This window comes from Burkholderia sp. SR8 (genome assembly GCF_052851275.1).
The window spans coordinates 112,199-476,181 of record NZ_JAULUC010000001.1; the positions used below are offsets into that span (position 1 = coordinate 112,199).

At 66.5% G+C, this 363,983-nt stretch carries 335 protein-coding genes, 13 tRNA genes and 5 pseudogenes (1 of these 353 cut by a window edge); 124 read left to right on the forward strand and 229 right to left on the reverse strand.

The window, feature by feature from the left end:
• Together ygfZ and Q3A80_RS00525 are read left to right on the forward strand one after the other, a co-directional pair.
• Window positions 1–32, forward strand: partial view of a CAF17-like 4Fe-4S cluster assembly/insertion protein YgfZ gene (gene ygfZ / locus Q3A80_RS00520; protein WP_446327201.1) — the end only. Its footprint begins 1,003 nt before the window's first position; the window shows 32 of its 1,035 coding nt (coding positions 1,004–1,035); the start codon falls outside the window, past its left edge; the stop codon is at window positions 30–32.
• A gap of 80 nt (window positions 33–112) precedes the next feature.
• Window positions 113–958, forward strand: coding sequence for an NRDE family protein (locus Q3A80_RS00525; RefSeq protein WP_446327202.1), 846 nt, complete (start codon window positions 113–115; stop codon window positions 956–958).
• A gap of 25 nt (window positions 959–983) precedes the next feature.
• On the opposite strand, the gene Q3A80_RS00530 is transcribed toward Q3A80_RS00525, so the two are convergent.
• The 5 genes from Q3A80_RS00530 to Q3A80_RS00550 all read right to left on the reverse strand — a co-directional run bounded on the left by Q3A80_RS00530 (window position 984) and on the right by Q3A80_RS00550 (window position 4,377).
• Window positions 984–1,424: a GNAT family N-acetyltransferase gene (locus Q3A80_RS00530; protein ID WP_446327203.1), complete on the reverse strand. Its 441-nt coding sequence runs from the start codon at window positions 1,422–1,424 to the stop codon at window positions 984–986.
• Window positions 1,425–1,458: 34 nt separating this feature from the next.
• Window positions 1,459–2,418 (reverse strand): alpha/beta hydrolase, encoded by a 960-nt coding sequence (locus tag Q3A80_RS00535; protein ID WP_446327204.1) that lies wholly within the window; start codon window positions 2,416–2,418, stop codon window positions 1,459–1,461.
• A gap of 61 nt (window positions 2,419–2,479) precedes the next feature.
• The gene (locus tag Q3A80_RS00540) at window positions 2,480–3,478 is read right to left on the reverse strand and encodes an NADP-dependent oxidoreductase (RefSeq protein ID WP_446327205.1); all 999 of its coding nucleotides are present in this window, start codon (window positions 3,476–3,478) and stop codon (window positions 2,480–2,482) included.
• A 108-nt stretch (window positions 3,479–3,586) separates the two neighbouring features.
• Window positions 3,587–4,066: a PaaI family thioesterase gene (locus tag Q3A80_RS00545; RefSeq protein ID WP_446327206.1), complete on the reverse strand. Its 480-nt coding sequence runs from the start codon at window positions 4,064–4,066 to the stop codon at window positions 3,587–3,589.
• Window positions 4,063–4,377 carry a Dabb family protein gene (locus tag Q3A80_RS00550; RefSeq protein ID WP_151066650.1) on the reverse strand — a complete coding sequence of 105 codons (315 nt, stop codon included), beginning with the start codon at window positions 4,375–4,377 and terminating at the stop codon, window positions 4,063–4,065. Before Q3A80_RS00550 ends, Q3A80_RS00545 begins: the two co-directional genes overlap by 4 nt.
• A gap of 927 nt (window positions 4,378–5,304) precedes the next feature.
• Between Q3A80_RS00550 and Q3A80_RS00555 the strand changes: the two genes are divergently transcribed.
• Window positions 5,305–7,446 (forward strand): hypothetical protein, encoded by a 2,142-nt coding sequence (locus Q3A80_RS00555; RefSeq protein WP_446327471.1) that lies wholly within the window; start codon window positions 5,305–5,307, stop codon window positions 7,444–7,446.
• 144 nt (window positions 7,447–7,590) lie between these two features.
• On the opposite strand, the gene Q3A80_RS00560 is transcribed toward Q3A80_RS00555, so the two are convergent.
• The 5 genes from Q3A80_RS00560 to Q3A80_RS00580 form a co-directional block, all read right to left on the reverse strand.
• Window positions 7,591–8,991 (reverse strand): GGDEF domain-containing protein, encoded by a 1,401-nt coding sequence (locus Q3A80_RS00560; RefSeq protein ID WP_446327207.1) that lies wholly within the window; start codon window positions 8,989–8,991, stop codon window positions 7,591–7,593.
• 316 nt (window positions 8,992–9,307) lie between these two features.
• Window positions 9,308–10,486, reverse strand: a complete 1,179-nt coding sequence (locus Q3A80_RS00565; protein WP_446327208.1) for an acetyl-CoA C-acyltransferase — start codon at window positions 10,484–10,486, stop codon at window positions 9,308–9,310.
• 42 nt (window positions 10,487–10,528) lie between these two features.
• On the reverse strand, window positions 10,529–11,161 hold the full coding sequence (gene pncA, locus Q3A80_RS00570; RefSeq protein ID WP_446327209.1) for a bifunctional nicotinamidase/pyrazinamidase: 633 nt from the start codon (window positions 11,159–11,161) through the stop codon (window positions 10,529–10,531).
• Between the two features lie 43 nt (window positions 11,162–11,204).
• Window positions 11,205–13,289 (reverse strand): 3-hydroxyacyl-CoA dehydrogenase NAD-binding domain-containing protein, encoded by a 2,085-nt coding sequence (locus Q3A80_RS00575; RefSeq protein ID WP_446327210.1) that lies wholly within the window; start codon window positions 13,287–13,289, stop codon window positions 11,205–11,207.
• A 183-nt stretch (window positions 13,290–13,472) separates the two neighbouring features.
• A complete protein-coding gene (locus Q3A80_RS00580; RefSeq protein ID WP_446327211.1) occupies window positions 13,473–15,116 on the reverse strand; it encodes a 3-(methylthio)propionyl-CoA ligase in 1,644 nt (547 codons plus the stop codon).
• Between the two features lie 164 nt (window positions 15,117–15,280).
• Between Q3A80_RS00580 and Q3A80_RS00585 the strand changes: the two genes are divergently transcribed.
• From Q3A80_RS00585 to Q3A80_RS00605, 5 genes are all read left to right on the forward strand, one after another.
• Window positions 15,281–16,849, forward strand: a complete 1,569-nt coding sequence (locus tag Q3A80_RS00585) for a protein adenylyltransferase SelO (protein WP_446327212.1) — start codon at window positions 15,281–15,283, stop codon at window positions 16,847–16,849.
• Window positions 16,850–16,886: 37 nt separating this feature from the next.
• The gene (gene msrB, locus Q3A80_RS00590) at window positions 16,887–17,318 is read left to right on the forward strand and encodes a peptide-methionine (R)-S-oxide reductase MsrB (RefSeq protein WP_040144369.1); all 432 of its coding nucleotides are present in this window, start codon (window positions 16,887–16,889) and stop codon (window positions 17,316–17,318) included.
• Between the two features lie 123 nt (window positions 17,319–17,441).
• Window positions 17,442–17,972, forward strand: a complete 531-nt coding sequence (locus Q3A80_RS00595) for a septation protein A (protein WP_011352350.1) — start codon at window positions 17,442–17,444, stop codon at window positions 17,970–17,972.
• Between the two features lies 1 nt (window position 17,973).
• Complete coding sequence (locus tag Q3A80_RS00600; RefSeq protein ID WP_124661928.1) at window positions 17,974–18,282, forward strand: BolA family protein; 309 nt, start codon at window positions 17,974–17,976, stop codon at window positions 18,280–18,282.
• Between the two features lie 18 nt (window positions 18,283–18,300).
• The gene (locus Q3A80_RS00605) at window positions 18,301–19,083 is read left to right on the forward strand and encodes a peptidylprolyl isomerase (RefSeq protein WP_446327213.1); all 783 of its coding nucleotides are present in this window, start codon (window positions 18,301–18,303) and stop codon (window positions 19,081–19,083) included.
• A 211-nt stretch (window positions 19,084–19,294) separates the two neighbouring features.
• On the opposite strand, the gene Q3A80_RS00610 is transcribed toward Q3A80_RS00605, so the two are convergent.
• Both Q3A80_RS00610 and purL read right to left on the reverse strand, forming a co-directional pair.
• Entirely contained in the window at window positions 19,295–19,837 is a 543-nt protein-coding gene (locus Q3A80_RS00610; RefSeq protein ID WP_446327214.1) for a GNAT family N-acetyltransferase, read from the reverse strand.
• Window positions 19,837–23,901: a phosphoribosylformylglycinamidine synthase gene (gene purL / locus Q3A80_RS00615; RefSeq protein WP_446327215.1), complete on the reverse strand. Its 4,065-nt coding sequence runs from the start codon at window positions 23,899–23,901 to the stop codon at window positions 19,837–19,839. The genes Q3A80_RS00610 and purL overlap by 1 nt, the downstream gene beginning before the upstream one ends.
• Window positions 23,902–24,242: 341 nt before the next feature.
• Here purL and Q3A80_RS00620 point away from each other — a divergent pair, with 341 nt between their 5' ends.
• From Q3A80_RS00620 to pgi, 3 genes are all read left to right on the forward strand, one after another.
• Window positions 24,243–25,547: an FAD-dependent oxidoreductase gene (locus tag Q3A80_RS00620; RefSeq protein WP_446327216.1), complete on the forward strand. Its 1,305-nt coding sequence runs from the start codon at window positions 24,243–24,245 to the stop codon at window positions 25,545–25,547.
• 52 nt (window positions 25,548–25,599) lie between these two features.
• The gene (locus Q3A80_RS00625) at window positions 25,600–27,144 is read left to right on the forward strand and encodes an NAD(P)H-hydrate dehydratase (RefSeq protein WP_446327217.1); all 1,545 of its coding nucleotides are present in this window, start codon (window positions 25,600–25,602) and stop codon (window positions 27,142–27,144) included.
• A 111-nt stretch (window positions 27,145–27,255) separates the two neighbouring features.
• Window positions 27,256–28,878: a glucose-6-phosphate isomerase gene (gene pgi / locus Q3A80_RS00630; RefSeq protein WP_446327218.1), complete on the forward strand. Its 1,623-nt coding sequence runs from the start codon at window positions 27,256–27,258 to the stop codon at window positions 28,876–28,878.
• 79 nt (window positions 28,879–28,957) lie between these two features.
• Here pgi and Q3A80_RS00635 read toward each other — a convergent pair whose 3' ends face one another.
• On the reverse strand, window positions 28,958–29,659 hold the full coding sequence (locus tag Q3A80_RS00635; protein WP_446327219.1) for an ABC transporter ATP-binding protein: 702 nt from the start codon (window positions 29,657–29,659) through the stop codon (window positions 28,958–28,960).
• On the opposite strand from Q3A80_RS00635, the gene Q3A80_RS00640 reads away from it, so the two are divergent.
• Complete coding sequence (locus Q3A80_RS00640; RefSeq protein ID WP_446327220.1) at window positions 29,658–30,332, forward strand: arylesterase; 675 nt, start codon at window positions 29,658–29,660, stop codon at window positions 30,330–30,332. The two genes, Q3A80_RS00635 and Q3A80_RS00640, sit on opposite strands and share 2 nt — an antisense overlap.
• Before the next feature lie 91 nt (window positions 30,333–30,423).
• On the opposite strand, the gene Q3A80_RS00645 is transcribed toward Q3A80_RS00640, so the two are convergent.
• From Q3A80_RS00645 to tig, 7 genes are all read right to left on the reverse strand, one after another.
• Complete coding sequence (locus tag Q3A80_RS00645) at window positions 30,424–32,358, reverse strand: SurA N-terminal domain-containing protein (protein ID WP_446327221.1); 1,935 nt, start codon at window positions 32,356–32,358, stop codon at window positions 30,424–30,426.
• A gap of 308 nt (window positions 32,359–32,666) precedes the next feature.
• Window positions 32,667–32,743 (reverse strand) — tRNA-Asp (locus Q3A80_RS00650).
• 23 nt (window positions 32,744–32,766) lie between these two features.
• A tRNA-Val gene (locus Q3A80_RS00655) sits at window positions 32,767–32,842 on the reverse strand.
• Window positions 32,843–33,057: 215 nt separating this feature from the next.
• Window positions 33,058–35,481, reverse strand: coding sequence for an endopeptidase La (lon, locus tag Q3A80_RS00660; protein WP_044843675.1), 2,424 nt, complete (start codon window positions 35,479–35,481; stop codon window positions 33,058–33,060).
• Window positions 35,482–35,678: 197 nt separating this feature from the next.
• Window positions 35,679–36,950: an ATP-dependent Clp protease ATP-binding subunit ClpX gene (gene clpX, locus Q3A80_RS00665; protein ID WP_446327222.1), complete on the reverse strand. Its 1,272-nt coding sequence runs from the start codon at window positions 36,948–36,950 to the stop codon at window positions 35,679–35,681.
• A gap of 164 nt (window positions 36,951–37,114) precedes the next feature.
• The gene (clpP, locus tag Q3A80_RS00670) at window positions 37,115–37,768 is read right to left on the reverse strand and encodes an ATP-dependent Clp endopeptidase proteolytic subunit ClpP (RefSeq protein ID WP_006496351.1); all 654 of its coding nucleotides are present in this window, start codon (window positions 37,766–37,768) and stop codon (window positions 37,115–37,117) included.
• Window positions 37,769–37,908: 140 nt separating this feature from the next.
• Window positions 37,909–39,255: a trigger factor gene (gene tig / locus Q3A80_RS00675; RefSeq protein WP_059585179.1), complete on the reverse strand. Its 1,347-nt coding sequence runs from the start codon at window positions 39,253–39,255 to the stop codon at window positions 37,909–37,911.
• Window positions 39,256–39,647: 392 nt separating this feature from the next.
• On the opposite strand from tig, the gene Q3A80_RS00680 reads away from it, so the two are divergent.
• Entirely contained in the window at window positions 39,648–40,793 is a 1,146-nt protein-coding gene (locus Q3A80_RS00680) for a glycerate kinase (protein WP_446327223.1), read from the forward strand.
• A gap of 62 nt (window positions 40,794–40,855) precedes the next feature.
• Window positions 40,856–41,305, forward strand: a complete 450-nt coding sequence (locus Q3A80_RS00685) for a MarR family winged helix-turn-helix transcriptional regulator (protein ID WP_446327224.1) — start codon at window positions 40,856–40,858, stop codon at window positions 41,303–41,305.
• 272 nt (window positions 41,306–41,577) lie between these two features.
• Here the strand turns inward: Q3A80_RS00685 and Q3A80_RS00690 are convergent, their stop codons facing one another.
• Both Q3A80_RS00690 and Q3A80_RS00695 read right to left on the reverse strand, forming a co-directional pair.
• A complete protein-coding gene (locus tag Q3A80_RS00690; protein ID WP_446327225.1) occupies window positions 41,578–42,576 on the reverse strand; it encodes a 2-dehydropantoate 2-reductase in 999 nt (332 codons plus the stop codon).
• Window positions 42,577–42,676: 100 nt separating this feature from the next.
• Window positions 42,677–43,822: a response regulator transcription factor gene (locus tag Q3A80_RS00695; RefSeq protein ID WP_446327226.1), complete on the reverse strand. Its 1,146-nt coding sequence runs from the start codon at window positions 43,820–43,822 to the stop codon at window positions 42,677–42,679.
• Between the two features lie 301 nt (window positions 43,823–44,123).
• On the opposite strand from Q3A80_RS00695, the gene Q3A80_RS00700 reads away from it, so the two are divergent.
• The 4 genes from Q3A80_RS00700 (at window position 44,124) to Q3A80_RS00715 (ending at window position 47,872) form a co-directional block, all read left to right on the forward strand.
• Window positions 44,124–45,170, forward strand: coding sequence for a porin (locus Q3A80_RS00700; protein WP_446327227.1), 1,047 nt, complete (start codon window positions 44,124–44,126; stop codon window positions 45,168–45,170).
• Between the two features lie 22 nt (window positions 45,171–45,192).
• On the forward strand, window positions 45,193–46,410 hold the full coding sequence (locus tag Q3A80_RS00705) for an MFS transporter (protein WP_446327228.1): 1,218 nt from the start codon (window positions 45,193–45,195) through the stop codon (window positions 46,408–46,410).
• A 16-nt stretch (window positions 46,411–46,426) separates the two neighbouring features.
• Complete coding sequence (locus tag Q3A80_RS00710; RefSeq protein ID WP_446327229.1) at window positions 46,427–47,536, forward strand: class II histone deacetylase; 1,110 nt, start codon at window positions 46,427–46,429, stop codon at window positions 47,534–47,536.
• 105 nt (window positions 47,537–47,641) lie between these two features.
• Window positions 47,642–47,872, forward strand: a complete 231-nt coding sequence (locus Q3A80_RS00715) for a hypothetical protein (RefSeq protein WP_446327472.1) — start codon at window positions 47,642–47,644, stop codon at window positions 47,870–47,872.
• Between the two features lie 106 nt (window positions 47,873–47,978).
• Here the strand turns inward: Q3A80_RS00715 and Q3A80_RS00720 are convergent.
• Window positions 47,979–48,065, reverse strand: a tRNA-Leu gene (locus tag Q3A80_RS00720).
• A 235-nt stretch (window positions 48,066–48,300) separates the two neighbouring features.
• Here Q3A80_RS00720 and hpnD point away from each other — a divergent pair.
• Window positions 48,301–49,134, forward strand: coding sequence for a presqualene diphosphate synthase HpnD (gene hpnD, locus Q3A80_RS00725; RefSeq protein ID WP_446327230.1), 834 nt, complete (start codon window positions 48,301–48,303; stop codon window positions 49,132–49,134).
• Between the two features lie 30 nt (window positions 49,135–49,164).
• Here hpnD and Q3A80_RS00730 read toward each other — a convergent pair whose 3' ends face one another.
• The 3 genes from Q3A80_RS00730 to Q3A80_RS00740 form a co-directional block, all read right to left on the reverse strand.
• Window positions 49,165–50,388 carry a DUF1501 domain-containing protein gene (locus tag Q3A80_RS00730; RefSeq protein ID WP_446327231.1) on the reverse strand — a complete coding sequence of 408 codons (1,224 nt, stop codon included), beginning with the start codon at window positions 50,386–50,388 and terminating at the stop codon, window positions 49,165–49,167.
• A gap of 67 nt (window positions 50,389–50,455) precedes the next feature.
• Window positions 50,456–51,967: a DUF1800 domain-containing protein gene (locus Q3A80_RS00735; protein ID WP_446327232.1), complete on the reverse strand. Its 1,512-nt coding sequence runs from the start codon at window positions 51,965–51,967 to the stop codon at window positions 50,456–50,458.
• A 122-nt stretch (window positions 51,968–52,089) separates the two neighbouring features.
• A complete protein-coding gene (locus Q3A80_RS00740; protein ID WP_446327233.1) occupies window positions 52,090–52,368 on the reverse strand; it encodes a hypothetical protein in 279 nt (92 codons plus the stop codon).
• A 258-nt stretch (window positions 52,369–52,626) separates the two neighbouring features.
• On the opposite strand from Q3A80_RS00740, the gene ompR reads away from it, so the two are divergent.
• The 4 genes from ompR to Q3A80_RS00760 all read left to right on the forward strand — a co-directional run bounded on the left by ompR (window position 52,627) and on the right by Q3A80_RS00760 (window position 56,105).
• Window positions 52,627–53,361 carry an osmolarity response regulator transcription factor OmpR gene (gene ompR / locus Q3A80_RS00745; RefSeq protein WP_004192636.1) on the forward strand — a complete coding sequence of 245 codons (735 nt, stop codon included), beginning with the start codon at window positions 52,627–52,629 and terminating at the stop codon, window positions 53,359–53,361.
• A 40-nt stretch (window positions 53,362–53,401) separates the two neighbouring features.
• Entirely contained in the window at window positions 53,402–54,763 is a 1,362-nt protein-coding gene (locus Q3A80_RS00750) for an ATP-binding protein (protein WP_446327234.1), read from the forward strand.
• Between the two features lie 189 nt (window positions 54,764–54,952).
• Window positions 54,953–55,501, forward strand: a complete 549-nt coding sequence (locus tag Q3A80_RS00755; RefSeq protein WP_009691824.1) for a peroxiredoxin — start codon at window positions 54,953–54,955, stop codon at window positions 55,499–55,501.
• A gap of 76 nt (window positions 55,502–55,577) precedes the next feature.
• Window positions 55,578–56,105, forward strand: a complete 528-nt coding sequence (locus Q3A80_RS00760; protein ID WP_151064372.1) for a carboxymuconolactone decarboxylase family protein — start codon at window positions 55,578–55,580, stop codon at window positions 56,103–56,105.
• Window positions 56,106–56,232: 127 nt separating this feature from the next.
• Here Q3A80_RS00760 and ispF read toward each other — a convergent pair whose 3' ends face one another.
• Window positions 56,233–56,718 (reverse strand): 2-C-methyl-D-erythritol 2,4-cyclodiphosphate synthase, encoded by a 486-nt coding sequence (gene ispF / locus Q3A80_RS00765; protein ID WP_446327235.1) that lies wholly within the window; start codon window positions 56,716–56,718, stop codon window positions 56,233–56,235.
• A gap of 28 nt (window positions 56,719–56,746) precedes the next feature.
• A complete protein-coding gene (gene ispD / locus Q3A80_RS00770; protein ID WP_446327236.1) occupies window positions 56,747–57,457 on the reverse strand; it encodes a 2-C-methyl-D-erythritol 4-phosphate cytidylyltransferase in 711 nt (236 codons plus the stop codon).
• A 107-nt stretch (window positions 57,458–57,564) separates the two neighbouring features.
• Between ispD and mfd the strand changes: the two genes are divergently transcribed.
• From mfd to Q3A80_RS00790, 4 genes are all read left to right on the forward strand, one after another.
• Window positions 57,565–61,035 (forward strand): transcription-repair coupling factor, encoded by a 3,471-nt coding sequence (gene mfd, locus Q3A80_RS00775; protein ID WP_446327237.1) that lies wholly within the window; start codon window positions 57,565–57,567, stop codon window positions 61,033–61,035.
• A gap of 111 nt (window positions 61,036–61,146) precedes the next feature.
• A complete protein-coding gene (argE, locus tag Q3A80_RS00780; protein WP_446327238.1) occupies window positions 61,147–62,367 on the forward strand; it encodes an acetylornithine deacetylase in 1,221 nt (406 codons plus the stop codon).
• Between the two features lie 64 nt (window positions 62,368–62,431).
• Complete coding sequence (locus Q3A80_RS00785) at window positions 62,432–63,451, forward strand: threonine/serine dehydratase (protein WP_446327239.1); 1,020 nt, start codon at window positions 62,432–62,434, stop codon at window positions 63,449–63,451.
• 142 nt (window positions 63,452–63,593) lie between these two features.
• Window positions 63,594–64,070, forward strand: a complete 477-nt coding sequence (locus Q3A80_RS00790; RefSeq protein WP_446327240.1) for a DUF3574 domain-containing protein — start codon at window positions 63,594–63,596, stop codon at window positions 64,068–64,070.
• Between the two features lie 105 nt (window positions 64,071–64,175).
• Here Q3A80_RS00790 and Q3A80_RS00795 read toward each other — a convergent pair whose 3' ends face one another.
• Window positions 64,176–66,692 (reverse strand): penicillin-binding protein 1A, encoded by a 2,517-nt coding sequence (locus Q3A80_RS00795; RefSeq protein WP_446327241.1) that lies wholly within the window; start codon window positions 66,690–66,692, stop codon window positions 64,176–64,178.
• A gap of 435 nt (window positions 66,693–67,127) precedes the next feature.
• On the opposite strand from Q3A80_RS00795, the gene Q3A80_RS00800 reads away from it, so the two are divergent.
• From Q3A80_RS00800 to Q3A80_RS00815, 4 genes are all read left to right on the forward strand, one after another.
• Window positions 67,128–67,808 carry a PspA/IM30 family protein gene (locus Q3A80_RS00800; protein WP_446327242.1) on the forward strand — a complete coding sequence of 227 codons (681 nt, stop codon included), beginning with the start codon at window positions 67,128–67,130 and terminating at the stop codon, window positions 67,806–67,808.
• Window positions 67,809–67,886: 78 nt separating this feature from the next.
• Window positions 67,887–69,074, forward strand: coding sequence for a tetratricopeptide repeat protein (locus Q3A80_RS00805; protein ID WP_446327243.1), 1,188 nt, complete (start codon window positions 67,887–67,889; stop codon window positions 69,072–69,074).
• A 246-nt stretch (window positions 69,075–69,320) separates the two neighbouring features.
• Window positions 69,321–69,752 (forward strand): large conductance mechanosensitive channel protein MscL, encoded by a 432-nt coding sequence (gene mscL / locus Q3A80_RS00810; RefSeq protein WP_446327244.1) that lies wholly within the window; start codon window positions 69,321–69,323, stop codon window positions 69,750–69,752.
• 349 nt (window positions 69,753–70,101) lie between these two features.
• Entirely contained in the window at window positions 70,102–70,548 is a 447-nt protein-coding gene (locus Q3A80_RS00815; protein WP_027784713.1) for a hypothetical protein, read from the forward strand.
• A 73-nt stretch (window positions 70,549–70,621) separates the two neighbouring features.
• Here Q3A80_RS00815 and Q3A80_RS00820 read toward each other — a convergent pair whose 3' ends face one another.
• Entirely contained in the window at window positions 70,622–71,515 is an 894-nt protein-coding gene (locus tag Q3A80_RS00820) for an NAD(P)-dependent oxidoreductase (RefSeq protein ID WP_446327245.1), read from the reverse strand.
• A gap of 146 nt (window positions 71,516–71,661) precedes the next feature.
• Between Q3A80_RS00820 and Q3A80_RS00825 the strand changes: the two genes are divergently transcribed.
• Complete coding sequence (locus Q3A80_RS00825) at window positions 71,662–71,871, forward strand: dodecin (protein ID WP_006755984.1); 210 nt, start codon at window positions 71,662–71,664, stop codon at window positions 71,869–71,871.
• A 219-nt stretch (window positions 71,872–72,090) separates the two neighbouring features.
• Window positions 72,091–73,020: a LysR substrate-binding domain-containing protein gene (locus Q3A80_RS00830; RefSeq protein WP_006402708.1), complete on the forward strand. Its 930-nt coding sequence runs from the start codon at window positions 72,091–72,093 to the stop codon at window positions 73,018–73,020.
• Window positions 73,021–73,236: 216 nt separating this feature from the next.
• Here the strand turns inward: Q3A80_RS00830 and Q3A80_RS00835 are convergent, their stop codons facing one another.
• Window positions 73,237–74,649 (reverse strand): 8-oxoguanine deaminase, encoded by a 1,413-nt coding sequence (locus tag Q3A80_RS00835; RefSeq protein WP_446327246.1) that lies wholly within the window; start codon window positions 74,647–74,649, stop codon window positions 73,237–73,239.
• A 531-nt stretch (window positions 74,650–75,180) separates the two neighbouring features.
• Between Q3A80_RS00835 and uraH the strand changes: the two genes are divergently transcribed.
• Entirely contained in the window at window positions 75,181–75,534 is a 354-nt protein-coding gene (uraH, locus tag Q3A80_RS00840; protein WP_011657188.1) for a hydroxyisourate hydrolase, read from the forward strand.
• 53 nt (window positions 75,535–75,587) lie between these two features.
• Complete coding sequence (locus Q3A80_RS00845) at window positions 75,588–76,781, forward strand: urate hydroxylase PuuD (protein ID WP_446327247.1); 1,194 nt, start codon at window positions 75,588–75,590, stop codon at window positions 76,779–76,781.
• Window positions 76,782–76,885: 104 nt separating this feature from the next.
• Here Q3A80_RS00845 and Q3A80_RS00850 read toward each other — a convergent pair whose 3' ends face one another.
• From Q3A80_RS00850 to Q3A80_RS00915, 14 genes are all read right to left on the reverse strand, one after another.
• A complete protein-coding gene (locus Q3A80_RS00850; RefSeq protein ID WP_446327248.1) occupies window positions 76,886–77,296 on the reverse strand; it encodes an ACT domain-containing protein in 411 nt (136 codons plus the stop codon).
• The gene (locus Q3A80_RS00855) at window positions 77,283–77,537 is read right to left on the reverse strand and encodes a hypothetical protein (protein ID WP_446327249.1); all 255 of its coding nucleotides are present in this window, start codon (window positions 77,535–77,537) and stop codon (window positions 77,283–77,285) included. Before Q3A80_RS00855 ends, Q3A80_RS00850 begins: the two co-directional genes overlap by 14 nt.
• A 158-nt stretch (window positions 77,538–77,695) precedes the next feature.
• Window positions 77,696–78,208, reverse strand: coding sequence for an ureidoglycolate lyase (locus Q3A80_RS00860; protein WP_446327250.1), 513 nt, complete (start codon window positions 78,206–78,208; stop codon window positions 77,696–77,698).
• Window positions 78,205–79,218 carry an allantoicase gene (gene alc, locus Q3A80_RS00865; protein ID WP_446327251.1) on the reverse strand — a complete coding sequence of 338 codons (1,014 nt, stop codon included), beginning with the start codon at window positions 79,216–79,218 and terminating at the stop codon, window positions 78,205–78,207. The genes Q3A80_RS00860 and alc overlap by 4 nt, the downstream gene beginning before the upstream one ends.
• Before the next feature lie 62 nt (window positions 79,219–79,280).
• Window positions 79,281–79,802 (reverse strand): 2-oxo-4-hydroxy-4-carboxy-5-ureidoimidazoline decarboxylase, encoded by a 522-nt coding sequence (gene uraD, locus Q3A80_RS00870; RefSeq protein ID WP_446327252.1) that lies wholly within the window; start codon window positions 79,800–79,802, stop codon window positions 79,281–79,283.
• A complete protein-coding gene (gene puuE / locus Q3A80_RS00875; protein WP_446327253.1) occupies window positions 79,799–80,752 on the reverse strand; it encodes an allantoinase PuuE in 954 nt (317 codons plus the stop codon). Before puuE ends, uraD begins: the two co-directional genes overlap by 4 nt.
• A gap of 150 nt (window positions 80,753–80,902) precedes the next feature.
• Window positions 80,903–81,736 carry an aspartate/glutamate racemase family protein gene (locus Q3A80_RS00880; protein ID WP_446327254.1) on the reverse strand — a complete coding sequence of 278 codons (834 nt, stop codon included), beginning with the start codon at window positions 81,734–81,736 and terminating at the stop codon, window positions 80,903–80,905.
• Window positions 81,737–81,746: 10 nt separating this feature from the next.
• Window positions 81,747–83,231 (reverse strand): NCS1 family nucleobase:cation symporter-1, encoded by a 1,485-nt coding sequence (locus tag Q3A80_RS00885; RefSeq protein WP_446327255.1) that lies wholly within the window; start codon window positions 83,229–83,231, stop codon window positions 81,747–81,749.
• Between the two features lie 149 nt (window positions 83,232–83,380).
• Window positions 83,381–84,085 carry a GntR family transcriptional regulator gene (locus Q3A80_RS00890; protein WP_446327256.1) on the reverse strand — a complete coding sequence of 235 codons (705 nt, stop codon included), beginning with the start codon at window positions 84,083–84,085 and terminating at the stop codon, window positions 83,381–83,383.
• 314 nt (window positions 84,086–84,399) lie between these two features.
• Entirely contained in the window at window positions 84,400–85,338 is a 939-nt protein-coding gene (gene ldcA, locus Q3A80_RS00895) for a muramoyltetrapeptide carboxypeptidase (protein ID WP_446327257.1), read from the reverse strand.
• 109 nt (window positions 85,339–85,447) lie between these two features.
• On the reverse strand, window positions 85,448–86,029 hold the full coding sequence (tadA, locus tag Q3A80_RS00900; protein WP_446327258.1) for a tRNA adenosine(34) deaminase TadA: 582 nt from the start codon (window positions 86,027–86,029) through the stop codon (window positions 85,448–85,450).
• Window positions 86,026–86,427, reverse strand: a complete 402-nt coding sequence (locus Q3A80_RS00905; RefSeq protein WP_044843744.1) for a DnaJ family domain-containing protein — start codon at window positions 86,425–86,427, stop codon at window positions 86,026–86,028. Before Q3A80_RS00905 ends, tadA begins: the two co-directional genes overlap by 4 nt.
• A 32-nt stretch (window positions 86,428–86,459) precedes the next feature.
• Complete coding sequence (locus Q3A80_RS00910; RefSeq protein ID WP_446327259.1) at window positions 86,460–86,735, reverse strand: hypothetical protein; 276 nt, start codon at window positions 86,733–86,735, stop codon at window positions 86,460–86,462.
• Window positions 86,732–87,961: an MFS transporter gene (locus Q3A80_RS00915; protein ID WP_446327260.1), complete on the reverse strand. Its 1,230-nt coding sequence runs from the start codon at window positions 87,959–87,961 to the stop codon at window positions 86,732–86,734. Before Q3A80_RS00915 ends, Q3A80_RS00910 begins: the two co-directional genes overlap by 4 nt.
• Window positions 87,962–88,275: 314 nt before the next feature.
• Here Q3A80_RS00915 and Q3A80_RS00920 point away from each other — a divergent pair, with 314 nt between their 5' ends.
• The 8 genes from Q3A80_RS00920 to Q3A80_RS00955 are packed head-to-tail and all read left to right on the forward strand — an operon-like array spanning window position 88,276 to window position 95,595.
• Complete coding sequence (locus Q3A80_RS00920) at window positions 88,276–89,046, forward strand: GntR family transcriptional regulator (RefSeq protein ID WP_446327261.1); 771 nt, start codon at window positions 88,276–88,278, stop codon at window positions 89,044–89,046.
• On the forward strand, window positions 89,043–90,782 hold the full coding sequence (locus tag Q3A80_RS00925) for a fumarate reductase/succinate dehydrogenase flavoprotein subunit (protein WP_446327262.1): 1,740 nt from the start codon (window positions 89,043–89,045) through the stop codon (window positions 90,780–90,782). Before Q3A80_RS00920 ends, Q3A80_RS00925 begins: the two co-directional genes overlap by 4 nt.
• A gap of 17 nt (window positions 90,783–90,799) precedes the next feature.
• Window positions 90,800–91,045 (forward strand): 4Fe-4S dicluster domain-containing protein, encoded by a 246-nt coding sequence (locus tag Q3A80_RS00930; RefSeq protein ID WP_446327263.1) that lies wholly within the window; start codon window positions 90,800–90,802, stop codon window positions 91,043–91,045.
• A 49-nt stretch (window positions 91,046–91,094) separates the two neighbouring features.
• Window positions 91,095–92,519 carry an ABC transporter substrate-binding protein gene (locus Q3A80_RS00935; RefSeq protein WP_446327264.1) on the forward strand — a complete coding sequence of 475 codons (1,425 nt, stop codon included), beginning with the start codon at window positions 91,095–91,097 and terminating at the stop codon, window positions 92,517–92,519.
• A gap of 35 nt (window positions 92,520–92,554) precedes the next feature.
• Window positions 92,555–93,430, forward strand: a complete 876-nt coding sequence (locus Q3A80_RS00940; RefSeq protein WP_446327265.1) for an ABC transporter permease — start codon at window positions 92,555–92,557, stop codon at window positions 93,428–93,430.
• On the forward strand, window positions 93,427–94,218 hold the full coding sequence (locus tag Q3A80_RS00945; protein WP_446327266.1) for an ABC transporter ATP-binding protein: 792 nt from the start codon (window positions 93,427–93,429) through the stop codon (window positions 94,216–94,218). The genes Q3A80_RS00940 and Q3A80_RS00945 overlap by 4 nt, the downstream gene beginning before the upstream one ends.
• 34 nt (window positions 94,219–94,252) lie before the next feature.
• A complete protein-coding gene (locus Q3A80_RS00950; protein WP_446327267.1) occupies window positions 94,253–95,254 on the forward strand; it encodes a HEAT repeat domain-containing protein in 1,002 nt (333 codons plus the stop codon).
• Window positions 95,251–95,595, forward strand: a complete 345-nt coding sequence (locus Q3A80_RS00955; RefSeq protein ID WP_446327268.1) for a gamma-butyrobetaine hydroxylase-like domain-containing protein — start codon at window positions 95,251–95,253, stop codon at window positions 95,593–95,595. Before Q3A80_RS00950 ends, Q3A80_RS00955 begins: the two co-directional genes overlap by 4 nt.
• Before the next feature lie 96 nt (window positions 95,596–95,691).
• Here the strand turns inward: Q3A80_RS00955 and Q3A80_RS00960 are convergent, their stop codons facing one another.
• The 6 genes from Q3A80_RS00960 to Q3A80_RS00985 all read right to left on the reverse strand — a co-directional run bounded on the left by Q3A80_RS00960 (window position 95,692) and on the right by Q3A80_RS00985 (window position 102,213).
• On the reverse strand, window positions 95,692–96,288 hold the full coding sequence (locus Q3A80_RS00960) for a 2'-5' RNA ligase family protein (RefSeq protein ID WP_446327269.1): 597 nt from the start codon (window positions 96,286–96,288) through the stop codon (window positions 95,692–95,694).
• Between the two features lie 155 nt (window positions 96,289–96,443).
• A complete protein-coding gene (gene guaA / locus Q3A80_RS00965; RefSeq protein ID WP_446327270.1) occupies window positions 96,444–98,063 on the reverse strand; it encodes a glutamine-hydrolyzing GMP synthase in 1,620 nt (539 codons plus the stop codon).
• 107 nt (window positions 98,064–98,170) lie between these two features.
• Window positions 98,171–98,779 (reverse strand): hypothetical protein, encoded by a 609-nt coding sequence (locus tag Q3A80_RS00970; protein WP_446327271.1) that lies wholly within the window; start codon window positions 98,777–98,779, stop codon window positions 98,171–98,173.
• Between the two features lie 6 nt (window positions 98,780–98,785).
• The gene (gene guaB / locus Q3A80_RS00975) at window positions 98,786–100,246 is read right to left on the reverse strand and encodes an IMP dehydrogenase (protein WP_034207642.1); all 1,461 of its coding nucleotides are present in this window, start codon (window positions 100,244–100,246) and stop codon (window positions 98,786–98,788) included.
• A 308-nt stretch (window positions 100,247–100,554) separates the two neighbouring features.
• A complete protein-coding gene (locus Q3A80_RS00980; protein WP_446327272.1) occupies window positions 100,555–101,418 on the reverse strand; it encodes a copper chaperone in 864 nt (287 codons plus the stop codon).
• Window positions 101,419–101,448: 30 nt separating this feature from the next.
• Window positions 101,449–102,213 (reverse strand): DUF899 domain-containing protein, encoded by a 765-nt coding sequence (locus Q3A80_RS00985; protein ID WP_446327273.1) that lies wholly within the window; start codon window positions 102,211–102,213, stop codon window positions 101,449–101,451.
• 113 nt (window positions 102,214–102,326) lie between these two features.
• On the opposite strand from Q3A80_RS00985, the gene Q3A80_RS00990 reads away from it, so the two are divergent.
• The 3 genes from Q3A80_RS00990 to Q3A80_RS01000 all read left to right on the forward strand — a co-directional run bounded on the left by Q3A80_RS00990 (window position 102,327) and on the right by Q3A80_RS01000 (window position 105,394).
• Complete coding sequence (locus tag Q3A80_RS00990) at window positions 102,327–103,547, forward strand: helix-turn-helix domain-containing protein (protein ID WP_446327274.1); 1,221 nt, start codon at window positions 102,327–102,329, stop codon at window positions 103,545–103,547.
• Window positions 103,548–103,577: 30 nt separating this feature from the next.
• Entirely contained in the window at window positions 103,578–104,243 is a 666-nt protein-coding gene (locus Q3A80_RS00995) for a Vgb family protein (RefSeq protein WP_446327275.1), read from the forward strand.
• 191 nt (window positions 104,244–104,434) lie between these two features.
• Window positions 104,435–105,394: a DMT family transporter gene (locus Q3A80_RS01000; RefSeq protein WP_446327276.1), complete on the forward strand. Its 960-nt coding sequence runs from the start codon at window positions 104,435–104,437 to the stop codon at window positions 105,392–105,394.
• Between the two features lie 63 nt (window positions 105,395–105,457).
• On the opposite strand, the gene Q3A80_RS01005 is transcribed toward Q3A80_RS01000, so the two are convergent.
• Both Q3A80_RS01005 and Q3A80_RS01010 read right to left on the reverse strand, forming a co-directional pair.
• Window positions 105,458–105,781, reverse strand: a complete 324-nt coding sequence (locus Q3A80_RS01005) for an RnfH family protein (RefSeq protein ID WP_059450006.1) — start codon at window positions 105,779–105,781, stop codon at window positions 105,458–105,460.
• Window positions 105,782–105,785: 4 nt separating this feature from the next.
• A complete protein-coding gene (locus Q3A80_RS01010) occupies window positions 105,786–106,223 on the reverse strand; it encodes a type II toxin-antitoxin system RatA family toxin (protein WP_040144470.1) in 438 nt (145 codons plus the stop codon).
• A 99-nt stretch (window positions 106,224–106,322) separates the two neighbouring features.
• Here Q3A80_RS01010 and smpB point away from each other — a divergent pair, with 99 nt between their 5' ends.
• Window positions 106,323–106,769, forward strand: a complete 447-nt coding sequence (gene smpB, locus Q3A80_RS01015; RefSeq protein WP_006478511.1) for an SsrA-binding protein SmpB — start codon at window positions 106,323–106,325, stop codon at window positions 106,767–106,769.
• Between the two features lie 295 nt (window positions 106,770–107,064).
• Here the strand turns inward: smpB and Q3A80_RS01020 are convergent, their stop codons facing one another.
• From Q3A80_RS01020 to ppsA, 3 genes are all read right to left on the reverse strand, one after another.
• On the reverse strand, window positions 107,065–108,000 hold the full coding sequence (locus tag Q3A80_RS01020; RefSeq protein ID WP_446327277.1) for an SPFH domain-containing protein: 936 nt from the start codon (window positions 107,998–108,000) through the stop codon (window positions 107,065–107,067).
• Between the two features lie 33 nt (window positions 108,001–108,033).
• Window positions 108,034–108,468 (reverse strand): NfeD family protein, encoded by a 435-nt coding sequence (locus Q3A80_RS01025; RefSeq protein WP_446327278.1) that lies wholly within the window; start codon window positions 108,466–108,468, stop codon window positions 108,034–108,036.
• Window positions 108,469–108,677: 209 nt separating this feature from the next.
• Window positions 108,678–111,077 (reverse strand): phosphoenolpyruvate synthase, encoded by a 2,400-nt coding sequence (ppsA, locus tag Q3A80_RS01030; RefSeq protein ID WP_446327279.1) that lies wholly within the window; start codon window positions 111,075–111,077, stop codon window positions 108,678–108,680.
• Window positions 111,078–111,453: 376 nt separating this feature from the next.
• On the opposite strand from ppsA, the gene ppsR reads away from it, so the two are divergent.
• Window positions 111,454–112,269, forward strand: a complete 816-nt coding sequence (gene ppsR / locus Q3A80_RS01035; RefSeq protein ID WP_446327280.1) for a posphoenolpyruvate synthetase regulatory kinase/phosphorylase PpsR — start codon at window positions 111,454–111,456, stop codon at window positions 112,267–112,269.
• 118 nt (window positions 112,270–112,387) lie between these two features.
• Here the strand turns inward: ppsR and Q3A80_RS01040 are convergent, their stop codons facing one another.
• The 16 genes from Q3A80_RS01040 to rpsB all read right to left on the reverse strand — a co-directional run bounded on the left by Q3A80_RS01040 (window position 112,388) and on the right by rpsB (window position 128,040).
• Window positions 112,388–113,170 carry a TrmH family RNA methyltransferase gene (locus Q3A80_RS01040; protein ID WP_446327281.1) on the reverse strand — a complete coding sequence of 261 codons (783 nt, stop codon included), beginning with the start codon at window positions 113,168–113,170 and terminating at the stop codon, window positions 112,388–112,390.
• Window positions 113,167–113,811 carry a ribonuclease HII gene (gene rnhB / locus Q3A80_RS01045; protein WP_446327282.1) on the reverse strand — a complete coding sequence of 215 codons (645 nt, stop codon included), beginning with the start codon at window positions 113,809–113,811 and terminating at the stop codon, window positions 113,167–113,169. Before rnhB ends, Q3A80_RS01040 begins: the two co-directional genes overlap by 4 nt.
• Window positions 113,808–114,977: a lipid-A-disaccharide synthase gene (gene lpxB / locus Q3A80_RS01050; protein WP_446327283.1), complete on the reverse strand. Its 1,170-nt coding sequence runs from the start codon at window positions 114,975–114,977 to the stop codon at window positions 113,808–113,810. Before lpxB ends, rnhB begins: the two co-directional genes overlap by 4 nt.
• A gap of 3 nt (window positions 114,978–114,980) precedes the next feature.
• Complete coding sequence (lpxA, locus tag Q3A80_RS01055; protein WP_446327284.1) at window positions 114,981–115,769, reverse strand: acyl-ACP--UDP-N-acetylglucosamine O-acyltransferase; 789 nt, start codon at window positions 115,767–115,769, stop codon at window positions 114,981–114,983.
• 67 nt (window positions 115,770–115,836) lie between these two features.
• On the reverse strand, window positions 115,837–116,304 hold the full coding sequence (fabZ, locus tag Q3A80_RS01060; protein ID WP_006495559.1) for a 3-hydroxyacyl-ACP dehydratase FabZ: 468 nt from the start codon (window positions 116,302–116,304) through the stop codon (window positions 115,837–115,839).
• Window positions 116,305–116,434: 130 nt separating this feature from the next.
• A complete protein-coding gene (gene lpxD, locus Q3A80_RS01065; RefSeq protein WP_446327285.1) occupies window positions 116,435–117,529 on the reverse strand; it encodes a UDP-3-O-(3-hydroxymyristoyl)glucosamine N-acyltransferase in 1,095 nt (364 codons plus the stop codon).
• A gap of 16 nt (window positions 117,530–117,545) precedes the next feature.
• Complete coding sequence (locus tag Q3A80_RS01070; RefSeq protein WP_040144479.1) at window positions 117,546–118,043, reverse strand: OmpH family outer membrane protein; 498 nt, start codon at window positions 118,041–118,043, stop codon at window positions 117,546–117,548.
• Window positions 118,044–118,107: 64 nt separating this feature from the next.
• Window positions 118,108–120,414: an outer membrane protein assembly factor BamA gene (gene bamA / locus Q3A80_RS01075; protein ID WP_044843770.1), complete on the reverse strand. Its 2,307-nt coding sequence runs from the start codon at window positions 120,412–120,414 to the stop codon at window positions 118,108–118,110.
• A gap of 64 nt (window positions 120,415–120,478) precedes the next feature.
• Entirely contained in the window at window positions 120,479–121,852 is a 1,374-nt protein-coding gene (gene rseP, locus Q3A80_RS01080) for an RIP metalloprotease RseP (protein ID WP_446327286.1), read from the reverse strand.
• 11 nt (window positions 121,853–121,863) lie between these two features.
• Window positions 121,864–123,060, reverse strand: coding sequence for a 1-deoxy-D-xylulose-5-phosphate reductoisomerase (locus Q3A80_RS01085; RefSeq protein WP_446327287.1), 1,197 nt, complete (start codon window positions 123,058–123,060; stop codon window positions 121,864–121,866).
• 15 nt (window positions 123,061–123,075) lie between these two features.
• Complete coding sequence (locus Q3A80_RS01090) at window positions 123,076–123,897, reverse strand: phosphatidate cytidylyltransferase (protein WP_446327288.1); 822 nt, start codon at window positions 123,895–123,897, stop codon at window positions 123,076–123,078.
• Complete coding sequence (gene uppS, locus Q3A80_RS01095) at window positions 123,891–124,673, reverse strand: polyprenyl diphosphate synthase (protein WP_006758563.1); 783 nt, start codon at window positions 124,671–124,673, stop codon at window positions 123,891–123,893. The genes Q3A80_RS01090 and uppS overlap by 7 nt, the downstream gene beginning before the upstream one ends.
• Window positions 124,674–124,722: 49 nt before the next feature.
• Entirely contained in the window at window positions 124,723–125,283 is a 561-nt protein-coding gene (gene frr, locus Q3A80_RS01100) for a ribosome recycling factor (RefSeq protein ID WP_006752152.1), read from the reverse strand.
• 102 nt (window positions 125,284–125,385) lie between these two features.
• Window positions 125,386–126,099 carry a UMP kinase gene (gene pyrH / locus Q3A80_RS01105; RefSeq protein WP_124500030.1) on the reverse strand — a complete coding sequence of 238 codons (714 nt, stop codon included), beginning with the start codon at window positions 126,097–126,099 and terminating at the stop codon, window positions 125,386–125,388.
• A 156-nt stretch (window positions 126,100–126,255) separates the two neighbouring features.
• On the reverse strand, window positions 126,256–127,137 hold the full coding sequence (gene tsf / locus Q3A80_RS01110) for a translation elongation factor Ts (protein ID WP_034207664.1): 882 nt from the start codon (window positions 127,135–127,137) through the stop codon (window positions 126,256–126,258).
• Window positions 127,138–127,299: 162 nt separating this feature from the next.
• On the reverse strand, window positions 127,300–128,040 hold the full coding sequence (rpsB, locus tag Q3A80_RS01115) for a 30S ribosomal protein S2 (RefSeq protein ID WP_006483818.1): 741 nt from the start codon (window positions 128,038–128,040) through the stop codon (window positions 127,300–127,302).
• A gap of 389 nt (window positions 128,041–128,429) precedes the next feature.
• On the opposite strand from rpsB, the gene map reads away from it, so the two are divergent.
• From map to Q3A80_RS01130, 3 genes are read left to right on the forward strand one after another with little or no spacing between them, the layout of a single operon-like run.
• Window positions 128,430–129,245: a type I methionyl aminopeptidase gene (gene map, locus Q3A80_RS01120; protein WP_446327289.1), complete on the forward strand. Its 816-nt coding sequence runs from the start codon at window positions 128,430–128,432 to the stop codon at window positions 129,243–129,245.
• 50 nt (window positions 129,246–129,295) lie between these two features.
• Window positions 129,296–131,872, forward strand: coding sequence for a [protein-PII] uridylyltransferase (locus tag Q3A80_RS01125; protein ID WP_446327290.1), 2,577 nt, complete (start codon window positions 129,296–129,298; stop codon window positions 131,870–131,872).
• Between the two features lie 16 nt (window positions 131,873–131,888).
• Window positions 131,889–133,535, forward strand: coding sequence for a pseudouridine synthase (locus Q3A80_RS01130; RefSeq protein WP_446327291.1), 1,647 nt, complete (start codon window positions 131,889–131,891; stop codon window positions 133,533–133,535).
• A gap of 120 nt (window positions 133,536–133,655) precedes the next feature.
• Here Q3A80_RS01130 and def read toward each other — a convergent pair whose 3' ends face one another.
• From def to Q3A80_RS01155, 5 genes are all read right to left on the reverse strand, one after another.
• Window positions 133,656–134,189 carry a peptide deformylase gene (gene def / locus Q3A80_RS01135; protein ID WP_446327292.1) on the reverse strand — a complete coding sequence of 178 codons (534 nt, stop codon included), beginning with the start codon at window positions 134,187–134,189 and terminating at the stop codon, window positions 133,656–133,658.
• The gene (ligA, locus tag Q3A80_RS01140; protein ID WP_446327293.1) at window positions 134,186–136,261 is read right to left on the reverse strand and encodes an NAD-dependent DNA ligase LigA; all 2,076 of its coding nucleotides are present in this window, start codon (window positions 136,259–136,261) and stop codon (window positions 134,186–134,188) included. The genes def and ligA overlap by 4 nt, the downstream gene beginning before the upstream one ends.
• A gap of 171 nt (window positions 136,262–136,432) precedes the next feature.
• Complete coding sequence (locus Q3A80_RS01145) at window positions 136,433–137,740, reverse strand: cell division protein ZipA C-terminal FtsZ-binding domain-containing protein (protein WP_446327294.1); 1,308 nt, start codon at window positions 137,738–137,740, stop codon at window positions 136,433–136,435.
• Between the two features lie 85 nt (window positions 137,741–137,825).
• Window positions 137,826–141,338, reverse strand: coding sequence for a chromosome segregation protein SMC (gene smc, locus Q3A80_RS01150; RefSeq protein ID WP_446327295.1), 3,513 nt, complete (start codon window positions 141,336–141,338; stop codon window positions 137,826–137,828).
• A 141-nt stretch (window positions 141,339–141,479) separates the two neighbouring features.
• Window positions 141,480–142,421: a DMT family transporter gene (locus Q3A80_RS01155; RefSeq protein WP_446327296.1), complete on the reverse strand. Its 942-nt coding sequence runs from the start codon at window positions 142,419–142,421 to the stop codon at window positions 141,480–141,482.
• A gap of 92 nt (window positions 142,422–142,513) precedes the next feature.
• Between Q3A80_RS01155 and Q3A80_RS01160 the strand changes: the two are divergent.
• The 7 genes and pseudogenes from Q3A80_RS01160 to cls form a co-directional block, all read left to right on the forward strand.
• A pseudogene (locus Q3A80_RS01160) lies at window positions 142,514–143,563 on the forward strand (RNA-guided endonuclease InsQ/TnpB family protein); the annotation flags it as partial.
• A 179-nt stretch (window positions 143,564–143,742) separates the two neighbouring features.
• Window positions 143,743–144,975 (forward strand): succinyldiaminopimelate transaminase, encoded by a 1,233-nt coding sequence (gene dapC, locus Q3A80_RS01165; RefSeq protein ID WP_446327297.1) that lies wholly within the window; start codon window positions 143,743–143,745, stop codon window positions 144,973–144,975.
• A gap of 45 nt (window positions 144,976–145,020) precedes the next feature.
• Complete coding sequence (dapD, locus tag Q3A80_RS01170) at window positions 145,021–145,848, forward strand: 2,3,4,5-tetrahydropyridine-2,6-dicarboxylate N-succinyltransferase (RefSeq protein ID WP_069745057.1); 828 nt, start codon at window positions 145,021–145,023, stop codon at window positions 145,846–145,848.
• Window positions 145,848–146,216, forward strand: coding sequence for an ArsC family reductase (locus tag Q3A80_RS01175; RefSeq protein WP_040144494.1), 369 nt, complete (start codon window positions 145,848–145,850; stop codon window positions 146,214–146,216). Before dapD ends, Q3A80_RS01175 begins: the two co-directional genes overlap by 1 nt.
• Before the next feature lie 88 nt (window positions 146,217–146,304).
• On the forward strand, window positions 146,305–147,444 hold the full coding sequence (gene dapE, locus Q3A80_RS01180; RefSeq protein WP_446327298.1) for a succinyl-diaminopimelate desuccinylase: 1,140 nt from the start codon (window positions 146,305–146,307) through the stop codon (window positions 147,442–147,444).
• 11 nt (window positions 147,445–147,455) lie between these two features.
• On the forward strand, window positions 147,456–148,364 hold the full coding sequence (prmB, locus tag Q3A80_RS01185; RefSeq protein ID WP_446327299.1) for a 50S ribosomal protein L3 N(5)-glutamine methyltransferase: 909 nt from the start codon (window positions 147,456–147,458) through the stop codon (window positions 148,362–148,364).
• A gap of 114 nt (window positions 148,365–148,478) precedes the next feature.
• Window positions 148,479–149,918 (forward strand): cardiolipin synthase, encoded by a 1,440-nt coding sequence (cls, locus tag Q3A80_RS01190; protein WP_446327300.1) that lies wholly within the window; start codon window positions 148,479–148,481, stop codon window positions 149,916–149,918.
• Between the two features lie 120 nt (window positions 149,919–150,038).
• Here cls and Q3A80_RS01195 read toward each other — a convergent pair whose 3' ends face one another.
• Window positions 150,039–150,518, reverse strand: a complete 480-nt coding sequence (locus Q3A80_RS01195; RefSeq protein WP_446327301.1) for a glutathione peroxidase — start codon at window positions 150,516–150,518, stop codon at window positions 150,039–150,041.
• A 136-nt stretch (window positions 150,519–150,654) separates the two neighbouring features.
• Between Q3A80_RS01195 and Q3A80_RS01200 the strand changes: the two genes are divergently transcribed.
• Window positions 150,655–152,586, forward strand: a complete 1,932-nt coding sequence (locus tag Q3A80_RS01200) for an ATP-binding cassette domain-containing protein (protein ID WP_446327302.1) — start codon at window positions 150,655–150,657, stop codon at window positions 152,584–152,586.
• A 171-nt stretch (window positions 152,587–152,757) separates the two neighbouring features.
• Here Q3A80_RS01200 and Q3A80_RS01205 read toward each other — a convergent pair whose 3' ends face one another.
• From Q3A80_RS01205 to alr, 3 genes are all read right to left on the reverse strand, one after another.
• A complete protein-coding gene (locus Q3A80_RS01205) occupies window positions 152,758–153,024 on the reverse strand; it encodes a DUF2866 domain-containing protein (RefSeq protein WP_446327303.1) in 267 nt (88 codons plus the stop codon).
• 150 nt (window positions 153,025–153,174) lie between these two features.
• A complete protein-coding gene (radA, locus tag Q3A80_RS01210; protein ID WP_446327304.1) occupies window positions 153,175–154,551 on the reverse strand; it encodes a DNA repair protein RadA in 1,377 nt (458 codons plus the stop codon).
• A gap of 11 nt (window positions 154,552–154,562) precedes the next feature.
• Window positions 154,563–155,633 carry an alanine racemase gene (alr, locus tag Q3A80_RS01215; protein WP_446327305.1) on the reverse strand — a complete coding sequence of 357 codons (1,071 nt, stop codon included), beginning with the start codon at window positions 155,631–155,633 and terminating at the stop codon, window positions 154,563–154,565.
• A 218-nt stretch (window positions 155,634–155,851) separates the two neighbouring features.
• On the opposite strand from alr, the gene lplT reads away from it, so the two are divergent.
• Complete coding sequence (lplT, locus tag Q3A80_RS01220) at window positions 155,852–157,159, forward strand: lysophospholipid transporter LplT (RefSeq protein WP_446327306.1); 1,308 nt, start codon at window positions 155,852–155,854, stop codon at window positions 157,157–157,159.
• A 67-nt stretch (window positions 157,160–157,226) separates the two neighbouring features.
• Window positions 157,227–158,036 (forward strand): bifunctional hydroxymethylpyrimidine kinase/phosphomethylpyrimidine kinase, encoded by an 810-nt coding sequence (gene thiD / locus Q3A80_RS01225; protein ID WP_446327307.1) that lies wholly within the window; start codon window positions 157,227–157,229, stop codon window positions 158,034–158,036.
• A gap of 18 nt (window positions 158,037–158,054) precedes the next feature.
• Here thiD and Q3A80_RS01230 read toward each other — a convergent pair whose 3' ends face one another.
• From Q3A80_RS01230 to tsaB, 4 genes are read right to left on the reverse strand one after another with little or no spacing between them, the layout of a single operon-like run.
• Window positions 158,055–159,014, reverse strand: coding sequence for a DUF1853 family protein (locus Q3A80_RS01230; protein ID WP_446327308.1), 960 nt, complete (start codon window positions 159,012–159,014; stop codon window positions 158,055–158,057).
• Window positions 159,011–160,024 carry a uracil-DNA glycosylase gene (locus Q3A80_RS01235; protein ID WP_446327309.1) on the reverse strand — a complete coding sequence of 338 codons (1,014 nt, stop codon included), beginning with the start codon at window positions 160,022–160,024 and terminating at the stop codon, window positions 159,011–159,013. The genes Q3A80_RS01230 and Q3A80_RS01235 overlap by 4 nt, the downstream gene beginning before the upstream one ends.
• Window positions 160,011–160,511, reverse strand: coding sequence for a ribosomal protein S18-alanine N-acetyltransferase (rimI, locus tag Q3A80_RS01240; RefSeq protein WP_059529269.1), 501 nt, complete (start codon window positions 160,509–160,511; stop codon window positions 160,011–160,013). Before rimI ends, Q3A80_RS01235 begins: the two co-directional genes overlap by 14 nt.
• The gene (gene tsaB / locus Q3A80_RS01245; protein WP_446327310.1) at window positions 160,508–161,275 is read right to left on the reverse strand and encodes a tRNA (adenosine(37)-N6)-threonylcarbamoyltransferase complex dimerization subunit type 1 TsaB; all 768 of its coding nucleotides are present in this window, start codon (window positions 161,273–161,275) and stop codon (window positions 160,508–160,510) included. The genes rimI and tsaB overlap by 4 nt, the downstream gene beginning before the upstream one ends.
• Before the next feature lie 147 nt (window positions 161,276–161,422).
• Here tsaB and Q3A80_RS01250 point away from each other — a divergent pair, with 147 nt between their 5' ends.
• From Q3A80_RS01250 to aceA, 3 genes are all read left to right on the forward strand, one after another.
• Window positions 161,423–161,692 (forward strand): acyl-CoA-binding protein, encoded by a 270-nt coding sequence (locus Q3A80_RS01250; protein ID WP_446327311.1) that lies wholly within the window; start codon window positions 161,423–161,425, stop codon window positions 161,690–161,692.
• A 355-nt stretch (window positions 161,693–162,047) separates the two neighbouring features.
• Window positions 162,048–163,592, forward strand: a complete 1,545-nt coding sequence (locus tag Q3A80_RS01255) for a DEAD/DEAH box helicase (protein WP_446327312.1) — start codon at window positions 162,048–162,050, stop codon at window positions 163,590–163,592.
• A 378-nt stretch (window positions 163,593–163,970) separates the two neighbouring features.
• Complete coding sequence (gene aceA / locus Q3A80_RS01260) at window positions 163,971–165,278, forward strand: isocitrate lyase (protein ID WP_446327313.1); 1,308 nt, start codon at window positions 163,971–163,973, stop codon at window positions 165,276–165,278.
• Window positions 165,279–165,497: 219 nt separating this feature from the next.
• On the opposite strand, the gene Q3A80_RS01265 is transcribed toward aceA, so the two are convergent.
• Both Q3A80_RS01265 and Q3A80_RS01270 read right to left on the reverse strand, forming a co-directional pair.
• The gene (locus tag Q3A80_RS01265) at window positions 165,498–165,932 is read right to left on the reverse strand and encodes a universal stress protein (protein WP_446327314.1); all 435 of its coding nucleotides are present in this window, start codon (window positions 165,930–165,932) and stop codon (window positions 165,498–165,500) included.
• A gap of 159 nt (window positions 165,933–166,091) precedes the next feature.
• On the reverse strand, window positions 166,092–166,997 hold the full coding sequence (locus tag Q3A80_RS01270; RefSeq protein WP_446327315.1) for a LysR family transcriptional regulator: 906 nt from the start codon (window positions 166,995–166,997) through the stop codon (window positions 166,092–166,094).
• 156 nt (window positions 166,998–167,153) lie between these two features.
• Between Q3A80_RS01270 and Q3A80_RS01275 the strand changes: the two genes are divergently transcribed.
• Both Q3A80_RS01275 and aceB read left to right on the forward strand, forming a co-directional pair.
• Window positions 167,154–167,915: a haloacid dehalogenase type II gene (locus Q3A80_RS01275; protein ID WP_446327316.1), complete on the forward strand. Its 762-nt coding sequence runs from the start codon at window positions 167,154–167,156 to the stop codon at window positions 167,913–167,915.
• Between the two features lie 67 nt (window positions 167,916–167,982).
• Window positions 167,983–169,575: a malate synthase A gene (gene aceB, locus Q3A80_RS01280; RefSeq protein ID WP_446327317.1), complete on the forward strand. Its 1,593-nt coding sequence runs from the start codon at window positions 167,983–167,985 to the stop codon at window positions 169,573–169,575.
• 130 nt (window positions 169,576–169,705) lie between these two features.
• Here aceB and Q3A80_RS01285 read toward each other — a convergent pair whose 3' ends face one another.
• Window positions 169,706–170,119 (reverse strand): gamma-glutamylcyclotransferase family protein, encoded by a 414-nt coding sequence (locus tag Q3A80_RS01285; protein ID WP_446327318.1) that lies wholly within the window; start codon window positions 170,117–170,119, stop codon window positions 169,706–169,708.
• 305 nt (window positions 170,120–170,424) lie between these two features.
• Here Q3A80_RS01285 and Q3A80_RS01290 point away from each other — a divergent pair, with 305 nt between their 5' ends.
• Window positions 170,425–171,306, forward strand: a complete 882-nt coding sequence (locus Q3A80_RS01290; protein WP_446327319.1) for an AraC family transcriptional regulator — start codon at window positions 170,425–170,427, stop codon at window positions 171,304–171,306.
• A gap of 48 nt (window positions 171,307–171,354) precedes the next feature.
• Here the strand turns inward: Q3A80_RS01290 and Q3A80_RS01295 are convergent, their stop codons facing one another.
• The 9 genes from Q3A80_RS01295 to gltX form a co-directional block, all read right to left on the reverse strand.
• Window positions 171,355–171,819, reverse strand: a complete 465-nt coding sequence (locus Q3A80_RS01295; RefSeq protein WP_098555701.1) for a GNAT family N-acetyltransferase — start codon at window positions 171,817–171,819, stop codon at window positions 171,355–171,357.
• A gap of 351 nt (window positions 171,820–172,170) precedes the next feature.
• A tRNA-Asp gene (locus tag Q3A80_RS01300) sits at window positions 172,171–172,247 on the reverse strand.
• A 73-nt stretch (window positions 172,248–172,320) separates the two neighbouring features.
• Window positions 172,321–172,396 (reverse strand) — tRNA-Glu (locus Q3A80_RS01305).
• Window positions 172,397–172,461: 65 nt separating this feature from the next.
• Window positions 172,462–172,538: transfer RNA gene (locus Q3A80_RS01310), tRNA-Asp, on the reverse strand.
• A gap of 79 nt (window positions 172,539–172,617) precedes the next feature.
• Window positions 172,618–172,693 (reverse strand) — tRNA-Glu (locus Q3A80_RS01315).
• A 63-nt stretch (window positions 172,694–172,756) separates the two neighbouring features.
• Window positions 172,757–172,833, reverse strand: a tRNA-Asp gene (locus tag Q3A80_RS01320).
• 78 nt (window positions 172,834–172,911) lie between these two features.
• Window positions 172,912–172,987: transfer RNA gene (locus Q3A80_RS01325), tRNA-Glu, on the reverse strand.
• Between the two features lie 140 nt (window positions 172,988–173,127).
• Window positions 173,128–173,203 (reverse strand) — tRNA-Ala (locus Q3A80_RS01330).
• 126 nt (window positions 173,204–173,329) lie between these two features.
• Window positions 173,330–174,739 (reverse strand): glutamate--tRNA ligase, encoded by a 1,410-nt coding sequence (gene gltX, locus Q3A80_RS01335; RefSeq protein WP_446327320.1) that lies wholly within the window; start codon window positions 174,737–174,739, stop codon window positions 173,330–173,332.
• Between the two features lie 280 nt (window positions 174,740–175,019).
• Here gltX and Q3A80_RS01340 point away from each other — a divergent pair, with 280 nt between their 5' ends.
• Window positions 175,020–175,946: a patatin-like phospholipase family protein gene (locus Q3A80_RS01340; RefSeq protein ID WP_446327321.1), complete on the forward strand. Its 927-nt coding sequence runs from the start codon at window positions 175,020–175,022 to the stop codon at window positions 175,944–175,946.
• 132 nt (window positions 175,947–176,078) lie between these two features.
• Here Q3A80_RS01340 and Q3A80_RS01345 read toward each other — a convergent pair whose 3' ends face one another.
• From Q3A80_RS01345 to Q3A80_RS01410, 14 genes are all read right to left on the reverse strand, one after another.
• Complete coding sequence (locus Q3A80_RS01345; protein WP_446327322.1) at window positions 176,079–176,753, reverse strand: C40 family peptidase; 675 nt, start codon at window positions 176,751–176,753, stop codon at window positions 176,079–176,081.
• Between the two features lie 128 nt (window positions 176,754–176,881).
• Window positions 176,882–178,504 (reverse strand): ABC transporter ATP-binding protein, encoded by a 1,623-nt coding sequence (locus tag Q3A80_RS01350; protein ID WP_446327323.1) that lies wholly within the window; start codon window positions 178,502–178,504, stop codon window positions 176,882–176,884.
• The gene (locus Q3A80_RS01355) at window positions 178,501–179,598 is read right to left on the reverse strand and encodes an ABC transporter permease (protein WP_446327324.1); all 1,098 of its coding nucleotides are present in this window, start codon (window positions 179,596–179,598) and stop codon (window positions 178,501–178,503) included. Before Q3A80_RS01355 ends, Q3A80_RS01350 begins: the two co-directional genes overlap by 4 nt.
• A gap of 75 nt (window positions 179,599–179,673) precedes the next feature.
• Window positions 179,674–180,717 (reverse strand): microcin C ABC transporter permease YejB, encoded by a 1,044-nt coding sequence (locus Q3A80_RS01360; RefSeq protein ID WP_446327325.1) that lies wholly within the window; start codon window positions 180,715–180,717, stop codon window positions 179,674–179,676.
• A gap of 52 nt (window positions 180,718–180,769) precedes the next feature.
• Window positions 180,770–182,653, reverse strand: a complete 1,884-nt coding sequence (locus Q3A80_RS01365; RefSeq protein WP_446327326.1) for an extracellular solute-binding protein — start codon at window positions 182,651–182,653, stop codon at window positions 180,770–180,772.
• 204 nt (window positions 182,654–182,857) lie between these two features.
• Window positions 182,858–183,214 (reverse strand): hypothetical protein, encoded by a 357-nt coding sequence (locus Q3A80_RS01370; RefSeq protein ID WP_446327327.1) that lies wholly within the window; start codon window positions 183,212–183,214, stop codon window positions 182,858–182,860.
• 368 nt (window positions 183,215–183,582) lie between these two features.
• The gene (gene cyoD / locus Q3A80_RS01375; RefSeq protein WP_006759069.1) at window positions 183,583–183,915 is read right to left on the reverse strand and encodes a cytochrome o ubiquinol oxidase subunit IV; all 333 of its coding nucleotides are present in this window, start codon (window positions 183,913–183,915) and stop codon (window positions 183,583–183,585) included.
• Window positions 183,916–184,524 carry a cytochrome o ubiquinol oxidase subunit III gene (cyoC, locus tag Q3A80_RS01380; RefSeq protein WP_446327328.1) on the reverse strand — a complete coding sequence of 203 codons (609 nt, stop codon included), beginning with the start codon at window positions 184,522–184,524 and terminating at the stop codon, window positions 183,916–183,918.
• Window positions 184,524–186,530, reverse strand: coding sequence for a cytochrome o ubiquinol oxidase subunit I (gene cyoB / locus Q3A80_RS01385; RefSeq protein ID WP_446327329.1), 2,007 nt, complete (start codon window positions 186,528–186,530; stop codon window positions 184,524–184,526). Before cyoB ends, cyoC begins: the two co-directional genes overlap by 1 nt.
• Before the next feature lie 3 nt (window positions 186,531–186,533).
• Window positions 186,534–187,421 carry a ubiquinol oxidase subunit II gene (gene cyoA / locus Q3A80_RS01390; RefSeq protein ID WP_446327330.1) on the reverse strand — a complete coding sequence of 296 codons (888 nt, stop codon included), beginning with the start codon at window positions 187,419–187,421 and terminating at the stop codon, window positions 186,534–186,536.
• 303 nt (window positions 187,422–187,724) lie between these two features.
• Window positions 187,725–189,254 (reverse strand): complex I subunit 4 family protein, encoded by a 1,530-nt coding sequence (locus Q3A80_RS01395; RefSeq protein WP_446327331.1) that lies wholly within the window; start codon window positions 189,252–189,254, stop codon window positions 187,725–187,727.
• A gap of 461 nt (window positions 189,255–189,715) precedes the next feature.
• Window positions 189,716–191,089, reverse strand: coding sequence for a hypothetical protein (locus Q3A80_RS01400; RefSeq protein WP_446327332.1), 1,374 nt, complete (start codon window positions 191,087–191,089; stop codon window positions 189,716–189,718).
• Window positions 191,090–191,274: 185 nt separating this feature from the next.
• Window positions 191,275–191,368, reverse strand: a tRNA-Ser gene (locus Q3A80_RS01405).
• Between the two features lie 111 nt (window positions 191,369–191,479).
• Complete coding sequence (locus tag Q3A80_RS01410; RefSeq protein WP_446327333.1) at window positions 191,480–192,733, reverse strand: aspartate kinase; 1,254 nt, start codon at window positions 192,731–192,733, stop codon at window positions 191,480–191,482.
• Between Q3A80_RS01410 and Q3A80_RS01415 the strand changes: the two are divergent.
• A pseudogene (locus Q3A80_RS01415) lies at window positions 192,716–192,953 on the forward strand (hypothetical protein); the annotation flags it as partial. The gene Q3A80_RS01410 and the pseudogene Q3A80_RS01415 sit on opposite strands and share 18 nt — an antisense overlap.
• Window positions 192,954–193,075: 122 nt before the next feature.
• Here Q3A80_RS01415 and tilS read toward each other — a convergent pair.
• From tilS to cysS, 4 genes are all read right to left on the reverse strand, one after another.
• Window positions 193,076–194,512: a tRNA lysidine(34) synthetase TilS gene (tilS, locus tag Q3A80_RS01420; RefSeq protein ID WP_446327334.1), complete on the reverse strand. Its 1,437-nt coding sequence runs from the start codon at window positions 194,510–194,512 to the stop codon at window positions 193,076–193,078.
• 43 nt (window positions 194,513–194,555) lie between these two features.
• A complete protein-coding gene (locus tag Q3A80_RS01425) occupies window positions 194,556–195,527 on the reverse strand; it encodes an acetyl-CoA carboxylase carboxyltransferase subunit alpha (RefSeq protein ID WP_006478433.1) in 972 nt (323 codons plus the stop codon).
• Between the two features lie 99 nt (window positions 195,528–195,626).
• Complete coding sequence (locus tag Q3A80_RS01430; RefSeq protein ID WP_446327335.1) at window positions 195,627–196,496, reverse strand: DNA-3-methyladenine glycosylase family protein; 870 nt, start codon at window positions 196,494–196,496, stop codon at window positions 195,627–195,629.
• A 43-nt stretch (window positions 196,497–196,539) separates the two neighbouring features.
• Complete coding sequence (cysS, locus tag Q3A80_RS01435) at window positions 196,540–197,937, reverse strand: cysteine--tRNA ligase (protein WP_151065660.1); 1,398 nt, start codon at window positions 197,935–197,937, stop codon at window positions 196,540–196,542.
• 234 nt (window positions 197,938–198,171) lie between these two features.
• Between cysS and Q3A80_RS01440 the strand changes: the two genes are divergently transcribed.
• The 4 genes from Q3A80_RS01440 to Q3A80_RS01455 all read left to right on the forward strand — a co-directional run bounded on the left by Q3A80_RS01440 (window position 198,172) and on the right by Q3A80_RS01455 (window position 200,916).
• Window positions 198,172–198,894, forward strand: coding sequence for a tetratricopeptide repeat protein (locus Q3A80_RS01440; protein WP_446327336.1), 723 nt, complete (start codon window positions 198,172–198,174; stop codon window positions 198,892–198,894).
• A 39-nt stretch (window positions 198,895–198,933) separates the two neighbouring features.
• On the forward strand, window positions 198,934–199,509 hold the full coding sequence (locus Q3A80_RS01445) for a peptidylprolyl isomerase (protein WP_059457919.1): 576 nt from the start codon (window positions 198,934–198,936) through the stop codon (window positions 199,507–199,509).
• Window positions 199,510–199,597: 88 nt separating this feature from the next.
• Window positions 199,598–200,089: a peptidylprolyl isomerase gene (locus Q3A80_RS01450; RefSeq protein WP_446327337.1), complete on the forward strand. Its 492-nt coding sequence runs from the start codon at window positions 199,598–199,600 to the stop codon at window positions 200,087–200,089.
• A gap of 26 nt (window positions 200,090–200,115) precedes the next feature.
• On the forward strand, window positions 200,116–200,916 hold the full coding sequence (locus Q3A80_RS01455; protein ID WP_446327338.1) for a UDP-2,3-diacylglucosamine diphosphatase: 801 nt from the start codon (window positions 200,116–200,118) through the stop codon (window positions 200,914–200,916).
• A 51-nt stretch (window positions 200,917–200,967) separates the two neighbouring features.
• Here Q3A80_RS01455 and cysE read toward each other — a convergent pair whose 3' ends face one another.
• Complete coding sequence (gene cysE, locus Q3A80_RS01460) at window positions 200,968–201,741, reverse strand: serine O-acetyltransferase (RefSeq protein WP_446327339.1); 774 nt, start codon at window positions 201,739–201,741, stop codon at window positions 200,968–200,970.
• Between the two features lie 349 nt (window positions 201,742–202,090).
• A complete protein-coding gene (locus tag Q3A80_RS01465) occupies window positions 202,091–202,918 on the reverse strand; it encodes an RNA methyltransferase (protein WP_446327340.1) in 828 nt (275 codons plus the stop codon).
• A 280-nt stretch (window positions 202,919–203,198) separates the two neighbouring features.
• Here Q3A80_RS01465 and Q3A80_RS01470 point away from each other — a divergent pair, with 280 nt between their 5' ends.
• Together Q3A80_RS01470 and Q3A80_RS01475 are read left to right on the forward strand one after the other, a co-directional pair.
• Window positions 203,199–204,002: an inositol monophosphatase family protein gene (locus tag Q3A80_RS01470; RefSeq protein ID WP_446327341.1), complete on the forward strand. Its 804-nt coding sequence runs from the start codon at window positions 203,199–203,201 to the stop codon at window positions 204,000–204,002.
• A gap of 309 nt (window positions 204,003–204,311) precedes the next feature.
• Entirely contained in the window at window positions 204,312–205,934 is a 1,623-nt protein-coding gene (locus Q3A80_RS01475; RefSeq protein WP_446327342.1) for an NAD(P)/FAD-dependent oxidoreductase, read from the forward strand.
• 554 nt (window positions 205,935–206,488) lie between these two features.
• On the opposite strand, the gene Q3A80_RS01480 is transcribed toward Q3A80_RS01475, so the two are convergent.
• Both Q3A80_RS01480 and Q3A80_RS01485 read right to left on the reverse strand, forming a co-directional pair.
• Window positions 206,489–207,487, reverse strand: a complete 999-nt coding sequence (locus tag Q3A80_RS01480; protein WP_446327343.1) for a hypothetical protein — start codon at window positions 207,485–207,487, stop codon at window positions 206,489–206,491.
• On the reverse strand, window positions 207,484–208,518 hold the full coding sequence (locus Q3A80_RS01485) for a DUF262 domain-containing protein (protein WP_446327344.1): 1,035 nt from the start codon (window positions 208,516–208,518) through the stop codon (window positions 207,484–207,486). The genes Q3A80_RS01480 and Q3A80_RS01485 overlap by 4 nt, the downstream gene beginning before the upstream one ends.
• Before the next feature lie 612 nt (window positions 208,519–209,130).
• Between Q3A80_RS01485 and Q3A80_RS01490 the strand changes: the two genes are divergently transcribed.
• Window positions 209,131–210,969, forward strand: a complete 1,839-nt coding sequence (locus Q3A80_RS01490; protein ID WP_446327345.1) for a hypothetical protein — start codon at window positions 209,131–209,133, stop codon at window positions 210,967–210,969.
• A gap of 127 nt (window positions 210,970–211,096) precedes the next feature.
• A complete protein-coding gene (locus tag Q3A80_RS01495) occupies window positions 211,097–211,240 on the forward strand; it encodes a hypothetical protein (RefSeq protein ID WP_446327346.1) in 144 nt (47 codons plus the stop codon).
• 1 nt (window position 211,241) lies between these two features.
• Here the strand turns inward: Q3A80_RS01495 and Q3A80_RS01500 are convergent, their stop codons facing one another.
• From Q3A80_RS01500 to Q3A80_RS01515, 4 genes are all read right to left on the reverse strand, one after another.
• Window positions 211,242–211,508 (reverse strand): DUF6953 family protein, encoded by a 267-nt coding sequence (locus tag Q3A80_RS01500; RefSeq protein WP_446327347.1) that lies wholly within the window; start codon window positions 211,506–211,508, stop codon window positions 211,242–211,244.
• Window positions 211,508–211,690: a YodC family protein gene (locus tag Q3A80_RS01505; protein ID WP_446327348.1), complete on the reverse strand. Its 183-nt coding sequence runs from the start codon at window positions 211,688–211,690 to the stop codon at window positions 211,508–211,510. The genes Q3A80_RS01500 and Q3A80_RS01505 overlap by 1 nt, the downstream gene beginning before the upstream one ends.
• Window positions 211,691–211,881: 191 nt before the next feature.
• Window positions 211,882–212,235, reverse strand: coding sequence for a hypothetical protein (locus Q3A80_RS01510; protein WP_446327349.1), 354 nt, complete (start codon window positions 212,233–212,235; stop codon window positions 211,882–211,884).
• Window positions 212,236–212,316: 81 nt separating this feature from the next.
• Window positions 212,317–213,021 (reverse strand): SOS response-associated peptidase family protein, encoded by a 705-nt coding sequence (locus tag Q3A80_RS01515; RefSeq protein WP_446327350.1) that lies wholly within the window; start codon window positions 213,019–213,021, stop codon window positions 212,317–212,319.
• Between the two features lie 76 nt (window positions 213,022–213,097).
• Here Q3A80_RS01515 and Q3A80_RS01520 point away from each other — a divergent pair, with 76 nt between their 5' ends.
• From Q3A80_RS01520 to Q3A80_RS01545, 6 genes are all read left to right on the forward strand, one after another.
• A complete protein-coding gene (locus Q3A80_RS01520) occupies window positions 213,098–213,565 on the forward strand; it encodes a hypothetical protein (protein WP_446327351.1) in 468 nt (155 codons plus the stop codon).
• Window positions 213,566–213,664: 99 nt separating this feature from the next.
• On the forward strand, window positions 213,665–214,072 hold the full coding sequence (locus Q3A80_RS01525) for a PAAR domain-containing protein (RefSeq protein WP_446327352.1): 408 nt from the start codon (window positions 213,665–213,667) through the stop codon (window positions 214,070–214,072).
• Window positions 214,073–214,076: 4 nt separating this feature from the next.
• The gene (locus Q3A80_RS01530; RefSeq protein ID WP_446327353.1) at window positions 214,077–214,580 is read left to right on the forward strand and encodes a DUF4123 domain-containing protein; all 504 of its coding nucleotides are present in this window, start codon (window positions 214,077–214,079) and stop codon (window positions 214,578–214,580) included.
• Window positions 214,573–215,049 carry a hypothetical protein gene (locus Q3A80_RS01535; protein WP_446327354.1) on the forward strand — a complete coding sequence of 159 codons (477 nt, stop codon included), beginning with the start codon at window positions 214,573–214,575 and terminating at the stop codon, window positions 215,047–215,049. The genes Q3A80_RS01530 and Q3A80_RS01535 overlap by 8 nt, the downstream gene beginning before the upstream one ends.
• Before the next feature lie 121 nt (window positions 215,050–215,170).
• Complete coding sequence (locus Q3A80_RS01540) at window positions 215,171–215,542, forward strand: restriction endonuclease fold toxin 5 domain-containing protein (RefSeq protein WP_254215651.1); 372 nt, start codon at window positions 215,171–215,173, stop codon at window positions 215,540–215,542.
• Between the two features lie 12 nt (window positions 215,543–215,554).
• On the forward strand, window positions 215,555–216,265 hold the full coding sequence (locus Q3A80_RS01545; protein ID WP_446327355.1) for an immunity 52 family protein: 711 nt from the start codon (window positions 215,555–215,557) through the stop codon (window positions 216,263–216,265).
• Window positions 216,266–216,305: 40 nt separating this feature from the next.
• Here the strand turns inward: Q3A80_RS01545 and Q3A80_RS01550 are convergent, their stop codons facing one another.
• The 29 genes and pseudogenes from Q3A80_RS01550 to Q3A80_RS01690 all read right to left on the reverse strand — a co-directional run bounded on the left by Q3A80_RS01550 (window position 216,306) and on the right by Q3A80_RS01690 (window position 237,788).
• The gene (locus Q3A80_RS01550) at window positions 216,306–217,094 is read right to left on the reverse strand and encodes a DNA adenine methylase (protein ID WP_446327356.1); all 789 of its coding nucleotides are present in this window, start codon (window positions 217,092–217,094) and stop codon (window positions 216,306–216,308) included.
• Window positions 217,095–217,263: 169 nt separating this feature from the next.
• Window positions 217,264–217,758 carry a DUF2514 family protein gene (locus tag Q3A80_RS01555; RefSeq protein ID WP_446327357.1) on the reverse strand — a complete coding sequence of 165 codons (495 nt, stop codon included), beginning with the start codon at window positions 217,756–217,758 and terminating at the stop codon, window positions 217,264–217,266.
• The gene (locus tag Q3A80_RS01560) at window positions 217,755–218,249 is read right to left on the reverse strand and encodes a glycoside hydrolase family 24 protein (RefSeq protein ID WP_446327358.1); all 495 of its coding nucleotides are present in this window, start codon (window positions 218,247–218,249) and stop codon (window positions 217,755–217,757) included. The genes Q3A80_RS01555 and Q3A80_RS01560 overlap by 4 nt, the downstream gene beginning before the upstream one ends.
• Before the next feature lie 2 nt (window positions 218,250–218,251).
• The gene (locus Q3A80_RS01565; protein ID WP_006408930.1) at window positions 218,252–218,536 is read right to left on the reverse strand and encodes a holin; all 285 of its coding nucleotides are present in this window, start codon (window positions 218,534–218,536) and stop codon (window positions 218,252–218,254) included.
• Between the two features lie 74 nt (window positions 218,537–218,610).
• Window positions 218,611–219,663, reverse strand: coding sequence for a phage late control D family protein (locus Q3A80_RS01570; protein ID WP_446327359.1), 1,053 nt, complete (start codon window positions 219,661–219,663; stop codon window positions 218,611–218,613).
• Between the two features lie 10 nt (window positions 219,664–219,673).
• Window positions 219,674–219,880 carry a tail protein X gene (locus Q3A80_RS01575; RefSeq protein ID WP_446327360.1) on the reverse strand — a complete coding sequence of 69 codons (207 nt, stop codon included), beginning with the start codon at window positions 219,878–219,880 and terminating at the stop codon, window positions 219,674–219,676.
• A complete protein-coding gene (locus Q3A80_RS01580) occupies window positions 219,855–220,736 on the reverse strand; it encodes a phage tail protein (protein WP_446327361.1) in 882 nt (293 codons plus the stop codon). Before Q3A80_RS01580 ends, Q3A80_RS01575 begins: the two co-directional genes overlap by 26 nt.
• A 10-nt stretch (window positions 220,737–220,746) precedes the next feature.
• The gene (locus tag Q3A80_RS01585) at window positions 220,747–223,164 is read right to left on the reverse strand and encodes a phage tail tape measure protein (RefSeq protein ID WP_446327362.1); all 2,418 of its coding nucleotides are present in this window, start codon (window positions 223,162–223,164) and stop codon (window positions 220,747–220,749) included.
• 55 nt (window positions 223,165–223,219) lie between these two features.
• Window positions 223,220–223,549, reverse strand: a complete 330-nt coding sequence (locus Q3A80_RS01590; protein WP_446327363.1) for a phage tail assembly protein — start codon at window positions 223,547–223,549, stop codon at window positions 223,220–223,222.
• Between the two features lie 92 nt (window positions 223,550–223,641).
• Window positions 223,642–224,145: a phage major tail tube protein gene (locus Q3A80_RS01595; RefSeq protein ID WP_446327364.1), complete on the reverse strand. Its 504-nt coding sequence runs from the start codon at window positions 224,143–224,145 to the stop codon at window positions 223,642–223,644.
• A 10-nt stretch (window positions 224,146–224,155) separates the two neighbouring features.
• On the reverse strand, window positions 224,156–225,325 hold the full coding sequence (locus Q3A80_RS01600; RefSeq protein WP_446327365.1) for a phage tail sheath subtilisin-like domain-containing protein: 1,170 nt from the start codon (window positions 225,323–225,325) through the stop codon (window positions 224,156–224,158).
• 73 nt (window positions 225,326–225,398) lie between these two features.
• The gene (locus Q3A80_RS01605; protein ID WP_446327366.1) at window positions 225,399–225,854 is read right to left on the reverse strand and encodes a phage tail assembly chaperone; all 456 of its coding nucleotides are present in this window, start codon (window positions 225,852–225,854) and stop codon (window positions 225,399–225,401) included.
• A gap of 12 nt (window positions 225,855–225,866) precedes the next feature.
• The gene (locus Q3A80_RS01610) at window positions 225,867–226,277 is read right to left on the reverse strand and encodes a gp53-like domain-containing protein (protein ID WP_446327473.1); all 411 of its coding nucleotides are present in this window, start codon (window positions 226,275–226,277) and stop codon (window positions 225,867–225,869) included.
• Window positions 226,278–226,475: 198 nt separating this feature from the next.
• Window positions 226,476–226,952: pseudogene (locus Q3A80_RS01615) on the reverse strand (gp53-like domain-containing protein); the annotation flags it as partial.
• Window positions 226,949–227,518 carry a phage tail protein I gene (locus tag Q3A80_RS01620; protein WP_446327367.1) on the reverse strand — a complete coding sequence of 190 codons (570 nt, stop codon included), beginning with the start codon at window positions 227,516–227,518 and terminating at the stop codon, window positions 226,949–226,951. The gene Q3A80_RS01620 and the pseudogene Q3A80_RS01615, both read right to left, overlap by 4 nt.
• The gene (locus tag Q3A80_RS01625; protein ID WP_446327368.1) at window positions 227,508–228,401 is read right to left on the reverse strand and encodes a baseplate assembly protein; all 894 of its coding nucleotides are present in this window, start codon (window positions 228,399–228,401) and stop codon (window positions 227,508–227,510) included. Before Q3A80_RS01625 ends, Q3A80_RS01620 begins: the two co-directional genes overlap by 11 nt.
• A complete protein-coding gene (locus tag Q3A80_RS01630; RefSeq protein WP_446327369.1) occupies window positions 228,398–228,742 on the reverse strand; it encodes a GPW/gp25 family protein in 345 nt (114 codons plus the stop codon). The genes Q3A80_RS01625 and Q3A80_RS01630 overlap by 4 nt, the downstream gene beginning before the upstream one ends.
• Entirely contained in the window at window positions 228,739–228,945 is a 207-nt protein-coding gene (locus tag Q3A80_RS01635; RefSeq protein WP_446327370.1) for a hypothetical protein, read from the reverse strand. Before Q3A80_RS01635 ends, Q3A80_RS01630 begins: the two co-directional genes overlap by 4 nt.
• 63 nt (window positions 228,946–229,008) lie before the next feature.
• Complete coding sequence (locus Q3A80_RS01640; RefSeq protein ID WP_446327371.1) at window positions 229,009–229,689, reverse strand: phage baseplate assembly protein V; 681 nt, start codon at window positions 229,687–229,689, stop codon at window positions 229,009–229,011.
• Window positions 229,686–230,213 (reverse strand): hypothetical protein, encoded by a 528-nt coding sequence (locus Q3A80_RS01645; protein WP_446327372.1) that lies wholly within the window; start codon window positions 230,211–230,213, stop codon window positions 229,686–229,688. The genes Q3A80_RS01640 and Q3A80_RS01645 overlap by 4 nt, the downstream gene beginning before the upstream one ends.
• Window positions 230,206–230,733: a phage tail protein gene (locus tag Q3A80_RS01650; protein WP_446327373.1), complete on the reverse strand. Its 528-nt coding sequence runs from the start codon at window positions 230,731–230,733 to the stop codon at window positions 230,206–230,208. The genes Q3A80_RS01645 and Q3A80_RS01650 overlap by 8 nt, the downstream gene beginning before the upstream one ends.
• Window positions 230,734–230,737: 4 nt before the next feature.
• A complete protein-coding gene (locus Q3A80_RS01655) occupies window positions 230,738–231,028 on the reverse strand; it encodes a head-tail joining protein (protein WP_446327374.1) in 291 nt (96 codons plus the stop codon).
• A 1-nt stretch (window position 231,029) separates the two neighbouring features.
• Window positions 231,030–232,025 (reverse strand): major capsid protein, encoded by a 996-nt coding sequence (locus tag Q3A80_RS01660; RefSeq protein ID WP_446327375.1) that lies wholly within the window; start codon window positions 232,023–232,025, stop codon window positions 231,030–231,032.
• Between the two features lie 83 nt (window positions 232,026–232,108).
• On the reverse strand, window positions 232,109–232,453 hold the full coding sequence (locus Q3A80_RS01665; protein WP_446327376.1) for a head decoration protein: 345 nt from the start codon (window positions 232,451–232,453) through the stop codon (window positions 232,109–232,111).
• Between the two features lie 30 nt (window positions 232,454–232,483).
• Window positions 232,484–233,569, reverse strand: a complete 1,086-nt coding sequence (locus Q3A80_RS01670; protein ID WP_446327377.1) for a head maturation protease, ClpP-related — start codon at window positions 233,567–233,569, stop codon at window positions 232,484–232,486.
• Between the two features lies 1 nt (window position 233,570).
• Window positions 233,571–235,058 carry a phage portal protein gene (locus Q3A80_RS01675; RefSeq protein ID WP_446327378.1) on the reverse strand — a complete coding sequence of 496 codons (1,488 nt, stop codon included), beginning with the start codon at window positions 235,056–235,058 and terminating at the stop codon, window positions 233,571–233,573.
• Window positions 235,055–235,261, reverse strand: coding sequence for a phage head-tail joining protein (locus Q3A80_RS01680; protein WP_011657129.1), 207 nt, complete (start codon window positions 235,259–235,261; stop codon window positions 235,055–235,057). The genes Q3A80_RS01675 and Q3A80_RS01680 overlap by 4 nt, the downstream gene beginning before the upstream one ends.
• Window positions 235,262–235,270: 9 nt before the next feature.
• Entirely contained in the window at window positions 235,271–237,334 is a 2,064-nt protein-coding gene (locus Q3A80_RS01685) for a phage terminase large subunit family protein (protein WP_446327474.1), read from the reverse strand.
• On the reverse strand, window positions 237,234–237,788 hold the full coding sequence (locus tag Q3A80_RS01690) for a MarR family transcriptional regulator (RefSeq protein WP_446327379.1): 555 nt from the start codon (window positions 237,786–237,788) through the stop codon (window positions 237,234–237,236). The genes Q3A80_RS01685 and Q3A80_RS01690 overlap by 101 nt, the downstream gene beginning before the upstream one ends.
• 461 nt (window positions 237,789–238,249) lie before the next feature.
• Between Q3A80_RS01690 and Q3A80_RS01695 the strand changes: the two genes are divergently transcribed.
• A complete protein-coding gene (locus Q3A80_RS01695) occupies window positions 238,250–238,609 on the forward strand; it encodes a response regulator (protein ID WP_446327475.1) in 360 nt (119 codons plus the stop codon).
• A gap of 439 nt (window positions 238,610–239,048) precedes the next feature.
• Here the strand turns inward: Q3A80_RS01695 and Q3A80_RS01700 are convergent, their stop codons facing one another.
• From Q3A80_RS01700 to Q3A80_RS01715, 4 genes are all read right to left on the reverse strand, one after another.
• The gene (locus Q3A80_RS01700) at window positions 239,049–239,636 is read right to left on the reverse strand and encodes a hypothetical protein (RefSeq protein ID WP_446327380.1); all 588 of its coding nucleotides are present in this window, start codon (window positions 239,634–239,636) and stop codon (window positions 239,049–239,051) included.
• A 221-nt stretch (window positions 239,637–239,857) separates the two neighbouring features.
• A complete protein-coding gene (locus tag Q3A80_RS01705) occupies window positions 239,858–242,365 on the reverse strand; it encodes a VapE domain-containing protein (RefSeq protein WP_446327381.1) in 2,508 nt (835 codons plus the stop codon).
• 158 nt (window positions 242,366–242,523) lie between these two features.
• Window positions 242,524–242,907 carry a hypothetical protein gene (locus tag Q3A80_RS01710; RefSeq protein ID WP_446327382.1) on the reverse strand — a complete coding sequence of 128 codons (384 nt, stop codon included), beginning with the start codon at window positions 242,905–242,907 and terminating at the stop codon, window positions 242,524–242,526.
• Between the two features lies 1 nt (window position 242,908).
• Complete coding sequence (locus Q3A80_RS01715; protein ID WP_043281023.1) at window positions 242,909–243,436, reverse strand: phage regulatory CII family protein; 528 nt, start codon at window positions 243,434–243,436, stop codon at window positions 242,909–242,911.
• 141 nt (window positions 243,437–243,577) lie between these two features.
• On the opposite strand from Q3A80_RS01715, the gene Q3A80_RS01720 reads away from it, so the two are divergent.
• From Q3A80_RS01720 to Q3A80_RS01760, 9 genes and pseudogenes are all read left to right on the forward strand, one after another.
• Window positions 243,578–243,838, forward strand: a complete 261-nt coding sequence (locus Q3A80_RS01720; protein WP_196775705.1) for a hypothetical protein — start codon at window positions 243,578–243,580, stop codon at window positions 243,836–243,838.
• Between the two features lie 691 nt (window positions 243,839–244,529).
• Window positions 244,530–244,958: a transcriptional regulator gene (locus Q3A80_RS01725; RefSeq protein WP_446327383.1), complete on the forward strand. Its 429-nt coding sequence runs from the start codon at window positions 244,530–244,532 to the stop codon at window positions 244,956–244,958.
• Between the two features lie 443 nt (window positions 244,959–245,401).
• A complete protein-coding gene (locus Q3A80_RS01730) occupies window positions 245,402–245,620 on the forward strand; it encodes a hypothetical protein (RefSeq protein WP_006412176.1) in 219 nt (72 codons plus the stop codon).
• Between the two features lie 50 nt (window positions 245,621–245,670).
• A complete protein-coding gene (locus tag Q3A80_RS01735) occupies window positions 245,671–246,033 on the forward strand; it encodes a beta-hexosaminidase (protein WP_446327384.1) in 363 nt (120 codons plus the stop codon).
• Between the two features lie 47 nt (window positions 246,034–246,080).
• Window positions 246,081–246,629 carry a hypothetical protein gene (locus Q3A80_RS01740; RefSeq protein WP_446327476.1) on the forward strand — a complete coding sequence of 183 codons (549 nt, stop codon included), beginning with the start codon at window positions 246,081–246,083 and terminating at the stop codon, window positions 246,627–246,629.
• Window positions 246,629–247,579: pseudogene (locus Q3A80_RS01745) on the forward strand (ParB/RepB/Spo0J family partition protein); the annotation flags it as partial. The gene Q3A80_RS01740 and the pseudogene Q3A80_RS01745, both read left to right, overlap by 1 nt.
• Window positions 247,580–247,656: 77 nt before the next feature.
• Entirely contained in the window at window positions 247,657–248,076 is a 420-nt protein-coding gene (locus Q3A80_RS01750) for a hypothetical protein (protein ID WP_446327385.1), read from the forward strand.
• The gene (locus Q3A80_RS01755; protein ID WP_217255702.1) at window positions 248,076–248,360 is read left to right on the forward strand and encodes a hypothetical protein; all 285 of its coding nucleotides are present in this window, start codon (window positions 248,076–248,078) and stop codon (window positions 248,358–248,360) included. The genes Q3A80_RS01750 and Q3A80_RS01755 overlap by 1 nt, the downstream gene beginning before the upstream one ends.
• A 110-nt stretch (window positions 248,361–248,470) precedes the next feature.
• Window positions 248,471–248,713: a helix-turn-helix transcriptional regulator gene (locus Q3A80_RS01760; protein ID WP_080594108.1), complete on the forward strand. Its 243-nt coding sequence runs from the start codon at window positions 248,471–248,473 to the stop codon at window positions 248,711–248,713.
• Between the two features lie 247 nt (window positions 248,714–248,960).
• Here the strand turns inward: Q3A80_RS01760 and Q3A80_RS01765 are convergent, their stop codons facing one another.
• Window positions 248,961–249,848: an AraC family transcriptional regulator gene (locus Q3A80_RS01765; protein WP_175683425.1), complete on the reverse strand. Its 888-nt coding sequence runs from the start codon at window positions 249,846–249,848 to the stop codon at window positions 248,961–248,963.
• 184 nt (window positions 249,849–250,032) lie between these two features.
• Here Q3A80_RS01765 and Q3A80_RS01770 point away from each other — a divergent pair, with 184 nt between their 5' ends.
• Complete coding sequence (locus Q3A80_RS01770; protein WP_175683426.1) at window positions 250,033–251,031, forward strand: zinc-binding dehydrogenase; 999 nt, start codon at window positions 250,033–250,035, stop codon at window positions 251,029–251,031.
• Window positions 251,032–251,034: 3 nt separating this feature from the next.
• Window positions 251,035–251,664, forward strand: coding sequence for an MBL fold metallo-hydrolase (locus Q3A80_RS01775; protein WP_175923349.1), 630 nt, complete (start codon window positions 251,035–251,037; stop codon window positions 251,662–251,664).
• Window positions 251,665–251,875: 211 nt separating this feature from the next.
• Here the strand turns inward: Q3A80_RS01775 and Q3A80_RS01780 are convergent, their stop codons facing one another.
• Window positions 251,876–253,150, reverse strand: a complete 1,275-nt coding sequence (locus Q3A80_RS01780; protein ID WP_446327386.1) for a tyrosine-type recombinase/integrase — start codon at window positions 253,148–253,150, stop codon at window positions 251,876–251,878.
• A 159-nt stretch (window positions 253,151–253,309) separates the two neighbouring features.
• Here Q3A80_RS01780 and mutS point away from each other — a divergent pair, with 159 nt between their 5' ends.
• Both mutS and Q3A80_RS01790 read left to right on the forward strand, forming a co-directional pair.
• Window positions 253,310–256,003, forward strand: coding sequence for a DNA mismatch repair protein MutS (gene mutS, locus Q3A80_RS01785; RefSeq protein ID WP_446327387.1), 2,694 nt, complete (start codon window positions 253,310–253,312; stop codon window positions 256,001–256,003).
• On the forward strand, window positions 255,984–257,255 hold the full coding sequence (locus Q3A80_RS01790) for a hypothetical protein (protein WP_446327388.1): 1,272 nt from the start codon (window positions 255,984–255,986) through the stop codon (window positions 257,253–257,255). Before mutS ends, Q3A80_RS01790 begins: the two co-directional genes overlap by 20 nt.
• On the opposite strand, the gene Q3A80_RS01795 is transcribed toward Q3A80_RS01790, so the two are convergent.
• Window positions 257,235–257,789 carry an FKBP-type peptidyl-prolyl cis-trans isomerase gene (locus Q3A80_RS01795; RefSeq protein ID WP_446327389.1) on the reverse strand — a complete coding sequence of 185 codons (555 nt, stop codon included), beginning with the start codon at window positions 257,787–257,789 and terminating at the stop codon, window positions 257,235–257,237. The two genes, Q3A80_RS01790 and Q3A80_RS01795, sit on opposite strands and share 21 nt — an antisense overlap.
• Window positions 257,790–257,821: 32 nt before the next feature.
• Between Q3A80_RS01795 and Q3A80_RS01800 the strand changes: the two genes are divergently transcribed.
• Window positions 257,822–259,042: a JmjC domain-containing protein gene (locus Q3A80_RS01800; protein WP_446327390.1), complete on the forward strand. Its 1,221-nt coding sequence runs from the start codon at window positions 257,822–257,824 to the stop codon at window positions 259,040–259,042.
• A 54-nt stretch (window positions 259,043–259,096) separates the two neighbouring features.
• A complete protein-coding gene (locus Q3A80_RS01805; RefSeq protein WP_011657350.1) occupies window positions 259,097–259,342 on the forward strand; it encodes a hypothetical protein in 246 nt (81 codons plus the stop codon).
• A gap of 20 nt (window positions 259,343–259,362) precedes the next feature.
• Here the strand turns inward: Q3A80_RS01805 and Q3A80_RS01810 are convergent, their stop codons facing one another.
• The 11 genes from Q3A80_RS01810 to Q3A80_RS01860 form a co-directional block, all read right to left on the reverse strand.
• Window positions 259,363–259,545, reverse strand: coding sequence for a hypothetical protein (locus Q3A80_RS01810; protein WP_446327478.1), 183 nt, complete (start codon window positions 259,543–259,545; stop codon window positions 259,363–259,365).
• Between the two features lie 114 nt (window positions 259,546–259,659).
• Window positions 259,660–260,436, reverse strand: a complete 777-nt coding sequence (locus Q3A80_RS01815) for an MBL fold metallo-hydrolase (protein WP_446327391.1) — start codon at window positions 260,434–260,436, stop codon at window positions 259,660–259,662.
• Window positions 260,437–260,440: 4 nt separating this feature from the next.
• The gene (bamC, locus tag Q3A80_RS01820; protein WP_446327392.1) at window positions 260,441–261,586 is read right to left on the reverse strand and encodes an outer membrane protein assembly factor BamC; all 1,146 of its coding nucleotides are present in this window, start codon (window positions 261,584–261,586) and stop codon (window positions 260,441–260,443) included.
• A 111-nt stretch (window positions 261,587–261,697) separates the two neighbouring features.
• Window positions 261,698–262,603: a 4-hydroxy-tetrahydrodipicolinate synthase gene (gene dapA / locus Q3A80_RS01825; protein ID WP_446327393.1), complete on the reverse strand. Its 906-nt coding sequence runs from the start codon at window positions 262,601–262,603 to the stop codon at window positions 261,698–261,700.
• 47 nt (window positions 262,604–262,650) lie between these two features.
• The gene (locus Q3A80_RS01830) at window positions 262,651–263,253 is read right to left on the reverse strand and encodes a class I SAM-dependent methyltransferase (RefSeq protein ID WP_446327394.1); all 603 of its coding nucleotides are present in this window, start codon (window positions 263,251–263,253) and stop codon (window positions 262,651–262,653) included.
• A gap of 9 nt (window positions 263,254–263,262) precedes the next feature.
• Window positions 263,263–264,465, reverse strand: coding sequence for a tryptophan--tRNA ligase (locus tag Q3A80_RS01835; RefSeq protein ID WP_446327395.1), 1,203 nt, complete (start codon window positions 264,463–264,465; stop codon window positions 263,263–263,265).
• An 8-nt stretch (window positions 264,466–264,473) separates the two neighbouring features.
• Window positions 264,474–265,136, reverse strand: a complete 663-nt coding sequence (locus tag Q3A80_RS01840) for a site-2 protease family protein (RefSeq protein WP_446327396.1) — start codon at window positions 265,134–265,136, stop codon at window positions 264,474–264,476.
• Window positions 265,137–265,181: 45 nt separating this feature from the next.
• Entirely contained in the window at window positions 265,182–265,814 is a 633-nt protein-coding gene (locus tag Q3A80_RS01845; RefSeq protein ID WP_446327397.1) for an L-threonylcarbamoyladenylate synthase, read from the reverse strand.
• A 72-nt stretch (window positions 265,815–265,886) separates the two neighbouring features.
• Window positions 265,887–266,717, reverse strand: a complete 831-nt coding sequence (locus tag Q3A80_RS01850) for a 3',5'-nucleoside bisphosphate phosphatase (RefSeq protein ID WP_446327398.1) — start codon at window positions 266,715–266,717, stop codon at window positions 265,887–265,889.
• Between the two features lie 79 nt (window positions 266,718–266,796).
• Entirely contained in the window at window positions 266,797–267,687 is an 891-nt protein-coding gene (locus tag Q3A80_RS01855; RefSeq protein WP_446327399.1) for an alpha/beta fold hydrolase, read from the reverse strand.
• A 394-nt stretch (window positions 267,688–268,081) separates the two neighbouring features.
• Window positions 268,082–268,942 carry a ferritin-like domain-containing protein gene (locus tag Q3A80_RS01860; protein WP_446327400.1) on the reverse strand — a complete coding sequence of 287 codons (861 nt, stop codon included), beginning with the start codon at window positions 268,940–268,942 and terminating at the stop codon, window positions 268,082–268,084.
• Between the two features lie 142 nt (window positions 268,943–269,084).
• On the opposite strand from Q3A80_RS01860, the gene Q3A80_RS01865 reads away from it, so the two are divergent.
• From Q3A80_RS01865 to Q3A80_RS01875, 3 genes are all read left to right on the forward strand, one after another.
• On the forward strand, window positions 269,085–269,609 hold the full coding sequence (locus tag Q3A80_RS01865; protein ID WP_040144554.1) for a gamma carbonic anhydrase family protein: 525 nt from the start codon (window positions 269,085–269,087) through the stop codon (window positions 269,607–269,609).
• A gap of 25 nt (window positions 269,610–269,634) precedes the next feature.
• On the forward strand, window positions 269,635–270,585 hold the full coding sequence (gene hslO, locus Q3A80_RS01870) for an Hsp33 family molecular chaperone HslO (RefSeq protein WP_446327401.1): 951 nt from the start codon (window positions 269,635–269,637) through the stop codon (window positions 270,583–270,585).
• A gap of 137 nt (window positions 270,586–270,722) precedes the next feature.
• Entirely contained in the window at window positions 270,723–271,082 is a 360-nt protein-coding gene (locus Q3A80_RS01875) for a hypothetical protein (protein ID WP_446327402.1), read from the forward strand.
• A 93-nt stretch (window positions 271,083–271,175) separates the two neighbouring features.
• On the opposite strand, the gene ftsB is transcribed toward Q3A80_RS01875, so the two are convergent.
• The 9 genes from ftsB to Q3A80_RS01920 form a co-directional block, all read right to left on the reverse strand.
• Window positions 271,176–271,601: a cell division protein FtsB gene (gene ftsB / locus Q3A80_RS01880; RefSeq protein WP_446327403.1), complete on the reverse strand. Its 426-nt coding sequence runs from the start codon at window positions 271,599–271,601 to the stop codon at window positions 271,176–271,178.
• Between the two features lie 82 nt (window positions 271,602–271,683).
• Entirely contained in the window at window positions 271,684–272,967 is a 1,284-nt protein-coding gene (gene eno / locus Q3A80_RS01885; RefSeq protein ID WP_011885396.1) for a phosphopyruvate hydratase, read from the reverse strand.
• 106 nt (window positions 272,968–273,073) lie between these two features.
• Window positions 273,074–273,928, reverse strand: coding sequence for a 3-deoxy-8-phosphooctulonate synthase (kdsA, locus tag Q3A80_RS01890; protein ID WP_446327404.1), 855 nt, complete (start codon window positions 273,926–273,928; stop codon window positions 273,074–273,076).
• The gene (locus Q3A80_RS01895) at window positions 273,925–275,583 is read right to left on the reverse strand and encodes a CTP synthase (RefSeq protein WP_446327405.1); all 1,659 of its coding nucleotides are present in this window, start codon (window positions 275,581–275,583) and stop codon (window positions 273,925–273,927) included. Before Q3A80_RS01895 ends, kdsA begins: the two co-directional genes overlap by 4 nt.
• Before the next feature lie 186 nt (window positions 275,584–275,769).
• A complete protein-coding gene (locus tag Q3A80_RS01900; protein WP_446327406.1) occupies window positions 275,770–276,615 on the reverse strand; it encodes an alpha/beta fold hydrolase in 846 nt (281 codons plus the stop codon).
• Between the two features lie 135 nt (window positions 276,616–276,750).
• Window positions 276,751–279,279 (reverse strand): ComEC/Rec2 family competence protein, encoded by a 2,529-nt coding sequence (locus Q3A80_RS01905; protein WP_446327407.1) that lies wholly within the window; start codon window positions 279,277–279,279, stop codon window positions 276,751–276,753.
• 57 nt (window positions 279,280–279,336) lie between these two features.
• Window positions 279,337–280,125, reverse strand: a complete 789-nt coding sequence (locus tag Q3A80_RS01910; protein ID WP_446327408.1) for a TatD family hydrolase — start codon at window positions 280,123–280,125, stop codon at window positions 279,337–279,339.
• A 64-nt stretch (window positions 280,126–280,189) separates the two neighbouring features.
• On the reverse strand, window positions 280,190–280,948 hold the full coding sequence (gene lolD / locus Q3A80_RS01915) for a lipoprotein-releasing ABC transporter ATP-binding protein LolD (RefSeq protein ID WP_446327409.1): 759 nt from the start codon (window positions 280,946–280,948) through the stop codon (window positions 280,190–280,192).
• Window positions 280,941–282,194 (reverse strand): lipoprotein-releasing ABC transporter permease subunit, encoded by a 1,254-nt coding sequence (locus Q3A80_RS01920; RefSeq protein ID WP_446327410.1) that lies wholly within the window; start codon window positions 282,192–282,194, stop codon window positions 280,941–280,943. Before Q3A80_RS01920 ends, lolD begins: the two co-directional genes overlap by 8 nt.
• A gap of 150 nt (window positions 282,195–282,344) precedes the next feature.
• Here Q3A80_RS01920 and Q3A80_RS01925 point away from each other — a divergent pair, with 150 nt between their 5' ends.
• From Q3A80_RS01925 to Q3A80_RS01945, 5 genes are all read left to right on the forward strand, one after another.
• The gene (locus Q3A80_RS01925) at window positions 282,345–283,421 is read left to right on the forward strand and encodes a regulator (RefSeq protein WP_446327411.1); all 1,077 of its coding nucleotides are present in this window, start codon (window positions 282,345–282,347) and stop codon (window positions 283,419–283,421) included.
• A gap of 10 nt (window positions 283,422–283,431) precedes the next feature.
• Window positions 283,432–285,129, forward strand: coding sequence for a single-stranded-DNA-specific exonuclease RecJ (recJ, locus tag Q3A80_RS01930; RefSeq protein ID WP_446327412.1), 1,698 nt, complete (start codon window positions 283,432–283,434; stop codon window positions 285,127–285,129).
• Window positions 285,130–285,294: 165 nt separating this feature from the next.
• Window positions 285,295–286,399 (forward strand): peptide chain release factor 2 gene (gene prfB / locus Q3A80_RS01935; protein WP_446327413.1). Its coding sequence is split into 2 segments (ribosomal slippage): window positions 285,295–285,375 and window positions 285,377–286,399, totalling 1,104 coding nucleotides; the frame shifts between segments, so codons are not numbered across the junction.
• A gap of 75 nt (window positions 286,400–286,474) precedes the next feature.
• The gene (gene lysS, locus Q3A80_RS01940) at window positions 286,475–288,001 is read left to right on the forward strand and encodes a lysine--tRNA ligase (RefSeq protein WP_446327414.1); all 1,527 of its coding nucleotides are present in this window, start codon (window positions 286,475–286,477) and stop codon (window positions 287,999–288,001) included.
• A 342-nt stretch (window positions 288,002–288,343) separates the two neighbouring features.
• Window positions 288,344–289,069, forward strand: a complete 726-nt coding sequence (locus Q3A80_RS01945; protein WP_446327415.1) for a glycine zipper 2TM domain-containing protein — start codon at window positions 288,344–288,346, stop codon at window positions 289,067–289,069.
• Between the two features lie 134 nt (window positions 289,070–289,203).
• Here Q3A80_RS01945 and iscX read toward each other — a convergent pair whose 3' ends face one another.
• The 12 genes from iscX to Q3A80_RS02005 form a co-directional block, all read right to left on the reverse strand.
• Window positions 289,204–289,413, reverse strand: a complete 210-nt coding sequence (gene iscX / locus Q3A80_RS01950) for a Fe-S cluster assembly protein IscX (protein ID WP_446327416.1) — start codon at window positions 289,411–289,413, stop codon at window positions 289,204–289,206.
• 44 nt (window positions 289,414–289,457) lie between these two features.
• Window positions 289,458–289,799 carry an ISC system 2Fe-2S type ferredoxin gene (gene fdx / locus Q3A80_RS01955; protein ID WP_006754135.1) on the reverse strand — a complete coding sequence of 114 codons (342 nt, stop codon included), beginning with the start codon at window positions 289,797–289,799 and terminating at the stop codon, window positions 289,458–289,460.
• 88 nt (window positions 289,800–289,887) lie between these two features.
• Window positions 289,888–291,756 (reverse strand): Fe-S protein assembly chaperone HscA, encoded by a 1,869-nt coding sequence (gene hscA / locus Q3A80_RS01960; protein ID WP_446327417.1) that lies wholly within the window; start codon window positions 291,754–291,756, stop codon window positions 289,888–289,890.
• Window positions 291,757–291,810: 54 nt separating this feature from the next.
• Entirely contained in the window at window positions 291,811–292,338 is a 528-nt protein-coding gene (hscB, locus tag Q3A80_RS01965; RefSeq protein ID WP_446327418.1) for a Fe-S protein assembly co-chaperone HscB, read from the reverse strand.
• A gap of 94 nt (window positions 292,339–292,432) precedes the next feature.
• Window positions 292,433–292,756, reverse strand: a complete 324-nt coding sequence (iscA, locus tag Q3A80_RS01970) for an iron-sulfur cluster assembly protein IscA (RefSeq protein ID WP_012492710.1) — start codon at window positions 292,754–292,756, stop codon at window positions 292,433–292,435.
• 144 nt (window positions 292,757–292,900) lie between these two features.
• A complete protein-coding gene (iscU, locus tag Q3A80_RS01975) occupies window positions 292,901–293,308 on the reverse strand; it encodes a Fe-S cluster assembly scaffold IscU (protein ID WP_009691729.1) in 408 nt (135 codons plus the stop codon).
• Between the two features lie 68 nt (window positions 293,309–293,376).
• Window positions 293,377–294,600, reverse strand: coding sequence for an IscS subfamily cysteine desulfurase (locus tag Q3A80_RS01980; RefSeq protein ID WP_446327419.1), 1,224 nt, complete (start codon window positions 294,598–294,600; stop codon window positions 293,377–293,379).
• Window positions 294,601–294,663: 63 nt separating this feature from the next.
• On the reverse strand, window positions 294,664–295,203 hold the full coding sequence (gene iscR, locus Q3A80_RS01985; RefSeq protein ID WP_009691731.1) for a Fe-S cluster assembly transcriptional regulator IscR: 540 nt from the start codon (window positions 295,201–295,203) through the stop codon (window positions 294,664–294,666).
• Window positions 295,204–295,320: 117 nt separating this feature from the next.
• Window positions 295,321–295,803: a low molecular weight protein-tyrosine-phosphatase gene (locus Q3A80_RS01990; RefSeq protein WP_446327420.1), complete on the reverse strand. Its 483-nt coding sequence runs from the start codon at window positions 295,801–295,803 to the stop codon at window positions 295,321–295,323.
• Between the two features lie 101 nt (window positions 295,804–295,904).
• Entirely contained in the window at window positions 295,905–296,132 is a 228-nt protein-coding gene (locus tag Q3A80_RS01995) for a hypothetical protein (RefSeq protein ID WP_151067425.1), read from the reverse strand.
• Between the two features lie 126 nt (window positions 296,133–296,258).
• Complete coding sequence (locus Q3A80_RS02000) at window positions 296,259–297,671, reverse strand: lactate utilization protein B (protein WP_446327421.1); 1,413 nt, start codon at window positions 297,669–297,671, stop codon at window positions 296,259–296,261.
• Window positions 297,672–297,706: 35 nt separating this feature from the next.
• Window positions 297,707–298,429: a (Fe-S)-binding protein gene (locus Q3A80_RS02005; RefSeq protein ID WP_228904844.1), complete on the reverse strand. Its 723-nt coding sequence runs from the start codon at window positions 298,427–298,429 to the stop codon at window positions 297,707–297,709.
• Between the two features lie 182 nt (window positions 298,430–298,611).
• Between Q3A80_RS02005 and Q3A80_RS02010 the strand changes: the two genes are divergently transcribed.
• Window positions 298,612–299,421, forward strand: a complete 810-nt coding sequence (locus tag Q3A80_RS02010) for an IclR family transcriptional regulator (RefSeq protein WP_446327422.1) — start codon at window positions 298,612–298,614, stop codon at window positions 299,419–299,421.
• A 102-nt stretch (window positions 299,422–299,523) separates the two neighbouring features.
• On the opposite strand, the gene pbpG is transcribed toward Q3A80_RS02010, so the two are convergent.
• Both pbpG and Q3A80_RS02020 read right to left on the reverse strand, forming a co-directional pair.
• Window positions 299,524–300,678 carry a D-alanyl-D-alanine endopeptidase gene (pbpG, locus tag Q3A80_RS02015; protein ID WP_446327423.1) on the reverse strand — a complete coding sequence of 385 codons (1,155 nt, stop codon included), beginning with the start codon at window positions 300,676–300,678 and terminating at the stop codon, window positions 299,524–299,526.
• 216 nt (window positions 300,679–300,894) lie between these two features.
• Window positions 300,895–301,062: a hypothetical protein gene (locus Q3A80_RS02020; RefSeq protein ID WP_446327424.1), complete on the reverse strand. Its 168-nt coding sequence runs from the start codon at window positions 301,060–301,062 to the stop codon at window positions 300,895–300,897.
• 288 nt (window positions 301,063–301,350) lie between these two features.
• On the opposite strand from Q3A80_RS02020, the gene Q3A80_RS02025 reads away from it, so the two are divergent.
• Window positions 301,351–301,917, forward strand: a complete 567-nt coding sequence (locus tag Q3A80_RS02025) for a phasin family protein (protein ID WP_151067434.1) — start codon at window positions 301,351–301,353, stop codon at window positions 301,915–301,917.
• 194 nt (window positions 301,918–302,111) lie between these two features.
• On the opposite strand, the gene lpdA is transcribed toward Q3A80_RS02025, so the two are convergent.
• The 3 genes from lpdA to aceE form a co-directional block, all read right to left on the reverse strand.
• Window positions 302,112–303,878 carry a dihydrolipoyl dehydrogenase gene (gene lpdA / locus Q3A80_RS02030; RefSeq protein ID WP_446327425.1) on the reverse strand — a complete coding sequence of 589 codons (1,767 nt, stop codon included), beginning with the start codon at window positions 303,876–303,878 and terminating at the stop codon, window positions 302,112–302,114.
• Between the two features lie 280 nt (window positions 303,879–304,158).
• Window positions 304,159–305,790 carry a dihydrolipoyllysine-residue acetyltransferase gene (gene aceF / locus Q3A80_RS02035; RefSeq protein ID WP_446327426.1) on the reverse strand — a complete coding sequence of 544 codons (1,632 nt, stop codon included), beginning with the start codon at window positions 305,788–305,790 and terminating at the stop codon, window positions 304,159–304,161.
• A 69-nt stretch (window positions 305,791–305,859) separates the two neighbouring features.
• Window positions 305,860–308,556, reverse strand: a complete 2,697-nt coding sequence (gene aceE, locus Q3A80_RS02040) for a pyruvate dehydrogenase (acetyl-transferring), homodimeric type (RefSeq protein WP_446327427.1) — start codon at window positions 308,554–308,556, stop codon at window positions 305,860–305,862.
• Window positions 308,557–308,829: 273 nt separating this feature from the next.
• Between aceE and fixL the strand changes: the two genes are divergently transcribed.
• The 4 genes from fixL (at window position 308,830) to Q3A80_RS02060 (ending at window position 315,460) form a co-directional block, all read left to right on the forward strand.
• Window positions 308,830–311,346 carry an oxygen sensor histidine kinase FixL gene (fixL, locus tag Q3A80_RS02045; protein ID WP_322024907.1) on the forward strand — a complete coding sequence of 839 codons (2,517 nt, stop codon included), beginning with the start codon at window positions 308,830–308,832 and terminating at the stop codon, window positions 311,344–311,346.
• The gene (gene fixJ, locus Q3A80_RS02050) at window positions 311,343–311,981 is read left to right on the forward strand and encodes an oxygen response regulator transcription factor FixJ (RefSeq protein WP_006493245.1); all 639 of its coding nucleotides are present in this window, start codon (window positions 311,343–311,345) and stop codon (window positions 311,979–311,981) included. The genes fixL and fixJ overlap by 4 nt, the downstream gene beginning before the upstream one ends.
• Window positions 311,982–312,227: 246 nt before the next feature.
• Window positions 312,228–313,085, forward strand: coding sequence for a bifunctional methylenetetrahydrofolate dehydrogenase/methenyltetrahydrofolate cyclohydrolase FolD (gene folD / locus Q3A80_RS02055; RefSeq protein ID WP_446327428.1), 858 nt, complete (start codon window positions 312,228–312,230; stop codon window positions 313,083–313,085).
• A 287-nt stretch (window positions 313,086–313,372) separates the two neighbouring features.
• Window positions 313,373–315,460 (forward strand): M3 family metallopeptidase, encoded by a 2,088-nt coding sequence (locus tag Q3A80_RS02060; protein ID WP_446327429.1) that lies wholly within the window; start codon window positions 313,373–313,375, stop codon window positions 315,458–315,460.
• Window positions 315,461–315,544: 84 nt separating this feature from the next.
• Here the strand turns inward: Q3A80_RS02060 and dinB are convergent, their stop codons facing one another.
• Window positions 315,545–316,945, reverse strand: coding sequence for a DNA polymerase IV (gene dinB, locus Q3A80_RS02065; RefSeq protein WP_446327430.1), 1,401 nt, complete (start codon window positions 316,943–316,945; stop codon window positions 315,545–315,547).
• Between the two features lie 183 nt (window positions 316,946–317,128).
• Between dinB and Q3A80_RS02070 the strand changes: the two genes are divergently transcribed.
• The gene (locus Q3A80_RS02070) at window positions 317,129–317,821 is read left to right on the forward strand and encodes an aspartate/glutamate racemase family protein (RefSeq protein WP_446327431.1); all 693 of its coding nucleotides are present in this window, start codon (window positions 317,129–317,131) and stop codon (window positions 317,819–317,821) included.
• Window positions 317,822–317,903: 82 nt separating this feature from the next.
• Here Q3A80_RS02070 and Q3A80_RS02075 read toward each other — a convergent pair.
• Window positions 317,904–317,980 (reverse strand) — tRNA-Met (locus tag Q3A80_RS02075).
• A gap of 181 nt (window positions 317,981–318,161) precedes the next feature.
• On the opposite strand from Q3A80_RS02075, the gene xth reads away from it, so the two are divergent.
• Entirely contained in the window at window positions 318,162–318,938 is a 777-nt protein-coding gene (gene xth, locus Q3A80_RS02080) for an exodeoxyribonuclease III (protein ID WP_446327432.1), read from the forward strand.
• A 34-nt stretch (window positions 318,939–318,972) separates the two neighbouring features.
• Here the strand turns inward: xth and Q3A80_RS02085 are convergent, their stop codons facing one another.
• The 4 genes from Q3A80_RS02085 to glnA form a co-directional block, all read right to left on the reverse strand.
• A complete protein-coding gene (locus Q3A80_RS02085) occupies window positions 318,973–321,090 on the reverse strand; it encodes a prolyl oligopeptidase family serine peptidase (protein ID WP_446327433.1) in 2,118 nt (705 codons plus the stop codon).
• A gap of 80 nt (window positions 321,091–321,170) precedes the next feature.
• Window positions 321,171–322,685 carry a nitrogen regulation protein NR(I) gene (gene ntrC / locus Q3A80_RS02090; protein ID WP_446327434.1) on the reverse strand — a complete coding sequence of 505 codons (1,515 nt, stop codon included), beginning with the start codon at window positions 322,683–322,685 and terminating at the stop codon, window positions 321,171–321,173.
• Window positions 322,686–322,731: 46 nt separating this feature from the next.
• Complete coding sequence (gene glnL / locus Q3A80_RS02095) at window positions 322,732–323,874, reverse strand: nitrogen regulation protein NR(II) (protein ID WP_446327435.1); 1,143 nt, start codon at window positions 323,872–323,874, stop codon at window positions 322,732–322,734.
• A gap of 162 nt (window positions 323,875–324,036) precedes the next feature.
• Entirely contained in the window at window positions 324,037–325,452 is a 1,416-nt protein-coding gene (glnA, locus tag Q3A80_RS02100; RefSeq protein WP_446327436.1) for a type I glutamate--ammonia ligase, read from the reverse strand.
• Between the two features lie 404 nt (window positions 325,453–325,856).
• Between glnA and Q3A80_RS02105 the strand changes: the two genes are divergently transcribed.
• Window positions 325,857–326,321, forward strand: coding sequence for a rhodanese-like domain-containing protein (locus tag Q3A80_RS02105; protein ID WP_446327437.1), 465 nt, complete (start codon window positions 325,857–325,859; stop codon window positions 326,319–326,321).
• 146 nt (window positions 326,322–326,467) lie between these two features.
• On the opposite strand, the gene Q3A80_RS02110 is transcribed toward Q3A80_RS02105, so the two are convergent.
• The 5 genes from Q3A80_RS02110 to hrpA all read right to left on the reverse strand — a co-directional run bounded on the left by Q3A80_RS02110 (window position 326,468) and on the right by hrpA (window position 334,563).
• Window positions 326,468–327,283, reverse strand: coding sequence for a competence/damage-inducible protein A (locus Q3A80_RS02110; protein ID WP_446327438.1), 816 nt, complete (start codon window positions 327,281–327,283; stop codon window positions 326,468–326,470).
• Window positions 327,280–328,107 carry an EI24 domain-containing protein gene (locus tag Q3A80_RS02115; protein WP_446327439.1) on the reverse strand — a complete coding sequence of 276 codons (828 nt, stop codon included), beginning with the start codon at window positions 328,105–328,107 and terminating at the stop codon, window positions 327,280–327,282. The genes Q3A80_RS02110 and Q3A80_RS02115 overlap by 4 nt, the downstream gene beginning before the upstream one ends.
• Before the next feature lie 111 nt (window positions 328,108–328,218).
• Entirely contained in the window at window positions 328,219–329,193 is a 975-nt protein-coding gene (locus Q3A80_RS02120) for a sterol desaturase family protein (protein ID WP_446327440.1), read from the reverse strand.
• Window positions 329,194–329,209: 16 nt separating this feature from the next.
• The gene (locus Q3A80_RS02125; protein WP_446327441.1) at window positions 329,210–330,199 is read right to left on the reverse strand and encodes a YVTN family beta-propeller repeat protein; all 990 of its coding nucleotides are present in this window, start codon (window positions 330,197–330,199) and stop codon (window positions 329,210–329,212) included.
• A gap of 161 nt (window positions 330,200–330,360) precedes the next feature.
• On the reverse strand, window positions 330,361–334,563 hold the full coding sequence (gene hrpA / locus Q3A80_RS02130) for an ATP-dependent RNA helicase HrpA (protein ID WP_446327442.1): 4,203 nt from the start codon (window positions 334,561–334,563) through the stop codon (window positions 330,361–330,363).
• Window positions 334,564–334,586: 23 nt separating this feature from the next.
• Here hrpA and argA point away from each other — a divergent pair, with 23 nt between their 5' ends.
• Both argA and Q3A80_RS02140 read left to right on the forward strand, forming a co-directional pair.
• The gene (gene argA / locus Q3A80_RS02135) at window positions 334,587–335,966 is read left to right on the forward strand and encodes an amino-acid N-acetyltransferase (RefSeq protein WP_446327443.1); all 1,380 of its coding nucleotides are present in this window, start codon (window positions 334,587–334,589) and stop codon (window positions 335,964–335,966) included.
• A 49-nt stretch (window positions 335,967–336,015) separates the two neighbouring features.
• Window positions 336,016–336,291, forward strand: coding sequence for an oxidative damage protection protein (locus Q3A80_RS02140; protein WP_006478357.1), 276 nt, complete (start codon window positions 336,016–336,018; stop codon window positions 336,289–336,291).
• A 380-nt stretch (window positions 336,292–336,671) separates the two neighbouring features.
• On the opposite strand, the gene Q3A80_RS02145 is transcribed toward Q3A80_RS02140, so the two are convergent.
• The 3 genes from Q3A80_RS02145 to Q3A80_RS02155 all read right to left on the reverse strand — a co-directional run bounded on the left by Q3A80_RS02145 (window position 336,672) and on the right by Q3A80_RS02155 (window position 341,404).
• Window positions 336,672–338,084, reverse strand: coding sequence for an MFS transporter (locus Q3A80_RS02145; protein WP_446327444.1), 1,413 nt, complete (start codon window positions 338,082–338,084; stop codon window positions 336,672–336,674).
• Between the two features lie 333 nt (window positions 338,085–338,417).
• Window positions 338,418–339,653: a CaiB/BaiF CoA transferase family protein gene (locus tag Q3A80_RS02150; RefSeq protein ID WP_446327445.1), complete on the reverse strand. Its 1,236-nt coding sequence runs from the start codon at window positions 339,651–339,653 to the stop codon at window positions 338,418–338,420.
• Entirely contained in the window at window positions 339,650–341,404 is a 1,755-nt protein-coding gene (locus Q3A80_RS02155) for an acyl-CoA dehydrogenase family protein (protein WP_446327446.1), read from the reverse strand. Before Q3A80_RS02155 ends, Q3A80_RS02150 begins: the two co-directional genes overlap by 4 nt.
• 173 nt (window positions 341,405–341,577) lie before the next feature.
• Here Q3A80_RS02155 and Q3A80_RS02160 point away from each other — a divergent pair, with 173 nt between their 5' ends.
• The gene (locus tag Q3A80_RS02160) at window positions 341,578–342,480 is read left to right on the forward strand and encodes a LysR family transcriptional regulator (RefSeq protein ID WP_446327447.1); all 903 of its coding nucleotides are present in this window, start codon (window positions 341,578–341,580) and stop codon (window positions 342,478–342,480) included.
• 59 nt (window positions 342,481–342,539) lie between these two features.
• Here the strand turns inward: Q3A80_RS02160 and Q3A80_RS02165 are convergent, their stop codons facing one another.
• The 4 genes from Q3A80_RS02165 to Q3A80_RS02180 all read right to left on the reverse strand — a co-directional run bounded on the left by Q3A80_RS02165 (window position 342,540) and on the right by Q3A80_RS02180 (window position 346,828).
• Window positions 342,540–343,958 (reverse strand): amino acid permease, encoded by a 1,419-nt coding sequence (locus Q3A80_RS02165; protein WP_446327448.1) that lies wholly within the window; start codon window positions 343,956–343,958, stop codon window positions 342,540–342,542.
• 92 nt (window positions 343,959–344,050) lie between these two features.
• The gene (locus tag Q3A80_RS02170) at window positions 344,051–345,127 is read right to left on the reverse strand and encodes a porin (protein WP_446327477.1); all 1,077 of its coding nucleotides are present in this window, start codon (window positions 345,125–345,127) and stop codon (window positions 344,051–344,053) included.
• Window positions 345,128–345,190: 63 nt separating this feature from the next.
• Window positions 345,191–345,577, reverse strand: a complete 387-nt coding sequence (locus tag Q3A80_RS02175; protein ID WP_446327449.1) for a RidA family protein — start codon at window positions 345,575–345,577, stop codon at window positions 345,191–345,193.
• Between the two features lie 33 nt (window positions 345,578–345,610).
• Entirely contained in the window at window positions 345,611–346,828 is a 1,218-nt protein-coding gene (locus Q3A80_RS02180; RefSeq protein WP_446327450.1) for an amino acid aminotransferase, read from the reverse strand.
• Window positions 346,829–347,020: 192 nt separating this feature from the next.
• Between Q3A80_RS02180 and Q3A80_RS02185 the strand changes: the two genes are divergently transcribed.
• From Q3A80_RS02185 to Q3A80_RS02195, 3 genes are all read left to right on the forward strand, one after another.
• Window positions 347,021–347,503 carry an Lrp/AsnC family transcriptional regulator gene (locus Q3A80_RS02185; protein ID WP_446327451.1) on the forward strand — a complete coding sequence of 161 codons (483 nt, stop codon included), beginning with the start codon at window positions 347,021–347,023 and terminating at the stop codon, window positions 347,501–347,503.
• A gap of 83 nt (window positions 347,504–347,586) precedes the next feature.
• A tRNA-Val gene (locus Q3A80_RS02190) sits at window positions 347,587–347,661 on the forward strand.
• 172 nt (window positions 347,662–347,833) lie between these two features.
• Entirely contained in the window at window positions 347,834–349,087 is a 1,254-nt protein-coding gene (locus Q3A80_RS02195; RefSeq protein ID WP_446327452.1) for a tyrosine-type recombinase/integrase, read from the forward strand.
• A gap of 31 nt (window positions 349,088–349,118) precedes the next feature.
• Here the strand turns inward: Q3A80_RS02195 and Q3A80_RS02200 are convergent, their stop codons facing one another.
• Complete coding sequence (locus tag Q3A80_RS02200; RefSeq protein WP_446327453.1) at window positions 349,119–349,340, reverse strand: hypothetical protein; 222 nt, start codon at window positions 349,338–349,340, stop codon at window positions 349,119–349,121.
• Window positions 349,341–349,507: 167 nt separating this feature from the next.
• Between Q3A80_RS02200 and Q3A80_RS02205 the strand changes: the two genes are divergently transcribed.
• Entirely contained in the window at window positions 349,508–349,744 is a 237-nt protein-coding gene (locus Q3A80_RS02205; protein WP_446327454.1) for a DNA-binding protein, read from the forward strand.
• A gap of 14 nt (window positions 349,745–349,758) precedes the next feature.
• Here the strand turns inward: Q3A80_RS02205 and Q3A80_RS02210 are convergent, their stop codons facing one another.
• From Q3A80_RS02210 to Q3A80_RS02270, 13 genes are all read right to left on the reverse strand, one after another.
• Window positions 349,759–350,301 (reverse strand): hypothetical protein, encoded by a 543-nt coding sequence (locus tag Q3A80_RS02210; RefSeq protein WP_446327455.1) that lies wholly within the window; start codon window positions 350,299–350,301, stop codon window positions 349,759–349,761.
• An 86-nt stretch (window positions 350,302–350,387) separates the two neighbouring features.
• Window positions 350,388–352,493, reverse strand: coding sequence for a hypothetical protein (locus tag Q3A80_RS02215; protein WP_446327456.1), 2,106 nt, complete (start codon window positions 352,491–352,493; stop codon window positions 350,388–350,390).
• 57 nt (window positions 352,494–352,550) lie between these two features.
• Window positions 352,551–355,532, reverse strand: coding sequence for a phage tail tape measure protein (locus Q3A80_RS02220; RefSeq protein ID WP_446327457.1), 2,982 nt, complete (start codon window positions 355,530–355,532; stop codon window positions 352,551–352,553).
• A 28-nt stretch (window positions 355,533–355,560) separates the two neighbouring features.
• The gene (locus tag Q3A80_RS02225; protein WP_446327458.1) at window positions 355,561–356,766 is read right to left on the reverse strand and encodes a phage portal protein; all 1,206 of its coding nucleotides are present in this window, start codon (window positions 356,764–356,766) and stop codon (window positions 355,561–355,563) included.
• Window positions 356,766–356,960 (reverse strand): hypothetical protein, encoded by a 195-nt coding sequence (locus Q3A80_RS02230; protein ID WP_446327459.1) that lies wholly within the window; start codon window positions 356,958–356,960, stop codon window positions 356,766–356,768. Before Q3A80_RS02230 ends, Q3A80_RS02225 begins: the two co-directional genes overlap by 1 nt.
• Before the next feature lie 33 nt (window positions 356,961–356,993).
• Window positions 356,994–357,845 (reverse strand): hypothetical protein, encoded by an 852-nt coding sequence (locus Q3A80_RS02235; RefSeq protein ID WP_446327460.1) that lies wholly within the window; start codon window positions 357,843–357,845, stop codon window positions 356,994–356,996.
• Window positions 357,846–358,238: 393 nt separating this feature from the next.
• Window positions 358,239–358,634 carry a DUF1566 domain-containing protein gene (locus Q3A80_RS02240; protein ID WP_446327461.1) on the reverse strand — a complete coding sequence of 132 codons (396 nt, stop codon included), beginning with the start codon at window positions 358,632–358,634 and terminating at the stop codon, window positions 358,239–358,241.
• Window positions 358,635–358,723: 89 nt separating this feature from the next.
• Window positions 358,724–359,188, reverse strand: a complete 465-nt coding sequence (locus tag Q3A80_RS02245; RefSeq protein WP_446327462.1) for a hypothetical protein — start codon at window positions 359,186–359,188, stop codon at window positions 358,724–358,726.
• Window positions 359,189–359,471: 283 nt separating this feature from the next.
• The gene (locus Q3A80_RS02250; RefSeq protein WP_446327463.1) at window positions 359,472–360,527 is read right to left on the reverse strand and encodes a hypothetical protein; all 1,056 of its coding nucleotides are present in this window, start codon (window positions 360,525–360,527) and stop codon (window positions 359,472–359,474) included.
• A complete protein-coding gene (locus Q3A80_RS02255; protein ID WP_446327464.1) occupies window positions 360,527–361,060 on the reverse strand; it encodes a hypothetical protein in 534 nt (177 codons plus the stop codon). The genes Q3A80_RS02250 and Q3A80_RS02255 overlap by 1 nt, the downstream gene beginning before the upstream one ends.
• 260 nt (window positions 361,061–361,320) lie before the next feature.
• A complete protein-coding gene (locus tag Q3A80_RS02260; RefSeq protein WP_446327465.1) occupies window positions 361,321–361,560 on the reverse strand; it encodes a transcriptional coactivator p15/PC4 family protein in 240 nt (79 codons plus the stop codon).
• 3 nt (window positions 361,561–361,563) lie between these two features.
• Window positions 361,564–361,770: a helix-turn-helix transcriptional regulator gene (locus Q3A80_RS02265; RefSeq protein WP_446327466.1), complete on the reverse strand. Its 207-nt coding sequence runs from the start codon at window positions 361,768–361,770 to the stop codon at window positions 361,564–361,566.
• A 138-nt stretch (window positions 361,771–361,908) separates the two neighbouring features.
• Entirely contained in the window at window positions 361,909–362,502 is a 594-nt protein-coding gene (locus Q3A80_RS02270) for a hypothetical protein (RefSeq protein ID WP_446327467.1), read from the reverse strand.
• A 600-nt stretch (window positions 362,503–363,102) separates the two neighbouring features.
• Here Q3A80_RS02270 and cysC point away from each other — a divergent pair.
• On the forward strand, window positions 363,103–363,642 hold the full coding sequence (cysC, locus tag Q3A80_RS02275; protein WP_446327468.1) for an adenylyl-sulfate kinase: 540 nt from the start codon (window positions 363,103–363,105) through the stop codon (window positions 363,640–363,642).
• A gap of 19 nt (window positions 363,643–363,661) precedes the next feature.
• On the opposite strand, the pseudogene Q3A80_RS02280 reads toward cysC, so the two are convergent.
• Window positions 363,662–363,983 (reverse strand): annotated as a pseudogene (locus Q3A80_RS02280) (aspartate aminotransferase family protein); the annotation flags it as partial.

Genomic DNA, 363,983 nt, shown 5'->3' on the forward strand with positions numbered 1-363,983 from the left:
CGCTGCCGTACGCGTGGCCGACGGAAGCGTGACGCACTGACAACCCCGTTCGCACGCCGGTTCGCGGAGCACCGCAGCCGGCGCACGATGTTTCCTGCGAGAGATTCGCCCGATGTGTCTGATTGCCTTCGACTGGCAGCCTGATGCCGCCGCCGGTCCTGTCTTTACCCTGACCGCCAACCGCGACGAGTTCTTTCGCCGGACGAGTGCGCCGCTTTCGTGGTGGGAGGACGTGCCGGGCGTGCTGGCCGGCCGCGATCTCGAAGCCGGCGGCACCTGGCTCGGCGTGTCGCGCGACGGCCGCTTCGCGGCGCTGACGAACTACCGCGCGCCGTTCGACATCCGCGCCGGGGCGCCGACCCGCGGCAAGCTCGTGTCCGACTTTCTCGGCGGCCCGTCCGTCGCGCCGCTCGAATACCTCGGCGAACTCGCCGAGCACGCAGCCGTGTACAACGGCTTCAATCTGCTCGTCGGCGACTGGAAGCGGCGCGAGCTCGCGTGGTTCTGCAATCGCGCGGCCGAAGGCGAAACCGGCGTCGCCGCGCCGGTCGCGGTCAGCGCCGGCGTGCATGCACTGTCGAATGGGCGGCTCGATACGCCCTGGCCGAAAGTGGTGCGCAAGCGCGCCGAGCTCGGCACGCTGCTGACCGACAATCCGACGCCGTCGCTCGACGAACTGATCGAGCTGATGCGCGATCCGCACGTCGCGGACGACGCCGCGCTGCCGAATACGGGTATCCCGATCGAGCGCGAGCGCGCGCTGTCGGCCGCCTTCATCGAGACGCCGGAATACGGCACGCGCGGCACGACCGCGCTGCGTGTGACGATGAAGGAAGGCGTACGGCTGACCGTCGAGATCAAGGAGCGCTGCGACGACGACGGTTCGCACCGCACCGTCCGCCCCGGCACGTTCGAGCGCGCGTTCACGTTCGACATCGACGCGACGCGGCCGCGCTGAACCCGCGCAGAAGGCGGCGCCCGCGCTACGGCGCGCGCGCCATCTCGACGTGCGGCACGCCGATTTCGACGAACGGTTCGCCGATCGCCGCGAAGCCGTGCCGCACATAGAACGGCACCGCGGCCGCCTGCGCGTAGAGCCGCACGAGCGGCTCGCCGCGGTGCCGCGCGGCCGCCAGCAGCGCGTGCAGCACCGCCGATCCGGCGCCCTGCCCGCGCGCGTCGGCGAGCACCGCGACGCGGCCGATCGTGCCCGACGGCAGCAGCCGCCCGGTCGCGATCGCGCGGCGTGCGCCGGTTGCGGCGTCCACGCGGTAAGCCACCGCATGCAGCGACAACGGATCCTCGTCGTCGAGCTCCCATTCCGGCGGAATCCGCTGCTCGCGCACGAACACCGCGTCGCGAATGCGCGCGGCATCGCCGCCCAGCACCGTCCAGTCGCCCGTTTCCACGAAGCCGTCGGTCATCGCCTTCTCCGCGCGGCGCCGCGCGCCGCCGTCGTCAAACGCCGTCGAATGCCGCCTTCAGCGCCGCCACCGCGTCGGCATGCGCGGCCCGCACCTCGGGCACGTAGCCGCCCATCTTGAAGAACTCGTGAATCATCCCCGGATAGCGGACCAGCGTGACCGCATTGCCGGCCGCGCGCAGCTTGTCCGCGTACGCGGCGCCCTCGTCGCTCAGCGGATCGTACTCGGCCGTCGCGATCCAGGCCGGTGCGACGCCGGCGAACGACGGCGCACCGCGCGTGCCGTCGAGCGGCGCGAAACGCCAGTCGTCGCGATCCGAGCGATCGCGCACGTATTGCGCGAAGAACCACTGGATCGTGTCCTGCGTCAGCAGGTAGCCGTTCGCGAGCCGCGCGTGCGACTCGGTGTCCTGGCAGCCCGTGACGCCCGGATAGATCAGCAGCTGCAGCGCAAGATCGATGCCCGCGTCGCGTGCGAGCACCGCACAGACCGTCGCGAGCGTGCCGCCCGCGCTGTCGCCGCCGACCGCGAGCCGCGCGGCGTCGATGCCGAATGCGGGCGCCTCGCGATGCAGCCAGCGCAACGCATCGTCGGCGTCGTTCACCGCGGTCGGAAACTTGTGTTCGGGCGCGAGCCGGTAGTCGACCGACAGCACCGCGCACTGCGCGTCGCGCGCGAACATCCGGCACAGCGCGTCGTGCGTATCGACGCTGCCGACCGTGAAGCCGCCGCCGTGGAAATAGACGAGCGCGGGCAGCGGTTCGGCGAGGCTCGGCTCGACCGGCACGAAAAGCCGCGCGCCGATCGTGCGGCCGTCGCGGGTCGGCACGACGCAGGCCTCGACCGCGTGCATCGGCGCCGGTGCGACGTCGAGGATCGGCGCGCTCCTTTCGTAGGCGGCACGCGCCTGCTGCGGCGTCTGGTGATGATAGGACGGGCGTTTCGCGCGCTCGACCATGTCGAGCACCTGCGCGATCTTCGGATTCAGCGGCATCGTGAAGGACGGCGCGCGCGGCGCCGTGAGCGGACAAGCGTCACATGATGCCATGCGCGCGTCAGACGAGTTGCACGAGCTGCTTGCCGAAATTGTGGCCCTTCAACAGGCCGAGGAACGCGTCCGGCGCGCGCTCGAGGCCGTATGCGATCGTCTCGCGGTAATGCAGCTGCTTCGTCGCGACGAGTTCGCTCAGCTCGGCCAGCGCGGGCGGCCAAGCGTCGGGATGCTCGAACACGATGAAACCCTGCATCGTCAGCCGCGACCGCAGGATCAGGCCGGGGTTCGCGAGCGGCACGGGCACGCCGTCGTAGCCGGCGATCATTCCGCACACGGCGATCCGGCCGAACGCGTTCATCCGCGCCATCGTCGCGTCGAGCACCGCGCCGCCGACGTTCTCGAAACAGCCGTCGACGCCGTCGGGCGTCGCCGCGGCGAGGTCGTCGGCCAGCCGGCCGGCCTTGTAGTCGACGCACGCGTCGAAGCCGAGCGTGTCGACCACGTAGCGGCATTTGTCGGGGCCGCCCGCGATGCCGACCGCGCGGCAGCCGGCGCGCTTCGCGAGCTGGCCGACCACGCTGCCGACCGCGCCGCTCGCCGCACTGACGACGACGGTGTCGCCGGCCTTCGGTGCGATGATCCGGTTCAGCCCGACCCACGCGGTCACGCCCGGCATGCCGGTCACGCCGAGCCATGCGGACAGCGGCACCCGCGACGTGTCGACCTTGCGCAGACCGCTGCCGTCCGACGTGCCGTATTCCTGCCAGCCGAACTGGCCGATCACGTGTTCGCCGACCGCGAAATCCGGGTGCCGCGACTCGACCACCTCGCCGGCCGTGCCGCCGATCATCACTTCGTTCAACGGCTGCGGCACCGCATAGGATTTCGCGTCGTTCATGCGGCCGCGCATGTACGGATCGAGCGACAGGAAATGGTTACGGACGCGCAGCTCGCCGTCGGCGAGCGGAGCGAGCGGCGCTTCGACGAGCCGGAAATTGCCGGCGCTCGCGGCGCCCTGCGGGCGCGACACGAGCAGGATCTGACGGTTGACCGCGTTCATTGCTGGCTCCCAGGCTTCATTCGCACCGGCTCGCCGCGCCGCTGCGCATCCGTGCCGCAAAGCGAAACGGCCCTGCCCTCGATCGGGCAGGGCCGCGCGTTCCGGCGCCTACGCGTCGCTCGGGCCGGGCTGCGCATCCGGCGCGGTGCGCGTGCGCTGCCGCTTGATGTCGCGGCCCACCGCGAGCCGCCGCATGTACTTGAACGTGCCGAGCGCCTTCGCGACGAAATTGCCGTCGCTGTCGCGCACTTCGCCTTCGCAGTACGCCATCGTCGTCGAACGGTGCATCACGCGTCCGTACGCGCGCAGCTCGCCGCGCCCCGGCTGCATGAAGTTCACCTTCATCTCGACCGTGACGACGCCGACGCCGTCATCGGTCAGGCTGCGCGCGGCCATCGCGAGCGCGATGTCGGACAGCGTCATCGTCACGCCGCCGTGCGCGATGCTCCACGTGTTCATGTGCCGCTCGTCGAGCGGCAGCACGATCTCGCTTGCGCCGTCCTTCGCGAAAACCAGCTGCACGCCGAGCAGATCGACGAACGGGCTTTCGATCGACGGGCCGTCCGTCGGGGATGCCGCGTCGCTCATCGTGCGCTGTCGCAAACGTAGTCGACGCACTGGCGCGATTCGGCCACCGCGACGACGAATTTCTTCACTTCCTGGTGCACCGGGTGCACCTGGTACGCGTCGAGCGCGGCCTGGTCGGTGAAATCCGACACGAGCACGACGTCCGACGTCGCTTCGAGGCCCGGCGTCGCGACGCCGACGTCGATCTGCAGGATGCCCGGCACGAGATCGCGGCAGCCTTCGAGCTTTTCCTTCAGCTTCAGCGCGTTCTGCGCGCGCGTGCCGCCTTCGGCCGATTCCTTCAACTTCCACATGACGATATGTCTGATCACTTGCGTTGCTCCAGTTCGTTGCGGCGCGCGATGCCGCGCTCTGCCTTGCCGGCGGCCGACGCGCCCTTCCATTGTCGGTCTGCGCCGTTTGCCCGCGGTCGCGGGCGTGACGGGAACGAAACGGTTCGAGCATCGAGGGTCGGCCGGTCGTTCCGGCGACGATACGCGATTTTCCGCCGCGTCGATATGCATCGACGCGACCCGGCAAACGGCGGCAGGCCCCAAGCCTACCAAACTTGACCTTGCAGATGGGCCGATCGCGCGACCGGCGGGTCGGCATGGGGCAGGAATCGGCGTTGGCCGACGGCAATGGCGCAGCGGCCGCATGCGGATGGCAGGAACATCGCTTGCTCCGCGCAATCACGTACCGTCACGCGTACGATCGGGCCGCATTCCGCGTATTACCGAATGCCTCCAATTCCGGCCCGGTTTCGATCGCGGCCTTGAAATACCATTCGGCCTTTCTTTGATCCGCCTCTATGGCGATTGATTATCCATTTCCATCGATTTGCAGGTTTTACCGACTCCCCGAGTAATAATTACGATTTATCCTAGAATGAAATATCAAAAAAGCCATCAACCAATATTGACTTCGACTTTCATCGAAATCTAGAATCGCCTACAACACCTTTCGTCTGATTTTCCATCGCTGCATGAGCGGCGCGGTTCGCCCAGGCCGATTGCGCGGGCGGCGGCGTTCGCCACCGACTTCACCCGTATCGCACCGGGCGGCGTGTGCTTTTGCATTTATTTTCGGCATTTATCGCTTATCCGATTAATCGCCGCTCAATTCGCCCCCGCGCATCACCCCACGATCGATTCAGCGGCATTTCGATAATGCCCGCGATGCAGCATGAAGCGGAGCGCGTCTCCGCGAATTCGAACATTCCGATAAAAATCGCAGTCGTCAGGAGGGTCGTCATGAACGTGCACCGCTTCGCGAAATCGCTGTGTGTCGGATTCGTCTGCGCAGGCCTGCTTGCGGCTTGCAACGACGACGACGTCCAGTCGAACAGCCCGCCGTCGAACACGGCCGCGCTGTCGTTCCGGATGGATACCGGCGGGCAGATCAATGCGTTCTACCGGCGCGACCAGGTCGCCGCGCACCTGCTCGTGCGCTCGTCGGCGAAGCCGCGCCTGCTCGTGGTGTTTCCGGCCGGCAACAGCGGCACTGGCCTGTGGTTCGACGATACCGCGCAGCCGGTGAACTGGAGCCTCGATACGCCGCCGTCCGCGCTGTCGGCGCCCGACACGCACGGCCGCCCGCTGTACGGAATCGGTGCCGACGTGTCGGTCGACAGCGACACGCTCACCGTTCGCCAGGGCCTGCTCAGCAACGTGCGCTTCCTGCGCGACTTCAACGGCGGCGCGACGATTCCGCCGGAGATCGTCACCGCGCCGACGGTCCAGGGCAGTGCCGCGCAGTGGCAGCGCGACCGGATCGACGGCGCGCCCGGCTACGTGCTGCGCATCATGCTGCGCGACGGCGGCAGCATCGCGACGGCCGCGGGCGGCAAGCTCGTGCTGCGCGCGGCGCCCGGCTCGCACACGCTGAAATTGCACGTCGACGCGCTGTCGGGCGAGACGCCGTTGTCGCCGATCACGCGCGCCGACCTGTTCGCGCCGTCGGTGAACCCCGACCCGGTCAGCCAGAACGTGCTCGAATTCCTGAGCTTCCACGACAAGCTGCTGGCCGGCTCGTGGCAGTACGACACCTACTTCGGCCGAGACACGCTGATCTCGGTGCGCATGCTGATGCCGGTGCTCGAGCCCGCGGCGATCGAGGCCGGCCTGTCGTCGGTGCTGAGCCGTCTGTCGAACGACGGCAAGGTCGCGCACGAGGAAGGGATCGGCGAATTCGCGCTGGTCGACAACGCGAAGCACGGCCGGCCGAACGATGCGACGCCGACCTACGACTACAAGATGATCGACAGCGACTACCTGCTCGCGCCGATCGCGGCGGCCTGGCTGATCGACGACACGCGCGGCCAGGCGCGCGCGGCCGCCTATCTCGCGCAACGCGGCAGCGACGGCCAGACCAACGGCAGCCGGCTCGTCGTCAACCTGCTGCACGTCGCGGCCACCGCGCAGCCGTTCGCGCAGCAACCGACGGTCGCGAACCTGATCCGGCTGCGGCCCGGCGAGATCGTCGGCAACTGGCGCGACAGCACCGACGGGCTCGGCGGCGGCGTCTACCCGTACGACGTGAATGCGGTGCTCGTACCGGCCGCGCTGCGCGCCGCGAACGCGTTCCTCGCGCGCGGCCTGCTCGATCCGTACCTGGACGCCGCGCAACGCGCGACGCTCGCGAACACGGCGGCCCAGGCGGCCGTATGGGAGCAGCAGGCGCCGCCGCTGTTCCAGGTCAGCGTACCGGCCGCGCAGGCGGCAACCGACGTGTCGGCCTACGCGCCGTCCGCCGGTGTGCCGGCCGGCACCGCGCCGAGCGCGCCGCTGACGTTCTACGCGTTGTCGCTCGACCAGCAGGGCACGCCGATCCCGGTGATGCATTCCGACGGCGGCTTCGCGCTGTTGTTCGGCACGCCGCCGGACGATGAACTGCAGCGGATCGTGTCCGATGTCACGCGACCGTTCCCGACTGGGCTCGTCACCGACGTCGGAATGCTGATCGCGAACCCCGCGTACGCCAGCCAGACGCTGTGGCCAAAGTTCACGAGTTCCGCGTATCACGGCACGGTGATCTGGTCGTGGCAGCAGGCGATGTGGGTCGCCGGGCTCGACCGGCAGCTCGCGCGCCAGGACCTGTCGGACACGACGCGCACGCTGCTGACGCAGGCGCGGCAGACCATCTGGCAGGCGATCTCGAACGGACGCGACATGCGCACGTCGGAAATGTGGACGTGGTCGTACGTGAACGGCAAGTACCAGACCGATGCGTTCGGCACGCGCAGCGCGGATGCGACCGAGGCCAATGCGGCGCAGCTTTGGAGTACGACGTATCTGGCGATCCGCGACCCGCAACTGCGCACGGGCAAGTACTGGTGGCAGGCGTCGCAGCGGATGGAAGACGCGCAACCGCGCAGCGCCGCGGCCATCGCAGCGCGCTAGGTACACGCCGGTCAATAGAAAGCCCCGCGCGCGCATTCGGGCGCGGGGCTTCATTCGGATCGTCCGCGCAACGGCTCGATGCCGCGTCGCTCCCGCGCGCTCCGTGCGTACGCGCCACGCCGCAGAATCCGCGGCGCTCGTTCGTCAGTGCGCGACCACGCGATTGCGCCCGTCTCGTTTCGCCTGATACAAGCGCTCGTCCACCGCGCGCAGCAACGCATCGACGGTGCTGCCGTCGACGCCGTACTGCGCGACGCCGACGCTGACCGTCACCTGCACGCGCTTGAAATCCAGCCCGAACGGCGAACTCGCGATCGACGATCTCACGCGCTCGGCGGTCATCCGCGCACCTTCGAGCGGCATCTCCGGCAACAGCGCCATGAACTCCTCGCCGCCGACCCGTGCGAGCGCCCCCGCCGGCCGGAGCGCTTCGAGACACTGGCGCACGACGCCGCGCAATACCTCGTCGCCGATCTGATGCCCGTACGCATCGTTGATGTTCTTGAAGTTGTCGAGATCGAGCGCCAGCAGGCAGAACGGCGTGCCGTCGCGCTCCGCGCGCACGATCTCGCGCTCCACCTGCGCGATGAACTGGCGGCGGTTCGACGCGCCCGTCATCGGGTCGGTCGCGGCCATGTATTCGAGCTTCTGGTTCGTGCGCCGCAACTCCTGCAGCGCGCTCTCGGTGCGCGCCATCGATTCCGACAGCCGGCTCATCAGGTCTTGCTGGCTGTAGATCGCGGAGAACGAGCGTGTCGTCTGCAGCGCCTGCACGACGCCGAAGCTCAACAGGAAGAAGCCGCCCGCGAAGATCGCATGCGCGAGCCACCACATGTGATTCCACGGCTTGCCGAGCATGAACGCGAGCGACGACAGCGCGAACGCGGTGATCGACACGCCGTAGATCACCATCAGCGGCGAACGGATGCGGCGCGCGAGCAGCACGCCGACGTTCAGCAGCGAAAGCACGAGCGCGCCGCCTTCCATCGAGGTGCGCGTGCCGAATGCGCCCGCGATCGGCGAATACGCGATGTACGCGACCGCCGCGTCGACGATCAGGAACAGCACGACCCACGGCAGCCACGTTCGCACGCGCGTACGCCTGTCGACGCGATCGGGCGGCTGCGAATACGACAGCATGCCGGTGAGCAGCAGCATCGACATCACGAGCCGCGATGCAGGCCCGTACAGCAGGAACAGCCAGATGTTGTGATGCGCCATGCCCGTGAAGAGGCCGTGCAGCGCATAGATCATCGCGAAGCCGAGAAAGCCGAGCGTCAGCCAGCGCAGCAGCGGTTCGCCGGACGACCGGTAGCACACCCAGGTCACGTAGGTGACGAATGCGCCCTCGAGCGTGGCGGCCGCAATCGCGAGTTCATGGAATGCGTGGCTCTCGAACAGCACGTGCGGGTCGCTGAAGAACCACAGATAGGCAATCAGATAGGCCGGCAGCAATGCGAATCCGACCAGCAGGCATCTTGCGTAGAGCCTCGCGGCCGCGCTGACGATGCGCGGCGGTTCCCCGGCTGCATAGGCTGTGCTCAATTTGATCCCCGTTTCGGTCTGCTGCGTGGTTCGAACGTCCACGGTGCCGGAAACGCGCACTGCATCGTCTTCGCCGGCTACCGGAAACGCGTCGCGTGCGTCGGTGCGGCACGCGCGCTGACCCATCCCGCCGAAAGGCAAATGTCAGAGCAAGTATAGGTGCCGCAATTCGTTTGACAAGTAAGGGGAAACAGCATCCTCGGGCCGGCACCGTTTGCTTCAGGATCCTTACGAATCGCTGGCGGAGCGCGCCGGTTCGCCCGTCGTGGCGGCCGCTTTCCCGTCGCGGAAAATTGCGGCCGCCGGCGACCTCACGTCAGACGATTTCGAACAGTCCGGCGGCGCCCTGCCCGCCGCCGATGCACATCGTGACGACCACGTATTTCACGCCGCGCCGCTTGCCTTCGAGCAGCGCGTGGCCGGTCAGGCGCGCGCCCGACACGCCATACGGGTGGCCGACCGCGATCGCGCCGCCGTTCACGTTCAGGCGATCGTCAGGGATCCCGAGCGTATCGCGGCAGTACAGCACCTGCACCGCGAACGCTTCGTTCAACTCCCACAGACCGATGTCGTCGACCTTCAGTCCCGCCTGCTTCAGCAGCTTCGGCACCGCGAACACCGGGCCGATCCCCATTTCGTCCGGCTCGCAACCGGCAACCGCGAACCCGCGGAACACGCCGAGCGGTTGCAACCCTTCGCGCTGCGCGACATCGGCGTTCATCACGACGCAGGCCGACGCGCCGTCCGAGAACTGGCTCGCGTTGCCCGCGGTGATCACGCCGCCCGGCACGGCCGAGCGGATTTTCGACACGCCTTCGAGCGTCGTGTCGGGCCGGATGCCTTCGTCGGCCGACACCGTCACTTCCTGCGTGAACAGGCGCCCCGTGGCCTTGTCGGCGATGCCCGCGCGCACGGTGATCGGCACGATCTCGTCACGAAAGCGCCCGGCTTCCTGCGCGGCTGCGGCGCGCTGTTGCGACTGCACGCCGTACGCATCCTGACGCTCCTTCGCGATCCCGTAGCGCTTCGCGACGTTCTCGGCCGTCTGCAGCATGTTCCAGTAGATCTCCGGCTTGTGCTCGACGAGCCAGCCTTCCTGGATCATGTGCCGGTTCATTTCGTTCTGCACGCACGAGATCGATTCGACGCCGCCCGCGACGTACACGTCGCCCTCGCCCGCGATGATCCGCTGCGCGGCAAGCGCAATCGTCTGCAGCCCGGACGAACAGAAGCGGTTCACCGTCATCCCCGGCACACTGACCGGCAGCCCGGCGCGCAGCGCGATCTGCCGCGCGATGTTGGCGCCGGTCGCGCCCTCGGGGTTCGCGCAACCCATGATCACATCCTCGATGCGCGCCGGATCGAGCTTCGCGCGCTCGAGCGCGGCCGCGACCACGTGGCCGCCGAGCGTCGCGCCGTGCGTCATGTTGAAGGCGCCGCGCCACGATTTCGCGAGCGCGGTGCGTGCGGTCGATACGATTACGGCTTCGGTCATGCGAGTCTCCTTCGGTCCTGCTTCATGTCGGATGGGAATGCGCTACGCCGTCGGGCGCGCGCCCGCGGACGTCACATGCGCGACGCCCGCCGCCTGCATCTGTTGCCATGCGTGCGCGAGCGACCCGTTCAGGTCGATCGCCCGGCACGCATCGTTGATCACCGCGGCCTCGAAGCCCGCCGCGCGCGCATCGAGTGCCGACCACGCGACGCAGTAGTCGGTCGCGAGCCCGCAGCACCACACGCGCTTCGCCCCGAGCTCGCGCAGATAGCCGGCGAGCCCCGTACGCGTCGTGCGATCGGCCTCGACGAACGCGGAGTAGCTGTCGACCTGCGCGTCGCCGCCCTTGCGGATCACGAGCCGCGCGTGCGGGATGTCGAGGTCGCGATGCAGCGCCGCGCCTTCGGTGTCCTGCACGCAGTGCACGGGCCACAGCACCTGCTCGCCGTACGGCAGCGCGAGCGTCGAAAACGGTTCGCGCCCCGGATGGTTCGCCGCGAACGACACGTGCTCGCGCGGGTGCCAGTCCTGCGTCAGCACGACGTGGTCGAAGCGTTGCGCGAGCGCGTTGATCACGGGCACGACCGCGTCGCCGTCCGGCACCGCGAGTGCGCCGCCCGGCATGAAGTCGTACTGCACGTCGATCACGAGCAATACGTCGTCGGTGCGTTTCATTGCGTTTCTCCTTGCCGGCGCGGCCGTGCGGTCGCGCGGGTCGTCAGCCGTTGAACCCGCGCCCGGCCTTCGCCAGTTCCACGATCGACGGTGCGAGCTGCCACGCGTCGCCGTTCGGTGCAGCCGCGTAGCGGCGGATCGCCCGCTCGACGTTGTAGAGGCCCACCATGTCCGCGTACAGCATCGGGCCGCCGCGCCACAGCGGGAAGCCGTAGCCGGTCAGATAGACCATGTCGATATCGGACGCCTTCGACGCGATCTTCTCCTCGAGGATCTTCGCGCCTTCGTTGACGAGCGCATACACGAGCCGCTCGACGATCTCGTCGTCGCCGATCTTGCGCCGCTCGACGCCGCGCTCCTTCGAGTACGCGACGACCATCTCGTCGACGAGCGCCGACGGTTTCGCCTTGCGCTCGCCCGGCACGTAGTCGTACCAGCCGCCGCCCGTCTTCTGGCCGAAGCGGCCCTGCTCGCACAGGCGGTCGGCGATCTTGGAATAGTGCAGATCGGGCTGTTCCACATAGCGGCGCTTGCGGATCGCCCAGCCGATGTCGTTGCCGGCGAGGTCGCTCATCCGGAACGGCCCCATCGCGAAACCGAACTTCTCGATCGCGCGATCGACCTGCGCGGGCAGCGCGCCTTCCTCCAGCATGAAGAGCGCCTGGCGGATGTACTGCTCGATCATCCGGTTGCCGATGAAGCCGTCGCACACGCCCGACACGACCGCCGTCTTGCGGATCTTCTTGGCCACCGCCATCACGGTTGCGAGCACGTCCTTCGCGGTCTGCGCGCCGCGCACGACCTCGAGCAGCTTCATCACGTTCGCCGGGCTGAAGAAGTGCATGCCGACCACGTCCTGCGGACGCTTCGTGAACGCGGCGATCTTGTCGACGTCGAGCGTCGACGTGTTCGACGCGAGGATCGCGCCGGGCTTCGCCACCGCGTCGAGCCGGCCGAACACCTGCTCCTTCACACCCAGTTCCTCGAACACGGCCTCGACGATCAGGTCCGCGTCCTTCAGGTCGTCGTAGGACAGCGTCGGCGTGATCAGCGCCATGCGCGCGTCGAGCTTCTGCTGCGTGAGCTTGCCCTTCTTCACCTGCGCGTCGTAGTTCTTGCGGATCGTCGCGAGGCCGCGGTCGAGCGCTTCCTGCTTCGTCTCGAGCAGCGTGACGGGCAGCCCCGCGTTGACGAAGTTCATCGCGATCCCGCCGCCCATCGTGCCTGCGCCGATCACGCCGACGCGGCGGATCTCGCGCACCGGCGTATCGGCCGGCACGTCGGGAATCTTGCTCGCCGCGCGCTCGCCGAAGAACGCGTGCCGCAGCGCGCGGCTTTCCGGCGTCATCATCAGCGCGACGAAACCGTCGCGCTCCGCGATGCTGCCCCTGTCGAAACCGTTGAGCACGCCGGCCTCGATCGCGTCGATGCACTTGTGCGGCGCGGGGAAGTTCGGCGCGGCGGCCCGCACGGAATTGCGCGCGAACTGGATGAAGCCCGCGGCGTTCTCGTGGACGATCTTGCGGTCGCGCACGCGCGGATGCGGACCGCCCTGCGCGCCGGCCTTGCGCGCGAACGCGACGGCCGTCTCGAGCAGGTCGCCGTCGGCCATTGCGTCGAACAGCCCGCTCGTCGCGAGCTGCTCCGACGGCACCGGCGCGCCCGACACGATCATGTTCAGCGCGGTTTCGAGCCCGACCGCGCGCGGCAGCCGCTGCGTGCCGCCCGCACCCGGCAGCAGGCCGAGCTTCACTTCGGGCAGCGCGACCTGCGCACCGGGCGACGCGACGCGATAGTGCGCGCCGAGCGCGAGTTCGAGCCCGCCGCCCATCACGACGCTGTGCAACGCCGCGACGACCGGTTTCGCGCTCGCCTCCACCGCGCGGATCACGGTGTGCAGCGTCGGTTCCTGCAGCGCCTTCGGCGTATTGAATTCGGTGATGTCGGCGCCGCCCGAGAACGCGCGGCCGGCGCCCGTCAGCACGATCGCGGCGATCGCCGGATCCTGCGCGGCGCGATCGAGCGCGTCCATGACGCCCTGGCGCGTCGACAGGCCGAGCCCGTTGACGGGCGGATTGTTGAGCGTGATGACGGCCACGCCGTCGCGAGTCGAGTAATCCACTGCCATCTGCCTGCCTCCATGCATCGCGCGCCGGGGTGGCTGCGCTTCATTGTGCGCGGTCGAACGGCCGCATGTCCGGATCGAACGGAGGCAGCATACAACGAAAAAGCACGGTCGTTCAATTTGAATTTTGTGCCGATCCGGGGGCCGGACCGGGCGACCGTGCGGCCGGCCGGCGCCGGCCCGCGATTACGGCTCGCAGACCGCCGTCGGCAACACGTAGTCGCGGAACGTCTCGCGCAGCTTCAGCTTCTGCAGCTTGCCGGTCGCCGTGTGCGGCAGCGCTTCGACGAACACGACGTCGTCGGGCACCCACCACTTCGCGACCTTGCCTTCGTAGAACGCAAGCAGCGCATCGCGGGTCAGGTTCGCGCCCTCGCGCGGCACCACGACGAGCAGCGGCCGTTCGGTCCATTTCGGATGCGCGCATGCGATGCAGGCGGCTTCGGCGACACCCGGGTGCGCGATCGCGACGTTCTCGATGTCGATCGAGCTGATCCATTCGCCGCCCGACTTGATCACGTCCTTGCTGCGGTCGGTGATCTGCAGGAAGCCGTCCGGGTCGATCGTCGCGACGTCGCCGGTCGGGAACCAGCCGTCCGACAGCGGCGACGTATCGCTCCTGAAGTAGTGATCGATCACCCATGGCCCGCGCACCTGCAGCTCGCCGAACGCGACGCCGTCCCACGGCAGTTCGTGGCCGTCGTCGCCGACGATCCGCATGTCGACGCCGCAGATCACGCGCCCCTGCTTCTCCAGCAGCCGGCGCTGCGCGTCGAGCGGCCGCTGCGACTGTGCCCAGTTCAGCTTCGCGAGCGTGCCGAGCGGCGACAGCTCGGTCATTCCCCATGCATGGATCACGCGCACGCCGTATTCGTCCTCGAACGTGCGCAGCATCGCGGGCGGGCACGCGGACCCGCCGATCACCGTGCGGTTCAGCGTAGAAAAGCGCACGCCGGCCTCGCGCATGTAGTTCAGCAGGCCGAGCCATACGGTCGGCACGCCCGCCGAGAACGTCACGCGCTCGGCCTCCATCAGCTCGTACAGCGACTTGCCGTCGAGATCCTTGCCGGGCAGCACGAGCTTGCCGCCGGTGAGCGGCACCGCGTACGGCAGCCCCCATGCGTTCACATGGAACATCGGCACGACGGGCAGCACCGCATCGAGCGCCGACAGGTTCATCGCATCGGGCAGCGCGGCGCCGTATGCGTGCAGCACCGTCGAGCGATGCGAATACAGCACGCCCTTCGGATTGCCGGTCGTGCCCGACGTGTAGCAGAGGCCCGACGCCTGCCGCTCGTCGAGGCGCGGCCAGTCGTAGCGGCCGTCCTCGGCGCCGACCAGCGTTTCGTAGCACAGGTACGGCGTCGCGCCGGACGGCAGGTGCGCGGCGTCGGTCATCGCGATCCACCCCTTCACGTGCGGGCACTGCGGCGCGATCGCATCGACGAGCGGCGCGAAATTGAGGTCGAAGAAGACGTAGCGGTCTTCCGCGTGATTGACGATGTACGCGATCTGCTCGGGAAAGAGGCGCGGGTTGATCGTGTGGCACACGGCGCCCATTCCGCCGATCCCGTAATACGCCTCCAGATGCCGGTAGCCGTTCCACGCCAGCGTGCCGACGCGATCGCCCGTTTCGACGCCGAGCCGCGCGAGCGCCTGCGCGAGGCGTTTCGCGCGCTGCTCGCAGTCGCGGTACGTGTAGCGATGCAGGTCGCCTTCCACGCGCTTCGACACGATCTCCGTGTCGCCGGCGTAACGCGCGGCATGCGCGATCAGCGACGACACCAGCAACGGCATGTCCATCATCTGGCCCAGCAACGGCTTACCCATCGTCTTGTTCTCCCTGAAGGAAGCGAATCGGTGACCGGCCTCGAAGCGGTGCGCCGGCTTGCGGCCCGTCCACGGCCCGGACAGGCGCTGCGCGGCGCGTGCGGGCCGCCATGCGGGCGGCGCAGCGCCGCCTTACAATATCGGCTTACCCAGAGGCGCTCAACATGTCGTTTTCCCGAAGCGCAGCCGATGCGGCTGACACCCTCCCCGACCTCGCCGCGACGCTCGGCGCGCCGGCCGCCGGCGCGTTCGTCGCGCTCGGCGACGCGTTTCATACGCGGCTGCCGGCCGCGCCGCTGCCCGCGCCGTACGTGGTCGGATTTTCCGACGAAGTCGCGCAACTGCTCGGCCTGCCGGCTTCGGTCGCGGCACGGCCGGACTTCGCCGAGTTGTTCGCCGGCAACCCGACGCGCGACTGGCCCGCGAACGCGCTGCCGTATGCGTCGGTGTATTCCGGCCACCAGTTCGGCGTGTGGGCCGGCCAGCTCGGCGACGGCCGCGCGCTCACGATCGGCGAACTGCCGGGCACCGACGGGCAGCGCTACGAACTGCAGATCAAGGGCGGCGGCCGCACGCCGTATTCGCGCATGGGCGACGGCCGCGCGGTGCTGCGTTCGTCGATCCGCGAATTCCTGTGTTCGGAAGCGATGCATCACCTCGGCATTCCGACCACGCGCGCGCTCGCGGTGATCGGCTCCGACCAGCCGGTCGTGCGCGAGGAGATCGAAACGTCGGCCGTCGTCACGCGCGTGTCGGAGAGCTTCGTGCGCTTCGGCCACTTCGAGCATTTCTTCTCGAACGATCGCCCCGACCTGCTGCGCCAGCTCGCCGACCACGTGATCGATCGCTTCTATCCGGCCTGCCGCGACGCGGACGATCCATACCTCGCGCTGCTCGAAGCGGCGATGCTGCGCACGGCCGATGTCGTCGCGCAGTGGCAGGCGGTCGGCTTCTGCCACGGCGTGATGAACACCGACAACATGTCGATCCTCGGCCTGACGATCGACTACGGCCCGTTCGGCTTCGTCGACGCTTTCGACGCGAACCACATCTGCAACCACTCCGACACGAGCGGCCGCTACGCGTACCGGATGCAGCCGCGCATCGCGCACTGGAACTGCTACTGCCTCGCGCAGGCGCTGCTGCCGCTGATCGGGCTGCAGCACGGGATCGCCGACGACGACGCGCGCGCCGAGCGCGCGGTGGAAGACGCACAGGCCGTGCTCGCGAAGTTTCCGGAGCGCTTCGGCCCCGCGCTCGAACGCGCGATGCGCGCGAAGCTCGGCCTCGAGCTCGAACGCGAGACCGATGCGGAGCTCGCGAACAAGCTGCTCGAAACGATGCACGCGAGCCGCGCGGATTTCACGCTGACGTTCCGCCGGCTCGCACATATCTCGAAGCACGACGCGAGCCGCGATGCGCCGGTGCGCGACCTGTTCATCGATCGCGACGCGTTCGATGCGTGGGCGAACCTCTACCGCACCCGGCTGTCCGAGGAAACGCGCGACGACGCGGCCCGCGCAGCCGCAATGAATCGCGTGAACCCGAAATACGTGCTGCGCAACCATCTGGCCGAAGTCGCGATCCGGCGCGCGAAGGAGAAGGATTTTTCCGAGGTCGAACGGCTCGCGCAGGTGCTGCGCCGGCCGTTCGACGAACAACCGGAACATGAAGCGTATGCGGCATTGCCGCCCGACTGGGCCGGGTCGCTCGAAGTGAGCTGCTCGTCGTAGCGCGACGACCCGACCGACCGATCAGGAGAACCCTCACATGTCACACGATTCCGACGACAAGACCTATCCGTATCAAAAGGACGACGCCGAGCTGCGCCGCCGCCTCACGCCGATGCAGTACGAGGTCACCCAGCATGCGGCGACCGAGCGCGCGTTCACCGGCGAATACACCGACACCGAAGATCCGGGCATCTACAAGTGCGTCGTCTGCAGCACGCCGCTGTTCGAGTCCGGCGCGAAATTCCATTCGGGCTGCGGCTGGCCCAGCTACTTCAAGCCGCTGAACGGCGAGGTGATCGACGAGAAGATCGACCGCTCGCACGGGATGGTGCGCGTCGAGGTGCGCTGCAACCATTGCGGCGCGCACCTCGGCCACGTGTTCGAGGACGGCCCGCGCGACAAGACCGGTTTGCGGTACTGCATCAATTCGGCTGCGTTAAACTTCGAGTCCCGACCCGAAAACGAATGAGCGGCGCCGGACGGATCGGTCGGGCAGCGTTGCCGGCTGCCCGACCCCGGACGGTGACGCCTGGCGGGTCCCTACAACGGTGAAAGGCCGCGCGATGCGGCCTTTCACGCAGCTGCGAGCGCCATGAAATTCCTGTTCGATCTGTTTCCGATCATCCTGTTTTTCGCCGCCTTCAAGGTCTGGGGCATCTTCACCGCCACCGCCGTCGCGATCGTCGCGACGCTGGCCCAGGTCGCGTGGGTCGCCTTCCGCCACCGGAAGGTCGACACGATGCTGTGGGTCAGCCTCGGCGTGATCGTCGTCTTCGGCGGCGCCACCCTCGTCCTGCATGACGAAAAATTCATTCAATGGAAACCGACTGTGCTGTACTGGCTGTTTGCGATCGGGCTGCTCGCCGCGCGCTATGCGTTCGGCAACAACCTGATCGAGAAGATGATGGGCAAGCAGCTCACGCTGCCGCATCCCGTGTGGGACAAGCTGAATGTCGCGTGGGCGCTGTTCTTCGCAGTGCTCGGCGTCGCGAACCTGTACGTGGTGCACAACTTCACCGAATCGCAGTGGGTGAACTTCAAGCTGTTCGGCACGACGGGCGCGATGGTCGTGTTCATCATCCTGCAGAGCCTGTGGCTCACGAAGTACCTGAAGGACGAATGACATGACCGATACCTTTCTGAACGCGTCGCCCGACGAGCGCATCGCGCTGATCGAAGCGCGCCTCACCGCATCGCTCGCGCCGCTGTCGCTCGCGGTGCGCGACGACAGCGCGCAGCACGCCGGCCATGCCGGCGCGGCCGCCGGCGGCCACTACACGGTGACGATCGTATCGGCCGCCTTCGCGGGCAAGCCGCGCGTCGCACGGCATCGCCTGGTGTATGATGCGCTCGCTGATGCGATGCAGCGCGGCATTCACGCGCTCGCGATCGTGGCTTACACGCCCGAAGAATTCAACGAATCTTCAATCTAGTCTCAACAGGAATTCCCGATGATCCTGAAATCCCCCCGCCTGTGGGTCGCGGCGGCTGCTTTTGCAGCGGCACCGGCATTCGCCCAGAACATCGCCGTCGTCAACGGCACGCCGATTCCGAAGTCGCGCGCCGACGCGATGGTCGCGCAGCTCGTCCAGCAAGGCCAGACCGACAGCCCGCAGCTTCAGCAGGCCGTGCGCCAGGAACTCGTGAACCGCGAAATCCTGATGCAGGAAGCAATCCGTGAAGGCATCCCGAACCGTCCGGACGTGAAGGCGCAGGTCGCCGTCGCGCAGCAGACGGTCGTGCTGCGCTCGATGATCGAGAGCTTCCTGAAGAAGAACCAGCCGACCGACGCCGAAGTGAAGGCGCGCTATGACGATCTCGTGAAGGGTGCCGGCGGCAACCGCGAGTACCACCTGCACCACATCCTCGTCGACAGCGAGCAGCAGGCGAAGGACCTGATCGCGAAGATCAAGGGCGGCGCGAAGTTCGAGGACCTGGCGAAGCAGTACTCGAAGGATCCGGGCTCGGGCAAGAACGGCGGCGACCTCGACTGGTCGGACCCGAAGGCGTACGTGCCGGAATTCGCGGCCGCCGCGCAGAAGCTGCAGAAAGGCCAGATGACCGATGCGCCGGTGAAGACGCAGTTCGGCTGGCACATCATCCGCGTCGACGACATCCGCGACATCGCGCCGCCGCCGTTCGACCAGGTGAAGGCGCAGATCGCGCAGCAGCTCGTGCAGCAGAAGCTGCAGGCGTTCGAGGAAGGTCTGCGCCAGCAGGCGAAGATCCAGTAACGTCGGCGCAGCTCGTCCGCGCAAAGGCCGCTCCCAGGAGCGGCCTTTTTGTTTCCGGCACCCGCTTTCGCGCGTCGCGCGACGCGCGCGGGCCGCGAACGCAACGGACTCGCGTGGGCGCGGCGCCTCACGCGCCGGCGGCCCAATGAAAAAGCCGCGCGATGCGGCTTTGCGGAACGGCGGGATGACAGGCGATCAACGCGGCGAACCGCTACGCCGGATGAAACGCGTCGTGATAGCGGACCGCACCCGACGGCCGCGGCGCGGCTTCGTCGAGCGCCAGTGCGAGGAAGTACGCGGGCGGCGCGTCCGTGAATACGAGATCGCCGGACGGCACGAAACCGAAACGCGCGTAGTACGCGGGGTCGCCCAGCACGACGCAGCCGCGCGCACCGAGCCGGCGCAACGCGTCAAGGCCCGTGCGCACGAGCCCGGCCCCGACGCTTTGCCGCCGGCATTCGGGCCGCACCGCGAGCGGCGCGAGCCCGTACCAGCCGTGGCTGCCGGCCGGCTCGCCGGCGATCGACACCGGCGAGAACGCGACGTGGCCGATCACGCGCTCGTCGCGCTCCGCGACGAGCGATACGCTCAGCGCACCGTCCGCGCGCAGCGCGTCGACGATCTGCCGCTCGAACTGCCCGTGCTGCGGCGCCTCCGCGAATGCGGCCGCGATCACGCGACCGATCGCATCGACGTCGCCTGCGCGTTCGTCGCGCAGCGTGACGATGTCGACCGGCGCGTGCGGATCGAACATCAGCCGATCCAGCGGCGCGCGTTGCGGAACACGCGCATCCACGGGCTCGCTTCGCCCCAGCCTTCCGGATGCCAGCTCATCGTGACCGTGCGGTGCACGCGCTCCATGTGCGGCATCAGCACCGAGAAGCGGCCGTCGGCCGTCGTGACCGACGTGATGCCGGCCGGCGACCCGTTCGGGTTGAACGGATAGCGTTCGGTCGCTTCGCCGCGGTGGTCGACGTAGCGCATCGCGACCGCGACGCGCTCGATGTCGCCCTGCTGCGAGAAGTCCGCATAGCCTTCGCCGTGCGCGACCGCCACCGGAATCCGCGAGCCTTCCATCCCCGCGAAGAAGATCGACGGCGACTTCTCCACTTCGACGAACGAGAAGCGTGCCTCGAACTGCTCGGACTTGTTGCGCGTGAACTTCGGCCACGCTTGCGCGCCCGGGATCATCGACGCGAGGCTCGACAGCATCTGGCAACCGTTGCAGATGCCGAGCGCGAACGTGTCGGGGCGCGCGAAGAACGCCGAGAACATGTCGGCGAGGTTCGCGTTGAAGCGGATCGTCTTCGCCCAGCCTTCGCCGGCACCCAGCACGTCGCCATACGAGAAGCCGCCGCACGCCACCGCACCCGCGAAATCGGCGAGCGTCGCACGGCCCGCGAGCAGGTCGCTCATGTGCACGTCGTGCGCATCGAAGCCCGCGCGGTCGAACGCGTAGGCCGTTTCGAGGTGCGAGTTCACGCCCTGCTCGCGCAGGATCGCGACGCGCGGACGTGCACCCGTCGCGATGAACGGCGCGGCGATGTCGTCGGCCGGATCGAAGGTCAGCACCGGCGAGATGCCCGGGTCGGCCGCGTCGAGCAGCGCGTCGTATTCGGCGTCCGCACAGGCCGGGTTGTCGCGCAGCCGCGCGATGCGCCAGCTGACTTCGCCCCACGCGCGATGGAGTTCGACGCGCGGCGCATCGAACACTTTCTTCGCGTCGCGGTATACCTCGATCACGTCGCGATCGTTGACCGTGCCGATCACGTGCGAGCACGCCGACAGGCCGAATTCGCGCAGCGCGCCGAGCACCGCGTCGCGGTCGGCCGCACGCACCTGCACGACGGCGCCGAGCTCTTCGGAGAACAGCGCGCGCAGCGTGCGATCCTCGCGGCGGCCGCTCGTCTGCTTCGCCCAGTCCTTCGCGTCGCCGTAGTCGGATTCGTGGTTCGGGTCGAGCGTCAGCATGTCGACGTTCAGCGACACGCCGGCGTGGCCCGCGAACGCCATTTCGCATACCGTCGCCCACAGGCCGCCGTCCGAGCGGTCGTGGTACGCGAGCAGCTTGCCTTGCGCGTTGAGCGACTGGATCGCGTTGAAGAAGCGCTTCAGGTCTTCCGGATCGTCGACGTCCGGCGTCGCATCGCCGACCTGCTGCGTGACCTGCGCGAAGATGCTGCCGCCCATCCGGTTCTTGCCGCGCCCGAGATCGATCGCGATCAGCACGCTGTCGCCCGCGTCGGCGATGCGGCGCAGTTGCGGCGTCAGGTGGCGGCGCACGTCGTCGACCGGCGCGAACGCGGAGATGATCAGCGACACCGGCGACACCACTTCCTTCGCGACGCCCTGCTCGTCCCACTTGGTCTTCATCGACAGCGAATCCTTGCCGACCGGGATGCCGATCCCGAGCGCCGGGCACAGCTCCATGCCGATCGCCTTGACCGTGTCGAACAGCGCGGCGTCCTCGCCGGCCGTGCCGCACGCGGCCATCCAGTTCGCCGACAGCTTCAGCTTGTCGAGCGACGCGATCGGCGCGCTCGCGATGTTCGTGATCGCCTCGCCGACGGCCATGCGGCCCGAGGCCGGCGCGTCGATCACCGCGAGCGGCGTGCGCTCGGCCATCGTCATCGCCTCGCCCTTGAAGCCCGCGTAGTCGAGCGCGGTCACCGCGCAGTCGGCCACCGGCACCTGCCACGGGCCGACCATCTGGTCGCGCACCGACGTGCCGCCGACCGAACGGTCGCCGATCGTGATCAGGAACGACTTGCTGCCGACCGTCGGGTGCTTCAGCACGTCGACCGCGACTGCCGACAGCGCGATGCCCGTCACGTCGACCGGCGCGCGCTCGGTCGTGACGCGCGTGACGTCGCGGTGCATACGCGGCGGCTTGCCGAGCAGCACCTCCATCGGCATGTCGACCGGGAATTCATCCGCGCCCTTCGCTTCGTCGTCGACGAGCTGCAGCTGGCGTTCGTCGGTCGCGACACCAACCACCGCGAACGGGCAGCGCTCGCGTGCGCAGATCGCCTCGAAACGCGGCAGGTCGGCCGGCGCGATCGCCAGCACGTAGCGCTCCTGCGCCTCGTTCGACCAGATTTCGCGCGGCGACAGGCCCGATTCCTCGAGCGCGACCTTGCGCAGTTCGAAGCGTGCGCCCTTGCCCGCGCCGTCGACGATCTCGGGGAACGCATTCGACAGGCCGCCCGCGCCGACGTCGTGGATGCTCAGGATCGGGTTTTCCGCGCCGAGCTGCCAGCAGCCGTTGATCACTTCCTGCGCGCGCCGCTCGATTTCCGGGTTGCCGCGCTGCACCGAGTCGAAGTCGAGCTCGGCCGTGTTCGCGCCGGTCGCCATCGAGCTCGCCGCGCCGCCGCCCATCCCGATGCGCATGCCGGGGCCGCCGATCTGGATCAGCAGCGAACCGGCAGGCACGTCGTGCTTGTGCGTGTGCTGATCGGCGATGTTGCCGAGGCCGCCCGCGATCATGATCGGCTTGTGATAGCCGCGCACCTGGCCGCCGACGTTCTGCTCGTACACGCGGAAGTAGCCGCCGAGGTTCGGACGGCCGAATTCGTTGTTGAACGCAGCGCCGCCGAGCGGGCCGTCGATCATGATCTGCAGCGGCGACGCGATGCGGTCCGGGCGGCCGTACGGGCCGTGCTGCTCGTTCGGGTTGCGCTCGGCGACCGGCTGCGCCGCGTCGCGGTCGTTTTCCCACGGCTGGCGCGCGTCCGGCAGGTCGAGGTTCGACACCGTGAAGCCGGTGAGGCCTGCCTTCGGACGCGCACCGCGGCCCGTCGCGCCTTCGTCGCGGATCTCGCCGCCCGCGCCGGTCGCCGCGCCCGGGAACGGCGAGATCGCCGTCGGGTGGTTGTGCGTCTCGACCTTCATCAGCGTATGCGTGAGCTCGGTGTGGCGGCCGTAGCGTTCGCCCGGCTCGCCGGCCGCGCCCGCATTGCGCGGGAACCAGCGCTCGGCTTCCGCGCCCATCATGATCGACGAGTTGTCCGAGTACGCGACGATCGTGCCCTGCGGGCTCAGCTTCTCGGTGTTGCGGATCATCGCGAACAGCGACATGTCCTGCTCCTGCCCGTCGATTGTCCACTGCGCGTTGAAGATCTTGTGGCGGCAGTGCTCGCTGTTGGCCTGCGCGAACATCATCAGCTCGACGTCGGTTGGATTGCGTTCGAGCTTGCGGAACGCGTCGACCAGGTAGTCGATCTCGTCGTCGGCCAGCGCGAGGCCCAGCTCGGCGTTCGCCTGCTCGAGCGCGGCGCGGCCGACACCCAGCACGTCGACCGTCGACAGCGGCTTGGCCGGCAGTTCGTCGAACAGGTGCTTCGCGTCGTCGCGCGCGGCGACCACGCTCTCGGTCATCCGGTCGTGCAGCGCGGCAGCGACTGCTGCGCGCGCGTCGTCGGACAGCGCCTTCTTGCCGCCGAGCAGGCCCGATTTCAGCGTGACCGTGAATTCGATGCCGCGCTCGATGCGGCGCACCTGCGTGAGGCCGCAGTGCTGCGCGATGTCGGTCGCCTTGCTCGCCCACGGCGAGACCGTGCCGAAGCGCGGCAGCACGACGAAGGTCTCGACCGTCCCCTTTTCGGCCGCCGGCTCGAACGGCGCGCCGTAGTGCATCAGCGCGTCGATGCGTGCGCTGTCATCGGCCGACAGCGGCTCGGCCGCATTGACGAAGTGCAGGAACTGGCCGCGCACCGCGACGATGTTGGCGTCGATTTGCCTGAGCGTGTCGAGCAGACGGGTTTGACGGAAATCGGAGAGGGCCGAAGCGCCGGGAAAACACGAGAAGTGAGCCATGGGCTGGACTGACGTCGATGAGTCGCGCGAGGTGGCGACGTGGGGCGAAAGGAAGGCCGTAATTATACCCGGAAGTCGGTCGTCCCAGACCGGCCGATCGGCGCCCGTCGTGCACCGCGACGGTGCAGCGGCGCCGTGCCGGGGACCGCCGCCGGGCCGGCGCGGCCGAGGGGCGGCAGCGGGCGGTGGCGGTCCGAGGCGGCACCACGGCGGAACGCGATGGGTTCGCGTGACGCCGGCTGGCGCGATTTTGGCGCTATCATTCCCGGTTCACCGGGCCGGCGGCCCGTCAGCGAATTCTCACCGGGCGGCGTGCGCGCCGCCCGTCATCGAAGCAACCCATGGATGTCATCGTCATCGGCGGCGGACTCAGCGGCGTCGCCACCGCCTACCAGCTGCGCGCGGCCGGCCATCGCGTATGCGTGGTCGAACGCCACGCAACCGTCGCGCAGGGCGCGACCTACGGCGACGGCGGCACGCTGCTGCCGAGCCCGCTCGACGTCTGGTTCGGCCCGACCTTCATGCGCCAGCGCCAGCCGCGCGACACCGGGATCGTCTACAAGCCGGGCTTCAACGGCGGCGTGCGCCGCTTCGTCAAGCAGCTCGCCGCGCTGCGCGAGCCCGACACCTTCGTCGCGCAGTACGCGCGGCTGCGCCCGCTGATCGATGCATCGCGCGAAACCCTCGCCGACATCGAGGCGCGCTTCGAACTCGAATTCGAGCAGAAACCGGGGATCCTGCACGTCGTGCGCGACCCGCGCGACTGGGACGCGCTGCAGCCGGCGCTCGACCTGCTGCGCACGCTCGACCAGCCGTACCGCGTGCTCACCGCCGCCGAATGCGCGGCGCTGGAGCCGTCGGTGCCGGCCGAGCCCGGCTTCGCCGGCGGCGTGCTGCTCGAGGCCGAACGCACCGGCAACTGCCCGCTGTTCGCGAAGCTGGTCCGGCAGGCGCTCGACGAGCACGGCGTGCAGTTCCGCTTCGGCGCGGACGTCGCCGCGATCCGCATCGACAACGGCCGCGCGGCGGTCGAGCTCGCGCCGCCCGCCGGCGGCCGGCACGCGGGGAAGGCGCGCGAGGTCGACGTGATTTCGGCCGATGCGATCGTGGTCGCGGCCGGCGCCGGCAGTCTGCCGCTGCTGGAGCGGCTCGGCTGGCAGCTGCCGCTGCATCCGGTCCGCACCCATACGCTGACCGCGCCCGTCGCATACGAAGAGCATGCGCCGCACCTGAGCGTCGTCGATTCGATCAAGCGGATCTCGATCACGCGCACGCACCAGCGGTTGCGCGTGGGCGGCGCCGCCGTGCTGCAAAGCGTCGCCGATACCGCGAAGCCGCTTGCCGAGCCGCTGTCCGAGGCCGCGCTCGCGCTGCTCGGCCAGGCCGTGCACGACTGGGTGCCGGGTGCCGCGAAGATTTCGGCCGCGCTGTCGTGGCAGGGCACGCAACTGCTGTCGCCGGACGGTCTGCCGGTCGTCGGTCCGACCCCGCATCCGCGCGTGTTCGTCAATTTCGGCCATGGCCCGGCCGGTTGGGGGCTCGCGTGCGGCTCTGCTAAAGTGGTGACCGATTACCTCGGCGGCGACACGCAGCAGTGGCCCGCCGACACGCTGGCCGCGCTGAGCGCCGCGCGCTTCGCGACCTGACCGCTGCGGGCGCGTCCCGCGGCGGCTCCCTCCCCGCCGCCATGATTCCGCGATGACGAACGCCCACCCGCTTCCCGATTCCACCCCGCTCGCGCTGCTGCGCGTCGCCGACCTGCGCGCGGCCGAGGCGGCCGCGACCGCGGAACTGCCGCCGCACACGCTGATGGGCCGCGCGGGCGCCGCAGCCGCGCGCTGGCTGTCCGAGCGCGCGGCCGGCGACGACCGCCCGGTCTGGTTCGCGGTCGGCCCCGGCAACAACGGCGGCGATGCGCTGGTCGCCGCCGCGCAGCTGCAGCAGCTCGGCGTGTCCACGCACGCGTGGATGCCGGTGCCGGTCAAGCCCGACGACGCGCAATGGGCGCTCGCGCTCGCGCGCGCGGCCGGCGTGCCGCTGTCGACGGAGCCGCCCGGCTCGCTCGACGATTACGCGTGGGTGGTCGACGGACTGTTCGGCATCGGCCTCGGCCGCGCGCTCGAGGGCCCGTTCGCCGAACAGGCCGCACGCATCGCCGCGCACGCGCGAAGCGGCGGGCGCGTGCTCGCGCTCGACGTGCCGAGCGGACTGGACAGCGATACGGGCCGGATCGTCGGTGCGGGCGTCGCGGTCGCCGCCACGCACACGCTCACGTTCATCGGCGCGAAACCGGGCCTCTACACCGGCGACGGCCGCGACCTCGCCGGCCACATCGACATCGCGTCGCTCGACGTCGCGCCGCCGGCCGCGCCTGCCGTCGTGCTCAATGCGCCCGCGCGGTTCGCCGCGGCGCTGCCCGCGCGCGCGTTCGCGTCGCACAAGGGCACGTTCGGCAGCCTGGCCGTGCTCGGCGGCGACACCGGCATGTGCGGCGCGCCGATCCTCGCCGCGCGTGCCGCGCTGTTCGCGGGTGCCGGCAAGGTCCATGTCGGCTTTCTCGGCGCCGGCGCGCCGCCGTACGATCCGCCGTTTCCGGAGCTGATGCTGCATCCGGCCGGCAGCCTGGCGCTCGATGCGATGTCCGCGATCGCGGCCGGCTGCGGCCTCGGCACGCGCGACGCCGCGGCGGCGCTCGTGCGCGACGTGCTCGCGCACGACATCGCGACGCTGCTCGACGCCGATGCGCTGAACCTCGTCGCGACGCACGCCGACCTCGCCGCCGCCGTCGCCGCGCGCGGCGCACGCGGCCACGCGTGCGTGCTGACGCCGCATCCGCTCGAAGCGGCGCGACTGCTCGGCAGCGACACCGCGACCGTGCAGCACGATCGCCTGGCCGCCGCCCGCACCCTCGCCGCGCGCTACGCAAGCATCGTCGTGCTGAAGGGTTCGGGCACGGTGATCGCCGCGCCCGACGGCCGCCTGACGATCAACCCGACCGGCAATGCCGCGCTCGCGACCGGCGGCACCGGCGACGTGCTCGGTGGCCTGATCGGCGCATTGCTCGCGCAGCGCGTCGCGCCGTACGAAGCCGCGCTCGCGGGCGTCTACCTGCACGGCCTCGCGGCCGACACGCTGACGGCGAACGGCACCGGACCGGCCGGCCTCACCGCCGGCGAACTTGCACCGATGGTGCGCACGCTGATCAACCGCCTTTTTTACCCGTCGCCGCGCGCCGACATATAACGCCGCTATACTGAGTGCCCCGCCGCACGGCGGGCCCGCTCGTCCGCCGGCCTTCCGATCCCGATGCGCCGGCGCGGCATTCCTCCCGATTCACGCTTCACTCGAACCGCCATGACGCTGAATTCGCTCCCCGCCTGGACTGCCCTTCAATCCCACTTCGAACAGATCCGCCATGCGCGACTGCGCGACTGGTTCGCGCCGGAAAGCGACCGCGCGCCGACCCGTGCCGAACGCTTCACGATCGCCGGCGGCGGCCTCGCAGCCGACTTCTCGAAGAACCGCATCAACGACGACACGCTGCGCCTGCTCGTGCAGCTGGCCCGAGAAGCGCGCGTCGAAGCGCGCCGCGACGCGATGTTCGCCGGCGAGATCGTCAACCCGACCGAAGGCCGCGCCGCGCTGCACACCGCGCTGCGCGCGACCGACCCGCACGCGCCGTACCATGCGCAGGTCAGCGCCGAGCGCGCGAAGATGGCGACCTTCGCGCGCGCCGTGCGCAGCGGCGCATGGACGGGCTACACCGGCAAGCGCATCCGCCACGTGATCAACATCGGCATCGGCGGCTCGGATCTCGGCCCGAAGATGGTCACGCACGCGCTGCACCACGTCGCGACGAACGAGATCTCGACCCACTTCGTGTCGAACGTCGACGGCGCCGATCTCGCGCGCGTGCTCGAGCAGGTCGATCCGGAGGAAACGCTCGCGATCATCGTGTCGAAGACCTTCACGACGCTCGAGACGATGACGAACGCACGCTCGCTGCGCGACTGGTTCGTCGCGCGCGGTTGCCCGGAGGATGCGCTCGCGAAGCACTTCGTCGGCGTGTCGGCGAACCCGGCCGAAGTCGTGAAGTTCGGGATCGCCGCGGACAACGTGTTCGAAATGTGGGACTGGGTCGGCGGCCGCTATTCGCTGTGGTCGGCGGTCGGCCTGTCGATCATGATCGCGATCGGCCCCGAGCAGTTCGACGAACTGCTCGCCGGTGCGGACGACATGGACCGCCATTTCCGCGACGCGCCGCTCGAACGCAACCTGCCGGTGCTGCTCGGCCTGATCGGCATCTGGTATCGCAACTTCTTCGGCTCGCAGAGCTATCTCGTCGCGCCGTATTCGGAAGCGCTGCACTACCTGCCGTCGTACCTGCAGCAGCTCGAGATGGAAAGCAACGGGAAGTCGGCGCGGCTCGACGGCACGTTCGTCGACTATCCGACGTCGGCCGTCACGTGGGGCGAGCCGGGCACCAACGGCCAGCACGCGTTTTTCCAGATGCTGCACCAGGGCCCGACGATCGTGCCGATCGACTTCATCGCGGTGCTGACGCCCGAGCATCCGCTCGCGAGCCATCATCCGAAACTGCTCGCGAACTGCTTCGCGCAGAGCGAAGCGCTGATGCTCGGCCGCACGCTCGACGAAGCGCGCAAGGTCGCCGGTCCCGGCAACGAAGAACTCGCGCCGCACCTGACGTTCCCCGGCAACCGCCCGACGACGACGCTGCTCGTCGACGCGCTGACGCCGCGCACGCTCGGCGCGCTGATCGCACTCTACGAGCACAAGGTGCTGGTGCAGGCGACGGTGTGGGACATCAATCCGTTCGACCAGTGGGGCGTGGAGCTCGGCAAGATTCTCGGCAAGGTCGTCGAAGCCGACCTGTCGGCCGAGTCGGTCGATCCCGCGAAGCACGATTCGTCGACGACCGCGTTGATCGAGCGCGCCCGCGCCGCGCTCAAGCGCTGACGCGACCGCGTCGCGCAATTGCCGGCCGCACGGGGCAACCTGCCCTGCCGTGCGGCCGGCAGGAAAATTCCATGTCGCGCTACACCGCGTGCGGCGCGACGATGCGGCCGCCGTCGATCGTGATCGTCGTCGCGCAGCGCCGCGCGAGCTCGGTGTCGTGCGTGACGAGCACGAGCGTCGCGCCATGCGTGCGGTTCAGTTCGAACATCAGGTCGATGACCGCATGACCGGTCGCCGCATCCAGGCTGCCGGTCGGTTCGTCGGCGAACAGGATCGCCGGATGCGTGACGAATGCGCGCGCGAGCGCGACGCGCTGCTGCTCGCCGCCCGACAGCAGTTTCGGATAATGCGCGGTGCGTTCGCCGAGCCCGACCTGCACGAGCAGCGCGCGCGCACGATCGGCCGCTTCGCGCGCACTGGTGCCGCCTTGCAGCTCGAGCGGCAGCATCACGTTCTCGAGCGCCGTCAGATGCGGCATCAACTGGAACGACTGGAACACGAACCCGACCGCACCGTTGCGCAGCGCGGCGCGCTCGTCCTCGTCGAGCTGGTCGAGCGCGCGGCCGAGCAGGCGAACCGTGCCGCTCGTCGCGCTGTCCAACCCGGCAAGCAGGCCGAGCAGCGTCGATTTGCCCGAGCCCGATGCACCGACGATCGCGAGGCTGCTGCCGGGCCGCACGGCGAGCGAAATGCCGTCGAGGATCGTCAGCTCGCCCGTTGCATCGGCAACCCGCTTGCATACGTGATGGACTTCGATGATCGGATCGGTAATCTTGAACATGGACACGACATTCCGCTGGAAAAGACGCGCGGCGCTCGCCGCATTGCTGGGTACCGTGCTCGCAGCAACCATGCCCGCGCGCGCCGCGACGCCGGCGGCGCCCACATCGGGCCAGCCCGCGCTCGTCGTGCTCGGCGACAGCCTGTCGGCCGAATACGGACTGCCGCGCGACACCGGATGGGTTGCGTTGCTGCGGCAGCGGCTCGCGGCCGAGCGGATCGATTATAGCGTCGCGAACGCCAGCGTCAGCGGCGACACCACGAGCGGCGGCCGCGCGCGGCTGCCTGCGGTGCTGCAACGGCTCAAGCCGTCGATCGTCGTCGTCGAGCTCGGCTCGAACGACGCGCTGCGCGGCGTGCCGCTCGCGACGACCGAACAGAACCTGCGCGACATCATCGCCGGCGCGCGCAATGCGCACGCGAAAGTCGTGCTGGTCGGCATGTACGTGCCGCCGAACTACGGGCCCGACTACACGCAGAAATTCCACGCAGTCTATACGCGGCTGTCGAAAGAGCTCGACGTTCCGCTCGTGCCGTTCCTGCTGGCCGGTATCGAGAACAAGCCCGAGATGTTCCAGTCCGACCAGATGCATCCGGCACAACAGGCACAACGCATCCTCCTCGACAACGTCTGGCCGGCGCTGAAGCCGCTGCTCGGCAAGCCGCGCGGCTGACCCGGCGCGTCACCTCGCCCGGAAAGCAAAAAGCCCCGCGTCGAGCGGGGCTTTCTGTCGTTGCGTACGAAACCGGCGAGCGGCGCTGCGCTCAGTTGCCGCCGTCCTGCGACTGGCTCTGCGTGGTGCCGTACAGCTTCACCTTCGAGCGGTCGCGCAGCGCGGCGAGATACGCCTCGCCTTCGCTCTGCGCTTCGACCTGCGCCATCTGCTGCTGCGCGGCCGCGAGCTGCTGCGGGTCGACGGCCGTACCGGCGATCACCGCGTTCACGCGATAGATCGCATAGCCGTCCGCGCCGAGATCGACACCGACGTAGGCCGGCAGCGTCTTCGCGTCGACCTTGTACACGGCGCTCAGTGCCGCCGGCGTCAGCCCTTGCGACTGCGTGCGCGATACCTTCTGCGCGGCCGTGAAGCCGTCGGTCGACTTCGATTTCTGCAGTTCGGCCAGCTTCGCCGCGCCGTCCTTCTTCGCGAGTGCCGCGGCCTGCTCGGCGACGACCTTCTGACGCACCGCGTCCTTGATCGTGTCGAGCGCCGGCACGGCAGCCGGCTTGTAGTCGGTCACGCGCGCCGAGATCAGCGTGTTGTTGCCGACGTCGATCGCCTGCGTATTGTTCTGGTTCTTCACCGAGTCGCTCGCGAACACGGCCGCGAGGAACTTCGGATTGTTCAGCGGGCTCGTCGGCGGCAGTTGCGGATTCGGCGTCGGCGTGACGGTGGCCGTCTGGATCGTCAGCTTGTACTTGTCGGCAGCCGGCTGCAGCGACTTCGCCTTTTCATACACGGTCGACGTGAAGCCTTCCGCGTTGTCCGAGAATGCCTTCGCCGCGTATTGCTGCTTCAGCTGCGCTGCGATCTGGTCCTTCACGTCCGCGAACGGCTTGACCACCGACGGCTTCACTTCGGTCGCCTTCAGGATGTGGAAACCGAGATCCGACTGCACGACACCGCTCACGTCGCCCTGCTTCAGCGCGAACGCGGCATCGTCGAACGCCTTGCCGCCGGCCGTCGAGCCGCGCGTGATGAAACCGAGATCGCCGCCCTTCGCTGCCGACGGCGCGTCCTGCGAGTTCTTCTGCGCGATCTGCGCGAACTGGTCCGGATGCGCCTTCACGTCGGCCAGCAGCTGCTCGGCCTTCGCTTTCGCGGCCGCCTTGTCGGCAGCGCTTGCGTCGCTCGCCGCGGCGATGAAGATGTGGCTCACGCGCACCTGCGCTTCCGAACGGAAGTGCGTCGGATTGTCGTCGTAGAACTTCCTGATGTCGGCATCGGTCGGCTGCGTGCTTGCGGCGGCAGCGGCCGGCGAATAGACGAGATACTGGATCGTCGCGGTCTCCGGCGTCGCGAAGCTCTGCTTGTGCGCGTCATAGTACGCGGCGAGCTGCGCGTCGGTCGGCTGCACCTTCGCCGCGTAGTCGCTCGTCTTCAGCACGAGCGCCTGCACTTCGCGCTGCTGCGCGGCCAGTTCGGACAGACGCTGGGCCGGACCCTTCGGCGTGAATGCGCTCGACACGATGCTCGCCGGAATCTGCTGCAGTGCGAGGCTGTAGCGCACGCGCTCCTGGTACTGCTCGGGCGTCATGCCCTGGAACGACAGCAGCTGCGCATAGCGTTCGACGTCGATGGAGCCATCGGGCTTCTTCAGCGACGCGATCATCGGGTCGCTCATCAGCGCGTCGCGCACTGCGTTGTCGGAGGCGGTCAGGTGCAGACGTTGCGTCTCGTCGGCCAGCACACGTTGCTGGATCAGGCCGTCGAGCACTTGCTTGCGATGGTCGGGCGTATCGAACGCCTTGATGTCGAACTGTCCGCCGAGCGCCTGGCGTGCCTGGTCGATCTGCTGGCGGAACGCGCCGTCGAACTCGACCCGCGTGATCTTGTGCCCGTTGACCGCCGCGACGTTCGCGCTGTCGTCGAAGAAGCCGCGGAAACCTTGGATCCCGACGAAACCCAGCCCCGGCAACACGATCAGGAGCAGGAGCGCCATCATCAGGCGCTGGTGATTACGGAAGAAATCGAGCATGCGTGACGGGAAAATTGGACAAAACGACCGATATTACAACATACGGGGTGGGACGGGAAAAAACGCGGGTGCGCAACCGGCGATACAAATGAAAAAGCCCGCACGAGGCGGGCTTTCTCATTTTCTGGCGGAGCGGACGGGACTCGCCTACATCCTGCAGGCCGCGGTTGCGCGTACACGCGCAACCCTTCGACTCCCGCCGGAAGCCGCGCAGGCGGCTTCCTCCGCTCCGCAGTTACGCGCTCGCAAGCGAGCGCAACCAACAATGCAAATGAAAAAGCCCGCACGAGGCGGGCTTTTTCATTTTCTGGCGGAGCGGACGGGACTCGAACCCGCGACCCCCGGCGTGACAGGCCGGTATTCTAACCGACTGAACTACCGCTCCTTGGTCTGGCTGAATCGCGAAACTGGTGGGTGCTGAGGGGTTCGAACCCCCGACCTACGCCTTGTAAGGGCGCCGCTCTACCAGCTGAGCTAAGCACCCGTTTCCGATTCGTTCCGGCTGCGATCTGCGTTTCGGCATCAACAACCAGCGAGCCCGCAAGTTTAATTCATCCCCAATCAATTTGCCAAGCCTGCACGCGAAATTTTTTAACGCGCAGCCGAACACGCAAGAACGCTCAACACGACGCACATAAAAAAACCCGCGGACACGCCGCGGGTTTTCGTGAACAACCGTCAGCGACGGCGCCCATGTTCTCAGTGCTTGACCACTTCCGTCGAGCCGGCATCCTTCGCCGCCTCGCCGACCGGTGCCGCAGCCTTCGCCTCTTCTTCCGGCGGCAGCGGCGTCGGCGTACGTTCGAGCGCAAGCTCGAGCACCTTGTCGATCCAGCGGACCGGCACGATCTCGATCGCGTTCTTCACGTTGTCCGGAATGTCCGCGAGATCCTTCACGTTCTCTTCCGGGATCAGCACGAGCTTGATGCCGCCGCGATGCGCAGCCAGCAGCTTTTCCTTCAGCCCGCCGATCGGCAGCACTTCGCCACGCAGCGTGATCTCGCCCGTCATCGCGACATCGGCACGCACGGGGATGCCCGTCAGCACCGACACCAGCGCGGTCGTCATCGCACCGCCGGCGGACGGACCGTCCTTCGGCGTCGCGCCTTCCGGCACGTGGATGTGGATGTCCTGCTTCTCGAACGCTTCGTCCTTGATGCCCAGACGCCGCGAACGCGAGCGCACGACCGAACGTGCGGCCTCGACCGACTCCTTCATCACGTCGCCGAGCGAACCCGTGCGAATCACGTTGCCCTTGCCCGGCATCACCGCAGCTTCGATCGTCAGCAGGTCGCCGCCGACTTCGGTCCACGCGAGGCCCGTCACCTGACCGACCTGGTTTTCCTTCGCCGCGAGGCCGAAGTCGTACTTGCGCACGCCGAGGAACGTATCGAGGTTCTCGCCGTCGACCTTGATCGCGCCCGATGCCTTCTTCAGCAGCAGCATCTTCACGACCTTGCGGCAGATCTTCGACACTTCCCGCTCGAGCGAACGCACACCGGCTTCGCGCGTGTAGTAGCGGATGATGTCGCGGATCGCCTGCTCGGTGACCTCGATCTCGCCGTCCTTCAGACCGTTGTTCTTCTTCTGCTTCGGCAGCAGGTAACGCTGCGCGATGCTGACCTTCTCGTCTTCGGTGTAACCCGACAGACGAATCACTTCCATCCGGTCGAGCAGCGGCGGCGGGATGTTCAGCGAGTTCGACGTCGCGACGAACATCACGTCCGACAGGTCGAAGTCGACTTCGATGTAGTGGTCGGCGAACGTGTGGTTCTGTTCCGGATCGAGCACTTCGAGCAGCGCCGACGACGGATCGCCGCGGAAATCCATGCCCATCTTGTCGACTTCGTCGAGCAGGAAGAGCGGATTGCGCACGCCGACCTTCGCGAGGCTCTGCAGGATCTTGCCCGGCATCGAACCGATGTACGTGCGGCGGTGACCGCGGATCTCGGCTTCGTCACGCACGCCGCCGAGCGCCATGCGGACGAACTTGCGGTTCGTCGCACGTGCGATCGACTGGCCGAGCGAGGTCTTGCCGACGCCCGGAGGCCCGACGAGGCACAGGATCGGCGCCTTCACCTTGTCCACGCGCTGCTGCACCGCGAGATACTCGAGAATGCGTTCCTTCACCTTCTCGAGGCCGAAGTGATCCTCGTCGAGCACCTGCTCGGCGTTCGACAGGTCGTTGTTGACCTTGCTCTTCTTGCGCCACGGCAGGCCGATCAGCGTGTCGATGTAGTTGCGCACGACCGTCGCTTCCGCCGACATCGGCGACATCAGCTTCAGCTTCTTCAGCTCGGCATCGGCCTTCTTCTTCGCTTCCTTCGGCATGCGCGCGGCGTTGATGCGCTTCTCGAGTTCCTCGAGATCCGCGCCCTCTTCGCCTTCGCCCAGTTCCTTCTGGATCGCCTTGACCTGTTCGTTCAGGTAGTACTCGCGCTGGCTCTTTTCCATCTGGCGCTTCACGCGCCCGCGGATGCGCTTTTCGACCTGCAGGATGTCGATCTCGGCTTCGAGCTGCGCGAGCAGATGCTCGAGACGCTCGATGACCGGGAACATCTCGAGGATGTGTTGCTTCTGGTCGAGCTTGAGCGGCAGACGCTCGGCGATCATGTCGGCGAGACGGCCGGCTTCATCGATACCGGACAGCGACGTGAGGATCTCCGGCGGGATCTTCTTGTTCAGCTTCACGTACTGGTCGAACTGCGACACGATCGCGCGGCGCAGCGCTTCCGTTTCCGCGCTGTCGGCGTGATCGGGCTCGAGCGGCATCACTTCGCAGGAGAACTGCGTCTCCTGCTCTTCGATCGACAACGCCTTCGCACGCTGCAGGCCCTCGACGAGCACCTTCACGGTGCCGTCCGGCAGCTTCAGCATCTGCAGAATGTTGGCGATACAACCGACCTCGTACATGTCCTTTTCGGTCGGTTCGTCCTTGGCCGCGGTCTTCTGGGCGACGAGCATGATGTGCTTGCCGCCTTCCATCGCTGCTTCGAGGGCCTTGATCGATTTCGGCCGGCCCACGAAGAGCGGAATCACCATGTGCGGGAAAACGACGACGTCCCGCAGCGGCAGCAGCGGGAGCGTGATGCGTTCCGGCGGGAGAAGTTGGGTGCCTGACATTTCATTTCCCCATGAGTGGAATCAATTGTTCGGTAATTGAGGCCGCCACAACGAATTGCAAGCCTTCAAGTGCGGGAAATATTCGGTAAGAAAGTAACCACCGCGTGTCGAGTCAGAGTTACCCACAAGATAAACGAAAAAAAGCCGCCCACGGACTCATGAACGGCCTTTTTCGCAGAACATCGTCGGCAAGCCGGTCAGTTCGAACCCGCCACCTTCGGCGTGTCCTCATAGATCAGCAGGGGCTTGCCGTCGCCATCGATGACGTTCTCGTCGATGATGACCTTGCTGACCCCTTTCATCGTCGGCAGCTCGTACATCACGTCGAGCAATGCCTGTTCGATGATCGAACGCAAGCCGCGCGCGCCGGTCTTGCGGCGGATCGCCTTGCGGGCGACTGCCTGCAACGCGCCCGGCCGGATTTCCAGCTCGACGCGCTCCATCGCGAACAGCTTGTGATACTGCTTGACGAGCGCGTTCTTCGGCTCGACCAGGATCTTCATCAGCGCGGCTTCATCGAGCTTGCCGAGCGTTGCGACCACCGGCAGACGGCCGATCAATTCGGGGATCAGGCCGAATTTGATCAGGTCTTCCGGTTCCGTTTCGCGCAGCACTTCGCCCGCGTCGCGCTCCTGCTTGCTCTTGACCGTCGCGCCGAAGCCGATGCCCGTCTTTTCCGTGCGGTCGGTGATCACCTTCTCCAGGCCGTCGAACGCGCCGCCGCAGATGAACAGGATGTTGGTCGTGTCGACCTGGATGAAATCCTGGTTCGGGTGCTTGCGGCCGCCCTGCGGCGGCACCGACGCCATCGTGCCTTCGACGAGCTTCAGCAATGCCTGCTGGACGCCCTCGCCCGACACGTCGCGCGTGATCGACGGGTTGTCCGACTTGCGGCTGATCTTGTCGATCTCGTCGATGTAGACGATCCCGCGCTGGGCCTTGTCGACCTCGTAGTTGCAGTTCTGCAACAGCTTCTGGATGATGTTCTCGACGTCCTCGCCGACGTAGCCGGCTTCGGTCAGCGTCGTCGCATCGGCGATCACGAACGGCACGTTGAGCAACCGCGCGAGCGTCTGCGCGAGCAGCGTCTTGCCGGAGCCCGTCGGGCCGATCAGCAGGATGTTGCTCTTCGACAGCTCGACGTCGTCCTTCTTGTCGAGATGCTTCAGACGCTTGTAGTGGTTGTACACGGCCACCGCGAGGATCTTCTTCGCACGCTCCTGACCGATCACGTACTGATCGAGGATGTCGCGAATTTCCTGCGGGCTCGGCAGATCGGACCGGGACAGGTTGGCCTCGACGCCGGCGGCAGCCGCCTCGTCGCGAATGATCTCGTTGCAGAGGTCGATGCACTCATCGCAGATGAACACCGACGGGCCGGCGATGAGTTTCTTCACCTCATGCTGGCTCTTCCCGCAAAACGAGCAATACAACAGCTTCTCGCTGTTCGAACCTTTTTTGTCCGCCATGAATGTAGAGCCTCCGGACAGGTAGATGACATGATACGCCGATTGCTCCGGACGCCGCGCCTAGGGCGCGACCGGAGCCGGCTGGATGCGCTTGCCGCAGATGCTCAGGGCACTCGGGACATTGCAGGGGCGCCCCGCGAATCGGGGCGGCACCCCACTTAAGCTCACGGGCGCTTCAGCAGCACCTGATCGATCAGCCCGTACGCCTTCGCGTCCTCGCTCGACATGAAGTTATCACGGTCGGTGTCGCGCGCGATGCGCTCGACGTCCTGGCCCGTGTGCTGCGCGAGCAGGTTGTTCAACCGTTCCTTCAGGTAAAGGATTTCGCGCGCCTGGATCTCGATGTCGGATGCCTGGCCGCGTGCGCCGCCGAGCGGCTGGTGAATCATCACGCGCGAGTTCGGCAGAGCAAAACGCTTGCCCTTCGCGCCGGACGCAAGCAGGAACGCGCCCATGCTGGCCGCGAGCCCCATGCACAGCGTCGACACGTCGGGCTTGATGAACTGCATCGTGTCGTAGATCGCCATGCCGGCCGACACCGAGCCGCCCGGGCTGTTGATGTAGAGGCTGATGTCCTTGTCCGGATTCTCGCTCTCGAGGAACAGCAATTGCGCGACCACGAGGTTGGCGGTCTGGTCGTTCACTTCGCCGACCATGAACACCAGGCGCTCCTTCAGGAGACGCGAATAGATATCGTACGAACGCTCGCCGCGGCCGCTCGTTTCGACGACGATCGGCACCAGCCCCAGCGCTTGCGCCTCGAAACCCTGCGGCGCGTTCGAAGCAAGCATGTCCAGCAATTCAGCGCGAGTGATCATTCAATGAACCTTGTTCGAATGGAAAATTGAACGGAGGGAAGCCGCCCGCTCAATCGCCATATTAATGGCAACCGTGCGCTTGACGTAAAAACGGCGTGCGGGCCGTCGCTCCGACAGCCGGCACGCCGCTAGAGCGACACTTACGCTTGCGCCGATGCGCTCGCGAGTGCCTCGAAGCTCACTTCCTTGTCCGTCACCTTTGCCTTGCCCAGCACGAAGTCGACGACGTTGCTTTCAACGACGAACGCTTCCATCTCGGCGAGGCGCTGCTGGTTGGAATAATACCAGCGGACCACTTCCTTCGGGTCTTCGTAGCTCTTCGCGAACTCGTCGACTTCCGCGCGGATCTGCTCCGGCTTCGCTTCCAGGCCGTTCGCCTTCACGAGCTCGGCCAGCACGAGGCCCAGCTTCACGCGACGCTCGGCCTGCTCGGCGAACATCTCGGCCGGGATCGGTGCGTCCTTCGCGTTCGGCACGCCGCGCTGCGCCAGATCCTGGCGAGCCATTTCGACGAGGCGTTGCTGGTCCTGCTCGATCAGCGCCTTCGGCACGTCGAGTTCGGAGATCTTCAGCAGCGCGTCCATCACCTGGTTCTTGACGATCGACTGCGTGCGGCGCTTTGCCTCGCGCTCGAGGTTTTCCTTGATCTCGGCGCGCATCTTCGTCAGGTCGCCGTCTTCGATGCCGAGCGACTTCGCGAATTCGGCGTCGATTTCCGGCAGGTGCGGCCACTCGATCTTCTTCATCGTGACCGTGAATTGCGCCGTCTTGCCCGCCACATCCTTGCCGTGGTAGTCGTCCGGGAACTTCAGGTCGAACGTGCGCTGCTCGCCGACCTTCAGGCCGAGCGCCGCGGTTTCGAATTCCGGCAGCATGCGGCCTTCGCCGAGCACGAACGGGAAGTCTTCGGCCGTGCCGCCCTGGAACGCGACGTCGTCGATCTTGCCGACGAAGTCGACCGTCACGCGGTCGCCGTTCTTCGCTGCGGTGTCTGCGCCGCCGTCGCCGTGCTCGCCGGCTTCGCCGCGTGCGTGGTAGTGCACGCGCTGCTTGCGCAGGATGTCGAGCGTGCGGTCGATTTCGGCGTCGCCGATCGTCGTCGTCGAGCGCTCGACTTCAGCCGTCGCCAGATCGCCGATCTTCACTTCCGGGTAGACCTCGAACGTCGCGTCGAACGCGTACGCATCCTCAGCCTGCTCCTGCTTCGGCTCGAAGCTCGGCTGGCCGGCGACGCGCAGGTTTTCCGCGCGGCTGATCGTGAAGAACTCCTGGCCGATCTTGTCGCTCAGCACTTCCGCTTCGACCTGACCCGCGTACTGCTGGGCGACCATCTTCAGCGGCACCTTGCCCGGGCGGAAACCCGGCATGCGAACGTTCTTCGCGAGTTTCTGGATACGGGCGTCGATTTCCTTCTGCACGGTGTCCTTCGGCAGGGAAATCGTCACGCGGCGTTCAAGCTTGCCGAGGTTCTCAACAACGTTAGCCATGGCTTCAATCGTCCTAAAATTATTCGAGCGAATCGGGTTTTCCTTGCCGTGCCTGCCTGCGGCGCGAAGTGCGGGTCACATTCACGCGCCGCGCCGGAGCGCCACGCCATCCCTGCACGCGCCGGATGGCTAGCGCAAGCGGCTCGGAGCACGGCTTTGGCCGGAAGAATCGACTATTCTAGCAAACAATTTTCCTCGTACCGCCAGATCGGCACGACGTACGTACATACCCGCCGTGCGCCGCCCGCATCCGTTTCGAGCCCGTGCGCGCGGATCGCCGCTATGCCGCACGACGTATCCCCCGCGCCCCCGCCATCCTGTAAGCTCCGAATGACGGTGCGCCGCGATCGCGGCGCCCATTGTTCACACCAATCACGCCCTCCGGAGACACCATGCCGCAACACCCGTCCGCGCCTGTCGTCGTCATCGCGCCCGATTCGTTCAAAGGATCGCTTTCCGCCGAGCAGGTCGCGGACGCGATCGCCACCGGCATCCGCCGTGCCCGCCCCGACGCGGTCGTGCGCTGCTGCCCGATGGCCGACGGCGGCGAAGGCACGCTCGACGCGATGCTGGCAGGCGGCGGCACGCGGCGCACGCTGCGAGTGGCCGGCGCGTCGCTCGCGGCACGCGACGCGGCAGTTGGCGTGATCGACGCGCGCACCGCGATCGTCGAGACGGCCGAGATCGTCGGGATCACCGATGCGATCGGCATGAGCGTGCCGGTCGATGCGCGCAGCACGCGCGGGATGGGCGAGGCGATCCGCATGCTCCTCGACGAAGGCGTGCGCCGCTTCTTCGTCGCGCTCGGCGGCAGCAGCACCAACGATGCGGGCGCCGGCCTGCTCGCCGGCCTCGGCCTGCAATGCTTCGACGCGGCCGGCCAGCCGGTCGAACCCGTGCCCGCACGGCTCGCCGACATCGCGCGCATCGACGCATCGGCGCTCGACGCGCGCCTGAAGGATGCCGAGTTCATCGGGATGTCGGACGTGGATAACCCGCTGACGGGCGCGCACGGCGCGACCGCGGTGTTCGGCCCACAAAAAGGTGTGACGCCCGAGCAGGTTGCGACCCTCGATGCCGCGCTCGGCCGCTTCGCCGACCTGCTGGAGGCCGCGCTCGACCGGCGCGGTCGCGACCTGGCCGGTGCCGGCGCCGCGGGCGGGCTCGGCTTCGCGCTCCACATGCTGGGCGCGCAGTTCGAAGCCGGCGCGGAAGTCGTCGCGCGGCAGGTCGGGCTCGACGCGGCGCTCGCGGGCGCCGACTGGCTGATCACCGGCGAAGGCCGCTCCGACGTGCAGACGCTGCACGGCAAGGCACCGTTCATCGCCTGCCGCCACGCGCGGGCCGCGGGCGTGCCCGCGTCGCTGCTGTCGGGCGCGGTCGACCCGGCCGCGCTGCCGCGCCTGGCCGAGCATTTTTCCGGGTGCTTCTCGCCGGCACCGGGGCCGATCACGCTGGACGTCGCGATCCGCGACGCGGCGAATCTGCTCGCGAACGAAGCGGAGCAGTTGACACGGCTGAAGTACGGCGCACACTGACCGTTGACCCGAGCGCGCGATACAGGAACAATCGGGCCCGCCCTTTTTCTTCAGGATTCGACATGAAAGGCCGTCAAGCCGGGCTCGATCAGTTTCTGACCTATCGCCTCCATGCGCTCACGAAGCGATCGGACCGCGGGATCGCCGACGTGTATCGGCACAAGCTCGACATCTCGCTGCCCGAGGCGCGCGTGATCGCCGCCGTCGGCGCGTTCGGGCCGTTCTCGATCATGGATCTCGCGCGCCACACCAACCTCGACAAGAGCCAGGCGAGCCGTGCGGCCGAAGCGCTGCTGCGCCAGGGGCTGCTCGAGCGCAGTGCGAGCGAGGAGGACGGCCGGATCGTGCTGATCGCGCTGACCGCCGACGGCCGCGCGCTGCATCGCAAGATCATGCCGATCGTGCGCAAGTGGAATGAAGGCTTGCTCGCGTGCCTGTCGGACAGCGAGCGCCAGACGTTCGAACGGCTGCTCGACAAGGTCGTCGCGAACGCGGTCGATCGCGACGAGTGACGCGCACGGCCCGCGATCCGTGCCGTGCGCGCGCTGCGACGCTGCCGGATCGCTGCGATGGACGCACCGCTGCGTCGCCGGCGATTCAACGCTTCCACTCTTTTATTCAGACGAAACCTGCGGACTGCGTGCGTCGCGCAGACGCATGAGCCACATCGGACACATGAGCACCCGAGCGCGGCCGCCCGCCGCTACAGGACGTGCCGGAAACGACTGCTCGTCGCGCATCCTCCGCCCCTGTGTGTCGGCCATCGCCGCCCCGCTCCCCGCCGCTATAGTCCGCTGTTCGCCGCGCGCTGACGCAGCAGCCCCAGCACCGCGTCGCAATACGGCGTCGGCACGTCGAGCTTGCGCCCGAGCTCCGGAAACACGCCGAGGATCGGCCCGATTTCGAGCGGCCGGCCGGCTTCGACATCCTGCAGCATCGACGTCTTGAATGCGCCGAGCTTGCGCGTGACGGCGATCCGCTCCGGCCCGCTCATGCCCGTATCGAGGCCGAGCTTCGCGCCGATCGCGGCGGCCTCCTCCATCATGCGCAGCGCGAGCGCCTGCGTGAACGGATCGTCGAGCAGTTGCTGCGCGGTCGACCCCGTCAGCGCGCTCAGCGGATTCATGTTCATGTTGCCCCACAGCTTCGCCCAGATCTCGGTGCGAATCGCCGAGGTCGATTCGACGTCGAAGCCGCCCGCGGCGAGCGCCGCCGCGAAGCGTGCGGCCGGCGCGTCGAGCCGCGCATCGGGCGCACCGACGATCAGCCGGTTGCCGCGGCCGCGGCGCACGACACCCGGCGCATCGGTGCTCGACGACAGGTGCACGACGCAGCCGATCGCCTGCGCGGGCGGCAGCGCCGCCGAGACCGCGCCGGCCGGATCGACCGCGTCCAGCGGCACGCCGTCGACCGGACCCGCAAGCCCGTGCGTGAACCACCACGGCAGCCCGTTCATCGCGGCGACGATCACCGTTTCGGGCCCGACCAGCGGCGCGATGCGCGCGGCCAGCGCCGGCAGCGCCTGCGCTTTCAGCGCGATCACCACGTAGTCCTGCACGCCGAGCGCGGCCGCGTCGTCGCTCGCGCGCACGGGGACGGACGATACCGTGCCCGCCTCGTCGATCACGCGCACGCCGTGCGCGTTCAGTGCATCGAGCGTCGCGCCGCGCGCGTACGCGCTCACGCTCATGCCGGCCCGCGACAGCGCGGCCGCGAGCAGTCCGCCGATCGCGCCGACACCGACCACTGCCGCGCGCACCGACCCCGAATTCGTGTCGTTCATGATGGAAATCCGTCTACCGGGAGTTGACGAGCATAACGCTCAATGGTTGCGGATACAGCTATTCGTCCCTGTGCGGATGCCGCGTTTCCGCACGCGCAATTCAACGCGGCGCGCCGCCGGCCTGCGCCGCCTCGTCGCGGGTCGGGCCGCCCGTCGCGCCGAGCACGCCGGCGATCTGGCTCTTGTCGTGCATGCCGAGCTTGCGGTACGCGCAACGCAGGTAGTGGCGCACGGTGGTCGGCGAGATCGCCATCTGCTGCGCGACCTCCTTGTGCGAACGCCCGGCGCCGTAATAACGGATCGCCGCGAGTTCGCGCGGACTCAGCCGGTCGAGCAGCGAACGCGGCCGCGCCTCGATCTGGAACAGCCCGGCGACGGGCACGCACTGGATGCGCAACGCATCGCCGACGAACGGCTGCCCCGACTGGCGGCGCACATGCATGACGAGCGGCTCCGGCACACGCGGGCCCGTCCATGCCGGCCATTCGGTGCGCAGCACGTCGTCGAAGCCTTGATCGGCGTGATGCAGCACGCCGAAGTTGTCGCAAAGCGCGCGCGCCGCCGGCGCCACCGCGTCGCCGCGCTCGCGCGTGAGCTGGGCCGCGCGATTGATCGTCAGCGCGGCCGCCAGATGCGGGATCACCTCTTCGAAACGGCTCGCGTCGTCGTCGCTGAATGGACGATTCAGGCCCTGGCGGTAGATCGACATGAACGTCGTCAGCCCGAAGCGGCGATCGAGCGTACACACGCACATCAGTTGGGCGAGCCCGTATTTCACGCACCAGTCGCGAAACCGCGCATCGAAGCCCGGCTCGACGACCGACAGCCGCACCGCGCGACCGTGCGCACCGAGCAGCGTGCGATGCGCGAGCGGATCGCAATCGCGCACGCGCTTCCAGTCGCCGAAGAACGCGTGCGGCAGGCGGTACAGGAAACTGTTGTGCATCACCGGGCCGGTCGGCACGTGTGTCGCGACGCCGGTCCATGCGGCGTCGAACGGGATCAGCGCCTGCAGCAGCGCGAAAAAACGGCACTCGAATTCGCCGATCCCCGATTGCGCGGCGAGTGCATACAGGTCGAGCAGCATCAGGCCGAGTTCGCGCCGCGTGGCGTCGCCCCGCGTCACGCCGTCGAAATCGGCGCGGCGGGACGGCAGCGGCGGCCACGCGGATTCGTCGAGCACGATCGCGGCCGGCACGTCACGTAGCGCGTCGACATCCTGCCCGATATCCGTCGTGATCCTCACCTTCCGCTCCCCTGCCCGACCGGGCCGCTGATGCGCGCAACGCAGACCGGCCGATTATAGCGACCGGCATTTTTGGCGGGCGCCGTTGCCGGAACCCGCGGCAGCCCCATCCATTTGAACGGTGCGCGGCGCGTTGCTGCCGCGCAGCACGCCGCGCGGCGGCCTCACGGCGCGCCCGTGCCGGGTCCCGCGGGTTTCCATCCCGTTCATCTGCACGACTGTTCGCCGGTTTTCCCGCTGCGGACACTGCGTCGCGACGACACACGACACAAACGATGCAGGACGGTATGGAGAACCCTACGTGACGACACCCCGCTTCATCCGCACGGCCGGCGCCGTGGCGACGATCGCGTCGTGCAGCATCACCGCGCACGCGCAGTCGGCGCTCACGCTGTACGGCGCGCTCGACGCCGGCGTGCAGTACCGGACGCACGCCGACGGACGGCACGCGGCCGTGCAACTGCAGAACTACGGCATCCTGCCGTCGCAGGTCGGGCTGAAAGGCCACGAGGATCTCGGCGGCGGCTGGCGTGCGCTGTTCAAGCTCGAACAGGGACTCAACCTGAACGACGGCACCGCAACCGTGCCCGGCTATGCGTTCTTTCGCGGCGCGTACGTGGGGGTCGCGGGCCCGCTCGGCACCGTCACGCTCGGGCGGCAGTTCAGCGTGCTGTTCGACAAGACGCTGTTCTACGACCCGCTGTGGTACGCGTCGTACAGCGGCCAGGGCGTGATCGTGCCGATGACCGCGAACTTCGTCGACCGCTCGATCAAGTACCAGTCGCCGACGTTCGCCGGTTTCGACGTCGAGGCGCTGGCAGCGACCGCCGGCGTCGCGGGCCACGCGCGCGCCGGACGCGTGCTCGAACTCGGCGGCCAGTACACGAGCAACGGTTTGTCGGTCAGCGCGGTGCTGCATCAGGCGCACGGCGACGCATCGGCCGACGTCGACGCGTCCGCGCGCCGCCGCGAACTCGGCACGCTTGCCGCCCGCTATGCGTTCGCGGCGCTGCCGCTCACCGTCTACGCGGGTGTCGAGCGCCTGACCGGCGATCTCGACGCAGCGCGCACGATCGTCTGGGGCGGCGCGCGCTATCTGACGCCGGGCGGCATCGGATTGAACGCGGGCGTCTACCACACCGATTCGCGCACGCCGGCAATCGGCCATCCGACGCTGTTCATCGCAAGCACCACCTACGCGCTGTCGAAACGCACCGTCGCGTACGTGAACCTCGGTTATGCGCGCAACAGCGGCCAGAGCTCGCAGACCGTCTACGAATACGACCCGACGCCGCTCGCCGGCGCATCGCAATTCGGCGCGATGGTCGGCATGTACCACCTGTTCTGATTCCGTCCAGCGAGATCCCGTCATGAAAACACTTTGCTCCGATGCCGCCCTGCCGACCGACGGCCGTGCGTCGACTTTCGCGCGCTCGACGCTCGTCGCGCTCGTCGCGTTCGCGGCCATCACGCCGCTGCTGCTGCTCGTCGCGCCGGCCGTCGCCGGTCAGCTTGCCACGCAGCTCGGACTGTCCGCGTCGCAGATCGGCACGTACTTCTTCGTCGAACTCGGCGCGTTCAGCCTCGCGACCGTGCCGTCGTACCTGTGGCTCGGCCGCATCGACGCACGCCGCGTCGCAGCGTGCGCGATTGTCGTGTTCGGCGCCGGCAACCTGCTGACGGCGCTGTGGATGCCCGGCTTCATCGCGCTGCTCGCGCTGCGCGCCGTCACCGCGCTCGGCGGCGGCTCGCTGATGGTGCTGTGCATGACGAGCGCCGCCACCAGCGGAAACAGCGATCGCGTGTACGGGCTGTGGGTCGTCGGCCAGCTGATCGCCGGCGCGATCGGCCTGTTCGTGCTGCCGCATGTATTCGCCGCATTCGGGCTGCGGGCGCTGTATGTCGCGCTGGCCGCGCTCGCGCTGCTCGCGGCGCCGCTGTCGCGCGGTTTTCCGGCGGCGCTCGGGCGGCGCACCGCATCGGCACAGGCCGGGCGCGATTCATCGACGGACGCGTCACGTCTCTTTGTCGCGCTCGCGATCGGCGCGGTGCTGACGTTCTACGTCGCGATCGGCAGCGTGTGGACGTTCGCGAGCCGCGCGGCGGCGCAAGCCGGACTCGATCCGCAGTCGACCGGCAACGTGCTCGCGATCGCGAGCGTGATGGGGATTGCCGGCGCGGCGCTCGCGTCGTGCGCGGGCGGTCGCGTCGCGCGGCGCGCGATGCTGGCCGCCGGTTACGCGCTGCTCGCGGCATCGCTCGTCGCCCTCGCCGCGTTCCCGCATGCGAGCGGCTACAGCGCCGCGATCTTCGCGTTCAAGTTCGCGTGGACGTTCGTGCTGCCGTTCATTCTCGCGACCGTCGCGCAGATCGATACGTCCGGGCGCCTCGTCGCGACGCTGAACCTCGTGATCGGTGCCGGCCTCGCGGCCGGCCCGCTGCTCGCCGGGCTGCTGCTCGATGCCGGCGGCACGATGCACGCGCTGTTCGTGGCGGCAACCGGCGTCGCGCTCGCGTCATTCGCCGCGCTGCGCCAGATCGATCGCCGCGCACGCGCGTCGCTGCGTTCCATTTCCTCCCAACCGTGACAGGTCGACCCCATCCATGAATCGCACTGCCTTCTTCACCGACGAACGCACCTTCTGGCACACCGGCGGCACGCATGCGCTGTTCTTCCCGGTCGGCGGCTGGGTCCAGCCGCCATCGAGCGCCGGTTACGCGGAGTCGCCCGACTCGAAGCGCCGCTTCCTGTCGCTCGTGCAGGCGTCGGGCCTTGCCGCTCATCTCGACATGCGCGGCGCCGCGCCGGCCACGACCGGCGATCTGCTGCGCATTCATCCTGCGAGCTATCTCGACGCGTTCCGCGCACTCAGCGACGCGCACGGCGGCGACCTCGGCGATCTCGCACCGTTCGGCAAGGGCAGCTACGAGATCGCCGCGCTGTCCGCGGGCCTCGCGATCGCGGCGATCGATACGGTCGTCGCCGAACACGCGGCCAACGCGTTCTCGCTGTCGCGGCCACCCGGCCATCATTGCCTGCGCGACCGGCCGATGGGCTTCTGCCTGCTCGCGAACATCCCGATCGCGATCGAGGCGGCGCGCGCGAAGCACGGCATCGACCGCGTCGCGGTGATCGACTGGGACGTGCATCACGGCAACGGCACGCAGTCGATCTACTACGACGATCCGGACACGTTGACGATCTCGCTGCATCAGGATCGCTGCTTTCCGCCCGGCTACAGCGGCGGCCGCGATCGCGGCGAAGGCGCCGGAGTGGGCGCGAACCTGAACGTGCCGTTGCTCGCCGGCAGCGGCGACGACGCGTATCGCTACGCATTCGAGCGGATCGTGCTCCCGGCGCTGGAACGGTTCCGGCCCGAGCTGATCGTCGTCGCGAGCGGCCTCGATGCAAGCGCGGTCGATCCGCTCGCGCGCATGCAGCTGCACACCGACAGCTACCGGTTCATGACGCGCGCGGTGAAGGAAGCGGCCCAGCGCCATTGCGGCGGGCGGCTCGCGATCGTGCACGAAGGCGGCTATTCGGAGGCGTACGTGCCGTTCTGCGGGCTCGCGATCGTCGAGGAACTCGCCGGCATGCGCACCGGCGTCGCCGATCCGATGCTGGATCTCGCGATCGCGCAGCAACCGGGCGAGCGGTTCGTCGCGTTCCAGCGCGAACTGCTCGACGAGCTGGCGCGGTCGTTCGGGATGTAGCGCGTGCCCGGCGACGATACGGGGCCGGGATGCCGCGGCCCTTGCGCGATCCGCGCGGATGGGGTTTCCTGTGCCTTTAACCTGCCAGGCCTCGCCCCTCTTCCGATGAAATCGTCCCCGCGCGATCCCGACACCAACGACAAAGCGCGCCGCCAGCCGTCGAAGCTGGCACTGAATATCGCCGCCGTGCTGGTCGGCCTCATCACGTTCGCGATCGGCGCGGGGTGGTTGATCTATAGCTGGATCGTCGATCGCGAAGCGCAGTACTTCGCGATTCCGCTGGTGTTTTCGGTGCCGGTGATCGTGGCGGTCGCGGTGCGGAGTTTTTGGGATTAGGTCCGCGTCGATGCACGACACCGGGCGGAAAACGAAAAAGCGCTGCGGTCAGCCGACCGGCAGCGCTTTTTTCGGGGACGTCCCTGACGGGGCTTGTCCGACTTCCTGGTGCGTGAGGCCGGACTCGAACCGGCACACCCTTGCGGGCGTCAGGACCTAAACCTGGTGCGTCTACCAATTTCGCCACTCACGCGTATTTCCGCCACCTGATCGCGCGGCACGCAAGATGCGTTCTCCACGCGCCCGCGGCACCATGCCGATACGAAAACCGGCATGCCCGATCAGGCGAGCGCGAGATTCTACCCGATCTCCGCCGCATTGTCTCGTCCCGCCGGCGCGCGCGAAAGCGCGGTGCTAGAATGCCGCGCTCGACGTGTCGGCCATGCGCCGGCGCGCGTTCCCCGAACCCCTCCGCGACGATCCCACCCGTGAACTTCGACGACTACTGCCAGCAAAAGGCCGCCCCCGCGGGCTCCAGCGTCTACTACGCGCTGCGCCAGGCGCCGCTTGCCGCCGAGCCGCGCCTGACGGCGCTGTTCGCGCTGCGCCGCGAACTCGAGGAAACCGTCAAGGAAACCAGCGATCCGACCGTCGGACACACGAAGCTTGCGTGGTGGCACAAGGAACTCGCGGCGCTCGCCGCCGGCGAACCGTCGCACCCGGTCACGAAGGCGCTCGCGCAGCACCATCCGGCGATCGGAGCCGAAGCCGACGCGCTGCGCACGCTCGTCAACGGTTACGGAATGGACCTCGAACAGGCGCGCTATCTGGATTTCGCGAACCTGCAGCGCTACATCGAGCAGGTCGGCGGCACGTTCGCGTCGCTGGTCGCACGCGCGAGCGCCGCGAATCCGGCGAACTCTCAACCGTGGGCCGCGGGCGCCGGCCGCGCACTGATGCTCGCGCAATTCGTGCAGGAGCTCGGCAACGATGCGCGCCACGGCCGCATCTATCTGCCGATCGACGAACTGCAGCGCTACAACGTGACCGCGGCCGACCTGCTGAACCGCCGCTACAGCCCCGCGTTCACCGAGCTGCTGCAGTTCCAGACGGCGCGTGCCCGCGAAGCGCTCGCGGCCGCAGACGCGGCAATTCCCGCATCGGAACGCCGCGCGCAGCGCACGCTGCGCGCGCAGATCGCACTCGCCGGCGCGCTGCTCGACGAAATCGAGCGCGACGGCTATCAGGTGCTGCACCAGCGCATCGCGCTGACGCCGATCCGCAAGCTGTGGATCGCATGGCGCGCCGCACGCCGCCGCTGACCGGCAGCGCAACGCGACGCGCGGCACCCGTCACGTCCTGAGCAGCGGCAGCGCGTCGAAGCGCTGCTGCAGCACGCGCGTCGCGTCGAGCCCCCACCACGGCCCGAGCACGGTCGCATAGAGCTGACGAAAGTCGACCGCGACCGGCAGGTTGCCGTTGCCGTCGAGATGCCCGAGCGCGGGCGCCGCGCCGTACAGCCCGCCCGCCACGCGCCCGCCCATCACGAAATGCGGCGCGGCCGTGCCGTGGTCCGTGCCGTTGCTCTGGTTCTCGCGCACGCGCCGCCCGAATTCCGCATATGTCATCACGAGCGTCTGGTTCCAGCGCCCGAGCTCGATCAGCGCCCCGCGCAGCGCGCTCATCCCTTCCGCGAACTGCCTGAGCAGTGCGGCATGCTGTCCCGGCTGATTCTGGTGCGTGTCGAATCCGTTGAGGGTGAGCCGCAGCACCGCGACGCCATCCTGCGCGCCCGGCCCCGCCGCTTCGCAGGCTGCCAGCACCTGCATCGCGGTCTTCACCGACGTGCCGAACGTGCCGGCCGGAAAGGCCGTCCTGAACTCGCGCATCCCGCCGCGCGGGCGCAGCCGGTCGGCGGCCTTCACGATGTCGTTCTCGACGTCGATGATGTGCGCGAGCGCCGGATTCCGTTCGCGCAGCGACGACGGTTCGGCCAGCCGCGCCGCACGGATGAACTGCGCGGGATTGACGAGCGCGATCGCGCGCGCGCCGTTCGCGAGCGGCCCCATCTCGGCGCTGCCGAGCACGACGCCGTCCGCGGCGAAGCCGGGCGGCACCGGCGCCTGCGCAAACGTGCGCGTAAGCCAGCCTTCGTGCAGGTACTGGTCGGAGCGCGATGCGGTATCCCAGATTTCAATCGAGCGAAAATGCGACAGATTCGGCTGCGGATAGCCGACGCCCTGCACGATCGCGACATTCCCGTCACGCCACAACGGCATCAGCGGCGCGAGCGACGGATGCAGCGCCGTCTGCGCATCGAGCTGCAGCACCTGGTCGCGCTTGATGCCGATGCCGCGCCGGAGCTGGTAGTAAAGCGGATCGGCATACGGCACGACCGTGTTGAGGCCGTCGTTGCCGCCCTTCAGCTCGACGAGGATCAGCACGTTCGCGTAGCCGGCCGCCGCCTGCCGTCCCGCCGCGGCCGTCGCGGCCGCCGCGTGCGCGGGCAGCTGCCACATCGACACGCCAGCCGCGGCGGCGGCGCCCGTCAGCGTCAGAAAATCACGTCGGTTCATCGTGCATCCTTCGGTTCGCTGCGCGGCAGCGTCGCCGCTGCGACGCGCCAGTCGATCGTCGTTTCGGTCATTTCAGTTGATAGGCGGGATCCATCAGCAGCGCCTCGAGATACGCACTGCCGGTCGAATCCGTATCGATCGCCGCGACCGGCGACACGGGCAGCACCGCGTGCTGCAGCTGAAGCTCGGTCGACAGCCCGGCAATCGCCTGCGGCCGCGCCCGATACTGCGCGAGCCAGCGCTCGAGGTCGAACCGCAGGCCGCCGCGCGAGGCTTTGGCCGGTGCAGCGCGCATGCCGGCGACGGGACCGGTGTCCGCAACCGGCACCGCATGCGGACGCGCATTCGGTCCATTCAGCCCATTCGGCGCACTCGCATGCGCGGCCGTCCGCATGCCGGCCGTCTCGGTCGCGCGGAACAACTGTTCGACGAACTGCTTGCGCGCGAGCAGCGTGGTGCTGTTGATCCACATCGCGCCGCCCGGCCAGCCCTTCACGTTCGGCGGATGGAACAGCGTCTGCCCGAGCGTGCGCACGGTGTTCGCAAGCATCTGCGGATCGCCGTACGCGACATCGAAGAGCCGCACCGACCCGACGACGAATTCCGCCGGCGACTTCACGAGCACGCCGCGATTGCGCGGATCCCAGAACGCATCGGTCGACCACAGCGCGGCGAGCGCCGCGCGTATGTCGTAGCCGCTCGCTCGAAACCGCTCGGCCACGCCGTCGAGCGCGTCGGCATCGGGCGTATCGGACACGAACTCGCGCCACAGCTTGCCCGCGATGAAGCGCGCGGTGTCGGGCCGCTTCAACAGGATGTCGAGAAACCCGTCGCCGTCGAACGCGCCGGTCTCGCCGAGTATCGTCTTGTCGCCCGCATCGTGCCATTCGGGCCGCACCGTGAAGCGCAGCGTGTCGGGATCGACGCTCCAGCCGGTCATCGCACGCGCGGCTTCGGTCACGTCGTGCTGCGTGTAATGGCCTTCGCCGAGCGTGAACAGCTCCATCACTTCGCGCGCGAAATTCTCGTTCGGCCGCCCCTTGCGGTTGCTCGCGCCGTCGAGATACTGAAGCATCGCCGGATCCTTCGCGACAGCATGCAGCAGCGTGCCGAAGTTGCCGAGCGCTTCGCGGCGAAACAGCGCATGTTGCGCGGCCATCGTCTGCGGATACGGGACCTTGTCCTTGCCGGACGTGAAGTGCCCGTGCCAGAACAGCGTCATGCGCTCGGTGAGCGGCGAAGGCGTCGCGATCATCTCGTTGACCCACGCCGCGCGCAACGCGTCGTAGCGGCGATTGCGTTCGCGCTGCTCGTCGCGCCGCATGTCGGGCGTCAGCGCCTGCCGCTGCGCGCGGGTCGGCGGCAACTCGGCGAGCCAGTCGGGCCACGTCGTCACGGGCTCGCGGCGCACGTTGCCGAGCACGTCGGCGACGACCTGCGCGCGCGTCATGCCGACGATGCGCGCGACGTCGGCCGGTGCGGGCGTGAAGCCGGTACGGCTCAGGAAGAACAGCGCATCGTCGGCATCGAGTGGCGTCTGCATCGCGCGCGATGCCGCAGCGGCGGCGTTCGCTTTCATCGTCGTGGACTCCCGGAGCGCACCGGCGGTGCGGATGCCGGTTCAACGGCAGCATGCAGGCGAAAGTTGACCGAAAAATTGCTACGGAATCTTTCCGCGGGCGCGGAACGCAAGCGTGTGGGTCAGCGCTTGTACAGCTCGCGAACGGCGTCCTCGATGTGCTGGCGCAGCAGGTGGCGCTCCTCGGGCGTCATGTGCCCGTCGCGGCGGCGCTGTTCGAGATCGGGAGGCACGGCGGAACGGACCGCCGTGTCGGCGGCGCGGTCAGGCTGCGGCGCCTTGCCGCGCAGCATCTTGCGCGACGAGGCGCCCTGCTCGGGGCGCTGCGCATACGCGAAGTTCGACGCATATGGACCGGCAAGTGCGATCGTCAGCATCACTGCAATCCGGGCAGATCGCATGACCGTCCTCGCTTCTCTGGTCGATTTGTTCCCTTCGTCACGCGGCAACCGGTTACCTCTGGTACTTGAAAAACCCTGCGGAATTCGGGTGTACAAAGATGAAAGATGGAGTGCAGGGGAGTATCTACCGAATTTCGGCTTCGAGTAAAGGAATCTCTATAGCGTGCCTTTACTCCGCGCGACACTACGGGTAAATTTTGTAACGGACTGTAACGCGCGAAAATACGCAACCGTGCGCGATTTCCCATTCGCGATAAGATGCCGCTCATGGAAACGAAAAACCCCTCCAAGATTCTCGTCGTCGACGACGACCCGCGCCTGCGCGATCTGCTGCGCCGTTATCTCGGCGAGCAGGGTTTCAACGTATACGTCGCGGAGAACGCGACGGCGATGAACAAGCTCTGGGTGCGCGAGCGCTTCGACCTGCTCGTGCTCGACCTGATGCTGCCCGGCGAAGACGGCCTGTCGATCTGCCGCCGCCTGCGCGGCAGCAACGACCGCACGCCGATCATCATGCTCACCGCGAAGGGCGAGGACGTCGATCGCATCGTCGGTCTCGAAATGGGCGCCGACGACTACCTGCCGAAGCCGTTCAACCCGCGCGAACTGGTCGCACGCATCCACGCGGTGCTGCGCCGCCAGGCGCCGGCCGAGCTGCCGGGCGCGCCGTCGGAAACCACCGAGGTGTTCGAGTTCGGCGAGTTCTCGCTGAACCTCGCGACCCGCACGCTGACGAAGTCCGGCCAGGAAATTCCGCTGACCACCGGCGAATTCTCGGTGCTGAAGGTGTTCGCGCGCCACCCGCGCCAGCCGCTGTCGCGCGAAAAGCTGATGGAGCTCGCGCGCGGCCGTGAATACGAAGTGTTCGACCGCAGCCTCGACGTGCAGATCTCGCGCCTGCGCAAGCTGATCGAACCGGATCCGGGCAGCCCGCGTTTCATCCAGACCGTCTGGGGCCTCGGCTACGTGTTCATCCCGGACGGCGCTGCCTGATCTTTTTCCTTTCCGGTTTCGCCCGTCCACGGCCCGTCCCATGCGTATCGACCGGCGCCTCCTTCAGCTCGCGTTCGGCGGGCTGTTCTGGCGCACCTTCCTGCTGATCGCGCTGCTGATCTCGGTCAGTCTCGCCGCGTGGTTCCAGAGTTTTCGCGTGATCGAGCGCGAGCCGCGCGCGCAGCGCGTCGCGCTCCAGCTCGTCGCGGTCGTGAAGCTCACGCGCACCGCCCTGCTCTATTCCGATCCCGACTTGCGGCGCGCGCTGCTGCAGGATCTGGAGAGCAACGAGGGCGTGCGCGTCTATCCGCGCGAGAAAACCGACAAGTTCAAGCTGCAGCCCGACGAATCGCTGAACCGTCTGATCGAACACGACATCCGCAGCCGGCTCGGCGACGATACCGTGATCGCGCAGTCGGTCAACGACATCCCCGGCGTGTGGATCAGCTTCAAGATCGACGACGACGATTACTGGGTCGCGCTCGATCGCGACCAGCTCGACAACGTCACGGGCCTGCAGTGGGCCGGCTGGGGCCTGTTCGCGCTCGCGCTGTCGCTGTTCGGCTCCGCATTCATCACGAGCCTCGTGAACCGGCCGTTCTCGCGGCTCGCGCTCGCCGCGCGCCAGGTCGGTTCCGGCCAGGCGCCCGAGCCGCTGCCCGAGCGCGGGATGGGCGTCGCGGCCGAGACCAACCGCAGCTTCAACCAGATGGTGCGCGACCTCGAGCAGCTCGAGGCCGATCGCGCGCTGATGCTCGCGGGCATCTCGCACGACCTGCGCACGCCGCTCGCGCGGCTGCGGCTCGAAACCGAGATGAGCCCGTCCGACCAGGCGACCAAGGACGCGATGGTTGACGACATCGAGCAGATGGACCGCATCATCGCGGCGTTCATCGACTACGCGCGGCCGACCCAGCGCAAGCCCGAGCCGGTCGACCTGTCGTCGATCGCGCATGAAGTCGCCGCGCGCGTGTCGAGCGAGGATGGCGTCGAGATCCGCACGCGGCTCGCGCCGAGCGCGGTGATCGAAGCCGACGAAACCGACATGCGCCGCGTGATCGGCAACCTCGTCGAGAACGCGCGCAAATACGGACAGAGCCGCGACGACGGCATCTCGCGCATCACGCTCGAGACGCGCGTGACGCACGCGCGCGTCGAGCTGTCGGTGAGCGACGAGGGTCCCGGCATTCCGGAGGACCAGCTGCCGCTCGTGATGCGGCCGTTCTACCGCGTCGACACGGCGCGCACCAAGGCGGACGGCACGGGGCTCGGGATGGCGATCGTGCTGCGCCTCGTCGGCCGCTATCGCGGCGCGCTGCGCCTGCGCAACCGCAGCCCCGAAGCGGGCCTCGAAGTCACGCTCGAATTCCCCGGCGCCGGCAAGGCGCGCGCGACCGCGTGACGCGTTCGCGCATGCTTCTTGCGCGCCACACTATCGGTGCGGTTGAAAAAAACTATGGGATTCGTTAGTCAAAGTCTATTGAAGTGGTTTGTTAATAGTGTTATAGTCTATCCCATGCTGTCACATCAACGTTGCAGCACCGAGGTAGCTTGACTCAGTCTTCTTCCCAACTCACACAGGAGTATCCGCATGAAAACCGTGGGCGATAAACTCGAAGCATTCACCGTCGTAGCCGCGAAGCCGGGCTTCAACAATCACGAGGAAAACGGCCAGTCGGCGTTCGAGACCGTCACCGAAGCGTCGTTCCCGGGCAAGTGGAAGATCATCTACTTCTATCCGAAGGATTTCACGTTCGTGTGCCCGACGGAGATCGTCGAATTCGCCAAGCTCGCGAAGCAGTTCGAAGAGCGCGACGCCGTCCTGCTCGGCGGCAGCTCGGACAACGAATTCGTGAAGCTCGCATGGCGCCGTGAACACAAGGACCTCGACAAGCTGAACCACTACTCGTTCGGCGACGTCAAGGGCGAGCTGATCGACCAGCTCGGCGTGCGCGACAAGGAAGCCGGCGTGGCCCTGCGCGCGACGTTCATCGTCGATCCGGACAACACGATCCAGCACGTTTCGGTGAACAACCTGAACGTCGGCCGCAGCCCGGAAGAAGTCCTGCGTATTCTGGACGGCCTGCAAACGGACGAACTGTGCCCGTGCAACCGCGCAGTCGGCGGCGCAACGCTGTAAGCGCATCGATGCACGAAGCCCGCGGCGCACGTCCTGCCTGCGGGCTTTTTTAACGGCCAACCCATAGGAGATATCAATGGAATTCATCGATTCGATTAAGGCGCGTATTCCCGACTACGCGAAGGACATTCGCCTGAACCTCGACGGCACGATCTCGCGCTCGTCGCTCGAAGGCAACGATGCGGTCGGCGTCGCGCTGGCGGCGGCCGTGGCGGCGAAGAGCACGGTCCTCGTGAAGGCGATCCGCGAAGCCGGCGTGCTGTCGCCCGAAGAGACGAACGGCGCGCTGACGGCGGCCGCGCTGATGGGGATGAACAACACCTGGTATCCGTATGTCGAAATGGCCGACGACGCCGACCTGAAGACGCAGCGCGCGGAGCTGCGGATGGGTGCGTATGCGTCGCACGGCGGCGTCGACAAGCGCCGGTTCGAGATGTACGCGCTCGCCGCATCGATCGTCGGCAAGTGCCACTTCTGCGTGAAGTCGCACTACGCGCTGCTGAAGAACGAGCAAGGGATGACGACGACGCAGCTGCGCGACGTCGGCCGTATCGCGTCGGTGATCAACGCCGCCGCGCAGGTGATCGCCGCCGAAGGCGAGTAAGCGGTCGCGCCGGGCCCGGGCTTCCGGCCCGCCAAACGAAAATGCCACGCAAGCGCGTGGCATTTTTTCATTCCGGCGGCGCACGTCGGGCGCCGCTTGCGACCGGCGTCACGCCGGCCGGCGGCACTCATGCGCGCTGCTTCACCAGCAGCGCGGCAGCCTGCGCCTCGATACCCTCGCCGCGGCCGAGGTAGCCGAGCTTCTCGTTGGTCTTCGCCTTCACGTTCACGCGCTCGAGCGGCAGCCCGAGATCGGCCGCGATGTTCGCGCGCATCCCGTCGATGTGCGGCGCGAGCTTCGGCGCCTGCGCGATCACGGTGCTGTCGACGTTCTGGATCGTGAAGCCGGCCGCCTTCACGCGCGCCACGCACTCGCGCAGCAGCACGCGGCTGTCCGCGCCCTTGAACGCCGCGTCGGTGTCGGAGAAATGACGGCCGATGTCGCCGAGCGCCGCCGCGCCGAACAGCGCGTCGGTGATCGCGTGCAGCAGCACGTCCGCGTCCGAGTGGCCGAGCAGGCCGCGGTCGTACGGAATCGTCACGCCGCCGATGATGAGGGGGCGCCCTTCGACGAGCTGGTGCACGTCGTAGCCTTGTCCGATTCTGAAATCCATGCGTATTCCGGTTGAGATGAGGTGAAAGTCAGGAAGCGTTCGCGGGGCGCGCGAGAATCGCTTCCGCCAGCGCGAAATCTTCCGGGTACGTGACCTTGAAGTTGCGCAGGCTGCCCTGCACGACACGCGGCGTATGGCCCGCCCATTCGATCGCGCTGGCCTCGTCGGTCAGGTCGTGCCCTTCGCGCTGCGCGCTCAGGATCGCGTCGCGCAGCATGCCGATGCGGAACATCTGCGGCGTCTGCGCCTGCCACAGCGCGTCGCGCGACTCGGTGCGCGCGATCGCGTCGCCGCCGGCCGGCACGCGCTTGAGCGTATCGGCGACCGGCAGCGCGACGATGCCGCCGACCGGATCGTCCTTCAGCGTCGCGACCAGCGTGCGGATCAGCTCTGGCGTGATGCCCGGGCGGGCGGCGTCGTGCACGAGCACCCAGTCGCGGTCGGTCGCGCCGAATTCGGTCAGCTCGAACAGGCCGTTGAGCACCGATGCCTGGCGCGAGCCGCCGCCGCAACGGCGCACCGCGAAGCGCAGGCCCGCGAAGCGGCGCGCATCGAAATGCGTGTCGTCGGGCGCGAGGACGACGAGCGTCTGCGCGAATTCGCTGCACGCGTCGAACGCGGCGAGCGTGTAATGCAGCAGCGCGCGGCCGGCCAGCGTGCGGTATTGCTTCGGCACGGCCGAACCGGAGCGGCTGCCCGTGCCGGCGCAGGGAATCAGGGCGAAAAGTCGGGGAGTCACGAAAGAAAACGCCGGAAAGGTGAAATCGAGAAGCGGATTTTATAATAGGTCTTTCGTCTCGACCGGCGCGCCGTGCGGCGCCCGTGCCCGCCACCCCTGCCGTCCCTATGCCAGACAACGCTTCCACCCCGTTCGCCTCGCCCGTCGCCCGCGTCAAACCGGGCCAGCGGTTCGCCTTCGACGGCGCGCACGGCTCCGCCGACGCACTCGCCATCGCCCGCTATCTCGCCGACAACCGCGACGCGGTCCCGCTCCTCGCGGTGATCTGTGCGAACGCCGTCGACGCGCAGCGGCTGTCGCAGGAAATCCGCTACTTCTCGCCCGATACGCGCGTGCGCCTGCTGCCGGACTGGGAAACGCTGCCGTACGACACGTTCTCGCCGCACCAGGATCTCGTGTCCGAGCGCCTCGCGACGCTGCACGACCTCGGCGAGGGCCGCTGCGACATCCTGCTGGTGCCCGCGACCACCGCGCTGTACCGAATGCCGCCCGCGTCGTTCATGGCCGCGTACACGTTCGCGTTCGCGCAGGGCGAACGGCTCGACGAGGCGAAGCTGAAGGCGCAGCTCACGCTGGCCGGCTACGAGCACGTGAGCCAGGTCGTGCGGCCCGGCGAATATTGCGTGCGCGGCTCGCTGATCGACCTGTACCCGATGGGCTCGCCGCTGCCGTACCGGATCGACCTGTTCGACGACCAGGTCGACTCGATCCGCGCGTTCGATCCCGATACGCAGCGCAGTCTGTACCCGGTGCGCGACGTACGCCTGCTGCCCGGCCGCGAGTTTCCGTTCGACGAAGCCGCGCGCACGGCATTTCGCAGCCGCTGGCGCGAAACCTTCGAAGGCGATCCGAGCCGCGCGCCGATCTACAAGGACATCGGCAACGGCGTGCCGTCGGCCGGCATCGAGTATTACCTGCCGCTGTTCTTCGACGAAACGGCCACACTGTTCCATTACCTGCCGCAGGACGCGCACCTCGTGTTCGCCGGCGATCTCGAAGCGTCGATCCGCCGCTTCACCGCCGACACGAAGCAGCGCCACGCGTTCCTCGCGCACGATCGCGAGCGACCGATCCTCGAGCCGCAGCGCCTGTTCCTGTCCGACGAAGACTTCTTCGCGTTCGCGAAACCGTTCGCGCGCGTCGTGCTGCCCGCGCAGCCGGCCGGCGGCTGGGCGACCGGCCTGCCCGAGCTGACGGTCGATCGCCATGCGGACGATCCGCTCGCCGCGCTGCGCACCTTCGTCGAATCGTCCGGCAAGCGCGTGCTGCTGACGGTCGAATCGGCCGGCCGGCGCGAAACGATCCTGCAACTGCTCGCCGAGCATCACCTGCGTCCGGCGTCCAACGACCACTTCGCGGGCTGGCTCGAAAGCGACGCGCCGTTCGCGCTCGGCGTCGCGCCGCTCGCGAATGGTTTCGCGGTGCCGGGCGAAGGCTACGCGGTCGTCACCGAAACCGAACTGTACGGCGCGCTCGGCCGCCGCGCGGGGCGTCGCCGCCAGGAACAGGCGAGCAACGTCGACGCGATGGTGCGCGACCTGTCGGAGCTGAAGGTCGGCGATCCGGTCGTCCACGCGCAGCACGGGATCGGCCGCTACATGGGCCTCGTGTCGATGGATCTCGGCGAAGGCGAGACGGAATTCCTGCACCTCGAATACGCGGGCGACAGCAAGCTGTACGTGCCGGTCGCGCAATTGCACGTGATCTCGCGCTACAGCGGCGCCGATCCGGACAGCGCGCCGCTGCACGCGCTGGGTTCCGGCCAGTGGGAGCGCGCGAAGCGCAAGGCCGCGCAGCAGATCCGCGACACGGCCGCCGAGCTGCTGAACCTGTACGCGCGCCGCGCGGCCCGCGAAGGCCACGCGTTCGTGCTGGAGCCGCGCGACTACGTGAAGTTCGCGGAGAGCTTCGGCTTCGAGGAAACACCCGACCAGGCCGCGGCGATCGCGGCCGTGATCGGCGACATGACGAGCGGCAAGCCGATGGACCGCCTCGTGTGCGGCGACGTCGGCTTCGGCAAGACCGAGGTCGCGCTGCGCGCGGCGTTCATCGCGGTGATGGGCGGCAAGCAGGTCGCGCTGCTGTCGCCGACCACGCTGCTCGCCGAGCAGCACACGCAGACTTTCGCCGACCGTTTCGCCGACTGGCCGGTGCGCATCGTCGAGCTGTCGCGCTTCAAGACCACCAAGGAAGTGAATGCGGCGATCGCGCAGATCAACGAAGGCAGCGTCGACATCGTGATCGGCACGCACAAGCTGCTGTCGTCGGACGTGCAGTTCAAGCGGCTCGGCCTCGTGATCATCGACGAGGAACACCGCTTCGGCGTGCGCCAGAAGGAAGCGCTGAAGGCGCTGCGCGCGGAAGTCGACGTGCTGACGCTCACGGCCACGCCGATTCCGCGTACGCTCGGGATGGCGCTCGAGGGGCTGCGCGACTTCTCGGTGATCGCGACCGCGCCGCAGAAGCGGCTCGCGATCAAGACCTTCGTGCGTCGCGAGGAAGAAAGCGTGATCCGCGAGGCGATGCTGCGCGAACTGAAGCGCGGCGGCCAGGTGTACTTCCTGCACAACGAAGTCGAGACGATCGAGAACCGCAAGGCGATGCTCGAGGAACTCGTGCCCGAAGCGCGCATCGTGATCGCGCACGGCCAGATGCACGAGCGCGAACTCGAGCGCGTGATGCGCGATTTCGTCGCGCAGCGCGCGAACGTGCTGCTGTGCACGACCATCATCGAAACCGGCATCGACGTGCCGAGCGCGAACACGATCATCATGCACCGCGCGGACAAGTTCGGCCTCGCGCAGCTGCACCAGCTGCGCGGCCGCGTCGGCCGTTCGCACCACCAGGCGTATGCGTACCTGCTGGTTCACGATCCGCAGTCGCTGACCAAGCAGGCGCAGCGCCGGCTCGAGGCGATCCAGCAGATGGAGGAACTCGGTTCGGGCTTCTATCTCGCGATGCACGACCTCGAGATCCGCGGCACCGGCGAGGTGCTCGGCGACAAGCAGTCGGGCGAGATCCACGAGATCGGCTTCCAGCTGTACACCGACATGCTGAACGACGCGGTGAAGGCGCTGAAGAACGGCAAGGAGCCCGACCTCACCGCACCGCTCGCCGCGACGACGGAGATCAACCTGCATGCGCCCGCGATCCTGCCGGCCGACTACTGCGCGGACGTGCAGGAGCGGCTGTCGCTGTACAAGCGGCTCGCGAACTGCGAGCACGGCGACGCGATCGACGGGATCCAGGAAGAGCTGATCGACCGCTTCGGCAAGCTGCCGCCGCAGGCGCACGCGCTCGTCGAGACGCACCGGCTGCGGCTCGCCGCGAAGCCGCTCGGGATCGTGAAGATCGACGCGAGCGAGGCCGCGATCGGGTTGCAGTTCGAGCCGAATCCGCCGATCGATCCGATGCGCATCATCGAGATGGTGCAGAAGCACCGGCACATCAAGCTCGCGGGGCAGGACCGGCTGCGCATCGAGACGCGCTCGCCCGATCTCGCGATCCGCGTGTCGACGATCAAGGAAACGCTGCGCGCGCTCGCACCGCGCGCGGATGCGGCGAGCGCCGTACGGTGACGACAGGCTGACTGACCGCACGACCGCGATGCTGCACCGCATCGCGGCCGGCGAAGGCGGGCCGGCGCGTTTTTGAGTATGATTTTCCCATTCATCAGACGGAGTTTTGCCATGTCCACTCTCGACGCGCCGGCGCCGTCCGCCGCCGACCAAGGCGACGCTTCGCTCGTCAGCCTGCCCTGGATCAAGCAGCTGGTGTCGATGGACACGACGAGCCGCGTGCCGAACCTCGGCCTGATCGAAACGGTGCGCGACGCGCTCGCGGCCAAAGGCATTGCGTCGACGCTCACGCACGATCCGCGCGAAGGCTGGGCAAACCTGTTCGCGACGGTGCCCGCGCACGACGGCTCGACCGACGGCGGCATCGTGCTGTCGGGCCACACCGACGTCGTGCCGGTCGACGGCCAGCAGTGGGACAGCGATCCGTTCGCGCCGGAGCTGCGCGACGGCCGCCTGTACGGCCGCGGCACCTGCGACATGAAGGGCTTCATCGGCGCCGCGCTCGCGCTGCTGCCCGAGATGCAGGCGACGAAGCTCGCGCAGCCGATCCATTTCGCGCTGTCCTACGACGAGGAAATCGGCTGTGCGGGCGCCCCGCTGCTGATCGCCGACCTCGTGAAGCGCGGCGTGAAGCCGTCCGGCTGCATCGTCGGCGAGCCGACCAGCATGCGGCCGATCATCGCGCACAAGGGCATCAACGCGTACCGCTGCTGCGTGCGCGGCCACGCGGCACACTCGTCGCTGACGCCGAAGGGATTGAACGCGATCGAATACGCGGCGCGCCTCATCTGCCACATCCGCGACATCGCCGAGCGCTTTCGCGCCGAAGGTCCGTTCGACGAGCTGTACGACGTGCCGTTCACGACCGCGCAGACGAGCACGATCCAGGGCGGCAACGCGATCAACACGGTGCCGGCCGAATGCCGGTTCGACTTCGAGTTCCGCAATCTGCCGACGCTCGATCCCGAACAGATCTTCACGCGCATCGAAGCGTATGCGCAGGAAACGCTGCTGCCGCAGATGCGTCGCGAGCATCCGAACGCGGCGATCGAGTTCTCGAAGATCGCCGCGGCGCCGGGGCTCGACGCGACCGAACAGGCGGCGATCACGCAGCTCGTGCGCGCGCTGACGGCCGACCAGGACAAGCGCAAGGTCGCGTACGGCACCGAAGCCGGCCTGTTCGAACGCGCGGGAATCCCGAGCATCGTGTGCGGGCCCGGCAACATCGAGCAGGCACACAAGCCGAACGAGTACGTCGAGCTCGCGCAGCTCGCCGCGTGCGAGCAGTTCCTGCGCAAGTTCATCCGCAGCATGTCGGTCGACGCACACTGACTGCCCTCGCCGGCCCGCGTGTGCGGGCCGGCTCCCTGTCGCCACCCCGCCCCTCCGCCACGTCATGTCGAACGAACAACAGGGCACTGCCCATACGACGATCGACGGCGAGCCGATTCCGACGCTCGACGAAATCGCCGCGCAGCACTTCGCGTTGTCACCGTGGGTCGCGCGCACGCCGGTGTTCGAGCGCGCGGACCTGCCGTCCCTCGAGGGCACGCACGTGAACTTCAAGTTCGAGCTGCTGCAGGCGAGCGGCAGCTTCAAGGCGCGCGGCGCGTTCACGCACCTGCTCGCGCTCGACGAGGCACGCAAGAACGCCGGCGTCACCTGCGTGTCGGCCGGCAATCACGCGGCGGCCGTCGCGTATGCGGCAATGCGGCTCGGCAGCAGCGCGAAGGTCGTGATGTTCCATACCGCGAGCCCGACGCGCATCGCGCAGTGCAAGCAATACCGCGCGGAAGTCGTGCTCGCCGGCAGCGCGTCGCAGGCGTTCGATCTGGTGCGGCGCATCGAGGCCGAGGAAGGCCGTTTCTTCATCCATCCGTTCAACGGCTATCACACGATTCTCGGCACCGCGACGCTCGGCTACGAATGGGCGACGCAGACACCCGATCTCGACGCGGTGATCGTGCCGATCGGCGGCGGCGGCCTCGCGGCCGGCATGGCGACCGCGCTGCGGCTCGCGAATCCGCGCGTGCACGTGTACGGCGTCGAACCGGAAGGCGCCGACGCGATGAGCCGCAGCTTCGCGGCGAATCACACGATCAAGATGAGCGCGATGCAGACGATCGCCGATTCGCTGATGGCGCCGCACACCGAGGAATACAGCTACCAGCTGTGCCGGCGCCACGTCGACCGCATCGTCACGGTGTCCGACGACGCGTTGCGCGCGGCGATGCTGTTCCTGTTCTCGCACCTGAAGCTGGCGGTCGAACCGGCATGCGCGGCGCCGCTCGCGGCGCTGCTCGGGCCGCTGCGTGAAACGCTGCAGGGCAAGCGGGTCGGCGTGCTGCTGTCGGGTACGAACACCGATCCCGCGACGCTCGGCATGCACCTCGCGCACGCGACACGGCAGCGCTGAACCGCAGCGCGCCGGCGAGGGTTATCCCCAGTTTATGTTGACAGCCCTGTTGATAACCCGCCGCACACACACGCAAGTCGTTGAGCGCGCAGCATTTTACGCGTGCGCAGTGCGCCGGACGCGAAATAGGCAGATCAGACGGATGCCGGCGCCGAATGCACGTATCGCGACGTGGCCGCGCGGCATCCGGCACGTGATCGGCGCAGCCGCGATCGCGCTGCTCGCCGCATGTGCGGCCCCGGCCCCGCCCTCGCCCGTCGCCGATACTGCCGCCGCATGCGGGCAGCCGCATGCGCACCGGATGCTGCAGGCCGACCTGCTGTTCGGTCGCGATATTGCGGGACGCGGCCCCGTCACCGATACCGAACGCGCGGCCTTCCTCGCCGACGTCGTCACACCGCGCTTTCCGGACGGCTTCACCTACTGGGATACGCACGGCCAATGGCGCGATCGCGCCACCGGCCGGATCGTGCGCGAAGCGAGCTTCGTCGTACGGATCGTCGCCGACGATACCGCCGACACGCACGCAGGGCTCGACGCGATCCGGCGAGCGTACCGCGAGCGCTTCCGGCAGGAGTCGGTCGGCATCACGCTGGTGCCGGCGTGCGCGTCCTTCTGATTCATCCTCCGCTGCTTGCGCGGCGAGCGCGCCGCGTTCAAAACGACACGCAAAAAAACGGGCGCCCGAAGGCGCCCGTCGCATGTGTGGAGAACAGCGTCCCGCTTACTTGCTCTCGAACATGTCCATGATCTGCTGCTTCTCCTGCTGCGTGACGGGCGGCGGCGCGAGGCCTGCCGCGCCGGCCGAGCCGAGCGCATCGTTCGCGCTGATCGCGTTGTCGGCCGGGTTGATGTCGACGCTCGCGACGAAGCCGTTGCCCGGCGTGCGGTCGGCGTAGTACAGCTCGCCGTCGATCGTCGTCAGGCCGTCCGGCATCGGCATCTGCTGCTCGGGCACGCCGTTCAGCGCGGTGCGCATGTAGTTCACCCAGATCGGCAGTGCGAGCTGCGCGCCGAATTCGCGGCTGCCGAGGCTCTTCGGCTGGTCGAAGCCCATCCATGCGACCGCGACGAGCGACTGCTGGTAGCCGGCGAACCAGCCGTCCTTCGCGTCGTTCGTCGTACCCGTCTTGCCCTGCAGGTCGCTGCGGCCGAGCGCATTGGTGCCCGCGCCCGTGCCGGCCGTCGCGACGGTGTGCAGCAGGCTGTTCATCACGTACGCGTTGCGGCCTTCGATCGTGCGCGGCGCGGTGCCGCCGGCGACCACCGGCTGCGCCTTCTGCAGCGGCTGGCCGCGCGCGTCGTCGACTTCGGCGATCAGGTACGGATCGACCTTGTAGCCGCCGTTCGCGAACACCGCGTAGCCGGTCGCGAGCTGCAGCGGCGTGACGAGCCCCGCCCCCAGCGCCATCGGCAGGTACGGCGGCGTCTTCGCCGGATCGAAGCCGAAGCGCTGCGTCACGTACTGCTGCGCGTACTGCGTGCCGATCGACGCGAGGATGCGGATCGACACGAGGTTCTTCGAACGCTGCAGGCCGGTGCGCATCGTCATCGGGCCGTCCGGCTGGTCGTCGTCCTTCGGCTCCCACGCGGTGCCGCCCGGCACGCTCGGCGGGAAGTACAGCGGCGCGTCGTTGATGATCGTCGCCGGCCCCATCCCCTTGTCGAGCGACGCCGAATAGATGAACGGCTTGAACGACGAACCCGGCTGGCGCCACGCCTGCGTCACGTGGTTGAACTTGCTCTTGTTGAAGTCGAAGCCGCCGACGAGCGAGCGGATCGCACCGTCCTGCGGCGCGATCGCGACGAGCGCGCCTTCGACCTGCGGCAGCTGCACGACCTGCCAGCCCGTCTTGCCGTCCTTCATCACGCGCACGATCGAGCCGGGCTTGATCCGCAGCGTCGCGTTCGCGCGCGGGCTCAGCGCGCCCGCCACGAAGCGCAGCCCGGCCGGGCCGATCGTCGTCGTCGCGCCGCCGACGAACTGCACGTCGACCGCGTTCGGCGACGCCGACAGCACCACGGCCGACTGCAGGTCGCCGTTGTCCGGGTGATCGGCAAGCGCGTCGTCGATCGCCTCGTCGCGTTCGTCGCCGGCCGCCGGCAGGTTGATCGAGCCTTCGGGCCCGCGATAGCCGTGACGGCGCTCGTAATCGAGGATGCCGCGGCGCACGGCCTGGTACGCGGCTTCCTGGTCGGCCGAGTTGATCGTCGTCGTGACGGTCAGCCCGCGCGTGTAGGTTTCGTCCTTGTACTGCTGGTACATCATCTGCCGCACCATCTCGGCGACGTATTCGCCGTGCACCGCGTACTGGTTGCCAGGCGTGCGCACGTGGATCTCTTCCTTCACCGCCTGGTCGTACTGCGGCTGCGTGATGTAGCCGATCTCGAGCATGCGCTTCAGGATGTACTCCTGACGCACCTTCGCGCGCTTCGGATTGACGACCGGGTTGTACGCGGACGGCGCCTTCGGCAGCCCCGCGAGCATCGCGGCTTCGGCGAGCGTGATGTCCTTCAGGTCCTTGCCGAAATACACGCGCGCGGCCGCAGCAAAGCCGTACGAGCGCTGGCCCAGATAGATCTGGTTCATGTACAGCTCGAGGATCTGGTCCTTCGTCAGCGCCTTCTCGATCTTGTACGCGAGCAGCATCTCGTAGATCTTGCGCGTATAGGTCTTCTCGCTCGACAGGAAGAAGTTGCGCGCGACCTGCATCGTGATCGTGCTCGCGCCCTGGCGCGCGCCGCCATGCATCAGGTCGGCCACGCCCGCGCGCAGGATGCCGAGGAAGTCGACGCCGCCGTGTTCGTAGAAGCGGTAGTCCTCGATCGCGAGCACCGCCTTCTTCATCACGTCGGGGATGTCCTGGAAGCGCACGAGGCTGCGGCGCTCCTCGCCGAACTCGCCGATCAGCACGTGATCGGCGGAGAACACGCGCAGCGGCACCTTCGGCTGGTAGTTGGTCAGCGCATCGAGCGACGGCAGTTGCGGCGCCATCACGACGAGCGCGTAGCCGACGATCAGCGCGCCGACGACCGCGAGCGTCGCGATGAGGCCGACGAACCACAGCGCGACGCGCGAGCCGAACGAGCGGCGGCCGCCGCCTCCGCCGCCGCGCTGCTGCGTGCGGCGATCGTCGCCGTGGTCGTCATCGGGGTAATAGGCGCCCGACGGCGAACGGCGCAACGTGTAGTGAGGTTCGTTCCGGTCGGAAGGAGAAGACGGTCGTTTGATAATTGGCATGTCGGAATGGCGGGCAGACGGGGTGCCCTCGGACGCATGCGGAAATGCAAGCGGATGAATCAGAGTGGGTGCATCTGGCAACTGTCACGTCGACAGACCGCGCCGCGCGGCGATCCGTTCCCGCGACGTGACAGCGCATTTTAATGAAATCGACCGGGCGGCTTCGCGATTTTTTGTAAAAATTCCCGCGCGAGCGTGGATGGCCGAACGTATTGGCCGCATGCTCGGCCTAAGATGGACGTGCCCCGCGCGCGGGCGCGGCGTTCCTTTCAGACGCGAAAGGTTCGCATGCGGTACGCGCGCGCCGCTTGAACTCCGGCACTTAAGCCGTATTTAAGGGGCCGGCGGTGTAATATCCGCCAGCTCGCGCGGGTCGGATCCGGTTCGCGACGGGCACTGCCGCCGACGCGGCGCCTTTCAACCACGGAGGATTTCATGTCGCTTTTCGACTCTATTTCGCGCACGATCAAAGGCCTGCTGAACGATGCGGCCGACTCGGTACAGGATCCGTCGCGCGACGCACGGCAGATCGTGCGGGAGCTCGACGACAGCATCGGCCGTGCCGAGAATTCGCTGATCGAGATCGAGGCACAGGTCGCGACCCAGCGCAGCAAGCGCGATGCAGCCGACGACAAGGTGAAGAAGTACGAGGACGGCGCGAAGCGCGCGCTGCAGGCCGGCGACGAAGCGCTCGCGCGCGAGGCGCTCGCCGCGCAGGCGAACGCGGAAGCCGAACGCGATGCGCTCGCGGCCGAGCTCATCACGCTCGAACCGTCGGTCGACAAGCTCAAGGGGCAGATCGCCGACATGCGCCAGCGCCGCAACGACCTGAACGCTCGCTCGAACATCCTGCAGGCGAAACAGGAAATCGCGCAGGCGAAGGACGTCGCGGCAAGCGCATTGGGCGGCATCGGCGGCAAGAATCTGTCCGAGGACTTCCAGAAGCTCGAGGACAAGGTCGCGCTGCAGAATGCGCGTTCGGACGCCCGCCTGAATTCGGCCGACACGTCGAGCGGCAAGGCGCTCGACGACAAGCTCGCCGCGCTGAACAAGGGCCCGTCGGTCGAGGATCGTCTCGCCGCGCTGAAGAAGCAGCTCGACACGCCCGCGCAGTAACGGCCACCGCGCCGCGGCCCGCCGGGCGTGCGGCGCGCACCGATCGTCAGGAGACGGGCGCTCGCGCCCGGTTCGACCATGAAGAAATCTCTCGCCGCACTCGGCTTCTCGCTGATGCTGCTGTCGTCCGCCGCATTTGCGGTCCCGTCGCTGCAGCAAGTCGAGCAGTCGATCGCACAACGCGACTGGCAACGCGCCGACACGCAGCTGTCGCAAGTCATCGACGCTCATCCGAACAACGCGCATGCGCGCTACCTGTACGCACAGGTGCTGGACCGCGAAGGCCGCGCGTCCGACGCGCTCACGCAGCTGCAGAAAGCGAAGTCGCTCGATCCGCAATTGCGGTTCACCGACGCGTCGCGCTTCGCGCAGACCGACGCGCGCATTCGCGCCGATGCCGCGCGCGTCGGCGGCAACGCGCCGGCCGCGACACAGGGCGGTTCATTGCAATCGTCGCTCGCGCCCGCGGTGCCGCCCGCGAAACACGGCCCGTCGACCGGCATGTGGATCGGCCTCGGGCTGATCGTCGCGATCATCGCGCTGGTGCTGCGCTGGACGCTGCGGCGTGCGCGCAAGGCCGACAACGGCCGCGCCGACGACGAACGCCGCGCGCAGTTGAAGCGCGCGACCGACGTGCTGAACGACATCCGTCCGCTGAAACTCGATGCGAAGCTGTCGACGGCGCCCGGCGCCGCGGCGCTCACCGGCGAGCTCGAGGCCGTCGAGAACGACGCGCGTACGCTCGTCGAAACGCTGTCCAGCGGCAAGAATCCGGTGCCGCCCTATCGCGTCGACGAACTCGAACAGCGTCATGCGAGCGTGAAGGCCCGCGTCGAAGGCCGCCCCGATCCGGCCGCGCAGCCCGCGGCGCCGGCGAACGGCAGCGGCTCCGTGTACGCGCAGGAAGCCGATCGCGTGACCGGCGCGCAAGGCCAGCCCTATCAGCAGCAGCCGTACCCGCAGCAACCGTATCCGCCGCAGTATCCGCAACAGCAGCCGCCCGTCGTGATCCAGCAGGGCGGCGGGTTCGGCGGCGGCATGGGCGGACTGCTGACCGGCGTGCTGCTCGGCGAAGCGATGTCCGGCGGCCGCGAGCGCGTGGTCGAACGCGACGTGATCGTCGACGACCAGCGCCGGCGCCAGGAAAACAACGATCCGGGCTTCGATTTCGGCCGCGGCGACGATTCGAACTGGAGCGACGGCAACGGCGGCGGCGGTGTCGACCTCGGCAGCAACGACGACGGCTGGACCGACGACAACAGCTGAGCATCAGGCATGCGGGTGCCCGCGCTATCGTGCCGGCCCCGCTCGCCTTCACCGCGCGCTTCCTTTCATTTCACTCGCGCCGGCCCCTGATTTGTCAATCATTTCAAGATGGACTACCGGCAATGGGGCACGTTCGCTATCATGCGGCACATCGGCGTGCCTCCGATCCCATCCGACCCATCAGACGCTTTTGCAGTCTTGCGCGTCGCGGCACGCCCCCCTCGCCCAACCAGGAGAAAGCCGCTCATGAGCATAATCAAGGAATTCAAGGAGTTCGCCGTCAAAGGCAACGTGATGGATCTCGCCGTCGGCGTGATCATCGGTGGCGCATTCTCGAAGATCGTCGACTCGGTCGTGAAAGACCTCATCATGCCGGTGATCGGCGTGCTGACCGGCGGCCTGGATTTCTCGAACAAGTTCGTTCTGCTCGGCACCATCCCCCCGTCGTTCAAGGGTAATCCCGATTCGTTCAAGGATCTGCAGGCTGCGGGCGTCGCGGCGTTCGGCTACGGCTCGTTCATCACCGTGGCGATCAACTTCGTGATCCTCGCGTTCATCATTTTCCTGATGGTGAAATTCATCAACAAGCTGCGCAAGCCGGAAGAAGCCGCACCGGCCGCGACGCCGGAAGACGTGCTGCTGCTGCGCGAGATCCGCGATTCGCTCAAGCAACGCTGAGCATCGCGCCACGCTGAAGCTGCCGGGCCCGCCATGTGCGGGCCTTTTTCATTTTTCACGGGCACGCATCGTGCGTCGTCGCGAGCGGACCTCTCTCACTTTTTTGTGACGCGCGAATGCACGCGCGGGAAAAGCAGGTCTATGATGGAGACTAAACGACAGTACGGGCGCCAAGACGCTGGCTGTGTCGATCATCGTGGCATGCGGGTCGACGGGAGACATTGATCGTCGTACCGCACGAGTGCAGCATTTTCGTGTGCTATAAAGGATCGACATGCGGCGTACATAGCCGGGAGTGGGTCGCATGAAAGTGCCGCATTTCTTGCAATTGTTTTTGAGGCGAGTGTTTATGTCCTTCCCGAAAAAACGTCGACGTGCGCAACAGGATGGCCAGGAGTCGTTCCTCGCGGTCTTGCGTCATTCGAAACCGTTCGCACAGCTCGACACCAAGATTGCCCGCGCCCGTGCACAGGACGAACCCGTCCTCTATGCGCATGTGCTGCCCGGCCTCGACGTGCTTCTGTGCAGCGTGCGCGGCGCGCAACCGCCCTATCCGGCCATCGCCGAATTGCGCAAGCGCTGCATCGAATCGATCGCCAACGCGCTCGAACAGCCGCTCGACGGCCTCGAGAACGGCGGCTACTGGTACGAAGCGAACGGCTTCGGCTTCCTCGTGTTCGCAAGCCGCGCCCGTGCGCGCATCCTGCCCGAATTTGGTGCAGGCACGAAGGCGAGCCTGCGCGGCGGGCTCGGGCGCCAGAACGCCGGCGACACGACACCGCGCTCCCTCGGCTGACGATACCGACACGAAGGGCCGCCTCCGGGCGGCCCTTCGGCCATTCAGGCTTCCCGTTTCGCCATTGCCGCGCTCACTGCGTCGCGCCGCGCCCGTTGCCGGGCCGCACGATGTCGATGAACGCGGCGAAATCGGCGCCGGCCAGCCCCTGCGCGGCGCCCAGCCGCAACACCTGCTGGACCGTCGCCGACACCGGCATCACCGCGCCGGTGTCGCGCGCCGCATCGGCGATCGCATCGACATCTTTCTGGAACGTCGCGAGCGCGCCGATCGGCGGATGGCCGCCTGACGTCATGCGCGGCACGAAGGTCTGCAGCAGCACCGAATCGGCCCAGCCGCCCGCAAGCGCGTCGGCCAGACGCGCGGCATCGATGCCGCTTGCCTGCGCGAGGCCGACCGCTTCGGCGATCGCGGTCACCGTCGCGGTGACGATCGCCTGGTTGCACAGCTTCGCGGTCTGGCCCGCGCCCGCGTCGCCCATGTGCGTGATGCGCGACGCGTAAGTGTCGATCAGCGGTCGCACCGCGTCGAGGTCGGCCGCACGGCCGCCCGCCATCACCGCGAGCGTGCCGGCCTGCGCACCGGGCACGCCGCCCGACACCGGCGCATCGACCCAGCCCACGTCGAGCGCGGCCGCGCGCGCCGCGTAGTCGCGCGTCGCGGCAGGCGCAATGCTCGAATGATCGACGATGCGCTTCAGCCGCCGCGCGTTCGCATCGCCGGCCAGCAGCCCGTGCTCGCCGAACACGACGTCGCCGACCGCACGGCCGTCGAGCACGCACACGAATACCGTGTCGACGCGCTCGGCCAGTTCGCGCGGCGAGTCGACCACCTGCGCGCCGTCCTGTTCCAGCGCCTCGGCCTTGCCGCGCGTGCGGTTCCATACGCTGACCCGGTGGCCCGCCGCCAGCAAATGCCGAATCATCGGCGCGCCCATCAATCCCGGTCCGCAAAATCCGACTTCCACGATGTTCCTCGTCTCCAATTGGGGTTGCACTTGCCGCCCATCATACCTATCACTCAAGAAGCCGGACATGCGCGGCGCCGCGGCGGGCCCGCGTCTTGCATCGGCCGCACACACCGGACACACACCGACATCCCAGGGAGCGCATCATGAGCGACCACGTCTACAAGCTGATCGAACTGACCGGCTCGTCGCGGCAATCGTGCGACGACGCCATCCGCAACGCGATCTCGAAAGCCGGCAAGACGCTGCACAACCTGCACTGGTTCCAGGTGACCGAAACGCGCGGCCACATCGAAGGCGACCAGGTGATCCACTGGCAGGTCACGCTGAAAGTCGGCATGCGCATCGACGACTGACGCGCCGCGCGTCACGCGCGGCGCCCTGACCGCCGGATGCGCGCAACGCGCCTCCGCGCGGCGCCGCGTCCGCCTCTCTCACCCCGTCCGGACCGTCGTGCAGGCCCGGCCGGCGGGCATCTGCGGGTATCCATCTCTTGACGCTGGCTCAGGTTCATATTAAAAACGATATATTCCCCCGCCCCCTCGATCAGCCCGGACATATAAAACGGAGATATCATGAGTCAGCAACGCGAGGCGATCGACACGTACCTCTTGCGCGTCTTGCACACCTTGTTGATGGAGCGCAGCGTCACGCGCGCGGCCGTCAAACTGAACCAGTCGCAACCGGCGATCAGCGCCGCGCTGCGGCGCCTGCGCGACATCACCGGCGACCCGCTGCTCGTGCGCGGCAAGTCCGGCATGGTTCCGACCGAATACGGGCTGCGCCTGCTCGAGCCCGTGCAGAACGCGCTGCGCGAAATCGAGCGCATCAAGTTTCAGCAGCACAATTTCGACCCGGCCACGTCGATCCGCTGCTACCGGATCGGCTGCCCCGATTACCTGAACGTGCTGTTCGTGCCGACGGTCGTCGAACGCTTCCGCCAGGCCGCGCCGAATGCGACGCTCGAGTTCCACTCGCTCGGCCCCGCATTCGACTACGAGCTCGCGCTGGAAGACGGCAAGCTCGACATCGTCGTCGGCAACTGGCCCGAGCCGCCCGAGCAGCTGCACCTGTCGAACCTGTTCGTCGACGAAATCGTCTGCCTGATGAGCAACACGCACCCGTTCGCAAAGCGCGGCGGGCTCACGCTCGACCAGTACCTGAACGCGCCGCATCTCGCGCCGACGCCGTACTCGGTCGGCCAGCGCGGCGCGATCGACGTGCATCTCGCGCGCGAACGGCTCAAGCGCCACGTGGTCGTCACGCTGCCGTACTTCAACCTCGCACCGTACGTGCTCGTGAAGTCCGACCTGATCTTCACGACGACACGCCTGTTCGCCGATCATTACGCGAAGTTCCTGCCGCTGTCGGTCGTGCCGGCGCCGCTCGACTTCCCGCCGATGCAGTACTACCAGCTGTGGCACGAACGCTGCCACTACTCCGACGAAGTGCGCTGGTTGCGCGGCCTCGTCGCCGAAGCGACGCGCACGCTGATCGAGCCGTAAGCGCAGACGGCGCGCACCGCGCGCAGGCCGCGCCGGTCGATGCCGGTCGCGCCGTCGCGCGGTGGCCCGCTGCGTTGCGCGGGTGACGGCCGCAACGGCCGCGCCGCCGTGCACCCGCCGTGCACCCGCCGTGCACCCGCCGTGCACCCGCCGTGCACCCGCCGTGCTCCCGCCGGCACCCGCCGGCACCCGCTGCGCGCCGGCCCCGCCGGCGCGTCAGTGCGACGCTTCCACGAGCGCCTGCGCGAGCACGTTGTGGCGCTCGATGACGGGCGGCAGATCGAGCGTCGCGAGGCGCCCTTCCCGCACCACCACCTTCCCGTTCACCACCGTGTACGCCGTCTGCGATGGCGCGCAGAACACGAGCGCCGCGACCGGATCGTGCAGCGCACCCGCGAACAGCGGCTGGCGCAGGTCGAACGCCGCGAAATCCGCGGCCATGCCGGGCTTCAGCGCGCCGATGTCGTCGCGGTTCAGCACCTTCGCGCCGCCGAGCGTCGCGATCTCGAGCGCCTCGCGCGCGGTCATCGCGTCGGGCCCGAAGCCGACCCGCTGCAGCAGCAGCGCCTGCCGCACTTCCGCGACCATCTGCGCGCCGTCGTTCGATGCGGAGCCGTCGACGCCCAAGCCGACCGGCACGCCGGCAAGCCGCATCTTCTTCACCGGCGCGATGCCGGAGGCGAGCCGCATGTTCGAGCACGGACAGTGCGCGACGCCGGTGCCGGTGCGCGCGAACAGACCGATGCCCGCATCGTCGAGCTGCACGCAGTGCGCGTGCCACACGTCGTGGCCGACCCAGCCCAGATCTTCCGCATATTCGGCGGGCGTCATCCCGAACTTCTCGCGGCTGTACGCGATGTCGTTGACGTTCTCCGCCAGGTGCGTGTGCAACGACACGCCGTAGTCGCGCGCGAGCACGGCCGCGTCGCGCATCAGCCCGCGGCTCACCGAGAACGGCGAGCACGGCGCGACGACGACCCGCAGCATCGCGTAGCGGCCTTCGTCGTGATAGGTCTCGATCAGACGCTGCGCGTCGCGCAGGATGTCGGGCTCGCGCTCGACGACCGAATCGGGCGGCAGTCCGCCGTCGCGCTGGCCGACGCTCATCGCGCCGCGGCTCGCGTGAAAGCGCATGCCGATGCGCTGCGCGGCGCCGATGCTGTCGTCGAGCCGGCTGCCGTTCGGATAGATGTACAGATGATCGCTCGACGTCGTGCAGCCCGACTGCAGCAGCTCGGCCATCGCGGTCAGCGTCGACACCTCGATCATCTCGGGCGTCAGATGCGCCCAGATCCGGTACAGGTTCGTGAGCCAGCCGAACAGCTCGGCGTTCTGCGCGGCCGGCACCGCGCGCGTGAGGCTCTGGTACATGTGGTGGTGCGTGTTCACGAGCCCCGGAATCACGAGGTGACCGCGCAGGTCGAGCACTTCGTCCGCCGTCTCGGGCAGCTCGGCGCTCGGGCCGACCGCGACGATCCGGTTGTCTTCGATGTAGAGCCCCGCGTCGCGCAGTTCGCGGCGCGTGTCGTCCATGGTCACGAGCACGTCGGCGTGCTTGACCAGCAGGGTTTTCGGGCGGGATGAGGATGGGTGCGGCGCGCGTGCGCCGGCGTGCTGCTCGAGGTTCATGCGTTCTCCGCGTCGTTCTGCCCCCGGGAGCCGCTCCCGGAGGCCGTCACAAAGCCGTTCGAACGCTGATTCGCGGCACGCCCCGGTGCCTGCGTCCGTTCGAACGCGCTGGCCCGGTTACCCGGCGTGAATGCCGTCTTCGGGGTACGCGCGGGCTCCAGCCCGACGCGCACGGCGGCAGCATCGCCCAAGCGCGCGCCGCGCACAATGCGCGATCCGGAATACCGTGCTTCACGGATTCGATATGTTACGCCGCACGCCGCCCCGCCGGCCGCGGCAACCGGCGGCAATCCGCGGCAGTCCGCGTCGGCAAGCGCGTGCGGGCCGGCCGTCGACAGCCGTTCATGCGCGGCGCATTATCTTTGATATCGCGCCCGTATTTGCGCGGGGAACCTTTTTACAATGCCTGCACGGCGCTCGCTTCAATCTCGCCGACGGGTATGTAGCCACGTGACGTGGAGCCTCGATCCGCCGCACAGTCAATGGATCGAGCTGCCGCCGAACCTCGCATTCACACAAGGACAACTGCGAATGGGAAAGCTCACTACCCACGTACTCGATACGGCACACGGTCGCCCCGGCGCTGCCATCAAGGTGGACCTCTACGCGCTGGACGGCGAATCGCGCCGCGCGATCAAGACCGTGCTGACCAATAGCGACGGCCGCTGCGACGAACCGCTGCTCGAAGGCGCGGCACTCGCCGCCGGCGAATACGAACTCGTGTTCCATGCCGGCGACTACTTCGCGTCGCTCGGCGTGAAGGTGCCCGAACCGCGCTTCGTCGACCGCGTCGTACTGCGCTTCGGCATCGCCGACACCGCATCGCACTACCACGTGCCGCTGCTCGTGTCGCCGTGGTCGTACAGCACGTATCGCGGCAGCTGACACACGCATCGGCGCCCGCATCAAAGACAACGAATTGAGTCTGGAGGAGTTTCATGGAAGGCTTCATCACCGACTGGCTGAACCTCGCGCTGCGATGGCTGCACGTCATCGTCGCCATTGCGTGGATCGGCGAGTCCTTCTATTTCGTCGCACTGGACAACAGCCTGAAACCGCCGACCGACGCGAACCAGCGCAAGCGCGGCGTGTTCGGCGAACTGTGGCACGTGCATGGCGGCGGTTTCTACAACATGCAGAAGTACACGGTCGCCCCGCCGGAAATGCCGGATGACCTGCACTGGTCGAAGTGGCCGTCGTACACGACGTGGCTGTCGGGCTTCTCGCTGTTCTTCGTGCTGTACCTGCTCGCACCGAACACGTACCTGATCGACAAGAGCGTGCTCGACATGGGCCCGGTCGTCGCCGTCGCGTCCGCACTCGGCTTCCTCGCAGCCGGCTGGATCGTCTACGACTCGCTGTGCCGCATCCTCGGCACCAATGATCGCGTGCTCGGCATCTGCGTCGGCGTCTACGTCGTGATCGCCGCGTACCTTGCATGCCACATCTTCGCGGGCCGTGCGGCGTACCTGATCGTCGGCGCGATGCTCGCGACGATCATGTCGGCGAACGTGTTCTTCGTGATCATCCCCGGCCAGCGCAAGATGGTCGACAAGATGCTCAAGGGCGAAGAGCCGAACCCGATCTACGGCAAGCGCGGCAAGCAGCGTTCGGTGCACAACACGTACTTCACGCTGCCGGTCGTGTTCGCGATGCTGTCGAACCACTATGCGATGACGTACACGAACAAGTTCAACTGGGTCGTGCTCGTGCTGATCATGCTGGCCGGCGCGCTGATCCGCCAGTTCTTCGTGATGCGTCACCGCGGCCAGCAGCTGTGGTACCTGCCGATCGGCGGCGTCGCGCTGCTGTCGGGCGCACTGGTGTGGACGATGCCGAAGCCGGTCGCACCGGAAGCGCAGGCCGCGAACGCACCGAAGATCGTGATCAACGACATCATGCCGATCCTGCAGCAGCGCTGCGTCGAGTGCCACTCGGCGAAGCCGACGCTGATGGGCAGCGCGCCCGCCGGCGTGATGTTCGATACGCCGGACGAAGTGTCGAAGAACGCGCAGCGCATCTACGAACAGGCCGTGCGCCTGAAGGCGATGCCGATCGGCAACGTCACGCACATGACCGACGACGAGCGCGTGAAGCTCGCCGCCTGGTTCGAGGGTGGCGCGAACAAGTAAGCCGCCTCGCGCCGGCCGTTGCTTGCCGGCGCAATCCTCTCCGTTCGCGGGCCCGGGTCAAACCGGGCCCGTTTTTTTTGCGTGCACCGGATGCGTATCGCCCGTTAGCCGCGCAATGCGTCGCGCTGCAGCGCGACGAGCGCATCGAGCGCGCGCGGGCCGTCGTCGGCCGGCACGAAGATGTGGTCGTGATACGCCGCGGCCATCACGTTGCAGCTGATGCCCGCGTCGCCCAGCGCCCGCGCGAATGCGGCCGTCAGCCCGACCGCCGCGAGATCCGAATGCACGGTCAGCGTGATCCAGGCGGCCCGGAACAACACGGGCCAGCCGCGACGCTGCGCCGTCTCCTCGTCGACCACGACCGTCATGCCCTCCGCCTCGCGGAACGTCGCGATCGTTTCCGACAACGATATGTCTGCATCGCCGGGCAGCGCGACGAATGCGAAGACGCCGCGATGCAGTTCGGGCCGCATCGTGCGCAGCAGGATCGTGAGGTCGCTTTCAGGTGTGTTCATTGGAGAAGGCGTCAGGGACCGGACGGCAGGCGTGACAATGCGGGCACGATAGCACGCAGGCGACGCCGCGACTCGCCGGCGGCGTCATGCGCGCGTCGGCGTACGCACGATCCTGCATCTCGCGTTCCGCGACGGCGAAGCGCTCGTCCGGCCGGCGGCCGCCATGCTTGCCGGTGTGCGGGGCGACGCTACCAAACGCGTCGAGCAGCGCCGGCGCAGCGCCGCGTTCGCGAGCCAGCACGGCGCGCTCCGGCCGCTGCGCATTGACTGCGCGGGCAGCATCGCACGTCACGCATGAACAGGAACCGCTCACCGCACCGGGATCCGCGCGGCAGACATAAAAAAACCCGCGCGAATCGCGCGGGTTTCGTCAGCGGAACGGTACCGCTGAAATCCGGCTCAGGCCGTCACTGCATCGAGTGCATCCTCGGTGAGCCACAGCGATTCCGGCAGGTCCTGTTCGTTCAGGTTCAGGCCGTCGCCGCCGCGATCGACGACGATGAAGTCGCTGACGCCGCCCAGCGCGATCAGCGGGTGATGCCACACGCCCTTCGCGTAGTTGACGCCCTGCCACCCGCTCGTCACGAACGCGCGGATCTTCGACGGATCGAGATCGCCGGCCGGCGCGACGACGACGAGATACGGCTGCTCGTTCAGCGGCACGAACGCCTGGCTGCCGAGCGGATGGCGCTCGAGCATCTTCACCTCGAACGGCAGCGTGCGCGGCTGGCCGCGGAACAGGTTCACCAGCGTGCGGCCGTTTTCATCCGTCACGTCGACCTTGGCGAGATCGTGGAAGCGGATCGTCGTACCAAGGTTGATCGGAATCTGCTTCGCACCTTCGGTCTCGATCACGTCGCCGAACGGCGCGAACGCTTCCTTGGTCAGCGGTTCGATGGCAAGCGTCTTCATTTGTCGAGCGTCCCCCACAGGCGCAGCCGCGACACGCCGCCGTCCGGAATGATGTTCAGGCGCACGTGGGTCACCGGGCCCAGCGATGCGATCTCCTGTTCGAAGTAATGCTGCTTGTCCATCTGCAGCTTCTGTTCGCCGAGCAGCGCCGGCCAGAACATCGATTGCGTGATCAGCGAGCTGTCGGTGCCGCCGGACACGTACGCAGCCTGGATCGAACAGCGGTCCGGATAGTTGCCCTTGAAGAACGCGGTATCGACTTCGATCCGGCGGATCACGCCCGGCTGCGCGAGCGCGATGATCGCCCAGTCGTTGCCCGGTTCGCGGCGGCGGCGGGTTTCCCAGCCGTCGCCCATGTTCACGCCGCGGCCCGGCAGCAGCAGGTTCGACGCGACGCCGAAGTGCTGGTTGTTCGCGGCCACCACGTAGCCGCCGTTTTCCATCGCCGCGAGATCGAACTGTTCGGTCGCGCTCGCGCCGGCCCAGTCGAGCTGAGGCTGACCGTACACGCGCAGACGCGCGATGCCGCCGTCCGGGTAGATGTTCACGCGCAGATGCGTGAACGCACGCGCATCGCCCGCTTCCACGTAGTGATGGCTGTTGCCCTGCAGCGTCGTCGACGGCACGATCTCGACCCATTCGGTCGCATGCGTCGGTGCGCCGTCGGCCACGAACGCGGCCTCGATCGACGCGGCCGGCGGGAAGTTGCCGGTGAAGTGGCTCGTGTCGATGTCGAAGCCCTTGATCACGCCCGGCCGCGCGAGCTTGACGATGCACCAGTCATAGCCCGTCGTGCGCTTGCGGCGCGTCTCCCAGCCGTCCATCCACTTGCCGTGATCGTCGTACTTGCCGGGGATGAACACCGCCGGCTCGGGGTTCAGCATCCGTTCCTTCGGCGCGAAGAAGTCGTCGCTGGCCTCGAGCGCCTGCGCGCCGAGACGCGGGTCGGCAAGGTTCACGTAGCGCCGCGTGAATTCGGGGGCGTCGGGATCGAGAAGCGGAACAGCCATGATGTTTCCTTGTTTCAGTGATGCGATCGGGCCGCTGCGACGCAGCAGGCCGGGTTGCGGTGTCAGGCGTCGATCAGATCGTCGAGGCGAAAGCGTGCGATCCGGTAGATCTGGTCGAGGCTCGCGCGCAGCTCCTCGGCGCGCGAATGGTTCACGCGCGACTCGAAGTTCGCGATGATGCCGTGCCGGTCATAGCCGCGCACCGCGAGGATGAACGGGAAGCCGAACTTCTCGCGATACGTGCGGTTCAGCGTCAGCAGCTTGTCGAACTCTTCCTGCGTGCACTGGTCGAGCCCCGCGCCGCTCTGCTCGCGCGTCGACTCGGCCGTCAGCTCGCCGCGCACCGCGGCCTTGCCGGCCAGCTCCGGGTGAGCGTTGATCAGTGCGAGCTGGCGCGCCTCGCCGCCCGTTTCCACCGCGTCCGACATCGTCTCGTGCAGCGCATCGATGCTCGCGAACGGCCGCTTGCCGGCGGCGACCTCGGCCACCCACGGCGAATGTTCGAAGATCCCCGACAGCGCCGCGACGAATGCGCTCGGCGCCATCGTGTTCAGTTGCTCCAACGTGTAACGCATCGCCTTCATGCTTTCCCTTCGTTTCGATGATTGGGCTGATACGGATGATGTTCGCGCCAATGCCGCGCGATATCGACACGGCGCGTCACCCATACGCGATCGTGCTTCTCGATGTGATCGAGGAAACGCTGCAGCCCGCGGAAACGCCCCGGCCGGCCCAGCAGTCGGCAGTGCATGCCGATCGACAGCATCTTCGGCGCTTCGTCGCCCTCCGCATACAGCACGTCGAACGCATCGCGCAGGTAGTCGAAGAAGTGGTCGCCGGTGTTGAAGCCCTGCGGCGTCGCGAAGCGCATGTCGTTCGTGTCGAGCGTGTACGGCACGATCAGCTGCGGCGTCGTGCCGCCGCCGGACACCTGGACGTCCATCCAGAACGGCAGGTCGTCGCCGTAGTTGTCGGAGTCGTACAGGAAGCCGCCGTATTCGGCGACGAGACGATGCGTGTTCGGGCTGTCGCGGCCCGTGTACCAGCCGAGCGGACGCTCGCCCGTCACGCGCTCGATCGCCTCCATCCCGAGCCGCATGTGCTCGGCCTCGAGCTCGGGCGTCATGCTCTGGTAGTGAATCCAGCGCCAGCCGTGGCACGCGATCTCGTGGCCGAGTTCGACGAACGCACGCGCAAGCTCCGGATGACGCTCGATCGCCATGCCGACACCGAACACGGTCAGCGGCAGCCCGCGCTTCTCGAACTCGCGCAGGATGCGCCACACGCCGGCACGCGACCCGTATTCGTAGATCGACTCCATGCTCATGTGGCGGTCCGGATACGCGGCCGCGCCGACGATTTCGGACAGGAACTGCTCGGAACCCGGATCGCCGTGCAGCACGCAGTTCTCGCCGCCCTCTTCGTAATTCAGCACGAATTGCACGGCGACGCGGGCGCGCCCGGGCCAGTTTGCCTGCACGGGATGGCGGCCGTAGCCGATCAGGTCGCGAGGATAGTTGGGATCGAGTGACATGGGTTCGAAGTGCGGCGAAAGCTTGCTGAAATAATGGGTTCGCATCGACCCGCGCGGGTGCCGGAGGCCGGCCGCACGGGCCGATGCGATGACGGCCCAGTGTAGCGAAAAGGCTCATACGCGCCCATACAGCGGCGCAGATAGTGCGGGTCAGACGGAGTGTATGTGCGGCTGCGGCAAATGCGGGACCGGTTCCGGCGCGGCGTGCCCGCTGCGCGGGGCGGCGGCCGGCGCGGCGGCCGCCGCGTCGTCCGGCGGGCTGAAGCGCGCGAATTCGCCGTCATAGCGCTTCGGCAGCGGCCGCGCATAATCGCCGCGCTTCGCGGTCGCGAGGCGCAGCGACACGAGCGCCTCGGCCCACTTCACGGCTGCGGTGACGCCTTCGACCACCGGCGCGCCGATCTGCTGCTCGATCTCGTGCGCGAATTCGGCCATCCCCGCGCAGCCGAGCACGATCGCGTCGGCACCGTCCTCGTCGAGCGCGCGCCGGCATTCGTCGACGATGATCCGCCGCGCGGCCGAACCGGGCCGGTCGAGCTCGAGCACCGCGACGTCGGTCGCGCGCACGTTGCGGCAGAACCGCTTCATCCCGTAGCGTTCGGCGAGATGCCACGCCATCCCGCAGGTGCGCGCGAGCGTCGTCACCACCGAGAAACCCGGCGCGAGCACGCTCGCCGCATGCATCGCCGCCTCGGCGATCCCGAGCACCGGCCCGCGCGCGACCTCGCGCGCCGCATACAGGCCGGGATCGCCGAAGCACGCGATCACGTACGCGTCGAAGCCGTCGCGCTCGCCCTGCGCGATCTCGGCGAGGAGCCCGGGCGTCGCGAGCGCCTCGTCGTAATAGCCTTCGATCGACGGCGGCCCCATCGGCGGGCTCACCGCGACGATCGCCGTGCCGGCAGCCGCGACTTCGCGCGCGCAGCGGCCCATCGCATCGGTCATCCGCTGCGTCGTATTCGGATTGATCAGCTTGATCTTCATCGCGCACTCCTCAAGCCTTCGTGCTGACGAGCAGCCGGTAGAACGCGAAACCCAGCCCCGCGCCGATGAACCACGAGAAATTCGCGGCCGCCTGCCAGCCCGGCACCATCACGCAGATCACGGCGATCACCGCGGCCGGCAGCAGCGCGGCGAGCGCGCGGCGGTTCACGCCGCCCGTGTACCAGTAGGTGCCGCTCTCCGACATCGTGTACAGGTCGTCGCGCACGAGCCGGCCGCGCTTCACGAGATAGAAGTCGGCGATCAGCACGCCGTACAGCGGGCCGATGAACGCGCCGAGCACGTCGAGCGTGTAGTGGATCACCGCCGGGTTGTTGAAGAGGTTCCACGGCGTGATGAAGATCGACGCGACGGCCGCGAGCATCCCGCCCGCGCGCCAGCTGATCAGCCGCGGCGCGACGTTCGAGAAATCGAACGCGGGCGACACGAAGTTCGCGACGATGTTGATCCCGATCGTCGCGATCGTGAAGGTCAGCGCGCCGAGGATCACCGCGGTCGGATGGTCGATGCGCCCGACCGTCTCGACGGGATCGGTGATCAGTTCGCCGAACACCGGCAGCGTCGCGGCCGTGGTGATCACCGTGACGAGCGAGAACGCGAGGAAGTTGACCGGCAGCCCCCAGAAGTTGCCGCGCTTCACGTCGCCGAACGAACGGCAGTAGCGCGAGAAGTCGCCGAAATTCAGCATCGGCCCGGAGAAGTACGACACGACGAGCGACACGGCCGTGATCATCACCGGAATCACTTGCGCACCGTGATACTTGACGCCGCCGAGGTTGATGCCGATGTTGCGCCAGCCCGCACGCCACACCATGTAGCCTGCCAGGATGAACATCACGACGTACACGGCCGGACCAGCAAAGTCGATGAACTTCTTGATCGTCTCCATCCCGTTCCAGAACACGAACGCCTGCAGCACCCAGAGCAGCATGAAGCCGGCCCAGCCGACCGCCGACAGCCCGAGGAAGCCGTAGCGATGGACGTCCGCGTACGGCAGCCACTGCGGAAAGAACTTCAGCACGACGATCACGAGCGCGCTGGATGCGAGATAGGTCTGGATGCCGTACCACGCGATCGCGATCAGCCCGCGGATCACGGCCGGCACGTTCGCGCCGAGCACGCCGAACGTCGCGCGGCACGCGACCGGATACGGCACGCCGATCTGCTGGCTCGGCCGCGCGATCAGGTTGCACAGCCGGTTCACGATCGTGATGCCGACGATCAGCGCGATCAGCACCTGCCAGCTCGTCAGCCCGAGCGCGAACAGGCTGCCCGCGAACACGTAACCGCCGACGCTGTGCACGTCCGACATCCAGAACGCGAAGATGTTGTACGAACCCCACGTCTGATTCTTTAGGGGTGCCAAATCTTCGTTATACAAACGTCGACTGTAACCATCCGGCAACGTCGAACCGCCGCCCTCGCCGCCTTCTTCCGCCGGGTAGGCGCTGTCGTGCGCCACACTGAACTGAGCCATGACTTCTCCTTGATGCGGCCATGCAGCCGCTCCACCGTCATCGATATCGCTCCGGATCGTCGCCCGGAGTCGGACTGGCGGCCGGCGGCGCGAACCGCCGGCCTGCATTGCTCTTGTCGTGTGGCGCGCGGCCCGGTTCGCGTCGCCGCTCAGGCGCCGCCGAACACTTCGCGCAAATCGACCTGCCCTTGCGCGGGCCGGTCCAGCATCTTCAGTTCGACGTGCTGCAGGTGGTGCGCCATCAGCGCCGCCGCCCGCTTCGCGTCCCCCGCTTCCAGCGCGGCCAGGATCTCGTCGTGGTCGTCGAACGAGCACGGGCTGCGGCCGTGCGATTCGTACAGCGCCGACATCAGCGTCGAGCGTGCGACGAGCCCGTCGAGGCACTCGCAGAGCGTCGCATTGCCCACCAGCGCGGCAAGCGCCGTATGGAATTCGCCCGACAGGCGGATCCACGCCGCGAAATCGTGCCGCTCGAACGCGCGGCGTTCCTTGTCGATCAGCGCCGCGACGCCCTTCAGCCGCTTCGCGCCCGGCCCCGTCGCGAGCCGCTCGACGACGGCCAGCTCGATGATCCGGCGCATCTCGAACACCTCGTGCACGTCCTGCAGCGTCGGGCTCGCGACGAACGCGCCGCGGTTCGGCTCGAGATCGACCAGCTTGTCGGCCGCGAGCTGCGCGAGCGCCTGGCGGATCGTCCCGCGCTTCACGCCGAATACGTCGCAAAGCTGCGCCTCGGTCAGCTTCGCGCCGGGCGCGAGCCGGTGCTCGAGGATCGCGGTGCGGATCCGCTCGGCGATCGCTTCGGGGCCGGCACCGCCGGGCGGATGGGAATCGGGCGCGTTCATGGTGTGCATCGTGTGATGGTCCTCATCCTAGGACGGACATAAAGATTGTCAACAATTCTTTTCGAGAAGTGCGCACAATCGGCGTGCATTCCGTGGTGCCGGATCGGTGCGCGATGCGCAAAATCCAGGCACGGCAAGCCTTCCGAGCTTGACCATGGCGGCTTACGGTGTATACCCGCCCGTCCGTTTTGTTGACAAAAATGGTGCACGACGCGCGATAAAGTCGATCGAAGGCGTCGAGAATGTTCGACCGTTAGTTGCACGCTTACTTAAAGAAAAAGGCGGGGAGATCCCCGCCTTTCGATGGTACGCGCCAACCCGGTTCAGCCGAGATGCGGATAGTCGGACAGCGTCAGTCGGAAGCCGTGCGCGTTCGCGACGAGCTGCGCGTGCGCGCCGAACGGCAGCGTCAACAGATCGGGCACGTGACCGAACTGCAGCCCGGTGACGACCGGGATCCCGATTACCGAGCGCACCTGGTCGATCATCGCCTGCATGTCGTAGCCGTTGTCGTATTCGAACGGCCGCGCGCCGGTGAACTGGCCGAGCACGAGCGCCTGCTGCCGCGCGAGCAGCCCCGACAGGTGCAGCTGGTAAATCATCCGTTCGATCCGGAACGGCTGCTCGTTCACGTCCTCGATGAACAGGATGCCGCCGTCGATGTCCGGCATGTACGGCGTGCCGACCAGCGACGTGAGGATCGCGAGGTTGCCGCCCCACAGCGTGCCCGTCACGTTGACAGTCTGCACCTGCGGCGCTTCGGCGACGATCGTCGTGGTCGGCTGCGCCAGCGTCTGCCAGAAATGCTGCATCGTGAAGTCGCTAGGCGTCTCCGCGCCGAAGTCGGCCGACAACATCGGTCCGCCGAAGGTCTTGATGCGCGCCTTCGCGTACAGCGCGAGCTGGATCGCGGTGAAATCGCTGTGCCCGACCAGCGCGATCGGCCGGTCGCGCAGGCGGCGCTCGAGCCCGCGATAGTCGAGGCCGTGCAGGATGCGCGCGGCGCCGTAGCCGCCGCGCACTGCGAGCGCGATGTCCGGCAGCGGGCGTTCCGGGTCCGCCAGACGGTTCAGGTCGCCGGCGCGCTCGCCGTCGGTGCCGCCGAAACGCTGGAAGCGCCGCTGCGTCGCCTCGAGATTCTCGATGCGATGCTGCGCGCCGCTCAGGCGCTCGAGCGCGCGATTGATCGCGTCGGGATCGTGCGGATAACCGGACGGCGCCAGCAGGCGGATGGTGTAGGACGCGGCGGGCTGGAAGGACATGGCGGAAAGTATCGGGTTCGTCAAACCTGCTTAGAGGGACTGAACCGTTTCCGGTTCATCGAAGCGCACGGCCGCGCCTCGCTCGGGGCAACGGCCGCGGCCGAGACGATCATGCCGCGCCGGGTTCGGCGTCGCGGGCGAGCCGCGCTTCCCGCAGCGCGCGGCGGCGCTCCGCGAAGAACGACTTCAGCGCGGCGCCGCATTCGTCGGCGAGCACGCCACCGGCCACTTCGGTATGGTGATTGAGCTGCGGATTCGCGAACGCGTCGATCACGCTGCCGCAGGCGCCCGTTTTCGGGTCGGCGGCACCGTAGACGACGCGCGCGATCCGGGCGTGCATGATCGCGCCCGCGCACATCAGGCACGGCTCGAGCGTTACGTACAGCTCGCAGCCGGGCATCCGGTAGTTCTGCAGATGCTGTGCGGCCATGCGCAGCGCGGCCATTTCCGCGTGGGCCGACGGATCGTGGCCGCCGATCGGGTGGTTGAAGCCGCGCGCGATCACTTCGTCGCCGCGCACGAGCACCGCGCCGACCGGCACTTCGCCGGCCGCCCGCGCCTCTTCCGCGGCGGCCTGCGCGAGGCGCATGAAATGCACGTCGCGCGCCGACACCGGCGCAGCTTCGGGAACGGGAGAATCGGAAGGCGCCGCGGCGTTCGCTGCCGCGTCGTGCAGCGCGTCGGCGCTCACATCGGCCCCGCTTCGGCGGGCGCGTCGTCGAGCCCGCGCTCGCACAGACGTTCCGCGATGCGCCGGCAATAGTCGCGCGGCATCACCATCGGGCCGCCGCGCAGCGATTCGAGCGCCATGTCGAGCGCGAGGATCTTCGCCTGCAGCCGGCAGCGCGCGGCCCGGTCGCTGACCGCCTGCAGTTCGTCCTGCAGGTTGCGCAGCGCGCGCAGTTGCTCGACGGCCGGCGGCACGAAGCCTGCATTCTTCAGGATACGGTTGGCCACCCGCACCTCCTCGGGTACGAGCAGGTCGTCATCCAGCGCCTGCGGCGCGCCGGTACCCGGCAAATCGTCGAACTCGCCCCGCGCGGCGGCGGCGGCGATACGTTGTTCGACCAGTGCGTCAAGCAATCTCATCAGTCAATCGGAACAAATGCGGCAGGCGAATTCTAGCAGGGTGACGTGCGTATGACAGGCCCTTCGAAGGTATGCTCGACATTGCGTTTTTTAGGGGCCGAATCGGCGCGCATGCGTGACGATCGCCGCGACTTGCCGCTGTGCTGCGCCGCAGCAGGCTCCGCGCGGATTTGACGCCGTTCGGCGCCGTCCGGGCGGCCGACGTCCGGCGCCATTTTTTTATTTTGATCCGGCACGAACCGCCGGCCCCGCCACTCGTCGAAATCGCCGGAATCGCCGAATTCACCGTTTCGCGGCTGTCCCGTCACGCGGCAACCGCGTGCGGGCGCTCGCGCGGGAACGGCCGGAACATCATCGCGACGACGAAGGCGCCGACGCCGATCGCGAACGATCCGACGTACAGCCAGCCGTAGCTGCCCAGCGCATCGACGATCAGGCCGCCGGCGACCGGCCCCGCCGCCATCCCGAGGCTGCCGGCCGTCGCGCAGCCGCCGATCACGGTGCCCATCATCCGCAGCGGGAAATTCTCGCGCGCGAGCACCGCGTAGAGCGGCATCACGCCCGCATAGATGAAGCCGAACAGCACCGCGACCGCGTAGAACCCGTCGAGCGTGCGCACGAAGTAGTAGCCGAGCGCGCCGAACGCCTGCGCGAGCAGCCCGGCCACCAGCATGCGCTTCGCGCCGAGACGGTCGCCCAGCAGCCCGAACGCGATGCGCCCGCCCATGCCGGCCAGCCCTTCGACGCTGTAGATCGACACCGCGGCAATCAGCGGAATGCCGCAGGTCACCGCATAGCTGACCGTATGAAAGATGGGGCCGGAGTGCGTCGCGCAGCAGAAGAAGTTGGTGAGCAGCAGCACGATGAACTGCGGCGAGCGCAGTGCGGCGCGGACCGACAGCGGCGCGGCCGCCGCACCGCCCGCGAGTGCCGGTTCGGCGTGCGGCCCCGGGTGAGCCGCGTCCAGCGCGGGCGCGCGCCGCACGAGCAGCGCTGCCGGGATCATCACGAGCGCCGCCAGCGCGGCGATCAGCAGCATCGACGTGCGCCAGCCGTGGGACGACACGAGCCATGCGGCGAGCGGCGACATCGTCATCGGCGCCATTCCCATGCCGGCCGACACCAGCGACACCGCGAGGCTGCGGTGCGTGTCGAACCAGCCGGTCACGCACGCCATCATCGGCGCGAATATCGCGGCCGTCGCGCTGCCGACGGCCAGCCCGAACAGCAACTGGAACGCGAGCAGCGACGGCGCGCGGCTCGCGAGCGCGAGGCTCGCCGACAGCAGCACGGCCCCCGTCACGACCACCGCGCGCGTGCCGATGCGGTCCGACAGGCTGCCCCAGCCGATGCTCGCGAACGCCATCGCGATGAAGCCGAGCGTCATCGCGGTGGAAATGCCGGTCATCGACCAGCCGGTGTCGCGTGCAATGGCGCGCAGGAACACGGGCAGCGAAAACATCGCGCCGATCGCGATACAGCCCATCAGGCCGCCCGCGGCGACGATCACCCAGCGGTAGCGGGAATCATGCATCTGGCATCTCCTTTCTCTCGGTCGGACAGGAATCGACGACGAACCGCGCCGCGTTCGCGCGTTGCGTCGCACAGCGCCGTCGATACCTCGATACCGATACGACGAACGACGCACCGGAAAATCGACACGCGCGGCCCGCGCTGACGCGAAAATCCCGTTGTCGGCCGGTCCGGGCGGCCGACAACGGGCAGATCGACACCCGCCGGCCGCCGCCCCGCTTTTCCGGAATCGGAAAGTCGAAAGCAGAAATAGTTGGTTTGGGCGCGCGGGCCCGCTCACTACACTCGAGTCCTCTTGTCATAACAAGTCGACCGATGACCCCACCCAACGTCGTGCCGCTGTCGGCGCCGCCGCTGTACGTACAGATCAAGGACACGCTGCGCGCGCGCATTCTCGACGGCACCTATGCGCCGCACAGCCGGATGCCGTCCGAGCACGAGCTCTGCGCGATGTTCGACGTGAGCCGCATCACGGTGCGCCAGGCGCTCGGCGATCTGCAGAAGGAAGGGCTGCTGTTCAAGCTGCACGGCAAGGGCACGTTCGTGTCGAAGCCGAAGGCGTTCCAGAACGTGACGTCGCTGCAGGGCTTCGCCGAGGCGATGTCGTCGATGGGCTACGAGATCGTCAACCAGCTGCGCACGTTCCGGACCGTGAAGGCCGACCGCCATCTCGCGACGAAGCTGAGCGTGCCGGAAGGTGCGCCGCTCGTCGAGATCCATCGCGTGCGGCTGCTGAACCGCGAGCCGGTGTCGCTCGAACAGACGTGGGTGCCCGAAGCGCTCGGCAAGCGGCTCGCAGGCGCCGATCTCGCGACCCGCGACATCTTCCTGATCCTCGAGAACGACTGCGGCGTGCCGCTCGGCCATGCCGACGTGTCGATCGACGCGATCCTCGCCGACGATGAAATCGTCGCTGCGCTGCGCGTCGAGGAAAGCAGCCCCGTGCTGCGAATCGAGCGGCTCACCCATGACGCAGCGGGCGCGCCGATCGACTACGAATACCTGTACTTCCGCGGCGACGCCTTCCAGTACCGGCTGCGCATCGACCGGCAGAAGGCGCGCCAACCTGCAAGGAACCCGCAATGAATACCCATGTACTCGAATATGACATCGTCGTGGTCGGCGGCGGCACGGCCGGCCCGATGGCGGCGATCAAGGCCAAGGAGCGCGACCCGTCGCTGCGCGTGCTGCTGCTGGAAAAGGCCCACGTGAAGCGCAGCGGCGCGATCTCGATGGGGATGGACGGCCTCAACAACGCGGTGATCCCCGGCCACGCGACGCCCGAGCAGTACACGCGCGAGATCACGATCGCCAACGACGGGATCGTCGACCAGGAGGCCGTGTACGCGTATGCGACGCACAGCTTCGCGACGATCGAGCAGCTCGACCGCTGGGGCGTGAAGTTCGAGAAGGACGGCACCGGCGACTACGCGGTGAAGAAGGTCCACCACATGGGTTCGTACGTGCTGCCGATGCCGGAAGGCCACGACATCAAGAAGGTGCTGTACCGGCAGCTGAAGCGCGCACGCATCGCGATCACCAACCGGATCGTCGCGACGCGCGTGCTGACCGACGCGCACGGCCGCGCGAGCGGCGTGCTCGGATTCGACTGCCGCACGGCCGAGTTTCACGTGATCCGCGCGAAGGCCGTGATCCTGTGCTGCGGCGCGGCCGGCCGTCTCGGGTTGCCGGCGTCCGGATACCTGATGGGCACGTACGAGAACCCGACCAATGCCGGCGACGGCTACGCGATGGCGTATCACGCGGGTGCCGCGCTCGCGAACCTCGAGTGCTTCCAGATCAATCCGCTGATCAAGGACTACAACGGCCCGGCGTGCGCATACGTGACGGGCCCGCTCGGCGGCTTCACAGCGAACGGCAAGGGCGAACGCTTCATCGAGTGCGACTACTGGAGCGGCCAGATGATGTGGGAGTTCTACCAGGAACTGCAAAGCGGCAACGGCCCGGTGTTCCTGAAGCTCGACCATCTCGCGGAAGAAACGATCCAGACCATCGAGCAGATCCTGCACACGAACGAGCGGCCGAGCCGCGGCCGCTTCCACGCGGGGCGCGGCACCGACTACCGGCGCCAGATGGTCGAGATGCACATCTCCGAGATCGGCTTCTGCAGCGGCCACAGCGCGTCCGGCGTGTACGTGAACGCGCGTGCGGAGACGACCGTGCCGGGACTCTATGCGGCCGGCGACATGGCGGCCGTCCCGCACAACTACATGCTCGGCGCGTTTACGTACGGCTGGTTCGCCGGGCAGAACGCGGCCGACTACGTGGCCGGCCGCGAGCACGCGCCGGTCGACGACGAACAGGTGGCGACCGAACGTGCGCGGGTGCTCGCGCCGCTCACGCGCGAGCGCGGCCTCGCGCCTGCCCAGGTCGAATACAAGCTGCGCCGCATGGTGAACGACTATCTGCAACCGCCGAAGGTGACGCGCAAGATGGAAATCGGTCTTCAACGTTTTGACGGAATCATTGAGGATATCGAAGAAATCAAGGCCACCCATCCGCATGAACTGATGCGTGCGGCCGAAGTGCGTGCGATCCGAGACTGCGCCGAAATGGCCGCGCGCGCGTCGCTGTTCCGCACCGAGAGCCGCTGGGGGCTGTACCACCATCGCGTCGACTTCCCGCAGCGCAACGACGCCGACTGGTTCTGCCACACGTGGCTGCGCAAGGGCGCCGACGGCACGATGCGCAGCGAGAAGCGGCCGGTCGAACCGTACGTCGTGCCGCTCGCCGACGACGAGCGCAGCGCGTACGCGCACCTGCGCATCCGCGAACCGGCCGCACTCGCGGCCGCACTCTGACTTCGAGGAGCCCTACCGTGCCCCATACCCCGCACGACATCTTCCTGCGCAGCAGCGCGCCCGTGACGATCGACGAGGACCGCTGCATCGCCGACAAGGGCTGCACCGTGTGCGTCGACGTGTGCCCGCTCGACCTGCTCGCGATCGACGTGACCAAGGGCAAGGCCTACATGCAGTTCGACGAATGCTGGTACTGCATGCCGTGCGAACACGATTGCCCGACCGGCGCGGTCAAGGTCGACATCCCGTATCTGCTGCGCTGATCCCGCGCGCCGCCAGCGCGGCGCTTTTCCACTACCGGACTCACGACACATGAAACCCACGCTACGGATGTTCCGCCTGTTCGCCGTCTCGCTCGCGCTGTCGGCCACGGGGCTCGCGCACGCCGAAACGATCCGCGTCGCGATCGGCACGCAGGATACGACGATCAACTGCGCGACCGGCGGCCTGCTGATCCGCGAACTGCACCTGCTCGACAAATACCTGCCGCACACCGGCAAGTACCGGAACGTGAAGTACGACGTGCAGTGGAAGGACTTCACGTCGGGCGCGCCGCTGACCAACGAGATGGTCGCCGGCAAGCTCGACTTCGGCGCGATGGCCGACTTCCCCGGCGCGCTGAACGGCGCGGCGTTCCGCAAGGCCGGCCGCAACAGCGTGTTCATCACCGTGCTGGACGGCAGCATCGAGGGCAGCGGTAACGGCATCGTCGTGCCGACGCATTCGCCGGTGCGCTCGCTCGCCGATCTCAAGGGCAAGACGATCTCGGTGCCGTTCGCGTCGACCTCGCACGGGATGCTGCTGCGCGCGATCAAGGCCCAGGGCTGGAATCCCGACACCGACGTGAATATCGTCACGCAGGCGCCCGAAGTGGCCGGCAGCGCGCTGAAGGCCGGCAAGATCGACGCGCATGCGGACTTCGTGCCGTTCGCCGACCTGTTCCCGTATCGCGGGATCGCGCGCAAGATCTACGACGGCGCGCAAACCCATGCGCCGACCTTCCACGGCGCGCTCGTCGATGCCGACTACGCGCAACGCTATCCGGAGGTGGTCGTCGCGTACCTGCGCGCCGCGCTCGAAGCGAACCGGCTGATCGCGCAAGACCCGGAGAAATACAGCCTGCTGATCGAGAAGGTCACCGGCATCGAGGCGCCGGTCGACTACCTGTATCACGGCCCGCTCGGCATCCAGACCCGCGACCTCACGTGGAAGCCCGAATACCGGCAGGCCGTCGCCACCGCGATCGATACGCTGAAGCTGCTGAAGAAGACCGACACCGCGCCCGATCCTGCAACCTTCATCGACGACCGCTATATCCGCGCGGCGTTCAAGGCGTCGGGGCTCGACTACGACGCCGCGCTGAAGCACTACGGCAAGCAGCCGCTCGTCGCGAACGACGCGGCGACCGGCAAGCCGATCCGCGACTTCAACGACGTCGCGCAGGTGTGGCTCGCCGGCGCTCAACCCGTGCGCCACTATGCGAGCCCCGCGGCCGCCTTCGCCGCGCTCGGCAAGCTCGGCCCGGATGCGAAGGTACGCGCCGTGTTCGTGCACGACCATGCGAGCGGACTGAAGCTGTTCGCCGACCAGGCGTGGTACGTGAAAGACGCGCACGGCGTGCTGAGCGCGTTCCTGCTGAAGACGGGCGCCGATGCGTACGCGAAGCAGGTATCGGGTGCCGTGGTCGACTACGCAGCCGCGAAGACCGGCGCCACGCAGGCACTCGCATCACGCTGAACGTCCCCTTCCCTTCACCGCTACCGGATACTCGCATGGCCGCCACCCTCGAGCTTGCCAAACGCCGTCTCTCCGCGTCGCCGCGCGCCGGCGACACCCGCACCGCACACGCCGCCGCGCGCGGCCGGCCGGCATCGCTGCGCCGCCGCGCATCGCGGATCGCATCGCTCGCCGCCTGCATCGCGCTGTGGCAGGCAGCGGTCCAGTGGCGGCTGTCGCTCGGCATCGTCACGTTCGCGAACGTGCCGGCGCCTGCCGACGTCGGCCCCGCGTTGTGGTCACTGCTGCATTCGCCGAAACTGCCGATGCACCTGTTCGCGAGCATCACGCGCGTGCTCGCCGGGTTCGTTGCGGCGGCATGCGCCGGCGTCGGCCTCGGGCTCGCGATCGGCCGCTATCGCGCGCTCGAGGACACGCTGCTGCCGCCGCTCGAAGTGTTGCGGCCGATTCCGGCGGTCGCGTGGATTCCGCTCGCGATCCTGATGTTTCCGTCGTCCGAACTGAGCATGATGTTCATCACGTTCATCGGCGCGCTGTTTCCCATCCTGCTGAACACCGTGCACGGTGCCGAGGCCGTCGATCCGCGGCTCGTCGCGACCGCGCGCAGCCTCGGCACGCGCGGCGTCGCGCTCTATGCGGAAGTGATCCTGCCGGGCGCCGCGCCCGCGATCTTCACCGGCCTGTCGATCGGGATGGGCACCGCGTGGTTCTGCCTCGTCACCGCCGAGATGATCGCGGGCCAGTACGGCATCGGTTATTTCACGTGGGAGTCCTACACGTTGCAGAACTACCCGGACATCGTCGTCGGAATGGCGGTGATCGGCCTGCTCGGCATGGGCAGCAGCCTGCTCGTCAAGCGGATCGGCACCGCGCTCACGCCGTGGTACGCGCCGCGCGGAGGCCGGCAATGAGCGCGGCCGGTGTCGCCGCGGACGCCGCGCCGGGCCGCGTCGGCGTGCGCGCGCTGACGGTCGAGCTCGGCCCGCCGCATGCGCGTGTTGCGGCGCTCGATGCGCTCGACGTCGACATCGCGCCCGGCGAGTTCGTCTGCGTGCTCGGGCCGTCCGGCTGCGGAAAATCGACGCTGCTCGGCGCGCTGGCCGGCCACGTCACCGCGACGCACGGCGAGATCGTCGTCGACGGCGAACCGGTGGAGCGCCCGCATCCCGATCGCGGGCTCGTGTTCCAGCAGCACACGCTGTTTCCTTGGAAACGCGTGATCGACAACGTCGCGTTCGGCCTCAAGATGAAAGGCGTGCCGGCGCACGAACGCCGTCGTGAAGCGGCCGCGCTGCTTGAACTCGTCGGGCTCGGCGGATACGGTGCGCACTACCCCGCGCAGCTTTCCGGCGGCATGCAGCAGCGCGTCGAGATCGCGCGCGTGCTGATCAACCGGCCGCGCATCCTGCTGATGGACGAACCGTTCGGCGCGCTCGACGCGCAGACGCGCCGCATGATGCAGACGCTGCTGCTCGACATCTGGTCGCGCATCGGCACCACCGTGCTGTTCGTCACGCACGACATCGAGGAAGCGCTGTTTCTCGGTGACCGCATCCTGATGCTGTCGCCGCGGCCCGCGCGCATCGTCGCCGACATCCGCGTGCCGCTCGCGCGGCCGCGCACCGACGACAGCACTACCGAGCCCGCATTCGTCGACATCAAGCGGCGCTGCCTCGCGCTGCTGCGTGACGCCGCGTGACGACGCGCCCTTCTACTGTTCCGACTTTTCGCTCATGACCGCCTTCTCCCCCGCTTTTCCGTTGCCAGGCTCGCACGATCGCGATCCCGATCTCGCCGCGCTCGTCGCGCGCGTTGCGGCGCCCGACGCCTCGGTGCGGCGCATCGCGCTGCTCGAACTCGCCGATCTCGAGGATCCCGACGTCGTGCCGACCTTCGTTGCCGCACTGCGCGACGATCCGTCCGCCGACGTGCGTGGCGAAGCCGCACGCGTGCTGGCCGCGTGGGAACGGCCCGACGTCGTCGACGCGCTGTGCCACGCGCTGCTCGATGCCGCCGACGACGTGCGGGCGACGGCCGCGCAAAGCCTGTCCGAACTGAAGGATGTCGCGTCCGGCGCCGTACTGTGCCGCTGGGCCGAACGTGCCGAGCCGTTCGTGCTCGGCGCCGTACTGCGCGGCTTGCGCGAACTGCGCGACCCGCACGCGTTCGCACCGGCGCTGCGCGCGCTCGCCGCGCCGGCACCGGCCGTGCGCGCCGAGGCCGTCGCCGTGCTCGGCTGGCTCAAGGATCCGCGCGCGCTGGCGCCGCTCGCTCGCGCCGCCACGGCCGACGCGCATGCGGACGTGCGGCGCATCGCGGTCGGCGCGGTCGGGTTTGCGACATCGAGCGACGCGGCCGTCGCGACCGCATTGCTTGCGGCCCTGCGCGACGCCGAATGGCAGGTCCGCGAGGAAGCGGCCGCGACGCTCGGCAAGCTGCGCGTCGCGATCGCACGCGATCCGCTCGTCGCCGCGCTCGACGACGACTACTGGCAGGTGCGCCTGCGCGCGGTGCGCGCGCTCGGCCAGTTGCGCGATGCCGCGGCGGCACCGGCCGTCGTCCCGTTGCTCGCGCATGCGATCAGCAACCTGCGCAAGGAGGCCGCGCTGTCCCTCGGCGAACTGCGCGACCCTGCGACGCTCTCCGCGCTGCATGACGCGCTGGACGATCGCGATCCCGAGGTGCGCAAGGCCGTGCGGATCGCGATCGCACAGATCGAAGGAGACGCGCGATGATGGCGCCGACCGAGATCGTGCTCGATCATGCCGCGCATGCGTTGATGCTGCGCTGGCCGGACGGCGACACGCAGCGCATCGGCTACGCGCGGTTGCGCGGCGATTGCCCGTGCGCGGCATGCCGGAAAATCCGGCTCGTTGGCGGCCGGGTCGACGCGCACGCGGACCTGACGCTGGACGGCGTCGAACCGGCCGGTTACGGCATTCGTTTGCTGTTTGGCGATGGACATGCGCGAGGGATCTATCCGTGGCCGTACCTGGCGGGACTCGGCGGGAACGCCACGGATGCGGCGGGGATCGGGTCGCGCGAACCGGTTACGCGCGTCCATTCCACGGGCTGATGCGGGCCGCCGGCAAATCGGTTCGGATTGTGTCGCGCGTGATGGCGTTGCAGCGTTCCGCGCAGCGGGGCCGGAAGCGAGATACCGGTACGCGATTCAGCACGACGCGCCCGCAACCGTCAGCGGCCAGCATCCGATGACGTCGTAATGCGTCCTGCCGAGCCAGCTGTGGATCAGCACGAATTCGGACACGATCCACGAAATCGGCTCGATCGGGTACTGGCCGAGCCTTCGTTCGCCGTACAGCAACGTCACGTGAGGCGTGAAACGCGCGCTCGACACGCGCAGCCCCGCTTCGCCGAGCGCACCGCGAAGCCGCTGCCGAAACGCGACCAATGCGTCGAGACCCGCGCCGCCCGTCACCACCAGCGGGCAATGCCCGGGACGTCCGTTGAAACTGACGCACCGGTCGAAGGTCACGCGAAACGACCGCCCATCGATGCGTCGGGCCGCGGCACACGCGCGTGTGAGCGTGGCGCCCGGCACGCAGGCAAAATCGCCGAGCGGATACAGCGTGACGTGCAGCCGCTCGGCATCCAGCAGCCCGCTGCTGCCGCGGTTCCCGCCATGCAGCAGCCGCGCGATGGCGGCAAGCTGCGCGGCCGTATCCCGGTCCGGCATCGCCGCGAAGAAAAAGCGGTGCTCGGCAACCGGGGGATGCACGTCGAATCCGGGAAGGCTCAGCTGGGTCACGGCAGCATGGTCGATACGCCTGTGAACGAGCGTCCATTATCATTAATCGGACGAATTCGCGCACGGCGCAAAAAAACGCCCGGCAGGTTTCCCTGCCGGGCGCTTTACATCGTCCGATGCGGCGATCGGCTACCGGTGTGCAGCTCGGTGCCGGATCATTCCCACTCGATCGTCGCCGGCGGCTTGCCCGAGATGTCGTACACGACGCGGTTGATCCCGCGCACCTCGTTGATGATCCGGTTCGACGCGCGGCCGAGCAGCGCGTACGGCAGGTGCGCCCAGTGTGCGGTCATGAAGTCGGTGGTCTGCACCGCGCGCAGCGACGTCACGTAGTCGTACGTGCGGCCGTCGCCCATCACGCCGACCGACTTCACCGGCAGGAACACCGCGAACGCCTGGCTCGTCAGGTCGTACCACGTCTTGCCGACGTCGGCCTCGCCGCACAGGCCCGCTGCCGCATCCTGTGCGGTAGCGGTCGTGCCGCGCAGCTCCTCGATGAAGATCGCATCCGCGCGACGCAGCAGGTCCGCGTATTCGCGCTTCACTTCGCCGAGGATCCGCACGCCGAGGCCCGGGCCCGGGAACGGATGGCGGTACACCATCTCCGGCGGCAGGCCGAGCGCAACGCCGAGTTCGCGCACTTCGTCCTTGAACAGGTCGCGCAGCGGCTCGAGCAGCTTCAGGCCGAGCGTTTCCGGCAGGCCGCCGACGTTGTGGTGGCTCTTGATCGTCGTCGCCTTCTTCGTCTTCGTGCCGCCCGACTCGACCACGTCCGGGTAGATCGTGCCCTGCGCGAGCCACTTCGCTTTCGACAGCTTCTTCGCCTCGGCCTGAAACACCTCGACGAACTCGCGGCCGATGATCTTGCGCTTCGCTTCCGGATCGGTCACGCCGGCCAGGTGGCCGAGGAACTGCTCCGATGCGTCGACGTGCACGACCTTCGCATGCAGGCGGCCCTCGAACATGTCGAGCACCATCTTGCCTTCGTTCAGGCGCAGCAGGCCGTGGTCGACGAACACGCAGGTCAGCTGGTCGCCGATCGCGCGATGGATCAGCGCGGCCGCGACGCTCGAATCGACGCCGCCCGACAGGCCGAGAATCACTTCCTCGTCACCGACCTGCTCGCGGATCTTCGCGACGGCTTCCTCGATGTGGTTCTTCATGATCCAGTCGGGCTTCGCGCCGGCGATCTGCAGCACGAAGCGTTCGATGATCTGGCGGCCCTTCACCGTGTGCGTGACTTCCGGGTGGAACTGCACCGCGTAGTAGCCGCGCGCCTCGTCGGCCATGCCGGCGATCGGGCAGCTGGGCGTCGACGCCATCAGCGCGAAGCCCGGCGGCAGCTCGGCAACCTTGTCGCCGTGGCTCATCCACACCTTCAGCATCCCGTGGCCTTCGGCGGTCTGGAAATCCTCGATGCCGTCGAGCAGGCGCGTATGGCCGTGCGCACGCATTTCCGCGTAGCCGAATTCGCGATGATCGCTCCACTCGACCTTGCCGCCGAGCTGCACGGCCATCGTCTGCATGCCGTAGCAGATGCCGAGCACCGGCACGCCGAGATCCCACACGGCCTGCGGCGCGCGCAGCTGGTGGTCTTCGTAGGTGCTCGCGTGGCTGCCCGACAGGATCACCGCCTTCGGCGCGAACTCGCGGACGAACTCGTCGGACACGTCGTTCGGGTGGATTTCGCAGTAGACGTGCGCTTCGCGCACGCGGCGCGCGATCAGTTGGGTGACTTGCGAACCGAAGTCGAGAATCAGGATTTTGTCGTGCATGGCTGCGGACGGGATGAAGATGATAAGAAAAGCAGCGCACGAAGCGCTGCGTCAAAAGCATGGACGGCGGCGTCGGGCGGCAGGCGGCTCGCGCGACGCATCGCCGGTCAATCCTGCGACGGCGGACGCGCGTCGAACGCGACGCTGCCCGACGCGCGCTCGGAAGCGGCCGACGTGCCTGCCGCGGCCGGCGGCACGGGCGCTGCCGGACGGCCGACCACCGGCTCGACCCGCTGCGGCGGTACGGCGGCCGGCGCCGGCTCGGCCGGACGCTTCGCGCGCTCGACCTCGGGCGCCAGCGCCCGTTCCGCGCGTTCGCGCCGCCGCACGGCCGATGCGAGCCGCACGCCGCCGAGACCGAGCACGATCAGCACGATGCCGGCCATCGCCGACAGCACGCGGCCGGCGGCCGCGAGCGCGGGACCGTTGCCGGTGCCGAACGACCACACGACCGTCAGCACGCCGATCAGCCAGTTCACATGGCCGACCGCACGCGCGACGGGCGCCGTGAGGTCGCCGTTGACCGCTGCATGGAACGCGAGCCACGCGAGCCCGAGCAGCGCGATGCCGAACGCCTGGCCGAGCATCGCCGGCTGGATGTTCGCCAGCTGCAGCGCGTCGAACAGCGCCTGCCAGGGCGTCAGCACGAACAGCACGCCGAACGCCAGCAGCAGCACGGCATCGACGACCAGCACGGCGCGCAGCAGCGGTTTCATCGGCGCTCAGTCCACGTGGTAGTTCGGCGCTTCCTTCGTGATCTGCACGTCGTGCACGTGCGACTCGCGCATGCCCGCCGCGGTGATCTGGACGAATTCGGCCTTCTCGTGCAGCTCGTCGATCGTGCGGCAGCCGCAGTAGCCCATGCTCGCACGCACGCCGCCGACCAGCTGGAACAGGATCGCGTTGACCGAGCCCTTGTACGCGACGCGGCCTTCGATGCCTTCCGGCACGAGCTTGTCGATGTTCGCCGAGTTGTCCTGGAAGTAGCGGTCCGCCGCGCCGTCCTTCATCGCGCCGACCGAGCCCATGCCGCGATACGACTTGTACTGGCGGCCCTGGTACAGGAACACGTCGCCCGGCGCCTCTTCGGTGCCCGCGAACATGCTGCCCATCATCACCGCGTTCGCGCCGGCCGCGAGGGCCTTGGACACGTCGCCCGAGAAGCGCACGCCGCCGTCGGCGATGCACGGCACGCCGGTGCCCTTCAGCGCTTCCGCGACGTTCGCGATCGCGCTGATCTGCGGCACGCCGACGCCCGCGACGATCCGCGTCGTGCAGATCGAGCCCGGGCCGATACCGACCTTGACCGCGTCCGCGCCGTATTCGACGAGCGCCTTCGCGGCGGCTGCCGTCGCGATGTTGCCGCCGATCACCTCGACGTGCGGGAAGTTTTGCTTGACCCAGCGCACACGCTCGAGCACGCCCTTGCTGTGGCCGTGCGCGGTATCGACGACGATCACGTCGACGCCGGCCTGCACCAGCAGCTCGACGCGCTCTTCGTTGTCCGGACCGACGCCGACCGCCGCGCCTGCGCGCAGCTTGCCGTGTTCGTCCTTGCACGCATCCGGGTGTTCGGTCTGCTTCGTGATGTCCTTGACGGTCATCAGGCCGCGCAGTTCGAACGCGTCGTTGACGACCAGCACGCGCTCGAGGCGGTGGCTGTGCATCAGCGCCTTCGCTTCGGCGAGCGGCGTGCCTTCCTTGACCGTGACGAGACGCTCGCGCGGCGTCATGATCGACTTGACCGGTTCGTCGAGACGCGTTTCGAAGCGCAGGTCGCGGTTCGTGACGATGCCGACGAGCTGCGGGCCTTCGACGACCGGGAAGCCCGAAATGCCATGCTGGCGCGACAGCGCGATCACGTCGCGCACCTTCATCTGCGGCGGGACCGTGATCGGGTCGCGCACGACGCCCGATTCGAAACGCTTGACCTTCGCGACCTCGCGGGCCTGCTCGGCCGGCGTGAGGTTCTTGTGCACGATACCCACACCACCCTGCTGCGCCATCGCGATCGCGAGGCGACCTTCGGTGACCGTGTCCATCGCGGCGGACACGAGCGGCATGTTCAGGGAGATGTTGCGGGTCAGCTTGGTCTTCAGGCTGGTGTCGCGCGGGAGAACGTCGGAGAAGGCGGGAACGAGGAGCACGTCATCGAAAGTGAGTGCTTTTTGGATCAGACGCATGGCAAATCCTATGGGCGCAAAAGCGAATTATACGCGAAGCGCTGCGATTTTTCACAACACGAACAACGGGTTAGCCGTTTTCCGGCGTCCGGGGGCCGAATCGTTCGGATCGCCGTTCGGTTCGTTTTCGATCGCCTTTCGTTTCGCCCCGGCATCGGCCCATTCGCGCAACCGGGCGGAATCGGCCGGAAATCTGCCGGAATCCGCCGGAATCAGGGCGGCCGCATTTCGTTGCAAGGTAGACCGCAGGGCCCGCCGCCGGCGCGATGCCGATGCCGCTCCGCGTGCGCTCGCGGCCCTGTTCGCCGCTACGCCAGCGCGGCCGCCGCCCACGCGATCATCGCCGCGCCGGCGCCGATCGCGACGGCGCCGACGATCCGCGCGACGCGTTCGCCGGCCGGCGCCAGCCGCTCGGCGGCGATCGCCACCGTTACGGCGGTCATCACGCGCAGATCCATCATGCCGACCGCGAGCGAAATAGCCATCAGGTTCCCGCAGCAGGCGCCGCACCGCAGCGCAGCGCGCACGCCGTGCCAGCATGCGAGCGCGACACCGGCTCTCGGCGACAGCGCACCCTCGTCGTCCGGCGCATGCCGGCAGCAAGCCAGCCGCCGCATCTTCCAGCCGGAAAACTGCAGCATGCCCGCGCCGAGCACGACGGCACCGGCGGCAAACGGCAGTGCGGCGGCGAGCGCGGGCAGCCGCGCCGCCGCGGCCGCCAACGCGGTGCCGGCCGGAAACACCAGCGCACCGACCGCCATCCACACGGAGAAATACCCGGCGCCCGCGACCGCGACGAGCGATGCCGCACGCGCCCCGCGCAACGCACCGGCACGCTGCCGGTATCGCCACAGCACCGGCGCCAGCACCGGCAGCATCATCGTCACCGTCATCGCGCCCCACATGCCGGCAAACGCGGCAAACGCGTGCGCGGCGCGCCATCCGCATGGCCGGAGCCATCCGGCCGACAGCGTCCAGCCGCCCGCCATCGGCATCCCGCCCGGCGCGTCCATCGACGCGTGGTGCGCGACGGTCGCCCACACCGCGGCGGCGAACACCGCGCCGAGCACGGCGCCGAACCTGCGCCGGCCGCCGTCCGCAGCACCGGTCGCCGCCGCTTTCGTCGCTGGTTCCGTCACCGCGTTCGTCACCGCTTTCGTCGCCGCGCTCATCGCCCGCCCCCTCGCCCGCCGGCCCGGCGCTCAGCCGCGCGCGTACTCGTCGTGGCGGCGCCACCACACGCCCGTCTCGTTGCGCCCGAGCGGCGCGCGATCGAGCCACTGGTACATCCCCCACAGCGCGTCGAGCCCGCGCGCGTACGTCGAATACGTGTGGTAGACGACGCCGTCGTCGCGCACGAACGCGCTCATCCCCGGCCGGTCGCGCGCGTACGTGGCAGCGTCGGTCCCGCACGTCGCGGCGAACTGCGCGACGGCGGCCGGCGGCGGGTCCAGGTCCATCGCGTGGCCGGCCCGTGCGTAGTTGTATTCGACGTCGCCGGTACGCTGCTGCGCTTCGGTGAACGACACGTTGAAGTCGAAGTTGAATTCGCCGCCGTCCGACGACGCCCACGGAAAGCGCCAGCCCATCCGCTGCCGGTACGCGAGCAGCTTCGCGAGCGGCGCGCGCGATACCGCCGCGAGCGTCACGTCGTGGTTCGCGAGATGCACCGCAAAGCCGTCGAAGCCGTCGGCGAGCGCCGAGCACGACGGGCAGCCGGCCTTGTAATCGGGGCCGAACATGAAGTGATAGACGAGCAGCTGCGAGCGGCCGCCGAACAGATCGTCGAGCGTCGCCGGACCGTGCTCGGTATCGAACCGGTAGGTCTTGTCGACGCGCACCCACGGCAGCGCCTGGCGGCGTCGCGCGAGCTCGTCGCTCTGCCGCGTCAAGGTCTTTTCTGCATCGAGCAGCGCACGGCGTGCCGCCAGCCATTCGTCGCGCGTTCCGGTCAGATGGTTCGTCATTTCGGGTTCCTCCTTTCGACAGGGATCCGGGCACGGCGCTTTCGCCGTGTGCGTGGTGCTAGATTAGGGCCGGGCATCGGACCGGAGGGAGTGACAACTGTGTCGGGATTCGGATGGATTCGCTGATCACCGCCGCCGCGCGGGCGCTCGCGGCAGGCGACCCGCTCGGCGCGCTGAACCGCGTCGCGCTGCGCGACGACGCACCGGCGCTCGCGTTGCGCGGCATCGCGATGGCGCAGCTCGGCGATTTCGAGCGCGCACGCACGCTCATGCGCGCCGCGGCCCGCGCATTCGGCGCGAAGGAAGCCGTCGCGCGAGCGCGCTGCGTCGTCGCGGAAGCCGAGATCGCGCTGGCGTCGCGCGACCTCGGGTGGCCGTCGCGCGCACTCGACGCCGCGTGCGCGACGCTCGATGCGCACGGCGACCGCGCGAACGCCGCGCATGCGCGCTATCTCGGCGTGCGCCGGCTGTTGCTGATCGGGCATCTAGACGACGCCGAGCGGCGGCTCGCGAATCTCGACCCCGCGCCGCTGCCGGCCGCGTCGCGTGCCGCCCACGAACTGGTCGCGGCCGGCATCGCGATGCGCCGCATCCGCCCGCACGCGGCGCGCTCGGCGCTCGCGCGTGCCCGCGCAGCGGCGCGGGACGCCGGCATCGCCGCGCTGACGGCCGAAGTCGAGACGGCCGCGCGCGTGCTCGATACGCCGGCAGCGCGGCTGATCGCGCGCGGCACGTCGCGCCTTGTGCTGCTCGATGAGGTCGAGGCGCTGCTGGAATCGAACGCGCTGGTCGTCGATGCATGCCGTCACGCGGTGCGCGACGCGCGCACGACCGTGTCGCTCGCGCGCCGCCCGGTGCTGTTCGTGCTCGCGCGCATGCTCGGCGAAGCGTGGCCCGGCGACGTGTCGAGAAACGCGCTGGTCGCAGCGGCGTTTCGCGCGAAGCACGCGGACGAATCGCATCGCGCCCGGCTGCGCGTCGAGATCGGCCGCTTGCGCGCGATGCTGCGGCCGCTCGCGAACATCACCGCGACGCCAGGCGGCTTCGCGCTCGAACCGCTCGGCCCGCGCGAAACCGTCGTGCTCGCGCGCCCGGTCGACGATCGCCATGCGGCCGTGCTCGCGCTGCTCGCGGACGGCGAGGCGTGGTCGAGCTCCGCGCTGGCGCTCGCGCTCGGCGCAAGCCAGCGCACCGTGCAGCGCGCACTCGACGCGCTGGCGGACGCGCACAAGGTGCAGGCGCTCGGGCGCGGCCGCGCGCGCCGCTGGATGACGCCGCCGCTGCCCGGATTCGCGACGACCTTGTTACTCCCCGCGCCGCTGCCGGGCGACTAGGATGGGTACACCAACGACGAGGTGACAAACATGAAACGCTCCACCGCAGACATCCTTCGCGAATACGGCCCGTTTCCGGGCGGCAACGGCGTGCACGGCGTCACGTTCGACGGCCGGCACGTATGGTTCGCGTCCGGCGACAAGCTGAACGCGCTCGATCCCGAACAGGGCACGACCGTGCGCGCGCTCGACGTCGCCGCACATGCGGGTACCGCGTTCGACGGGCGCCATCTGTACCAGATCGTCGAGGATCGCATCGAGAAGATCGATCCCGACTCGGGCCGCGTGCTCGCGACGATCGCCGCGCCCGGCGGCGGCGCCGATTCCGGGCTCGCGTGGGCCGAGGGCACGCTGTGGGTCGGCCAGTACCGCGAGCGCAAGATCCATCAGGTGGATCCGCAATCGGGCGCCGTGCTGCGCACGATCGAATCGAACCGCTTCGTCACCGGCGTGACGTGGGTCGACGGCGAGCTGTGGCACGGCACCTGGGAAGCGGACGAAAGCGAGCTGCGGCGGATCGACCCGCGCACCGGCGACGTGCTCGAGCAGGTCGACATGCCGCCCGGTGTCGGCGTGTCGGGGCTGGAGTCCGACGGCCGCGATACGTTCTACTGCGGCGGCGGCAACAGCGGCAAGCTGCGCGCGGTGCGCCGCCCTGCGCGGACGCCAACGCCGGCCGAGCCGGTCGAGCGCTGATCCGCCGAGCGTCGACGCCACCCGCGCCCGCCGCACCGCCGGCTTCCGGCAAACAACGGAACCCTGTCGCGGCGGCGCCGTCGGCCGCCCCCTCCCGAACGCGACCCGCTCCGAGTGCAGGAATGAACAAGACGCGACCGCGCCGCCGTCGTTAACATGCGCGCTCGTCAGTCATTTGTTCGGAGCAGTCGATGCAGCGCGGTGTGGTCTATGGCGTCCTCGCGGGCGCGTTGTGGGGGATGGTGTTTCTCGTGCCGCGGCTGCTGACCGACTTCTCGCCGCTGCTGCTGAGCGCGGGCCGCTACGCGATGTACGGCCTCGTGTCGCTGGCGGCGGCGCTGCCCGCCGCCCGCTCGCTGCTCGCGCGGCTGACCCGCGAGGATCTCGTCGCGCTCGCGCGGCTCGCGCTGATCGGCAACGTCGCGTACTACATGCTGCTGTCCGCGGCCGTGCACCTGGTCGGCATCGCGCCGAGTTCGCTGATCGTCGGTGTGCTGCCCGTGACCGTCACGCTCGCGGGCCTCGGCGACCACGGCGCGGTGCCGCTGCGGCGCCTCGCCGCCCCGCTCGCGCTGGTGATCGCCGGCATCGTCTGCATCAACGTCGACCTGTTCACGTCGGAAGCCGCGCACGCGACGACGCTCGGCCAGAAGCTCGCCGGCCTCGCATGCGCGAGCGGCGCGCTCGCGAGCTGGACCTGGTACGCGGTCGCGAACGCGCGCTACCTGCAGCGCCATCACCATTTCGGCGGCAACGAGTGGTCGGTGCTGTGGGGTGTCGTGACCGGCGCGATCGGCGGCCTCTGCTGGCTCGCGATCCTCGCGCTGCCGGCCGGCATGGTGCAGGCGGCCGTCCCTGCATCGCGGTGGCAGCTGTTCTGGCTGCTGAACCTCGCGCTCGCGATCGGCGCGTCGTGGCTCGGCAACGGGTTGTGGAACGCGGCATCGAAGCGGCTGCCGCTGACGCTGTCGGGCCAGCTGATCGTGTTCGAGACCGTATTCGCGATGCTGTACGCGTTCGTCTACGATCACCGGATGCCGCGCGCGCTCGAGATCGCGGCGCTCGCGCTGCTGCTCGCGGGCGTCTACGGGTCGGTGCGCCGCCACGGCAATACGCACGGCGACGCCACCGCGAACGTCACGGCCCACTGAGCGCGGGCCCGTGGGGTCCGACGAATCGGAACGGATGAGGTGATGCGGCGCAGAAGCGGCGCGTCAGCGCGCGTCCTTGTGCATCCACTTGCGGCCCTCGATGGAGCCTTCGCGGCGGGTCTTGTCGACGCGCCGCTGGCGCGCGAGCTTCGGATCGACGATCAGCGGACGATAGATCTCGACGCGGTCGTGATCGGCGAGCGGCGCATCGAGCGGCGCGAGCTTGCCGAACACGCCGGTCTTCGCGTGCGCGAGATCGATCTCCGGATGCAGCGCGAGCACGCCGCTCGCGTCGATCGCCGCACGCACGGTCGCGCCTTCGGGCAGCGACACCGGGATCAGCGTCTGGCGATCCGGCAGCGCATAGCAGACTTCGATCGACAGCATCGCGTCACCCCTTCCCGTAGCGCTGGTCCGCGCGTTTGACGAACGAATCGACGAACGTGTTCGCGATATGGCTGAACACGGGCCCGATGATTTTCTCGAGCAGGATGCTCGAGAACTCGTAGTGCAGCGCGAATTCGATCTTGCACGCATCGGCGCGCAGCGGGATGAAGCGCCACGAGCCCGTGAACTTCTTGAACGGGCCGTCCGCGAATTCCATGTCGATCCGCGTCGGACGCTGCTGGATGTTGCGGGTCGCGAAATGCTGCTTGATACCCTTGAAGTTGATGTCGATGCGCGCTTCCATCCCGCTGTCGTCCTGACGGCGAATCTCGACGCCGCCGCACCAGGGCAGGAAATTGGGGTAGTCGGCCACGTCGGTGACGAGGTCGAACATCTGTTCCGCCGAATGGCGGATCAATACGGTTTTCTGGACATCTGCCATAAATCGCGCGGCATCGCTTGAGGTGGAAACGCCAAGCCGGGCGATTCCCGCCCCGCTTTGCTAAAATCGTGATTTTAAACGAGTTGGCCCGATCCTTTCATGAGCATCATCGACAACAGGAAAGCGCACTTCGATTATCACATCGAGGAACGCTACGAGGCGGGTCTCGTGCTCGAGGGCTGGGAAGTCAAGGCGCTGCGCGCCGGGCGCGGCCAGATCAAGGAAGGCTACGTCGTGGTGAAGAACGCCGAGATCTTCCTGATCGGCACCCACATCAGCCCGCTGCCCGAAGCCTCGACGCACATCAAGCCCGACCCGGTGCGCACGCGCAAGCTGCTGCTGCACCGCGAGGAAATCAAGAAGCTGATCGGCAAGGTCGAGCAGCGCGGCTACACGCTCGTGCCGCTGAACTTCCACTACAAGGGCGGCCGCGTGAAATGCGACATCGCGCTCGCGAAGGGCAAGAAGCTGCACGACAAGCGCGAAACCGAGAAGAAGCGCGACTGGGAACGCGAAAAGGCCCGCATCATGCGCGCCGGCACCTGATACGCCAGACCCGCATCGCAAACGACACGGCCCGCTCGACGCGGGCCGTGTTGCCTTGTGGCGTGCGATCGGTATGAGCGCCGGCAGGACCGACGGTCACCGTCCCCGATGAATCGCTGCTTCGCGCGGATGTCACGATGCAAACGGGATTGCACTTCCGTTGCGCGACGATTCGCCGCATGGCCGGCACATCGGCGGCACGTAGCCGTGCACATCTTCAGCACATGCTCGGCGCGACGCCGGCGCACAACCCGCGCACCCTGCTACCGCCGGCGCACGGACCACGCCCGTGCGTTCAGCCCTTCGCGCCCGCGGCCGGCGCCGCGTTCTTCACGATCGTCAGTGCCGACGCGATCGCGGTGCCGAGGTCCGACAGGTTCGCCGGCACGATCAGCGTGTTGCCCTGCTTCGCGAGATTCGAAAACGCGCCGACATACTGCTCGGCGACCTTCAGGTTCACCGCATCCATCCCGCCCTGCGACTGAATCGCGTTCGCGATCTTCTGGATCGCCTGCGCGTTTGCTTCGGCCACCGCGAGGATCGCGGCGGCCTCGCCCTGCGCCTGGTTGATCGCGGCCTGCCGCTCGCCCTCGGACTTCTGGATCGCCGCCTCGCGCGCACCGGACGCGAGGTTGATCTGCTCCTGCTTGCGGCCTTCGGACGCGGCGATCAGCGCGCGCTTTTCCCGCTCGGCGGTGATCTGCGCCTGCATCGCATGCAGGATCTCCTTCGGCGGCGTCAGATCCTTGATCTCGTAGCGCAGCACCTTCACACCCCAGTTCGCGGCGGCCTGGTCGAGCGCCGACACGATGTTGTGGTTGATGAAGTCGCGCTCCTCGAAGGTCTTGTCGAGCTCGAGCTTGCCGACCACCGAGCGCAGCGTCGTCTGTGCGAGCTGCGTGATCGCAAGCACGAAATTGCTCGACCCGTACGACGCCTTCATCGGATCGGTCACCTGGAAATACAGCACGCCGTCGACCTGCAGCTGCGTGTTGTCGCGCGTGATGCAGACCTGGCTCGGCACGTCGAGCGGAATTTCCTTCAGCACGTGCCGGTACGCGATCCGGTCGACGAACGGCAGCACGATGTTCAGGCCGGGCGACAGCGTCGCGTGATAGCGCCCGAAGCGTTCGAGCACCCATGCATGCTGCTGCGGCACGATCTTCACCGTCTTGGACACGATCACGATCGCGATGACGAACAGGACGCCCCAGATGATCAGCGAATCCATGAAGTATTTCCTCCTTGTTGTATCAGTGGACGATCAGCCCGCGGGCTTCGCGATGACGACGAGACAGTTGCCGCGCACGGCACTCACCTGATAGACGCGCGCGTCGCCGCGCTCGCCGGTCGCGAGTTCGACGTCCCAGTCGGCGCCGCGATACTGCACGCGCGCGCGGCCGTCGTGCCACGCGTCGACCGTGACGGTCGCGCCGATATCGAGATTGACGTCCGGATTCGTCGACGTGTCGCGCTTCTGCTTGCGTCCGAGCCCCGAACGACGCAGCACGATCATCGCGACGATCGCGACCGCGGCCGCCGCGCCGACCTGCACGTGCGGCGCGACACCGGCGAGCTGCAGCAGCCCGCCCGCGAGAAAGCCGAGCGCGATCATCAGCAGATAGAACGTGCCGGTCAGCAATTCGGCCACGACCAGCACGCCGACTCCGACCCACCAGAACAGATGCCCCGACATCATTGTGGTCTCCAGAAAAACGTCCCGCGATGCTCACTATATTCGCTGCGCGCGCAGCTGTGCGAAGCGGTCGGCACGCGAGCGATGGCCGCGAGTACCGACGAAAAAAAACACCCCGGTGCTTACCGGGGTGTTTATAGCACGAACCTTGCATTTTGCCTTCAACGAAAGCGCGGCGGACCGCCCTTTCGCCGAAGTTGCATGACCGATCGTTACTTGCGGTTGGCGAGCGCCTGCCACGTATCGATGATCGTGTCCGGGTTCAGCGAGATCGACACGATGCCTTCGTCGGTCAGCCATTGCGCGAAGTCCGGGTGATCGGACGGGCCCTGGCCGCAGATGCCGACGTACTTGCCCATCTTGCGGCAGGTGTCGATCGCACGCTTGAGCAGGAACTTGACGGCCGGGTCGCGTTCGTCGAAGTCGACGGCCAGCAGTTCCATGCCCGAGTCGCGATCGAGGCCGAGCGTGAGCTGCGTGAGGTCGTTCGAACCGATCGAGAAACCGTCGAAGTGCTCGAGGAACTCTTCGGCGAGGATCGCGTTGGTCGGGACTTCGCACATCATCACGAGACGCAGGCCATTCTCGCCGCGCTTCAGGCCGAACTTCTCGAGCAGGCCGACGACGCGCTCCGCCTGCTTCACGGTCCGCACGAACGGCACCATGATCTCGACGTTGGTCAGGCCCATCTCGTCGCGCACACGCTTCAGTGCACGGCATTCCATCTCGAACGCCTGCGCGAAGTCGTCGGCGATGTAGCGCGATGCGCCGCGGAAGCCCAGCATCGGGTTTTCCTCGTCCGGCTCGTAGCGCGAACCGCCGATCAGCTTCTTGTACTCGTTCGACTTGAAGTCGGACAGACGCACGATCACGGGCTTCGGATAGAACGCCGCGGCGATCGTCGCGACGCCTTCGGTCAGCTTGTCGACGTAGAACTGGCGCGGCGACGCGTGACCGCGCGCGACGCTCTCGACCGCCTTCTTCAGATCCTGGTCGATGTTCGGGTACTCGAGGATCGCCTTCGGGTGCACGCCGATGTTGTTGTTGATGATGAACTCGAGACGCGCGAGGCCCACACCGCCGTTCGGCAGTTGCGAGAAGTCGAACGCGAGCTGCGGGTTGCCGACGTTCATCATGATCTTGACCGGGATTTCCGGCAGTTCGCCGCGCTGCACTTCCGTGACTTCCGTCTCGAGCAGCCCGTCGTAGATCTTGCCTTCGTCGCCTTCCGCGCACGACACGGTGACGAGCGCGCCGTCCTTCAGGATGTCGGTCGCGTCGCCGCAGCCGACGACTGCCGGCACGCCGAGCTCACGCGCGATGATCGCCGCGTGGCACGTGCGGCCGCCGCGGTTCGTGACGATCGCCGATGCACGCTTCATCACCGGCTCCCAGTTCGGGTCGGTCATGTCGGCCACCAACACGTCGCCCGGCTGCACGCGTTCCATTTCCGACGGATCCTGGATCACGCGCACGGGGCCCGCGCCGATCTTCTGGCCGATCGCGCGGCCCGTCGCCAGCACCTGCGACTGACCCTTCAGCTTGAAGCGCTGCTCGGCCTTGCCGCTCGCCTGGCTCTTCACCGTTTCCGGACGCGCCTGCAGGATGAAGATCTTGCCGTCGCGGCCGTCCTTGCCCCACTCGATGTCCATCGGACGCTGGTAGTGCTTCTCGATGATGACCGCGTACTTCGCGAGCTCGATCACGTCTTCGTCGGTGATCGAATAGCGGTTGCGCTGCTCGTGCGGCACGTCGACCGTCTTCACGCGGCCCGGCTCGCCCGGCTGCGTGAATTCCATCTTGATCAGCTTCGAGCCGATCGAGCGGCGGATGATCGGGTACTTGTCCTGTGCGAGCGTCGTCTTGAACACATAGAACTCGTCCGGGTTCACGGCGCCCTGCACGACCGTTTCGCCGAGGCCGTAGCTCGACGTGATGAACACGGCGTCCTTGAAGCCCGATTCGGTGTCGATCGTGAACATCACGCCGGCCGCGCCGACGTCCGAGCGGACCATGCGCTGCACGCCGGCCGACAGTGCGACCTCGGCGTGCGTGAAGCCCTTGTGCACGCGGTATGAGATCGCGCGGTCGTTGTACAGCGACGCGAACACGTGCTTCATGCGGTCGAGCACGTCTTCGATGCCGACGACGTTCAGATACGACTCCTGCTGACCGGCGAACGATGCATCGGGCAGATCTTCCGCGGTCGCGGACGAACGCACGGCGAACGACAGCTCGCTCGGCGAGCCGCTCTTCAGGATTTCGAACTGTGCGCGGATTTCCTGCTCGAGGCGTGCCTGCAGCGGCGCGTCGACGATCCATTTACGGATTTCGGCACCGGCTTCGGCGAGCGCCTTCACGTCGTCGATGTCGAGCGACTCGAGACGCTTGGCGATGCGATCGGTCAGATCGTTGTGCTTCAGGAAATCGCGGAATGCGAGCGCGGTCGTGGCGAAACCGGTGGGTACGCGAACGCCTGCCTCGGAAAGCTGGCTGATCATCTCGCCGAGCGACGCATTCTTGCCGCCCACGATCTCCACATCGGTCATCCGCAACTGCTCGAACGGGATTACATACGCCTGGTCCTTTGCGACGTTTGCTGCGTTAGTCATACAAGCCCCTAAGTGTGAAAAAAATGCTCGATTGCGCAAGTGGGCTTGGACGCGGGCGCTTGCAAAAAGGCGCGGCGCGTCTTGCGCAACCTGTTGGAGAAACAATCGCAGCGGCGAAAAACCTTCCGACCCGATTTGCAAAAAACCCGGCAGAAGGGCGATATATTCAGACGAATCGCCGAACTTGCCGGGAGTTTTCGTTCAATGGCGACAAGCCGAAGGTGCCGTCGGCACCGTGCCCCCGCAATTGCTTATCCAACAGGTTGCCGCTATTCTACCGTGCCGGCTGCCGGATGTGGCGCGACCTTGTCACTGCGTGTGGAGGCGAACCTCCAGCGGTCCGCGCAACCGCCCTTCACGTTCGACGCCCAGATTCATGCTGCCTACCGTTTTCATCGTCTCCGACGGCACCGGGATCACTGCCGAAACCTTCGCGCACTCGATCCTCTCCCAGTTCGACCAGAAATTCCGCCTCGTGCGCGTGCCGTTCGTCGACTCGCTCGACAAGGCCTTCGCGACGGTCGAGAAGATCAACGAGGCAGCCGTGCACGACGGCCGCCGCGCGATCGTGTTCACGACGCTCGTCGACAGCGAGTCGAACGACATCGTCAAGCGCTCGAACGCGCTCGTGCTCGACATGTTCCAGCGCTTCGTCGAGCCGCTCGAGCAGGAACTGGAACTGAAGTCGAGCCACGCGATGGGCCGCGGCCACCAGAACGCCGATACCGAGGAATACAAGACGCGGATCGAGGCGATCAACTTCTCGCTCGCGCACGACGACGGCCAGTCGAACCGCAACCTGTCGGAAGCCGACGTGATCCTGGTCGGCGTGTCGCGCAGCGGCAAGACGCCGACGAGCCTGTATCTCGCGATGCAGTACGGCGTGAAGGCAGCAAACTATCCGCTGATTCCGGAAGACTTCGAGCGCGGCAAGCTGCCGTCGGCGCTGTCGCCGTACAGCGAGAAGCTGTTCGGGCTGTCGATCGACCCGCAGCGTCTGTCCGAGATCCGCAACGAGCGCCGCCCCGGCAGCAAGTACGCGGCGCCGGAGAACTGCCGCTACGAGATCAACGAAGCCGAGGCGATGATGCGCCGCGAAGGGATCAAGTGGCTGTCGTCGACGCACAAGTCGATCGAGGAGATCGCGACGACGATCCTGCAGGAAATCCGCCTCGACCGGCAGTCGTACTGACGCGTCGCCCGCCGGCGCGGCCGCGAGGCCGCCGCCCACAGCAACAAGGCCGCGTCGAACGCGGCCTTTTTCATGGTACGGGAACATCGGCGCACAACGCAGTGCGCGCGCCGTCACGTCACGCGCGCCGCTGCTGCCGCACCTGCTCGAACAGGCACACCGCCGCCGCGGCCGCGACGTTCAGCGATTCCATGCCGCCCGGTTGCGGGATCGTCACGCGGTGCGTCGCCGCATCGCGCCAGAACGCCGACACGCCGGCGCCCTCGTTGCCGAACACCCACGCGACCGGCCCGCCCAGGTCGCAATCGTAGACGGCCTGCGCGCCGTGCGAATCGGTCAGCGCGACCGGCACGTCGAGACGTTCGGCGAGCGCGTCCGGTTCGACGTCTTCGTGGATCGACAACAGGAAATGCGCGCCCATCCCCGAACGCAGCACCTTCGACGACCATGCATACGCAGTGCCGGGCGCGCAGAACACGTGCCGCACGCCGGCCGCCGCCGCGCTGCGCAGGATCGAACCGACGTTGCCGGCATCCTGCACGCCGTCGAGCACGACCGACGTGTGCGTGACGCGCTCGGGCAGCGGCTGCGCGGGCCGGTCGACGAGCAGCAGGAAACCGACGCCGCTGACCACGTTCGACAGTTGCCCGAACAAGGCGTCGGGCAACGTGACGACCCGCTGCGCGTCGATGCGCGCGACGATCGCCTGCGCTTCGGGATGCGCGAGCGCGCCTTCGGTCGCGACGCACAGCTCGGGCGTGGCGCCCGTGTCGAGATACGCGCTGGCGAGATGGAAACCTTCGAGCAGTGCGTGGCCGCCGCGGCGCTGCTGAGACGTCGAGCCCGCGAGCGCCTTCAGGCGTTTGTACAGCGGGTTGTCGCGGGAAGTGATGCTCTTCATCGAATCAGGTCAAGTGCCGCGCGCACGGGCGCGAACGAGCGCCGATGCGCTTCGCACGGGCCGTGCTCGCGCAGCGCGGCAAGATGTTTCTCGGTGCCGTAGCCCGCGTGCACGTTGAAGCCGTACACCGGGTAGCGTTCGTGCAGTTCGACGAGCATCCGGTCGCGCGTGACCTTCGCGAGAATCGACGCGGCCGAAATGCTCGGCACCAGCGCGTCGCCGCTGACGATCGCCTCGGCGCGCACCGTCAGCGTCGGGCAGCGGTTGCCGTCGATCTGCGCGAGCGTCGGCACGACCGACAGGCCCTCGACCGCGCGCTTCATCGCGAGCATCGTCGCGTGCAGGATGTTCAGCGTGTCGATCTCGTCGACGCTGGCCGACGCGACGCAATACGCACGCGAGCGCGCGACGATCAGCTCGTACAGTGCATCGCGCTTTTTCGCGGACAGCGCCTTCGAATCGTCGAGCCCGTCGATCGGCTGCGCGGGATCGAGAATCACCGCGGCGGCCACGACCGGCCCCGCGAGCGGGCCGCGGCCCGCTTCGTCGACGCCGCACACGATCTCGTCGGGCCGGGTGAAGTCGAAACCGCCCTGCACGTCGTCGGACGCGCGGCGGCGCGGAGCACGCGCTATCGTCATGCGCGCCCCTTGCGTTGCTCGATCACGCGCACGACGGCCTCGGCCGCTTTCGCGGCCGTGTTCTGCCGCAGCGACACGTGCATTTCGGTGAAGACTTCGGTCAGCGTGCGGCGGTTCGCGTCGTCGCGCAGCTGCGTGAGCGTCGCATCGGCGAGCGCCTCGGGCGTCGCGAAATGCTGCAGCAGCTCGGGCACGACGAAACGCCCGGCCAGGATGTTCGGCAAGCCGACGTACGGCAGATAACCCTGCCGGCGCATGATCTGTCCGGTCAGCCAGGGCACCTTGTACGAGATCACCATCGGCTTCTTCAGCAGCGCCGCTTCCAGCGTGACGGTGCCGCTCTTCACGAGGATCGCGTCGGCGGCCGTCATCGCGACCTGCGAACGGCCGTCGGTAATCGTCAGCGCGAGCTGCGGATGCGCGTCGACGAGCGGCTGCAGCAGCTCGCGCAGCGCGGGCGTCGCCGCCGGCATCACGAACCGCACGCCGGGCTCGCGCTGCTGCATCAGCGCCATCGCCGCGAAGAACGTCGGGCCGATCAGGCCGATCTCCGAGCGCCGGCTGCCCGGCAGCACCGCGATCACCGGGCCGTCGGCCGGCAGCCCGAGCGCGATGCGCGCGCCGTGCGTGTCGGGCTCGAGCGGAATCTCGTCGGCGAGCGGATGACCGACATACGTCGACGCGACGCCGGCCTTGTCGAGAATCGCCGGTTCGAACGGAAACAGGCACAGCATGTGGTCGACCGACTTCGCGATCTTCTTGATCCGCCCGCCGCGCCACGCCCAGATCGACGGACACACGAAGTGGATCGACGGGATGCCCGCGTCGCGCGCGGCCTGTTCGACGCTGAAGTTGAAGTCGGGTGCGTCGACGCCGATGAACGCGTCCGGCCGCTCCGCGAGCAGCTGCCGCTTCAGTTCACCGCGAATCCGCAGGATCTCGGGAATCTGCCCCAGTGCCTCGACGTAGCCGCGCACCGTCAGCTTGTCCATCTGCCAGTGCGAGTCGAAGCCGTGCGCGAGCATCCGCTGCCCGCCGATCCCGTAGTACCGGGTCGACGCGGGCAGCCGCTCCTGAAGCCCGCCGAGCAGCGATGCCGCGAGCAGATCGCCCGACGGCTCGCCGGCCACCATTGCGAGCCGGAGCTGATTGGTCGGGAGCGACATCGCTTAGCGGATGATGCCGCGTTGGGACGCGTCGACGAACTCGACGAGCGCGGTCACCGCCGCGTCGCCCTCGCCGCCCGCGGCCGCCAGTTCGCGCAACTGCACCTTCGCTTCCTCGAGCGACAGGCCGTTCTTGTACAGCAGCCGGTACGCGCTGCGCAGCGCGGAGATCGCGTCGGGCGAGAAACCGCGCCGGCGCAGGCCTTCGACGTTGATGCCGTGCGGCTCCGCCTTGTTGCCGGCCGCGATCACGAACGGCGGCACGTCCTGCACGAGTGCCGACGCGCCGCCCAGCATCGAGTGCGCGCCGATGCGCACGAACTGGTGCACGCCGGACATCCCGCCGATGATCGCGAAGTCGCCGATCTCGACGTGACCGGCCATCTGCGCGTTGCTCGACAGGATCACGTTGTTGCCGACGCGGCAGTCATGGCCGATGTGCACGTAGGCCATGATCCAGTTGTCGTCGCCGAGCGTCGTCACGCCGACGTCCTGCACCGTGCCGGTGTGGATCGTCGTGAATTCGCGGATCGTGTTGCGGTTGCCGATCACGAGCTTCGTCGGCTCGTCCTTGTACTTCATGTCCTGCGGACGGCCGCCGACCGACGCGTAATGGCCGATGCGGTTGTCCTCGCCGAGCGTCGTGTGACCTTCGATCACGCTGTGCGAGCCGATCGTCGTGCGCGCGCCGATCGTGACGTGCGGCCCGACGATCGCGTACGGCCCGATCTCGACGGACTCGTCGATCTGCGCGCCCGGTTCGACAATCGCGGTGGGATGAATCCTGGTCATGCGCCGTTGCCTCTCGATGTGATGTGTCGCGTTGCTCGCGTTGCGTTACTCATGCGTGCCGCGTCGCTCAGGGCGCCGCGTCGGCCGTCTTGACCGTGCACATCAGCTCGGCTTCCGCCGCGACCTTGCCGTCCACTTCCGCCACCGCCTTGAACTTCCAGATACCGCGAATGTAGCGTTCGAACGTCACGTTCAGAATCAGTTGATCGCCCGGTTCGACCACGCGCTTGAAGCGCGCGCCGTCGATGCCGACGAAGTAGTACAGTGTGTTTTCCGGATCCTTCGGCTGCTCTTCCGCGAACGTCAGCAGCGCGGCCGCCTGCGCGAGCGCTTCAAGAATCAGCACGCCCGGCATCACCGGCCGCTTCGGGAAATGCCCCTGGAAGAACGGCTCGTTGATCGACACGTTCTTCAGCGCTTTGATCCCCTTGTGCGGCTCGAGTTCGAGCACGCGATCGACGAGCAGAATCGGATAGCGATGCGGCAGCAGCGTGAGGATCTTGTGGATGTCGAGATTGATTTTTTCAGTGCTCATGATGGTTCGTCTCACGCAGAGGCTGCGCGGTGGTGATGCAAAGGCTGAAGCGGGCCGCCGCGCGGCCCAGTCTGGCGAACCGGGCCGGTTGCGCTGGCCGTGCCCGATTCGTGGTCTCGCATGGTGTCGGTCAGGCGTCCGTGCCGCCCTGGGCGGCCAGCGCGGTTTCGAGCGCCTTGATGCGGTCGCGCAGCTTGTCGAGGTTGCGCACGAGCGCGGCGCTCCTGTTCCATTCGCCGTGGTCGACGGCCGGGAATGCGCTCGTGTAGATGCCGGCCTTCGGCAGCGACTTCGACACGCCCGACTTCGCGGTGATGATCACGTAGTCGCCGAGCGTCACGTGGCCGGCGATGCCCGCCGCGCCGCCGATCATGCAGTGGCGGCCGATCGTCGTGCTGCCCGCGATGCCCGCGCTGCCGGCGATCACCGTATAGGCGCCGATCCGGCAGTTGTGGCCGATCTGGACCTGGTTGTCGATCTTCACGCATTCCTCGATGACGGTGTCCGCCATCGCGCCGCGATCGATCGTCGTGTTCGCGCCGATCTCGACGTCCGGGCCGACGGTCACGCCGCCGACCTGCGGGATCTTGACCCAGCTGCCGGTGCGCGCGTCGCCGTCGCCGACGAAATCCGGCGCGAAGCCGAAACCGTCGGAGCCGATCACGGCACCCGAGTGGATGATCGCGCGCGGCCCGATCTTGCAGCCGTGGTACACCGATGCGTTCGGATAGATGTGCGAGCCCGCGCCGATCGTCGTGCCGCGGCCGACGAACACGTTCGCGTCGAGCTGCACGCCGTCCTCGATCACCGCGCCGGCCTCGACCGTCACATGCGGACCGATCACCGCGGTCGCGGCGACCTGCGCGGCCGGATCGATCGTCGCGCTCGGATGCACGCCGGCCGCGCGCGGCGGCGTGGCGAGATCGATGAACATTTGTGCGACGCGCGCGAAGTACGCGTACGGATTCGGCGTGACAATGAAATTGCCGGGGCCTGCCGACCCGCCATTGGCGGCCGCACGCAGCTTTTCGAGATCCTTCGGCGCGATCAGCACCGCGCCGGCGCGGGTCGTCTCGACCTGCGACAGGTACTTCGGGTTCGCGAGAAACGCGAGTTGCTGAGGGCCTGCCTGGTCGAGCGGCGCGAGGCCGCTGACCGTGCACTGGGCGTCGCCGGCGATCTCGCCGCCGAACCGCTTTACGAGTGCCTCGAGCGTCAATGCCATTCGTCGTCTGCTCCGTTCAGTTCGTCGAGCCGGACGCGAGCGCCTTGAGCACCTTGTCGGTGATGTCGATGCGCGGGCTGACGTACACGGCTTCCTGCACGATCAGGTCGTAATTCTGCTGCTCGGCGATCTGCTTGATGACCTTGTTCGCGCGCTCCAGCACCGCCGCGAGCTCCTCGTTGCGGCGCTGGTTCAGGTCTTCGCGAAACTCGCGCTGCTTGCGCTGGAAGTCGGTATCGAGCTGCGCGAGATCGCGCTGCTTCTGCGCGCGATCGGCCGCCGACAACGACGCACCGTTCTTGTCCAGCGAGTCGGACATCGACTTCAGGCGCGCCGCGAGGTCCTGCAGATCCTTGTCGCGCTTCGCGAACTCGGCTTCGAGCTTCGTCTGCGCCGCCTTGGCAGGCGCGGACTCGCGCAGGATCCGATCCGAATTGACCGCCGCGATGCGGGCGACGTCCTGAGCGTGTGCCGTCGCCGCGCCCAAGGCCAGCGCAACGGTCAGCGCACACATCACTCGTTTCGAAAACTTACCGGTTAGCAAAATTACCCTCTCGTTGCTGTTGTCATGCGTTCGATCAGAACGCCGTCCCGATCTGGAACTGGAATTTCTGGTACTGGTCGCCTTCGTGCTTCTGCAGCGGGAAGCCGAGGCTCAGCTTCAGCGGGCCGATCGGCGAGATCCACGCGAGACCCACACCGTAGCCGTAGCGCAGGCCGTTCGCGCCGGTACTCGTGCCGCCCGGCGCGTTGCCCCACACGTTACCGCCGTCGAGGAACGTGAACACGCGCAGCGTGCGGTCGTAGCCGGTGCCCGGCAGCGGGAACGTCAGCTCGATGTTGCCGACCACCATCTTCGAACCGCCGATCGGGTCGTTCGTCTTCGTGTCGCGCGGGCCCAGCGAGCTCGGCTCGTAGCCACGCACGGAGCCGATACCGCCCGCGTAGTAGTTCTTGAAGATCGGGTACGGGTTGCCGATACCGTTACCGTAGCCGCCCTGCAGATTCAGGCCCAGAATGAAGCCGCGCGAGAACGAATAGTAGTACTGCGCCTGCAGGTCGGCCTTGTAGTACTGGATCTTGCCGACCGGCACGCCGTACTCGACGTTCGCCTGCGTGAAGTAGCCGCGGCTCGGGATCAGCGCGCTGTCACGCGCGTCGCGCGACCACGCGACGGTCAGCGGCACCGTGTTCGACACGCGGCCGAACTCGTTCACGTAATCCTGGTAGCTCTGCGGCGTGTTCGAGTCGACGTCGAGGCGGTTCTGCTCGAAGCCCGCGCCGAAATACACGGTGTCGACTTCCGAGAACGGAATGCCGAACTTCAGGTTGCCGCCCGCGCTGATGATCCGGAAGCTCGAGCTGGTCGAGTAGTAGAGCGGCTGGTACGTGCGGTAGTACACGTCGGTGATCCGCTTGATGCCGTCGACCGTGAAGTACGGGTCGACCTGCGTGACGGTCAGCGTGCGGTAGCTCTTCGCGGTGTTCACGTTCACCGACAGGCTCGTGCCGGAGCCGAACACGTTGTCCTGCGACACACCGGCCGACAGCACGACCTTGTCCGTCGACGAGAAGCCCGCGCCGAGCGTGATCGCGCCGGTCGGCTTTTCGTCGACCTTCACGTTCACGTCGACCTGGTCGTTCGTGCCTTCGACCGGCACCGTCGTCACGTCGACGTTGGTGAAGTAGCCGAGACGGTTCACGCGGTCCTTCGACAGCGCGAGGCGGTTCGAATCGAACCACGAGCTTTCGAGCTGGCGCATTTCGCGGCGCACGACTTCGTCGCGCGTGCGCGTGTTGCCGACCACGTTGATGCGGCGCACGTACACGCGGCGGCTCGGATCGACGACGAGGTTCAGGTTCACCTTGTGGTTCGCCTGGTCGATGTCCGGCTGAGCGTTGACGGTCGCGAATGCGTAGCCGTATTCGCCGAGCTTGTCGACGATCGACTTCGTCGTCTGCTGCAGCTTTTCGGCCGAGAAGCGATCGCCCGGCTTGATCTTGATCAGCTTGTTCAGTTCGGCTTCGCGATCGAGCAGGTTGCCCGACAGCTTGATGCCCGACACCGTGTACGGCTCGCCTTCGTGCAGCGTGACCGTCAGGTACATGTCCTTCTTGTCCGGCGAGATCGACACCTGGGTCGACTCGATGTTGAACTCGAGGTAGCCGCGGTTCAGGTAGTACGAGCGTACGGCCTCGAGGTCGCCCGTCAGCTTTTCCTTCGAGTACAGGTCGTTCTTCGTGTACCAGGAGAACCAGTTCGGCGTCGACAGCTGCATCTCGTCGCGCAGCGTGCTGGTGCTGAACGCCTTGTTGCCGATGAAGTTGATCTGGCGGATCTTCGCGCTCGGGCCTTCGGCGACCGCGAACAGGATCGACACGCGGTTCGCGTCGACCGGCGTGATCGTCGTCTTGACCTCGGCCGCGTAGAAGCCGCGCGTCAGGTACTGACGCTTGAGCTCCTGCTCCGCCTTGTCGACGAGCGCCTTGTCGTAGTAGCGGCCGTCGGCCAGACCCACCGCGCGCAGCGCCTTCGTCAGGTTGTCCTTGTCGAATTCCTTCGTGCCGGTGAAGTCGATCGACGCGATGGCCGGACGCTCCTGCACCTGCACGATCACGACGTTGCCCTGGGTGGCGATGCGCACGTCGTTGAAGAAGCCCGTCGCGTACAGCGCGCGGATCGCTTCGGATGCCTTGTCGTCGGTGAAGGTATCGCCCTGCTTGATCGGCAGGTACGCGAACACCGAACCCGCTTCGACGCGCTGCAACCCCTCGATCTTGATGTCTTGCACCACGAACGGTGCCGCTGCATGCGCCGCGAGGCCGTGCGCGGCGAGCGCGGCCGCTGCAACTGTCTTAGGTACAAAGCGATGAGGTTTGAACAACGTGCATCCCCAATATTTAGCTGCATCAAATCAGGCGGCGGCCGACCGGCCGCCGCCTGACGCTTCAGAAATGGATTAACCGAGCCAGGTCGTTGAACAGCGCGATCGCCGACAACGCGACGATGCAGATCAACCCGGCTCTTTGCAGAATCAGCTGCCAGCGCTCCGAGACGGCTTTCCCGGTCGCGGCTTCAACCAGATAATATAACAGATGCCCCCCGTCCAAAACGGGAATCGGCAGCAAGTTCAGCACCCCGAGGCTAATGCTGACAAGGGCGAGGAACGACAGGAAGGCCGACGGACCGAGCCGCGCGCTCTTGCCTGCGTAGTCGGCGATCGTCACCGGGCCGGACAGGTTCTTCAGCGACGCATTGCCCGTGATCATCCGGCCGAACATCCTCAGCGAATACACGGCGATGTCCCACGTGCGGTGCGCGCCGAGCCGCAGGCTCTCGAGCGGCCCGTAGCGCACGTCGACCGACGGCGTGTGCATCGACAGCGCCGCGCCGATCCGGCCGATCTGCTGCCCCGTCTCGTCGTCGCGCTGCGCCTGCGGCACGATCTTCACGGTTTGCGTCGCGCCGCCGCGCTCGACCTGCAGATCGACTGCCTCGCCCGCGTGGTGCTTCACCGTGTCGATGAAGCGCGACGCGCCGCCGATCGGCTTGCCGTCGAGCGTGAGCAGCTTGTCGCCGGCCTTCAGGCCTGCCTGCTCGGCCGCGCTCCCCGGCTGCACCGACGCGACCGACAACGTGCCGCCGCCGGTCTCGAAACCGAGGTGCATCATGAAATCGTCGTCGAGCTGGCTTTCGGGAACATTGCGCAGGTCGACGCGGAAGTCGAACGTCGACGCACCGCCGTCGCGCGCGCCGAGCACGACCTCGCGATGATCGAACGCGGCGGACAGCAGCTTCCAGCGCAGGTCCGACCACGAGCGCACCGGCACGGCGTCGCCGCCGTCGGCATCGCGGATCGACACGACCGTCTCGCTGCCGTCGAAGCCCGCGCGAGCCGCCACCGTGCCGGCGGCCGGCGGCGCGAGCACCGCGGCCGGCTCGGTCACGCCGGTCGCGAATACGACGGAAAACAGGACGATTGCCAACAGGAAGTTCGCGATCGGGCCCGCGGCGACGATCGCGATGCGCTTGAACACCGATTGCCGGTTGAACGCCTGGCCGAGCTCCTCGGGCTTCACGCCCGGCCCCGGCTCGCGCTCGTCGAGCATCTTCACGTACCCGCCGAGCGGCAGCGCGGAAAGCGTCCATTCGGTGCCGGTCCGGCGGCTGACCCAGCGCGCGACGGGCTGGCCGAAACCGATCGAGAAACGCAGCACCTTCACGCCGCACCAGCGCGCGACGCGATAATGTCCGTACTCATGCACGACGACCAGCACCCCGATCGCCACCGCAAACGCGATCAGTTCGACCAGCACGTTCATGAGCACCTCATTCAGACAGTACGCTCCACGCGTGGCGCAGGCGCTTTCGCAATGATCTCGGCGGCGAGGCGGCGTGCCTCGGCATCCGCCGCCAGGACGTCGTCGAGCCCGTTCGGGTTGCGGTTCGGCAGCGCATTGAGCACCGCGTCGACCGTCGCCGCGATCGCCATGAAGCCGATCCGGCGCTCGAGAAACGCTTCGACCGCGATTTCGTTCGCCGCGTTCAACGCGGCGCTCGCGATACCGCCCTCTTCAAGCGCCTTCAGCGCGAGTGCGAGACACGGGAAGCGCGCGTAGTCGGGCTTCTCGAACGACAGCTGCGCGATCTGCGCGAGGTCGAGCTGCTCTACACCCGCGTCGACGCGCTCGGGGAATGCCAGCGCGTGCGCGATCGGCGTGCGCATGTCCGGGTTGCCGAGCTGCGCGAGCACCGAGCCGTCGCGGTACGACACGAGCGAGTGGATCACGCTCTGCGGATGGATCAGCACGTCGATCCGGTCGCCAGGCAGGCCGAAGATCCAGTGCGCCTCGATCACCTCGAGGCCCTTGTTCATCATCGTCGCGGAATCGACCGAGATCTTGCGGCCCATCACCCAGTTCGGGTGCTTGCATGCCTCGTCCGGCGTCACGTCGACGAGCGTGGCCGGCTCGCGCGTGCGGAACGGGCCGCCCGACGCGGTCAGGATGATCTTCGAGATGCCGCCGTGCTCGCGCTCGTCGCGCGGCATGCACTGGAAGATCGCGTTGTGTTCGCTGTCGACCGGCAGCAGGATCGCGCCATGGTCGCGCACCGCGTCCATGAAGATCGCGCCCGACATCACCAGCGATTCCTTGTTCGCGAGCAGGATGCGCTTGCCGGCGCGCGCGGCCGCGAGGCTCGGCGCGAGGCCGGCCGCGCCGACGATCGCGGCGACGACCGTGTCGCAGCCGTCGCTCTTCGACACGTCGACGAGCGCCTGCGGCCCGTACAGCACCGTCGTCTTGCTGCCCGCGGCGCGCAGCCGGGCCTCGACGTGCGCGGCCGTCGCCGCATCGCCGACCACCGCGACTTCGGGGGCGAAGCGCAGGCACTGCTCGACGAGCTTGTCGCCGTTGCGGTGCGCGGTCAACGCGTAGACCGAGAAACGCTCGGGATGGCGCGCGACCACGTCGAGCGTGCTGTCTCCGATCGAGCCCGTGGAACCGAGCAGTGTCAGACGTTTTTGCATAACAGAAATAGTGGTTTAACCAAGCAGCAGCATTGCGAGCGGCAGCACGGGCAGCAGCGCGTCGACGCGATCGAGCACGCCGCCGTGACCGGGCAACAGGCCGCTCGAATCCTTCACGCCCGCCTGCCGCTTGAGCAGCGACTCGAACAGGTCGCCGATCACGCTGTAGATCACCAGCAGCGTCAGCGCGGCCCACGCGCCGGGCAACCCGTAGCGTGCGGCGAACGCGGAAAACAGGGTCGGCTCGAACCAGTGTGCGGCCATCGCGACGCCGGCGACGATCATCACGGCCAGCCAGCCGCCGACCGCGCCTTCCCAGCTCTTGCCGGGACTGATCGTGATGGCCAGTTTACGCCTTCCGAAGGCCTTGCCCGCGAAGTATGCGCCGATATCGGCGAGCCAGACGACGAGAAGCAGCGACAGCACGAACGGAACGCCCTGCGCGCGCGCCGCGACGAGCGCGTGCCAGCAGGCCGCGAACACCACGAGGCCCGCCGCGAGCAGGAACGGGCGCCAGACGCCGCCCGCGAGCGCGGGCTTGCGCCGCAGCGAGAACGGGCCGACCAGCAGCCAGAACACGCCGGCCGCCATGAAAAGGGGACGGGACGAAGTCGCGTCGACGCCGAGCGGCGCGGTGGCCGCGAGCGCGAGCGCCGCGACGATCGCGTAGACGACGGAGCCGGCCGCGCCGAGCTTCAGCAGGCGCGCCCATTCCCATGCGGCAAACACGAGCACGACGCCGATCAGCGCGCCAAAGCCGCCGAGCGGCGCGAACAGCGTCACCGGCAGCAGCACTGCCAGCATCACGACCGCCGTGATCACACGGGTCTTCAGCATGAAAGGGAATCGGCGTTCTGCGATTGCGGTTCGAGCTGGGCGCTGGTGCGCCCGAAACGGCGCTCGCGCTCGGTATACGACGCGATCGCGTCGGCGAGCGCCGCGCCGTCGAAGTCCGGCCAGTATTTGTCCGTGAAGTAGAACTCGGCATACGCGAGCTGCCACAGCAGGAAATTGCTGACGCGCTGCTCGCCGCCGGTGCGGATGAAGAGATCGGGCTCCGGCGCATAGGCCATCGCCAGGTGCGGCGCGAACGCGTCTTCGGTCACGTCGACCTCGCGTCCCTCGCGCACGGCCTGCTCGACGAGTTTCTTCGTCGCCTGCAGGATGTCCCAGCGGCCGCCGTAGTTCGCGGCGATCGTCAGGGTGAGGCGGGTGTTGCGCGCCGTCTTGGTTTCGGCGCGGCGGATCAGCTCGCGGATGCGCGGCTCGAAGCGCTCGAGATCGCCGACCACCCGCAGGCGGATGCCGTTCGCGTGCAGCTTGCCGATCTCGCGCTCGAGCGCGGTGATGAACAGGCGCATCAGGAACGACACCTCGTCGTTCGGGCGGCGCCAGTTTTCCGAACTGAACGCGAACAGCGTCAGGTATTCGACGCCGGCGCGCGCGCAGCCTTCGACCACTGCCCGCACGGCATCCACGCCGCGGGTGTGCCCCGCGACGCGCGGCAAGCGGCGTTCGGTCGCCCAACGGCCGTTGCCGTCCATGATGATCGCGATATGACGCGGCACGGCGCCGACGTCAGGCACGCGAACGGTAGAGCTGGTATAGGTCATGGCCGTTGAGACAGTAATGCGGGAAGAAAGCGGCGCGCGAGGACGGTCGTCAGACCGTCATGATCTCGGCTTCCTTGCTCTGCACGAGCTTGTCGACTTCGGCGACGTGCTTGTCCGTCAGCTTCTGCACGTCGTCGCTCGCACGGCGCTCGTCGTCTTCCGAGATTTCCTTGTCCTTCACGAGCTTCTTCAGCGCTTCGTTCGCGTCGCGGCGCAGGTTGCGGATCGCGACCTTGGCCGTCTCGCCTTCGCTCTTGACCACCTTGGTCAGCTCGCGGCGGCGCTCTTCCGTCAGCGCGGGCATCGGCACGCGGATCAGGTCGCCGGCCGTTGCCGGGTTCAGGCCCAGATCGGCTTCGCGAATGGCCTTCTCGACCTTCGCGACCATGTTCTTTTCCCACGGCTGCACGCCGATCGTGCGCGCATCGACGAGCGTCAGGTTCGCGACCTGCGAGATCGGCACCATCGACCCGTAGTAGTCGACCTGCACGTGATCGAGCAGACCGGTATGCGCACGGCCCGTGCGGATCTTCGCCAGATCGTTCTTGAACGCTTCGATCGAGCGCTGCATCTTCTGCTCTACGCCCTTCTTGACATCAGCGACACTCATTTCAACCTCCGAACCTTCAAACCTTCAATGAACGCGGGCCCCGCCCGGCGCGCCACGCGCCGCGGCGGGCGACCCACGCCGCTTGCCCGCATCCGCGGGAGTTTACACGTGGACGAGCGTACCTTCGTCCTCGCCCAGCACGATGCGCTTGAGCGCGCCCGGCTTGTTGATCGAAAACACGCGGATCGGCAGCTTCTGGTCGCGGCACAGCGCGAAGGCCGTCGCGTCCATCACCTGCAGATTGCGGCTGATCGCCTCGTCGAAGCTGATCGTCGTGTAGCGCGTGGCCGACGGATCCTTCTTCGGATCGGCAGAATATACGCCATCGACCTTGGTCGCCTTCAATACGACCTCGGCGCCCACTTCCGAACCGCGCAGCGCGGCGGCCGTGTCCGTCGTGAAGAACGGGTTGCCCGTGCCGGCCGCGAAGATCACGACCTTGCCTTCCTCGAGCTGGCGGATCGCGCGGGGCCGGATGTACGGCTCGACGACCTGATCCATGCGCAGCGCGGACTGCACGCGCGCGACGATGCCGGCGTGGCGCATCGCGTCCTGCAGCGCCAGCGCGTTCATCATCGTCGCCAGCATCCCCATGTAGTCGGCCGTCGCGCGGTCCATGCCGGCCGCGCCGCCCGCGACACCGCGGAAAATGTTACCGCCGCCGATCACGACCGCGAGCTGTGTGCCGAGACGCACGACTTCGGCGATATCCGCCACCATCCGCTCGATCGTCGCGCGATTGATGCCGAAGGCATCGTCGCCCATCAGCGCTTCGCCGGAGAGTTTGAGGAGGACGCGTTTATAGGCATTGGACATAGGGGCTTCCGAGCGACGAGAGGATGACAACCACGAACTGTAGGGGCGAAATACTGATTCGGGCAAGCACCGACGGCCGGACCGGGGTTCCCGGCCGGCCGGCGGCGCCGCCGGCCGCGGCGGAGCGGACGCCCGCCGCGGATACTGCCTGACTGCTTACTGCTGCTTTGCTGCTGCGACCTGCGCGGCCACTTCGGCGGCGAAGTCGTCCTGGCGCTTCTCGATGCCTTCGCCGACGACGAACAGCGCGAACTTCTGCACTGCCGCATTCGCTGCCTTCAGCATCTGCTCGATCGTCTGCTTGTCGTTCTTAACGAACGTCTGGTTCAGCAGCGACACTTCCTTCAGGTACTTCTGCACGCTGCCGTCGACCATCTTCGCGACGATTTCAGCCGGCTTGCCCGATTCGGCAGCCTTCTGCTCGGCGACGCGGCGTTCCGTTTCGATCAGCTCCGCCGGCACGTCCGCCGACGACAGCGCGACCGGCTTCATCGCGGCGATGTGCATCGCGACGTCCTTGCCGACCTGCTCTTCCGCGCCCGTGTACTCGACGATCACGCCGATGCGTGCGCCGTGCAGGTACGTCGCGATCTTGTTCGCGGTTTCGAAACGCACGAAACGGCGGATCGAGATGTTCTCGCCGATCTTGCCGACCAGCGCCAGACGCACTTCGTCGACCGTCTTGCCGTCGAGCGGCAGCGCCGACAGCGCAGCCACGTCGGCCGGGTTCTTCGTCGCGACGAGTTCCGCAACCGTCTTCGAGAACGCGAGGAAGTCGTCGTTCTTCGCGACGAAGTCGGTTTCGCAGTTCAGTTCGACGAGCGCGCCTGCGTTGCCGCCGACGAACGATGCGACGACGCCTTCGGCCGTCACGCGCGATGCCGCCTTGCTCGCCTTGTTGCCGAGCTTGACGCGCAGCAGCTCTTCAGCCTTGGCCAGGTCGCCGTCGGCTTCCGTCAGCGCCTTCTTGCACTCCATCATCGGTGCGTCGGTCTTTGCGCGCAGTTCTGCCACCATGCTTGCGGTAATTGCCGCCATCATTCGCTCCTTGAGTCTGTATTCACAACGCCGCCCGCTTGGACGCGAACGGCCGAAAATCGTTTCCGGACCCGCGCCGCTTCGGCGCGATCAGGTCCGGCGCACAAGCTTAAAAAAAGGGGGCCTGTTGAGAGCCCCCTTTTTGCGCCGGCTCGGGGCCAGTTACGCGTTTTCCTCGACGTACTCGTCGTCGCCACGCGCTGCCTGGACCACTTCGTTGACCGCGTTCGCACGGCCTTCCAGGATCGCGTCGGCCACGCCTTCAGCGTACAGCGCAACTGCCTTGCTCGAATCGTCGTTGCCCGGGATCACGTAGTCCACACCTTCCGGCGAGTGGTTCGTGTCGACCACGGCGATGACCGGCACGCCCAGCTTGTTCGCTTCCGTGACGGCGATCTTGTGGTAGCCGACGTCGACGACGAAGATTGCGTCCGGAATGCCGCCCATGTCCTTCACGCCGCCGATCGACTTCTGCAGCTTGGCGATTTCGCGTTCGAACAGCAGCGCTTCCTTCTTGCTCATCTTCTCGAGCTCGCCCGCCTCGACTGCCGCTTCCATGTCCTTCAGGCGCTTGATCGACACCTTCAGCGTCTTGAAGTTGGTCATCATGCCGCCGAGCCAGCGTGCGTTGACGTACGGCATGCCCGCACGCTGCGCTTCCTGGGCGATCGTGTCACGCGACTGGCGCTTCGTGCCGACGAACAGGATCGTGCCGCGGTTCGCTGCCAGCTGGCGCACGTACTTCTGTGCGTCCGTGAACATCGGCAGCGTCTTTTCGAGGTTGATGATGTGAATCTTGTTGCGGTGACCGAAAATGAACGGAGCCATCTTCGGGTTCCAGAAGCGCGTCTGGTGACCGAAGTGGACACCCGCTTCCAGCATTTGGCGCATCGTAACTGCCATGTAAATTCTCCACGAGGGTTGGGTCTTAAGCCGGCTGCCGTACCGCCGCGCGAACGCGCCCTGAAGGCTCTTCGTTCCGCGCGGCCGGCACCCTGGTTGCGCCGGCTTGCGATTCGGCACGTGCGAAACTGCGCGTGCCGCAAGCCTTTCATCGCGATGCCGCACCACATCGCCCCAAAACGGAGCATGTTCGGCATTTGGATGTCGACTTAGCCAGAGAGTATAGCACGCCGATTTGTCGGCTCTCAAGTCGCGCACCACTATCGCTAGCCGCGCGGCAGCCGGGCGGACAATCCGCGAAAACCCGCACCGGCACCGCCCGCAGGGGCTGCGAGGCCCGCCATAAGGTGCGATAATCCGTCAATTCACCGCATTCCAGGCATACCTCGATGGCTATTACGCTCAAAAACGAACACGACATCGCCGAGATGCGCGTCGCCTGCCGTCTCGCGAGCGAAGTGCTCGATTTCATCACGCCGCACGTCGTCGCGGGCATCACGACCGCCGAGCTCGACCGGCTCTGTCACGAATTCATGCTCAACGAGCAGGGCACGATCCCAGCGCCGCTGAACTACCAGCCGCCCGGCTACCCGCCGTACCCGAAAGCCACCTGCATTTCGGTCAACGACGTGATCTGCCACGGCATTCCGGGCGAGAAGGTGCTGAAGAACGGCGACGCGCTGAACATCGACATCACCGTGATCAAGAACGGCTACTTCGGCGACACCAGCCGGATGTTCATCGTCGGCGAGGGCTCGATTCTCGCGAAGCGCCTCGTGCAGACCACCTACGAGTGCATGTGGCTCGGCATCGACCAGGTCAAGCCGGGCGCGCACCTCGGCGACATCGGCTATGCGATCCAGAAGCATGCGGAAGCGCAGGGCTACAGCGTCGTGCGCGAATACTGCGGCCACGGCATCGGCACGGTGTTCCACGAAGATCCGCAGGTCGTCCACTACGGCCGCCCGGGCACCGGGATCGAGCTGAAGGCCGGGATGATCTTCACGATCGAGCCGATGATCAACGCCGGCAAGCGCGACATCCGCACGATGCCCGACCAGTGGACGGTCAAGACGCGCGACCGCAGCCTGTCCGCGCAGTGGGAGCACACGGTGCTCGTCACCGAGACGGGTTACGAAGTGCTGACCGTGTCGGCCGGCACGCCGGCGCGCCCGGTGTTCGCGCAACCGGCCGCCGCGGTCTGAGCGCCGTCGCGCGCCCCCGATCCACCCGCCCCTGACCTGAACGGCCGCCCATGAGCGCTCACGCCGCCCCCTCGCCCGAAGCGCTGTCGCGGCGCGCCGAATTCAAGGCCGCCAAGACCGACATGCTCGCGCGCTTTCGCAGCGCAACGAACGTCGCAGCGCTGATGCACGCGCTGTCGAAACTCACCGACGACGCGCTCAAGCGCGTGTGGGACGACTGCGAACTGCCGGCGACGCTCGCGCTCGTCGCGGTCGGCGGCTACGGGCGCGGCGAGCTCGCGCCCCACTCCGACGTCGACATCCTCGTGCTGCTGCCCGATACGCACGACCCGGCGCTCGACGCCCGCATCGAGCGCTTCATCGGGATGGCCTGGGATCTCGGGCTCGAGATCGGCAGCAGCGTGCGTACGGTCGCGCAATGCATCGAGGAAGCGTCGCAGGACGTCACCGTGCAGACCTCGCTGCTCGAGGCGCGCCGCATCGTCGGCAGCACCGCGCTGTTCGAGCGCTTCACCGTGCGCTATCACGAGGCGCTCGACGCGCGCGCGTTCTTCACCGCGAAGGTGCTCGAGATGCGCCAGCGCCACGCGAAGTTCCAGGACACGCCGTACAGCCTCGAGCCGAACGTGAAGGAAAGCCCCGGCGGGCTGCGCGACCTGCAGACGATCCTGTGGATCGCGCGCGCGGCCGGCTTCGGCAGCAGCTGGCGCGAGCTCGACACGCGCGGCCTCATCACCGAGCGCGAAGCGCGCGAACTGCGCCGCAACGAAGGATTCCTGAAAACGCTGCGCGCGCGGCTGCACGTGCTCGCCGGCCGCCGCCAGGACATGCTCGTGTTCGACCTGCAGACGCAGGCGGCCGAGAGCTTCGGCTACCGGCCGACGCAGGCCAAGCGCGCGAGCGAGCAGCTGATGCGCCGCTACTACTGGGCCGCGAAAGCGGTCACGCAGCTCGCGACGATCCTGATCCAGAACATCGAGGCGCAGCTGTTCCCCGCGACGAGCGGCATCACGCGCGTGCTGTCGCCCGATCGCTTCGTCGAGAAGCAGGGGATGCTCGAGATCGTCGACGACGGCGTGTTCGAACGCCATCCGGACGCGATTCTCGAGGCGTTCCTGCTGTACGAGACGACCCGCGGCGTGAAGGGGCTGTCCGCCCGCACGCTGCGCGCGCTGTACAACTCGCGCGAGATCATGAACAACACGTGGCGCCGCGATCCGCAGAACCGCCACACGTTCATGCAGATCCTGCAGCAGCCCGAAGGCATCACGCACGCGTTCCGGCTGATGAACCAGACGAGCGTGCTCGGCCGCTACCTGCTGAACTTCCGCCGCATCGTCGGCCAGATGCAGCACGACCTGTACCACGTGTATACGGTCGACCAGCACATCCTGATGGTGCTGCGCAACATCCGCCGCTTCGCGGTGGCCGAGCATGCGCACGAGTACCCGTTCTGCAGCCAGCTGATCGGCAATTTCGAGCGCCCGTGGGTGCTGTATGTCGCGGCGCTGTTCCACGACATCGCGAAAGGCCGCGGCGGCGACCACTCGACGCTCGGGATGGCCGATGCGCGGCGCTTCTGCCGCGAGCACGCGATCGCCGGCGACGACGCGGCGCTGATCGTGTGGCTCGTCCAGCATCACCTGACGATGAGCCAGGTCGCGCAGAAGCAGGACACCAGCGATCCGGAAGTCATCAAGCGCTTCGCGGAAGTCGTCGGCAACGAGCGGTATCTGACCGCGCTCTACCTGCTGACCGTCGCCGATATCCGCGGCACGAGCCCGAAGGTATGGAACACGTGGAAGGGCAAGCTGCTCGAGGATCTGTACCGCATCACGCTCGCGGTGCTCGGCGGCGCGAAGCCCGACGCGCATTCGGAACTGAAATCGCGGCAGGAGCAGGCGCTCGCGCTGCTGCGCCTCGAGACCGTGCCCGACGACGCGCACCGCGCACTGTGGGATCAGCTCGACGTCGGCTTCTTCCTGCGTCACGACGCGGCCGACATCGCATGGCAGACGCGCGTGCTGTACCGGCACGTGAACGCCGAGACCGCGATCGTGCGCGCGCGGCCGTCGCCGATCGGCGACGCGCTGCAGGTGCTCGTGTACGTGAAGGATCGCCCCGACCTGTTCGCGGGCATCTGCGCGTACTTCGACCGCAACGGGCTGTCGGTGCTCGACGCGCGCGTCAGCACGACGCGGCACGGCTATGCGCTCGACAACTTCATCGTCACGCAGACCGAACGCGACGTGCGCTATCGCGACATCGCGAATCTCGTCGAGCAGCAGCTCGCGATGCGTCTCGCCGAAACCGCCCCGCTGCCGGAGCCGTCCAAGGGCCGCCTGTCGCGGCTGTCGCGGACGTTTCCGATCACGCCGCGCGTCGACCTCCGGGCCGACGAGCGCGGCCAGTACTACATCCTGTCCGTGTCCGCCAACGACCGGCCGGGCCTTCTCTATTCGATCGCGCGCGTGCTGGCCGAGCATCAGGTCGGCGTCCACGCGGCGCGGATCAACACGCTCGGCGAACGCGTCGAGGACATCTTCCTGCTCGACGGTGCCGGCCTGTCCGACAACCGCCTGCAGATCCAGCTCGAAACCGAATTGCTGCGCGCGATCGCAGTCTGAATGAATCCCAGCGTTTATGCGCACCAAACTGACCGTCAAGAATCCGAAGCCGGCGTCGCCGACCCGCGCCCCTGTCCGCTCCGGCAGCCTCGTCGCCCGCAAGCCGGTGCGCCCCGCCGCGCCGGCCGCGGCCGACAAGCCGCCGCGCCCGAAGAAGGCTGCCGCGCCGGCAGCCGCCGGCGAACGCGCGTTCAAGCCGCGCGGCGCGGAACGGCCCGGCGCGGATCGCGCGCCGGCGAAGCGCGCGCCGCGTGACGGCGGTACCGAGCGCAGCGACGCCCGTCCGTATCGCAGCACCGACGATGCACGGCCGCGCCGTGCAGCCGGCGAAGGCGCGGCGCGTGCGCCCTATCGCGACAAGCCAGCCGGCGAAGGCGCGCAGCGCAGCTTCGGCGAGCGCCGTGCGCCGTCCGACCGCCCCGCACGTCGCAGCGACGACGATGCGCGCCCGCGCCGTGCAGGCAGCGAAGGCGGTGCACGCGCGCCCTATCGCGACAAGCCAGCCGGCGAAGGCGCGAAGCGCAGCTTCGGCGAACGCCGCACGCCGTCCGACCGCCCCGCACGTCGCAGCGACGACGATGCGCGCCCGCGCCGTGCAGGCAGCGAAGGCGGTGCACGCGCGCCCTACCGCGACAAGCCAGCCGGCGAAGGCGCAAAGCGCAGCTTCGGCGAACGCCGTGCGCCGTCCGACCGCCCCGCACGTCGCGGCGACGACGACGCACGTCCGCGCCGCGCAGGCGCCGAAGGCAGCGCACGCGCACCGTACCGCGACAAGCCAGCCGGCGAAGGCGCAAAGCGCGGCTTCGGCGAACGCAGCAGCAGCGAGCGCCGTTCGACCGGCGCCGCGCTGAAGACCGCCCAACCGGTCAAGCGCCGCGCCGCCGACGTCGATCACGGCGACGAAACGGGCCTGATGCGCCTGTCGAAGCGGATGTCGGAACTCGGCCTGTGCTCGCGCCGCGAAGCCGACGAATGGATCGAAAAGGGCTGGGTGCTCGTCGATGGCGAACGCATCGACACGCTCGGCACGAAGGTCCGCCCGGACCAGAAGATCGAGATCGACGAACGCGCGAGCGCCGCGCAGGCCGCGCAAGTGACGATCCTGCTGCACAAGCCGGTCGGTTACGTGTCGGGTCAGGCCGAAGACGGCTACGAGCCCGCGTCGGTGCTGATCACGCGCGCGAACCAGTGGAGCGGCGACCGCTCGCAGATCCGCTTCTCGCCGCAACACCTGCACGCGCTCGCGCCGGCCGGCCGGCTCGACATCGACTCGACCGGCCTGCTCGTGCTCACGCAGAACGGCGTGATCGCGAAGCAGCTGATCGGCGAACAGTCGGACATCGACAAGGAATACCTGGTGCGCGTGCGCTTCGGCGAACGCCTGATCGACATCGACCAGCACTTCCCTGCCGAATCGCTCGCGAAGCTGCGCCACGGCCTCGAACTCGACGGCGTCCCGCTGAAGCCCGCGATGGTGAGCTGGCAGAACGGCGAGCAGCTGCGCTTCGTGCTGCGCGAAGGCAAGAAGCGCCAGATTCGCCGCATGTGCGAGCTGGTCGGCCTCGAAGTGATCGGCCTGAAGCGCGTGCGGATGGGGCGCGTGATGCTCGGCGCGCTGCCGCAGGGGCAATGGCGCTACTTGTCGGCCGACGAGTCGTTCTGATCGCCGGCACGCATTGCGTGCCGCGCAGTGAAAAAACCCGCGCGAGCGGGTTTTTTTGTTTCCGGGGCGGCGACGGTGCAACGCGCCACGCGCCGCCATGCGCCGCCGCGTGCCGGCCGGTCAGTCGTCCTCGGTCGGATCGAGCCCCGGGAACAGCACCTCGGTGAAGCCGAACCGCGTGAAGTCGGTGATCCGCATCGGATACAGCTTGCCGATCAGGTGATCGTATTCGTGCTGGACGACGCGCGCGTGGAACCCTTCCGCGACACGGTCGATCTTCGTGCCGAACTGGTCGTAGCCGCTGTAGCGGACCTTCGCGTAGCGGCTCACCACGCCGCGCATGCCCGGCACCGACAGGCAGCCCTCCCAGCCCTCTTCCATGTCCGGCGGCATGTACTCGAGCTTCGGGTTGATCAGCACGGTCTCGGGCACCGGCGGCGCATCCGGATAGCGGTTGTTGCTGCCGAAGCCGAAGATGATGATCTGCAGCCCGATGCCGATCTGCGGCGCGGCGAGCCCCGCACCGTTCGCGTGGTGCATCGTCTCGAACATGTCCGCGACGATCTCGTGCAGGTCGGGGGTATCGAACCGCTCGACCGGCTCGGCCACTTCGAGCAGGCGCGGATCGCCCATCTTCAGGATCTCGCGAATCATGGCGTGTTGCCCTCCAGGAGTTGGTGCAGTCCGTCTTCGTCCAGTACCGGGATGCCGAGTTCCTCGGCCTTCGCGAGCTTGCTGCCCGCTTCGGCGCCCGCGACCACGTAATCCGTCTTCTTCGATACCGACCCGGCGACCTTCGCGCCCGCCGCTTCGAGCATCTCCTTCGCCGCGTCGCGCGTGAGATTCGGCAGCGTGCCCGTCAGCACGACCGTCTTGCCGGCCAGCACGCCCTGCGGCGCCTTCGGCGCGGGCGGGCCTTCCGGCCACGTGACCTTGCCGGGCGCGCGCAGCTGCTCGATCACCGTGCGGTTGTGCTCTTCCGCGAAGAACTGGTGGATCGACTCGGCGACGATCGGCCCGACGTCGTTCACTTCGAGCAGCTCGTCGATCGATGCGTCCATGATCGGGTTCAGCGACCCGAAATGCTTTGCGAGATCCTTCGCGGTCGATTCGCCGACGTGGCGGATGCCGAGCCCGTAGATGAAGCGCGCGAGCGTCGTGTGCTTCGCCTTCTCGAGCGAGTCGAGCAGGTTCTGCGCGGACTTCTCCGCGAATCGGTCGAGCTCCGCGAGCGTCGCGAAGCCGAGATTGAACAGGTCGGCCGGCGTGCGCACGAGATTCAGTTCGACGAGCTGATCGATGATCTTCTCGCCGAGCCCGTCGATGTCGAGCGCGCGGCGCTGCGCAAAGTGCCACAACGCCTGCTTGCGCTGCGCCGGACAGAACAGGCCGCCCGTGCAGCGCGCGATCGCCTCGTCCGGCAGGCGCTCGATCTTCGAGCCGCACACCGGGCACTCGGTCGGCATCACGAACGCTGCCGCATCGACCGGACGGCGGTCGAGCAGCGCGCCGACCACTTCCGGAATCACGTCGCCCGCACGCCGCACGATCACGGTATCGCCGATCCGGATGTCCTTGCGGCGCACCTCGTCCTCGTTGTGCAGCGTCGCGTTGGTCACCGTCGCGCCGCCGACGAACACGGGTTCGAGCCGCGCGACCGGCGTGATCGCACCGGTGCGGCCGACCTGCACGTCGATCGCGACGAGCTTCGTCAGCGCTTCCTGCGCGGGGAACTTGTGCGCGAGCGCGAAGCGCGGCGCGCGCGACACGAAGCCGAGCCGGTCCTGTTCGTCGCGCCGGTTCACCTTGTACACGACGCCGTCGATGTCGTACGGCAGCGATTCGCGCTTCTCGCCGACCTTGCGGAAGAAGCCGAGCAGGCCGTCCGCGCCGTGCACGACCGCACGTTCGCGGTTCACCGGCAGGCCGAGCGACTCGTACCAGTCGAGCAGCGCGCTGTGCGTGTCCGGCATCGGCATCCCGTCGAGCACGCCGATCCCGTACGCGAAGAACGACAGCGGACGCTGCGCGGTGATCTTCGGATCGAGCTGGCGCAGGCTGCCGGCCGCCGCGTTGCGCGGGTTCGCGAATTCGCGCTGCTCGGCCGCGCGCTGACGTTCGTTCAGGCGTGCGAAATCGCGCTTGAACATCAGCACCTCGCCGCGCACGTCGAGCACGGCCGGCACGTCCTTGCCCTTCAGCTTCAGCGGGATCGAGCGGATCGTGCGGACGTTCTCCGTCACGTCCTCGCCGGTCGTGCCGTCGCCGCGCGTCGCGGCCTGCACGAACACGCCGCGCTCGTAGCGCAGCGAGATCGCGAGCCCGTCGAACTTCAGCTCGCACGCGTATTCGACGGGGTCCGTCACCGAGCCGGCGAGATCGGTGGTTTTCGCGAGCGCATCGGCGACGCGCTTGTCGAATGCGGCGATGTCCTCGTCGGCGAAGCCGTTATTCAGCGACAGCATCGGCGCGTCGTGGACGACCGGCGTGAACCCGCTCGCCACTTCGCCGCCGACGCGCTGCGTCGGAGAATCGGGCGTCACGAGTTCGGGGTGATCGGTTTCGAGTTGCTGCAGCTCGCCGAACAGCCGGTCGTATTCGGCGTCGGGCAGGTCCGGCTGGTCGAGCACGTAATAGGCGTAGTTCGCCCGCTCGAGTTGGTCGCGCAGCCACGCGGCGCGCGCGTCGGGCTGGCTGGCTGGCGGTTCGGCTTGGGTTCGGGCCATGCTGGCGGCAGATTCGTTCTGAAAAATCGGATGTTCGATTATCTCAGTTTGACGCCGTGGCGGGGGCACGCGATGCGTGCCGCGCGGGCCTGCTGCGCCGCACACCCGCGGCGTGGGTGCGGCGCAGCAGCGACGTGCGGCGGCGGCGAGCGCCGCCGCACGCGATACGCGTTACTGGCTGAACAGACGCCGCGTGACCGGCGAACCGGCCGGGATGCCGGCTTCCTCGAGCTTCGCGTACAGCTTCATCAGTTGCTGATCGATCGCGACGAGCGTCGATTCCGGCAGCGGCCGGCGCGAATCGTCGACGACCCGTGCACCGATCCGCGCGGACAGCGACTTCGCGTAGTCGCACATCAGCCGGAACGGCAGGATGTCCTCTTCGGCGACCGGCACGTCGAGCACCAGCGTGATCATGTTGCCGCCCTTGTACGTGAGGTCGTCGCGCAGGAAGTTCGTGTCGCCGAACTGCAGCATGAACACCGGGTTCTGCTTCGCGTCGAGCTTCACGAACCGCGTGCCGTCGCGCGACAGCAGCAGCCCGTCCTGCGAAGCGACGGCCTGCACGTAGTTCGCGGACCACGGCGCGCCGTCCGACATCACGTTGATCGACAGCTGCGCGTCGCACTGCGCGGCGAAGCCGTCGAGCTCGCGCGCCATCGCGACCGTCTCCATCATGTCCGGGAATTCCGGCGCGCCGTCGATCGCGTCGGCGAACTGCTGGACGCCCGTCACGAACTCCGAGAATTCGAGCTCGTTCAGTGCGCCGCTGCGGTTCGCGAGCTGCGCGGCCGCACGCAGTTCCTCATAGCGCACGCCGTTCTGCAGCAGCTCCCACTGGCCGCCTTCCGGCTTGCCTTCGATATGCACGGGCTTGCTGCCCGCGCGGCGCAGCCGCTGCGCGACCGGCAGGATCTTGTCGCCCGGCAGCGGCGCGCCCAGGCGGATCGGCACGATGCAGTCGATCCGGCGGTCGACGATCGCCGGCGGTGCCGACGAAATCGTGGTCGCGGCCGGCAGCACGGGCTCGGCCGGCTCGTTCGCCGCGTCGACGGCCGGCGCTTCCGGCGTCGCCGCAGCCGCGCCTTCCTCGGCGGCCTGCGCGGCCGACTCGCTCGACTCCGACGGCAGGTCGGCGCCGGTCGCCTCGGCCTGCAGATCGGCCGGCGTGTCGGCGGGTGCCGCGCCGCTCGACGCTGCGCCGCCGAACGTCGGCTCGACGCGCGCGGCTTCGGCCGACGCCCCTGCGGCGGCGGCCGCCGCCGGCGCCGCGGGTTCGCGGCGCACGGGCTGGCGCACCGGCTCGATGAACGGCAGTTCTTCTTCGCGCTCGGGGCGGTTCATCGCCTCGGCCGCCTCTTCCGGCATTGGGCGCGGCATCCTGCGCCGCACCTTCGCGCCCTGCCATGCGTTGTAGACCACGACGCCGCCCACCACGACGGCGCCGGCGCCGATCAAACCGAGTGTCAACTCGTCCATGCACGCTCCATCAGCAATTCTTTTTCGTCGGAACCGCGAACGGGCGCCCATGCGCCGCGCGAACGCGGTCCGGTTTCGTCAAACGTCAATTCTGGGCAAAACCCGCGGCGGTTTCCATGTCCACCGCGACGATCCGCGACACGCCCTGCTCCTGCATCGTCACGCCGATCAGCTGCTGCGCCATCTCCATCGCGATCTTGTTGTGCGAAATGAACAGGAACTGCGTCTTGTCGGACATCGCACGCACGAGATTCGCGAAACGCTCGGTGTTCGCGTCGTCGAGCGGCGCGTCGACCTCGTCGAGCAGACAGAACGGCGCCGGGTTCAGCTGGAACATCGCGAACACCAGTGCGGTCGCGGTCAGCGCCTTTTCGCCACCCGACAGCAGGTGGATCGTCGCGTTCTTCTTGCCCGGCGGCTGCGCCATCACCTGCACGCCCGCGTCGAGGATTTCGTCGCCCGTCATGATCAGCTTCGCCTGGCCGCCGCCGAACAGGCGCGGGAACAGGTCGCTGAAGTGACGGTTGACCTCGTCGAAGGTGCCCTGCAGCAGCGTGCGGGTTTCCTGGTCGATCTTGTGGATCGCGTCCTCGAGCGTCGTGATCGCGTCGGTCAGGTCGGCGGACTGCGCATCGAGGAACACCTTGCGCTCGCTTGCGGCCTTCAGTTCGTCGAGCGCGGCCATGTTCACCGGGCCGAGCGCGTTGATCGCGTTGTTCAGGCGCGTGACCTCGCCCTGCAGGTACGACGGCTTCAGGTCCGGTGTCAGCTTGTCGCGCAGCGCTTGCTCGTCGACCTCGGCGGCCGTGAGCTGCTCGGCGAACTGCTCGACGGCGAGGCGCGCGGCCTGCTCCTTCAGCTGCAGCTCGGTGATGCGGTCGCGCAGCGGCTGCAGCGAACGCTCGGCGACGAGACGCTGCTCGTCGGACGCGCGCAGCTTCGCGGTCAGGTCGTCGAGTTCGATCCGCGCGGCCTGCAGCGCTTCTTCCTTCACCGCGCGAATTTCGAGCGCGTCCTGCAGGCCCGTGTGCGCGGTCTGCTCGTTGATCGTTTCGAGTTCGGCGCGCGCGTCTTCCAGCGACGCGGCCACGCGCTCGCTCTGCTCGTGCGCGACCTGGATGCTGCGCTTCAGTTCGTCGATCCGCGTGACCGCGTTGCGCGCGGCGAAGCGCGCGTCGTTCGCACCACGCTCGAGGTCGCGCGCTTCCTGGCGCGCCTGCGTCAGCGATTCGTCGAGCGCCTCGAACGCGAGCTGGTTGTCCTCGAAGCGCGCCTGCAGTTCCGCGAGCTCGCCGTCGAAACGCTCGAAGTTCGCTTCCGATTCCGCGCGCAGTGCACGCTGCTCGTCGATCTGCGCGCCGATTTCCTCGAGCTCCTCGCGGATCTGCGTGCTGCGTTGCGTGTAACGCTCGTGCGCCTGTGCAAGCTTCAGCACGTCCATCTGCAGCGCGTGCACGCGCTGCGTCGCACGTTCGGCCTGCGCGCGCACGTCGCCGAGCGCCTGCGCGGCCTGCGTGTGCGCGGCCTCCGCACGCACGGCTGCGGTGCGCGCGTCGTCGGCGAGCAATGCCTGCGCGCGCACCTGGCGCGTCAGGTTTTCGATTTCCTGCTGGCGGGCCAGCATCCCGGCCTGCTCCGAATCGGCCGCGTACAGCTGCACGCCGACGCGCGTGACGATGTGACCGGCCTTGACGACGAACGCGCCGCCTGCCGGCAGTTGCGCGCGCGTCGCGAGCGCCTGCGCGACGTCGTCGGCGACGTACACGTTGCCGAGCCAGTCGTTCAGCACCGCACGGATGCCCGCGTCGTCGATGCGCACGAGCGACAGCACCGGGCGCAGGCCAGCCGGAGCGGCCGGCGCTTCGCCGGCCGGCGGCGGCGCGTAGAACGCGAGTTTCGCGGGCGGCGCATCGGTCGCGAACGCCTTCACCCAGTCGAGATTCGATACTTCGAGCGCGGCGAGGCGCTCGCGCAGCACGGCTTCGAGCGCCGCTTCCCAGCCGGCTTCGACGTGCAGCTTCTTCCACAGGCGCGGCAGCGCGCCGAGCTCGTGCTTGTCGAGCCACGGCTGGATCTTGCCTTCGGTCTGCACGTTCTCCTGCAGCTGCTTGAGCGCGGCCAGGCGCGCCTCGAGCTGGTGGATCTGCGCGCTTTCGGCCTGCACGCGCTCCTGCGCGGCACGGCGCTCGCCGTCGAGACGCGGCAGCGCATCCTGCGCATCGGTGAGGCGTGCCTGCGCTTCGGCGAGGATCTCTTCCTGCTCGGCGAGCTGCATGCGCAGCTCCTCGAGCTGCGCTTCATCGGGCGCGTCGAGCCCGCCCGCCTCCGACTTCAGGCGCTCGTGGCGCTGCTGAAGCTGCTGCAGCTGCTGGTCGGCATTGCGCTGATGCGCGGCTTCGAGCTTCAGCGACTGTTCGGTCTGCGCGATCCGCGCGCGCTCGTCGTTCAGCTGCGCCTGCGCATCGCGCCATTTCGCTTCGAGCGCCGGCAGCGCGTCGTGTTTCGCGGCGGCGTTGTCTTCGGCGAGCGCGGCCTTCTCGTCGGCCATCGCGCGCGCCTCTTCGGCTTCCTCGAGCTCGTCCTGCGCCTTCTCGGCCTGCGCGCGCCATTGCTCGCGCTGCGCGTTCAGTGCGGCGATCTGCGCCTGCACGCGGTTGCGCGATTCGACGATGAACTTGATCTCGGCCTCGAGACGGCTCACTTCGGCATTCGCCTCGTAGAGCGCGCCCTGCGCGCCCTGCATCGCGTCGCTCGCCGAGTAATGCGCGACACGCAGCGTCTCGAGCTGCGACTCGACCTCGCGCAGCTTCGCCGTCTGCGCGTCGAGGTCGATCTGCGCCTGCTCGATCGCGCGCTGCTGCTTCTGCTGCTCGCCCGCGGCCTCGTTCTTGCGCAGCAGCCACAACAGGCGCTGCTTCTCCTCGCCGTCGGCGACGAGTTCCTTGTACTTGGTCGCGACGACCGCCTGCGCCTCGAGCTTCTCGAGGTTCGCGCCGAGCTCGCGCACGATGTCCTCGACGCGCGTCAGGTTCTCGCGCGTGTCGTGCAGGCGATTCTCGGTCTCGCGGCGGCGTTCCTTGTACTTCGACACGCCGGCGGCTTCCTCGAGGAACACGCGCAGCTCTTCCGGCTTCGCCTCGATGATCCGCGCGATCATGCCCTGGCCGATGATCGCGTATGCGCGGGGCCCGAGGCCCGTGCCGAGGAAGATGTCCTGGATGTCGCGGCGGCGCGCCGGCAGGTTGTTGATGTAGTAGCTCGACGTGCCGTCGCGCGTGAGCACGCGCTTCACGGCGATCTCGCCGTACTGGCCCCACTGCCCGGCCGCGCGGCCGTCGGAGTTGTCGAAGATCAGTTCGACGCTCGCCCGGCTGCCGGGCTTGCGGGCGGTCGAGCCGTTGAAGATCACGTCCTGCATCGACTCGCCGCGCAGCTCGGATGCGCGCGACTCGCCGAGCACCCAGCGCACGGCATCGATGATGTTGGACTTGCCGCACCCGTTCGGGCCTACCACGCCGACAAGCTGGCCCGGAACCTGGAAATGCGTGGGATCGACGAAGGATTTGAAGCCAGCGAGTTTGATCGAGCTCAGACGCACGGCGGTATCGGATGTGAAGAAGGTGTGAAACGGACGGGGCCGCGCCGCGCGGGGCCGGACGGCCCATGCGCACGGTGCGCCCCGGAATTCAAAAGCGGGGCCGCGCGCATCTGAAGCGTTGGGCCCCGCAAACGGCTTCCATCATACCATCGCGCGTGCGCCGTCCCGCCCGCCGCCGGGTTTGCCCGATGCGGGCGCGGCCCGATGGACCCGGCTCGACAGTAGCGTCGCCAGCACGATGCACGCGCCGCCCGCCCACTCGCGCGCGCTGGGCAGTTCGTTCGCGAACACCCACGCCGACAGCGCGGTGATCACGATCTCGAACAGCATGATGATCGACGCGCGGTTCGCCGGCACGCGCGCGAGCCCGTACTGCACGAGCAGGTTGTTCGCGGCCATCGTCACGCCGATCGCGACGACGATCAGCGCGGCGGGGCCGAGCTGCCCGCCGGCCGGGGCGGCCGGCAGCCCCTCGACGAGCGACGCGATCGCGCCGAACACCGCCGCGCCGCCGAACAGCGTCGCGGTGCGCATCTCTGCGCGCATCTCCGGCAGCTCGCGGCTCGCCTTGATCACGAGCACGTTGCTCATCGCGAAACTGAGGCCGGCCGCGAGGCCCGCCCATTCGGCCGGGTTGGCCGGCAGCGGCAGGCCGAGCGTCGGCGACCACAGCATCAGCATCGCGCCGCCGATCGACAGCGCCGCGAGGCCCGCGCCGGCCCACGTCAGCCGCTCGCGCAGCAGGAAATGCGCGTAGATCGCCGTCCATGCCGGCGTCAGGTAGAACAGCAGCATCACGCGCAGCACTTCGCCGTGGATCGTGCCCCACACGAAGCCGAGGTTGGTCACGCCGGCGGTGACCGCGATGCCCGGCAGCACCCAGTGCCAGCGCAGCGTCGCGATCGTGCGGTGCCGCGCGACGATCACGAACAGGAATGCGACCGCGCTCGTCAGCGCGCTCGCCAGCGTGCCGGTCAGGCCGAGCGACGCGAGGATCCGCAGCGGATACCAGATCAGGCCCCATACCGACGCGCCGATCAGGATGGCGAGCGTCGGCAGGCTGCCGCGTACCGCGTTGTTCATCAGAATTTGCTCCGAGAAACCCCGCCATTGATGGCGGGAAGGAAAGGCGTGCTGTTGACAGGCAGCTTTTTCCACAGGTTAGGATCGCCTGCATGATCCTTGTCTACCGCTACCGGGTGAAGTCGCTCAACGGACTGCTCAACAAGCAGAGCCGTGCGGTGAACTATGTCTGGAACTTCTGCAACGACACGCAGAGGCACGCGCTCAAGTGGCGCAAGAAGTGGCCGACGGGATTCGATCTGAACGTGTTGACGACCGGCAGCAGCAAGGAGCTTGGCATCCACTCCGGCACGATCAACGCAACGTGTGAGCAATACGCGAAGTCGCGCAGCCAGCACCGACGTCCGTATCTGCGTTATCGCGGCAGGAAATCGCTTGGCTGGGTGCCGCTGAAGGGCCGTGACCTGAAGCGCGAGGGCGACGCCTTTCGCTTCGCCGGCAATACCTTCCGCGTGTTCAACAGCCGGCCGCTTCCCGAAGGCAAGATCAAGGACGGGACCAACTTTGCGCAGGATGCACGCGGCAACTGGTTTCTCAACATCGTGATCGAGATGCCCGGTGTTCAGGCCCGCCCGATCCGTTCCGGTGTCGGCATCGATCTCGGCCTGAAAGACTTCGCCACACTTTCGACCGGCGAGAAGCTGCCCAATGACCAGTTCGGTCGACGCGCGGCGGAAAAGCTGGCGAAAGCGCAACGGGCGCGCAAGCACAAGCGGCATATCGCGAAGCTGCACGCCAAGGTCGCGAATACCCGTGCCGATTTCCAGCACAAGCTCGCGCTCGATCTGGTGCGGCGCTTCGATTACATCGCGGTCGGCAACGTGTCGGCTGTCAAACTCGCCAGAACCAGGATGGCGAAGAGCGTCTACGACGCGTCCTGGTCGTCCTTCCGAAACAAACTCCGTTACAAAGCGGTCGCGCACGGGGCCACGTTCGAAGAAGTGGACGAAAGCGGTTCGACCCAGTCCTGTTCGGCGTGCGGGTCGAAAGGCAGCACGACGCGGCCGAAAGGTATCGCGGGACTGCGAGTAAGAGAATGGGCCTGCAGTGGATGTGGTGTCGTGCATGATCGTGATATCAACGCTGCGCTGAACATTCTCCGATGCGGACGTGCATCGCCAGGTGTGGGAATCCTCCGCCTTCAGGCGGACGAGGACGTCAATTGGTTCGATACCCTTTGTTCGACCGGCCCGGCCGCCGTTCCGGCGGGCCGTGACCGCATTGCATCACGCTATAATCGTCCGTTGCGACCCGCGCGCCGTCGGCGCCCGTTCGCAGCCGTGCGGCACCCGCGCCGCCCCTTTCGCTCCAACCGGCCGCGATGGCCGCTTCGCCCGTGAACCCTCGACTCGACTCACTCCAGCCCTATCCCTTCGAAAAGCTGCGCGCCCTGTTCAAGGACGTGACGCCCGCCGCCGGCCTGAAACCGATCAGCTTCGGCATCGGCGAGCCCAAGCACCCGACGCCGGCGCTGATCCGCGACGCGGTAGTGGCCGCGCTCGACGGCCTCGCGTCGTATCCGGCCACGGCCGGCTCGGACGCGCTGCGCACGTCGATCGCGCAGTGGCTCGAACGCCGCTACGGGCTGCCGGCGATCGATCCGGCCACGCAGGTGCTGCCGGTGTCCGGTTCGCGCGAGGCGCTGTTCTCGCTCGCGCAAACGGTGATCGACGCGCGCCCGAGCACGGACGGCAAGAAGGCGATCGTACTCTGTCCGAATCCGTTCTATCAAATTTACGAAGGCGCGGCGCTGCTGGCCGGTGCCGAACCCTATTTCGCGAACAGCGATCCGGCGCGCAACTTCGCGTGCGACTACGCGGCCGTGCCCGACGAAGTGTGGGCGCGCACGCAATTGCTGTACGTGTGCTCGCCGGGCAACCCGACCGGCGCCGTGCTGACGCTCGACGACTGGCGCGAGCTGTTCGCGCTGTCGGACCGCCACGGCTTCGTGATCGCGTCCGACGAGTGCTATTCGGAAATCTACTTCGACGAAGCGGCGCCGCCGCTCGGCGGCCTCGAGGCCGCGCACCGCCTCGGCCGCGGCTTCGAGCGGCTCGTGATGCTGTCGAGCCTGTCGAAGCGCTCGAACGTGCCCGGCATGCGCTCGGGCTTCGTCGCCGGCGACGCCGCGCTGCTGAAGAAATTCCTGCTGTACCGCACGTACCACGGGGCCGCGCTGTCGCCGGTGTGGCAGCACGCGAGCATCGCCGCGTGGAACGACGAGGCGCACGTGCGCGAGAACCGCGCGCTGTACCTGCAGAAGTTCAACACTGTCACGCCGATGCTTGCCGACGCGATCGACGTGAAGCTGCCCGACGCCGCGTTCTACCTGTGGGCCAACGTCGCGCGCACGGGCCTGTCGGACACCGAGTTCGCCCGCCGCCTGTACGCCGACTATAATGTGACGGTTCTGCCCGGCTCGTACCTGGCGCGCGACGCGCACGGCACGAATCCGGGCCGCGATTTCATCCGGATCGCGCTCGTCGCGGGCACCCCCGAATGCGTCGAGGGCGCGCAACGCATCGTCGATTTCTGCCGCTCGCTCGCGCGGTAAGACATCCATCCCGATCAATTCCATTCATCTCCTGCGAAAACGAACATGTCGCAACAACTTCAGCAAATCATCGATACCGCCTGGGAAAACCGCGCCGAGCTGTCGCCGAAGGCCGCGCCGGCGGAAGTCCGCGAAGCCGTCGCCCACGCGATCGAGCAGCTCGACCGCGGCGCGCTGCGCGTCGCCGAGAAGATCGACGGCAACTGGACCGTGCATCAGTGGCTGAAGAAGGCCGTGCTGCTGTCGTTCCGCCTGGAGGACAACGCTCCGATGCCGGCCGGCGGCTATTCGCAGTTCTACGACAAGGTGCCGTCGAAGTTCGCGAACTACACGGCCGAAGACTTCGCCGCGGGCGGCTTCCGCGTCGTGCCGCCGGCCATCGCGCGCCGCGGCTCGTTCATCGCGAAGAACGTCGTGCTGATGCCGTCGTACACCAACATCGGCGCATACGTCGACGAAGGCACGATGGTCGATACGTGGGCAACGGTCGGTTCGTGCGCGCAGATCGGCAAGAACGTGCACCTGTCGGGCGGCGTCGGCATCGGCGGCGTGCTCGAGCCGCTGCAGGCGAACCCGGTCATCATCGAGGACAACTGCTTCATCGGCGCGCGCTCGGAAGTCGTCGAAGGCGTGATCGTCGAGGAGAACTCGGTGATCTCGATGGGCGTGTACCTCGGCCAGAGCACGAAGATCTACGACCGCGAAACGGGCGAAGTCAGCTACGGCCGCATCCCGGCCGGCTCGGTCGTCGTCGCCGGCAACCTGCCGTCGAAGGACGGCTCGCACAGCCTGTACTGCGCGGTGATCGTGAAGAAGGTCGACGCGAAGACCCGCGCGAAGGTCGGCCTGAACGAGCTGCTGCGAGGCGACTGATGGCCAAGCCGCGCACCGTGGTCGTCTACGGCATCCCGAACTGCGACACCGTGAAGAAGGCCCGCGTGTGGCTCGACGAGCACGGCGTCGAATTCGAGTTCCACGACTTCAAGAAGCTCGGCGTCAGCGCACCGCTCGTCGAGGACTGGCTGAAGGACGTGTCGCTCGACGCGCTCGTGAACAAGCGCGGCACGACGTGGCGCGGCCTGGACGACGCCATGAAGGCGGCCGCGGAAACGAAGTCCGGCGCGGTCGCGCTGATGATCCACAAGCCGTCGGTCATCAAGCGCCCCGTGCTCGTCGTCAACGGCCGCGTGAAATCGCTCGGCTTCGTCGCCGATCAGTACGCGGCACTGTTTGCCGCCTAGGGCCGCGCGCGCTGCGCGTGCACTGCGCACGACGTCTCATCGCTGCCGGCCCCCGCGCCGGCATTTTTTATCGAAAGTGGTCCGAACCATGTCCGCCACCCTAGCCCTTACCGAACAGCTGATCGCCCGCGCGTCCGTCACGCCCGACGACCAGCACTGCCAGCAGATCATGACCGAGCGCCTCGCCGCGCTCGGCTTCGAATGCGAGACCATCGCGTCGCACGGCGTGACCAACCTGTGGGCCGTCAAGCGCGGCACCGACGGCCGCGACGGCAAGCTGCTCGCGTTCGCGGGCCACACCGACGTCGTGCCGACCGGCCCGCTCGAGCAGTGGACGTCGCCGCCGTTCATCCCCGCGCATCGCGACGGCAAGCTGTACGGCCGCGGCGCGGCCGACATGAAGACGTCGCTCGCGGCGTTCGTCGTCGCGTCCGAGGAATTCGTCGCGGCGCATCCCGGCCACCGCGGTGCGATCGCGTTCCTGATCACGAGCGACGAGGAAGGCCCGGCCACCGACGGCACCGTGAAAGTCGTCGAACTGCTCGAAGCGCGCGGCGAACGACTCGACTACTGCATCGTCGGCGAGCCGACGTCGACCGCCGAACTCGGCGACGTCGTGAAGAACGGCCGCCGCGGCTCGATGTCGGGCGAACTGATCGTCAAGGGCGTGCAGGGCCACATTGCGTACCCGCACCTTGCGAAGAACCCGATCCACCTGCTCGCGCCCGCGCTCGCCGAGCTCGCCGCCGAACGGTGGGACGAAGGCAACGAATACTTTCCGCCGACCACGTGGCAGGTGTCGAACCTGCACGCGGGCACCGGGGCGACCAACGTGATCCCCGGCCACGCGGACCTGATGTTCAACTTCCGCTTTTCGACGGCGAGCACCGTCGAGGGACTGCAGGCACGTGTGCATGCGATCCTCGACAAGCACGGCCTCGAGTACTCGCTGAAGTGGTCGGTGAGCGGCCTGCCGTTCCTCACACCGCGCGGCGAGCTGTCGAACGCGCTCGAGAACGCGATCCGCGCGGAGACCGGCCTCACGACCGAGCTGTCGACGACGGGCGGCACGTCCGACGGACGCTTCATCGCGCGCATCTGCCCGCAGGTGATCGAGTTCGGGCCGCCGAACGGCAGCATCCACAAGATCGACGAACACATCGACGTGCGCTTCATCGACCCGCTGAAGAACGTGTACCGCGGCGTGCTCGAACAACTGATCGCCTGACGGAGCCTCGCATGACGACACCTTTTGCAACTGTTCGCGACCTGCTGCGCTACGCGGTCACGCGTTTCTCGAAGGCGAAGCTCGCGTTCGGCCACGGCTCGGACAACGCGTACGACGAAGCCGCGTACCTCGTGCTGCATACGCTCGACCTGCCGCTCGACACGCTCGAGCCGTTCCTCGATGCCCGCCTCTTGCCCGACGAAATCGCGGCCGTGCTCGCGCTGATCGAACGGCGCGCGACGGAGCGCGTGCCGGCCGCGTATCTGACGCATGAAGCGTGGATGCACGGCCACCGCTTCTACGTCGACGAGCGCGTGATCGTGCCGCGCTCGTTCATCGGCGAACTGCTCGACGACGGGCTGCAGCCGTATGTCGCCGACCCGGAGCAGGTCGGCGCCGTGCTCGAGCTGTGCACCGGCTCGGGCTGCCTCGCGATCCTCGCGGCCAGCGCGTTCCCGAATGCCGAGATCGACGCGGTCGACCTGTCCGACAAGGCGCTCGAAGTCGCCGCGATCAACGTGCGCGACTACGGCCTCGACGACCGCATCACGCTGCACCGAGGCGACCTGTACGCGCCGCTGCCCGCGTTCCGCGCGGAACCCGACGCACGCTACGACGTGATCCTGACGAACCCGCCGTACGTGAACGCCGCGTCGATGGCCGCACTCCCGCCCGAGTACCGGCACGAGCCCGAGATGGCGCTCGCCGGCGGCGACGACGGGATGGACATCGTGCGCCGGATCATCGCGCACGCGCACAAGTGGCTGCATGACGACGGCGTGCTCGTCGTCGAGATCGGCAACGAACGCGAGAACGTCGAAGCCGCGTTCGGCGGCCTCGAACTCACGTGGCTGCCAACCAGCGCCGGCGACGACACCGTGTTCCTGATCCAGGCGTCCGACCTGCCGCGCAAGGCCTGAACGGCGCGCTGCGACCGGACCGTGCGGCACGGCACCCCGCTGTCCCGCACGGTTCGGTAAGATGCGCGTGAGCGGCCGCCGCGCCGCACGACTTCAGGAGTCCGTCACGCGCCCATGACCCTCGACTGGCTACATCTCGGCACCCTGATCCTGGCCATTCACGTGCTCGGGATCGTCGCGGCGTTTCACGCGGTCATGAACACGCGCACGTCGCAAGGCGCGATCGCATGGGCCGTATCGCTCGCCGCGATGCCGTATCTGACGCTCATCCCCTACCTGTTCCTCGGCCGCAGCAAGTTCTCCGGTTACGTCGACGCGCGGCGCCAGGAAACGAAGGCGCTGCGCACGCACACGCCGCGCGCGCCGTGGCTCGATGCACGCGCATCCGACGGGCCGGCCGCCGACGCGATCGGCCGCACCGCCGTGCTCGCGCTGACGCGGCTCGGCGGCATGCCGTTCGTCGGCGGCAATGCGGTGCGCACGCTCGTGAACGGCGATGCGACCTTCTCGGCGATCCTGTCGGCGATCGATGCCGCACGCGATTACGTGATCGTCCAGTTCTTCATCGTGCGCGACGACGCGCTCGGCCAGATGCTGCGCGACGCGCTGCTCGCGCGCGCGGCGGCCGGCGTGCGCTGCTACGTGCTGTACGACAGCATCGGCAGCTTCGACCTGCCGCACAGCTACGTCGACTCGCTGCGCCGCGGCGGCGTCGAGGTGACGCCGTTCGCGACCCACCGCAAGTTCGTCAACCGCTTCCAGCTGAACTTCCGCAACCATCGCAAGATCGTCGTCGTCGACGGCAATCGCGCGTTCGTCGGCGGACACAACGTCGGCGTCGAATATCTCGGGGCGAACCGCCGCCTGTCGCCGTGGCGCGATACCCATATCGAGATCCGCGGCCCGGCGGTCGCCAGCATCCAGTACGTGTTCGCCGAAGACTGGCACTGGGCGACGCAGACGCTGCCGCCGCTCGCCGACCCGCCGGCCGCGCTGCCCGGCGACACGATGCATTGCCTCGCGGTGCCGATGGGGCCCGCCGACAAACAGGAAACCGGCTCGCTGTTCTTCGTCGAGGCGATCAACGCCGCGCGCGAACGGGTGTGGATCACGACGCCGTATCTCGTGCCCGACGAAGCGGTGATCGCCGCGCTGAAGCTCGCGGTGATGCGCGGCGTCGACGTGCGCATCCTGATCCCGAACCGGCGCGACCACTACGTCGTGTTCGAGGCGTCGAAGCTCTATGCGCGCGACCTCGTCGACGCAGGCGTCAAGGTGTTCCGCTACCGGCCCGGCTTCCTGCACCAGAAAGTCGTGCTGATCGACCGCATCGCGGCCGCGGTCGGCAGTGCGAATCTCGACAACCGCTCGTTCCGGCTCAACTTCGAGATCATGGTGCTGACCGTCGACCGCGCGTTCGCCGACGAGGTCGAGGCGATGCTCGATGCCGATTTCGCACAGGCCTACGAGGTCGATGCGAACGAGTACCGGCACTCGCCGGCGTGGCGACGCATCGCGATGCACGTCGCGCGCCTGTTCTCGCCGATCCTGTAGCGGCGGCGCGGGCGCCGGCCTCGAACCGCTCGCGCGGCCCGCGTGGCGGTGCACGCTTGCGCGCCGCCGAGCCCGGCGCGGCAGGTTCGGCCGCGACGCCCCGGCCGCCGTTTCAAACGCTCACAGCAGCTTGTCGATATCCGCGGCGATTTCCTCGGGTTTCGTCGACGGCGCGTAGCGCTTGACGATCCGCCCGTCGCGGTCGACCAGGAATTTCGTGAAGTTCCACTTGATCGCCTTGAGGCCGAGGATCCCGGGCGCCTCGTCGGTCAGGTAGCGGTACAGCGGATGCGCGTGCTCGCCCTTCACGTCGATCTTCGCGAACATCGGGAACGTGACGCCGTAGTTGCGCTCGCAGAACGCGCCGATCTGCGCGGCATCGCCCGGCTCCTGCTTGCCGAACTGGTTGCACGGGAAGCCGAGCACGAAGAAGCCGCGCGCCGCGTACTGGTCGTACAGCTTCTGCAGGCCCGCATACTGCGGCGTGAAGCCGCACTCGCTCGCGGTGTTGACGATCAGCAGCACCTTGCCGCGATAGGCATCGAGCGACGCCGGCTGGCCGGCGAGCGTCTCGGCGCTGAACGAATACAGGGTGGACATCGGGCACTCCTTTTACGAAACCGGATCGACGTGGAGTCTAGGCGAAATCGCGCCGTTGCGGGATTCGCCGAACGGCCGATATCCGGGGCGACCCGCGCGCAGTCTAGAATAGCGGTTTTGGCCAGTCATTCCCGCCGTGATCCGTTTCAATCAGTTCAGTCTTGCGCGCGGCACCAAGCCGCTGTTCGAGTCGGCCTCGTTCGTGCTCAATCCCGGCGAGAAGGCCGGCCTGATCGGCGCAAACGGCGCCGGCAAATCGACGCTGTTCTCGGTGCTGCGCGGCGAGCTGCATTCCGACGGCGGCGACTTCTCGATGCCGCCGTCGTGGCGGATCGCCCACGTGTCGCAGGAAACGCCCGCGGTCGACCGCTCGGCGCTCGACTACACGCTCGACGGCGACACCGCGCTGCGCGAGATCGAGGCGCGCATCGCCGCGGCTTCGGCCGCGCATGACGGCGCGGCCGAAGCCGACGCGCACGCGGCGTTCGCCGACGCGGACGGCTATACCGCGCCGGCACGTGCCGAAGCGCTGCTGCTCGGCCTCGGCTTCACGCTCGCGCAGACCCGCGAATCGGTCGCGAGCTTCTCCGGCGGCTGGCGCATGCGCCTGAACCTCGCGCAGGCACTGATGTGCCGCTCCGACCTGCTGCTGCTCGACGAGCCGACCAACCACCTCGACCTCGACGCGATCGTCTGGCTGGAGGACTGGCTGCACCGCTACGCCGGCACGCTCGTCGTGATCTCGCACGACCGCGAATTCCTCGACTCGATCTGCAACGTCACGCTGCATCTGGAAAACCGCCAGGTGAAGCGCTACGGCGGCAACTACTCGCAGTTCGAGGTGCTGCGTGCGCAGCAACTGGCGCTGCAGCAAAGCGCATACGAAAAGCAGCAGAAGACGATCGAGCACCTGCAGAGCTTCGTCGACCGCTTCAAGGCGAAGGCGACCAAGGCCAAGCAGGCGCAGAGCCGGATGAAGGCGCTCGAGAAGATGGAGCTGATCGCGCCGGCGCACATCGCGTCGCCGTTCACGTTCGAGTTCCGCACGCCCGACGCCGCGCCGAACCCGATGATGGTGATGGAAGACGTCCGCTGCGGCTACCATGCCGACGACGGCACCGAGATCCCGATCGTCGAGCGCGTCACGCTGTCGATCCAGAACGGGCAGCGGATCGGCCTGCTCGGCGCGAACGGCCAGGGCAAGTCGACGCTGATCAAGACGCTGGCCGGCACGCTCCCGCCGCTGTCGGGCCACGTGCGCGACGGCAAGGGCCTGACGATCGGCTATTTCGCGCAGCATCAGCTCGAGACGCTGCGCGAGGACGATTCGCCGCTCGCGCATCTCGCGCGGCTCGCGCCCGACACGCGCGAACAGGAGCTGCGCGACTTCCTCGGCGGCTTCAATTTCTCGGGCGACATGGCCACCAGCGCGGTCGGCCCGTTCTCCGGCGGCGAGAAGGCGCGGCTCGCGCTCGCGCTGATCATCTGGCAGAAGCCGAACCTGCTGCTGCTCGACGAACCGACCAACCACCTCGACCTCGAGACGCGTCACGCGCTGACGATGGCACTCGCGCAGTTCGAAGGCACGCTGATTCTCGTATCGCACGACCGCCACCTGCTGCGCGCAACCACCGACCAGTTCATGCTCGTCGCCAAGCACCGCCTGCAGCCGTTCGACGGCGACCTCGACGACTACCGCGACTGGCTGCTGCAGCACGCGGCCGAGCAACGCGCGGCCGCAAAGGCCGACGGCGCGGCGGTTGCGGGCGCCGATCCGGGCGTGAACCGCAAGGACCAGAAGCGTCAGGCGGCGGAGGAGCGCCAGCGCCTGTCGCAGCTGAAGAAGCCGCTGCAGAACCGCATCACGAAGCTCGAAAAGGAAATGGAAACGCTGCACGCGGAGAAGGCGCGCCTCGACGCGTTCGTCGCCGATCCGGCGAGCTACGAAGCCGCGCGCAAGACCGAACTGACCGAAGCGATCCGCAAGCTCGGCGAGGTCAATACGCGGCTCGAAACGGTCGAAGCCGACTGGCTCGCGGTGCAGGAAGAACTCGAGCAGATCGGCTGATCGCGGCCCGTGCGCCTGCGGCCGGCGCACGACCGGCGGGCGCGGCACCGGCCGGTGCGTTGGCGATCATGAGCGGGCCCGGCCGCGCCGCGCGTCGATACGACGAGGCCGGGCGCCCTAGCCCGGCCTTTTGTCATTGCTGCATCGGCATACGCCGGCCGCGGCATCCGCTCAGCGCCGCGGCAACGTATCGCGCGGCAGCTGCTCGTCGTCGCCCATCAGGTGACGCCGCCCTTCGGTCGGCCGGCGGATCGCCTCGGCGACCTCCGCTTCCGTCACGTCCTCGGACACGACGCGGCGCGCGAGACGCCCTTCGTCGTCGATCCATTCGACGATCCGGCATCCGCCGCCCCACGGCTGGACGATCGGCTCGGATACGCGGCAGCCGCGCAGGTTGTAAAGGCGTCCGCCCGACGTTTCCCCATACTGTTTCAACATAGGTTCCCTTCGCATTGCGCGGTTCGACAACCCGGCAAAGGATAGGGAAAAGCAGTGTCCGGCGGGTTACATCAGCCTACATATTCTTTACAGCCAATTACGCGACAGAACAGCGGCAACCCGCCTGCGGCGCGGCCGGCCCGCCAGCGGTCATTCGAGATCGCGCACGCGGTCGATCGCCTGCTCGAGCCGCTCGACGGCCATCACGTTCAGCCCTTCGATCGGCTGCTTCGGCGCGTTCGCCTTCGGGATCAGCGCCGCCGTGAAACCGAGCTTCGCGGCTTCGCGCAGCCGCTCCTGGCCGCGTGGCGACGGCCGGATCTCGCCCGCAAGCCCCACTTCGCCGAACACGATCAGCCCCTTCGGCAGCGCCTTGTTGCGCATCGACGAGTGGATCGCGAGCAGCACCGCGAGGTCGGCGGCCGGTTCGGTGATCTTCACGCCGCCCACCGCGTTCAGGAACACGTCCTGGTCGAAACACGCGATGCCTGCGTGCCGGTGCAGCACCGCGAGCAGCATCGCGAGCCGGTTCTGCTCGAGGCCGACCGCGAGCCGGCGCGGATTCGGCACGTGCGCCGTATCGACGAGCGCCTGGATTTCGACGAGCAGCGGTCGCGTGCCTTCCTGCGTGACCAGCACGCACGACCCAGGCACGACCTGCTCGTGCTGCGACAGGAACAGCGCGGACGGGTTGGCCACGCCACGCAGCCCGCGCTCGGTCATCGCGAACACGCCGAGCTCGTTGACCGCGCCGAAGCGGTTCTTGAACGCGCGCACGAGCCGGAACGACGAATGCGTGTCGCCCTCGAAGTACAGCACCGTGTCGACGATGTGCTCGAGCACGCGCGGGCCCGCGAGGTTGCCCTCCTTCGTCACGTGCCCGACCATGATGATCGCGGTGCCCGACTGCTTCGCGATGCGCGTGAGCTGCGCCGCGCATTCGCGCACCTGCGCGACCGAGCCCGGCGCGGACGTCAGCGCGTCGGAATAGACGGTCTGGATCGAGTCGATCACGGCGACGTCCGGCCGTTCGGCGTCGATCGCAGCCTGGATCTTCTCGAGCTGGATCTCGGCGAGCAGTTTCAGCTCGGCCGCCGGCGCGCCGCCGTCGAGCAGCGCGAGCCGTTGCGCGCGCAACGCGATCTGCGCGGCCGATTCCTCGCCGCTGATATAGAGCGCGCGCCGCACGCTCGCGATGTCCGCGAGCGATTGCAGCAGCAGCGTCGACTTGCCGATGCCCGGATCGCCGCCGATCAGCACGACGCCGCCCGGCACCAGCCCGCCGCCCAGCACGCGGTCGAATTCGCCGATGCCGGTCGTGAAGCGCGGCACGTCGGCCGCCTCGATGTCGACGAGGCGCTGCACCGGCGCGCGCTTCGCGAGCGACTGGAAGCGATGGGCGGCCGGCGCCTCGGCGACCGACTCGACGAGCGTGTTCCAGGCCTGGCACGACGGGCACTGGCCCTGCCACTTCGGGGTTTGTCCGCCGCACTCGCTGCAGACGTAGACGGTTTTCTGTTTGGCCACGCGTGCTGCCCTTATTCCGCGCGCACCGGCACGCGGGCGGCGACCGCGCACATCAGTTCATAGCCGATGGTCCCGCAATGCCGCGCGACGTCGTCGATCGGCAGCGCGTTGCCCCACAGCTCGACGCGCGCGCCGACGCCGGCCTGCGGGCACGGGGTCAGGTCGACGGTGATCATGTCCATCGACACGCGGCCGACGATCCGCGTGCGGATGCCGTCGACGATCACCGGCGTGCCCTCGGGCGCGACGCGCGGATAGCCGTCCGCGTAGCCGCACGCGACGACGCCGATGCGCATCTGCGTTTGCGCCGAAAACGTCGAGCCATAGCCGATCGCCTGCCCCTTCGCGATGGACTGCACCGCGATCAGCTCGGACGCGAGCGTCATCGCGGGCTTCAGCCCCGTGTCCGCGATATCGGCCGACACGCCCGACGGCGATGCGCCGTACAGCACGATCCCCGGCCGCACCCAGTCGAAGTGCGTATCCGGATGCCACAGCACGGCGGCCGAATTCGCGAGGCTGCGCGCGCCGGCGATGTTTTGCGCACCGCGCTCGAACGTCGCGAGCTGCTCGGCGACGCCGCGCTCGTTGTCGGCATCCGAAAAATGGGTCATCAACGTGATCTGGCCGATGCCCGGGCACGCACGGGCGCGCTCCCACGCGGCACGATATTTTTCCGGCGTGTAACCGAGCCGGTTCATCCCGCTGTTCATCTTCAGCTGCACGTTGACCGGCTTCGACAGCCGCGCCGTCTCCAGCATCCGCATCTGCTCGTCGTTGTGGATGGTGGTCGTCAGGCTGTAGCGGTCGATCACGTCGATGTCGGTCGAGCGGAAGAACCCTTCGAGCAGCAGGATCGGGCCGGCCCAGCCGAGCTCGCGCAGCTTCACCGCCTCGTCGAGATCGAGCAGGCCGAAGCCGTCGGTGCCGCGCAAGCCCGGAAATGCGCGCGCGAGACCATGGCCGTACGCGTTGGCCTTGACGACCGCCCAGACCTTGGACGGGCCGGCAAAGCGGCGGACGACGGAGAGATTGTTCGCGAGAGCGGCGGTATGGATGGTGGCGGAGATCGGGCGCGGCATGGGAAATTTACGTAAAGACGCTTGCGAATCATCAGCTTACCGCGCCTTTTGAGCACCGAAGCCGACAATTTGCGGAACGATCGGGGAATCTTGCTAGTCCGAATTGCCGTATTTTCGTGTTATAAAGCCGTGCGCACAACCCATTTCGAACGGAATAAGCCGATCGCATACCAGGCGGCCTACGCGGCCCTGCCGCAGCGACGAAAGCATCGCATCAGATGAAAAAAGGTTTTTACACCATCATGGCCGCGCAGTTTTTCTCGTCGTTGGCCGACAATGCGCTTCTCATCGCCGCCATCGCCCTGCTGAAAGACCTCCACGCCCCCAACTGGATGACACCGCTGCTGAAGCTGTTCTTCGTGTTGTCCTATGTGGTGCTCGCGGCGTATGTCGGTGCGTTCGCCGATTCGCGTCCGAAGGGCCGCGTGATGTTCATCACGAACACGATCAAGGTGGTCGGCTGCCTGATCATGCTGTTCGGCGCGCACCCGCTGCTTGCGTACGGGATCGTCGGCTTCGGCGCGGCGGCCTACTCGCCCGCGAAATACGGGATCCTGACCGAGCTGCTGCCGGCCGACCGGCTCGTCGCCGCGAACGGCTGGATCGAAGGCACGACCGTCAGCTCGATCATTCTCGGCACCGTGCTCGGCGGCGCGCTGATCAGCCCGCACATCGCGGCGCACGTGATCGCGCACACGCCCGCCTGGATCGGCACGCCGGCCGAAGCCGCGATGGCGATCATCATGGCGATCTACGTGATCGCCGCGATCTTCAACCTGCGGATTCCCGATACCGGCGCGCGCTATCCGAAGCAGGAACGCGGCCCGGTCAAGCTGCTCACCGATTTCGCCGACTGTTTCATGGTGCTCTGGCGCGACAAGCTCGGCCAGATCTCGCTCGCGGTCACGACGCTGTTCTGGGGCGCCGGCGCGACGCTGCAGTTCATCGTGCTGAAGTGGGCCGAGGTGTCGCTCAACATGTCGCTGTCCGAAGGCGCGATCCTGCAGGCGGTCGTCGCGGTCGGCGTTGCGGGCGGCGCGATTGCCGCCGCCGCGCGGATTCCGCTCAAGAAGTCGCTCACCGTGCTGCCCGTCGGCATCGTCATGGGCATCGCCGTCATGCTGATGGCGTTCTACACGCGCGACCTGTTCCCGTCGCACTGGGCCGTGCATTTCGGCCACCTGCGCCTGCCCGTGTACCTGATCGTCGCGTACATCTTCCTGATCGGCGTCGGCGCACTGTCCGGCTACTTCGTGGTTCCGATGAATGCGCTGCTGCAGCACCGCGGCCACGTGCTGCTGTCGGCCGGCCACTCGATCGCGGTGCAGAACTTCAACGAGAACCTGTCGGTGCTCGTGATGCTGTGCCTGTATGCGGTGCTGGTCTGGCTCGACGTGCCGGTCGGCGTCGTGATCGTGCTGTTCGGCACGTTCGTGTGCCTGACGATGTGGCTCGTGATGCGCCGCCACCAGGCGAACCAGCGGCAGTTCGACTCGGTCGCGCTGATCGGCGAATCGCGCCACTGACGCTACACTTGCGTTTCCTTTCGCTTCCGTCCGTCGGCGCCGGTCTTCGAACCGGCGCGCTGCCATCATGACGCACCCGATTCCCAACGTCCTGACGATCGCCGGCTCCGATTCGGGCGGCGGCGCCGGCATCCAGGCCGACCTCAAGACCTTCTCCGCGCTCGGCGCGTATGGCGCGAGCGTGATCACCGCGCTGACCGCGCAGAACACGCGCGGCGTGACCGGCGTGCATGCGCCGGACGCTGCGTTCGTGACCGCGCAGCTCGACGCGGTGTTCGACGACATCCGCATCGACGCGGTCAAGATCGGCATGCTCGCGAACGCGGCGATCGTGCACGCGGTGGCCGATGCGCTGCGGCGTTACGCGCCGCGCTTCGTCGTGCTCGATACCGTGATGATTTCGAAGAGCGCGCATGCGCTGCTCGCGCCCGAGGCGGTCGACGCGTTGCGCGACGCGCTGCTGCCGCTCGCGACCGTCGTCACGCCGAACCTGCCCGAAGCGGCCGCCCTGCTCGGCGAGGCGCACGCAACGACCGAGGACGACATGGTGCGGCAAGGCCACGCGCTGCTCGACACGGGTGCGCGCGCCGTGCTGATGAAAGGCGGCCACCTGCCCGATGCGGCCGCGAGCCCGGACTGGCTCGTCGATGCCGCGCACACGGTGCGGCTGGACGGCACGCGCGTGCCGGTCGGCAATACGCACGGTACCGGCTGCACGCTGTCGTCGGCGATCGCCGCGCTGCTGCCGCAGCAGCCCGATCTCGACAGCGCGGTTCGCGAAGCGAAGGCGTACCTCACCGGCGCGATCGCCGCGAGCGGCCGGCTCGACGTCGGCCACGGCGTCGGGCCGGTCCATCACTTTCATCGCTGGTGGTAAGCACGCGCCGACGCGCGGTCAATCGTCCTGCGCGGCGAACGCCTGCGCGCGCGCCGGCCAGTCGTCCGGCACGATGAAGCCGCGCGCGGTCTCCCGCCATACGCCGTCGCCGTGCCGGCGATGCACGCCAATCAGCGCCGGCGCCTGCCGCGCGGTCAGTGCCGGCGGCAGCGTCAGCGAATTCGCGAGCGGTTCGGGCGCGGCATCGGCGCCCGCACGCCGCGGCGCGAGCCACGCGAGCCGCGGCAGCACGTTCCACGCGGCGCCGTCAGGTTGCGCGGCCGCCCAGTCCGGCCATTGCGCATGCGTGAGCCAGAAGCCGCGCGGATGATCGGCCGCGATTTCCGCGGATACCGGCGGCAGCGGGACGCCGTGCGGATAGAACAGCCAGCCGCGAATGAACATCTGCGCATCGGACGGCGCGCCGTAGCCAAGCAGCGCGAATCCGTGGCGATCGCTGAGCCGCAGCTGATGATCGAGCAGCCGGCTGCGCTTGCGGTCGAGGCGATCGACGAGATTCGGGCCGACGAAGTCCGCGAGCGAAGCGTCGCCCGCGACCGGCGCACACAGATAGCACTTCACCGCGAGTTCCCAGTGCAGACGCTGCCCGCCCGGCGCATCGACGAGGAAATCGACTTCGCCGAGCGTCTTGCCGTTGCTGCGCAGCGGCAGGTTCGCGGCGACGAGCCGCAGCGACGGCCCGTGCGTGAGGAAATATTCGAGCAGGCATTCGGCGTAGCGGCCGAGCCGCACCGGCCGCAATCCGTCGAGCGCGCGGTGCAGCGGCTCGGGTGCGGCATCGAGCGCGACGAGCCACGCCTCGACGGCCACCCGTTCGACCGCATCCGACCACGGATGCGCGAGCGGCGCGCCGGGCGCCGCGGTGAGCAGGCTCGGGCTCGCGAGGAGCCAGCCCAGGTCGCGAACCGCGGCGTCGCGCAACGTATCGACGAACGCGAGCGCCGCGCCGCGCGTCATGGCCCGGCCGGCCCGCTCGCGTCGGCGTCCGCGGCGCGCTGGAACGTGTCGCGCGCGAGGCACAGGTCGGCCCACGCCTTCGACTTGTCCTGCAGGCTGCGCAGCAGATACGCGGGGTGGTAGGTGACGATCACCGGCACGCCTTCGTACGTGTGCACGCGGCCGCGCAGCGATGCAATGCTCGAATCGGTCTTCAGCAGCGTCTGCGCGGCGAACCGGCCGAGCGCGACGATCAGCTTCGGCTTCACGAGCGCGACCTGGCGCTGCAGGTACGGCTCGCAGCGCGCGACCTCGTCCGGTTCCGGGTTGCGGTTGCCGGGCGGCCGGCACTTGATCACGTTCGCGATGTACACGTTGTCGCCGCGCTTGAGCGCCAGCGACTGCAGCATGTTGTCGAGCAGCTTGCCGGCCTGGCCGACGAACGGCTCGCCCTGCTTGTCCTCGTTCTCGCCCGGCGCCTCGCCGATCAGCATCCAGTCCGCTTCGCGGTCGCCGACGCCGAACACGGTGTTGGTGCGCTTCTCGCACAGGCGGCAGCTCGTGCAGTCGGCGACGCGCGCGGCGAGCGCATCCCAGTCGAGCAGCGCGACCGGCGGCGCGGCAGGACGCGATTCGGCCGGCGGCAGCGGATCGCCTGGCGGCGCCGCGTCGAACCACGCGAAATCGTCTTCGGTGAGCGGCGGGATGTCGTCCGCGGCCGCGGACGGTGCCGGCCCGGCGGACGCACGATCGTCGTCCATCGCGCTGCCCGCTTCGCCGGCCGGTGCCGCGGCGCGTGCGGCCGTGCCGACCGGCCGCGTGTCGTCGCGCGGAACCGCCCGTGCGGCCGGCTGCGTGTCGCGCAGCTGCTCCGCCGTCGGCTGCGGCGCTGCCGCGACGGTTGCGGCCGCAACGGCCGGCGCATCGTCCGCCACGCCCGAAGCCGCGGCCGGCGCTTGCGCGGGCTGCCCGCGCCGCACCCAGATCTGCGCGAGCCCCATTTCCTCGAGTGCTGCTTCAGCCCACGCCATGCGCGTCCCCTTCGTCCTTGTTCAGCGTCAGACGCATCACGATCGCGTCCTCCCGGCTCCGATGCCGCGCCGGATAGTAGTTCTTGCGCCGGCCGATCGTCACGAAGCCGAAACGCTCGTACAGATGGATCGCGCGCGGATTGGACGGCCGCACCTCGAGCAGCACGCCGTCGAGCCGCTCCGCGCGCGAGATGCGCACGGCTTCGCGCAGCAGCGCGAGCCCCGCGCCAGACTGCTGCGCAGCCGGCGCGACGCACAGATTCAGCAGATGCATCTCGTCGATCACCGGCATCAGCACGCAATAGCCGACGAGCGCGCCCGTCACGTGCCGCAGGCATACGCCGAAATAGCCGTTGCGCAGCGAATCCTCGAAATTGCCGCGGCTCCATGGAAACTCGTACGCGACCTGCTCGATCGCGACGACTTCGTCGAGATCGGTATCGGTCATCGGCGACAAATAGCGGTCGCTCAACAGTACGCCCGTCATCCTTTCGCTCCGCCCGTCTGCGCGGCGCGTGCCGCGACGCGCTCCGCGGTCGTCTGCGCAACCTTGTCGCGCACGTATTCGGGCGCGGCCTGGTCGGCCGGCACCGTACGGCCGGCGCGGAACGCGCGCAGCGCCGCATGCGCGACCGCCAGCGCATGCGGCAGCGCTTCGCCGTCGATCACGGCCGCGGCCGCCGCCGCCAGCAGTTGCGCGCCGAACGCGGCGGCCGCGTTGCCCGCGAGCGTGAACGGCGCGTCGGGCACGCCGACGGCGCCCGGCGCATCGAGCGACGCGGGATGCAGCGTGCGCCAGTCGCCCGCGTCATCGTCCCATGCGAAATCGGCCCAATATGCTTCGTCCATCCGCGCGTCGAGCGCGGCCAGCACGCGCGTGGTGCCGGGCGCGCGCAGCCGCGCGTGCTCGGCGCATGCGAGCAGCGTGCCGACCGGCACGACCGGCAGCCCGCGCCCGAATGCGAGACCCTGCGTGATGCCGGTCGCGGTACGCAGCCCGGTGAACGAGCCGGGGCCCGCGCCGAACGCGATCGCGTCGCAGTCGGCGAACGCGAGACCCGATTCGGCGAAGAGTTCCTGGATCGCCGGCAGCACGCGCGTGCTCGACACGGCGCCCGTCAGCTCGTGGCGAACCCAGGTTTGCGGGGTGGAAACGGCGTCATCGGCCTGAGCCGAGCGCAGCAGCGCGACCGAGCAGTATTCGGTCGACGTATCGATGGCGAGGAGCACTGTTTGCGTCATGGCCGACATTGTAATGCGGCGCCCCGCTCCGACGCGCGATCGGCCCCGATCGCGATGCGCGCGCCGCCCGGCGCGCGGTTTGGAAGGATCGCTCGACCCCGCGCGGCGCGCCCCTTGTTAAGATCGGCCGATCTGAAACCCTTACGGAGACACACGATGAGCGAACTCGCCGCCCAATTCGACCAGGCCCAGGTCGACGTCAAGCAACTGACCGAGCGACCGGGCAACCTGACCCTGCTGCGCCTGTATGCGCTGTTCAAGCAGGCGACCGACGGCGACGCGCACGGCGACAAGCCGGGCTTCACCGACATCGTCGGCAAGTACAAGTACGACGCGTGGGAAGCGCTGAAGGGCACGTCGCAGGATGCAGCCAAGCAGCAGTACATCGAGCTCGTCGAGTCGCTGAAGAACGGCACGGCGTCCTGATCGCCCGCCCCCGCCGCAATAGGCAATCAAATCAGTGGCGCAGCGCAGCAAATTTCTTTATAATGCGGCCTGCGTCACCTCCGCGCTCGGCTCGCATGCCGTTCCGGCCCGACGCCTCGTAGCGTTAAGCTCCAATCCGGTTTAGAACCTGTCCCCTCCTGCTTCGACCCTCGCGGTCGTCAACTAGGCTGGCGGCCCCGCTCCAGAAGCGCGCCGCACCCAAAACAGCTTCTAATGCCTCATCCGCCGAAGGTTCGGCGGATTGCACCCGTTTCCCGATTTGCTCGCTGAATCCGACGACTTGGGTATGCGCGATTGGCGCCGACGTTTCACCCACTGTGTTTCAAGGATTGTTATGACTTCGAGCATCAACACCAGCCCGCTCAACGCGATCGCCGACCAGGCGCTCGGTCTCGACGACGCCGCCGCACCGGCCGCGGTCGAACCGGCGTCGGACGAGCCGACTTTCGCGTCACTCGGGCTGTCGCCGGAGATCGTCTCCGCGCTGCAGGCCGCCGGCTACGCCAAGCCGACGCCGGTCCAGCAGCGCGCGATTCCGGCCGGCATCGCCGGCCGCGACCTGCTGGTGTCGAGCCCGACCGGCTCCGGCAAGACCGCCGCATTCATGCTGCCCGCGATCGAGCGTTTCGCGCAGCTGCAGAAGGCGCAGGCGCAGCAACCGCGCGCGCCGCGTGAACCGAACCAGGGCGACCGCCGCGCGCGCCGCCCGCAACCCGTCGCGCGCCCGGGCCTGCTCGTGCTGACGCCGACCCGCGAACTCGCGATGCAGGTCACCACGGCCGCGTCGACGTACGGCAAGCACCTGAAGCGCCTGCGCACGGTCAGCATCCTCGGCGGCGTCGCCTACGGCCAGCAGCTGATGCTGCTCGCGAAGAACCCGGAAATCCTGGTTGCGACGCCGGGCCGCCTGCTCGATCACCTCGAGCGCGGCCGCATCGACCTGTCCGAACTGAAGATGCTCGTGCTCGACGAAGCCGACCGCATGCTCGACATGGGCTTCATCGAAGACATCGAAACGATCGTCGCCGCCACGCCGGAATCGCGTCAGACGATGCTGTTCTCGGCCACGCTCGACGGCAAGATCGGTTCGCTGACGAGCCGCCTGCTGAAGGATCCGGAACGCATCGAAATCCAGCAGCGCCTCGAATCGCGCGCGAACATCGCGCAGACCGTCCACTACGTCGACGATCGTGACCACAAGGACCGCCTGCTCGATCACCTGCTGCGCGACGACGCGCTCGACCAGGCGATCATCTTCACGGCGACCAAGATCGATGCGGACCAGCTCGCCGGTCGCCTCGCCGACGCCGGCTTCGAATCGGCGGCGCTGCACGGCGACCTGCCGCAAGGCGCGCGCAACCGCACGATCCGCGCACTGCGCGAGCGTCGCGTGCGCGTGCTGGTCGCGACCGACGTCGCGGCCCGCGGCATCGATATCCCGGGCATCACGCACGTATTCAACTACGACCTGCCGAAGTTCGCGGAAGACTACGTGCACCGTATCGGCCGTACGGGCCGTGCGGGCCGTTCGGGCACCGCGGTGAGCCTCGTGCACCACGCCGAGCAAGGCGCGCTCAAGCGCATCGAACGCTTCGTGCGTTCGCCGCTGCCGGTCAACGTGATCGAAGGCTTCGAGCCGCGCAAGGCGCCCCCGCGCAATGAGCGCGCCGGCGGCCGCGGCCGTCCGGGCGGCGGTAACGGCGGTCGTCGTTTCGGCGGCAAGCCGGGCGGCGGTTACGGCGGCAACGGCGGCGGCCGCAGCTACGGCGGCGGCAATGGCGGCGGCTGGAGCGGCAAGCCGGGCGGCAGCCGTGACGGCGGCCCGCGTCGCGACGGCCAGCGCAGCGGCGGCCCGCGCCGCAGCAATTCGGCGTCGTAAGCACGCCCGGGCGGCCCTCGGCCGCCCCCCATCCGGAAGACCGGCGCATCCGCGCCGGTTTTTTTTCGTCCCGCCCCACATTTCACGATGCGGAAAATTTTTTTGTGTCGTAAAAAATCATGCTGCGTGGCACAACCCAGACGATTGCGGGATGGGAAAGACCGTTTCTCATCGCGAAACCAATGCCGCAACACATTGATTATCAAAGATTAAAAATTTTCGATCTTCCTGAAACAGCCCCTGTTTCACTCCACGCGGTTTGCCTAGACTCTTATACAAGACTTCGCGAAACGGAAACGCATCGCACCCCGCTTCGTGAACAGCATCGTCACCGTCCGATTCGACTCACAGGCAACACACCGCATCAAGGAGCTCATCATGTCGCGACAGCAACAGGCACAGGAACTGCAAAAGCAATGGGAAACCGATCCGCGCTGGAAGGGCATCAAGCGCAGCTACACGGCTGAGGACGTGGTTCGCCTGCGCGGCTCGATCGTCGTCGAGCACACGCTCGCCAGGCGCGGCGCGGAAAAGCTGTGGACGCTCATCAACGAAGAGCCGTTCGTCAACGCGCTCGGCGCGCTGACCGGCAACCAGGCGATGCAGCAGGTGAAGGCGGGGCTGAAGGCGATCTACCTGTCCGGCTGGCAAGTGGCCGGCGACGCGAACGTCGCGGGCGAAATGTACCCGGACCAGTCGCTGTACCCGGCGAACTCGGTGCCGCTCGTCGTCAAGCGCATCAACAACACGCTGACCCGCGCCGACCAGATCCAGTGGTCGGAAGGCAAGAACCCGGGCGACGAGGGCTACGTCGACTTCTTCGCGCCGATCGTCGCGGATGCGGAAGCCGGCTTCGGCGGCGTGCTGAACGCGTTCGAACTGATGAAGGCGATGATCGAGGCCGGCGCATCGGGCGTCCACTTCGAGGACCAGCTCGCATCGGTGAAGAAGTGCGGCCACATGGGCGGCAAGGTGCTCGTGCCGACGCGTGAAGCGGTCGCGAAGCTGTCGGCCGCGCGCCTCGCCGCCGACGTGATGGGTACGCCGACCGTGCTGGTCGCGCGCACCGACGCCGAAGCGGCGGACCTGATCACGTCCGACATCGACGACAACGACAAGCCGTTCCTGACCGGCGAGCGCACGGTCGAAGGCTTCTTCCGCACGAAGCCCGGCATCGAGCAGGCGATTTCGCGCGGCCTCGCGTATGCGCCGCACGCCGATCTCGTCTGGTGCGAAACGGGCAAGCCGGATCTCGAGTACGCGAAGAAGTTCGCGGAAGCGATCCACAAGCAGTTCCCCGGCAAGATGCTGTCGTACAACTGCTCGCCGTCGTTCAACTGGAAGAAGAACCTCGACGACGCGACGATCGCGAAGTTCCAGAAGGAACTCGGCGCGATGGGCTACAAGTTCCAGTTCATCACGCTGGCCGGCTTCCATGCGCTGAACTACTCGATGTTCAACCTCGCGCACGGCTATGCCCGCACGCAGATGAGCGCGTTCGTCGAACTGCAGCAGGCCGAGTTCGCCGCGGCCGACAAGGGCTTCACGGCCGTCAAGCACCAGCGCGAAGTCGGCACCGGCTACTTCGACGCGGTGACGCAGACGGTCGAGCGCGAAGCGTCGACGACCGCGCTGCACGGTTCGACCGAAGACGAACAGTTCTTCGACGGCAAGAAGGTCGCGTAACAGATCGCATAACGCGCGCAAGCGCGACGCCGATGCCGGCCCGTCACGCGACGGCGCGGCATCGGCAGCACCGGACGACAATCAGGGAGGAGACGGCAGGCGCGCGGCGAACGTCGCGCGACCGGCCGCGAGCAACGATGCGCGCCGGCCTGGTCCGGCGCGCCTTTTTTCAGCGGCGCTGCCGTGCCGCCGCCCGCGCGGCAACGGACGGCACCACGCTTACCGATAGACGATCACCGGAATTTTCGTATGGGTCAGCACGCGCTGCGTTTCGCTGCCGATCAGCAGGCTGCCGAGCCCGCGGCGTCCGTGCGACGCCATGAAGATCACGTCGCAGCCGCCGCGCTCGGCCGCCTCGATGATGCCGAGGTACGGCGACGGATGCACGCTCGTCCAGCTGTCGCAGACGACACCGGCCGCCTTCGCGGCCGCCTGCACGTCGTCGAGGTGTGCGCGCGCCTCGCGTTCGCTGCGCGCCCGGAAATCGGCGGGCGGCTCGATGATCACTTCGGAAAACGGCGAGTACGGATACTGCGGCAGGCACGCATAGGCCGTGATTTGCGCACCGACCGCGCGCGCCAGATCGATCGCGCCGTCGATCGCCTTCTGCGACAGTTCGGAACCGTCGGTTGGAACGAGGATGTGCCTGAACATCGCGCCCTCCTTCGTCAATCGCACCGCACGCGCCGCGAGCCCATGCGGGCCGACCCCGGCGCGTCGCGCATGCCAGTTTCGATTGTAGTGCGCGAAACCGGGCGACCGGCGCCGGCAGCGGGTTCGTCCTCATATCGGAAACACGCGGGCGAGCGCGTGCTACTCGCCCCAGTACCCGGGCCGCTCGTACGTATGCTTCAGGTAGTCGAGAAACAGCCGCACGCGCAGCGGCAGGTGGCGGCGCTGCGGAAACACCGCGTGGATGCCGATCGGCGGCGCCGCGAACGCGTCGAGCACGCTGACCAGGCGGCCGGCCGCGATGTCCTCGCCGACCTCCCACCACGACCGCCACGCCAGCCCGTAGCCGGCGAGGCACCACTCGTGCAGCACCGCGCCGTCCGAGCACTCCATCGTGCCGTTCACGCGGATCGACACGACCTTGTCGTCCTCCTGGAACGCCCAGCCGCGCTGCTGGTTCGCGTTCGCGGCGAGCGCGAGGCAGTTGTGGCGCGCGAGTTCCGCGAGCGTGACGGGCGTGCCGCGCCGCGCCAGATACGCGGGCGACGCGACGCACACGCGCCGGTTTTCGCCGAGTTTCAGCGACACCAGCGACGAATCGGGCAGCTCGCCGAGCCGCACCGCGCAATCGAACCCTTCGTTGACGAGGTCGACCATCCGGTCCGACAGATCGAGCGTGACCGACACGTCCGGATGCGCGCCGCTGAATTCGGGCACGAGCGGCGCGACGTGGCGCCGCCCGAAGCCGGCCGGCGCGGAGATGCGCAGATGCCCGCTCGCCTTCACGCCGCCGGCCGACACGCTCGCCTCCGCGTTCTGCATGTCGTTGATGATCCGCTGGCAATCCTCGAGGAAGGCCGACCCTTCGAAGGTCAGCGTGAGCTTGCGCGTCGTGCGCACCAGCAGCTTGACGCCGAGCCGCTCCTCGAGCGCATCGAGGCGGCGGCCGATGATCGCCGGCGCGACGCCTTCCGCATGCGCGGCCGCCGACAGGCTGCCCTTCGCCGCGACCGCGGCGAACGTTTCGATCTGTTTGAACCGGTCCATGACTCGCCAGGACGGCGTTCCCGCCCCTGCATATTGACTGAAGCCGCTCAAGATTAGGTATATGAAAGTAAAAGATCAAGTGATAATTAGCGTCTTTTTTAGCACCTGAGATCACGAATAGAATCGACTCGACCTCTGAAACTGGAGCGCAAGGCTATGTCGGCCACAACGACACTCTCCTCTCCCGACGCAATCCTCTTCGACGCATTCGGCACGTTGTTCGACGTGCATGCGGTCGTGGCCGCGGCGGAGCAGATGTTTCCCGGTCACGGGGAGCGGTTGTCGCAGCTGTGGCGACGCAAGCAAATCGAATACTCGCAGTTGCGCACGCTCGCCGATCCGTCCGGCGCCCGCTATCGCCCGTTTCGCGACATCACGCTCGATGCGCTGCGGTTCGCCGCGCGCCGGCTCCGCCTCGCGCTGAACAGCGCGGCCGAGAAGCGGCTGATGGACGAATATGCGTGCCTGTCCACCTATCCCGACACGGTGCCCGCGCTGCGCAAGCTGCGCGCGCTCGACCCGCGCCCGCCGCTCGCGATCCTGTCGAACGGCAATCCGGAGATGCTCGACATCGCGATCAAGAGCGCCGGCATGACCGGCCTGTTCGATCGCGTGCTGTCGGCCGACGCGGTGCGCGCGTACAAGCCGAGCCCGGCCGCGTACGCGCTCGGCACCGCCGCGTTCGGCGCGAACCCGCGCGACATCGTGTTCGTGTCGTCGAACGCCTGGGACGTCGCGGGGGCCGCCTGGTTCGGCTACACGACGTTCTGGCTCAACCGCACGGGCGCGCCCGCCGAGGAACTCGGCGCGCCGCCCGACGGCACCGGCAGCAGCATGGCCGATCTGCTCGCATTCCTCGCCACCCCGGCTCCGTCCGGCAGACCCGCAACCCGCGCGCGCCCCGGCCCGGGCGCATGACGGTCGCGGCGCTGCCGCCTTCCCCCTTCACCGAAACCGCAACTGACCGACCAAGGAGATGAGACTCATGAGCACCCCGATCACGCTGCCGCAAGGCATGGCGATCACCGGCGAAATCAAGCCGGGTTACGAAGCGATCCTGACGCCTGACGCGCTCGCGCTCGTCGCAGCGCTGCACCGCGCGTTCGAGCCGCGCCGCCAGGCGCTGCTGCAGGCCCGCGTCGAGCGCACCAAGCGCCTCGATGCCGGCGAACGCCCCGATTTCCTCGCCGACACGAAGGCGATCCGCGAAGGCGACTGGAAGGTCGCGCCGCTGCCCGCCGACCTGCAATGCCGCCGTGTCGAGATCACCGGCCCCGTCGAGCGCAAGATGATCATCAACGCGCTGAACTCGGGCGCCGATTCGTACATGACGGACTTCGAGGATTCGAACGCGCCGAACTGGACGAACCAGATCGACGGCCAGATCAACCTGAAGGACGCGGTACGCCGCACGATCTCGCTCGAGCAGAACGGCAAGTCGTACAAGCTGAACGACAAGGTCGCGACGCTGATCGTGCGTCCGCGCGGCTGGCACCTCGACGAGAAGCACGTGACGGTCGACGGCCAGCGCGTGTCCGGCGGCATCTTCGATTTCGCGCTGTTCCTGTTCCACAACGCGAAGGAGCTGATCGCGCGCGGCTCGGGCCCGTACTTCTACCTGCCGAAGATGGAAAGCCATCTCGAGGCGCGCCTGTGGAACGACATCTTCGTCGCCGCGCAGGAAGCGGTCGGCGTGCCGCGCGGCACGATCCGCGCGACGGTGCTGATCGAGACGATCCTTGCCGCGTTCGAGATGGACGAGATCCTGTACGAGCTGCGCGAACACAGCTCGGGCCTGAACGCCGGCCGCTGGGACTACATCTTCTCGGCGATCAAGAAGTTCAAGAACGACCGCGACTTCTGCCTGGCCGACCGCTCGAAGATCACGATGACCGTGCCGTTCATGCGCGCGTACGCGCTGCTGCTGCTGAAGACCTGCCACAAGCGCAACGCGCCGGCGATCGGCGGGATGAGCGCGCTGATTCCGATCAAGAACGATCCGGAAGCGAACGACAAGGCGATGGGCGGCGTGCGTTCGGACAAGCAGCGCGACGCGACCGACGGCTACGACGGCGGCTGGGTCGCGCACCCGGGCCTCGTGCCGATCGCGATGGAGGAGTTCGTCAAGGTGCTCGGCGACAAGCCGAACCAGATCTCGAAGCAGCGCGACGACGTGCAGATCGAAGGCAAGAACCTGCTCGACTTCCAGCCCGAAGCGCCGATCACCGAAGCCGGCCTGCGCAACAACATCAACGTCGGCATCCATTACCTCGGCGCATGGCTCGACGGCAACGGCTGCGTGCCGATCCACAACCTGATGGAAGACGCGGCGACCGCCGAGATCTCCCGCTCGCAGGTGTGGCAATGGATCCGCTCGCCGAAGGGCGTGCTCGACGACGGCCGCAAGGTGACCGCGGAGCTCGTGCGCGAATTCGCGAAGGCCGAGCTCGACAACGTGAAGCGCTCGGTCGGCGGCAACACGCAGCCGTACGAGCGCGCGGCGGCAATCTTCGAACAGATGTCGACGTCGGAAGGCTTCACCGAATTCCTGACGCTGCCGCTGTACGAGGAAATCTGACCGCGGGCGGCCGGTCCCGCCGCACGGACCGTCACCGCCCTGCCGGCCACCCGTCGCACGACGCGCCGGCATGAAAAAAGCGCCCCGCGGGGCGCTTTTCCTTTGGCGGCGACGGTCGCCGCTCGATTGCTCAGGCGGTTTCCCGCTCGCGCCGGTGCTGCACCCAGTCGCCCGATGCGATGCGCGGACGATCGGCGGCCGCATGCGCGGCGACCGGATAATAGACGCACGCATACGTGCGCCCGCCGAGTTCGACGGTCACCGGCTCCTGCCGGAACAGCGTGTCGACGCCCGGATAGACGCGCTCGATCTCGTCGAGCACGGGCATCAGCTGCTCGTCGATCTCGTAGACGTCGCCCCATACGAGCGACTGGCCGGCCGGCCCGGCGATCATCCCCGGGTACGTGCCGAAATCGTACAGTTCGCCCGGCAGCGCGGCCGCACCGAGCAGCGTCGGCGCGGCGATCCCGTGCCGCGCGGCCGCATGGCCGATGTCGTTGGCTTCTCCCGCTCTCAACGTGCCGTAGACGAATACGTAGCGCATCGTGGTTCTCCTCTTCGGTTCAGATGGTGCGAGGCCGGCCGTTGCGGCCGGCCCGCGGGTGCCGGCGCCGCCGGGACGCCGCTCGCGCGAAACCGCGTCAGGATCGATAGACCGCGGTCGCGGCCCGATGGTTCGTTGCCGCACCGCGCGCCGCGCAGCGTGGATGCGGCCTGGCGCGTCCGGAATACGCGCAGCCCCACACAAAGTTCATTTGAACGGTGCATTATCGGCCGAAAAACCGCCGCATGCGCCTGCGCGGCGCCTTCTAAAATGACGGCATCGCCGCCGCGCCGACCGAATCGTCCATGAATCCGCCTGCCCAAGCCGACGCATCGAACCCTTACGACGTCATCGACATCCCGCCCGAGTTCGCGCCGACCCGCGTCCATCCGATGCGTGTGCGGGCGCGGCAGGTCGATGCCGGGCGCCGGATCCCGCTGCACACGCACGCGTGGGCGCAGCTCGCGTACGCGTCGCGCGGCGTGCTGCGCGTGGCGACGACCGGAACGACGTGGATGGTGCCGCCGTCCCGCGCAATCTGGGTGCCGCCGCACGTGACGCACGAGGTGGTGATCGTCGAGGAGGCGTATTTGCGCACGCTGTATATCGACGAATCGATCGTGCCGGACGGGCTCGATGCGTGCCGCGTGGTCGAGGTGACGGGCTTGCTGCGCGAGCTGATCGTCGCGCTCGACGCGCGCGAGCTGAGCGGCGCGCGCGAACGGCTGCTGTGCGGGCTGGTGCTCGACGAACTGAGCCGCGCCGAACCGCTGCCGCTCGCGGTGCCGATGCCCGACGAGAAACGGCTGCGCCTGCTGTGCGAGTCGGTGCTCGCGCAGCCCGCGCATGCGGAATCGCTCGAACACTGGGCGAGCGAGGTCGGCGCGAGCACCCGCACGATCTCGCGGCTGTTCAAGCAGGAACTGGGTGTGAGCTTTTCGCAATGGCGGCAGCAGGCGCTGCTCGCGCGCGCGATTCCGCTGCTGAACCAGGGACGCCCGCTGTCGCACATCGCGCGCGAGTTGGGCTACCAGAGCCAGAGCGCATTTTCGGCGATGTTCCGGCGCGCGTTCGGCGAAAGTCCGCGCGCCTTCATGCTGCGCGGCTACGAACATCGCGGTGCGGAAGGCCGCATTGCCGCGGACGACGACACCGCCGGCGACGACGCGATCGGCGCCGCCCGCTGATCGCCGCAGCGGCTCGCGTGGCATACGCGGCGTCGTACCGCCATGCGCTCAGACCGCGCGCACCATGTGACGGATCGATCCGAGTTGCGCGAGCCTCGGCCCCGTGACGCGATAGCCCATCCGCTGGTAGAGCCGTGCGGCCGGATTGTCGACGAACACGCGCAATTGCAGTTCGTGCAGCCCGCGGGCGCGCGCCCAGCGGTGCGACATGTCGAGCATGTAGGTGCCGGCGCCCTGCCCGCGATGGCCGGCCGCGATCTGCACGTCGCGGATGTGCAGCGAATCGCCCTCCTCGGTCACGCGCAGCACGCCGATGCGCTCGCCGTCGGCTTCCAGGATGAAGTTTTCGGATTCGCGCCAGCTCGCATAGAACAGGTCGCTGCGCCAGACGAGCCCGTGGCGCTTGTAGTAGCCGCCCATGTTGCCGTGCGTCAGCGCCTCGGCAAACGGGAAATCGCCAGGCTCCGCGGGCCGGAGCTGATACAGCAGTCGCAGGTCGGTCGGATCGAGCATCGCGCAGGGGTCAAGAACGCATTCCGCCACGATAGCGCAGTCGCGGGTGGATGCAATCGCGAATTTCTCGTAGCGGCGTACCGGGCGGCGACGTAGGTGAAAGGTCGGCAAGCGCGCTTTCGGTGACGCAAATGAAAAAGCCCGCACGAGGCGGGCTTCTTCATTTTCTGGCGGAGCGGACGGGACTCGCCTACATCCTGCAGGCCGCGGTTGCGCGTACACGCGCAACCCTTCGAGTCCCGCCGGAAGCCGCGCAGGCGGCTTCCTCCGCTCCGCAGTCACGCGCTCGCGAGCGCGCGCAACCAACAATGCAAATGAGAAAGCCCGCACGAGGCGGGCTTTCTCATTTTCTGGCGGAGCGGACGGGACTCGAACCCGCGACCCCCGGCGTGACAGGCCGGTATTCTAACCGACTGAACTACCGCTCCAGTCTTGCTTCTTGCCTGGCAGGCGTCGGTTACTTCCTGCCGGCGCATCGTTTGTTCGAACGACGCCGAAACTTGGCGTCCCCTAGGGGATTCGAACCCCTGTACTCACCGTGAAAGGGTGATGTCCTAGGCCTCTAGACGAAGGGGACAACGTACTGCTTACATCTTTAACGTAAAAGCCCGTTCAAAACGTTCATTTGAACGGGCTTCGTTCTGGCGGAGCGGACGGGGCTCGAACCCGCGACCCCCGGCGTGACAGGCCGGTATTCTAACCAACTGAACTACCGCTCCAGCTTTCTTCACCACCACTTGCAGCACCACGTTCATGCGCTGCAAGCGTTGCGACACTTCCATGAAACGCCGCTGAATCTGGCGTCCCCTAGGGGATTCGAACCCCTGTACTCACCGTGAAAGGGTGATGTCCTAGGCCTCTAGACGAAGGGGACAACGTACTGCTTACATCCTTAATACAAAAGCCCGCTCAAAAACGTCTTGAACGGGCTTCGTTCTGGCGGAGCGGACGGGACTCGAACCCGCGACCCCCGGCGTGACAGGCCGGTATTCTAACCGACTGAACTACCGCTCCAGCTTTCTTACCCAACCTGCAGGACGTCGGTTACGTTCCTGCAAGCCTCGCGACACTTCTACGAAACGCCGCTGAATCTGGCGTCCCCTAGGGGATTCGAACCCCTGTACTCACCGTGAAAGGGTGATGTCCTAGGCCTCTAGACGAAGGGGACATGATCTTTTCAGATCTGTCTGACTTTCGCTATTCACTCATCGTCAACAGCGAAGGCCGAAATTCTAACTGCTTTAAATCATTTTGTGAAGCATTTATTACTGCTACCGCTGCTTCGCAAATCAATCTTTTTTGTTCTGATGGTGGAGGTAAGCGGGATCGAACCGCTGACCTCTTGCATGCCATGCAAGCGCTCTCCCAGCTGAGCTATACCCCCTTGCAGAACAGAAGTGAGATTATATGGACCGAATTTGAACTTGTAAATACCCTTTTTGCGATTCGAGCGAAATTTTTGCGAAGCCGCCGCGACATCACGCGCTCGCGGCTTCGCACGGCCGCAACCTCAGGCCAGCGCAGCCTCGATACGCGACACCACGACGTCGCGGCCGAACAGCACGAGCACCGCATCGATCGACGGCGTATGCGTCGTGCCCGCCACCAGCAGGCGCACCGGCATCGCGAGCTGCGGCATCTTGAGCTTGTGCGTCGCGAGCGTCGCCTTCAGCGCGGCGGATACCGCCTCCTTCGTCCAGTCGGCCGCCTTCAGCGCGGCGACGAGGTCGGCCAGCGCGGGGCGCACCGCGTCGGTCACGTGCTGCGCGAGCGCATCGGCATCCGGCGCCGGCACGCGGTAGAACATCGCGGCACCCTCGGCGATCTCCTTGACCGTCGTCGCACGGTCCTTCATCAGGCCGACCACCGCGTCGAGCGCGGGGCCCGTCGCAATCGCCGCGTCGTCGATGCCGAGCGCGTCGAGGAACGGCTTCGCGAGCCCGGCGAGGCGTGCATTGTCGGCTTCCTTGATGTAGTGCGCGTTCAGCCAGCTCAGCTTGCTGTGGTCGTACTGCGCGGGCGACTTGCCGAGATGCTCGAGATCGAACCATTCGACGAACTGTTCGCGCGAGAAGATTTCGGCGTCGCCGTGCGACCAGCCGAGACGCGCGAGATAGTTGACGACGGCCTCCGGCAGGAAGCCCGCATCGCGATAGGCCATCACGCTCATCGCGCCATGCCGCTTGCTCATCTTCTCGCCCTGCTCGTTCAGCACGGTCGGCAGGTGCGCATAGACCGGCGGCTCGCCGCCGAGCGCGCGCAGGATGTTGATCTGGCGCGGCGTGTTGTTCACGTGGTCGTCACCGCGGATCACGTGCGTGATGTTCATGTCCATGTCGTCCACGACCACGCAGAAGTTGTAGATCGGCGTGCCGTCCGGGCGCGCGATCACGAGGTCGTCGAGTTCCTCGTTCGAGATCTCGACACGCCCCTTCACCGCGTCGTCCCACACGACCGTGCCGGTCAGCGGGTTGCGGAAACGCAGCACCGGCTTCACGCCGGCCGGCGGCTCGGGCAGCACCTTGCCCGGCTCCGGACGCCACGTGCCGTCGTAGCGCGGCTTCAGGCCGGCCTCGCGCTGGCGTTCGCGCAGCGCGTCGAGTTCCTCGGCCGACATGTAGCACGGGTACGCGAGGCCCTGTTCGAGCATCTGCGCGAGCACTTCGCGATAGCGATCCATCCGCTGCATCTGGTAGATCGGGCCTTCGTCGAAATCCAGGCCGAGCCACTGCATCCCTTCGAGGATCGCGTCGACCGCTTCCTGCGACGAGCGTTCGACGTCGGTGTCCTCGATACGCAGCACGAACGTGCCTTTCATCTTGCGGGCGAACGCCCACGGATAGAGCGCGGAGCGGATGTTGCCGAGGTGGATGAAGCCGGTGGGACTCGGCGCGAAGCGGGTACGGACAGGACGGGTCATAAACGGTAACTCGAACGCCTGGGGCGCATGAATGATTCGACGCGGGATCGACGGCGACAGCCCGGACAGCAAGGGGGCCGGCCGCGCCCGGAACGGGAAAGAAGCCGGAATTATACTCGCGCCGGTCTTCGCGCCAAGCGCGCCGCTTGCTTTATGATGTGCGCGCCGCGGCCGCCAGCCGGCGCCGCGCCGGCCGCCCGGATCCCGCCGCTCGGCCGCTCGGAACCTATCGCCGCCGCGGGCCGCCCGGCCCGCCGCCAAGCCGCCGGAGAACCATTCGATGTCGTCCCCTCGCCTGTCGCGCCGCCGCTTCACGATCGCGTGCGCGTCCGCCAGCCTCGCCGCCTGCACGTCGTTCGGCGACAAGTCCCGCCCCGACAACGGCGCGAATTCCGCGCAATCGCACGAGAAGCCCGTGAAGATCGGCATCGCGCTCGGCGGCGGCGCCGCGCGCGGCTTCTCGCACATCGGCGTGCTGAAGGCGCTGGAAGCACGCGGCATCCCGGTCGACATCGTCGCGGGCACGAGCGCGGGCTCGGTGGTCGGCGCGCTGTACGCATCGGGAATGAGCGGCCTGCAGATCAACAAGATCGCGCTCGACATGGACCAGGCGGCGATCAGCGACTGGGCGCTGCCGTTCCGCTCGCGCGGGCTGCTGCAGGGCGTCGCGCTGCAGAACTTCCTGAACAAGGCGCTCAACAACCGGCCGATCGAGAAGATGGCCAAGCCGCTCGGCATCGTCGCGACCGACCTGCAGAACGGCCAGCCGATCCTGTTCCAGCAGGGCAATACGGGGCTCGCGGTGCGCGCGTCGTGCAGCGTGCCGTCGGTGTTCGAGCCCGTGAAGATCGGCAACCGCGAGTACGTCGACGGCGGCCTCGTGAGCCCGGTGCCCGCGTCGTTCGCACGCAAGATGGGCGCGAGCTTCGTGATCGCGGTCGACATCTCGTCGCGCCCGGACGGCGCGGCGACCAACAACCCGATCGAGATGCTGCTGCAGACCTTCACGATCATGGGCCAGACGATCAAGACCTACGAGCTCGACAAGTACGCGGACGTCGTGATCCGCCCGAACCTCGCGGCGATGGGCGGCAGCGACTTCAACCAGCGCAACGCGGCGATCCTCGCGGGCGAGGAAGCCGTCGCGCGCATCATGCCCGAGCTGCAGCGCAAGCTCGCGGCAGCCCGCGGCGTCGCGGCCGCGTAAAGCGGAACGCATCGCGGTACGCGGCGCGTGACCGCGCCCGGCCGCGTGCGCCATTTCCCGTTTCCCAAAACAAAAAACCCTGCCGCCTTCCGGTGACAGGGTTTCGTTGATCCGGCGCCGCGCCGGCGAGCGTCAGTTGCTGCCGTTCGCTGCGTCGTCGCCGATCGTCGCGCGCACGCGCTGGCGCAGGTCGTCGGCCTTCATCGGAAACTCCGATTCGATGCGGCGCGCGCCGGTGAACCGCTTTTCCCAATAGCCGCTGTCGAGATCGTCGACGCGAATCGTGCTGCCCGTCGACGGCGAATGCACGAACTTGTTGTCGCCGATGTAGATGCCGACGTGCGAGAACGTGCGGCGCATCGTGTTGAAGAACACGAGGTCGCCCGGCTTCAGGTTGCTCATGCTGACCTTCTCGCCGACGCGGCTCATCTCTTCCGCGCGACGCGGCAGCGACATGCCGAGCGTGTCCTGGAACACGTAGCGGACGAAACCGCTGCAGTCGAGCCCCGAATCCGGCGAGTTGCCGCCCCAGCGATAGCGCACGCCGATCATGTTGAGCGCGCCGACGACGACGTCGCCTGCCTTGCCCGCCATGCCGGCGAGGAACGACTTCGCACCGCCGCTCGACGGCTGCGCAGTGCTCTGCTGAGTAGACGAAGCCGACCCGATTTGAGTCGAATTCGTCGCATTCTGGTTAAAACTGCTGACTTCGTCGGCGAACGCGCCGGGAGCTGCTGCGAACAGGGCGCCGATGAACAGCCCGGCGAAGGTACGCGCGCATGCCTGGGTCAGGGATCGATGCTGCATTGGTCGATGGAATTTGCTTAAAAATCAGCTGATTGGCGGAAAATTTCGGTCGATACTAGCCAGCGCGTAATCGTTTGTCAAAACAAATTAAAAAATACAATCGAGAAGGTCAGACCATTGGACGCCTATCACGCTTTCCAGACCGCTTTCAACAGCTTTTGTGTGTAAGGATGTGACGGTCTCCCGAAGATGTCGGCGACCTCGCCCGACTCGACGACGGCCCCGTCCTGCATCACGGCGACCCGGTGCGCCATCGCGCCGATCACCTCCAGGTCGTGGCTGATGAATACATAGCCGAGGTTGTATTTCTGTTGCAAATTCGCGAGCAGTTTCAGCACCTGCTGCTGGATCGACACGTCGAGCGCCGACGTCGGTTCGTCCAGGATCAGGATGCGCGGCTCCAGCACCAGCGCGCGCGCGATCGCGATCCGCTGGCGCTGGCCGCCGGAGAATTCGTGCGGATAGCGATGCAGCACCGTGCGGTCGAGGCCGACTTCGCGCAGCACGGCCAGCGACTTCGCGCGGCGCGCGTCGGGCGTCAGGTCGGGGCGATGCAGTTCGAGCCCTTCGCCGACGATCCGCTCGATCGTATGGCGCGGCGACAGCGAGCTGAAGGGGTCCTGAAAGACGACCTGCATGTTCGAGCGCAGCGCGGTCTGTTCGCGGCCGCGATAGGTCGACAGCGCGCGCCCTTGGAACTCGATCTCGCCGTGCGTCGTCCTTTGCAGGCCGAGCAGCGCCATCGCGAGCGTCGACTTCCCGGAGCCGGATTCGCCGACGATGCCGAGCGTCTCGCCCTGCCGCACCGATACGGACACGTCCGCGACCGCCGTCACCGGCGCGGTGCCGAACCACCCGGCCAGACCCGGCCGCTTGCGCGCGAACTGCACGGTGACGTGGCGCGCGTCGAGCACGACCGGCGCGATCGGCAGCACCGGCGCGACCGTGCGTTGCGGCCGGCTGTTCAGGAGCCGTCGCGTATACGGATGCTCCGGTTCCGCGAAGATCCGCTCGACCGGCCCGCTTTCGACCAGCCTGCCGCGCTCCATCACCGCGACCCGGTCCGCGAAGTGCCGCACGAGATTCAGGTCGTGCGTGATCAACAGGATCGCCATCCCGCGCTTTTCCGCCTCCTCGCGCTGCAGTTCGAGCAGCAGGTCGACGATCTGCGCGCGGATCGTCACGTCGAGCGCGGTGGTCGGCTCGTCGGCGAGCAGGAGGCGCGGCCGGCACGCGAGCGCCATCGCGATCATCGCGCGCTGCCGCTGGCCGCCCGACAACTGATGCGGATAGCTGTCGACGCGCTTCTCCGGCTCGGCGATCCCCGTGCGTGCGAGCAGCGCGACCGCGCGCTTGCGCGCGTCGGCCGCCGACACGCCGTCGTGCAGCACGATCGTCTCGCCGATCTGCGCGCCGATCGTATAGAGCGGATTCAACGCCGTCATCGGCTCCTGGAAGATCATCGCGATGTCCGAGCCGCGCAGCCCGCGCATCTCGCGCTCGCTGTTGCCGGCAAGGTCGTGCCCGGCGAAGCGGATCGTGCCGCTCACGTCGGCGTCGCGCAGCAGCCGCAGGATCGACAGCGCGGTCACGCTCTTGCCCGACCCCGACTCGCCGACGAGCGCGACGCGCTCGCCGCGGCCGATCGCGAGCGTCACGTCGTCGACGGCCACCGTGTCGCCGAAGCGTACGTGCAGATGCTCGAGCGACAACAGCGGTTCGCCCGCGTTCGCTACGATCGGCTCGCTCATCGCTGCCCTCCCGCCGCGCGCACCGAGTCGGCGATCCGCGTATCGAGCGCGTTGCGCAGCGCGTCGCCCATGAACGTCAGCAGCAGCAGCGTCGCGACCAGCACGCCGAACGTCGACAGCGAGATCCACCATGCGTCGAGATTGCCCTTGCCCTGTGCGAGCAGCTCGCCGAGGCTCGGCGTCGGCGGCGGCACGCCGAGCCCGAGAAAGTCGAGGCTCGTGAGCGCGAGGATCGCGCCGCTCATCCGGAACGGCAGGAACGTGATCACGGGCGTCAGGCTGTTCGGCAGCACGTGGCGCCAGATGATCTGCCAGTTCGTGAGGCCCATCGCACGGGCCGCGCGCACGTAGTCCTGCGTGCGGTTGCGCAGGAACTCGGCGCGCACGTAGTCGGCGAGGCCGATCCAGCCGAACAGCGACAGCAGCACGATCAGCAGCAGGAAGCTCGGCTCGAAGATCGACGCGAAGATGATCAGCAGGTACAGCTCGGGCAGCGAACTCCAGATCTCGATCAGTCGCTGCCCGACGATGTCGATGCGCCCGCCGAAGAAGCCCTGCACCGCGCCCGCGGCGATGCCGAGCAGCGTGCCGATCGCGGTCAGGATCAACCCGAACTCGACGGACACGCGGAACCCGTACACGAGCCGCGCGAGCAGGTCGCGGCCTTGCGCGTCGGTGCCGAGCCAGTTCGCGCGCGACGGCGGCGCCGGGTTCGGCGCGCTCGAGAAGTAGTTCAGCGTGTCGTAGTAATAGCGGTTCGGCGGATAGACGACGAAGTTGCCCGGCGCGTCGAGCCGCTTGCGCACGTACGGATCGAGATAGTCGGCCGGCGTCGGGAAGTCGCCGCCGAAGGTCGTCTCCGGGTACGCATGGAACATCGGGAAATAGTATTGACCGTCGTAGCGCACGACGAGCGGCTTGTCGTTCGACCACAGCGGCGCCGCGAGGCTGGCTGCGAACGCGACGACGAAGATCACGAAGCTCCAGTAGCCGAGGCGCTGCTGGCGAAAGCGCTGCCACACGCGGCGTGCGGGCGACGGCGACACGCGCGCACGCGCGGCGTCGATGCGGGACGACACGACGGCCCGGTTCATCGCGCACCTCGCCCGGCGAGCGCGGGCATGCAGATGGACGCGCCGGCAAGCGGCGTGCGGGCGGACGGTTTCATGTCAGCGCTCCAGGTTGTCGAATTGAATGCGCGGGTCGACCCACACGTAGCAGAGGTCGGAGATCAGTTTCGTTGCGAGCCCGATCAGCGTGAACAGGTACAGCGTGCCGAGCACGACCGGATAGTCGCGCCTGATGACCGATTCGTACGACAGCAGCCCGAGGCCATCGAGCGAGAACAGCGTCTCGATCAGCAGGCTGCCGGTGAAGAACGCGCCGATGAACGCGGCCGGGAACCCGACGATCAGCGGCAGCATCGCGTTGCGGAACACGTGCTTCCACAACACGGTGCGTTCGGCGAGCCCTTTCGCGCGCGCGGTCAGCACGTACTGCTTGCGGATTTCGTCGAGGAACGCGTTCTTCGTGAGCATCGTGACGACCGCGAAGCTGCCCACGACCGACGCGGTGATCGGCAGCGCGATGTGCCACAGGTAATCGAGCACCTTGCCGGCGAGCGACAGCTGCGCGAAGTTGTCCGACGTGAGGCCGCGCAGCGGAAACAGCTGCCAGAACGAGCCGCCGCCGAACAGCACGAGCAGCAGCACGCCGAGCACGAAGCCCGGGATCGCATAGCCGACCAGCACGACGAGGCTCGTCGCGACGTCGAACGGCGAGCCGTTGCGCACGGCCTTCGCGATGCCGAGCGGCACCGAGATCAGGTAGGTGACGAAGAACGTCCACAGTCCGATGCTGATCGATACCGGCAGCTTCTGCACGATCAGCGACCACACGCTCTGATGGCGAAAGTAGCTTTCGCCGAGATCGAAGCGCGCGAAGCGCTTCAGCATCAGCCAGTAGCGCTCGAGCGGCGGCTTGTCGAAGCCGTACAGCGCCTTGAGCTGCGCGAGCTGTTGCGCGTCGACGCCGGTATGCGCGCGCATCCCGAACGGTGCCGCGCCCTGCTCCGTCGCGCCCTTGCGCAGTTCCTGCACGGCCTGCTCGACCGGGCCGCCGGGCACGAACTGGATCACGGCGAACGTGAGCGTGAGCACGCCGACGAGCGTCGGGATCATCAGCAGCAGGCGTTTGAGGATGTAGCTCCACATAAGGCGTCGACTCGCGATCGTCAGGCTGGGTTGAACGAAGGGCCGGCAGGCTTCAGTGATCGGGCTTGGCCCACCAGGTCGACACGACCCAGCCCTCGGCCGAATAGTACAGCGGCAGCGTCTGCGGATAGCCGAGCGTGCGCTTGTACGCGATCCGGTGCGTGGTGCTGTACCACTGCGGCACCGCGTAGTAGCCGTGCATCAGCACGCGGTCGAGCGCATGCGTCGCGTCGAGCAGCTCCTCGCGCGTCTGCGCGGCGCCGAGCGCGTGCAGCAGCGTGTCGACCGCCGGCGACTTCAGGCCGATCAGGTTGTCGGAGCCCGGTTCGTCCGCGAACTTGCTCGCGTAGCGCGAGTATTGCTCGGCGCCCGGCACCTGCACGCCCGGCAGGCGCACCGTCGTCATGTCGTAGTCGAACGCGTCGAGCCGCTTTTGCAGCAGCGCGTAGTCGGCCGTGCGAAAGCGCGCGTCGATGCCGAGCTTCGCGAGATTGCGCTGATACGCGGTCACGACGCCTTGCATCGACGCGCCCGAGTCGTCGAGGATCTCGAACGTGAACGGCTCGCCCTGCGCGTTGCGCAGCGCGCCGTCGCGGTAGGTCCAGCCGGCCTGCGCGAGCAGCGCGCGGGCTTTCAGCAGGTTCGCGCGCAGCGAGCCGGGCGGGTTCGTGCTCGGTTGCGTGACCATCGGCCCGAACACGGCCGGGTCGAGCTGCGCGCGCAGCGGCTCGAGCAGCCTCAGTTCTCCCGGGCCCGGCGTGCCGGTCGCCTGCAGGTCGGTGTCGGCGAAATAGCTGTCGAGGCGCGTGTACGCGCCATAGAACAGCTGGCGGTTCAGCCATTCGAAGTCGAACGCGAGGTCGAGCGCCTGGCGCACGCGCACGTCGCGGAACAGCGGGCGGCGCAGGTTCATGAAGAAGCCCTGCATGCCGGCGCCGTTGTGCTGGCGGAATTCGCGCTTGACGAGCTCGCCGCTGTCGAAGCGCTTGCCGACGTCGCGCCGCGTCCAGTTGCGCGCGATGTACTCGACCAGCACGTCGTACTCGCCGGCCTTGAACGCCTCGAGCCGCGCGACGCCGTCGCCGTACAGCTTGTAGACGATCCGCTCGAAGTTGTTGGTGCCGACCCGCACCGGCAGGTCGGCACCCCAGTACGCGGGGTTGCGCCGGTACGTGATCGTGCGGCCGTTGTCGTAGTGGTCGATCAGGTACGGACCGCTGCCGATCGGCTGCTCGAACGCGATCTGGTCGAACGGAATGCGCGAGCCGTCCGCGCGCAGCCCCCACTTGCGCGAGAACACCGGCACGCCGCCGGCGATCAGCGGCAACTCGCGGTTCGCGCTGTGGAATTCGAAGCGCACGGTCGCGGGATCGACCACCACGGCCTGCGTGATTTCGGCGAAGTACGCGCCGAACTGCGGCGCGGCCTGCTTGCTCTTGAGCGTGTCGAACGAGAACTTGACGTCGTCGGCCGTGACACGATCGCCGTTCGAGAAGCGCGCACGCGGGTTCAGGTGGAACGTGACCGAGCGACGGTCCGGTGCAACGTCGATGTCGTCGGCGAGCAATCCGTACGCGGACGCCGGCTCATCCGAGCTGCCGGTCGCGAGGCTCTCGAACAGCATGTCGATGCCCGGCGCCGGGTTGCCGCGCATCGTGAACGGATTGAACTTGTCGAACGACGTCAGCCGGCTCGGGTTCGCGAGCACCAGCGTGCCGCCTTTCGGCGCGTCCGGGTTCACGTAGTCGAAATGCCTGAAGCCCGGCGGATACTTCGGCTCGCCGTACTGCGCGATCGCATAGGCCGCGTGTGCGGCCGTCGCGGCCAGCACCGCCTGTATTGCCCATACTGCCGCCGTGCGGCCGGCGGCCCGTACCGCGTGCGCGGCGCCGAAGCGGATGCGCGCGGCGGCGGCCCGGGGCGAACCCTTCGTCATAGAGGCCCTGTCGGTCAATTTTGAGATAGAACGTGGGTCGATTCTACCCATTCAATTCGACGTCGAGCCAGATCGCCGGTTTTCATGCGTGGCGCCGGCGCGTCGCGCGGTCCGCACGCACGCCGCGCGCGCAAAAAGAAAAACCGCCACGCGGGCGGTTCTTGTTCCGATGCATGCACGCCTGACGCGTGCACCGCAAGCCGGTCAGCGCCAGCCGTTGTGGCGGCCGTTGTCCCAGTGACCGCGATCGCCGCCCCAGCCGCGGCCGTGATGGCGATACCACTCGTCGCGGCCCCAGTAGCGGCGGCCGTCCCAGTAGCGGTCGCCGTGCCAGCCGATCACGATCGCCGGTGCCGGCGCATAGACGGGCGCCGGTGCGTAGACAGGCGCCGGCTGGTAGACGACCGGCGGAGGCGGCGGCGCATACACGGGCGCGGGTGCGACGTAGACCGGAGCCGGCACGCCGACGTTGATCCCGACATTGACTCCCGCCATTGCTGCGCCCGACACGAGCAAGGCCGTCATACCGGTCAAGAGCGACGCAACACGCAAAGTCTTCATGGATTCCTCTTCGAGTTGTTTCATGTGTGATTCGACTATAACGGCTGGCACCGCCGCCGCATATTTCAAGTTTGTAAGAACTGATGCGCGGCATCGCGACCGGAACCGCTCGCTAACGTCTTGTAACAATTGGCGGTCCGCAGCGGCGGCCGCGCCCTTCCCGCGCGCCGCGCGCGGCATTCGCGCGCGATACGCCGCGGAAGCGCGCGCCAGGCGCGCCGAATCATACTGCTTCCGGCGGCCCGGCGCCGTCCGCAGGACCCTGCCGAAGGCGCACGCAGGCATCCGGTATCTATCCGCCGGGCGAAAAAAAAGCGGCACACGCGTGCCGCTTCTTCATGATCGGCGGCGCTGCGCCGCGATGCCGCTCAGCGCGACATCATGTTCATGCTGACGTTGTGCATCACCCACAGCGTGCCGACGATCAGGATCGCCGCGGTCAGCACCGTGTAGCTGAACGCCATCACGTTCCAGCGCTGGCCGGACGAACCGTTCATGTGCAGGAAGTACACGAGGTGCACGACGATCTGCACGAACGCGAGCGCGGCGAGCGCGATCAGCGACGCGTGCGGCGACAGCACGCCGCCCATCACGAGGCCGAACGACGCGGCCGTCAGCAGCACCGACAGGATGAACCCGGCGACATAGCCGCCGACGCTGCCGTGCCCTTCTTCGAGTTGAGACGAATGCGAATGGGCCATTTAGATCACGCTCGCGAGATAGACAAAGGAAAACACGCAGATCCACACGATGTCGAGGAAGTGCCAGAAGAGGCTCAGGCACGTGAGGCGCCGCAGGTCGCGATCGGTCAGGTCGCCGCCGCGCAATACGATCTGCGCGGCCAGCACGATCATCCACACGAGGCCTGCCGTCACGTGCAGCCCGTGCGTGCCGACCAGCGTGAAGAACGCCGACAGGAACGCGCTGCGCTGCGGGCCCGCGCCTTGCGCGATCAGGTGCGAGAACTCGCGCAGTTCCATCGCGAGGAACGCCGCGCCGAGCACGAACGTGACCGCGAGCCACGCGAGCAGCGCGCCGCGCCGCTGCTTGTACGCGGCCAGCATCGCGAAGCCGTACGTGATGCTCGACAGCAGCAGCGCGGCGGTTTCGACCGCGACGCCCGGAATGTCGAACAGGTCCTTCGCGGTCGGACCGCCCGCGTACTGGTTGCCGAGCACCGCGAACGTCGCGAACAGCGCCGCGAAGATCACGCAGTCGGTCATCAGGTACAGCCAGAAGCCGAACACCGAATGCGACGGCGGATGGTCGTCGTGCTCGAGCAGGGTTGCGCTCAAGGTTTTCTGCAACATCAGTTGGCCTCCAGTTCCACGTCGTCGACCCGCGTGGCCACGCGCGCCGCCGGTTCCTTCTCTTCGATCTTGCGCACCTTCGTCGCCGGGATGTAGTAGCCGTCGTTGTCACGCGAGCTGTAGACCACGAGCGTCGCGACGATGCCCGCGAGGCCGCCGATCGCCATCCACCAGATGTGCCACACCAGCGCAAAGCCGAGCACCAGGCTGAACACCGCGACCACGAGACCCGCACACGTATTCGACGGCATGTGGACGTCGCGGATCGCCGCCGGGTTCGGCCGGCCGTCGCCGCGCGCCTTCATGTCGGCGTACGCGTCGAGCGTGCGCACCTGCGGGATCACCGCGAAGTTGTAGTCGGCCGGCGGCGACGAGGTCGCCCATTCCAGCGTGCGGCCGCCCCACGGATCGCCCGTGGTGTCGCGGTATTCCGGCAGGTTGCGGTTGCGGATGCTGACGACCAGTTGCAGCAACTGGCACGCGATGCCGATCGCGATCAGCACGGCGCCGAACGCGGCGACCAGCAGCCACGGATGCCACGCCGGGTTGTCGTAGTGGTTCAGGCGGCGCGTCATGCCCATGAAGCCGAGCACGTAGAGCGGCACGAACGCGACGTAGAAGCCCACCTGCCAGAACCAGAACGCGGCCTTGCCGAGCTTCTCGTTCAGCTTGAAGCCGAACGCCTTCGGGAACCAGTAGTTGAAGCCCGCGAGATAGCCGAACAGCACGCCGCCGATGATCACGTTGTGGAAGTGCGCGATCAGGAACAGGCTGTTGTGCAGCACGAAGTCCGCGCCCGGGATCGCCATCATCACGCCGGTCATGCCGCCGAGCGTGAAGGTGACCATGAAGCCGATCGTCCACAGCACGGGCGTCGTGAATTCGATCCGGCCGCGATACATCGTGAACAGCCAGTTGAACACCTTCACGCCGGTCGGGATCGCGATGATCATCGTCATGATCCCGAAGAACGCGTTCACGTTCGCACCGGAGCCCATCGTGAAGAAGTGATGCAGCCACACGAGGAACGACAGCACCATGATCGCGCAGGTCGCGTACACCATCGTCTTGTAGCCGAACAGCGGCTTCTTCGAAAACGTCGCGATGACTTCCGAGAAGATGCCGAACGCGGGCAGGATCAGGATGTACACCTCCGGATGGCCCCACGCCCAGATCAGGTTCAGGTACAGCATCGCGTTGCCGCCGGCTTCGTTCGTGAAGAAGTGCATGCCGAGGTAACGGTCGAGGCCGAGCAGCGCGAGCGTCGCGGTCAGGATCGGGAACGACGCCATGATCAGCACGTTCGTGCAGAGCGCCGTCCACGTGAACACCGGCATCTTCATCAGCGTCATGCCGCGCGCGCGCATCTTGATGATCGTCACGAAGAAGTTCACGCCGGTCAGCAGCGTGCCGACGCCCGAGATCTGCAGCGCCCAAAGATAGTAGTCGACCCCTACCCCCGGACTGAACTGCAGCTCCGACAACGGCGGATACGCGAGCCAGCCCGTTTGCGCGAATTCGCCGATCACGAGCGACACGTTGATCAGGATCGCGCTGACCGCCGTCATCCAGAACGACAGCGAATTGATGAACGGGAACGCGACGTCGCGCGCGCCGATCTGCAGCGGCACGACCAGGTTCATCAGGCCGACCATGAACACCATCGCCATGAAGAAGATCATGATCACGCCGTGTGCCGTGAACACCTGGTCATAGTGGTGCGGCGGCAGATAGCCCGGCGCGTTGTACGCGAGCGCGAGCTGCATGCGCATCATGATCGCGTCGGCGAAGCCGCGCAGCAGCATGATCAGCGCGACGATGATGTACATCACGCCGAGTTTCTTGTGGTCGACCGTCGTCAGCCATTCCGTCCACAGCCACTTCCAGCGGCCGGTGATCGTCAGCGCGGCGAGAATGCCCAGCACGACGAGCCCCATGAAGACGCCTGCCCCCATGATGATGGGCTGATCGAACGGGATCGCCGATAGTGTGAGTTTGCCGAACATGCGTTACCCCTTCGTGCCGCAGGCGGCGTCCTTCAGGTCAAGGACGTGGCCATCGTTGTATTTCGCGATGATGTTGTGGAAGAGCCGCGGATCGACCGACGAGAAGTAGCGCACGGGCGCCTTCTCGCTCGGCTGCGCGACGGTGCCGTACACGGTCGCGTCGAGCCGGTCGGGCGACGCCTTGACCTTCTGCACCCACGCGTCGAACTGCTCGCGCGGCTCGGCGAGCGTGCGGAACTTCATGTCGGAGAAGCCGCGGCCGCTGAAGTTGGCGGACGTGCCCGCGTAGTCGCCGGCTTCGTCGGCGATCAGATGCAGGCGCGTCTGCATGCCGGCCATCGCGTAGACCTGGCCGCCGAGCTGCGGAATGAAGAACGAATTCATCACCGAATCCGACGTGATGCGGAAGTTCACCGGCGTGCCGACCGGAATCGCGAGCTGGTTCACCGACGCGATGCCGAGCTCCGGATAGATGAACAGCCATTTCCAGTCGAGCGCGACGACCTCGACGTCGATCGGCTTCACCGACGACTCGAGCGGCTTGTACGGATCGAGCTCGTGCGTGGTTTTCCACGTGAGCACGCCGAGGAACAGGATGATCAGCGTCGGCACCGTCCAGATCACGACCTCGATCGCGGTCGAGTGCGACCAGTTCGGCGCATAGGTGGCGTTGCGGTTCGATGCGCGGTAACGCCACGCGAACCACAGCGTGAGCAGGATCACCGGCACGACGACGATCAGCATCGCCCATGTCGAGGTCGCGATCAGCGCCTTTTCGGCGGCCCCGACGCTTCCTTTCGGATTTAGTACGTCTAAATTACAGCCTGACAGGCTCAACGCCGCGCCGATCGACATCAGCGCCGTCCAGCCTTTTGAAGCTCTTCTTTTCATCACACAGCCCGAGGGTCATTGAATCCGTTGCGTATGCCCGATGCGCATTCGATCCACGAAAGTGGCCGAATCATACGTCGCGCGGGCGCGATGAAAAACCGGCGGATGCGGCAAATCATCATTGCAAAATCTGCTGTGAGACAGATTGTCGCGGGGCGATTTCACGCGGCCGGAAGATGGCCGCAAGCCGGCCGCAGACCGGCCGTCGACGCGCGCTCGCGCGTGCCGCCGCGCCGGTGGATGCGCGTGCGACGGCGGCCGCATCGTCGCGCGATGCGGACCCGTCTGCACGGCGTCACGCGATCAGTCGTGCACCGATGCCATGTACGCCGGTTGCGCGGGCGCGCCGCCGTCGCGGGCCGGCACCTTCGAATGGCTCGCGTCCTGGATCAGCCGGCCGACGGTCGGATCGATCGCGTCGGTAAACGGCTTCGGATCGACGCCGACCATCAGCACGATCAGCGCGAGCGACGCGAACATCACGATCTCGCGGCGGCTGAGATCGGCGAGCTTCGCAACGCGCTCGCTGGCGACCTTGCCGAACACGACGCGCTTGACCATCCACAGCGTGTACGACGCGCTGAGGATCAGCGTGAGCGCCGCGATCGCGCCGATCCAGAAGTTCACGCGGATCGCGCCCATGATGACCATGAACTCGCCGACGAAGCCCGACGTGCCCGGCAGGCCGACGTTGGCCATCGCGAACAGCACCGCGAACGTCGCGAAGCGCGGCATCACGCCGGCCACGCCGCCGTAGGCGGCAATCTCGCGCTGCTTCGTGCGATCGACCAGCACGCTCACGCACAGCAGCATCGCGCCCGCGACGAAGCCGTACGACACGAGTTGCACGATCGCGCCCTCGACGCCGATCCGGTTGAACAGGAACAGCCCGAGCGTGACGATCCCCATGTGCGCGACCGTCGAATACGCGAGCAGCTTGCCGAGATTGGTCTGCGCGAGCGCGATCAGGCTAGCGTAGACGATCGCGAACAGCGACAGCGCGATCACCGCCGGCGCGAAGAAGTGGCTCGCGTCCGGCGTGATCGGCAGCGCGAAGCGCAGGAAGCCGTAGCCGCCGAGCTTGAGCATCGCGAGCATCAGCGCGGCGCCGGTCGGGCCGTCCGTGTACACGTCGCGCAGCCACGTGTGGACCGGCCACATCGGCACCTTGACCGCGAACGCGGCGAAGAAGCCGAGGAACACCAGCAGCTGCGGCGCGAAGCCGAGCTGCAGCGTGCGCCATGCGTTCATGTCGAACGTATGCGACTTCGCGAACAGGTACAGCATCGCCATCAGCAGCAGCAGCGAACCGGCGAACGAGATGAAGAAGAACTTCACGGCCGCGTACACGCGATGCTCCCTGCCCCACGTGCCGATCAGCAGGTACAGCGGAATCAGTGTCGCCTCGAAGAAGATGAAGAACAGCAGCCCGTCCTGTGCGACGAACACGCCGATCATCAGCCCCGACAGGATCAGGAACGACGCGTAGTACTGCGCGACGCGCACCGTGACCGATTCCCACGATGCGATCACGACGACCAGCGTCGTGAACGCGGTCAGCACGACGAGCCACAGCGATGCGCCGTCGATCCCGACGCGCCAGCCGGCATGGAACGCGGCCAGCCAGTCGCGCGTTTCCGCGAACTGCATCGCGGCCGAGTGCGAGTCGAAGCCGGCGACGAGCGGCACGACGGCGGCGAGCCCCGCCACCGCACCGACGAGCGCGATCAGTCTCGTGCGGTGCGGATGACGGTCGGAACCGGCGCGCAGCAGGCACGCGCCGAACAGGATCGGAGCCCAGATCGCCAGGCTCAGAAAGGGAAAGTCTTGCATGTCAACAGGCCTTGAGAAGGTCGCGCGCTGCATCGGGGACAGGCGTGACGAAGGGAACGAAATCAAATCGACAGATAGATTTCGTGGATCGCCAATGTTGGCAAAATGTAAAGCGGAATCAGGGCAAAGCTTGACGCCGCTCAAGCGCAATCGGGTTAACCAGCATACGGCGATTGAATATTTTTTGCAGCGCAGCAGAGCTTCGTTTCACGACACACGGATAGAGGCCTGATTTTTCTGCGTAATTTTTTGTATTGCGACGCTGTGTGGGTCATTCGAATCGATGCGATGCCGCATTTGTGACGAAGCGCGGCTGTTTCAGCGCGCCGTCACAACATGAAGGGAACGATGCCTGCGGGCAGGTCGTTCCTTACACCGATACTTTCGTTTTTATTTCGACGGATGCCGATCGCCGCGATCGTGATGTGCGCCCGTGCCGCGCATCGCGTGCATCCCGGGCATCAGCGCTCGTGGCTCAGCCGGTCCCACACGCGCATCGTGACCGCGCGATAGTGGTTGTGCTGCGCGGGGAAATGAACGAAGCGGCTGTCGCGCGTCGCATAGACCGGCGACGATGCGAGCGACATCGCGTCGACGACGTAGCGCGCGTCGATCATGCCGGCCTGCAGCAGTTCGACGTAGATCGCCTGCTGATCGCCGCCGCTCGCATACACCGACGACCGGTCGTCGAAGCTCTCGATGCGCGCGCAGATGCGCTCGACCAGTTCGCGCATCGGCGCGACGTTGCGCACGCCGATCATGCACGAGTTGATCGCCCACGCCGTGTGGTCGGTGCCGATCACGAAATCCCGCCCGGCGATCACGCGCTCGACCGTCTGACGCTGGTCGATCGCGAGCACGTCGGCGTCGACCCAGAACACGAATGCATGATCCGGCAGATGTTCGCGGATCAGGTGCAGCTTCGCCCAGTTCGCATCGACGCCGGCCGGCACGAATGCAGGCGGCTCGCGATACGCGTGATACGCATAGCCGTGTCGCGCGCAATAGCGAACGAAGTTCTCTTCGTGAATATCGCCGTAGCCGGCGATGTGCGACGTGTGCAGGCTCACGAACGCGATGTCGGCGTGCGGGTTCAGATGCCGCGCCGGCTCGCGCGTGCGCTGCTGCGCGGCGCGCCAGTCGTCCATCGCGCGCGGTTGCCCGCCGTGCCGCACGCGCGCCGCATCGTCGACGAGCGCGAGCACGTAGCGAAAGTCGTAGTCGGGTGTCGGCGCCCACTCACCGTCGACCTGCCGCCATTCGGGCGCGTGATGCGCGACGAGCGGCTGCGCGCCGACGACCACGTCGATCGCGTGACCGTCACGCCACACCGTCTGCGCCGACGCGTAATGGCCGTTCGCGAGCGGTCGGTCGAACGGCAGCGGCGGGAAGTGCTCCGCCAGCAGCGTCGCCTCGCACGCGTGCTGCCGCTCGGGCAGACGCATCGCCCACTTGCCCAGCTCGACCGTCAACGCACGCAAGTGTTCGCGCACGTCGGGCACGTTGCGAAAGATCATGCCGCTCGCCGCCGGCAACGGCGACTGCGGCGTCTGCGTCGTGACGATCGCATCGTAACCGTCCGCGACATCGGCAAGCGCATGCCGGCCGAACACGATCGAGAACGGATCGAGCACGAGCAGCAGCGCGCCCTCCTCCATCGCGACGAGCTGCGCGACGATCGCGTGGTACTTGTGCAGCACCTGCTGGCGCTCGCCGTACACGTGCGTGCCGTCGACGATCGCATGCTGGTAGCCGTGCTCGTGCGCGTAGCACGCGTGATTCGCGACGAGCCCGTCGACAGGCCGATGCGAAACGATGGTCAGGACGGAATGCATGCGTGCCGGAACTCCAATGTGAGCCGTGCGAGGCGATACGTCTATTTAGCGCATCGGCGTCGCTGAAGTCGAGCATTGATTGGCTGTCCGGACGAAGCACGACGGCGAGCGCCGAACCGGAAACGGCGCGCGGAAAAGAAAAAGCCCCGCAAGTCCGAGAACTTGCGGGGCTTTGTCACCGCTTTTGGCGGAGACGGAGGGATTCGAACCCTCGATCCAGGTTTTGGCCCAGATGCTCCCTTAGCAGGGGAGTGCCTTCGACCTCTCGGCCACGTCTCCCAAACTTTCGCTCGCACCAGGGAGGCAGTGCGACGAGAACGAGATAATATAGGGTTTCGAACCGTGCGTCAATTTCCGCGATGCATTTTCTTCAATGCATCACAAAAAAATTCACGCAGCCTGGTCGAGTTCGAATGCCTTGTGCAACGCGCGGACGGCCAGCTCCATGTATTTCTCGTCGATCAGCACCGAAATCTTGATTTCGGACGTCGAGATCATCTGGATGTTGATGCCCTCTTCCGACAGCGTGCGGAACATCTTGCTCGCGACACCGACGTGCGAGCGCATGCCGACGCCGACGACCGACACCTTCGACACCTTCGGGTCGCCCTGCACGCGCTCGGCGCTGACATGCCCCTGCACCTGGTTGGTCAGGATGTCCATCGCCTTCTGGTAGTCGCCGCGGCCGACCGTGAACGTGAAGTCCGTCTTCCCTTCGACGCTCTGGTTCTGGATGATCATGTCGACGTCGACGTTCGCGTCGGCGACCGGGCCGAGGATCTGATACGCGATGCCCGGCTTGTCGGGCACGCCCATCACCGCAATGCGTGCTTCGTCGCGCTGGAACGCGATGCCGGAAATGACTGCCTTTTCCATGGTCTCGTCTTCTTCAAAAGTAATCAGGGTGCCCGAGCGCATTTCTTCGTCGAGCGCAATCAGCGGATCGGTCAGGCTCGACAGCACACGCGTCTTCACCTGGTATTTGCCGGCGAATTCGACCGAGCGGATCTGCAGGACCTTCGAGCCGAGGCTCGCCATTTCCAGCATTTCCTCGAACGTCACGCGATCGAGGCGTCGCGCCTCTTCGACCACGCGCGGGTCGGTCGTGTAGACGCCGTCGACGTCCGTGTAGATCAGGCACTCTTCGGCAGCCAGCGCCGCCGCGACCGCCACCGCCGACGTGTCCGAGCCGCCGCGGCCCAGCGTCGTGATGTGGCCGTCCGGATCGACGCCCTGGAAGCCCGTGATGATCACGACCTTGCCGGCGTTCAGATCGGCCTTGACGCGCTCGTCGTCGATCGAGTGGATGCGCGCCTTCGTGAACGCGCTGTCCGTCTTGATCGGCACTTGCCAGCCGGCATAGCTCACGGCCTCGACGCCGATTTCCTGCAGTGCGATCGACAGCAGGCCGACGCTGACCTGCTCGCCGGTCGACGCGATCATGTCGAGCTCACGCGGGCTCGGCTGGCTCGAAATCTCTTTCGCCAGCCCGAGCAGGCGGTTGGTTTCGCCGGACATCGCGGACGGCACGACCACCATCTGGTGCCCGGCCTGATGCCATTTTGCGACGCGTTTCGCGACGTTCTTGATGCGCTCGACCGAGCCCATCGAAGTGCCGCCGTATTTGTGTACGATGAGTGCCATTGTCGTTCTGAACTGAAGGAGAAGCCGCACGGGCGCGCTGGGCAGGCCGCGTTGCCGTTCGGTCACGCGGCTTGTGGCTGTGGACGGACGACGAGGGGGACGGCTGGGACGCAACACGCAAGCGTGACGGATTTTGCCCGGAAGGCCGATCAGGCCGCGCAAACCGGGTACGTCACGCGGAAAACCTGCACAAATCGCTCAAAAATCGAGCCGAGCAAACGACCGAGCGTACCCGATAGAGGCCCGCTTGACAAGCCGCTCGCCGGTTCGGCAAGCGTTCCGGCGCTGTTTACCAAATGGTGAAAACCGGCGCGCGATCACGCGCCGGCAAGCATCCGGGCGCTACGCGATCAGCAGATCGGGACGCCATTCGATCCGGCGCCAGCCACCGGCCGCGGTGAGCCCGTCGCCGGTCAGCCCGTCGCCGGTAAGCCCGTCGCCATGATTCACGCCGAGCCGCGGCACGTAGACGAGCCGCTCGCCCGCGAACAGCAGCGGCACGTCGCGCTGCCATGCGGGCACGCCGTGCTCCTGGAACAGGTTTTTCAGCGTACGCCCCGGCCCGCCGGGCGACGTGCGCAGCCGCTCGCCGCCCGCGCGCGCGCGCGCGACGAGCGTCGCGCTGCGCAGCAGCGCCTCCGGCACCGCGCCGGCGCTGCCGGCGTCGGCCGGCGCGAACACGAACGTGCCGCGCCACGCCGGCACGCGCCAGACTTCCTGGCCATCCCATGCGAGCGAGGACTCGGGATGCGGCGTGCCGGTACCGTCGTCGGCCGGCTCGGCGCTGTCGCCCGCTTCCCAGTAAACGGTGTCGCGATACAGCCGCAGGCACTGCCCCGCGTGGTCGACGCGCAGCGCATGTGCGTCGTGCGCGGCGCGCAGCTGCCGCATCATGTTCGCGAGCCGCCCTGCCGACGCGCTCGGCAACCCGAGCCGGCGCATCCAGAAGCGCAGCAGGTTCGCACCGCGCGTATCGTCGAATGCGACCAGCGCGTCGCGCGACAGCGCACGGCCGTCGTCGCGCGACGCGCCGGCGAAATCCAGTTCGGCGAGATCGTCGAGCAGCCGCTGCGCGGCGGCCGCATGCTGGGCCGCACGGCCGAGCGCATCGCGAAAGCCCGGAAAGTGCGTGGCGAGCGTCGGCAGCACGTCGATACGCAACGCATTGCGCGCGTAGCGCGTGTCGCCGTTCGATTCGTCGTCGATCCATGCGAGCCCGCGCTGCGCCGCATAGCGTTCCAGTTGCGCGCGCAACAATCTCAGAAGCGGACGCACGCGTTCGACGCTCGCGCCGTCGGGACGATAGCGCGGCGCCATCGCGGCGAGGCCCGCGATCCCCGCACCGCGCAGCAGCTGCAGCAGCACGGTCTCGGCCTGGTCGTCCGCATGCTGCGCAACCCAGAGCGCCGCCACGCCGTGACGTTCGCACATCGCATCGAGCGCCGCATAGCGACGCTCGCGCGCCGTTGCCTCGACGCCGAGGCCGCTGTCGCGCGGCACGTCGACCCGCTCGGCTTCGAACGCGACGCCCAGCCGTTCGGCCGTCGCCTGCGCATGCGCGACCCATGCGTCGGCGTTCGCGCTGAGGCCGTGATGAACATGAAGCGCGACGCAGCGCGCGGCGCCCGCGACGCGCACTGCCGCGTCGAGCAGTACCGTCGAGTCGAGGCCGCCGCTGTATGCGATCGCGATCCGCGCACCGGCCGGCACAGCGGAAAGTGCAACGCCGACCGCGTCGAGGACGACGCGGTCGGCGTTGAATTCGGTCGGGGGAATCACGAGCGGGATGCGCGCCGGACGGCGCGCGATGCGAACGCGCCGGTCATGCGCCGGGCGTGGTTTCCTTGAACTTGCCGTAGGCCATCAGGCGCTCGAAGCGGCGCTCGCGCAGCGCATCGATGCTCATGCCCTGGAACTGGCGCAGCGAATCGGCGAGCGCCCGGCGCAGCAGCGCGGCCATGCCCTTCGGATCGCGGTGCGCGCCGCCGAGCGGCTCGTTGATGATCTTGTCGATCAGCCCGAGCGCCTTCAGGCGATGCGCGGTCAGGCCCAGCGCTTCCGCTGCCTCGGGCGCCTTCGCGGCGCTCTTCCACAGGATCGACGCGCAGCCTTCCGGCGAAATCACCGAGTAGGTCGAGAACTGCAGCATCATCACGGTATCGGCCACCGCGATCGCGAGCGCGCCGCCCGAACCGCCCTCGCCGATCACCGTCGTGATGATCGGCGTCTTCAGCTCGGCCATCACGTACAGGTTGCGGCCGATCGCCTCCGACTGGCCGCGCTCTTCCGCGCCGATGCCCGGGTACGCGCCCGGCGTGTCGACGAACGTGAAGATCGGCAGCCCGAACTTCTCGGCGAGGCGCATCAGGCGCTCGGCCTTGCGATAGCCTTCCGGACGCGGCATCCCGAAGTTGCGCGCCGCGCGCTCCTTCGTGTCGCGGCCCTTCTGGTGGCCGATCACCATGCACGGATGGCCGCCGAAGCGCGCGAGACCGCCGACGATCGACAGGTCGTCCGCGAACGCACGGTCGCCGTGCAGTTCGTGGAAATCGGTAAACAGTTCCGCGACGTAATCGAGCGTGTACGGACGCTGCGGATGCCGCGCGATCTGCGAGACCTGCCACGGCGACAGGTTCGCGTAGAGGTCCTTCGTCAGTTGCTGGCTCTTCTTCGACAGCCGCTCGATTTCTTCCGAAATATCGACAGCCGAGTCGTCCTGCACGAATCGCAGCTCTTCGATCTTGGCCTCGAGTTCGGCGATCGGCTGTTCGAAATCCAGAAACGTGGTCTTCATGTGTTCGAATCCTTGGGTCTTGCGGCAGCGCGTATTCTACCCGCGCGGGCGATGCGCAAAACCGGCTCTCAACTATTGATGTTTAAAACCTGATAGCCGTCAGTCTGCGTCAGTATCGGGCACGTCGAGGCTGCGCCACATGTACCAGGTCGCGACGGTACGCCACGGTTCCCAGTTGGCGGCCACTTCGCGCGCCTCGCTGCGCGTGACGGGTTCCCCGCTGAAGTAATTGACGCTGATCGCGCGGATCAGGCCCGGATCGTCGAGCGGCAGCACGTCCGGCCGCGACAGGTTGAAGATCAGGAACATCTCGGCCGTCCAGCGGCTGATGCCGCGGATCTGCGTGAGTTCCGCGATCACGTCCTCGTCGTCCATCGACGTCCATTTGTCGACGTGCAGCGCGCCGGACACGAAGTGCTGCGCGAGGTCGAGAATGTATTCCGTCTTGCGCTTCGACAGTCCGCATCCGATCAGCTTGTCCGCGCCGAGCCGGATCACCGGCTGCGGCGCGAGTTTCGGACACGCATCCTCGATGCGCGCCCACAGCGCCTGCGCGGACGGCACCGAAATCTGCTGCCCGACGACCGAACGCGCGAGCGTGACGAACGGATCGCCGCGCTTCACGAGATGCGCGGGGCCGAACTTCGGGATCAGCTTCTTCAGGATCCGGTCGCGCTTGACGAGATCGGCGCATGCTTTATCCCAATATGCGGGACGCACGACATCATCGGCGCCATCGGCTGCCGCATCGGATGCGCGCACCTTGCGCGCCGCGTCCGCGGCCGTCATCGCGACCTCCGGCTGCGCCGTGTCCGCGCCCTTCGCGCGCGCGGGCTTCGCATGACCGTTCAGCGCGCCGTTCGGCACGGCGCGCGTCGCGTCCGCCTTCGCCGCCGGCGCGCGCTTGCCTGCCGGACGCGCGGCGAGCGGAGTCGCACGCCTGACCGGCGCTTTTCTGGCCGTTGCCATCTTGCCTCCTACCTGACGGATCGGTCAGTGGAACGCACCGCGCTCATACGCGACGCCATTCGGTCGATCCGCCCGGTTTGTCTTCAAGAGCGATGCCGGCGTCGAGCAGTTCCGCCCGAATCCGGTCCGCTTCGGCATAGTCCTTCGCTTGTTTCGCCGCGACACGCGCGGCGATCCGAGCTTCGATTTCGTCGGCTGCGAGCCCGCCGGCCTGCGCGGCACCGGTGCCCTGCTGCAGGAATGCGCGCGGTTCGCGGCCGAGCAGGCCCAAGAGGCCCGCCAGTTGTTTCAGTTGCCGCGCGAGCGATGCATCGCGCGTGCGGTTGACCTCGCCCGCCAGTTCGAACAGCGTCGCCACCGCGACCGGCGTGTTGATGTCGTCGTTCATCGCGGCCGCGAATCGCTGCGCATGCGGCTCGTTCCAGTCGAGCGCGAGCGTGTCGGGCTCGACATCCTTCAGCGCCGTATACAAACGGGTGAGCGATGCGCGCGCATCGTCGAGGTGCACGTCGCTGTAGTTGAGCGGCGACCGGTAGTGCGTGCGCACGATGAAGAAGCGCATGACCTCGGCGTCGTACCGCTCGAGCACTTCGCGGATCGTGAAGAAGTTGCCGAGCGATTTCGACATCTTCTCGTTATCGACCTGCACGAAGCCGTTGTGCATCCAGTAATTGACGAACGTCTGGCCGGTTGCGCCTTCGCTCTGCGCGATTTCGTTCTCGTGGTGCGGGAATTGCAGGTCCTGCCCGCCGCCGTGGATGTCGAAATGCTCGCCGAGCAGCGTGCAGCCCATCGCGGAGCACTCGATGTGCCAGCCCGGCCGGCCCATCCCGTACTTCGACGACCACGACGCGCCTTCCGGATCGTCCGCCTTCGCGCGCTTCCACAACACGAAATCGAGCGGATCTTCCTTCGCGTCGTTCGCCGCGACGCGTTCGCCCGCGCGCAGGTCGTCGAGCGACTTGCCCGACAGCTTCCCGTAGTTCGCGAACTTGCGCACCGAATAATTGACGTCGCCGTCGCTCGCCTGGTACGCGTAGCCGTTCGTCTCGAGCTGCTCGATCATCCCGAGCATCTGCGGAATGAACTGCGTCGCGCGCGGCTCGATGTCGGGCCGCTGGATGCCGAGCGCCGCTTCATCCTCGTGCATCGCGCCGATGAACCGGTCGGTCAGCGACTTGATCGTCTCGCCGTTCTCGACCGCGCGGCGGATGATCTTGTCGTCGATGTCGGTGATGTTGCGCACGTACGTGACCCGATAGCCGATCGCACGCAACCAGCGCTGGACGAGGTCGAACACGACCAGCATGCGCGCGTGGCCCACGTGACAATAGTCGTAGACGGTGATCCCGCATACGTACATCCGCACTTCGCCGGACTGGCGCGGCACGAAAACTTGCTTGTCACGCGCGAGCGTGTTGTAGATGCGCAGTGATTCCATAGAGATGAACCGTGAGCCGAAGGAAACCGCCCTGGCGAAGCTCGCCCAGCATGCGACACGGACGGACCACCTGTTGCGGCACGACGCCGCGCGTCCTCGTTATCACATGGGGCGGTCAGGCTGCAAGCACAGCGGTGACGGCCACGAGAGGCAAAGAAAGACTGTCTGCGGCTCGCCGGAACGCGCAGACGTTTTGTTAGAATGGCTCGGAGTATAACATTCCGATTTACGCCTATGAAACCTCATCGCGGCCGCGCGCCGAGCGCTGCGACCCTCGTTGCGACCGCCGTCATGGGCGTCGCACTGACGCTTTTCGCGGCCCCCGCGGCGCATGCGCAAAAGGCCCCGGCCACCGCCGACGGCACGCCCGAAATCGACGCATCGATCGCCGGCAAGCAGTGGAAACAGGCGCTCGCGCAGCTCGACGCGCGCATCGCGGCGAATCCGCACGACGTGCAGGCGCAGTTCAAGCGCGGCACCGTGCTCGCCCGCCTGAACCGCGACGACGACGCGATCCAGCAGTTCGTCGCGATTACGCAGGCCTACCCCGAACTGCCCGAACCGTACAACAACCTCGCGGCGCTCTACGCGAAGCACGGCCGCTACGACGAAGCGCGCAGCGCGCTCGTCACGGCGACGCAATCGAACCCGAGCTACTCGCTCGCGTACGAGAACCTCGGCGACCTGTACCTGCGCCTCGCGGCCGAGTCGTACAAGCGCGCGCAAGCGCTCGGCCGCACGAGCGGCGCGACCGCGCAGCGCCTCGCCGACCTGCAGAAGATCGTGTCGCCGCCGAAGCCGGCAGCCGGCGCGCGCGCCGTTACGCCCGCCACGCGCGCGTACACCGACCGCGCCGCCGCGAACGTGAGCACCACCACGCTGCCGATGTCGCCGACGTTCCAGTTCAACGGTCCGTCCGGTGCGCTGGCGGCGCCGTACGTCGCGCCGTCGCAGTAAGCGGCGCAACCTCCCTTCCCTCCTAACCTGAGGATCGCAATGAAACGTCTGTTGCTGGCGCTTGGCGGCGCCGCCCTTCTCGCGACCGCGCCGGCCTTCGCGCAATCGGCCACCGCGCATCCGGTCGTGCAGCTGAAGACCTCGCAGGGCGACATCCGCGTCGAGCTCTACCCGGAGAAGGCACCGAAGACGGTCGCCAACTTCCTCGATTACGTGAAGGCCGGCCAGTACAACGGCACGATCTTCCATCGCGTGATCAAGGGCTTCATGATCCAGGGCGGCGGCTACAAGACCAACTTCGAGGAGAAGCCGACCCGCGCGCCGATCCCGCTGGAAAGCCGCAATGGTCTGAAGAACCTGACGGGCACGATCGCGATGGCGCGTACCAGCGATCCGAACTCGGCCACCGCGCAGTTCTTCATCAACACGGTCGACAACAGCGGCCTCGACTACCCGAACCCGGACGGCAACGGCTATGCGGTGTTCGGCAAGGTCGTGTCGGGCCTCGACGTCGTGAAGAAGATCGAAGGCGTGGCGACGACCTCGCGCGGCCCGATGCAGGACGTGCCGGCCCAGCCGGTCGTGATCGAATCGGCGAGCGTCGTCTCGAAGTAAGCACCTGCCGGCACGTCCGGCGCCACACGCGGCCGCGTCATACGACCGGCCGCGTGCCATTTAAACCGCCATACCGAAGGAATTCATCATGGTTGAACTGCACACGAACCACGGCGTGATCAAGCTCGAGCTGGACGCCGCGAAGGCACCGAAGACGGTCGAGAACTTCCTGAACTACGTGAAGAAGGGCCACTATGACGGCACGGTGTTCCACCGCGTGATCAACGGCTTCATGATCCAGGGCGGCGGCTTCGAGCCGGGCCTGAAGCAGAAGCCGACCGACGCGCCGATCGACAACGAGGCGAACAACGGCCTGAAGAACGACAACTACACGATCGCGATGGCGCGCACGAACGATCCGCACTCGGCGACCGCCCAGTTCTTCATCAACGTGAACGACAACGACTTCCTGAACCACTCGTCGCCGACGCCGCAAGGCTGGGGCTACGCGGTGTTCGGCAAGGTCGTCGAAGGCCAGGACGTCGTCGACAAGATCAAGGCCGTGAAGACGGGCAACGCGGGTTTCCATCAGGACGTGCCGGCTGACGACGTCGTGATCGAGAAGGCCGTGGTGGTCTGACGCACAGCCGTTACGGAGGCACTTCGATGTTGCAGGAGAGTCCGCCGCGAAGCGTCTCCGCGGGCGTGCCGGGCGAACGCGAATACGCGCAAGCCGCACGCCCGTTCCTGTTTCTCTCCGATCTGCATCTGAGCGAGTCGATTCCGAAGACGGTCGCCGCGTTCGAGCATTTCGTGAAATACACCGCCGACAGCGCCGACTCGGTGTTCATCCTCGGCGACCTGTTCGAATACTGGATCGGCGACGACGTGCTCGACGACGATCCGTTCGCGGCCCGCATGGCCGCACTGATGCATACGTTCTCGGAGCGCGGCATCGCGCTCTACGTGATGCACGGCAACCGCGATTTCCTGCTGGGCCGGCGCTTCATGAAGGCCGCCGGCGCGATGCTGCTGCCCGACCCGGCGCTGATCATGGCGTTCGGCCAGCGCATCGTGCTCGCGCACGGCGATGCGCAATGCACGGCCGATCGCGGCTACCAGGTGTTCCGGCGGTTCGCGCGCAATCGCGCCGCGCAGATGCTGTTCCTCGCGTGGCCGTTCCGCTGGCGCCGCGCGCTCGCGCAGCGCATGCGCTCGAACAGCGAAGCGGGCCGGATGCGCCCTGCTTCGGCGATCTACGACGTCACAAAAGAAGGCGTGGCAGCACTGTTCCGGAAGAGCCGCGCAAGCGTGATCATTCACGGCCATACGCATCGCCCCGCCCGGCATCTGGAACCCGGCGGAATTCGCTGGGTGCTGCCCGACTGGGATCTCGATCACGGCAAGCCGCGCGGCGGTTACCTGCGCGTCGACGCGGAAGGCATCCACGCGATGCCGCTCGACTGACGCAATCGACCGACGCGCCCGGCGCGGCCGCCGCTGCCGGCATGCGGCGCGTTACGACTGGCGCTCGACCGCCTTGCCTTCCAGCACCGCCGACAGCCTGCGCAGGTCGAGGCGCGCCGCGTCGGTGCCCTGCAGCGTTTCCAGATGCGTGCCGAGTTGCTCGAGCGCCGCGACGATCTCGTCGACGCGCCGGCTCTCCTTCGCCGCGTGATCGATCAGCCCGTGAATCGCGAGTGACATCGGGTCGTCCGCGTTCGGCGTGATCCCGTATGCGCAGAATGCGGCGCGCTCCGGTTGCGGTTTCGGTTGCGCCGGCATCACGATGCGCGCCGGATTGCCGACCGCGGTGCCGCCTGCCGGCACCGGCTTCACGACGACCGCGTTCGAGCCGATCTTCGCGCCCGCGCCGACCGTGAAACCGCCGAGCACCTTCGCACCCGCGCCGACGATCACGCCGGCCTCGAGCGTCGGATGGCGCTTCGCGCCGCGCGTGAGCGACGTGCCGCCGAGCGTCACGCCCTGATAGATCGTGCAGTCGTCGCCGACGATCGCGGTCTCGCCGATCACGACACCCATGCCGTGATCGATGAACACGCGCCGCCCGATCGTCGCGCCCGGATGGATCTCGATCCCCGTCAGGAAGCGCCCGACCTGCGACGCGAAACGGGCGAGCCAGTAGCGTTTCGCGCGCCAGCACGCGTGCGCGAACCGATGCAGCACGAGCGCATGCAGACCCGGATAACAGGTCAGCACTTCCCAGGCACTGCGAGCGGCGGGATCCCGCTCGCGTATCGTCGCAACGTCTTCGCGCAGTCTAGTGAACATGATCGGATCTGGGCTGGGGAAAAGGCCGGCGTGCCCCGCCGGCAATGGCCGGTGGTTATCTCGCCGGGTAATTTACTTATGACGTCCGGCGATTGTAGGGCCACTTGCGCACGGCCGCACGGCGTCGCGCGTTCACCCCGCCGCCGGCACGGGTATTCGATGCGGCGGCCTGTTTCCGGCCAGTCGACGAGCCCGGCCGGTGGGCGCCGGGCAGCGGGTAGCGGGTAGCGTGCGGGGGCGGACGCGGCCGCCGCGATCGCAGGTGCCAGCGGCCAATGCAACGCTGCACACGCAAGCGACGTCCCCATTGTGGAACGCCGAAGCGTCCGGCCGCCGCTGCACCGGCCGCTTACGCGTCGCCTTCGGGTGTTCCGGACTTCAGCAGGATGTGCTTCGCGATACCGCGCAGGATGTTGACTTCCTCGCGCTCGAGACCGGTGCGCGCGAACAGGCGCCGCAGCCGCGGCATCAGCTTCTTCGGGTTGCGCGGGTCGAGAAAATCCAGCGCGACCAGCGCGTTCTCGAGATGCGCATACATCCGCTCGATCTCGTCGCTCTGCGCGAGCGTGCCGACGTCGGCCTGCACCGGATGCGACGCGTCGCTGCCCTGCTCGAGGAACGCGACACGCAGTTCGTACGCGAGCACCTGGATCGCTTGCGCGAGGTTCAGCGAGCTGTAGGCCGGATTCGCCGGGATATGCGCGAGCGCGCTGCACTGCTCGACGTGCTCGTTCGCGAGGCCCGTGCGCTCGTTGCCGAACACGAGCGCGATGTCGCCGCTGCCGACTTGCATACACGCCTGCTCGGCTGCCGCGCGCGGCGCCAGGCGCGGCGGCCCGTATTCGCGCGTGCGCGCGGTCAGCGCGATCGACCAGTGGACGCCGGCCAGCGCGTCGCCGAGCGTGGGCACGACATGCGCGGACGCGAGGACGTCATCGGCACCGCTCGCCATCGCGATCGCGTCGGGATCGCTCTGCACGTGCGGCACGCGCGGCGCGACCAGCACGAGCCGCGAGAAACCCATCGTTTTCAGCGCGCGGGCGGCCGCCCCGACATTGCCGGGATGGCTGGGCTCGACGAGCACGAAGCGGGTGGACGTGAAGCCGCCGGACGGCGGCGGTGACGAGGTGGCGGCGCCCGATTCGGACGGCGCGGCGGGATTCTGCGGAGTTTCCACTACATACGGCTCGGTTCATCGGAATGGCAGTATGGTATCGCCATCGCCGCGGCAAACCCACTCGTCCGGACGGCCAGTGGGGGTTTCCCCGTATTCCGACCCACCGAAACGCTTGAAAATCGGGTAAAATCATGCGCTTACGCGTCGCACCCCGTGCGGCGCGGGTCGTACCCCGCTCTTTGTCAATTCGCGTCTCATCTCGCCCGGCACGTTTGCGCCGCTCCGGGCGGTGTGTTCCACTTCGTGGCGGCCCGTGCCGTCGGCTACAGGATCCAGGCTCATGCATCCCATGCTCAACATTGCTGTCAAGGCTGCGCGCCGCGCCGGACAGATCATCAATCGTGCGTCCCTCGATCTCGACCTGATCGAGATCCGCAAGAAGCAGCAGAACGACTTCGTCACCGAAGTGGACAAGGCCGCCGAAGAGGCGATCATCGAGACGCTGAAGACCGCCTACCCCGACCACGCGATCCTCGCGGAAGAATCGGGCGAATCGGAGAACGAATCCGAGTTCAAGTGGATCATCGATCCGCTCGACGGCACGACCAACTTCATCCACGGCTTCCCGTATTACTGCGTATCGATCGCACTCGAGCACAAGGGCGTCGTCACGCAGGCCGTCGTCTATGATCCGAACAAGAACGACCTGTTCACGGCCACCCGCGGCCGCGGCGCATACCTGAACGACCGCCGCATCCGCGTCGGCCGCCGCGACCGCCTGGCGGACGCGCTGGTCGGCACGGGCTTCCCGTTCCGCGAAAAGGACGGCCTCGACGCGTACGCGCGCCTGTTCACCGAAATGACGCAGGCCTGCACGGGCCTGCGCCGCCCGGGCGCCGCCGCACTCGACCTCGCGAACGTCGCGGCAGGCCGCCTCGATGCGTTCTTCGAGCAAGGCATCAACGTGTGGGACATGGCTGCAGGCAGCCTGCTGATCACCGAAGCGGGCGGCCTCGTCGGCAACTACACGGGTGACGCCGACTTCCTGCATCGTCACGAGATCGTCGCGGCGAACCCGAAGATCTACGCGCAGATGATCCCGATCCTGAACCGCTACAGCTACCTGCATCCGGCAGCCGAGTAAGTCCCGCCGCGCCCGTGCGGCGCGGTTGTCGCATCAACCACTCGCCGGCACCGTCATGATCGAGCGCTTGCCGCCTTCCGGTTGTCCGGAGCGCGAAGTACGCTTCTTCACGCAGGGGTCGCTTCAGGCGCCCGTGCCGACCTTGCCCGAGCGGTCCGGCCTGGCCGGCGTCCCGCAGCGCGCCGCGTGTTCTCCGTCGCCGAACGATCGGCTGGCGGAATGCGCGTGCGGCGCACGACGCCGCCAGCAAGCCGGCCCCCGCCAGTTTCAACACCGCCACGGCTTCGTGGCGACCGTATCCGACTACTCATGTTACGGCTAAGCGAAATCAAACTCCCGCTCGACCACCCCGAGAGCGCCCTCGAAGCCGCGATCCGCGCGCGCCTCAAGGAGCTTGGCGTGGCCGCGGACGGGCTCCTCCGCTACACGGTGTTCCGTCGTGCGCACGACGCGCGCAAGCGCGCCGACATCAAGCTCACGTATATCGTCGATGTCGAGGTCAAGGACGAAGCGGCCGTGCTGCCGCGGCTCGCCGGCACGCCGCATTGCGGCGTGACGCCCGACATGGCGTACCACTTCGTCGCGAAGGCGCCCGAGCATGGCAACTTCCTGCGACCGGTCGTGATCGGCATGGGGCCGTGCGGGCTGTTCGCCGGGCTGATCCTCGCGCAGATGGGCTTTCGCCCGATCATCCTCGAGCGCGGCAAGGCCGTGCGCGAGCGCACCAAGGACACCTTCGGCCTGTGGCGCAAGAGCGTGCTCAATCCCGAATCCAACGTGCAGTTCGGCGAAGGCGGTGCCGGCACGTTCTCCGACGGCAAGCTGTACAGCCAGATCAAGGATCCGCACCACTACGGCCGCAAGGTGCTCGACGAATTCGTGAAGGCCGGCGCGCCGGACGACATCCTGTATCTGAGCCGGCCGCACATCGGCACGTTCCGCCTCGTCAGCATGGTGGAAAAGATGCGCGCGAGCATCCATGAGCTGGGCGGCGAAGTGCGCTTCGAAACCCGCGTCGAGGACATCGACATCGATCAGGGCAAGGTGCGCGCGCTGAAGCTGTCGAACGGCGAAACGCTGCGCTGCGATCACGTGGTGCTGGCCGTGGGCCACAGCGCGCGCGACACGTTCCAGATGCTGCACGACCGCGGCGTCTACGTCGAAGCGAAGCCGTTCTCGCTCGGTTTCCGGATCGAGCATCCGCAAGGCGTGATCGATCGCAGCCGCTTCGGCAAGTTCGCGGGCCACAAGCAGCTCGGCGCGGCCGACTACAAGGTGGTCCACCACTGCAGCAACGGTCGCGCGGTCTACAGCTTCTGCATGTGCCCGGGCGGCACCGTGGTCGCGGCGACGTCCGAGCCGGGCCGCGTCGTCACCAACGGGATGAGCCAGTATTCGCGTGCCGAGCGCAACGCGAACGCGGGCATCGTCGTCGGCATCACACCGGAGGACTATCCGGGCGGCCCGCTCGCGGGTATCGCGTTCCAGCGCAAATGGGAAGAGCGCGCGTTCGAACTCGGCGGCGGCGACTACAGCGCGCCGGGCCAGCTGGTCGGCGACTTCATCGCGGGCCGGCCGTCGACGTCGCTCGGTTCCGTGGTGCCGTCGTACAAGCCGGGCGTGCGCCCGACCGACCTCAGCACCGCACTGCCCGACTACGTGATCGAAGCGATTCGCGAAGCGCTGCCGCAGATCGACCGGAAGATCGCCGGGTTCGCGATGCACGATGCGGTGCTCACCGGCGTGGAGACGCGCACGTCGTCGCCGATCCGGATCCGGCGCAAGGACAACTACCAGAGCGTGAACGTCGAAGGGCTGTATCCGGCCGGCGAAGGCGCCGGGTATGCGGGCGGCATCTATTCGGCAGCGATCGACGGGATCGAAGTCGCGCAGGCGGTGGCGCTCGATCTGGTGGCGACGCTGGGCGGCTGAGCGGGTCGACGGGCCCGGCGCGCGCAGCTTCGTGCGCCGGGTGGTAACCGCTCTGCAACGCCCTCGCCTGGGACGCGCGCGAATCATCGAGTCGGCCGGTAGCCGCCGGCTGCGCGTTCCCTCAACTGGCCGAACGGCGAACTTCGCGCTTGTGCACCGAAGCCACTGGTAAACTCGGGCAACCCAAGCAACAACTTTACGCCGGATCTATGACCACGCTGTCGCCCGAGGCCTTTGCTGGCCACACTCCGATGATGCAGCAGTACCTGCGCCTTATCTGACAAGGCTCGACGCACAAAGCTACGCCAAGACCTACGCTCACCAGTTTGGGGAGAGGCAGTTACCGACCCTTAGCTGACAATCGACGCGGCGCAGACTCGGCGGCAGGCTACAAGGTAGAACGGCCGCACGGCCCACTGTTGCTACGGCCAACTCGGCGGCCATTGCGAATGCTCAGGTATCGGTGATCGCAGGGCGGCCATAAGTTGGCCGCCCCTGTCATTCCCACCATAACAGCCTCAACCGTCCGAGCTGAGACAAGCAGATAGCATCGGTTAGTTCGTATCCTCGAGGCTGAAGCCTATCCCTGCAATTGTCGTCTTTGGAAAAAGACTGCGAAGCTCTTCCGTGATGTATGGAATGTATCCCTTTAATGGTCCTGTTATCAATTCTGCGTTCGCTAAGGTTCCAATGCAGAACTGAAGGAGCGAAACGCTCTTGGGGTATGCCGCTCCAACTTGATCCAAGGCCGCCTCGATGGTTTCTAAACGTTTCTCAACGAACCGTTCAGCTACCGCTCCCTTTACCGCATCCTTACTGGTCGAAATGATAAGGCGTTGGACATTCTCACAGAATCGCATCCAGCTTGACGGGCGTATTTCTAGGGGAAGAGTTCCTTCATCAAATCGAGAGCGAAATACCTGTTCTATTCTGGCTCGAATAGCCACGTCCGGCCATTTCTGCTTGTGAATAGCATTCGCTGCGCCATCGAAGCCCAAAACTAGCATATCCAACTGCTCGACCGACGCTTTTAGCTGTGCAGCCAGCCTCAAACGACTCCAATCGACCCGCTCACCTTTGTACGCTAATGAATGCGTCGCTACTGACCATGCATGTTCGAACGCTGTACGAACTTGAATTTCAAATGAAATCTTCGTCAATTCGCTATGCGCGGCGAAATCAGTGCTCCGCAGTTTGGCAACAACGCGGGTCGCATCGAACCGAAAAACTGCGGGATCCTTAAGAGTTGTTCCTCGCAATTTTATTTCAACAACATCAAATTGGTCCTTGAGCCATTGAATCACCTGTTCCTCTTCATCGAGGAACGGAATTACTATGGAGCATCCGTACAGGTCGTCAAGTTTGCTCCAACTGTCAAAACGACCCGTTTCGATCTTCTCGAAGAGCGACTCAGTATCCTTGAGGCGCCCTACGAATGCGTAACCGTGCGCGTTGCAAAAATTAAAAATTCGCTCGCGAGCGCGCTGCTCAACCTTCTCAAGGTAAGGCTTATACAGGTTGTGCTTTTGGACAAGCTGCGCCGGGATGATCACGCTTGTTTCACCGCCAGTATAGATCGCATGTACCGCACACGTGTCTCGCGCGGCCCTTTGTCGTTCGATGCAGATCTTGCTGCATCGAAATAGCTAGCAAGCGCGAGATCGGCTTCGCGAGCCTCCAGAAGGTCAACTGTGTCCACAAATCTGCGCAATGCGGCCGCAGATTGCTCGGCTGACCCGAGTTGCCCATCCTGCTGCAGTGAATCTATAGCGCCAAAAAGGGCGTAGAAATCCGCCTGATTTCGAAGTCGTGTGACAGCAAGATCTTCATCAGCTGCTAACACGCCTGCAATGTACGAAATCGCCGCACGGTACCGCGCATCACATTCGACACGCGTCTCCCATTCAGAGTCACGATCCGCAAAAGCCTTATCCAAGTCATCTTGGCTGTAGCCCCGCGGCCCTTCTTCGAGCAACAACAAAAGCAGGGCAGTGAACTCAACATCCTTCATTTGCTTCCTGGACTGAGCGGCGAAGCGAGGAAAGTTGGCCGGTAGCACTGACTCTTGCCACTCCGACAACTGCTCCGATAGCTGAATAAATTCCCCGTCCAGCCTTGCGTGGCGAAGTTCTTGGGCCGTTAGTTTTGCGACATTTCTATTAATTCGATCGAAAATCGAATTAATTACGCCCTCATCATTCGTCGGAATATATTCAACGAGCAATTGATACGACCAAAATGCCCGGCGCACATTCTCGTCAAGTCCCTCGAAATACTTCCCTCGAAGCGCGGTTAACTCAGATTTCTCGCCGACAGCAAATTTTCCCTGCACAAACTCGAGGATGGTAGTAATCCGCTGCTTGCCATCGACAACGTGATACATGGATGTTCCCTCTGCACTTATTTCCTCGTAGAGAAATATCGCAGGAGCGGGATAATTAAGCAGGACGGTGTCAATGAAATACGCTTTAAATGCATCGTTCCAAACGCTCCGTCGCTGGTATGGCGGATCTAGGTCAAGGGCAGATCTCTTGTAGAGATCATAGAACCAGCTTAGGTTCTGAAAATTTTGTCGGCGGATCATATTTTAAGAAAGTGGTGTTGTAACGTGGCGTCTGACTGCACAAATATACCAGCTACGGCAGTGATTTGCGCATTCCGCGACCGAACGGCAGCTTCCGGGAGTACACTGGTCGTTCCGGCGTCTTCATGCATGAACCAGTGAACGGCTCTTCATGGCCGAGAGCCGCCGATTGTGATGTCGTCGGCAACTGGCCGAACGGAGAACCTCGAGCTGTCCCGTACGGAACACTGTAAGCTCGGGCAGTCAAAGCAACGTTTCGCGGTCACATGAGCACACAGCCCACTGCGGCACCTGCACCCGTCACCGCAATGATCCAGCAGTGACCTCAAAACGCTTCGGATGTTGCGATGTTCGAACCACCCACGCGCGGCAGAGTGCATGTCGTCGCAGTTGTCCAGCGAAGATCTAGGATGGGCCCGTATTCATGCATGGGAAATGCGCTAGACCGTAGTCAAGTCCTGCACGAGCCCAAAATTAAATTACATGGTGAAATGCCGCATGTTCGACGTTTTGGTCCGGCATGCGTCTTATAGACTATGCTAAGCAGCAAGATGGCATCATCCCAATTACTACCGCGGACACGCACGCTATTGCATCATAGACGGGGACATTATGCGACGCCTGAAACTTCGCACAAGCATTGACTCACCCAAATGGGAATCATTTATCTTTTTCGCCCTCTCCCTGGACGAGAAGCTATATGACTTCACCGACGACAGCTTCAAAGCTCCAGCACTAAATACGTACACGCGAACGATCGAACTCCAGACGATTGCACATACAAATTTTGTTGCTGGAGTGAGTAAGGACGCTCTGAAGCCGTTCCTTGAAGAGCTCGAATGGAGCGTTGCTCGCGACCCAGCCTTAACACCAGACCAAAAGGCATTGTGCAAGGCACAGGTGGAGAGCATTTCAGTGCGAATCGGCGAATCAGCCCAAGTGTCGCGGGCAGTAGCGGGATTACGTTTGGTTTTAAGAAATCACTTCTTATCGATCCAATCTGAAATCACCAAGATCATCACTTTAGACCACAAGCGCAAAAACGATCTACAGGAGCTTGCATCGAGCTTTGTCATTCAGGCTGAAGTTGAAGGATTCCCTCGCAGACACACTTACCATATTGTTCAAAAGCTTCTCATACTTCCACTCAAGTATGACAAATGCATTGATCCAGAGACAGCGCTGACCAAGTTCTTCGACGCATTCACGCTTAAATCCCGAGAATTCGATTGCATCTTCTTGACAGACAAATCTGTTTCTCGATACACCGACCTACTACAACGTTTTGATCTCAAATGCCAGGATAACAATCCAGAGTGGGAAGGACTCAATAGGCAACAACGGCTCTTTGTTAGTTCCAAGACCGAAAATCAGGCGTGGCTAATTGCAGAAAAGGTACATGCAAGGACAGCAGCTGAGGCGCACCAAGACGTAGCTGCACGATTTGATGCGTTGGCATCCGTGATTCGATTCTTCGAGCACAAGAGCACAGCAACTATCTCGCGCCTCTCCCTGACCAAAGACCTTGAAACCAAACTGACATACATGTCCCACGAGGCTCCCGACCCGATGCACTGCTGGGTGGGCAACCTCAATTATTCTGAAGCGAACTACATTGAACTCTCTGACGCCATACATGGAGGACACCTTGCGCCTGACAGCGCAGTCCGCCTTGCACGGGCCTTGAGATTTCACAAAGCCGCTCTCATATCTAACTCCGCTGAAAATCAACTCATTGACCTTTGGGCAGCTTTGGAAGGGTTACTCCCCATACCCAAAAAAGAAGGCGTTCGGATCGAATATTTCGCCGAGTCGATTCTACCTACACTTACCTTAACCTACCCGGAAAAACTCTTTAGCTCAGCATATCAGGATACCCTCAAGCTTACGCAGGATAGTCGAGCAGTATTGGCTACGATGAAATGCGATGGATCGGAATTCGCGCGATTTGCGAGCTTACTTCTGTGCGACGAATTTAAGTCTGACCGCCAAGCATTGCTTGAACTACTCAAATCACATCCGCTACTTCGCAACAAACTTTGGCGACTATCCGAGGCCTTCCAATCGCAAACAGCCGTCCGCGAAACATTAAAATCCCATCGGAGAAAGGTCAAATGGCATCTCTATCGCATTTATTTCACTAGAAATTCGCTAATGCATAGTGCCACTTCGTTACCATATCTCGCAACGCTAGTCGAAAACCTTCATCTTTACGTCGACACACTAATCCGGGTCATCGCGAAGGTAGCTCACGAGTCGCCCGAAGTGCTTACTATCGAAGGCGGACTCCAATACCTCGCCGCGTGGGAGAAGGTTCGTCTTGAGGGACTAACACACGAAGGCGCCGACAAGTCAAAGTCACCAACTTCATCTGAAGTCTGGCCTGTCGTCTTTGGCCGGGACATGCTCCTCGCGCCGGCCAGAGACAGGGACTTATATGTCCAAATCTGATTGCCCATTGGGTGCAGTGAGTCCGAGTGAAGCGCGGCGGCGCTCATCCCATAGTTCAGGGGATGGAATGATAAGCGAAAGGCTTGTCCAGCAAGGCTACCGCCCTGTGCTGTAGCAAATGTGTAGCATGAAAAAAGCCCGCTATCAGCGGGCTTTTTTGCTTCTGAGCGCCCATCAGATGATTGATAGCAACACAAATGACGGCCGCTGTATTGACGAGGAAGACGGTACTGGTAAGTTGGTACCGGTGCAGCCTGCCAATTCGCGATGATTCACCCGCGAGCTTCGCGTCCGGGCTCGTCTTCTTTGACTCGCCAGCGCCAGTAACGATCTGGCCTCACCCATACAACCGTGGTCGGGGTGAGTTTCTGAAATGCATCGAGGACTAGCCGTCCGATGACGAGATTGCCATCAGCATTCTCTCTCAGCAGAGCGTCTGCTTTCGCCTTGACGAGATGATCAACGACGTCGTCTTGATAGATGCAGCCGTCACGCTGGATTTGCTCGAGCATCCATTGAGCTGCGTCTTGAGCTTCCATCACTCGGCCGTCACAAATTCCAGCGAATCCTCTTCGAAGTATCCACTCTCGAGCTTTTTGCCCGCAAACCACTGGCACGTATAGTCGCGCAGTTGTGGACGGTCACGGAATTCTTTTACTGTCATCTCCGGACCGCCTGACTTCAACCGCACAATGTCGCCCGTCTTGAACTTTGTTGCCATCTAGTTTCCTCACAACGTGTAATCTAGTTGAGCATTCGTGCATGAATGCTAACCGATTCTACTCCTGAGACACTGATCCACCCCAGCCCTGATCCCAGACGGAACCATACTCCGCTGCGTCGCATACCCGGTTGCCGCGCGCCACAACTCTTAAGCCCGTGCGACGATGTCATCCGATCGGCCAGGTTGCCCTAGAAATAGCGTCGCCAGAAATCGGTGCGAGGTTTCGCTGCCGTAATCGCATTTATCCAGTCCGCCAGCGCGTGAATTTCTTCCTCAGCCTGCTCGTCTGATAATTCGCCGTCTCGCCACGACCGCCACACGAACTCAAACATGCCCTTTAAGTCGTCCGGTGCAGCGATACTGTCATTCAACAAAATATCTTCGATGGGCTCACCGGCCCACTCTGGATCGAGATTCGGTCGATGCTGCGCTCGGGACGAGCGTGCGTCCATGCTGATCTCCATGTGATCGCGCTCCAATTCGACGGTGTACCTGTCGTTGTGCCCCCAGCGCGGACTGAAAAGCTCAAATGTGACGTTCATTTTTTTGGTCGCCTCGAATGGTTAAATGCTGCGCGCCGAAATGACGCATGAGCAGCATACAACGTCCCTTGGACATCAAAGTTACTTTGATTCAGCCGCCATCTCATCGGCCGGATAGAGCTGCAGCAATGCCCGCGCGGCTTCGACATTAGGCGTAGTCAGCCACTCCTCCCAGTCGTCCGGCCGGAGGATGACGACTGACCGCTTCTCGTCGAATGGCTTGTGCATGCGTGACATCAGCGGATGGCCGTCCGCGTTGACCGTGATCATCGTCATCACATGGCGCGGCCTGCCGTCCAGGTCTTTCAAGGTGCGCCAGATGCCGGCAACGCACATCGTCGGTCGATCGACGATATCGATCTTTTGCCACACGCATGCACCGAGTATCCATTTTCCGCTGGAGTCCCGCCGCGCATCCGGATAGGACGGCTCGATCACGTACCGGGCGGGGATCAAACACCGGCCGCCCGATCGCCACGTCGGGCCATATAGCGGAGACTTTCCGAGGTTGTCGTCGCGAACGTTCATCGTGCTCCGCATGATGGGCGGCTTGCGTGCCTGCTCCTTCGCCCGCTCGACGTCCGCCTTCTGAAGCGCACGCGGCCAGAACCCGAAGCCGGCAATCAATGGTTTGATTTGCCCGTCGATGCTGGCAACTATCGGTGCGTCGTAGTCTTGGTAGATCTCGGGCTTCCAAGGCGTCCAGCGGTACAGGTCGGTGAAGCTGTCGATCCGCAGCTCGCTCAGGCCGGGATCCTCGCCGGGCGCTACGTAGTTCGTGCACATCGACGTCCCCAATTTTCGGTCTTGACCGATGCATCTTACCTCGCGATAAACTGTGTTTTTATACAGTGTTTGCATCGTGATCAAACCTCAGTGGGCGTATTTTTGGGAGTATCGGTTCCTCGGCGAAGAGGAATGGAAACGCACGCCCATCGAGTTGACCGAACGCGAGCTGGCGTCGTGGATCGAGGCCGCCTACGACCCACTTCTGCCGGCGCAATCACGCCGCATCGAAGCAGGTAAGGTTGACCGCAATCGCGTCCCGCTCAGGGACCGCCGCGTCAAACTGAAGCCGACCATGCCGGACTTCGATGCGCCCACCGATTCGGAGTTGCGTGCACTATGGCGCGACTACACCGACCCGCAGGTGAGGTTGCTGATCCTTGAAATTCTCGCGCTGAGAAAGTCGATCGAGCGGGTGCAGGGGTGGTTCGACTATGTCGACAAGCACATCGACAACAAGGGCGATCTTGGCGGCGGCCAAGGCCCGCTTCAGCGCCTGCGGCACCTGCTGAGAGACGAGAAGCAGCGCGCGACGATGCTGTAGACGGGTTGACACAATTTGACGGACCGCGCGGCCGGCTGTGGTCGACCGCGTTCCTGGAAGTGGTAAATTCATACGAAAACCACATCTACGAGAGAACACATGGCCCGATCCATGATCTGCGTCGGCGACACGACGACGCACGGCGGGCGCGTGCTGGAGGGCACCGCGACCGCCACCATTGACGGGAAACCCATTGCCGGCGTCGGGCACAAGGTACTTTGCCCGCAGTGCAAAGGCGTCTTCCCTATCCTGCCCGCCACTGGCCGACGCTACTCGCACCAAATCGCGGGCCGGGAAACGGCCATCGAGGGCATGAAGACCGCGTGCGGCGCAACGCTGATCGCGTCGCAGTCTTCCGCGACGCTCGACGACGTCGGAGCGGGCGAAGCTACGACTGGCGGTGCTGTGGCCGCCGCGGCTACTTCGTTGGCGCCTTCGCCGACGCTCTGCCTGGAATGTCTGAAGTCCGCCGCCGAGAACGCGGCGACGATGATCGCGCGCGGGTAAGCCCATGACCGACGTCTCGATCGAAGCATTCTTCGTCAAACGTCAACAGCAGGTGACGATGCAGGTGCATCTGTACGCGCTGGTCGACGGTCTGTTGTTCGCTGACGCAAGCGCAGGATCTCCGCCGCAGCGATCGCAAGCGGCCGTCGCCCTGTTCGACGGCACGCCAGACGCATCACTCGCCGATGCCGGACCGTGGCTGCTCGATTGGGAACGGGCGTCCGGTGGCATTCGACACACGCTTTCGGCGATGGCCGGCGGCTCGACGGGCGTGTCGTGGCTCATCAGCGCCTATCCGATCGAATCGCTCGCGGACGAACTGCGCCGCCGCCTCGACGTTCGACTGCCGGACGGACGCACGGCGCTCCTCCGGTTCTATGACGCCCGCATCATGGCCGCCATGGCATCGCTGATGGAGCTCACCCAGCGCATGCAGTTCTTTGTCCCGACATTCAACTGGCTCGTCGAGGTGAACGGAAAATTGAAGGGAGTGCACCCGCATGCTTGAACTGACAGGCGAACAGATCGCCGGCCTTGCCGAGATCGATGCGCATGGATATGTCGAGCGCGTCAGACAGGATCTCGTCAAAGCAGATTCAAAATTTGCCGACGACACCACCCTGTCGAGCCGCCTCTGGAACGCGTACGTTGCGGCCCGGCAGCTCGGCATCCAGAGCGACGAAAACGTCGAGGCGTTTCTCCACATCGAAGCGTACGCACCGAGTTTCTATACGAAGCCGGCGACACGCGCGTGGCTGACCCGGCCGGGTCGATCGCCCGACGAACGATTCCACGACTATTTTCGCGTCATGAAATGGCGCATCGAACATCCGCAAGACAACGGGGGATCTCGAAATGGCGGGATTAGCGGTACCGATAATCGAAGCAGCAGCGGTGGAGCTTGGGCCAGTATTGGTGCGCGCTGGCGCCGCCTTATTGGGCGGTCTGGGATTGGCGGGGACGGCGAGTCTGTCTAGCGACGCGCCGAAGGACGACGCCAAGGCGAAGGCCGACGCCAGAACCATCCCGCGCACGGGAGAAAAATGCAACAAGTGCCCGCCTGAGCAAACCGGACGTGCCGAACGCACGAATCACCACATGACTGCCGCATCGCGCGAATACCAAGGGCGGATAACAGGACGTCCGTATAGTGTTGCCGAAGGGTGGAGCGAAGAATGGATCTGGCTCGGGACTGACTTTGATGGGTTCGTGCCGGCCGAGTGCTTATTGCAGGAAGCGAAAGGCGGCTACGGACAATTCCTCGAGTTTGATGAGGACGCTGATGAACTACGGCCGGTGTCGTGGTTCAGGGGATTCAGGAAAATGACGGACACCATCATGACTCATTCCAGCAAAGTGAAGGCGAACCCACCTACCCGTCTGCGATGGTATTTTCAAGATGCCGATGCGCGCGAATACATGCTGAAAGTGCTGGTCGCGAACGGCGTTGAGTCGGTCGTACAACCGTAATTCGAGTTCCCCATGGATATTTCACTGCAGTTTCGAGACGACACCCTCGCCCCGACCGATTTCGAACAAATTCTGTCGCGCATCCACATCGTGACCAACGAAATGGCAGCGCTCAATCCGAAGTTCGCTGCATGGTACGCGCAAGGCGACAGCCTTGAAGAGGCGAAGCTCTACCAAGCCTTCGACGATGGCAAGCCGTCAGCTGCCATTCTGGCCGTGCTGAAGCATGAATTTTCCAGCAGTCCATCAGCAACGTTTGTCGCGCTGTGGGACGGCGACGAAAACTCCAAGGAAGGGGCGACACTCGCATGCCATGTTCACGAACAGCCATCCTTGAATTCGTTCGAGATTAGCTTGTTCGACCCGACGATCCTCTCAAGCATCGACGCGGTTCAACGTATCGTGCGCGCCGCAGTGACGGCGTTTCACCCTGCGTATGTCACCGTCGCCCCCCGCCGCTACGTTACAAAGCAGGTGTTCGACACCAAGCCGGGAGTCGGGTGGATGCTCTATCTGCCGACCGTCATAACGCAGCAGCAGGTACCAGAAGCGCGCGAACTAATCGCCGTTCCTGAAGCAGGCAAAGCACAGACAGGTACCATTCTCGTCAGCGTACTCGACGGCCAGTTCTCGATGAAAAACCCCGAGCACATCGAATGCGCGAACCGCATTGAAGTGCGCCTCGTGGACCAAGACCTCCTACCTGCCTTCGCCGACCTGTAAGCCCGATGCCGGCGTGATGTTCCGCGCCGGCATCAGCGCCTCAGAACAGTCCGACAGGCTGCGCCGCATCATCCCAGCTGAAGATGATCAGTTCGTTCCGGTCGACACCCTTCCCGCCTCCAACCGTGTACTGGATCGGCACGGTCTCGACGTGAAAGCCGGCGAACACGCGCCGGATTTCCGGATGGTCGTTGAGGCTCACGATCGCGCGCCCCTTCATTGAACGCAGGCGCTGCGCCATCTCCTCGTACTCCGCAAACGGAAATGCGACGCCGTACCCTTCCGTCTCGTAATACGGCGGGTCCAAATAAAACAGCGTATGCGGCCGATCGTACCGGTCAATGCAGGCGGCCCAATCAAGCCGCTCCACGAACGTGTTCGCGAGCCGCAGATGTGCCGCCGATAGTTCCTCCTCGATTCGCAGCAGATTCAGGCCCGGCGGAGTCGTCGTCGCCGTCCCGAACGTCTGTCCTTCGAGCTTCGCCCCAAAGCAACTTTTCTGCAGGTAGTAGAACCGCGCAGCACGTTGGATATCGGTGAGCGTTTCCGGGACCGTATGTTTGAGCCATTCGAACACCTGACGGCTCGTCAGCGCCCATTTGAACTGACGCACGAACTCCTCCAAGTGATGCTGCACGACGCGGTACAGGTTGATCAGCTCGCCGTTAATGTCGTTGATCACTTCGACCTTGGCGGGCGGGCGCAGAAAGTACAGCGCCGCCCCGCCCGCGAACACCTCGACATAGCAGTCGTGCGCCGGGAAACGCGGGATGATGTGGTCTGCCAGACGGCGCTTGCCGCCGATCCAAGGAATGATGGGATTTGCCATTGTGAAAGCCGTTTTTAAACTTGGTGTAGAATCCGGCCCGCCTACCGGTAGGTAGCAGGGCCTTGGCCGATTCACTGGCACGCTCAGTGGAAAGGCGGCCGTGAAGCGTGTTGCAGCACGCCCACGGTCGCCCTGTTTCTCTTGAGGCCGCTGGGCCTCAATTGCCGCGCTATTGCGGCAGATTGGATTGCGCGTCGCTGATCAACGCGTCGTAACTGCGCTCGCACTGCTGGCCGGCGATGCCCCGCTCGTCAGCAATCTTCGCCAGCTCTCCCGCGCGCTCGTCAGCCCGGCCGAACAGGTCGGCAAGCAGATCGAGGGCGTCTCCGGTTGCCGGGCTTCCGGCCGCAGCGCCGGCACGTCGAGTGTCGGCAACGAGTGCGGCGACCTGCTTGCGCAGGCCGTCAGCAACACCATCGGCAACAGCAGCATCAGTGCGTGCCTGATCACGTTCTTTCGCAGCATCGGTTGCGATCTCCTGTTGAGCCGCCAGCCGGCGGCTATATTCATCACGTTCAGCCCGCAGACCATCGATCTGCTTGACCTGATCGGCGACCTTGGCGGATTGGTCCGCATCACGGTGCCCCTTGAAGTACCCACCCGCCGAACCGGCGATGACGCCGGCCACGACGAGCAACCAGATACGCGGATCGATCCACGTCATGCGACCACCTCCCCGCCGGCCGTCCGGTACGCGGCCAGCAAATGTTCGATCTTGTTTTCGTGCTGGCCGTACCCGGCTCCCGGCAGACTGGCCCATACGTTCGACACCTTCGCCACCGCCTCGCGGAACCGGCCGGCGTCGATCAACGGCAGTGCGCCGTGCTCGCGCAGCTGCTGCAACGCATATCGGTCCTGTGAGATCGGCCCGAAGTCCGGCAGCTTCATCTGCGCCTGATAGATCCGCCACCAGCGCGCGAGGATCTGATAGCGGCCGGCGGCCGTCGACGGCACCGGGATCTGTCGGTTGAGCACGTTCGGATGCGTCGCATAGCCGGAGAACAGCAGCGGTCGTAACGGCGTCGAGCCGACCAGCACGTTGTAGCCGTCGTCCGACTTCGCCAACAGATCGGAGCCGATCTCGCTTACGGCAATCATGTCGAGAAACGCGACGCGATTCCGGCCGCCAGCAGCGGTAACAGTGATACGCGCCATCGTCACTTCTCCCCGAACAGTCGCTTCGCGTTCCGACGCAGCAGTACCTCGAGGTACTGCGACCCGATGATGCCGAGCGCACTGCCGAGACCGAGCAGCGCGATCGGCGGCAGATCCGGAATCTGCAACAGCGCCAAGCCGGCGACCATCGACGTCGCCGAACCCAATACCGCCCTGCCGGCGACAAGCCGGAACGTCAACTGCTCGCTGCCGACCAGCACCTTCGCGATACCAATCAATCCGCCCATGATGATCAGCTCCAGAATGGTTTTCTCGTGGTCCTGCATTCCACCCCCGCAATAAAAGAAAAAGCCGCCCGAGTTACCCCGAGGCGGCTGCCAGAAATTGATACGCGCGCGCGTTACTTCGGCGGCGACGGCACGACCAGGTCGACTTTCTTCGTCGGCTTCTTGCGATGGCCGACCTTCGCCTTGCCCTTGTTGCCCGCGTTCAGCTCGACCGACGTCTCCCACCCGTTGCCGGCATAGGTGTGTCGGACGGAATCGACCAGAAAATCGCCGTCCGCCTCCTGCTTGAAGCCCGATAGCTTCACGGTCTTCTCGGCCGATATGTCGGTGCGTCCCTTCATGCGCAGCACGCTGCGCGCCGTGTGCCGGTTCAGCTTCTCCAGACGCGACTTCGCACCGGCCTTGGCGGCCTCGGGACTGGCGAACGCATGGCGCTCGGTATGGACCGCAGCGGCCCCCGGAGGCGCATCGGGATTCGGAATCGTCAGGTCGATCTTCTTCCCCGTTTTCTTGTCGTGCACCTTCGCCCGCACCGCAACGAAGCTCGCACGATCAGGAAACGAGATCTCGTAGTCGGTCAGATCGGTCGGCGTCAACGTGATAGCCGGCAGCGGCTTGCCGCTCGCGCTCTTGCCGCCGCCGATCGGCCCGACGATTAGCTTGCCCGCCTTCACCGTCGCCGTTGCGCCGTACTGCCGCGCGATACGCGTGATGAAATGCAGGTCACTCTCGCCGAATTGATCGGCACGCGGCACGGCGGCGTCGACCGAGCACGCGGCCACCCATTTGTTGCGCCGCGCGACGTCGCCGACGATGTCCGCCAGCTTCACGTTCGTCCAGCTGCCGTTGCGCTGCGTCTTCGACGTCGCACGCATGTTGGCCGGTCGGCCGCGGATGATGATCGTCACCGGTGGCCCGCGCAGCACGATCTCGTCGACGGCGTACTCGCCGAGCATCGACAGCCCCTGTCCTTCCCATCCGAGCGAGATCTTCAACGTCGCGCCCTTCGGCGGAAACCGCACTTTGCCGTCACGGTCGTCCAGTTCGAGCTCGCATTCGTCCGCCTCGAGGCCCGGCTTGTCGGTCGTCTGGATCCGCAACACGCGGTCCTGAATCACACGCGTGATGTCGTCGCCATTCGCGACGACCTGAAAAATGGCCCGCATCGTCCCTCCGTCACGACCAGAGCTGAATCGGTTCGTCGTGCGGCGTGTCGAGATCCGGCATCGTGATCAACACGCCGGACCGGAACGGCTGCGGCTCGCGCGCGAGACCGGGATTGGCTTCGTACACCGCCTCGACGGTGCCCTTCAACGTCCCGTAATGCGCGTAGCAGAGCGTATCGAGGATGTCCCCGTCAGAGGTTCGCAAAATCTTCGCCATAGCGGCCGAACTCCAGGCTGTAGGTTTGCTTGCGCGGCGCACCGTCGGACATGAGTGCTTCCTGCTCCTCGTCGACGCTGTGCAGATACCAGCGCCCGAGCACGTCGCCCGTGCCGGCCGTCAGCTGCACCGGCTTCAGCTTCGCGCCGATCGCACGGAGTGTCTCCAACTGGCGGAACCCGGCACCGAGCGACGGAAACACGACGCCCGACAGCGTGATCGTGTCGCCGCCCTGACTCACCGGCTGCTGCGCCTCTTCGCGATTCAAGCGCTCCTGCGAAGCGATCTTGAAGCGCGTCGAACGCCGGAGTTTTTCGAACGCCGCGGTCGACACGCCGAAGTGGAACGCGTCCCCGTCATCCGTTGATAGCGTCAGCAGATGAGGGGTGGAAGACGTCGCGCTGTCGAACAGGCCGGACAAGACCGAACTCAGGCCCGTCGTCTGCGCGAAGGATTGCAGCGCACCCATCGTCTGCTCGCCGACCAACGCCGTGAACTGTGTTTTCGCGTCGCCCAATGCGCCCATGACGGACTGCGCGGTCGACTGGATCAATGGGTGATTGACCCCGCCGACCATCTTCAGGATGCCGCTCACGGCAGCACCGGTTGCCGAGAAGCTGCGCATCACCGTGCCGATCTGCGGACTCAGGTCGCCGGCCACCGACAGCAGGCTTGTCGCCCCACGCAGCAGGTCAGCTGCCGACGTAAGGTTTCCGGTCGCGAGCTTCGTCAACGTGTCGACCGTGTTCTGACTCGCACTGCGATTCCGATCGAACACACGCACCACGTGCCGCGCGCGTTCGGACGCGATGCTCGCCTGCGTGGCCGCCTGCGTCACGCTGGAAATGAAGTCCATCCACTACCCCTTACAGATGAGGCGCATCGAACATCGCCGACCGGTTGCTCTTGTCCAGCGACTCGGTCATCGTCCGCTGGATCAGCGGATTGATGCGCGCGAGCAGCCTGTCCGCGATCTCCGCGTCCGAGCTGCCCTCGACCTTGATGTGAAACACCGGTGCAAACGAGTTTTGCTGCTCGACCTTGAACGCGCGCGACTGCGGCGAATCCACGGCAGTTGCCACCTTCGCGGCCGCCTTCGCCGCGTCACTGTCGCCGCCCTTCGATCCCGTCGCCCACCGCGCCATCGCCCCAAGTAACTTTCCGCCGGCAAACGTGCCGACCGCACCACCGAGTACGCCACCAATGGCTGCGCCGATCGGCCCGCCGAGCATCCCGATACCCGCACCGAGCTTCGCCCCTACAACGCCGCCCGCAAGCGAGCCGCCGATGCTCGCGTACCCTTCGGCTTTCTTCGCGACTGGCTGATCGCTGCGTGCGACCGCGTACGCGTCCTTCGCCGCCAATGCGATCTTCAGGACGCTGCCGGCAATCGCGAGCTTGCCCGCGTACGGTGCGATACGGCCGGCGACCGTGCGAAACGCACCGATGACGCGCCCGAGCCGACCGCGCGGCACCCGGCCGCCGCCGGAGCCGCCACCGGCCAGATCACCGAGCAGGTCGCCAGCCGCCCCGCCGATGCCGCCGCCAAGACCGCCTCCCGGCAGGTTGACAACAAATACGCGTTGCACGCCCCCGGCAGCCCCACTCAATGCATCGAGCGCCTTGCCGAGCCGACCACCAGCAGCACCGCTCCCGCCCGCTCCACCGCCACCGCGTCGGGCCATCCAACCGCCGCGCAGAATGTCGAGCACGCCGCGACCCATGTTCCATGCCGCACGTGCGCCACGAACGGCGATCGCCGTGCCGATGACGCCGACGACCGCCGCCGTCGCGCCGGGAGCGGCGTCCGATGCACGCTGGACCGTTTCGCCCGTGCGTTTGGCGACCTTGCCAGCGACGTCCGTCACCGGCCGCAGCGCGTCGCCGATGCTGCGCATCGCGTCGTCCCACTGCTGGACGACCTCGCTCCAGATCTGCTTCGAGGTCGCGCGGCGATCGGCCAGATCCTTGTCGATCTCGCCGTTCGCGTCCGCTGCGTTGCGTTTCAGCTTCTGATACAGATCGGCGTTCTGCATGTACGCCGTGAGCGCGGCCTTGACCTGCATGTCGTTGAACAGGTCGCCGGTTTTCATCGTGTCCTCGAAGGCCCGCATCTGCGCCTGACGTTTGGCCGGATCCAGCTCGCTATTGAGCTGCTTCGCCACCGCCGCGAGCTGCGCCGCCTTCTTCGGATCGACGCGCTCGATGTACGCCCGTGCGAGAACGAACGACGCCTCCAGCGTCGACCAGCCCTTGCCGATCGCCTCCTTCATCTTCGCTTCGTAGTCGACGCCGGCCTTCTTGTAGTTGCGCTCGGTCTCGCCTGAACCGATTTTCGAGAACCAGTTTTTGAGGTTGTTCGCCGCCTCGTCGGCGTTACCGGCGGTCTTCATCTGCACCTGCAGCATCGCGCCGAGCTGCGTCACGGAGTCCTGCCCCGTGATGCCGATCTTCTTCATTTCGGCGAGGAGTACCGGAAACCACCGGGCCATGTCGACCGACTCGAATGAGCCCTCCTTGCCGAGATACGCGATGGCCTCCAGCGCCTTCATCATCGCCTTGGGATCCGCGATGTTGGCGTTCTGCTGCAGCGCCTGAATCATCTGCGCGGTCTCGACGCTCGACGCGCCCTGTCCCACCGAGAACTTCGCGACGGCCGGGCCGAAATTCAGCGCCCGGTCGACGTCCATCCCGGCCGCGACCATTTGGTTAACGGCATCGGCCAGCTCGTTGCGCCCCATGCCGTTCGACAGCGCGTCGCGGCGGATGCGCTCGGACATCGCTCGCTCCTGCTCGGTGCGCGCGATGCCGGCCTTGATGGCGATATCCCGGATGATTGCCTGATACTGCGCGGAGACAGCGGTCGGTACGGCAACGGCCGCACCGAGCTTCACCGCGTCGCCTGCAGCACTGCGCATGCCTTCGCGGCCGGCCGCGAGCCGCTCATGCCCGGCGGCCTTCAGCTCGAGGCCGCGCACCGTCCGGCCGAGCCGGGCGTACGCCCGATCGAGCCGGTCGACCTCGAAACCCGCGTCACGCAGCGCACGCACGTTGCTGTCCAGCTTGCGACGAATCCCGTCGGCCGCGCTGTCGCCGGCAAGATGCAGACGGCGAAACTCCTCCTGCAGCTTGATCGTCTCGCCGATCTGCCGCTGCCACATGCCGCGCTCACTCGCGGCTTTGCGCAGCCCGACGATCTTCGAATTCGTGTCGGCAAACGCCTTACCGAGCGTCGCCGACACAGCACCGCCGATCACGATGCCAAGTGCAATATCGCGTGCCATGTCAGTCCTCGCTCAATCCGTCAACCACCACAACAATTCGTCGATCGTCATGTCGTCAACCGCCTGCGGCTGCGTTCCGTACTCCTTCATCATCCGCCGAGCCAGCGCCTTCACCGTCCCGATTGGAAGCCTGACGAACGGATCGAAAGGATTCGTACGCACGCTGCATGGCGTCGTAATCGACCATGTCCATTGCTTCGATATCGTCGGGAGCGACTTCGGCCAGCGTCGCGAACAGCACGATTTCGCGCAACTCGTCGTCGCCCTGCGCCTGCTTGCTCGCGGTACGCATGTCGCGCACCTTCGGGCGGCGCATCACCAGTTCGTTGCGCACGACACCGTCGAACGAGACGGGATACTTGAGCTTGATCTTCACGGTTTCCATTCAGCACCTCGGAAATGACAAAGGGCGGTCAACTGACCGCCCTTCGGGTTATCGAAAAGTTACTTTGCCGGCGCTGCTGCCGACAGACGCTCCTACATTCCGAGCGCCTTGCGCACGTCTGCGAGCTGGTCGACGCCGTCGATGATTCGGATCATGTTCAGCACGTCGATCTCGCAGATCACCGCGCCGTCGATTTCGGCCTTGTAGTACGTCAGATCGGCCGTGTACTTCAGTTCCGACGTGGAACCCGGCTTCCAGCTGCCGGGATCGAATTCGGACAACATGCCGCGCATGATGAGCACGACCGACTTCACCTTGCCGCGCGTGTCGCGGAACGCACCGCGAAACGTCGCGTTGAACGCGTTGTTGTCGGCCAGCCCGAAGTACTTCAGGACGTCGCGCTCGACGCTCCCCATCGAGAACGCCGCTTGCATGCCTTCCATGCCCTGATCAATCTTGACCGGCGCGTCCATACCGCCTGCGCGATAGTCCTCCGTCTTGATCTTCAGCTTCGGCGGACTGACTTCAGTCGCACGGCCGGCGAAACCGCGTCCGTCGACGTACAGCGCCATGTTGGTGAGAGTTTCCGGGACCATGCGTTACCTCTTACGATTGTGTGTCGAGAACTTCCGTCAGCCATTCGTTCGTGACCTCGAAGCGGAAGATCGGGTTTTCTGCCGGCGGAACGTCCGTGAAGCGGATGTTCCAGTACACCTTGCCCTGCTCGAGCTGCGACGCCGAATTGAGCTTCGGATCCGGGTACACCTCGAAGTTGATTACGGCGCCCTGATTGCGCAGGTCGCGCATGAACGCCCGCAGCCCTTCGGTGACGTCCTGCACGTACGTTGCCGTGATACCGCGATCGACCGCCCACTTATGGCCGGCCTGCACGGCATCCATCACGATGTCGAGCGTGCGCACCCGCGTCACGAACGACCACTTCGGATCGGCCGACAACGTGCGGTTGCCCCACAGGCGATACCCGCCGTCGCGAATAATCGTCGTGATGAACGAGTTGTTCAGCAGGTTCGCGCGGCAGGTCTCGTCGCCGTCGAGGAATTCGATCGGCCGCTTCGTGCCGCTGATCCCGACGATTTCCTTGTTCGACGGCGAAGCCCAGAACCCGATCGCCGCGTCGGTCTGGCAGAACAGGCCCGCAGCGTATGCCGATGCCGGCGCATCGACGTCCGCGTTCTTCGCCGTGTCCCAATACCGCACGCCAGGATCGACGAGGTACAGGCGCTTGCTGCCGAAGTTCTTCGCGTACTGGATCGCATCCTCGTCAGTCTTGTTCGGCCCGTCGAGGATTGCGATAGCGCGCAGCTTCGCCGCCAGCTCGTCGGCCGCTGTTGCGACCGGTTGCTTCGCCGTGTGCCCCGGCGCGATCAGCAGCCGCGGCTTCAGGTCGAACAGCGATTTACCATCGAGCAGCGCCTGCATGCCGGTCCGTGCACCGCCCGCAGACACGCCCCCGATGATCGCGGACGTCAGCTCGGCGTCGGTCTGATCGGCAGCAACGCCGACCGCAACCATGACCGTCTTGCTCTGCTTGTAGATGCCTTGAATCGCGCGCGTAATCGCACTGGTCTCGCCAAACGCAGCGGCTGCGTCGTACTCGCTGGTAATTCGCACGGGCACATTCGGTGCGACCAGGTCCGCCCCCGGCGTGTAGGTATCGACGATACCGACGACCGACGTCGACGGCACCGCAATCGTGCGCGGCCCGGTGTCGACCAGCACGGTCGTTACACCGTGGTAGAAAGAAGTAGCAGGCATTCAGACCTCCGAAAAAGCCAAAAAAAAGGCCGCTCATCGAGCGGCCCTACATTTCCATCGAAAGTGGTGCAAGTTATCTCGCCTTGCCTTCCGCCTCATTCACGAATGGCGGCGGTAGCGGCAGATCGCAGTTCGGCCAGCCGGTTGCGTCGGACAGATCGCGCAGCGCCTGCCGATACTTCACAAGCACCGTGAACTGATCCGCCGACAGCGTCGTCCCGTCGCCGATCAATTTTTCATCTTGGTGCCGGGCAACGAGCCAGTCCGTCGCATTCAATGCTGCGTCGCGTCGCGAACGCATCATGTCGGCCAATTCGGCACGTGTCAGCGGCTTCGGGTCGAGCAGAATCGGTGTCAAGTTGAGATCGAGCGCCATGCACATGCCATTAGCCTGTCCAGCCAGCAACATCTCCCATTGATCGTCGGTGATCTCTACGGCCGGAATTTCTGCCGGCACCGGGCTGACTTTGCTGTCGTAAAAGCCGATGATCTTACCGGCGGAATCGTATGCTGCTTGTTTCTGACCCATCGTCATTTTCCTTTAGTACCCGATAGCCAACATCGATAGCGCGATTGACGAATAGGCAGTGCCGTTAGCCAAAGATGCCACCGGGACGCCAGAAGCGGTGTAGCCGCCAAGGTTGACGCCAGTCGTAACCTGCGTGTTGTTGGAAAGCTGCGGTTGCGCTAATACATGTAACGGCCTCGATGGGAAAGCGATGGGGAAAGTCCACGTGGTGTATCCAGACGATGACGTGGTGAATCCGCCCCACTGAACAATCAGGCCGCTCGGTAGCTTTTGATAGCCGGTGGGAGCAAGCGAGGCACCGAACGCGGGGATCTTGTCCATCACGCCAGCGCCACTTACTTCCCAATGCTGCGTCGCCGTGCCTTCCCATACAAAATCGGTGAAGCCGTTCGCGGACACCGCGACCGACGAGCCGAGCGACATCGGCGTCGACACCTGCTGCCCGGCAGGTGCCGCAACCGTGATGGTGTTGCTTGTTCCGGGATACACAAACAGGCGCTGCACCGCGCCGATGTGCGCGTCAGTAACCGGCGGAAGGGTCACGGTCTGCCCGTTTGCCTGAACCGCGATGATCTTCGGTAGGTCGGTGAGTGCGAGCGCATAGACCCCGCTGATCGAACCGAACGAGCTGAAGCGCACGCCAGCACCGGCAAGCGATGCCATTGTCGCCAGTCGCTTCGACGCATCGTACGGGGGCGGCGTAACACCCTGCGCCGTACCGGTGAAAGTCGGCGAGTCCAGCGGCGCTTTCAGCGCGAGCTGATTCGTGATCGTCGTCGCGAAGTTCGGATCATTGCCGAGTGCCTTCGCGAGTTCACTCAGCGTATCGAGCGTTTCGGGGGACTGCGCCACGAGCGCGGCCAATTTCTCCGCGAGATCAGCATGCGTCGCATACTGCGGGTGCGGGTCGACCGCCGCAACGTGCGCGTCAAAGTTGCTTTGCCCGGCCTCAACCGCCTTTTTCAGGTAACGCGTGCGGTTCGCGAGTTGCTTCGCCTGCAGATTGTCGATTCCATCGGGTCCGCCGACAACGGGATCCGACGTTTCGAGCTGGTAGACCCCATCCTCCCACCGCTCGACCTCTACCAAATTGGTCATGTTGTGATACTCCCTCTCGTGTATTGCCCGTCTCGATGTGCAACGCCGTTGTGACGGATCGGAACGGCTGCATAGTCGAGTGCAGCAAGCTGGCTGCGTGCAGGCGCATAGCGCTCGATTGCCCGCCACAGCTTGTCGGCTTGATCACGGGTAATCGGAACACCAAGCTTGACGATGTACTCGGCCCATGCGCTCGTCTTCCCGTGCAGCTGATCGCCATTGCGAACAAACGAGCCGTCGCGTCGACGGCCGCTGCGCCCCTCGATGATCGTTACCTCGCCGAAGCCGAGCCGCCGAATCACCTCGCGTACCGCCCACGGCGTCCCCTTCTTTCGGTGCAACGCCATCGAACCCTTCACCAGCGCTCTCCGAGCGTCTTCGGATTCGGCCAGCTCCCAGCCATCTACCGCAAGCGCCCATGCGAGCCACGGCAACCATGCAGTCGGACAACGGTCCGCGTCCCACAACGTACGCAAGATCTCGGGATCGACGCTCGGTCGCATGACACGCGCGAGCGCCGCCTCGAGCGGCGTCTGGTTGGCCGGTAGAAGTGGCTCACGTGTCATCGGCCTTCACCTCCAGATTGATGCTCGTGCAGTGCGCAAATTCGCGCGCACCGCAGAGAACGTCAGCGGAAGGCGAACTCAATTCGATGCGCGTGACACCGCTGTCCGGCGCATGCAGCGCACCCTCGATCGCAGATCGCGGCATGCCGGCACGAAGCCTTCTGGACTTCGCGACTACACCGTCGAGCGCCTCGCGCCGTGCGTCGAGCACAATGGTCGGATCCGGCCCGCTGCCGACATAGATCACCCCATTGATCGCGTACTCGATCTTGATCGCCGGCTCGACCAGAACCGTGTCGTTGAGTGGACGAACCGTCTCGGGCGAAACCTTGGCGCGAACCAGATCGAGCAATGCCTGATCGGGTACGCCGTCACCGCGCGCGGACATGATCGTGAGCCGCACCGTGCCCGCCTCAGGCCGATCGACCGCGACATCGAGAACGTCAGCCGACGCATCCATCGCAAATGCGCGGTATGCCGCGAACGGCCCGGCGACCGTCGCGCGCTCCATCGACATTTGCGTGCGCAACTTCAGCCGGTCGTCCGATTCCATGCGACGTTCGATCGGCGGATTCGCCTCCGGATCGCCGGGATCGACCACCGCACGCTCCGTATCCAGCAACACCGCCAAATGCTCCAAGTCAGCCCCGGTCGAAAATGCGAGCATGACTGCGCGCGCTGCGTCGTTCACGCGCGCAGCGGCGCGGATCTCGTCGTACGCGGCCAACTCAAGGAGCTTCACCACCGGATCCGATTTCAGCGCCGCCGTCCAGTCCGGGTAGATCGATTTGAAATGCTCCACCTTCATCTGGAACGCGGCCTCGAAGTCGAGCACCTCGACGAGATCGGGTGGATCGAGCGAAGCGAGATCAATGATCGTCATGTTGGCACCTCGATTTCGACGGCCGAACCGTCGTATTCCCCGCGAATCGCGAAGGTTGGCTTGCCATCGATGACCGACAGCACCTTGACCTGAGCGAGCTTGATGCGCGGCTCCCATCGGCCGATCGCCCGCGCGGCTTCAGCCTGTGCAGCCGATATCCATCCACGTGTGATCGGCAGGTCGACCATCAGCGGAAGGTCCGAACCGTATTCGGGCAGTTCCCGGCGCGTGCCCTTGCGCGTGCTGAGGATGTCGCCGAGACTTTGTTTCAGGTGCGCGACGCCGCTGATTGGCGCACCCGTCCATCGGTCCATACCGACGAGCGCACCGGACCGGCTCATCCGCGCTCCTCAAGCCGCTTGAAGTCCGGGTGCGCGTCGAGGTATTCGATCTGTGCAGCGGTCCTTGCGATCGCTTCGCCCGAAAAGACGTGCAGCACCTCGCCGCTCGGAAACACGATCACGCGGCTACGGAACCGTGTGTCGAGATACGTAACAGTCGACGGGACCGCGCGAACGGCGGTCTGCGGAGTGTCTTTCGCCATGATGACTCCCTCAAAAACAATACCCCGCCGAAGCGGGGCAAAGCAACTTTGCGAATGCACGCGTTACAGAGGCGGCGACACCGGTTCGCCGTCCCCCTGCTCCCGGTGCGAGTGTCCGAGGAACGATTTGCCGCCGATTTCGACATCGTCGGTGTAACGCGCCCCGCCCTCCACCTGGACGGCCGGACCACCTTCACCGCCGCCCTTGCCCTGCATCCCGCCGTTGAACGTCAACCGCTTTTCGGTCGTCGTGTTGCCCGTGAACGTCGACTCGGGAACGTCGCAGAGCAACCGCTCGGTGCGCAAGGTCACGCCGTCCGCGCGCAGTTCCAGTTCCGTTGCGCCGATGCGAAACACAATGCGTCCGCCCACGGGTACGTCGACGCGGTATTCATGCCTCTCATGGTCGTAGACCTCCGACGCACCGTCCGGGTAGTCCCATGCGGTCTCGTTCGGATTGGACCGCGCCGAGCCACCGTGCTGGTCGGAGTAATACCCCGGAGCCGCGTACGCGCCGGCCAGATCACCAGACGGCGCGAACAACGACGCCTGCTCGCCAACGGACGGTGGACGCCAAAAGCGGACAATGCCCGCTGCGGCCGTCTTCCACGGCATCCAGTCGCTAACCCAATCGCCGATCCGCACCTGGCACTGTGGCGGCTGATACGAGACGTTCTCGACAGTTCCGTGCTGCACCATGCAGGCCATGCGGCGGTCAATCTCGCCTAGCTCGTAGTCACTCATGGTTCGCCGCCTCCCGCGTCCGCCGGATCCCAGTACTGACCTTCGTTGCCGGGGCCAGTGGCCGGATCAATGCCCCATACGATCGGTCGACCGTCCGGGATCTCGCCCAGCTCGATCCCGAGACCGAATTCATGCGTCCATTCGACGAGCCATACACAATAGGTATCGAGCTGCGGACGGAACGGATCCTCCGCGACCTGCACGACCTTGCCCGGCGTGATGGGCAGTTCCCACGTGTTCCCGTGCACCACCATCGCGACACGCGCGGCAACCTCGCGCACGGCCAGCTCGGCCCCTTCGTCAATCGGATCGAACACAACACGGGCCTGCATGCGCGCGATCAGCGCCACGTCTCCCGAACCATCGTCGTGCCCCGGCTCGAACTCGTTCAGCTCGATCGCAATCAATGGCGTTTCGATTTTCTGACCGAGACGCGGATATGCCTCAATCCGCTTTATCGTCGGCAGCTTCACGCGCATGCCACTCTCAATCGCCGCATGTAGCGCTTTCAGGTTCTCAAGCACGGCGCATCACCTTCTGCAGTTCGTAGTTCACTTCCTGCCGGAGAATTACCATTAGCCGAGCCTCGCAGGCTTTCGCGGCCCGTCGAAACGCCGGGTCTCCCGATTGCTGCCACGCCACCGTCACCAACCGGTACGGCATCCGCTCCTTGCCAACGCGCTCGTAGATCGGCCCGTCCGGCTTCCGATTCGTCTGTCGCCACGCTCCCTCGAACGACTGTCGGCCGACGCGCATCCCCTTGCGCGTCCGGGTCGCGTTGCCAAGGCGGTGCGCCTCGATCGGGTTCAGACCGAGCCACACCTTGCCGGTGTCAGCCGAACGAAGAAAGAAGTAGAGGCGGCGACGGATCACCTTCTGCGGGATCTTCGTCGCTGCCCCGACCTCTTTCGCGGTCTGGCTCTTGATCCAGCCCGCCGTCTTGCGCAACGTCCGTCGCCATGCTGCCTGCATCGCAGACGGCGACAATCCTTGCAACACGGCCGTCGCCTCTTTGATGTCGATTTCGATCTTCAGGTCGTCCATATCGCTACTGGAGAATGAGGACTGTCCAGCCGGTGCCATCCGGATGCGCTTCGACGACGCGGTAACGCTCCCCGCTCGCGATCAGAATGCTGCCCTGCCGGACCGCAACAGCATCGCGATCACGCACATGGAACACCGGGGCCACCAGCTGCGTGCGCTGACTGCCGAGATCCGGACCAAGCCAAGGCGACGCAAACATCCCCTCGACGGGCTGGCCGTCGATCGTGATATCCGCGTCGCCCAGGTCGCGCAAAACAGCAGCGTCGACATCCGCGATCAGATCCCGGAACGCCATGTCAGGCCTTGAGCTTCACGATCGCCTTCGGGCGCGTGCACAGGTGAACTGGGTTCGATTGGGCCTCGATGTCGACACCCTTTCCAAACTGCGCCAGTTCCTGCTTCGCGTAGTACGGCAGGCCCGTCGTGTTCACCGCCTCGACATAGTCGGCCGGTGCGAAGCGCGTGATGAACAGTTCCGGCACGCCTTCGGGCACCGCATACGCCTCGTCGTCGGCCACATAGCCGATGTCGCCGACACGCCCGCGATAGCGCTCGAAGGTGCAGCCGCCGAAGTCGAATGCGTCGCGCGCATCGCCGCGCAGCGACGCTGCCATCGCGGTCGCGAGGTACGTTTCCTTCACAGTCTTCGCGACGATCAGCTTGTTCCAGAACGCCCGGCCGCACAGCACGCGCACGCCGGTGTACGTCGTCGCGCCCAGCGCATCTTCGATCGCATCCTGCACCTCGACGCATTTCACGCGGATCTCGGTGTCGGCCTTGCCCAGCTCGAACGGAATGACGGTCTGCTCGATGCCGAAGTACTGAAGCAGGTCGATCAGCACCGTCTTGCCGTCGGCATCGAGCACCGCGCCCTTGATCGCGCCGATGCGGTGGAATTCGTGTGTCGCGTCGAGCTGGCGGCGCAGCTTCGCGAGCCGCCGGTTCACCACGGTCTGCAGCGCCTCCAGCTCCGTTTCGGAGCCGAACGCGCGCAGGTTCTGGATCTCGTCGGCCTTCACGAATGTACGCTGCGGCAGGTGTACCGTGTTGAACGGGATCATGCTGCGCTTGCTGCCGAGCACGATCGCCGACGGCGAGCCGCGCTCACCGGCCGAGACGAGCGACAGCGTGTCGCCGTCGCGCTCGATCTGGATCGTCGTCGTGGTGATGCCGTCCTCTTCGAACAGGCCGAGCGCACCGATGCGGCCGGGCACGTGCGGCTGCTCGTTGATCGCAGCCGTGAGCGACGACAGCGAGAACGCTTCATCTTGAAACAGGGCGATGTCCGCCATACAACCTCCAACAGGGAAATGGATACGAAAAAGGCCACGCGCTTGCGTGGCCTTGTGTGTGCATCAGGGAGCGGGTGCTGCGATCAGCGGACGATCACGTGACGCTCGGCGAGATCGGTGCGCCCGGCGGCATCCAGACCGGTGAGGCGCGCGGCGGCGACCTCGGCAAGCCGAACGATGCCGGTCGCCGAGCGCGCTGCCTCGGATGCCGGCAGCGGCGCGTACAACACCGCTGCAGCGATCTCGGAACCGTCGGTTGCGGCGTTGTCATACGGCGCATACTCGCCGGTGCTCGTCACCCCGAGCACCTGGCCGGCCGGCAGCGCCGGCCCCGCCTTGACGATGATGTGTTCGCGCGAGATTTGCCCGTTGCCTTCCGACACGAGAAATTCCGCCGTCTGGCTGCCCTGTACCTTCACATTCGACATGAGTATTCCCCTCCTCGGGTATCGTCAAAGTTACTTGCCGCTCTTGCGAGCCGCGTAGATGGACGCCGCACGCGGCGCGTTCGCGACCACGGCCGGCCCGTCTTGCGCTGCCGGTTGTGCGCGCGGATTAATGCGCGATTGCGATGCCGTCACGCGCTCGAACAGCCGCGCGCGTACGTGATCGGGCGACAGCCCGTCAGCGACGAACTGCGCGGTCAGCTCCGGCACGTTGGCCGCCAAGCAGATTCCGGCGATGTCCGCGGCCTGTTGAATCGCGGCGTCGACGGTTGCTCGATCCTTCAGGCCGGTCGCCGTCACGATGGCCTCGGCGCAGTGCGACAAGCGCGCATCACGGCATGCCGTGAACACGTGCGACGCCAGCGCCGACACGTCGGACGCCGGTGGCACCGGCTGCGGATCGGGCTTTGCTTCCGGAACCGGATCAGGCCTCGGCTCCGGCGGCGTATCGGCCTGCGGCTCGTCCTGGTCGACCAACGCCCGCACGACGTCGGGCACCGCCGAGAAGCGCGCGAGCAGCGCCGTCGAGCTGGCCGACGCTGACAGCTTCACCGCCGCCTCGATCGTGTCGCAGAATCCCTTCTCCTTCGCCTGCGCCGCCGTCAACCAGGTCTCGGCGTCCATCATTGCCCGGATCTCGTCGACCGACTGTCCGCTCTTGGCCGCATACGCGGCGAGGATCCCGTCGCCTGCGTTATCGAGCAGGTCGGCAATGCGCCGCAGGTCTTTCGCTTCACCCGCCGTCACCGTGTGTGCGTTGTGGATCATCAGCAGCGCGTTCTCCGGCATCACGATCTCGTCGCCGGCCATCGCGATCAGCGATGCGGCCGACGCTGCGACGCCGTCGACGCGCACCTTCACCTTGCCCGCATGCCGACGCAGCGCGTTGTAGATCGCGAACGCGTCGAACACGTCACCGCCCATCGAGTTGATCGCGACCACGATCGTGGACGCATTTGCCGCCGCCGCATCGAGCTGCGTCACGAACGTCTGCGCGCCCGTGCCCCAAAACCCGATCTCGTTGTAGATCCGGATTTCGACCTCGCCGGCCGCATTCGCCTGCGCCCGGATATCCCACCACTTACGATTGCGTTTCATCTCACTCCCCATTCGTGTGCGCGAGCGGATCGGTGTCGTCGCCCGCGTGCGTGTCGTACTGCAATCCGAGCCGTTGCGCGCGCTGCTGATCGGCCGCGTTCTCGTCATCGACCTGTTCCGGATCCTCACCCTTCGCCAGAATCGCGCCGGTTCGGCTCGTCAGCCCCGCACGGATCTCCGCACGCTTGGCCGACACGTCCTGTACCGGGTGGATGTACGGCCAGCCCTGCGGCACCCACCGTACGCGCAGGTATTCGCGTCGCGCACGGTGATAGTTCGGCATCGACAACGCGCCCGACAGCGCGCACGCGTCGACCCACCAGCGCCAGATCCGCCGACAGAACTGGTGGATGAACACGTTCTGCTGCAACTGCTCGATCGATCGTCGGAACTCGTTGAGCAACACGCGCAGCACACGGTCGCTGACGTCGCGCAGGTCGCCGGTCAGCACCTCATACGGCATGCCGACCGACGCGGCTGCCGCCATCAATTGCTGGCGCATGAACGGCGCATAGTCGGCCCCCGCTCCGGGCGGCGTCGCAAACTTCACGTCCTCCCCAGGCGCCAGCTCCTGCATCGCACCGGGCTCGAGCGATACCACCGGCGAGAAGCCGTCGACGTCGAACTCGATCGGCGCACCGGACACCGGATCGCCGAGCGGGCCGACCTCGGCTTGCGGCTTCACGATGAAACCGGCAAAGAGGTTGCTCACCTCCTGCCGGAACAGCACCGCGTCGTCGAAGTTGTCCAGCGAATGCAGCCGCAGCAGCACCGTCGACAGCTCGGGCACCCCGCGCACCTGACCGGGCCGCAGCCCGTGGAACACGTGCGCGATCTCGTCGGCCGGCACACGCACGGTCTGCACCGCGTCGCCAGCGAACCGGTTGTACTCGCCCGGATGCCGGCGCAGCAGGTGATACGCGACGCGCTCCCCGTCTTCGTTGAACTCGACGCCGTTGATGATCTCGCCGCCAGGAATCGGCTCGTTCTTCGTGACCGGCAGCATGTCGCCTTCGAGCAACTGAATCTGCATCGGCACGGCCAGTGCGGCATGCGGCGGGCGTAGACGGCGACGCACCAGGACCTCGCCGTCGCTGAAGAACGCCCGCGCAGCGAGCGTCTGCAAACCGTACAGGTCGTGCACGCCGTCGGCGTCTAGCTCCCCCGAGCTGTCGTCCCAAAGTTGCTTTTGGGCGCGACGTACGTCCGCGTCCGGATGCTGCGGATGCGCCTGAATGCCGGTGCCGATTGTGTTCGACACCAGCCGCGCGATCGCCGTCTTCGCCCACGGGTCGTTTCGGATCGCGTCCCGTGCGCGGTGACGCATCAGCGGCAGGTTCTGCACGACCGATGCATTCGGCCCGGCGCTCGACGCCTGCCACGACTTCGCCCGCGCTCCGCGCGTGCCGGCCGATTCGTACGCCGCCGCTTTCAGGCGCGTGGGCACGACAAAGCCGCGTTGCGCGAGAACCGGATACGCGCGGCTCATCGCACCCCCTTGCCGGCGTGGCGCAGCCGAATGAGCCGCGAGCGGCCGGTCGCACCATCCAGCGCCCGGATGATCTCGGTTTGCGCGTCGCGCAGCTCGGCAATTGACCGGTAGCGCACCTTGCGATCCGCGTACTGGACCTCGAGCTCACCCTTCGCGATCGCCGACTGGATGCGTTGCAGGTCTGCCATCGTGTATGCCATGTGTTTCTCCTAGCGGCGCTTCAGGTACGTCGACCGGCCGACACGCCGGCCCTGAATGCGCGAAACCCCGCTCGGTGGCGGGGTTTCGGGTGGTTTCGTTGCCGTCTGGACGACAGCAGCGGTTTCGACGGCCGATTCGTTCGGTGGATCCGGCGGTTGCTCGAACGGCCGTGCGAGCGGCAACGCCTCGATCACCGGCACCGCATCAAACAGCGTCACCTGTGAAATGCGATGTTGTTCGAGCAACCAGTGCTGTTCGGTCAGCAGATGCGTTTTCACGCTACGCGCCGCGTGCAGCGCGTACACCTCGCAGTCGAGGGCTTCGTTCCGTGCGCCAGCCTTCTTCTGCCACACGCGTTTGCCGCCGGTGCGGCCGGGCACCTTCACCTCAGCCGTGAGTTGCGCCAGGTAGTCGGAACGTACGCCGACGTGCCAATGCATCCGTCCCGGTCCATCTCCGTCCAACTTCAGCCGGTTGTCGAGAATCAGGTCTTTCGCCTTGCTGACACCGACCATGAACGGTCGTAGGCCGTATTTCGCGGCCTTGCTGTTGTTGCGCGTCGAGTCGATCGACGCCTTCGGCACGCTGAAGATCTCCGCGCCGGCGTCGGTGCTGCCCTTGATCGCCATCACGTTCAGCCCGGCCCGTTGTGCCGCACGCACATACTTGTACACGGCGTCGGACGTGGAACCGTCCGACGAGTCGATCGACGCGGCACGGACGCGGACGAGGCCGCCGCTTTCGTGCCGGTACGCCTGCGTCAGCAATTCCGTCAGCGCGCCCCATACGCCGCCGGTCAGTGGATTCTCGCCCTGCTCCAGCACGTTGCCGTGCAACTCGTCCCACAGCACCAGCCAGCTTTCTTCGCCGCGGCCCCACGCACGGATGACGACCGCGATGCGGTTGTGCTGCACGTCGACGCCGAGCGTCAGCAGCAGGCCGCGCGAAGGCACGGTGAACGCCGCATACGGCAGCGCACGCTCGGCCAGCAGGTCGAGCTCCGGCAGGTCCGATTTGTACTTGTACGGTCGGCCCATCGTGTTGTTCACGAACGAGCGCATCTTCGTGTCGTCGCCCGCGCGCAGCGCGCGCTCGGCAGTCAGCCATTTCTTGACCAGCTCGCCCATGCGCGAGCCGGGAAACGGCGAGACCAGCTCGTTCAGCCGGAAGCCCGCCACGCCGTAGAACGGTGCCGTCGCGACCCACCGGCCGCGCCGCACAGCACGGATGCGGGCGTTGTCGTCCCACAGGCTGCCGCAGTGCGGGCACGTGTACCGCGCGGTCTCCGGCTGCGCACGACCGAACACTTCGTGTTCGACCTCGGCCTCCTCCGACCACGTCACGTTCTCCCACGCCAGTTCGTGCTCCTCGCCGCAGTCCGGGCACGGCACCAGATAGACGCGCTGATCCGACGACTCGAATGCCTGCTGGATCCGCGAGAAGCCATCGACCGTCGGCGTGCCGCCGAAAATCACCTTGCGGCGGCTGTCCGAATAGCTTTTGTTGCGCTCCTCCAGCAGCGTGATCGAATCGCCCTGATCACGCACGTTGGTGTTCGCGTCGTCCGGCTCTTCGACCGCGACGACCGGGGCCGGCGTCGACTTCACGTCATCCGGCGCGTTCGACGTGATGAACTTCAGAAAGCCGCGCGGGAAGGTTTTGTGGTCCCACAGGTTGTTCTTGTCTCGGCCGGCGTGCACCGGCACCTTGGCCGCAAGGCGAGGCGTCACCTCGACCATCGGCTCGAACTTCTCCAGGTTGAACTTCTTTGCCGACTTTTCTTTGGCGAACATCACGATCATCGGGCACGGATCGACATCGATGCGCCGGCCGATGTAGTTCAACAGCACGCCATCGGTCCACGCGACCTGCGCCGACTTCATGCAGACGACCTTCTGCACACGCGGATCGTCCAGCGCCTCGTGCATGCCGAAGACCCAAGGCGTGATGTTCGGGTTATAGCGGCCGGGACTAGCGGTCGCCTTCGCACTCATCCGCCGGTACTGCCGCGCCCAGTCCGTCGTGCCAATCCTCTCCGGCGGGCGCAGCAGCTGCGCGATCCGGCGGATCACCGCGTGGACGGTCTGGATCGTATTGAGATAGCTGCTCAAGGCATCCATACATGTGCTCGTTCAACCACTCGACGTCGACCTCGACGTCGTACAGTGCGCGCAGCTCCTGCACCAGCTTGTCGGGCAGCGCCAGCAGTTCCGTTTGAAATGCGCCGACCATCTGGCCGAACGCCTGTTCCAGCTGCGCGACGTTCACGAGCTGGCCTTTCTTCTCGGCCAGCGTCAGCAGCTTGATCTCGCGCTCGACGATCTCCGTCTTCGCGCGCTCGGCGACCAGATCGATGCCGGTGCCGCTCGCGCGGCCCGCAGCCATCTCGCGCAGGTGCCGGATATAGGCGACGCGGATCTCGTCGAGCGTCGCTTCCCGATAGTCGAGCTGGACCTTGTCGACGAACCGGGAAACGGCCGACTGATCCAAGTCGAGGTGCTCGGCGATCTGTTGTTGGGTGGGCATGAATATGACCCCCTATGGAGATTCGACAGTAGAGAAAAAACGCGGGTCTGAGGCCCCGCATCGTTGGCCGCGCACAGGGTCCCTGCCCACTCAAAAAAGGTTGATCCCGAATGCCAGAGCGAACGTCAGGGAGTACCGTGGCGTTCGGCCACAGGGCGCCCTCGGCAGGTGTCGCCAGTGGGTGATCCGAGTGACCCCCATAATCGATGCGGGTCTCACAGAGACAGGGCGGCAACCCGCGCCATCCACCATAAATCATCCGGCATCGATCACATGAAGCTTGTCCAAACCCGCGATATATAGGGCCACACCATCAGCATCCATTTTTCTCCCCAGCCCAGATGAGCACACGAGCCGTGGCTGCTTCGTGGGACTAGTGCGCCGGCAATTTACGATGCAAAATTGAGACGGGCTGCGGGCCAAGGGGCCGCATTTTCACCTCGCAACCATGGACGTTGATTGTGACAACTATCCTTTTTGTTGACGACGACGAGCCAACACTGGAGATGTTTCGATGGCTGCTTGAACGCGAGGGCTATCAAGTCATTTTGGCTCGGAACGGTCTCGAAGCCCTTACCAAGCTCTCGGAAATCGCAGTGGACCTTGTAATTACCGATTGGTCCATGCCCGACATGGACGGAGTAACGCTCTGTCGGACACTGCGCAGTAATCCTATGTTTGGCTTGCTTCCGGTCGTGTTGATGTCCGCGTCTCAGGCTCCTTCTGAAGAGGGGTTATGGCACGCATTCTTCCTTAAGCCCGTTTCTTGGCCATCGGTAGCCCAAGCCGTGCGTTCTCTTGTTGCAGTGCCACGGACCTAGCCCTCAGTCGACGAAAGCGAGCCAGCGGGGCCGCGCAACCAAGTCAATCGATCTCGACATCAGCGATCGCACAGTCGCCCGCCCTCTCCATAGCCCACACGACGCGGTCCATCGCATCGTCTAACACGAAGCACCGCGCAGTGACGCGTCCCATGCTCCGATCTTCATCCCACGCCAACCAAAACTCGCGCGGGCCGGTGCTCGTCGACTCGATTCGCATTTCAGCGCCCCAATGCAAAAAGCCCCGAGGGCTTTCGCACTCAGGGCTTCAGAATTCATTTCGTAGGGACGAACGCCCCCACACGACCTAACGGGCTCCACTATGTGTTCTTATGTCCCGAGAGGTTTGCACGACTAACGCGCGGTGCCAGCGAATATCCAGTGCAGCGGTAAAGGATGTTCGAAGTTTACGCGATCCGCTCTTGGAATGGAAGACGTTTCATTCTCGCAATTGGCGGCGCATTGTGTCGGACACCGATCCATTGACGTGATCCAGCAGCGCATGCATGTCATGGAAACGACGCGACCAGTGGCGACGATATTCATCGAGCGGCACACCGATCGCTTGCGCACGCGCAGGCTCGTCAATCGGGCGCTTGCCTGAGCCAGCGCAATCCGGGCAAATGTATCGCCCGTCTCGCCGAACGATGCCACGCCCTTCGCACCTTGCGCACTGATTGTTGATCCATTCGTCAAGCACGCGCAACGCGAAGCGCTCGACGATATCGGCCTTTGCGCGCTCAACTTCATACCCTGCCCGCTGATCGCGTCGTTCGTCATGCTTCAGACCAGTGAATCGACTGCGCTTGAAACGTCCCGACAAGCGGATCATCTGCGCAAACAGCAACGTTGCTTTGCGGATCGTCGCGGGCTTGGTCTCTTGGCCTGCCTTGATCCGAACCAGCAACCGACCGAGATCGTTCGCAAAGGCCAGCGCGCCCAAAGTAACTTTCGGATCGGCAATCGGGTCGGTGAACTGACCACGAACGCTCATTGCAACGCCCGCCCGCTCCATCAAATCGATCATCTTCTTCTCCTTAACGTCCTAACGTCTCAATGTCCCAAGGGAAAAGGCTTGCAGGTGTGCGCGCCTGCGACATGCGCGACATGCGCCCTCACGTCGCGCATGTCGCGCCCGCGCACCCGCGCCCGAGGCCGCGCTTTGGGACGTCGGGACATGGGACGTCCACGGCGCGCCAACGCTGGCGCAGCGGCGCGCCGACCATACCGGCACGGCGCGCCAACGCGTTACAGCGGGCTGTCGTCATCACCGACCGTAACCAGTTCGCGCTCGACTTCAGGCTCCTGCTCCTCGCGCACGTAGTACCAGCCGCGCGACCCCGTCGACTCTCGCTTGCGCACCCAACCGAGCGACTTCAGCGCCTTGCCGATACGGCGCTGCTCCGGCAGCGACCATTTCGACGTATCGAGCTTCAGGACGTCGGCGAGGATTTCCTCCATCGTCGTGCGCTCAACGTATTCGAGGGCCTTCGCGATCTTGTCTTCGTACACGTCGCCTTCGTAGCGCTCAGCCTGTTCGATCTCGAACAGGGGACGCTCGTCCTCCGTGACGTGCCAAACGACGCCCGAGCGGTACAGATGCACGGCCTCGGCCCACAACTGATCGCGCACGGCGACGATGCCGTCGATGTCCACCATGCCGCCGACGCGCAGCGGCCAGTAGCGGCGGTTGCCCGATTCGTCCTTCAGGTACGTATCGAAGTTGACCGAGCCGGCGAACACGCACTGACGCGGCACGTCGGTCGCCCGCTTGCCGTAGAAGTTGCGGAACCGGTCAACGGCCGTCGCGAAGAAGCTCTTCACCGCCGAAGAATCGGCCTTGTTCAGCGAATCCAGCTCGGCCAGCTCGATCACCCACTTGCCGGCCAGCACGGCATACGTGTCCTTGTTGCCGATCTGGATCGGCGTGTCGGTGAACCACGGAGCGCCCGCCAGCACCTTCAGTGCGGTCGACTTGCGGTGTCCCTGCTTGCCTTCGAGGATCAGCACGTTATCGACCTTACAGCCCGGTTCCATGACGCGCGCGACGGCCGCGATCATCCATTTCATGAACGCGAGCTGCACGTACTCGCTGTCGGCCACGCGCAGGTACGTCGACGGCATCTTCCGCACGCGCGGCACGCCATCCCATTTGAGCCCTTCGAGGTATTCACGGACCTCGTGGAAGTGGGTCGCGTCCGCGACCAGCAGCACCGCGTTCATCACGATGTCGGTGCGCACCGACAGACCGTACCGCTGCGACAACCACAAGGCGCAGCGCTGGTCGTCCATGTCGGTCCACTCGCCCGTCACACCTTGCGGGAACGGTGGCGCTTTGCGCTTCATCACGCGGCCACCAAAGTCGTCCTGCTCGATCACGCCCTTCCACGCCTTGTGGTTCGACAGGATCATGTGCACGTTGCCGAGCGTTGGCAGTAGCGTGCCCTTCTCGGAGCGCGCGAGGTCCTGTTCCCACGTGTGGGCGCCGTTCTCCGCTTCGCGGCCATCCCATTGTGGCCCTTCTGCGGCAGCGGACGTCGCGGCGGGTTTCGATTTCGGCACGTCCGCGGTCGACGGTGACATCGTCGCGGGCCGAATGTCTTCGTTCGCTGGCGCAATGACGCGCAAGATCGCTGCTTGTACCTGCTCCGCGACGGCTTCGAGGCCTTCTTCGACATGCAGGTCGTTGAAGTCGGTTAGCTTGCGCTCGCCGCGATTGGCGAACACGGGATAGACGACGCTCACGTCGTCAACCTCGGCTGCCGCCTCGTACGCGCGTTTCAGGCCCGTGTTCTCGAAACGCTTCCGGCGCACTGGCATCACATCGTTACCGTAGCTCACCTCGACGTACGGCACACCATTGTCATCATGACGGCGTGCTGCGGCGACCATGTACCACGTATTCTTCGCCTCGATGCGCACCGGGTCAGCACCGAAGATCAGTTCGCCCCGGAAAGCGAACTCGTCGGCCAGCCACTCACGCATGCGCTGCTCGATTTTCCAGTCGTCGTCGGCGCAGATCAGGACGTGAACGTCAGGGTGCATCGCACGTAAGCGGCGCACGGCCGGCAGTATTCCGCCCGCGTCAAAGCAAACATCGACTGCGAATGCCCGGTCGACCGCCATGCGGATCGATCGTGCCGTCGCGTAGCCTTCGGCGACCATCACGATCTGATCGTCAGCCCCCACCACGCCAAGCAGGCACGATGCGCCCTTCTTCTCCATGCCCTTGCTGAAGCGTTTCGCGCCGTCGGGCGTGATCTTCTGCAAGCCAACGAGGCGGGGTTCGTCTCCGTACTGGTACATCGGCACGAACATCGTGCCGTCGGCATCGAAGCGCACGCCTTCGGCCGTGATCTCCTTGCGCTCCAGGTATGCGGATGAGCCATGTTCGGATGCACGGCTCCATTGATCCCGCGCACGGTTCGCGGCCAGCTTCGCCTGCCGGGCGTCGCGCTCAGCCTGCTCGCGCTCGGCAGCTTCCTGACGGCGACGGGTTTCCGCCAGCGCTTCTTCGCTCAACGGTGCACCGTCCCATTCGAAACGCTCGGTGCCGGGATCGTCGCCCGAGAAGTGACCGTAAGTGCCGGCGTATCCGATCACGGCACCCTTGCTGACGACTTCGCGCAGTTGGTACCAGTACTTCTTTCGCGGCCCGTAGCGGTGATGCTTGCCATCCGCGATCGGGTGGCCCGCCGGCAATTCCGGATGCCCGGCTGCCGCAAGCTGCGCGCGGATCTGATCTAGCGACGACATTCAGCGATTCTCCTTTCCAGTTCGCGTTGATGAAGGGTTGAGCGCCATGCCTTCCGGCCGGCGCTGTATACATCGGTCCCGATCGTCTTGCGTTGCGGCATTGAATGCCGGCGGCGCAGGCCGCTGCTGACGCTCTGCAAAGTCACTTTGGTCTCCGGTTACTTGCCGCGCAGTCGACGCCATTCGGCGGACATACGCTCATCGAATGCGGAAAGATCGGCCGCACAAAGCTGGCCGACGATCTGATCGCGGAACGCGTGACGTTCCGGCTTGGTGGGAAGTGCGCCGCAGAAACGGGCCGACGCCGCGATGAACACGTCAACGCGACTGACTCGCTCCGCCTCCGCAAGAAACACGGCGACGCGATCGGGAAATGTCGCCATCAGATCACCAAGAAATCGGCCAGCGTCGTCAGGCGCAGTGGCAAAGCGATGAGCAAGGCTTGCGGTCGCGCACGCGAGCTGCTGCGAGTAGCTGCAGCACAGTTCGACCTGCTCGCGCGCGACACGGCAGCACCCCATGCCGGGCTTGAATCGCTCCATGTCAGCGGCGGCGGCGCTTCGCAAGGTTGCGCGCGGCATGGATCAGTCGCTGGAACAGACGTTGCCCCTTCCGCCCCGTTGCGATGATCTCTTCGGCCTTGCGATCATCGATCCGCTGATCTTCGAGCGCGCGCGTCACGTCGTCTGCGACGCGGCCGACGTGCGCCTGCAGATGCAGCGCCGTCGAAACTAGTCGCATTGCTCCCGGCTCCAGTGCCTCATCGGCACCGTGCTCGTCTACGTGCTCTGCGACCAATCCGAAACGTGCGTTCAGTGCATGGAGCGCATCGAGTGCGTGCGCCTTGGCCTCGGTCTTTTCCTGCATCCACTCGATCAGCAACTCGAACATTTCCATCGACAAGCGGCTATCGCCGACGCCGCGCAAGCGCAGGCGCAACGACTCTGTCGTGACGTTTTTGCCGCGTCGCACGGTGAGATAGTTGGCGGCGTCGGCAACGCCGCCGGGCGTGTTGCGAACGGACGTGTACAAGACGTCCAACCATTCAGTGCTGTCGTATCGGCAGGTCATTTTGACGCGAACTCCAAATTGATCGGGCATTGAATCTGGCGTACGCCCTCTCCACCAACGAATCTGGCCGCGACGGAGTGATACAGTCGAGTTCCGCAAAACAAACGAACGAGGAAGCCTATGGGATTGTTGGAAGACATCATGAAGACTCTCGAACGTGTACCGGGCTGGAAACGCATTTCGGGAGCGCCGGCAGAGATCGACGCGCTCAAGGCGCGTGTTGCGGCGCTCGAAGCGAAGCTCGCACCGGGCGGGCAGATGTGTCCGTTATGCAACGAGCCAGCAATGAAAGTCACTGCGTCGATTCCTCACCCGGAGTTTGACTTTGCGGGTGTGAAGCTCGACACGCTTCGTTGCTCCGCTTGTGGGCACGAAGAGACACGGCAGAGGGAACCGCGCTAGCTGCGGCCCGCCCGAGCACTTCGGCGATAGCGGACAGAACGTCCGAACCTGCATCCGCGTTATCCGTCATCCCCGCGATAACACGGATGCCCATAGGGTCGCCGCCGTCGTCAGCTTCCATCGTGATATGCACGACTCCACGAACCCAGTTCATCTTGCCTCCTGTGCAGCGGTTATCAAGGCGACCGTGAAACACACAGTCTCTGTCCGGACCAAGCTCCGGTAATTCAGTAGCGGAATCTCTTCCGTGCGCGCGCACGCGTGCGCCATCGATGTATCGGCAGGTCATATGAGGCGTTTGGGATTGAGATGCTTTCATCCTGTCGGGGCGGTACGCTGGCGATTACGATTCAGCCAAGATCCATGCATCCCGTAGACTCGACTGCTACTCGAGTCCCGGCACCGGGCGTATTACGACTCTTCGGCTTTTGAATCGAGAGCCTCGAACAAGTCAGGGCGCGCCAGTCGTAAAAACAGCAGACGCGCGCGCGGGATACCGTTTCTTCGCCATTCGGAGACAGATGGCATTCGCACTTGGCACAGTTGGGCAGTAGCGGCCGTTCCCCCAAATGCATCGATTACGGCGCACGCGTACGGGTCTAGGGGTGATGGTGTTTTCATACCGCTATGTTAGGTGTTCCTTACATCAAATGCAAGGCATTCCTTATTCGCATTGAGTTAGGCTTTCCTAATGACGACACTAGCCGAACGCTTGGAACAGGCGATGAAGATGCCGCCCGAAAAAAAGGCGGCCGACTTGGCACGCGCGTGCCGCGTCCGTGCCCCGTCAGTTAGCGACTGGCTGAGCGGCAAGACCAAAAAGATGGAGGGCGCCAATTTGCTGCTGGCGGCCGAATTCTTGAATGTCGACCCGTGGTGGCTCGCGACAGGCGAAGGACAGATGGAGCGTCGAGCGAACGCACCAGCTCCGCAGAAGCAGGAGAAGCTGGGCGTCCACGCTCAGGCCCTTGTCGATGCGCTTACCGAAGCAGATAAGGTCGGGCTTCCGTCAAGTGCTTTTGTTGCGCTACTGCAAACCCTCAAGGTGTTTGAAGACCTACGCGGACAGCAGCCGGATGACCTTCTCGACTTGAATGGTCCTGACCCGGAAGAGGCGTGAGGTTCCAATCGAACACAGCGGCCGTGCGGTATTCGCCGACGCGGCCCGTGCGTATCCCGCGCCCCCTGATCGGGCCGCTAAGAAGCTCCACGTCCCAATCGTAATCGGCAGTGCTGTGCGGGCCCACAACCCGCACTAGCATTCCAATGCGTGACTCGTTTTGGCAACGGCTCACGATCGCCAAATCCCCCGGTCTGCAGCGCATTTCTCCTTTCGACATAGCCCCGTAGCTTTCTCCCCTCGGCAATTCTTCTGCTCGAATACTGTATAAACATACAGTATTTCGTCCGACTTATTCAAGACCTTTCAGGGACATTAGTCGTCACCGATTAGGCGGTCCTGTCATATTCTCGCGACCGAAGTTAGGAATTCCTATTGCAAAGAGACGAAGGAATGCCTAACATTCGACTCCACTGCTGCAGTTCGCAGCGTTCGGAGAAGCTATGAAAATGTTCGATCACCAGTCCACTGCCCGGCGCAATTGGCTTCGGGACGAGCAAGCAGCGCGCATCGCGCCGTCTGAGTCGGCACGCCAAAGCAACTTTGAGAAGTCGAAAGTCTTCCGCTGGACCGTCGTGGCGTGCCTGATATTCGTTGTCGTCAATGTGTTTCAGGACGATCCGGTCGTCGTGCCGACTACCGCGTATCAAGTCACCGTCTAATCCGCCCCGACACGCCGGGGCGGCCCGCCCCGGCGTCATGGAGACCCGCCATGTCGCGCATCAAATTCACAGCCGAACCGCCTTTTGACGTCGTGCGTCGTGACACCCTGTCCCTTCGAAGCGTAGTGCGCTACGACCGAGACGCGAAGCGCCCGACAACCCCGATCCTCGTCGGCAAATACATCGTTGCCCGTCGGCCCCTCGCAGACAGCGTCCACACGCTCTACATGATCCTCGATGGGACGGAGATAGCCGGAACTCAGATCTCGTATCCAAGCGAAGATGACTGCGCCTCGGCCATCAAACGGCTGCGCGACACGAAACGCGCACTGGAGGCAGCAGCAGCGGCCGTGATCACCCGAGCGAAAAAGCCGCGGAAGCCGCGTGCGCTCACCATTCGGGAGGCCGCGTGATGATGAGCACCGTCGATTCCACGCAGTGCGTGAACCCGTTCGTCGACATGACGTCCGCACAACGCGCGGACCTCACCATTCGCATCCTCGACGTGTTCAAGCGACTGAATCGCGCGATGACATCCGAGGAAGTCTGCAAGACGTACTTCCCCGACATGGCCGGTGTCGCAGCTCAGCACATCGACAAGCTTGCGCGCGGGGGACTGCTGCGCCGACAGCCGCGGCCGCACGATCTGCGCTTCGTGTACTGGCTTGCAGGATCCGATGCAGCGCCGCCCCTGCCGATTCCATGCAAGCAGGCCGACGGCACGTACACCACCGGGGCGGACGACTCATTCCGACCGCGGCGAGCGGCACCTGCGGAGGTCGTCACCGGGTCGATGCACACCCGCCCCGCGTTCCACCCGATTGTCACGCGCGACGGTCGCAACCACGTGTCCGTGTCGTTCCCGCACCTGTATCCGCTCGAGATCACACCGGACACGCTGCAGGATTCCGCCGCGCACGCGTTGCGCTATCTCCGACTGTTCCGCCAGAGCATCGACCTTGAAGTCGCGCGCCTCGAATTCCTGATTCAACGTCGGAGGTGCGCATGATGGACGACCGCACGCAGCAACTCGACCTGACCGCCCCGATCCCGACCGGGAACATCAAAGCCGCCGCGGCCGCAGCCGGCGCGACGTCGGCGGACCTCTGGATGGTGCCGTACGAACAGCTTCACTACGACCCGGCGGACAACATTCGCCCGGTCGATCCCGAATGGGTCGAGCACCTGACCGCGCTGATCCTCGCCAACGGATTCGACAAGGGCTCCCCGCTGCATTGCTACGCGCGAAAGGTCGACGGTAAAGACCTGCTGTACGTATACAAGGGCCAGCATCGCTACCTCGCGGCAGGCAAGGCAATCGAGGCCGGTGCCAACCTGCATAAGATCCCTGTCGTAGTACGCGACGCGAAGACAGTCAATCGCGCCGAAATGATCATCGACGGCATCGTCAGCAACGAAGGCAAGCGGTCATCGCCGCTCGATCTTGCTGCGGCTATCGCGGAATTGCGTGACGTTCATGGCATGACCGTCGCGACGATCTGCAAGCGGCTCAACATCACCGATCAGACCGTCCGTGATGTCGCGCTGCTCGAACGTGCACCAGCGGAACTGCACCAGATGGTCCGCGACGGTACGGTTTCGGGCACGCTCGCGATCGAACAGATCCGCGACCATGGGGCCGACAAGGCGCTCGACCGGCTCCAGAAAGGCGTGGCGAAGGCTGCTGCGGCCGGTAAGACGCGCGTGACGAAGAAGCACCTCGACATGGCTCCTGCGTCCTCTACGTCTCGCGACGCGGGTGTAGCTGCGTCAACCGCAGCAGAACCGGCCGCGCGCTCGAACGCACCTCGCAAAGTCGCTGACGGGCAGGCCAAGCAACTTTTGCAGGCGCTGCAAGCGGTCCTGCACGACGATGGATTCGGCAAGCTCTCACCTGCAACCATCGAAGCCGTCCACACGGCGCTGATGCCCGTCGCCGATTTGCTGGACATTCGACCGATCGCCACGACGTCGGCCGCCGCCACACGCGGGCTGCACCCCGCGACCGCATGGCCGTTTCCGACAGGAGTCGCCAATTGACCTCGCGCCCGGCCCTTTCTACCCCTCGTCCGCTGCCGCGAAAGCGGGAACACACGAAAAAGCGCACCGCTATCGCACTGGCGAGCCTCAACGGCACTTCGTTGCAGTCGAACAACGATGGGCTGACGCCCGAAACAGCGATCCAGAAAAACGAAGCCTTGGCGGATACCCGCCAAGGCAAGCTCGCGCGGCTCGACGCGATTCGCATCGAGATCCGCGCGTTGATCACTGAGATCTCGCACGCGGCCGACGTCGAGCTACTGGATCTGATGGCCGACGAGGTCGGCTCCTTCGCCCGCCATAAAGCGGCGCAGGAAGCCCGCACGTGGGCGGCGACTGCCAGCATCACGCTCGAGACCGGGCTCATGCAGCTCAATCGCGCAATACCTACCAGCTCAAAGCACGGAGGCCAATGATGGGTTCCCTAGTCAACCTTCCGGGCGTCGCCGCCGGCCGTATCGACAACGTACCCTTCTTCCAGTCTCCCGCTCATGCAATGCGCCTGCTTCGGCAACATCGCGCCTGTACCGACGCAGGCGATCACGGAGCAGTGTCGATTTGGCGGGCAGATGACGGTAAGTGGAACTGCCTGTTCAGTCGACGTCACGTCGACATCGAGCATTCGACCTTCGCGTTCAAGAAGCACGTACGCGCATGGCTCGAAACGTGGCATCCCAAGATCAACGGAGACCAACGATGACTTCAAACACGATCCGCGTCGTTCCCTGTACACGCCGCGACGGTTTCGACGTGATGTCGATCGCACTGGAACTCAACGTCGCGCGAGGGCAGTAACGCATGACCGTCGCAATGAAGCCGATCTATCTGGATATTGAATCGGTCTCCGCAGCTATCTCGCTTTCGCCCGCCGTCATTCATAAACTGGTTCGCCAAGACCAGTTTCCGAAGCCGCGGGCGCTCTCGGGTCGTCGCGTTGGATGGCTTACTCGGGAAATCGAAGAATGGGCCGAAGCTCGCACGCCCTCGGAGTTTCTGCCCCCGCCGAACTGTGGAACTGGCCGACGCAAGGCTAATGCGCATGCGCCCGAGTAAGTTGTATAGGCCGAGACCTCACCGGTCAATCAACGTCAGGTTAGGTCTCGGACAGTACGACCGCTCGTCGCCAATGGCGGTGATCGACCCGGTTCAGTCTTCCGTTCCACGCGTATGAACGTCATGACCGAACTCAACACCAGTCACTCCAGGCGTCGTTCACACCCGAGCCTGCGCGCGAGGCGGCCCTCGTTGGGACGGACGCTTGTCTGCCACGACTAGCCGACGGGGACCGCGGCGTGCGGCATCAGTTCGTTACATCGCGGTGCGGTGGCGTGCCGAATTGCCTCGCATATTCCCGGTTGAATTGGGAGGGACTTTCATAGCCCACCTCGTAGGCAACTGTCGACGCATTCAAGCCCTTGACCAACATCAACCTTCGAGCCTCGGTCAGGCGCAGCCACTTCTGGAACTGCAGCGGACTCATCGATGTGAGGCGCTTGAAGTGGTGGTGGAAGCGGGACACGCTCATGCCCACCCGGGCGGCGAGCTCACCGATGCGCAGGGGCTCATGAAAATGGTTTTTCAGCCAGTCGATGGCCCGAGCGATGCTCTGGTTCTGATCGGCAATGGAAGCCATCTGCCACACGTGGTTCTTAACGTCGCTGCGAAGTAGGCGATAAAGGATCTCGCGCTGTAGCAGTGGGGCTAGTACTGGCAATAACTCGGGCTCGTCCAACAGCCCGATCAGTCGATCCAAAGCAGACAATAGCCCTGCCGTCGTCTTCCCCAACACGATGCCGGGACCGTTTGCCGCCCGCTCCCGAGGATGCTGCAGGCCGGTCTCCACGACTATGTTACTGATCGCACGCGAGTCGAGTCGCAACACCACGCTCAGGAACGGCAAGTTGAGCGAAGCCTGCGAAACCTGCATCGCCACTGGCAAGTCCAACGACGTGAGCAAAAAGCGATGCCTGTCGTAGGCGTATACCTCGGAGCCCAGCCACGTTTGCTTCACGCCCTGAACTGGCACCGCGATGGCGGGTTCCATCAGGCAGTCGAAGGGCGAATCGGCGTGTGTGTGCCGGTGCAAGCTCAGGCCTGCAATCGCGGGCCTGTACTGCTCGGCGTCGCCAGTCCACCGCGCGATTCGCACCGCCAAGCGGCGTCGATTTGTCTCGAAGTCGTCGTCCATGAACCCAACTGTAAGAGTAGGCTCTGCTTTCATCAAGAAGATTGGCCTAAGGTCAGTAGGATTAGGCAATTTTCCGGGAGCATCCACCTTCCGCGACGGATCGCGTCGGGCCAAACTGCATTGCGTGCACGACGAGTGTCGCGCCAGGCGTGATCGCCATTCTGAATACCGCAAAGGAATCCCGATGAAAGCTCATGTGTACCGCCGAAACGGCGAGCCGACCGAAGTGCTCGGCTTCGAAGACATCGCCGCCCCGGCGCAACCTGGTCCCAACGACGTCACAGTCCGCATCACCAAGCGCATGGTGCACCCGATCGACGACTTGATGGTGCGCGGCTACATTCCCTCGCCGATCTCTGCCGAGGGAACTATTCCCGGCGGCGACGGTGTCGGTGTCGTTGAGCAGGTGGGCGCGGACGTCGATCCCGCTACCAGCATCAAGCCGGGTCAGCGAGTGATGCTCTTCCCGGCGAACGGGACGTGGTCGGAGCGCGTGGTCGCACCCGCCATGGCCGTCATTCCAGTCCCGGATGATGTCAGCGATACGACCGCGTGCCAGATTGCCATCAATGGCATCACCGCGATCGTGCTCATGCGTGCGGCACTGGCGGCCTCCGGCGGTGCGCCGTTGCTGGTCACGGCCGCCGGCTCCGGCGTCGGCCGCAACCTGATCGCGCTGGCGCAGATGCATGGTGCCAAGGCCATCGCGCTGGTGCGCAGCGATACCGGTGCAGCGATCCTAGCGCCCAGCGTTCCCGGCGTTGCCGTCGTCAGCTCGGAGCACGACGGATGGGCTGCCAAGGTGACTGCCGCAGGCGGGCAGGCCCCGGCCGTAGCGATCGATCCGATTGGCGGCGAGATGACCGCCCAGCTCCTGAACGTGCTCGCCGATGGTGGCACGTTGCTGACCTATGGTGGCCTCGACCCGCGCCCTTCGGCGATCTCCACGATCCCCCTGACGGTTCGGCAACTGACGTTGAAGGGTCTGAACGCCTATGGCTGGCTTGCGAGCACGCCTGCGCAACGTGCGTCCGACATTGCCGACCTGTTCGAACTGGCGCGCCGGGCACCGCAGAACTTTGCTGAATACTGCGAGTTCGCTTTCACGCAAGCGACCGAAGCGCTCGCTGCGGCCCACGCGACGCCGCGACGCGGCGCGACGATCTTGACTTCGGAAACTTAAACCATGCAGCAGCTCTTCCCTGACCTCTGGCAGACGCAGACTGAACACCCGTTCCACGGCGTCACCTCGCACGCCTATCTGCTGGCGCGGCCCGAAGGCAACATTCTGTTTTACGGCACCGGTGTCTTGGAGGAGCTGCAGCCGATCAAGGATCTGGGCGGGATCGTCCGCCAGTACCTGTCCCACCGGGACGAAGCCGGGCCGGCACTGGCAACGATCAAGCAGACGTTCGGGTCGGCCCTGTGCTGCCACAAGCTGGAGGCCAAGGCCGTCAAGTCGTACTGCCCCATCGACGTGACCTTCGATGCGCGCGAGACGCACCTGGGCAACATCGAGGTCATTCCGACGCCGGGGCACACCTCGGGCAGCACCTGCTTCATGTACCGCTCGCCGCACGGCAAGACCTATCTCTTCACCGGTGATTCGCTCTTCCCCAAGGGGCAGTCTTGGGGAACGCTGATCTGGCCCTTCTCGGGAGGGCGAAAATCCAGTCTCAGAGCCAGTCTTGGCCTGTTGCGCGAACTCGATCCCGACGTGGTGATTGCCAGCGCCTGCCAGGGGCCAACGCCCGTCTCGATGACCTACGCTGATGAATGGCACGCCATCGTGGACGGTGCTATTGAACGGCTATAGCCATACGGCCGCGTTGATCTGATGGCAATTAGCACCGTCGCGAATTTCGACGTGGGGAACGGTACAGGTCAGGTGCTTACTGAGAGCGCCGGAGGGACGCGACATCTACCGCATGCATCCCTTTGTGAGTCGGAAACGGCCTTTCAATAAAGCGTCGTAGATGTCTGTATTTGGCCGAACTGAGTCAGCCGATCTGACGCTGCTGTTGGATCTAGTCCAACCTTTTACAAGTAAGGTCTTCAAGCTTCGCATCCAGCTTCGTCAACCACTGGCGGCGCTCGGCGTCGTACCTGTGACGGTTGTAAACGCCGCCGACTCCGGGCAGCATATGCCCGATGATCGCCTCACCGACCTCGTATGGGCAGCCGAGCGCCGCCAGCATGGTGCGCGCTGTCCGGCGTAGGTCGTGCGGCGCCCAGTGCGTAACGGGTAGCCGGGGCCGAGACTGCTCCGGCCGCGTTTCGCTGTAGGGCATATGGAAATGAACCGCCTGCCCAAACACCTTTTGCTGCATCGGTCCGCCCCTTTCCGCCGGAAATAGCCATCCCTTGCCATAACGCGCGAGCCGGCGGCGCACGATCGCTTCTGCTCGGCCGATCAACGGCACTCGCAGGTCGGTAGCGTTCGCATGCCGTGCGTTCTTCGTCTTTGCCTTGGGAATCGTCCACCACAGGCCGTCCGGCTCGTCGCTAATCTCCGCGCCCTCCATCGAAGCAATCTCTGCGCCGCGCGTTCCGGTCCAGAGATAAAGAGTCAAAGCGTCCTCAACGTTTCGGCTGAAGTTGGGCAACCAGTTTATTAACGCCCCAACCTCACCCTCGTTCAGAAACCGCTTTACGGTCCCGACGGGCTGCCCCTGAATACGCTTGCCGTTGCTCCTCAGCCTACCGCGCATGATTTGACGCCACCAGTTCGGCGTCGACTCTGGAATCTTGCCGGCGTCTAACGCGTAGTCCCATGCCGCACCCAGCTCGAGCCGGAGCTTCGAGGCTTGCACCGGAATGTGCCGAAAGGCGTCGATTTTGGCGAACGCACGTTCGCGCGTCACTTCGGCAACCGGCAAGTCGGCGATGTCTTCGATCATGGTTCGGAACATGCGCGCGACCTCAGTCGCTCCCTTGACGCCTCGATTTACGTCTATGTGGCCTTTCAGATATGCCGCACATATTTCGCGCACGGTCGGCGAATCCCCTTGCTGTACCATTACGCCGACAGAACCGTGTGCTTGCCGCTTCTTCAGCGCCGGATCGTTGCCTGTGTTGCGCTCATCCCTCAAGCGCTCCCACTCAACGGCCGCCGCGGCGATCGACAGCGCGGGCCATTCGCCGATCTTGATTTGTCGCATACGTCCGTCGACGGGGGACTTGTAACGGTAAATCCAGCTACGGCGCGACGTAGTCGCCTGCAGCCGAAGACCCGGACATCCGTCAATATTCAGGTGTGCACCGGGCAAAAGTTGCTTTGCCGTACGGGCGTCAAACCGCATTCAGACCTCAGCGTAGGTTTCCGCCATACGCCGGGGCAGCCCGGCGTAGGCTCGTGTTGTGACAGAGGCAAAAAGCTACGCTGACAACGGAAATTTCGCAAGATGTCGCGACATGGGGAAATCCGGTAGCGGATACCCCAAAACGGACGGAATGCCTTGATGGATAAGGACGTGCAGGAAATTACGGAAGTGAAACAGCAGCTTACGGAAGCCGCAATAAGCAATCATACGCCGATGATGCAGCAGTATCTACGCATCAAGGCCGACCACCCCGACACGCTCGTCTTCTACCGGATGGGCGACTTCTACGAGCTGTTCTTCGAGGATGCGGAGAAAGCGGCACGCCTGCTCGACCTGACCCTCACGCAGCGCGGCGCGTCGGCGGGCAACCCGATCAAGATGGCCGGCGTCCCGCATCACGCGGTCGAACAATATCTGGCGAAGCTCGTGAAGATGGGCGAATCGGTCGCGATCTGCGAGCAGATCGGCGACCCCGCCACGTCGAAGGGGCCGGTCGAACGCAAGGTCGTGCGCGTCGTCACGCCCGGCACGCTGACCGATGCCGCGCTGCTGTCCGACAAGAACGACGTCTACCTGCTCGCGATGTGCACGGGCCACAACAAGCGCGGCGTCGCGGTCAACATCGGCCTCGCATGGCTGAACCTCGCAAGCGGCGCGCTGCGGCTCGCCGAAATCGAACCCGATCAGCTCGGCGCCGCGCTCGAACGCATCCGCCCCGCGGAAATCCTGACCGCGGACGGCTCGACCGACGCCGTGCCCGCCGGCGCCGGCGCAATCAAGCGCGTACCGGCATGGCACTTCGACATCGCATCGGGCACGCAGCGCCTGTGCGACCAGCTCGACGTCGCGGGCCTCGACGGCTTCGGCGCACATTCGCTGACGAGCGCATGCGGCGCGGCCGGTGCGCTGCTGTTGTACGCGGCAGCCACGCAGGGCCAGCAATTGCGTCACGTGCGCAGCCTGAAGGTCGAAAACGAAACCGAATACATCGGGCTCGATCCGGCCACGCGCCGCAACCTCGAACTGACCGAAACGCTGCGCGGCACCGAATCGCCGACGCTGTATTCGCTGCTCGACACCTGCTGCACGACGATGGGCAGCCGGCTGCTGCGTCACTGGCTGCATCATCCGCCACGCGCATCGGTCGCCGCGCAATCGCGCCAGCAAGCGATCGGCGCGCTGCTCGACGCGCCCGCGAATGCGAGCCTCGACGCATTGCGCAGCGCGCTGCGTCAGGTCGCCGACGTCGAGCGGATCACCGGGCGTCTCGCGCTGCTGTCTGCGCGGCCGCGCGACCTGTCGAGCCTGCGCGATACATTCGCCGCGCTGCCGGCATTGCGCGAGCGCATCGGCGCGATCGTCGCGAACGCGGATGCGCTCGCCCGCGTGGACGCAGCGCTCGCGCCGCCCGCAGAATGCCTCGACCTGCTGACGAGCGCGATCGCCCCCGAGCCCGCCGCGATGGTGCGCGACGGCGGCGTGATCGCGCGCGACTACGATGCGGAGCTCGACGAACTGCGCGACATTTCCGAGAACTGCGGGCAGTTCCTGATCGATCTGGAAGCGCGCGAACGTGCGCGCACCGGCATCGCGAACCTGCGCGTCGAATACAACAAGGTGCACGGCTTCTACATCGAGGTGACGCGCGGCCAGACCGACAAGGTGCCCGACGACTATCGCCGCCGCCAGACGCTGAAGAACGCCGAGCGCTACATCACGCCGGAACTGAAGACTTTCGAGGACAAGGCGCTGTCCGCGCAGGAGCGCGCACTGGCCCGCGAGCGCGCGCTGTACGACGGCGTGCTGCAGGCGCTGCTGCCGTTCATTCCCGAATGCCAGCGCGTCGCATCGGCGCTCGCCGAGCTCGACGTGCTGGCCGCGTTCGCGGAGCGTGCACGCACGCTCGACTGGGTCGCGCCCACGTTCACCGACGAGATCGGCATCGAGATCGAACAGGGGCGCCACCCGGTCGTCGAAGCGCAGGTCGAGCAGTTCATCGCGAACGACTGCCGGTTCGGTGCCGAGCGCAAGCTGCTGCTGATCACCGGCCCGAACATGGGCGGCAAGTCGACGTTCATGCGACAGACGGCGCTGATCGCGCTGATGGCGTACGTCGGCAGCTACGTACCCGCGAAATCGGCCTGCTTCGGCCCGATCGACCGCATCTTCACGCGGATCGGCGCGGCCGACGACCTCGCCGGCGGCCGTTCGACCTTCATGGTCGAGATGACGGAAGCCGCCGCGATCCTGAACGACGCGACGCCGCAAAGCCTCGTGCTGATGGATGAAATCGGCCGCGGCACGTCGACATTCGACGGCCTCGCGCTCGCGTGGGCAATCGCACGCCACCTGCTCGCGCAGAACGGCTGCTACACGCTGTTCGCGACGCACTACTTCGAACTGACGCAACTGCCGGCCGAATTCCCGCAAGCGGCGAACGTGCACCTGTCGGCGGTCGAGCACGGTCACGGCATCGTGTTCCTGCATGCGGTCAACGAAGGCCCGGCGAACCAGAGCTACGGGCTGCAGGTCGCGCAGCTCGCGGGCGTGCCGGCGCCGGTGATCCGCGCCGCACGCAAGCATCTCGCGTATCTCGAGCAGCAATCGGCCACGCAGCACACGCCGCAGCTCGACCTGTTCAGCGCGCCGCCGGCCGCGGCGGCCGACGCGTTCGAATGCGCGGATGCGCCGGCGCAGGCCGCCGCCCCGCATCCTGCGCTCGAAAAGCTGCGCGACATCGATCCCGACGACCTCAAGCCGCGCGACGCGCTCGACCTGCTGTACGAATTGCGCACGCTGGTCCGCTCGCACGATGCCGACGGGCACGCATAACCGCGTCGCGTCGCGCATGCCGGCCCGCGCCGCCGCCGTGCTGATCGCGACGGCGCTTGCGCTGACCCAGGCCGGTGCGCTCGCCGCGCCGCCCAAACGGGCGGCCGCGCCCTACTCGTTCGCGGTCGTGTCCGGCGTGATCGACGTACCGGCCGACGAGCCGGCCGCGCAGCGGCTGCTCGAAGCGATCGCGCGCGAGCGCAATCTGGCGTTCGTCGTCTACGCAGGCGACATCAAGGGCGCGAAGGAAGCGTGCCGCGACGCGCTGTACACGCAGCGCGGCGCGATCCTGAATGCAGCGCGCGTGCCGCTCGTGTTCGTGCCCGGCCACGACGACTGGGTGACCTGCAGCACTCCGGCCGGCGGCGGCTACGATCCGGTCGAGCGGCTGGACTTCCTGCGGCAGACGTTGCTGGCAGACGCCGCGCTGCCCGACCCCGGCGCACTGCCGATCACGCGCGAAAGCGAAGTCGCGCGCTTCCGGCCGTATCGCGAAAACGCGCGCTGGATGCATGACGACGTCGTGTACGTCGCGCTGAACGTCCCGGCGCCGAACAACCATTTCCTGACGGCCGGCGGACGCAACGGCGAATTCGAGGACCGCGTGATCGCGAACGGCTTCTGGATCGACCATGCAGCCGAATATGCGAAGCGGCGCGACGCGCGCGCGATGGTGGTGATTTTCGAAGGCGACCCGCAATTCGATCGTTACGAACGCGCCGAACGTTTTGCGTGGCTGCGTTTCAACCGGCCGCGCGTGCGCGACGGCTTCCGCGAACTGAAACGTACGCTGGTGAAGGCGGCCGCGACGTTCCGCGGCCCGATCCTGGTGATGCACGCGAGCAGCGAGCCGCTGGCGAACGGTTTCACGATCGATCGCCCGCTGCATGCGGACGACGGTGGGCTGGTGGGAAATGTGACACGCGTCGCGATCGGACCGCGTCATCCGGCGAATCAGTGGGTGAAGGTCAACGTGTCGCCCGCGCGGCAGACGATCTTCAACGTGAGCCTGCAGGACGTGCCGAAGAACCTGCCGGTTCCGCCCGCGTTGCCGGCCGGGCCGCGCGACGATGTCCCGCTGCCGCAGATGCCCGAGATCCCGGCGTTGCCCGCGTTGCCCGATTCGTCGTCGGTCGCGCCGCCGCTGCAGGGCGACGGCACGACGCCGGGCGGCGCGTCGTGGCCCGCGCCGCCCGCTGCTTCCGGGCCGGCGCCCGGCCCGCCTGCGAGTTCAGTGCAGGGTACGCCCTGACGGCGTGTCGCCGTCGCCGTCTTCGTCTTCGTCTTCGTCCTCGTCGACGATTTCGAGCCCTTCCGCGCCGTGCGCATGCTCATGCTCGATTTCGTCCTCGGTCGCTTCGCGAACGTCCTTGACGGTGAGCGCAAAACGCAGCGCCATGCCAGCGAGCGGGTGATTACCGTCGAGCACGACCTTGTCTTCGGCGATGTCGGTGACCGTGTAGATCAGCGAATCCACTTCCTCGTCGCCGTCTTCCGGCGTGCCTTCGAACTGCATGCCCACTTCGATCGGCTCGGGAAAACGATCGCGCGGCTCGATCTTCACGAGTTCGGGATCGTAGTCGCCGAACGCATCCTGCGGCTCGAGCTGAACCTGCGCCTGATAACCGGGCTCCTGGCCGTCGAGCTGTTCCTCGATCTTGGGGAACGTGCCATCATAGCCGCCGTGCAGATAAACCATCGGCTCGTCGCTTTCCTCGATCAGATTGCCTTGCGCATCCGACAGCTTGTAAGCGACCGACACGACGGTGTTTTTTGCGATTTTCATCCAATTCTCCCAAATACAAGTCTCATTATACGATGCGCAACCGGTCTCAAGCCGAACCGCGGGACGCCGCTTCCGCCCCGCTCGGCGCGCCGCCTTCCGATCTTCCCACGCCGCTGCTCGGCGGCCTCACGCCGGCGCAATTCATGCGCCGCTACTGGCAGAAAAAACCGCTGCTGATCCGCCAGGCAATCCCCGGCGTGAAGCCGCCGGTCACGCGCGATGCGCTGTTCGAGCTGGCAGCCGACTATGACGCCGAATCGCGACTCATCACCCATTTTCGTAACAAGTGGCAACTGGCGCATGGTCCGTTCGAGCCGGGCACGCTGCCTGCCGTGTCGCGCAAGTCCTGGTCCCTGCTCGTACAGGGCCTCGACCTGCACGTCGACGCCGCACGCGCGCTGCTCGACCGGTTCCGCTTCGTCCCGGATGCGCGGCTCGACGATCTGATGATCTCGTATGCGACGGACGGCGGCGGCGTCGGCCCGCACTTCGACTCGTACGACGTGTTCCTGCTGCAGGTCGAAGGCCGGCGCCGCTGGCGCATCGGCGCGCAGACGGACCTGTCGCTGCGGCCGGACGTGCCGCTGAAGATCCTCGAGCACTTCGAGCCGAGCGACGAGTGGGTGCTGGAGCCGGGCGACATGCTGTACCTGCCGCCGCACATCGCGCACGACGGCGTGGCCGAAGGCGAATGCATGACCTGCTCGATCGGCTTTCGGGCGCCGTCCGCCGGCGAGCTGGGCGCGCAGTTCCTGTATTACCTCGCGGAACGCGGCGGGCTGCGCGACGAGCGCGGCGATGCGCTCTACCGCGATCCGAAGCAGCCGGCGGTCGACGCGCCTGCGCAGCTGCCGCCGGCAATGGTCGACCGCGTCGCGGAGATCGTCGATGCGATCCGCTGGCGCAAGCGCGACGTCGCCGAATTCCTCGGCTGCTACCTGAGCGAGCCGAAATCGAACGTCGTATTCGAGCCGCCGGCGCGTCCGCTGTCCGAGGCCGCGTTCGTCGCGCAGGCGTCACGCCGCGGCGTGTATCTCGACAGAAGGGCCGCATTGATGTATAACGCGCGCTCGTACTTCATTAATGGCGAGGAAGAACCGCTCGAGCAGGCCGGTGAATGGCTGCCCGAACTGGCGAATCTGCGTCAGATGGAGGCGAAACGGTTTGTAACACTATCCCGGGTTCCCTCAATGACAGCCTTGCTGCACGAGTGGTATTGTGCGGGCTGGATACGGGTCGGAAACCGGATTTAGTGAATCGCCCCGTATGCCCGTGCAGATCAAATTCTGTATGGGAAAGACAACGTATTGACCCCGCATTTGTCGACGGTCGATAGGAAAGTGCATATAATTTCCGCCCAAGCCGTAGGGAAGATTCACGCTCTAGAAGTGCGTCTCCACCAGCGGCCCAGGTCGGTGTTGGAGCACATTACCGGTATTGTTTCGCGCTGTTGCTTACCTTTAACCATAAAAGGACGTGATCATGAAGAAATCCCTCCTCGTAGCTTCCCTGTTGGCTGCTGTTGCACTGGCTGCTTGCAACAAGAGCGCTGATCAAGCTGCTTCGTCGGCTGCTAGCGACGCATCGGCTGCTGCTTCGTCGGCTGCTTCGGCAGTTGCTGGTGCTGCGAGCGACGCTTCGGCTGCAGCTTCGTCGGCTTCGGCTGCTGCGAGCGACGCAGCTGCTGCTGTGGCGTCGGCTGCCTCGGCAGCGACGGCTGCTCCGGCTTCGGGCGCAAGCCAGTAAGCCTCAGCATCAGCTGAAAAAAAACCGGCCCGAGGGGCCGGTTTTTTTACGTCTGTCGGTTCCGCGCAGCGCGCGATGCCGCCAGGGCGGCCAACAACACCGCCCCACCCTCTTCCCGGCCCGCTCAGCCGAGCGCCAGCCAGTCGAAGCCCGCGTCCTGCGTGGCGACGACGACGTCCTCCCCGTCCGTTCCCAGCACGCCGGCAAACGCCTGGCGCGCCAGCTCGGGCCGGTTGTTCTGCTGGCTCAGGTGTGCGGCAACCAGGTGCTGGAGACGGCTGCGTTCGAGCGATTCGAGGATGCCGGCCGCCGCATCGTTGCTGAGGTGACCGTGGCTGCCGCCGATCCGCGCCTTCAGCGACTGCGGATAGCGGCTCCCGGCGAGCATCGCGGTATCGTGGTTGGATTCGAGCACGAGCGCGTCGCAGCCGCTCAGGACGGTCGTGATGTGCGGCGTGGCCATGCCGACGTCGGTCAGCACGCCGAGCCGGCGGCAACCGTCCATGAACACGAACTGGAGCGGTTCTCGCGCGTCGTGGGGCACCGTATAGGGCATCACCGCGAGGTCGCGTATCGCGGCCGTCTCGTCGCCCCACAGCACGTGCAGGTCGACATCGGCCTCGTCCGCGCCGACCGCGCGCGCGGTGCCCCAGCTCATGTAGAGCGGCAGCGAGCCGCGGCGCGCGAGCGTCAGCGCACTGCCGACGTGGTCGCTGTGTTCGTGCGTGATGAGGATCGCATCGAGATCGTCGATGCCGAGATTCAGGCGGCCGAGCCGGCGCTCGACCTCCTTCGCTGAAAAACCGCAGTCGAGCAGCACGCGGGTGGTCGTCGTGCCGCTCGCGACCTCGACGACCAGCGCGTTGCCTTCGCTGCCGCTACCGAGGCTGGCGAAGCGCACGCGATCAGTTCAACTGGGCGTGCAGCAGCGAAATGATCCGCTGCGCGTCCGACGAGTTGTCGACCCGGCCGTTCGCGTCGACCACCGCGACCTGCGTGCCGCCATTGCCCTGCGCGCGCACGTTGACCAGATATTCCTTGCCGGGCTTGGCCGCCGACGGGCCGCCGTAGAACAGCTTGCCGAACAGGCCGTCGCGCTTCAGCTCCTCCATCGTGTTCGCGTAGCGGACCGTGTACAGGCCCTTCTCGCGGTCGCGGTTGTCGACCGCGAAGTTGGTACGGTCGAGCGCGAGACCGACGCGCAGCCACGCACGGTCGAACGATTCGGCCAGCTGCAGCGTCGCGGCGCCGCCGCTCGTGTCGCTGACCTGCGCCGGCGCCGTCGCGGGACGCGCGTCCGTCAGCAGCTGCTTCGCCTGCGCATCGCTCAGGCCGAACTTCTGCATCAGCTTCGACAGGAACACGGCCTCGAGCACCGGGTTGCGCGGGCGCTCTTCCCAGCGCGACGACGTGCCGCCTTGCGGGCCGACCATCATTTCCTCCATCGCGCTGTGCGTGATCGAGATGTCGGTGTTGCCGTTCGGCGTGCGGTTCACGAGCGTACGGAAGCGGTCGCGCGTGCCCGACGAATATGCGAAGTCGATGACCTTGCCGATCGTGCGGCGGAACCAGTCGTCCGGAATGTTCGCGCGGTTCTCGGCCCAGTCGGTGGCCATGATGCCGGTCGACGGCGCGTCGGTCTTCAGCGAGAAGCCGTTCTCCTGCCAGAATTCCTTCAGGATCGGCCACAGCTGCTCGGGCGTGCGCCCGTCGACGACGAGCCAGCGGCGATCGCCGTCACGCTCGATGTGCATGCCGAGCGGATCCTGCGCGCTCGGGACGCCGTCGGTCGCATTGCCGGCGGCCGTCGTCGCCCGCGGCGGCAGCGTGCCGAGCCCGGCGTTGCTCGGCGGCGCGACGAACTGCTGGGTCGTCGGCACCGGCTTCAGGTCGCTCGGCACCGCGAGCGGCGGCGCCGAACCCGTGTTCTTGTAGTTGACCTTGTCAGGGGCCAGGTAATCGTTCAGCGTATCGCAGCCGGCGAGCGCGCCCAGCGCCAGCGCCACCACCGAAACCTGGATGGCGCGAGAGGAAAAGGCGAAACGTTTCATGAAATCCTTCGTCTTGCTAGAGCGCTCGTCAGGAGCGGCGCCGGACGGAGCCGGCCGGTGCGGGTTGATGAGGGGTCGAGCCGGCGGCCGCAGGGCGCGGCCGCCTGTGCATCAGGCGAGGACGCCGGCCTCGACGAGAGCCGAACGCACGACATCGTGGCAGCGCTCGTCGAGCGGCGTGAGCGGCAGGCGAATGCCGCCCTGCATCTTGCCCATCGCCTGCAGCGCCCATTTCACCGGAATCGGGTTCGCCTCGATGAACAGGTTCTTGTGCAGCGACAGCAGCTTCATGTGCAGCGCGCGCGCGGTTGCGACGTCGCCGGCCAGCGCGGCGCGGCACAGGTCGCTCATCGCGCGCGGCGCGACGTTCGCCGTGACCGAGATGTTGCCGTGGCCGCCGAGCAGCATCAGCGCGATCGCAGTCGGATCGTCGCCGCTGTAGATCGCGAAGTGCTTCGGCGCGGCCTTGATCAGGTGCGCGGCACGGTCGATGTTGCCGGTCGCTTCCTTCACGCCGATGATGCCCGGCACCTGCGCGAGGCGCAGCGTCGTCTCGTGCGCCATGTCCGCAACCGTGCGGCCCGGCACGTTGTACAGGATCACCGGCAGGTCGACCGCTTCCGCGATCGCCTTGAAGTGCCGATACATCCCTTCCTGCGTGGGCTTGTTGTAGTACGGCACGACCTGCAGCGTCGCATCGGCGCCGACGGCCTTCGCGTGCTTCGACAGCTCGATCGCCTCGGCGGTCGAATTGCCGCCCGCGCCCGCGATGATCGGGATGCGCTTCGCCGCATGCTCGACCGCCGTGCGGATCATCAGGATGTGCTCTTCGACGTTGAGCGTTGCCGACTCGCCGCTCGTGCCGACCACGACGAGTGCGTCGGTGCCTTCCTCGATGTGCCAGTCGATCAGTTTGCGAAACGCCGGCAGGTCGAGACTGCCGTCTTCGAGCATCGGGGTGACGATCGCGGGGATGCTGCCGCGGATTTGAATGCCGTCTTGGGTGCCGTTAGCCATGAAACGCGATTGATTGATGTACCGGTAAACGTTGAGATTGTAGCGGATTAGCCGGGCAGTTCGTAACGTGGAATTCCCGCCCCCGCCGCCGGGGTCGCGCCCTCGCGTACCGCGCAGATGCGCTGGACGAATGCCTCGCGCGGCGCGGCGACGAATCCGTCCTCGTAGGCGACCACCCGCAGATGGCCGCGCACCGCGTCCAGCAACTCGCCAGGAGCGAGCAGGAACGCGGGATTGGACGGCTTGCCGACCGTTTCGTTTCCTTGCGCGAAGGTTTCGTAGATCAGCACGCCGCCCGGGGCCATCGCATCGAGCAGATGGGGCCAGAGCGGGCGATGCAGATAATGGGTGACGATCACGGCCGCGAACGACGCGCCGGGTGGCAGCGGCCACGGCGCGCCCTCCAGATCGGCGTCGCGCGCGTCGACGCCGGGAATCGCGCGCAATGCGCCGAGCGCGGCCGGATCGCGGTCGAGCGCGACGACGGGGTGGCCGTGCGATGCGAACCAGCGCGCATGGCGGCCGCCGCCCGCGGCGACGTCGAGCACCGCGCCGCCCGCCGGCACGAGCCGCGACCAGCGCGCAACCCAGCGCGACGGTTCGGTCTGGGCGACGTGGCCGCCCGCGGCGGCAATGACAGGTTCGCGCATGCCGTCAGGTCAGGTGTACGACAGGCCCATCGCCTCGCGCACGTCGCGCATCGTCTCGACCGCGTGCTTGCGCGCCTTGTCGCAGCCGTCCGCGACGATCGCGCGCAGCAGCGACGGGTCGTCCATGTATTTCTGCGCGCGCTCGAGCATCGGCTGCTGTTCGCGCAGGATCCCTTCGACGACCGGCTGCTTGCAGTCGAGGCAGCCGATGCCCGCCGAGCGGCAGCCGTTCTGCACCCACTGGTGCGTCGCTTCGTCCGTATAGACCTGGTGCAGCTGCCACACCGGGCACTTGTCGGGGTCGCCCGGATCGGTGCGACGCACGCGCGCCGGATCGGTCGGCATCGTGCGGACCTTCTTCGTGATCGTATCGGCGTCCTCGCGCAGCCCGATCGTGTTCCCGTACGACTTCGACATCTTCTGGCCGTCGAGGCCCGGCATCCGCGACGCTTCGGTCAGCATCGCCTGCGGCTCGACGAGAATGATCTTGCGCGCGCCTTCGAGATAGCCGAACAGGCGCTCGCGGTCGCTCATCGACAGGCTCTGCGATTCCTGCAGCATCGCGCGCGCCTGTTCGAGCGCCTCGTCGTCGCCCTCCTGCTGGTACGCATTGCGCAGCTCGTGATAGAGCTTCGCCCGCTTGCCGCCGAGCTTCTTCGCGGCTTCGAGCGCCTTCTCCTCGAAGCCCGGCTCGCGGCCGTACAGGTAGTTGAAGCGGCGCGCGATCTCGCGCGTCATCTCGACGTGCGGCACCTGGTCTTCGCCGACCGGCACGAGCGAGCCGCGATACAGCAGGATGTCGGCCGCCATCAGCACCGGGTAGCCGAGGAAGCCGTAGGTCGACAGGTCCTTGTCCTTCAGCTTCTCCATCTGCTCCTTGTAGGTCGGCACGCGCTCGAGCCAGCCGAGCGGCGTGCTCATGCCGAGCAGCAGCGCGAGTTCCGCGTGTTCGGGCACCTTGCTCTGGATGAACAGCGTCGCCTGCGCCGGATCGATGCCGGACGCGAGCCAGTCGATCAGCACGTCCCACACGTTCTTCTCGATGACCTCGGGCGTTTCGTAGTGCGTCGTCAGCGCATGCCAGTCGACCACGCAGAAGAAGCACGGGTACTCGGACTGCAGCTTCACCCAGTTTTTCAGCACGCCGTGGTAGTGGCCGAGGTGCAGCGACCCGGTGGGTCGCATGCCGGAGAAAATACGATCTGGGAACATGATTGTCGTTAGAAAAGCGAGGCGAAGGGAGACAGGATGGCGCTCAGCACGCCGGCCGCGGCGTTCACGAGCGGGCGCAGCCAGAAGTTCGTCAGCACGCCCGTCGCAACCAGCACGAGGACGATGATGAAACCGTACGGCTCGATGCGCGACAGCGCGATCGATTGCTTCGGCGGCAACAGCGCCGCCAGGATGCGGCCGCCGTCGAGCGGCGGCAGCGGAAACAGGTTCAGCACGCCGAGCACCAGGTTCGCGCTGACGCCTGCATAGGCCATCCGCGTGAAGAACGGTTCGTCGACGCCGGCGACGGGCAGCACGATGGTCAGCACGCCCCACACCAGTGCCTGCACGAAGTTGCAGGCCGGGCCCGCGAGCGACACCCACAGGCTCCCCCAGCGCGGATCGCGCAGGTTGCCGAACGATACCGGCACCGGCTTCGCATAGCCGAACAGGAATGCGCCGCCCGTCAGGAAATACATCGCGAGCGGGATCGCGATCGTGCCGAGCGGGTCGATGTGGCGCATCGGATTGAACGACACGCGTCCCATCATGTACGCGGTGTTGTCGCCGAGCAGGCGCGCGGCATAGCCATGCGCGGCCTCGTGCAGCGTGATCGCGAAGATCACGGGCAGCGCGTAGACGGCGATGGTCTGTATCAGGGAAGCATCCATATCGCGTTATTGTAACAAGCGCACTCGCGCAAAAATGAACGGCGCTTACGCGGCCGACAACCCGAACGGTTCGAGCGCGCCGCACCCCGCGCGCACGAGCTGCGGCTCGTCGCCCGTCAGGTCGATCACCGTCGACGGCTCGCGCGGGCACGCGCCGCCGTCGATCACGAGGTCGACCTGCTTTTCGAGGCGTGCGCGGATGTCCTCCGGATCGTTCAGCGGCTCGTCGTCCGGCGGCAGGATCAGCGTCGTGCCGAGCAGCGGCTGGCCGAGCGCCTCGAGCAGCGCGAGCGTGATCGCGTGATCGGGCACGCGCAGCCCGATCGTCTTGCGCGACGGGTGCGACAGCCGGCGCGGCACTTCCTTCGTCGCCTGCAGGATGAACACGTACGGGCCCGGCGTCACCGACTTGATCTGCCGGTACTGGCGGTTGTCCACCATCGCGAAATTGGCGAGTTCCGACAGGTCGCGCACGAGCAGCGACAGGTGCTGCTTCTCGTCGAGGCCGCGGATCCGGCGCACGCGCTCGACCGCGTCCTTGTCGTCGAGGTGGCACGCGAGCGCATAGCTCGAATCGGTCGGCATCGCGATCACGCCGCCCTTGCTGACGATGTCCGCGGCCTGCTTGATCAGGCGCGGCTGCGGATTATCCGGATGAATCCTGAAGAACTGGGACATGGAAGCACGTAAAGAGGGGGAAGTCGGATGCGCGCGCGGGCCGCGACGCGAACGGCCGGCGGCCGCGGCGCGTCAGAGCCAGCGCTCCCAGACCGGTTTCAGGTCGGGCGGCAACGGCGGCAGGCTGCCGAGTTCGATGCGGCCCTCGCCGGGCGCATGGAAATCCGAGCCGCGCGACACTTCGAAGCCGAAGCGGCGCGCGACGTCCGCGTATTCGCGGTACTGGTCGGGCGTATGGCTGCCCGTGATGACTTCGATCGCACGGCCGCCGAGATCGATGAACTCGCCGAAGAACGCGTCGAATTCGACCGGCGTATAGCGGTAGCGGCCCGGGTGCGCGACCACGGCTTCGCCGCCCGCCGCGCGGATCCAGGCGACGGCGTCGGGCAACGTCGCCCAGCGGTGCGGCACGAAACCGGGCTTGCCGTCGCCGAGCAGGCGATCGAACACGTCCGAAGTGGATGCGGCGTGGCCGTTTTCGACCAGGAAGCGCGCGAAGTGCGTGCGCGAGATCAGGTCGGGATTCGATACGTACTTCAGCGCGCCTTCGTACGCGCCGGGGATGCCGAGCGTCTCGAGCTGCGCGGCAATCGCCTGCGCGCGGGCCGCGCGGCCGTGGCGCGTGCGATAGAGGCCGTCGACGAGCGTCGCATTCGACGGATCGATGTGCAGCCCGACGATGTGCACGGTGCGCGACGCCCACGTGACCGAAATCTCGACGCCGCTCAGGTAGCGCATTCCGAGCGCCTCCGCCTCGCTGCGCGCCGCCGCCTGGCCGCCGATCTCGTCGTGGTCGGTCAGCGCCCACAGGGTCACGCCGCCGGCATGAGCGCGGCGCGCGACGTCGGCAGGCGACAGCAACCCGTCGGAAACATTCGAATGGCAGTGGAGATCAGCGTTCATTGTCGGTATGGCAGGTGAAGCTTCATTCTACTGCAATGCGGCAATTGCGCCGCCCGCCTGCCCCGCCGCCGCCGCCGGCCTATGCGCAGAACGCCTCGATCAGCGCCGCGATCTGTTCCGGCTGGTCGTGATGGACCATGTGGCCGGCATCCTCGACGAGCTTTTCGCGCCAGTCGGGGAATGCGCCGAAGCGGGTCTTGAACTCCGGCAGCGGGATGTCGCCCGCCAGGTACGCGAGCGTCGGCGAATCGACGGCCTCGACGTGCAGCACCTTCGCGCGCACCTGCTTCCACACGGCCATCACCTCGTCGAGCCGGTACAGCTGCGGCCCCGCCATCTTGTGCGCGGGGTCGGCGAGCAGATGGTACTGGCCGTCGTCGCCGCGCTTCGACCAGTGCGCGGCAAGAAACGCGGCGCGGCGCGCGTCGAGCCGCGGATTGGTCTTGATCAGCCGTGCCGCCACGTCGTCGAGCGACGCGTACGGGCGCAGCACCGGCGGCGCGCGCAGTTCGTCGAGCCAGCCGCGCAGCCGGCGCGGCGCCTGCTCGGCCCTGGCGGGCGCAAGCCCGAATCCTTCGAGATCGACCACGCGCCGCACGCGCTCGGGCCGCGCGCCCGCGTACAGGCACACGACGTTCGCGCCCATGCTGTGCCCGACGAGGTTGACTTCGCCGGTCGGCGCATAGTGGTCGACGAGCGCGTCGAGATCGCCCAGGTATTCGTGAAACCAGTAATGACCGCCGCCCTGCCGCGCGACCGGCCAGTCGGACAGGCCGAAGCCGCGCGCGTCCGGCGCGATCACCTGCCAGTCGCCGGCGAGCGCATCGACGACGAACTGGAACGACGCCGCGACGTCCATCCAGCCGTGCAGCATGAACAGCGTCGGCGCATCGGGCCGGCCCCAGCGCCGCACATGCAGCTTCACGCCGCGCACCGTGACGAAATCGGAAACAGAACTCGAGGCATTCATTGCAGCCGCCAAGAAAAGAATGGTCGTTCGATTATAGCGGCGGCGCGAACGTTCCGGCGGCCCGCAGTCGAGGCGATTCTCTAGCAACGGCGGGCCGGCGGCGTGCGGTGCGGGGGCGGCGTGCGGGTCGGCGGATCGGCGGATCGAGTGACTTCGGGTGACGTCGGGTGACTTCGGGTGACGTCGGATGACGTCGGGTGGCGTTGGGTGGCCTCGGGCGGCGTCGGGCGACATCGAGCGACGTCAAGTGGCGTCGGTCGGCACCGGCACCGGCACTGTCGGCACTGTCGGGGCTGTCGGGGCTGTTAGCGCTGGTCGGCGCCGCAACGGCGCCGACCGGGCGTGCGACGGCCGGATGAACGCCTGCGCGTCGACACCGGCAGCATCGACCGGCCTAGTCCGCCGCCTTGCCGTCCGTCGCGTCCTGTGCGGCGAGTTCGTCCAGCTCGGCCTGCGCGAATCCCGCACTGCGGCGCGCGTCGAAATTGAACGGCCCGCGCAGCCGCGGCGCATGGTATCGCTCGGCAAGCTCGCGGTAGGTCGGCACCGGATCGCGGCCCGCCGCGTCGCACAGATGCCGGAACCAGCGGTTGCCGATCGCGACGTGACCGATCTCGTCGCGCAGAATCACGTCGAGGATCGCCGCGGACGCGTCGTCGCCTGCCTGCAGAAGCCGCGCGCGGATCGGCGGCGACGCATCGAGTCCGCGCGCCTCCAGCGTGCGCGGCACGAGCGCCATTCGCGCGAGCACGTCGTCCTTCGTCCGCTCGCACATCTCCCACAGCCCGTTGTGCGCCGGGAAATCGCCGTATGCATGCCCGAACCCGCCGGCGAGCCGGTCGGACAGCAGCGTGAAGTGATAGGCCTCCTCGGCCGCGACCTTCAGCCAGTCCGCGTAGAACGCGTCCGGCATCCCGGCGAAGCGCCACACGGCGTCGAGCGCGAGATTGATCGCGTTGAATTCGATATGCGCGAGCGCGTGCAGCAGCACCGCCCGCCCCGCGGGCGAACGCATGCTGCGCCGCTCGAGCTGGCGCGGCTCGACGAGCGGCGGGCGCGCGGGCCGGCCCGGCAGATCGGTCGGTTCGTCCAGCTCGAGTGGCGGCGCGATCGCGGCCTGCCCGGCCAGCCAGGCGTCGTACAGCGCACGCACGTGCGCGGCCTTCGCGGCCGGCGCGGACATCCGCAGCGCGTCGAGCGCGGCGCGGCGCACGCATACCGGCGCGGCGGGGAAAGAAGAAGACTCCATGCTCATCGAACGGGGCACCGCCCGCGCGCATCGCAGGAGCGCATGCACGCGACGGTTTACAATATGCGTTTGTGCCGCGACGCGATGCGCGCGGCACGCCAGACGCGCCATTCTACCGGCGCCCATCATCGAAGAGACAGGAGACTCCGTGACGATCTACAAACTGGGCGATACGGCCCCGACGATCCACGAAAGCGTATTCGTCGCCGATACGGCGGCCATCATCGGCAAGGTCGTGCTCGACGAGAACGCAAGCGTATGGTTCGGCGCGACGATTCGCGGCGACAACGAGACGATCACGGTCGGCGCCGGCAGCAATGTCCAGGAAGGCGCGGTCCTGCACACGGACCCCGGCTTTCCTCTGACGATTGCCGAAAACGTGACGATCGGACACCAGGCGATGCTGCACGGCTGCACGATCGGCGAAGGATCGCTGATCGGGATTCAGGCGGTGGTCTTGAATGGTGCGGTGATCGGCCGCAACTGTCTGGTTGGTGCCGGCGCGGTCGTGACGGAAGGCAAGACGTTCCCGGACAATTCGCTGATTCTCGGCGCCCCGGCGAAAGTCGTGCGCGAGCTGTCGGCTGACGACATCGCGCGGCTGCGCGCAAATGCGAAGACGTACGTCGAGCGGCGTGCGCATTTCAAGGAGCAACTCGTGCGGATCGGGTGATCCGCGCGGATTTCAAGGAAGAAGAGTGAGCGACCAGTTACAGAAATTCATGTTCAATTCGGCACCCGTGCGCGGCGAGATCGTATCGCTGCGCAACACGTGGCAAGAGGTGCTTTCCCGCCGCGACTACCCTGCTCCGGTGCGCACGGTGCTCGGCGAGATGATGGCCGCGTGCGCGCTGCTGTCGGCGAACCTGAAATTTCACGGCACCCTGATCATGCAGATCTTCGGCGACGGGCCGGTCCAGATGCTGGTCGTCCAGTGCAACTCGGACCTGTCGATGCGCGCCACCGCGAAGTTCGCCGGCGATGCCGCGCAAACGATCGGCGACGACACGCAGTTCGCGTCGCTCGTCAACGCGAGCGGCCACGGCCGTTGCGTGATCACGCTCGACCCGGCCGAGAAGCTGCCCGGCCAGCAGCCGTACCAGGGCATCGTGCCGCTGAACGGCGTCGACGGTCCGCTCGAATCGGTGTCGCAGGTGCTCGAGCATTACATGCACCACTCGGAGCAGCTCGACACGCGACTGTGGCTCGCCGCCGATCGCGACCGTGCGGTCGGCATGCTGCTGCAGAAGCTGCCGGGCGACGGCGGCATCGTGCCGCGCAATGCAGAAACCGACGCCGATACGTGGGAACGCGTGTGCACGCTCGGCGGCACGCTGTCGGCGAAGGAACTGCTCGAGGTCGAGCCGGAGGTCGTGTTCCGCCGGCTCTTCTGGCAGGAAAACGTGCAGCACTTCGATCCGGCCGGTACGCGCTTCCTGTGCTCGTGCTCGCGCGAGAAGGTCGGCGCGATGCTGCGCATGCTCGGCCGCGAAGAGGTCGACAGCGTGATCGTCGAGCGCGGTCATGTCGAGATCCACTGCGAGTTCTGCAATCAGCGCTACGAGTTCGATCCCGTCGACGTCGCGCAACTGTTCGCCGCGCCGGAACTCACGACCGGCATCACGCCCGCGACCGACCAGCGTCACTGAGCCGTGCGCCCGTGCCCGCGATGCGGGCGCGGGCGCATAATGACGCACGAGCGTCGCACACACGGCTCACGCGCCGCAGGCCCGGCTTTCGGCGCAAACCGCTTCCCGCTGTCGGCGACGCGCTGCTGGAGAAACCCATGAATCGCCCGTTCCGCACCCTCTTCCTGACCAGCGTCGCAGCCGGCACGCTGGCGCTTGCCGGCTGCGCGGTGCAGCCGCCTCCGTCGACGATCCTGAGCCGCCTGCCCGAAGCCGGCGCATCGGGCGGCCAGCCGCCCGCGCTATCGAGCGCCGAGCGCAAGCGCTACGACGAGATCGACCGGCAGGTGCTGCGCGAACAGAACGATGCGATGGCGGCCGAGGCGGCCGCGCGCGCATGGTCGTATTACGCGCCGCCGCCGGTGACGGTGTACGGCGGCTATTACGGCGGCGGCTGGGGCAACCGGTGGGGCACCGGCATCGGCTATGGCTACGGCTATCCGGGCTGGTGGTGGTGATGCGTCACCGCGCCGGCGGAGCCGATCGACGACTCGCAGGAAATAAAAAAGCGCGGTATTTTCCCGCGCTTTTTCAATGATTCGGACTGCCGCTCAGTGATGCGCGGCCTTGCCTTTCTCGCCGCCGTGATGCCGCGACGGCTTCGCGATCGACTGCGGGTTCGGCACGACACGCACCGGCGCCGCGGACACCGCACCGCGCGTCGACGTGTTCGACGGCGTGTTGTTCAGCGGCGCGGCCGGCGCATTCGGCGACACGAACTGCACGAACACTTCGCCGTCCTTCACCATGCCCATCTCGTAGCGCGCGCGCTCCTCGATGGCTGCAGTGCCGCTCTGCAGATCCTGCACTTCGCCGGCGATCCGTTCATTGCGCAGCTTCTCGTCCGCATTCTTCTGCAACTGATCGCCGAGCTGCTGGCGCAATTCATGCACGCGCAACCAGCCGCCGTGTCCCCACCATAGGGGGTACTGAATGAGCGCCAGCAAGGCAATCAGGACGACAGTGACAAGCCGCATGTAGGAGACGCAGATATAAGAAGCGCCGCTCCGCGCGACATGCACAGAGCGGCGTCGAGATGACGAACCCGATAGTAGCGCGTTAGCGCAGGTTATAGAAAGCCGATTTGCCCGGGTAGCTCGCGATGTCGCCGAGATCTTCCTCGATGCGCAGCAGCTGGTTGTACTTCGAGATGCGGTCGCTGCGCGACAGCGAACCCGTCTTGATCTGACCGGCGTTCAGGCCGACCGCGATGTCCGCGATCGTCGAATCTTCCGTTTCGCCCGAGCGGTGCGAGATCACGGCCGTGTAGCCCGCGCGCTTCGCCATTTCGATTGCCGCGAACGTTTCGGTCAGCGTACCGATCTGGTTGATCTTGATCAGGATCGAGTTCGCGATGCCCTTCTCGATGCCTTCCTTCAGGATGCGCGTGTTCGTGACGAACAGGTCGTCGCCGACCAGCTGCACCTTCTTGCCGAGGCGCTCGGTCAGCAGCTTCCAGCCGTCCCAGTCGCCTTCGTGCATGCCGTCCTCGATCGACACGATCGGGAACTTGTCGGCGAGCGTCGCGAGGTAGTCGGTGAATTCGGCCGACGACAGTTGCAGGCCTTCGCCGGCGAGCTGGTACTTGCCGTCGTGGTAGAACTCGGATGCCGCGCAGTCGAGCGCGAGCAGCACGTCTTCGCCCGCACGGTAGCCGGCCTTCTCGATTGCCTGCAGGATCGTCGACAGGCACTCGTCGTTGCTGCCGAAGTTCGGTGCGAAACCGCCTTCGTCGCCGACTGCCGTGCTCATGCCGCGGTCGCTCAGGATCTTCTTCAGTGCGTGGAACACTTCCGCGCCGCAACGCAGCGCTTCACGGAACGTCGGCTGGCTCACCGGGACGATCATGAATTCCTGGATGTCGAGGCTGTTGTTCGCGTGCGCGCCGCCGTTGACGATGTTCATCATCGGGACCGGCAGCTGCATCGCGCCCGAGCCGCCGAAGTAGCGGTACAGCGGCAGGCCGGCTTCTTCAGCGGCGGCCTTCGCGACGGCCATCGACACGGCCAGCATCGCGTTCGCGCCGAGGCGCGACTTGTTGTCGGTGCCGTCCAGCTCGAGCAGCGTCTTGTCGAGGAACGCCTGTTCCGACGCGTCGAGGCCCATGATGGCTTCGGAGATTTCGGTGTTGATGTGCTCGACGGCCTTCAGCACGCCCTTGCCGTTGTAGCGGCCGGCTTCGCCGTCGCGCAGTTCGATCGCTTCGCGCGAGCCGGTGGACGCGCCCGACGGCACCGCCGCGCGGCCCATCGTGCCCGATTCGAGCAGCACGTCGCATTCGACGGTGGGGTTGCCGCGCGAATCCAGAATCTCGCGGCCGATGATATCTACGATTGCACTCATGGGTTTCCTCTGAGAATGACGATGGATTCTTCAAACTGCGACGGCACGCGTGCCGCAACCGCTTTCGCTACTGACGCACGAAGCCGCCGCAAGGTTCATTCGATCTTTAGTTGAAATCGTTTTCCAGGAACGGATTGCGCTTCACCGCCTGGTCGAGCGTGACGAGGGTCTCCAGCAGCGCGCCCATCCGGTTCAGCGGCACCGCGTTCGGGCCGTCGGACTTCGCTTCGGCCGGATTCGGGTGCGTTTCCATGAACAGGCCCGCGACGCCCGTCGCGACGGCCGCACGCGCGAGCACCGGCACGAATTCGCGCTGGCCGCCCGAGCTCGTGCCCTGCCCGCCCGGCAGCTGCACCGAGTGGGTCGCGTCGAACACGACCGGCGCGCCCGTCTCGCGCATGATCGCGAGCGAACGCATGTCGGACACGAGGTTGTTGTAGCCGAACGAGACGCCGCGTTCGCACGCCATGAAGCGGTCATCCGACAGACCGGCCTCACGTGCCGCATCGCGCGCCTTGTCGATCACGTTCTTCATGTCGTGCGGCGCGAGGAACTGGCCCTTCTTGATGTTCACGGGCTTGCCCGAGCGCGCGCAGGCATGGATGAAGTCGGTCTGACGGCACAGGAATGCGGGCGTCTGCAGCACGTCGACGACCGACGCGACCTGCTCGATCTCGTCGATCGAATGCACGTCGGTCAGCACCGGCAGGCCGAGCTGCCGCTTGACCTCGCCGAGGATCCGCAGCCCTTCGTCCATTCCGAGGCCGCGAAACGACTTGCCCGAGCTGCGATTCGCCTTGTCGTAGGACGACTTGTAGATGAACGGCACGCTCAGCTTCTCGCAGATTTCCTTCAGGCGGCCGGCCGTGTCGATCGTCATCTGCTCCGATTCGACGACACAGGTACCCGCGATCAGGAAGAAAGGCTGGTCGAGACCGACCTCGAAATCGCAAAGCTTCATGCTTTTGCTCCGCGCGCTTGCTTGTTGGCGAGCGCGGCTTCGACGAACGACTTGAACAGCGGATGACCGTCACGCGGCGTCGACGTGAATTCCGGGTGGAACTGGACACCGACGAACCACGGGTGCATCGAACGCGGCAGCTCCATCATTTCGGGCAGATCCTCGCTCGGGGTACGGGCGCTGATGATAAGGCCGCCGGCTTCGAGCTGGGGCACGAAGCGGTTATTGACTTCATAACGGTGGCGATGGCGCTCGTTCACGTCCTTGCCGTAGATCTCTTCGGCCATCGTGCCGGGCTTGATCGGGCAGCGTTGCGAACCGAGGCGCATCGTGCCGCCGAGATCGGATTCCTCGGTGCGCGTCTCGACCTTGCCTTCGCGGTCGTACCATTCGGTGATCAGCGCGACTACGCGTTCCGGCGTGTCCGGATCGAACTCCGTGCTGTTCGCCTGCTTCAGGCCGACGACGTCGCGCGCGAATTCGATCACCGCGAGCTGCATGCCGAGGCAGATGCCGAGATACGGCACCTTCGACTCGCGCGCATAGCGGACCGCGGCGATCTTGCCTTCCGTGCCGCGACGGCCGAAACCGCCCGGCACCAGCACGGCGTCGAGATGCTTGAGGCTGTCGACACCGTTCGTCTCGAGCTCTTCCGAGTCGATGTACTCGATGTTGACCTTGGTCGACGTGTGGATCGACGCATGGCGCAGCGCTTCGATCAGCGACTTGTACGACTCGGTCAGGTCGACGTACTTGCCGACCATGCCGATCGTGACTTCGTGCTTCGGGTTTTCCAGCTTCTCGACGAGTTCCGACCACATGCCGAGGTCGGCGTCCTTCGGCGACAGCTTCAGTTCCTCGCAGATGATCCGGTCGAGGCCCTGGTCGTGCAGCATCTGCGGAATCTTGTAGATGCTGTCGGCGTCCCACACCGAGATCACGGCGTCTTCCGGCACGTTCGAGAACATCGAGATCTTCTTCGATTCGTCGTCCGGGATGCGGCGGTCCGCACGGCACAGCAGCACGTGCGGCAGGATGCCGATCTCGCGCAGCTTCTGCACGCTGTGCTGGGTCGGCTTCGTCTTCAGCTCGCCGGCCGTCGCGACGTACGGCACGAGCGTCAGGTGCACGAAGCACGCGCTGTTGCGGCCGAGGCGCAGGCTCATCTGGCGCGCGGCTTCGAGGAACGGCAGCGACTCGATGTCGCCGACCGTGCCGCCGATCTCGACGATCGCGACGTCCGGTTCGCCGCAGGTGGCCGATGCCGCCCCGCGCTCGATGAACGCCTGGATTTCGTTCGTGATGTGCGGAATCACCTGCACGGTCTTGCCGAGATAGTCGCCGCGGCGTTCCTTGCGGATCACCGATTCGTAGATCTGGCCGGTCGTGAAGTTGTTGGCCTTGCGCATCTTCGTGCTGATGAAGCGCTCATAGTGGCCGAGGTCGAGGTCGGTCTCCGCTCCGTCTTCCGTCACGAACACTTCGCCGTGCTGGAACGGGCTCATCGTGCCGGGGTCGACGTTGATGTAGGGATCGAGTTTGAGGAGGGTGACTTTCAGACCGCGCGATTCGAGGATCGCGGCGAGAGAGGCGGCGGCAATACCCTTGCCGAGGGAAGAAACTACGCCGCCGGTGACGAAAACATATTTGGTCATCGCTGGATGCTCGCGGGAAAAACGGATTATACCGTAAAGCCCGCCCTTCTCTCAGCAATTGACGCGATGATCGCGCCCTTTCCCGCCGGGCCGCGTCCGCCGTGCGCGCCAGCGGGAAACCGACCGGCCGGACGGTGCAACCGCGCCCGCGCGACGCGGTGCGCCGGATGCGCCGTCACGGCCGTATCACGCCCGTTTCGCGAGCGCGGCGCCGTCGCGCGGCACGCCGCCCTCGGCCGCCTTCAACGAATTCAGCATCCGCTGCAATGCGCGCGCCGTCTCGATCGGCCGCTCCATCGGGAACAGGTGGCTGCCCTCGAGCCATTCGATGCGCCCGCGCGCGGCGCGGCGCGTCGCATCGAGCCCGACCTGCCGCACCTCGCGCGAGCGCGTGCCGGCCAGGAAGCCGAGCGGCACCGGCGCGCCGTGCGCGAGCCGCGGGCCGAGCGTATGCGGCAACGTCCGGTAGATCAGGTACTCGACCTGCCGGTCGAACGCGAGCGCGCGTTCGCCGTCGGCGCCCGCCTGCGGAATGCCGTAGTCGATGTAGTCGGACAGCATCCGCTCGTCCCAGCGGGCGAACGCGGGCTTCTCGTGGAAGTGTCGCCACGCTTCGTCGCGGCTCGTCCAGCGCGTGCGCCGGTTGCGCGTCGCGGCCGCCGGCGACAGGCGTTCGTCGAGCCCGGCCCACTGGCTCGCGCGCAGCGCGCCCGCACGCCATCCGGCAATGATCGGCGAATCGATCATCACCACGCCGCGCACCCACTGCGGCTTTTTCAGCGCGGCCATCAGCGACAGGTAGCCGCCGAGCGAATGGCCGACGAGCCAGACCGGGCGCTCGTAGCGGCGGCCGATGTCGTCGAGCAGTTGTTCGACGAGATGCGGCCAGTCGCGTGTCACCGGGTAGCGGCGGTCGTGGCCGATCCGCTCGATGTAGCGCAGCTCGTAGTCGTCTGCCAGCTCGGCGAAGATGGTCCGGTACGTCGACGCCGGAAACCCGTTCGCATGCGAGAAATGGATGATGTCCTTCAAACGCCAATGTCTCCTTTGGCGGTGGGCGTTAGTGCTTTGGCACTTGCTTCCACCCCATGCTTCGCGGTCGGCCGGATGCCGCGGCTGCGACGCCGGCCCGGTTCGTTGTTTTCTCACCCCGCGCCATCACGCCGCTCAACGGTCCATCCAGTACCGCCGCTGCGCATCGCGATAACGCGCGAACGCGAAACCGCCGCCCGCCGGCGCGACGTCGAACCGCACGGCACCGTCGCGATCGGTGCGCGGCAGCGGAATCCCGCGCGCCGCGAAGCGCGCGAGGACCGTCGGGTGCGGATGCCCGAAGCGATTGCGATAGCCTACAGGAAATACCGCGACGCGCGGCCCGACCGAATCGAGGAAAGGCTCGACCGACGACGTGCGGCTGCCGTGGTGCGCAACGACGAGAATCTGCGCGGCCAGCGCATCGCGCGCGTCGGCCACGAGCCGCCGCTCGGCGCGCGCTTCGATGTCGCCCGTCAGCAGTGCCGACGTGCCGCCTGCGTCGATGCGCAGCACGCACGACTGCTCGTTCGACCCGCCGGCGCCCGCCGCGCGCGGCGGCCACAGCATCGTGAACACGACGCCGTCCCACGTCCATCGCTGCCCGGCCGCGCAACGCAGCCGATCGGCCACGCCGGCCGCTTCCGCGGCGCGCCACAGCCGGTGCCGCGGTGCGATGCCGGCAAGCAGCTGACGCACGTCGGCTGCCGCGTAGACGGCCTCGGCGCCACCCGCATGATCGGCATCCGCATGGCTGAGCACGAGCGAATCGACGGTCCGGATTGCGCGTGCCCGCAACGACGGCGCGACGATCCGCGTGCCGGCATGAGTCGACTCCGGGCCCGGCCCCGCATCGAACAGCAGCGTCCGGCTCGCGGTCTCGACCAGCACCGACGCGCCCTGCCCGACGTCGAGCACCGTCAGGCGAAAGCCGCCGGGCGGCGGCGTATCGGGTGCGGGCGCAACGAGCGGCAGCCACGTGATCGGCGCGGCCCAGCGCAGCGGCCAGCCGCGCGGCATCAGCGCCCATCCGACGCCCGCGCATGCCAGCGCCAGCACCGGCCAGTCGGGCATGCGCAGCCACAACACGCCGGCCGACCAGTCGGCGAGATACCGCAGCAGCGCCATCATCGGTTCGAGCGCCGCATGCGCGAGCCGGAATGCATGGCCGTCCAGCGGCGCGGGCAATCCGATACCGGCGAGCACGACCGGCGTCACGACGGAGCTGACCCACGGAATCGCGAACGCGTTGCCGAACGGGCCCGACACCGAGATCTGCGCGAACCACGCGGCCGTCAGCGGCGCAAGACCGATCGTCACCGCGTACTGCACGCGCGTCGCGTCGGCGCTTCGGCGCCCGGCACGCGCGCACCATGCTCGCAGCCATGTCCGGCGGGCTGCCGCGGCGGTGCCGTCCGCCGCACCATCGCCGTCGCCGGCACCGCGATCGCCCGCGTCGCCAGCGTCGTCCCCGTCGAATTCGCGCACCGCGCGCCAGCCCGCCGCCGCCATCAGGATCACCGCGACCGCGCCGAACGACAGCCAGAACCCGGCCGACAACACGGCCCACGGATCGGCGAGCAGCACACCGCCGAGTGCCGCGCACAGCACCGCGGACGTCGGCACGCTGCGCCCGGCGAGATACGCGGCCGCGCCGGCCGCGATCATCCACCATGCGCGCTGCGCCGGCACGTTGAAGCCGGCGAGCGCCGCGTAGCCGGCGGCGGCCGTCAGCGCCGCGACGGACGCCACGTAAGGCGCCGGCATCATCAGCGCCGCCGCACGTGCGCGCCAGCGCAAACGCCGCCACACGAGCGATGCGATCCCGCCGGCCAGCGCGCCGACGAGCCCGACGTGCAGGCCGGAAATCGCGACCAGATGACTCGTGCCCGTATTGCGCAGCACGCGCCAGTCGTCGTCGCCAATACCTGATTGATCGCCGACCGCGAGCGCGGTCACGATGCCGCGATGACGCGCGTCGCCGCCGAGCGCTTCGCCGATACGCATGCGCAGCGCGTCGCGCAACCGGTCGATCGACGCGCGCCACCCGGACGCGCGCGCGTCGAGCAGTTTCGCCCGCTCGGGCGCGACGACATAGCCGATCGCCCGGATCCCCGCAGCGAGCCACGCCGCCTCGCTGTCGCGCACGAAGGGATTCGCCTCCGCATGCGGCCGCTTCAGGCGCACGACGAGACGCCAGCGCTGTGCCGCGCGCAAATCGGGCATCGCGTCGCGTGCGGCAGACGCGCCGTACGTGCGCCACGTCAACCGGATCACCGGTGGAAAGCGGGGCAGCCCCGCATCGTTCGATTCGACCGCGAACAGCACGCGCGCGCCGCTGTCGTCGATCACCGGCAACCCGCGGATCACACCAGTGACGACGATGTCGCGCCCTTCCCGTTCGACGGGCAGGCTGTCGCGCAGCCGCCATTCGGCGCGCGCGGCCGCGTATCCGAAACCGACCGCACAGGCGACGCTTGCGCACAGCAGCCAGCGCAGCGCGACGATCCAGCGGGTTCGACGCCGCCGCGCGCACCATGCGAGCAGTACGCCGCATCCGGCCAGCATGACCGCACCGCTTGCCCATCCGCCCGCGCCCGGCAACGCCGCCTGCCGCTGCAGCGCGACGACGCCGAGCGCGAACGCGATCCATCCCACGCGCATCGCGCCTCCTCGTCGACCCGGCGCCGCCGGTGTCGAGACGGCGCCTTCCGGCAACGATTATGCGGATGAAAGTGCGAGGCGCGGCAGCGCGGCGCGCGCGTTAGCCGTTGTGGATAGGGACAGCGCGTGCGCGTCGATCCCGCGCAGTTCGGCGAGCACGGCACCGATGCGCGGCACCTGGTCGGGCGCATTGCGGGATTTGTACGCCCATTCGGGCGCGATGTCGGGTGCATCCGTCTCGACGACGATCGCCTCGAGCGGCAACTGCTCCGCGAGCCGGCGAATCTGCCGCGCGCGTTCGAACGTCACGTTGCCGCCGAAGCCGAGATGCAGCCCCTGCGCGAGATACGCGTCGGCCTGCTGGAAACTGCCGTTGAACGCATGCGCGATGCCGCGCCGCACGCCGAAACGGCGCAGCCCGGCGAGCACGCGGTCCTGCGACTTGCGCACGTGGCACAGCACCGGCAGGTCGAATTCGCGCGCGAGCCTGAGCTGTCCTTGATAGAAGAATTGCTGCCGGTCTTCGTCGAGTCCCGGCACGAAGTAGTCGAGACCGATCTCGCCGATCGCGACGAAGCGCGGATCATCGAGGCTCGCCTCGATTTCCATGCGCAACCGGTCGAGATCCTCGTCGCGCGCATGCGGCGTAAACATCGGGTGAATGCCGAGCGCATAGACCGCGCCCGGCGTGCGCTGCGCCAGTTCGCGCACCGTCGTGAAATTGCCGCGCCCGACGCTCGGGATCACGATGCGCGACACGCCGGCCGCGCGCGCCGCATGCGCGACCGCGTCGCGGTCGGCGTCGAATTCGGCGGCATCGAGATGGCAATGCGTATCGATCCACATGGCGGCTTTCCTGCGCGCTCGCCGCGGCGCCCGGTTGATCGGACGGCGCAGCGAACGCGTTCGTTCACACCGGCAGCGCCGGCTCCTCGTGCAGCACGCCGTCGCGCAACCGCATGATGCGGTCGCAGCGTGCGGCGAGTTCGGGATCGTGCGTGACGATCACGAAGCTCGTTTCGAGCGTTTCCGACAATTCGAGCATCAGATTGAACACGGTGTCGGCCGTCGTGCCGTCGAGGTTGCCGGTCGGCTCGTCGGCGAGCACACAGGCCGGCTTCGTCACCAGCGCGCGCGCGATCGCGACACGCTGCCGCTCGCCGCCTGACAGCTCGCCCGGCCGGTGCTTCGCACGCGGGCCGAGACCCACGCGCTCGAGCATCGCCTGTGCCTGCGCGCGCGCGTCCTCGGTCGTCATCCGGCGGATGCGCAGCGGCATCGCGACGTTGTCGAGCGCGGTGAATTCCGGCAGCAGGTGATGGAACTGGTAGACGAAGCCGAGCGCGCGGTTGCGCAGCTCGTTGCGCTCGCGCTCGGCGAGCTGCGTGAACGGCTTGCCGAGCAGCGACACCTCGCCCGCGCTCGGTTCGTCGAGGCCGCCCAGCACGTGCAGCAGCGTGCTCTTGCCGGAGCCCGACGCGCCGACGACCGCGAGCTTCTCGCCGCGCCGCACCGTCAGCTCGGCGTTGTTGAGCACCTGCACGTTGAAGCCGCCCTGCACGAACGCCTTCGTGATCCCGCGCGCCTGAAGCACGTATTCCTGCATACCTGCCGAATCCTGTCTGATGGGTTGTCGTGAATCCGCGAATGCGGTCGCGCGGTCATTCATAGCGAAGCGCCTCCGCCGGTTTCACCTTCGCGCCGCGCCAGCTCGGATAGAGCGTCGCCACCGCCGACAGCGCGAATGCAATCAGGCCGATCTTGATCACGTCGCCGGCGACGAGCTCGGACGGCAGCTCGCTGATGAAGTACACCGACGGCGGCAGGAACTGCACGCCGAACAGATGCTCGATCATCGGGATCAGCCACGGAATGCTCCATGCGATCAGGCAGCCGAGCGCGACGCCGGACGCGGTGCCGACGAAGCCGATCGTCACGCCCTGCACGACGAAGATCTTCATGATCGAGCCCGGCTGCGCGCCGAGCGTGCGCAGGATCGCGATGTCGGCCTGCTTGTTGGTCACCGTCATCACGAGCGACGACACGAGGTTGAACGCGGCGACCGCGATGATCAGCGTGAGGATGATGAACATCATCCGCTTCTCGATCTGCACGGCCGAGAACCAGGTCTTGTTCTGTTGGGTCCAGTCGCGGATGTACAGGCTGCCCGACAGCGTATGCGACAGCTCGACCGCGACCTGCGGTGCCTTCTGCATGTCGGTGAGCCGCAGCCGCACGCCGGTCGGCGCGGACATCCGGAACAGCGCCTCCGCGTCGCGGATGTTGATCATCGCGAGCGTGCTGTCGTATTCGTAATGCCCCGACTCGAACACGCCGACCACCGTGAACTGCTTGAGCCGCGGCATCATCCCGGCCGGCGTGATCGTGCCTTCGGGCGCCACCAGCGTGACCTTGTCGCCGACCGTCACGCCGAGATTGCCGGCGAGCGCGTCGCCGAGCACGATGCCGAACTGGCCGGGCACGAGCGCCGCGAGCTGGCCGGCCTTCATGTCCTTGCCGATGTCCGACACCTCCGGTTCGAGCGACGGCTCGACGCCGCGCAGCATCACGCCGCTCACTGCGTCCTGGCGCGTGAGCAGCGCCTGCGCGTCGACGTACGGCGCCGCGCCGATCACCGACGGATTGCGGCGCGCTTCCTGCGCAGTCAGTTGCCAGTCGGGCATCGAGCCCGTCGGAGAGAACACCTCGACGTGCGCGAGCACCGACAGCATGCGGTCGCGCACTTCCTTCTGGAAGCCGTTCATCACGGACAGCACGACGATCAGCGCGGCGACGCCAAGCGCAATGCCGAGCATCGATACGAGCGCGATGAAGGAAATGAAGCCGTTGCCGGTCGTGCGTTTGCCGGCGCGCGTGTAGCGCCAGCCGATCTGCCATTCGTACGGAAGTTTCAAGCGAATCCTTTCTGCTGGTTACGGCGGGGATGGCGGCCCGCGGCCGGCCGCCCGGGCGCGGTCGAAAAAACGGTCGCCGGACGCGCTCGGGCCCGTCCGGACCCGCCCGGACCGTCAGCCGGCCCGATCACGCGCGCAGTTTGCCATACAATGCGCACCATCATGCACGACCGACGCCTCCATTTTCTCGTTCCGTTCGCGCTGCCGTCGGCGGCCGATGCGGCCTCGTCCCTGCACACGCTGGACAGTCCCGCGCTCGAAAAGTTGCTCGCCCGCGCGAGCCTCGTCGAGCGCGTGGCCGGCGAGGACTTCCAGCGCACGCTGCCGCACGAGCGCTGGCTGGCCCGCCGGTTCGGCGCGACCCAGGGCAACGCCGCCGACGAGGCGCCGCTCGCGCCCTACATGCTGCTCGCGGACGGCGGCGAGCCCGGCACGCAGGCCTGGGCGTGCGTCGAGCCCGTTCACGTCGAAATCGCGCACGATCACCTCGTACTCGTCGATCCGGCGAGCCTCGCGCTCGACGACGGCGACGCCGCCGCGCTGCTGGCGGTCGCGCGCCCGCTGATCGAGGAGCTCGGCGTGCGGCTCGAAGCGCCGCAGCCGGCGCGCTGGTATCTGTCGAGCGAGCAGCTCGCCCGCCTCGCCGGTGCCGCGCCGCTGCGCGCGAGCGGCCGCAACATCGAGATCTGGCTGCCGCACGAGGCGCACACCGGCGAACGTTCGCGGATGTGGATGAAGCTGCAGAACGAAGTGCAGATGGCGTGGTTCCAGCATCCGGTCAACGAAGCGCGCGAAGCGCGCGGGTTGCCGGCCGTCAACTCGATCTGGTTCCATGCGCAAGGCACGCTGAAGCCGGTCGGCAAGCCGTTCGAGCGCGTGCTGTCCGGCTCGCCCGCGGCGCTCGGCCTCGCGCGCGCCGCGCACGCGGACGCCGGCGCCGTGCCGCCCGCATTCGGCGCGCTGTCGGCCACCGCCGGCACGACGCTCGTCGAGCTGCCGGCACTGTCCGCCCCGTTCATCGAACAGGACTGGGCACGCTGGCACGACGCGCTCGCCGCGCTCGAGCGCGACTGGTTTGCGCCGTCTCTCGACGCACTGCGCAACGGCGAGCTGGCCGGCGTCGGCTTCACGCTGTGCGGCGACACGAGTTCCGTCACGCTGCACGCGACGCGCGGCGACCTGCGCAAGTTCTGGCGCCGCCGCGCGCTGGCGTCCCTGTTCGAATGACCACACCTGTATGACCCGGATCGTTACCCGCCCCGTCGCGCCCGCCGACGCCGAAGCGCTCGCGCGCCACGGCCTGCACCCCGTCCTCGCGCGCCTGTATGCGTCGCGCGGCGTGCAATCCCCGACCGACATCGAAACCGCGCTCGCGCGCCTCGTGCCGCCCACCGAACTGAAGGGCTGCGCGGACGCCGCCGCGCTGCTCGCGGATGCGATCGCCGACCGGCGGCGGCTGCTGGTCGTCGCCGACTACGACTGCGACGGCGCGACCGCGTGCGCGGTCGCGGTGCGCGGGCTGCGGATGTTCGGCGCGCAGATCGACTACCTGGTGCCGAACCGCTTCGAATACGGCTACGGGCTCACGCCCGAGATCGTCGAACTGGCCGCCGCGCGCAAGCCCGACCTGCTGATCACCGTCGACAACGGGATCGCGAGCGTCGCAGGCGTCGAAGCCGCGAACGCGCGCGGCATCGACGTGCTCGTGACCGACCATCACCTGCCCGGCGACGCGCTGCCCGCCGCGCGCGCGATCGTCAATCCGAACCAGCCGGGCTGTGCGTTCCCGAGCAAGCACATCGCCGGCGTCGGCGTGATGTTCTACGTGCTGCTCGCGCTGCGCGCCGAGTTGCGCCGCCGCGGCGCGTTCGCGAGCAAGGAAGCCGAACCGCGTCTCGACGGGCTGCTCGACCTCGTCGCGCTCGGCACCGTCGCCGACGTGGTGCGGCTCGACGGCAACAACCGCGTGCTCGTCGCGCAAGGGCTGCAGCGCATCCGCAACGGCCGCATGCAGCCCGGCATCGCCGCGCTGTTCCGCGCCGCGGGCCGCGAAGCGCGCACCGCGTCGGGCTTCGACCTCGGCTTCGGCGTCGGCCCGCGCCTGAACGCCGCCGGCCGGCTCTCCGACATGTCGCTCGGGATCGAATGCCTGATCACCGACGACATCGGCCGCGCGTGGGATCTCGCGCAGCAGCTCGACGCGATGAACCGCGAGCGCCGCGAGATCGAGGCCGGCATGCAGCAGCAGGCGCTCGCCGATCTCGCCGACGTCGATCCGGCCGACGCGTGCACGATCACGCTGTTCAACCCCGCCTGGCACCAGGGCGTGATCGGCATCGTCGCCGGGCGGCTCAAGGAGAAATTCCACCGCCCGTCGTTCACGTTCGCGCATGCGGACGAAGCCGGCACGCGCGTCAAGGGTTCGGGCCGGTCGATTCCCGGCTTTCACCTGCGCGATGCGCTCGACCTCGTGTCGAAGCGCGAGCCCGACCTGATCGTCGCGTTCGGCGGCCACGCGATGGCCGCCGGCCTCACGCTCGACACCGACAACGTGCCGCGCTTCGCGGCCGCGTTCGAGGCCGTTGCGCGCGAGTGGCTGTCCGACGATGCGCTCGCGCGCGTGATCGAGACCGACGGCGAGCTCGAGGAAGCGTATTTCACGCCGCAGTTCGTCGGGCTGCTCGACGAAGCGGTCTGGGGCCAGGGCTTTCCGGCCCCGCTTTTCTCCGGCGAGTTCGACGTCGTGTCGCAGTCGCTCGTGAAGGAAAAGCACCTGAAGCTGCAACTGGCGCGCGGCCGCCAGCGCTTCAACGCGATCTGGTTCAACCACACCGAGCCGCTGCCGGCGAGCGCACTGATCGCGTACCGCCTCGTGGCCGACACGTGGAACGGCGTGACGCGCGTGCAGCTGGTGGTCGAGCACGCGGCCGGCTGAGCGCCGCCCGTCCGGCCGCCGCCCGCCGCAATGGCGCGCGCAAACCGCATGCGCGCCGCACCGGACGGGGCCGCGGCGCGCAGGCAAGCACACTCCGCGTCACCGGGAAACCCTGCCGATCGGCTATAATTCCGCTTTTTTACGAAGCAAGAATAGCGAACGATCATGGAAGCGGAACGTCTCAACGCGATCGAAAGCTCCCTGCTCGACCTGCGCAACCGCGCGGGCGAGCTTCGGGGGTATCTTTGACTACGACGCCAAAGCTGCGCGTCTGACCGAAGTCAACAAGGAACTCGAAGACCCGAACGTCTGGAACGATTCGAAGAACGCCCAGGCACTCGGCCGCGAGAAGAAGCTGCTCGAAGGCGTCGTCACGACGCTGACGGCGCTCGATAGCGACCTGCGCGATGCGCTCGACCTGTTCGAGCTCGCCCGCGAGGAAGGCGACGAAGACACCCTCGTCGCATCGGAAGACGACGCGAAGAAGCTCGAAGCGCGCGTCGGCGACATCGAATTCCGCCGGATGTTCTCGAACCCGGCCGATCCGAACAACTGCTTCATCGACATCCAGGCCGGCGCCGGCGGCACCGAGGCGTGCGACTGGGCGTCGATGCTGCTGCGCCAGTACCTGCGCTACTGCGAGCGCAAGGGCTTCAAGGCCGAAGTGCTCGAAGAGTCCGACGGCGACGTCGCCGGCATCAAGAACGCGACGATCAAGGTGTCGGGCGAATACGCGTACGGCTTCCTGCGCACCGAAACCGGCATCCACCGCCTCGTGCGCAAGTCGCCGTTCGACTCGTCGGGCGGCCGCCACACGTCGTTCTCGTCGGTGTTCGTGTATCCGGAAATCGACGATTCGATCGAGGTCGAGGTCAACCCGGCCGACCTGCGCATCGACACGTACCGCGCGTCGGGCGCGGGCGGGCAGCACATCAACAAGACCGACTCGGCGGTGCGGATCACGCACATGCCGACCGGCATCGTCGTGCAGTGCCAGAACGACCGCTCGCAGCACCGCAACCGCGCCGAAGCGATGGCCATGCTGAAGTCGCGCCTGTACGAAGCCGAAATGCGCAAGCGCCAGGCCGAGCAGGACAAGCTCGAATCGAGCAAGACCGATGTGGGCTGGGGCCACCAGATCCGCTCGTACGTGCTCGACCAGAGCCGCGTGAAGGACCTCCGTACGAACGTCGAAATGAGCAACACGAAGGCCGTGCTCGACGGCGATCTCGACGACTTCATCAGCGCGAGCCTCAAACAGGGCGTGTAAGCGCCGCGGCGCGGCCTCTCCGGCCGCGCCGCCCTTCCCGTTGCGTTGCCGCACCCACTCCGAATTCCGACCATCATGACCGAACCGACCCAAACGCAGCCCGCCGTCGCGGCGGACGAAAACCAGATCATCGCCGAGCGCCGCGAGAAGCTGCGCGCATTGCGCGAGCAAGGCGTCGCCTACCCGAACGATTTCCGGCCGACGCATCACGCCGCCGATCTCCAGGCGACATTCGCCGATTCGGACAAGGCCGCGCTCGAAGCGAATCCGGTCGAGGTGGCGGTTGCCGGCCGCATGATGCTCAAGCGCGTGATGGGCAAGGCGAGCTTCGCGACGGTGCAGGACGGGTCGGGCCAGATCCAGTTCTTCGTGACGCCGAACGACGTCGGCGCGGAAACCTACGACGCATTCAAGAAGTGGGACCTCGGCGACATCGTCGCCGCCCGCGGCGTGCTGTTCCGCACCAACAAGGGCGAGCTGTCGGTCCAGTGCAAGGAGCTGCGCCTGCTGTCGAAGGCGCTGCGCCCGCTGCCGGACAAGTTCCACGGCCTGGCCGACCAGGAAATGCGCTATCGCCAGCGCTACGTCGACCTGATCGTCACGCCGGAAACGCGCGACACGTTCCGCGCGCGCACCAAGACCATCGCGTCGATCCGCAAGTTCATGGACAACGCCGACTTCATGGAAGTCGAGACGCCGATGCTGCACCCGATTCCGGGCGGCGCCGCGGCCAAGCCGTTCGTCACGCATCACAACGCGCTCGACATGCAGATGTTCCTGCGCATCGCGCCGGAGCTGTACCTGAAGCGCCTGATCGTCGGCGGTTTCGAGCGCGTGTTCGAGATCAACCGCAATTTCCGGAACGAAGGCGTGTCGCCGCGCCACAACCCGGAATTCACGATGATGGAGTTCTATGCCGCGTACACCGATTACCGCTGGCTGATGGACTTCACCGAGCAGCTGATCCGCCAGGCGGCGATCGATGCGCTCGGCACCGCGACGATCCAGTACCAGGGCCGCGAGCTCGACCTCGCGAAGCCGTTCCACCGTCTGACGATCACGCAGGCGATCCAGAAGTACGCGCCACAGTACACCGACGGCCAGCTGTCGGACGACGCGTTCCTGCGCAGCGAACTGAAGCGCCTCGGCGTCGACGTGTCGCAGCCGGCCTTCCTGAATGCCGGCATCGGCGCGCTGCAGCTTGCGCTGTTCGAGGAAACCGCCGAATCGCAGCTGTGGGAGCCGACCTACATCATCGACTACCCGATCGAGGTGTCGCCGCTCGCGCGCGCATCGGACACGGTGCCGGGCATCACCGAGCGTTTCGAGCTGTTCATGACCGGCCGCGAAATCGCGAACGGCTTCTCGGAACTGAACGATCCTGAAGACCAGGCCGCACGCTTCAAGAAGCAGGTCGAGCAGAAGGATGCCGGCGACGAGGAAGCCATGTTCTTCGACGCCGACTACATCCGCGCGCTCGAACACGGGATGCCGCCGACGGGCGGCTGCGGGATCGGCATCGACCGTCTGGTGATGCTGCTGACCGACAGCCCGACGATCCGCGACGTGCTGCTGTTCCCGCACCTGCGCCGCGAAGACTGACGCGTTGCCCGCGTGTGTGCCGCGCCCCGCGGCGCACACGCGGCTTTGTAACCGCGCGTAAATCCCGCCTGCCGGCGTCCGCCGGCGCACGATCCCTCCCTGTTTGATTTCCTTGCCGCGACGCCCCGGCGCGGGTTTTCCCGGTATCGGTTGCGAATCCCCCGCTGCAATTCGTTACACCTTGATACGGTGCGGCCCTCGCCTCTGGACGACACTCCTGTTGCGTCACCACGCATGATCACGGGACCAGAACGAGGCGCCGGAACGCCGAGTCTGATCGCTCCCGAGCGTGGGATCCGGCCTGCGCCAGCGTGCCCGGCCGGATCGACACCGGAGAACAAAATGGACAACCAGAATCAGACCACGCCGCAAAAGCAACGCCTCCACCCGCTGATCGCGACCGCGGCAGGCGCCGTCATCGTCGCCAGCCTCGCCGCCACCGCGGCGATCACGGGCATCTTCCCGAAGGCCAGCAGCAACAACGCGCAGAACGGCCAGACCCAGGCCGCGCTGATCGCGTCGCAGCCGGCCGTCGATACGGCCGCAGCCGCCAGCGCCGCGCGCGCCGCGCAGGCACAGCAGGAGGCGGCCGAACGGGCCGCGCAGCAAAAGGCCATCGCGCAGGCGGAGCCGAAACCCGCGCCGCGTCCGGCCGCCACGCACCATCGCCACACGCCGGCACCGCAACCGCCGCAATACGCGCAGCAGCCGTCCGCGCCCGCGCAGCCTGCCTATTGCCAGAGCTGCGGCACGATCGTCGCGATCACGCAAACGCGCACGCCGGGCCAGAGCTCGGGGATCGGCGCGGTCGGCGGCGCGGCCGCCGGCGGCCTGCTCGGCAACCAGTTCGGCCACGGCAACGGCCGCACCGCGATGACGATCATCGGCGCGCTCGGCGGCGGTCTCGCCGGCAACCAGGTCGAGAAGCAGGTGCGGGCGGAAACCGACTACCAGGTGGAAGTACAGATGGAAAGCGGCGCGACGCGCACGTTCACGTACCACAACCCGCCGCCGTTCGGTCAGGGCCAGCGCGTGCGGATCGAAAACGGCACGCTGGTCGGCGCGTAACGGATGACGCCATGCCGGGCGGTGCGCGTGCACCGCGCCGGAAACGAAAAAGGCTCGCGATGCATCGCATCACGAGCCTTTTCCTTTGGCGTCAGCCGTCGAGTCTTGTCGGCGGCGGCGTGCCGGCGCGACGCTCAGTCTTCGTCGTCGAAGTCCGATTCGTCGATCCAGTGAGCCTGGATCGCTTCGAGGATCTTCTCGCCCGAGTGAGCCGGGTCGTCGCTGAAGCCGTCGAGTTCGATCACCCATTGGCGCAGGTCGACGAAATTGATCCGCTGCGGATCGACGTCCGGATGCTTGTCTGCCAGCGCGATGGCGATTTCGCGCGAATCGGTCCATTTCATGGCCTGCTCTCCCGTGTACGCGGCGAGTCCGCCCCGCCTGTGCGTCAGTGATTTTCCTTCGCGTGATTGATCGAGTACTTCGGAATCTCGACCACCAGGTCCGAATCTTCCTGCACGATCGCCTGGCACGACAGGCGCGACGTCGGCTCGAGGCCCCACGCCTTGTCGAGCAGGTCGTCCTCGTCCTCTTCGGACGGCTCGAGATCGTTGAAGCCCTCGCGGATCACCACGTGGCACGTCGTGCACGCGCACGATTTCTCGCATGCATGTTCGATCTCGATCCCGTTGTCGAGCAGGTTGTCGCAAATACTCTTGCCGGGCGTCGCGTCGATCACTGCGCCGTCCGGGCACAGTTCGACGTGAGGCAGCACCACCAGTTGAGGCATGTCCGTTCCGTCAGTCAGGGTGCGGCGGCGGGCGCCGCACGGTTCAATATCGCGCGGGCCGTCGCCGGCCCGCGTGCACGTCGTTGGTTCAGATCTCGTCGAGGCGTCGGCCCGACAGCGCGCGCTTGATGCTCTTGTCCATCCGGCGCGCGGCGAATTCGTCGGTGCCGTCGGCGAGCGTCTTCGTCGCCGCTTCGATCGCGTCCGCGTCGTCGCCCTGCGCGACCGTGCGCAGCGCCGCGACGAGCGCGTCGATCCGCGTGCGCTCCGCGTCGTCGAGCAACTCGCCGTCAGCGGCCAGCGCCGCCTGCGTCGCCTCGATCATCCGCTCGGCCTCGACCTGCGCTTCGCGCAGCGCCCGCGCGCGCATGTCGATCTCGGCCGTCTTGAAGCTGTCCTCGAGCATCTTCGCGATGTCGTCATCCGCAAGGCCGTACGACGGCTTCACGACGACCGACGCTTCGACGCCCGAATGCTGCTCGCGCGCGAACACCGACAGCAGCCCGTCCGCGTCGACCTGGTAGGTCACGCGAATGCGCGCCGCGCCGGCCGTCATCGGCGGGATGCCGCGCAGCTCGAAACGGGCGAGCGACCGGCAGTCGGCGACGAGCTCCCGCTCGCCCTGCACGACGTGGATCGCCATCGCGGTCTGGCCGTCCTTGAAGGTCGTGAATTCCTGCGCACGCGCGATCGGAATCGTCGAATTGCGCGGAATGATCTTCTCGACGAGTCCGCCCATCGTCTCGACACCGAGCGACAGCGGAATCACGTCGAGCAGCAGCCAGTCGTCGCCGCTGCCGCGATTGCCGGCCAGCAGGTCGGCCTGGATCGCCGCGCCGAGCGCGACGACCTGGTCGGGATCGAGATTGACGAGCGGCGGCTGGCCGAAATATTTCGCGACCGCGTCGCGGATCACCGGCATGCGCGTCGCGCCGCCGACGAGCACGACACCCTTGATGTCGGCCGGAGTGACCTGCGCATCGCGCAGTGCCTTGCGGGTCGGCGTCAGCGTGCGCTGCACGAGCGGCTCGACGAGCGACGCGAACGTGTCGTGCGAAATCGTCTGGACGAGGTGCGCACCGCTCGACAGCGTCACGTCGAGCGACGCGTCGGGCGCCGACGACAGCGCTTCCTTAAGCACGCGCACGCGATCGAGCAGCAGGCGCACGTCCTCGGGCGCGAGCGTCTTCGCGTCGATGCCGGCCTGCGCGAGCACGTGATCGAACAACGCGTGGTCGAAATCGTCGCCGCCGAGCGCGGAATCGCCGCCCGCGGCCAGCACTTCGAACACGCCCTTCGTCAGTTTCAGGATCGACAGGTCGAACGTGCCGCCGCCGAGGTCGTACACCGCATACAGGCCTTCGGCCGCGTTGTCGAGACCGTACGCGATCGCGGCCGCGGTCGGTTCGTTCAGCAGGCGCAGCACGTTCAGGCCCGCGAGACGCGCGGCGTCCTTCGTCGCCTGACGCTGCGCATCGTCGAAATACGCGGGCACCGTGATCACCGCGCCGACCAGCTCGTCGCCAAGCGTGTCTTCCGCGCGGTAGCGCAGCGTCGCGAGAATCTCGGCCGACACTTCAACGGGGCTCTTCACGCCGTCGATCGTGCGGATCTGCACCATGCCCGGCGCATCGACGAATTCGTACGGCGCGTTCGCCGCGCCCTCGACCTCGGCCTTGCCGCGGCCCATGAAGCGCTTGACCGACACGATCGTGTTGCGCGGATCGGTCGCGGCCTGCTCCTTCGCGTCGTGGCCGATGCGGCGGCCGCCCTTCTCCAGATAACGGACCACCGACGGCAGCAGCACGCGGCCCGCTTCGTCCGGCAGCACTTCGGGCACGCTGTTGCGCACGGCCGCGACGAGCGAGTTCGTCGTGCCGAGATCGATCCCGACAGCGAGTCGCCGCTGGTGCGGCGCCGGCGCCATGCCCGGTTCGGAAATTTGCAGTAAAGCCATCTTGGTTCGTTCGGGCGCTCGGCCCGTTTGCTGCGCGTGCCGCGAGGCACGCGGTTAAGTTTCGAGACGCTCGATCTGCGCGCCCACTTCCGACGCGACCCGTTCGATGAACATCAGCTGGCGCACGGCCTCGGCGGCGGCCTGGTCCGCCCCGCTGTCGAGCAGCGTGCCGAGGCGCGCGAGCCGCACGCGCTTCTCGTCGCGCAGTTCGGCGAGCAGCGCATCGAGCGCATCGACGTTGCGGGCGGCCGCGGCATCCTCGATGCCTTCGCGCCACTCCATCTGCTGCATCAGGAACGCCGGCTCCATCGCGGTGTTGTTTTCCGCGCCGATGTCGACGCCGCGCAGCGACAGCAGGTAGGTCGCGCGCTTCAGCGGATCGCGCAGCGTGCGGTACGCCTCGTTCGCGCGCGTCGCCCATTGCATCGCGATGCGCTTTTGCGCGTCGCCGGCCGCCGCGAAGCGGTCAGGGTGCACCTGCGTCTGCACCGTGCGATACGCGCTGTCGAGCGCCGCCTCGTCGAGCGCGAATTGCGCCGGCAGGTGAAACAGATCGAAGTGGCTGTCTTTCAGCGAAACCATCGTCGCGTTCAATTCCGGTTCGTCGCGCGGCAAACGCCGCACATTAAAAAGGCGGCCCGTGCCGCCTCTTGTCCGCATCGCGCGGAAGCCCGCGTCACACGCGGAACGATTCGCCGCAGCCGCACTCGTCCTTCACGTTCGGGTTGTTGAACTTGAACCCTTCGTTCAGGCCTTCGCGGGCGAAGTCGAGCTCGGTGCCGTCGATGTACGCAAGGCTTTTCGGGTCGACGATGACCTTCACGCCATGGCTCTCGAACACCTGATCCTCGGGCGCCAGCTCGTCGACATACTCGAGCTTGTACGCGAGTCCCGAGCACCCGGTCGTGCGAACGCCAAGCCGCAGGCCCATACCCTTGCCGCGACGGACGAGGTATTTCTGCACGTGCTGTGCTGCTTTTTCGGTCAGTGTAATTGCCATGATGTCCTTGCCGCGGCGTGCCGCAGGGGCGCGCCGCGTTCCCTTCCAAGCGCCCCCAAAACCTGTCGCTTCGCGCCAGGCCCCCAAGGGGGGTCAATCAAACTTGGGGCGGCCCGGCGTTTTATCGAGAAGCCGCTCGATGCGTCAGGCAGCTGCCTGATCGCCTTCCTTGGTGTCGTGGCGCTTCTTGTAGTCGGCCACGGCTGCCTTGATCGCGTCTTCCGCGAGAATCGAGCAGTGAATCTTCACCGGCGGCAGGGCCAGTTCTTCGGCGATCTGCGTGTTCTTGATCGACAGCGCCTCGTCGAGCGTCTTGCCCTTCACCCATTCGGTCACGAGCGAGCTCGACGCGATGGCCGAACCGCAGCCGTACGTCTTGAACTTCGCGTCTTCGATCACGCCGTCCGCGCCGACGCGGATCTGCAGCTTCATCACGTCGCCGCAGGCCGGCGCGCCGACCATGCCCGTGCCGACCGCGTCGTCGTCTTTCGCGAACGAACCGACGTTACGCGGGTTTTCGTAGTGATCCAGAACCTTGTTGCTGTATGACATGACTCAGACTCCTTGACTCGTTACGTCTGCGTGCGCAAATCCGCCCGCGAATGTGTTCAATGCGGTATTCAGTGTGCGGCCCATTCGATCGTCGACAGATCGATGCCTTCCTGGTGCATTTCCCAGAGCGGCGACAGTTCGCGCAGCTTCGCGATCTTGCTGTTCAGCAGGTCGATCACGAAGTCGACGTCCTGCTCGGTCGTGAAGCGGCCGACCGTGAAGCGGATCGAGCTGTGCGCGAGTTCGTCGTTGCGGCCGAGCGCGCGCAGCACGTACGACGGCTCGAGCGACGCCGACGTGCACGCGGAGCCCGACGACACCGCGACGTCCTTGATCGCCATGATCAGCGACTCGCCTTCGACGAAGTTGAAGCTGATGTTCAGGTTGTGCGGGACACGGTGCTCCATGTCGCCGTTCACGTACGTTTCCTCGATCTGCGACAGGCCGCGCAGCAGCTTGTCGCGCAGCATGCGGATACGCTCGTTCTCGGTCGCCATTTCCTCGCGCGCGATGCGGAACGCTTCGCCCATGCCGACGATCTGGTGCGTCGGCAGCGTGCCCGACCGCATCCCGCGCTCGTGACCGCCGCCGTGCATCTGCGCTTCGATGCGCACGCGCGGCTTGCGGCGCACGTACAGCGCGCCGATGCCCTTCGGGCCGTACGTCTTGTGCGCGGAGAACGACATCAGGTCGACCTTCAGCTTCGCGAGATCGATCTCGACCTTGCCGGTCGATTGCGCGGCGTCGACATGGAACACAATGCCCTTTTCGCGGCAGATCTCGCCGATCGTTTCGATGTCCTGGATCACGCCGATCTCGTTGTTCACGTGCATCACCGACACGAGGATCGTGTCCGGGCGCAGCGCGGCCTTGAACACGTCGAGGTCGATCAGGCCGTCTTCCTTCACGTCGAGATAGGTGACTTCGAAGCCGTCGCGCTCGAGCTCGCGGCAGGTGTCGAGCACGGCCTTGTGCTCGGTCTTCACCGTCACGATGTGCTTGCCCTTGCCCTTGTAGAAGTTCGCGGCGCCCTTGATCGCGAGGTTGTCCGATTCCGTTGCGCCGGACGTCCAGATGATCTCGCGCGGATCCGCGTTCACGAGCGCGGCCACCTGTTCGCGCGCTTCCTCGACCGCGCGTTCCGCATCCCAGCCGTACGCGTGGCTGCGCGATGCCGGGTTGCCGAACTGCTCGCGCAGGTACGGCACCATCTTGTCGACCACGCGCGGGTCGACCGGCGTCGTCGCGCTGTAATCCATGTAGATGGGCAGGTGGAGAGTCTCTTGGGTCATCTGTCGCTCCGGGAATTCTGTGCAGGGACTATGTGCGTTATGGGGTGTGCGGCGGGTTCGCGTTCACGAACTCGCGATGTTGAACACCGAATTGGGACCGAGCGGCATCGTGCGCACCGGTTCGGCCGGCGCCGCGACGGGCTCCGGCGTGCGCCGGTCGCGCAGCACCGCGGGTGCGCCCTCGCGTGCGCGCTGCTGATCGACGAGATCCTGCAGCGACACCGAATCGAGGTATTCGACCATCTTCTGGTTCAGGGTCGACCACAGCTCGTGCGTCATGCAATGGCCGTCGGGCTGCTTCGAGCCGTCGCACGTGCCTTTGCCGCCGCACTGCGTGGCGTCGAGCGGTTCATCGACCGCGATGATGATGTCGGCAACGGTGACGTCCTGCGCGCGGCGCGCGAGGTTGTAGCCGCCGCCCGGGCCGCGCACGGATTCGACGATTTCATGCCTGCGCAGCTTGCCGAACAGCTGTTCGAGATACGAGAGCGAAATCCGCTGGCGCTGGCTGATGCCTGCAAGCGTCACCGGGCCCTGCTCCTGGCGCAGTGCCAAGTCAATCATCGCCGTGACGGCGAAACGGCCTTTGGTGGTGAGTCTCATGGTGTCTAGGGGACTGCAATCTTGACGATTTTGGTCAAGTATAAATATTTGACGTTTTTAGTCAAGTATCCATGTCTGCGGCAGGGTATTCGCAACACGCTGAATACCGTGCCGCGATCAGCGCGCGGTGCGGCTGCGCAGCGCGTCCAGCAGGCCTGCGCACGCGCGCTCGACCTGATCGAGCACCTGTTCGAAGCCCTGCGCGCCGCCGAAATAAGGATCGGCCACTTCGGTCTCGGCCGCGCCCGGTGCGAATTCCATCAGCAGGCGCACCTTGTCGCGGTGCTCGGCCGGGCAGCGCCGGCGCAGTTCGGCGAGGTTCGCTTCGTCCATCGCCAGCAGCAGGTCGAACCGTTCGAAGTCCGCCGCGCTCACCTGCCGCGCCCGCAGCGCCGACAGGTCGTAGCCGCGCGTGCGGGCCGCCGCCTGCGCGCGCGTGTCGGGCGACTCGCCGACGTGCCAGTCGCCGGTGCCCGCCGAATCGATCGCGATCCGGTCGGCCAGCCCGGCCGCGTCGACCTGGTGGCGCATCACGCCTTCTGCGGTGGGCGAACGGCAGATGTTGCCGAGACAGACGAAACAGATCGCAACGCGGGTCATCGCACTATCGGAAAGCCGCGGCGAACCGCGAGGGAGAACAACGCGCCATTATACAAACGCGTCGGAAATCGCGCCGCCGCGCAAAGCGACGGCGGCGTGCCTTACAGCGCCTTCGGTGCGGCGAGCACCACGTCGCCGGAAGCGGCCGGCAACGGCGTGGCCGCGTCGCCGACGAGCCCGAACGATACCGCGCGCGCCAGTTCGGCCGATGCCTGATGGACGGCGATCGGGCCACGCGACGGCGCATCGGCCATCGCATGCAGATAAGCGACCGCGGCGAGCGGGACGACGATTGCCAGCGGCCAGTACATCGATATTGTCTTTCTCATGATGCAGCTCCTTGACCTCATTCCCCGAATCCACTTTCGGGGACTACAGGCAAGATTCTATAGACCGCACCTATCGGGATAAATACGTAAATAGTGAATGCACTGTTGCTGCCCGATGAACAGTCGTCAGCCGAGGTGGCTTTGCGATGCGGCGTACAGTTCGCGGAACGTTCGGCCGGTGGGCGTCGGCATGTCGCGCGTATCCATCCAGCCGCCCATCATCGGCAGGCGCCGCAACGTGCCGCCGTTGCCGCCCAGCCGCTCCAGGATCCGCACCGCGAGCTTCGTCGTCAGCGCGTACAGCATCGGCCGGCGCGCGAAAAAGCCCCACGCCGCGAGCGCCGCCCGCTCGCGCCACGGCCGCAGGTGCCGCTCGACCTGCTTCTCGCGCAGCGTGCGCAGCAGGTGCGACAGCGGGATCCCGGCCGGGCACACGCTGTCGCATTCGCCGCACAGCGTCGCGGCCTGCGGCAGGTCGAGCGCGCGATCGACGCCGACGTAGCTCGGCGTCAGCACCGACCCCATCGGGCCCGGATAGACCCACCCGTACGCGTGGCCGCCGACCTTCTGGTACACCGGGCAATGGTTCATGCACGCGCCGCAGCGGATGCAGCGCAGCATCTCCTGGAACTCGCCGCCGATCAGGCCGGTGCGGCCGCCGTCGACGAGCACCACGTAGTTGTGCTCGGGGCCGTCCTCGTCGTCCGGGCCGCGCGGCCCGGTCAACAGCGAAAAGTAGTTCGACGTCTTCTGGCCGGTCGCGGAGCGCGGCAGCAGGCGCATCGCGGTCGCGAGATCCTCGAGCGTCGGCAGCACCTTCTCGATGCCCGTCACCGCGACGTGCACGCGCGGCATCACCGTGCACATCCCTTCGTTGCCTTCGTTGGTGACGATCGCGACCGAGCCCGTCTCGGCGATCACGAAGTTGCCGCCCGTCACGCCCATGTCGGCCGACAGGAAATGCGGGCGCAGCATCTCGCGCGCCTCGCGCGTCATGTCGGGAATCTCGGTCAGCCTCTCGCGCTGGTGCGTGCGCGCGAACAGGTCGGCGATCTCGTCCTTGTCCTTGTGGACGACCGGCGCAATGATGTGGCTCGGCGGCTCGTTGTCGTTGATCTGCAGGATGTATTCGCCGAGGTCCGTCTCGATCGACTGCACGCCCATCTCGGCGAGCACTGCGTTCAGGCGCATTTCCTCGGACACCATCGACTTCGTCTTGATCACCTTCTTCACGTCGTGGCGCCGCGCGATGTCCGCGACGAGCCGCGCGGCATCCGCGGTCGTTTCCGCGTACAGCACGGTCGTGCCGCGCCGCGTCGCCTCGCGCTCGAACGCGTCGAGCCACACGTCGAGATTCTCCAGCGCGCGGTTGCGGCGCGCCTTCAGCGCGGCGCGCGTCGCCGGGAAGTCGATCGCCGTCATCGCGTCGGCACGCGCGGACACGAACTTCGTCGACAGCTTCTTCAGGTTCTGCTGCAGGCGCTGGTCGGCGAGCTTCTGGCCGGCACGCGCCTTGAAATGCATCGATTGGACTTGCATCGCGGTATCGGGAGAAATGTGAGCGGAACCGGGCGTCAGACGTCGCCCGCCAGCACCTGCGCGACGTGCAGCACGCGCGTGTCGCGGTCGCCGGTGCGGCGCAACCGCCCTTCGATGTTCAGCATGCAGCCGAGGTCGCCGAGCACGACCGCACCCGCGCCGGACGCGCGCACGTTCGCGCATTTTTCGTCGGCGATCGCTGCCGAAATGTCGCCGTACTTGACCGCGAACGTGCCGCCGAAGCCGCAGCAGTGCTCGCAGTCCTTCATCTCGGTGACGGCCACGCCGCGCTGCGCGAGCAGCGCGCGCGGCTGCGCCTTCACGCCGAGCTCGCGCAGCCCCGAGCATGAGTCGTGGTACGTGACGGGGCCGGCGAATTCGCCCGGCGCGAGCGTGACCTTCGCGACGTTCGCGAGGAAATCGGTCAGTTCGTAGACTTTCTGCTGGAACCGCGCATACCGCCCCATCAGCTCGGGATCGTCGCGGAACAGGTCGCCGTAGTGCGCGCGGATCATGCCGCCGCACGAGCCCGACGGCGCGACGACGTAGTCGAACTGCTCGAACTCGCGCAGCGTCTTTTCCGCGAGGTCGCGCGCGAGCGCGCGCTCGCCCGAGTTGTAGGCCGGCTGCCCGCAGCAGGTTTGCGCGGGCGGCACGAACACCTCGTAGCCGGCATCGCGAATCAGTTTCAGCGCCGAAAAACCGATTTCCGGACGCATCAGGTCGACCAGGCAGGTCACGAACAAACCGACTCGCATATGCGCTCCTTCGAGAAAACGGCTCTCATTATCCGCCGTTTGGCCGGCAAGACCAACGCCGGCGCATGCGCAAGCGCCGGCCGCCGGAAGCGAGGACTTCCTCGAACGGCGTTCGCTTTTTTCACAATACGAGATACAATCGTTGCAACACCGCTTGACGCGTCAACTGATTCTCCCCCGACATGAGCCAACCCACCCCGGATTCCAAAACGTCGATCCAGGTGATCGAACGCATGATGCGGCTGCTGGACGCGCTCGCCGCGCACAGCGACCCCGTCAGCCTGAAGGAGCTAGCGCAGCGCACGGATCTCCATCCGTCGACCGCGCACCGCATCCTCAACGACATGGTGACCTGCCGCCTCGTCGACCGCTCCGATCCCGGCACGTACCGGCTCGGCATGCGGCTGCTCGAGCTCGGCAACCTCGTGAAGGCACGCCTGTCGGTGCGCGACGCGGCGCTGATGCCGATGCGCGAACTGCACCGCCTCACCGGCCAGACCGTGAACCTGTCGGTGCGCCAGGGCGACGAGATCGTCTATATCGAACGCGCGTATTCCGAACGCTCGGGGATGCAGGTCGTCCGCGCGATCGGCGGCCGTGCGCCGCTGCACCTGACGTCGGTCGGCAAGCTGTTTCTCGCGGCCGACGAAACGGCGCGCGTGCGTGCGTATGCGACGCGCACCGGGCTGTCCGGTCACACGCAGAACAGCATCACCGATATCGCGAAGCTCGAGCGCGAGCTGACGATCGTGCGCCAGCAATCGTGCGCGCGCGACAACGAGGAGCTGGAGCTCGGCGTGCGCTGCATCGCGGCCGGCATCTACGACGACTCGGGCAAGCTCGTCGCGGGCCTGTCGCTGTCGGCGCCGGCCGACCGTCTGCAGGACGCGTGGCTCGGCCAGCTGAGCCGCACCGCGCTGACCATCTCGGAATCGCTCGGTTACCGCCCTGCGCCCGCGAAGGACACGGAAGGGCTGCAGCGGCAGGCGTGAGCCGCACTGCCCAACGCGCGTTCACCGAATGAAAAAGCCCCGCGACTGCGGGGCTTTTGCGTTGCGGAGACCGGTACGCGGCGGCGCGCCGCCGCGGCTCGATCAGGTGCCGCCGTTTGCCGTGTTGGCCGCCGTCAGGCGCTCGCCGCCGCCGGCGTCGAGCCAGTTGCGCAGGCGTGCCGCGTCGGCGAAGCGCGAGTACTTGCCGAACGAATCGAGCAGCACCATCACCATCGGCCGGCCGTGGATCGTCGCCTGCATCACCAGGCATTCGCCGGCCTCGTTGATGAAGCCCGTTTTCTGCAGACCGATGTCCCACGAGCCGTTGCCGCGAATCAGCGCGTTCGTGCTGTTGTACACGAGGTTGCGCTTGCCGGTATAGACGTCGTAAGTCCGATCCGTCGAGAACTGGCGGATCATCGGGTACTGGTACGCCGCATTGACCATCTTCACGAGGTCGCGCGCGCTCGACACGTTCGAGCTCGACAGGCCGGTCGAGTTCTCGAAGTGCGTGTCGTTCATGCCGAGCGCCTTCGCCTTCGCGTTCATCGCGGCGATGAACGCCGGCCGGCCGCCCGGGTAGTAACGCGACAGCGCGGCCGCCGCGCGGTTTTCCGATGCCATCAGCGCGATGTGCAGCATGTCCTCGCGCGACAGGACCGAGCCGACCGACAGGCGCGAGCCCGTGCCCTTCTCGTAGTCGCGATCCTCGTCGGTGACTTCGAGCTGGTCGGTCATCGGCGCCTTCGAGTCGAGCACGACCATCGCGGTCATCAGCTTCGAAATCGACGCGATCGGCACGACGGCGTGCGAATTCTTGTCGAACAGCGGCTCGCCGGTGTTCTGGTCGACGACGTACGCGACGCTCGAGCGCAGCGCGAGCGCGTCCGGCGTGTCGTGCAGGCCGAACGCCTGGCCGACCGTCGGGCGGCGCGGCTGGAACGCGACCTTGCGCACCGCGCCGCGATGGCCGTGCACGTTCGCGGCGAGCGTCGCGCGCTTGCGCGAGCCCTTCGCGCGCGGCGCGTCGGCCGCTGCGACGTCGGCGGATTTGGCGGACGCGGCCTTCACCGACTTCTTCGCGGACGACGCGGAAGCGGCTTTCTTGACGGCGTGGTGAGTCTTCGCAGTGGCGGCAAAGGCGTCAGCGGGCGTGACGGACGCAGCGGTCGCCAGCAACGCGACGGCGACCGACACAGCCGTGCCGAGCGTCATGCTCTGCAACAATCTGCGCGGTGAAAACGATTCGGCTTTCATTGGGGTCTGGACAAAGCGGGCGGGAGGTTTCCGCAAGTGTAGTTAAAGCTGAAAAAAAGAGCAATATTAGGCACTTACCGATCGTCTTTAAACCGGAATGTAAGCGTCGCCCGACCTTCCATCGATCGACCCTCCCGCTCCCATCGAAAAAATCGATGGCAAGCGCGGCCCGACAGTACCCGTCTCCCGATTACCACGCGGTTAATTGAGATAACGTCACTTCGGCGACAAATTAAAGCGGGGAAAGTACGTAAAGCGGGAAAGTACGTATCCGGCGCTCGGGGTGCCTGCGGCACCGGTCTCGGCCATGGCGGCGGCACGTCGCCACGGCACGCGCATCGAAACGGCGCGTTTTTCGACAGGAACAGAAGCATAACGTTCCATGTGCCTGTCAGGTTTACCTGGGCTTGATCATGGTGCGGCGCGCCTGCCCCGGCCGGGTGCGCACCATCTGGGACCGCGCGTGAAACCGATTCCGGACGACCACGATAACTCGTTGTTTTATCGATAATTTGTCATGATTGTGCAACGCACAAAAAATGCTTGACAACGGTTTTCTCTGCCCTAAAATACGACTCATTGCTGCGTTGCACAAAGCACGCGCACCGGAGTTCCCCGTCGTAGTGCCCTTTATCCCCTGCGATCGACGCGATCGCTTTTCAGGAGCTTGACATGTCCTTGCTGACCCCCGAGCAAATCGCCGCCGCACAGAAAGCCAACCTCGAAAGCCTGTTCGGTCTGACGACCAAGGCGTTCGAAGGCGTCGAAAAGCTGATCGAACTGAATCTGCAGGTCGTGAAGTCGACGCTGACGGAAAGCCAGGAAAACGCCCAGCGTCTGCTGTCGGTGAAGGATGCGCAGGAACTGATCGCGCTGCAGGCGAGCCTGTCGCAGCCGGTCGCGGAAAAGGTGCTGTCGTACAGCCGTCACCTGTACGAAATCGCGTCGTCGACGCAAGCCGAGTTCGCGAAGGTTGCCGAAGCGCAATTCGAAGAGCAGAACAAGAAGGTCCAGGCGCTCGTCGACAACGTCGCGAAGAACGCGCCGGCCGGTTCGGAAACGGCTGTCGCCGCGCTGAAGTCGGCACTGAACGCTGCGAACACCACGTACGAAACGGTCCAGAAGGCTGCGAAGCAAGCCGTCGAGATCGCCGAAACGAACTTCAACGCGGCTGCCGCTGTCGCGACGAAGGCTGCCACGGCTGCTGCATCGCGCCGTGCGAGCAAGCCGGCCGCGTAAGCGTCCGCTGCTCCTGAAGAAGCCGCGCTCTGCGCGGCTTTTTCGTTTCCGGCGCCCGAACCCCGCACATCGCGCGCCATCGGTCAGCTGGCGAGGCTGGCGTCGGCCGCGTGCAAAAGAAAACGCCGCCGTCCGGCATCTCCGGGCGGCGGCGTTTTTTCGCGGCCGGCACGTGGCCGGCCGGGCCGATTGCGTTACTTCTTGCGTTGCGGCGGCAGGTCGGTACAGACGCCTTCGTACAGCTCGGCGGCCATGCCGACCGATTCGCCGAGCGTCGGGTGCGGGTGGATCGTCTTGCCGATGTCTTCCGCGTCCGCGCCCATCTCGACGGCGAGGCACACTTCGCTGATCAGGTCGCCCGCGTTCAGGCCGACGATGCCGCCGCCGATCACGCGATGGGTTTCCTCGTCGAAGATCAGCTTCGTGAAGCCTTCGTCGCGGCCGTTCGCGATCGCGCGGCCCGATGCGGCCCACGGGAACACTGCCTTGCCGTACTTGATGCCTTCGGCCTTGCACTGGTCTTCCGTCTTGCCGGCCCACGCCACTTCCGGATCGGTGTATGCGACCGACGGGATCTGCAGCGCGTCGAAGTATGCCTTCTCGCCGTGAGCGGCTTCCGCTGCGACGTGGCCTTCATGGACGGCCTTGTGCGCGAGCATCGGCTGGCCGACGACGTCGCCGATCGCGAAGATGTGCGGGACGTTCGTGCGCATCTGCTTGTCGACTTCGATGAAGCCGCGGTCGGTGACCGCGACGCCGGCCTTGTCGGCACCGATCTTCTTGCCATTCGGGCTGCGGCCCACCGCGACGAGCACGAGGTCGTAGCGCTGCGCTTCCGCCGGCGCCTTTTCGCCCTCGAACTTCACGTAGATGCCGTCTTCCTTCGCTTCCGCGCCGACCGTCTTGGTCTTCAGCATCACGTTGCCGAAGCGCTTCGCGTTGTACTTTTCCCAGACCTTCACGAGATCGCGGTCCGCGCCCATCATCAGGCCGTCCATCATTTCGACGACGTCAATCTCGGCGCCGAGCGTCGAGTAGACCGTTGCCATTTCGAGGCCGATGATGCCGCCGCCGATCACGAGCATGCGCTTGGGCAGCTGGCGCAGTTCGAGCGCGCCGGTCGAATCGACGACGCGCGGGTCTTCCGGCATGAACGGCAGCTTCACCGCTTGCGAGCCGGCGGCGATGATCGCCTGCTTGAACTTGACGACCTTCTTGCCGTTTTCGCCCTGCACTTCCATGTGGAACGGATCGACGAATGCGCCGACGCCGGTGACCACTTCGACCTTGCGTGCCTTCGCCATGCCGGCGAGGCCCGTCGTCAGTTTCTTGACGACGCCGCCCTTGAAGTCGCGCAGCTTGTCGAGGTCGACTTGCGGCTTGCCGAACGTGATGCCGTGCGATGCGAGCGCCGTGGCTTCCTCGACGACGAGCGACGTATGCAGCAGTGCTTTCGACGGAATGCAGCCGACGTTCAGACACACGCCGCCGAGCGTCGAATAGCGTTCGACCAGTACCGTCTTCATGCCGAGGTCGGCGGCGCGGAACGCGGCCGAGTAGCCGCCGGGGCCGGCGCCGAGCACGAGCATGTCGCACTCGATGTCGGCGGCGCCGCTGTAGCTGCCGGCTTGCGGCGCGGGCGCCGGAGCAGCCGCGGCGGGAGCCGGTGCGGCTGCTGCGGGCTTGGCCGGCTCGGGTGCTTTCGCGGGTGCGGCGGCGCCTGCCGATGCTTCGACGATGGCGATGATCGTGCCTTGCGAGACTTTCTCGCCGGCTTTGACCTTGACTTCCTTGACGGTGCCGGCGACGTCGCTGGGCACTTCCATGGATGCTTTATCGGATTCGAGCGTGATGAGCGTTTGCTCTTTTTCGATCACGTCGCCCGGCTTGACGTTGACTTCGATGACATCGACGCCGCTGAAATCGCCGATATCCGGAACCTTGACTTCGATGAGACTCATGACTGTCCCCTTCTTGATTAGCTGCAGACAGAGGGGGAGGGTTGCTCGATTGACCTGGCGATCACGGCCTGACAAAAGAACGAGAATCCGGGCAGAACCACCTTTGCTGTCCGCCCAAGGACGCGCCTTTCTTTTGGTTACTTTTCTTTGGAAGACAAAGAAAAGTGACCGCCGCCCCGCGCAGGGGCGACGCTAATAGACCGTTAACGCAAACAGGTTCAACGACAAGGGCGTGGAGAACCGACACAAACCCACGCCCCCGCGAGCATCTCCCCGCTCATCAAAGAATGATGCGACGGAAATCCGCGAGCAACGCGCCAAGATACGCATTGAACCGCGCGGCTTCGGCGCCATCGATCACGCGATGGTCATACGACAGCGACAGCGGCAGCGTGAGTCGCGGCACGAACTGCTTGCCGTCCCACACCGGCTTCATCTGACCGCGCGACAGACCGAGAATCGCGACTTCCGGCGCGTTGATGATCGGCGTGAAGTTCGTGCCGCCGATCCCGCCGAGCGACGAGATCGAGAAGCAGCCGCCCTGCATCTGGTCCGGCTTCAGCTTGCCGTCGCGTGCGGCCTTCGACAGCTCCGCCATTTCCTTCGCGATGTCGACGAGGCCCTTCTTGTCCGCGTCGCGGATCACCGGCACGACGAGACCGTTCGGCGTATCGGCCGCGAACCCGATGTGGTAGTACTGCTTGAACACCAGGTTGTCGCCGTCGAGGCTCGCGTTGAAGGTCGGGAACTTCTTCAGCGCGGCAACGACCGCCTTGATCACGAACGCGAGCATCGTGAACTTCACGCCCGCCTTTTCGTGCTCCTTGTTCAGCTGCACGCGCAGCGCTTCGAGCTCGGTGATGTCCGCTTCGTCGTTGTTCGTGACGTGCGGGATCATCACCCAGTTGCGATGCAGGTTCGCGCCCGAGATCTTCTTGATGCGCGACAGCGGCTTCGCTTCGAACGGGCCGAACTTCGAGAAGTCGACCTTCGGCCACGGCAGCAGGTTCAGCTCGCCGCCGCCAGCCGGCGCGGCGGCCGCAGCCGGGGCTGCGCGCTGGCCGGTCATCACGCCCTTCACGAAGCCCGTGACGTCTTCCTTCGTGATGCGGCCCTTCGGACCGCTACCCTGCACGCGTGCGACTTCGACGCCGAGTTCGCGCGCGAACTTGCGCACGGACGGCGACGCGTGGCTCGCGCGGTATTCGCCCGACGGCGCAGCGGCCGGCGCGGCGGCAGCCGGCGCCGGTGCGGCCTGCGCGGGTGCCGGTGCGGCGGCGGGCGCCGCAGCGGCCGCGGCCGGCGCCGGTGCGCTTGCCTGCGGCGCGGCGGCAGCCGGTGCGCCGGCTGCGTCGAGCAGCACGATCAGCGTGCCTTCCGACACCGAATCGCCCACCTTGACCTTGATTTCCTTCACGACGCCGGCGGCCGGGCTCGGCACGTCCATCGTCGCCTTGTCGGACTCGAGCGTGACGAGCGACTGCTCCTTCTCGACCGTGTCGCCGACCTTCACGCCGATCTCGATCACCGGAACATCCTTGTAGTCGCCGATGTCGGGCACCTTGACCTCGAGCGTGCCGCCCGACGCTGCGGGCGCGGCGGCCGGTGCCGCTGCGGCCGGAGCCGGCGTCGGCGCTGCTGCAGGCGCGGCCGCGCCGTTGACTGCCGCGGCGGCGCCGTCGAGCAGGATGATCAGCGAGCCTTCCGACACGGAATCGCCGACCTTGACCTTCACTTCCTTGACCGTGCCGCCGGCCGGGCTCGGGACGTCCATCGTCGCCTTGTCCGACTCGAGCGTGACGAGCGACTGCTCGGGCTCGACCGTGTCGCCAGCCTTCACGAGCACCTCGATGACGGGCACGTCCTTGTAATCGCCGATATCCGGCACCTTCACTTCGATCGCTTGACTCATCTTTTTGTGTCTCCATGGCCGCGCGCGCCCCTCCCGGAAGCGGCGCGCGGCATCACACGGGCGTGTGCGTTAAACGGTCATCGGGTTGGGCTTCGACGGATCGAGGTTGTACTTGGCGATCGCGTCCGCGACCACCTTGCGCTCGATCGTGCCTTCGTCGGCCAGCGCGTTCAGCGCGGCGACGGTCACCCAGTGACGGTCGACTTCGAAGAAGTGACGCAGCTTTTCGCGGGTGTCCGAACGACCGAAGCCGTCGGTGCCCAGCACGACGAAGCGGCGATCGATCTGGCCGCGGATCTGGTCGACCAGCGCACGCACGTAGTCGGTCGACGCGATGACCGGACCCTGCGTGTCCTTCAGGCACTTCTGCACGTGCGACAGGCGACGCTCCTCGGTCGGATGGAGCAGGTTCCAGCGCTCGACGTCGTGGCCTTCGCGCGCGAGCTCGGTGAAGCTCGGCACGCTCCACAGGTCGGCGGCGACGCCCCAGTCGTTCTTCAGCAGGTCGGCCGCAGCGATCACTTCGTTGAAGATCGTGCCAGCGCCGAGCAGCTGCACGCGCGGCGCCTTCTTGTCGGCGTCGGCCTTCCTGAACGCGTACATGCCCTTGATGATGTCGGCCGCCACGTGCTCGCCCTGCGGAATCGCCGGGTGCTCGTAGTTCTCGTTCATCACCGTGATGTAGTAGTACACGTCTTCCTGGTCCTGCACCATGCGGCGCAGGCCGTCCTGGATGATCACCGCGAGTTCGTAGCCGAACGTCGGGTCGTAGCTCACGCAGTTCGGCACCGATGCGGCCCACAGCAACGAGTGGCCGTCTTCGTGCTGCAGACCTTCGCCGTTCAGCGTCGTGCGGCCCGCGGTGCCGCCGAGCAGGAAGCCGCGCGAGCGCATGTCGCCCGCCGCCCATGCGAGGTCGCCGATCCGCTGGAAGCCGAACATCGAGTAGAAGATGTAGAACGGCACCATGATCTCGCCGTGCGTCGAATACGACGTCGCCGCCGCGATCCAGTCGCACATGCCGCCCGCTTCGTTGATGCCTTCCTGCAGGATCTGGCCGGTCTGCGATTCCTTGTAGAACATCAGCTGGTCGGAATCTTCCGGCACGTACTTCTGGCCTTCCTGGTTCCAGATGCCGATCTGGCGGAACAGGCCTTCCATGCCGAACGTACGCGATTCGTCCGGGACGATCGGCACGACGCGCTTGCCGAGCGCCTTGTCCTTCAGCAGGATGTTCAGGATCCGCACGAACGCCATCGTCGTCGAGATCTCGCGGCCTTCGCCCGTGCCCTTCAGGAGCGGCTCGAACGCGTCGAGCGCCGGCACCGGCAGCGACGTCGCCTTCTCGCGGCGATGCGGCAGGTAGCCGCCGAGGTCCATGCGCTTCTGGCGCATGTATTCGAGCTCCTTCGAGCCTTCCTCGAACTTCAGGTACGGCACGTCGGCGATCTGCTCGTCGGTGATCGGCAGGCGGAACTGGTCACGGAATTTCTTCAGTTGCTCGACCGGCAGCTTCTTCTGCTGGTGCGTGATGTTCATCGCCTGGCCCGACTCGCCCATCCCGTAGCCCTTGATGGTCTTCGCGAGGATGACGGTCGGCGCGCCCTTCGTGTTGGTCGCTTCGTGGAACGCCGCGTAGATCTTGTGCGGATCGTGACCGCCGCGGTTCAGCGCCCAGATGTCGTCGTCCGACCAGTCGGCGACGAGCGCCTTCAGTTCAGGCGTGTTGAAGAAGTGTTCGCGAACGAACGCGCCCGACTCCGACTTGTACGTCTGGTATTCGCCGTCGACGCACTCCATCATCCGGCGCATCAGCGCGCCCGACTTGTCGCGTGCGAACAGCGCATCCCAGCGGCTGCCCCAGATGACCTTGATCACGTTCCAGCCGGCGCCGCGGAATTCCGATTCCAGTTCCTGGATGATCTTGCCGTTGCCGCGCACCGGGCCGTCGAGACGCTGCAGGTTGCAGTTGATCACGAACACGAGGTTGTCGAGCTTCTCGCGGCTCGCCATGCCGATCGCGCCGAGCGATTCCGGCTCGTCGGTCTCGCCGTCGCCGAGGAACGCCCAGACCTTGCGGCCTTCCGTCTTCGCAATGCCGCGCGACTCCAGGTACTTCATGAAGCGGGCCTGGTAGATCGCCATGATCGGGCCGAGGCCCATCGACACGGTCGGGAACTGCCAGAAGTCCGGCATCAGCCACGGGTGCGGGTACGACGAGATGCCCTTGCCGTCGACTTCCTGGCGGAAGTTGTCGAGCTGCTCTTCCGACAGGCGGCCGAGCAGGAACGCGCGCGAGTACACGCCCGGCGACGAGTGGCCCTGCACGAACACGAGATCGCCGCCGTGCTGGTCGGACGCTGCGTGCCAGAAATGGTTGTAGCCGACGTCGTAGAGCGTCGCGGCCGATGCGAACGACGCGATGTGGCCGCCGACGTTCGTGTCCTTGCCTGCGCGCAGCACCATCGCGAGCGCGTTCCAGCGCGTGTACGAACGGATGCGGTGCTCGATGTCCTGGTCGCCCGGAATCTTCGCCTGGGCGGCCACGGGGATCGTGTTGATGTACGGGGTGTTGGCGGAGAACGGCAGGTGTTCGCCGTGCATGCGGGCGAACTCGATCTGCTTTTCGATCAGGTAGTGCGCGCGGCCGGTGCCCACGGAGGAGATCACGCCGTCGAGCGACTCGAGCCATTCGACGGTTTCTTGCGGGTCGTCGTCACGTTCGGCGGCGACATATTTCATCACTTCGTTCGGTACAGCGGACATTCTCGTCTCCTGGGTCCTGGAATGTGAGGATCGCTCTCGTGCAGACGACGCGACGCGACCGGCTGCGGGCAAGCTCCGACGGATTGTAATGAGCGTGCCCGGCCGCGCGCAACAAAATTTTCGAATTATGAGATCTTTTCTCGCAATGCGAAATATTGCTGCGCTGCACCCACGCGGCGGGCCTCTGCGGCCCGCGCCGCGAGCACAAATCCGTTTCCGTTCAACATATCCGGTATAGGTTTTCCATGTATTGCGCTGCGCTACAATCCTGCCATGTTGACCGATCGGCTTTTCGCACGCTCGGCGCGACCGTCGGGCCCGCCGGCGGAGTCGCAGCCGTCCCGCTGGCACCACGGACCGTGGTGGTCCAATTCCTATTTGCTGACGCCGCTGCTGTCGATCCTCGTGTTCCTCGTGGTGATGAGCCTGATTCTATGGAGCCTCAATCGCCGCGAACAGCAGCAGCAGGAAGACACGCTGTTCCGTAACGTCGCGTGGGCGCAGCAGCAGATCCGCCTGTCGATGACGGGCGCGCAGGAACAGCTGCAGGCGCTGTCGCGCGACCTCGCGTCCGGCCGCCTCGACCAGAACGCGTTCCAGATGGCCGTCGCGGACGTGATGCAGACGCATCCGGAAATCCTCTATCTGAACTGGTACACGGCGCCCGGCGTGCAGCGCTGGCCGACCGTGCATCCGCCGCTGCTCGGCCAGCGGCTCGCGAAGCCGGGCGACGCGCAGATGCAGGACGCGGTGCGCGGCGCGTACGACGAAGCGCGCAGCACGCGCCGCCAGGCGTATTCGCCGCTGATCTACGACGACTTCGGCAACGGCTTCATCACGCTGCAGACGCCCGTGATGCGCGGCGACCGCGAATATCTCGGCTCGATCGCCGCGGTGTTCTCGGTCGAGGGGATTCTGAAGCACGACATCCCGCAGGAGCTATCGTCGAAGTACAAGATCTCGATCACCGACTCGAACAACCGCGAGCTGTCGTCGACGTCGACGCGCCCGCGCCTGCCGCGCGACTCCCACTACGACCTGCCGCTCGACCCGCCCGGCCAGGGGCTGACCGTGCGCGTGTACGCATTCCCGCAGCTCACGAACCTGACGAACAACACGCTCGTGTGGCTGGTCGCCGGCCTGTCGTGCTTCGTGCTGTGGAGCCTCTGGAGCCTGTGGAAGCACACGCGCCAGCGTTTCGAGGCGCAGCAGGCGCTGTACGCGGAAGCGTTCTTCCGGCGCGCGATGGAGAACTCGGTGCTGATCGGCATGCGCGTGCTCGACATGCACGGCCGCATCACGCACGTGAACCCGGCGTTCTGCCGGATGACCGGCTGGGACGAGACCGACCTCGTCGGCAAGGTCGCACCGTTCCCGTACTGGCCGCGCGACTCGTACCCGGAAATGCAGCGCCAGCTCGACATGACGCTGCGCGGCAAGGCGCCGAGCTCGGGCTTCGAGCTGCGCGTGCGGCGCAAGAACGGCACGCTGTTCCATGCGCGCCTCTACGTGTCGCCGCTGATCGACAGCTCCGGGCGGCAGACTGGCTGGATGTCGTCGATGACCGACATCACCGAGCCGAAGCGCGCGCGCGAGGAGCTCGCGGCCGCGCACGAACGCTTCACGACGGTGCTCGAAAGCCTCGACGCCGCGGTGTCGGTGCTGGCCGCCGACGAGGCCGAGCTGCTGTTCGCGAACCGCTACTACCGCCACCTGTTCGGGATCCGCCCGGACGGCCATCTCGAGCTGTCGGGCGGCGGCTTCGACCGCGCGCAGGCGTCGTCCGACTCGATCGACATGGTCGATGCGTTCGCGGGCCTGCCGGCCGCTGCGCTGACGAGCAGCACGGCCGACGCGCAGGAGGTGTACGTCGAAAGCATCCAGAAGTGGTTCGAGGTGCGCCGCCAGTACATCCAGTGGGTGGACGGCCACCTCGCGCAGATGCAGATCGCGACCGACATCACGACCCGCAAGAAGGCGCAGGAACTCGCGCACCAGCAGGAAGAGAAGCTGCAGTTCACGAGCCGATTGATGACGATGGGTGAAATGGCGTCGTCGATTGCTCACGAATTGAATCAGCCGCTCGCCGCGATCAACAACTACTGTTCGGGCACGCTTGCGCTCGTGAAGAGCGGCCGCGGCACGCCCGAGACGCTGCAGCCCGCGCTCGAGAAGACCGCGCAGCAGGCGCTGCGCGCGGGGATGATCGTCAAGCGAATCCGCGAATTCGTGAAGCGCAGCGAGCCGAAGCGCCAGCCGGCGCGGGTCGCGGACATCGTCGCGGATGCGGTCGGGCTCGCCGAAATCGAGGCCAGGAAGCGCAGGATCCGGATCGTCACGGAAATCCTCGCAAGAATGCCTATTATTTATGTCGACCCCGTGCTCATCGAGCAGGTGCTCGTGAACCTGATGAAGAACGCGGCCGAGGCGATGGCCGACGTGAAGCCGGCGTCGGCGGACGGCGTGATCCGCGTCGTCGCCGACATCGATGCGGGTTTCGTCGACATCCGCGTGATCGACCAGGGTCCGGGCGTCGACGAAGCGACCGCCGAACGCCTGTTCGAACCGTTTTACAGCACCAAGTCCGACGGCATGGGCATGGGGCTGAACATCTGCCGTTCGATCATCGAATCGCATCGGGGGCGTCTGTGGGTGGTGAACAATGTCGAACCGGACGGCCGCATTTCCGGCGCGACATTCCACTGCAGCCTGCCCATTGGGGAACCCGCTGATCTCGGCCAAGGGGGGCGCGAGGCATCGGCATCACATACCGTTACGGGAGAACTATGAATAGCCCTGTCACCACCACTCAGGAAACTGTCTTCGTCGTCGACGACGACGAGGCCGTACGGGACTCGCTGCGCTGGCTGCTGGAGGCGAACGGCTATCGCGTGCAATGCTTCTCGAGCGCCGAGCAGTTCCTCGATGCGTATCAGCCGGCGCAGCAGGCCGGCCAGATCGCGTGCCTGATCCTCGACGTGCGGATGTCGGGCATGAGCGGCCTCGAACTGCAGGAACGCCTGATCGCCGACAACGCCGCGCTGCCGATCATCTTCGTCACCGGCCACGGCGACGTGCCGATGGCCGTGTCGACGATGAAAAAGGGTGCGATGGACTTTATCGAGAAACCGTTCGACGAGGCCGAGCTGCGCAAGCTCGTCGAGCGGATGCTCGACAAGGCCCGAAGCGAGAGCAAGAGCGTCCAGGAACAGCGCGCCGCGAGCGAACGGCTGTCGAAGCTGACCGCGCGCGAGCAGCAGGTGCTCGAGCGCATCATCGCCGGCCGCCTGAACAAGCAGATCGCCGACGATCTCGGGATCAGCATCAAGACGGTCGAAGCGCACCGCGCGAACATCATGGAAAAGCTCAACGTCAACACGGTTGCCGATCTGCTGCGCCTCGCGCTGTCGAAGAAGCAGGCCTGAACGTTGCCCGCGGCCGCGGGGCACTCTGTCCCGGCCGGCCGCGTGACCGTACTGCCGCGCCGCGCGATGCGGCCCACTCGCGCGGCGCGGCCCGGCGCTTCCTCCCGGGGCGCCGGCACTGCCGCGATGACGCTTTCCTTGTATTCGCTGTCGGACGACGGCAGGCGACCGGTATAATTGCGTGCTTTGCTGCGGCGTTTCGTGCGCCGCACGCCCGCATTCCAACTTCCCGGCAGGACCACCACCATGACAGCCCTCCTCATCGACGGCAACGCCCTCTCGAAGACCTTGCGCGCGCAGGCCGCCGAACGTGCCGCCGCCCTGACCGCACGCGGCCACCAGCCCGGTCTCGCGGTGATCCTCGTCGGCGCGAACCCGGCGAGCGAAGTCTACGTGCGCAACAAGATCAAGGCGTGCGAGGACAACGGTTTCTTCTCGCAGAAGGACGCGTACCCGGACACGCTGTCGGAAGCCGACCTGCTCGCGCGCATCGACGAACTGAACCGCGACCCGAAGATCCACGGCATCCTCGTGCAGCTGCCGCTGCCCGCGCACATCGACAGCCACAAGGTGATCGAGGCGATCGCGCCCGAGAAGGACGTCGACGGCTTCCACGTCGCGAACGCGGGCGCGCTGATGACGGGCAAGCCGCTGTTCCGCCCGTGCACGCCGTACGGCGTGATGAAGATGTTCGAAGCGCACGACATCCCGCTGCAGGGCGCGAACGCGGTCGTGATCGGCCGCTCGAACATCGTCGGCAAACCGATGGCGATGCTGCTGCTCGAAGCCGGCGCGACCGTGACGATCTGCCACAGCAAGACGCGCGACCTCGCCGCGCACACGCGCCAGGCCGACATCGTCGTCGCTGCGGTCGGCAAGCGCAACATCCTGACGGCCGACATGGTCAAGCCCGGCGCGACGGTGATCGACGTCGGCATGAACCGCGACGACGCGGGCAAGCTGTGCGGCGACGTCGACTTCGCGGGCGTGAAGGAAGTGGCCGGCCACATCACGCCGGTGCCGGGCGGCGTCGGCCCGATGACCATCACGATGCTGCTGATCAACACGATCGAATCGGCCGAGCGCGCCGCCGCGGCCGCCTGAGCGGCACGCGATCGCCCAGCCCCGTCCAGCCGGCGCGCATTCGTGCGCCGGCGTCCCACCGGCCGTCATCGCGGCCGCGCCGCAATTCCGTCCCCCTGCCGCATCGCCGCCCGGCTACGCTGCATTCCGCGCGCATTCGACCCCCGCGTCGCACCGTCCAATCGCGTCGTTAGAAACTAACGATTGGAAAGCGCGCGATGCGCCCCAATAATGTCGGTATCGGGTGTCGCTGCATCGCACCCCACCCTTTTCACCCCGGTTCATCCGGCAACAGACAGGGAGTCTTAATGTCCGCCAGCGCCAATACCAATCCGCTCCTCGATTTCTCCGGCCTGCCCCGCTTCGGCGAGATCCGTCCGGAACACGTGACGCCCGCACTCGATACGCTGCTCGATGCCGCCAACCGCGCCGTCGAGGCCGCGAGCGCGCCTGCGACGCCGGCGACCTGGGCCGCGATCGTCGAGACGGTCGAGCAGGCGACGGAGCCGCTCGGGCGCGCATGGGGCGTCGTCGGCCATCTGAACGCGGTCGCCGATACGCCGGAGCTGCGCGCCGCCTACGGCGAGAACCTGCCGCGCGTGACCGAATTCTGGTCGAGCGTCGGCCAGAACCTCGCGCTGTACGAGAAGTACAAGGCGATCGCCGCGAGCGCCGAATACGCGACGCTGTCCGCGGAGCGCAAGAAGATCCTCGACAACGCGCTGCGCGATTTCCGCCTGTCGGGCGCCGAGCTGCCGGAAGACCGGAAGCCGCGTTTCGCGGAACTGCAGGAGCAGCAGGCCGCGCTGTCGAAGGCGTTCTCCGACCACGTGCTCGACGCGACCAACGCGTATGCGTATTTCGCGCAGGACGAAGCGGAACTCGCCGGCCTGCCGGGCGATGCGATCGAAGCGGCCCGCGAGGCCGCGCAGAAGGACGGCAAGGAAGGCTGGAAATTCACGCTGCACTTCCCGTCCTATTTCCCGGTGCTGCAGTACGCGGAAAACCGCGCGATGCGCGAGACGCTGTACCGCGCGTATGCGACGCGCGCATCGGAACTCGGGCCGCAGTACGGCGGCGGCAAGGCCGAATGGGACAACACGGCGATCGTCGCCGACGAGCTGAAGCTGCGCCGCGAAGAGGCGCAGATGCTCGGCTACCGCAACTTCGCCGAAGTGTCGCTCGCGCCGAAGATGGCCGAGTCGCCGCAGCAGGTGATCGCGTTCCTCGAGGATCTCGCGACGCGCGCGCGCCCGCATGCGGACAAGGACTGGGATGAACTCCGCGCATTCGCCGCGAAGGAACTCGGGCTGACCGAGCTTGCGCCGTGGGACGTCGCGTTCGCGGCCGAACGGCTGCGCCAGCAGCGCTATGCGTTCTCGGAAAACGAGGTCAAGCAGTACTTCCCGGAACCGGCCGTGCTGAAGGGCCTGTTCACCGTCACCGAAACGCTGTTCGGCGTGCGCATCAAGCCGGACGACGCACCGGTGTGGCACAAGGACGTGCGCTTCTTCCGCGTCGAGAACCGCGACGGCTCGCTCGTCGCGCAGTTCTATCTCGACCTGTATGCCCGCGAAGGCAAGCGCGGCGGCGCGTGGATGGACGATGCGCGCGCGCGTGCGAAGCGCGGCAGCACCGTGCAGACGCCGGTCGCGTACCTCACCTGCAACTTCTCGGCGCCGGTCGGCGGCAAGCCCGCGTGCTTCACGCACGACGAAGTCATCACGCTGTTCCATGAATTCGGCCACGGGCTGCATCACATGCTCACGCGCGTCGACGAGCTCGGCGTGTCGGGCATCAACGGCGTCGAATGGGATGCGGTCGAGCTGCCGTCGCAGTTCATGGAGAACTTCTGCTGGGAATGGGACGTGCTGTCGTCGATGTCGTCGCACGTCGATACGGGCGCGTCGCTGCCGCGCGAGCTGTTCGACAAGATGATCGCCGCGAAGAACTTCCAGAGCGGCCTCGGCACGCTGCGGCAGATCGTGTTCTCGATGTTCGACATGCTGCTGCACGTCGACTTCGACCCGGCCGGCACGACCGGCGTGAACGCGTTCGCGCGCGAGATCAACGAGCGCTACCACGTGATCCCGCAAGCCGCGTTCTCGCGCTGGCCGAATACGTTCAGCCACATCTTCGCGGGCGGCTATGCGGCCGGTTACTACAGCTACAAGTGGGCCGAGGTGCTGTCGGCCGATGCGTACGCGGCGTTCGAGGAAGCGGCCGCCGCCAGCGGCAGCGTGCTCGACGCGGCGACCGGCACGCGCTATCGCCGCGAGATCCTCGAAGTCGGCGGCAGCCGTCCGGCGATGGATTCGTTCAAGGCGTTCCGCGGCCGCGAGCCGGAAATCGACGCGCTGCTGCGGCACAACGGGATGGCCTCACCTGCGCACTGAGCGCACTGAGCGCACCGAGCACATCGCGCACGCGGCCCGGCTCGTCGGGCCGCATCGAAAGGCACCGCTGCGGCGGTGCTTTTTTCATTGCGCGGGGGATTCGTCGCCGGCGTTGGGCGAGTCGTTCACGCTGGCAGCGTCGCCGGCGTCGGCCGGATTGGCTGGGTCGTTCGCGTTGCCCGCGTCGCCGGCATCGGCCGGGTCGCCTGGGTGGTTCGCGCTGCCCGCATCGCAAGCGTTGGGCGGGTTGCCCCACCCGTTCGCGTCGCCGGCGCCGGCCGGGTTGCCTTGGCCGTTCGCGCCGCCCGCGTCTCGAGCCACGTCCACGTGATCGGCTTCGTCGTCGAACAGCGAGAACTGCCCGTGACGCTCGGCCGTATCCTCGTCGATACGCACGCCGACGCCGAGCAGCCGCACCGCCTGCGCGCGCCGCTGCAGCCCCTTCGCGAGCAGCGTGACGGCCGTCTGCGCGTTCGTCGCATCGGCCACGCATTCGACCGTCGTGCGCTGGAAATCCGCGAAGCGGATCTTCACGTACAGCTTGCGGATCGAGCGGGCGGCACCGGCGCGCGCGATTCGCGCGTCGAGCTGCACGACGAGGCGGCGAATCTCGTCCGCGCATTGTTCGAGCGTCGTCAGGTCGGTCACGTAGGTCGTCTCGACGCTGACCGACTTGCGCTCCTGGTCGGCCTGCACCGGTCGCTCGTCGATCCCGCGCGCGAGCTGGTACAGCCGCCGGCCGAACGCGCCGAACTCGCGATGCAGGTCGATCAGCGACCAGTCGCGCAACTGCGCGCAGGTCTGGATGCCGAGCCGGTCGAGCCGCGTGGCCGTCACCTTGCCGACGCCGTGCAGCTTGCGCACCGGCAGCGCCGCGACAAACGCATCGACTTCATGCGGGCGCACGACGAAGAGGCCGTCGGGCTTGTTCCAGTCGGATGCGATCTTCGCGATGAACTTGTTCGGCGCGACGCCGGCCGACACCGTCACGCCGACCGTGTCGTACACACGCTGGCGGATCTCGCGCGCAATCAGCGTCGCACTGCCCTGGCACAGTTCCGACCCGCTAACGTCGAGGTACGCCTCGTCGAGCGACAGCGGCTCGACGTCGTGCGTGTAGTCGCGATAGATCGCCATGATCTGCCGCGACGCCGCGCGGTACTTGTCCATCGCGGACGGCAGGATCAGCAGGTCCGGACACTTGCGCATCGCGAGCGCCGACGACATCGCCGAATGCACGCCGTAGCGCCGCGCCTCGTAGTTGCAGGTGGCGATCACGCCGCGCTGGTCGGGCCGGCCGCCGACCGCGAGCGGCCGGTTGCGCAGCGACGGGTCGTCGCGCATCTCCACCGACGCGTAAAAGCAGTCGCAGTCGCAGTGGATGATCTTGCGCACGCGCGGCGGCACGTCACCGGTTGACGGCGCGCCGGGAGCGGCTGGCGGAATGATGGTCGGGTTCACGGTGCCGATACTGTACAAAAACACAGTGGCCGTTTCAACTGCCGCGTGCCGCCATCGCCGGACACCGGCGGGCCCGCCGGCCGCCCCGCTCCGGCCATCTCCACGCGACAGCGCCGTACCGGCCGGCTTCGCGCGGATCGTACCGCCGCGCGCCCGAGCCGGCCCCTATACTCGTCCGTCACGACATACGAAACGTACAGGTGACGGATGAAGACGATCGGACTGATCGGCGGCATGAGCTGGGAATCGTCGGCCGAGTACTACCGGATGATCAACCGCCATTCGAAGGCGCTGCATGGCGGCCATCACAACGCGAAGAGCGTGCTGGTCACCGTCGATTTCGCGGAGATCGAGGCGCTGCAGCGCGTGCACGACTGGGCCGCGCTCGGCGAACGGATGGCCGAGGCCGCGCGTCAGCTCGAAGCGGCCGGCGCCGATCTCGTCGTGCTGACGACCAACACGATGCACCGCGTGCACGGCGCGATCGAGGCGGCGGTGCCGCTGCCGTTCCTGCACATCGCCGATCCGACCGGCGCCGCGCTGCGCGCCGCGGGCGTCGAGCGCGCCGCGCTGCTCGGCACGCGCTACACGATGGAGCTGCCGTTCTATGCGGAGCGCTTGCGCGAGAAGTTCGGCCTCGACGTGCTGGTGCCGGACGAATCCGCGCGCGGCGACGTGCACCGGATCATCTACGACGAGCTGTGCCACGGCGTGATCGACGCGGCGTCGCGCGCGGCCTACGTCGCGATCATCGACGAACTGGCGAAACGCGGCGCGCAGGCGGTGATTCTCGGCTGCACGGAGATCACGCTGCTGATCGGCGAGGACGACTCGCCGCTGCCGGTGTTCGATACGACCGCGCTGCATGCGAAGGCGGCGGTCGAATGGGCGGCGGGCTGAAAACAAAAAACCCGGCACGGAGCCGGGTTCTTGTCGACGAAGCGCGCATCGGTCAGTTGCGCTGCACATCGTCTGGTGTGCTTGGTTGCGGGGGTAGGATTTGAACCTACGACCTTCGGGTTATGAGCCCGACGAGCTGCCAGACTGCTCCACCCCGCGTCAGAGAAATAAATTATAGGGTGAGGGAGCACTCACGTCAACACTTTTGTCACAATTTCTTTGCAAGTCCGTGCGATCGCGATGCGCGGCGCCTGCGTCGCATCGCGTGTTGCGCGCGTTCGCGCCCCGTGCTCGCGGTAAGATGGCGGCCTTCGCATTCACCCCGCACGCATTCCCGTTCATGAAAATCGCCACCTGGAACGTCAACTCGCTCAACGTCCGCAAGCAGCACGTGCTCGACTGGCTCGCGCAAAGCGGCGCCGACGTGCTGTGCCTGCAGGAGCTGAAGCTGCCGGACGAGAAGTATCCGCGCGCCGATCTCGAGGCCGTCGGCTACCGCAGCTGGTTCACGGGTCAGAAGACCTACAACGGCGTCGCGATCCTCGCGCGCGACACGCTCACCGTCGACGAATCGGACGTCGTGCGCAACATCCCCGGCTTCGACGATCCGCAGCAGCGCGTGGTCGCCGTGACGGTCGAAGGCGTGCGCATCGTGTCCGCGTATTTTCCGAACGGCCAGGCGCCCGACTCCGACAAGTTCGTCTACAAGATGCAGTGGCTCGACGCGCTGCAGGCGTGGCTCGCCGCGGAGATGCAGCGCTACCCGAAGCTCGCGCTGCTCGGCGACTTCAACATCGCGCCGGAAGACCGCGACGTGCACGACCCGGCGAAATGGGTCGGCCAGAACCTCGTGTCGCCGCAGGAGCGCGCGCACTTCGCGAAGCTGATCGAGCTCGGCTTCGTCGATGCATTCCGCCGCTTCGAGCAGCCCGAGAAGACCTTCACGTGGTGGGACTACCGGATGTTCGCGTTCCGCCGCAACGCGGGGCTGCGCATCGACCATGTGCTGCTGTCGCCCGCACTCGCCGACACCTGCACGTCGTGCGAGGTCGACCGCGTGCCGCGCACGTGGGAGCAGCCGTCCGACCACACGCCGGTCGTCGCGGTCGTCAGCTGAAGCCGCCGCGCCCGGGCCACGCTCACGCCGGCGTTCATCCGCGCGCGGGAGCCGGCCCGAGATGGGCCCACAGGAAGCCGAACTCCGCCGCATCCGATTCGGCGCGCTCGAGATCGTCGGCGCTGCCGTGGCCGCCGTCGGTGTTCTCCCAGTACCACACCCGATCGTGTCCGAGCGCATGCATGCGTGCAGCCATCTTGCGCGCATGCGCAGGATGCACGCGATCGTCGCGCGTCGACGTGGTCAGCAGCAGCGGCGGATACACGACGCCTTCGCGCACGCGGTGATACGGCGAATAGGCGGCAAGCGCCGCGCCCTCGCGCGCATCGTCGGGATCGCCGTATTCGTCGAGCCATGCGGCGCCCGCATGGAGCTTCGGATAGCGCCGCATGTCGAGCAGCGGCACGCGGCACAGCACCGCGCCGAACAGCTCGGGGCGCTGCACCATGCACGCGCCGACCAGCAGCCCGCCGTTGCTGCCGCCTTCGATCCCGAGCTGCGCCGCGGTCGTCACGCCGGTGCGGATCAGGTCCTCGGCCACCGCGATGAAGTCGTCGAACGAGCGCTGCCGATGCTCGCGCTGCGCGTCGACGTGCCAGCCCGGCCCGAATTCGCCGCCGCCGCGGATGTGCGCGAACGCCGCGACACCGCCGCGCTCGAGCCACGCAATGCCGAGTGCATCGCTGTAGCCCGGCAGGTTCGGAATCGCGAAGCCGCCATAGCCGGAAAGCAGGCACGGCCGCGCGACGCGATGCGTGCCGCCGGGTCGATCCAGGCCATCGAGCGCATCGCGCGGCCCGATCAGCGTGTACGGCACGACCGTGCCGTCGCGCGAGCGCGCATTCGCGCGCCGCACGACGAGGCCGTCCGTCGCGAACCGCACCGGCGGCCGGTCGAGCAATACGCGGCGCGACGGCGCATCGGCCGCGCGATCGCCGAGATCGGCGAGCCAGCATTCGGGCGGATCGAGATAGGTATCGACGTCCACGTACACGTCGTCGTTCAGCGTCGACTCGACCGGTTCGACGTCGATCTGCGCGTCGCCCGGCCACTCGAACGGCCGCGCGTCCCACGTCCATGCGCCGCCGGCGTCCTGGCGCGGCTGCCACAGCATCGTGCGGTTGTGCACGTCGTCGAGCCAGCTCGCGATCAGCATCGTGCGCGTGTGCGTCCACGTGCATGCGGACGTCGACGGCCGCGGTTCGAACAGCGTCGTGAATACGCGCGACCCGGCCAGGAACGCCTGCTCGCGGATCGCGAGCAGCGAACCGCCCGCGTGATCCACGCCGGCGCAGTCCCAGTCGAGCCGCGGCTCCAGCACGAGCCAGCCTTCCCAGAAGCCGACCTCGACGTGGGTCGGCACGTCGTAGCGCACCCACTCGCCTGCTTCGGTCAGCCAGTACGCATGCGCATCGAAGAAGTCGACGCTGCGCCACGCGACGTGGCGGCCGTCGATCGGGTCGAACCACGCGCCCGCGCTGATGTCGTCCGGTTCGCCGCGAAACACGACCGGCGCGTCGGCGAGCGGCGTGCCGCGCACCCAGCGGCGTGCGTCATACGGATAGCCGGCCGCGGTCGCATGCGCTTCGCCGCGATCCCAGCTCACGTAGACGGTATCGCGATCGATCCAGCCGACCGTGTGATGGCCCGGCTCGTCGATCGTGAACCCGCCGTCGACGAACCGGCGCGCCACCAGATCGAACTCGCGCACGACGACCGCATCGGCGCCGCCCGGCGACAGCGACAGCAGCGCACGGTCGCCGTCCGGATACAGGATCGCGTCCTGCTCGAAGACCCACGACTCGCCCTCCTGCGCACCGAGCGCGTCGATGTCGAGCAGCGTTTCCCATTCGGGCCGGCCGGCGCGCCAGTCGTCCCAGCGCGCGCGGCGCCACAGGCCCTTCGGATGGAGATCGTCCTGCCACAGGTCGTACGCCCAGTCGCGCCAGCGGGTCGGAATCACCGGGCGCTCACGCGGCAGATACGCCTGTGCGAGCCGCGCGGTGAGCGCGCGATACGCATCGTCGTCGCGCAGCGCGACACGCGTACGCGCGTTCTGCTCGTCGACCCACGCGCGGGCGCGCGTGCTGTCGAGCGCTTCGAGAAAACGGAACGGATCGGCCCCGGCGGGCCAGCGGAAGGAATCGGACATGACGGAAGTGCACGTGACGGCAAACCGCGATTATGTCCGATCGCGGCATGCGCGATGCACGCGCATGCCGCGGCGGCCGGTTACGGCTCCAGGTGCAGTTCCTGGATCTTGCGCGTGATCGTGTTGCGGCCGATGCCGAGCCGCTCGGCCGCCTCGACCTTGCGGCCGCGCGTGAAGTCGAGCGCCTCGCGGATCACGGCCGCCTCGAAGCGGCGCGCGAGCTCGTCCATCACGTCGGCCGAATTCTCGCGCAGCAGCCGCGCGACCTCCGTGCGCAACCCGTTTTCCCACATCGGATAGCCTGCCGGCGCGCCGTTCGGCGCAGCGCCAGCGGGCGCCGCCGTCAGCGGCACCGTACCGGCCGCCGGCTGCATGCGCACCGCGTCGCCCGCCGCGCCGTTCGCATCCGCGCCATCGGCCGTCACCGTCGCCGGCGCGCCTGCCGGCACCAGATCGGGCGGCAGGTCCTTGATCTCGACCGTCTGCGCGGGCGCCATCACGGTCAGCCAGTTCGCGAGGTTCTCGAGTTGCCGCACGTTGCCGGGAAACGGCAGCGACGTCAGGTACGCGAGCGCCTCGTCGGACACGCGCTTCGGCTCGACGCCGAGATCGCGCGCGCTCTTCTGCAGGAAGTGGCGCGTGAGCAGCGCGATGTCCTCGCTGCGTTCGCGCAGCGGCGGCAGTCGCAGCCGGATCACGTTGAGGCGGTGATAAAGGTCCTCGCGGAACAGCCCCTGCCGCACGCGCGCTTCGAGATTCTGGTGCGTCGCGGCGATCACGCGCACGTTCGCGCGCAGCGGATTGTGGCCGCCGACCCGATAGAACTGCCCGTCCGACAGCACGCGCAACAGGCGCGTCTGCAGATCGAACGGCATGTCGCCGATTTCATCGAGGAACAGCGTGCCGTTCTCGGCCTGCTCGAAGCGGCCCTGGCGCGTCGTCTGCGCGCCGGTGAACGCGCCGCGCTCGTGGCCGAACAGTTCGGATTCGAGCAGATCCTTCGGGATCGCCGCCGTGTTCAGCGCGATGAACGGGCCGTTCGCCCGCGGGCTGTGACGATGCAGCGCACGCGCGACGAGCTCCTTGCCGGTGCCCGATTCGCCGGTGATCAGCACGGTCGCGGCCGAATGCGACAGCCGGCCGATCGCGCGGAACATGTCCTGCATCGCGGGCGCCTGGCCGAGCATCTCGGGCGCTTCGGCCACGCGCTCGTCCTGCGGCGCACCGCCGCGCAGGCTTTCCTCGACCGCGCGGCGGATCAGCTCGACCGCCTTGTCGACGTCGAACGGCTTCGCCAGATATTCGAACGCGCCGCCCTGGAACGCCGCGACGGCGCTGTCGAGATCGGAGAACGCCGTCATGATGATGACGGGCAGGCCAGGCAGCCGCTCGTGCATCGCCTGCAGCAACTCGAGGCCGGAGCCGCCCGGCATCCGGATGTCGGATACGAGCACCTGCGGCGTCTCGTGGTCGAGCGCGGCCAGCGCGTCGCGCACGTTCGCGAAGCTCTTCGTCGCGAAGCTGTCCCGGGCGAGCGCCTTTTCGAGCACCCAGCGGATCGATTGATCGTCGTCTACTATCCAGATCGGCTTCATAGGTCGGTCAGAGATTGGTGAATCCGGTGAATCGCCATGCTGCCGCTCAATGGTCGAGCGGCAGCAGGATCTGAAATTCGGTACGGCCGGGCCGGCTCTCGACCTCGATCATCCCGTCGTGCTGCTGCACGAACGTCTGCGCGAGCGTGAGGCCGAGCCCGCTGCCGTCGTCGCGCCCGGACACGAGCGGATAGAAGATCCGGTCGCGGATCTCCTCCGGAATGCCGGGACCGTTGTCGACCACGTGCAAGTCCAGTGCCAGCTTGTACAGGCGCTTCGCGATCGTGACCTTGCGCGCGACACGCGTGCGCAGCTCGATCTTCGCGTCGCCCTGCGCGATGCGCTCGCGCAGCGCCTGCGCGGCGTTGCGCACGATGTTCAGCAGCGCCTGGATCAGTTGCTCCTTGTCACCGCGCAGGTCCGGCACGCTGACGTCGTAGTCGCGCTCGATCGTGAGCCCGCGCGGAAATTCCGCGAGCATCACCGCGCGCACGCGTTCGCATACTTCATGAATGTTCACGTCGCCGACGATGTGCGGATGCCGGTGCGGCTCCAGCAGGCGGTCGACGAGCGTCTGCAGGCGGTCGGACTCCTTGATGATCACCTGCGTGTATTCGCGCAACTCGCCGCGCTCGCGTTCGCTCAGTTCGAATTCGAGCAGCTGGGCTGCGCCGCGAATGCCGCCGAGCGGGTTCTTGATCTCGTGCGCGAGGTTGCGGATCAGTTGCTTGTTGACCGCGGTCAGGTCGTGGATGCGCTCCTCGCGATCGGTGCGCGACTGCCGCTCGTTCTCGAACAGCTCGACGAGCACGAAATCGGGCGCCGTCTCGAGGAAGCCGACGATCGCATGCACGTGCAGCGCCTCGTGGCCGGGCCGGTCGAGCACGGTGTCGAGATGCGTCGCGTGAAAGCGCTCCTCGCCGATCGCGGTGATCGTCGACGCGAGCTCGTTCGCGTTCGGAAAAATCTCGCCCCACGGCCGCTGCGCGAGCTGCCGGCGCGAGATGTCGAGCATCGCCTCCGCGGACGGATTCGCGAACGCGACCCGCAGCGTCTTGCGGTCGAGCACGATCACAACCGTCGGCAGCGCCTCCAGTCCCGCAAGCAGGCCCGAGCGCGTGAGCCGCTCGTCTTCCGTCAGTCGCTCGGGCTGCCCCGTCTTCGCCTTGATCAGATTCTTCAGAGCCATCTTGCGTGCGTGTCGCGCCTCACCGGGTCGGAAAATGGAAATTTTCGGAACAAAAAAGGGACGGCTGGACGCCGTCCCCTTTCAGACTCCGCGGTCCCCGCCGCAAGCCGCGCGACGGGAACGAACCGGCATGACGGCGCTGATTCGAAGCGCCATCGCCGATTACAGCGAGTAGTACATCTCGAACTCGATCGGATGCGTCGTCATGCGGAACTTCGCCAGCTCCTGCTCCTTCAGCGCGAGGTACGCGTCGATCATGCCGTCGGTGAACACGCCACCGCGCGTCAGGAACTCGCGATCCTTGTCGAGCGCTTCCAGTGCCTGGTCGAGGCCTGCGCAGACGGTCGGGATCTTTGCATCCTCTTCCGGCGGCAGGTCGTACAGGTTCTTGTCCGCTGCTTCGCCCGGATGGATCTTGTTCTGGATCCCGTCGAGGCCGGCCATCATCAGCGCCGAGAACAGCAGGTACGGGTTCGCCATCGGATCCGGGAAACGCGTTTCGATACGGCGGCCCTTCGGGTTCGACACGTGCGGAATGCGGATCGATGCCGAACGGTTGCGTGCCGAGTACGCGAGCTTGACCGGTGCTTCGAAGTGCGGGACCAGACGCTTGTACGAGTTCGTCGTCGGGTTCGTGATCGCGTTCAGCGCGCGAGCGTGCTTGATGATGCCGCCGATGTAGAACAGCGCCAGTTCCGACAGGCCGGCGTAGCCGTTGCCCGCGAACAGGTTCTGGCCGTCCTTCCAGATCGACTGGTGAACGTGCATGCCCGAACCGTTGTCGCCGACGACCGGCTTCGGCATGAACGTCGCCGTCTTGCCGTACGAGTGCGCGACGTTATGGATGATGTACTTCGACCATTGCGTCCAGTCGGCGCGCTCGACCAGCGTCGAGAACTTCGTGCCGATTTCGTTCTGGCCCTGGCCCGCCACTTCGTGGTGGTGCACTTCGACCGGGATGCCGAGCTGTTCGAGCAGCAGGCACATTTCCGAACGCATGTCCTGGAACGTGTCGACCGGCGCGACCGGGAAGTAGCCGCCCTTCGTGCCCGGACGGTGGCCCGTGTTGCCGCCTTCGAATTCCTTGGCCGAAGACCACGGTGCTTCTTCCGAATTGATCTTCACGAAGCAACCCGACATGTCCGTGTTCCACTGGACCGAGTCGAAAATGAAGAATTCCGGTTCCGGACCGAAGTAGGCCGTGTCGCCGATGCCCGTGCTCTTCAGGTACGCTTCCGCGCGCTTCGCGAGCGAACGCGGGTCGCGCTCGTAGCCCTTGCCGTCGGCCGGCTCGACCACGTCGCAGGTCAGCACCAGCGTCGACTCTTCGTAGAACGGGTCGATGAACGCAGCGTTCGGATCCGGCATGAGCAGCATGTCCGACGCCTCGATGCCCTTCCAGCCGGCGATCGACGAACCGTCGAATGCATGGCCGCTCTCGAACTTGTCTTCGTCAAACGCCGAAACCGGCACCGACACGTGCTGTTCCTTGCCGCGCGTATCCGTGAAGCGGAAATCGACAAACTTGACGTCCTCGTCCTTCACGAGCTGCATGACGTCGGCGACGGTTTTACTCATAACCTCTTCTCCTGATTGAACAATTCCGGCGGACTGGGAACCGCCTCGTTTATCGAGCTGCCCGGAGTCTGGCTTTGGCGCAGCGCGCCCCGGGTCGACCGAATTCTATATAGCAGCTTCCGTGCCAACCATCGCAAAACCGACGCGAATCGCGCCGGCCCGCGCCGCAGCGGGGCTTCGCTGCGCGATTGAAGGGCCAGGCGCTGCACCGGCGGCTGGCGAACCGCACCGTCATGGTGCAAATACCCTGATGCGCCGTCGCGATCAGCCCGTTTTGGTGCATACGGATCATTCTGCACTCTTTTGGTGAGACGCGGGCGGTGCACGCGCGACCGGACGCGCGGACATCCGCGCGGCGCCACCGCGCTAAAATGTTCGTTTGACCGATACGGAGACCTCCTGCCATGAGTACGCTCGACCAGCTTTACGCGAAGGCCGAAGAACGCCGCGCCCAAGGCGCGCTCAACTATGCCGGCGCGCTGCTGCCGGTGGAGGCGTTCGAACTGCTGCAGCTCGACCCCTCGGCGCGCCTCGTCGACGTGCGCACGCGCGCCGAGCTCGACTGGATCGGCCGCCCGCTCGTCGGCGACGGCCAGTACCTGCACATCGAATGGACGCGCTACCCGGGCGGCGTGCCGAATGCCGAATTCGTCAACGATCTGAAGGCGGCGCTGCCGGCCGACACGCCGATCCTGTTCCTGTGCCGCAGCGCCGCGCGCTCGAAGCTCGCCGCCGTCGCATCGGCGCAGGCCGGCTTCACGAAGGCGTTCGATCTGCTCGAAGGCTTCGAAGGCGGCAAGGACGCCGAAGGCCACCGCAAGACGGTCGACGGCTGGTGCTTCCGCAAACTGCCGTGGATCGGCGCCTGACGGCGCACCCGTTCAGCCACGCCCGACTGCGACATCGTCGAGCCGGGCGATGACACCCCGATGACGGGCCGCATTGCGCGGCCCGCGGTTTTTGTGCGGCCGCGGCCGCTGTCGCGGCCCGCGGGCGCGAACGACGCGCGCGCCGCTCAGGCGCGCGGCGCGTCCGGTTCGACGACGTCGCCGCCGAGCAGATGCACGCCTTCGCGCAGCTTCACGAACGCGGCCGCGACCGCCTCCGGCTCGCCCTTCACGCCGAGATCGATATGCCGGCGCGCATAGATCCCGCCGCGCTCGGCGTCGCCGACGCTCGGCAGGCTGAACACGCGCACGCCCGGAAAATCGCGCTCGATCTTCTCCATCAGCGGCGTGAGCGTCGATTCGGGCAGCTCGAACACGTACAGCGAGCGCTCCGCATGCGGCGTCGCGTGATGCAGATGCTGATACTTCGTGTCGAGCACCCATTCGATCATCGGCCACGCCATCACCGGGAAACCCGGCACGAAATGCAGATCGCCGACCGAGAAGCCCGGAATCCGGTTGTAACCGTTCGGGATGATCGTCGCGCCCACCGGGAACACGCCCATGTTGAACCGGTGCTGGTTTTCCGGCGACTCGAAGTCGACCGGCGTGGCCGGGTCGGTGTGCGTCTCGCGGATGCGCTCCGAAATCAGCGCCTTCGCTTCCGGATGCAGTTCGAGCGGCACGCCGAGCGCGGCGGCCGCGCACTGGCGCGTGTGGTCGTCGGGCGTCGCGCCGATCCCGCCGGTGGAAAACACGATGTCGCCGGACGCGATCGCGCGCGCGAGCGTCGCGGTGATGCGCGCCGGATCGTCGCCGACGTATTCGGCCCAGTCGAGCGCGAGGCCGCGCGCGCCGAGCAGCTCGATGACTTTCGCCAGATGCTTGTCCTGCCGGCGGCCCGAAAGGATTTCGTCGCCGATGATGACGATGCCGATGCTCATGCCTGCCCCATGTCGATTGCGGTGGCGCGCGAGCTCGCGCGCAGGTCGTCGAGCGCGCGCAGGCAATAGTGCCCGAACCACAGCGCCGAGAAAACGAGGATGAAAGCGTAAACCCAGATCATCGCCGCTGCCACGAACGGAAACAGCACCATCATCCAGACCGACGAGACCCACACGAAGGTCGGCACGGTGCCGAGCAGCCCGGTCGCGACGCCGATGCCGATCAGCGGCCAGCGGTGCTGCCGCACGAGCGCGCGGCGCTCGTCGCGGCTCGCGTGCTGCGCGAGCGCGTCGTAGGTCATCACGCGGTACGTGAGCCAGCCCCAGATCACCGGCGGCAGCAGCGCGAAGAACGGCGGGATCAGCCACAGCGGGATCGTGACGACGAGCAGCACGACGCCGACGATCGCGGCGCCGAGCGAGTTGAACACGCTGCCGAAGAACGTGCCGCCCCGCTTCGCCTCGAGCGCGGCGAACTGCCGGTTCGACAGGTGCTTGATCACGACCGGCATCGAGATCGTCGCGATCAGCAGCAGCACGGTCAGCACGATCAGCGGAATCGCGAGCGACACGACGACGAACGGCGCGACGACCGCATGCAACTGCGACATCCCGATCGCGTCGAACGCACGGTACAGCGCGGCGGTCAGCACGAAGCCGTCGAGCGCGCCGCGCGCGGCGTCGATCAGCGTCTGCCACGAGAACCACAGCACGACGCCCCACAGCAGCGCCGAGACCACGAACGGCATCAGGGTGAGCCACAGCATGCGCGGGTGCAGCGCGCTGGCGAACGCGCGGACGAAGGAGCGCAGCAAGTCGTTCATGCGGACCTGTATCGAGGAAGAAAAACGGGGAAAGGATAAACCACGCGGCCCGCATGCGCCAAAGCGCAAGCGGGCCGGGTCGGAAAGCCGTTCAACGGGAAGATGACGAGGTCAGGCCGACGCCGCGCCGCGCTTCGCCGGCACGAGGCGCCGGAAGATCCGCACGAACGCGAGGCCGTGCTGCGCCCAGAAGCCGTCGCCGTAGGATACGCCTTCGACCTGCTCGCGGATGCCGGTCGGCTCGACCGTGCGGTTCCACGACGCGGTGCCGAACATCATGTCCCACCACGGGAACAGCACGCCGAAGTTGCAGCCGTACTTGGTGCCTTCGTGGCCGTAGCCGACTGCGTGGTGGCGCCGGTGGAAGGTCGGGCTCACGAGCAGGCGCTCGCCGAGCCGGCCGTACGACAGCCGCGCATTCGTATGCTGGATGCTCTGCAGGAAGTTGGTGACCGCGGTCAACACGACGAACTGCGACGGCGTCACGCCGATCACGAGCGCGATCGCCGCGAAGAAGCACGACTGGATCACGTCGTCGAGCAGGTGGTTGCGGTCGTCGCACCACAGCGACATCTGCCGCTGGCTGTGATGCACCGCGTGCAGCTCCCACCAGACGCCGAACTTGTGCTGCCAGCGGTGATACCAGTAGCCGGCGAAATCGAGCACGACGAGGTAGATCGCGAACGCGACGATCGGCTGCGACGTCACGCCGGGCCACAGATAGTCGAGGTTGAAGTTCGACACGCCGTGCAGCCGCAGCGACGCCTGGAACCGGTCGAACACCGGCTGCAGCGCGAAGAAGAAGAACAGCGTGTAGATGCCGAGCTTCGAGATCGCCGTGTAGATCACGTCGACCCGCACCGCGCGGCGGTTCTTCCACCGCTCGACCGGCGCGAGCGCCTCGAGCGGGCGCAGCAGCGCGAACATCAGCACCATCTGCAGCGCGCCGATGATCACCCAGTACAGCGCGTCGTAGGTGTCCTCGTCATAGTCCATCAGATTGAACTTGAAGAGGAGCGGCTGCACGACGTCGACGTACAGCCAGGTCTGGATGTCCGACACGAACGCATCAATCAGGTGCAGCATCGTCCGCCTCCGCCCGTCACGCGCCGTTCGCAGCCTTCCACGGCGCGCGGTCGTAGAAGTAGATCCCGTGCGGCGAACGGCCGACGGCGATCGTCTGCACCAGCTTGCGCGATGCCAGATCGATGATACCGACCTTCTTCGCGAAGCGGAACGTCACCCACAGCGTCTTCTTGTCGGCGGACAGCTCCATGTCGTCCGGCCCCGGCAGCAGGCCGGTGATGTCGCCGACGTTGGTGAGCGTGTTCTCGTCGATGATGCTGATCGTGTTCGCGACCCGGTTCGTGACCGCGACGTGCGTGCCGTCGGCGAGCGAGCGGAAGTTGTGCGCGCCCTTGCCCGTGTAGATCTGCTTGACGACCTTCTGGTTGCGCCAGTCGACCACCGCGACGTAATCGGCACCGGTCATCCCGACCAGCAGGAACTTGTCGTCCGGCGTGAGCCACAGGCCCGCCGGCACCTTGCCGACCTTCATCTTCCACTTGACCGTCTGCGTCGGCAGGTCGATCGCCGCGATCTCGCCGGACACCTGCAGCGACACGAGCAGCGTCTTGCTGTCCTTCGTGAACGCGAGGTGGCTCGGCATCACCGCGAGCGGCACGCGCTTCGCGAGATGCAGGTCGCGGCCGTCGTAGCTGTAGAGGTCGACGCGGTCGAGCCGCAGCCCGGCCGCCGCGAACCACTTGCGATCGGGCGAGAAGCCGAGCTGGTACGGATCGTCGATGCCTTCGACGGTGCGCTGCACCTTGCCCGTCTTCGGGTCGAGGAACATCAGGCTGTTCGAGACCGAATTGGCGACGATGAGCGACGAATTGTCGGGCGTCGCCATCAGGTGGTGCGGTTCCTTGCCGGTCGGCATCGTGGACACGACCTCGCGGGACTGCTGGTCGATCAGGGAAAGCGTCGCTTCGGCCGAGTTGAGGACGATCACGTTATTCGCGTGTGCGGCGGGCGCCAGCACGGCGGCGGCCAGCGCAAGCGTGCGGCCGAAGGAAAGGAAAGTGCGCATGAAGACTCACGTCGTGGAACAGCAGTCATTGTAGAACGTTCGGCGGGCCCCTCCGGTTGACCCGGGCCGGCGTTGCGCCACTTCGCCGCACGCCGCGGCGGCCGTGCGGCCGGCCCGGCCAAGGCCAGCCGCCGGCGCGGGCCGCGAAACCCGCCGCCGCGCTAGCGCTGCATCGACTCCCAGACCTTGTGCAGACGCTTGACAGAGACAGGCATCGGCGTGCGCAGTTCCTGCGCGAACAGCGAAATCCGCAGTTCCTCGAGCAGCCAGCGGAATTCCGCGAGGCGCGGATCCGCGACGCCGCCGCGCTGCGATACCGCGCGCTGGTACTGCTGGACCAGCGGCAGCAGCTCGGTGGACTGCTTCGCGTCGCGCGCCGGGTCGGCCTTCAGCTTGTCGATCCGCAGCGCGATGCCCTTCAGGTAGCGCGGGAAATGTGCAAGCTGCGCGTAAGGCGTATCGATCACGAAGCGCTTGCCGACCAGCGCGCCGAGCTGCTGCTGCAGATCCGCATGGGCCTGCGCGAACGGCTTCGCCTGCGCGAGCTTCTTCGCGAGTCCCGCGTATTCGGCGAGGATCTGCCCGACGAGCCGCGCAATCTCCTGCGCGAGCAGATTCAGCCGGCTGCGGCCCTCGTCGCGGCGCGCATGGAAGCTCGCGTCGTCGTCGGGCAGCGGATCCTGCAGGCACGCGCGGTCGAGCGCCGTGTCGATCAGCTGGTCGCGCAGCTCGTCCTGCGTGCCGAGCGACATGTACTGCATCGCCATCTCGCGCAGCCCCGGCAGGTTCTTCTCCAGGAACTTGATCGGCTCCTTCAGCTGCAGCGCGAACAGCCGCCGCAAGCCGGCCCGGTGGATCCGCGCGGCCTCCTCCGGCGAGTCGAACACCTCGACGTCGCAATGTGTGCCGCGATCGACGAGCGCCGGGTAGCCGTACAGCGTCTGGCCGCGCCGGCGGATCTCCAGCAGCTCGGGGAGCTTGCCGAAGTTCCACGTCGTCAGGTTCTCGTACAGGGCCGTCGCACCGGCTTCCGGCGCGGCGGCCGTGTGCGGTGCAGCGCCCTTGCCCGGCTTGCCGCCCTTCGCTGCGGCGCCCGCCACCGCAGCGGGCGCCGGCGCATCGCCCGACGCCGCTTCGCCGCTCCCGGGCGCGATCGTCGACGCCGCCGCGATCTTCTGGAACTGCTGCTGCGCCTGCGCGCCGAGCTCCTGGCGCAGCTGCGCGAGATTGCGCCCCATCGCGAGCTGGCGGCCATGCTCGTCAATCACCTTGAAGTTCATGAACAGGTGCGCGGGCAGCGTCTCGAGCTTGAAGTCGGCCGTCTTCATCGCGACCTGCGTCTCACCGCGCACGTCGGCGATCAGCGCCTCGACGAGGCCGCCCGCGCCGAAGCGCTCGCGGCCCGTGCGCTCGACGAAGCCGGCCGCGTACTCGGGCAGCGGCACACAGTGCCGGCGCAGCTTCTGCGGCAGCGACTTCAGCAGCAGCTGCACCTTCTCCTTCAGCATCCCCGGCACGAGCCACTCGCAGCGGCGCGCGTCGACCTGGTTCAGCGCGTACAGCGGCACCGCGAGCGTCACGCCGTCGCGCGGCGTGCCTGGCTCGAAATGGTAGGTCAGCGCCATCTCGACGCCGGCCATCGTCGCGCGCTTCGGGAACAGCTCGGTCGTCACGCCGGCCGCCTCGTGGCGCATCAGGTCGTCGCGCGACAGGTACAGCAGCCGCGCGTGGTCGTCGGACTGGCCGCCCTTCTTCACCTCGTCGCGATACCAGCGCTCGAACGCGGCGCCGGTGTGGATGCCCGCCGGAATCGCGTGGTCGTAGTACGCGTAGATCAGTTCGTCGTCGACCAGCACGTCCTGTCGGCGCGACTTGTGCTCGAGCTGCTCGATGTCGGCGAGCAGCTTGCGGTTGTGCGCGAAGAACGGCAGCTTCGTGTCGAACTCGCCGTCGACCAGCGCGCCGCGGATGAACAGCTCGCGCGCGCGCGCCGGATCCTGCTTGCCGAACGCGACACGCCGCCGGTGGTAGATCGGCAGCCCGTACAGCGTCGCGCGCTCGAACGCGCTGACCTGCGCGGGGCGCTTCTCCCAGTGCGGCTCCGACAGCGATTTCTTCAGCAGATGCGCGCCGATCTTCTCGATCCACTCCGGCTCGATCTTCGCGAGGCAGCGCGCGTACAGCCGGCTCGTCTCGACGAGCTCGGCCGCCATCACCCAGCGGCCGGCCTTCTTCGCGAGCGCGGAGCCCGGCCACAGGTAGAACTTGATCCCGCGCGCACCGAGGTAGTGCGGATCGTCGTCCGCTTTCATGCCGATGTTGCCGAGCAAACCGGTCAACAGGGCCAGATGCACCTGCTCGTAGGTCGCTTCGGCGTCGTTGAGCCGCCAGCCGTGCTCGCGCACGACCGTCAGCAGCTGCGAATGAACGTCGCGCCATTCGCGCAGCCGCAGGTGCGACAGGAAGTTCTGCCGGCACGCGTCGATCAGCTGGCGATTCGACTTCTTGTGCGCGACGGCCTCTTCGAACCACGCCCAGATCTTCAGCCACTGCAGGAATTCGGAGCGTTCGTCGGCGAACCGGCGGTGCGCCTGGTCGGCCTGCTCCTGCGCTTCGATCGGCCGGTCGCGCGGGTCCTGCACGGACAGCGCGCTCGCGATGATCAGCACCTCGCGCAGCGACTGCTGGTCGCGCGCGGCGAGAATCATCCGGCCGACGCGCGGGTCGAGCGGCAGCCGCGCGAGTTCGCGGCCGAGCGGCGTCAGCGCGTTGTCGTCGTCGACGGCGCCGAGCTCGTTGAGCAGTTGGTAGCCGTCCGCGATCGCGCGGCCGGGCGGCGGCTCGAGGAACGGGAACGATTCGATCGCGGTCAGGTGCAGCGACTTCATCCGCAGGATCACCGACGCGAGCGACGAGCGCAGGATTTCCGGATCGGTGAAGCGCGCACGCGCCTGGTAGTCGCTTTCCTCGTACAAGCGGATGCACACGCCGTCGGCCACGCGGCCGCAACGGCCCGCACGCTGGTTCGCGGCGGCCTGCGAGATCGACTCGACCTGCAACTGCTCGACCTTGTTCCGGTACGAATAGCGCTTCACGCGTGCGAGGCCGGTGTCGACGACGTAGCGGATGCCCGGCACCGTCAGCGACGTTTCGGCCACGTTGGTCGCAAGCACGATGCGGCGCGCGTTCGACGCCTTGAACACCTTGTCCTGGTCGGCCGCCGACAGCCGCGCGAACAGCGGCAGGATCTCGGTGTGCGGCGGATGGTGCTTGCGCAGCGCCTCGGCCGCCTCGCGGATCTCGCGCTCGCCGGGCAGGAACACCAGCACGTCGCCGGGGCCTTCGCGGCACAGTTCGTCGACCGCGTCGACGATCGCATCCATCAGGTCGCGTTCGGCCTCGCGCGCGGTCTTCACGCGGTCGCGGCCGCCCGTGCCTTCCGCGTTCTTCACGGCCGGACGGTCCTCGGCCACCGGACGGTAGCGCATCTCGACCGGATACAGCCGCCCGCTCACCTCGATCACGGGTGCCGGACGTTCGTCGGTGCCGAAATGGCGCGCGAAGCGGTCGGCGTCGATCGTCGCGGACGTGACGATCAGCTTCAGGTCCGGCCGCCTCGGCAGGATCTCCTTCAGGTAGCCGAGCAGGAAGTCGATGTTCAGGCTGCGCTCGTGCGCCTCGTCGATGATCAGCGTGTCGTACGCCTTCAGCAGCGGATCGGTCTGCGTCTCGGCGAGCAGGATACCGTCCGTCATCAGCTTGACGGACGCGCCCGGCGCGAGATTGTCGGTGAAGCGCACCTTGTAGCCGACCACTTCGCCGAACGGCGTGCCGAGTTCCTCGGCGATGCGCCGGCCGGTCGACGACGCGGCGAGACGCCGCGGCTGCGTATGGCCGATCAGGCCCGTGCCGCCGGCGCCGAGGCCGCGGCCGAGATCGAGGCAGATCTTCGGCAGCTGGGTCGTCTTGCCCGACCCCGTTTCGCCGCAGACGATCACGACCTGGTGAGCGGCGATCGCGCGTGCGATCTCGTCGCGCTTGCCCGACACGGGCAGGCTTTCCGGGTACGTGATCGGCGGAACGGGGTTCGGGGGGACGGCTGCGCGCGGCGCACGCTCGCGACGCGGCGCGCGCTCGCCCGCGGCCTGCGGCGCGCCCTTCGCGGCCGGCTGGCCCTGCTGGCCGTCGTTGCGGCGCCGCTCGTCGCCGCGCGGCCCGCGCGGCTGCTTGCCCGCCTGCTGTTGATGTTGCTGCTGCTGGCGCGGCTGACCCGGCTGCCGGCGCGCATCGGCCGCCCCCTCCGGGTGCTCGGCCGACGGCGCGTTGGCCCGCGTCGGCGCGGGACTTTTAGGTACATTCGACATGGGGGCGCATTATAATCCCGGCCATGAATTCCCAAACCGACCTCCCACCCGCCCAGACCGGCGCCGCGACGCCGCCGGCCGCCGACGATTCGGCCGCCAGCCACGCGCAGTTCGTCGACTGGATGCGCTCCGTCGCGCCCTATATCCACAAGTTCCGCAACAGCACGTTCGTCGTGGGGTTCGGCGGCGAGGTGGTGCAGCAGGGGCTCCTGAACGCGCTCGTGTCCGACATCGCGCTGCTGCAGGCGATGGGCATCCAGATCGTGCTGGTGCACGGCTCGCGGCCGCAGGTCGAGGAGCAGTTGAGCCTGCACGGCGTCGAATCCGAGTTTTCGCACGGGCTGCGCATTACCGATGCGCGCGCGCTCGAGTCCGCGAAGGAAGCGGCCGGCGAAGTGCGTCTCGACATCGAGGCCGCGATCAGCCAGGGTCTGCCGAACTCGCCGATGGCGCACGCGCACATCAGCGTCGTGTCCGGCAACTTCGTGACCGCGCGGCCGGTGGGGATTCTCGACGGGGTCGATTTCGCGCACACGGGCATCGTGCGCAAGATCGACGCCGAATCGATCCGTCATTCGCTCGCGAGCCGCAAGCTCGTGCTGCTGTCGCCGCTCGGCTTCTCGCCGACCGGCGAGGCGTTCAACCTGTCGATGGAAGACGTCGCATCGGCCGCCGCGATCGCGCTGCGCGCCGACAAGATCATCTTCCTGACCGAAGCGCCCGGCATCGTCGACGACGAAGGCGGGCTGATCCGCGAAATGTCGCTCGACGCGGCCGCCGAGCTGCTCGATTCCGGCAACATCCAGGGCGACGACGCGTTCTTCCTGAAGCATTCGATCCGCGCGTGCCGCGGCGGCGTGACCCGCGCCCACCTGATCCCGCAGTCGCTCGACGGCAGCATGCTGCTCGAACTGTTCCTGCACGACGGTGTCGGCACGATGATCTCGTACGAGAACCTCGAGAGCCTGCGCGAGGCGACGCCGGACGACGTCGGCGGCATCCTGGCGCTGATCGAGCCGCTCGAGTCGGACGGCACGCTGGTACGGCGCGGCCGCCACCAGATCGAACGCGACATCGACCACTTCTCGGTGATCGAGCACGATGGCGTGCTGTTCGGCTGCGCGGCGCTGTATCCGTACCAGCAGGAAAAGATCGGCGAGATGGCGTGCCTGACGGTCGCGCCGGAAGCGCAGGGCTCGGGCGACGGCGAACGCCTGCTCAAGCGCATCGAGCAGCGCGCCCGCGCGCGCGGCCTCACGCACATCTTCGTGCTCACGACGCGCACCGAGCACTGGTTCCTCAAGCGCGGCTTCGTCAAGGTCAGCGTCGACGACCTGCCGGAAGACCGCCGCAAACTCTATAACTGGCAGCGCAAGTCGCTCGTGCTGATGAAACAGCTCTGAGCGCAGGCACGCCTGCCCTCCCCCAGACCGATTACAGGAGAAGTACACGATGGCTCGAATGATCCAATGCGCGAAGCTCGGCAAGGAAGCCGAAGGTCTCGATTTCCCGCCGCTGCCGGGCGAACTCGGCAAGCGCATTTACGAAAGCGTGTCGAAGGAAGCGTGGCAAGGCTGGCTCAAGCAGCAGACGATGCTGATCAACGAGAACCGCCTGAACATGGCCGACCCGCGCGCGCGCCAGTATCTGATGAAGCAGACCGAGAAGTACTTCTTCGGCGACGGCGCCGACCAGGCGTCGGGCTACGTGCCGCCGACCGAAGGCTGACGCACGGCGCATCGCGCGCGAAGGCCGGCCGTGCCGGCCTCGTCGTGACGCAAACCGGACGGCACCGTGCATCGCACGGTGCCGTTTGCTTTTGGAGCGCGCGATTCGGAACGCATGATTTCGCGCGAGTCGAGGCCATGCGGCGCGCGATCCGCGCGATCCGCGTGATGCCCGGATGTCCGGATGTCCGGATGCCCGGATGCCCGGATGCCCGATGCCAAATGCCGATGCCGCTGCCCGACGGCGGATGCCGGATGCCGGATGCCGGATGCCGGATGCCGGATGCCGCCGGAGCGTCGAATGAGCGCATCGCCAAACGATCTATCGCCTCATCGAATGACCCAATCGCCAGCGTGCCACATCACGCTCGCGTGCCCGGCTTACCCCGCCGGTTTCAACGTGCCGCGATCGCGCTGCCGCGCGGCCTCGCCGGCCGGACCGTCGGCGCTCGCGCCTTCCGTGCCCCATTCGGCCGCATCGCTGCGCTCGGCGCTCGACAGTTCGTCCGCGCGATAGCCGGTGCGATTGAGCAGCGCGAGCATGCATGCGAGCGACACGAGCGCATACAGGCCGGACGCGATCGCGACGCCGACGATGCTGCCGGTCGCGTTCAGGATCGCCTGCGCGAGCACCGGCGTGCCGCCGCCGACGACGAGCGCGCTCAGCTGGTACGCGAGCGACAGCCCCGTATAGCGGATGTTGGCCGGAAACACGCGCGCGAGCACGCCGCCGACCGCGCCGTAGAACATCGCCGACGGGATCGTCGAGATGCACATCCCGGCGACGGCGACCCAGTACGAACGCGTCGCGAGCGCATGGAACATCACCGGCATCAGCACGATCTCGGGAATCAGGATCCAGCACATCGCGCGCCGCATGTCGACCTTCGATACGAACCATGCACCGACCGGCTGCATCAGGAACTGCACGACGAGCGAGATCGACAGGATGCCGAGGAACGTGCCCTGCGCGTAGCCGAGCTCCTTCGTCGCCCACGACAGCGCGAACGTGCTGCGGAAGTACGTGACGTTGATCACCGGCAGCGTGCCGGCCGCGAGCAGCACGACGGGCCAGTGGTCGCGCACGACGTCGCGCAGCGGCAGCTTCACCGTGCGCTTGCGCGCGAGCACGCGCTGCATGTCGACCGATTCCTCGAGCCGCAGCCGGATCACCATTCCGATGATCACCAGCACCGCCGACAGCAGGAACGGAATGCGCCAGCCCCACATCAGGAACGACGGCGTCGGCAGCGCGCTCAGCGCGAAGAATGCGGCAGTCGCGAGCAGGTTGCCGGTGGGCGAGCCCTGCTGCGCGAACGCCGCATACAGGATGCTGCGGTGCTTCGGCGCGTTCTCGCTCGCGATCAGCACCGCGCCGCCCCACTCGCCGCCGACCGCGATGCCCTGCAGCACGCGCAGCACGACGAGGCCCGCCGGCGCCCATACGCCGATCGATGCGTAGCCGGGCAGCAGGCCGATCCCGGTCGTGGCCAGTCCCATCATCACCAGCGTGATCACGAGCGCGGTCTTGCGACCCACGCGATCGCCGAGATGCCCGAACACGATCCCGCCGAGCGGCCGTGCGGCGAAGCCGGCCCAGAACGTGACGAACGCGAGCAGCGTCGCGACGCCGGGGTTCATCGTGCTCGAGAAGAACACCTTGCCGAACACGAGCGCCGCGGCGGTGCCGTAGATGTAGAAGTCGTACCACTCGATCGTGGTGCCGACGAACGCCGCGAAGGCGGCACGGCCGGGCCGCGGCGGCGCCGCGGTCGGGGATTGCGAACGGTTCATCGATGTCTCCATGTTCGTGATCGGCGCGCGACTGTCGTCTGCGCGGCCGGTTGGCCGGTCTTGCGCCGCCGGCTGGCGGTGGTGGTCTGTGGTTTGCGTTCTGCGTTCTGCCGTGCTGCGTTCTGCCCTCCGCCGTGCTGCCTTCCGCCGTGCTGCCTTCCGCCATGCTGCCTTCCGCCATGCTGCCTTCCGCCTGCTGCCTTCCGCCGTGCTGCCCTCCGCCGTGCTGCCTTCCGCCGTGCCGCCTTCTGCCGTGCTGCCTCCGCCGTACTGCGCTGCCTTGCATCGCGTCCGCTCGGCCGAAGTTGCGCGCCTGCGGACACCCGGTTTCGGTCACATCCCGTCGGATGCGACCTTCAGCACGCCGGCGTCGAGCAGTTGCTGCTGGAGTGCGCGATCGACGCCCAAGCGGTCGAGCACAGCACGCGTATCGCGGCCGAGCGCGGGCGGCGCCGACCGGTAGGTCGCCGGCGTGCGCGACAGCTTCACCGGCGAGGCCGTACCGCGATACGCGCCGATCTCGACGAACAGCTCGCGATGCAGCGCATGCGGGTCGCATGCGACGTCGGCAACCGTACGCACCGGCCCGCACGGCACGCCCGCCGCCATCAGCTCGCGCGCGAGCGGCTCGCACGGATGGGCGGTCAATCGCGCTTCGAGCTCCGCCTTCAATTCGGGCCGATGCGCGCAGCGGCTGCGGTTGTCGACGAAGCGCGGATCGCTCGCGAGCGCCGGCGCGCCGAGATGCGCGACGAGGCGTGCGAACTGCCGGTCGTTGCCGACCGCGAGGAAGATCGGCACGGTCGCCGTCCGGTAGCTGTCGTACGGCGCGATGTTCGGATGCGCGTTGCCGCTGCGCCCGGGGACGCGTCCCGAGCCGAAGAAGTTCGGCAGATGCGGATGCAGCAGCGATACGCCGCAGTCGTACAGCGCGATGTCGATCGACTGGCCGCGCCCGCTCCGCTCGCGCTCCGCGAGCGCGAGCAGGATGCCGGCCAGCGCGTTGAGCCCGGTGACCATGTCGACGATCGGCAGCCCGATCCGCGTGGCCGCGCCGTCGCGCTCGCCGTTCACGCTCATCAGCCCGGCCATCGCCTGGATCACCGCGTCGTAGCCGGGCAATCCGCCGAGCGGGCCGTCCTCGCCGAAGCCCGTCACCGCGCAGTGGATCAGCCGCGGGAAGCGCGGCTGCAAATCGCGCGCGTAGTCCATTCCCCAGCGCGCGAGCGTGCCGGGCTTGAAGTTCTCGACGAGCACGTCGGCGTCCTCCAGCAGGCGCCACAGGATCGCGCGGCCTTCGTCGCGGGACAGGTCGAGCGCGAGCGCTTCCTTGTTGCGGTTGACGCCGATGAAGTACCACGCGGTGTCGCCGAGGAACGGCGGGCCCCAGCCGCGCGTCTCGTCGCCGTCGGGCGGCTCGATCTTGATCACCGTCGCGCCGTGGTCGGCGAGCGCCTGAGTACAGTACGGGCCGCCGAGCACGCGGCTCAGGTCGACGACCTTCAGCCCGTCCAGCGCGCCGCGACGCGCGTTCGCCGTCGGCACTTTCGTCACGTTCGTCGCATTCATCGCTCGACCTCCGGCAGCAGGTCGAGCGCCATGTCGAGCGGCACCGGCGTGCCGCGCACCAGCGCGTCGAACGCCGCCGCTTCGGCGCCGCACGATGCGGGCGCGAGCGGGTCGACCGGCAGCAGCTTGTGACGCACGATCAGGTGCGCGAGCGCGAGACGCCGGTAATCGGGCGCGAGCTGCGCGCCCTCGCACGCCATCAGCACGGCCGCGCTCGCGTAGTACAGCGCCGATGCGGCCTGCCGCACGCGCGCGTCGTCGCCTTCGGATGCAACCTGCGCGAGCGCATCGCAGGCGCGCGCGAGAATCCGCCGCAGCGCCGCGCGGCTCGCATCGGGCAGCGGCGCTGCGCCGAGCCGGTCGCCGAGGAACGTGCGCAGTGCGTCGAGCGCCTGCTCGCGCTGCGCGGCGCGCGCGACGTCGAGCGCGACGATGTTGCTCGTGCCTTCCCAGATCGAGCCGAGATGCGCGTCGCGCACAAGCCGTGCGTCGCTCCATTCCTCGATGTAGCCGATGCCGCCGCGCACCTCCATCGCGTCGCCGGTCACGCGGCGCGCATCGCGGCACGCGCGGAACTTGATCAGCGGCGTCAGGATGCGCACGCAGCGTGCGGCCTGCGCGTCGCCCGCGTCCGCATGCGGCAGCAGCAGCGCAATCTGCATGAACATCGCGCGCGCGGCCTCGGCGGGCAGCAGCATCTTCATCAGCTGGCGCTGCATCAGCGGCATCTCGATCAGATTGCGGCCGAACGCGGCGCGATGCGCGGCCACGTGCAGCGACTCGTTCAGCGCGCGCCGCATCAGCCCCGCCGCGCGCACGCCGTTCGACAGCCGCGACATGTTGATCATGTCGGCCATCTGGTGAAAACCGCGGCCGATCTCGCCGATCAGATAAGCCTGTGCGCCTTCGAGCGCGATCTCGCCGCTCGCCATCGACCGGCTGCCGAGCTTGTCCTTCAGCCGCACGATCCGGTAGCGGTTGCGCGTGCCGTCCGGCAGCGTCTTCGGCAGCAGGAACAGCGCGAGGCCCTTGATGCCGTCCGGCGCGCCGTCGGGCCGCGCGAGCACCATCGCGAGGTCGGCGTCCGCGTTCGAGCAGAACCATTTGTCGCCGTAGAGCCGCCATACCGTCTCGCCGCGCGCGTCCGTTTCGCGCGCCGCGCGCGTCGCGATGCGCGCGACGTCGGAGCCGGCCGCCTGCTCGGTCATGAACATCGCGCCCTGGAACAGCGTGTCGAAATCGCGCGACGCCAGCATCGGCAGGTAGCGCTCGACGAGTGCGGGCTCGCCGAAGCGGCGCAACGTGCGCGTCAGCGAATCGGTCATGCTGACCGGGCAGCACAGCCCGAATTCGGCCTGCACGAACAGGAACGTCAGCGCGTACTTCACGAGCGGCGCCACCGCCTCCGGCCGATGGCTCAGCGACGCGAGCCCGAGTTCCGAATACGCGACGCGTTCGAGCGCGACGTACGCGGGATCCTTGTCGATCCGCTGCACGGCTTCGCCGCGCCGGTTGCGATGTTCGAGCACCGGCGGATGCTTGTCGGCGCGCGACGCCCATTCGTCGAGTTCGCCCGACACGCGCGCACCGAGCGCGTGCAGTTGCGGCTCGAGTTCAGCGTAGCGTGCGGCGCCGAGATGCAGCCTCAGCAGTGCGCCGAGATCGGGATCGGCCGTGAAGAAATTGATGCCGTGGCTGTCGGGGATGTTGTCGGCCGCGCCGGTATCCGGCGGGCGAGCGGTGTCGTTCATGCATGCGTCTCCAGGGTGGCCCGGCTGACGGCCGGTGCCCGCGCGGCGATCGCGCGGCCGGCAGGTGCCAGGCGTTCAGCAGAGCGTAGGCGCCCGGTCGATAAGCGTCCAATACAGGATTTATTCGGTACGATAGACAGCGCTTATCGATGCCGATGCGCGGAGGAGACACCATGGAATTGAGGCAGCTGCGCTACTTCGTGGCGGTCGCCGAGGAACTGCATTTCGGGCGCGCGGCGAAGCGCCTGTTCATCTCGCAGCCGGCGCTGAGCTTCGACATCCGCAAATTCGAGGAAGCGCTCGGCGTGCAGCTCTTTTCACGCACCAACAAGACGGTCGCGCTGACCAATGCGGGCGCGGTGCTGCTCGGCGAAGCGCGCCGGCTGTTGCTGCAGGCGGCCGAGGCCGAGCGGCTCACCGTACGCTCGGCGTCGGGGCTCGCGGGCCGGCTGCGGATCGGCTTCGTCCATTCGATGCTGTATCGCGGGCTGCCCGATGCGGTGCGGCGCTTCGAGGCCGACTATCCGGGCGTCGAGATCGTGCTGAGCGAGATGAACACGCAGGCGCAGGTGCAGGCGATCCAGCGCGGCCAGATCGATCTCGGCTACGCGCACTGGGGCCACTGCCCGCCCGAGGTCGAATCGGCACCCGTCTATGCGGAACCGTTCGTCTGCTGCCTGCCGGCCGCGCACCGGCTCGCGCGGCGCCGTCAGGTCGCGCTCGCCGCGCTGGCTGCGGAGCCGTTCATCCTGTTTCCGCGCGATGCGGCGCCGCACTACCACGACCTGATCATCGCGCAGTGCGTGAATGCGGGATTCAGCCCGCTGATCCGCCACGAGGCGCGGCTGTGGCAGACGATCCTGTCGATGATCGAGTTCGGGATGGGCATCGCGCTGGTGCCGCGCGTGCTGCAGCAGGTGAAGAGCGACCGGCTCGCGTTCCGGCCGCTGCAGGATGCGTCGCTCGAATCGCGCACGCTGGAGCTGAAGCGCAGCGGCAGCGCCGAACCGGTCGCGCTGCGCTTCGCCGACTACGTGCGCGCGTCGATCGACGCACTGCCCGCGCTTGCGGGCTGAGCCGGGCGTTGCCGGTTCGCGCGCCGCGGCTTCTCCGCTACTTCTCCGCTACTTCTCCGCTACTTCGCTTGCGGCTGCAGCGCCGGCTGCGCGCGCCGGTACCACACCGCGTACACGACCGACAGCGCGACCAGGAACGGGATGCCGAAGATCAGCGTCATGTGGAATTCGGCCGTGAAGTAGGTCGTCACCGTCACCGCGAGCATCAGCGCCGCGCCGAGCAGCGTCAGCAGCGGAAAGCCGCGCATCCGGAACGCGGGCGCCGGCAGGCCGAGCGCCGCGCGACGCCGCCTAAAGCAGTAGTGCGTGACGAAGATCATCATCCACGTGAACAGCGCGCCGAACATCGACACCGACATCATGATCGTGAACGACGCGTCCGGATACAGCACGCTCAGCACCGTCGCGAGCGCGATGCCGAGCGTCGACAGCATCAGCGCACCGAACGGCACGCCGCGCGCGTTCACTTCGCCGAGCGCCTTCGGCGCGTGACCGGCCCGCGACAGGCTGAACATCATCCGCGTCGTGATGTAGAGCTGGCTGTTCATCGCGGACAGCGCGGCGATCAGCACGACGAAGTTGATGAGCCCGGCCGCGCCCGGCAGGTGGATCGCTTCCATCACCTTCACGAACGGGCTCTCGTCGCGCCCCGCCGCCGTCCACGGCACGATCGCGAGCATCAGCGCGAGCGTCACCAGGTAGAACAGCACGAGCCGCACGATCGTCGAGCGGAACGCGCGCGTCACCGCACGCTCGGGATCTTCGGCCTCGCCGGCGGCAACCGCGATCATCTCGATGCTCAGGTAGCTGAAGATCGACACGATCACCGCGACCCACGTCCCCCACATGCCCTTCGGAAAGAAGCCGCCGTGACCGGTGTAATGGTGAAAGCCCGCGCGGGCCGCACCGTCGCCGACCAGCGACGGATTGCCGAACACCACATACGCGCCGAGCACGATGAAGCCGACGATCGCCGCGATCTTCACGACGGAGAAGCCGTATTCGACCGCGCCGAACACGTCGACGCTGCGCGCGTTGACGAACACCAGCAGCGCCGAGAAGCCGACGATCCACAGCCAGCCCGGCACGCCGGGGAACCAGTACTTCATGTACAGCGCGATCGCGGTGACTTCGGTGCCGACCGCGAGCACGATGCACGCCCAGTACGCATAGCGCACCAGAAACCCGGCCCACGGGCTCACGTAATGTTCGGCGTACGCGCCGAACGACCCGGAAGTCGGGTGCGCGACCGTCATCTCCGCGAGACAGCCCATCAGCAGCAGCGAGATGAACGCGCCGATCGCATAGCTGACGAGCACGCTCGGACCGGCGAAGCCGATCGCGAACCCGCTGCCGAGAAAGAGACCGGTGCCGATCGCACCGCCGATCGCGATCATCGCCATCTGCCGTGCGGAAAGCGTGCGGCGCAGACCGTGCTCGCGCGCCGCGATGTGCTGGAATTGCCCTTCTGGTTGCATCGAATGACCTCGTTCGAAAGCGTCGGTCCGGTCGAAACGTCGACGGCGCACGGACCGGTGCCGGACCGCACCGCCCCCCGCGCGCCGCATCGTCAGAACAGGTGGCGCAAGCCGGCCGCGACGCCCGTCTGGTTGCCGCGTCCGGGCAGTTCGGTGAACGCGCCGCCGGTCACCCGGTTGTAGTCGAGCGTCGCGTACACCTGGGTCGCCTTCGACAGCGCGTACTCGGCCTCCAGCACGCCCGTATAGCGCTTGCCGCCGTTGCCGGCGCTGCCGTTGACGTTGCGGATGTCATCGTAGTACGCGACGCCCGTCACCGATACCTCCGGCGTGACCTTCACGCTCGCGCCGGCGTAGAAGACCGCATCGCGGCGCGGATTGTCGGCGAACGAACCGTACGTCACGTCGCGGCCCGGCGCGTTCAGCAGCTGCCGGTCGAGCATCCCCGTGCGGTCGATGCCGCCGAGATAGCCCGCGTACAGCGTCGCCGCGCCGAACGCGTAGCGTGCGCCCGCGCCCCACGCCTGCTGCGCGCGACTGTCCAGGTCGCGCACCTGCTGGTAAGTGGCGCCGATCATCAGCCCGCCGACCGTGTACGACGCGTGCGCGCCCCAGTACGCGTTCGCGCCGAGGCTGCCCGCGAGGCCGCCGAAACCGTAGCTCGCGCCGACGTTCAGTCCGCCGAACGTGCCGTCGTAGCTGACGACGTTGCTCGCGCGGCCCTGCGTGAGGAAGTACGGCCACATGTTGGCCGTGTAGTTGCCGACCGTCAGCGGATCGAGATCGCCGAACAGGTTGAACGCTTCGGTCGCCTGCCGCCCGAGCTTCACCGTGCCCCAGTCGCTCGCCAGACCGACATACGCGTAGCGGCCGAACAGCGCGCCGTCGAGCTGCCCGTTCTGCGGCTCGAAACCGCTCTCGAGCCGGAAGATCGCGCTCAGCCCGCCACCGAGCGCTTCGCTGCCCTTCAGTCCCCAGCGGCTGTTCGTGATCGCGCCGTTGGTCATCTGCACGCTCGCGTCGTTCGACGCGTTCGCATGCGTCGTGTAGCGGATGCTCTGGTCGACGATGCCGTACAGCGTCACGCTGCTCTGCGCCATCGCACTGCCGGTCGCGACCAAGCCTGCCATCATCGGCAGTACCCATCGGCCGACGTGCGTCGTGTTCATCTCCATCCTTGTCTCCATTGTCGATGTTCGTTGTTCTGCAAGCCGCGTGAAGCGGCGTACCTGCTAGCCGCGTGCCGCCGGCAGCGCGACGTACGCGACGAGTTCGACGCGCATGTCCGGGTGTGCGAAGCCCTGCACGCCGACGCACGTGCGGTTCGGATACGGCTCGCGGAAGTGGCGCCGGTACTCGGCGTCGAATTCGGGCATCGCGCCGACGTCGGACAGGTAGACGAGCACCTGCGCGACGTCGTCCATCGTCGCGCCGGCCGCCGCGACGGCCTTCGCGAGATTGCCGAGCGTGATGCGCGCCTGGTCGGCCATCGTGTCGCCGGCGATCGCGCCGGACGCATCGACCGGTCCGTGACCGGTAAACATCAGTCCGCCCGCGCGGGTCGCCCACGAGAACGGTTGCGCGAGTTGCGGCAAGTCGACCGCGATCGTGTCTGCCATCGTGTTCTCCTCGTTGGATTGCGGCTCGTCCGCTCAGGCGGCCCGACGCGACACGCCGCCGCCGAGCACGTCGGCGATCGCGTGCGCGACGTGGTCGACGTTCGCGTCGTTCAGGCCCGCGATGCACATGCGGCCCGAGCGCAGCAGGTAGACGCCGTGCGATGCGCGCAGCCGGTCGACGTCGGCGGCGGCGATGCCCGTATAGCCGAACATCCCGCGCTGCGTGACGAGTGCGTCGAACGCACGCGTGGGCAGCCTTGCGTCGAGCCGCGCCTTCAGCGCGCCGCGCATGCGCTTGATGCGTGCCCGCACCTGCGCCACCTCGTCTTCCCAGCGCGCACGCAGCGCGGCGTCGTTCAGCACGGTCGACACGAGCTGCGCGCCGAACAGCGGCGGGCTCGAATAGGTCCGGCGCACGCCGGCCTGCAGCTGGCTCAGCACGGTCGCGGCTTCGCCCGCGCTCGCGCACACGATCGACAACCCGCCGACGCGCTCGCCGTACAACGAGAAATTCTTCGAGAACGAATTGCTGACGATCGCCGGCAACCCGGCTTCGACGATCGCGCGCACGGCCCATGCGTCGTCGTCGAGGCCGTCGCCGAAACCCTGGTACGCCATGTCGACGAACGGGATCAGGCCGCGGCGCGCGAGCACGTCGATCGCCGCACGCCACGCGTCGCGGTCGAGATCGAGGCCCGTCGGGTTGTGGCAGCACGGCTGCAGCAGCACGATGCTGCGCGCGGGCAGCGCATCGAGCGCGGCGAGCATCGCGTCGACGCGCAGGCCGTTGCGCGCTGCGTCGTAGTACGGGTACGTCTGCACGTCGAGCCCCGCGGCCGTGAAGATCACGCGATGGTTGTCCCACGTCGGATCGCTGATCCAGACCGCGCTGTCGGGGAAATAGCGCTTCACGAACTCCGCGCCGAGCCGCAGCGCGCCCGAACCGCCGAGCGTCTGCAGCGTCGCGACGCGCCGTTGCGCGAGCGCCGCGCAGTCGGCGCCGAACACGAGGCGCTGCACGCCCTCCCGGTACGCGGCCAGCCCTTCCATCGGCAGATACGTATGCGGCGCGGCGGCGTCGCGCAGGCGCGCGGCCGCGACACGCGTGCTCTCCAGCACCGGGATGCGGCCCGCATCGTCGTGGTAGAGACCGATGCTCAGATTGACCTTGTGCGGGTGGACGTCCTGCTGGAACGCCTGGAACAGCGACAGGATCGGATCGCCCGGATAGGCGGGAACGTGTTCGTACATTGCAGTGTGACGGTAGGCGTTGAAGGCGGCGGCGCGGCCGGCGGCGTGCTGTCGCGCCCGGCCCGCGTCGTCGAGGGATGGGGCGCATGTTATCGAGGACGAAATAGAATGAGCTTCGTATTTCGATGACGTATCGTCCAGATTGCAGTAGAGTCTGCGATTCCTATCCAAAAAATGGCGGAATTCTGCGAAATGAACCTCGATAGAACCGACATGCGGATCCTCCGGCACCTCGAGACGGATGGACGCATCAGCAATCAGGACCTCGCGAACGCGGTCGCGCTGTCGCCGTCCGCGTGCCTGCGGCGCGTGAAGCTGCTCGAGGAACGCGGCGCGATTTCGGGCTACCGCTGCACGATCGAGCCGAAGAAGGTCGGCGTCGCGTTCGAGGCGCTCGTGCACGTGTCGATGCGGCCCGACGTGCCCGAGTGGCACGACCGGTTCGTCGAAGCGATCCGGCAGTGGCCGGAGGTCATTTCCGCGCAGATCGTGACCGGCGGGTCGAACTACGTGCTGACGGTGCGCGCACGCGATCTCGATCACTACTCGGACTTCGTGATCAACCGGCTGCACCGCGCGAGCGGCGTGATGTCGATCAATTCGAGCATCGTGCTCGCGACGCTCAAGCACGACGGCTCGATCCTCGATCTCGTCGAGCCGTCGGCGGCCGGCTGACGGACGCGTTGCGCGGCGCTGAAAAATATTTGAAGAAAGTACTTTACGAGCCCCAAAAGCTCTGACATAATTTCAGCTTCTTTGGGCGGTTAGCTCAGCGGTAGAGCACTGCCTTCACACGGCAGGGGTCACTGGTTCGATCCCAGTACCGCCCACCAAAGAATATTCCGGGGTGTTCCTGGAACATCCCGAAACCCGCGTAGCTGCAAGGCTACGCGGGTTTTTCTTTTCCGGGGTGTTCCGGGATTGTACGGTGGCATCCGGTGGTATGGGGTGGTATTTTCGGTGGTACCCCACGGTTTCCTGCCTTCCAGGCCCGGAGATACCACCATGCCGCTGACCGACACGCAGATCAGGAACGCTCGCTATAACCCGGACCCCGAAGCCAGCAACAGCTTGTCCGATGGCAGCCGGATGTATCTCAAGCTCACCCGCGCCGGCGGAAAGCTATGGCGGATGAATTACCGATTCGCCGGGAAAGATAAGACGCTTGCGTTCGGCTCCTATCCGCTTGTATCGTTAGCTGCAGCCCGAAAGAAGCGTGACGAAGCCCACGAGATGCTGGCCAACGGCATCGACCCTGGCGAGGCAAAGAAAGCCGACAAGCGCGCCGCCAAACTCGCCGCGGCTACCAGCTTCGAGGCTGTCGCTCGCGAATGGTTTGCCAAGCACTCCCCGAACTGGGCCGAAAGTCATTCCAGCAAGGTCATTGCTCGACTGCAAAATGACGTCTTCCCATGGCTCGGCAGGCGCCCCATCGCTGAAATTCAGCCGGCCGAGATCTTCGATGTGATCCGGCGCATCGAAGCGCGGGGCACCCTAGACACCGCGCACCGCGCCAAGCAAAACTGCGGGCAGGTATTTCGCTATGCAGTTGCCACCGGCCGCGCCCAACGAGACGTGACCGCAGATCTACGGGGCGCACTGCCGCCGGTGCAACAGGAGCATTACCCGTCAATCACCGAACCCGCCCAGATCGGCCAACTGATGCGCGCGTTCGACGGATTCGAAGGTACCTTCCCCGTCCAGTGCGCCCTCCGGCTCGCCCCCATGCTATTTCGACGCCCAGGCGAATTGCGCGCCGCCCAATGGGCTGAAATCGACCTCGACGCCGGCATCTGGGAAATCAGCAGCACGCGAATGAAGCGCGACAAGCAAGGCAAGCAATACGGGGGCGCGCATATCGTTCCCCTGCCCCGCCAGGCTGTCGCAATTCTGCGCGAGTTGCAGCCGCTCACTGGTGACGGCAAATACGTGTTCCCCGGCGCGCGCGACCGGAATCGTCCCATGAGTGACGCTGCAGTGAATGCAGCGCTGCGCCGGCTCGGCTACGACACTCGCACGGAGATAACAGGCCATGGCTTCCGCGCCATGGCCCGCACCGTCATCGCTGAACGGCTCAAGGTCAGCGCGGAATACGTTGAACTCCAACTCGCCCACAAGGTCAAGGATGCACTCGGGAATGCCTATAACCGGACGAAGTTCCTCGACGATCGCGTTGCCATGATGCAAACATGGGCGGATTATCTGGACCAGCTCAAAGAAGGTGCACAAGTGACGCCCCTCGTCGCAAACACGCGATGACAGGACTCGAAATGGCGCTGACCCTTGCCTGTCAGCGCTCCTCAGCGCTTCGCATTGTCCGCATCACCTCGAGCCCGACGATCGCCAGATTCCGCAGGAGATCGGGGCAATCGTCTGCATTTGCATGTACGACCCATTTGACCAATACGCCGTCGCGCACCTCGATATAGATCGACGACGTGGGGCCCACAACGTCCGGTTCGCCGGCCGGCCGCACGTCGTTCTGCGACTTCTCATTGCCCCTTTCATCCATGATGCCCCCGCAGCAAATCCTTGGAATATCGGCATCCTGCTGTCAAAATCACGCGACATCAATAAAAATTCGCATTACTGACCTATTGGTCAAAAAGGATGGCCGAAGACGGGTTTTTTGCGTGATTTTTTGACACATCAGTCAATCGATGGCTGCGGGGATAGCGGATGAGCGAATATCAAGAAATCGACGAGGCGGATGCTTTGCGGATCGCAATGCGCGCCGTGCGGCTCTATGCCGAGTCGCACCCTCGGCCGACACAGGTCTATCAGAGGCAGGCGGCGGAAATGTTGGGGCTCAGTCGGGTCACGATTGGAAAGATGGTGCGGCAAGGCACATTGCGACTGAACAAATGCGGGATGATCCCTATCGAGCAAATCGACCGCGCGCTCGCCGGCGATTGACGGCGCAGGCAGCGCTATTTTTCGCGATTGCTGACGACAAGGCGCGGGGGCGCCGATGGCGAGAACCTGCTGGCCACCTTCTTCGCTGCGGCGGCCTTTGCATCCTTCTTTCCGCCTTCGCCGAGCTTGTGGTGGGTGTACTGCACGGCCGCAATCGCGGCTCGAACCTGTAGCATGGTGGCCTCGACACGCCCGAGCGCGACATCCTGCAGGAGTTCGAGCATGTCACGCTCTTCTAACGGCACGGGCTTGCTCTTCGAGCGCTTCAACGCGCCGCCATGCGCCTGGGGTTCGAGATGCGCTTTGACCGCCTTCCGATCGGCATTTGCTGAATTCTTTGATTTCTCGGGGTTGGTTTTTGATTTCCGCCCCGCTCCCGGCCGAGCCCCTCCAGCATTGGCTCGCGCGCCGCCGCTGCGTCCTTTTACACCTGCCATTTGCTGAATTCCTTTTTCAAAAAGGGGATTTTTTCTCTGCAAGCGGGGATGCGCGGTGTCCCGCGCCGCAACATGCAGAGATTCGACCGCCCCTCCCATGCAAATGAGAATCGATGTCATTTATATCGATGCGCCTGCGCCGCCCATTGTCGAAAACGAGAATCGTTATCACTTCCGGTGACAGCCGCGACGTACGCGCACGGCAATCACGACTGCAACCAAGAATGCAAGCTCGCCTGCATGGGCTGCGCGTTCGGCAGCATGTAAAAGCCGATCTGGTTTGGCGTCGACAAGTACGCCGTTCTGGATGCGCTCCACACATTGAGAAACGAAACACCGTCAGTCGATATATCAGCGTAGAGGTTTGTGCCATCGTCCCGAATCCGGAGCCATTGAGGCGGAAATGCCATGCTCGAGTTATAAGCCGCGCCGCTCCCTGAGCTTGGAGAGTTCCATTGATATACCTGGAGCGAAGTGCCGAGCGTGCCAAACGAAATAACTTTGCCGCTCGTGGAGTCGTAAAAGATGAGGCCGTACCCTTGGTAGTTTCCCAATAGAATGCCGCGCATCCGAATCGTGATTTTGTATGGCGTTACAGGAGGAGCTTTGACGAGCGCACGTAGCTGTGCTGCGGTGGTCGTATCCGACATGCTAATAAAGCCGCTCTGCTGCGAAGCTTGCGCGGTGGATCCTTGATTGAGCCAAGAAAAACTGGAAAGCACTGGGGGCGTGTCAGCGGTTCCGTCTGCGGGCGCGGCTCCGCTACCACTGCCTCCCCCGGTCCCGCGCGTCGTGAACCAGTTCGTGCCGTCCGTCCACACCGTTACGCCCTGATTCTGCGTCAGCGCTAGCGTCCCGTTCGTTACGCCGTCAAGGCTGGCGCCACTGGGAACCGTGAGCGTGGCCGTGCCCGCGCCGATGTTCGAGAACGAAGTACGCCAGCCATTCGGGTAGTTACCCGAAGTACCCGTCGCCGTCGGCAGCGCGCTCGAAGTCGCGCTGGCGCTGTTCATCACGTTCAGGGCGTTGCGGTCGGTCGGCTGGAACGTGTAGGCCGCCGTCTGCACGGCCACGGTGCCGGCGTTCACGGGCGTGGTGCCCGCGAGGCCGATCGTCGGCCCGGCGAAGGTGGAATCGACCGTAGACGGGGCGACGACCTGCACGCGGTCACCGGCGTTCGTGGTGACGGCGCTGCTGAAGGTGAACGTGCCGGTCTTGGAGCCCGCCGCGAAGTTGACCGACCCGATCGCCGTCGCCGTGCCGCTACTGTTCACCTGGTTGATGGTGCAGGTCACCGCGTTCGTCGGCGCGGTGTCGCAGTAGGCATACGACCCGGTCAGGCTGGCCGGCAGCGTGAGCGGTTGCGGCGTGATGGCGTTCAGGATCACCTGGGACGCGCCCATCGCTCCGACGAAGTACGACACGAGGTCCATGCTTGCCGTGGCCGGGGCCGAGGCGCCGGACGGTGTCACCCACGCGGGCGCGCCGGAGGCGACAGTGAGCACCTGGCCGTTCGAGCCGATGCCGAGGCGCGCGGGCGCGCCGGAGGCGCCGCCGATGATGATGTCGCCCGCGGTCGTCATTGGGTTCGTCATGCCGCCGCCCGTCGCCAGGCCTCGGATCGAGAAATAGTCGGTGCCGTTGGTGAAGAACGTGATGCCGGCGTTTGTGGGTAGCGCGAGAGTGCCGTTCGTGACGCCATCGAGCTTGACGCCCGTCGGTACGGTGAGCGTCATCGTGCCCGCGCCGATGTTTTCCGCGCTCGCCCACCACTGGTTGCCGAAGCCGGTGCCACCGGGAGACGGCAGCGCCTGGCTCACAGCGCTCGCGCTGTTCATCACAAGGCACTGCCCCTTGTCGCCGGACACGAAGGTGTACGCCGCGGTCTGGATCGCGCCGCCGGCGAGGCCCACGCCGGACGCGGCGGCCGCCGCCACCGCCGACGGCTGATAGCTGCGGTAGTCGAGGTAGCTCGTGACGGTCGACGCCCCGGTGACGATCGAGTACAGCGGCACAAGGCCAGCGGTGAAACCGGTCGTGTTGGACGTCACGGCCCCCGTCGTCGGGTTGGCCATGACGTATGTCGTGGTCGATGCGCCGAGCGTGATGGTGCCGTTGGCGATGGCGTGCGGCGTCCCCGTGTTGTCCACGAAGCGGCCGCCGTAGTAGCCCCACGTCAGTCCACCCGACGCGCTCGCGCGCCGCCCCCACATCATGGACGGGCTCCCCGCATCGACAAGCGAATTCATCGTCAGCTCTTTGTTCGCCTGCGTCGAGCTGATCTGATCGATGTTGGTAGTACTGTCGGCCATGGCCGCTCCTTATAGCGTAATGGTCGTTGTCGGACGTCGCCGGACAGCTTGGAAGTTCTAGCTGTTGCGTCTACCAGCGATCTGAAGCCGCTCAGCGATGGAGCGCGCCTGCTGATCTGCCGTAGCCCGCGTGGTACCCGGCGGGACGGTGATGTTCATGTAGTTGTTGTGGGTATTCCAAACTCCGGGCGACGCGTCGTTGCCTGTCCCGGTGCGCAACTCATGGTTTGGAACCACACGGCCTGACTGCTTCGGCACAAACAACTCCGGGCCTTTTTCGCCAACGAGATACGGCGTTCCGCCATCAGCTGTGCCACCGCCCGCAAGCGCGCCACCGAGGCCGAATAGGGCCGACATTCCGCTCACGCTAGAGTCCGCCATCGCTCCGGCAACGACCGCATCTGCCGACCCGGTGACGCCGGTCGCGGTAAAGCCGAATGCGCCGGCCATATCACCCTGTCCGATTCCCCCAAGCAATGCGCCCAGACCACCGATGCTGCCGCTGCCGCCTGGACCGAATCCCCCGATCAGCGTCCCTACCGTCATGGTCGCGACGGTCGCATTCGCAGCGTTCAAAGCGGCCATATTCTGTGTTGCGGCAGTGCCCATCGGACCGATCGCTTTCGGCAAAATTTGAGCGCCCATCGTTCCGAAGCCCTTTGTGAGCTTCATGAGACTTTCGAGCGGATCGCCAGGCAGCAGGTTTGCCGTTTTCGCGGCGACGTCAGGATGCGACGCAAACAGACCGCTGGCGAGCTGGCCACCCATCGACGATGCATTTTCGACAAACTTCGACATGATGCCGCGTGTCGCCATACGCGTGAGATCAGCGAGGATGCCGTCAGCCAGCTTGGCGAAGCTCACTTTCCCTGTCGTCACAAACTCGACCATCGCGTCTTCCATGCCCTTGATGGTGCGTGTCACTGCCTCTTGCGCCTGCGCCGCAGCGTTGTGCGCGGAATCGACGTAGTTCGCGAACGCCGTTGCGGCGCCGTTCGTCCAGTCGTCCTGCTTGGCCTTCAGCGCGGCATAGTAGTTGTCGAAATCCTGCAGCGACTGATTCAAGCCGGCCTTGATGTCTGCTTGTGCCTCGAGGTATTGCTGCGAGCCTCGCGCACTCTTCGGCGTCTCCTTCTCGAGCTGCCACTGCATGCGCTCGTATTCGGAATAGATCGATTTCATGGCCTGGACTTGTGCCAATGCTTCGCTGCCCATGCCGAACGCGTCCAGTTGCCGTTGATGTTGCTCACCTTGGCCACGCTGATAATTTCCAATCTGCGCGCGGATCTGAGCTGCTCGTTCGTCGAGCCTCTGGATGTCTTGCTTCAGCTTGAGCTCGCGCTCGTGCTCGACGTTGATGGCAAACTGCGCCTTGATGCGATCCTGAGCCGCAAGAAGGCTCTTTTCGTCGACCGTGAGGATCTTGCGCTCTTTCAGGTCGGCGATCTTTTGCAGGAATTCGGCCTGCTGCTTCTCTGCCTCGGTGAGCTTGTCATTCGTGGTGAGCGCGGCTCGCGTCGCGGCATCCTGGTCGCGAAGCTGCTGCAGGAACCGTGTGGCGGCATCGTCGTGATACGCCTTCGGATGATGCTGATGTTCCCCCTTTGAATAATCGATCTGACGCTGATGCATTGCGGCGCGCGGGGGGCCAGCCATTTCCTTCGGTGCATCAGACCACAGCTTGTGCAGGAAGTCGGCGTAGCCCTGGCCTTGCTTCCGCAGGTCGTTGTAACCGACCTTCGCCGCCAAACCCGCTTCCGTAAATGCGCCTACGGAAGCGAAATGGATGACGTTGACCGCCGTAGCAATAGCGGTGGACGTCTCCTCGAACATCGCAACGAGCATCATTCCAGCGGACGCCGCCGATTTCATGATGACGCCGACGCCTTGATAGAAGTCCTCCATGACGGGCTTCATGGCGGCGTTGCTGCCCATGGCGTCGGTCAAGGCCATGATCGTCGGCAGCAGCTTAGTTTTGGCGCTCATGCTCATGGCGTCCATCTGCGCCCGGCTGAGGTTCATGTGCTCCTCGAACGCCTTCATCTGCATGACGGTCTGATTGCCGATGATGCCACCAGCGTCCCGCGCCGCCACGCCGAGTTCCCGCAAGCCAGCCGCGCCGCGGTCCAAGATCGGAATCAGGTTGTCGCCCGATGCGCCGAATATCTCGTTGGCTACCGCCGCCTTCGATGCCCCATCAGCGGACTGCTGAAACGCATCGGCAATGCGCGGCAGGAGATCGTTCGGGGTGCTGGTCTTGAGATCCTTCAGCGAAATCCCGATCGCCGCGAACGCGGCGGCCGCATCCTTGTTGCCGTGAATCGCTTTGTTTTGTGCTTCGCCCAGGTCGCTGAATGATTTGACAGCCTCTTTCGCATCGACGCCGGATGCCTTGGCAGCGAACATCCATTGCTGAACGGTATCGGTCGACGCGCCGCTCCGCTTCGAGATCTTGTCGATTTCTTCGCCGTACGCGCCCATTGCCTCGGCAGCTTTGTACGTGGCGCCCGCCGCCATTGCCACGACGCCGACCATCGCCCCGACCGACAACACCGACTTGTTCATGATGAGCGACATCGCATCGGTTCTCTCGCCCAGAACCATCAGCGAGCCGGCGAACCGCTTCCAGTTGCCTTGCGATGCTTCATGCGCGAGAACGAGCATCTCGCGCCGCGCACCGGCCGTCGCAAAGTTGAGACCGTGATGCGCGTTCTCTGCCGCCTTCACCTGGGCGATATAGCTCGCCATCGAATCGCTCACGCCGAGCTGCGCGGCCTTCATCTCGAGCAGTTGGCTTCGCGTCTTGCCGACGGTATCTGCCATACGCATCGTCGACTGCACGAACGAGTTGATCGCACTGGCGGATGCCTTGCTGCCATTGGTTGCCGCCTCCGCAATCGCTTCTTGCGCGGCCTTCATGCGCTTCGAAACGGCCTCCTGAGAGGCCGCGAACGATTCAGCGCTGCGCTTCGCTCGGTCGAGCCCGGCCGTATAGCCGGATGCGTCGACTGTGACGCGTGTAACGCTTTCGTTGCTCATGCGTTTGCTCCCTCGCCGAGGCGATTAATTATTTCGTGCCCTTGCCGGAACCGTCTACCGTCGTCATGTTCAACGGCATCAGCGGTTTGTCGAGGCCATCGATCGGGTCATAGCCTTCTTCGCCGCGCCCTTCGTTGCGCGTCATCACGCCGGCGTTGACAAGCGTACTGATACGCGTCGCGCGCGAGGTACCGTCACCGCGCATCATGGGCTTGTGGTCGAATTCTGGATCGAGATCCGAGTCCGGGCCGAGCAAGTTGAAGCACATCGAGTATTCCCAGAGCCGCGCCCACGGAAGCATCGTGTCGGTCCAGAATTCGATCGACAGGTGTTCGATATTGCTGAAGGTGGCTTTACTAAGGTCACCGACCTTGTGCGGCGGCACGCGGAAAATACGCGCGATCTCCGTGGTTTTGTACCCGCGGGCCTCGACGAACTGACTGTCCTTGTTGTTCATTCCGAGCTCGTGGAACTTCATGCCTCGCTCGAGGACCGCCACCTTTCCGCGGTTCGCGCCGCCCTGCATGTCTTGCCAGGAGTCGCGGAATTGCTGCTTGACTTCCTTGTTGCCGAACGTGCCCGGATACTCGATCCACCCGCCGCCCGGTTTCGCATCGTTAGCGAAGAAGCGAGTCGAATATTCCTGCATCGACAGACCTTCGCCGAAGGCTTCACGCGCCAAAGCAATGAGGCTCAAACCCATATAGCCGTCGTCGCTGAGCCCACGGAGATGCCAGATGTCGTGCCTACTGAAATAGATGATCTGCCCGTTCTGATCGATATATCGGTAGCGAAATGATCCGTTTTCCAGCGGCTCGATCGACATGCGGTCAGGATGGAGGGGCAGCAGTTCGGTGATTTCTCCCTTGCTGTTCGCGCTGATCTGGTTGAAGGCGTTGCCGCGAAGCGCCAGGTGCCCTTGCAACATCATTCGCCATTCATATGGCGTCTGAAAGCGATTCGGGGCCTTCTCGATCAGCTTGTAGAGCCAATGGTTGTGGGCTTTGACCCGGCCACCACCGAACTGCGGCTTGTAGAGTTCGAACGGCATGATCGCGAACGACTCCGCCAGCACCCGAACGCATGCCAATACATCGGGTAGCGTAAGCGCTGAGACCGGCGTCACGCGCGATCCGGCATTCGATCGATATCCGAGCGGCGCAAACCAGAAATTTCCCCACGGAGATTTGTCCGAGGTGTTGCCTGCATCGGCACGAACCCTTGAGATGAACATTACGCCGCCTCGCTTTGGTTGTCTTTCCGATTCGAGGGGCGCGCCCAACCCGCAATATAGGCGATCGCTAGCGTCATGAAGACCATGGCGCCGCCTGCGATAGCGATGCCCCATCCCGGATTCACGATTACGCCGCCGGCTAGAACCATGAGCCACCCGAGCACCAGACATACATTGAAGATTTTGATGTTCATGTGTCTTTCTCGATTGTCATCGCTAGAAAGTGCTTATCGGCGCCGGCGGCCAATTACAGCATCGCCAACCGTGACCGCGCTGCCCGTTTCTAACGCATCAAGTTGTGCCGTTCGAATCTTCCTGGCCAACTCGTTGGGAGGAAGATCACCGTTCGTCGCGACGCCGTTTTTCTGCAGCACCTCCAAGGCATTCGCATGGGGAGCTTGCAATTCGACTTCGCCGTCCTTATCGAGAGCCGGCCATCCGATTGAGAATTTCTTAAGCGTCGGCGCGATATCCCCAGTGATGGAGGTCAACCGCTCGCCGATTTCAGCGCGCGTCAATGGCTCGAGAGCCAGAGCCTCGACCTGTTTGCGGGCCGATTTCAGGAGGGCCATCGCGGCGACAACCTCATCCTGGTTTGAAACCGTCCTGTGGAGAAGATTGCCGAGCCAGTTGTAACCAACGTGCTCAATCCAGGTCTTCGTGCAATGTCCAACCAGGCTCAGCGCGGTCCCGAGATGAACGAGGTATTGATCAAGCCGCGCATCCCTGCCTTCGTACAGTTCTCTCTTGGCATCGAACTCTTCGCGGCTTTTCAGCGATTCCAGATACGACGTGGCACCCACCGCCGCACGATGCGCTTCCTCGGCCTGGCGAATCTGCGCGCGCAACGTTTCAATATTGTTGGCCGCCTCGGCACATTTCGCAGCCGCAGTCTCAATATCCGGGTCGTGTCGCTCGTTCAGGGTGTCCAGTTGCCGTCGGAGCGTAGCGCGCTTCTCGATGTTTTTCTGCTCGGCGGCATTGATTCGAGCCTCGATGTCCGGCGATGCAAGGAGCTCCCGCAGTTTGCGTTCGTCGGTTTTGCTGAAGTCGACGCGGCCGATATTCAACTTGATCATGGGATATACCTCAAAATGGATAGGAACGGCTGTCGACCCGTTCGAGTGCGCAACCCGTCACTGGGCGAGGATCCAGCCGGTGATTCCGTAGAGGTGTCTCGGTCCAGGCTCTGACGTCAGCCACACGTCGTTTCCCTGCCCATCGACGGTGTACCTCGCGGGAACGTAACGTCCCAAATTGAGAACGCCAGTGGCCTGGCAGTGCGGAGCTCCACCGGCGCCCGGCCAGTCCGTGAGTTGCACAATCACGTTGCTCACGCCGCCGGCCGAGTCGAAGAGGGGACTGAGTTGAGCGTTGGCCGTGCTCGGGGAATTCCATGTGACGGGGATGGCTGTCATTTTGTGCTCCTATTTGTATCAGGTGACTTCTGGAAGATAAGGCGATCGTCTGGATCAGGTTTCGAATCTGCGGACGAGGACTGCGCGGATATTGGTGTTCTTGGGTGCAATGCCTTGGCCGCCATCGTACGCACGTTGATGCCAGGCGGAAGCGGGATCTCCCTCGCAATCCTCCTCGAGCCAATAGGCCACCGATCCAAAGATCTCGGGGAACGCAGCCCGCAATACGCGTCCTTCGCGCCGGTTCGGGATCCTGAAACCGCGGCTAGCGGCATACGCCTTTGCAGCACCGTGGTAGAGGTTGATGGCTTCCCATAGCACGATCAGGTAGTAGTCGAGCGTTCCGTCCTCTTTAAGGACTGGTCCGGCGACGCACTCTCGGGAGGCAAGCGGAATGGTCACGCGGTCGACCACGTATTCATTGACATGCTCCAACGTGCGTTCTGCCATCTCGATGCTCCAGTCGAAAGGGAGATTGGGTTACTTTCATCATGCCGCGTGGATTAGCGCTGTCCAAGCAAATGGAATGTCTGAGAGATTCATTTCGCCACTTTTCCATAACGCCGCTTGGCGACGCTCAGTTTCGGATGTTGGCCGGCGACGCCCGAGGCTTTCACCGCCTCATACACCTCTTCTGCAGTCCGGCATGTCCGACGTCGCACCAACGCGTCGAACGCATCCCAAAACGCGTCAAATCTTTTACCGGATGTTGCTCTTTGTGCCCGCGCCGCCGCTCCGCGGAAATCGCATTCGAGTTGGAGCATCAGAACGTAGAGCCGCTCAACAGGCATGAAGCCGGACACCACCGCCGGCAACATTTCGCGCGCATGTCCGTAGCCATCAAGATTCAGGCCTTGGCTAAATCGCCCCAACGATGTTGCGGCAGCTCGCTGAGATTCGAGTCGACGCATTATTTCAGGCGCGATATCCGCGCGCCGGCCTGAAAGGGTCTGCATCATTGCCAGCAGCTCGACGGAGTTCTCGAAAAGACGGATGGCCTTCATCGAATCCACTCCCGCGAACATTGCCGCCGAATGGTCCGGATAGCGCGATATGCCGCGCGAGCAGCCTCAAGGCGAGCAACGTAGTGGTGGAAGTTTGGAAGGATGTCGCCGATCGGGCCGCATGCCATCTCGTACGTCGCCCGCGTGACCTGACCTCTCGGCCAAGACTCGAGATCCGCCAACTCCTCGATGATGCAAATCATCCCCCAGCGGAAGCGAAGCACGAGGTCTCCGGCGAAGTACTTGCCCCACGCTAGCCACATACCGACAGCGCAATCTTCGCTCATGCCGGTCGGCTCCCTTGATTCATCCGCGCAAGGATCCGCGCCTTGTACTGCTTCAGGCTCTCGCCTTGGCGCCCTTCGTCCATGCCGAGCTCGCGCGCCGCCGCCTTCAGGCTTTTCTCGTCGTCGCCCAGCGCGATACGCTTCGATGCCCGTTCCGGCGGATTAATCATCTCGGCGATGATCGATGCCAGGTAGTTCGCCGGGATGTGTTTGAGCTTGTATGCCTTGGCCTTGCCGATGGCGATGGTGAACTGGCCTTCCGTCACGCCAGCGCGCCGCCAGCCGATCAGCAGGTCGTTTGACGCGTCGATCTGGACGCAACGCTCCTGCAGCCACTCAACGGACACCGACAGCGGGGGAATTCCTTCATCCGCGACGCATGCCGGGGCCGCCATGCCGCTCGTGTCCCCTTGCTGATGCATTGACTCATCCTGACCCGAAGCAACGGCACCAGCGCCCGATTCTTGGCTTGCGGGGTTCAGGGTTTGGGAATCGGTACGATTCCCCTCAGTCGTCGTCTCGTCTTTTTGCTGTTGCTGGATGTCCGGTGAGTTATCCACAGGCCGACCGTCTGCTGTGCACAGACGACGACTATTAGAAAGATTCCCTTCCACTTCCACTTCCACTTCCACTTCCGTCAATGAGCCATGCGTGACTGCTCCGTTACCACTCATTGAGCCATCAATGATCGCTCCATGAATAGGTTTGGAATCCTTAACTGGGTGGGTATGCAAAAACGTCGGAAGGCGGCTCTTGGATGGCCGGTTGATGACTTGATGCTTGTCAAACGTTCTGATGTGTAGGTATTTCTTGCCACTCACTGAGTACTCAATGAGCATTCCATGAGCTATCAGTGATGCAATGAGAGGCGCGCAATCGATGTCGTCGCAGGGGAATATCTGCATCTTCAGACGCATCGCCGAGTGCTCTATGTTTCCGCTGTCATCGGCGTAGTTCCACATTCCAATGAACAGGAGACGGGCCGCCATCGAAAGCATGGCGACCTTTTCGTCGGTCCAGAATTCTGGCTTGATCGTGCGGATGCGGGCCATTAGACCTCCATCGAGAAACGCGAACTGCTGTGCGCCGCGACGGCATCGCGCAAGCACGATGCGACCCGCTCCCAAGTCGCTCTCTCCTCCACCATGAGTGCTTCGGATACGGCACACGCGCGCCGCCGCACGTTGCTCGGATCAAGGTCGTGGATGGCGCCGAGTTCCTTGTAGTCGATTCGACCGCCGAAATGCCTGCCGATCAGGTGTCGTGCGAGCACGCTATCGATGCGCTTCGCGAGTTGCGCCGGCATGGCGAATGCAACGAGGAATTCGATTGCGCTGGTACGGGCTTCGTTCTGGGTTCCAGCGGGGAGCACTGTGGCCGCAACGATGGCAGTGTCGAAGCGAGAAAGCCCACGGAGAGCCTTGAGAATCGCGCCGCGCTCGCCTTCCATTTCGACGTTGAGGACTGCGTTCATTCCGCCCCTGCGCGTTTCTTCCGGCGCGCGCTCAAATGCCGCCGCGAAGACTGCCGAAATGGTCGAAATGAGGGATTGGATTTGCTCGGGACGAGCGAGGATAGCGCGCATGGCTTTGCTCCTGTACGTGAGACGAAACCCGCTTTTGAGACGGGTGGGCAGGAGCTCAAAACGGCGTACAGGCCGCGGGCATATTCCCCTTTCGGGTCTTTTATTAGCCGCACTCCCGCCCTTTGGAGCGAAACCAATGGGCGCAAAAATAGCCGCTGACTTTCGGGGCGACTGGACCGCTGTACGAGGTGTTTTGAGCACCGTGAACGAAGTATACACACCCCTCGGTCGCGATTTCAAGGAGATCTTCGAAGGCGACATCACCGCACCTCGCCATCGAGTGCGCGCGCCGCCAGGCCGAGCCCCTGAATCAACGGTGCGAGGTGGTCTCGCCTGATGCAGACGCCCTTACCGCTCGGCTTGAAATTTCCGTCAGCACCGACGAACCATACCCGGCAGTCGACGTACCATTTCCCGTTGCGCTCAGTCAGCTCGACGCGCAAGCGCTCACGCGAGCCCCGTTGAATTTCGCAGATCGGCGGCTGGTGGTTATCGGCCATATTTCAGCCCTCCACCTTGTATGCCGCGGGGTTGGCAAGCCACTTCTCGATGTCCTCGAGGCGCCATGCCACCGAACGGCCCGCACCGAGGCGAACGCTTCCGGGGAACGTCTTGTCGCGCATCCGTTGATAGATGGACGTTCTCGACAGAGACGTGAGTTCTTCGACGCGCTTACGGCGAATCAACGCCTTTTTGATTTGATCGGCCATGCTTGGCTCCATAAGTACTTCCCAAGCCGTCTTGGGAATGAAGCCAAGCTATCGAAGCAGACCGTAGGCAATCAAACCGCAACATCGGAGCCCCGCTGGACGGGGCGACTAGGGATGTTGCGGCAACTACAAAGGCAACTAGCGTAACTTAGTCGCCACACCCGGGAACGGCGACACTGGAGCCAGCTTTGCGCTTTTGCATATAGCGTCGATGCGCTGACGACTCACCCCGAATGCATTTGCCAACGCCTGGTGGGTCACCCCTTCTTTTTCCCGCTGGACGATCTCGCGCTGTTGCTCCTTGGTCAGCTTGTTTCGCCGTGGCAAAACATCGGGCGCGGCATCTGCTTCCAGCTCTATTGGCTGTTTCGTGACAGCGTCCAGCATCCTCAGCTCTCCCCGCTCAAACGCCGCACTGAGGCGTTTGCGCCAAAAAAGGTGGAGTTCAGCGGCGATGGCCCACGTCGGCGCTTCGTCAATAAGCTCACGAGACGCAATAGCTGGTCTGATGTCGACAATCACCTGCGCCGCCTCTGGCGTATATTCGCCTAGCGCGGCACGCTCGATATCGCACAGCAAGACTTCGATCTGAATGAAGCCGGACTCGGCCAATGGCGGATCCGTTTCCAGTTCTTGGCGATCATGCGCAAGCCATGCCCTCAGTTCTGCAATTGAAAGCAGCGCCGCCCCAAACGGACGGACAGTCAGTCCCTTATTGAACTTGGTTGCCATATAGCGCCCCTTCGTGCGCACCCTTCATGAAGGCTCCCGCCAGGCCGGTGAAGGTGTCCGGCTTTTCGCCCGCTAAAGCTAGGCAGGGGCTGAACTGATTATGGCTCATCCGCCGCAGTCGGCCGGCAGATTTCGGCGGCTCGATCGACTGAGCCTATCGACCGTCTACGGTGGTATTTTTGGTGGTACTTTCACAATCTAGAATCCGCGACTCCGCCACCACAAAGGCGTAGAAGGATCTATTCGAGGGAAGTACCGCCACCAAAGAATTCAAGGGCCTGCGTTTCACGACGCAGGCCCTTTTCGTTTTGCGCGGCGCGTTTGCAATTGTTCACGACCGAGCAGCAATCGCGCGACAACGGCGCACGCGATGCACGCATTGGGACACCGCCATGCGCCCTCATGGTCACTGTGCGACATGACGCATCGCCGAGATGTAATAAACGGTAACGAATTCGTAACATTGAGCATTTACCGGCTGACTAGAATCGACCGACAATGACGGCCGGCCGAGCGGCACCGGCTTCCCACTCCAATCAAGACGACCGGGATCCGGAACGCGCGCATTGCGCGGCTGGCTGACACCGTCGCAATACACCCATGACATTGCCGAATTCACACACCCTGTGGTTGACCGGCCTGAGCGGCGCCGGAAAATCCACGCTGTCGCGCGAGATCGCCGCACACTTGCGCGCGCACGACGTTCCTGTCTGCATTCTCGATGGCGACGAATTGCGTTCGGGCGTCTCGCACGATCTCGGATTCAGGCGCGACGATCGCGCCGAGAACTGCCGGCGCACCGCGGAAATCGCGAAGCTGCTGAACAACCAGGGAATCATGGTGATCGTTGCGCTGATTTCCCCGTATGCGGCCGACCGGCAACTGGCCCGCGACACCATCGGCGACGCGCGCTTCGTCGAGATCTATCTGAAGACCGATATCGAGACCTGCTCGGCGCGCGACCCGAAGCGCCTGTACGCGAAGGCGATGACCGGCCAGACGCGCCAGTTCACCGGCATCTCGGATCCATACGAGGTGCCGGTCGCACCCGATCTCGTCGTCGAGACCGGGACGATGTCGATTGCCGCGTGTGTCGCGCGCATCATCGAGTTCGACCAGCAGCGCTTCGACTACGCCTGATCGAAGCGCGGCGCTCCACTCACCTCACCTCCCCGATCCGCTGCGCGGTTGCGTCGAACGCACGCTTGGCCTTGTCGACGATCTCGTCGACCTCCGCCTCGCGGATCACGAGCGGCGGCGACAACAGCATCCGGTCGCCGGTCGCGCGCATGATCAGGTTCCCGTTGAAGCAGAAGTCCCGGCAGACCGTGCCGATATCGACGCTCGAGTCGAATCGCTCGCGCCGCGCACGATCGCGCGCGAGCTGGACGCCTGCGACGAGCCCTGCCCCCGCAATCTCGCCGACGATCGGATGATCGCCGAGCGCAGCGCGCAGACGGCGCTGGAAATACGGCCCGATA

Bases quoted from the DNA above. Each gene is read 5' to 3' on its own strand.
- Q3A80_RS00525 (WP_446327202.1), top strand. From the start codon at position 113: ATGTGTCTGATTGCCTTCGACTGGCAGCCTGATGCCGCCGCCGGTCCT.
- Q3A80_RS00530 (WP_446327203.1), bottom strand. From the start codon at position 1,424: ATGACCGACGGCTTCGTGGAAACGGGCGACTGGACGGTGCTGGGCGGC.
- Q3A80_RS00535 (WP_446327204.1), bottom strand. From the start codon at position 2,418: ATGCCGCTGAATCCGAAGATCGCGCAGGTGCTCGACATGGTCGAGCGC.
- Q3A80_RS00540 (WP_446327205.1), bottom strand. From the start codon at position 3,478: ATGAACGCGGTCAACCGTCAGATCCTGCTCGTGTCGCGCCCGCAGGGC.
- Q3A80_RS00545 (WP_446327206.1), bottom strand. From the start codon at position 4,066: ATGAGCGACGCGGCATCCCCGACGGACGGCCCGTCGATCGAAAGCCCG.
- Q3A80_RS00565 (WP_446327208.1), bottom strand. From the start codon at position 10,486: ATGACCGAAGCCGTAATCGTATCGACCGCACGCACCGCGCTCGCGAAA.
- pncA (WP_446327209.1), bottom strand. From the start codon at position 11,161: ATGAAACGCACCGACGACGTATTGCTCGTGATCGACGTGCAGTACGAC.
- Q3A80_RS00575 (WP_446327210.1), bottom strand. From the start codon at position 13,289: ATGGCAGTGGATTACTCGACTCGCGACGGCGTGGCCGTCATCACGCTC.
- Q3A80_RS00580 (WP_446327211.1), bottom strand. From the start codon at position 15,116: ATGGGTAAGCCGTTGCTGGGCCAGATGATGGACATGCCGTTGCTGGTG.
- Q3A80_RS00585 (WP_446327212.1), top strand. From the start codon at position 15,281: ATGTCGTTTTCCCGAAGCGCAGCCGATGCGGCTGACACCCTCCCCGAC.
- msrB (WP_040144369.1), top strand. From the start codon at position 16,887: ATGTCACACGATTCCGACGACAAGACCTATCCGTATCAAAAGGACGAC.
- Q3A80_RS00595 (WP_011352350.1), top strand. From the start codon at position 17,442: ATGAAATTCCTGTTCGATCTGTTTCCGATCATCCTGTTTTTCGCCGCC.
- Q3A80_RS00600 (WP_124661928.1), top strand. From the start codon at position 17,974: ATGACCGATACCTTTCTGAACGCGTCGCCCGACGAGCGCATCGCGCTG.
- Q3A80_RS00605 (WP_446327213.1), top strand. From the start codon at position 18,301: ATGATCCTGAAATCCCCCCGCCTGTGGGTCGCGGCGGCTGCTTTTGCA.
- Q3A80_RS00610 (WP_446327214.1), bottom strand. From the start codon at position 19,837: ATGTTCGATCCGCACGCGCCGGTCGACATCGTCACGCTGCGCGACGAA.
- purL (WP_446327215.1), bottom strand. From the start codon at position 23,901: ATGGCTCACTTCTCGTGTTTTCCCGGCGCTTCGGCCCTCTCCGATTTC.
- Q3A80_RS00620 (WP_446327216.1), top strand. From the start codon at position 24,243: ATGGATGTCATCGTCATCGGCGGCGGACTCAGCGGCGTCGCCACCGCC.
- Q3A80_RS00625 (WP_446327217.1), top strand. From the start codon at position 25,600: ATGACGAACGCCCACCCGCTTCCCGATTCCACCCCGCTCGCGCTGCTG.
- pgi (WP_446327218.1), top strand. From the start codon at position 27,256: ATGACGCTGAATTCGCTCCCCGCCTGGACTGCCCTTCAATCCCACTTC.
- Q3A80_RS00640 (WP_446327220.1), top strand. From the start codon at position 29,658: ATGGACACGACATTCCGCTGGAAAAGACGCGCGGCGCTCGCCGCATTG.
- Q3A80_RS00635 (WP_446327219.1), bottom strand. From the start codon at position 29,659: ATGTTCAAGATTACCGATCCGATCATCGAAGTCCATCACGTATGCAAG.
- Q3A80_RS00645 (WP_446327221.1), bottom strand. From the start codon at position 32,358: ATGCTCGATTTCTTCCGTAATCACCAGCGCCTGATGATGGCGCTCCTG.
- lon (WP_044843675.1), bottom strand. From the start codon at position 35,481: ATGTCAGGCACCCAACTTCTCCCGCCGGAACGCATCACGCTCCCGCTG.
- clpX (WP_446327222.1), bottom strand. From the start codon at position 36,950: ATGGCGGACAAAAAAGGTTCGAACAGCGAGAAGCTGTTGTATTGCTCG.
- clpP (WP_006496351.1), bottom strand. From the start codon at position 37,768: ATGATCACTCGCGCTGAATTGCTGGACATGCTTGCTTCGAACGCGCCG.
- tig (WP_059585179.1), bottom strand. From the start codon at position 39,255: ATGGCTAACGTTGTTGAGAACCTCGGCAAGCTTGAACGCCGCGTGACG.
- Q3A80_RS00680 (WP_446327223.1), top strand. From the start codon at position 39,648: ATGCCGCAACACCCGTCCGCGCCTGTCGTCGTCATCGCGCCCGATTCG.
- Q3A80_RS00685 (WP_446327224.1), top strand. From the start codon at position 40,856: ATGAAAGGCCGTCAAGCCGGGCTCGATCAGTTTCTGACCTATCGCCTC.
- Q3A80_RS00690 (WP_446327225.1), bottom strand. From the start codon at position 42,576: ATGAACGACACGAATTCGGGGTCGGTGCGCGCGGCAGTGGTCGGTGTC.
- Q3A80_RS00705 (WP_446327228.1), top strand. From the start codon at position 45,193: ATGAAAACACTTTGCTCCGATGCCGCCCTGCCGACCGACGGCCGTGCG.
- Q3A80_RS00710 (WP_446327229.1), top strand. From the start codon at position 46,427: ATGAATCGCACTGCCTTCTTCACCGACGAACGCACCTTCTGGCACACC.
- Q3A80_RS00715 (WP_446327472.1), top strand. From the start codon at position 47,642: ATGAAATCGTCCCCGCGCGATCCCGACACCAACGACAAAGCGCGCCGC.
- Q3A80_RS00730 (WP_446327231.1), bottom strand. From the start codon at position 50,388: ATGAACCGACGTGATTTTCTGACGCTGACGGGCGCCGCCGCCGCGGCT.
- Q3A80_RS00735 (WP_446327232.1), bottom strand. From the start codon at position 51,967: ATGAAAGCGAACGCCGCCGCTGCGGCATCGCGCGCGATGCAGACGCCA.
- Q3A80_RS00740 (WP_446327233.1), bottom strand. From the start codon at position 52,368: ATGCGATCTGCCCGGATTGCAGTGATGCTGACGATCGCACTTGCCGGT.
- ompR (WP_004192636.1), top strand. From the start codon at position 52,627: ATGCCGCTCATGGAAACGAAAAACCCCTCCAAGATTCTCGTCGTCGAC.
- Q3A80_RS00750 (WP_446327234.1), top strand. From the start codon at position 53,402: ATGCGTATCGACCGGCGCCTCCTTCAGCTCGCGTTCGGCGGGCTGTTC.
- Q3A80_RS00755 (WP_009691824.1), top strand. From the start codon at position 54,953: ATGAAAACCGTGGGCGATAAACTCGAAGCATTCACCGTCGTAGCCGCG.
- Q3A80_RS00760 (WP_151064372.1), top strand. From the start codon at position 55,578: ATGGAATTCATCGATTCGATTAAGGCGCGTATTCCCGACTACGCGAAG.
- ispF (WP_446327235.1), bottom strand. From the start codon at position 56,718: ATGGATTTCAGAATCGGACAAGGCTACGACGTGCACCAGCTCGTCGAA.
- mfd (WP_446327237.1), top strand. From the start codon at position 57,565: ATGCCAGACAACGCTTCCACCCCGTTCGCCTCGCCCGTCGCCCGCGTC.
- argE (WP_446327238.1), top strand. From the start codon at position 61,147: ATGTCCACTCTCGACGCGCCGGCGCCGTCCGCCGCCGACCAAGGCGAC.
- Q3A80_RS00785 (WP_446327239.1), top strand. From the start codon at position 62,432: ATGTCGAACGAACAACAGGGCACTGCCCATACGACGATCGACGGCGAG.
- Q3A80_RS00790 (WP_446327240.1), top strand. From the start codon at position 63,594: ATGCCGGCGCCGAATGCACGTATCGCGACGTGGCCGCGCGGCATCCGG.
- Q3A80_RS00795 (WP_446327241.1), bottom strand. From the start codon at position 66,692: ATGCCAATTATCAAACGACCGTCTTCTCCTTCCGACCGGAACGAACCT.
- Q3A80_RS00800 (WP_446327242.1), top strand. From the start codon at position 67,128: ATGTCGCTTTTCGACTCTATTTCGCGCACGATCAAAGGCCTGCTGAAC.
- Q3A80_RS00805 (WP_446327243.1), top strand. From the start codon at position 67,887: ATGAAGAAATCTCTCGCCGCACTCGGCTTCTCGCTGATGCTGCTGTCG.
- mscL (WP_446327244.1), top strand. From the start codon at position 69,321: ATGAGCATAATCAAGGAATTCAAGGAGTTCGCCGTCAAAGGCAACGTG.
- Q3A80_RS00815 (WP_027784713.1), top strand. From the start codon at position 70,102: ATGTCCTTCCCGAAAAAACGTCGACGTGCGCAACAGGATGGCCAGGAG.
- Q3A80_RS00825 (WP_006755984.1), top strand. From the start codon at position 71,662: ATGAGCGACCACGTCTACAAGCTGATCGAACTGACCGGCTCGTCGCGG.
- Q3A80_RS00830 (WP_006402708.1), top strand. From the start codon at position 72,091: ATGAGTCAGCAACGCGAGGCGATCGACACGTACCTCTTGCGCGTCTTG.
- Q3A80_RS00835 (WP_446327246.1), bottom strand. From the start codon at position 74,649: ATGAACCTCGAGCAGCACGCCGGCGCACGCGCGCCGCACCCATCCTCA.
- uraH (WP_011657188.1), top strand. From the start codon at position 75,181: ATGGGAAAGCTCACTACCCACGTACTCGATACGGCACACGGTCGCCCC.
- Q3A80_RS00845 (WP_446327247.1), top strand. From the start codon at position 75,588: ATGGAAGGCTTCATCACCGACTGGCTGAACCTCGCGCTGCGATGGCTG.
- Q3A80_RS00850 (WP_446327248.1), bottom strand. From the start codon at position 77,296: ATGAACACACCTGAAAGCGACCTCACGATCCTGCTGCGCACGATGCGG.
- Q3A80_RS00860 (WP_446327250.1), bottom strand. From the start codon at position 78,208: ATGAAGACGCTTGCCATCGAACCGCTGACCAAGGAAGCGTTCGCGCCG.
- alc (WP_446327251.1), bottom strand. From the start codon at position 79,218: ATGGCTGTTCCGCTTCTCGATCCCGACGCCCCCGAATTCACGCGGCGC.
- uraD (WP_446327252.1), bottom strand. From the start codon at position 79,802: ATGAAGGCGATGCGTTACACGTTGGAGCAACTGAACACGATGGCGCCG.
- puuE (WP_446327253.1), bottom strand. From the start codon at position 80,752: ATGTCACTCGATCCCAACTATCCTCGCGACCTGATCGGCTACGGCCGC.
- Q3A80_RS00880 (WP_446327254.1), bottom strand. From the start codon at position 81,736: ATGAAGATCAAGCTGATCAATCCGAATACGACGCAGCGGATGACCGAT.
- Q3A80_RS00885 (WP_446327255.1), bottom strand. From the start codon at position 83,231: ATGGCTCAGTTCAGTGTGGCGCACGACAGCGCCTACCCGGCGGAAGAA.
- Q3A80_RS00890 (WP_446327256.1), bottom strand. From the start codon at position 84,085: ATGCACACCATGAACGCGCCCGATTCCCATCCGCCCGGCGGTGCCGGC.
- ldcA (WP_446327257.1), bottom strand. From the start codon at position 85,338: ATGTCCTTCCAGCCCGCCGCGTCCTACACCATCCGCCTGCTGGCGCCG.
- Q3A80_RS00905 (WP_044843744.1), bottom strand. From the start codon at position 86,427: ATGAGATTGCTTGACGCACTGGTCGAACAACGTATCGCCGCCGCCGCC.
- Q3A80_RS00915 (WP_446327260.1), bottom strand. From the start codon at position 87,961: ATGCATGATTCCCGCTACCGCTGGGTGATCGTCGCCGCGGGCGGCCTG.
- Q3A80_RS00920 (WP_446327261.1), top strand. From the start codon at position 88,276: ATGACCCCACCCAACGTCGTGCCGCTGTCGGCGCCGCCGCTGTACGTA.
- Q3A80_RS00925 (WP_446327262.1), top strand. From the start codon at position 89,043: ATGAATACCCATGTACTCGAATATGACATCGTCGTGGTCGGCGGCGGC.
- Q3A80_RS00935 (WP_446327264.1), top strand. From the start codon at position 91,095: ATGAAACCCACGCTACGGATGTTCCGCCTGTTCGCCGTCTCGCTCGCG.
- Q3A80_RS00940 (WP_446327265.1), top strand. From the start codon at position 92,555: ATGGCCGCCACCCTCGAGCTTGCCAAACGCCGTCTCTCCGCGTCGCCG.
- Q3A80_RS00945 (WP_446327266.1), top strand. From the start codon at position 93,427: ATGAGCGCGGCCGGTGTCGCCGCGGACGCCGCGCCGGGCCGCGTCGGC.
- Q3A80_RS00950 (WP_446327267.1), top strand. From the start codon at position 94,253: ATGACCGCCTTCTCCCCCGCTTTTCCGTTGCCAGGCTCGCACGATCGC.
- Q3A80_RS00955 (WP_446327268.1), top strand. From the start codon at position 95,251: ATGATGGCGCCGACCGAGATCGTGCTCGATCATGCCGCGCATGCGTTG.
- guaA (WP_446327270.1), bottom strand. From the start codon at position 98,063: ATGCACGACAAAATCCTGATTCTCGACTTCGGTTCGCAAGTCACCCAA.
- Q3A80_RS00970 (WP_446327271.1), bottom strand. From the start codon at position 98,779: ATGAAACCGCTGCTGCGCGCCGTGCTGGTCGTCGATGCCGTGCTGCTG.
- guaB (WP_034207642.1), bottom strand. From the start codon at position 100,246: ATGCGTCTGATCCAAAAAGCACTCACTTTCGATGACGTGCTCCTCGTT.
- Q3A80_RS00980 (WP_446327272.1), bottom strand. From the start codon at position 101,418: ATGAGCGCGGCGACGAAAGCGGTGACGAACGCGGTGACGGAACCAGCG.
- Q3A80_RS00985 (WP_446327273.1), bottom strand. From the start codon at position 102,213: ATGACGAACCATCTGACCGGAACGCGCGACGAATGGCTGGCGGCACGC.
- Q3A80_RS00990 (WP_446327274.1), top strand. From the start codon at position 102,327: ATGGATTCGCTGATCACCGCCGCCGCGCGGGCGCTCGCGGCAGGCGAC.
- Q3A80_RS00995 (WP_446327275.1), top strand. From the start codon at position 103,578: ATGAAACGCTCCACCGCAGACATCCTTCGCGAATACGGCCCGTTTCCG.
- Q3A80_RS01000 (WP_446327276.1), top strand. From the start codon at position 104,435: ATGCAGCGCGGTGTGGTCTATGGCGTCCTCGCGGGCGCGTTGTGGGGG.
- Q3A80_RS01005 (WP_059450006.1), bottom strand. From the start codon at position 105,781: ATGCTGTCGATCGAAGTCTGCTATGCGCTGCCGGATCGCCAGACGCTG.
- Q3A80_RS01010 (WP_040144470.1), bottom strand. From the start codon at position 106,223: ATGGCAGATGTCCAGAAAACCGTATTGATCCGCCATTCGGCGGAACAG.
- smpB (WP_006478511.1), top strand. From the start codon at position 106,323: ATGAGCATCATCGACAACAGGAAAGCGCACTTCGATTATCACATCGAG.
- Q3A80_RS01020 (WP_446327277.1), bottom strand. From the start codon at position 108,000: ATGGATTCGCTGATCATCTGGGGCGTCCTGTTCGTCATCGCGATCGTG.
- Q3A80_RS01025 (WP_446327278.1), bottom strand. From the start codon at position 108,468: ATGATGTCGGGGCATCTGTTCTGGTGGGTCGGAGTCGGCGTGCTGGTC.
- ppsA (WP_446327279.1), bottom strand. From the start codon at position 111,077: ATGACTAACGCAGCAAACGTCGCAAAGGACCAGGCGTATGTAATCCCG.
- ppsR (WP_446327280.1), top strand. From the start codon at position 111,454: ATGCTGCCTACCGTTTTCATCGTCTCCGACGGCACCGGGATCACTGCC.
- Q3A80_RS01040 (WP_446327281.1), bottom strand. From the start codon at position 113,170: ATGAAGAGCATCACTTCCCGCGACAACCCGCTGTACAAACGCCTGAAG.
- rnhB (WP_446327282.1), bottom strand. From the start codon at position 113,811: ATGACGATAGCGCGTGCTCCGCGCCGCCGCGCGTCCGACGACGTGCAG.
- lpxB (WP_446327283.1), bottom strand. From the start codon at position 114,977: ATGTCGCTCCCGACCAATCAGCTCCGGCTCGCAATGGTGGCCGGCGAG.
- lpxA (WP_446327284.1), bottom strand. From the start codon at position 115,769: ATGACCAGGATTCATCCCACCGCGATTGTCGAACCGGGCGCGCAGATC.
- fabZ (WP_006495559.1), bottom strand. From the start codon at position 116,304: ATGAGCACTGAAAAAATCAATCTCGACATCCACAAGATCCTCACGCTG.
- lpxD (WP_446327285.1), bottom strand. From the start codon at position 117,529: ATGGCATTGACGCTCGAGGCACTCGTAAAGCGGTTCGGCGGCGAGATC.
- Q3A80_RS01070 (WP_040144479.1), bottom strand. From the start codon at position 118,043: ATGTGTGCGCTGACCGTTGCGCTGGCCTTGGGCGCGGCGACGGCACAC.
- rseP (WP_446327286.1), bottom strand. From the start codon at position 121,852: ATGAACGTGCTGGTCGAACTGATCGCGTTTGCGGTGGCGATCGGGGTG.
- Q3A80_RS01085 (WP_446327287.1), bottom strand. From the start codon at position 123,060: ATGCAAAAACGTCTGACACTGCTCGGTTCCACGGGCTCGATCGGAGAC.
- Q3A80_RS01090 (WP_446327288.1), bottom strand. From the start codon at position 123,897: ATGCTGAAGACCCGTGTGATCACGGCGGTCGTGATGCTGGCAGTGCTG.
- uppS (WP_006758563.1), bottom strand. From the start codon at position 124,673: ATGACCTATACCAGCTCTACCGTTCGCGTGCCTGACGTCGGCGCCGTG.
- frr (WP_006752152.1), bottom strand. From the start codon at position 125,283: ATGAGTGTCGCTGATGTCAAGAAGGGCGTAGAGCAGAAGATGCAGCGC.
- pyrH (WP_124500030.1), bottom strand. From the start codon at position 126,099: ATGTCCAATGCCTATAAACGCGTCCTCCTCAAACTCTCCGGCGAAGCG.
- tsf (WP_034207664.1), bottom strand. From the start codon at position 127,137: ATGGCGGCAATTACCGCAAGCATGGTGGCAGAACTGCGCGCAAAGACC.
- rpsB (WP_006483818.1), bottom strand. From the start codon at position 128,040: ATGGCAGTTACGATGCGCCAAATGCTGGAAGCGGGTGTCCACTTCGGT.
- map (WP_446327289.1), top strand. From the start codon at position 128,430: ATGGCTATTACGCTCAAAAACGAACACGACATCGCCGAGATGCGCGTC.
- Q3A80_RS01125 (WP_446327290.1), top strand. From the start codon at position 129,296: ATGAGCGCTCACGCCGCCCCCTCGCCCGAAGCGCTGTCGCGGCGCGCC.
- Q3A80_RS01130 (WP_446327291.1), top strand. From the start codon at position 131,889: ATGCGCACCAAACTGACCGTCAAGAATCCGAAGCCGGCGTCGCCGACC.
- def (WP_446327292.1), bottom strand. From the start codon at position 134,189: ATGATTCGCGAGATCCTGAAGATGGGCGATCCGCGCCTGCTCGAAGTG.
- ligA (WP_446327293.1), bottom strand. From the start codon at position 136,261: ATGGCCCGAACCCAAGCCGAACCGCCAGCCAGCCAGCCCGACGCGCGC.
- Q3A80_RS01145 (WP_446327294.1), bottom strand. From the start codon at position 137,740: ATGGACGAGTTGACACTCGGTTTGATCGGCGCCGGCGCCGTCGTGGTG.
- Q3A80_RS01155 (WP_446327296.1), bottom strand. From the start codon at position 142,421: ATGAACAACGCGGTACGCGGCAGCCTGCCGACGCTCGCCATCCTGATC.
- dapC (WP_446327297.1), top strand. From the start codon at position 143,743: ATGGCCGCTTCGCCCGTGAACCCTCGACTCGACTCACTCCAGCCCTAT.
- dapD (WP_069745057.1), top strand. From the start codon at position 145,021: ATGTCGCAACAACTTCAGCAAATCATCGATACCGCCTGGGAAAACCGC.
- Q3A80_RS01175 (WP_040144494.1), top strand. From the start codon at position 145,848: ATGGCCAAGCCGCGCACCGTGGTCGTCTACGGCATCCCGAACTGCGAC.
- dapE (WP_446327298.1), top strand. From the start codon at position 146,305: ATGTCCGCCACCCTAGCCCTTACCGAACAGCTGATCGCCCGCGCGTCC.
- prmB (WP_446327299.1), top strand. From the start codon at position 147,456: ATGACGACACCTTTTGCAACTGTTCGCGACCTGCTGCGCTACGCGGTC.
- cls (WP_446327300.1), top strand. From the start codon at position 148,479: ATGACCCTCGACTGGCTACATCTCGGCACCCTGATCCTGGCCATTCAC.
- Q3A80_RS01195 (WP_446327301.1), bottom strand. From the start codon at position 150,518: ATGTCCACCCTGTATTCGTTCAGCGCCGAGACGCTCGCCGGCCAGCCG.
- Q3A80_RS01205 (WP_446327303.1), bottom strand. From the start codon at position 153,024: ATGTTGAAACAGTATGGGGAAACGTCGGGCGGACGCCTTTACAACCTG.
- alr (WP_446327305.1), bottom strand. From the start codon at position 155,633: ATGCCGCGCCCGATCTCCGCCACCATCCATACCGCCGCTCTCGCGAAC.
- lplT (WP_446327306.1), top strand. From the start codon at position 155,852: ATGAAAAAAGGTTTTTACACCATCATGGCCGCGCAGTTTTTCTCGTCG.
- thiD (WP_446327307.1), top strand. From the start codon at position 157,227: ATGACGCACCCGATTCCCAACGTCCTGACGATCGCCGGCTCCGATTCG.
- Q3A80_RS01230 (WP_446327308.1), bottom strand. From the start codon at position 159,014: ATGACGCGCGGCGCGGCGCTCGCGTTCGTCGATACGTTGCGCGACGCC.
- Q3A80_RS01235 (WP_446327309.1), bottom strand. From the start codon at position 160,024: ATGGCGTGGGCTGAAGCAGCACTCGAGGAAATGGGGCTCGCGCAGATC.
- rimI (WP_059529269.1), bottom strand. From the start codon at position 160,511: ATGACGGGCGTACTGTTGAGCGACCGCTATTTGTCGCCGATGACCGAT.
- tsaB (WP_446327310.1), bottom strand. From the start codon at position 161,275: ATGTCGGCCATGACGCAAACAGTGCTCCTCGCCATCGATACGTCGACC.
- Q3A80_RS01250 (WP_446327311.1), top strand. From the start codon at position 161,423: ATGAGCGAACTCGCCGCCCAATTCGACCAGGCCCAGGTCGACGTCAAG.
- Q3A80_RS01255 (WP_446327312.1), top strand. From the start codon at position 162,048: ATGACTTCGAGCATCAACACCAGCCCGCTCAACGCGATCGCCGACCAG.
- aceA (WP_446327313.1), top strand. From the start codon at position 163,971: ATGTCGCGACAGCAACAGGCACAGGAACTGCAAAAGCAATGGGAAACC.
- Q3A80_RS01265 (WP_446327314.1), bottom strand. From the start codon at position 165,932: ATGTTCAGGCACATCCTCGTTCCAACCGACGGTTCCGAACTGTCGCAG.
- Q3A80_RS01270 (WP_446327315.1), bottom strand. From the start codon at position 166,997: ATGGACCGGTTCAAACAGATCGAAACGTTCGCCGCGGTCGCGGCGAAG.
- Q3A80_RS01275 (WP_446327316.1), top strand. From the start codon at position 167,154: ATGTCGGCCACAACGACACTCTCCTCTCCCGACGCAATCCTCTTCGAC.
- aceB (WP_446327317.1), top strand. From the start codon at position 167,983: ATGAGCACCCCGATCACGCTGCCGCAAGGCATGGCGATCACCGGCGAA.
- Q3A80_RS01285 (WP_446327318.1), bottom strand. From the start codon at position 170,119: ATGCGCTACGTATTCGTCTACGGCACGTTGAGAGCGGGAGAAGCCAAC.
- Q3A80_RS01290 (WP_446327319.1), top strand. From the start codon at position 170,425: ATGAATCCGCCTGCCCAAGCCGACGCATCGAACCCTTACGACGTCATC.
- Q3A80_RS01295 (WP_098555701.1), bottom strand. From the start codon at position 171,819: ATGCTCGATCCGACCGACCTGCGACTGCTGTATCAGCTCCGGCCCGCG.
- gltX (WP_446327320.1), bottom strand. From the start codon at position 174,739: ATGACCCGTCCTGTCCGTACCCGCTTCGCGCCGAGTCCCACCGGCTTC.
- Q3A80_RS01340 (WP_446327321.1), top strand. From the start codon at position 175,020: ATGTCGTCCCCTCGCCTGTCGCGCCGCCGCTTCACGATCGCGTGCGCG.
- Q3A80_RS01345 (WP_446327322.1), bottom strand. From the start codon at position 176,753: ATGCAGCATCGATCCCTGACCCAGGCATGCGCGCGTACCTTCGCCGGG.
- Q3A80_RS01350 (WP_446327323.1), bottom strand. From the start codon at position 178,504: ATGAGCGAGCCGATCGTAGCGAACGCGGGCGAACCGCTGTTGTCGCTC.
- Q3A80_RS01355 (WP_446327324.1), bottom strand. From the start codon at position 179,598: ATGAACCGGGCCGTCGTGTCGTCCCGCATCGACGCCGCGCGTGCGCGC.
- Q3A80_RS01360 (WP_446327325.1), bottom strand. From the start codon at position 180,717: ATGTGGAGCTACATCCTCAAACGCCTGCTGCTGATGATCCCGACGCTC.
- Q3A80_RS01365 (WP_446327326.1), bottom strand. From the start codon at position 182,653: ATGACGAAGGGTTCGCCCCGGGCCGCCGCCGCGCGCATCCGCTTCGGC.
- Q3A80_RS01370 (WP_446327327.1), bottom strand. From the start codon at position 183,214: ATGAAGACTTTGCGTGTTGCGTCGCTCTTGACCGGTATGACGGCCTTG.
- cyoD (WP_006759069.1), bottom strand. From the start codon at position 183,915: ATGGCCCATTCGCATTCGTCTCAACTCGAAGAAGGGCACGGCAGCGTC.
- cyoC (WP_446327328.1), bottom strand. From the start codon at position 184,524: ATGTTGCAGAAAACCTTGAGCGCAACCCTGCTCGAGCACGACGACCAT.
- cyoB (WP_446327329.1), bottom strand. From the start codon at position 186,530: ATGTTCGGCAAACTCACACTATCGGCGATCCCGTTCGATCAGCCCATC.
- cyoA (WP_446327330.1), bottom strand. From the start codon at position 187,421: ATGAAAAGAAGAGCTTCAAAAGGCTGGACGGCGCTGATGTCGATCGGC.
- Q3A80_RS01395 (WP_446327331.1), bottom strand. From the start codon at position 189,254: ATGCAAGACTTTCCCTTTCTGAGCCTGGCGATCTGGGCTCCGATCCTG.
- Q3A80_RS01400 (WP_446327332.1), bottom strand. From the start codon at position 191,089: ATGCATTCCGTCCTGACCATCGTTTCGCATCGGCCTGTCGACGGGCTC.
- Q3A80_RS01410 (WP_446327333.1), bottom strand. From the start codon at position 192,733: ATGGCACTCATCGTACACAAATACGGCGGCACTTCGATGGGCTCGGTC.
- Q3A80_RS01425 (WP_006478433.1), bottom strand. From the start codon at position 195,527: ATGAAGACCACGTTTCTGGATTTCGAACAGCCGATCGCCGAACTCGAG.
- Q3A80_RS01430 (WP_446327335.1), bottom strand. From the start codon at position 196,496: ATGGCAACGGCCAGAAAAGCGCCGGTCAGGCGTGCGACTCCGCTCGCC.
- cysS (WP_151065660.1), bottom strand. From the start codon at position 197,937: ATGGAATCACTGCGCATCTACAACACGCTCGCGCGTGACAAGCAAGTT.
- Q3A80_RS01440 (WP_446327336.1), top strand. From the start codon at position 198,172: ATGAAACCTCATCGCGGCCGCGCGCCGAGCGCTGCGACCCTCGTTGCG.
- Q3A80_RS01445 (WP_059457919.1), top strand. From the start codon at position 198,934: ATGAAACGTCTGTTGCTGGCGCTTGGCGGCGCCGCCCTTCTCGCGACC.
- Q3A80_RS01450 (WP_446327337.1), top strand. From the start codon at position 199,598: ATGGTTGAACTGCACACGAACCACGGCGTGATCAAGCTCGAGCTGGAC.
- Q3A80_RS01455 (WP_446327338.1), top strand. From the start codon at position 200,116: ATGTTGCAGGAGAGTCCGCCGCGAAGCGTCTCCGCGGGCGTGCCGGGC.
- cysE (WP_446327339.1), bottom strand. From the start codon at position 201,741: ATGTTCACTAGACTGCGCGAAGACGTTGCGACGATACGCGAGCGGGAT.
- Q3A80_RS01470 (WP_446327341.1), top strand. From the start codon at position 203,199: ATGCATCCCATGCTCAACATTGCTGTCAAGGCTGCGCGCCGCGCCGGA.
- Q3A80_RS01475 (WP_446327342.1), top strand. From the start codon at position 204,312: ATGTTACGGCTAAGCGAAATCAAACTCCCGCTCGACCACCCCGAGAGC.
- Q3A80_RS01485 (WP_446327344.1), bottom strand. From the start codon at position 208,518: ATGATCCGCCGACAAAATTTTCAGAACCTAAGCTGGTTCTATGATCTC.
- Q3A80_RS01490 (WP_446327345.1), top strand. From the start codon at position 209,131: ATGCGACGCCTGAAACTTCGCACAAGCATTGACTCACCCAAATGGGAA.
- Q3A80_RS01495 (WP_446327346.1), top strand. From the start codon at position 211,097: ATGAAAAAAGCCCGCTATCAGCGGGCTTTTTTGCTTCTGAGCGCCCAT.
- Q3A80_RS01500 (WP_446327347.1), bottom strand. From the start codon at position 211,508: ATGGAAGCTCAAGACGCAGCTCAATGGATGCTCGAGCAAATCCAGCGT.
- Q3A80_RS01505 (WP_446327348.1), bottom strand. From the start codon at position 211,690: ATGGCAACAAAGTTCAAGACGGGCGACATTGTGCGGTTGAAGTCAGGC.
- Q3A80_RS01510 (WP_446327349.1), bottom strand. From the start codon at position 212,235: ATGAACGTCACATTTGAGCTTTTCAGTCCGCGCTGGGGGCACAACGAC.
- Q3A80_RS01515 (WP_446327350.1), bottom strand. From the start codon at position 213,021: ATGTGCACGAACTACGTAGCGCCCGGCGAGGATCCCGGCCTGAGCGAG.
- Q3A80_RS01525 (WP_446327352.1), top strand. From the start codon at position 213,665: ATGGCCCGATCCATGATCTGCGTCGGCGACACGACGACGCACGGCGGG.
- Q3A80_RS01530 (WP_446327353.1), top strand. From the start codon at position 214,077: ATGACCGACGTCTCGATCGAAGCATTCTTCGTCAAACGTCAACAGCAG.
- Q3A80_RS01535 (WP_446327354.1), top strand. From the start codon at position 214,573: ATGCTTGAACTGACAGGCGAACAGATCGCCGGCCTTGCCGAGATCGAT.
- Q3A80_RS01540 (WP_254215651.1), top strand. From the start codon at position 215,171: ATGACTGCCGCATCGCGCGAATACCAAGGGCGGATAACAGGACGTCCG.
- Q3A80_RS01545 (WP_446327355.1), top strand. From the start codon at position 215,555: ATGGATATTTCACTGCAGTTTCGAGACGACACCCTCGCCCCGACCGAT.
- Q3A80_RS01550 (WP_446327356.1), bottom strand. From the start codon at position 217,094: ATGGCAAATCCCATCATTCCTTGGATCGGCGGCAAGCGCCGTCTGGCA.
- Q3A80_RS01555 (WP_446327357.1), bottom strand. From the start codon at position 217,758: ATGACGTGGATCGATCCGCGTATCTGGTTGCTCGTCGTGGCCGGCGTC.
- Q3A80_RS01560 (WP_446327358.1), bottom strand. From the start codon at position 218,249: ATGGCGCGTATCACTGTTACCGCTGCTGGCGGCCGGAATCGCGTCGCG.
- Q3A80_RS01565 (WP_006408930.1), bottom strand. From the start codon at position 218,536: ATGCAGGACCACGAGAAAACCATTCTGGAGCTGATCATCATGGGCGGA.
- Q3A80_RS01570 (WP_446327359.1), bottom strand. From the start codon at position 219,663: ATGCGGGCCATTTTTCAGGTCGTCGCGAATGGCGACGACATCACGCGT.
- Q3A80_RS01575 (WP_446327360.1), bottom strand. From the start codon at position 219,880: ATGGCGAAGATTTTGCGAACCTCTGACGGGGACATCCTCGATACGCTC.
- Q3A80_RS01580 (WP_446327361.1), bottom strand. From the start codon at position 220,736: ATGGACTTCATTTCCAGCGTGACGCAGGCGGCCACGCAGGCGAGCATC.
- Q3A80_RS01585 (WP_446327362.1), bottom strand. From the start codon at position 223,164: ATGGCACGCGATATTGCACTTGGCATCGTGATCGGCGGTGCTGTGTCG.
- Q3A80_RS01590 (WP_446327363.1), bottom strand. From the start codon at position 223,549: ATGGAAACCGTGAAGATCAAGCTCAAGTATCCCGTCTCGTTCGACGGT.
- Q3A80_RS01595 (WP_446327364.1), bottom strand. From the start codon at position 224,145: ATGGTCCCGGAAACTCTCACCAACATGGCGCTGTACGTCGACGGACGC.
- Q3A80_RS01600 (WP_446327365.1), bottom strand. From the start codon at position 225,325: ATGCCTGCTACTTCTTTCTACCACGGTGTAACGACCGTGCTGGTCGAC.
- Q3A80_RS01605 (WP_446327366.1), bottom strand. From the start codon at position 225,854: ATGGGTCAGAAACAAGCAGCATACGATTCCGCCGGTAAGATCATCGGC.
- Q3A80_RS01610 (WP_446327473.1), bottom strand. From the start codon at position 226,277: ATGTCGCTCGGCTCGTCGGTCGCGGTGTCCGCGAACGGCTTCACCGAT.
- Q3A80_RS01620 (WP_446327367.1), bottom strand. From the start codon at position 227,518: ATGACACGTGAGCCACTTCTACCGGCCAACCAGACGCCGCTCGAGGCG.
- Q3A80_RS01625 (WP_446327368.1), bottom strand. From the start codon at position 228,401: ATGACGATCATTGATCTCGCTTCGCTCGATCCACCCGATCTCGTCGAG.
- Q3A80_RS01630 (WP_446327369.1), bottom strand. From the start codon at position 228,742: ATGAGCCGGTCCGGTGCGCTCGTCGGTATGGACCGATGGACGGGTGCG.
- Q3A80_RS01635 (WP_446327370.1), bottom strand. From the start codon at position 228,945: ATGGCGAAAGACACTCCGCAGACCGCCGTTCGCGCGGTCCCGTCGACT.
- Q3A80_RS01640 (WP_446327371.1), bottom strand. From the start codon at position 229,689: ATGAGTGACTACGAGCTAGGCGAGATTGACCGCCGCATGGCCTGCATG.
- Q3A80_RS01650 (WP_446327373.1), bottom strand. From the start codon at position 230,733: ATGGACGACCTGAAGATCGAAATCGACATCAAAGAGGCGACGGCCGTG.
- Q3A80_RS01655 (WP_446327374.1), bottom strand. From the start codon at position 231,028: ATGGCGTTCCGGGATCTGATCGCGGATGTCGACGCTGCTGTTTTGCGC.
- Q3A80_RS01660 (WP_446327375.1), bottom strand. From the start codon at position 232,025: ATGGCGGACATCGCCCTGTTTCAAGATGAAGCGTTCTCGCTGTCGTCG.
- Q3A80_RS01665 (WP_446327376.1), bottom strand. From the start codon at position 232,453: ATGTCGAATGTGAAGGTACAGGGCAGCCAGACGGCGGAATTTCTCGTG.
- Q3A80_RS01670 (WP_446327377.1), bottom strand. From the start codon at position 233,569: ATGAAACGCAATCGTAAGTGGTGGGATATCCGGGCGCAGGCGAATGCG.
- Q3A80_RS01675 (WP_446327378.1), bottom strand. From the start codon at position 235,058: ATGAGCCGCGCGTATCCGGTTCTCGCGCAACGCGGCTTTGTCGTGCCC.
- Q3A80_RS01680 (WP_011657129.1), bottom strand. From the start codon at position 235,261: ATGGCATACACGATGGCAGACCTGCAACGCATCCAGTCGGCGATCGCG.
- Q3A80_RS01690 (WP_446327379.1), bottom strand. From the start codon at position 237,788: ATGCCCACCCAACAACAGATCGCCGAGCACCTCGACTTGGATCAGTCG.
- Q3A80_RS01700 (WP_446327380.1), bottom strand. From the start codon at position 239,636: ATGATCGATTTGATGGAGCGGGCGGGCGTTGCAATGAGCGTTCGTGGT.
- Q3A80_RS01705 (WP_446327381.1), bottom strand. From the start codon at position 242,365: ATGTCGTCGCTAGATCAGATCCGCGCGCAGCTTGCGGCAGCCGGGCAT.
- Q3A80_RS01710 (WP_446327382.1), bottom strand. From the start codon at position 242,907: ATGGAGCGATTCAAGCCCGGCATGGGGTGCTGCCGTGTCGCGCGCGAG.
- Q3A80_RS01715 (WP_043281023.1), bottom strand. From the start codon at position 243,436: ATGACCTGCCGATACGACAGCACTGAATGGTTGGACGTCTTGTACACG.
- Q3A80_RS01720 (WP_196775705.1), top strand. From the start codon at position 243,578: ATGAAGACTCTCGAACGTGTACCGGGCTGGAAACGCATTTCGGGAGCG.
- Q3A80_RS01725 (WP_446327383.1), top strand. From the start codon at position 244,530: ATGACGACACTAGCCGAACGCTTGGAACAGGCGATGAAGATGCCGCCC.
- Q3A80_RS01730 (WP_006412176.1), top strand. From the start codon at position 245,402: ATGAAAATGTTCGATCACCAGTCCACTGCCCGGCGCAATTGGCTTCGG.
- Q3A80_RS01735 (WP_446327384.1), top strand. From the start codon at position 245,671: ATGTCGCGCATCAAATTCACAGCCGAACCGCCTTTTGACGTCGTGCGT.
- Q3A80_RS01740 (WP_446327476.1), top strand. From the start codon at position 246,081: ATGACGTCCGCACAACGCGCGGACCTCACCATTCGCATCCTCGACGTG.
- Q3A80_RS01755 (WP_217255702.1), top strand. From the start codon at position 248,076: ATGGGTTCCCTAGTCAACCTTCCGGGCGTCGCCGCCGGCCGTATCGAC.
- Q3A80_RS01760 (WP_080594108.1), top strand. From the start codon at position 248,471: ATGAAGCCGATCTATCTGGATATTGAATCGGTCTCCGCAGCTATCTCG.
- Q3A80_RS01765 (WP_175683425.1), bottom strand. From the start codon at position 249,848: ATGGACGACGACTTCGAGACAAATCGACGCCGCTTGGCGGTGCGAATC.
- Q3A80_RS01770 (WP_175683426.1), top strand. From the start codon at position 250,033: ATGAAAGCTCATGTGTACCGCCGAAACGGCGAGCCGACCGAAGTGCTC.
- Q3A80_RS01775 (WP_175923349.1), top strand. From the start codon at position 251,035: ATGCAGCAGCTCTTCCCTGACCTCTGGCAGACGCAGACTGAACACCCG.
- Q3A80_RS01780 (WP_446327386.1), bottom strand. From the start codon at position 253,150: ATGCGGTTTGACGCCCGTACGGCAAAGCAACTTTTGCCCGGTGCACAC.
- mutS (WP_446327387.1), top strand. From the start codon at position 253,310: ATGGATAAGGACGTGCAGGAAATTACGGAAGTGAAACAGCAGCTTACG.
- Q3A80_RS01790 (WP_446327388.1), top strand. From the start codon at position 255,984: ATGCCGACGGGCACGCATAACCGCGTCGCGTCGCGCATGCCGGCCCGC.
- Q3A80_RS01795 (WP_446327389.1), bottom strand. From the start codon at position 257,789: ATGAAAATCGCAAAAAACACCGTCGTGTCGGTCGCTTACAAGCTGTCG.
- Q3A80_RS01800 (WP_446327390.1), top strand. From the start codon at position 257,822: ATGCGCAACCGGTCTCAAGCCGAACCGCGGGACGCCGCTTCCGCCCCG.
- Q3A80_RS01810 (WP_446327478.1), bottom strand. From the start codon at position 259,545: ATGCTGAGGCTTACTGGCTTGCGCCCGAAGCCGGAGCAGCCGTCGCTG.
- bamC (WP_446327392.1), bottom strand. From the start codon at position 261,586: ATGAAACGTTTCGCCTTTTCCTCTCGCGCCATCCAGGTTTCGGTGGTG.
- dapA (WP_446327393.1), bottom strand. From the start codon at position 262,603: ATGGCTAACGGCACCCAAGACGGCATTCAAATCCGCGGCAGCATCCCC.
- Q3A80_RS01830 (WP_446327394.1), bottom strand. From the start codon at position 263,253: ATGCGCGAACCTGTCATTGCCGCCGCGGGCGGCCACGTCGCCCAGACC.
- Q3A80_RS01835 (WP_446327395.1), bottom strand. From the start codon at position 264,465: ATGTTCCCAGATCGTATTTTCTCCGGCATGCGACCCACCGGGTCGCTG.
- Q3A80_RS01840 (WP_446327396.1), bottom strand. From the start codon at position 265,136: ATGGATGCTTCCCTGATACAGACCATCGCCGTCTACGCGCTGCCCGTG.
- Q3A80_RS01845 (WP_446327397.1), bottom strand. From the start codon at position 265,814: ATGTCCCAGTTCTTCAGGATTCATCCGGATAATCCGCAGCCGCGCCTG.
- Q3A80_RS01850 (WP_446327398.1), bottom strand. From the start codon at position 266,717: ATGAACGCTGATCTCCACTGCCATTCGAATGTTTCCGACGGGTTGCTG.
- Q3A80_RS01855 (WP_446327399.1), bottom strand. From the start codon at position 267,687: ATGAATGCCTCGAGTTCTGTTTCCGATTTCGTCACGGTGCGCGGCGTG.
- Q3A80_RS01860 (WP_446327400.1), bottom strand. From the start codon at position 268,942: ATGAGCATGGAGTCTTCTTCTTTCCCCGCCGCGCCGGTATGCGTGCGC.
- Q3A80_RS01875 (WP_446327402.1), top strand. From the start codon at position 270,723: ATGAATCGCCCGTTCCGCACCCTCTTCCTGACCAGCGTCGCAGCCGGC.
- ftsB (WP_446327403.1), bottom strand. From the start codon at position 271,601: ATGCGGCTTGTCACTGTCGTCCTGATTGCCTTGCTGGCGCTCATTCAG.
- eno (WP_011885396.1), bottom strand. From the start codon at position 272,967: ATGAGTGCAATCGTAGATATCATCGGCCGCGAGATTCTGGATTCGCGC.
- kdsA (WP_446327404.1), bottom strand. From the start codon at position 273,928: ATGAAGCTTTGCGATTTCGAGGTCGGTCTCGACCAGCCTTTCTTCCTG.
- Q3A80_RS01895 (WP_446327405.1), bottom strand. From the start codon at position 275,583: ATGACCAAATATGTTTTCGTCACCGGCGGCGTAGTTTCTTCCCTCGGC.
- Q3A80_RS01905 (WP_446327407.1), bottom strand. From the start codon at position 279,279: ATGCGCGTGGGATGGATCGCGTTCGCGCTCGGCGTCGTCGCGCTGCAG.
- Q3A80_RS01910 (WP_446327408.1), bottom strand. From the start codon at position 280,125: ATGTGGATCGATACGCATTGCCATCTCGATGCCGCCGAATTCGACGCC.
- lolD (WP_446327409.1), bottom strand. From the start codon at position 280,948: ATGAATGACCGCGCGACCGCATTCGCGGATTCACGACAACCCATCAGA.
- Q3A80_RS01925 (WP_446327411.1), top strand. From the start codon at position 282,345: ATGCGCACCATCATGCACGACCGACGCCTCCATTTTCTCGTTCCGTTC.
- recJ (WP_446327412.1), top strand. From the start codon at position 283,432: ATGACCCGGATCGTTACCCGCCCCGTCGCGCCCGCCGACGCCGAAGCG.
- lysS (WP_446327414.1), top strand. From the start codon at position 286,475: ATGACCGAACCGACCCAAACGCAGCCCGCCGTCGCGGCGGACGAAAAC.
- Q3A80_RS01945 (WP_446327415.1), top strand. From the start codon at position 288,344: ATGGACAACCAGAATCAGACCACGCCGCAAAAGCAACGCCTCCACCCG.
- iscX (WP_446327416.1), bottom strand. From the start codon at position 289,413: ATGAAATGGACCGATTCGCGCGAAATCGCCATCGCGCTGGCAGACAAG.
- fdx (WP_006754135.1), bottom strand. From the start codon at position 289,799: ATGCCTCAACTGGTGGTGCTGCCTCACGTCGAACTGTGCCCGGACGGC.
- hscA (WP_446327417.1), bottom strand. From the start codon at position 291,756: ATGGCTTTACTGCAAATTTCCGAACCGGGCATGGCGCCGGCGCCGCAC.
- hscB (WP_446327418.1), bottom strand. From the start codon at position 292,338: ATGGTTTCGCTGAAAGACAGCCACTTCGATCTGTTTCACCTGCCGGCG.
- iscA (WP_012492710.1), bottom strand. From the start codon at position 292,756: ATGGCAATTACACTGACCGAAAAAGCAGCACAGCACGTGCAGAAATAC.
- iscU (WP_009691729.1), bottom strand. From the start codon at position 293,308: ATGTCATACAGCAACAAGGTTCTGGATCACTACGAAAACCCGCGTAAC.
- Q3A80_RS01980 (WP_446327419.1), bottom strand. From the start codon at position 294,600: ATGACCCAAGAGACTCTCCACCTGCCCATCTACATGGATTACAGCGCG.
- iscR (WP_009691731.1), bottom strand. From the start codon at position 295,203: ATGAGACTCACCACCAAAGGCCGTTTCGCCGTCACGGCGATGATTGAC.
- Q3A80_RS01990 (WP_446327420.1), bottom strand. From the start codon at position 295,803: ATGACCCGCGTTGCGATCTGTTTCGTCTGTCTCGGCAACATCTGCCGT.
- Q3A80_RS01995 (WP_151067425.1), bottom strand. From the start codon at position 296,132: ATGAGAAAGACAATATCGATGTACTGGCCGCTGGCAATCGTCGTCCCG.
- Q3A80_RS02000 (WP_446327421.1), bottom strand. From the start codon at position 297,671: ATGCAAGTCCAATCGATGCATTTCAAGGCGCGTGCCGGCCAGAAGCTC.
- Q3A80_RS02005 (WP_228904844.1), bottom strand. From the start codon at position 298,429: ATGCGAGTCGGTTTGTTCGTGACCTGCCTGGTCGACCTGATGCGTCCG.
- Q3A80_RS02010 (WP_446327422.1), top strand. From the start codon at position 298,612: ATGAGCCAACCCACCCCGGATTCCAAAACGTCGATCCAGGTGATCGAA.
- pbpG (WP_446327423.1), bottom strand. From the start codon at position 300,678: ATGAAAGCCGAATCGTTTTCACCGCGCAGATTGTTGCAGAGCATGACG.
- Q3A80_RS02020 (WP_446327424.1), bottom strand. From the start codon at position 301,062: ATGGAACGTTATGCTTCTGTTCCTGTCGAAAAACGCGCCGTTTCGATG.
- Q3A80_RS02025 (WP_151067434.1), top strand. From the start codon at position 301,351: ATGTCCTTGCTGACCCCCGAGCAAATCGCCGCCGCACAGAAAGCCAAC.
- lpdA (WP_446327425.1), bottom strand. From the start codon at position 303,878: ATGAGTCTCATCGAAGTCAAGGTTCCGGATATCGGCGATTTCAGCGGC.
- aceF (WP_446327426.1), bottom strand. From the start codon at position 305,790: ATGAGTCAAGCGATCGAAGTGAAGGTGCCGGATATCGGCGATTACAAG.
- aceE (WP_446327427.1), bottom strand. From the start codon at position 308,556: ATGTCCGCTGTACCGAACGAAGTGATGAAATATGTCGCCGCCGAACGT.
- fixL (WP_322024907.1), top strand. From the start codon at position 308,830: ATGTTGACCGATCGGCTTTTCGCACGCTCGGCGCGACCGTCGGGCCCG.
- fixJ (WP_006493245.1), top strand. From the start codon at position 311,343: ATGAATAGCCCTGTCACCACCACTCAGGAAACTGTCTTCGTCGTCGAC.
- folD (WP_446327428.1), top strand. From the start codon at position 312,228: ATGACAGCCCTCCTCATCGACGGCAACGCCCTCTCGAAGACCTTGCGC.
- Q3A80_RS02060 (WP_446327429.1), top strand. From the start codon at position 313,373: ATGTCCGCCAGCGCCAATACCAATCCGCTCCTCGATTTCTCCGGCCTG.
- Q3A80_RS02070 (WP_446327431.1), top strand. From the start codon at position 317,129: ATGAAGACGATCGGACTGATCGGCGGCATGAGCTGGGAATCGTCGGCC.
- xth (WP_446327432.1), top strand. From the start codon at position 318,162: ATGAAAATCGCCACCTGGAACGTCAACTCGCTCAACGTCCGCAAGCAG.
- Q3A80_RS02085 (WP_446327433.1), bottom strand. From the start codon at position 321,090: ATGTCCGATTCCTTCCGCTGGCCCGCCGGGGCCGATCCGTTCCGTTTT.
- ntrC (WP_446327434.1), bottom strand. From the start codon at position 322,685: ATGAAGCCGATCTGGATAGTAGACGACGATCAATCGATCCGCTGGGTG.
- glnL (WP_446327435.1), bottom strand. From the start codon at position 323,874: ATGGCTCTGAAGAATCTGATCAAGGCGAAGACGGGGCAGCCCGAGCGA.
- glnA (WP_446327436.1), bottom strand. From the start codon at position 325,452: ATGAGTAAAACCGTCGCCGACGTCATGCAGCTCGTGAAGGACGAGGAC.
- Q3A80_RS02105 (WP_446327437.1), top strand. From the start codon at position 325,857: ATGAGTACGCTCGACCAGCTTTACGCGAAGGCCGAAGAACGCCGCGCC.
- Q3A80_RS02110 (WP_446327438.1), bottom strand. From the start codon at position 327,283: ATGAGCATCGGCATCGTCATCATCGGCGACGAAATCCTTTCGGGCCGC.
- Q3A80_RS02115 (WP_446327439.1), bottom strand. From the start codon at position 328,107: ATGAACGACTTGCTGCGCTCCTTCGTCCGCGCGTTCGCCAGCGCGCTG.
- Q3A80_RS02120 (WP_446327440.1), bottom strand. From the start codon at position 329,193: ATGCTGCACCTGATTGATGCGTTCGTGTCGGACATCCAGACCTGGCTG.
- Q3A80_RS02125 (WP_446327441.1), bottom strand. From the start codon at position 330,199: ATGCGCACTTTCCTTTCCTTCGGCCGCACGCTTGCGCTGGCCGCCGCC.
- hrpA (WP_446327442.1), bottom strand. From the start codon at position 334,563: ATGTCGAATGTACCTAAAAGTCCCGCGCCGACGCGGGCCAACGCGCCG.
- argA (WP_446327443.1), top strand. From the start codon at position 334,587: ATGAATTCCCAAACCGACCTCCCACCCGCCCAGACCGGCGCCGCGACG.
- Q3A80_RS02140 (WP_006478357.1), top strand. From the start codon at position 336,016: ATGGCTCGAATGATCCAATGCGCGAAGCTCGGCAAGGAAGCCGAAGGT.
- Q3A80_RS02145 (WP_446327444.1), bottom strand. From the start codon at position 338,084: ATGAACCGTTCGCAATCCCCGACCGCGGCGCCGCCGCGGCCCGGCCGT.
- Q3A80_RS02150 (WP_446327445.1), bottom strand. From the start codon at position 339,653: ATGAATGCGACGAACGTGACGAAAGTGCCGACGGCGAACGCGCGTCGC.
- Q3A80_RS02155 (WP_446327446.1), bottom strand. From the start codon at position 341,404: ATGAACGACACCGCTCGCCCGCCGGATACCGGCGCGGCCGACAACATC.
- Q3A80_RS02160 (WP_446327447.1), top strand. From the start codon at position 341,578: ATGGAATTGAGGCAGCTGCGCTACTTCGTGGCGGTCGCCGAGGAACTG.
- Q3A80_RS02165 (WP_446327448.1), bottom strand. From the start codon at position 343,958: ATGCAACCAGAAGGGCAATTCCAGCACATCGCGGCGCGCGAGCACGGT.
- Q3A80_RS02170 (WP_446327477.1), bottom strand. From the start codon at position 345,127: ATGAACACGACGCACGTCGGCCGATGGGTACTGCCGATGATGGCAGGC.
- Q3A80_RS02175 (WP_446327449.1), bottom strand. From the start codon at position 345,577: ATGGCAGACACGATCGCGGTCGACTTGCCGCAACTCGCGCAACCGTTC.
- Q3A80_RS02180 (WP_446327450.1), bottom strand. From the start codon at position 346,828: ATGTACGAACACGTTCCCGCCTATCCGGGCGATCCGATCCTGTCGCTG.
- Q3A80_RS02185 (WP_446327451.1), top strand. From the start codon at position 347,021: ATGAACCTCGATAGAACCGACATGCGGATCCTCCGGCACCTCGAGACG.
- Q3A80_RS02195 (WP_446327452.1), top strand. From the start codon at position 347,834: ATGCCGCTGACCGACACGCAGATCAGGAACGCTCGCTATAACCCGGAC.
- Q3A80_RS02200 (WP_446327453.1), bottom strand. From the start codon at position 349,340: ATGGATGAAAGGGGCAATGAGAAGTCGCAGAACGACGTGCGGCCGGCC.
- Q3A80_RS02205 (WP_446327454.1), top strand. From the start codon at position 349,508: ATGAGCGAATATCAAGAAATCGACGAGGCGGATGCTTTGCGGATCGCA.
- Q3A80_RS02210 (WP_446327455.1), bottom strand. From the start codon at position 350,301: ATGACATCGATTCTCATTTGCATGGGAGGGGCGGTCGAATCTCTGCAT.
- Q3A80_RS02215 (WP_446327456.1), bottom strand. From the start codon at position 352,493: ATGGCCGACAGTACTACCAACATCGATCAGATCAGCTCGACGCAGGCG.
- Q3A80_RS02220 (WP_446327457.1), bottom strand. From the start codon at position 355,532: ATGAGCAACGAAAGCGTTACACGCGTCACAGTCGACGCATCCGGCTAT.
- Q3A80_RS02225 (WP_446327458.1), bottom strand. From the start codon at position 356,766: ATGTTCATCTCAAGGGTTCGTGCCGATGCAGGCAACACCTCGGACAAA.
- Q3A80_RS02230 (WP_446327459.1), bottom strand. From the start codon at position 356,960: ATGAACATCAAAATCTTCAATGTATGTCTGGTGCTCGGGTGGCTCATG.
- Q3A80_RS02235 (WP_446327460.1), bottom strand. From the start codon at position 357,845: ATGATCAAGTTGAATATCGGCCGCGTCGACTTCAGCAAAACCGACGAA.
- Q3A80_RS02240 (WP_446327461.1), bottom strand. From the start codon at position 358,634: ATGGCAGAACGCACGTTGGAGCATGTCAATGAATACGTGGTCGACCGC.
- Q3A80_RS02245 (WP_446327462.1), bottom strand. From the start codon at position 359,188: ATGAAGGCCATCCGTCTTTTCGAGAACTCCGTCGAGCTGCTGGCAATG.
- Q3A80_RS02250 (WP_446327463.1), bottom strand. From the start codon at position 360,527: ATGGCCCGCATCCGCACGATCAAGCCAGAATTCTGGACCGACGAAAAG.
- Q3A80_RS02255 (WP_446327464.1), bottom strand. From the start codon at position 361,060: ATGCGCGCTATCCTCGCTCGTCCCGAGCAAATCCAATCCCTCATTTCG.
- Q3A80_RS02260 (WP_446327465.1), bottom strand. From the start codon at position 361,560: ATGGCCGATAACCACCAGCCGCCGATCTGCGAAATTCAACGGGGCTCG.
- Q3A80_RS02265 (WP_446327466.1), bottom strand. From the start codon at position 361,770: ATGGCCGATCAAATCAAAAAGGCGTTGATTCGCCGTAAGCGCGTCGAA.
- Q3A80_RS02270 (WP_446327467.1), bottom strand. From the start codon at position 362,502: ATGGCAACCAAGTTCAATAAGGGACTGACTGTCCGTCCGTTTGGGGCG.
- cysC (WP_446327468.1), top strand. From the start codon at position 363,103: ATGACATTGCCGAATTCACACACCCTGTGGTTGACCGGCCTGAGCGGC.